Origin of the sequence: uncultured Treponema sp., from assembly GCF_934725225.1 — a bacterium.
Lineage (GTDB): Bacteria > Spirochaetota > Spirochaetia > Treponematales > Treponemataceae > Treponema_D.
In genome coordinates this window covers 110754-572126 of record NZ_CAKVAM010000001.1, presented here as the reverse complement: position 1 = coordinate 572126, position 461373 = coordinate 110754, and the positions used below count along the sequence as shown (strand labels likewise).

The following is a 461373-nucleotide window of genomic DNA, read 5'->3' as shown; positions in this document are numbered from 1 at the left end:
TTCAGTTCTTGTTTCCCCGAACGGAGAATTTGAATATGAAGCCAGCCACGGAACTGTTCAAAAGCACTACTACAAATATTTGAAAGGCGAAAAAACTTCCACAAATCCAGTCGCATTGATTTTTGCCTGGACAGGAGCACTTGCAAAACGCGCCGAGCTAGACGGAACTCCAGAACTTGCAGAGTTCGCCCGCAGGCTTGAAAAGGCAACTCTTGACGTTATTGAAGAAGGAACAATGACAGGAGACCTTGCACGCCTTGCAAATCCGCCAGCAAAGAAAATTGTAAACAGCTGGGAATACATTGACGAAATTGCAGCAAGAATGGAAAAGTAAAATTTAGCTTTATCATTTCTTAAAGCTTTAAAAGTCCGCCAAAAGGAATATTGAAATTTCTGCAAAGAGTTTCGTATTCTTTTTGGTCATTTTTATTTTTAAGGCTTGTTACAAAAAAACTCATGTCGGGCGGAAGAAATTTCGGCTCATGTTGATTTTCTAAAGAAGTGCTTTTTATAACTTCAAGCGCATGGTTTGAAACTCCGTCCCGGCTGTCCACTACAAAAACTTTTTTTCCGGCAACACTGGAAAAATATTCTTTTATATCTTCCGCCATGTGAGTAAAATGCGTGCATCCAAGAATTATAGTGTCGCATCCGCATGAACAAAAAAAATCCACAGCAGGCTTTACAGCAGCAAGCCGTTTTTCTTTTGAAGCATAAAACAAATCGTGCTCTATAAAACTTATCAAGTCAGGGTCGCCCCGATTGAAAACTTCGCATCCAGAAGCAAAATCAGAAATCAGTTTTTTGCAGTAAGGATGATTTACAGTTGCGTTGGTTGCAAGCAGTCCGATTTTTTTGTTTTCCGTAACTTTTGCGGCAAGCTTTATCGCAGGAACAGTTCCAACAATCGGAACGTCACGAAATTTTTTTCTAAGCTGATTCAGTGCCGTTACGCTGATTGTGTTGCAGGCAATAACAACAAGACACGGATTCCACAAGTCAAGAATTTTTTCTATTGATTCAGAAGCGCAAGAAGTCACTTCCTCTGCTGATTTTTCTCCGTAAGGAAAATGAACAGTGTCGCCAAGATAAACACATCTTGAACTGGGAGATTTTTCTTTCAGCAAAAGCATATAAGGAATGCCGCCTGTTCCGCTGTCTAAAAACGCAAAGTCAATTTTTTCACTCATAAAAACCACAGAATATTTTTATTTTAAAGATGAAATTTTATATGTAAGCGCGCCCCAAATTCTAGCAAAGAAATTTATCTTTTCACTTTTTCTGTCCGCAACAAGAGGAACTGAATTTAAAATTCTTCCGTCAAGCGAATATGACAAAGTTCCAAACTGAGTTCCTTCCTCGAATTCTCCAAAGATGCTTTTTGGAATATTTGCCGTAACATGAATTTTTTGAGCCGCTTCTTTTGGCGAAACTCCAGAAATAAATGGAACAGAAAAATTTTCACTTTTTGCAGGAACAAGGCAAACGCTTTTCAAAGAAGAGCCTGCAACTCCCACAGAAAAAACATGAGGCTTCTTTGCAATGTACGGAGAAAATTTTGAAAACGCATATTCCATTAAATTAGTTCCGTCTTTCACTCTGTAAATATTTCCCTGCGCACTTCCAATTCCCGGACCTTTCATCGTAACAGAAATATAACGGACGCCGTTTCGTTCCGCTGTAAGAGCAATGTTAAATCCGCTTTCATAAATAAAACCAGTTTTCAATCCGTCGCAGCCTTCAAGATTTCCGAGCAACTTGTTTGTGTTGTACTGAATCACTGCCTGACTGTCGCCGTTTTTCTGTGCGGATTCTCTTGGAAGATTTTTTGCAAGCGGATAACGCAAAACTTTTTGGGAATGAAATTCAGTGATTGCAAACGGAAATCTTTCTATATATTTTCTGCAGAAAGCGGCGAACTCTTTTGCGGTCGTAATATTTTTTTCGCTGTAGCCGCTTGATTCCACAAATTTAGTTTTCAGCAAGCCCATTTTTTTTACAGTCTGATTCATCCGCTCAACAAACAAATCCATGTTTCCGCAGACATATTTTGCAACAGCAATCGAAGCATCGTTTCCGCTGGCAATCGCAAGTCCCATCAAAAGTTCTCTGAGCGTTACTTTTTGCCCTTCATCCAAAAACATTATCGAAGCGTCGCTTGGAAGATTTCTTGCCCAGCTTTCAGGCGGAAGAGGAACAACATCATCAAGGGAAATTTCGCCATTTTCAACAGCTTCAAAAACAACATACATTTCCACAAGTTTTGTCATTGAAGCAGGCGGAATTTGAACATCAGCATTTTTTTCAAAAAGAATATTTCCCGTTGCAAAGTCAACGACAACTGCGCTTTCTGCGTTCACAAATAAATCAACAGGAACATACTGAAACGGAAGTTCTGAAACAATTTTTTTGCGCTCAGGATATTTTCTGTTCAACGACTGCTCAAGAAAATTTTGCTGCTCCAAAGAAAGAGGTTCTGGATTTTTTGGATTTAAAAGTTTGTAAACAGAAACTGCCTGCGCCAAAACAAAAATAAAAACAACAGCTAAAACAGAAAAAATTACTATGCGCTTTTTTTTCTTTTTATCGTTATCGATTTTTTTATTTTCACCTATGCTGTTAAAAAAATCTGATGTATAAGTTTCCATTGCTAAACTCTGCTGCTCCTATTTCTTAAAACCATATCCGCCAAAGTAATTGCGGTCATGGCTTCCACAACAGGAACAATTCTTGGGCAAAGACAAACATCGTGTCTTCCTTCAATTAGAATATCACACTCATTTCCATTTACATCAACAGTTTCCTGCGAAAGATAAATACTTGGAACTGGCTTTACGGCAGCTCTAAAAACTATATCATCGCCTCGGGAAATTCCTCCAAGAATTCCGCCGGCATTGTTTGTTTTAAATGAAAAGCAGTTTCCCATAAAATCGTTGTTCTCAAGTCCATTTGAATCCGCACAAGCAAATCCACTTCCAAATTCAATTCCTTTTATTGCACCAATCGACATAACTGCATGGGACAAAACCGCATCCAGCTTGTCAAAAACTGGCTCGCCAATTCCAGCAGCCACGCCTTTTACAACGCACTCAATAATTCCGCCGCAAGAATTTTTTTCCTGCTTAAACTCTTCAACTTTTTTTTGCATTAAAACGGCAGCATCTTTGTCCGCGGCGCGCATTGCATTATTTTCAATTTCAGAAAAATCAACTTTGCCGCTTTTTATTCCCGCAACTTCTTTTGTGTATGCAAAAATCTGAATTCCCAAACTCTTCAAAAACATTTTCGCAAATGCTCCAGCCGCAACTCTCGCGCAAGTTTCCCTTCCGCTAGATCTTCCGCCGCCTCTGTAATCCCTTATGCCGTATTTTTTGTAATATGTAAAATCTGCGTGCCCCGGCCGGAATTTATCTTTTATATTTTCATAATCCGACGAATGCTGATTTGAATTTCTAATTAAAATAGCTATCGGAGTTCCTGTTGTTTTTCCTTCAAACACGCCGCTTAAAATTTCTGCAAGGTCGCCTTCTTTTCTTGCAGTAACCGCCGCGCTTTTTGCACCCGGTTTTCTTCGTTCCATTTCATGCTGAAGAAATTCTTCATCCACCAAAATTCCAGCAGGACATCCGTCTATAATACAGCCAAGTCCTGCGCCGTGGCTTTCTCCAAATGTTGCAACTTTAAAAATTTCTCCAAATATATTTCCCGACATAATTTTTCCTTAAAAACTAAATAACAAAATTCTCAAGAGATTTTAACGCAATTTATTCATCAACTCAACACGGCTATGCATGTCAAGTTTTTTGAAAATTTTTTTGTTGTGGCTTGCAACAGTTCCGGGACTTATAAAAAGTTCCTCCGCAATATCCTTGTCACTTTTTCCAGAAATTATAAGCTCCGCAATCTGTTTTTCTCTTGAAGACAATTTTTTCATAAAGTCCTCTGATTTTTCTTCGCCAGTTTTTATCAACGTAATTTCTTTTTTCTTTTCCGAATTTTTTGGCTCTTTTTTCTTTGACGGAGAAAATCTAGTTTTGTTTATTATCACGCTGGAATCTTTTGAATTTTCAACACGCTTAAAATCAAACACAACTGAAAATTTAAACTTGCTGTCATTTTTTGAAACAGACAAATCTCCGCGGTAAAATTTTGCAATGCGCATAAGAAATTCAAAATTGCGTTTTTCATTTTCAGTTTTCATGCGCGAAAGAGCTTCTTCAACTGTCTGTGAATCCATCGTATTCGAAACTGAAAAAACAAAATTCTCGTCATCACCTTTCAACGAAACTGAAACTTCTGTGTTCGGAACAGAAACTTCAATTACAGAATTCAAAAACGATATAAAGAAAAGCTCCACAATTCTCATGTCCGCAAGAATCACAGTTTCCGGCTGAATGTCCATCGAATAGGAAATCGCGTTTGGCTTTGACGAACAAAAAATTTTGGAAGCCCGAATGCAGCTCTTGAAAAAATCCGCAAGAAGAATCGGCTGATTTTCAATTTCAGTTTCATCATTGCACATTCTAAGAATCGCAAGCGTGTCGCTGATTTTTGCTGAATTGATTTTAATTCTTTCTATATAAGAAGTATTTTTCGGAGTGAAAACCTGACCAGAAAGAATGTCAGCCATGCTCAAAGTCTGCGCCGAATCAACTAAAATATTTTTCAAAAGACGCCCAATCAAATTTTTTCGAACAAGAAGCTCCGAATTTTGCGCCTTGATTTTTTCAAGTTCAACTTTTGAATTGTGAGATTCCTGCCGGATTTTATAAGTTATAAAAAAAAGCGAAGGCATCGTAATCAGCAAGTAAAACAAAAATGAAATTAAAAATTCATCGGAACAAATAAAATCAAAAAAAACATTGTTGTCTTTAAATCTTAAAATCCTCACAACTTGAGTCAGAATCGAAAACAAAATCTGCGGAATCCAAAGCAAAAGAATTATCCGTGCGCTTTTTTGCATCGCCTTGAAACACATAAATATTGAAGCAATAAAAAAAACTTTTGTTGTTACAGAAAGCGCGGCGTAAGAATAAAGCATTGTCTGGTCAGCCCTCACCGTTAAAAGAACACAAAACGTGACGACGATAAGCTGAATTTCAACTGGAGAAAGTTTTTTATAAATGAATTTTGAATTTCCTTTTAAAACCGTATCTGCGGAAAGAATTAAAAACATCAAAATGAAACTTTCAAAATAATACGCAAGCCTTGTTGAAAATGAAAACGGATTTAAAAAATTCCATAAAAATACAGGACCAATTCCTTTTAACTGAAGCTGAAGCAAAATGTAAAACAACGCCGCCATTGACATGAAAAACGGCATCGGCTGGCGCACAGTAATCGCATATATAAAAAGCAAGGCAAAAATGCAAAAACTTATTCCAAGAATAATGTAAAGTTTTGCAAAATAAATTCTCCGTGAATTAAAAAAATCAAGTTCGTTAACAAGCTTGATATAAATAAAATTTCCATTGTGATTTTTTATTTTTATTCTAAAGCAAGTGTCATCGTCATATCCTGAATTTCTAAAAACAGGAAACGCCTGCAAACTGTCCGGCACTTCTATTTCGTCTGTTGAAATTTTATGTCCAACTTTTCCAATGTAAAAAAACTTTCCTCCACGCTTTTCATAAAATTCCGCGGAATCTATATATTCATTTCCAAGGCTTATAACGCAATGCTGAATCTCTGAAATTTCAGGCTTTATTTCAATCCACAAGTTTCCATCATAAAATCCCGGATTTACAGGATTCTTTGCGACCTTAAACAAACTGTCATCAAGCTCATCAACTTTTTTTTGCGCAGTTTTATCAATGAACAGTTTTACATGGATTGGAATTTCTTTTTCCGCTGATTTTTTTATTTTTGCAAACAAAGGCAATAAATTGCATACGAAAAATACAGATAAAAAAAGCAAATATTTTTTATTTTTCATAACTGAATTATAACCCAAGTTATTCTAAAATCAAATAAAATTTACCATATTTTAGGTATAAAACTACCATTTGCATGGTATTTGAAGCACTTCTTTTCATCTCTATGATTCAAATCAATAAAGTTGAAGAGATTAAATATATAGTTTTTCACATATAAATTGAAAAACAAAGGCCGTTCTGATTGAAGTGCAATTCACACTTCGTTTTTCAGGGCGGTCTTTTCTGTTTTAAAAACCAATGGCGAAATTTTCATTGCGTTGCTTTTTTTCTATAAAAATGTAATAATTATGCAAAAATATTTGGAGGTCCCTATGATTAAATTTCGTGGTGCTTTTACAGCAATGATTACACCAATGAACAATGATGGTTCAATAGATTACGAGGGCTTCAGAAAAAATGTAAAATTTCAGCTGGAGCAAGGCATAGACGGTCTGGTTCCGCTTGGAACGACGGCAGAAACTCCGACTCTTGATGAAAAACCCGGCAGCGAAGAGGACAAGATTATCGAAATTGTATTCGAGGAAGTCCGCAAATTTGAAAAAAACTCTGGTAAAAAAATTCCTGTAATTCTTGGAGCTGGCTCAAACAACACAAAGGATGCTGTTTTCTATTGCGAACGTGCAAAAAAAGCCGGAGCAGACGCAGCTCTTGTCGTAACTCCGTATTACAATAAGCCGTCAAAAGAAGGAATCTTCCGGCACTTTGAAGCAGTTTCAAAAGTTGGAATTCCGATTGTCGTTTACAATATTCAGGGACGAACAGGGCTTAATATTCCTACAGACTTGCTGGAGCGCATTGCGGAACTTCCGAACATTGCGGGCGTAAAGGAAGCAAGCGGAAATATTTCGCAGATGATGGATGTGATTGCAAAAATCAAGTCAAAAAAAACTGACTTCGCAGTTCTTTCCGGGGACGACGGACTTACGCTTCCGCTCATGGCAGCTGGCGGAGACGGAGTTATTTCAGTTGTTTCAAATCTTGCTCCTGCACTTGTAACAGAAATGGTTACTGAAGGACTTAAAGGAAACTTTGACAAGGCAAGAAAAATTCACTACAGAATGCTTCCGTTCTTTAAGGCAGCGTTTGTTGACGGAAATCCAACTTCAATAAAATATGCAATGAATTTCAAAGGACTTCCGGCAGGCTCTGTAAGGCTTCCGTTAGTTGAAATAACTGACGAAGCAAAAAAAGTTGTGGAAGCCGCAATAAAAGAATGCAACTTATAATAGAAAAAAGGAGTGCTTTTTATGGAAAAGATTAAAGTAGGTGTTTTGGGCGCAACTGGAATGGTTGGCCAGCGTTATATAAAGCTTTTGGAAAATCATCCCTGGTTTGAAGTGACTTACGTTGCGGCAAGCCCTCGTTCAGCTGGAAAAGCGTACAAGGATGCGGTGAAGAACCGTTGGCTTATCGGCGCTGAAATTCCTGCTGGTGTTGCAGACTTGATTGTTGAGGATGCAAACGATGAGAAAAAGGCTCTTGGAAAATGCCAGTTTGTTTTTTCTGCGCTTGAAATGGGCAAAGAAGAAATAAAGGCTTTGGAAGCTGCTTACGCTGCGGAAGGAATTCCTGTTGTTTCTAATGCTTCTGCAAACCGCTGGACAGAAGATGTTCCAATGCTTGTGCCGGAAATCAACTATTCTCATCTTGATGTTATTGCTGAGCAGAAAAAGCACCACGGCTGGGACAAAGGATTTATTGCAGTAAAGCCGAACTGTTCGCTCCAGACTTACATGATGCCGATTCATGCGTTGATTCAGGCTGGCTATCCAATCAAAAGAATGATTGTTACAACTTTGCAGGCAACAAGCGGAGCTGGTTATCCGGGAGTTCCTTCTTTTGACATGATTGACAATATCGTTCCGTTCATCGGCGGCGAGGAAGAAAAGACTGAAAAAGAATGTCTTAAGATTCTTGGAAAAGTTCAGGACGGAAAAATCGTGAATGCTGAATATCCGGTTGTTTCTTCAACTTGTACGCGCGTTCCGGTAATCGACGGGCACACAGCTTGCGTTTCGCTTGAGTTTGCTGACAAAAAGCCAAGTCTTGAAGAAATTGAAAAAATCTGGACTTCCTATAAATCAGTTCCGCAGGAATTGAATCTTCCAAGCGCGCCGGAGCATCCGATTGTTGTTCGCCACGAAGAAAACCGCCCGCAGCCACGTCGCGACCGCGAGACAGAAAAAGGAATGGCTTGCGTAATCGGACGCCTTCGCCCATGCAATGTGTTCGACATCAAGTTTGTTTCGCTTAGCCACAACACAAAGCGCGGCGCAGCCCTTGGCGGAATCCTGAACGCAGAACTTTTAAAGGCAAAAGGATTTTTCGACAATCTGTAGAAAGAATGTTGAATTTTGTCATTGCCGTACTTGATACGGCAATCTGACAGAAAAACCTTCAATAAAAAAACTGGAGCTGTCTGAATGCAGGCGGCTCTTTTTTTTCAGACTGAAATATTTTTACGGAAAAACTAATGGACAAAGAAAAACTTCACGATTCAATTTGCAGCAACGCAGTTTTTTCATTTGCACATTCCGGCGGAAAAGGCGGACAAAATGTAAACAAAGTAAACACAAAAGTCCACATTGCAATTCCGCTTGCAAAACTTTCAGGACTTTCCGAAAAAGAACTAGAGCTTTTAACAAGCAAACTGAAATCTTCAATCAACAAAGACTTTGAAATTTTCATTGACTGCGAAGATTCAAGATTTCAAGAGCAAAACAGAAAAATTGCGCTGGAACGCCTCGAATCTAAAATCGTTTCAGCTGTAAAAATCAACAAAAAGAGAATAAAGACAAAGCCAACCGCAGCTTCAAAAGAAAAACGCCTTAAAACGAAAAAGCTCAAGTCGCTTTTGAAACAGCAGCGCGCATTTAAATTCTAGCCGCCATGAATGCTGAGTTTTAATTCAACGTGGCAAAGCAAAACGCAAATTTAAAACTCAATCAATTTAGTTGAAACGCTCGTATTGCTTTCGTCCACTGTAACAAGGCGGAACGCGCCGTTCTTGAAAAGCGCGGAAGTGTTCACTTGCGAGAAGCTTCCGAATCCGTGCTCAAAAACCCTGTGAACGTGGCCGCCGAAAAGAGATTTCACATTGTTTTTTGCAAAAAGCGAAAGAAGATAATTGCGCTCAGCTGTGTCTTCAAGAGCCATCAAAGGAACATTGTCGCTGTAAAAAGGATAATGCGAGAAAACCATCTTCGGGTTCGCATCTAATTTCAGCAGTTTTTCAAAAGAATCAAGCTGGTCAGTTCCAAACGCGCCGTTTCCTGTATCCACAAAATAAAAACTGAACGGCGAAGAACCGAAGCCACTAGAAAGCGAAAAATAATAAGTTGACTTGTACGGATAAATCGTCTTTTTCCAGTCTGTCCAGCCGTTGTTGTAAAGGTCGTGGTTTCCAAGAATCGTGTAAACCTTAAAATCTTCCGCCGAGCTTACAACATTTTTTTCAAGCGCAAGATTTCTGATTTTTTCAAGATAGGAATTGTATTCATTGAATTCGGATAAATGCCCGCCGTCGGCTGTGTCGCCCAAGTTCACTATAAATCTCGGAATTTTTGTCTTGTCGCCGCTTTCAAAAAGCGAGGAAATCTCGTCTAAGAAATCATTCATTTTTGAAGAGTGAACGTCACTCGCGCCAATGTGAACGTCCGTAACAACGATAAAGCTATATTTTCCGTTCAAGCCTAAATCCGAAGAAAGAACTGTTTCGCCACTCAAGTTTGAAAATCCGCTGAAACGCTCGTCAACGTCTTCCTCGCCGAACAAAAGCTGATAAAATCCGTAGTTTGCGCATGAAGAAAAAGCAAGCGAAATCAAAAATGAAGTCAAAATGAAAAATCTTCTAAATTTTCTCAAAATGAAAACCTCGCTTTTAAATTCCATTCGTAGCGGTCGATGTAAGGCGCAACAACAAACTGGTCGCGCAGTCGCAAGCCGAAATCAGAAGAGATTCTAAGCCCATTCTTGAAATTCCAAGCGAATCCAAGAGAATAAAGCGGCGTGAACGCAAGCGGATAGCGGTAAAGCTCGTGCGAAACGACAGAGCCGAAAATTTCTGCGCCGGAATCAAAATAATAATTCAAGGCGACAGAGCCGCTCAAAGAAAAATCCCAGAGAAAATCGCGGTCAACAGCGTCGATTCTTGCAAACTTCAAGCCAGAACCTAAATTCGCAAGAAAGAGAAGCCGATTCTTCAACGCAAGTCGAAAAACTCCCTCAAGATAAATGTCGTGCTCAGAATACAAATCGTAGTAACGCTGAAAATGATAGACAAGCTCCGCGCCGAAGCCGAGTTTTTGAGATTCAGTCTCCTGACCCAGCCGCGGAATAAAATAATTTCCGAGCGTTGTAAAGTCAAAAATTTTGTCGGAAAACTGAACTGAAGCAAGAGCCTTGAAATTCGGTGCGAAATTGTTTTTCTCTTCGATTCCGTAAGTGAAGTTAAAGGGATTGAATTCGCGCTCCACATTTTTTGCCGCAACATAGCCAGTGCCGGCCTCGACAAACTGCGAAACGCACGGAAAAGCGAAGCAAAAAGCGCAGGAGAAAATCAAACCGAAAAGCAAAAAAATTCTCTTCATTTTAATTCTAATTATAAAATTTTGACTGAATTTATCAAGAGAAAAACAAAGACAACTTATCCATAAAAACAAGATACATTTAAAAGAAAAATATCTAAAAACACTTTTTAAATGGCAAAGCGCATTTAAGTTCTAGTCAGAGAGTAAAAAGAACTTGTTTATGAGCAAATTCATCTGTTTTTAAAGGAAAAACACTTGTTTATGACACAAATTCATCTATTTTTAGGCTAAAAACACTTGTCTTAAAACAAAATTCATCTGTTTTTTGACAAAAACACTTGTTTTAGCACAAAATTCATCTGTTTTTTGACAAAAACTAGTTGTTTTTGAACTAAAATCATCTAGTTTTTTAATAAAAACACTTTGTTTTGATAAAAAATCAAGTGTTTTATAACTAGAAATAGTTGTTTCTAGCCATAAAACACTTTGCAGAACTAGCAAATCTTCATGAACTTTGAAGTTCCGTTTATAGAAATTGTTTCGTCAGGGAAAACCGCAACAATATCTTCCTGCGACATAGGAATTTTTGTTCCGCCAGAACCGCAAAGCTCAACATTCTGTCCTTCAAGCAAGTAAAGCAAAGTCAGTTTTGTGGCAGAGAAAGTTTTTTCCGCAAACAATTCAAGTGAAAAATATTCGCATTCAAACTTTCCGTGGAAAGGTCCTGCATTCAACAGATTGTTGTTCTTAAGAGATTCAAGGCTTTTTTGAACATGAAGCTCGCGCGGACGTCCCCAGTCATACATTCTGTAAGTTATGTTGCTTGACTGCTGAACTTCCAGAACGCGGATTCCTTTTCCAATGGCGTGGACAGTTCCAGACGGAATAAAAACAAAGTCGCCTTTCTTTACGCTGATAAAATTCAGTTCATTTTGAAAAGTTCCCTGCTGTATAGAAGAAGCAATCTGCTCCTTGGAAAAATTTTCTTTTATTCCGTAGGCAAGTTTTGCATCAGGCTCTGCGTCAAGAACGTACCAGCATTCAGTTTTTCCGCGAACGCCCTCGCCTTCAAGTTTTTTTGCAGTTTCGTCATCAGGATGAACCTGAACAGAAAGTGTTTCATTCGCCTGAATCACTTTCACGATAAGCGGATAGTCCTTTCCAATGGCATTTAAGAATTCTTTCTGGTAGCCATCGGGATGTGTGGAAGCTATCCATCTTTCGTATCCCCAGATTTTGTCGCAGTGAATAGGATTAAGCTTTAGCATTTTTGCAACTCACTTTACGATGTCATATTTTTTGATGTAAGAAATAACATCATCAACAGTGGTAAAGCACAAAGCTGTATTTGTATCCGCCGCGCCGTAGTAAATTGCAATTCTGTTTGTGTCAGCGTCAACAAGAGCTGCACAAGGGAACACAACATTTGCAACAAAGCCGCGTTCTTCGTATTCAACTTCAGGCGTAAGAAGAAAGTTTCCGCAGCGATGAATCACTTTTGAAGGATCTTCTAAGTCTAAAAGTGCCGCGCCCATTGAATAAACAAAGCCGGAGCAAGTTCCTGTAACGCCGTGGTAGAACAAAAGCCAGCCTTCTTCAGTTTCAATTGGAGCACAGCCCGCGCCGATTTTTACAGACTGCCACCATTCGCTTGATTTTCCCATAATCCATTTGTGGTTGCCCCAGTGCAAAAGGTCATCGCTTTCAGAAAGGAAAATGTCGCCAAACGGAGTGTGTCCGCTGTCTGACGGGCGTGTCATAATATAATATTTTCCGTTGAATTTTCTTGGGAACAAAACGCCGTTTCTGTTGAACGGAAGAAAGCCGTTGCCTTTAGAAGTGAAAGTCTTGAAGTCTTTTGTTTTCGCGATTCCGATTGAAGCTCCGTGGAAATCCGTGCACCAAATTATGTGATAGACATCATCGATTTTTACAAGGCGCGGATCATAAGCGTAGTTCGGGCTTACATCGTTTCCGTTTTCATCAGTGATTTTAATCTTGTCATCGCTGAATTTCCAATTGAGGGCGTCATCGCTGAATCCGTAGTAAAGGTAAGGAATTCCGTTGCAAGTTTCAGCACGGAATACGCCGACAAAACCGCCGTCTTTCCACAATGCGACTGCGCTGTTGAATATGCGGGTTACATTCGGAATTGGATTTCTTCCGATAACAGGATTTTTTGAGTATCGCCAAACAGGTTTGGTAAAGCCAGCTGGTTTGTCTTCCCACGGCATATTTGGAATTGATTCGCCTTTAATCTTAATCATTTTTTTTATTCTCCGAAATTTATTTTTTGTTTATGAACTCAAGGTTTTTTGCAATGAAATCGCATCTCTGTTTTACGCAGTCAGCAGAACGTCCCGGGTCAGACGGCGTGTTGAATACATAGTCGGTAAGTTTTTCAAGTGTTGTTGTCGCAACATGAAGCCGTGTGTCGCTTGAGGCATAATAAATGTAGACATTGCCAGACGGCGTAACCGCAGCTCCGTTTGTAAACACAACATTGGAAACGTCTCCCACGCGCTCTTCTCCAAGCGGTCCAAGGAAAAGTCCTGAAGGTTCGGCGATTACTTTTGCAGGATCTTTTAAATCAGTTGCAAAGCAGTAAAGCACGTAGCGAAGACCGGCAGCTGTGTTGCGGACTCCATGCGCAATATGAATCCAGCCACGTTCTGTTTTTATTGGAACTGCTCCAGCTCCGTTTTTAACTTCTGTGATTGTATGGTACTTTCTTCTGCTTGAAATTTTTTCTTCGTCAATCACGGCATTTGTTATGTCATCGCAAAGACCAAAGCCTACTCCACCGCCGCTTCCTGTATCAATAAAGTCATCCATCGGGCGCGTGTAAAATGCATATTTTCCGTTTACAAATTCAGGAAGAAGGACAACGTTTCTTTGCTGAGGAGAACGCAATGTCTTTAAGTTTGGAAGACGCTCCCACTTCTTTAAATCTTTTGTGCGAACAATTCCTGCACAAGCAACAGCCGCACTCAAGTCCTTTGATTTTGTGTCTTTGCTTTCCGAGCAGAAAATTCCGTAAATCCATCCGTCTTCATGCTGAGTAAGACGCATATCATAAACATTTGTTTCTTCTGAGCAAGTGTCTGGAAGCTGAACAGGATAATCCCAGAATCTGAATCCGTCCACGCCGGAAGTGCTTTCTGCAACGGCAAAAAATGATTTTCTGTCTGCGCCTTCAACACGGGCAACAAGATAGAATTTTCCGTCAATATACAATGCGCCGGAATTCATTACTGCATTCACGCCGAGCCGTTCCATAAAAAACGGATTTGTCGCAGGATTCATGTCGTACTTCCAAAAAAGCGGAACATGATTTCTTGTAAGAACTGGATTCTTGTAACGGTCAAAGATTCCGTTGTAAAAATCGCTCTTTTCATTTTTCATTGCGATGAGCGACTCATATTTTTCTATCTGAATTTTTACTTTTTCTTCAAAGTTCATTTTATCCTCTTGATTCTTGAAATTGCTTCAAAGCACATTCGTCCGTTGTGGTAAGGACATTTCCATGGCTCAACTATAGGCTGGCGGCTTGAAGGCTTGCGCTCAGCATCAACGCACCAGAACCATTCCGAGCCATCGCGCTTGTCAACTATATAATTCTTGATATAACTCCAAACTGACTGGGCGGCATCAAGGAATTTTTTGTCATTCGTTTTTTGATATGCATTCAAAAAGCCAACAACAGACTCAGCCTGAACCCACCAAATGCGAATCTCGCTATTTTTTCCGCGCTCGCATTCATTCATTACAGAATTGTCTTTGTAGGCAGTTTTTAAAATTCTGTACGGAATGATTTCTGTGATTGGCGCAATTTTCTGGCGAAGCTCGTCATCGGCAAGAACTTCAAGAGTTCTGTCAACAAGCCAAGAAGTTTCTATGTCGTGTCCATAAGAATACAAGTCAATCAGCGAATTGAAATTTTTATCAAAGAAAACTTCCTGCCGTTTTTCCTTTGGATTCCAAATTTTGTCAGCAAACTGATTCAAGATAAAAACAAGATCTTTCTTTACATCAGCACTGCGGCTCACACGGTAAAGCTCTGTGTAGCCTTCAAGAACGTGAAGCAAAGTGTTCATCGTCCGTTCAGCTGTTACGCCATTTTCGCTAAGCTTGTCATTTTCGTTAGGCTTGAAGTCAGCAGTGAAAGATTCAAGGTAGCCATCTGCATCGCGGCATTTAGTTTCGATTGTCTTGTAAAGTTCGAATGCTTTGTCCAGCGCATTTCTGTCGTGCGAAATATCGTAGTAGCTAGACAAGGCATAAATTGCAAACGCCTGATTGTAAGTATGCTTTGTTGAGTCAAGAACACTTCCGTCAGCATTTGCAGACCAGAACACTCCGCCGTTTTCCTTGTCGAAGAATTTATCGCAAAGGAATTTGTAAGCGTGCTTGGCATAATCCACAAGTTCTTTGTCTTCCAGCAGTTTATATGCGTTAGAAAAGAACCAAAGAATGCGGCTGTTAAGAATACAGCTTTTTTCAGCATCCTTATGCAGATTCAAGTCGAAATCAAGAAGTCCGTAGAATCCGCCGCGCTCATCATCCTTCATTTTTTTCCAGAAAGGAATGATATGATAAATAAGCTCACTCTCAACTTCAGCAAACATTTCTTCAAGCATTGCATTACTCCTATTTTTCAGTCTTTTTTATAAAGAATAACATCGTCGATATAAATCGGTCCGTTGTACTTCACATAACCCATAGTAGGACAAATTGTTACAAATGTATATGTTGGATTCTGCTGAAACTCAAGCGAGACAGAAACTTTGTAATAAGATTTTCCGTCATCAAGAGTTACAACCGGCAAGTCTTTTAAGAAAGCGTTGCTTTCCTTTAAGCCTGTTTTTACCCAGCCCGGATCAAAGGCAACGTAAGGCTGAACTCCAGGAAGTTTTTCACCTTCGCTTTTCTTTGTGGCGTGAGGAATTGCCTTGTCTTTTTCGTAGTAAAAAGTGAAATCGAGTTTTGAAGCGCTGGCAACTTCTTTCATTGCTCCAAATTTAACCTTTAGTTCTTCCCAAGCGTTTTCTCCTGAATAAGAGCCGCAAACTTCAACCATTCCGCCATTTAGCTTTGTATGCTTTATGCTTTTTATTTCAGCCATGTAACCGCCCAAAGAGGAAGCGTCCGCAATGTCGTTTTTAAAATCGTAATGCTTTATGACGCTGTAAGTTATTTTGTTTGAAATTGTGATTGAATTTGATTCGGTTTCAAGTTTTGTTCCGTCGCTCAAAGTGAATACAACTTTTATAGAAAGAACACTTCCGTCTGGGAAAGTTTTTGCATTTGCAATCGTGTCAAAATTGATTCTATAAATGTCCGAGGCAACATTGTAATTCAACGTGCGTGGAGAAGCTGCAGGATTTCCGTTTATATAAAGTTCCGCGCGTTTTGCCTTTACAGAAGAATTTTTTCCCGGCATGAATTTTGCGCTCACTTCAAACAGACCTTTTGCATCTTGATCATGCGCAGGATTCAAAAGATAAACGCGGGGATTTAAAAGATATTCAGGAACTTCTTTTCCAGAAAACAAAGCCGCATAATCGCTCAAAAGATTTGAAACGTTGGACTTGTCATTTCTTATTCTGAATCCGTCGTAGTCATCATATATTCCATCTCCGCCTTCTGAAAGTTCATAAATATTTGAGGACGTAAGAATCCAGAACATTGAGCCTGCAAGACCTTCGTTGTATGCGGTTGAATTCCAAATGTCGTAAGCTGCAAGACGATTTAAATTTCCGCCGGAAGAAGTTCCGTATTCTTCAAGCACAATCGGCTTTTTTGCAGAGCGGCCGGAAGCTGCGTGCTTTTTTATAAATTCATCGCCCCAGTTTATTTGAGCATTGTCAAGGATTCCCCAAGTTTCCGGGTAAAGATGAAAAGTTCCGTAGTCAATATTTTTTATGCGGATAAGAGAATCAAAGTCTGTTCCTTCGTAACCATTGTAGCAAGTTTCACCTTCACCAGCATAAGGAGTAAACCTCGGCTGCCTCATAAAGCCTTCGTCTCCAATTGCGCACAACTGGTTCGGAGCAATTTTTTTTACAAACGCGCTCATTTCCGAAACCCAGTTTTTTATAGTTCTTCCGCTTGTGTCTTTTTGGTTGCGAGGCTCGTTCATAAGCTCCCAAGTCATTATCGTAGGATCTTCGTTATACGGAATTCCTGTGTAAGAATTTTTTCTTGTAACAAGATGCTCAACAAATTCCTTGTATGCTTTGCGGCAGTTTTCACTTGTGTAGAATTCTTCCGCGCTTTTTAGTCCGAACCATTTTTGCCAAGTAGTTGCATTCATAAGTCCGCCAAAAGCGTCCCAATAATTGTTCATGGTAATCACAAGTTTAATGTTTCTTTTGGAAGCTTCCGCAATTGTAAAATCAAGCCTCTCAAAAATATCACGCGGATAGCCAAACTGCTCAGGCTTCTTTGTGTTTTCATTTATAAATTTTTTAGGAACTCCAAAAGCTCCAGGCTCGTCCATTCCGTGCGAATTGTGATCAGCATTAGGTCCAAACTGAAATCCCCAGCAGCGCAAAACTGTTACGCCCATTTCCTGCGCATCGTCAAGAACATCAGTAATCATTTTGTCCGGAGAATAATGCATATAATAATTGTTTGTGCCTACAAAACGGAATTCTTTTCCGTCGAGCATAAACTTGTTTTTTTGAACTGTTACAAATCCCTTCGCGCCAAAAGCAGAACATGAAGCAAGCAGACCAAAGCATGCAAAAACAGAAACCGCAGTCAATTTCTTTATAAGTTTCACAAATTCCTCCGCTACTCTTTTACAGAACCAGTAACCATTCCGCCGTAAATGTAACGCTGCAAAGAAATAAAAGCTACGAGAGTCGGAATAACGGCAATAACAACACCAGCGCAAATTACAGGCCAGTTAGTTCCAAACGGACCTTTGAATTTATAGAGCGATGTTGAAATAACCTGCAAAGATTTTTTTGGCATATACAAAAGCGGATTGTAAAAATCATTGTAAAGGTTTACGCATTTCAAAATCAAAATTGTAACTGTCGCAGGCTGAAGCAAAGGGAAAATTATTTTTGCAAAAACCTGAAAATATCCGGCTCCGTCAATAATCGCAGATTCGTCAAGCGACTTTGAAATATTGTTCAAGAACTGAAGATAAATCATAATCGCAATAATATCAGTTCCCATAGAAAGAATGATTACAGACAAATGCGTATTGTACATTCCAAGTTTCTGAATTATCTGGAAAGTTGCAACCTGAGTCGTTATCGTCGGAATAAGAGAAATCCAAAGAAACATCTGGCGCACAATCTTCTTAAGCTTAAAGTCAAAGCGGCTCAAAACAAACGCTGTCATAGAACCAGTTATTACAGTTCCCACGCCGGAAAACAGAATAAGAATAAATGTGTTCCAAAAGCCAAGAAGCATGTTTCCTTTTATAAACGCAGTCTTGTAGTTTTCAAGGAAAAATCCTTCTGTAACTTTTACTCTGATTACAGTGCAGTTTTCTCCAGAAACATACGCGCCCTTCACCATTAAAGATGCGGCTGTTTTTTTATCAACGGAAACAGAGCTTTCTTCGGAATTAAGCGGAAGCACAACTCTTGCAACTTCGTTTCCCAAAGAATCAGAAACAACAATAAAACTTTCTTTTGAGCTGTCTTCGATTTTGTCATAAAGGAACGAAAATCCTTTTAAATTGTGTTCCATTAATATAGAAGACTTCAGCGCAATTTTATTTCCGTTTTCAAAAGCTTCCGCGCCTTTCCAAATTTCATTGTTCGCCTGGAACTTTGGAAGATCAAACGGACGGCTTCTGTTGAATTCCTCGCCTGTTTTAAATGAGCCAAGGAAAACAACAAGAATCGGAAGAATAACAGTCAGTGCGGAAAAGCACAGCAAAATATATTTGAGCCATTTTGAAATCTGGCGTTCGTGAATTTTTGAATTCATAATCAACCTTCCTAAAAAATTATGTCAGTTTTTTTCATCTGTATTGAAAACCGCATTTTGAATAAACGAAATCAAAAGAACCATAACGGTAAGCACAATCGCCATGGCAGAAGCAAGTCCAATCTTGTTGAATTTAAATGCTGTGTCCATTGTCTTGATTACAAAAGTTGAAGAGCCGTTTCCGCCGCCAGTCATAATGTAAGGAATTTCAAATACACTTACCGCGCCTTTTACAGCAAGAATCGCGTTAATCTGAAGAACCGGTGCAATTCCCGGAAGAATTATAAAGCGGAACTTTTGCCATGCGTTTGCTCCGTCCAAAGCCGCCGCTTCAAAAGTAACTTTTGGCAAAGATTCTATAGCCGCCACGAACATTACAATATTAAATCCCATGTATCGCCAGATAGACGTGAACGACAATGAGTAGTTTACAAGCTTAGGATTTGTAAGCCAAAGCGGTGTGTTTTTTACTCCAAGGAAATTCAAAAATGAATTGAGAGTTCCTGTATCCTTGAAAAAATATGTAAAAATAAAACCGATTGCTACGCTGTTTATAAGATTCGGGAAAAACAAAACTCCCTTAAAAAAGTTAACGCCTTTTACTTTTGTGCATAAAATAACTGCAAACAAAAGCGCAAGGGCAAGCTGAATAAAAGAGCCCACAAGATAGTAAATGCTGACTGCAAAAACCTTGAAATATTCCGGGCGTGAAAAAACTTCTATGTAGTTTTTAATTCCAATGAATTTTTTCTGTCCAAGTCCGTCCCACTTTAGAAAACTGTAGCCAAACATATTTATGATTGGAAGAAATCCAAAGACGATTACAAGCACAAGCGGAACTAGCAAAAATGTGAAAATCACGACTTTCTGCTGTTTTTTAATTGAAAGTTGTATTTGGTTTTTCATTGTGGCTCCCATTTGCACCGGAATTTCCACAAAGAAATCCCAATGCCTTTATGCACGAAAGTTTTTACATTTCATCCTTAAGCATAATTTTTATGCGCCTAAAGATGAAAATATTTTTTTAGATTGAATGCCATTGCCAGACATGAACTTTTTTTTCTGTTATTGCCCAGCATAAAATTTCTTGCCATTATTCGGCGTGAAATTTCCTGTCATTGCCCGGCTTGACCGGGCAATCCTTAAATGGCATTCTTAAAACTTTTTTAATTCAGATATTCTGCTCTGGTTTTTGCCCAGCGTTTGTTCCAGTCTGCCATGATGCCTTCAAAAGTTTCTTTTGTGCTTCCAATAGCAGCGTCGATAATTCTTTTCTTTTCAGGATCGTTCCAAAAGCCGATTTCAGATTCCTTGTCAATCTTGTCGTAAACGCCTTCGTACTGCGGTTCCGCCGGAGCAGATTCAATGTACTGAACGCCCATTTCACCGAACGAATCCAAAACTGCAGGATAAGGCTCGCCCTTCTTTACAGGAATAGATTCCGTGTACTGAACCCAGTCTGTGTCGTCCGACATAAACTTTATCCAAGCATAAGCAGTCGCCTTGTTCTTGCTGTACTTGTTGATGCAAAGCGGCATATCAAGCTGAGCTTCCGCATATTTTTTTCCGTCGATTTCAAATGGGAACGGCATATATCCGATTGTTTCCGGGCGCGCTGCAAGATCTTTTACCTGCTGAATTGCCCAAGAGCCAAGAACCATGCATCCGATTTTTCCGTCGGCAAGATCCTGCTTTGACTGTTCCCATTCAGAAGCAAGCAAATCTTTTTCGCACAAGCCGCGCTTTACAACTTCGTACATCATCTTGTAAAGCTCATAATGTCCGTCGCCAGGAACAAAAGGAGAATCCTCGTGGATAATCTTTCTCTTGTATTCCGGATCTCCAGACGCGCTCAAAAGTCCGCCTTCCCACTGATTCAAAGTCCAGCCAGAAGGATAGTTCATAAATACTGGAACTGCATTTGTCTTGTCTTTGATTTTCTGCATTGCCTCGTAGAATTCCTCTGTGTTTCTTGGAACGCCGACACCAGCCTTTTCAAAAACAGCCTTGTTGTAAACAATTCCCGCGCTTACTGTTGCAACCATCGGATATGTGTACACAACATCCTTGTAGGAAATTGCAATTGAAGTTCTTGTAAAGTTCATCACTTTGTCAAAATCTTCAAGTGAACCGAGCGGCTCAAAATATTTTTCAAAGTCAATTGACTGAATATTCGGGCGGCAAAGAACATCGCCGTATTCCTGAGTTCCCATGCGGGTTCTTACAGTTCCTTCGTAATCTGTAATCGCCTCAAACTCTACAGAAGTTCCCGGATATTTTTGTTCAAACGCTTCCTTGTATTCCTGAAGTTTGGTGTCTACAATGTCTGTTCTGTTTGTAAGAACGATAATGTTTCCACCGATTTTTCCGTGAATGGAATTTTCACCGCCATTGTTTTTTGAGCAGCCCGAAGCCATAAGCGCCAAAGCCGCCGCCGTACACAAAACTACACTTCTTTTCATTTTTCCTCCAAAATGCCAGCTTCCAATATCCAGAAGCAGCCGCAGTTTTTAAACGGATTTCACATAAAAGAACTAAAATCAAGCTAATCCATTTGTTTGTTAATTCTTGAAAATAGAGAAAACGGTTTCTTTATTTATTTTATTATAGCACCGAAAACCCAGTTGTCAATCTTTTTTTTTATCATTTTTTAATATATTTTTAGCCGGATTTTTCTTGAAAAAATGCAGCTTCTTGCAGTTTTTTAAAAATTTTTGACGAAAAAATTCATATTTTTACAGCAAATAATAGAAAAAAGTGCAAAATTCAACAAAAAAATATTTTTACTTTGCAGAAAAAAACTTGACAGCCAAAGAATTCCATGCTTATCATAAACATACAAAAGAGAAAACGGTTTCTTAAAACAACGAAAATTTTATGAGGTTTTTATGAAGATTAAAAAAATGCCTGCGGCTTTATCAGCTTTAATTCTTTCACTGGGGGGGGGCGGCTTTTGCAGATGACGCTCCTGTTAAGCAGAACGCCTGGTTCGACCTTAAGATGCACAACACAGTTGGCTACAACCTTGAAGAAAAAATCTACGGAATGGAATCAACAGTTGACCAGGCGCAAATCTGGTGGGACTTGTTTCCTGGAGCAAACCGCGGCTACAGTTCAGAACACGACGGATTTTCTGTTTACTTTAGAGTTGAAGACTTGAGATACGTTTTTAAATTCTATGACGAAAAGAAAACTTACCTTGACAGCTACAACGGAGGAGACGATGCACAATCAGGAACTGTAGATTCAAAGAAACAGTCAACAGGATGGGAAGAACGCCCAGGAACTAGCAACGACAAAGCTTCAAACTACTTTGACTATTCAAGCATTGTTGCCGGCGTAAAATACAAAAACTGGTTCATGGACTTCTACAACTTCAACTACGAAGACGGAGCCCAAGTTGGATTCAACCACGCAAGCTTAAAGTCAATCTTTGACGACTTCCGCAGCGACAAGGCATTCGACACAGACAAGGACAACGCACTTGGCTTTTTGTACTACAACGGAATTCAGGACACAAGAAATTTCCTTGACAAAGACACTGGAAGCCTTGGACTTACAGGCGTTATTTCTACAGGAATTGAATTCGACAATCTTAAAGTTCAGCTTTCTACAGGAGCAGCTGGTTCTTGGATAAGCTCTAAAGACAATATTGATGGCGATGGCGGATATGGAGATCCTTATGGTTCTAGCGCAAACATCAAGAGAGGAAAAACTTATCAAAAGCTAAATGAAGGAAACGCAGGAGCAGTTCAGCTTGACGTTATGTTTAAGCCAACAGAGCAGCTTGAACTTAACTTCAGCGGACTTACAACTTTCAACTACAAGAAAGCCTACGAGTCCAGACGCAAAGGTCAAGACAGAAAAAATGAAAACATCAACTTTACAGAGCTTAGCACAGCAAAAGACATCCGTGCATTCGGCGCAGACATCACTTACAACATTGAAACTTCTAAAGGCGTAATCGCTCCTTATGCTGGAATTGACTACAACTACAGCGACGGAAGAACAAGAACTTACTACGATGACGGAGTAAGCAAGACAGAAGATCAGAACAGCCAGTTTGAAGTTGGCGGAGGCTTGGCATGGTATCCACGCGGAGCAGACGCAAAAGCCGGACACGACTCTCTTGACTTCTGGGGCAGACAGTTCCCAATCGGAGCTTCTGTTGGTGTAAACACAGACAACAACGGAATTGCAAGCCTTGTAGTTTCAGCATTTGAAACTCCTGATGAAAACGCACTTATTCCAAATCTCGGCGGATTCGTTGAGTTTGAATGGGTAAACTTTGCGGAGCAGGACGGCGGAGACTCAAGATTCTTTGCAGCAGCCCAGCTTGAATACATGATTAAAACTGTAACAAAGAGCGGACTTTCTGTTGGAATCAAGCCTTATGCTCTTGGACGCTGCATTCAGAGATGCGGTGCAAATCTCCAGAGAACTGGACAGTACACAGTTGACTCAAGGCTCGGTCTTGTCATCTATCCTTCTGAAAAGTTCAATGTTGACTTCCGCTATGAACGTCAGGATCAGCTTTACACAAACAGCACTGACAACGAAACAGACAAAGGCTGCATCACAGGAACATTCAGCTTTAGACTTTAGAATTTAAGTTTTATTTTAGCCTCCTATTTTAATAAAACTTAACATACACTTGCTTCCTTGGAGTTTCCAGGGAAGCATTTTTTTATTGAATTTGTCATTATTCAGCTTGACTGGATAATCTTGCCATGAATGAAAATTTTAGAAATTTAAATTATACGGAACATCTGAACAAGTTCCTTTTTATCTTTTGAATACACAATATTATTAAGAAGCCTGAATCCGCATTGCTCATAAAAAACAATCAATTTTTGTTTTGGCTCGCATTCTAAAAATATAACTTTTCCGCTGGTTAATGATACAGCCCTTTCAATTCTCTCTAAAGCAATTCTCATTAAATCAAAACCTTTTATTGATTTAAAGCTATCTGAAAAGTTTCTGCCAAACTGCGCTATCAAAATCGCCGGCAGTCTGAAAGTATCTGTATCTGCATCACGGCTCACAAACCTTTTAATAACTTTTGATTGCGACGCTGACAAGTTTTCAGGCTTTAAAGTAAGCATTTTTGTAGCAAGCGTAAAATAACCCAACAAATCTATTTTATCTGTGATTTCTGAAACAAGATAAGTTGCCGATGTATACAATTTTGAAGACTGAACAGCTTTATTCTTCAAAAAGCTTTCAACATCTTTATTTCTGCAAGAAAAAATATCTGAAAGCCTATTAAATTGAATTTCTCCATTTTCATTTTTAAGCATATCAGCTAGAAGTGTTATTTCCATCTTGCCTCTGGAGTATTTTTATCATTTTTTCAATGTCTTCATCTGTAGACATTTTTACACCTGATTTTTCAGTTTTAGGCGGATTGCGCAGCGACTCTTCAAACATATTCATAAAAGCGTTTGTTTCTTCCCGTGTACGCAATGAAAACGTCTTATACAAACTTGATGTAGCCATACAATGCCTCCTTTTTTTTTACAATCTTCTATATTTTATAATTACAACATAACAATTTTTCAAAACTTTCACAATGTCATTAATAAAACTAAGTGTCAAATTTTAGCACCATTATCCAACCTGACTGGATAATCTTGTAACAAATTTTTTCCTTGCCCAAAAGCGAAGTTTACTTTATATTTATAGAAACAAAAGGAAAACAGTTTCCCTAAATTTTCCTTAACTAAAAAACAACTATTACAAAAAAATGAACATGAAGTATACGATAAAAGAAATCGCCGAGCTTACAGGCGTTGCAAAAAGCACAGTGTCAAAAGCCCTCAATGGACAAAAAGGCGTAAGCGAAGAAAAACGAATTGAAATAATGAAGCTTGCCTCGGAGTATAACTATATTCCAAACGCGGCGGCAAGGGCGCTTTCCCACAACAAGTCGGAGACAATCGGAATTCTGATTTCCGCGGATTACGAATACACGCTTTCAACTTCCTACTGGATAGAAATAATTTCCGCAGTTTCGTGCGAGGCTGAAAAAAACGGCTACAATCTTCTTGTAATCACACAGGACAAGGACGATCCTCTAAAGTCGCTTGAAAACGCAATATTCAAAAAATCCATAGACGGACTTGTAGTTCCGGCTGAATATGTCCATGCGGATTTAATCAAGCTTTTGAACACTTCTGGAATTCCGTTTGTCATTCAGGGACGGACTCCACTTTGCAACCACTATTGCGTTGACGTTCGGAACAAGGAAGGCGCGTATCTTTTAACTTCAAGGCTGATTGAAAACGGAGGAAAAAACATAGCCTGCATTTCTGGACCAAAAGAATTTCTTTACAACAAGGAACGTGTCGAAGGATTCAAGAGCGCGCTCAAGGAACAGGGAATAAAAAATCCGCCAGTCGTTCACAGTCCGTACACAGAAGAAGAAACCGTAAAAAATATCAGCGCATTTCTAAAGCAGAAGCCGCAGATTGATTCAGTTTTTATAACTGCCGGCGGAGATTTTCTCTTCTTCATATTCGACACAATGCGCAAATTCGGCTTTGACTTGGATAAAATCGGATTCGCAGTTTTCGATGACTACAAGCCGATTCACTACATCATAAAGCCTGTAGTTTCCGCAAGACAGCCGATAAAACAAATGGGCGCGCAAAACGCAAGAATTCTCCTTCAGCTTATAAACAATGAAGAGCCGCCAAATTCCTCACTTTTCGACATTTCGATTGTGTAAAGGGAAACGGGGATTATGTTTGTTTAGGATTGAAATTGCTTCATTTTCCATGCGCATATAAGATGTTCTCCTAAAGCAAATAGCTTATTTACCTTGAGAAAATAGTCTATTTACCACAGGTAAATATATTGTTTACCTAGGGTAAATAAGTTGCTCCACAATGCCATGAGCAGTTTTTTTAGAAGAAAAAGAATTTTTTACAGAAAAGCTACCCCCCCCTCTCTTTCCCCAATAAAAATCCCCTTTGATTGAATTTTCATTCTATATAACAATCTATCTCTTTCATACAAACAAATCATTCATTGTATAAAGAATTAATTTGCTTTTGAAATCTTCATCCATCTTTTTATAACCTGATTTTAAAAAGAATCCATACTTGCTGCATACTAATCCTGTATTATTTACCTGCTGAATTTCATTCAAAATAAGGCTCTTGTCTAATTTGCCTTCTCTAAACTTGGCTTCGTAAAAAATATAAGAGTTATCATTTTCTGTAACTACATCAAATTCTCCATTTTTGTGATTTTCAGAATCATCATAGTAGTACTTGCCAATTTTTTCAAAAGAATCAACTAATTCTCCTGAACGGTTTTTTCTGATTAAAAATTGCTTGCAAATCTGTTCAAAAGCTTTAGGCACATAATGTTCTTCAAAATCCTTTGATATAAATTTATCAAAAAACGAATCTGGCTCCATCACTGCAATGCGAGAAAGATTTCTAAAAATATATTTGAAATAAAATAAAGTTAACTGGTCTGATACATAATAGCCGGCTTTTTTCTTGTTGTTTTCATCATTGATTGGCGATTCTTTTACTACAACATCCATCTTTATTAATTTATCAAGCACATCTGCTAAAGTTGGAGAACTTGTTACTTTTGACTGGGAAAGAATATCACTAAATCTTACATAGCCTTTTGCCAAAGCCTCAAACACTTCATAAGCATTTGCCATCTTAGATATTTCTGATTTCAAATACATCTGAACTTCATTTGCAAAACGTCCATCAGGGCTAGCTATTAAATCAATTATATTTTGCTTAACTGATTTTGAGGAATCAATGAACCTGTTGTAATAAGGAATTCCGCCAAAGACAGAATATAGACGGATTTTGTCTTCATCCTTAAAATTTTTATAAAATAATGCTGAGTCATAATAATCCATTGCCTTAAGATTCATAACCAAATCAAAACGTCCGTAAAGAGGATTTTCTTCAGAAAGCAAGGATTTCATAGTTTCAACATAAGAGCCGCAAATGATAATCTTTAATTTTGATTTCGACCTGTTATTATCAATGAGAGACTGAATTATACTATCAAGACCTTTTACAACTTTTCTAATATACGGATACTCATCAATTACAACAGTTAGATTTTTTTCAGTTGCCCGTTTATAAAGAAAAGCCAATGCTGATTCAAATGAATCAAAAGCCAATGGAGGCAACCCAAATGTCTCCGCAATGATTTCGGAGATTGATTCAATATTATTTAATTCTGAAGTTTCCTTGCATTCATAATAAATTGAAGGTGTTTCTGTTTTTTTTAAGCAATGTTTGATTAATTCAGTTTTACCAACACGACGGCGACCGTAAACCAATGCGGCATTATTTATATTTGAACTTAGAAACTTTTCAATTAATTTAGACTGTTCTTTTCTACCTAAAAAAACTTCTTCATTTGTCATCTTGCACCTTAATATTTTTACTCGATTTGTTTCGACTCGATTACAACCGAGTAAAATAATATATCTTAAAGAATCTTAGGTCAACAACAAAAATATATTGCATTTTTAATAAGCCAAGCCAATGTAATTTATATTTTTTGAACAGTCATTTTTCCCCAACAAAAATTCAGGGTTCAGCATGAAAAGAAATTTACATAGGAATTCAAATGTGATAAAATTTCTTCATTGTGGACAGCAGCCCCCTCCGGATTTTCCAGACCAACGCCAAAGGGCATACAGAACAGAAAAGCGGATCTATGGTGCCTAGATGTGGTTTTCAAAAAAGAAGATGAATGTCCGATTCTTCAGTTGGCTCCAAAACAACAGCTTCAGTCTTAAAAAATGCTCCTGCATGTATGATGACGATTATAGATTGAAGATTTTATTTTCTCATGCGTAAGCCCTGATATATAACATTATGCTAGCAACCTAAAATATGCATTGATTTTATTTTTCATTAGATGTGTGTGTTTCGAGCCATTCTTTACATCTTTCTTCAAGAAGCTTGAAATCACAACAAAATGGGATTAATTTTCCTGTTTTTAACTGCTTTTCATAAAGTTTCGTTGCTTTCTGAATAATTTGATTCATTATTTTTAAGCAGAAATTGTATTCCAAATTCATCAAGACTTTGTATTTTGTTATTTCATTTGTATCATTCTTATTTGGGTTTAAATCTACAACTGTATATAAATTTGATTTTATGGGAATCATTTTCTTTAAATCTATTACAGACAAGATATGTTTTACAGTTCCATCTTGATTATCTATAAAAATATCTTTAGCTTTTACAGAGTTTTTAGAACAAATTTCAAAAATTACAAATCGGTCGGATTCAACATCTTTCCAATTCTTATGTTTTGTTTTTGCAGATGATAACGGAATTACATATTCTTGGTTTTCAGTTGTAACAAGAATTCCCAAATATGGCTTTGTGTCATAATTTACAGATTTATAATAGACTTCAGAACATGAGTCATGTAAATACTGCAGATAATCTTGATTAATATTAACAAACTTTAAATTATCTTGTAGTGAAAACATTTATTCTCTCAAAAAAAATGACCGTCCAAAACTGAACGGTCTTGCTTTAATCTTCATCTCTTTATGACTTTCATCAAAGGTTAATGGAGACCTTCTTTAATCTTCATCTCTTTACGGATTAGAACCGTTGGTTAATGGAGACCATCTAATTAGAATGTAATTATTAATAATGAAAATGTCAAGTTTTCAGCTCAGAAGCTTGTATTTTACAGAGAAAAACAAGCAATTTACTCTTTACGCTCTATCTATTGAAAGAGACAGTCTTCGCACCATTTCTTTTACAAAATCAATATCTTTTTCCGGCAAATGATTTATATCACGAATTAAATTGATAATTTCCGGTTTTATTGTTTCTGGGACTTCTGAATTTTTTCCTGTTACAAGATATTCAACAGTTACACCAAGCTCTTTTGCAATTTTCACAGCTGTTTCTGCAGTGGGCTCTGTATGTCTTTCTGCCAAGTAATGATCTATTGCTCTTTTTGAAATTCCAGTTTTATCTGCAAGCTCTTTTACTCGTATATCTTGGTATTTTAACTCGTCTTTAAGATTTTCTCTAAATCCCATGGATATAAAATACCTTGAATAGCAATTTTTTATTGCAAAGTACCTAATTTAGGTATATTATACAATAATACCTAAATCGGGAATTTAATCCGTTTTTTACCTATTTTGGGTAGAGCTAAATTTTTAACAAAAGACAGTTTTATGAGTTTTTTGATTTTTTTGGGAATTTCAATTTATTTATTCTCTTTTTTCTTGCCTTCAATAATACTTTGGTATAAACGCAACCGTTGCCCAAAATGTGGCAACTGGCATTGTTTAAAATATGTGACAGAAATTGTTACAGACAAAGTCGTTGGTCATGATCGAAACAGATATGGAAGCGGCGGTGGCTATGGAAAAGGATTTTTTGGAGGAATGTTTAATTCCCATACAAGCGATCAACCATTTATACGCTATTGGGTAGAAGAACGCTATGTCTGTCAAAAATGCGGAAGACATGTCTCTGTGCATACAAAAAAGGATAAGAGATAAATAATGGAAAAAATCTACTCCACAAAAGAAAAATCAAGTTCATCTAAAATCCAGGCAAAAGTTATTCTTGCGAAGTGTCCTTATGCTTACTCAAAAACTGAGAATCTTTTTGGAATGAGAATTCAAAAATTCGGTTCGGATTGGAAACGTACATGGGCTTTTAAAATTGATGCAGAGCTGGCTCATAATGAAGGGTATGACAAGGAATGCACGAATGGAACTTTTGATCCCACTTCGGAATATCCAGGCTGTCCTTATTGCCATTCATTCAATCTGGCTCAATGTACTTGTGGAAAATCATTTTGCTTTAAGACAGAAGGTGAGAGTTGTTCAAAAACAATGAAATTGACTTGTCCGTGGTGTAAGCAGACAGGTGAATATTACTCAACAGAAAAATTAAATTTACAGGGAGGAGGTTATTAAATTATGGAATTCAACAAGGGGCAAACAATAAGCCTTGAAGGTGGAAAATCCGCAAAAATCATTTCAAAGCTTGGGGAAGGCGGACAAGGTATTGTTTATTCTGTCAAAATTGATGGCAAAGATTATGCTTTAAAATGGTATACCTGCAAACTGTCAAACAAAAAAGAATTCAAGAAAAATTTACAAACAAACATTGCAAATGGTGCTCCAGACAGTAAATTTCTATGGCCACTTTATCTTACAGAGGAAATAAACAACAGTTTTGGCTATGTGATGGAACTTCGACCGAAAAACTTCTCTGACTTTTCAGACATTTTAAACAATAAAGTTCGTTTTTCATCGACAGATACACTTGTTACTTCCGCACTTAATATTGTAAATGCTTTTCGAACCCTGCATAGAAAAGGTTTGAGTTATCAGGATTTAAATGATGGCAATTTCTTTATTGATGTGGGCAATGGGGATATTCTTATCTGTGATAATGACAATGTAACTCCTGATGGAATGAAAAACGCTGGCAACATCGGAGGAAAACCTGGTTACATGGCACCAGAAATTGCCTGTGGAAAATCACACCCAAATTCTCTTACTGATTGTCACTCACTTGCGGTAATTTTGTTCAAGTTATTTTGCCGGCACGACCCGCTTATGGGCAAAGCCTATGTAGACAGTGTCTGCATAACGGAAAAACGTGAATGGGAATTATATGGAGCAAAGCCGGTATTCATTTTTAATCCTCATGATAGCTCAAATCGTCCAGTGGCAGGAATACATCCAAACCCAATAAAATTATGGCCACGCTATCCAAAGTTTATACAGAATGCTTTTATAAAATCGTTCTGTGAAGGTTTGAAAGATCCTAATCAGCGTTTGCCAGAAAATGAATGGCAAAAGTTATTAATTCGCTTCAGAGGAACTCTATTAAAATGCCCACATTGTTCTGCTGAACTTTGTATTGCGCTTGTTCCTTCTGGAGATACGCTTAGATTCGATTGCGGCAGTTCTTACAGTTACCCTTTTGCGTTAGAAGATGGTAAACACAAGACACCGTTATTTCCAGGGGCAAAATTATATTCTTGTCTTACTTCAAAAAATATAGATGATTATCTGACTGTTACAGGTGAAGTTATTATGAACAAGAATAATTCTTCATTGTGGGGAATAAAAAACCTTTCTGATAAAATCTGGACTTTTACGACAAAAACTGGCGAACTAAAAAAGATAGAAAAAGGTTCAGTAATTCCAATTGCAAATGGCTTGGAAATCAACTTTGACGTAATAACTGGAAAAATTGCAAAATAATAGTTTAACTTGGAGAAAAATTAAATGGATATGTTTGGTGATATTGGCGGAATTGTAAAAAGACAAATGGTTTTGTTTTTTGTTATTGACACTTCTGGCAGCATGCAAGGATCAAAAATCGGAGCTGTAAATACTGCAATCCGAGAGGTTCTGCCTGAATTAAAAGACGCAGGCGGTTCTGATGTTGATTTAAAGGTTGCTTGTCTTACATTTTCAAGCGGGTGCCAGTGGATGTATCCAACTCCGATTTCTTCTGAAAGTTTTCAGTGGAATCAGGTTGAAGCAGACGGTGTTACAGATTTAGGAGAAGCCTGCCGTGAACTTTCAAAAAAACTTTCTAAAAATGAATTTTTAAAAGCGCCTTCTGGTTCTGTTGCGCCTGCAATTTTTTTGATGAGCGACGGAGAACCTACTGATGATTTTGAATCTGGTTTGGCGCTGCTAAAGCAGAATAATTGGTTTAAATATGCAATCAAGGTTGCTGTTGCAATCGGCGACGATGCAAACAAAGATGTTCTTGCTAAATTTACAGGAAATATAGAAGCTGTCATTACAGTTCATACTCCAGAAGCACTAAAAAAATGGATTCGCAAAGTTTCTATTACATCTTCTCAAATTGGAAGCAAAAGTCAGCCGGTAAATGATGGTCAAATTCAGTCAAAGCAGGATGCTATGATTGATGAGATTAAAGACATTCAGCAGTCAGACCCAGATTTAGATTCGACTTCAACAAGTGGAGATGACTGGTAAATTATGCTCATTGCTTTGGATGCTCGATGTCAGGGAAGTGAGCATATAAAAACTGGAAGACCTTGCCAAGATTTTACAAAAGCTGCAGCAAATTATTGGAAAACGAACGCTTATGCCATTGTTGCTGACGGACATGGCGGAGAAAAATACTTTCGCAGTGCAGAAGGTTCTCGACTTGCTGTGTCATCTGCTGCAGAAGCAATGAATAAAGTTCTAAAAGAATTGCTTTTTTATATAAAGAAAAAGGAAGTAAGTGTAATTGACAAAAGTTTAAAAAATCTTTGCTCACGCATTCTGCTTTTATGGCGGGAAAAAGTAAAAGCTCATTTTACTGAAAACCCGCTTTCAGAAGAAGAGCTAAAACTTTGTGAAGAATTGAAAATAAACATTCCTGTAGGAGAAGACGATATTTTTATGCTTTACGGCTCAACTCTGCTTTCTTCTGTTTATTTTGAAAACTATGAATTCTGGTTCAGTCTTCAAATTGGCGATGGAAAAACATACATCTTAAAAGAAGATGGTGCTGTAGTTACTCCAAAAGAACTTGAAAATGAAAAAGCCGCTTTTGGAGTAACACCTTCTCTTTGTGGAAAAAATGCAATAGAAGAATTCCTCTATACTTTCGGATTTGAAAAAATCGCTGGAATCTGCGTAATGAGCGATGGTCTTACAGACTCTTTTGACCTGGAGAAACTTCCAGACTTCTTGATTAGCATAAAAAACAACGCAATTCAAGATAATGAAAAAACAAAAACTGAACTGAATAAATATCTACCAAAACTTTCAGAACAAGGAAGCGGTGATGATATTTCAATTGCAGGAATTTTTGTAAAGGAAAGGAAGGGATATGTATAATCTTAATATTGATGAAATTTGGCGATTACTAAAAAAATATGAAGGGTATGAATTTCATACAGTTGCAGAGCAACTTCCTTTTACATATAAATTCATTTCAGAAAATACTATAAAAACAAACAGAACAAAGTATAATCTCTCTAAATCAAATTTTAAGAAAGCAATTGATTTATTGCCTGTAAAATATGTCTCAGAAATTACACATAAAATACGAGGTGCTTCATATATTTTTGCAATTTTAACAGACTCACGATTTCAAGAAGTTGATATTAATTTATAAAAAGGGAAACCCAAAAATGGCAAATCTATTCGATATATTTTTAATTATATATTACATCTTTTTTGCAGGTATTCTTTTTCTAGCAAGTATTGTTTATTCCATGTTAAAAAATTTGTCAGAAAAAATCTCAGAAAAAGACTTTAATAAGGCAGAATTAAATTTTGAAATTTACAAAACTCCAGAATCGTTCATTATGCATTCTTATCCCAACTTTCCTCTTTCTGCTTTAGTGAAAATTCTTCCTGGAACTTTTGTTGGTTTAGGAATTCTTGGTACGTTTATAGGATTTTCTAATGGAATTTCAGAAATGAGCCTTACAGGAAATGTTGATGAGCTTTTTGGAAAACTGGATATTTTCTTTGCAGGTCTTAACACCGCATTTATTACTTCAATTATCGGTGTTGTTTTATCTGTCGTTTTTGGAATAATTTATCAGTTTCCTCTTAATAAAATTAAATTCCATTGCGCAAAAATTTATAGTCAGCTTATAAAGGAATTAGATTCCGAAGAAAAATCAAAAGTAGAATTTGATTCATATATTCTTTCTATTCAGGAAATTACAAAGACATTGCTTACGGCAAAAGAATCTATTGAAAATCTTCCTCAGAAATTTCTTGAAGTTGAAAAAAGCCTTGAAGAATCAATTCTTCCTATAAGAGAAACTTTCGGCACAATGCAATCGACTTTGGAAAATTATTCTAAACAGGCTGAAATCTTGCAAAATGCTTATGAACAAATACAGCAAACTTTGACAAAATTTATAGAAAATTCCGAGCAAACAACTTTAAAAGTGAATACAACTCTTGAGCAGACAATCACTGCTACAAAAACAATCCAGGAAAACAATGCAAAGTTGAATGAACAGATTTCAGAATCTCATAAAATTGCGATGAAAGATTATCAGGAAATTGACGAAAATATAGGTTCTATTTTAAGTGAAGTAAATAAAAATCTTTCAGAATATTCAAAAACTATAGAAACTACACTTGTTCAAACCCTTGAAGAATATAATAAAACTGCGCAGAAAGTTACAGAATCATTCTTTGGAGATAAAAAATGAACGAAGAAAATGAAGATTCTGGCACAGCAGGAGATTTCAACCTTTCTATAAGCGACATGATGAGCGCATTGTGTGCAATTTTTGTTCTTTTGTGCATTGGAATTATTTTACAATTGAAACAAATTTCTGAACATTATGTAAGAACAAAATATACGCTTTATGACGATTTAAACAAAGAATTTTATGCTGACTTGAAAAATTGGAATGCTGAAATTGATTCGGAAAATCTTTCGATTCGTTTTAAAGACCCTGATGTTCTTTTTGTAATGAATCAAGCTGTCTTGTGCAATTCTTACAAGCAAATTCTTGATGACTTTTTTCCTAGGCTTTTAAAAGTTGTAAGTAATTACGAAAATTTGATTGAAGAAATACGAATCGAAGGACATTCTTCAGAAGCGACAGAACGAATAAAAACTGGCAGACTTACTGAGCGGCAAGACTACGAAGAGGGCATGGAATTGTCCCAGGCACGAACTCGCTCTGTTCTTTCCTATTGCTTAAATGATACAAAATATTCAAAAGAAAACGAATGGATTCGTTCAAAAATAATTGCAATTGGATATTCAAAATCTCATCCTGTCAAAGTAAATGGTAAAATAGATTGGAATGCTTCAAGGCGTGTTGAATTCCGAATAAAATTAAATTCTGACAGCGAAATTCAAAAATATCTGGCAAAAGAATAATGAAAAGTTTAGAAGCGTTAAGTCAATTGAAACTAAAAAGCTCTTCTCTGCGTTCATTGGAAATTCCAGTTTCATCAGAATCTGCGCCAATTAAGAAAGAACTTCAGTTTCTTACAGAAATGACTTTTATCTACATTCTAAAACTTCTTGGCGTGGAAGATGACAAGAAACTTTCAGATATTATATTGCGGCTAAAAAAAGGAACTCCATTTTATGATTTTGTTTTTTTAGTCCATAATCTAGCAAAAAGCGAGACTGATTTTGAATTTCTTACTTCACCTGAAAATTTACAGGCATATCGCCTCATTGCGCAGATTGCAGATTATTATGACATAAATCTTCTTCCTTATGTAAATGTGCTTGCAAAAATTGCTGAAAACAAACAATACGGACTTTATCGTGCGAATGATGAAATTTATTTTTTTCTTGAAGAATATGACAAAGCAAACGCTACGATTGATGTGAAAGAATTTCTTCACCAGTTCAGGAAAATTTTAAAGCATGAAACTCAGAATATTTTTGAACAATTAATTATGGATGATATTTTCAAGATAATAAAAGAAACTCTTCATAAACATGATAAAGAAATCTCAAATGAACAGACTTTAACATTCTATGTATACGGCTTGAATTATTATAAAAAATCAATTTCAAATGAGCAAGAAAATATTCTTTTGGAACATATAAAATTTTGTGTTTCGTATCTTAGCAATAACAAAAAAATAGAGTTTCATCAAAATAAAAAAAATCTGCTTGTTTCGGGACTGGATTCTTTTTTTGAGCATAATGATAACGTTCTAAATTCATTAGACAGATTTATCGGTTTGTTAAAAGATTATTGTCCTCTAGAATCTATAGACTTCTGTTTTTATTTACGCGAAAATATATATAAAAGCAATCCTTATGTTTTTGATGAAGAAAAGAATGATTTTAATCGGAGCATTTCAAAAATCATTAGAAAAAAAGTTGCAACCGAAACTACAAAATTATATAAGGACATTTATGAGCTACTGCCGCAGATATTTGTATGTGAGCGTTCTCCGAATATTTTAAGGCATAACGGAAATATTCCAGTTTACGTATTTTATGACAAAAAAGGCAAAGTCCTATTTTATGCATTTGAAAAGGGAAATAAAAATTCAAAACCTCCAGAAGCACATATTCTAGTAAAAGTTGAAATCTTGAGTAAAGATAAAAATGGTTATGTTTTAGAATGGAGATGGAAAAATATCAACAAAAACTAGCAATTTCCCCTTGATTGAATTTTCATTCTATTAATGGTAGTATAACGAAATATTTTTTAAGCAGGGGATGTTTATGCTTACATTAAAGTTTGGCGGAACAAGCATGGGTTCTGCCCGCCGTATTCTTGACAGCGTGGAAATTATGGTCGGACGTGCAAAGTCTGACAGAATCAGTGTTGTTGTAAGTGCCGTTGCAGGAGTTTCAAACAAGCTTCAGGCTGCAATTGACGGCTGCGCTTCCGGCGGAAATGCTGAATCTTTTGTAAGCGAGCTTCGTAGAATTCACGCGGACATTTGCGCGGAAATAAAATCAGCATTGCCAGAATTCAGCACGGAATCTGTAAACGCAAAAATCGAGCCATTGTTTTCCGAGCTTGAAAAACTTCTTGCAGGCCTTACAGTTTTTGGAGAATGCCCGGACACCGTTCACTGCCGAATTATGGGCATGGGCGAATTAATCTGCGCTCCGATTGTTGAAGCGGTTCTTCTTGCAAAAAAACAGAGCGTTCTGCTTTTGGATTCACGCAAGTTCATTTATACAACTGGCGACCAGAAAGAAGGCGAGCCGGACTACGCTCACTGCGCGGACGCTTTTGCAGACTACAGAGACGGCTCAGCACCTTTGGCGCAAATTCTTTTGTTCCCGGGATTTATCTGCTCTTGGATTTCTGGAACTGGCGCAAAGCCTGTAATGGGACTTTTGGGACGCAACGGCTCTGACTTCAGCGCGGCGATTGTAGGTTCTTGCCTCGGCTCTTCTAAAGTTGAATTCTGGACTGATGTTGACGGAATCTACACAGCAGACCCAAGAGTTGTAAAGGACGCTGTTCTTGTAGACGACATGACTTATGAAGAAGCAATGGAGCTTTCATTCTTCGGAAGCAAAGTTCTTCATCCAAAAACACTTGCGCCTCTTGCGGCAAAAGGAATTGAAGCCTGGAGCTTGAACTCTCACAATCCTTCTGCGCGCGGAACTAGAATCGGAAAAGGCCCGTTTGAAAATTCTGCAAAGAAAGGCCCTGTCTGCGGAATTTCTTGTCTTAAAGACTGCGCAATGATTTCTGTAAGCGGCTCCGGGATGAAAGGACGCAAGGGAATGGCAGCCCGCATTTTCTCTGCGGTAAGCAATGCAGGTATTTCAATTCTTTTGATTACTCAGTCATCTTCTGAATATACAATTTCATTCTGCGTGCGCAAGGCTTTTGCAAATGAAGTCCAGGACGTTCTTAAATCAGAATTTTCACTTGAGATTTCAACAAAGCTTATAAATCCTATAAAAGTTCAATCTGACTGCGCCATCGTTTCAATAATCGGCGACGGCATGAAAGAAAAAAGAGGCGTTGCAGGAACTTTCTTTGATTCACTTGCAAGCCGCGACATAAACATTCTTGCGATTGCGCAAGGCTCAAGCGAGCGTTCAATTTCAGCAGTAATAAAGGCGGAAGACGGAGACATGGCGGTACGCGTTGTTCACCAGTTCTTCTTTAACACAGTTCAGTCAATTCAGGTTTTTGCATTCGGAGCTGGAACAATCGGCGGAACAATGCTTGACCAGATTGGCGAGCAACAGAAAATGCTTTTGGAGCAGGGAATTGACATCCGCGTTATGGCAATTGCAAATATCGACGGAATGATTTTTGATGCAGAAGGAATTTCTCTTGGCGACTGGAGAGAGCAAGTTAAGAAAAACGGAACTAAGACAAACCTTGATGAAATAATCAACTTTGTAAAAGAAACAAAGCCTATCAATCCGATTTTTGTTGACTGCACTGCAAGCTACGATTTGCCGGAACGCTATCTTGATATTTTCAAAGCCGGAATGAGCATTGCAACTCCAAATAAACGCGCAAATTCAATGAGCATGGATTTCTACAAAAAACTCCGCGACACCGCAAACGAAATGCACGTAAGATTTTTGTACGAAACAAACGTCGGCGCAGGTCTTCCAATCATTGACACTTTGCAGAATCTGTTCAAGTCGGGCGACAAGCTCACAGGATTCAACGGAATCATGTCCGGCAGCTTGAGCTACATCTTTGGAAAACTTGACGAAGGCAAAAAATTCAGCGAAGCAGTTCTTGAAGCAAAACAGCTGCGCTACACAGAGCCAGATCCACGCGACGACTTAAAGGGAACGGACGTTGCAAGAAAAGCTTTAATCATCGCCCGTGAAAGCGGAATGAACATTGAGCTTGAAGATATTGAAATGCGTTCGATTTTCCCACAGGGATTTTCTCTCGAAGGTTCTGTTGAAGAATTCCTTGCAAAACTTCCTGAGCTGGATTCTTACTTTGAAGAAAAAATGGCTTCGCTTAGAAAAGACAAAAAAGTTCTTAGAATGGGTGCAAGCATAAAAGATGGAAAAGTTTCTGTTGGAATGCTTGAAGTCGGGCCTGAAGATCCGCTTTTTGGAGTACGCGGCGGAGAAAACGCATTTGTATTCCACACAGCGCGCTACACACCGATTCCGCTTACAGTCCGTGGCTACGGCGCAGGAGCTGGAGTTACAGCGGCTGGTGTCTTCGGCGACATTCTTAGAACCGTAAGCTGGAACAGCCACAGCTAATTTTTTCAACTAAAACAAACCACGCCATTGCTGGAACAAAACCGGCAGTGGCTTTTTTTTGCGCAAAAATCAGGAATTGAAAAATTCAACTGTTTGTGCTAGATTTTCTTGAAATGGTTATTGTATTAAAGAAAGATTCAACTGAAGAACAGAAAAAATATATCTGCCAGTTTTTAAAAGAAAAAAATTTCAAGCTTAATGAAATCGTCGGGGAAGAAGACACAATTATTGCCGCCGTAGGAAAAGTTTCTATGGATGTAAGGGAAGTTGAACTTCTGCCGGGCGTAAACAATGTTATTCCAATCAGCAAGCCGTTCAAACTTGCAAGCCGGGAATTTAAAAAAGAAAACACAATAATTGAAGTTCCAAATAATCGCGGACAAATAATAAGAATAGGCGGACAGCACGTTGTTTCCATTGCAGGACCTTGCGCCGTTGAAAGCCGCGATCAGATGATGGAAATTGCAGCCGCCGTAGCTTCCAGTGGAGCAGTCATGCTTAGAGGCGGAGCATACAAGCCGCGTTCATCTCCATACAGTTTTCAGGGCTTGGGAGAAGAAGGATTAAAATACTTAAAGGAAGCTGGAGAAAAATACGGACTTCCAATTGTTACAGAAATAGTTTCTGAATCTCTTATTCCGCTGATGAAAGACTATGTTGATGTCTACCAAATTGGCGCGAGGAATATGCAGAACTTTGATCTTTTAAAAAAAGTTGGAGCAATCGGAAAGCCTGTAATTTTAAAGCGAAGCTACACCGCAACATTGGAAGAGCTTTTGATGTCCGCGGAATATTTGCTTTCAAGCGGAACAGACAGCGTAATTTTGTGCGAGCGCGGAATAAGAACGTTTGAGCACGCAACACGCAACACGCTGGATATTTCCGCAGTGCCGGTTTTGCGTTCTCTCACTCACCTTCCGATTATTGTAGATCCAAGCCATGCCGTTGGAATCCGCGACAAAGTTCCTTCCATGGGACTTGCTTCCATTGCAGCCGGAGCAGACGGAATAATTGTAGAAGTTCACAATCATCCTGAAAAAGCGATGAGCGACGGAGCACAGTCTATGCTTCCTGCCCAGTTCGACAAAATGATGCATGACATTGAAGCTCTTGCGCCTGTAATCGGAAAATCAGTTGCCCATATCAGAGAAGAAAATTCTTCTGTTGTGCATTCAGGACAAAAAAATTCAAACGGAAAAATTATCTGCGTTTACAGTGGAAAAAGAGGCGCGTATGCAGAACAGGCAATTTCACGCTATTTCGATTCGCATGATGTGGAAGCCGTTTCAGTTGATTCATTCGAAGAAATTTTCCAAAGCGTTGTAGATGGAAAAGCCGACTACGGAATGGTTCCAATTGAAAACAGTCTTGCAGGAAGCGTGTTCCAAAACTACGACAACTTCAGCAGATTTGAAGACGTAAGCATTGCAGGAGCTGTAACTTTAAATATCCGCCACGCTTTGCTTGGAATAAAAGGCGCGGCAATTTCTGATATTAAAAATGTCTACTCGCATCCGCAGGCATTAAGTCAGTGCAAGAAATTTTTAGACAACCACAAAGACTGGAATTTTATAGACGCAGTTTCTACAGCAACAGCGGCTCAGTTTGTGGCAGAAAAAAAATCAAAAGAAAACGCCGCGATTGCAAGTTCGGTCAACGCTTCACTTTACAAACTCGAAATCCTTGCAGAAGACATTGAAAATGATCCGGGAAACTTTACGCGCTTTGTTGTAATTCAGGCAAACCACACTGCAAAGCCAAAAGGCGCAAAAGAAGCGAATGTTCCTGCAAACATGGCAAGTTTTATTTTCAAGACAAAAAATGAGCCGGGAGCTTTGTACAATGTTCTTGGAGTTTTCAACAACTGCGGACTAAACATGACACGGCTTGAGTCCCGCCCGATTGCAGGACAGCCTTGGAGATACTGGTTCTATGCGGACGCTGAAATTAAAAACCAAAATGCAACGGAATATGTAAAATCATTAATGGAAAAACTTTCGGATAAAGTTGAAGAAATTCGGCTTCTTGGAATTTATTCTGAATTAGGAAAATAACATTTTCTCATTGATTTTTTATAGGAGTTTGAAATGAAAAAATATGTGCTTTCTGTTCTTGTTGAAAACCATGCAGGTGTATTAAGCCGTGTGTCTGGACTTTTTAGCCGCCGCGGATATAACATCGATTCGCTTACAGTCTGCGAAACAGCAGATCCTGAAAAATCCCGCATGACAATTGTTGTTCGCGGAGATGAATATATTCTTGAGCAGATTGAAAAACAGCTTTCAAAACTTGTTGAAGTTATTTCTATTGAACACTGCGACTCTTCTTCGACTTGCCAGCGCGAAACAGCCCTTATAAAAGTAAAGGCCGCCGGAGAAAACAGAGGCGTAATCATCGAAACTTGCAGCATTTACCGCGCCCACATCGTTGACGTTTCAGAAAACGCATTGATTGTAGAAGCAACCGGAAGCGAAGAAAAAATAAGCTCATTAAAGCGGCTTCTTGAGCCTTACGGAATTCTTGAATTTTTAAAGTCCGGTCTGATTGCAATGGACCGCGGCGAAAAAGTAATGCGATAGTTTTTAAGAAAGCGGCTGGCATTTGCACCATTTTTCATCAAACAACTGCCAGCTGTTGTCTTGAACCAAAACATTTCCGGTTTTAAAAACTCTGATTCTATATGGAAAGCAGTTTTTTATTTCGTCTGGACAAAGATGAAATTCAAGGCTACTTTTTATTTTCCCAAGAATTTTTCCAAAGACAATTTCAAGATTTATTAAACTTTCTTTTTCATCTTTTAAAGAAATTATTTTTACTGGAAAAATAAATTTTTCATCTTTAAAAACTGGCTCAAGAAATTCGCAGGAAATTATTTTTTCAGGCAAAGGAAAATCAAAGAATGCCCAAAGCGGAAAAACAGGAACTGCAAAAAATTCCGCAGAGCAGTTTGAATTAAAAACAGAAATTATTTTTTTTTGAATTTTTGCAAGAAACAAAAGCGCATCTTTTCCCGGAACAAAAGCGAACATTTTATCAGTGTAGCGTAAACTAAAAAAAAAGTTTAGTATGTTTCCATGCAGAAATTCTTTTTTAAATCCTTAATATTGTTTTTGACTATTGCATTTTCATCTTGCGCATTTAAAGCCAAAAATTCTTCTGTCGGAATGAGCGGAGAAAATTTAATTGCATTAAACAAAGCTGCGGCAGAAGCAAAAATTTCAAATCCGCAGAAAAAACAATATATGTTTTTTAAATTCACAGAAAACCAAAAGGCGCATTTCAGCAACGTCCGCTACAAAAAATCAGGCGCAGGACTTTCTGTAAGAATTTCTTTTACAAAAAATTCAATTCCAAAATCCGGGGAAAGTGTTTTTGCCCTAGGCTTTTTATTTGACGATGATTTTTCAAACGGAACTTTAAAGACATCGATTTATTCAAGAAAACTTGTAACCGGAAATTTTTCAGAATTTGAATCGGAAGATTTTAAAGTTGTATTTTCAATTGCGCAAAACGACATTGTGCCAGCCGGATTTTTCGTATACGGAAATGTAAAATTCAAAATAACAGAAGCGCAGATAACAGAAGCGGCTCTTGGCTGGGAAAATGAAACTGTTCCGCTTTTTGCATTCGGACCGAGCGGAGGAAAAATAAAATGGAATTTTGATTCTGCGGATTTCAGCGATGCAAAAAATCTTTTTCCAGACCAGAACATTCCAACGCGCATAATGCCAAAAATTGAAATTGGAATTTCAGCTTCGGACGACATCGGCACTTTTAAAAATCAGAAAAGAATAACTTTTTCCGCCGGAAGTGAAAAACTTTCAATCCGACTTTCAAAAAATGAAAACTCAAAAACATTGCAAACTTCAGCATTGAAAAATCCTTTTGAAAAAATTGAACTGCAAGAAAACAAAGAGCTTGTAAAAAAAATCATAATGAAATCTTCGGATTCGATTCTTGCACAGGACACAGTCGGAAAAGTTTTATATCCATTGAAAACTGACTTGGGACTTGTAAACAACTGGCCGCAAAAAAACTGGAGACGAAACGACTACGAAATTTTTGAATGGGAACTTTTTCCCGGAGTTTTATTTTTTGATTTTGCAGATTACAAAATTCAAAATCAGTTTTTCACACGAATCGCATATTTTGTTGAAAAAGCCGGATACAAAGGAACTTTAGTTTCTGACGATTTTGTGGAAAACAAGCACGGCTACAATGCGCACGACTACAAAGCCTATGACTTGGCGAATTTCTTTTCTTTGGTTGAACAGGAAAATTTTCAGATAAACAGCTATGAAGAAATTTTAAAAGAAATTCTGATTGCAAATAAAATCATACAAAAAAGCAACGACGGATTTAAAGCCGGAAAAGGCGCAGTCGTTTCATTCAGCAGAGAATCTCCGGAATATCTTAGGCATACTTTTATGGCGCACGAAAGCTGGCACGGAATTTATTTTACTGATGAAGATTTTAGAAACATTGTTGCAACTTGCTACAATATGTTTGACGAAGGCTCTTTGAATTTTCTAAAGAAATTTTGGGAGACACAGCCGGGACTTGGTTACGACACAAACGATGAATATTTAATGCAAAATGAATTCATGGCTTACATAATGCAGCAGTCATTTTCAAATGTAAGAAATTATTTTCTTCAAGTTGCAGGACGCGGTTCAGTCAATAGAATTCAGCCTGAAAGCGCGGAATATATCAGAAACACAAATGCACAGGCTTTTGTTGATGCGGCGGAAATTCTAAACAGCTATGCTTTTGACAACTGGGGACTTGCCTGCGGAAGAGTCGCGCTTGTTCAAAGGCTGGAATAGTTTTTAAATTAAATCAATGTTAAATTGCTTTTCACTTTCAATAGTGCTTGGAGAGCCGTGTCCGGGAAAAACAACAGTTCTGTTAGGAAGTGAAAAAATTTTATCCTTGATTTTCTTGCAAAGCAGTTTATGTGAATACTGGCTCAAAGTGCTTCCTGTTACGCCAGAAATCAAAGTGTCGCCTGTAAAAATCACATCTTCAATTTTATAAACCATGCTGTCTGGAGAATGTCCCGGCACAGAAAAAAATTCAACATTGAAACCTGCAATCTTTACAATTCCATCTCCATTCAAAATCGAGCAGTCCATTCCGTAAATTCCAGCATCAGCCGCATACACTACAGGAGTATAAATTTTTTTAAGCGTCCTAAGACCTTGTATGTGGTGAGTGTGCTTGTGCGTAATCAAAACCGCAGACAATTTGTATCCGCCTTCTTCAATTAAATTTATTGTTTCCATGTCGATTTTTCCAGGGTCAACAATAATCGCTTCTTTTACATCGGGACTGTCATTTAAAATCGTGTAGCTGTTTGTAAATCCGTCTATGCACAAATGGAAATAAATTTTCATAGCTCATCTTCTCCTTCCGATTCTGAAAAATCTTCAATCAAGCCGCTTTTGTTTCTATCGATTAAAGCTTCCCGCGTATTTGAAAGTTTAAATGAAACGTGCTCTCTTGCGGAATTGTAAAATATCGCTTTTTTGAGATTGCAATTTTTCATTGATGTGTTCATAAGAATTGCGCGTATAAAACGGCTGTTGTAAAAATCCGAATCATCAAAGCTGCATTGGTAAGCTGTTATTCCGTTGTAATTGTTGTGCACCAAATCGCTTCCTGTAAAAACCACATGAATAAATTTCGAGCCGGAAAAAGAAGAAAACTGAATGTCGCTGTTCAGCATATCGCAATCTGAAAATGTTGAAAAATCAAGCGTGCATATTTTAAATTTCAAACCTGTTGAATGTATGTTTGAAAAAGTTGAATGCTGAAAATTGCAGCCGTAAAATTTTTTTCCTGAAAGGTCAACGCCATTCACGGATATTCCGTAAGCACAAAGCCCGACAATTTTTTCATGCGAATTTATATAATTCAAAAGCGATGTAAGATGACCGATTTTATCTTCCGTATGCTCAAAGCAAAAACCCGGCTCATGCGGAATAATTTCATTGTCGCGGATTACAGAAAGCGCAGGATTCTGACATTCCTTGCACTGGCATTTGTTAGTCACAAACATACTTAACTTTACGTTATTGAAAACATTTAGTCAAATAGGCATTTTCAAAGCGCAAGAAATGCAGATAAAAATTTAATGCAAATCTTTCAAAGAAACAATTTCGTATCCGTTTTCTAAAATTGAAGAAATCAGCAAATCCAGTTTTTCATAAAGATAATCGCGGCGAGTTCCGTCCATAGTTCCAATTGAAACTGGAATCACAATTCCGTCATAAAGATTTTCAGCAAATGAATCAACAAGCGAACTTGCATCCAAATATTCCTTGCCGTTTTCTTTGCTTTCTTCAAATGTAATTCTGTCGTTGAATTTGTTAAAGGCTTCAACATAATTATAACCTGCTTCCGTGCCGGCATTTTTCATAAGCTGATTTGAATGATAAAACGGAGCGTGCCAATAAAGCGAAAGTTCTTTTCCTGTCGCAGTAAAAAATTCATCTTCATTTCTTGCAAGGCCACGCTGAATAAAATCCTTGTCAACTATAAAATTATTTTCAAGCAAATCGGCGCAGCTAAAAAACATTGAAGCGCATTCGTTTCCAGAAAATGCAATCTGTTTTGCTTTGTGAGGATAACGCCGGATAAATTCTCCGTTCAAGAAAAATGTTCCTTTTACTCTAAAATCATCAAGCGTATAAAGAACTTCCGCAAGCCCTTCTGAATTTTTCAATGCGTCAAAAACAAGAGAAGCTTTTTTTAGAGGCTCTGAATATTTTTCAGTTTCTTTGTAAACAGAATATGTTTTTGTTTTTCCAGAAAGAGATCTTACATAAATTGAATTTGAAAATTTTGAATTCACTGAAGAACCAAGAAAGACTCTGTACCTTCCGTTTTTTTCTAGCCATGAAAAATTTTCTGTGGAAGACGGCAAAGTTGTTCTCCAAGTATTTTTGTCCGCTTCATAAACAAATACTTCTTTTGAAATTTCAGACTTGCACAAAATTTTTCCGTTGCTCCAGCATGGCTGGCAAGCAGAAGACAAGAAAAGAAGTTTTTCGTCTCCACGGAAATTTACAAGTTTTACAGTTTCTTCTCCGCCAATATAAATTGAAAAATTTCCATTCCAAGCAGCTGAAACAATTTTTTCCGCTGGCTTTGACAAAATATTTTTTTGCGCGGAAATATCATACACAAAAAACTTTCCGGCATCTGTATAAGCAATTTTTTTTCTATCCGGTGAAACAACTGGAGAAATGGAATTTTCAGCTTTAAACAAAAGCTCCATTTTTTCTTTTACAGAATAAGCATAGCTGACTCTCTTTGGATTTTCAAAAGAAAAAGAATCGCACCACAAAACTGGAGAAGAAGTTCCGCTCCAGAAAATTTTAAAATCATAACTGCTTCCGTCTATTTCTGAAAAAGGAAAAACACCTTCCGGCTTTAAATAACTAAGTTCCTCATTTTCCGTGGCAGAATAAATGTAAAGAGTATTTTTGCTTGAAACTACCGCAAACTTTGTTCCGTCTTCATTTGTCCAGAATTTATCTTTCAGCGGATTAAACGCATTTGGAATTCGCCCGATAATTTTTCCGCTTCCAATAAGAGCCGCGTAAAGACCTCTTGTGTAAAGTTCATTTTCTTCAATTAAAAAAACAAGGTCATTTGAAATGTAAATTATATTTCCATTTTGCGTCCACTGAACATTGTCGATTGTGCCGTTTCCAATTTTTCTATAGCTTTCAGGCAAATTTATTTTTTTGAAAAGTTCGCTTGGAGTTATAAAATATACACAGCCGTCTTTTTCATAAAGAAGAAACTTGCTGTCTGGCGACCATTTTGCATTTATGTTTTTATAGCTGAACGGAGTTTTTTCAAGGAGAACTTTTTCTTCCTGAGTTTTGCAGTCAACAACAAAAAGTTTTCCAGTTGTATTTTTTGTTTTCTTTACATAGCAAAAATAATTTCCATCTGGACTTGCAGAAATTAAATTCGCACGGCTGTAGTTTTCTGGAATTCCAAAAGCAAGAGAAGTCCATTTTAAATTTTTATCTTCAACAGAATATTTTGCAGTTCCGTATCTGTTTCTAATCTGAAGAATTTTATTTTCGTTGAGCAGCTCCATTTTTTCCGGGAAGCAAGTCAAAATCACAGGTTCTTTTTTTAATTTCTGTTCATCAAGCTGAGTGAAAAAAAGCGACTTGTAAGAAAGTGTCCCCGGAATATTTTGTTCAGCGGAAAATATAAGAAAATCGTCTTTGTTTAAATCCAGACTGCCAAATTCAATCTGAGAAAAAACTGGAAAAATGAATGCAAAGAAAACTATAAAAGTAAAACTACGAAACTTGAAATTTCTGTTCATATAAATTTCCTCTAAAATTTATTTTAAAACTGTAAGCGGATCTACAAGCTTTGAATTTTTATAAACTGTAAAATGAAGATGCGGACCAGTAGAATATCCAGTGTTTCCAACAAGTCCAATCTTTGCGCCCTGACCAACCACGTCGCCTTTTTTCGCAATGATTTTGCTCATGTGCGCATACAAAGTCTGGTAACCGTCATAATGATTTATAATCACATAATTTCCAAAGACAGAAGAAAATCCTGTATATGCAATTTTTCCGCTCATGGAAGCATAAATTGGAGTTCCTGTAGGACAAGCCATGTCGATTCCAGTGTGATGCGAAGCAACGCCAGTAAACGGATCAGCGCGCGAACCAAATCTTGAAGTGAGCCTGTATTTTATTTTCAGCGGATTTGCAAAAAGCTCGCCCATTGCCTTCCGCAAAGAATTGCTGTCGAGCCTTGCGCCCGGAATAAAAATTTTCTGTCCTTCCTGCAATTTTTCAGATGACAAATCATTTATGTCAAGCAAATCAGAAACACCAACAGAATATTTTTTTGAAATAGAATCAAGCGTTTCATTTTTTAAAACCGAATGAACAAGACCGTCCACAGAAGGAACTGAAAGTTTTTGCCCTGCATAAATTGAGCGGACGTTTCCAATATTGTTTACAGCAATCAATGTTGAAATATTTGAAAGTCCAAACTTTGAACTAATTCCGCTTATCGTGTCGCCCGGCTTTACTGTGTAATTCTGAAAAACAACAGGCTGCTTTAAAAGGACAGAATTTGCTTCAACTTTAGTTCCGTCTTCTGAAAAAATATTTCCCTCGCTGTCAAAATATGAAGTTCGGTCAAAAGCAAATTCGCTCATCGCATTGTCAAGAACCTGAAACTCATCCATTGAAACAGGATTTAAATTTATATTTTTTGCAAAGCTTTCAGAAAAGGAAATAAACTTGGAAACAAAAAAAGGTGAAGCCATGCACAAAAGCACAACTGGAACAAGCCAAGCAAATCGTGAAGCAATTTTTATCCGCTTTCCTGCAACTCCAATTTGCCCGCGAAGATTCTGAATAAATGAAAAAATATTAAAATCAGCTCTAACTGAATTTGCGCTAAAAACATTTCGTGTTCTATAAACAGTTTTTGCAGAAGCACGAGAGCCGCGCAAAACATTGTGTCGAATCAAGTGTGTAGTATTTTTTCTAAAACCAGAAGATTCCAAGCAATTTATTATTTCCATATTTTCAATATCGACAAAAAAAGTTTTTGATATTAGCAATTATTGACGATGAATATAGTAATGAAAAATAAATCGTCAGAATCAAATTTTTGGAAATATATATTCGCAGGAATTTTTATAGGCTCTGTAATAAAAATTTTTGCATTTGACATTCTTTCAGTGCAAGGAATTTCAATGGAACCTGCAATTCACGACAACGAAAAAATTTTAGTCTGCAAACTTTCATACGGAATCGTAAATCCATTCGACAATTCAACTTTACTCAGATGGAACAATGCAAAAACTGGCGACATTGTAATTTATTTTTATAAAAACAATCTCGTTGTAAAAAGGTGTGTTGCCACAGAAGGCGAATCCCTAGAATATTCATCAGATTCAGGATATACTTTGCACGTAGGAGAAAAAAATTACTCGCTTACAGAACTTCAGTATAATCTGATAAAAAACAGCCCTTGTGTTCCACGAGGAATGATTCTTGCAATAGGAGATAATTTTGAAAACTCAATTGACTCAAGAACTTACGGCTTTGTGGCTCAGAAAAATATTTTGGGCAAGGTGATTTTTAAATGAGTGTTTTTTTTAATAAATTCCGGATTGGATTTATTTTTTTTATATGCGCAGTCGGGCTGGTTTATGTTTATGTGAAATTTGTAAAGCTGGCTTTTTATCCGCAGAAAAAAACAATTACAGCTCCAGTAACAATTGAGCGCGGTTCAATTACAGACAGAAACGGAAAGCCGCTTGCAGTCCAGACAAATTTTTATCATTTCGTTGTAACTCCAAAACTCATAAAAGCTCCAGATGAATTTGCCGAAAAAGTTTGCGAACCATTAAACATGGGAATACAGGAAATAACGCAAAAAATTCAAAATGCTAAAAATGCAAATTTCATTTACATCAAGAAAAAAATTTCCCAAGAACAATACGACGAGCTTATAAAAATAATTGATGAAAATAATTACTATAATTTCACCCGCTTTGATAAAATTCCCGGTCGTCTTTATCCTGAAAATTCTTTAGCAAGCCAGCTAATTGGCTACATGGGCGATGACGGAACAGGACTGAGCGGAATTGAATATTCCAAGCAAAACATTCTTTCCCCAGAGCCGAATCCTGACGCAACTGGAACAATCCACGGAAGCAATGTTTACTTAACAATTGACTCTGGACTTCAGTATAAGCTTGAAAAAATTGCAAAGCAATCAATGGAAGAAACTCAGGCTGAAAGTTTGATGCTGATTGCCGCTGATGCAAAAAACGGAGAAATACTTTCATACATAAGTTTGCCATCTGCAAATTTAAATGAATACACTTCCGCTTCAACGCAGGAAATGACAGACAGGGCATCTGTTACAGCTTACGAGCCGGGAAGCGTATTTAAAATTTTTTCAGTTGCATCATTTCTTGATTCAAAATCAATTACTGCCGATGACAGTTTTTTGTGCGACGGAATTTATCAAAGGCGGACTTCCGCAGGAGAAACAATCAAGATAACTTGTCTCGACCATCATGGCTGGCTTAACGCAAGAAGCGCACTGAAATATTCATGCAACGATGCGCTGGCACAGATGAGCGAAAAAATAACAACGGAAGAATTTTTGTCTTACATCAGGCGGTTTGGATTTGGAGAAAGAACTGGCGTTGAACTTCCGTCCGAAACAAGAGGTTCTGTAAAAAATCAAAATGACAGATACTGGTCTGCACGAAGCAAACCCACGATGTCAATTGGCCAGGAAATAAGTGTGAGCGCGCTGCAAATGGTTCAAGCTGCAACTGTTCTTGCAAACAAAGGCGTTCAAATAAAACTGACGTTTATAAAAAAAATAGCGGACATCGACGGAAAAACTGAATATGAACATGAACCGACTTACGGAAACCGTGTTTTAAAAAGTTCGACTGCGGACTATCTTTTAAGCTGCATGGAAACAACCGCAAAAAGCGGAACAGGAACAAGAGCTTCGTTAAGAGACATTTCAATCGGTGTAAAAACCGGAACTGCACAAATGGCAGATACCGTAAACGGCGGATATAGCAACACAGATTTTCTTTCAAACTGCATGGCGATTTTTCCAATTGAAAATCCGCAGATTGTTTTGTACATCGTTATTGAAAAAGCAAAAGGCGAAACTTACGCCGGAAGAATTGTAGCACCGGTAATTGCAAAAGCCGCCGATGAAATAATCGATCACCTTGGAATCAACCGTGAAGGAGCCGCAAGCCTTGAGCATTCAGGCAGAATCACAATAAAAGAAAATTTGCCTCTTTCAATTGGAAAAGTTGTGCCGGATTTTACAGGACGACCAAAAAGAGATTTGCTTCCGCTTTTAGCAAGAGATGACTTGAACTTTGTAATAAAAGGCGAAGGCTGGGTTGCCGCTCAAACTCCAGAGCCCGGAACACCAATTACGGAGAATATGACTATTGAACTCGATTTGGAATAAAAATTATTCTTTGTTTAAAGAGCGTTTTCCAGAACTCTCAAATTCACTGGAAGTTAAGTTTTCAAATGAAATTGAATTTGAAACTGCAAAAAACGGAAGCCTTACTGCGAAAAGAAAAAATCTTTTGCTTCATTCAAAGTACAATCCTGAAAAAGAAGCTGACAGCCTTGTAAACAGTTTTGACTCAGAAAAAAAAGACACTGCAATTTTTCTTGGATTCGGCTTAGGCTACGGACCTGTAGAATTTGCAAAAAAATTTCCAGAGCCAACTTTGATTATAATTGAAGAAGATACTACAGCTTTTTTTTCAGCATTAAACGCAATAGATTGGTCGCCAGTTTTTGAGCACAAAAAGTTGATATTTATAATTGGAGCTTCCATCGAGCAAACCGCCGCATTAATTTCAAACTGCTCATATTCTAAAACTCATATTTTTAAAACCAAATCTCACACTGCGCACAACCAAGAATATTTTGATTCAGTTGAAAATATAATTTTTCAGCACAAACAAAAGGAAGAAGTCAACACAAACACTCTCGAAAAATTTTCAAGGCTTTGGCTGAGCAACAGTTGCAAAAATTTAGATTACATTGAAAAGCTTGACGGAGTAAATAAATTCTTAAATAAAGCAAGTGGAATTCCTTTTGTAATTATAGCAGCAGGTCCGACTTTAGAAAAAATTCTTCCGCACTTGAAGGAAATAAAAGACAGAGCAATAATTGTCTGCGTAGACACTGCTCTTCATTCGTGCCTGGAATTTAACATTGAGCCGGATTTTATAATCCTCGCCGATCCTCAATATTACTGTTCACTCCATCTTGAATTTTTAAAATCGCCTGAATCCATTCTTGTTACAGAAATCGCAGTTTATCCTTCTGTGTTTAGATTTCAGTGCAAAGAAATTGTTCTTTTTTCTTCAATGTTTCCAATTGGAAAATTTTTTGAAAATAATACTAATAAAAAAGGTTTGCTTGCAGCCGGCGGAAGCGTAACAACAACAGCCTGGGACTTTGCAAGAATGTGCGGAACTTCTGAAATTTATTTAGCCGGAATGGATTTAGGATTTCCAAATAAAGAAACTCACATCAGAGGCTCAAAGTTTGAAGAAAAAATTCATTGTGAAAGTTTCCGTATAAAAACTTCCGAAACAAAAAATATTGAGACTTTGTTTTCTGCCGCTCCATTTTATGCAAAAGACTACAACGGAAATGAAATTCTAACAGATAAAAAAATGCAGCTTTTTTCATGGTGGTTTGAAAAGAATTGCACAAATGCAGCCACTCAAGGAATAAAAACTTTTTCACTTACGCCAGAAAGCCTTGCAATAAATGGAATAGAAAAATTCAGTTTGGAAGAATTTCTTTTAAAACCTGTTATAAAAGATAAACGAAAAATATTTTTTGAAAAGGCTCAAGAAAATAAGAAAAAATTATCAAAGCCAAAAGAAATTTCTTTTGAACAGCAAAAAAATCAGTTCGGTGAAAACTTAAAACTTCTTGAGTCCCTTGCAAAAAGAGGAATCAATCTTTGCAGCAAAGCACTCCGCTCGCCTCTTTCAATTCCAGAAGTTTTTAGCAAGCTCAATGAAATAGATCAAAAAATTTCATCGTCTTCCGCAAAGGATGCCGCAGCCCTTGTATTTCCAACACAAAGACAGCTTGATTCTCTTTCAGAAAAAATTCCCAACAATTCTGAAGCAGAAAAAAAACTTTACAGCATACGCTATTCAAATTTGATTTACACGGAACTTTTAAAATCAATAAATCTATATAAAAAATTTTTTCCAAATTCCAATTAAAGTTTTCCAAAGCCTCACCGATAATATAAACGTGCAGTGATAGAAATTTACTACGGGCGGTTCTTTGAGAAATCTTAGAGGACATCCAGACGTCTGTAAAGAATTTCCATACATCTCAACAAAGATGTTAAATATCTCCGTGAGAAAAGATCAGAGGAAGTTGCCTTTGGTCTTTTCATTTTTTAAATAACATTGCATGGCCAGTTTGTAATTAACTTTTCTAAAATTCTGCCGATAATAAAATGAATAGGAAAGATTTATGGTCAAATACAAAGTTGCAGAAATAAAACCAGACACACATTTCAACTCAGATGTAATGCTTGACTCTCTTTTTTTGCTGACAACTCCACCTTGCGCAGTAACGCCAGAAGTGCTTTCATGTTTAAAGAAGTGGGGATTTCTTGAAGTCTACAGCGAAGATGAAAAAATTCTTTCCAAAATTGAAGAAGATAAAAATCCAGAAAAAACAGAACACAAAAAAGTTTCACTTGGAGAAACTGAATCAGTAGATCTTTCAGAATTCACAGATGAAGAAGAATCTGTTCCAGAAGAACAGATTCCTGAAAAATTTAAAACAAGCGAAGAAGTTGATCTTTCAGAATTTACTTCAGAAACTCCAGAGCCAGAAAAAAAAGTCCAGCCGCAAGTTCAGCCACAGCAGATTTTTCAGCAGCCAACACCAACGCCAGCTTTTCAAAATCCAGCTATGCAAATGCAGCCTGCTTACCAGAATTTTTCAGCAAATGCAAATCAGCAAGCAGCACAGCAACAGCCTTTTAATTTTTCTTCAGAGCCAGCTTCTATTTCAAAAGAAGAAGACAACAGAAAACTTTTGGAGTCGCAAAACGCTTATGACAAATTTATGGAATTTATAAATTATGTCTACACAAAATATGCGACTCAAAAAATAATTTCTCCGCCTGAGCTAAATGGAAAAGTGCTTGAGCTTTGCAATTTTGTAAGAGAAAATAAAAAATTCCTTCTTAGAATTTCACCAAGTTTTGAAGCGAGAAATAAAAATTTTTTAATAAGCCACAGCCTTAGAACCGCGATTTTTGCAATCATAATCGGACTGCAAATAAAAATGCCTTATGAAAAACTTATTGAACTTGGAGTTGCAAGCATTCTGCACGAAATAGGACAGATAAGACTTCCGCCGCAGCTTTACATGAACAACAATCCGCTTAGCCATTCAGAAAAAGCGCAGATGCAGACTCATACTGTAATCGGGTATAACATTATGAGAACAGCAGGACTTCCGCTTACAATTCAGCTTGGAGTTTTGGATCACCATGAGCGTGAAAATGGAACTGGCTATCCGCGACATCTTTTAAAAAACAACATTTCACTCTACGGAAAAATAATCGGCGTGGCTTGTTCATTTGAAGCAATCACAGCTCCAAGAAATTTCAGAGAGGCAAGAACAACTTACGAAGGCATGATTGAAATGCTAAAGAACAGCAATCATCTTTATGATGAAACTGTAATCAAAGCGCTTTTATACAGCATTTCGCTTTTTCCAATCGGCGCATTTGTTTTTCTTTCAAACGGAAGAGTCGGACAAGTTGTTGACGTTTCTCCTACAAGCCCTAAAAATCCTATTGTTCAAATTGTTGGAAGCGTGAATCCAGACGGAACTCCAAAAAGAATTCAGACAGATGACAATGCAATAAAAATTGTGCGCACAATGAATAAAGAAGAATCCGCTGATCTGCGGAAAGCACTTGGCAACACTTTGTAAAATTTAATTTCAATCAGTTGAAAAAGTTCTGAACTTTTTGCACTTCTTCTTTAAATGACTGGTCAACAACTGGCGGATGGTCATTAAAAAATAAAATCTGCTGAAGCTCTTCCTGAGTATGAGTTCCCCAGACAGGAACAACATTTTCAAACTGATGCAAAAAACCAAAAGCCAAAGGAATGTCGTTTACAACTCCACCGTTCAATGGCTGGGAAGCAATGCAGCCAACTTCCTTTTCCTGGCACAATTTTACAAGAGCCTTCACTGAATCTGGCGAAATCATGCTGAACGGAAACTGAACAACTTCGTAAAGTCCGCTTTCAATAGCCTCTTTTGCAATATCGTAGTTTTCTGTTGCAATTCCAATATGCTTAACAATTCCCTTTTCTTTTAAAGACAAAAACTCATTGTAAATTCCGTCCATGCCGTTTTTCTTTGGAACAATAAGCGGATTTTCAAGCTGAAACAAATCAAGAGTGTCGCTTTCCAAAGACATAAGGCTTTCATCTAAATCACGGCGGATTTCATGCAAGTCCTGGCCAGAAGTTTTTGTCGCAAGAATCACGTTATGCCTGATTCCATGCAAGGCAGCTCCAAGACGCTTTTCACAGACTGGCTTGGAATGCGAAGTGTCAAAAAAATTCATTCCGCCAGCATAAGCCTGATGAACAATAGCGCAAGCCTTTTCATCCGCATCTTCACCGAAACTTTCGATTTCCTTGCAGTCAAGACTTTCCGCGCCAAAACCAGTGCGACTAACTAGAAGATTTGTTTTTCCGAGAGCAACGTATTCCATAACTTGCAACCAGCCTTAAATAAGTCTAATGACGAATTTTGCCAATACAACTACTAACTGTCATTCATGTGCCACGACAATTGTCTAGCAAATTTTTAAATTGCCGGATCAAGTCCGGCAATGACAAATGACAGTTAAACAGTTAGCGTTTTACAGGAACATAAGATTTTATTTCCTTCTGAATGAAAGGAATCAAATCATCAAGGGAAACTCTCTTTTGCTCCATTGAATCACGGAAGCGAACTGTAACAGTATTGAAATCCGCGCTGGAAGAATCAAGCGTGTCATGATCTACTGTAACACAGAATGGAGTTCCAATTTCATCCTGACGTCTGTAGCGTTTTCCGATTGTTCCGCTCTGGTCATAATCAGTAACAAAATCTTCTTTTAAGATATGCTGAATTTCTTTTGCTTTTTCTGCAAGTCCGTCCTTTTTCATCAAAGGAAGAACCGCAACAGTAACAGGCGCAAGACGAGGATCAAGGTGAAGAACAGTTCTAAAGTCTTCAGGTTCGCCTTCTTTTGCAACATTCTGCTCTTCATAAGCCTCGCAAAGGAACATAAGGAAGTTTCTGTTAAGTCCGGCGGAAGTTTCAACAACATAAGGAATATAACGTTTGTTTCCGTCGTCCTGATCGATGTAGTGCATATCTTTCTTTGAGTACTGCTCGTGCTGCGAAAGGTCAAAGTCTGTGCGGCTATGAATTCCTTCAATTTCCTCAAAACCAATCGGGAACTTGTACTGAATATCGTAAGCGTCCTTTGCGTAGTGGGCAAGCTTGTCGTGGTGATGCCAGTTAAGATGGTCTTCTGCAATTCCGTATTTCAAATAGAAATTCCAGCGGTCTTTTCTCCAGCGCGCAAAAGTTTCATCTTCTGTTCCTGGCTTGCAGAAATATTCCATTTCCATCTGCTCGAATTCACAAGTGCGGAAAATAAAATTCTTGAAGATAATTTCATTGCGAAACGACTTTCCAACCTGAGCAACTCCAAACGGAATTTTCATTCTGTTTGACTGAACGATATTTTTGAAGTCTGTAAAAATTCCCTGGCAAGTTTCCGGGCGAAGATAAACTAAAGAAGCTTCTGTAGCAACAGGTCCCTGATGAGTTTTGAACATCAAGTTAAATTCACGCACATCAGTCCAAGAATGCTTTCCGCAAGTCGGGCAGTTAATCTTTTCATCAATAAAAGCCTTCATTTCTTCATGGCTCATTGTATCAACCGGCTTTGAAGGGGTTTCGCCAGTTTTGTCAAAATAATCTTCAATAAGCTGATCAGCGCGGAATCTTGCCTTGCATTCTGTGCAGTCAATCATCGGATCAGAAAAATGTCCTACATGGCCTGAAGCCTCCCAAGTTGTGTGATGCTGAAAAATCGCAGAATCAAGACCAACAACATCATCATGGAGCTGAGTCATATAATGCCACCATTCGTTCTGAATGTTGCGCTTGAATTCAACGCCAAGAGGACCGTAGTCCCATGCGCCAGCCATTCCGCCGTAAATTTCAGAAGCCTGATAAACAAATCCTCTTCTCTTGCAAAGACTGATGATTTTGTCCAAAGTGCAAGCATGCACATCTTTTTCTTTTGCCATAAAAACCTCATCTTCGACACTGGTGTGTGCCGCATAAAATTCAATTTGCAGAGTTTAACACATAAATTGATTTTTGCCTATATTCGGAAGGATTTTCAGCAGGGCAAACGCATTATAAATGTATTCAGCATAAAACTGGCTCCCAGACACGGTTTTCTGGTTCAAAATCGCGCAATAATGCGCTACACGCTGATTGTTGCAAAGTAACTATAGAATTGCCCGCTCACGCGGTCGCAGCAATCAGAGTGTTTTTGCCCCAGAAACCGTTCCTTCGCGCAAACTTTACTTAAATTATTTATAATGCGTTTGCCCTGGGATTTTCAGCGGAACAAGGAAATTCGCTGTTATAGTTGCCGTGCTAATTTGGAAAATCTAACAATTTTCTTGTATTTTAGCATCTAAAAACTGAAGGAATACTTCCTAACTCCTGAAGTGAGTATTCCTAAGACCTGAAGTGAATATCCCTAAGACCTGAAGTAAGTATTCCTAAGGCCCTTAGAGAGTATTCCTTAGGGTCTTAGGAAGTATTACTCAGCCTCTTAGGAAGTATCGCTACGGGTCTTAGGAAGTATTCCTTCAGCTTTTATGACAGAAAGTACTGAAATGTCAAAACAACGATAAAAAGCGTACCCAGTCCGTTGAGCAAATATAGTAACTATGTTTAAAAATAAGGGGCTGTCCTAGAAGTTATTAACAGACTTCAAAAAGGGCGGCCTTTTTTATGTTATTAGGGCTGCCTCATACTTTTGGGACAGCCCCATGACACGAAGGACAGCACAATAATGACGCAGCCTTTTGTCATTCCCGCACTTGATGCTGCGACGTTTGCAAAGCAAACTCGGTCAGGAATCCATTTTACTCGCCGTTTATAATGCCGTCGGTGCAGATTATCTTTGCGCCGGTGAGCTTGTCGTTGTAATCATCAATTTTGATTTGTGCCCACTGCGCCTGCGTGCCGCCGTAGTTCACGGTTTTTAGCCTGTCACAATTTTTGAATGCGGATGCACCGATGGAAGCTAGACTTGCAGGAAGCGTTATTGTTTTAAGATTTGAACAATACTCAAAACCGCCGTCTTCAATAGTTTTCACATTGTCAGGAATTACAATTTCTTCAAACTTATTGTATCCAAAAGCACCTGTTCCGATTGTTTCCAAAGAATCCGGCAGAATCAGTCCTCTTAGCCTACAGGTAGAAAAAGCTTCCTCTGGAATTTCTGTAACTTCGGTTGCGGAGGAAAGATCAAGACTGAAGAATGCGTAATAATTACTTTCGGAATTATCCCCTCACGCACTTATAACGTGAGGACATTCTGACCGTCGCCAGTCAAACTTTCTGCTTCTTCGGATGCTCCAATTTGCAACGCAAGCGTTGCTAAATTTTCAACACCCTCCACAGACCTGAATTCCGACACTCCTTGCCGTACTTGTTTTATCGCATTTTCTTTTAGATTTATGGCTGCATTGACATCTCGGTCGTGTTTTGTTCCACATTCTGGGCAAATCCAACTTCTGACAGATAAGTTTTTTGTAATCGGATTTTTGAACCCGCAACAGTGGCAAATCTGCGAACTTGCGAAAAATCTGTCTGCTTTTACAACCTGACATTTGTTCTCGTTTAGAGAACTTTTCCACAGCAATTTGTTCGTGAAATTTCCCCAACTTGCATCACCATAGTTTTTCGCATTGCGTGAGAATTTCATCATGCCACGCAAATTCAAATCTTCGATTCCAATGACTTGATAAGTTGATACAAGACGCTTGGTTTCCTTCTCAATCCAATCGTTTCGGCATTCCGAAATGTAATGCTCCATATGGGCAACTTTTACACGAGCCTTTTCACGATTGTTTGAACCGATTTGCTTACGCATCATTCGCCTTTGCAGTTTTGTGAGTTTTTTCAAGTTTTTTTGTTTTTGGGCTTTGTAGCCAAAATCTTTTCCAGATGAACCATCTGAATCTATGTAAAAATCTGCCGGGCTAAAATCCAGCCCGATGGCTTGGTTTTCGCCACCTTCGTAGGATTTCGCTTTATGGCAGTATTCCCTTTCAAAGAGCAACACTGCGTAATACTCGCCAGTGGGATTTTTTCTGATTGTAATTGATTTCAAATCTGCTCCGTCTCGCAAAAAGAAATCAAGTTTTCCCTTTTTATTTCCACTGTGTCTGAATTTCACTTCGCCGAGTTTCGGTACTTTGATTTTCCTTTCGTTCCAATTCAAACCGACATTCATACATTCGCGGTAGCTGAAATCATGCGATTTCTTGGACTTGAATTTCGGTTTTCCAACGGCAGAGCCACTTCGTGTGCCTTTTACTGACGCAAAGAAATTCTTGTAAGCAGACTCGGCGAACATAGTAGCAGAACACAACGCCTGTGCGGATACTTCTGCCAGATACGGAAATTTCTGTTTCATTTCTTTTTCGGTTGAGAAATGAGCCGTTTTCCATAAAGCTTTGTGTTCTTTTGGTTTTGCAGGTTTTATGATTTGTTCGTAGAACTGGTTTCGTTCAAAAAGACGGTTGTTATAGATTTGACGGACACAACCAAAAGTTTTTTCGATTAAAACTTTCTGTTCGTTAGATGGGTAAATTCGTAATTTTAATGCTCTGTGTTGAGTTTCACCACAGATTACTAACTTATTAGACATAATCAAAACATTCCTTTGGTTGTGTTTAGAAGGCGGTGGGAATTGGCGTTCTTGCCGCTTTCGTTTTTCTTATCTAATTAGTTAGTAGAGGAGAATTTGAAAACCTTGCTGATTTTTTTGCTAATTATGTGTTAATATTTAAAAACAAAGGGATAAAGTTATGAACAAAATAGGCGAAGATTTTGATTTTCAAGAAATTTATGATAAAGCCGTACATTTTCAGGAAATGGCTCAACCTTGGAATGTAATTATTATGCAATTAGACAATCTGAGGCCAATAAGGCATGCACATTTAATAAAACTTTATTATTATAAAGGACAAACTCATTATAATGAAAACTTTGAAGGCTGGGTGGCATCTTCAAGAAAGGGATTTGATGATGTTCCAAAAGTAAAAGGAACAAACAAATACCCTGAGTTTAAGAAACTTTATAATCATGTATGGGAATCTGTAGAAGACTCGTTTGATGATTTTCATAAACGTACAGTTTCTGATTTAAATAAAGCATACACAGATTTTGTTCCAATTAATGAAATTGATTTTGTTGGTGTCAAAAGTTTTATCTCAAACTTTAACAAGTGGGCATGTGAATGCATCTCAAAAGAAGGCGGTATTTCTTTTGAAGACACAAAAGGTAAAATAAAAGAGCTTTTAGGTATTTAAATTATGCCACCAGAACACTTTGCAACAACAGTTTGTCAAAAGCGTTATCGCCTCGGTTGTTCTGTCTGAAACAACATTCGTTCACGTAGTTTTGTAAATACTTAGTTGATACATGATGATAACTGCCGATTATAGCACGTTTCAAAATTGCCCAGAAGCTTTCGATTCCGTTTGTATGCAAGCCTTTTCCGGCGGAAAACTCGCCCAAACTATGGCATACCGAAATGTGCGTGAATTTTTCTGGATTCGTGACTTTGTGATTCATAATGTTGTAGCCCCTGAAATCGTCGGTCATAACAACGCTATCAGATTTTGTAACAGTAGAAATTACGTTCAAAAGTTGTTTGCCAGTAAGTTTTTGTCCGTTCTGGTCTGGTAACGCAACACGGGTATAAACTCTCCCTGTTTCACGTTCTTTAACCCCAATTACAGGCGTTTTCTTTGTTCCTCGTCCTGTTGTCGATGTATCTTTCGGCATTGGTGTTGTGAATTGCAGATTTTTATTTTCTTTGCGTGGCTTACCACCAACATAAGTTTCATCCACTTCAACAATCAACTCAAAAGGCTTCGTTAAAATTTCGTTCCCCATAGCAGTGCGGAGTTGCTTTAACATACGCCATGCAGTTTTATAGGTCGTGCCGATTTCACGCTGTAATTGAAGTGCCGAAATTCCTTTCTTTGCGTTCAAAAACAAATGAACGGCATAGAACCATTTCGTGAGGTCGGTGGAGGTTTTCTCGAAAATCGTGCCTGAAAAAATTGAGAATGTGTTGTGGCAACGGTTGCAGTTACAGAGCTTCAGTTGGTCGATTCGGGTGCCGACTTTCTGGGTAGAGCCACAGTGCGGACAAACCAGACCGTTTCTGTAGCGAATCTTGTGAAAATGTACTATGATAGATTGTTCTGTAGGGAACTTTTCTTGTAATTCCTTGAATGTCATCGCACATAATAACATAATGCGATTTTCTGAAACGTCAAAAGATTTTTAAGTGTTTGAGGGGATAATTCCGATTACTTTTATTTGCTACTGTTTCTATCGCTGTTCCTATTTCTGTTAGTTTGTCCGCAGTCAATGTTTTGTCTGTAATTTTTATCATATAGACATTCGGATTTTCCCTAGTTCCGCCTTCCAGTCCGCCAATTACAGTCGTGGCATTGTCGGCAGTTACTAATTTTCCCCACACGGCATAGAGCGTAACATCCGCCGTGCCGATTGTGTACCCGGAATTGTCATCGTAGGCTATGTTTCCGCCGGAAGTTTTCGCCCAGCCGGAGAACGTCCAGCCTTCTCTGGTGAACGTGTTCGCCGCAAGGGTGATTTCAGTTCCCTCTTCTGCGGTCCGGCCTTTCAATCACAATCTCGCCTTTCTCTTCAAGCCGCAAAACAACATTCACGATAAGTTGCTGACATTCAAGCACGTCTTTCAGGCGGAGAGAGCCAAGAAATTCCATATCCTCTTTGAGCATTGAGGCTGCCTTTTCGCTCATGTTGCGGTAAAATTTTTCGCAAGTCGGCTCAGCGGCTGTTTTGAGGGCCTTTGCAAGAATATTTTCATCAATTTCGCGCAAAACGCATTGGAGCGCGCGGTCAGAAAGAAGCGGAATATCATCAAAAAAGAAAAGCTTTTCCTTGAATTTTGCCGCAAGTGTGTCATTCTGCTTTGAAAGCCCATCCATAAATTCCTTTTGGACAGAGATTTTTGAAAGCTGCAGGATTTTGCAGGCTTTGTCCGCACCCGCAATATGATTTTTTTCTTCCTCGGTCTGATTTTTAAGACTTTCTTTAAAAGATTCCTCGTATGCCTTTATAACAGAGGCAGAAATTTTGAGTCCTTTGGCAATCTGCTCCTGAATCTTTATCTGTCGTTCAAGCTCAAACTTCGCAAAAATAGAACTTGCCATGCTTTCGGAGATGCATGAAAAAACAAGCGCAACAAAATAATCATCTTCTTTTTGAAGCGTATTGAATACAGTTTCGGGATTTTCCGCACGGATAAAATCAAAGAACGCTGAATTCTGAATTTCCTTTTCTTCATTGTTTTCCATAGAATCCATAGAATCAACCTTCATCATTTTTCCGACCTGTTAGCCGCATCATCTTTCGTCTTTTCGCTGCTCTGCTCCTTTTCAATCGGTTTTCCGGCCATAATCGCCTCAATTTCGCTTCTCCAGATTACTTCACCATCAGCACAAAATGTTACGATTTCATCATCTTTTTCCTGTGGATTTTCCATAACTACAGCCTCCTTGCCTTTACTTCACCTTTACAGGTGCAAAATCTATTACCAGTGACATTGTGGAATTTCCGTAATAATCCTTTGCAAATTCTTCAATGCTATCACACATATCATCTTCACCGTACCAGCAGGTCAGTTCGCCGTACTGTGGAGGTCCGCTGCCCGGCCGCTGTGCATTCCGCGACTTTGTTTTCCACATACCTTTTTTAAGATTTTCTGCGATTTTTGCTCCAGTTGCACGGCTGTCATGAAAAAGGCAGATTTTGAAGCCAGGATAAGGCGGATTGTTTCCGTGACTTTTTGAATATTTTTCGTAATCAGAAAATTCCGAAAGCCTGATTGAAAAAGCAGTTATATTATCATCCCACCAGAAATGGCAGTTATCCGTGTAACAAATGTAATTTTCAAAAGTCAGGTTACGATTTACAGCTCCTATATAACAGAAGATAAAATAAATATCATAACCGATTTTCTTGTCAAATTCATAAAAGCAGCTTATATCCGTAACAGTGGTTTTATAACCGTTTTTCCAGATTGAACCAATATAAAATGAATCCCCTTTTTCATAGTAGATAAGCCAGCCACCATCCCGCTCGGAATTAAAATCTTTATCCACACCATTTAACTCTGCAAGAACAGGAGTTTCCGGCGAATCCGATTCTATTGCATAGGCAAAACCAAGCTTGCTGCCGTCCTTATCGTTTGTAAATTCATTTACATACAGCTTGACCTTCCCATTCTCTTTGTAAACTTTTTTGTTGTAGCCTTCAACCTCGTTTTTTACGGGGCGTTCTAAAATAAGTTGTTTTGCAAAAATGGGAGTTCTAAGAATTATAGGGAAAACAAATAAAAAAAATTTTAATTTCATGAATGATTATATTTTTCTTTTGCATTAGTATGACAGCCCTCACATTTACGAAATGCAGAAGCTATCATGCAATCAGTTTAGTCAGCTTAGATTGAACCTTTTCTGACTTTCCAAACAATAGCCGCAGGTATGCCAACATACATAGTCGATAAAAGGAAACCAGATCCAAGTGCAGATGCAAATTCAAGTGATCCTGTCCCAGCATATGCAATGGTAATCAAAATAGAAGAAACTAACCAGATTCCCCCTGCAATAAACCAGAATCTCTTAATTTTCTTAAATCCTTTGACTTTAGCTTTCTCAAACAAAGGATTTATTTTATTGTACAAGTCAATATTTGAAGCCATAAGAATCGTCAAATCTTTTTCCAATAAAGAATTATATGCTTTATAAAGTTTTGCTCCTCCCTTTTCATCATAGCAGTTTAAGAAATCCCCGCACAATTGGAGCAACTGATGCTCATGCTCTGCTGGGTCTGATGAAAATTCAAAACGAAGAAGATTGTTATATTTTTCTTTACGGGTGCCTTTTTCCAAAATCTTCTGGCTCGCATTGGCACGTATTTTTTCTGTCTTCGCTTCCATTTTTGCGGCGTCAAGTTCTGCCTTTGCGTTCTCACGTATTTCTTTACTGTAACTATTCATTTCTATTCCTCCAAAATCTATATTTACACATTTACTAATACTTTTGCCGAAATAATCGTAACGGCAACAAATACTATCAGCAAAATAACAAGATACCGAATCACTATATGAAACCAATCAGATGGTGCCAGAAAGAATCTGAAGTAACCGAACTCCCATTTTGCAAAGAAACGGACTAGGCTCTCGCATACACACCAAGCAATTATTACTCCGACAAAATATTCCATGACAGCATCTCCTTATTTCTTGATAATCTGCTTTGACTGCGGTTTGTAATTAAAATCCAGATAAGTCATGCATACCGAGCCATCTCCTTTTCCCCTCATACACCATGTATCAGAAATGATATAGTGATCAGCTTTATCAGCTTTGCTCAAAGGTACTCGAATTTCAAAACCATCTTCAGGATACCACCAAGACCAGTTACTTATACGATTTCCGTTCTTATCAGCAACAGCAACGCGTACAGTTGGCTTCCAACCTATCCAATATTTACCACTCCAAGAATATTCAGTAATTCTTGAATAATTTACAGTATCTGGAGACATATGATATTCTAATGACTCTATTCGTTCGCCTTTCATTTCAGATGCTACCAGCTTTAAGGATTTCATAAAACCAGCATTCGAAGTATCAGGATTCTTGACATCTACTTCTGGCATGCTTTTATCTCTTGCATCCTTAACGCTATACTTAGGTCCAAAATAATCCAAATCGCTTCCTTTTACTTCTCTTGGTGGTTGTTTCCAAGAAGGACTATTGAGTGATACGTTTTTGCCATATTTCTTCACTTGACTTGCAAGAGCATAATCAGATTTCATCAACTTTCTGAATGCACTCTCAATATCAGATTCAGCAGGGAAATTCTTTTTAAAACTGAATTTTGGCTTGAACCTTACCGATTCAAAAGCCTGGTCATAATCGTTAGCTTTTTCCATTTTAACTTTTTCTGTATAAGTAAGTGTATATCGAATCGCGCCACTTAAAAAATCCTGATAAACAACTTCCATTTCTTTCCAGCTCTTGATGACATTCGCATCAGCTGAACAACCATAATTATTTCCCCAAGAACCGCTCGCAAGTTTTTTCGCACAGCGTTCAATTCCAGAAATAATATCTTTGTTCAATGGATCAGATGCACTCGCATTGCAGTATTCAATAATTGCATTAACATACGCAGAACTTGCTTCATGTTTTTTTGCAGTAGTAATATCAGCAAAAGCAAAACTTCCGCAAATAAAAAATGCGGAGATAAGTGACAACATCTTTTTCATTTTTTTTACCCCTTACAAAATTTTTTTTTTACTATTACATTCCAAGAATTTGTTTACTCGTCCTTAAATTGTTCCTTATATTCCTTAAGAGTCCAGAATGTGTTTTCTGCTATTTCCTCAATAACAGAATCTAGAGTTTCCAGAACCTGCTCCTTTGTATAAATCTTAGGATTTTCCTCCGAATACTCCCAGCCTTCAACTTCCCAGAACTGGTAACGATTCTCACCATATTCATCTGGGCGCAAGCATCCCAAATATGCTGACAGTAAATTAGCTACATCAGACACACCTTTAAGGAGTCCGGTTTGAGGATCATACTCACCAGAATTACATATCTTAGCTGTTTTATCTTTATTGTTATAACTAATCCATTCCACATAATTCGGTGTTTTAAACCAAAGTACCGTCTGTTCTTCTGGGAAATTCGCATTGGGTCTTGTTATTAATATCGTCCCCGCTTCAAAACTGGCTCCCCGATTCTTCTGAACCTTCTCGACCACAGCTACAGCTGTACCACAATTTGCACAAAACTTTGCGCCTTCTGCAAGTTCTGTTCCACAATTTGAACAAAATGCCATGTTTGTACCTCCTTTAACTATTCTGTTTTGGAAAGTCTGAATGTTTTAGACTTTCTCATTGGTAACCAAATTATAGAAATCTTGAAAGTTATCTTTTGAAAACAATTTTGCTTTCGAACTCTCAGATTCTGACTCAAGATAGTAGTATTAAAATGCGCTATTTAGTCAACGCAAAATTTTTACAGGTTTAAGGTGTAAAAAATTATGCAGCCCGTTTCCTTTCCAGTTCATTGTACTGGAAGCATTTATACATTTCATCAGGCACGTTGTAATCCAGAGACTGATGAAACCTCGCTGTGTTGTAGAAGTTGAAGTAGACATTTATGCCGGCCTTCAACTCTTTCATTGTCTCATAGCGTTTAAGGTAGATGTCCTCGTACTTGAGACTTCTCCAAAGACGCTCAATTCTGATGTTGTCCAAAGCCCGGTCTTTTCCGTCCATGCTGATCTGGATGTCGTAATCGACAAGAACTTTGATAAAAACATCAGATGTAAACTGGCTTCCCTGGTCTGTGTTAAAGATGGCAGGACAGCCGTATTCTTCGATTGTTTCCCTCAGAAGATTTGCATACTGCAGCGCATCCATCGTGTTGAATACGCGCCAGCTTAAGACCTTCCTTGAGAACCAATCTATGATTGCCATCAGGTAAACATTCCCTGTCGACAGCTTTATGTAAGTGATATCCGTAGACCATACCTGATTCGGATATCTGATTACCTTGTTTCTAAGAAGATACGGATACTTCTTGTGATATTTACAGGCCTTTGAAAGATTTTTGCCCGGAAATACCGCCGTAATCCCGAATCTTCGCATTACACGGCGTACAGTTGTTTCTGTAGTGTCTCCGCCGTTTTTGTTTATTTCTCTCCAGATTCTGCGGTAACCGTAATACGGATGCTCAATCTGGACTTCCTTGATTTTCACAAGCAGATTGAAATCTTTTTCATCATGCCCTGAGCCCGGTTCGTAATAATACCGGCTCCGTGAAATCCCAAGCAGCTTGCACTGCCTTGAAATGCTTAAAAACTTGTAAGCAGGTTCTACAAGATTGGATCGTAGCCGTATATCTGCTTGTACTTTTTTTTAGAAAATCAATTTCGACTTTCTGTTCACCGATTGTTTTCAGAAAACTGTCTTTTTCCTCTTCCTGCTTTCTCGTTTCTTCTGACTTCTTATTCGGCCGTTCAAAAATGTCAGCCATTCCGGCAATTGCCTGTGCTTTCCATTGGGAAATCTGATTCGGATGAACGCCGTACTTTACTGCAATTTCCTGAATCGTAGATTCTTCTCGTAATGCTTCAAGTGTAACTTTTGCCTTGAAATCCTTGCTGAATGACTGTCGTTTCTTTGCCATGTGCTAACCGCCTTGCTTAATTTATCGGCTGTTTGCACCTTAAATCTGCTCCTTTTTCTGTGTCGTTTTACGCACTCATTTTACTAATGAGTAGGAAAACAGGAGCAGACAAAATGACCGATTTGTCAAAGGGTGAAATAAAAATATACGAGCATAACGGCTCTAATCAAGTGGAAGTCATTATGCAGGACAATTCTATTTGGCTTAGTGCAGAAAAGATTGGAGAACTTTTTGACAACAAAGACCGGTCTACAATTCAACGCCATATAAAGCATATCTATGAGGAAGATGAACTCTCAAAAGATTCAACTTGTGCATTTTTTGCACAAGTCCAAATGGAAGGAACAAGGACTGTTACAAGAAATATTCCATATTATAATATTGATGTTATTCTTGCAGTTGGTTACAGAGTATCATCTAAGATTGCGACGGGCTTCAGAAAATGGGCGACAGATATTCTTCATCAATATGTCGTAAATGGGTATGTTGTAAATGAGCATTTGTTAAAAAAAGAACACGAAAAACTGATAACTCTCCAGACTTTAACAAATTCCCTTGCACAAAGCATAAAGTCTAAAAAGCTAGAAAATCTTGATGATATAAAGAAAGCAGTGAACTTTTTACAGGATTTTTCAAACGGACTTGTTCTTTTGGATGATTTTGACCATGGAAACCTTGATAAGAAAGGAAAAACAGAATCTCCTGCACAAAGAATTTCTGAAAATGAATTTTTGGAAGTAATAAATACAATGAAACCAGCTTTTGAAAGCGATGTTTTTGCAGTTCCCAAAGATGACGGTTTCGCAGGAGCCGTAAACAACATTTACCAGACTTTTGGCGGCAAGGAATTGTATCCCACTTTGGAAGAAAAAGCTGCCATGCTTTTATATTCAATTACAAAAGACCACTGTTTTCATGACGGAAACAAACGCATAGCCGCCAGTTGTTTTTTGTATTTTATGCAGAAAAATAATATGCTTTACATAAACGGCAAGAAACGCATAGATGACGACACTCTTTTTTCAATTACCCTTTTTATTGCCGAAAGTAAAACAGAAGACATGGAAATGTTCCGCCAGATAATCATCAGTATTTTGAACAGGAGCAAATAACATGGCACAGATAAAAAAGACACAAGCTTAAGAAAAGCGATTCTGCAGGCGGCGGTTACGGGGCGGCTGATTTCTACGGTGGTTGAGCCTGCCGAAACCACCATTGAAACCGGCAGGCAGCTTTTGGACAGAATTATCGAGGAACGCAACAAAAAGGTGCTTGAAGAAACAAAAAAGAATCACACGGATTTGCAGATTTCTACGAAATCTGCCGGAAAAATAAGGGGCAATATAGTTACTTTATTTTTCAACTCCATCTGACCAGTTGCTAACAACTGTCAAACTGCCGCTAATATCCAGATTCTGAAACTTTATTTCGCTTTCGCTGAATTCCTTTTTGCAGCTTATGGCAAAGTTGCGCAGGTTTACGGTCATAAGCCTGTTGTGCGTGAACATTTTTCCGTTCTTTTTGCCGCTGTAATCAGGCAGAACAAAGTTTGCGCCGCAGTCTGCAATTACAAGCTCCTTTGGGCGGACTGCAACAATGCGCATTGGTCCGTAAAAGTGCGAGTTGCGCTCCTCATACTCTGGAATATATGCCGTGATTGAAGTCCATGTTGTACTATACCCAGAACTTGAGCCAGTTGCGCTTATTGTTCTCACTGAAGAATCATCTGTCCAGCCGAGCGTTTTTATTAATGACAAGTCCGAAGACAAAAGCACAAGAGCACCGCGGCTGTATACTGTGCCACCATCTGTAACTGTATAATTGTATATAACAGTTTTAGTAGTATTATCATTAGTAGAACTAGTGCTTGTATCACGAACTATTATAGCTACCCTTCCGTCCTCAAGAACCGCCATGTCTGTAATTTCACCAGAAGAAACACCAAAGTCATCTAGCGATTTCGTTGTTTTTTCAGTTGCAGACTTAGTTGTGTAGTCTAATGTTGCATATCCAATTGAATCATCACCAAATGAATAATAAAGATTTTCGCCTCTTATTGCACAATCTCCAAAACTACTTTGAGCAATTCCTATATTATATTCTTCTTCAGAAGTGCCTTCTGCATTTTTTTTGTATAAATATAAATTACCGTTTGCATTACGAATAACCCAATAAATATCTGTTGTGCTGTCATAGCAACCGTCAAAAAATCCTGTATTTTTAGCAATAGTAAATTTTATTTCTTCGTTATTAGTTGTAAAGTTGTAGTTATATATTTTGTATTTACTAGTGGATTGTTCAAGTTTCGTATAATAAACACTTCCATCATTGCTTTCTGCAAAACAGGAATACTGAGGAGAATTAGAATCAGTAGACCAGGTTTTCGTCTCGATACAACTTGAATAATCGTAGGCGTACATATTTCCGGAATAATCACGAAAAAGCATATACTTTGAATAGAAAATGCCCTCAAGAATCATTTTGATGTTGCAGTCTGTAGTTTCGCCGGCTTTTACTTTGATTTCTTCGCTTCCGCTTCCTTCAAGAAGATTTTCTACTGTGTTCCAGGCTTCCGCCTCTGCTATATAAGTTCCCGGCTCAAGCTCGCCAAATTCTATTACCCCCCCAGAGTTCCTTCTTCGGTTTTGTCAAAATCATCATTGTAAAGGCGCACAGTGAATTTGTCGGCATTGTCTTTGTTATAGGCGGCGCGAGAGTTTCCCGGCAAGGCAACACGAACAGAGCCGTTTTCGCCAGAGCCAGAGCTCATGTTCATGCACGAAATAAATGCAAATAAAAATGCTGGTAAAATAGAAAAAAGTAGTTTTTTCATAAAGATTCCTCCTTGTTAGAGATTCCCGTGTCGCTGCATGGGAATGACAGTTGTGTTTTAGAATGGGAATGACAGTTTTCTTGTCATTATCCGGCTTGATCCTATGTCATTATCCGGCTTGACCGGATAATCCGCATTAACAGTTTCCTTGTCATCTTCGGGCTTGACCCGGAGACCTTCCGCATAAAGAATGACAGTATATTATAATTATGATTCAAAAAAGTTGGTTTGTCAGCATTTGAGGGCATTTTTTTTAACTTTTTTATTGCGTAATCTTTTTACAAACAAAACGGCTTCCTTGCAAAATTCAATGGCATTGAAAATTATCATTGCTTTCTATAAAATAGCCTATTATGAATTTTAATAAGAAAAAAAAGAATCTGCTTGTTCCTATAGCCGTTATATTTTGCGCCTTGTACATTATTCTTTCAGTGCAACCAATGGGCCAAGAAATTCATTTTACACCGGAATGGACAGAAGACATTTCACATATTCAAGAAAATTCAAATGATGCAAAAAAGATTCCGTTTAAGCTTTCCCAGAACATAGGATATTTTACAGCCGATGGAAAAATTGTTTCAGCAATAACATTTCCTTTTAAATCAACAATTTCAGAAAAATGGTATGCGGCATTCGGAGCAAGCGGCACAAAGACCGACTTTTTTTTCGCAGACGGAACTTTAGCTGGAACAATTGACGAAGCCGGATTTCCATTTTTTGACCAGGACAGAATTTTTGTAATGCATCCGGGTGGAACTTCTTTTGTAAAATGCAATTCAGAAGGAAAACGCGAATGGAACTACGAGCATTATTCGCCAATCACTGCATTTTCATCAAGCAAAAATGGAACTGCCGCAGGATACGCAGACGGAACTGTAATTTCTTTTTTGCCGGACGGAAAAATTGACCAGAAATTTGCGCCGGGCGGAAGCAATTGCGATGTCATTCTTGGAGTTGCAATTTCTGAAGATGGAAACAGAATCGCCTGTGTTTCAGGACAAGATCAGCAAAGATTTATTGTTGCAGAAAAAAACGGCGGACATTCAAAAGTAATTTACCACGAGTATCTTGAAAATTCCATTTCCCGCCAGACGCTTGTAAAATTCAACAACAATTCTGATTACGTTTATTTCAACGGAAAAGATTTTCTTGGAATCGTAAACTCAAAAAAATCCACAAGCAAAAAAATTCCAATCAAAGGAAAAATTTCCCAAATAGAATTTTCTGACAACAACGAGCTTGTTTTTGTTTTGAGCAAAGACGGAAAAAAATACACGGTAACAATTTTGGAATCTTTTATTTATCCAATGGCATCTTTCAGCTTTGAAGGCGAATGCTCGTTTATTCAGACTTATGAAAATTCACTTTTCATTGGACGGAACACAAAGATTTCAAAAATTTCGATTTCAAAAAAATAGCTAGATGGTTTCTTGCGGAGAAAAAAATGAAAAAAACAATTTTAACTTTAACCTGCGCATTTTTTAGTTTCTGCGGATTTTCATTCGACTGGCCGCAAAAAGAAACTCAGGCAGATTCGTTCTATTCATATTTCGGACAGCTTCGCGGAGGCACAATAAATTCCTCGCTGATTTTTAAAGACCCTTCAGAAGTCAAGGCGGCAGACAAAGGAAGAATAACCGCCGTAATTTCAGACCACAGCGACGACTTTGGCTGGTTTGAATCCGCTTTGGGAAATTCCGTGATTATTTCGCATGAAGATGGACTTTCAACAGTTTACGCAAATCTTGACGACAGTTCAATTTCGAAAGAAATAGAAGAAAAGCAGTTCGTTGAGTCTGGCGAATATCTTGGAACAAGCGGAAACACAGGCTGGCAGGAAGGACAAAGCTGCCTTGAATTTAAAGTCTTTGATTCAAAAAATAATTCCGCTGTAAATCCAAGAATTCTTATGCCGCGCGCAGGAAGAGAACTTCCGCTCACAATGGGAACAATAACTTTAAAAGACAAAAACAGAATTTCGCACAATCTTTTGAACGAACGAAGATTGCCGGCAGGAAAATATTACGTTTACAGAACACGTCAAAATGTTGCAGTTCCATACAAAATAATCACTGCTGTAAACGGAGCGACTGTAGAAAATATTTCTTATGATGTTTTAAAAGAAAGCAACGGAAAACTTTGCGTAAAAGGAAATGAATCTTACAATGTTAAAGAAATTTATCCAGACGACACAAAGCAATTGGCAGGAATTGTTCAACTGAACAAAGGCTCTTCAACACTGACAATCACAATTGTCAACATCCTGAATTCAGCGTCAACAATTTCCTACAAACTGGACATTTACTAGTTTGAATATTGCCATTGCCAGCCCCAGTCCAGCAATCTAAAAATTTACTAGATTCCCTAACCGAGTTTGCTAAGCAAACATCGCAGATCAAGCCGAAGAATGACATTATGGCATTTGTCATTATCGGGCTTGACCCGATAATCTCACACAGGGATTCCCGCATCAAGTGCGGGAATGGCAATTAACAATTAGGCTTTGATTGCTTTTGAAATAATTCCGCCGCCAAGTGTTATTCCGTCTTTATAAAAAACAACGGACTGACCTGGCGCAACTGCCCGCTGCGGTTCTTCAAACACAACCTTGTAAGCTTTGCCGCAGAACTCTTCATTTTCCAATGGCTGATACGGCGCAACATGAGCTTTTACAGGCTTTGAAGCAAGACGAATTTTTACCATCGCATCAAATTCACAGCAAGGATCGTATTCAGCAGGCCAAACCAAATCGTCTGCAATAAGACCTGAACAAAACAAGTCGCTGTCTTTTCCAAGAACAACCAGATTTTTTTCCTTGTCAATTTCAGCAACATAAAGAGGATACGGCGCGCTTACTCCAAGTCCCCTTCTCTGTCCGATTGTATAATGCTCAATTCCCTTGTGGCGGCCAAGAACTTTTCCGTCCAAGTCAATAAAATCTCCCGGCACAGAAGGCTTGTCCTTGAACATATATTCGAGCATCGGAGCCGGAATAAAATCCTGACTTTCTTCTTTTTCCGCAGCCTTTAATCCGCGTTCACGAGCCATTTTAAAAACTTCTTTTTTGCTGAAACTTGCAAGCGGAAAACGGACTTTCTCTAAAATTGCGCTCGGAATTCTGTACAAAAAATAAGCCTGATCTTTTGTAATATCAAGCGCAGTGTGAATCTGAACTGGGCGACATTTTCCCCTTTCATCTTTTGAAGCGTTTTCTCCATAAACTGAAAAAAGCGGCTCTGTTCCGCGCACGGCTTTTGCATAATGTCCTGTGCAAAAATAATCGTATTCAATTCCCAAGTCTTTTAAGCCGGAAAGCATCGCGCCAAATTTTATAAAGCGGTTGCATCTTATGCACGGATTCGGCGTGCGGCCGTTTCTATATTCACGCTTAAAATATTCTATTACTTCCTGCTGATATTTTTCTTTAACGTCAACAACGATGTATGGAATATTTTGTTCTGCGCAAAATTTTTTATTTTCTTCTATGTCTTCAACTTCCTTGGGACTGTAGCAGCTGTCTGGAATTTTATAATCGTCAGGAAGATTCAAATCAGCCTCTTGCCACAAAGACATTGTAACACAAGTTACATCGCAGCCTTTTTCTTTTAAAAGCATTGCTGTCATTGTAGAATCAACTCCGCCGGAAAGTCCCACAACAACTCTGTCGCCTTTCTTCGGAAGCTCAAGCTCTTCATAAGTAATTGAATTATAATTCATAAAGCAAGTATAAATAGAATCAATAAAAAATTCAATTTTACAAAAATAAAAATTATTTAAACTATCCTGAAATTCCAGTTTTATAAATTAATGTCATTATCGGACTTGATCCGATAATCTCAACAGATTCCCGTGTCGTTGCACGGGAATGACAGTCAAAACTCAATATCCAGTTTAAATGGAAAGACAGTTTCCAAAAAATCCAGACGCAGAAACTTTTTCATTTGCGCCGATTAAATGGCTTACATCTCCCATCTGCTGAATTCTAAAAACAACTTCTCCGGGAACTCTTTCTTCCGCACCAACAATTGTAACTGAGCTTGGAGCAACAAAAAATCCCTGCCAAAGCTGAACAGGGCTAATTCCTGTAAGATGGCTTAGCATTACAAACATCACGCCAAGATGACAAACAAAAACAAGATTTTTTTCATCTAAATCTTTTTGCTCAGGCTCAAGGTGCGTGTCAACCAAAGACTCTTCTTTTGAAATATGCGGCAAACAATTATACAAAGGAATTTTTGAATCAATGCGGTTGTAGTCATAAGATGACAAAATCTCATCAAGTCCGCGGCAAACTTCCTTATAGTGAAATTCTATGTTTCCGCTTTTCATTGATTTTGTCTGGAAAAATTTTTGGACATCCTTATATTTCTTTTCGCCAAAATAATCGCGCGGAAGCCAGTCCCATGCAATTCTGTTTTTTCCGGTTTTAAAATCTTTTATGTCGTAGCTGAATTCTCTAAGCCAAGGCATTGTTGAAACTTTCATCGGCTGCTTTGAAAAATCTGCATGAATATTTTCCAAGCAAGCCTTTGCCGTAGCCTGCGCGCGTCCCATCGGCGAAACAAAAAATTCTGTTGCATTCAGTTTTGAAATGCGCTTGCCCAAAAGTTCTATTTCACGTTTTCCTTTTTCTGTAACAGAATCAATTGAATAATCAGGATCTCCATGACGAATAAAAATCAAATGCATTTTATTGTTCCTTTTGAAATGTTTTTTATTTGCTCAAGAAAAGTATTTTTTTCAGATAGAAAAATTTCACCCTGAATGGAAATGTCGGTTCCAAAGTTTTCAGTCAGATTTGAAATATTAAAGTCCTCAAACAAATGTTTTACAGTTTGATACAAATCATAGCCGCATGAAAATGAAAATGAAGATTTTTCAACATAAGGCTCGGCTTTGCAAACAGAAAGAACTTGTTTTGCGCTTTCACTATACGCATGAACAAGTCCGCCCGTTCCTAAAAGTGTTCCTCCGAAATACCTAGTTACCGTAAGCAAGATATTTGTAATTCCGCTTCCTTTTAAAACATCAAGAACAGGACGCCCGGCAGTTCCGCTTGGCTCGCCGTCATCGCTCATTCCAAAAGTTTCAGATTTTAAGCCAACGGAAAAAGCGTGAACCACATGGGTTGCGTCAAAATATTTTTGCTTAACCTCGTGAAGTTTTTCTCTTGCCTGCGCCTGAGTTTCAACTGGAAAAACTTCTGAAATAAAGCGGGAATTTTTTATGACAAGCTCGGCTTTTGATTCTTCAATAAGAACCTTCATTTTTATCTCCGCCAATCATTCCGTTAACGCTCAAAAATGAAAAATAATAAATTGGAATACAATAATAAATTTTTGCAAGAATTGTGTAATATTGAAGGAACGCATAAAATCCGAGCAAAAGAGAAATAAAATTATTTTTTCCAGAAAGAATCGCATTAAGAAAAACTGCAACAAACAAAACTGCAAAATTTTTCAGACATACAAAAATCACAAAGCCCAGATAATGAAAATATCTTCCACGGATAATAAAAAGGCTTTTTTTAATCGCGTCCTTCAAATTGAATTTTTTATTTTCAAGAAACGCATTCCAAACAAAAATAAACGGAAGAAAACAAAATACAAAAACCAAAAAGAAAATCGCCGTGTAAAAAAGAGCAAGTGTAAAAGCCTTTGCAATTTTTTCAGAATCAAGCTGATTCAAGTTTTCATTTGAAAATGCTTGAGCAAAAAAACTTGAGCATGAAATAATTTTTTCTTTAAAAATAAAAATCAATGCGGCAGAAACAAACGCTACAAAAATTACAACAATCGTAAAAAAAACTGAAGAATAAAATATGCGTTTTGACTTTTCAAAAAATCCGCAGAAGATTCCTCCAGGAGAATTTTTTTTGCCAAGAACAACATTTGTAAAGTCAGCGACAATTCCGTAAGCAAGCGTAAAAACAACGATAAGAATCAGCGAAGTAAAAACAAATGAAATTGCATATCCGGCAACAGAGCCATTAAAAAGCATCGCAGGAGAAAATCCGCTTGTAAGCAAAAAAGACAGCATTACATTAAAAAGCAAAAGCAGCAAAACCGAACGCGCAATATTTTTTGCCAGCCGCTCTCTTAAAACCTGATACATTCTTTTATACTCAGGATTTTTTAATTTTTCTTTATCCAATTTTTTATTCCTGTTTTACAATTTATAAATCAAGTTTCGTCTGCAAACCTGAATCTTCAACTTTTATAGAATCAACTTCCTTGGATTCAAGCCGGATTCCGTTAGTCTTCAAACCTTTTTCTTCAAAATCCTGCGCTTTAAATTCTTGGACTGTAATTTTTACACGAGGCTTTTTAGTGTAATTCAAAGTAAATTTAAATTTAGCTCTTGTATCAATGTGAAGAACTTCCATTCCGTCTGGCACAAAATTATAGTCGCGGTTCATAATCCAACCAGAAATTCGGCAACGTTTTATAAAGCAGTATTTTGTTTTTGGATCACGGTAAATTATTGTAAAAAGAATTTTGCTGATAATATCTTTGTCTGCATAATTGCAAAACCAAATTCCAGAGTCAACAAAAAGCTTATCCGGCACATCGCAAACACTCCAAAGTCCGCTCTTGCGCACAATGAGAATTCTGTCAAAAGGAGTAACTTTTAAAATTTCCCGTCCGCCGTTAACAGAAGTTCCAAGATAGCCTTTTTCATCATACCGCAACGGAGTATCACGCTGAACAATCTGCTTTACATCAACTGCGGAAAATGAAGTTATTTTTGTCTGGCGTTCAAGAAGCGCAGGACTTATCGCTGTGTGGTCTTGCTTTGGATCTAGCGCGGAAAATTTTTTAAGTTCATCAAGAATTCCACCAAGATATTCAACAGCACAATCAGTCAAATGCTTTAGCCGCCGCGCAATTTCTTTTAAACGTTCATTGATAGCCTTTACCTGATCACGGTTTTTATTTATATCAAAAAGCGAAATTCGTCTGATTGGAATTTTTAAAAGTTTTTCAACATCTTCATCCGTAACTTCTCTTATAAGCTCATCTTTAAAAGGAACAAATCCGTCTTTAACAGCTTTGTTGACAGCTTCGGCAGTTTTCATTTGTTCAATGGATTTGTAAATCCGCTCTTCAATAAAAATACGCTCAAGCGTGCGCTGATGAAGTTCTTCCGTTAAAGAGCCGCGTTCAAATTCAAGTTCGTCTTTTATAATGTCAGTAAGTTTTTTTGCGTAATATTTTATAATTTCCGTAGCCGTCATTGCCACCGGCATATTTTCTTTTATAACAAGCATCTGGCAGGCAATCGATTTTTCACAAGAAGTGTACGCATACAAAGCTTTTTCCACATCCTTGGAATAAACGCCGCGCGGAAGTTTTATTTCAATATTGCAGTGGTCAGTTGTAAAATCTTCAACTGAACTGATTTTTATTTTTCCAGCTTTATAAGCCGCATCAATTGAATCAAGCAAATCTTTGGAAGTTGTTTCAAGCGGAAGCTCCGTTATAACAATCTTCTTTTCGTCGCTCAAATCGAATTTTGCGCGTGTAATTATTTTTCCGTTTCCATCATTGTAATTGCTTACATCCATCAAGCCGCCGGTCGGAGAATCAGGATAAATTTCAAACGGTTCGCCACGCAAAGCTTTTATTTCCGCATCAAGAACTTCCTTTATATTGTACGGAAGAATTTTTGTGGACATTCCGACTGCAATTCCTTCCGCGCCGCCAAGAAGAACAACTGGAATTTTTGCACGGAAAGCAACAGGCTCTTTGCCTCGTCCGTCGTAGCTCGGAACATATTCTGTAATATTCGGATTGTACAAAAATTTTTTCGCCAGAGGATGAACGCAGCATTCAATGTAACGGGAAGCGGAAGCTGTGTCGCCAGTATAAAGGTTTCCGAAGTTTCCCTGACGCTGAATAAAAATTTCTTTGTTTGCAAGAACAACTAGCGCGGCTCCAATTGAAGCGTCTCCGTGCGGATGAAATTTCATGCAGTCGCCGACAACGCTCGCAACCTTGTGCATTCTGCCATCGTCAATGTTAAAAAGCGTGTGCATTATTCTGCGCTGAACAGGTTTTAGTCCGTCTTCCAAATCAGGAATCGCACGGTCGCGGATAACGTAGCTTGCGTATTCTATAAAATTCTTGTCGAATAAATTTTTTACAAATGCCATTTAAAAATCCTTATGCATCGATGTCAGCATTGCTAAGCAAATGTTTTTCAATAAAAACCCTTCGCTCAGGCGTGTTTTTTCCCATGTAGAATGAAAGAAGTTTTGGCACCATTTTAAGCTGGCTTATTTCAACAGGCGTAAGATGAATTGTTTCCGGCGAAATAAAATCTTTAAATTCCGACGGGCTGATTTCTCCAAGTCCTTTGAATCGCGTTGTTTCCGCAGAAGTGCCAAGTTTTTTCTGAGCCTTGTCGCGCTCCTCTTCGCTGTAGCAATAAATATTTTCCTTTTTATTTCTTACACGGAAAAGCGGAGTTTCCAAAATAAAAATTCTGCCGGAAGTTACAAGCTCCTCAAAATATCCAAGGAAAAAAGTCATCACAAGATTTCTAATATGAAAGCCATCGTTATCGGCATCGGTTGCAATTACGATTTTTGAATATTTTAAATTCTCAACATCCTGTTCAATTCCAAGCGCCATCATCAGCTGGTAAAGCTCGTCGTTTTTGTAAATTTCACTTTGTTTTTTTCCGTACATATTTTCAGGCTTTCCGCGCAAACTAAAAATCGCCTGATAATCAGCGTTGCGTGAATGCGTCATCGTGCCGGAGGCAGAATCTCCCTCAGTTATAAAAATCATGCTGTTTTCGCCTTTTGCGCCATCCTGAATGTGAAAACGGCAATCTTTCAATTTTGGAATTCTTATGCTGATTTTTCTTGCGGCTTCTTTGGCTTCTTTTTTTACCGCGCTAAGTTCTGTGCGGAGCTTTTCATTTGCCTGAATTTTTTCCTGAATTTTTTTTGCAGCTTCAGGATTGTGGTGCAGCCAGTCATCAAGTCCGCTTTGTGTTTCCGAAACAATCCACTGTCGAATATCCGTATTGCCAAGTTTGTTTTTTGTCTGGCTTTCAAAAACAGGATCTTTAACTTTTACAAGAACTGCGGCCGCCATTCCTTCGCGGATGTCTTCGCTTTTATATGAAGTTCCGTAAAAATCATTTATTCCTTTTACAAATCCTTCTTTAAAAGCTGCAAGATGAGTTCCACCGTCTGCCGTGTACTGGCCGTTTACAAATGAAAAATAATTTTCACCGTAGCTATTTGTGTGCGTAAAAGCAAACTTCAACCGCTCTCCCTGATAGCTTCCTATTGCATAAAGCGAAGTTCCTTCAATTTCTTTGTTAAGCAAATCAAAAAGTCCGTTATCGCTTTTGTATTCCTGACCATTGAGCTTTAAAGTAAGTCCTGCATTTAAATAAGCATAATTCCAAATTCGTTTTTCAACAAATTCCATGTTGAAATTGTATTTTCCAAAAATCGCTTCGTCAGGAACAAATTCAAAATATGTTCCGTCCGGCTGCTTTTGCTTTAAATTTCCAGAACGCTGGCTTACAAGTTTTCCTTGCTCAAAAATAGCTTCTGCGCATTGGCCTGCACGAACAGAAACTACGCGAAAATAAGAAGAAAGAGCATTTACGGCTTTTGTTCCAACTCCGTTCATTCCAACTGAAAACTGAAAAACATCATCATTGTATTTTGCGCCGGTATTAATTTCTGAAACGCATTCAACAACTTTTCCAAGCGGAATTCCACGTCCATAGTCACGGACTTTTACACGGTTTTCTTTTACTTCGATTTCAATCTTTTTACCAAAGCCCATGATAAATTCATCAATGGCATTGTCAACAACTTCCTTCAGCAAAATATAAATTCCGTCGTTCTGATTTGAACCGTCGCCAAGCCGTCCGATGTACATTCCGGAGCGCAAGCGAATATGCTCAAGCGCATCAAGGTGAATAATTTTATCATCGCCGTAGTCTTTGCTTTTTAAAGCAACTGGCTTTGTGGAAGCTTTTACAACGGAAACGTCAGAAGTTTTTGAAACAACATTTGTCTCTTTTTTTATTTCTGATTTTTTTAGCGCAGGAATTTTCTTTGCGGGAGCTTTTTCTTTTGCAACGGATTTTTTTACTGCTGTTGTTTTTTTTGCAGTCTTTGATTCAGTTTTTGCCGCTGTCTTTGTAACTTTTTGCTTTGGCTCAGGCTTAGTTGCCTTTGAAATTTTTGCAGATGATTTTTTTACTGCCGAAGTTTTTTTTTCAGTTTTTCCACCCATAACACTCTATTTTAATGTATAAAATAAAATTCTTCAATGTAAGAAAAATCCGGCTGGATTTCTATTTTCTAAAGCTTGCCATAAGCTGCTCAAAGTGCTCTCTAAATTTTTCAATTTGCATAAGTTTTGGAGGCGGACCATAAACAGCGCAAACAGAAGCAAAAAGAATTTCAAGGCTTCTAAGAATTTCCTCTTCTGAAGTTTTCTTATAGCCGGAACTAATAAGAACTGCCATTCCAATCAAAGAACAAGACGCCATATTATTGATTGCAATCGCCGTTTCTTTTTTGTATCCGTATTTATTTTCAAGAATGTCAAGACCTTTCGGCATCCAAAGGTCGTCAACTTGCTTTCCAATTTTTCCGTCCACAGTATAAATCTGCCTAAAGACAAAAGGATCAGTTTGGACAAATTTCAAAAACGCAAGACCGTATGAGCGATAAACAAATTCATTGGAATCGCCCCCCCCAGTTACAGAACTAAAAAGCGAATCAAGCTGCTCAACAACTTTTTTTATAATGTCGTCTTTAAGCTCGTCCATGTTTTTGTATTCAAAATAAATCGGCTGTGTAGAACATCCAAGCCTAAGCGCAATGCGGCGAGACGTAACAGCTTCAAATCCTTCCGCCCGGAAAATTTCCAAGGCAGCATCAACTATCATGTTTTTGGTAATTTTTTTTGTTGCCGACATAATTTTTCTCTTTTGTAAAAAGTTAAACTTCAACTTGAATTCTTGTTCCAGACGAAGAAGATTTCTGCGCATAGATTGAATTCAAAGAACGGTACGGATTTCTAAAATCTGAAATTTGCTTTTTGAGCTGAATCATTCTGACTTTTAAAAGCGAACGGTTTTTTTCATTCTGAGCAAGAACCTGACTTTGAAGCTTGGACAAATCATCTTGAATCTGAGAAACCGGCAAAGCTTCCTTTGGATTATAAAAAGCCGCTCCAGATTTATTGTAAAGTTCCTGCATCGGAACAATCACTTTTTGCAGCGAGCCGATTCCCTGAACAATCTGCGCCTCAAGTTCACTGTGCGCAATCAAGGAATCAGAATCTTCTTCGGTAATTTTATTTTCCTGAGCTTCCAGAACTTTTAAATATTCCTGAAACTTTTTTCTCTGCTGCTCAAGAAGCATTCTGAATTTTTTTAGAATCGCAACACGCTCGTCAAGTTCTTCTTTACTAATTTTTTGTTCCATAAAATTTCTCCGCATCAAAAATGATTCAGCAAATTCAAAGCAAACTTGCAGCTAAAATTATCCTGTTATGTTCAGCGACGGCGCAACTCCCGGAATTTTTGTCTGGGCATTTGCAGTGCTGTTTGAAGCCGAAATCCAAGAATCCTGAAGCTGGGAAAGCATATCACGCACAAACGAAAGTTTTTTCTTGTCATGGCTTATTGTGGAATCCAAAATTTGCTTGTTAAAGAAAACATAAAGCGACATAAGATTTTTTGCAATTTCGCCGCCCTGCTCCATGTTAAGGCTCACTTCAAGTTCTGTGATTATGTCCATAACTTTTTGCAGATAATTTCCAAAATTTTCAATGCTGCTTGGAGCAATTTTTCCGTCTTCAGAAATCAGGGCAATCGCTTTTTCCAAATTTGAAACAGCACCGTCATAAAGCATTACAACAAGTTTTCCTTGGCTGGCAGTTTTTACTCCGATTTCCCGGTAAGCGCTGAATCCGCCATAAGGATTGCTTCCATACGCCATTTTTTCCTCCCATAGCTTTGCTTCTGCTTTGCAAAAACAAGACTGCTACTTTCGATTATCGGAATTTTAGAAAACGACTTTAGCAAAACGGCGCACATTTTATAGAAGACAAAATATTGAACATAGACTTGAATTTCACTAAAATATCCGATTATGAAAACTTCACAAATTCCATTCAGGACGCTTCGCGATTCTCCGTCAGAAGCAATTATTTCTAGCCATCAGCTTATGATGCGCGCCGACTTAATCAGAAAACTCGGAAACGGACTTTACACATATATGCCGCTCGGTTTAAGAGCATACAGAAAACTTGAAAAAATCATCAAGGAAGAAATTGAAGCTTCGGGCGCAATGGAATTTAAGCCGACTGTAATTGTTCCCGGAGACATTTGGAAAGAAAGCGGAAGATGGGAAACAATGGGACCGCAAATGCTCAAGGCGCAGAACCGCCAGCAGCAGGACATGGTTGTAAGCCCAACAGCCGAAGAAGCATACACGGCAATTATGCGCCAGGGACTTACAAGCTACAAGCAACTTCCTATAAACTGCTATCAGATAAACACAAAATACAGAGATGAAATCCGACCTAGATACGGAGTTATGCGCGGCCGTGAATTCAACATGATGGACGGCTACACTCTCAATGCCGATGACGAATCTCTTGACCAGTCATATCAGGCTTACGCAAAAGCTTATCTTAGAATTTTCAAAAGGCTTGGGCTGAATGTAATAACAGTAAAAGCTGACACCGGCGCAATGGGCGGAAGCGGCTCTGAAGAATTCATGGTTGAAAGTGAAATCGGAGACGACACGCTTATTTTGTGCAAATGCGGATACGCGGCGAATATTGAAAAAGCTTCATGCGCAAAAGATGTTCCAGTTGACATAGACGGAAATCCTGTAAAGGCAACAGAAAAAAGCTACGAGCCAATCAGCACACCAAACGTTGGAACAATCGACGACTTGGAAAAATATTTAAAATGCTCAAAGCATCAGCTTTTAAAAACTTTGATTTACAAAGCCACAAATGTCTGCCTTGACCTTAGCGAACTTGACTGCTGCAAGAACTTAAAGACAATTACAGAAGGAAACATAAAATTTTATCCAGAAGTATTTGTTGCAGTCTGCATAAGGGGCGACCTTGATATAAACGAAGCAAAGCTCGCAGGATTCCTAAAAGCATCGGAAGTGGAGCTTGCAACTGCGGAAGAAGACACAAAAATCACAGGCGCGCCAGTCGGATTCGCAGGTCCAATAAACCTTTCAAACGTGCCTGTAATCGCAGACAATTCCGTGCTTGATATGCATGATTTCCTTGTGGGAGCAAACAAAGCCGACACTCACTTTGTCCACGTTGAATACGGCAGAGATTTTTCAGCCTGGAAAACAGCCGACCTTAGAACTGCAAAAGCCGGAGACATCTGCCCTGTCTGTGGAAAGCCATTCTACACAACAAAAGGAAACGAGCTTGGACACATTTTCAAACTTGGAAAAAAATACACAGAGTCAATGAACGTAACTTACCTTGACAAAAACGGAAAGTCCGCTATTCCGACTATGGGCTGCTACGGAATCGGAGTTGACCGTGTTCTTGCTTCAATTATCGAAGCATTCCATGACGACCGCGGAATTATCTGGCCGATGTCAACCGCGCCTTATCAAGTTGCAATTGTTCCAATAAAATACAGCGGAGCAATGAAAGAAGCCGCAGACAAAATTTATGACGAGCTTTTAAAAGCCGGTGTTGAAGTTTTGCTTGACGACCGCGATGAACGTCCAGGCGTAAAATTCAACGACATGGATTTAATCGGATTCCCGGTAAGAATTACAGTTGGAGATAAAAATCTTCCGAACGTAGAAATCAAAATGAGATCAAGCGAGCAGGCAGAACTTGTTCCGCTTGAAAACGCCGCCGCAAAAGCAAGCGAAATTGTAAAGGCTGAATTCGAAAAGCTGAACTCATAAAAATTTAAGTGTAAAGGAAAAAACATTGAAAAAAATAATTCTGACTTTGGCATTTATTTTTATTGCGTCCTTCTCTGCATTTTCTCTTCCGGGAACAAAACAGTACATTCCTGACATTTCCGGAGAATATGTTTACTACAAGGACAGAAGCTTTAAAAATGAATCCATCGTTGGATTTCTTTTTTACAATGAAAGCACTTACGCCGCACGTTTTTATTCTCCTGCCGATGAAAAAAATAGCACGCCGGAAAAGGACATAACAATTTATGTTTCTGTAAATCCTGAATCAAAAATCGGAATGGAATTTACCGGAGAAAAAATTCAAGGCGCAGTTTCCGAACAAGACACAGAAATCATAAACTACCTGCACGACTTGTTTTACGAATTCACTTCGCGCAGGCAAAAAGAAAATCTTGACTCATGCAAAAAAATCAACAGCCAGCAGGATTTTCATCAGTTTGGCGGAAACGTAAACATTCTGTTCAATCCTTATGTTCCGATTTTCAACATTGAAGAAATAAAGGCATCCGACGGACAAAGCATTTTTTCAATGGAAACTGCCGGGCATCTTGTTTCTTCAACCGACGAAAGTTTTTCACTTTTTAAAGGAATTGAAGGGCTTCCGAAAGACAAGAAACGAATTTTCAAAAAAACAAAATCGCAAGAAAGCGCGGCAGAATTCGGCAGTCAAAAAATCACGCTGGACACAATGTGGAAGCAGTCAATGGAAAACTTGTGGCTTCTTGAAGACTTTGCGATTCTTTCAATGACAACAATGGCAGTTCCAGAAGAGCAAAAAAATCATGCCGTGAACAGCCTTTTGCGCCGCCTTTGCCAAAGCACAGACTTGTCATATTCAATTGCGCCCCAAAGGAAAATTACAATAAATGAAAATAAAATTTCTGTGATGAATGTTTTCTATCAGCCTGAATCAGAAAACGTAACCCGCGACTTTAAAATTATCACGCAGAATAAAAATGGTAGCACAATTTCACTTCTTACACTTACAATATTCGACAGCGTTTATCAGAAAAACAGAAGCTACTTTACAAAAATTCTTGAAAGCTACAAAGTTTCCGAGTAGAACTAAAAACTGTTGCGGTTCAGCGGAGTACCAATCCAAACGCCTTCGCTGCCAAGATATTCTTTCTTTTCGCCGTCCACCAAAAACTGCACATTTTCAACAGTAGGAAACGCGGTCGCAGTAAAGACAATCTGCTGAAGCTGTCCGCGCAAACCTTCAATTCCGTACTGATTGAATTCAAAGTCGCCGCTAAAGTTCAAAGTAGCAGTTCCGTTTTTTACAGAAGCACCGATAAGCCTTGTGTTTTCAGAAACGAGCGAACGGCAGCCGGAATTTTCTTCTGAAGCGACAGGACCTTTTATCAAAGCGTTTATCGCGTCCATAAGCGGACTGTCGGACTTTTTCATTTCGCGGGTAATTTCTTTTCTTGAAACAGAACCGTCGCTGTTTATTGTCATAAAGTAAAGCTTGAGCTTCATGCTGGAAGTTTTTGGCTCGGTTTTTACAGAAACTTCTTTTCTTACTGTTGTTTCTTTTTCTTCGGATTTCTGCGCGGAATCTTTTTTTTCTGTCTTGGAATTTACTTTTTCTTCAACAGCGGCTTCCTGCTGTTTTTTTGCAATATCATTCTGAGCCTTTATGTTTTCGTATATATTTTCCTGAACTGCCGACTGCGCGCTTTCTTCTTCAACATGAGAGCCAACGCCGTTCAAGTCAATTTCAATAGTTTCAATTGGAGCAACTTCATTCTTGTCAGCGACAGAAGAACTTTTCACTTCCGCCTTTTCTACAAATTCAGGAGTCTTTAATCCAGTCTTGCTGAAAAAACCTGTCGCCTTTAAGTTGCTTGCAATTTTGTCTTGATTTATAAGGAAAATTATAAGAATGAGCAGAGCAGCCAAAAGCCAAAGCGCAAGCCCGATTCCCGTTCTCTTTTTCTTTGCATTTTTTTCCGACATAGAAATGAGTATAAACCAGACAAGTTAAATTTTCAATAATGGCAGGTTCTTTAAAACAGATATATAAACATAGAACTGCTTTAAATATTATGCACAAATTTTAAGCAGATAAATCTAAAAAGCCAAGTTTTCCACATTCTATTGAAAGTTATTTAATTTTCATTATAATAGAAAGCAATAGCAATGGGGCTGTGTACTTGGTGCGCAGTCCCATTTTTTTTCAGCAAATATAGGCGGAATAAAATGGAAGACACAAAATCAGAAAAGCTAAGCACGGTTTTTGACGAACTTATTCAGGACTACGAATCTTTGCACAGCTCGCTCAATGAAATATACAACGAATCGCAAAACATCAGAATTCTTTCGTTCAACTCTTCAATTGAAGCGGCAAGAGCTGGAACAGTCGGAAAAGGATTCCGCGTAATTGCAAACGAAATTAAAAACATATCCGAGAAAAATGACACGCAAAATCAGACGTGCCAGAAAGTCGTTGACCAGATTGAAATAAAAATGCACAAGCTGATTGGAATTAGAACTGCGGAAATGGCGTTCGACACAATCGACAAAGTTGACCGAAACCTTTTTGAGCGTTACTGCGATGTTCAGGCTTGGGCAACATTCGGAAAAATAATCGACTGTCTTGCAAATCCCACTGAAGAAAAAAGAATTTCCGCGGAACACACAATAGAAAATCTTGTAAGAATTTATGAAGTTTACCACGACATTCTTCTTACGGACACAAGAGGAACTGTTGTATGCGTGGGCGTAAATAAAAATTTGCGCGGACGTTCAATGCAGAATACAAAATGGTTCAAGGAAACTTCCGAGTCGCAAGGCACAACTTATTCAGATATGTATTACTCTGAATCTGTAAAAGACTGGACAGTTTCGTACAGCTGCCCTGTGCGCGCCCAAGACGGAACGATTGTCGGAATAATTTCAACAAGGTTCAACTGGAAATTCATACTGAACATAATTTCAAGCGCGAAAGTTTCCCATTCAGGCGAAATATTCATCATAAACAAAGACGGACTTGTAATAGCTTCAAAAAACAAAGACGAAATTTTAAAGCGGCGGCTCACAGACTGGGAAGCGTTCGAGCAAATTTCGCAAGGACAAAAAATGGGATTCTACACAAACAAAACCAGCCGAGCACTTGAAGTCTTTGGATATTCAAAAACTCCCGGATACAACTCTTACAAAGGCAAAGAATGGTCAGTCGTAATAAAAGAAAACTATTGAAATTAAAGAGCTATTTTCCAATTTACAGAAACTGGCGTTACAGAAAAACGCACGCTTCCTTTTTTGAATGCAGTTTCTTTTTTTTCTGAATGTGAAGCAATCAGCTCATGCACAAACGGAACTCCAATTCCGCAGACAGTGCCTAAAGCCGCGCCAAAAATCGTGTCAGTAAGAAAATGATTTCCGCTTGAAATTCGCAAAGCAGCCGTTCCAAGCGCAACTGTATAAGATGCCGCAATTACAGGAATTTTCCATTTTGATTCAGGAAAATAACGGCAGAATGTATACGAAAGAAATCCTGCGCCCAAAAAAGAATCTGTTGTGTGTCCGCTTGGACTTGAAAACTCAAAGTCATGGTTGTCAAGTTTGTCTTTCGGGTAGCCGTCGTAATACATATAAGGACGTGCTCTTTGTATTCCCATCTTCAAAAAATTTTTCGCGCCGTAATCAAAAAGATAAGCTTCAACATACATCGTAGTCAGCGTAAGAAAATCTTCCGCGGAAAAAACATCGTTGAAAAATCCAGCTCCGTAAACTGCAAACGGAAGAGCAAGGTTCACGGCGCAAGTTGCAGTTCCAAAATTGTCGAGAGTGCGGCTGTATTTTTGTGAAAGTTTTCTGTCTAAAAAATTTACTGAATCCAAATCGTAGCTTCGTTCTGTGTATTCAGGAAAGTCCAGCGTTTTTTCAGCGACAACCGCAGAAGTTGTTAAAGCAATTCCAGCTCCAAGAATAATTCCGTCTGCAACTGGATTCAGTTTAAACGGAGATTTTTCTGTTTGCGCAAAAACTTCCGCAGAAATCAAAAGAAGAGAAATTGCAAAGAAAAGTTTTTTCATTTTATTTTTTAAGCTCGTACATTATTACAGAAGCCGCCTGCGCAACATTCAAGCTGTCAACTTTAGGTCCGGCTTCTCCCATTCCGGCAAAAGGAATTATTACAAGCGAATCGCAATTCTGAGCAACTTCTTCGCTGATTCCTTTTTCCTCGTTCCCAAGCACAACCAATGCCGGTTTTCCAAGGCAAAGCGATTTCATTTCCGAAACTTTTTTCTGCGCCTTTAGTGAAGTTCCGAATCGAGCCATTTTTCCTTTCATGTCTTTGAGCAAAAACGGAATTGACCTTACAGAATAAATGTTTACAAATTCCATTCCGCCTTCTGCAACACGGTAGCTGCTGGTTGTAATTGAAGACTGAGATTCGTCCAACGGAATTACAATATTTCTTATGCCGAAAAACGCCGCGCTTCTTACAATTGCGCCAAGGTTGTTTGCATTTCCAACACGGTCAAGAATCACCGCATCTTCTTTTTGTTCAATCCAGCGCGCTGTAATGTCTGTGTTCAGCGGAAGAATTACAGGAGTGTCAATCATCGCAACAACGCCCTGATGGTGAACGCTTCCGCAGAGTTTTTCAAGTTCAACAGGATCTGCGACTTTATTGTAAGGACGTTTTGAAGCGGCCATTTTTTTGCAAAGTCCGCCAAACAAAGGAGCTTTTTCTTCCATAAAATATAAGCGGCGAATTTTCTGGCTGTTGATTTTTTCCAATGTTTTTACAGCTGCAAAACCGCAAACTGCAAGTTCGTTTCTTTGAGTGTTTTTCATAGCAAAAATATATCCGTAAGAAAATAAAAATTCAATTCAGTTTTTAGACTGAAAAATCATTCTTCAAATTTTGAAATCTTTGACTTCCTTGAGCCGACTGCATAAACGCATCCAAGAACAGCGCACGAAAGAATAACTGCGCAAAGCACTTCAAAAAATCCGTTTGTAATCATCGTTGTTGCAATAATCGCCACAAACGCCTTGAGCCCGGAAATATTTTCTGTGCTGATTCCAATTTTTTCAATTGCGCCAAGAACCATCGGAAGAAAAATGTTTCCGTAGAAAATAAAAATCGCGCCCATAACAAGAACTGTATGAATAAAAGTTCCAAGGGCAGCAGCAATAGCACCGCTTATAATTTTTGGCATACGCGGAATAAAATTGAGCAAAGTAAAAATCGCCCAGACAGCAACAGGAAAAAGCAACCGTGGCAAAACAGAAACAAGCGGATTCATAAAAAATGGACTTGCCGCAGCTCCAAGCATAAGATTTTTTACAAGGCTAGAAACACCAAAAATAAATCCAGTTGCAAGCCCCGGAACAAGTCCAGCCAAAAGAGTTGCAAGAATTACAGGAATGTGCATCAAAGTTATTTGAATCGCGCTTCCAAGCTGAATGTAGCCAAGCGGCGTAAAACTTAAAATAATGCTGAGCGCAGAAAAAACACCAGCCATAGCAATTTTGTAGTTCATGGAATTATTTTCGTTTTTCATTTATTACCTCAATTTTTTAAAACATTATCAAAAGAAATTTTTTTGCAAAGCGCAGAAGCAAAAGGACGACCAACAAGAACTTCAGAAGCTCCATAGCTTTGAGCCTTGAACACATCATTCCAAGAACGGATTCCGCCGTCAACCCAAAGTTCCGCGCAATTTGATTTTAGCATTTTAAAGTTTTCAGAAAGGAATTCTGCGGAACTGCCTTCACGAGTTTCAATGCGCCCGCCGTGATTTGAAACAAAAGCAACATCCGGCTTCACTTCTTTAACAAGCTGCAAATCCTCATCCGTAAAAATTCCTTTTATTACAAACGGAATTCCTTTTTTAGAAAAATATTTTTTCAACTCAATCAGCAAAGACGAATCTTTTTTTTCAAGCTGGGCTTTGCTCCGCATCGTTACAATGTTGTATGCGTCAATGTCGATTCCGCAATATTCAGAAATATTTTGCGCCCATTCAAAACGCTCAAGAATTTTTTTGTTGCTGTAAGGCTTTATAAAAACTGACGCTTTTTTCTCGGCTGACTGAACGGCTTCAATTCCCCACTTTAACTTTGTGTCTGGAACGCCGTCGCCAATGCTAAGCTTTATTCCAAACTTTGAACATTCGTTTATCAAGTCAAAGTAAAATTGCTTTTCGTCAGGGTAGCCGACATTTTCAACAGCGCCAGTCATCGGGGCAAGCCGGATTTCTTTTTTACCAAAGTCAAACGGACCGAAATTTAATTTTTTCCAAGCGGCGCAGTTCAAGATGAAATTTTTATTCGCATTCACGCCGCCCATTCCGGGAAGCTCGCCAGCGCAGCCAAAGCCAAGACATTCAGCGCAAAACCAGCATTTAAAATTAGTCTCCAAGGCAAATACCCAAGTCTCTGGCAGTTTTTATCATAGGATGATCGAGCGGAATGTTCTTTACTTTTCCAGCAACGAAGTCAAGCGGAACTGGCTTTATTTTTCCGTTCTGAACCGCAACAAGATTTCCGAATTTTTCCTGAGCAAGAAAATCTGCGGCGGCGGCTCCAATCTGTGTGGAAAGGAGACGGTCATAAGGAGAAGGCGTTCCTCCGCGCTGCAAGTAGCCAACAACAGTCGCACGGCATTCAAATCCAGTTGCTTCTTCAAGCTCCTTTGCAACTCTTGCGCCTATGGAACATTGCATTGCCGCCCTTGCCTTTTTAAAAGCTTTTTTGTCAAGCAAGGATTCTTCTTTTGACTTTGCGCCTTCCGCAACAACAACAATTGAAAAATTCTTCCCAGAGGATTTGCGTTCCTTTATTTTTTTTGCAACGCTGCTTATATCGTAAGGAATTTCCGGAATCAAAATAGCATCTCCGCCGCCAGCAATTCCTGAATAAAGTCCAAGCCAGCCGGCTTTGTGCCCCATGATTTCAACAATCATAACTCTGCCGTGGCTGCAGGCTGTAGTGTGGATTCTGTCAATCGCATCAGTCGCAACATCCAAGGCTGTATAAAATCCGAACGTTACATCAGAGCCTTCAATGTCGTTGTCAATTGTTTTTGGAAGTCCGATTACATTCAGTCCAGACTGAAACAAAAGGCTTGCAGTTGTGTTTGTTCCGTTTCCACCGATACAAACAAGGGCATCAAGATTCCATTTTTTGTAGTTTTCTTTTATGGCTTCAACAGGCAAAAGACCGGTCGCTTCGTTTACAACTGGATTTTTAAAAGGCTTCTCTCTTGAAGTTCCAAGAATTGTTCCACCTTGAGCTATAAGACCAGAAAGCTCATTTTCAGAAAGAACCTTCATGTCTCCGTTTATAAGCCCGCGGTAGCCGTTGAAAATTCCCACAGCTTCCATGTTATACTGATTTTTTGCGGCACGGCACAAAGCCCTTATCGCAGCATTAAGTCCAGGCGCATCTCCGCCGCTTGTAAGAATTCCGAATCTTTTTACCTTGCATTCCATAAACTGAATTATATATCAATTATTGCGTTTAGAAAAGACAAAGCCGCATCGCAAAAAGTTAAAAACAAGTTAAAAGAAAATCCGCTACAAGCTGATGTTTCCAACTATAGTTTCATCGCTGCTTGAAGAATATTCCGGCTCATTTTCAATTGTTTTTTCCTGCTGCTTTTTTTGAGTTTGAGAAGAACGTTTTTTTGGGCAGACAAAAAATCCAAAAAGGCTTCCGCAGATTCCAGACGCAAGCTGAATAAAAACAGGAACATTATTTTGCATAAACGGCATAAATCCTGAAATCTTTTTTCCGCTGGTAAGAGCAAACGCAAAATAAAGGACGAAAATAAAAATCCAGGAAACTGGAAGCTGCTTTTTTATAAACACGGAAAGCACCGAAAGAATTATCATCATAAAAACAATTCCGCCGCATCCAGAAATTCCAAATGTTGAAACGCAAGCCGTCAAAACTCCGCCCACAAGGGAAGTTATAAAAATCATAAGAGCAAGCATAACCGAGCCGTAACGTTCTTCCAAAACAGGACCGAGCAAAAGAATGAATCCAGTATTTAAAAAGAAAGAAGTTGAATTTCCGCCGCCGAACGGATAAATGACAAGTTTTGCATAATTCAACGCTGATTTAAAGTCAAACGCGGGAACAGATTTTGCTCCGGGACATTCAAAAATTTTTTCAGAAACATTGAGCTTTAAAATCAAGTCAGCAACAAAAATCATCGCTGAAACAATAGAAAAAACAAGCACAACCGGAGAATCAAAAATAATTTTCAAAGAATTTTTCTTAGCCATATTTTAAATATTTCGGCAGATTTCCGCAGAAATTTCAGATTAAAAAAATTGCGGTTTGTTATGTGAAAAAAAAACTAAACTATATTTTTCATTCGATATGTGCTATATTTGTTTTAATGAAAGAAAAAAATATAACAAAAGAAATTCAGCAAGAGCTAGAAGAAATAACAAAATCAATTTTAAGCGTGGTTTCTGTAAAAGAAATATTTCTTTTTGGTTCTTATGCGAATGGAACTCCTTCAGAAAACAGCGACTTTGACATTTACGTTGTAATTCCAGATAACTCAATGCGTCCTTTAGATGCAATGACAAAAATAAACATGGCAATAAGCAAAAATCAAAAACGGCCAGTAGATATTTTAGTAGGCAGCCAAAGTGATTTTAAAAAGCGAAGTTCATTGCCATACATTGAAAAAGAAGTTTTCAACAAGGGAATCAAAATATATGCCTAATGAAATATATGGAACTGTCAAAGAATGGATTGAATATGCAGACAAAGACATATCATCTGCAAAATATCTTTGCTCAATGCATCCAAAGCCCTTAGAAATCATTTGCTACCACTGCCAGCAATGTGCCGAAAAAGCATTAAAAGCATTTTTAATTAAAAACAACCATGAAGTAAAAAGAACCCATGACTTAATGCTTTTACAAAATGATTGCAAAAACATTTCTCATCAATTTGATACTTTAACGCTTGAATGCGCCGTATTAAAAAACTATTCTGTTACATCTCGCTATCCATATCCTTTAGAAATATCAGAAATTGATACTGAAAATGCCATAAAATATGCAGAAACAATTCTTGAGTTTGTAAAAAAATCTATATGAACTTGCGCTTGAAAATATTCGACATTGTGTTTATTCTGATTTTTTTAACTGTGATTTTTTTTTCGTTTTTCAATTTGTTCAGAAAAAAAAGTGAAAAGGCGGCGGAACTTTTTGTGCAGACTCCAAAAGAAAAATTTGTTTACAGCCTTTCAAAAGACGGAATTTACAAATTCAAAGGACTTCTTGGAGAAAGTTCAATTCAGGTTGAAAATGGAAAAGCGAAATTTTTAGATTCACCTTGCGAAAACAAAAACTGCATTCAAAGCGGAGAAATAAGCGCAAACGGACAATGGGCCGCCTGCCTGCCAAACGGAATATTCATTAATATAGAAGGAAAAAGCAAAGAAAGCAATTTCGATGCAATTTCAAACTAAAATCCGCCAGCAATATTGCCAATATTTTTTTGCCAATCTCTTGATAATTTATTTAATTTTTTATATATTCTAAGGAACGAAACGAAGGCGTTTTGTAGAATGCAGGCTAACTGTCTGTTTTTTGCAAAGCGCCTTTTTTTTATGCAAGGGGTTACTATGACTGAAAAAAACAAAACTTTGTATGATCCGTCATTTGAGCATGACGCTTGCGGAATCGGGGCGGTTGTAAACATTGACGGCACGGCGACTCACAAAATCGTGGATAATGCGCTGTGCATAGTTGAAAAGCTGGAGCACCGCGCTGGAAAAGATGCCACCGGCGAGACCGGCGATGGAGTCGGAATTCTTGTCCAGATTTCGCATCAGTTTTTTAAGCAGGCTGCAAAGGAAATCGGAATAGAACTTAAAGAAGCGCGCGACTACGGAGTTGGAATGTTCTTCTTTCCGCAGGACAAATATATCCGCTCGCAGGCGATGAAAATGCTTGAAGTCCTTGCAAAAAAGGAAAATCTCAAATTCCTTGGCTGGAGAAAAGTTCCTGTAAATCCTGATGTTCTTGGTCAGCGCGCAAAAGACTGTATGCCTTGCATAATGCAGTGCTTTATCGAGCGTCCGGAAAATATCAGCCGCGGACTTGACTTTGACCGCAAGCTTTACATTCTGCGCCGCCAGTTTGAGCATTCGCATTTGAACACATACATTGCTTCGCTTTCAAGCCGCACAATCGTCTACAAGGGAATGTTCCTTGTTCAGCAGCTGAGAACTTTCTACAAAGACCTTCAGTCCGAAGACTACACTTCATCCCTTGCGCTTGTTCATTCAAGATTCAGCACGAACACACAGCCGAGCTGGCAGAGGGCGCATCCGAACAGATTCATTGCGCATAACGGAGAAATCAATACAATCCGCGGAAACGTTGACAGAATGCTTGCAAGAGAGGAAACTCTTGACTCGCCTGTTTTCAAGGACGAGGAGCTCCGTGAAATTCTTCCGGCTGTGGACGCGACAGGCTCTGACTCGGCGATGCTCGACAACACTCTGGAATTCCTTGTGATGAACGGAATGCCGCTTCCGCTTGCAGTTATGGTCTGCATTCCTGAGCCTTGGAAAAACGACGAGACGATGAGCCAGCAGAAGCGCGACTTCTACCATTACTGGGCAACGATGATGGAGCCTTGGGACGGACCCGCCGCGATTCTTTTCAGCGACGGAGATTTTGTCGGGGCGACTCTTGACAGAAACGGACTTCGCCCGAGCCGCTACTATATTACAAAAGACAATATGCTCATTCTTTCTTCGGAAGTTGGAGTTCTTGACATTCCGGAAGAAAACATTGTAAAGAAATCACGTCTTCAGCCTGGAAAAATTCTTCTTGTTGACACAGTCCAGAAGCGTCTTATTTCAGACGAGGAAGCGAAAAAGCAGTACATAAATCTATATCCTTACGGCGAATGGCTCAACCTTAATCTTCTGAAGCTGAAGGATCTTGTGATTCCGAACAAGAAAATTCCGGTCTACACGCAGGAAGAGCGCGACATAATGTACCGTGCGTTCGGCTGGAACTACGAAGATGTAAACGAGATGATTCTTCCGATGGCGCAGAACGGAGTTGAACCGACTGGAGCCATGGGAATAGACACGCCGCTTGCAGTCATGAGCGACAAGCATCCGCCGCTTTTCAACTACTTCAAGCAGCTGTTCGCCCAGGTTACGAATCCGCCGATTGACTCTCTGCGTGAAAAAATTGTTACAGACACAACAGTTTACGTTGGAACAGACGGAAATCTTCTTGAGCCGAAAAGCGCAAACTGCACAGTTCTTGAAATAAACAATCCGATTTTGACCGGCGTCGATATGCTCAAGCTCAAAAACTTGAACCGTCCCGGACTGAAAACTGCGGTTGTTTCCCTTTTGTATTATAAAAACACTTCGCTTAAAGAGGCTCTGGACAATATTTTTGTCGCAATCGAGCGTGAATATCACAACGGAAGCAACATAATCATTTTGAGCGACCGCGGAGTTGACGAAAACCACGTCGCCGTTCCAAGCCTTCTTGCAGTCAGCGGAGTTGAGCAGTATCTGATCCGCACAAAAAAGCGCACGGCAATCTCTATCATCCTTGAGTCGGCGGAAGTCAGAAATGTCCATCAGGCTGCGATGTGCTTGGGCTACGGAGCGCGCGCGGTAAATCCTTATCTTGCGCATGAATGCATTGCCGAGCTTATTGACCAGAAGCTTTTGGACAAGGATTACCACACCGCAATCGAAGACTACAACAAGGGAATCATAAACGGAATTGTAAAAATCGCCGCGAAGATGGGAATTTCAACAATTCAGTCTTATCAGTCCGCGCAGATTTTCGAGGCAATCGGAATCAGCAAGGACGTAATCGACGAGTATTTTACAAACACAGTCAGCCGCGTCGGTGGAATCGGTCTTAAAGAAATTGACGAGGATGTGAACTTCCATCACAACAAGGCATTTGATCCGCTCGGACTTGCAGTGAACACTCACCTTGATTCGGTTGGAAACCACAAGCTGCGCCGCGGACCGACTTGCGAAGACCACCTTTATTCACCGGAAACGATTATCGCGCTGCAGGAAGCCACCCGCACGGGAAGCTACGAAAGATTCAAGGAATACACGGCCTTGGTTGACGACAATGCGCATCCTCACACTTTGCGCGCAATGCTCAAATTCAGCTTTCCTGAAGGAAAAGAAATCAGCATAGACGAAGTTGAGCCGGTTTCCGAAATTGTAAAACGGTTCAAGACAGGAGCTATGAGCTACGGTTCAATTTCTGAGGAAGCGCACCGCTGCATGGCTTTGGCGATGAACCACCTGCACGGAAAATCAAATTCTGGCGAGGGCGGAGAAAAGCCTGAGCGTCTTGGAACTGAGGCGAATTCTGCAATAAAGCAGGTTGCGTCCGGACGTTTCGGCGTTACGGAAGAATATTTGCTTAGCGCGAAGGAAATTCAGATTAAAATGGCGCAGGGAGCAAAGCCTGGAGAAGGCGGACATCTTCCGGGAAAGAAAGTTTATCCTTGGATTGCGCAGACCCGTTACGCAACTCCGGGCGTTTCTTTGATTTCGCCGCCGCCGCACCACGATATTTATTCAATTGAAGATTTGGCGCAGCTGATTTACGACTTGAAAAACGCGAACCGTGCCGCCCGCATTTCCGTTAAGCTTGTCTCAGAGGCTGGTGTCGGAACGATTGCGGCTGGTGTTGCAAAGGCCGGTGCGCAGGTGATTTTGATTTCAGGACACGACGGCGGAACTGGAGCTGCTCCAATTTCTTCAATTCATCATGCAGGGCTTCCGTGGGAATTAGGGCTCGCGGAAACTCACCAGACGTTGATTCAGAACGGACTTCGTTCGCGCGTTGTGATTGAGACGGACGGAAAACTTATGAGCGGCCGCGATGTTGCGATTGCCTGTCTTTTGGGCGCGGAGGAATTCGGTTTTGCAACAGCTCCTCTTATCACAATGGGCTGCGCAATGATGCGCGTTTGCAACCTTGACACTTGTCCGTTCGGCGTTGCAACCCAGAACAGCGAGCTTAGAAAACGATTTACAGGAAAACCTGAATATGTTGAAAATTTCATGAAGTTCATTGCCGAGGAGTTGCGCGAAATCATGGCAAAGTTCGGCTTCCACAGCATTGACGAAATGTGCGGACATACGGAGCTTCTTGCCCTCAAAGAAAAAAGCGCGTTCCCTAGGGCAAACCTTGTGGACATGAGCAGAATCATCGGCTGGAAAACTCCGGAAGATGCAAAGACACATTTTGAGCCTGCGGACATTTTTGACTTCCATCTTGAAAAAACTGTAGACGAGGCAAAACTTCTAAAGGCATTTGAAAAGTCAAAGAAAGCAAAGAAGGGCGTTTTTGAACTTTCAGTTTCTTCAACGGACAGAACGGTGGGAACAATTCTCGGCTCAGAGATTCAGAAAACTTTCGGCTCATCGCTTGAAGAAGACAGCTACGTTGTGAACTGCACAGGCGGCGGCGGACAGTCATTCGGCGCATTCATTCCGAAAGGCCTTACGCTGAACCTTACAGGAGACGCAAACGACTACCTCGGAAAAGGCTTGAGCGGCGGAAAAATCGTAGTCCACCCTTCAGCAAAGGCAACTTACAAAGCCGAAGAAAACATCATCATCGGAAACGTGGCCTTGTACGGAGCTACAAGCGGAAGCGCGTTCATAAACGGAATTGCAGGCGAACGTTTCTGCGTAAGAAATTCCGGGGCGGTTGCGGTTGTAGAAGGCTGCGGCGACCACGGACTTGAATACATGACAGGCGGAACTGCTGTAATTTTGGGCGGAACAGGAAAAAATCTCTGCGCGGGAATGAGTGGCGGAACCGCTTATGTTCTGGACGAGAACCACGATTTGTATCTGAGACTGAACAAGCAGCTTGTTTCCATGACAGAAGTTTCAGACAGCCACGACATTGAAATCATAAAGGACTTGATTCAGCGTCATGAAAAAGAAACCGGCTCGGAGCTTGCAAAGAAAATTCTTAAGGACTTTGATAATTACATCAGGCACTTCAAGAAAATCGTTCCTAATGATTATCAGAAGATGATGACGGAAATCGCAAAGGGCGAAGAGCGCGGTTTGAATCACGATGAAGCAGTCCTTGAAGCTTTTAAAAAGCTCACTGCATAAGAAAAAGTCAGGGGTACACTATGGGTAAAAACGACGGATTTATGATATACAAGCGCGTTGAGGATTCCTGGATTGAACCTTCTTCACGCATAAAGAATTTCAAGGAATTCCACAATCATCTTAACGACAAGGAACGGCGGGAACAGGCGGCAAGATGCATGAACTGCGGAGTTCCAATGTGCCAAAGCGCAATCAAACTTGCAGGAATGGTGACGGGATGTCCGCTCCACAATTTTATTCCTGAATGGAACGATGCGCTTTACAAAGGACAGTACGACATGGCGGCTTGGAGGCTTCTAAAAACTTCAAGCTTCCCGGAATTCACAGGAAGAGTCTGCCCCGCATTGTGCGAAAAAGCCTGCAACTGCGGAAACGGCGGCGACATAAAAGAAGCTGTAACAATTCACGACAACGAGCTTTACATAATCGAGAAGGCGTTCGAGTCAGGCTACATGAAGCCTCAGATTCCAAAAGTTAGAAGCGACAAAAAAATCGCGGTAATCGGCTCAGGACCTGCAGGACTTGCCGTTGCCGACTTGCTGAACCGCCGCGGACACAATGTAACCGTCTACGAGCGCGATGACAGAATCGGCGGACTTCTGATGTACGGCATTCCGAACATGAAGCTAGACAAAAAAATCGTGGAGCGCAGGGTCAATCTTATGAAAGCGGAAGGAGTTACATTCATAACGAACGCCGATGTCGGGCGCAACGTGGATGCCAAGCAGCTTCTTTCTGAATACGATGCGGTCGCCTTGTGCTGCGGAGCAAAAAAAGCGCGTCCCCTGTCCGCACAGGGAAGCGATGCACATGGAATAATGTTCGCTGTGGACTGGCTCAAGAGCGTTACAAAAAGCCTCTTGGACTCAGACTTTTCAGATAAAAACTTCTTTGACCCAAAAGGAAAGCACGTGGTAATTCTTGGTGGCGGAGACACAGGAAACGACTGCACAGGCTCAAGCATAAGGCTCGGCGCGGCAAGCGTAACTCAGCTTGAAATGATGCCCTGTCCTCCGGCAGAACGTCAGCCAAACAATCCGTGGCCTCAGTGGCCCAAAGTCTTAAAGACAGACTACGGGGCACAGGAATCAATTGAAAAATTCGGGCATGATCCGCGCGTTTACAAAACAACAATCAAGGAAGTTTATCAGAAAGACGGAAAAGTCTGCGGAATAAAAACAGTTCAGGTTGAATTCAAAAACGTAGACGGAAAACGTACTCTCTGCGAAATCGAAGGAAGCGAAAAAGAACTTCCAGCCGACTTGATTTTGATTGCCGCGGGATTTCTTGGCTGCGAAGATTACACCGCAAACGCATTCGGCGCACCGCTTTCCGCAAGAAACACAGTCGCAACTTCCGGCGCAAGCTCATACTTCACGGGAATAGACAAAGTCTTTACAGCAGGCGATATGCACAGAGGCCAGTCGCTTGTTGTCTGGGCAATTGCAGAAGGAAGGGAATGCGCAAGAGAAATCGATGAATACCTGATGGGATATTCAAATCTCTAGCTCAAAAAAATACAGCCGGACTAGCCTAAGCATTTAACTTGCGCCAGCTCCGGCTTTTTTCCCGAAAGTGAAAATTAGAATTGAGTTTCGGGAAAATCCCGATTGTGGTTTTTTGCAAATTTGCGATTCGGGACGCTCCCGATTGCCGCTTTCGTTAAAAAACGTGTTTCGGGATAATCCCGAATATCAGTTTCAGCTAAAAACGGCTTTCGGGACGTTGCCGACTCTCATTTTTCGTTAAAAACAGCGTTCGGGAAAATCCCGAAGTTCCTTAAAATCAAAATTCATTTTCGGGAAACTTCAGAGACTCGCTTTAATTATCTCCACTTGAACGTCGCAAGGCCGATTATGTAGATTGCGATTATGCAAAGCGGAACAAAGTATGCGAAGATTGGCTTCATCCAGTTTTTCACTTTTAGGCCTTCGCCCTCGTTCGCTTCCTGAACGAGCTTTTCCCAGCCTAAGCCGAATCTGCTGCTGCAGCTGAAAACCGCGAAAATAAGTGCGCCTAGCGGAAGAAGGTTGTTGCTCACGATAAAGTCCCAGAAGTCAAGCCAAGCCGAGCCTTCGCCGAACGGGTGAAAATGGAGCACGCTGTAGCCGAGCGCGGTTGTGAGCGCGATTAAGAAAATGCCTGTTCCGCAGATTACGCAGCCTTTCTTTCGCGACCAGCCTGTCATCTCGCGTACGCACGCAAGAATATTCTCACAGACGGCAAGCTCTGTTGAGAACGCCGCAAAGACCATAAACAAAAAGAAAAGGCTTCCCCAGAGTCTTCCTGTTCCCATGTTGTTGAAGACGGTTGTCATCGTGTTGAAAAGGAGTGACGGGCCTGCGTCAACCGCGATTCCGAACGATGCGCACGCCGGAAAGATTATCAGTCCTGCCGTAACCGCAACGAAAGTGTCAAGAATAATGACTTTTACTGATTCTCCCATAAGGCTTCTGTCTTTTCCGATGTAGCTTCCAAAAATCGACATCGCGCCGATTCCAAGCGAAAGAGTGAAGAACGCCTGGTTCATCGCACCAACCACAACCGGAACTGTGAGCTTCTTGAAGTCAGGAACGAGATAGAATGAAAGACCTTTTGCGCCGCCTGGAAGAGAAATGCTCCGCACAGCAAGCACTGTCATCAAGACCAAAAGAAGAACCATCATGTATTTTGTGATCCGTTCAAGTCCGCTCTGGAGATTCCGCGTGAGAATCAAAAAGCAAACCGCAACCGCGATAAAAAGATAGCCAACGTTTAACTTTGGATTTGAAATCATTTTGCCAAAGCTAAGCTCGCCTGACTTTCCTGCCACAAACGAGACAAAATAGTAAATCAGCCAGCCTGTAACGACCGTGTAGAACGCCATCAAAAAAATATTTCCAAGCAGGCAGACATAGCCGTGAATGTGCCATTTTGAGCCTGGCTTTTCAACCTTCTGGTACATTCTGACCGGGCTTGCCTGGGACGCTCTTCCAAGCGCGAATTCCATTGTCAAAGCCGGAAGCCCTAGCACAACAAGAAAAGCAAGGTAAACAAGAACGAACGCGCCGCCTCCGTTCTGACCGACCATCCACGGAAATTTCCAGACGTTTCCGCACCCAATAGCGCAGCCTGCGCTCAGCAGAATAAATCCAAGTCTGCTGCTCAATCTTTCTCTAGCCATTTTTACATTATAACAGAAAACTGAATCGATGTGCACAAAAATTTTTCGCAGTTAAATGCAAGTTATTTAAGGAACAAAAATTATTTTTCTTGTATCGTCCTGAACAAATTCCAAAGAGCCTTTTAAATCCTCGGAAGCAAAAACTGAACCATACTTGCAAATAAAAAAAAATGAAATGTCCGTGCCGAATTCTTTTTTGAATTTTTCAAGAAGCTTAAAAGATTTTTCCACGCCAAGAACAAAAGTCGCAGTCGAAAGCGCATCCGCCGCAATGCTCGATGGAGAAATTACAGTCGCAGAAACAATTCCAGAATCCGCAGGAAATCCAGTCGCAGGATCAAAAATGTGATGGTATCTTTTTCCGCTGACTTCAAAATAACGCTCGTAGCTTCCGCTTGTAACAACTGAATTTTCATTTATGCAAAGACGCAGAAGAGGAGCGGCTGAAGGAGAATCAGGATTTTTTATTCCAACAGTCCATTTGCTGCCATCGGATTTTTTTCCATAAACGTAAATGTTTCCACCTAAATCCACAACAGCTTTTTTAACGCCGTGCATTTTTAAAATCTTGCAGACTTCATCCGCGGCAAAACCTTTTACAATTCCGCCAAGATTTATTTTCATTCCGACTTTCCGCAAAAAAACTGAATCTCTGGAAAGTCCCACACAGCCAAAATCAACAAGTTCAAGAGCGTTATTTATTTCAGCTTGCGAAGGAATTTTTTGATGGTCTGTATTTATGCCCCACAAGTCAACGAGCGGACCTGCAGCCGGAGTAAACGCGCCGTCAGAAATCCAGGCAGTTTTCAAAGCAAAGTCCAGAACATTCAAAACTTCTTCGTTTGTCATTACTGCGGAAATTCCTGCCATTGAATTTATCCGCGAAATTTCTGAATCTGGCAAAGTCGCGCTGAATTCATTTTCAATCTGCGCAAGACGTTCAAAAATTTCATCGTAAAGTTTTTTTGTTCCATCTTCAAAAGCATTGACCGTGCAAAGCGTGTCCATTGCAGTTTGCGTTCTTGGCTCAATTTTTCCAGAGCATGAAGCAAATAAAAAAACAAAAGTAAGACAGAGATACAAAATAAATTTCATAAGTCGTCTTCAACAAGTAAAGAATTTTTTTGATACTTCGGAAAAAATTTTTTAATTCCTCCAGTTTCAAAACTTACAGTAACAACGTACTCGCCTTCATCGCTGTAGCTGGTTCTTATAATTTGTCCGTGTCCGTAATCATCATGGAAAACGCAAGCCCCCATGCAGTATTTCTTTTCAAGCGGACTTTTTTCTGTGCGGCTGGCGGAAAATGAATCTGGCTTTTGTCCAAGTATGCGGATTTCATTTCCAAGCTCGGCAAGAAACGGACTTGGAATCATAAAGTTTGTTCTTCCAAAAAGCCGGCGGACTCCGCATGAAGTAAAATAAAGCTCATCTTTTGCCCGCGTAATTCCAACGTAAAAAAGACGGCGTTCCTCTTCAAGTTCTGATTCTGTTTTTCCTTCGCGCGGAAAAATTCCAGATTCCATTCCAGTTATTATCACGCGCTTAAACTCAAGTCCCTTTGTGTTGTGAAGCGTAATCAAAGTAACTTTGTCTTTTTGATTTTCTTCTTCGGATTCAGTTTTTAAAGTGCGGTCAAGATTTATGTGATCCAGAAAATCCAAAAGTCCCTGTTTTGTGCAAGGATACAAAACCGCGCTGTTTACAAGCTCCTGAAGATTTTCAATTTTCTGCGTGCCGATTTCTTCATCTTGGTCTTTGTGAAATTCTTCAAGCCCGCTTTCTTTTACAACTTTTTCAACAAACTCTGAAAGTTTTTTTTCATCCGCGGAAATAATATTATTTTCGTTTATCGCCTGACCTGCAAGCAACGCTGCTTCTGAAGTTACAGGAACATCCGGCAATTCAGCGGAAAATTTTTCAACAAGCGATTTAAAAAAATCAAATCCTTCTTTTGCTTTTTTTGAAAGCTTTAAAGATTCCGCGCCATTCAAAATTGAATTTCCGTCGGAAGCTTCGATTATTTTATCCTGCGTCGTATTTCCGATTCCGCGTACAGGTTTGTTTACAATCCGCCTAAAAGAAATTTCGTCCCGCTGATTCACAATAAACGAAAGCCATGAAATAATGTCTTTTATTTCTTCACGCTCATAAAATTTCAAAGAGCCAACAACTTCATAAGGAATTTTTTTATGCAGGAATTCCGTTTCAAAACCCAGCGACTGCGCATTTGTTCTGTAAAGAATCGCCCAATCGCTGTAAGGAATTCCGTGCTCGTAAGCCTGCTCAATAAGGCTGTAGCAAAATTCAGTTTCGTCATCTTGCGACGGAAGAAAAACCAAAGCCGGCTTTTTTCCTTTTCCGCGCGCAGACACAAGTTCTTTTCCAAGGCGGCCGGAATTGTTTTTTACAACATTTCCAGCGCAATTTAAAATTTCAGAAGTCGAGCGGTAATTTGTTTCAAGGCGGATAATTTTTGTTCCCGGAAATTCATCTTTAAAATTCAATATGTTTTGAATTTCAGCACCGCGGAATTTATAAATGCTCTGATCGTCATCGCCAACAACACAAACATAAGTTCCAGAATTTTCATTGACGCCGGAAAGTTCCTGCAAAAGCTTAAACTGCGCAACGTTCGAATCCTGATATTCATCAACCAAAATAACTTTGTAGCGCGCATGAAAACTTTTTCTAATCAAATCATTTTCTTTTAAAATCAAATACGGAAGCAAAATCAAATCGCCGAAATCTAAGCATTTATTTTTTTTAAGTCGGTTCTGATATTTTTCATAAACTTCAGAAAAAATCGGCTCGTCGCAAATCCGGCTCAATTCCAAGTCTCCGGGAAGAAGGCAATAGTCTTTTGCCAGCGCAATTTTTTTTGCATAATGCGATGCATCTTTTTTTGTAAGCGAAGGAACTGCTTTTGAAATCAGTTTTTCCATGTTATCTTCGTCATAAATTATAAAAGCATTGTTAACTTCTAATCCAAAGTCCTTTGCATAAAGACGAAGAAACCAAGTTCCAAACGAATGAAATGTTCTTATCTGGGATTTTTGCGCGCGCGGCTCAAGATTTATGGCACGCTCTTTCATTTCTTCTGCGGCTTTTTTTGTAAATGTAACAGCAAGAATCGAAGCCGGATTTATTCCAAGCTCCGAAATCATATACGCAATTTTTGTTGTGATTACCCGGGTTTTTCCAGAGCCTGCTCCAGCCAAAATTAAAAGCGGACTTCCTTCATGCTCAACTGCTTCCCGCTGCTCTTTATTTAAAACTGAAAGATAATCTTCCGCGTTCATTCAAGAAATTCTCCGTCAACATCAACGTCGGATGCGGCAAGAGCCTTTGCTTTTACAACAGCTCCCGGAATTATTTTTTTCACGGCGTTTTCATTGTCGAGGTCATAGCGCACAACAAAAGCTCCGTCAACTTCCGGCGCATCAAACCAAGCACGCCCGATTGCAAGACCTTCATCAGTGCCGTCTTTGTTTTCAATTATTTCTTCAATGAGAACATCGTAAATTTTTCCGCAGCGCATTTTTAAATTTTCGGAAGTTATTTCATGCTGAATTTCTTCCAGCCGTAAAGCTCTTGATTTTGCTTTTTTTGCAGAAACCTGAGACTTCATTTTATCGGCGGCTGTATCTTCTTCCCTGCTGTAAGGAAAACATCCAGACCAGTCGCTTTTTATTGACTTTAAGAATTCTTCTGTACGCAAAGCATTTTCGTCTGTCTCACCGGGAAAACCTGTAAGAAAAGTTGTGCGTATGCAGCTTTCAGGAAAATAAGAGCGGATTGTTTTTATGAGCGAAGTATAATTTTCAAAGCTGCCCTTGCGGTTCATGGCGCGGATTATTTTGTCATCGCCAGATTGAAACGGAATATCAAAATAAGGAAGAAATCTTGAATCGTTTTTCATAACTTCAAGAATGTCTTTGTTAAAATGATCAGGATGAATATACAAAAGCCGAATCCAAAATTTTCCTTCAAGCGCGGAAACTTTTTTTATCAAACTGCACAAAGGAGACTCGCCGTTTTTCTCATAAAAATTTTCTTCCGCGCAAACAGGATTTTTTAAATTTTTATAAATTATTTCATGCCAGTTTTTTCCAGAAGAAAATTCTTTGTCTTCTTCGCCGCAACCATAAGCCGCCAAATCCTGACCAATCAAATTGATTTCAAAAATTCCGCGGGACAAAAGAGATTTTATTTCCGCGACAATTTCATCTGAATTTCTTGAACGAAGTTTTCCGCGTATAACAGGAATTGCGCAGAACGAGCATCTGTTGTCGCAGCCTTCTGTGATTTTTACAAACGCGCTTCCTTTAAAAGACAAAAGTGAATTCCGTTCGCCGCAGCAAACTCCTTTTTGTTCAGCTTTTAAAACCGGACGTTTTTCTTCAAACAAATCTTTTACAGCGGAATCAATCAGCTCTAAATTTCCGTTTCCAACAATTCCGTCCGCTTCAGGCAAATCTTTTTTAAAGACATCCGCATAACGCTCGGCAAGACAGCCTGCCAAAAGAATTTTTGCATTCGGAAAAGCAGAACGCGCTTCCATAAGGGAATCCAGACTTTCCCTTTTTGCGCTTTCAATAAATCCGCAGGAATTTACAATAATAAGGTCAGCTTTTTCAGGCTCAAAAACTTGCTCAAATCCAAGGCTCGAAAGCCGGTTCATTATAAGCTCGCCGTCAACCTGATTTTTTGCGCAGCCATGCTGGTCAAGAAAAAATTTTTTACTAGTCAAGTTCAAGCACCACTAAACGATATTTTCCGTCACTGTCGCGAACCCATTTTATGTCTTCCGCCTGAACTTCACCTGCGCGTCCAACTTCAAGATCATAAGAAGAAAGTCCTGCGATAACATGAATTTTCAAAGCGTTGATGTTGCTCATCCAAAGACGAGTTCCGTTGTTTGAAGTAATTGTAACAAGCTCGCCGCTTTTGTAATAGCCTTCAACATAATCCTGACGGTCGCTTTTATATCTGAAAAGACAAGAACCGCGGAATGTAACATTTATTGTAAACGGATAAGCGCGCGTGTCTTCGTGGATTACCGTTCTGTTAGCATTGTTTTTTACAGCCGAAGCCGCAGGAATTTCTGAAAGTTCTGTTCCGGACTTTCCATCTGAAAGTGCAACAAAAGAATTTTCAATAGATTTTTCAAGAATTCTCACTTCCGCGCCGTTCGCTTCATTGTCATTTGAAACATCGCTCAAATAAATAATCAAATCCGCAAATCCGTCTCCGTCAATATCTATATCACGTTCCTCGCTAAGCTCTACAATTTGATTTCCAGAAGGCGTAAGAATTGAAAGATTTCCTAAAGTTCCACCAACTGTCAAAACAATATTTCCCTTGCCTTGCTTTGCAGGAACAAGAATTTGGTCGCCTTTGTAAAGACGTTTTGTTTCGGGCTTGCCGGTAAATTGATACTGATGGATTTTTTCTTTTTCAACTTGCTCTCTTGCCTTGAGTTCTTTTTTCTGCGGAATTTTCAACACGCTGAAATAAATATAAATTCCAACCGCCGCCAAAACCAAAATGACCGACGCGACAATCACTGGAACAAGAAAAACAGGCTTCTGTTTTTTTAGAAGCTCAACTGGAACTGGAGATTCCTGAATTTTTTTTGCATGATAAAGCCGCAAAATTTCATCTTTGTCCAGCCCAAGAAATTCACAATAATTTGAAAGAAATCCTATAAAATAAGATTCCCCCGGAAAATCTTCAACACGCTCATTTTCAAGTGAATCTATATAATTTTTTGTAATCGCAGTTGCACGCTCAATCGCTTCCATGGAAACTTTTTTTTCTTCACGGGCATTGCGTAAAATTTCTCCGTAGCTTTCCATTTATTACTCCGAAAGAAGAAAGTTGTTGTAGTTGTTTGCAGATGACGGCGGATCATAAATAAAACGCTGATCGCTTATATTCACATTCAAGTTGTAATTATGAAAATCAAAAATGTAATCCACATCCTGAGCTGAAACCGCAGCAACACGGCGGATTAATTTTGTCGAAGGCTCTACTGAAAGTTTTATTGTGCGGAATGCTTCTGCCGCGGATCTTCTTGAAAGCAAAAGATTCACAACCATTTCGTCGCCGTTTTCATCCAAAGGAACTGCGCTTTGTCCAGATTCGTAGGCAACTGTGTAATAACGGCGCAAAAGAGAAAGTCCCTGAGATGTAGCCGCGTTTGGTCCGGAAGCAGTAACGTTCTGCTCAAGAATTGCAGAAGTCGGGCTTGGCAAATAAATTGTAAGGTCGTCGCCATTAAACAAAACAACTTGTTCCGCCGGATCTGAAAAATCTATTCGAAGCATTTCCGGACGCTTAAAACTGATTTTTCCTTTCATTTCACTTTTGCCGATTGTTATATCGATGTCGGCTTCATAGTCTTTTATTTCAGCATAACGGTCGCTGACAGATTTAAAGAAATCGCTCGCCGTTGTAATTTCCTGTGAAAAAACCGCCGTGCAGAAAGCGCACACAAAAACTGCGGCACACAAAAACTTTTTCATTTAAAGTACTCCAAACTGATATATTGTAGAAAAATAATCTTTTATCGTCAACAGGCATATTTAGCAACGAAAAATGACAAAAGTGATTTTTATTCAGAAAAAAGTTTTAAAAATTTATTTGATGATTTCTTTTATTTCTTCAAGAACTGAAAGCGCGTTTATTCCAGTCTGAAGAGTTGAGCGCAAGTTTGCTTTTCCGTCCAAAAAGTCAACCGCGTTTTGAATCATATTTGAAAAGTAAAAAGTTTTTTTTGGCAGGCTTTCGGAACGGTCATTTAAAAGTGAATAGAATCCGCTGTAAAGAGAAGATTTTTCCCGGTGATACAATTTTAAGTATCCGTTTCCAATGCAGATTCTGCCTTCAGTTCCCGTAATGGAAATTTCAAATCCAAAGAAACGTGAGCGGCCGCTGATTCCAATTGTAACATCGGGGCATTTTGGAGTTGAATAATGCGCGCTAAACTGCCGGACATTTTTTTCTTCATCACGGAAAACACCGGTTACAATAGGAAATCTAAGAAGCGAATTTACAGTTTTGATTTTTTTTCCAGAATTGTTTAATCCTGAAGCACGGCTAAGAAGTCCGCCTTTTTTTTCAGAAGGATTTTCCAAAGATATTTTTTTCAGCGTTGAAGGCAAATCGTCCTCAAGGAAAAACAGAACTGCGTCAACCAAATGCGTTCCGTCGTGGATAAGGCTGTAGGCCCCGGTTTTTTCTTCCGCCGGATTATAAACGCAAAGGCTTGAGCAAAGTTCCGCACGAATGCTTTGAATTTCTCCGATTTTTTTCATGTAGCTTTTTGCCAACTTGAAATCTTCCGCAAAACGCCGCTCGTGGTTTACAAGAACCGGCACTTGGAATTTTTCCGCTTCTTGCTGAATTTTTTCCGCTTCCGAAAGATTAAGCGCAACCGGCTTTTCCAAAATCACAAGTTTCGGTTTTGCATGAATCGCTTCAACAGCTTCTTTTAAATGGGCATTTTCATTCACGGCGACTGTAACAATGTCCGGGCGGCATCTTGCATAAAGATTCGCACTGTCAGAATATCCAACGGCTTTTTTATTCGCGTCCTGCCATTTTGAAAGCGCAATAGAATCAGTGTCGCAACCGGCAATCAGATTTATCCGAGGATTATTCAAAAGTGCCATTGTGTGGCTGGCGGGCTGCTCGCGTTTTTTGTCAAGTCCAAGACTGTAACCGATTCTGCCCAAACCAACCAAAGCCGCCGTGTATTTTTGCATAAGCTAAAATCAGTCCATCAGCTTTTCGTATTTCTTTGCAAGCCTGCGGGATTTTTTTGCAGCAAGTCCGCAATAATTCGCCGGATGCTCAAAGAAATTCTCTGGATTTTCCACGCCGAGTTTTTCAAGCTGGGCAGTTATTTTTTCAAACGCTTCTTTGTGAGTTTTTAGAACTTCAAAGAATGTTTTTCCGGATTTTTCAGCTTCCAAAGTAATTTTGCGGATAACTTCGTGGCCGTCATTGATTCCGGCTTCGCCAAGCAAAATGTAAGCAGGCTCAGCAAGAACTCCGCCTTTTACTTTTCCGCCGGCATTTTCAAGATTGCGCGCCATTGTTTCTTTGTCAGCCTGAAGCCCCGAAACAACGCTGTTCATTCTTGCGACTGCCATTGTAAATCCTGCAACGTAATCTGCCATAAATCTCTGGCTTGCGGAATTTGTAAGGTCGCGCTGATGCTCTGAAATCTGATCCATGTAAAATGTAATCACGCGCGGACACATCGCCTTCCAAAGCGACTTTACATGCTCGCTGTTCCAAGGATTTCTTTTCTGCGGCATTGTGCTTGAGCCGACTTGTGTAGAAGCAAAGTATTCAAAAACCTCTCCGATTTCTGAACGCTGAAGATTGCGAAGGTCGTCTGCAAGATTCGCAATAATTCCGAACGCAACATTCATTTCCAAAAGAAGGCGCAAAAGATATTCCGGCTCAACAAGCTGATTTGAATATTCGCTTGCAGAAAGTCCAAGAAATTCAACATAGACACGCTCAAGTTCTTCCGGGTCTTTTACAATCATCGAAGGTCCGTTGTAAGATCCGACTGGTCCTGCAAGTTTTCCAACAAGCTGATTTGAAAGTTCCTCTATGCGCAAAATCGATTTTCCCAAGCGGCTTACAAATTCTGCAATGCTCCAGCCAAAAGTAATAGGAACGGCGTGCTGTCCGTGAGTGCGTCCAACCTGCGGAACTTCTGCGTCGCGGTCTGCAATAGCGCAAAGATGTTTTTCAAGTTTTTTAAGTTCAGGAAGAACAACATTTTTTGTAACATCTCTCATTCTACATGAAAGAGCTGTGTCAAGAATATCAACGCTGGTCGCTCCAAGGTGAACCAAAGGCCCGATTTCCGCGGAAACTTTTGTTTTCATAACGTTTACAAGCGCGCGGATATTGTGCTTTGTTTTTTCCTCTTCCGCATAAACTTCGGCAGGATCAATTTCTGAAGCCACTTTATCAAGATTCTGCGCAATTTCATCTGTGAGTTTTCCGCGCAATTTCAAATGGCTTTTTACAAGGGCTGCCTCGCATTTTGCGCATGAACGGATTGAAGCTTCTTCTGAAATATACTTAGAAAGACCGTTAAAAACTTCGGCCTCTGACAATGAATATCTGTGGTCGATACAAGAAATGTTTTCAAAAATGTTACGTGTTTCCATGAAAAAATATTGTAGTTCATCTTGCAATAATTTTCAATTGCGGAATCCACGCTGATTTTTTCGGATTAATTTTCCGTGAACTTAAACAATTTTCTTTTTTCTTCTCCAGCAAGATTTGAATATGCGCATCGATTTTTAAAATCCACAAGGACAACCTGAGTTTCCGCATAGCTCCAAAACTGACCTTTCTTTGCCCTGCTGAAATTGAACGCCCGGATTTTTTTTACAAGTTCAAATGAAACGTCCTGCATCACAAACACGCGCAAAACAACAGAACGCCTGTTCCTTGAAAAACCATCCGCGCCAGAAAGAGTTATTTCAGGCAATCTTTGAAGCTCAGACAAAACAAAATTTTCATCATTGCAAAACGAAACTAAGCACGCTTCTTTTTGCTCAAAGCCGTCATCGTTTTTTGAAAACGTTCCTGCAATATCGTATTCTTCGCCAAGGTAAAACGAATCGATTTTATAAGTCTGCGAAAGTGAAGAAATCAAAAGCTCTTTGTAATTTTGAAAATTCATTTTACGCTGGCTGCAATTCTGAATCCAAAAAAATTGTAGGCTTCATTCGGGTCGTAAGAATAGCGGTCTCCTGCCGAAACAAAAAGCGTGTATTCATTCCAGCTTCCGCCGCGCATAACACGTTCCGCGCCATATTTTGGTCCTGAATATCTTTTGGATAAATCGCCGGCTTCATAAGGAACTTCCCAGTCCCAGCAAAATTCAATTACGTTTCCGCTCATATCAAAAATTCCGGCTCCGTTTGGATTTCCACTTGAAGGACTTGGAGGCGCGCTTGTAGAAAATGGAGTTCCGGCTGTTCCAACTCTTTTTGTTCCATTTGAATTTTCAAAATACCAGGCGACTTCTTCAACTGGAACAGAAGAATCATCTTTTCCGTTTGAGTCAACTTGCCCGCTAGCCAAAGCTCCAGACTGAAGCCCTGACGGAGTTTTTCTTGCCGCATATTCCCATTCGGTTTCGGTCGGAAGCCTGTAGCCGTTGTTTTTCCAGTTGCATTCCGCCAAGTCGCACGAAGCTGTGTCTGTGGCATCTTTTAAAATCTGACCGTCGTAAAAATAGCAGGGAATTTTTCCGTCCATTTCGCTGAAAGCATTGCACCAGACAACGGCATCGTACCAGTTTATATTTGTAACAGGCTCATAGCAGTTCATTTGAGTCGGAGCTTTTCCTCTTGAACCAGAAGAACCTTCCTGTCCCGGATTCGCAAAAATATATCCGTTTTCTTCCGCCCACAACCGAACTTTATACCAAAGATTATAAGTCGTTTCGTAGCGGTTAATCTTGAACGGAAAAATTCTTCTTTTTGCAGTTACCGACTGGGAATTTTCTCCAATCACATATTCAATTTTTTTTCTTGAAGAAGCGAATTGAACAAAATCAATATCATTGAAAGAATCCTCAGAAGATTCCTGCGCAAAAATCTGTGCCGCCGCAAAAAAAATCAATGCAAAAATTTTTGTGAATTTCATTTTCTTTTCTCCGCTATTTTTTCCTGCTTTTTTATGTAGCGTCTTTGCTTTCGTTCAGCGCGCCGAGCTTTAAATGAAACTCTTTTTCTTGCTTCAACAGACGGAGTAAGACGGCGTTTCATAAACATAAAATATCCGAACACAGAAGTAAAAACGCAAAGCCCCGCAATCGCAACAGCACCAACCCATTTTGAATTCGCCCAAGGAAGCGGAACGTTTATTCCAAAATAGCTTGTCACTAAAGTCGGAAGCATAAGCACAAGATTCCAGGCGGTCATTGTTTTCATAACGATATTCAGGTTGTTGGACAAAACTGAAGCAAAGGCATCGTTCATTCCAGCCATAATATTTGTGTAAGTTCCTGCCATGTCCAAAGCCTGTTTGTTATCAATTTCAACGTCGTCAATCCAGTCCTGATCTTCTTCATCCAGCTTGATAATTTTTGTCTTGCGGAGTTTTTCCAAAAGCATTTGGTTGCTTTTTAAAGATGTTGTAAAAAACACGAGCGATTTCTGAATATTTAAAAGCTGAATCAATTCATGGTTCTGAACAGAGCGCAGCATTTCATTTTGAATTGTTGTGGCACGGCGATTAAGTTCCTTCAAGTAGCGCAAAAATGTAAGGTCGGCGCGGGACATAAATCGAATCGTAAAAGCCGGAAAATCGTTGAGCGAAAGTTCCTTGATTCTGTTCGCGGCAAAATCCTTTAGAACCTCGCAGTCAGTCCAGCATATTGTTATAAAAAATTTATCGAATGTAATGATTCCCAATGGAGCCGTAAAATAGCTTACATCGTCTCCCGGAGAAAAAACAGGAAGCTTTATGATTGTAAAAGTATATCCAGTGTCGTCGTTGCGCTCGATTCGGGAAAGTTCGTCCGGGTCAAGAATATCAAGCATATTTTCAGAGTCGATTCCGTAAGTTTCTTCAAGCTCGCGGATGTCGTCTCTTGTAACAGATCTTGCGTCAACCCAAGTGTTCATTTCCGGGACAAGCTCTTCTTTTTCCTTGCTTACAAGTTTTCCGTTTTCCTGCTGCCAATATGTAATCATAGCAAATCCCCGCTAAAAGGCAGCTTCCAAAACTATGCAAGCAAAACAGAAACTGCCGTAATTTTTTCTAATCTACGTTGATAACAACTGCCGCTATCCATAACCGACTCTATTTTAGTTTGAAGGCAAATTTTTTACAATCTTTATGATGTAAAGCTCAACGTATCTTTTTAAAGCCGGATGATTTTTTATTTTCATCATGCTCGGAGTGTCAACCAAAGATTCCGCAAGACGCCGGATTCGCTCCGCATTGAAAGTGTCAGCCTTTAAAGTGCGCAGAACTTTTCTGAAATAATCGCGGATTAAAGAATTTACATCCTCGCCAAGATTTTCGTAATTCTGCTTTCCGATTCTGTCGTTCCATTCGTGCATATAGCCTTTCAGCTCGCGGTCCAAAGTGCTGCTTTCCGGAACAAATTCCTTTTCAATTTCAACAGCAAGTTTTCTTAATTCCCTGCGCCTTGTGTTTTTTGGATCTATGCTATCATCTTCATCGCGACGTTTTAAAATTTCGCTTTCTTTTTCTTTTAGTTCATTTTGAATTTTTAAAGCTGCGGAAGCTTCTTTTCTTACTTTTGGCTTAGGCTTTTTAAACAAAAGTTTCATTATAAAAGAAACAATCGGCATTGCGTACCAGAACGGCAATTTTAACTTTGCATCTGCAAGAAGTTCCTGCCTGCTAAGCATAAGAAGCTCGCTGTAGGAAATAAGGGAATCGTTTCTGAACAAAGTTATATGCCCAGGAGTCTGGTCTTCAAAAGCGACAACCGGCAAAAATGAAGCATCCAAAAGAGCCGAAAGAACTGGTTCAATAGAAGAAACTTCGCGTTCAAGACATCTTTCAAAAGCCGCGTTTTCTTTCATTTCCGGCAAAACTTCATATTCCCTAAGATTGTTGTACCAGCTTTTTATAAGAGCCTCGCGCACCAAAATGCGCACATCGTTTGCAAGCCTGATTATAAGCGGAATGACGCGTTCCTTGAAAATGTAATATCCGTTTCCGTCGTTAACTTTAAAAATCAAAAGCTCCGGCATCTGGTTTCCAATGGATTCCTGAGTTTTCGCCTTTAAATGATTCATCAGCTGCTCTTCTTTGTACTGACCCAAAAGCGGAATTCCAGTTTTATCCTTCATTTTTCTGATGTCATTCAGATTGTAATAATATGGAGGATTTTTCATAAGAATATCCAGCTGTTCAAACGCCGCCTGCGCCTGCAATTTTTCCGCAGCCTTGGATTTATAATAAGAAGTCGCAATTTCAATTATGGCAACCGACTGCAAAATCGTAATGTCTTCCGGCGCAAAATCCTTGAGCTTTGTGTAATCCTGCTTTATAAAATAACAAAGCTGGCTCCAGTAATAAAAGTTGTCGCCTGTGTTCTTTAAAATATCAAGAACCGTTGACGGATTTGCGCAGAACTGATTGAAAAATGTTTTTATAGAAAGTTCTTTTCCGGGATTTGAAATTGAAAGCTTTTTCAAAAAATAATCATGCGACTCTTCCTTGTGCATGAGCTCCTGAAGTTTTTTCAGCGCAAGGTTTATAAGATTTGCAATCGGGAAAGAAGACGGATAAATCAGCGAAGGAACTGTCTTTGAAAAAACAATGCAGTAAAGAGTTCTGTCGTTAAGCTCTTCTTTGTCCAAACGTCCGTAAATAATTTCGTCAGCCTGCTTTTTTGTAACAACATCAATCGGAACAATTTTCGGCATATCGTTTATGCTTGGAAACGGAATCGAAATATTCGCTTCAATCTGATTAAACAAGTCGTTGTATTTTTCAATAAAATATGGAACAACAAAAATATAATCTTTATTTCTTATAGAACTGATTACAACCTGACGGTCAGCCACAAGATTATTTATTTCAGCCTCAAGCGCAACTTTATAATCGCTGGTGCAGTAACTTTCAAGCGCGGAATTTTCTTCAATATGATGCTGGGCATATCTGTGAACGTAGTCTGCGAACTGTCCGTATTCAAGCATGTCTGTTTTTTGCTTGGAACAATTGAATTTTAAAAGTGTCAAAATATTCGAGGTCGTAGCCATGCCGCATATTATATATAGAAAAACAACAAGAGTAAACAAATAACGCAAATGTATCAGGTGTTTTTATTTAGAGGAAATTTCTGAAATTCTGAATTTTATTTTTGAAGACAAGCATTTTTTGTAAAAAATCGGAAATAAATTTAACTGAAATCACGAAAGCAAAAAGCTTCGGAAAATTATTTTATTTTTATGGAGGATTTTATGAATGCCTTGAATCAAATTATTCTGGAAGGAAATGTTGTCCGCCAGCCAGAAAGAAAAAGCTGCAAAAACGGAGCTTCATTCTGCCGGATTCCAATCGCCGTGAACAGAAAGTACAAAGCCAGCGACGGAAACTACGTTGATGAAGTTTCGTACTTTGACGTTGCGACATTCGGACAAACTGCTGAACTTTGCGAAAAATGGTGTCCAAAAGGAAGAGGAATCCGCGTGGTCGGAAGACTCAAGCAGACAACAATGCAAACTGAAGACGGCAAAAAGCGCAGCATCATAGAAATTATCGCCGAGCACGTTGACTTTAAGCCGATTCCAAAAAAAGCTGAAGAAGGAAAAGCTCTTCCCGCGCCTAAAAAATCATCTGGCAAAAAATCAAAAGAAGAATCTCCTGAAGCCGCGCCTGATGAATTTTGCGAGCCTCCAGAAGAAGATTTGGAATTTTAGCATTTAAGCCGAATGCTAGATTTTGCATTTTAATGTCATTATCGGGCTTGACCCCGATAATCTCTTTTACAACAAATTCAAAATTGAGATTCCCCGATACAAGTCGGGGAATGACATTTTTTTAACTATTTCCGCTTTTTATTGTCTTTTGCAGCTTGGGCATTTCTAGCTTGCACCGCCTGATAAGCTTCCATTTTTTCTGGATTGTAAAATCCGTTTTTCCAGTTAAAGCGGGAAGCGCCTTCTATAAATTCATGTTTCTGGATAATCGAAACAAGATTTCTTATATCGCTCTTTAAAATCTTTGTCTTTGAAAAATCAATAAGCTGATGTGTCCAGCCTTTGCTTTTCAAAGTTTCCATTTTGTCCAAAAGACTAAACGGATATTCTGGCATTACAAACGAACCGTCCGGCGTTGAATTCACCTTAAATCCCATACCTTCCTTGTCGCTGAAATAAGTAAAGTCATAATCGCCCGGAAGCTTGAATCTCATTCGGAACAAAACTGGATAAGAGAAAACGCTAAGAAGAACTCGCGAACGTTCCGTAGAATTTTCAAAAACGGCTTCAAGATTTTTTTCAGAATTTTCCGCAGGAGATTGCAAAGCCATAATATTGCTGTTTTCAAGGAAGCTCACAGCCCAGCGGTTAAACGTGTAAAGATAAGGACCGGCAATCAAATTCACCTTGTATTTTTTCAGGATATTTATATGCGCAATGTTGTTTACAATAAAAGTTGAATATCCTTTTTCCACAAGAACTGAAACAACACTTTCAAATTCCTCGGATTTTCCTTCAGCGAAAAACGGATCAAGCGAAATCACAAGCATTTTTTTGCTGTACGGAAGCAACGGTTTTGCAGGAGAATCCTTGTTCAAAATATCATAAGTTGTTTCAGAATTAAGCTCAATTATAAGCCGCACTGGATGAAGCGAAGACACGATATGCGCATCCGCAACAGTTGAAACTTGAATGTAAAGTCCTTCCGGAAACCAGCTAAGCTCATTTTTTGCAAGCGGAGTAAGATCCAAAATCGGCAAACGTTCAGGGCCGGGCTGTTTTCTAAATTTTGAAAGGTCAGACGGAAGAACTCTTTTGTAACGCTTGGACATAGATTTTGTCTGCAAAAGATAAACGCTGTCTCCCTTGGAAAATCCCGAAGGAATATCAATCCACCTTGAGCCTTTTTCATCTTCAGAAAGAACGCGGATTTTGTGGCTTTCGCGGCCTGTGTCATCTTTTTTATGAAGCCGGATGCTGTCTCCCGGATCAGGATTGTAGTCGCCGCCAGAAATTGTCGCCATTTGAATAGAAAATTCCTGTTTCTTTTCCAAAGAAGATGCGTATTGTTCTTTTTCAGAAGCAGAAGCCGGTCTTGTCTGGTTTATTTTTCCAAGAAAAATTCCAGTTCCGCCAGCCTGCTTTGGATTCAAAATTTTTGCGCCGGCAGAATCAACTCCTTCTTCTACAGATTTAAAGCCGTACCAATAATCAGTTTTTGAACGCGCAAAGTCTGTGCTTAAAATTCGTTTTCCTTCCGCAATTGAGCCTTTTTTATCTTCGCGCCAATGATCCATTACATAACGGTAGGCGGCGGTTACAGCTCCAACATATTCTGCGCTTTTCATTCTGCCTTCAATTTTAAAGCTGTCAACTCCGGCTTCCATCAATTCTGGAACATGGGAAATAAGCTCCAAGTCGCAAGGTGAAAAATAATATCCGTTTGCAACAGTTCCGGGAATTTCAGCTGAATAAATTCTGCGGCAAGCTTGAGTGCAGACTCCGCGGTTAGCTGATTTTCCGCCAAGATAGCTTGAAAAAAGGCAAAGCCCTGATTCACTTACACAAAGCGCGCCATGAACAAACATTTCAAGTTCGGCATTTGTCTTTGCTTTTATCGCGCGGATTTCCTCAAGTCCAAGTTCACGCGCAACAACAACACGCTTTACGCCCTGCTTGCACAAAAGATTTGCAGCCGCCGCGCTTTCCACATTCATCTGGGTTGACGCATGAAGCTCCAAGTCCGGGAAAAATTCCTGGCACATTCTGATTACGCCAAAATCCTGAACAATTATTCCGTCCGGCCCGATTTTATTTAAATATGAAAGAAATCTATAAAGACGTTCTGTTTCGTTTTCTTCACAAACAGTATTTACAGTTACATAAATTTTTTTGCCAAGCCGATGCACGCTTTGAACAGCAGCCTCAAACTGATTCCAGGCAAAATTTGAAGACCTAAGTCTTGCATTAAAACTCTTCAAACCCATGTAAACTGCATCCGCGCCTTCGCCTATAGCAGCATCAAGCGCCTCAATATTTCCCGCAGGAGCTAATAATTCTGTCATTTTTTCAGTATACAAGTTTTCTTTAAGTTTGTCATTGCAAGTCAACCGCCTTGAATAAGCTCGTTTATTTAGGTATATTTTCCGCATGGGGAATCGAAATTTTTTTAAGGACTTGCTTAATTCATTCTTTGGAGGAAACAGTCCAGAGGCCGCAAAAAAACGTGCCTTAAAAAACATTGCAAAAAGCCTTTCTAAGACCAAATATCATTTTTACAAGACTTCTTCTAATGAAATAGATCCAAGCTTTGCAAAATTCTTTTACGAAATATATAAAGCAATTTCACCAGCGCAGGCAATGCTTCAGTCTATAAATCCAAAAGCATTTAAACGGATTGTAATTGACAATTCTCTTTCGGACAAACAGCTTGAATCGCTAGGGAACATTTCGGAGCTTGCAATTATAGACGCCGCAAAGAAAAAACCGCTAAAAGAAGTTTTTGAGCAGACAAAACTTTACGTGGACGCATTTTCCGCAGAATTCGACAGCAACAAAATTTCTGCAATCGACGGCGTTTACACAAAACTCATGGGCTTTGTAAATTTCGTGCAGTTCGATTATTTCTTTATGCTCAAAAAATTCGACAGTTCACTTAAAGAGCACAATTTTTCAAATCCGCCAAGATTCATGCCGATAAGCGGAACTTATGTTCTTGAAGACTTGAAAAATTTCATGGATGTCGCCTGGTCGATTCCGTTTGATTCTTCTTGGGACGATGTTTTCAAACTGATAAAAAAAATAAAAGGCGCAGATCCAGTTTCTCCGGGCGTTTGGAAAAAAATCCTTGCAAGAATCCGCTATTTAAAAGAAAACAAAATTATCGAAATGCTCGTTCAGCTTATTTCCGAAGATCCGTCTTACAACGAAGTTTACGCAGCAAAAGATTTGTACATCGTTGACGATTTTATCTCGGAAGTAAAAAAGCAGGCGGAAAACAATTTGACTGCTCTGAAAGAAAAGCAGACAGAAGGAAAAATTGAAGTTTTGCTGAACCAAATTTTTGGAACAACTCAGATAGAAAAACTCAAATTTTATACAGAAGCAGGAAGCGCGCCTTTTGAACGCAAGGAAATCGGAAAATTTGAATATTGCGAGCCACTTGCGTACTTGAAGAAATTTATTCTCGACTATGTAAAAAAAGATGTAAAGGAACTTTCCGACATTCTTCTTGTCCGCGGTGAGTGGGCAAGCCAGCAGCTGGCAACTCCAATGAGCGAGGCTTTCCATCAGCTTGTTGAAAACGCAGACAAAATTATAGCTTTGGACAACAGCCTTGACGACAGCGTTGACCTCGGCTTAAAAATGAAAACTCACCTTCCGCGCACCGAACGCGACAAAGAATCAAGAAACATAATTCATTCAACATTGAATTTTGTAAACACATCCGCCGCAAGAATTATTCTTGGTTCTGTAAATCTTTTCATCACTTATGGAAGAAACCTTAAAATGGTTCTTGAAGACTGCATAAAGCCGCATCCAACCTTAATAAGAAACTGGAAAGACATAGACCATTTTGCAGAAGGAAAACTCAAGCAAATGTGCATCGGCGTATACAAGGAAATTTTTTCATTTGTTTCCCTTATGCAGAATTTCCACATTGAAGTAAACGAAGACGCTTAAAAACCACGGAGCATCTATGACTTACACAACAAATCTTACAGTCCGCTCTTACGAATGCGACAGTTACAGCCATGTAAACAATGCAGTTTATTTAAATTATCTTGAAACAGCACGCATGGATTATCTGCACCAGATTGGATTCAACTACAAGGGAATTGTAGAAGCCGGCTACTATCTTTACGTAACGCACATTGATATTTTCTACAAGAATTCAGCGTTTCTTGATGACAACCTGATAATTGAAACAACTCCTGTAAAACTCGGAGCTGTAAGCGGAACTTTTCATCAGACTATAAAAAAAGAAGACGGACACATTTGCGCAGAAGCTGATGTAACTTGGGCTTCTGTAAAAAACAACGCGCCTGCCCGACTTCCAAAAGAATTTATTGTAGACGGACTTCGCCCGTAAATTTATTTTAAAACAGAATCAACTAAAGCCTTTAAACCCGGATCTTGCTTTACCGATGAAGTTTCAAGATTTTCTTTTATTGTAAAGATTCCGTTCTGCTCAACAATTGCCTTAGTCATATTTTTTGTCCTTAATGATGATTTTGTAATTTTTGAAAGAAGTCCCGAAGCGCAAGGCTTGTTTTGCTTTGACATTTCAAGAGCTTTTTTCATAAGTCCATGCTCCGAGGAAGAAGAGGAAGAATTACAGATTTTTTGTTCTTTTTCAAATTCCGACATTTTCTTTTAGAGTCCTGAACTTATAAATTTTCGACATAAGGATAAAAAAGTTTAGCACATTTATTTTCCGAAAATTCCAAAGAAAAATCAAGCGAAAAGTTAGCATAATGCAAAAATTAAGGCGTACTTTCATTTGTTTATTTTAAAATGTATAATGAATTTTATGATTGAAATTCAGCAAGAGCAAGAACGCAAAGTAAGATGCCTTTTAGTCGGCGCGCCAGATAAAAAAAACGGAAATCCAGAGCCAAAGGAACTTCAAAATTTAGTGCAGACGCTGGACATGGAAACTGCCGGCACAATCGTGCTTACGCGCATAGAACCGACTCCAGCTTACGGAATGGGAACAGGAAAAGCGCAGGAAATTGTGGACAAGGCAAAGGAAGTTTTTGCGGACTGCATAATTTTTGACTGGGAAATAGATCCGTCCAAGCAACGCAACTGGGAAAAACTTGCCAATATGCCGGTTTTTGACAGAAATGAAGTAATAATAAGAATTTTTGATTCACGCGCACAAACAAAAGAAGCAAGCCTTCAAGTTGAACTTGCAAAGCTCCAGTATTCACTTCCAAGGTTAAGCCACACTTACGGAGACATGGCGCGGCAAAGAGGCGGCTCATTCGGAAATAAAGGAAGCGGCGAAACTCAGCTGGAACTTGACCGCCGTCAAATAGAAGACAAAATTGTTCAGATAAAAAAAGAACTTGCGCAAGTCGCAATAAACAGAAACATTCAGCGCAAGCAAAGGGAACGAACCGCAACTGCAACTTGCTCTTTGGTCGGCTACACAAATGCCGGAAAATCAAGTTTGCTAAATGCGCTCACCGGGGCGGATGTTCTTGTAGAAAACAAGCTTTTTGCAACGCTAGATCCAACCACAAGAAAATTCGCGCTTTCGGAAGCCTCGTCTGTTTTAATGACGGACACAGTCGGATTTATTTCAAATCTTCCGCATACTTTAATCGACGCATTCAAATCCACGCTGGAAGAAACTTCGCTTTCTGATTTTCTTTTGATTGTGGTTGACGCTTCTGACCCTGACTGCGAAAAACAATATCAGCAAGTTCAGAAAGTTCTAAAAGAAATTCACGCTGAAAAAATTCCGCAAGCAATTATCCTGAACAAGTTTGATCTTGTAAAAGAAAATTTTATCACGGTTTCCCAGCTGAACAAAGCATTTCCAAACGCAATTCATGCAAGCGCAAAAACAGAACTAGGATTTGAAGAAATAATTTCGGTGCTTACAGAAAATCTTCTTGGCGCAGAACGGAAATTCAAAATTCCAATGGAAAGAGCCGACTTGGTTGAGCTTGCAAGAAAAAACGGAACAATTGAAAAAGAAGAATGGCTTGAAAATTCCATCGAGTTGACTGCAAGAATTCCCGGAACATTCGATGAAAACAAAAACGCAACAACCAGAACACTTTCTTTACTAAAGGAATTTATTGTATGAATCTGAATAAACTGAACAAATTTCTTTTTGCGTTGGCGGCCGCAATTGTTCTTACAATAATAATTGTTACAATCGCTTTTTATATATTCACAAAAGAAAATCCTGCAAGCGCATACAGAAAATCAGATCCAAGTCCGAAGAAAATCACAAACATGAACGCAGGAAAAGAAAAAAGTATGGACGCATTCACGGACATCGGGCAGCTTCGGATTTTCACAAAGCAAATTTCAGAAAAAGACGAGCAAGCCGTAATCGTGATTTCCCCGTGGTTTTCATATCCTGCGGAAGACAAGGCTTTGTTTGAAGAACTTTCATTAAAAGAACGGCAGATAAAATCGATTTTTACAAATTATTTTTCTGCGCTCACTTTCAGCCAAATCCGGGCAAAAGGAGAAAATTTAATAAAAGAAGAACTGCTTCAAAAAATAAACGAAAATCTTGTAATGGGACAAATCCGCGCGGTTTATTTCAACGATTATATCTTTATAGAGTAAAAAACATTCTCTTTACAGCAAACATTTCTTGCAAACAAATTTCAGCTTTGCTTGTCCATTTCCATGTTGCAAAGCTCATCGCAAATTTCGTTGTACTTTACGCCCGCATGACCTTTGACCCATTTCCATTCGATGTCAAGAAGATTGTAAACTGAATCAAGCTGAACCCACAAATCTTTGTTTAGAACAGGTTTCTTTGCGGAAGTTTTCCAGCCGTTTTTTTTCCAGTTTTGAATCCAAGAAGTTATTCCGTTTTTTACATACTGGCTGTCTGAATAAACTGAAATATGCTGATTTTTCCAAAGCGCATTTTCAGCAATTGAATTCAGCGCGCTTATTGCCGCCATAAGTTCCATGCGATTGTTTGTTGTAAGTTTTTCTCCGCCGGAAAATTTGTATTCTTTTTCGCCGTCAATTATAACGCAGCCCCAGCCTCCGCAGCCAGGATTTCCGCGGCAGCCGCCATCAGTGTAAACAACAATTCCTGAATTATTTTCCATTAAAATCTCCCTTTCAGTTTTTTATTCCGCAAGAATCCATTTTAAATTTCCTGCCGCTGATTTTATTCCGTTGACAAGTCCGATAAAAAATAAAATGCCGAGCAAAAAACTCCATCTGCCGACTGTGGTAAATCCCAAGAAGCAGAACAAAATCTGAATTATGCTTAAGAAAAGTCCTATTAAAGAAAAGCCTTTTTTGCTCTCTGAATTTTTTGAAGAATAAGTGTAAGTGTACTGATAATTTCTGTTGTTGAAAAAATCCGCAAAAGGGTCGCCTTGATAAAATCCGCCATTCTGCTGAAAATTTTCAGAAAAGCCGTTCATGTTGTACTGGTCGTACTGGCGGCGTTTTATTTCATCGCCTAAAACTGAATAAGCTTCGTTTATTTTTTTGAAATTTTCTTCCGCGGATTTATCGCCCGGATTTCTGTCTGGATGAAATTTAAATGCTAAATTTCTATAGGCTTTTTTGATTTCTTCCGCAGAGGCATTTTTTTCAACATTCAAAATTTTATACAAATCTTCCATATCAGCAAACAACTCTTAAAACTAAACTTACTAAAATCCATTGAATAAATCAATTGAAAAAATCTAATTTTTTATTATTACCCAAGTCGCTCCAGAACCGCCGTGATTTCTGTCTGGATGGCCGGAAGTTCCAAGCCGCTTGTCTTGCTCAATAAAAAGCCGCACAACTTGCCCAAGGACCGGATCTGTTCCGTGGCTGTGATTTCCTTTTCCGTGGATAATAAGAATTTTCTTGAGCTTCCGAATGTAGCAGCTGTCAACAAAAATTTTAAGTTTGTCCCAAGCTTCTTCTCTTGTAAGCTGATGCAAATCTATTGTGGCTTCTGGAGCAAGCGTCTTTAAATAATTTATATCATTCAGTTTTTCCTGACGCGCATTTTCTTCAAACGCCTTGTCTTTGTCCACCGTGCCATATCGTCTAAGCCAAAGCTCCATCGGATTTATGCGCTTCTTGTTGTCCTGCTCCATAATCTGCTCGTAAGAATAACCTTGACGCGCGGCTTCTTTTTCTTCTTTTGTGGGAGCATTTGCTTTTTTACGGCAAACCTGCGGTCCTTTGTTTTTTTGAACAGGCTTTTTCTGAATAGAATCCCATTGCGATAAAATATCACCAAAATCCATTTTTAAATTCCTTGCTATTTTATTAGATAAACATTTTCCGCCGAAACCCAGCCGTAAGTATCATTGTGCCTTATGTACATCCAGCCGCCCGCAGTTCTTATTATAGAAACAACGCTTCCGGCCTGAATGGTTACACCTGTTGGAGCTGTTTTTTCTGGAATCGGACTCATTGTTCCGCCTGCATAAATTCCGCGGGAAGTAAACAAGTGGTAGCCGTAAATCGACAAGAAAACTGCAAATGTAACAAACATAGAAACAAAAATCGCGCAAGTTTTTTTCCGCTTGAAAATAAAAAGCAAAACTGAAAGAGCCAGCAAAATAAAAACAGCGCAAAACATTATGGCAAAGAAAACAACGCTCGGCTCAACTCCAGACGGAGAAAGTCCGACAGAAAGTTCAATCTGCCTTCTTTCTTTAAATGCCGAATTAAAAAACGGAATTGAATGGCGTTCTTTTTTATGAAGCTCAATCAAATTCAAAATGTCGTAATTTTTCGCTTCCGGCTTGGAATCATTTTTGTCATAACTTAAAGGCTCGATAAATGCGTAAGCAAAAGGACTTTCCTGCTTTGGCTCTCTGACCGCTGATTTTTTTTCATGAATTTTAAAAGCAATCGGCGGACATTTTATATCGCTGATTGTTCCGTTGTACGAAACCGCCGTAACAAAAATTTCGGGAAGAGTCCAGTTTCCAGATTTTAAAGGCTGCCAGTCAAACACGGCGACAGGCTTGAATTCCGTAGAAAAAGAATCTTCACCAGAAAAATTAAATTCGCGAAGTTTTTTAAATACAGAATCTTCCGGAATATTCCAAGAAACATTTTTTACAGAATTCGCATACTTCACATTTACGGTAAAAATAATGTGCTGACCTTCATAAGCTTCGGCAATTTTTCCTTTTGAAGGAACATTCAGATTGTTAAACGAAACTGAAACCTGCGGATTTATAAATTTTGGATTTTCAAAAACTTCAACAGGATTAAACGGAATTTGATAGAAGCTGCCGTTTATAACAAGATCGATTGGACTGATTTTGTAAAATCCAGTTTTTAAAAATTTCATCCAAATTGTAATTCTTGTTCCTGCTGAATATTTTTCGTCCTGCCCGTTTCCGCTTTTTATCATAACGGTTTCTTTTTTTGACGAAACAAAACTTACATTATGCGGAAGAGAATTTACGGCAAGCTGAATGCTGTCTGGAGTAACGCCTTCAATTTCAACATAAAATGAATTGTCGGTTTCTGTAAATAAAGTTTCCTGATTTTGCCTGAACCGCAAGCTCCATAAATAATTCCATGAAACTGGCTTTGCAAAAACAGAAAATGCCTGAGCAACAAGCAAAATGAAAATTAATAATCGCGGGAAGTCCGTTCTGAATCTTTTTGCATATTTTTCCATTGCTGTCTTTCATCCTCCCGAATTATAGAATAAAGCGCATTTTGAATATTCTGTTCTTCTTTATTTTCTGACAAAGGCACAAGTTCCTGCGCGGATTCTCTTGAGCGTTCTGAATTTTCCCTCAGCGAAAGCTCAAGATTGATTTTTGCATTTATGCTAGTGCTGTCTATCAAAATTGCTTTTTTGAAAAAATCAGTTGCCGCTTTGTAATCTCCGTTGCGGTGCGCAATTATTCCAGAATTATAAAGAATTGCAAATTTAATTTTATCCGAAGCGTTTTCATAAACTTGAGAAAATCTTTTTAACGCGGCATCAGTTTCGCCTTGCATAAGATAAGTTGAGCCGAGTCCAAAAACCGCATACTGTTCAACAAGAAAATCTCCACGCGCTTGTGCATTCGAAGCCGTTTCCAAAAAATCTCCGACTGCATTTTGATAATCCTGCTTAGACCAGTCAAGTTTTCCTTCAAGAATTTTTACGCCGTCATTAAAACGCGGCGAACATCCAGTAAACAAAAAAACAAGAGAAACTGCGGAAACAGATGAAATCAATTTTTTCTTTCCGCCTGCAATGTCAAGCTCGCCAAAAATAATCGAAGCAAGAAAAAATAAAATTGCAAGCGAAATAAAAAGTCCGTAACGCTGAGTGCTCTGAACTTCATAAGAAACCGACGGCAACGAACCGTTAAGGTCAAGCATTTTTAAAATTGCGGCAGCAGAACCCATTTCCGAAGCATCGATGTAAACAACAGAAGGCGCAGAACTATTTCTTTTGGATGAAATAAATTTTTCTTTTAAAGACAAAATCATTTTTTCAACGCTGCCAGATCTTAAAGCCGTTTTTATTTTTGTAATTCCGTCGCCCGCAAAAATTTCACTTTCACGCTCAGAGCCAAATCCGATAATCACAACTGGAATTCCGGCTTTTAAACATTCAGAAAGAGAAGTCTGAAGGCTGTTGTCTGTTTCCTCACAATCGGTAAAAAGCCAGATAAACGAAGCGGCGGAAGATTGTTCAGGAAACGAAGAAAGCGCGGCTTTTATTCCATTGCCAAGACTTGTTCCCTCGGAAGTCATAAGCAAAGGCGAAAGATTTTCTATTAAACTTCTTACGCTCTGAAAATCTTCTGTAAGCGGAACAGCTGTAATTCCATCGCCCTTCGCAAGAACAGCGGAAACTGCGCATCCGTTCATTCTGTCCAAAAGCTCGCTTGCATAACTTGAAACTGCCTGAAGCCTTGAAATTCCGCCGGGTGCATCTTTTGCTTCCATGCTATAAGAAATGTCAAACACAAGTGAAACAGCTTTTCCGTTTTTCTGAACAGGCACAGAATCCGTTCCAAATGAAATTCCTGCAAGCGCAAGGACAACACAAATTCCGCTTAAAAATCTAAAAAAAGTTCTGCTCCAAAAACAAGCTGAAATTCTAAAAGAACCGTTTTTAAATTCAAAAACTTTTCCGCAGATATTTTTTCTTAGACGAAGATAACGCGCCACAACAAACACAAGCGCAAAAACCAGAGGAATAAAAAGATAAAACGAAAATGGATTTTCAACAGAAAAATTCATAAAGTCTCCTGCAGAAGAAACCTGCGCACAATCCAAGCAAGGCAAGCAAGAACAACAGCGGCAATCAAAAACTGCCGGTAATAAAATATATCCTGATTTTTTATGTAATAACTTTGCGCGACATTTTCATTTTTTGAAATTGAAGAAATAGCTTGCGACAATGCGGAAAGAGATTCAATCTCAAAAAATTTTCCGTTTCCCTCTGACGCAATCCGCGCAATTGAAGACGTGTCAAATTTCGATTCAAGATAACCTGAATAAATTTTATTTGACTTTGGATCTACGTAATCAATCGGGACAACGCCTCTCGTTCCCACGCCAAGAATGTAAAGTGAAATATCTTTGTTCACGGCAAGTCGAGCCGCAGTGTGAGGATGAACCGCGCCTGAATTGTTTTCTCCGTCAGTAATAAGAACAATACTTTTCTTAGGCGACTTCGATTTTTCAAGATGATAAATTGCGCAGCTAACTCCAGTTCCAATCGCAGTTCCGTCTCCAAGTTCTCCGACACTTACAGTTTTCAATCGGTTCAAAAAAAATTTTCTGTCCATTGTAGGAGGAACTAAAACAGCAGCATTTTCAGCCATTACAACAAGACCAAGTTCCGCGCCGCCATTCATTTCCGCCATGGAAACTATGGAATTTTTTGCAGCTTCAAGACGGCTTTGCGAACTAATATCTTTTGCAGCCATTGAAGGACTTACATCCAAAACAAAAACAACCGACGCGCCTTTTGAAGAATAAACTTTTTGCTGAAGATGAAAAACAGGATCCGCATAGGCAAAGACAAGGCAAATGTAAAACAATACGCAAACAACTCTTCCAAAAACAGAAAGAAATTTTCTTGCATTCCCCTTCCACTTAAAATTGCTTCCGTTCCAATCGCTTAAATTCAAAGGCAAAGAAAGCCGTGAAAAAATTTTTATATAACGCAAAATATAAAGCACCGGAATCAAAAGCAAAAGAAAAAATGCCGGAGGATTTTCAAATTCAAACACTTTTTTTCTCCTATAAAAAGCCAATTAAAAAGTTTAAAACTTTGACGCTATTTCAGGCAAAGTTTTTATTACACTCTCCTTTTTCAAGCAAATCAATTATTTTGCAAGTTTCCGCAACCATTGATTTTTTTTCGTTTTTAACAAACAAAGCCTGATGTGTTTCCGCTGGTAAAAGCTTAGAATCAATTGAACCGCTTGCAAACCGAATGTAGTCCGTGCGCACAAAAAAACACGAAAGAGATTCAATCGCCTCACAAACTTTTTCTCCTGCAAGACCGTTCAGTATGTCAAATATTTTTGCACCGACATTTTTTCCAGGCACAGAACAAAATGAAACCGCAAATCTAAATTCCAAATATTCGCGCATTGCAAGCTGCCATTTTTCACAAAAATCTTTATCGTCAATTTTCTTTTTTAAAAGCGCGGAAAGTTTTTTCTTTGTTCGCTTTGCATTTCTGTAAAGTTCAAACTGCTCTCTTAAAAATTTCAGTTTTTTCAAAATATGCGGAAGCCTTATCAGGACAATGCAAGACAGTGAAAAAAATCCGGCAAGTAAGAAGCCTGCAATCCACAAAAAATAATTTGTGTTAGGAAGCAAAAGCGGGGCTTGCGGAGATTTTAAATTTTTTACTTCAAGTTTTTCTACAAGCGAAAGAATTGTAACCGGCGCAAGTTGAATTCTAAAGTCAACATTTTCTTTGCTGCTGTTTTGTCCGCGGCAAAATTTTTCCAAGCTGAATTCTTTAAATTTTATTGTTCCTGTTTTCCACGGAATTATCGTTATGCAAAGATTGTAGTTCACGCCGTTTCTTACAAGAACTGATTTTGTAACAAGGCAGTCGTCCGGATTTTCCAAAAGTTCCTTTGAAGAAAGATTCAGCGAAAGAACTTCATCCTTTATCATTGATGAATCCGCAAAAGAAAAAAAATCTATGGGCGTTCTGAATGAATACTGAATCTGTCCACTGTCGCCAATGAAAACATCGCGCGGAATCATAACTTGCGTTCCAAAAGCAGTTGCGTTTTCACTTGGATTCTGCGCAGCTAAAAACTGAATAAAAAAGCACAAGCCAAAAATAAAGCAAAGATTTTTCTTCATTCCATTTTCCTAAAACGAATGTCTGTGCCTGCTGCTGAAAAATTTTATAAGCTCTGCGGCAGGGTCTTGAACAGTGCTTATAAACAAAGGAATTCCTCCGTGGCGCACGCATTCTTTAAACCAGTTTTCATTGCGCTGCTCATTTTCTTCTCTCCATCCGCGGATAAATTTCTGGCTTGAAGTCGGAAGAACAGCTTCGTATCCTGTTTCCGGATCTGCAAAAAGAACAGAACCAACGGAAGGAATATTGTCATCAGAAGAATCAACAATCTTTATTGCAATGACATCATTTTTCTGGCAAAGACGCGCAAAAGAAGCCTGCCATTCCGCAGCCCTAAAATCAGAAATGACAAAAACAAGACTTCTTTTCTTTAAAAGTTTTTCTGCACCTCTAAGCGCGCTGTCAAGAACAGAACCAGCCTTTTGTTTTTTTCTGTCAAGTTCAAAATGGGACAGAAGCATAAGCGAATGTTTTTTTCCAGATTCCGGGGAACAAAAAAATTCAAGCTCGCCGTCAAAAACAACCGCGCCAACAGGACTGGAATTATAAAATGAAGCAAGCGTCAAAAGAGAAGCGCATTCCATTGCTTTTTCAAGTTTTGTCTGCTGGCTTGTTCCCACGCACATGGAAAGAGAAGCGTCGGCAACTATAAAGACATCAAGTTCGCGCTCTTCTTCAAAAACTTTTTCAAAAGGCTTTCCCATTCTTGCCGTAACATTCCAGTCGATTGCGCGCACATCATCTCCGCGAAGATATTCACGGACTCCGCTGAATTCAATTCCGCGTCCACGGTAAAGCGAACGGAACGAACCGCTTTTCATTTTTTCAGCGAGAGAAAGAGAAGACAGATGCAAAAGGGAAGCACGGCGGCTTATGTCGTTTTTCATGGAACAGGCATCAAGTCTATGATTTTTGAAATCAAGCTGTCCGCAGAAATATTGTCCGCAGCGGCTTCATAGTTTAAAACGAGCCTGTGCCTTAAAACCGGCTTTGCAACAGCCTGAACATCTTCCGCAAGAACAAAGCTTCTGTTTTCAAAAAGCGCGTGGACTTTTGCGCATCTTAAAAGAGCAATTCCTGCGCGTGGAGAAACTCCAAACGAAATGTAACGCTGAATGTCATTGCGGCGGTTCATTTTTAATGCGACATCGGCTCTTGTAAAATTTACAATTGAAACTATGTAGGCAAGCATTTTGTCAGCAACAGTAACTGCATCCACAGCGTCCCGGCATTTTTGAAGAGCGGCGGCGGAAAAAACTTTGTTCACAGGAATTTCATTTGCCCTGCCTTCAGATTTTATAATTGAAATTTCTTCTTCCGGCGTAGGATATGAAATAAGAAGCTTAAGCAAGAAACGGTCAAGCTCAGCTTCCGGCAAACTGTAAGTTCCTTCCTGCTCAATCGGATTCTGCGTGGCAAGAACAAAAAACGGCTCGTTCAGCTTGTAAGTTGTTTCGCCGATTGTAACCTGATGCTCCGCCATAGCTTCAAGCAGCGCAGACTGAACTTTTGCTGGCGCGCGGTTTATTTCGTCCGCAAGAACAAGATTTGAAAACACAGGTCCTTTTCGCACAGAAAATTTTCCAGTACCCTGCTCATAAATCAGCGTTCCGCTAACATCAGCAGGAAGAAGATCCGGCGTAAACTGAATTCTTTTATATTCAAGTCCTGAAACATCAGCAAAAGTTTTTACCGCCAATGTTTTTGCAAGCCCCGGAACTCCTTCAAGAAGAACATGGCCGCCTGCAATCAGCGCCGTGATAATTCCATCCACGACATCTCTCTGACCAACAACGCGCTTTGCAACTTCCGCGCGGCATTTATTTATATAATCAAAACATTCATCAAGTTCAGCTTTTGTAACAACTTTCATTTGAACCCCAAATTTCCTTTTTCAACAATTATATCTATAAAACTATTCCATGTAAACTTCACCATAAGTGTGGAAGCCGGAATCAATTATAACGTCGTCGATATTGTTTTTTGTAACCAAAACAGGATTTAAAAAAATCGCAGGAATTTCCGCAAAATTATTGTCGATTGATTTTAAATTAGAAAGCGACTGGATTTTTTCTCCGCGGGCAACTCTCACTGAAATTTCAGCGGCAGTTCTGGCAAGATCCGCAATCGGCTTGTAAACTGTAAAATCCTGAAGTCCGCGCACAATGTTTTGGCAAGCTGCAATGTCAGCGTCCTGTCCGCAAATCGGAATGTGCTTGTCTGGATAATAAGTCTGCAAAACAGAAATCACGCTGTCAGCAACCGCATCGTTTCCGCAGATAATCGCGCCCGGAATTTTTCCGCTTGTAATAACATCAAGCATTTTCTGCCGGGACAAATCATAGTTCCAGTCCTGCGTATAAAAAATTTCATTTATAATCGGCAAGGAAGTTTTTATAGTTCCGCCAAGCCCACGCAAAAGCATTTTCATGTTGTAATCTTCTTGTGGTCCAAGTATGCAAAGCCAATTACGCAAAGGCGCAATACTCTGAAGTTCTTTTCCCATAATCACGCCCACTTGCCCAGAATCAATCGTAATATACAAATCAACTTTTGTGTTCAAAATCAGACGGTCGTAAGCAATGACAGGAATATTTTTTGCACGGATTCTTTCAATTTCATCTTTAAGAGAATCCGCAACTTTTGCAAGAACAACAACCACGTCAACATTTTTATCCAAAAGATACATGAGCTGCTTTTTCTGAACTTCAACATTGTTGCCCGCATTCTGAACAATAACGTCCGCGTCAAAATCTCTTGCGCGCGCCATAAAAACATCCAAGTCGCGTTGCCACCGCTCAATTGCAAGAGTGTCTATAGAAAATCCGATTGTTGTTTTTTTCTCATCCACAAATGAATTCTGCTTCTGCACGGAAAAAGTTCTTTTGCTCTTTGCGCATCCGGCAAAAACAAATGCAAGCAAAACTGCAAAAATTAAAAAAAGTTTTTTCATAATGACTCCGAGTTTCTATTTGTGTTTCTAAAATCAGTGGGCGAAATTCCAAACTTGTTTTTAAAAATCCTGCTGAAATAATTTTGGTCGTTGTAACCGATTTCCGCAGAAATTTCTTTTATGGAAAGCTCAGTTTCACAAAGCATGAGCCGTCCTTTTTCCAGCCGTTTGTCCGTCACATAATTTATAAAAGTTTCGCCAGTTTCTTCTTTAAAAAGTTTGCTCAAATAAAAAGAACTTACGCCCGCAAAAGAAGCCGCGTCATCAAGTGAAAAATTTTCTGCGATGTGTTCCTGAATATATCCAAAAACTTTTTTTACAAGCGGATTTTCTTTTTCATCTTTTGAGCTGCAAATAAATGCCGCGCACTCCGAAAGTCTGTTCTTAAAAAAAATCAAAAGCTCCGCCTTGGAATCAATCTTGCTCAAGTCGGAAAAAATATTTTCAAACGCAGCATTTTTCCAAGAAGAGCTTACGGACTTTGCAAAATTTTTTGCTTCAATCAAAATTTCAAAAACATTTCCTTTTATTTTGTCCAGCGAAAAACTCTGCTCGTAAAGCTCGCCAATATAAACTTCCGCCAAAAACTGAACTCCGGCTGCGTCGCCTAATTTTAAGCGGTTCAAAATACGCTCGTGCAATTCCTGAATTTTTTCATTTCCGCTAGAAAAATTCAAAAGCTCATCTGCAAACAAAAGTTCTCCGTCCGGCGAAGTTCTGTTCAAGGCTTGAATCGCATCTTTGCAACACTCAGAAACTTCTTCTATTTTATCGCAAGTGTTGCTTATTCCAGCCCGAAGCTTCTGCCCGATTTCCAAAGTCAAAAGCGTAAATATTTCCTTGACCGCAGAATGAAAATCATCTTGAAATTCTTCCGCAGAATTTTCCATAGAAACAAAAACAGCAATTCTGTTTGTCATAAATGGGCCGGCCAAGCACTTGAACTTTTGCGAAACAATTTTTCTGATTTTAGAACAAGCCTCGTATATGTTTTTTTCAGAACCAGGAATTTCTATGCAGGCAAAAAAGAACTCGTCAACTTTCATGTTGAAATAATCAAGATAACTTTTAAAGTCTTCATTCTTTGCCTTGCTGAAAATACACGAGTAAATAAAATCACTTTCAATCATCGGATAGACAATGTCCAGTTTTTTCTGAAGCTCCAGATTTCCAGAAGTTGTTCCGTTGCGCTCGTCAACAAGATTCATGGCATTGCGCACAGTCTGAATCACAATGTTGCGGTTCACGGGCTTTGTAATATATTTGTACGCGCCAATATTCATGGCTTCCTGCGCATACTGAAATTTATCAAACGCACTCAAGACAATAATCACTGCGGAAGGCTTAAGGCTTTTTATGCAGTTGATTGCATCAAGTCCGCTCATTCCCGGCATATTTATATCCATAAAAATTATGTCGATTTTTTCCCGGCTCACAATAGAAACCGCATCGCTTCCGGACAAAGCGGAAAATAAATTCACCTGCCCTTCAAAATTTTTTCTGATTATAAACTGAAGCGAGTCAATCATAATCTGCTCGTCATCGCAAGTTAAAATATTATACATTTGGAATCCTGATTAAAAACTTCATTTCTGAATCGTCTCCAGAAAAAATATCAAAAACATCATCACGGTGAAAATAAATTCTAAGCCGCGAAAAAACATTTATAAGCCCAATACCCGTATGCTCTCCGTTTTTATTTTCCGCAGAATTTTCCTTTGAAGCAATAGATTTTATTCCGCCGCTTTTTGCAGCCTTTAAAATTTCTTCACGAACGCCAGAATCAAATTTGCTTCCGTTGTCGCCCACAAGAATTTCAACAAAGCCGTCTGTTTCCTTTACAGAAAGAAAAACTTTGCCCATGGAATTTTGCAAGCCATGCTGAATACAGTTTTCAACCAGCGGCTGCAAAGTCATTGCAGGAAGCCTCTGGGAAAATTTATGCTCGGGAATATTTTTTACAAACTCAAGCCTTTTTCCAAAACGAACTTTCATAATGTAAACAAAATTGTCCACAAGTCCAAGCTCATCGTCAATTGAAGCGTCCTCTTTTTGCGCAATATTATATCTAAAAAAATCCGAAGTCTGTTCAATAAAAAAACAAGTCTTGTCCGCGCCTTCCATCATTGCAAGCTGCGCCCCGGTATTCAATGTGTTAAACAAAAAATGCGGATTTATCTGGCTCTGAAACGCCTTGAGTTGGGCATCCGCATAAAGAGCCTGCATTTCCATCTGACGTTCTCTAAGCTCGTTTTCTGTTCTGGCTTTTTCCCAAATTTTGTCTATGTATTCTCTTATGCTGATTATCATTCTGTCAAAAGCGCGGCAGATGTTTCCAATTTCATCATGCGACTTTTTGTTAAAAAGCGGAACATCAAAATCCTGCTGAGCCACACGGAGCGCAACCGAAGAAATTTCCGCAAGAGGACGAGTGATTTTTCCGATAAGAAGATTCAGCAAGGCAAGAATGAAAACAAAGAAAAGCGCAAAGAAAACCGCATAAACTTTAAAAAGCAAATTTATATTGTTTCTGTCCGCAGCGTAAAACTCGGCGTTGTTCTGCATGTAAAGAATATTCAGCTTTTGAATTTCCTCCAAAAGAAACCTGTAGCATTCAAGGCTCTGCAAATAAAAATTTCCGCTTGTGCTGTTTGCTCTTCGTTCCGCAACCGCCTTTGAACTATAATATAGAAAAGACTGCGCAAGCTGATTCACAACATATTCTTTCTGGCGCACTTCATTTGTAGACGGAGAATCCTGCATCGCATCGCAAAGGTCTTCAACTCTGGCGGAACTTGCATAGTAAGCGTCAATGCTTTCAAACGTTCTGTATTCAATGTAAAGCTCAAGCGAATTTTCAAGCCGCGCCAAATCATTTGCAAAAACATTCAATTCTGAATTTGACTTGTAAGCTTCGCCCACGGATTTTAAAACGTAATGCTCCATAAGCATTGTAAGCGCAAGGCTCGCGCTCATTATAAGAAAGGCGGCAATTATGCTTGCCATAATTTTCCATCGAAGGCTTTTGTTTTCTGCAAGCTTCATTTTTTTTCTGTTCTCCTTACCTGAAGGTCAGCTGTAATGTAGCTGTTCGCATAGCCTTTGTTTCTGTATTCAAAAAGTTCCGCCATCGCAGTCTTGCCGATTTTATTAAAATTGAACGAAACAAGTTTAGAAAGAATTCCTTTTTCAAGATACATGGATGCAGTTTCATTTTCTCCATAACCCAAAATTTTTATACGCCCGGAAGCAGAAGAAGCCGCAACAAGCTGAAGAACCATAATCGTATCTTCCTCTGTAAGGCAGACAACAGCGCAGCAGTCAGTTTTTTCCTGCAAAAGAATTTCTTCCACATTTTTTCTGTTTTCCTTAAGCGACTTGTCGAACACTTCAAAATTTGAAATTCCCCTAGCTTTGTAAAAATCCATAAGGCTGTTTAAAAGATTGCTGTGGTTCGGACTGCCTGAAATTCCGCTTATAACGATATACGCTTTTCCGCTCGGCTCAAAAAGTTCTTCTGATTCAATGCCGATTCTGCGCCCAAGATTTGAATAGTTGCTTCCGATAAAAGAAATCTGCGGATTTTCTGCAAGATAATGCCCGATTGTTATAACTGGAATTTCCGTGCCATCAATGCGGCTTACTGATTCAAACGGAAGTGATGAAGAACTTACATAAGCGATGATTCCGTCCGCATTTACAAACGAGCCGTAATCAATTAAAGACTGAAGCGAAATATTTTCCGCAAGTGAATCCGGGGATTTTAATTCCACCAGCGCGCTATAGTCTTGGCACAAACTTTTTGCACCTTCAAAAATCTGATTAAGAAAAACAGAACTGTCCGCCTGCCCAACAACAAGAATATGATAATTCCTATCATCGCCCTCAAGTTCCGCACCATGAATAGAAATGCCAGAAACAATGCGCACAAGAAACAAAATTCCCGCCGCAAAAAGAACAGCAAGCGGAACCGCCGCCTTCAGCACATAACCATTTTTACCTTTCACTGGATTTTTCCCCGCAAACTCAATAAAATAATAACATAGATTGAACAAATATTCGATACAGAAAAACAAGGAGGATTTTTATGAATACAAAAAAACTTGTGCTTGCATTATTTCCGCTGATGCTTGCATTTGCTTCCTGCATGAACATGAGCGGCTCAAACGGAAAAGAAGGCGCAATCCGTATTACACTTCCTGAAAGCAGTTCACGCGGTTCTATTACACTTTCAAAAGACAATCCTCTGTACGAAGTAAGCCTTATGCAGGGCGACAAAACGCTTGACACTAAATCATCTGAATCCACCGGGGGGGCGATTTTGTATTTGATGAGCTGGAACCCGGAACATACAAAATAGTTGTTACAGCAAGACAGCAGGACGGAACATTTCTTTCCCGCAACAGCAAAGAAGTAGAAGTTACAGCCGGAGAAACCACAGACTGTCCAATCACTCTTATCCTTGCAGGCGATAAAGGAAAAGTTTTCAGCTCGAATTATTATATACTGCAAGACACAAGCCATGTGGATTTTTTGCAAGAAAATGAAATATCATCTTCAACAACATTATCTAACTCTGGAAATAAAACTACAGGAGGTGAAGATATAGATGGAAACAAGTATTATGCAGAATTTTCTAGCTACACTTCATCTTCAAATGTATTCATATATAAAAATAGCACAAGTTCATCATCTGTAGATATAGAAACAAGTAAAGAAAAATCGAGCACAATAACAGATTTTCTTTATTATGATACTGTAAATTCTTCTCTTTGGGTTGGATTATATTCTTCAAGCGGATTTTATTTTGCAAACAATATAGATAAACTCTTTTATGAAGATGGCTCGCAACCAGGAAGTGTAACACTTAATACTCCTTGCACTCTTTCAGGGATTTCAATTTATCCGAATGCAACTTACACAGCCTTTGCTGCAAGCGGAACAGAGCTTTACATTGCATATACAAATGACGGAACTTCATATCTTCAGCGCGCCGCAATAACAGGAAACAACGATGGATTTACAATAACCGCAAAAGGAGAAGCGCAGTCCACACAAGACCTGGGCGTAGACGGACAAATAACAGATATAGTTATTCATTATGATGGCTATGTTTACGTGCTGGTTTCACAGACTGGCTCTTTGAACTTTTCTGATATGTATATGGTAAACAACTTAAATAGTAGTTCTACAGAAACAACCGTTTATAGCCGAGGTGCTATAGTGCGCCTTGAGCAAACCTCAAGTGGATTTAAAGTCTCTGCAAAAACTGGCTGGACGGAATCTACAAGAACTATTGCCTCTTCAAATAAAGATAAAAATACTTTTACAGATGATGAATACAACAATCGCAAGACTTATACATTCTATGATGTAAATGCATAGATTCCTGAATACACAGAAAGAAACTCGCATTTCTATGGTCCACGCCGATTTGTAGCTATAAAACCAAAAGAACTGGCAATAGCAGACTGTGGTGCAAATATAGTCATGCCAGATTATGGAAGCCAAAAAAGAGGAAAGTTGTTTAAACATAACAGAATTGTAAAAGTAGATTTATATAAATTCGCATTGGAATCAAGCTCTGTAACAGATTTGAGTAACATTAATTTTTCAAATTTAACGTTGAGTGGCTTAATTGAAAGCGTAACAGGCTTTGCTGATCTTTCTGACAATGATGAAAAATAATTGCAAGGTCAAATATAGAGTTTTATAAGATTTGTCATTGCCGTACTTGATACGGCAATCTTTCCAACGGATTATCGGGTCAAGCCCGATAATGACATTAAAATTTAACCCCTGCAACCACACGGCAGCCCTGCTGTCGTATGGTTGCAACACCCTCTGCCTAATGCTAGGCAGACCCCTTGACGTGTGCTTGTCAGTACCCCTTGCAAAAAATAATTACTCGCTAAGCCAGTTTGCAATATCAACAATACGGATTCCTTCGTAGGAATATTCCTCATGCCTTGTTCTTGCAATAATCAGCTTAGGATAAGCATCTTTTATGCTCAAAAGCGGAGCTGTTTCTCTTTTAAAAGTCTCTTCGCCTGAAATATCATCACTTACTTGGATATAAATTTTTTCATTACGCTTGACTGCGACAAAATCAATTTCTTTCTTATACAGCACGCCTGTATAAACTTCATAGCCGCGCCGAAGCAGTTCAATTGCAACAATATTTTCATAAACCCTGCCGTAATCAAAATTTTTTGTTCCCAATTTTGCATATCTAAATGAATGGTCTGCAAGGTAATATTTATCCTGACTAGACAAATATTTTTTTCCGCGAATATCGTAACGGCGAATTTTATAAAAAGCAAAGGCATTGCATAAATAGCTCAAATATGCGCTGATTGTCTTGTTGTTTGTTTTTTCCTGATTTGAAGCAAGCGCATTTGCAAGGCTTCGTGCGGAAACCTCACATGAAATATTATCAAGCAAAAAATCATTCAGCTTTTCAAGCAAGGCAACATTCTTGATTTTATACTTTTGCTTTATATCGCGCACAATCAAAGTGTCAAAAACTTCGCTAATATAATCATATTTCGATTTTTCAGAAGGATAAACAAAAGAGCCGGCCATGCCCCCTTCCCTAACAAAACTGTCAAAAGCCTGATTTTTTTCAAGCCCATCAAAATATTTGCAATATTCCTTAAAAGAAAAAGGAAAAACACGGACTTCGTAAGTTCTGCCTGTAAAAAGCGTCGCCAAATCACTGGAAAGCAAAAACGCATTTGAGCCAGTTACATAAATATGAAATTTTTCCGAAACATGAAGCGAATTGATTGTTTTTTCAAAGCCTTCGCAAAGCTGAACTTCATCAATAAAAAGAAAATTTTCACAGTTTGAATCAAATTTTCCCTGCACATAAGAATTCAGCGCATGATATTCCGCAAGATTTTCAAAACTTATGTCATTAAAATTTATATGGATAATATTCGCATTTTTCACAGAAACCTTTACATATTCAATAAAAGATTCCATCAGCTTAGATTTGCCAGAACGCCTTATGCCGGTTATTACTTTTATGTCAGGAGTCTGAACAGTTCCTTTTAACAAATCCAAATATTCTTTTCTTTCCACCAGTTTCATGCTTGAATTATACTCTTTCTATTTCTCAAAATCAATAATTTTTCAATTTTGAGAAATAAAACGCCATTTCTATTTCCCATTTTTAATATTTTTTCATTTTTGGGAAATGGAAAAGCAAATCAACTAAAAATTTAAAGAATTTTCTGGCAAAAGTGGAAATCAGTGGGAATTTGATATAGAATGATAATAGGTTATTTTAACAGTTTTCTTTATAGGGGGAATTATGAAAAAATTTGCGTTTTCAATTTTACCAGCGTTATTGCTTGCCCTTGTTTCCTGCATGAATATGTCGCAGGGAAGCGAAGGCGGTTCTGTCCGGGTTGTTCTGCCAAGCTCTTCACGCGTGCTTTATTCATCGGGACATGACGATGTTGATTCATTCACGGTAAGGCTTTTGCTAGGCGAAAAAATCATAAATGAAGAATCCATAAGCACAGAGGCTGACGAGACGGGGGGGGTAATCGTATTTGACGAACTCGAGCCTGCTACATACACAGTAGAAGTAGAAGGCTGGATGTCCACCAAAGACGTTCTTTTATATTTTGGAACAGAAGAAGCAAAAGTAACAGCAGGACAAGATTCTGATTGCCAAGTAAATTTAAAGAAAAAAGACTGCCAAATTTACAATATTTCAGCTGATGCAGAAGAACTAAAAACAGCCTGCGAATCAGACGGAAACGCATATATTTTTATGGGTGCAGATTCTTCTGTAAGCACAAATCAAGCCACATCAGCAAATAACCATCAACTTACAAACATAACTTCCGGCACAAAAATCATAAGAGGCAACGGCGCAAAAGTTCAGCAAAGCACAGACGACAACAAAATTCTTACAACAGAGGGCGGTCAGATAAAGCTTTTCAATGTAACAGGAAGCTCCACAATTCTTGAAATAAACAACCTTACATTTACAGCTTCAAGCACAGTCGAAACTTCTTCACTTGACGGCGCTTTAATTTATGTAGATGACGGAGCTACAGTAATTTTAAAGCAATGTCGTATGAGCGAAATATCCATGTCAAACTCTGGAACAAGCCTTATATATGTAAAAAGCGGCGGAAAACTTCTTGTTGAAAACTGCACTTTTTATAATAACAAAAGCACAGGTAGCGGTAACGTAGGCTATTCAGAATGTATACGCATAGATAACGGAGCACAGGTAGAAGTTGTTTCATGCAACTTTGAAAGCAACGGTGATGAAGATTTAATGGCAAACGCCGCAGCAATAGAAAATTCAGGTTCATGCCACATAACCAACACAACATTTAAAGGCAACACAGCAAACAGAGGCAGCGCAATAATGAACAATGACACTGGAATTCTTGAAATTGAAAGCTCAACATTTGACAGCAATACGTGCACTTCTAACGGCGGATATTATGCAAGAAGAGGCGGAGCAATATTTAGCCAAGGCGGAAGTATAAAAATCACAGACAGCACATTCACAGGCAATAAGGCTGGTGGTAATAATCCAGGAAGTGAAGGCACAACAAAAGGTGAATTCCAAAAACTTGGCGGAGGCGCAATCAGCATAAAAACAGGTTCACTCATTTTGCAGAACACAAGATTTGATAATAACAGCGTAACTTCAACAAGCAGCAACGACGCTTACGGCTATGGCGGAGCTGTTTTAATAGAACAGTCAGATGCAAGCCTGTTCTTAAAAGATGCAAGCGGGTCTGCTATGGACATAGAAAATTACATAAGCAATTACATGAACGGCAATACTACAAAAAAAACTGATGCCGGTGCAAACATCTACTGCAACGGCGGCACAATAAACGGCACTGTTTATACAAAAGCATGGGAATAAAACCATTACATTGCCATACACGAGAATGATAGTCTTACAACCTAATAACAGATGAAAAAACAGTGGGTTCTTAGGGCGACAGCCCTAAGCGATGCTGGGAAAGAAGGGAGGTTTGGAGGGAAAGAAGACCCCGCTTTCGAAGTAGAGGGTTTTCTTCCCTCCAAAAAGAAACCGGCCATCCGCTGCGGGGTTACAAATACAGCAGACAACCGGCATATAACCTGCGGATTTCTCCGCGGATTTTCAATTTAAAACTAAGACAGACCTGGAGATTCTTCTTTCTCCAAGCCTGCCTTTTTTTTCTAAATGCTACTCTTCGTCCTGAAGGGCATCGTATCCAGATTCACCAGTGCGAACCTTGATTACATTTTCAACAGGGTAAACGAAAATCTTTCCGTCTCCGATGTGTCCTGTATACAAGGCTTTCTTTGCGCTTTCCACAACAGTCGATACAGGAACTTTTGAAACTACAATCTCTACCTTGATTTTTGGCAGCAGGTTGATTTCAACTGGAACACCGCGGTAGTACTCGCTTGCGCCTTTCTGCATTCCGCATCCCATAACATTTATAACTGTCATTCCAGTTACACCAATGGAGTTCATGGCAACTTTAAGTGCGTTGAACTTGTTCTGGCGTGTTATAATTACAACCTTGTGAACCGCAGCATCCTTAGAAGAAGGAGTTGTGGCAGGAGCAACAACTGGAACAGCTTCATGCATTGGAATTGCAACGCCAGCTTCAGCAGCTTCGGCAATTTCTTCTGTGCTGTAAGGTGTCATAAATCCTGCATAACCTGAATCAAGACCATGCTCAAGCTTGTCAAGACCGATGATTTCCTCTTCCGCAGATACACGCAATCCAAAAATCTTCTTGATTACAAAGAACAAAATCGTAATTGTTACAACAGTCCATGCGATTGTGCAGACCATTCCAAGAACCTGAAGCCCAAGACATTCAAGTCCGCCGCCGTAGAAAAGTCCTGAAATCTGCTCGCCTGCTTTGTTTGCAAGTGAATATCCAGGAACTGAAGGGCTTGCAAAAAGACCAACCGCAATTGTTCCCCAAATACCGTTTAAGCAGTGAACAGCAACAGCACCAACAGGGTCATCTACACGGAGCTTGTTGTCCAAGAACCAAACACCAAATACAACCAAAAGACCTGCAACAATACCGATGATTGAAGCGCCCAAAGCATCCGCAACATCACAAGGAGCTGTGATTGCAACAAGACCAGCCAAAGAAGCGTTCAAGCACATTGAAACATCAGGCTTGCCGAATTTTATCCAAGTAAAAATCATACAAGTAACGGTTGCAAGAGCCGGAGCAATTGTTGTAGCAACAAAGATGCTTCCAAGCTGCGGAACAGAAGTTGCAGCCGCACCGTTGAATCCGTACCAACCCAACCACAAGATAAACACGCCAAGCGCGCCAATCGGAATATTGTGTCCTGGGAAAGCATTTACCTTTATAGAACCATCAGCGTTCTTTGTAAACTTTCCAATACGAGGACCTACCATTGCAGCTCCAATCAAAGCGCAGATACCGCCGACCATGTGGATACAGTTTGAACCTGCAAAGTCGTGGAATCCAAGCTGAGCAAGCCAACCGCCGCCCCAAGTCCAGTGAGCTTCAATCGGATAAATTACTGCTGAAATTACAGCTGAATAAACGCAGTATGAAAGAAACTTTGTGCGTTCTGCCATTGCGCCAGAAACAATTGTCGCTGTTGTAGCGCAGAATACAAGGTTGAACACAAAGCCAGACCAGTCAAAGTTTGCATAGTCTGTAAATATCTGCCAGTTAGGTTTTCCCATAAAACCAAAAAGCATATTTTCACCAAGGAAAAGACCAAAACCAATAAGGATGAAAACAACTGTACCAATACAGAAGTCCATCAGGTTTTTCATAATAATGTTGCCGGTATTTTTAGCACGAGTAAAACCGGTTTCAACCATTGCGAATCCTGCCTGCATCCAGAATACCAAGGCAGCACCAAGCAAGAACCACACGCCCCATAAATCCTTGGAGACGCTTTGAACAGCTTGCATTACATCTTCCATAAAAACCCCTTGTCTAAAAAGACGGTAATGAAAATAAAAAAGCGACAGTGATACCGACAAGAGAATTCCACATCGGAATCTCTTAACCGACACCATTGTCGCTTTTCACAAGTTATTCAGTTTAAAACAAAAAAAGCCACAAACTGCCCAAGGCAATCTGTGACTCCGTTGTCAACTGATGTTCTAGTTTTATCATTCTGAAAAAAAAATGTCAATATATTTTTTTAGAAAATTTATTTTTGCACTTCTATTGCTCGCTCAATTGTTTTTACGTAGTCTTCGCCCCAATATTCGCAAAGAAGACTGTATGCCTGCTCTTTTAGTTCCGGCGCAACACGCTGTTCAAGCTGCTTTAAATTGTTCGCCACAAAATTATTGCAAGCAGCCTTCATGCTTTCAATTAAAGAAGTGCTAAGACAATTCCCTTCTGGCGACTGTATAAACTGCACAATTGGAACAAAAGCCGATGCCGCAGAACACACACGCTGCCACCGTCCAATGTCCGTAATTGTTTGCGCGCTTGAAATTCCTGAATCTACAGAATATCTATAAAAACGTTCCTGAACTCCAAAATATTTTTTTGCAAAAATCGAAACAAAAAAGTAAAGACAAAGATCTTCCGCCATGGTGCATTCTGTAAACGGAATAAAAGAAAACGCTTTTTCCATCAAAGACCTTTTTATAAGCTTGCCCCACAAAAATCCGCAGTGCTTGCAATTTACAAAACAGTCTTCCGCAATCTGATTTCCAAAAAGCTCGCCCAAAGTTATCTTGCCTATTTTTTCCTGAAGATGCTTTTGCTGCGCTGAATTTTTTTCTGGATTTTCTGTAACTGCAATAGCCGTGGAATTTACTATGTCAGCGTTGGTTCGTTGCGCTTTGTTGTACAAAAATGAAATTGCGTTGCTTCCTTCCAAATAGTCGTCGCTGTCAATATAAAAAATAAAATCTCCGCTGGAAAATGAAAGCAAGTCGCGCCGGGTTTCAAGAATTCCAAGGTTGTTCAAATGCTCCTTGAACACAACTGGAATTTTTGTTTCCTTGGAAAACTTCTTTACGATTTTTTTTGCATCCTCGCCTTTTTCATTGACTCCGCAGGAAGCATCGCTTACAACAACAATTTCCTTTTCCGCAAAATCCTGCATAGCCACAGAGTCAAGGCATTTTCTTAAAACATTTTCCGTTCCATAAACCGGAATGCAAACCGAAACCAGCGGCTTTTTGAATTTCATGCGTAAAATTATAACACAAAAACATGGAAATTTAAAACAAGAATCCCCGGCACAGAAAAACCATACCGGGGAAAAGTGTATTTTTAAGGAGTCAAAATGCTATTCAATAAATTACACTCTAAAAAGCAAATCCTCGTAACTTGGGAACGGCTTGTATTCTTCTCCAAGCAAAGGCTCGATTTCATCAGCGACATCGCGGGCTTCTGTCATTGCAGGAATAACTGTATCAACATAAGCGCGGGCAATCTTCATGCAGTCGCCGGCATTCTGTGCAGCTTCGTGAAGCTTGTCAAGTTTTGCGGCTTTTTCTGCCAAGCTGTTTACAAGAGTGTCCAGCTTAGAAAGAAGTTCTGCCTGCGCGCTTGCCTTTGCGCCCGGAACAACAGCCTTGAGGTCAATTGCAGTCTTGCTTACTGAATCCATGTACTTGAATGCGGCAGGAAGAATATCCTTGCTAATCATTTCAAGCATTGTCTGGACTTCAATATTCAGAATCTGCGCATATTTTTCAAGCTTGATTTCATAGTGGCTGTTCATTTCAACATCTGTATAAACACCCATTTCTGTAAAGAGCTTGACGTTCTTGGAATCAAGGTAGTGAGCCATTGCATCAGGAAGAGTGCGAAGATTCAAAAGTCCGCGCTTTTCAGCTTCATCAACCCAGCTTGAATCGTAGCCGTTTCCGTTGAAGATAACTCTCCAGTGCTTTGTAACTTCGCGCTTGATAAGTTCAGCAAGAGCAGCGTCAAAGTCACTTGCCTTTTCAAGCTCATCTGCAAATTCCTTGAGAGTATATGCAACGATTGAATCCAATGTTGTGTTCGGACCGGAAATTGAAAGTGAAGAGCCGCATGAACGGAATTCAAATTTGTTTCCAGTGAAAGCAAATGGAGAAGTTCTGTTGCGGTCAGTTGAATCTTTTGGAATTGGCGGAAGAACGTCAACTCCAATTGTCATCTTCTGTGCTCCATGCTCACCAAGAGGCTTTCCGTCTTTTATAGATTCAAGAACAGCATAAAGCTCATCGCCAAGATACATTGAAATAATTGCTGGCGGCGCTTCATTTGCTCCAAGACGGTGATCGTTTCCGGCAGAAGCAACAGAAATTCTAAGCAAGTCCTGATTTTCATCTACAGCTTTAATTACGGCTGTAAGGAACAAAAGGAACTGCGCGTTTTTCTCTGGAGTTTTTCCTGGCTCAAGAAGGTTTTCACCAAGGTTTGTAGACATAGACCAGTTGTTGTGCTTTCCGCTTCCGTTAAGACCTGCAAAAGGTTTTTCGTGAAGAAGGCAAACAAGACCGTGGCGGCGCGCAACTTTCTTCATAACTTCCATTGTAAGCTGGTTCTGGTCGGCAGCAAGGTTTGTTGTTGTGAAGATTGGAGCCATTTCATGCTGAGCCGGAGCAACTTCGTTATGTTCTGTCTTTGAAAGAATTCCATACTTCCAGAGAGTATCGTTCAAATCTTCCATGTATTCAACAATGCGAGGATTAAGGGCGGCAAAATACTGGTCGTCCATTTCCTGGCCTTTTGAAGGTTTTGCGCCAAACAAAGTGCGTCCTGTCATGCGTAGGTCTTTGCGCTGGCTATAAAGTTTTTGGTCAACAATAAAATATTCCTGCTCTGGTCCTACTGTTGTGGCAACATGAGTAGCGTCTTCATTTCCGAAGAGCTTAAGAATTCTAAGAGCCTGTTTGTTAAGCGCTTCCATTGAACGCAAGAGCGGAGTCTTTTTGTCCAACGCTTCGCCTGTGTAAGAACAGAAAGCTGTAGGAATACAAAGAGTGTGCTCCTTTACAAACGGATATGCAGTTGGATCCCATACAGTGTAACCGCGGGCTTCAAAAGTTGCACGGCGGCCTCCGCTTGGGAAAGAAGAAGCATCCGGCTCACCCTTTACAAGCTCCTTTCCGCTGAAAGACATGATAACAGTTCCGTCATCCTGGGGAGTGATAAAGCTGTCATGCTTTTCCGCAGTAATTCCTGTGAGCGGCTGAAACCAGTGTGTAAAATGCGTTGCGCCCTTTTCAATTGCCCATTCTTTCATTGCGTGAGCAACCTGGTTCGCTACATCGATTTTAAGCGGCTCGCCATCATCCAAAGTTTTTTTCAAAGCCTTGAATGTTTCCTTTGGCAGACGTTCTTTCATTACTTTCTGATTGAACACCATGCTTCCAAACAATTCTGGTACATTTGTAGACATTTGCTAACCCCCATATAGATCTAAAACAAAGAAGGCGATGTGATTGAACGCCAAGAAAACTTAGCACTCAGCCACATCGCCTTTGATGTTTACATGGACTACTCTAATTAATTCACAAAAAAATGTCAATGAGTTTTTGAAAAGAAATTTCAAGGAATTTAAATGCAGAGTTTGCAACTTATCTATTTTTTATCGCCACACGGATTCAGAAAACCTAACGGTTTTCATTTTTTAAATTTTGTTATTCGTTCCCATTTTAATGAAACATCTCCAAAGTTTACTAAAAGTCCTACATCAAGATTCGCAGCATTCAAATAATTCAGAACCTGTGCGTTATGGGGTTTTGAAAGTGAATTTACAGATTTTAATTCTACAATAATGCTTCCATAACACAAAAAATCAGCAAAATATTCTTTATTCAACTTTTTGCCTTTATAAAAAACAGATAGCAATTTCTCTCTTTCATAGGGAATGTTTTGGATTTTAAATTCTTCTTCCAAAGCTTCTTGATATACTGGCTCAAGAAAACCATTTCCCAGTTCATTATGAACTTTCATGCAAGCATTTATTATTTTCCCCGTTTTTTCTCCATCAACAAGCATAATTTTTCCTTTGATTTTATTTTGCTAAAATTGGGATTCGTTAGAATCCCCAAATCCGTGTGGCAATCGTGGCAATATTCTTCTATGTATTTATTAGCTTAATTATTATAAAATATACCAGTTCCCAAAAATAATTGACAGCAAAACCGCAATCCATTAATCTAAAAAAATCGTCGCACAAAAATTGGAGGAAGAAATGTCCTACACAAAAGAAGAAGTTATTGAATTTGTTCAGATGGAAGATGTCAAATTTATCCGCCTTGCATTCTGTGATATTTTCGGAAATCAAAAAAACGCCGCAATTATTCCAGACGAGCTTGAACGCGCATTCAAAGAAGGAATCGCATTTGACGGCTCTTCAATTGCCGGATTCACAGATGAAGCGCATTCTGATCTTTTTCTTTTCCCAATTCCTTCAACACTCACTGTTCTTCCGTGGCGGTCAATTTCCGGAAAAGTTGTGCGTATGTTCTGCGAGATAAAAAAAAGCGACGGAACTCCATTTGAAAAAGACTGCCGCAACATTTTAAAAAAGGCAGTTAAAGAAGCGGAAGAAAAAAATCTCAAAGTGAACTTCGGCTCTGAATGCGAATTCTATCTTTTCCAGACTGACGAAAAAGGCAAGCCTACAAAAATTCCTTTTGACAATGCCGGCTACATGGACGTTGCTCCAGAAGACAAGGGCGAAAATATCCGCCGCGAAATCTGTCTGACTTTAGAGCAGATGGATCTTCACCCGGAAAATTCCCATCACGAAGAAGGACCAGGGCAAAACGAAATTGACTTCCGCTATGGACAAGCTCTTACCGCCGCAGACAACACAATGAATTTTATAACAGTCGTAAAAGCTGTGGCTGTGCGCAACGGACTTTATGCGGATTTTTCACCAAAACCTCTTCCAGAAGAAAGCGGCAACGGATTTCACATAAATATTTCTGTGCAGGAAAATTCCGGTAAGGAAGTTCAGAATGCATTTATGGCGGGAATCATGGCGCACATAAAGGAAATTACAGCATTCTTAAATCCAACGGAAAATTCTTATGAGAGGCTCGGCTCAAGAAAAGCTCCAAAATATGTAAGCTGGGCGCACGAAAACAGAACTCAGCTTATAAGAGTTCCGTCCGCAATAAATTCCCACAAACGTTTTGAAGTACGCTCTCCAGATCCAATGGCGAATCCATACATCGCATATTCGCTTTTAATTTACGCCGGACTTGACGGAATTGAAAAAGACATGAAACTTTGCGAGCCAATTGAAATGAACCTTTCAACTGCAAGCCCCGAAATAACTTCAAAGCTTGAGCGTCTGCCTGAAAGCCTAAGAGAAGCCGTAGAACTTGCCAAAAACAGCGAGTTTGTAAAAAAGCATCTTAGCGCGGATTTCACTTCATTCTTCAAAGTTTAAAAGGACGCAAAATGATTCCTTTAAAAGGCAGAAGAAAAGTTTTGATTGTCTCTGAAACACAAAGTTTCCACGACAACATTACTTGCATACTACCCAAAAGTGATTTTTTCCCGGTTTTTCATGCGTCCTCCGGTGGCGAGGCGCGCCGGCTTTTGCTTGAACTTCCTGTTGACATTCTGATTGTGGACTCGCCGCTTCCAGACGAGCACGGAATTATGTTCACTGAAAGTTTCGCTGACTTGAACATGGGAATTCTGCTTCTAGTAAAAAGCGAACTTTATGAGGAAACTTCGTACAAAGTTGAAGAGCAGGGAATTGTAACTTTGCCCAAGCCTAATTCACCTGAAATGTTTTTTACAGCAATAAAAATGCTTTCCGCAATGTCGTTCAGGCTGCAAAAAATGGAAGCAAAAAACAAGACGCTTCAGGAAAAAATGCAGGACATAAGAACTGTAAACAAAGCAAAATGGCTTTTAATCGAAAATCTGAACATGACAGAAAGCGATGCCCACAAGCACATAGAAAAACTTTCAATGGACAACCGCCAAAGCAAGCGTGAAGTCGCCGAAGAAATAATAGAACGCTACGATTCGTAAAACATTCTGAAAAAAAAACAGCCGGGTCAAGCCCGGCAATAACAGAAAAACAATCTTATATTTACTACTCACCAAGGGCGGCGGCTACAAGTCCAAGGAACAACGGATGTGCCTTGTTCGGGCGGCTCTTGAATTCAGGATGGAACTGAACGCCAACATAAAAATTGTTCTTGTCATATTCAACAGTTTCTATGATATTTCCATCTGGAGAAGTTCCGCTCAATGTAAGTCCGGCATCTTCAAGCGCGCTTCTAAAGTCATTGTTGAACTCATAGCGGTGGCGGTGGCGCTCAGAAATTTCTTCTGTCTTGTAGCACTTGTACATTTGAGTGCCTTTTTTAATTTTGCAAGGATAAGCTCCCAAACGCAAAGTTCCGCCTTTGTTCACGGATTCACTTTGGTCCGGCAAAAAGTCAATTACCTTGTGCGCGCTGTTTTCATCAAATTCACCTGAATTAGCATCCTTGAATCCGCAGACAGAACGGGCAAACGCAATAACCGCAATCTGCATTCCAAGGCAAATTCCAAGGTATGGCAAATTATGCTCACGGCAATAATCAGCGGAAGCAATCATTCCTTCAATTCCGCGTGAACCGAATCCGCCCGGAACAATCACGCCGTTGCATCCACCAAGAATATCGTCCACGTTTTCTTTTGAAATAGACTCGCTGTCAATCCATTTTATGTTCACATAAGAGCCAAGCTCATAACCTGCGTGCTGCAAAGCTTCCGCAACAGAAAGATAAGCATCATGAAGCTGAACATATTTTCCGACAAGACCGATTGTAACTTTCTTTGTGCGGTTCTGAATTTTTTCAAGCATATTGTTCCATTCAGTTAAATCGCAAGGAGGAACGGAAAGATTCAGCTCGCGGCAAACGATGTCTGAAAAGTGAAGCTTCTCAAGCATAATCGGAGCTTGATACAAAACAGGCAGAGTAAGATTTTCTATAACGCAATCAGGCTTTACATTGCAGAACATGGCGACTTTGCGGAAAATGCTTTCTTCAAGTTTTTCATCGCAGCGCAAAACAAGAATGTCCGGCTTAATTCCAAGTCCCTGAAGTTCCTTTACGGAATGCTGAGTAGGCTTTGTCTTGTGTTCATCAGAACCATGAAGAAACGGAAGAAGCGTAACGTGTATGTAAAGCGAATTTTCACTGCCAACTTCAAGACCAACTTGGCGGATTGCTTCAAGGAACGGCTGGCTTTCTATGTCGCCTGTAGTTCCGCCGACTTCTGTAATAACGATGTCCGCGCCGGAAGTTTTTCCAACATTGTAAATAAATGATTTTATTTCGTTTGTAATGTGCGGAATAACCTGAACAGTTTCTCCAAGATATTCTCCGCGACGTTCCTTGTTGAGAACGTTCCAGTAAACTTTTCCAGAAGTGAGATTTGAAAATTTGTTCAAGTCTTCATCGATGAAACGCTCGTAATGTCCAAGGTCAAGGTCAGTTTCCGCGCCGTCATCTGTTACATAAACTTCGCCGTGCTGGTAAGGGCTCATTGTTCCCGGATCAACGTTGATGTACGGATCCAGTTTTTGGGAAGCAACTTTGAGTCCGCGCGACTTGAGCAGACGTCCTAAAGATGCAGCTGTAATTCCTTTTCCAAGTCCAGAAACAACACCACCTGTAACAAAAATATACTTTGTTGATTTCATAGCACGCCTTCCTAATTCAAAAAAAAAATCCGCAGACTACAAAAGCAATCTGCGGCATATAGTCGCTTTAAATTACAATGTAAAGTAGTATGCCAAAATTACGCCTCACCGTCAAGATTGAAAGCTCTTCATTTAAACCGGCTCTTCTGCTTTGATTGCGAAAATCTTTATTCCTTCGCCGGGAAACTTTTTCTTTATCGCCTTCATTACAGCTTGCACTTTTGGAAAATCCTCATCTTCAATGTAGCTTACAAGCACAAAATTTTTTTCAGGCCAAGTTGTGTTTCCTAGCTTGCGGTCATTTCCGCCGCGTCCATAAACAAGCGGAAACTTCGTGTACAAAATATCTGGAACATATTCTTCCAAAGCCTGAGTAATGTCATCTTCAACAGATTTATTTGAAATTATTTCAACACGCTGCATTTATTTTTCCTCCGGCAAAGCAAGCTGAACAACTGGCTGCTGATTTTTCTTTTTCTTCATTACAAAAGTATAAAGCACAGGAATAAAGAAAAGCGTTATAAATGTGGAGCTTGTAAGTCCGCCAACAACTGCCACGCTTATAGGCTGAACCATTCCCGCGCTTCCGCTTGAAGCAAAGCACATCGGAATCATTCCAAGAATTGTTGTAAGCGTTGTCATCAAAACAGGTCTAAGCCTTGAGCATCCAGCTTTGTAGCAGGCTTCCTTTAACGGCATTCCGCGTTCCACAAGAAGATTCGTGTAGTCCACCAAAATAATTCCGTTGTTTACAACAATTCCAACAAGCATTACAAGTCCTACCGCGGAAAGCAAGCTGAACGACTGCCCTGTGATTTTGTAAATAAGAACAACGCCGATTGCAAGGAACGGAATCGTCATAAGATTTATAAACGGAGCTTTAAAACTTTCGTAAGTCGCAGCCATTACACCGAATACAAGAAGAATCGCCATGACCATAATTTTTGCAAAAATCGCAGTCTGCTCTTTAACATCTTTCCAAGAACCTTCGTAGCTCACAGAAACATTGTCCGGAACAATAAACGAATTCTTTATTCCTTCCTTGATTTTTTCCTCAACAACATTCGCGTTTTCATCCGAAACAATATCCGCAGTAACGTGGACAATTCGGCGGCGATTTTCACGGCTGATTGTAACAGGACCGTAGCCTTTTACTGCTCTTGCAAAATTGGCAACGCATACACGTCCGTTTGTTCCGTTCACGTAAATCTGCTCGAGGTCAATAACTTTCTGCCTGTCTTCTGGCCGAAGCATTACATAAACCGTATAATCGTCTCCGTTTTCGCGGTAAGTTGTTGTGGAAACTCCTTCTATGCTAGCCTGAATTTCGTTCGCAACAGTGGCAACATTCACGCCAAAACTATACGCACGCTGCCTGTCAATTTCAACCTGAACCTGCGGAAGACCTTCGTCCGTATCAACCGAAGATTCTCCTATGTCTGGAATGGCTGCCATGACTTCTTGAATTTTTTTTGCAACATTAAGCGCGCTGTCCAAACTAGAGCTTCTAAGAACAACGTCTATGTCATCTCCTGTCATCTGCTGGCGTCGGCTCTGCCCAAAACTAAAGTCAACTCCTGCAAATTCAGTAAAATGCTTTCTGAGCTTTTGCTTTATTGTTTCGTCATTGTCAATCTGCTCATCCGAATTCGGCAGGGAAATTTGAATCGTTCCATTGTACGAGCCTGAACTTCTCCAGCTTGAGCCGATGCTTGTAATTATATTTTTGTAGCCTTTGATTTCACTCTTTACAATTTCCTCAAATTTTAAAACAACATCCGTGGTTTCTTCAAGCGAAGTTCCAACAGGAAGTCCAAGTTTTACAGAAACGCTGTCGTCGTGTCCGCCAGTCATAAGCTGAATTCTCAAAGTCGGAATCAGCATAAAAGAAAAAACAAGAGCTGTAACGCAGACAACTACAGTAACGCCGCGATTGTCCAAGGCTTTTTTTAGAAGCTTTTCATATCCAAGGGAAACAATGTCCTGCGACTTTGTGAATATTCCGTACAAAACTTTAAAGAAGCGGGACTTAACAGGCTTTTCATTTCTGTTTGTAATCGGAAGAAAATGTCCTGCCAAAACCGGAACAAGAAAAATCGCAACAAACAAACTGCTTACAAGAGCAATTACAATTGTAAAAATAATTCCCTTGAACATCTGTCCCATGAATCCCAAATCCTTCATAAAGAAAAGAAACGGAACAAATACGCAGATTGTTGTAAGGTTTCCTGACACAACAGAAAGAATCATTTCCGAGCTTCCAAGAACAGCGGCAACATTCGGTTTTGCGCCTCTCATTCTGTAAGAATAAATATTATCAATCATAACAACAGAAGCATCAACAACCATTCCAACACCAAGAATCAATCCGGTAAGCGTCATCATGTTCAATGTGATTCCGGCAAAGTTCATGCACAGAACTGTTATTATAATTGAAAGCGGAACGGAAACCGCAATGATAATCGTAGTTTTTACAGCGCACAAGAAAACGAAAAGAATTACAACCGCAAGCAAAAGTCCTTGCCACGCTGAATCAAAAAGCGTATTCAATGTGTCGCGGATGCTTTCAGTGTCGTCGCGGATTATTTCAAGCGAAATATCAGCAGGAAGTGTTTTTTCAAGTTCATTGATTTTTTCATAGACTGCATTGGCAACCGCAACGCTGTTTTCTCCAGACTGCTTTGTAATTGAAACATAAACTCCGGGAAGTCCGTTTATGTAAACAACATTGCTTGCATCCTTGTAGCCCATGAACGCGCGGCCAATATCGCTAAGCTTTACATCGTAGCCGTTCTTTGTTGTAATAACAGTGTTGTTTATCTGGTCAATGCTTGTGTATTCACCTGTTGTGCGCACAGAATAATCCATTGTGCCTTCTGTAATTGTTCCGCCGCCAATTTCAAGATTCTGTTTTGAAAGCGAAGACGAAACTTCAGAAAGCGTAAGATTGTAAGCCTGAAGCCTGTTTTGTTCCAGTTCCACGCGGACAATCTGAGTTCTTCCTCCCATTGATTCCGCCTGTCCAACGCCCTGCGCCTGCTCAAGAATATCAACAACCTGATCTTCCGCAATTTTTTTAAGCTCATCGACTGAACGGTTTCCGCGAACGGCAATTCTCATAATCGGCTGGCTATCAGAATCCATTTTAAAAATCGTAGGCGTTACATCGTCCGGCAATCTTCTTGTAATGCGGTCGAGCTTGTCGCGCACATCGTTAGTCGCAATGTCAAGATTCGTTCCGTAATTGAATTCAAGAAAAACACTGCTTCTTCCTTCCGAAGATGTCGAAGTTATTTCCTTTAGATTGCTAAGGCTCACAAGCGCATCTTCAATCAAAGTCGTAACTGATTTTTCAACAGATTCAGGACCGGCATTTTCGTAAGTCGCAGAAACCATCAAATAGGGCATATCAATATCCGGCATAAGAGAAACCGAAGTATTGCCCAGACTGAAAATTCCCATGAGCCCAAGCAACGTGAAAACCATCAGTGTAAGAACTGGATGTTCAAGAGTTTTTTCGCTGACCATTTTTTACTCCGCATTTAAACCGCTTGATATATTGCGGACTTTGCTTCCGTCAGAAACAGAAGTCATTCCTTCAACTACAACTTTTTCGCCTTCGTAAATTCCAGAAGCAACTTGAATCATGTTGTCCACGGAATTTCCAAGTTCCACTTCGCGCAGTTTTACCGTGCTGTCATCTTCATCAAAAATAAACACGCAGTTTTTTCCGTTCTTTTCAACAACTGAATTTACAGGAACTACAACTTTCCCTGAATAATCAGCTGTAAAAAGCGTGAGCTTTGCAAACATTCCGGCGTTTATTCTTGAATCAGTTTTATTAAACGACAGGAGAATTTCTTTTGTGCGGCTCTGGGAATCAAGCACTGGCGAAACTTTTTTTACCGTTGCCGAAAATGTTTCATTAGGATAAGCTTCAAGAGTTATCGACGCTTTTAGTCCGCGCTTCAAAAATGAAACATAACGCTCTGGAACTTTTGCCCGAATCTGCAAATTGGAAACATCGCCGATTGTCGTAATCGCCGTGGAAGACGCAACCGTAGTTCCAATTTCTTTTGGTGTAGAAGTTATCATTCCGCTGATTGGAGCATAAACGGAACTGTTCACGTAATATGCGCCCGGCTCGCTTGGATCAACTTCCGCAAGAACGTCGCCTTTTTTTACAGTGTCGCCAAGAGCAACATAAACTTTTGCAATTTTTCCGCCGATGTCAGGATAGCAGTCAACGGAACTTTCACATTCAATTTCTCCGTTCGTGTCAACATAAGCGTGCAAAGTTTTCCGCTCGGCAGCCATAGTTCTTACGCTCGCCGCTTCCTGTTCCTGACCGCCATTTGGAGGAAGCGCATTTTTCTTCGGCGAATATTTTATTGCAAAAAAAGTTCCACCCAAAATGCACACGCATACAAAAGAAACAACAATAAATGATACTTTTACTTTCATATTAATTCTCCAAAGTTCCAAACGGAATTCCAGCCGCATTCTCCAAATCAAGAACGGCGCATATCAAATTGTAAGCCTCAGAAATTAAATTCACTTTTGCAGAAAGAAGATTGTCCGAAGCAGTTTGAAGCGAAAGCAAATCTTTTGTTCCGTGGCTGTAAGATTCCAAAGTCATTTCGTAAGTTGTCTGGGCAAGTTCAATGCTGTTTTTTCTAAGAGAAATATTTTCCAAGCACTGATTTATTTTGTTCATCAAAGTTGAAATATTTACTTCAAGTGAAACTTTCGCATCTTCAAGCTCCAGCTCAAGACTTTTTACTGAATCTTTTTTTGACTGAACATTAAGCGAACTGTTCGACCAAGGAAGAAATCCGTCCAGCGGAATCGAAGCCTGCAAACTCAAAGTTCCGTTGTCGTCCCAATTTGAGCCGCCATCAATAGAAGAATAATTGTAAGAATAAGAAGCTGAAAGGCTTGGACCGTAAGCTGTGAACCGAGAAGCAAGCAATGAATTTTTTGCGCTGTCAATCTGTTTTTGCAAAGATTCAATACTGAATGAATTAAGCTCCATTCCTTCAATTGAAATATTTTTTAGATTAAGAATATTTTCAAATGAGCCAGAAAGTGAAATTTTTGCATTCTGCGGAAGTCCCACAAGCTGCTTAAACGAAGCGATTGAATTTTCCATTTCCGCGTTAAGAGATTTCAGTTCAAGCTGGTCATTTTGATACGAAACCTGCGCGCTCAAAACATCAAGCCTTGACAAAGTTCCGCGCTTATATTTTGCCAAGTTTGACTCGTACTGATTTTTTGAAGTTTCAAGGCTTTTTTCTTTCAGTGAAATTTCTTCAATTTTATAAAGAAGAGAATAATAATTTTTTCTTACATTAAGCTCCACGGAACGCAAATCATTCTGATACGAAAGCTGCTGCTGGCTGTAGCTTAACTCGGCGTTTTTTGCAGAAGTATAAACCGAAGGCGACAAAGTTGCGCTCAAAGAAATTCCTGCGGAAAGGCTTGCCTTGTCATCAGAAGAGCCGGGAATGTTTTTTGAATAGCGGCCAGTTCCAGAAATCGACGGACTTACAGAATTCCATGAATAATCGGACTCACGTTTTTTCGCATCAAGGCTGATTTCACTTTGCTTTACGGAAACATTATTTTTCAGCGCGCTTTTTACTGCGTCTTCAAGAGAAAGCTCAATAATATTTTCATCCGCAAATGCAAACGCGGCAATGGAAAAAAATAAAATAAAGATTTTCTTTTTCAAGCATCTCATGCTTTTATAATACCGAATTTTTCGCATAAGTTACAAAGTAAATTCCTGTTATGCACGGTAATTTCTTGTTATTTTACAAAAATGCAATTCAAATAAGTTTTAGGAATGCTCACGGATTTGAAAAATACAAAAAGCACTTCTCTACATATATACAGTAGAAATAAAATGTGCTATAATTGAATTGTTGGAAATTGCCCGAGCAGGCGGTTGTCTCCCAAAACTCAATCGGCTTATGCTGAAATTTGATTATGGGAGGCTAGCATGACTTTAGACCTTGTTTTAGCAGTTGTTGCAATTATTAATTGCATAGCTACTGTTGCAGGCACAGTTATTGCAGCTCTCACTTACCTAAAAAATAAGTAGAGTAAAAAATAGCCGCCAAGTTTGACCTACTGCGGCGACTATTCGACCTAAGTGGAGATAACCCAAAGTTCGGGCATTTCCTTTCATTTAATATAACATATTGCCGTCATGCCGTCAAATTCTCAACATTGAAACTATGCTTCTTTAAATCTATAATCAAAACATGAATACATTTTATGGAATTTTGATTCCGTTTCTTGGAACTACATTGGGTTCAGCCTGCGTTTATTTTCTTGGGAAAAATTTAAATAAAAATGTCCAGAAATTTCTTTTGGGATTTGCTTCTGGAGTAATGGTTGCGGCTTCTGTGTGGTCGCTTATAATTCCTTCAATAGACAGTTCATCTTCAATGGGAAGGCTTGCATTTATTCCGGCGGCGATTGGAACTGCGGCTGGAATTGTTTTTCTTTTCCTGCTCGATATTCTGATTCCGCATCTTCACGTTGACTCGGAAAAACCAGAAGGTTTAAAAGCCAAGCTCAAGCAAAGCACAATGATGTTTCTTGCAGTTACGCTTCACAATATTCCGGAAGGAATGGCAGTCGGCGTTGTTTTTGCGGCATTTTCCGCGCAGAGCCTGGGATTTGCGGCAGCGGCGGCGCTTTCGGCGGGAATTGCAATTCAGAATTTTCCAGAGGGCGCAATAATTTCCATGTCGCTTGCAGGAAACGGCGAATCAAAAAACAAGTCGTTTGCGTTCGGAGTTCTTTCTGGAATCGTAGAGCCAGTTGCGGCAATTATTACAATTCTTCTGAAAAATTTAATAGTGCCGGTTTTGCCTTACCTTTTGTCATTTGCGGCCGGAGCAATGCTTTACGTTGTTGTGGAAGAACTGATTCCTGAAGCTTCTGAAAAACCGCATTCAAATTTGGGCACAATCGGATTTTCGCTTGGCTTTATTCTGATGATGATTCTGGATGTCGCGCTGGGATGAAATTTTCTTCTGAATTATTTCATTCCCGCTGGAACTTGCAAAGGACACTTGCCTTTTATTTCATAGCGGCAGTTGCAGCAGTCGTCTCCGCCTCCAAGCGTCTTGGTTCTTGAAAAACCGTTTCCCATATAGTGGGCGACAATGTAGTCAACGGCGCAAATTCCGGGCAGCATTCCTTCCGCGCCATATTTTTTCGAAAGTGTAATAAATCCGCATCTCTTTATGTCAATCTCAAAAGAATTTTTGTTCAGATTTCTGTATTCAATGAGCCAGTCATTTTCATGAAGATTTCCATTCTTTTGACGTTCGATGTGGGACGCGGCTTTTTTTCGGAAACTTTCAAGATAAATTCTTCCGGCTGAACGAAGAAAAATTTTTGGCACAGTCAAAATCATGCATTCATTCATTTTCCACATCAGGCTGTCGGCTTCTTTTGCGGAAAGTCCAAGATTCCGCATGGATTTGTACCAGGCGATATATGCCGGCGCATACGCATAGTTAAAAGAAAAAATGCTTTTCCCAATATCAGGCAGTTCCAAAAGAACCTTTTTAAAGACAATGCGAGATTCGGCTTTGAACTTTTTCCAAAATTCCGCGCCATAGTTTTTTATAATAAATCTGCGGCTACGGAACATTGTAATATTGTAGATAAACCTATAAATATTCACGTTTTATTTTAGCACAATTTCTACAATTCCAAGCAAAATAATTTTACAGATTCAGCACAAGTTTCACTTCAACTCCAACCAAATTGTTTTAAAATAAAAAAAGGCTTCAGAAACAATCTGAAACCTTCTATAGCTGGGGTTGGACTTGAACCAACGGCCTCCGGGTTATGAGCCCGACGAGCTGCCAACTGCTCTACCCAGCGTCGTAATATGTTTTTATATAATATGAAAAATCCCAGCGAGTGTCAATAGCAAAATCCGCTTTTATTTAAAAATCGCGGAATTCAGCGCAAGATGAATTATTACAAAGCTGAACGGCATAGAAACAATCGTGAGCAAAGTAGAAATAAAACAGGCGCGGGAAGCAAGAAGCTCATGCCGATGAAACTGAACGCACATCATGCTAAGCGTAACAGAAATCGGAGCGGAAAAACCAATCACAAGAGCGGCAAGAGAATATTCATTAAAGCGGACAATTCCTGCCAAATGCAAAGCACAGCAAAAAATCAGAACAAAAACCGGAGCAAAAAAGTTTCTCATAACGGCAATAAGCCACGCATTTTTATCTTTCACCGCGGAAGAAAAATCAGCCTCGCCAATGGACATTCCAATTAAAAACATCGAAAGCGGATTCAGCAAATGGCAAAAAGAAGAAACCGTTGTGTAAAGAACCGGCAAAGTTTTATCCACACGCAAAAAAGAATACATTCCCTGCCCAGTTTGAACTTGCGCCGTAAAATCCTGCAAAAGCCAAACCGCAATTCCAAGGAACATTCCAATCATAATCGGCGTAACAAAAATTTTCTTTGCGGAAACTGAAAACGTCTTAATGTGAAACCGCTCGCCGGAAATTATGTAAAATCCTACAATGTAAACCATTATCCGGAACACAACAGAAATCGAGCTTATGTAAAGCATAATTTCCTTGTCGCGTCCCGTATAAACCGACTGCAAAATCGGAAGTGAAAAAAGCGTTGTCTGACCAACAGCCACAAAAAGAGCTGCCAGAATCCGCTCGTCCTTTGCGCGCTTTATAAAGGCAAGTTTTCCAAGAAAAACCAACAAAGCGTAAATTATTCCGGCAAGCAAAATTTCAACAAGGCTTGTAGTAAAATTTTCCCTGTTGAAATCCTGCATAAAGGCATTAAACGCAATGCAAGGAACCGCAATTTTCCAAACAATCGCCGTAACTGTCTTTTTTCCGCCGTCATCAACAATGCCACGCCGCCTAAAAAAGTAGCCAAGGCAAATTGTTATCACAGTCTGAAAAAACGCGCCCAGAAAATGCACATCGCAAAGCACGAGCTTTAAAACTTGAAGCATTTTTTACTTCTTGAGCAATGCCGCAAAAGGATTGTAGTACATTCCGTCGTCGCTGCCAAAATTCTGCTTTTCGCGGTGAGGCTTTCTGTTTTTGTCAAACGAAGGCTTTTCCCCGGAAGCTGAATGCTTTTTTACAACCACAACTTTTTTCTTTGCGCCTGAAGAAGCTCCTCCAGCAGGACGGCTTGCGGCATCAGATTTTAATGAAAGGCTGATTCTTTTTCGGTCTGTATCCAAATCGATTATCGTGAATTCCTTTACATCGCCAACCTTGATTACGTCCATCGGATCAGAAACAAAACTGTCGCTAAGCTCGGAAATGTGAATAAGTCCAGTTTCGTGCAAACCGATGTCTACGAACGCGCCAAAGTCAACAACATTTTTAATCTTGCCGGTAACTTTCATTCCAACCTTGAGATCTTCAAAATTCAAAACGCCTTTCTGCATGATTGGAGCAGGATAGCCATCGCGCGGATCACGGTTAGGCTTTGCAAGTTCTTCAACAATGTCGTTGATTGTAGTTTCACCAACATTGTATTTTTCTTCCAGCTGCTTTTTCAGCTCTGCGGAAATTTTTTCTTTTTTCTGAACAAGCGGAAGAACTTCCTTTGCAACTTCGTAGTTTTCCGGGTGAACCCAAGTGTTGTCAAGCGGATTTGAGCTTTCTGGAATTTTCAAGAATCCCGCGCACTGCTCAAACGCCTTTGGACCAAGCCCCGAAACTTTTTTCAAATCCTCGCGGCTTGTGATTTTTCCGTTTGTATCGCGGTAGGCAACAATTTTTTTTGCAAGAGAACTGTTGATTCCAGAAACATATTTTAAAAGGCTCGCGCTCGCAGTGTTCAAGTTTACGCCAACCTGATTTACAACAGAGCCAACAACTTCATCCAAAGTATCAGAAAGTTTTTTCTGGTTTACGTCATGCTGATAAAGTCCAACGCCGATTGCCTTCGGATCGATTTTTACAAGCTCGGCAAGAGGATCCTGCAGTCTTCTTCCCATTGAAATTGCGCCACGGATTGTAAGATCAAGCTCAGGAAATTCTTCGCGGGCAATGTCGCTTGCAGAATAAACAGAAGCTCCGCTTTCATCAACAACCGTATACATAACATCAGAATAATTTTCGCTGATTACTTTGCTTACAATCGCCTGAACTTCCTGGCTTCCAGTTCCGTTTCCGACTGCGACAACCTGAATATCATATTTGTCAATCGCATCATTGATTGCCTTGTATGAGCCTTCTGGATCTGCAACCTGCTTAATCAAAAAGTAGCCAAGATATTTTCCAGTTTCATCAAGGGCGGCGCATTTTGTTCCAGTGCGGATTCCAGGGTCAACTCCAAGAACGCGGCTTCCTTTTATCGGCTGAGTCATCAAAAGGTTCTTTAAGTTTTCGCTGAAAATTCCAATTCCGTGCTCGTCAGCTTCATCAGTTTCATCGCTGCGGATTTCGCGCACAACGGCAGGACTTAAAAGGCGAACAACTCCGTCTTCAATTGCTTCTGAAAAAGCCTTGTTGTTAATTGTGTATTTTTTCTGAATCGCTTTTACAGCCTCATCAACGTCAACGGAAATTGTAACTTCAAGCGCGCCTTCACGTTCCGCACGGTTGATTGCAAGAATTCTATGCGGCTTAACCTGATTCAAAGGCTCGCTGTAGTCCCAGTACATTTTATATGTGGAAGTTTTTTCAACAGTTTCAGCGTCCTGTCCGTCTGGAACAATTCCTTTTGTAACAATTGACCCGGTTTCCATATAAAGCGAATGAACAGCTTCGCGGTTTTTGGAATCCTGAGCAACACGCTCTGCAACAATGTCCTTTGCGCCGACAATTGCATCTTCCGCAGTTTCAACATTTAAAGCTGAATCCTCGTTGTCTGTCTTTATGAATTCCTTTGCCTTTTCAAGAAGAGCAGCGTCATCAAGCTCATACATTGCATCCGCCAAAGGCTCAAGTCCTTTTTCCTGCGCAACCATTCCGCGGGTCTTTTTCTTCTTTTTAAATGGCGCCCACAAGTCTTCAAGCTCGGAAAGAGTTTTTGCTTCCATTGCGGCATTGTACAAAGATTCAGTAAGCTTGTTCTGATTAAATATGCCTTTTACAATTTCAAGGCGGCGTTCTTCCAGATTTTTATAGGAAGTAAACAAGTGGTCGCATTCACGCACCTGAAGCTCATCAAGCGAGCCGTGCTTTTCTTTGCGGTAACGTGCAATAAAAGGAATAGTGCATCCTTCCTGAACAAGGCTGATGACCGCGCTTACCTGAGGAACTTTTATGTTCAGCTCCTCAGCGATTTTTTTCATAATTTCAACTTCATTGACTGTCAACGAGTCGATTTTCTCTTGAGTAAATTCCATAGGACGCTATTTTACGAAAAAAACAACCTTGCGTAAAGTAGAAGTTTTGGAGGGAGGAAAAACTGAGTTCATGTCATTTTCGGGCTTGACCCGAAAATCTGTTTCAGATTCCCGCATCAAGTGCGGGAATGACATTTATTTTTCAGTTCGACTGGGGAATTATTATAGATTGCCATGTCATGCACGGCAATGACAGCGTTCAGGCGATATAGTTACTTTATTTTTCAACTCCGTCTGACCAGCCGTTTGTTCCAGAACTAGTAACCGTTAAATTGCCGCTGACTGCTAGATTTTGAAATTTTATCTCATCTTCGGTGAACTCTTTTTTGCAACTTATGGCAAAATTGCGCAAGTCTACGGTCATAAGTCTGTTGTGAGTGAACATTTTTCCGTTTTTCTTTTCATTATAATCTGGAAGAACAAAGTTTGCGCCGCAGTCTGCAATCACAAGCTCCTTTGGGCGGATTGCGACAATTTTAACCGGTCCGTAAAAGTGCGAGTTGCGATCTTCATATTCTGGAATGTACGCTGTAATTTTATCCCATTGTACATTGTAGTCAGAACTTGAGCCAGTTGCGCTGATTGTTCTTTCTCCTGACCAACCAAGAACTTTTTCAACTTTAGACAAGTCCGAAGATAAAATGAGCAGCGCGCCACGGCTATTAACCGTGCCACCATCTGTAACAGTATAATTGTATATAACAGTTTTAGTAGTATTATCATTAGTAGAACTAGTGTTTGTATCACGAACTATTATAGCTACCCTTCCGTCCTCAAGAACTGCTATATCATTGATTTCACCTGAACCGTCAAAGCCAGATAAAGTTTTAAAGTCGGATAACGTTTTTTTCGCTTTTACCTCAGCAGGATTTCCGCTCGTATAGTCGAATGTTGCATAGCCAATTGAATCACCATAATCACTATAAAATGAATAATAAAGATTTTCGCCTCTTATTGCACAATCTCCAAAACTATTCTGGGTAATTCCTATATTATATTCTTCCTCAGAAGCGCCTTCTACATTTTTTTTGTATAAATATAGATTACCGTTTGCATTACGAATAAGCCAATAAATATCTGTTGTGCTGTCATAGTAACCATCAAAAAATCCTGTATTTGTCTTAGTAATGATAAAGTCTGTTTTATCATTACTAGTTGCAAAGCTGTAATTATGTACATTGTATTTATTATTAGTTAATATAGTACAATAAATGCTCCCATCATTGCTTTCTGCAAAATGGGAATATTGAGGAGAATTAGAATTAGTAGACCAGATTTTCTTCTCAGTGCAAGTTGAATAGTCGTAGGCATACGTAATCCACCCACGATAATCAGGAATGAGCATATATTTTGAATAGAAAATGCCCTCAAGAATCATTTTTATAGTGCAGTCTGTGGTTTCGCCGGCTTTTACGGTAATCTTTGTGCTTCCGCTTCCTTCAAGGATGTTTTCGTCTGTGTTCCAGGCTTCAGCCTCTGCTGTGTATGTTCCCGGCTCCAGGTCAGGAAACTCTATTACCCCCCCCCACAGTTCCTTCCTCGGTTTTGTCAAAATCATCATTGTAAAGGCGCACAGAGAATTTGTCGGCATTGTCTTTATTGTAGGCGGCGCGCGCGCTTCCGGGCAGGGCAACACGAACAGAGCCGTTTTCGCCAGAGCCAGAGCTCATGTTCATGCACGAAATAAACGCGAATAAAAATGCTGGTAAAATAGAAAAAATTAGCTTTTTCATAAAGTTCCTCCTTGGTTAGGGATTCCCGTGTCGCTGCACAGGAATGACATTGCATTTTAGCATAGCAATGACAGTTGTTTTTCCTTGTCATCTTCGGGCTTGACCCGGAGATCTTTCGCATTAAGTATGGGAATGACAGTTTATTATAATTATGATTCAAAATATTCTATTTGTCAGCATTTGAGGGCATTTTTTTGATTTTTTTTCTACTAAATGATATTCTTTTGCCATGAGTTTTAAATCTGTTGTTTCGGCGGTTTTATTTTCAGTTTTTACATTCAGTTTTTCATTTGCAAAGAATCCGAAGATTGCGCTTGTTCTAAGCGGAGGCGGCGCAAAAGGGCTTGCAGAAATTCCGCTCATCGAAGCTTTGGAAAATGAAGGAATCCGCCCAGATATGATTTTAGGAACAAGCATGGGCGCGCTGATTGGCTCACTTTACGCGGCAGGCTACACTCCAAAGCAAATCCGGCAAACTCTTTTGTCCATGGATTTTATGACGATTCTGAATGAACGCCCTTCAACTCCAGAAAAAATTCCGCCCGAAGCTTTTTCAAAAAAAACAGACGGAATAACTCTTTCGTTTTCAATTGCAGACGGAAAATTCGGCTCAGCTCCTGGAATCATAGGCGACCAGCAGATTATTTGCGAGCTTAGCAATCACCTTAGCAAAATTCTTCCAGTTACAGATTTTGACAAACTTCCGATTCCGTTCAGGGCAATTGGCACAGACGCAATTTCCGGCAAGGAACTGATATTTAAAAGCGGCTCTCTTGTAAACGCGGTAAGGGCGAGCATTTCAATTCCGGCAGTTTTTACGCCAGCTCAAGTGGAAAAAGGCTTGTACTCAATGGACGGCGGACTTAGAAACAATCTTCCGCTTAAACTTGCGCGTGAAATGGGCGCGGACATCGTAATTTCAATGGATGTTGCAAGCATTGTTGACACTCCTCCAGAAACTCTTTCTGACTTTTATTCTGTGGCGGTGCAGATTTTCAATTTGATTATTTCTTCTAACGCAGTTGAACAGTACAGCTATGCGGACATTGTTTTGCGTCCAAATCTTTCAGAATTCAGCACATTTGATTTTATGAAGCCGCACCAGATTGTAAGGGCGGGAGAAATTTGCGTTCAGCAGAACAAAGATAAAATTTCAAAGATTGCAAGGCAGATTGAATCAGCCGGAAGAACACTTGAAAAACTGGACTTCAACCGTGAAAGCGAATACAGCAAAATGCCGGATTTTTCCATAGATAAAATTGCCATAAAAGACATTTCGTTTTCCAAGCCAGTTCCAATTCCCGCGGAAAAAGAATTTGAAAAATTCCTTGGGCAGAAACTTGATGACAAAACCAAAAAGCAGCTTACAAAAAAACTAGGCAGGCTAAAGGAACATTATCATCTTTCGTCTCTCACTTATTCTTTAAAGCAAAACGAAGACAATTCCACAACTCTTGAAATTCTTGCGAACCACTACGACCAGAACATGAATCAGATTTTTTTCACAGGAACTTCTTCTGTTTCAGTCGCAAGCTATGAGCCGCAAAAATATCTTTCCGTAGATCCAAATTTTACGGCAGGAGTTTTTTTGCGCACTCCAATTGAATCCCTTTTCAGGCTTTCATTCGGAAATACAATAACTTTTGAAACTGAATTTTTTCCGAAGCTGGCGGATTTTAAAGACAGCATATTGAGCCTTGATTTTAAAAATTCACTCAAATACGGAAGCTGTTCTCCAGCGACAAACATTTACTTTAACGACAGAACAATTGCGGAAGACAGAGGCGTTGAAATTTTCGGCGGAATCAGGTTCAGGCACACAGATTATTTTACAGCAAAAGCCGGCATTGCGCATTCCGCGGAAAAAATAATCGCAACAGAAAAATGGCACAACACAAGTTTTCTTCACAGCGAAATTATTTTTACATCGCTGCACAATGACTTCGCTTCTCTTTACGGCGGAAAAGTGGAATCCATTTTTAACTTCGGCGGAAAAACTGATGACATGCAAAATGACTTGATTTACGACTTTAGATTTTCTGCGGAAAAAAGATTTGAGCTTGCGGACGAAAAAAATTCAATCGGAATTTCTTCTGTTTTCTGCAGCAACAGATTTCCTTACGAACTGAATTCCGGCTACTGCAATTTTGGCGGCGCAGACGGAATGAGCGGTTATCCTACAGGAGCGTTGCGGCGCGACTTTGCAATTGCAGGAATTTCTTTCAGGCAAAAAATAACAAACATCGCAGGACTTCCATTGCTCGCCGTGGCAGAAGCAAAAGCTGCAGTAAGTTCAGGCTACGATCCGTTCATTGATCAAGATTCGCCTTCTGGAAAACTTTTTGCGGACAGAAAATTTGAAGCTGGCGGAGGACTTTATCTTGTGCTTCATACTCTCCTTGGAAATTTAGTTTTCGGCGGAAGCATGAACTCCAGCAAGGAATGGTGCATTACTTTGGGACTAAGATAATTCCTAAAAAATTGCGTTTTCTATTTTCATTGCAATTTGAGATATTTCTGAATCAGTTTCTTCAACAATTATATCCGCGTATTTTTCATAAAGAGGGGCGCGCTCATTAAAAATGTCCAAAAGAGTTTCGCCGGGTTTATGGACAACTCCCCTTTTATCCAAATCGCCAAGACGCTTTTCAAGTGAAGCAAGGCTTACTTTTAAATAGACAACTGTTCCAATTTTTTTAAAATGCTCCATTGCGTCTTTTCCAAAAACAACACTTCCGCCCGTGGCAACAACGCATTTTTTTACATTCAAGCTGGAATTGATTTTATTTTCAATCTTCTTAAAATATTCTGCACCCTGCTCTAAAATTATGTCCTTGAGTTTTTTCTTCATTTTCTGCTGAATCACAATATCGCTATCAACAAATTTATAATTCAAGAGTTTTGCAAGCACAACGCCAACTGTGCTTTTTCCAGCTCCGGGCATTCCAATCAGAATCACATTGTTTTTCATAAAACTGATTATCATAAAAAAAATACCGCCGGTCAACCTCAGCCAGCTAATGCCAAACCGCAAAATTTTTTGTATATTAAGTAAAAGTTTAATATTACATAGGAGGAATTATGAGAAAGAATTTTGGTGCGAAAGAATGGCTTTATCCGATGCCTGTGCTTATCGTGGCATCTTACGACAAGGACGGAACTCCGGACGCAATGAATGCGGCTTGGGGCGCAATCAGCGATGAAAAGGAAATAGGACTTTGCCTGAGCGCGTCGCATAAAACTGTAAAAAATATCCTTGAGCGCAAGGCGTTTACGGTCAGCGTGGGAACCGCGGAATTCGCAAAGGAATGCGATTACGTCGGACTGGTTTCGGCAAACAATACGCCGGATAAATTCACAAAGGCGGGACTCCATGCGGAAAAGTCGGAATTTGTTGACGCGCCGCTAGTCAGGGAGCTTCCGTTTGCGCTTGAGTGCAATCTCATAAGCTACGATGAAAAAACAAGCCACCTGTTCGGCCAAATCGTGAACGTGAGCATTGACGATTCAGTTCTTGATTCAAACGGAAAAGTAGATGTCAAAAAACTGAATCCGATTTCCTACGACCCGGTGAACCAGCATTATCTTAAGCTGGGCGACTTTGCAGGAAAAGCGTTCAGCATCGGTCTTGAACTGAAGTAAAAGGCATCATCAGATTTGCTTTTCTGTAATTACTGAAAGCAATCTTTTGTCATAGGACTGCCTAATAAGTTCTAAATGTCATTGCCGGACTTGTTCCGGCAATCTTTTTGCAAACATAGATTTCTTTGTCGCAGCACAGGAATGACACTGCAAACAAAATATGCAAATATCAGTTGATTAAATATTTTTCTAATCAAGTAGGCTGCTTTGTTGTTGAGCCAAGTTTCATGTAATATGAATCAACAATTCTTCTCAAATCGTGGATATTTGAAACAATCATGTAGTCTTCAAAAATCTGAATTTTTCCGCGATCCATAAGACGCACAAGACAATCCTTTGCCTGATCAAGCGGAATAGAAGCCCAGCTTGCAATGTCATTTGCGGTAATAAAAAATTTGCGCTTAAAGTTTCCGTCATCATCTTTTCTTCTGGAAGAGCCGCCGGCAAGCTCATCATACATTAAAAAAACATCGCAAATTCTTGTGTAAATATCTTTTATAAGAACAATTTTAAACTGGCGGTTCTGGTCGTAAATTCTTTTGCAGAAAAGCTTAAGAAGATTCATTACAATCTGCGGATTTCCAAGCACAAGCGCCTTAAAGTTTTCCTTGTTGAATTCCAAGCAGGCAACATCAGTTCTTGCAACGCAAGACGCGCTTCTTTGCGAATTGTCAAGAATCGCCATTTCACCAAAAAAAGCTCCGCTGCCAAGAATGTCAAGACTTTTATTCTGATCTTTTATGCACTTTTCAATTTGAACTTCGCCGTATTTTATAAGATAGAAAGTTTCGCCCGGCTCAAATTCACTTATAATAACATCGCCGCGCTTGTATTTTTTTGTAAAGCGGTCAAAAGCAGGAAGTGAAAACTGGTTTACAGAAAGGCTTCCAGATTTTGCAGAAATATCATCGGAAGAAACATTGCGGGCATTTTCTCTGCCTTTTCTTGTATTTGCGTTGTTAAAAAGCTTTGCAATTTCAACTTTATTCATAGGATTAGGATTCAGCTTTAAAATTCTAGTAAGAACATCGCAGCAGCTTTTGAACTGGCCGTCATTGTAAAAAGCATTGGCAACCATAAACATTCCGTGTTCCGGCGAAATCGAAATGCTGTTTCCGCCCAAATACTGCTCTGTTTTTTTATGAATATCTCTAAGCGACTTGCTGAAAACTCTAAGCATTTTTTCTGTGATAAAAGCCTTTGAGCCGAACATTTTTTCAAATTCATAAACTGAAAGCTGAACAACAGTCGAATCAACCAGCACGGAAGCAGTTACAAGGCTCGGCATTTTGGCAAGCGCGCTTTTTACGCCAAAAAATTCTCCAATATGAAGCTGTTCTGAAATTTGCTCTCCAGTTTCCAAATCCATGCTGCGCAAAGCAACTGCGCCTGACTGGAGAATATAAATATTTTCGTCTTTGTCGCCTTCAAAAAAAATAATAGAGCCTTTGCTGAATTGCACAACCTTTGACATAACCTTCCTCGCAAAAACCAAAACTCTAAAAAGAGCATTGATTTGAAAAAACACCTATACTTGTTTAGTATACCACAATTTTTTTATTTATGCTACCTTGTTAAAGAGAATTCCGCATGATAGACTTGCATACACATTCAACAGCTTCCGACGGAACTTGCACACCGAGCCAGCTAATTTCCTACGCCGCAGAAAAAAAAATTTCAGCAATTGCGCTTACAGACCATGACAATATAGACGGAATTCTGGAGGCTCAAAAAAAGGCAAATGAGCTTGGAATCGAATTTATTCCGGGAATAGAAATCTCTATAGAATGGCCGAGCGGAGAATTTCATCTTCTTGGACTGGGACTTAAAAAACCTGGAAAAAAACTTCTTGAGACAATTGAATTTTTAAGAGCTGAGCGGGATTCAAGAAACAAAAAAATAATCCAAAAACTTCAAGAACAAAATATCGATATTTCTTATGAAGAGCTTGTGGAAAAATCCGGCACAAAAACAATCGGAAGACCTCACTTTGCAAAACTTCTAATGGAAAAAGGAATAATAAAAAAAGCTCAGCAGGCGTTCGATTTGTTTCTTGCAAAAGGCCGACCTTGCTACGTAAACAAAACCGGAGAAAACTTAAAAAAAGCCGTGGAAGCAATAAAAGAATCCGGCGGAATTCCAGTTCAGGCGCATCCAATGTCAATGTACGTTTCCTGGGGAAAAATGGAAGAAACAATGCTTGAAATAAAAAATTCAGGCGTTGAAGGACTTGAAGCGCATCATCCGGGAATCAGGCTTTCTGAAGCACGGCGGCTTGAAGAACTTGCAGAAAAACTTGGAATGCTCACAACGGCAGGAAGCGATTTCCACGGAGAAAAAGTCCGCGCAGATAGAAAAATCGGATATTCGTCAGGCGGATATAAAATTGAAGACAGATTCTGGACAGAACAGCTAAAGCCCGCATTGGAAAAAGCTCACGGCGGAACAGACCACATATTTTCAGCTGAATAACGCGAAATTGTAACCCAAGACAAAATGAATTATTTTAAATATATAGCTTTGGAGGAAAAATGAAACATCTTTTAAGAAAATCAGCGGCGGCTTTGGTTGCGGCGTTTTTATTTATTTCATGCGGAAAAAATCAGGCTGTAAAAAATGAAATGTTCGCGCCAATGGCAAAATCAATGAAAATGTCGGCAAGGACAGATTCCGCAATGAACGTGATGCAGGACATGGCGTTTGAAGAATCAGCTGAGCTTTCTTCTGAATCAGAGCAGCAAAGGCAAGACAGAAAACTTGTCTACACGGGAAATCTTACAATTGAAGTTTCAAATCTTGCAGAATCAAAATCATCTATTGAATCTTGGGTAAAAAAATTCGGCGGATATATTTCAGATTCGTTTGAAAACACAAGTTCCATAAGAGCAACGGCAAAAATTCCAAGCGGCTCTTTTGCGCAGGCAATGCAGGAATGCGGAAAAATCGGAAAACTTAAATCAAAAAATATAAATTCCAGCGATGTTACAGAACAGTTCTACGATTTGGACACACGGCTTTCAACACGCAAAGTTTTGCTTGAACGGCTCAAAAAATATCTTTCGGAAGCAAAAGACATGCAGGATATGCTCAAGATTGAAACAAAAATCAACGATGTAACTTCCGAGCTTGAACGGATGCAAGGACAAATGAACCGCTTAAAGTCGCAAATTGATTATTCCACAATTTATGTTACGGCGGAACTTCCGGTAAATCAAAATGAAAGCGGATTTGTAATGCCAGACACAAATTCACAGCTACGCCAATTTTTTGCAAACATATTGAATTTCTTTGTGAAATTTATTTTCACAGCATTGTACATCGTGATTTTTGGAGTTCCTTCGATTCTGTTCCTGATGCTTCTCTATTGGCTTGGATTCGGAAAAGTCGGACTTCTAAGAAAACTTTTTGCAAGAATAAGAAAATAAAAATACCCGGCGTTTTTGCCGGGCTTTTTGATTTTTGAGTTGAATTATCTTACCGCTAAAATCGCGCCAAGAATAATAAGATGCTGGGCAAAAGTATAAAGCCATTCAAGGAAATTTTTTGCACCGCCGTTAAGAATTCCGTTTGCTCCAAGAATATCAGAAAGCACAATCGCAACAATCCAAACAATAATTGCAATCAGCGCAAGAACAGTTCCAAAGCTTCCAAAACGGTCGCCAATCACAATCTTTAAAATCATAAAGACGCCAACAAGAAGCTCAATCACTCCGAATACAATTACAAGAATATTTCCTGCATTGCCAGAAACAAGTCCCTTGATTGCTCTTGCGGCAAAATCTCCGCCGCCCTGCAAAGCCCAGATTCCTCCAACAGCAAGCATCGCGCCAACCGCAATCTGCAAAATCAAAAGCGCCGCAGTCCATCCGCTTTTTTCAGTTCTCATATTTTTCCTCCTAGAAATATGTTCAGCAAAAAAAATGCCTATATCAAATATAATTCAGTTTTGAGCAAAAATCCACTTATTTCTAAAACACTTAGTCTGCTTTATAAACAAACGGATTTTTCTTTAAAATTTCAAAAACGCCTTTGTCTGCGCCAAACGGAACAATGCTCGGCTGCTCATAAACAGGGCTTATGACAATTCCAAGGTCAAGACAATGCAAAATAAATTTTCCATAAAGTTCTTTTGGAATTTTTGGAAAAAGATAAGGTCCTTTTCTCTGCCAGTATTTTGTCAAAGCCAAATCGTAAATAAACCAGTCCTTTTCCTGCCGAGCCTGCAATGCCGAAATCAAATTATAAATTGAGCGAGTAACGGCGGCTTCAATAGGAGAAGAAAGTTTTACAGTTTCCTTTAAAACATCTTGAGAAAATTTTTCAGCCAAATCAATTTTTGCAGCAAGAATATAAATTCCGCTTGTCCAAGGAAGAGGCGGCTCAAAAACAATGCAGTCTGCGTTGTTGTTTTCAAAAACAGTTTCGCTCCAAGGCTTCCAGACAAAAGTATTTTTCGGACTAATTTTTACAGCGGCGGAAAGACAGTCAGATTTTTTTGCAAAAATAAAAACTTTGCGTTTGCATCCAAAGAAAAGCGCATTTACAGATTTTTCAAGCCGGCCTGAAAAACAAGTTTTAAAGCTTCCGGTTGCTCCACGGTCTATAGCATTTTTCAGCATTGTAAATGCAGAAGAGCCGCCCCAGCCCAAAATTGCCCTGCCATTTTCCTGATACAAATCTGTAAGACGCTTACCTTTTTCCGTATATAAAAACGGTCCGCGAGCACGCTTTACATTTCCGTACCGTAAAAAAATTTCTTCCGCTAAAAAATCAATTTCGTTCATTTGAATCTGATTATACTGAAAAAAAAATCTGTTGTCATTTGCCGACACAAAAACGGCTGAAAATATTTTCAAGAACGTCATCTGGAGAAACTTCGCCGGCAACTTCGCCAAGGCTTTCCAAAGAATCTTCCAAATCCTGAACAACCGCATCAAGTCCGTAGCTGGAATCTTGGGAAATTTCCAAAGCGTGCGTTATCCGCTCCAAAGCTTCCTGAACTGATTTTTTTTGCCGCGCTGAACCAAGTCCGCTTTGCTCGCGTTCAGTTTTTTCGCCGTCAAACAAAATGTCTTTTATTTTTAAAACAAGCTGCTCTATTCCGATATTATTTTTTGCAGAAATTTTTACAGAATCTTTCCAGACTTTTTTTATTCCGTCCAAATTCAAATCAAAAGAATCGCATTTGTTCAAAACCAAAACAACCGGAATATTTTTCTGGCTTTCAATAAAATCCAAATCGTCTTTTAAAATTCCTTTTGAGCTGTCCACAAGATAAAGAATGACATCCGCATCCTGACTTAAATCTTTTGCAAGCTCAACGCCGCGCTCTTCAATTAAATCCGAAGTTTCTCTAAGTCCGGCGGTATCAAAAAGCCTGACAGGAATTCCTGCAAAATCTGTCCAGCACTCAAGCCAGTCCCGGGTCGTTCCTTCAATGCTGCTGACAATTGCGCGTTCTTCTTTTAAAAGTGAATTGAAAAGACTTGATTTTCCGGCATTGGTTTTTCCGCACAAAACAATTCTTGCTCCGTCTTGATAAAGTTTTTCAGCCTTCCAAGAAGAAGCCAAGTCTGAAAGTTTTTTCTGCGCGTTCTTTAACAATGAAGTGTCAAAAGATTCTGAAATATTTTCTTCGTCTTCTGGATATTCAATTTCAACTTCAATGTTTCCAATTGTGTCCAAAATCAATTTTTTAATAGAGGAAATTTGCTCAAAAAGATTTCCGCTTAAACGTCCGGCGGCGCGGCTTCTTGAAGCATTTGTGCGGCTGTCTATTATTTCTTTTACGGCTTCAGCTTTTGTAAGATCAACTTTTCCGTTTATATAAGCCCGGAATGTAAATTCTCCGCGCTCAGCTTTTCTAAAACCATTTTCAAGCAGCAAAGAAAAAATTGAAGTTACAACATTAACTCCGCCATGGCAAAATATTTCAACCATGTCTTCGCCTGTAAAAGATTTTGGAGCTTTGTAAACGCCAAGCATGACTTCATCTATTTTTTTATTTCCGTTCTGAATTCTTGAATCTTCAATCCAGCCGTAAACAAGAGAATTTCCGGCAGCCTGCAAGAGAACTTTTTTACGTGAAAAAATTTTGCTTACAAGCTCAATGCAGTTTTTTCCGCTCGTTCTGACAATTCCAATTGCAGAAGGAACAAGAGCCGTTGCAATTGCCGCTATCGGTTCTTCTGGCGTATATTTGCTCATTTGCTTCCACCGAATATTGGCTTTACATGAAGAAAATTTCTTGTTGTAACGCTTGCATTTTCGTATTCAAGTTCATTGTCCAGCACAGAATTCCAAATTGAAATCATGTTCTTTGCATTTTCTTTTTTCTGTTCCAAATCCTGCAAGTCGGAATCTAAAGAATTTTTTATTCCCAGACTGAATGCCGGAATCCGTTTTTGCAAATCGCATTCTTTTTCATGCCACGGAGAAATTTCATTGTCCTGAGGATCCGGGCTGATGTCTTCGTAATATCCGCCGGAATTGTTCCAGTGCATATATCCTCTGTCAAGTCCGTCGCGCACACCGAAAATTTCACGCAGGACATAATTCTTGTCATAATATTTTCTGTCATGCCTTACGCCCATGTAAAATGCCTGAATCCAAGGACGCACAATAATTCTGTTTCTTCCGATTATTGTGTTTCTAAATGAGCCGTAAAAATAAATTCTATACGCGCGTTCTTCATAAGGCGGATACTCAAGAAAATCCTGTTCAAAATGCGACGGATAAAACATCGGGCAGATTACGTCAACATATTCGCTCATAAGCTCAACGTCCTGACCTGTTCTTGTTCCGCTTCTGTACCAGCCGTTCGCGCCGTAAATGTCAATTCCAATCGGAGCTTTTATATTTTTTCGGGCATAAGACAAAAATGAAACCAGCGCGCTTTCTTTTACCATTCCTTTGTCGCGCCATCTATAAACTGCGGAATTTAAATTTGTTCCGTCGGTCGGAAATCTTATGTAGTCAAACTGAATTTCATCAAAGCCGCGGGAAACAAGTTCCTTTGCAATTTCAACATTGTATTCCCAAACTTCCTCGCTGTAAGGATCAACCCAGTTTTCATCATAGTAAACAGTTTTTGTTCCAGCCGGATTTCCATTTTCGTCAGTAACGTCTTCTTTTCCGCGGATTCCCATCCATGGAGAATTTGTGCGGGAATTCCAAACTGCGTATTTTCCTTTGTCATACGAAGCTAAATTTCTGTCTTTAAAAACAACAATGCGCGCAATAAGATAAACGCCGTCTTTTTTAAATTCGCTTACGACTTGCTCCAAGTCGATTTTGTACTGAGTAACTTTTCCTTTTTGTTTTAAAAGCTGGCTGTTCGGCTCAAACCGCAAAAGTCCGTAGTCATCTTTCATGTCGATTACAACAGAATTGAGCTTGTTGTCAGAAACAATTTTTTTGTACTTTTCAATTCCAGCGGAATTTCTAAGCTGATAGACAGACGCATAAATCGACTTTTTTTTGTTTGCAAGATAAGCCCAAGGAGAAAGAATTGTTTCAGGATTTAAAAGCCAAAGCTCATTCAAAGTAACATTCGCTCCAAGCTGCGAAATATTTTTAGGAACAAACGCTGAATTTATAGTGTCGCCGGCAGCGGTTAAATTTTCCCGCCAAGAATTAAAACTTGAAATTTCTGAAACTTCCCTTGTTTCAAGAGAAAGTGAAAGAATTTTTCCAACTGTTGAAAAAATCAAGTTAGAGCCGTTTTGACAAAGTCCGTCAATCGCATCGCACGGATTTTCACCTTGGTAAATTTTTTCAGCTTTTTTTGTGCGCCAGTCAAATCTGTAAATGTTCGGAATGAACGACTGGGAAAGATAAATTTCCGCATAAATATTTCCAGCTGAATCGCGGCACAAAACCGGCAGAATATCAGAAATTTCATCGACCTGCGTAAGGCTTTGCATTGCGGAAAAACCTGCGCTCACATCAATCCACTTTGGATTTTTTTCATCAGCGCGGCAATAACTAAAACCGTAAATCGGATGCGACATAAAAACGACAACTTCGCTGCTTTCAATTTCTCCGTTTTTTCCATAAACCGGCATGTGCGAAACTGCGACCGCTTTCATTCCAGAAGTATAATTGCTTGCCGAACCAAGCGACTTCCAAGACAAGCCGCCATCACGAGTTATAAAAACTTCATCTTTTGTGGCTGTAACTAAAATGTCTGGATTCAGCGGATCTGCGCAAATGTCTTTTAAAAGAGGCATTTTCTGAACTATTTCTTTATTTCCGTTTTCATAATTTTTTACGATTAATGAAGGAAGTCCTATATTGCGCTGCGTAAATTCTTTTAAATCCAAAGAAGAATAAATTCCGTTTTCTGTGACGAAAAACCATTTTGCCTGAGTTCTTAAAATGCGTTCAACTTTTCCTTCCGTCCACAAAGGATCTGCAATTCCGCTCGGAAGAATTTTAAAAAGTCCTGTGTCTGTTCCGATTAAAAACGGCTCTGGATTTTCGGAAACTCTTCTTTCAAGATAAACTTCCGGAAGCTTATACAAAGGCTTTGACTGGGCAAAAGAAATTCCTGAAAAAAAAGAAAAAACTGAAGCTGAAATGCACAATTTTAAAAAGAGTATACGCATGGTCTTTTTATCGGCATTTCAGCATCAAATTTTAGAAGAATTAAATTTTACTGAAGAAGCAAATCTCCGTCTTTTATCCAGCCGATTTTTCTTAGAATAGAACAAAACAAAACAGAAAAAACAGCTGGAAGAACAAAGCAAATAAGAACAAGTCCAAGCCAGTCAAAAATTCCCGGCGAAACTGCAACAGCTCCGTGCGCAACAGCAGCTTGCGAAGGCTCAAACCAGCCTGTTATTATTCCAATCTGCCCTACAAGTCCGCAAGTTCCCATTCCGCTTGAAACCGCAGCTCCATTCATTTGCATTTTAAAAAGACAAGTCGCAATCGGGCCGGTTATAACAGAAGCAAGCGTAGGCGGAATCCATATCCGCGGATTTTTTACAATATTCGGCATCTGAAGCATTGAAGTTCCAAGTCCCTGAGACAAAATTCCGCTCCAGCCGTTTTCTTTAAAGCTCATAACTGCAAAGCCAACCATTTGAGCGCAGCAACCAGCAACAGCAGCTCCGCCAGCAAGTCCAGTAAGTCCAAGAGCCGCGCAAACCGCCGCAGAACTTACAGGAAGAGTCAAAAGAATTCCAACAATTACAGAAATAAGAATTCCCATCAAAAAAGGCTTTAAAGTTGTCGCCCACATAATTAAATTTCCAAACGCATAGGCGGCTTTTCCAATATGGCTTGCAAAAAGCAAAGTGAAAAAAACTCCTGCCACAATCGTAACCAAAGGAGTTACGATAATGTCAACTTTTGTTTTTTTGCTTACAAGCGTTCCGCACTCGCACGAAAGAACTGCAATTACAAGAACTGCAAGCGGTCCTCCAGCTCCGCCAGAAACATTTGCAGCCGCGCCAACAGCAACAAGAGTAAACAAAACAAGAGAAGAAGCTCCCATTGCATATCCAATTCCAACAGCCATCGCCGCGCCAACAACATGGGCTTCACAAGCAAAGTTTCCTGCTGAAACAAAAAATTCAAAAACTGGATTTGTTCCAAGTCTAAGCAGTTGCTGTCCCAAAGTCTTGACAATTGTTCCAATCAAAAGAGACGCAAAAAGTCCTTGCGCCATTCCGCCCATCGCATCGATTAAGTAGCGTTTCACATACTTGTTCATAAAGAGTCCTTTAAAATTTTTTTAGATTGCTTACTTGGAAATGCAGTGATAGGAGCGTTCGTAGGCTCGTTAGGTTGTAGGATTCAACCGACAGTCATCACAACGTAATCATCGTTACAATTTTATTTTATCAGAGGAAAAAGAAAAAAACAATCCACTGACGTTTTTGCATTTTTGTGCTATTCTTTTTGAATGTTTCATTTTATTGTAAATCCAGTTTCGCGCTCAGGCAAAGGTCTTCGTTTGTGGAAAAGAAAAATTGAGCCGGTTTTGATTTCAAGAAAAATTTTATACGATGTTGAATTTTCAAAAGAGCACGGAGACGTTACAAAAATCTGCTCCAAAATCAGCGGAAAATCTTCAGCAGAAAAAAACTGCACAATTGTAATTCTTGGCGGTGACGGAACTTTAAATGACGCAGTTCAGGGAATACAAAATTTTGAAACTGTAATGCTCGCATACATTCCGACTGGCTCAAGCAACGATTTTGCGCGCGACATGAAAATTTCAAAGTCAGTAAAAAAATGCCTTGAAAAAATTCTTTCAGCAACAAAGCCAGCTGAATTGGATTTGGGTGAAGTGATTGCAGAAAAAACAAAAAGAAAATTTGTTGTAAGCGCAGGCTTGGGATTTGACGCGGCGGTCTGCCAAAAATCCTCACATTCATTTATAAAAAGAAATTTAAATAAATTCGGACTTGGAAAACTGACGTATCTTGCAATCGCATTGAATCAGATTATTCATGCTCCAAAGGCGAATTGCACAGTTGAATTTGACAATGGCAAAAAACTTGTTCTTCCGAAATTTCTTTTTGCGGCTTCAATGGTTCATCGCTATGAAGGCGGCGGATTTAAATTTTGTCCAAAGGCAAATCCCGCAGACGGAAAAATGAATTTGTGCATTGTGAACAACAAAACAGTTCCTGGAATTCTTTTTGCATTGCCAACTGCTTTTTTTGGACTGCACGGAATTTTTCCCGGAATAAATTTAATAGAATTTTCAAGCGCAACATTCAAAACAACAATTCCGCTTTGGCTGCACACAGACGGCGAAGTTTACCAAAAAACTTCTGAAATAACAGTCCGCACTTTTGAAAAAAAACTAAAAATAATCGGCATTTAAAATGAATTATCAAATCGAACTTGAAAAAATTCTTTCATCTCTAAAGCAAAACACTCCAATGGAAAACAGGCCAAAACTTTTGCTTCATGCTTGCTGCGCGCCTTGCTCATCTTATGTTTTGGAATTTCTTGCTTCATTTTTTGATATAACAATCTTGTATTACAATCCAAATATTTTTCCAGAAGAAGAATACAAAAGACGGCTTGAAGAACTAAAAAAATTTCTTCCTGAATTTTTTCCAGCAAAAGAAAATTCTGTAAAGCTCGTGGAAGATTGTTATATTCCGCAGGAATTCTATGACGCAATAAAAATCAAGGAAAATCCAGAGCTTGCCACAGAGCCAGAAAAAGGAGAACGCTGCAGAAGATGCTACAAGTTCAGGCTGAAGCGCGCTTTTGAATTTGCGAAAAAAAACAACTTTGATTATTTTTGCACAACGCTTTCAATAAGTCCATTTAAAGATTCAGAAAAAATAAATCAAATTGGAAAAGAACTTTCTGAATGCGCAAACGGAAAACCAAAGTGGCTTTTTTCTGACTTTAAAAAGAAAGGCGGTTTTCTTAGAAGCCTTGAGCTTAGCAAAGAATTTTCACTTTACCGGCAGCAATATTGCGGCTGCATTTTTTCCGCAGAAAATTCTAACAAGACTCGCGCACAACAAGAGAAGACGGAAGCATAATTTTAATCGCATTTTCATCTTTTCCTGCCGTTCCAGAAACAATCATTTTTACAGCCTGCTCGCCCATTGCTTTTTTCTGCACATTCATCGTGGTCAAAGGCGGACACGTGTATTCTGAAATTTCAATATTATCTATGCTGATTATCGCAACATCGCCTGGAACAGAAATATTTTTTTTGCTCAAGCCGCGAAGAACTCCAATTGCAACTTCATCAGAACCGCAGACAATTGCGCGTGGAATTTTTTTATCAGCCGGAAAAGAATCTACCGCTTTGAATCCGCCGCTCATGTCAAAAGTTTCAGCAATAAAAAAACTGTCCCGTTTTGCATCAAGATTTTTTTCAGCCAAAGCAAGCTGAACTCCATGCACGCGGTCATCGTCTTCGCCAATATATCCAATCTCTGAAAAACCTTTTTGAATCAAATATTCTGTTGCCCGCTGCGCAGTTGCCTGCCTGTCAAACATAACACTGCTCAAGCCTTCGTACTGAAATTCAACGCAGACAATTTTAGAAAGACGCTCTTTTATTTTGTCGATGATTTTTTTATCTTCGTCAGTTTTCAGGCACTGATCTGTCGCAACAAGAATCAGTCCGCCGATTTCCTCTTCGTGAATCAAACTGTTAAACAAAACCGGATTTTTCAGCTCATGGAAAAATCTTATAAAGCTCACCTGAAAATTCTGCTCATGGGCTTCAAGGTGAATTCCAGAAAGAATTTCCGCATAATACGGACGCAAAAAAGTTTCGGAAGCGCAAAGGACAACGCCAAGCTTATTCGCCGCAAAACCAACATCGCCTTGCTGCAAAGCCTGCGCCGCCTTGTTCGGTCTGTAGCCAAGACGCTCGATTGCATCCAAAATTCTTTTGCGTGTTTCTGGAGCAACTGAACGGTCAGAGTTTCCGCTTATAACATAGCTTACCATGCTCCGTGTTACGCCGGCTTCTTTTGCGACATCGTTTTGAGTAACCGCAGATTTCATATTTTCACCTTAAGGTTCGATTTTATACTGTCATTCTCATGCTATGACATGGGAATCTGTTATAAATTTTCAATAGATTACCGGGTCAAGCCCGATAATGACAGCTAGATATAAATTATAAACAACTTGAATGAATATTGGAAGCCTAAGTTTTTTGAATAGTTGAACAGCAATGGCAAAATCGTTAGCATAAGGCAACATAAGAGGTTTTCTATGAAGAAATATTTTTTTTTAGCAATTCTGGCGGGCGCATCAGTTTTTGTTTCCGCGCAGAATTTTAAACTTTCAGGTCATGTCCGCTCTGGAATTTCAACTGCATTTGACGGCGCAAAAGGCGAAGACAATGCCGACATCAATTCATTTTCCGCGACAACTTGGACAAAGGGCGATTATTTTGGCGACGATGAATTTTCCCGCATAAGGCTCGACGGCGAATTCATCGGAACAGAAAAAAAATTCGGTGCAAGCGCAAGATACCAGTACGCAGGTTCATTTGACAAAATCGCTTTCAATGAAAAAATGATAACTTACGCAAACGCCTGGGGAAAATTTCTTGACCAAAAACTTTTTGTTTCTGGCGGAAGAATAAAAGATATGTTTTTTACTTCAACCGGATTTGAGCAATTTACATTTATCACAAAAAAAACTGGCGGCTATGCGGTTTATTCAATTTTGCCAGAGCTGAAAATCGGCGGCGCAATCGTTCAGGATTATTTGTATTCATATCAAAAAGGCGAAAAATTTTATCCACGAAAAGACGGTTATGACAGCGGAACAAAAGAATTCGGAAAAAACGCATTCGTGGGCGGAATAAATTTTACAAAGGATTTCTTTAGCTTCAGGGGAGCAGTTGCCGCAGCCGGAGCAGGATACGCAAATGTAAATTTAAAGTTTGCAAACGGAATTAAATTCAGCGCGGAAGGAATTTACCAGAAGCAAAAAACACGAAACGAATTCAGAATGGGAAAAGCGGAAATTCAGAAAATGAAACCAGCCCAGTTTGTTTTTGTTGAAAACATTGAGTACACAGGAATTGACAAATTGCTCCTGGGAATCGCAAGCTATCAGCATTTTAGAGATGAAACTTACACAGATAAAGACGGCGACACTTTGAATTTCTTTTCTATAATTCCGGCTGTAAAATACAACTTGCTAGACAACCTTTCATTAAGCGTCGAAAGCACAATCAGAATTTTCGACAGCCGCTACAAAGGAGACACAGACACTTATGCAAACATAATTCCTCGTGTTGACTTTGAAATTGCAAAAGGATTTACCGCGACTGTATACGGCGACATTTCCACAGACACCGACAGAAGAAAAAATTCCGTTGGTGCCGGCGTCTGCGTTGTATTCTAAAAAAATATCAGGCTGAATTTTAAATTTCGGTAAAAACAAATGTCATTCCCGCACTTAATGCGGGAATCTAATGCAAATAGATTGCTGACTGAGTTTGCCATGTAAACATCACCGGGTCTATGCCCGGCAATAATATTTTACACAGTTAATGACAATAAAGTTAGTATTCGATTTTTGTCATGTCTGTAACTTCTTTGTTGTAGTCAACGCCGTCAACATCGAAGCCATTTATAATCAAGAAGTCATGGCGGATTCCGTCCAAGTCAACAAGCTCGTTTACATTTTCTTCTGTAACAGCCGGCATAACTTTGTTTACTTCGTCCTGAACTTTTGGATCCATTTCCCAGTCATCCATGCGGATTCTATTTTCTGAATCTACAGGAACTTTTCCGTCGGCAGTATAAAGACGCTCAGCAAACAAACGCTCCATCTGCTCAATGCATCCTTCGTGAGTTCCCTGCTTCTTCATAATCTTGAAAAGAACTCCAAGATACTGTGTGATAATCGGAATAACTGAAGATGAACGAGTAATAAGTCCCTTGTTGACGCTTACATAAGCAGCTCCGCCTTTTGCTTTAAGAGCGGCATCAATATTGTGCGCGCGCTTTTCCAAATCTTTTTTTGCCTCGCCGATTGTTCCGTCGCGGTAAATTGGATGAGAAAGAGAAGGTCCGATGTAAGAATAAGCCAAAGTGCGGCATCCGTCTGCAAGAACATCCGCTTCTGAAAGCTGCTTAATCCATCTTTCCCAGTCTTCGCCGCCCATTACTTTTACAGTGTTCGGAATTTCATCTCCTTCCGCTGGCTGTGTTGAAGCCTGAGTAATTTTTCCAGTCATCATATCAAGAGATGCTCCGGAATAAACCTGATTGATAGGCTTGATTACTGAACGGTACATAACTTTTGTATCTGGGTCTGTGCGTACAGGGCTTGCCAATGAATAAATAACAAGGTCAGCTTTTGCGCCCCAGTCTTTAAGCTGCTTTATAACTTCCGCGCGGCATTCATCGCTGTAAGCATCCGCATTGAAAGTCTTTGCTTTTAATCCGGCTTTTTCTGCGGCCTTGTCAAACGCCATGTTGTTGTACCAGCCAGGAGTTCCGCCTTTTACCTGTGTAGGCTGTTTTTCAAATGAAACTCCGATTGTGTCAGCTCCGTATTCAAAAGCGGCTGCAATTCTGCTTGCAAGTCCGTAGCCTGTAGAGCATCCAAGAACAAGAACAGTTTTTGGAGCTTTTCCGCCTTCCGCCAAAGTCTTTGTTCCGCGCTTGGCTTTCTGAGCTATAACATAATTAATCTGATTTTCAGTTTCTTTTGCGCAGCCAATTGGATGGGCATTGATACACATATTGCTGCGAATCATCGGTTTAATAATCATTTTAAAGTCTCCTGTAAAAAATATAGTTATAATTTTAAAGTCTATCTACTTTGACATTTTACGTCAATATGTCAAACCTTTTTATCTTCTTGAAAAAATTCCGGCATTATGGCACTATTCTTTTGAAAAGGCTTTAAGCTAAAATCGAATTTTTTCCGAGGTATTAAATATGGAAAAGCACAGCAAAATTTACAAACTTTCATTTTATTTTATTTTTTCCCTTATGATTTTGCAGGGAATTTTTGCAGCCCCGAAAGTTTCAGAAAGAAGGCAGAAACTCATAACGTATTCACTTTCATTTGTTGGAACAAAATATGTTTACGGCGGAACAGAGCCTGAAACAGGATTCGACTGCAGCGGATTCATAGACTATGCAGTTAAAAACGGAGCAGGCATTCAGCTTCCGAGAACCGCAAACGAAATTTACAACAGCAGCCGCGTGCTAAAAATCGATTCAAAGGAAAAAGAGCCGGGCGACTTGATGTTCTTTAAAAACGACCCGAACTCTGACCGCGTAACACACATCGGACTTTACTGCGGAGTTTACCGCGGACCAATCACTGAATTCAACGGAAAGCGCGTTTTCGTTTCGGCAGTAAGCGACGGACCAAAAACAGGAGTTCAGCTTACATTAATCAGCGAGCGTTTCTGGAAAAACCATTTCTTTGGATATGGAAGAATTCTTCCGCGCACAAAAGTACAAGCTCAAAATGCAAAAGCTCAGAACGCAAAAACGCAAAATGCAAGAGTACAAAAAAAGTAACATTTTCCGAAAAAATCTGTTTTCAATAATATGAAAAGAGCAAAATATATATGCGCAACCTTTTATCTTTTTGCACTGCTTGCATTTACAGGCTGCGCATCTTTAGTTCAAGTCAAAGCGGAAAAAAACGGATTGCAGACTCTTTCAGCTGAAATTGATTTAGGTGAAGCAATTTCGACCGCAATAAAAGAAGCTTCAAGCGGACTAAGCGAAATTAATTCCAGCGGCGGACTTGATTCAAATAAAGAGATTGTAATTTTCGACACAAAAAAAATAAAATCCGCGCTAGAAAATTCAGAATTCAAAAACGCGAAAGTTTCATCTCCAGAATTTTCCAAGCTGAATATTTCTGGAACTGGAAATTTTTCTAGCTTTGCTTCTCAAAACGAAAAATCCTTAAAAATAAAATTCAGCCCGGAAAATATAAAAAATTTGGCTTCAACGCTTCCTGCTGAAACACAAAGTTTTTTTGACCTTCTTATGGCTCCGGTTTTTACAGGCGAAGTAATGACTGCCAGCGAATATGCGGATTTAGTCGCGGTTGTCTATGGCGAAAATCTTGCGCAGGAACTAAAAAAATCCGCAGTGGAACTTTCGCTTGTTTCGCCTGCCGGAAAAACAAAACGGTTTTCTATTCCACTCACGGATTTTCTGACTTTATCTGAAGAAAAAATTTTCTCTATAGATTTTTAAATTCCGTTGTAATGCGTTCTGATTTTGTCCAAAACATAATCTTCAAATTCCTTGAGAGAAAATGTTTTCTGCGGAATCTTGGATGAAAATCTAAAGCGGCAAGTGACGGAATTTTCTCCCTGCTCTTTTTCTCCAACAACAAGAATATACGGAGTTCTGTGTTCCGTTGAAATGTTCTTGATTTTGTTTTTCATGTTGCTGTCGTCTGTGTAAGCATTTGCACGCACGCCAAGCGATTTTAGTTCATCAGCAACTTTTTCAGCATAAGAATTGAATTCTGGAGCAACTGGAACAACCGCCGCCTGTTCAAACGAAAGCCAAGCCGGGAAAACGCCAGCATAATTTTCAATCAGAATTCCAAGGAAACGTTCAAGCGAACCAAGAACTGCGCGGTGAAGCATTACAGGATGATGCTTTTGATTGTCCGCGCCGATATATTCAGCGTTAAGACGTTCCGCGCTTGGAAGCTGATAGTCAAGCTGAATTGTTCCGCACTGCCACTGACGGCCAAGAGCATCTATAAGCGTAAACTCAAGCTTAGGTCCGTAGAACGCGCCTTCGCCAGGCTGAATTTCATATTCCATTCCCGCTGAATTGCAAGCCGCCGCCAAAGCTTTTTCCGCGTGCTGCCAAGTTTCCAAATCGCCAACATGATCTTCAGGCATTGTGGAAAGTTTTACAAGAAGATTTTTGTCAAATCCAAAGTCCTTGTAAACATCAAGAAGCAAACGGCAGAATTTTGAAACTTCACTTTCAATCTGATCTTCTGTGCAGATAATATGCGCATCATCCTGGACAAATCCGCGAACACGCATAATTCCATGCAAAGTTCCGCTTGGCTCATTACGAACGCAATGTCCGAATTCCGCAAGACGCATCGGCAAATCTTTATAAGAGCGTACTCTTGAATTGAAAATTTCAAGCGCACCAGGACAGTTCATGGGCTTGATTGCAAACATTCGCTTTTCGCTTTCAGTAACGAACATATTTTTCTGGTAATGTCCCCAGTGGCCGGAACGCTCCCACAAAGTGCGAGGCATTATAGCCGGCGTATTTACTTCCATATAACCGTCTTTCCGGATTTTTTCGCGCATATAGTCCTGCAAAGTTACGTACATTGTCCAGCCATTCGGATGCCAGAAAATCTGACCTGGATCTTCCGGATCAAGGTGGAACAAATCAAGCTGCACGCCAAGCTTGCGGTGATCGCGTTTGTCTGCCTCTTCAAGCATCGTAAGATAATCTTTCAAATCATTCGGCTTGTAAAAGCAAACTGCATAAATGCGTGTAAGCATCGGACGTTTTACGTCTCCTCTCCAATAAGCGCCTGCAATGCTCATAAGTTTAAATGACTGCTGATTTATTTCCTTTGTGTTCGCAACATGAGGACCGCGGCACAAATCAAGATAGCCGTCCTGCTCATAAGTTGTTATAACTTCGCCTTCTGGAAGTTCCTTTATAAGCTCTTCTTTGTAAGGCTGATCTTTAAAAAGCTCAAGAGCTTCTGCCTTTGAAACTTCTTTGCGGATAAAATCATGGTTGCCAGAAATAATTTTGCGCATTTCTCTTTCTATTGAAGCAAAATCTTCCGCGCAAACTTTGTGTCCTTCCGGAAAATCAAAATCGTAATAAAATCCGTTTTCTATCGCAGGACCGATTGCAATTTTTGTTCCCGGAAAAAGATTCAAAACTGCTTCTGCCATTACGTGCGCACAACTGTGGCGTATTGTCTGTAATTTTTCATCAACTGCCATTTTCAATTCCTCGAAATTCTATACTGCTAATAGCATAGATTATTCTTTTTTTATTTATATTTCAACAAGACGTCAAGCGATGTCTATTTTTTCTATATGCGCGCCAAGTGATTTTAAGCGTTCCACAAGATTTTCGTAGCCGCGTTCAATCTGATACACATTGCTAATCCGGCTTTCTCCACGAGCACAAAGAGCCGCGATAACCATTGCCATTCCAGCACGGACATCAGGAGAAACAAGATGCTCGCCATGAAGAGAACTCGGACCCGCGACAACTGCACGGTGAGGATCGCAAAGTGTAATGCGCGCGCCCATGCTTATAAGCTTGTCCACAAAGAACATTCGGCTTTCAAACATTTTTTCAAAAATCAAAACAGTTCCTTCAACTTGGGTTGCAACAACAGTCATAATCGAAGTCAAATCCGGCGGAAATCCCGGCCAAGGACTGTCATCAATTTTTGGAATCATTCCGCCCAAATCTGTGTTCACTTTCATTTCCTGATCTGCGGAAACTGTAAGAATGTTATCTTCAACATCCCAGCGAATTCCAAGCTTGTTAAAAGAAATCCGAAGCGGACGCAAATCATTTACACGGACGCCTTCAATTTTTATAGAGCCATGAGTAGCGGCGGCAAGTCCAATGAACGAACCAATTTCCATAAAATCCGGGCCAATTGAAAAATCGCAGCCCTTGAGTTTTTTCACGCCTTCAATCTTTAAAATATTTGAACCGACTCCTGAAATTTTTGCGCCCATCGCATTCAGCATATTGCACAAATCCTGAACGTGAGGCTCGCTGGCAGCATTTGTAATTTCTGTTGAGCCTTCCGCAAGAACAGCCGCCATAACTGCATTTTCTGTGGCAGTAACGGAAGTTTCGTCAAGGAAAATATCAGAGCCAACAAGCTTATTCGCGCTGAATTCAAATTTCCTGTCTATTGAAACACGCGCGCCAAGTTCTTCAAGCGCAAGAAAGTGAGTGTCAAGACGACGGCGGCCAATAACGTCTCCACCGGGCGGCGGCATTATAGCTTTTCCAGTGCGGGCAAGCAAAGGTCCTGCAAAGAGAATTGAAGCGCGGATTTTTTTGCTAAGCTCAGGAGGAATATCATTGCGCGATATTTCAGAAGCATTTATTTCCCAAGTATTTTCAGAAAGCTTTTCAACTTTTGCGCCAAACGACTGCAAAATCAAAAGCATAACGCCTGTATCTTCAATTTCTGGAATATTTCGTAAAATAACTTTTTCGGAAGTAAGCAAGGAAGCCGCGATGCAAGGAAGAGCTGCATTTTTGTTTCCGCTTGCTTTTATAGTTCCCTTTATCGGAAAACCGCCTTCTATTTTATATTCGTACATAGCGCAATTATAAACAGATTTTGAATGAATTTCAATTTGGGCAAAAATTTTATCTATGGAAAATCATTCGCCACAGCAAAGATGAACTAGAACTTCAACCGCTTTTATCATCTGGTCAAGGCTAGCCCATTCATTGCGCGAATGAAAATTATGTCCGCCTGTAAAAATGTTCGGGCAAGGAATTCCCATTTCTGTAAGCCGTGAACCGTCAGTGCCGCCGCGAATCGGAGTAAAAACCGGCTCAATTCCACTTGCCTTATACGCTGAAACAAGCCGCTCTGCGACTTTCGGATTTTTGTCCAGATTTTCTTTCATGTTCAAATATTGCTGCGTGTGCAAAACTTCAGCCTTTCCACCAAAAAGTTCAGAAACAGTTTTTGCAAGAAGCTCAACCGTGGATTTTCTTTTTTCCATCCCGTCCGCAGAAAAATCACGAAGCAAAAGAGAAACTTTCGATTCTTCTATAGAACCTTCAATTGAAATCGGCGCAAAAAATCCCTGCCTGCCGTCTGTTGTTTCCGGGCGTTCTCCAGCAGGAAGATTCGCAACAAATGATGAAGCCATGCTGATTGCGTTTACCATTGTGCCGCGCGCAGTTCCAGTGTGGGTCGCGTTTCCCTTGAACACAACATCGCTTCTGAAAGCATTAAAGCATTCCGTTTCAAGCTCGCCGATATGTCCGCCGTCCACAGTGTAAGCGCATTTTGACTTTAAAAGCTCAAGCGGAACTTTATCCATGCCGTGTCCAGTTTCTTCATCCGGGGAAAAAATAACTTCAATCGCAGGATGCTTTAGTTCCGGGTGGCTCAAAAAATATTCAAGGCATGAAACAATTTCCGCAACGCCGGCTTTATCATCCGCGCCAAGCAAAGTTGTTCCATCGCTCGTTATAATCGTTTCGCCGTTTTTTGCCGCAAGAGAAAGAGCTGAATCTTTTTTTGGGTCAAGTTCCGTGCCGCAAAGAATAATTTTTCCGCCTGAATAATTTTCGTGGATTTTTGGATTTACATTTTTCCCGGAAACTTCTTCGGAAGTGTCTATGTGCGCAAGAAGGCAAATCGAAGATTCCGCAGAGCCGTTCGCAGGAAGAATTCCGTAAGTATAGCAGTGCTCCGTTGTCTGAACATTTTCAAGCCCAAGCGATTTTAATTCAGCGCGCAAAACAGAAGCCATTTCGTTCTGGCCGGAAGTGCTGGGCATAATTCCAGAGTCGGCTTTTTGTGAATCGCTTTCACTCCAAATTTTTACATATTTCAAAAACCGCTCAAGCAAAGAGCTTTTTATTTTTAATTTATCTTCCATAATAATTTTAAGTATACAGGTTAGTTTTGAAAATTTCAATTTTTGCAAACGGCATCAACTGTCTTTTATTTTTTGCGGGCGAGCAAAGTTTTTTCAAGAAGCAAAAGAAGCTCCGGGTCATATTTAAATGAAACTTTTTTCAGCTCCTCCAACGCTTTTTTTCTGGACAAAGATTTTTTATATCCGTCCTGCCGCACAAGAGAAACGTAATCTTCCGTCAAATGAATAAGACGCGCCACAAAAGGAATTTCGTCTCCATTCAAGCCGTCAGGAAATCCAGTTCCATTTTGATTTTCATGGTGAAAAAACGCCGCTTCCCAAAATATGTTTTTGTATTCATAGGGAACAAAGTCAAGCTGAAAAAGTCCTCTTGCAACGTGAGTTCTCAAAAAAATTTCTTCCTTTCTGCTTAAAACTTCCGAATGAAAAAGCGACTGCTTGAATTCCAAATAACCCGCATCGTAAACCATTGCCGCCGCATAAAAAAGAATCCGCTCCAAAGGTTCCTTGTCTTTTAAAAGACTGAATACAATCATGCTGACTTTTTTAGAATTTGATTTTCTGTTTGTATAAGAATCAATTACAGAGCCAAGAACAACGCATTGACGCACAAGATTAAAAAGCTTCTTTCTAAGTTCAGGCTCGATTTTTTCCAAGTCTTTTGAAACTGGAAGATCCTTTAAATATCTTTTTGCTGAAATTTTTCTTTTAAAATGAAGGGCAAGACCAAAAACAATAAAAGCAAACAACGCGCAAATAGAAATTAAAAAAGCTGCCTTTGCCAAAAACAAAACAAGAGCGGCAGGAATTCCCGGAATCAGCTCCTGAATAAAAGGAATAATTTCTATCAGAACATCGTCATTTTCGTTCATTCAAAAGATTCTATCATGCGCAAAACGAATTTTCAACAAAACAAAAATGCCGCCCGCCTAGCAAAAATTTCACTGGGGCAAGCAGCATTAAAAATTTCCTAATTGCAATCTGCTAAATTAGAAAGAATAGCTCCAAGAAAGCGGAATTGAAATAAATGAGTCTCCGTCGCAAGTTTCATAGTTCAAGCCAGCAGAGAATGTGTGGCTTCCGAAAGTATATGCAACATTAGGATTTACACCGATTACCGGTTCTGCTCCGTTTGAAGAATTGTCAAACAAGAATTTTCCTGTAACATCCGCGCTCAAAGATTCAGAAAGCTCGTAGCCTACACAAGCCGCAAAGTACATATCATAGTCTGAATTTTTGTCATCTGTATTGAAAAGTGTTTCAGCAGAAAAACTCAATGCGTCAAGAGAATATTCAACGGAAACATTAAAAAGGCTTTTTCCGAATACACCGAAATCTTCAGAAATGCTCAAGTCATCAATTCCAGAAGTATAAGCTTTTCCAACAACTTCATCATCTTCTACAATATCTTCCTGTGCTTTGCTATAAGCATAACCTGCGCGGATTACAAAATCCTGTTCAGCAAGAGGCTTTACCATTGCGTAAACACCAAAGCCGCGGTTGTCGCTGTCTGCAACATTTGAAACTGCCGCTCCAATTGTAAACATTTCTTCAAAGGCATATTCTGCGCCGAATCCAATGTTGAGATTTACTGTGTCATCATTTTCATCTTTTCTAGTGAAATAATTTACATCGTCCTCGCCGCCAAATGGAACTGTAACAGCAAGCTTAAGACCTTCGATTGGTGTTACAGCAACTGTGAATCCTTCTGAGCCAAGATTTCCCAAAGCAACATTGTCATCATAAATCGGGAGATAAGAACCTTCAAGCCAAATATCTTCATGGAATCCAAGCGCAAGCATTTCAATTGGGCGATATTCAACGAACCAGCTTACATCGTCCCAAGCAAAGCCAAAGTTCTTGTCGTTCCAGTCGTCAAGGATAAAAGTAACATCAAGTTCTGCATCTACTTTTTCTGAAGTGAAAGTCGCAACAACATTTTCTTCAAGTCCGGCAAAGTCTTTTGTTGTTTCATCTTCACCGTCATTGTAAACTTTTCCTTTTCTGATTGCTGTAACGTCAGAAGAAAGTTCGTTTGTGAATTCCACAGTCTGTGCAAATGCGGAAACAGAAAGCAAAGCGGCTGCGGCAAAAGCAACAGCACCCTTAAAATTGATTTTCATAGATACTCCTCGAACAAAAGTTAATTAAAGCTAAATATTATTAGCCAAATCTAACTTTTGTTTACAAAGACTAACTTAAACAAAATCAGTTATTTTGTCAATCTGAATTTTCAATAAAATTACTTTTTCCAGCCGTCGTATTTTTCGCATTCAAGGATTTTTTTCGCATTTGCCACACGTTCCGCGGAAGGACTTTCTGTGTCCTTTAAAACATAGTCAATGCCAAGGTCTTTGTATTTCATTGCGCCAAGTCCGTGGTAAGGAAGAATTTCCACACGCTGAACATTTGAAAGTGTGCGGATAAAATCTCTTGTACGCAAAAGATATTCATCGTTGTCTGTAATGCCCGGAACAAGAACGTGGCGAATCCAGATTGGCTTTTTAATTTCGTCCAAATAGCAGAACATCTCGACTATATTTTTTCCAGTGCGGCCGGTAAGCTTTATGTGTTCTTCCTCGTCGATGTGCTTGATGTCCATCAGAAGAATATCTGTAACTTCCATAAGCTTTTTGAATTTTTCAAACCATTCGCCTTCTTTTGTAAACGGACCGCCAGCAGTGTCGATGCAGGTGTTGACTCCTTTTTCCTTTGCCTTCGTGAAAAGCTCAAGCAAAAAATCAAGCTGCATCAAAGGCTCGCCGCCTGAAACAGTGATTCCGCCTTTTGCGCCCCAATAAGATTTGCAGCTCAAAGCTTCATTCAAAAGCTCGTCCGCAGTGTAAAGCTTGCCCTTTGCCATGTCCCAAGTGTCCGGGTTGTGGCAATATTTGCATCTTAAAGGACAGCCTGAAAAAAAGATTATAAAGCGAACGCCCGGTCCGTCCACAGAACCAAAAGATTCCAGCTGATGAATATATCCCTGCATAAAAATTCCTTGCTGATAAAAAGTGTGTATCTACAAAATAATCTAACATTTCTTTTAGCAAAAAAAAAGCCCCGCAGGAATTCCTGTGGAGCTGAAAAATTTAATTAAAAAATGAAAGACTACTTACTGCTTAGAATATGTTTCGTAATCCCATTCAAGGTAAGTTTTACTACTCTCAGTTTTTATAACAGCGGTTCCTGTCTCGCCATCATCATAAGTAATTACAATTTCACCATCTTTTGTTGTGTCACCAGAATACTTTGCTGTTTCAGAGAAATCTCCTTCTTCATCAGAACCTTCGAGTTTTACAGTACCATTATCATAGAAAGTCAGTACTGCTTTGTAGCCATCCTCTGATATAGCCCAAGTTGTTACAACGCTTGGATCGTCGTCATCATCGTCATCTTTGCAGCCTACAAATGCAAGCGCAAGAACCATAGCTGCCAATACAGCTGAAATTTTAGCAAACTTTCTCATAAGTTCACTCCTTAAAAAATAGATTACGCTGAAAAAATTCAGCAGTCTCTATTGTACCCCCCCCCGGGATTTGTCAAGTACTTTTATAAATTTTTGTTAAATTTTTTTTACTTAACTCATTTTTTTTCCACCTCTCCGATTTATAGACTGAAAAAAAATGATGTAGTATGATGAAAACTCAAAATTGAATACTACAAACTAAATAAGGAAACAAAATATGAAATTCATTTCGTGGAACGTGAACGGACTTCGAGCCGTTATGGGAAAAAACTTTATGGAAGCGTTCAGTTCGCTTGACGCGGATTTTTTCTGCCTGCAAGAGACAAAGCTCCAGGCCGGGCAGATTCAGATGGAGCTTCCAGGCTATCATCAGTTCTGGAACTACGCCGAAAAAAAAGGATATTCAGGAACCGCGATTTTTGCAAAGCACGAGCCGATTTGTGCAAGCTACGGAATCGGAATTGCCGAACACGACACGGAGGGGCGCGTAATCACTCTTGAATACGAGAAATTTTTCCTTGTGACGGTCTACACGCCGAATTCTCAGGACGAGCTTCGCCGCCTTGAATACAGAATGAAATGGGAGGACGACTTCCGCGCATATCTAAAAACGCTAGCGCAAAAAAAAGGCGTGATTGTATGCGGAGACATGAACGTTGCCCACGAGGAAATCGACATCAAAAATCCAAAGACAAACCGGCACAACGCGGGATTCACGGACGAAGAGCGCGGAAAAATGACAGAGCTGCTTTCATCAGGATTCACCGACAGCTTCCGCCACTTCTACCCCGACACCGCCGAAGTCTACAGCTGGTGGTCGTACAGATTCCACGCCCGTGAGCGCAACACAGGCTGGCGGATCGACTATTTTCTCGTTTCCGACAGCATAAAAGACAAGATGACCGGCGCGAAAATCCACACGGAAATAATGGGAAGCGACCACTGCCCGGTCGAGCTGGACATGGAATTTTAGAAAATAAAACTTAGGATATTCCTAATTCAAGAAAAACAAAAAAGCCGCCTTTGGAAAACCAAAAGCGGCCGTTTTTATGCAGTCTTAAAAGTCAGCATTAGAGGCTTGCGTGGCAAGTGCGGGCAATAACATCATCCTGCTGTTCTTTTGTAAGATTGATAAAGCGAACTGCATATCCAGAAACGCGAACTGTGAAGTTTGCATATTCCGGCTTGTCAGGATGAGCCTGGCAGTCCTTGAGTTTTTCAACTCCGAATACGTTAACGTTCAAGTGGTGCGCTCCCTGATCAAAGTATCCGTCCAAAACGTTTACAAGGTTAGAAATGCGCTCGTTCTCGTCGTGTCCAAGAGCGTTCGGGTTGATTGTCTGTGTATTTGAAATTCCGTCCAAAGCATATTTGTAAGGAACTTTTGCAACAGAGTTCAAAGACTTGATAAGACCCTTTGTTTCTGCTCCGTAAGAAGGGTTAGCTCCAGGAGAGAATGGCTCGCCTGCTTTGCGTCCGTCCGGAAGTGCGCCAGTTGCCTTTCCGTATACAACGTTTGAAGTAATTGTAAGGATAGAAGTTGTAGGCTCTGCATCGCGGTATGTGTGGTTCTTTTCAATCTTTGACATGAAAGTTTTAAGAAGCCATGTTGCAATTTCGTCCGCGCGGTCATCATCCTGTCCGTAGCGTGGGAAGTCGCCTTCAATCTCAAAGTCCTTCGCAAGTCCGCTTTCATCACGGATTACTTTTACCTTTGCATACTTAATTGCAGAAAGTGAGTCAACTACGTGGCTGAATCCTGCGATTCCAGTTGCAAATGTTCTCTTAAGATATGTGTCTTCAAGAGAAAGTTCTGCAGCCTCATAGTAGTACTTGTCGTGCATATAATGGATTGCGTTCAATGTGTTTACATAAAGACTTGCAAGCCATTCAAGCATAGCATCGTACTTGCGCATAACTTCATCATAATCAAGATAATCAGAAGTGATTGGGGCAAATTCTGGACCAACCTGAACTCCCGGTGTAAGACCTGCAGGCTCGTCTTTTCCGCCGTTGATTGCGTAAAGAAGGGCTTTTGCAAGGTTTGCGCGCGCACCAAAGAACTGCATTTCTTTTCCTGTCTGAGTTGCAGAAACACAGCAGCAGATTGAGTAGTCATCTCCCCAGATTGGGCGCATTACATCGTCGTTTTCATACTGAATTGAAGATGTGTCGATAGAAATCTTTGCGGCATATCTGCGGAAGTTTTCTGGAAGTCTCTTTGAATAGAGAACTGTCATGTTTGGCTCTGGGCTTGGTCCCATGTTTTCCAAAGTGTGGAGGAAGCGGTAGTCGTTCTTTGTAACCATGTCGCGTCCGTCCTGACCAAGACCTGCAACTTCCAATGTAGCCCAAATCGGGTCGCCAGAGAAAAGCTGGTTATAAGATTCAATACGTGCAAAGCGAACCATGCGGAACTTCATAACGATGTGATCAACAAGTTCCTGAGCTTTTTCTTCTGTAAGGATTCCTTTCTTCAAATCGCGCTCAATGTAGCAGTCAAGGAATGTTGAAATGCGTCCTACAGACATTGCGGCGCCGTTCTGTGTCTTGATTGCGGCAAGGTAGCCAAAGTAAAGCCACTGGAAAGCTTCTTTTGCGTTCTTTGCAGGATTTGAAATATCATATCCGTAAATCGCGGCCATTGCCTTGATTCCCTTGAGAGCCTTAATCTGCTCAGAAATTTCTTCACGGAGGCGGATAACATCATCTGTCATTGTGCCGTTTCCGCAGTTAGCCTTGTCCTGCTCCTTGCACTGAATAAGATAGTCAATACCATAAAGAGCAACACGGCGGTAGTCTCCTACAATGCGTCCGCGTCCGTAAGTATCAGGCAAACCAGTAAGAATGTGAGCCTTGCGCGCTTTTCTGATTTCCGGAGTATAAACTTCAAATACAGCGTCTGAGTGAGTCTTGTGATATTCTGTGAAAACTCTGTGGAGCTCAGGATTTGGCTTGTAGCCGTACATTTCAAGGCACTGCTCAGCCATTCTGATTCCGCCATAAGGCATAAATGCTCTCTTAAGAGGCTTGTCTGTCTGAAGACCTACAACCTGCTCAAGTTCTTTTCCTTCCGGGCAGATATATCCAGCCTGATGTGATGTAAGGCTAGTAACAACGTCTGTATCCAAATCAAGAACGCCTGATCTTTCCTTTCCGTCAAGACCAACGCATTTCTTATTATGCTCAGCTTTCTGCAACTTCTGGAGCTCATCGAACAACTTGCTTGTGGCAGCTGTAGGACCAGCCAAGAATGACTCATCGCCGCTATACTGAGTATAGTTAGCCTGAATAAAATCGCGAACATTGACTTCGCTTGTCCACAAACCTTTTGGGTTAAAACCTTCCCATTCAGCTCTCATGTTCATTTCAAAACCTCTTTGCATTGAAAAATTCAACTATAATAACTGGAAGCATTATAGACCATTGCTTTTTTTTTTGCAATTGCTAAAAACGGCAGTTCCAGTTTCCGGCAGATTAATTTGTAATTATTACAAATATGATTATAATACAATTACAGAAAATATCAAGTGATTTTCAAAGATTTTCCCAAAAACAAGTAATAATTCTAAAAAGTCTAAATTTCAAGTTTTATTAAAAATTGAATAAGCTATCAGAAAAAGCGCGTCAATTCGCCAGGCTGAGCGTTATCGGTATCGGACTGCGCAATTTTCTTTAAAATTGCTTGCCATCGCTCAGAATGGCTCGGTTGCCGCTTTCTTTTTCTTCCCGCTCATTCAATTTGCGAATTCAGCAGCAAAACTCGACATTTGGACTAAAAATTAAGTTTCTTCTATATAAATGACAAATAAACAAAAAAATAAAAGTTTTAGCAAAAATATTGTCGATTTTCATAATTTTTAGTATCTTTATTTGCAATAAAATAAAATTTTTAAGCTGCCTTTAGATTTTTCAAGACAGCCAATAAAAATAGGAGTTAGAATCATGGCTAAACAGTTAGTTTACAGCGAAGATGCACGCAAAAAAATGCTGAGCGGAGTTGAACAGATTGCCCGCGCAGTAAAAGTAACATTAGGACCTTGCGGACGCTTGGTTATGCTTGACAAAAAATACGGCGCACCAACAATCACAAAAGACGGCGTTTCAGTTGCAAAAGAAATCGAGCTTAAAGATCCTTTTGAAAACATGGGAGCACAGCTTGTACGCGAAGTTTCATCAAAGACAAACGATGTAGCAGGAGACGGAACAACAACAGCAACAGTTCTTGCCTACGCAATTGTACGCGAAGGACTCAAGGCAGTTTCAGCAGGAATGACACCAATTGAAATCAAACGCGGAATCGACAAAGCGACAGCAATCGCAGTTGAAGAAGTAAAAAAGAACAGCCGCGCAGTAAAAGGCAACGAAGATATTACTCACGTAGCCACAATTTCTGCAAACAACGACCCGGAAATCGGTAAAATCCTTGCAGATGCAATCGAAAAAGTCGGAAAAGACGGCGTTATCACAGTTGAAGAATCCAAGAACATGGACACAACTGTAAAAACTGTAGAAGGAATGCAGTTCGACCGCGGATATATCTCTTCTTACTTTGTAAATGACCGCGAACGCATGGAAGTAAACTACAACGATGCTTACGTTCTCATTTATGATGAAAAAATCAGCACAATGAAAGACCTTCTTCCTGTTCTTGAAAAAGTTGCCCAGACAGGAAAGCCTTTAATCATCATTTCTGAAGACCTTGACGGTGAAGCTCTTGCAACTTTGGTTGTAAACTCAATCCGCGGAACTCTCAAATGCTGCGCTGTAAAAGCACCAGGATTCGGCGACAGAAGAAAGGAAATGCTTCAGGACATCGCAATTCTCACAGGCGGAAAAGTAATCACAAAAGACTTGGGACTTAAGCTTGAATCAACAGAACTTGCCGACCTCGGACAGGTAAAATCCGTAAAAATCGACAAGGACAATACAACTTTGGTTGACGGCGCTGGAGACAAAAAGGCAATCGCTGACCGTGTTGCAGAAATCAAGAATCAGATTGAAAAATCAACTTCTGACTACGACAAGGAAAAGCTCAAGGAACGCCTTGCAAAACTTTCTGGCGGTGTAGCTGTAATCAACATCGGCGCAATCACAGAAACAGAAATGAAGGAAAAGAAATTCCGTGTTGAAGATACTCTCGCAGCAACAAGAGCGGCTTTGGAAGAAGGAATTGTTTCAGGCGGCGGACTTGCGCTCATCGAAGCAAGCAAAGTTCTTGATGCGGAAAAAGAAAATCTTACTGGAGATGAAAAAGTTGGTTTCCAGATTATAAAGAGAGCCTTGGAAGAGCCAATTCGCCAGATTGCAGAAAACGCAGGTGTAGACGGAGCTGTAATCGCTGACAAGGCAAAGACAGAAAAGAAAGGCGTTGGCTACAATGCCGCTACAGGCGAATGGGTAGACATGATGGAAGCTGGAATCATTGACCCGGCAAAGGTTACAAGATGCGCTCTCCAGAATGCTGCTTCTGTAGCAGGAATGCTGCTCACAACAGAATGTGCTATCACAGACATTCCTGAACCTCCAGCACCAGCTGCTCCACAGGCGGGCATGGATGGAATGGGCGGAATGTACTAATAGCAATTCCAAACTTTAAAGTTAAAAATGCGGCTGCGACCAACAAACGGTTGCGGCCGTTTTTTGTTTTAAATAAAACAGATTTCGTGATAGAATGTATTATTGTAAATTATTCTTATTTTTGGAGAACGGAATATGCAGACAGCCACAAAGACACCTTGGGATTTTTTAAGCAAATACAAAGACAGCGATTTTTCAGGAGAATGGCCAACAGTTCCCGAAATGTTTTTTATAACAGCAAAGCGGTTTCCAAAAAGACCTTGCTTTACAGACTTTGAAGGCGAAGGCGGCTCAAAAAACACACTTTCATATTCACAGGTAGAACAAAAAGTAAAAGTGCTTGCCTCTTGGTTTATAGAAAACGGAATCCAAAAAGACGACAGAATCGCAGTAAGCGGAAAAAACTCTCCTCAATGGGGACTTGCATTCCTCGCATCGCTTGCCGCCGGAGCTACAATCTGCCCTATAGATTACGCGCTCCATGAAGAGGAAATCAAAAATCTCTTGAACACAGCCAAGCCAAAATTCTTTTTTGTTGATGAAGAAAAGTTTCCGACCTTCGACGCTCAAAATGCTGAATACAAAGTTTATTCGCTCAGCCCGAAGTTTTCAGAAAAATACGTTTACAATTTAAAGCCTGATTCAACTGAACATGATTTCCGCAGTGCAAAAGAAGACGACCTTGCGGCAATTCTTTTTACAAGCGGAACAACAGGAAACCCAAAAGGCGTAATGCTCACCCACAAAAATCTTGTAAGCGACGCATATATCGCGCAGACACGAATGGACATTTTTTCAACTGATGTTTTTTACGCGCTTCTTCCGATTCATCACGCTTACACAATGCAGGCGGTTTTTATAGAAAGCCTTTCCGTGGGAGCTGAAATCGTGTTCGGAAAAAGCATGGCAGTTTCCCGGCTGATGAAAGAGCTTCGCGAAGGACAAATCACAATGCTGCTCGGCGTTCCGCTTTTGTTCAACAAACTTCTTGCAGGAATTATGAAAGGAATCAAGGCGAAAGGTCCGGTTGTAAACGGCGCAATCCATGCCATGATGTGGATTTCCTACATAATAAAAAAAGTTTTCAAAGTAAATCCCGGAAAAACACTTTTTAAAAGCGTGCTGAAACAGGCAAACATTCAGTCGCTAAGAATTGCAATTTGCGGCGGCGGACCACTTGCTTCAAGTGTATTCAAAATTTACAACGAAATGGGAATCGACTTTGTGCAGGGCTACGGACTTACAGAAACAAGCCCGATTATCGCATTGAACCCGATAAGCCGCTTTAAAATTGAAAGTGTCGGACAATATTTCTTTCCGTATATGGAAATGAAAATTCTTGACCCTTCTGCGGACGGAATCGGAGAAGTAGCGGTAAAAGGCCCGATGGTTTTTAAAGGCTACTACAACATGGAAGAAGAAACCGCAAAAGTTTTTACTCCAGACGGATTTTTTAAAACCGGCGACCTTGGAAAACTGGACAGCGAAGGCTACCTTATTCTTGCAGGACGCGTAAAAAACATGATTGTTACAGAAGGCGGCAAAAACGTTTACCCGGAAGAAATTGAAAACGCATTCCAGCTTTTTACAGATATAGCGCAAATCACAGTGCGCGGCTACATTGCAGACAAAGCAACAAAAAGCGAGCAAATCGAAGCGCTTGTATATGCCAGCGACGACCTTTTTTCAAGACTGAACATAAACAGAGAAAATTCTCCGCTAGACGAATCAGTAAAATCAGAAATTGAAAAAATAATCTCAAAAGTAAACAAGGAGCTTCAGCCTTATGCCCGCATCTCAAAAATCACAATGCTAGAACAGCCGCTCGAAATGACCACAACCCAAAAAGTAAAACGAGGAAAAATATCATGAGAAGAAACTTTAATAAACGTGTTCAATTCATTTATAAGCGACCAAATCTCAAACTTCAACACAGACCTTTACTACCAAAACCCAAGCTACCTTGAAGAATCCTACAAAGCAGGAAGACTTTTGGAATAGAATATTATTTCCATTCAAGTTTTTGAAAAAAAAGCCGTGCCGGATTTTGCATTTAAATGCATTTTCCAGCACGGCTCTTGTTTTTAGATTTTTATAAAAAATCAAATGAGATTATTTTTCTCCCTGATAGTTTGGATCTTCATAAAAGGAATGAATCCAGCTTGAAAGATCTCTTTCCCAGTCCATCATTGCCATGTAGCCGTCATAATCATCATATATTTTTTCTGTGGCTTTAGCTTTAATAGGTGTGTTAAAAAGATCATACGCTCTTTTAAAATCTTCTTTTTTCAGAGCTTTTTCTGCGTTATCATTCTTCCTTGCCATTTCCTGAAGATAAGGTTCATTTGGAATCTTGGCTGGTCTTTTTGATTTATAGTTCTTTATATTACGTGGACCTGTATCTACATTCATATTAAAACCAGGCAACTTAGGCGTATTTTCTTTTTCAGTTGATTCAGTTGTCTGCTGTGAATTGTTCTTTCCGCCTACTCTGCCTTCGATTCCTTTTACAATGCCTTTCCATTTCTGTGCAAAACAAGTAGAAGCCGCAACCACAAGCAAAACCAATACGACCTTTGATTTTCTTGATAATTTCATATTTACTCCTTCTAATAAAGTGTTAATATTATACCACCACTATGGCGGATTGTCAAAATAACAGTAACTAGTTTATTTTAGAACATAAATTGCTTTGCCAGTAACATTTTGCGCAGAATCAGCAACAAAGACATTACCAACAAATGAGCCTCCTGAATTTGACTTAGAAATACTTTCCAAAATAATTCCATTAGCACCAATTTTTCCAGCCTGCTTTTTCAGTTCCGCAATTGCATAGTTCAAACTTCCTTGGTCGGTAAAACCTGAATCACTGGAAGCAGACACAATTCCAATAACTTCATAATCTTCTGGAGGTTCTGTATATATAGAAATCCTGTCAGGATTTACAGAAGGTCTCTTTTTCCCAGTAACAAAAGCAGTTCCACTTGCACAAGAAAACAACATAAAGCAAGCAAACAGCAAAGTAAAAATTGAAATCAGTTTTTTCATAGTTAGAATCTCCTTGAATATAATATCATAAATATCAGCAAAACTCATCAAAAACAGAGCCGCCTGTCCACTCGTTTTCTCGTCCTTGAAGAACAAGAAAATATTTATCTGCACTTTCTTTTCTAAAGCAAGTCATATAAACTCGGTGGACAAAAAGATTGTTCTCAAAGGTAATAGTGCAGAGACTCCACGGTTTTATCGCATTTATTTCGCGACTTTCTGCTTTTACAATTATCATATCTTCATGCAATGCAGCTTCCAATACAGAAGAAGAATACTGTTTAGTTTTGCTGAATATTTTTTCTTGTTTTAGATTTTCAAAATAATCCTGCAACGGAGTTTCTGTTATTTTAGATGGACAGCAAGGAAATTCTGCCGGAATATGCCATCTTGTTTTGTCTTGCGCCGCATTTGGCGAAAGCGACATTATAATATCAGGTTTTGTTCCGTCAGACTTTTCAAATCCTTCTGGATATTCATATTTGAAAATATTTTTTCTTGTTCGAAATACCCATTCTCCAAGACTGCCGCCAGCAGAAATATTTTTAGGCGAATTCTGGTTTGCCCATTTTGTAAGATTTTCAAGGCAAGAATCAGATTCTTTTTGATTTACAGTTCTCATCCAAGAAATATTTGGCGGTAAATCAAAGTTGTGAAGAACAGTTATGTCTTTTAGAACATCTTCTATTTTCATTCCTGTCAGACCTTCAATTTCTTTGCAGGTAATAGGATTCAAGATTATATTTTCCAGCCGTGTTACCCAGCGAAGATTTGAAGAGCGATTGTCCTGTCTATTTGTGTTTATGTGGTCAACAACATGATTTTTTGAAGGCGGTTCACCAAGAAATGCTGTTGCTACAATTCTATGAATTACTTGCTGTGCAATGCACGGATAGCCTTTTTCATTTATTGAAGTTCCAAAAGTCCATTCATCATCAAGTTTTCTTTTGCGTTTTTCTGGTTTTGAATGACGCATAACAGCTCCGTTGTCGCGGACTGAATAAATTTCATCTTTATATGTGCAGATTCTTTCTTCTGTAAAGTCGTTTATGTTTGTCATCATATTTTCCCCTCGTCGCTATCTGTTCTTTTGTGCTATTTCTGACCATTCGCCATAATTCTTTCCGTCAAAAGCACGAACCCAATAATACGGCGCATCGTTACTTCCAGTTCTATCTATATGCTTAATAGGGGAAAAAGGACCTTCTGCCATGGGCTTTGCAGTGGAAACATCATTTTCGTTGCTGTAGTAAATCATATACTTCACAGCGTATTCTACAGGATTAAATGAAAAATCATAGGCAGTTCCTACAATATTTGGAATCATCCAAGCATAAAAATTCTGAGGAGCAGGAAGAAGTTTTGATTTATTTTTTTCAACTGAAATTACATTATTTTTTGAAGGTAGTTTATAACGTGAGTTGTTGAGAATCTTTTTTGCAGTTTCAACTTCAGGAGCATTTTCATTACAAGCAGATTTTAAATCAGTCCAATTCGAAAAGCCTGCAATTTTTGCAATTGTATGCTGGGAATTAGTCAATGTAAACAAAAAATCTTCTTTCTGAAATGGCAAGCCAAAATCAGAAAAGATTGTATTCACATCAAAGAATTTAGGTTTAAAAATGTAAAGATTTTTATTTTCATCAAACGAACGGCTTTGATAATCTTTAAAAAGATTTTTTGCCTGCAATTTAAAATATTCAATAGAGTCCATAATATCATCCTTTTGGGCATCAGATTTGTATTGTCTTTTTTGACCCGTTAACACCTAGCGACAGAAATCTGACACCAAGAAAAATATTATAGTATTGACATGATTAAAGAATCTTTGCACGGGTAGCTGGCTTTATCAACGAAGCATTTAAAATATAATTTACATTCTTTCAAAAGTCAACAAAAAACAACGTGCAGAACTCTATTTCTTAAAAATTAATGTTTTTTGTTTTACTGCAAACTTCTTTTCTTATCTACAGCCAAAATAACAGAACGCGGCTACCCACATGCTTATTTTTTCCAACTGTTCTGAATCTGTAATTTCTTCGAATATTGTTTTGCCGTCTGGAGAGCGGAATTCAACAGCAACATTTTTTGCAAAACAAAAATCCTCAATGCCCCAGTTTTCATCCCATAATCTATATGAATAAGCATTATCTTCGCTGCTATAAGAAATATTTTTTTCAACAATTGTCTCTTCGCCGGTTTCTTTTGTAATGCTCAGCCTGAAAAATCCTGCGTTTTCGTCGTGTTCCTTGCGGTTTTTAATCAACAAATAATAGTATCCCTCGTTTCCTTTTAGAAAAAAAGTTCCTGAACCAGACAAGTCAAAATCCGCAAGCTCCGGAAAATGAGAAAAATCATCCGCAGAAAAAGAAAGCATGGTATCATCCTGAAAGTAAAAATTTATTTTATCCAAGCGATATTCATTATCTCCTAAAAATGAATCGGTCAGATTGACATTGCAACTATCTCCAGGAAGCAAATCGAGTGCAACAAGCAAGCTTTCATTATCAGTATTTTTCGTATTTTCAAAAAAGATTTCCGCCTGCGTGATTTTTTTAGCAGAAATATTGGTTAGCCTCAAATATGGAGAAGAATACTTGCTTTTTTTGAAACAAGAATCCGCTAAAACCAGCACAGGAACAGTAACCCCGGAATATTCCTGATAGGCATAATTCATGGCTTTGCCCATAAAATCAGGATTGTACGCCATAAAATGATAGTCAGTGGAAAAATAATATTTTTTAGCAGCTACTGAAGATTCTGAATTATCAGATGAAATTTTAGCTTTGTTGCGGGCTATATTACAGGAAGTTAATAACAAAAGCGAAATCAATAGCAAAAGAAATTTTTTCATATAGCCTAGGATAATGTACGGAGTTTTTAAAATCAACGGAAAGCAACTTCAACAACGTGCGGAAAGTTATTTCTTAAAAATGTCGCTATGAGTTCCTGTGTCAAGCAAAGTTAAAACAAGAACATCATTATCCTTGTAATAAAGAAGCAGCCAGTCAGGTTGAATATGGCATTCCCAAATCCCTTTAAAATTTCCTGACAATTCGTGATTGCAGTGCTTTTTATCTAGTGGCTGAGATGTTCTAAGTTTTTCAACAATATCTTCAAGCAAAGATATATCAAGACCTCTTTTTCTAGCCCGTTTAAAACTAGCTTTAAATTGTGAAGTTTTCTTTAATTCAAAAATCATTCACAATCCTCAAAAAGGGCTTTTGCAGAGGAATATGATTTTACATTTGGGTCGCGGCTAATTTTTTTAGCCTCATCAATTGCAGCCAAAACTTCTGCGGAAAACTGTTTTTTCGGCGGAACGATCTCAAATGGAATTTTCTGCTGATTTATAGCCTGCTTCAAAAATAAACGGATTGCAGTTGTAATATCAAGTCCCAATGAACTAAAAAGATTTTCAGCCGCAAGTTTTGTTTCTGAATCAACCCTAGTTTGAAGAACTGTCATCGCCATATAACAACCTCCAAAATACTTTTGTACTACAAATGTAATACAAAAAATATAAAATTGCAATTAATATGTTTTCAAATATTTCACCTCAAAAAATGTTGGCTATAATTTTCAATGTTGACCATAACACAAAGCAATGTTATTATTTTACTTGATACTATTCAGCTTGCAAACTATGGAGGAAACTATGTGCAGAACTTCGATTTATGAGGCGCGGAACAATCTTTCAAATTTCGTAAAGATTGCGGAAGGCGGAGAGCCTGTGGAACTTACAAGATACGACAAGCCAGTTGCAGTAATTATCAGCTATGAGGAATATGAAAAAGAATCCCCAAAAAACAAAAAAAGCTGGCTTGCAGAATGGCGCAAGGAATACAAGGATGTTCTAAGTGATGAAGGAATTCCTCTCGGACCAAAAGTTTATGCTGACCCTAACAGAGTGATTTTCGAGGAATAGAATCTAAGGAGTAAATAAATGAAAAAAATATATCTTCTTGATACAAACATCGTGTCCGAATTCTCAAAGGAACGCCCGAGCCAAAACGTGATTGCTTTATATGAGGCAAGGAAAAATTTCTGTGCAATTTCCGTCGTTACCTGGCAGGAACTTATTTATGGACTTGAAAGAATGCCGGAAGGAAAACGCAAAGAATCAATTGTAAGCTTTACTGAAAATCTGAAAAACAATATCGCGATAATTCCTTACGATGATTTTGCAGCCGGAATCTGCGGTCAGCTTTTAGGAAAATGCTCAAAAGAAGGAAAATCTCTCCCATACAGCGACACACAGATTGCCGCAACCGCAATTGCAAACGGAATGGTTCTTGTAACGCACAATGCAACAGACTTTGCAGAAGCCGCAGAACGCTCTTTTTTGCGCACAGAAGACTGGTTTTCTGCTGAATAATTTTTATTGAAGAGAACTGAAAAAACATGGCGAGAATTTTTTAAAACACGCCGTACTTTTTAAATTTCACGCCGAGAATTTACAGAAAACACGGCGTGTTTTTTATTTTATCTTAGTTTGCACGAGGGAAGCCGCTGCGGGCAAGACGGATACCGTTGTTAGAATAAGTATCAGTAACACTGTTAGGATAAAAGCTATAAACATGTGCCAAGGTACTACTATCACTGAAAGAGCCACTTATACGTATACATTCTCCGCTTGCATTTTCAGCAATAGGATCTGTTACAGTCCCTTGAGAAATACTATCTGATCTATCAGAACAAAACTCCCAACAGTTTCCACTCATATCATAAAGTTCAAGTCCGTTAGGCTTTAACTTTCCAACTTCATGAGTAATATCGTTAGAATTATCGACATACCAAGCAACATAAGATAAAGCATTAAGATTACTAGTACCAGCGTAAGTATAATCCCAATCATCGGCATATTGGTCTCCGCCGCGGGCTGCAAACTCCCACTCGGCAGCTGTAGGCAGACGGAAGCCGTTTTTTGATAAATCACAAGAAACACTTTGCCAAGTATTTTTTGCACTGGGATAATTTGGCTTTATATCACTATAAGCAATATTTTCACAGTCAACTTTTTGACCATTTTCATCATATGCTGTATAACATTCCTCAAGCCCCATTAATATAGAAAGCCTGTTGCAAAACACAATTGCATGATACCAGCTTATCGACTCAACTGGGCGAAGTTTTTGAGTTTCTCCTTCTGCTGGAGGATAAGATTCTCCTTGGAACTTGCTTGGATTTTCTCCCATTACGGCTTCAAAAAGCTCCTGCGTTACTTCGTATTTTCCTATGCTGTACGGACTTAAAGTTACTGTGCGGCCATCAATAAAAACGCCTTCACTTCCGCTTCCTTTAATTGTTGTGGCAGTGTCAATTACTGTTACAAGGGCTGTCTTTTCAAGCTTGGTCTTGTTTATAACTATGCTTCCGTCTTCAGCAATAGAAAAGATGTTAGACAAAAGTATTAAGGTCAAAGAGCATTCTGTAGTTTTATCTGCTTCAACTTTTATATCTTTGCTTCCAGACGCAATAAGCTCATCATTGTTCGCAGAATCCCGCGCTTCAGCCTCAACAGTATATGCGCCGGCTTCAAGCTCCGTGAACTCTATTACCCCCCCCAACGCCGCATCTTTTTCTATAGTCTCACTTTCGCCAATTACACGCACAACAAACTTGTCGGCATTTTCCTTGTTGTAAAGGTAGTAGCGTCCGCTGCCAGGCAGAGCTACACGGATTGAGCCGCCTTTTTCTGAGCCGCCGTTCATGTTCATGCAGGACGCAGCCACAAATAAAAACGCAAATAAAGCTGGAACAATAAATTTCTTCATAAAAGACCTCTAGTTTTTTGGATTGTCGGATCAAGTCCGACAATGACATGGGACTGCCGGGACAAGCCAGTTTTTCATTTTCATGCCATTATCAAGCTTAGATTTTTCTGTCATTCCCACACTTGATTCCTTCTTGTCATTATCGGGCTTGACCCGATAATCTAATTTTTCTTCTTAACAGTAATCTATTTTACATTATACTGAATAAATTCCAAAAAACAACTTTTTGGAAAAAATTTATTGAGAATTTTCCTTGAGTAAATACGTTATTTTCCTAAAGCAAATAGCTTATTTACCTTAGGAAAATAGTCTATTTACCACAGGTAAATATATTGTTTACCTAGGGTAAATATATTAGTTAACTATAAAAAATGCTTTTTTTAGAAGAAATATAATAAATCAAATGTCAAGTTTTAATCTGACGGACAAAACAAAAAAACTGCGCGGCTTTGGAATCGAACCAAAGACCCCAAGCGTGTCATGCTTGTACTCTAACCAACTGAGCTAGTCGCGCAAAATATGAGTGTATAATAACAAAACTTTTCCCCAGCGTCTACCCTTCGCATTACAATTGAAAATTCACTTTTTAACTGCTAGAATCTTGGGCATGAATCTTTTATCTGTGAATAACCTTGCAAAAATCGGGCGTGAAAAACCTTTGTTTACAGGAGTAACGTTCGGCTTAAACGAAGGAGACAAGGCGGCTCTTATAGGACGCAACGGAACTGGAAAATCAACTTTGCTGAACACGATTGCTGGCCTGCTTTCCCCGGACGAAGGAACTGTTGTTTTGAACAAGGAAGCCGGTGTTTCTTTTCTTGCCCAGAATCCTTTGTACAGCAAGGACGACACAATCAAAAGCCACATATTCAAATTTCAAAGTCCCAAGCTCAAGACAATCCGCGAATACGAAGAAGCGTGCGACGAGCTTCAAAAGACAAACTCGCAGCAAGCCCAGCAAAAGTTCAACACGCTGAATGAAAAAATGCAAAAGGACAATCTTTGGAACTACGAGTCCCAGATAAAGTCGATTCTTACCACGCTTGGAATAAACGACCTTGAACGCAAAATGGGAGAGCTTTCAGGCGGAATGATAAAGAAAGTCGCGCTTGCACAAGTTCTTGTTGAAGACACAAAGCTGCTTCTTTTGGACGAGCCTACAAACCATCTGGACATTTCCACGATATTGTGGCTTCAAAATTATCTTGCCGAAACAAAAAGGTCAGTTCTTATGGTAACCCACGACCGCTACTTTTTGGACGCAGTCTGCAACAACATTTATGAGCTTGCGCGAAACAAGATAAAGCTTTACACAGGCAACTATTCTACTTATCTTGAAAAAAAGCAGACAGAAGCGCAGATTGAAGCGAACACAGAACGCCGCATTGAATCCGTTTTGAGGTTTGAGCGCGACTGGCTTATGAGAGGACCTTGCGCTCGCGGAACAAAGGCAAAGGCAAGAATCCAGCGGGATCAGGCTTTGATAAACCGCGAAAAGTTTTCCGCAGACAAGGGCTTTACTTTTGAAGTTGAAGGAAGAAGGCTCGGCGGAAAGATTCTGGAGCTTCATAAAATCACAAAGAATTTTCAAAAAGGATTCGCTTCTTCTGGCAAAAACAAAGCTGAAAACGCCTTTCCGGTTCTTAAGGATTTCAGCTACAATTTTAACAAAGGCGAAAAAATCGGCGTGTTCGGCGGCAACGGCTCTGGAAAAACTACGCTTTTGAATATAATCACGCAGAAAATCCAGCCAGATTCCGGCGAAGTTGTAAAAGGCGAAAACACTTCGATTGCTTACTACGAGCAGAATCCGCATTTTGAAAACACGGAGCTTACAGTCCTTGAGTATATAAAGGAAGCGGCGGACGTTATGAAAATGAATGACGGCACAGTTTTAAGCGCGCCTCTTTTTCTTGAGCAGTTCGGCTTTGAAGGGAAAATTCAGCATTCGCCAGTGGGAACTTTGAGCGGCGGAGAGCGCAAGCGGCTTTATCTTGTGCGGCTTTTAATCAGCAATCCGAACTTTCTGATTTTGGACGAGCCTACAAACGACTTTGATATTTTTACAATGAATATCCTTGAGCAGTTTTTGCTTTCGTTCAAGGGCTGCCTTTTAGTTGTAAGCCACGACCGCTACTTTATGGACAAAATCTGCGACACGATGTTTATAATGGAAAACGACGGAAGTGTTTCAGGCTTTGTGGGAAAATGCTCTGAATATCTTGAGCTTCAACAGGAGCAAAACGCACAGCAAAAATCGGAATCCAAGCAGGAAGAAAAACAGGAAAAAGCTCCAGTCCATCAGAAAAAAAACAAAATGTCGTTCAAGGAAAAAAAAGAATTCGAGCAGCTTGAGCAGCGCATATTTGAGCTTGAAGACAAAAAGCCGGAGCTTGAAAAACTTATGGCCTGCCCCGACTATGAAAAATCTTCAAAGGCTGGAAAAGAATACGCAGACCTAGAAAAAGAACTTGAAGCAGCATACTCAAGATGGGAAGAACTTTCCGCGCTTGAAATGTAAACTGCGGCTAAAAAAATTACGGAGGCGTTTTTTATGGAAGAAAAAATCGAACAGTTGAAACAGCTTGTAGAAAAATCCCGGAAAATTGTGTTTTTTGGAGGAGCTGGAGTCAGCACAGAAAGCGGCATTCCAGACTTTAGAAGCGTTGACGGGCTTTACAATCAAAAGTGGGCTTATCCGCCGGAAACAATACTGAGCGCGACTTTCTTTCATTCAAATCCAAAGGAATTCTACAGGTTCTACCGGGAAAAGCTTCTTGTTACAGGAATAAAACCGAACATTACGCACTTTAAGCTTGCGGAACTTGAAAAGCAGGGAAAGCTTCTGGCAGTTGTAACCCAGAATATCGACGGACTTCATCAGGCGGCAGGAAGCAAAAATGTCTTTGAGCTGCACGGAAGTGTTCTTAGAAACTACTGCACAAAATGCGGCGCGTTTTACGATGAAAAATATATCGCTTCGCATTCAGACCAAGACGGACTTCCCCTGTGCGAAAAATGCGGTTCGCTTATAAAGCCAGACGTTGTTCTTTACGAAGAATCTTTAAAGGATGAAATTGTAAGCGGCGCAATCAAGGCGATAGGAAGCGCAGACCTTTTAATTATTGGGGGAACTTCGCTCACTGTTTATCCGGCGGCTGGAATGATTCATTATTTCCGCGGAGAAAACATCGTGCTTATAAACCGCGACCCGACTCCAAGCGACGGAATTGCGAACCTCGTTCTACACGAAAGCCTTGGAAATGTTTTTTCAAAATTGTAACTGAATATCAAATTTTATATTTTACTGTCATTATCGGGCTTGACCCTGCGATGTTTCTGAAAGAAACTCGGTTGATAATCTAAATGTTGCTAGATTCCCCGGTCAAATCGGGGAATGACAAATGTCTTAGCACAGGAATGACAGTTAAATTTACTTTAACGCCATTCTTTGCGCCAAAACAGTTTTTAGGGAAGCAAGCGTTTCTTTTACGGCGGACTCGTTGCTTCCTGAAAGCACAGAATCGCAGGCTGAACTTACGGCTGTAATGTTTCCAAGAATGTCCTGCTCAAGTTTTGCAGAAAAAATTTCATTGGAGCTGGCAAGTTTTTTTGCTTCCTCGGCAAGCTCCGCTATCTGCTTTTTTTCTTCATCAAACTGGCTATTTAAATTTTGCGATTTCTGAACAAGAAGATTCATTGATAAGTTTATTCTGTCCAGCAAACCGGAGTTTTCTTTTTTGTTTCCAGACTTCTGAAAAAGCCTCTTCATAAAATCTGTAATTTTCATAGTTAAACATTATCTCTGATTTGCAAAAATATGGCAATACAGACCTTGCACGCAAAAAGCCTTGACCTTGCAATTCCATGAACTATAAACTAAGAAAAAGGCTGATGAAAAAATGAATGCAATTTACGCCGCAGGACTTAACGGAGAATTCGCGCTAGAAGACGGAACACTTCCATGGAAAAAAGTTCCCGAGCTTCAAAAAGAATGCAGGGAAGACATGGATTTCTTCAAACAGATGACTTTAGGAAAAGCCGTCATAATGGGATTCAATACATTTAAGACTCTGCCCTTTCCGCTTAAAAACAGGCTGAACATTGTAATAAAAAGAAACGCCGCCCCGCAAAAAATAGAACACACAGACAAAGAATTTATGTTTTTTTCTTCTATTAAAGAAGCTTTAAATGCGCTTGATTTTCTTTGCCCGGACGATATTTTTTTAATCGGCGGAAAAAAACTTTTTGCAGAAGCGTTCAGCAAAAACCTTGTGGACGGCATTGTTTACGAAACAGTTTTTTGCAAGAACTTTCCAGATGCAAAAATTTTTATAAACCGCCCTCAAAAGTTCAGTCTGATAAATTCAAGGAAAAGCGGAATTCTTGTTTTTAATCAGTACAGAAATCTGGAAGCTCCAAAGGCTCAATTCCAAATCGGCTTGCAAAATCCCTAGCTTTCCAAGCGTTCATTATAACATCCTGAGGATTGTGCGCATCTGAATTGCAGATTACACGGACATTCGTAAGGGAAGCCATTTCCCAGAACTCAACAAAAGGATAAGGGTAGCGCATTCCACGCTTTGTTTGATTCGGAGTTCTCGTTATTCCAAGTCCGTTTATTTCAATAGGCAAATCCAAATCAGAAGCCGCGTCCAAAATTGCCTGACTGCAAGCCTTTGACTGGTCGTCCCATTCCTTGTAGCCTGCCATAAACAAATCCGGGTGGGCAAGAAAAGCAAAGTGGCCGCTCCGCATTCCTTCTATAGTCTGGTCAATATATTTATTCAAAAGTAAAGGACTTTCAACATCGGGAATATAAATATGGCTTGAATCGTCTGTAACCCAGTGCGAGCCAAGAACAAGGTAATCCGCACCAAAGTTCGCCTTAAGCTCATCGTACCAGCCGGAATATGATTCTTCCCATTCACATTCATATCCTTGGTAAATAGGAAACGCCGCCGCTTCCTTTGCCTCTTCAATCCATTCGCTGTATTCAGAAGCTTCTTTTGTTGTCATTCGTATTTCCGGCCAGTAGTCAAAAAAATCTTCCGGATAAGGGCAATGGTCAGAAAATCCCAAAGCAGTGCAGCCTTCAAGCATAGCCTGATTAACATAATCAACCGGCTGTCCTTTCGCATGATGGCAAAGCTCTGTATGCGTATGAAAGTTAGAAATTGATTTCATATATGTTTGATTTTAGTAAAAAAGAAGAATTATGTTAAGGGCATAAAAAATCCCCTCCAGTTTCCTAGAGGGGAAGTTAGCATTTAGCCGCTAAACATCAATGAAAATTATTTCTTTGTTGTTTTTTTAGCAGGAGCTTTTTTTGCTGGTGCTTTTGCAGCCGGCTTCTTTGCCACTGTTTTTTTAGCAGGAGCTTTCTTTGCTGGTGCTTTTGCAGCCGGCTTCTTTGCTGTTGAAGTCTTTTTTTCTGCTACAGCTTTCTTTGCAGTTGCTGGCTTTTTTGCTGGTGCCTTTGCAGCTTTTGCAGCGGCAGCAGCTTTAATAACAGCCTGTGCTCCAGCAAGACGTGCAGCTGGTACACGGAATGGTGAGCAAGAAACGTAGTTAAGACCAAGTTTGTAGCAAAGAGCGATTGAATCTGGGTCTCCACCATGTTCTCCACAGATTCCAAGGTGAAGGTCGGATTTTACTGAGCGTCCCTTAGCTTCTGCAATTTCCATAAGAGCGCCTGGTCCGTCTGGATCAAGAGTCTTGAATGGATCTTTTTCGAGAATCTTCTGGTCAAGGTAAGAATCAATGAACTTGCCATAGTCATCGCGGCTAAAGCCGAATGTTGTCTGTGTAAGGTCGTTTGTACCGAATGAGAAGAAGTCAGCGTACTGTGCAATCTGGTCTGCTGTGCAAGCTGCGCGTGGGAATTCAATCATAGAACCAATCTGGAACTTGAGGTTTGTTCCCTTTGCTTCGTTTACTTTTGCAATTACAGCTTCTGCCTGTGCGCGAATCTGCTTGAGTTCGTTTACAGAAGTTACGTTAGGAATCATAATGCGAACATCATGTGCAATTCCATCCTTTTCTGCGTGTGCAGTTGCCAAAGCGATTGCTTCAACCTGCATTTCGTAGATTTCAGGATATGTGATTGCAAGACGGCATCCGCGGTGTCCAAGCATAGGGTTGTGTTCGTTGAGGTCAGCGAACTTTGCCTTGATTGTTGCAACAGAAACTCCGAGCTTAGAAGCAAGCGCCTGAGCTTCAACATCTGTAGCAGCCTGAATGAACTCGTTAAGAGGCGGGTCAAGAAGACGGATTGTTACAGCGCGTCCGCCCATTGTCTTGATGATTCCGTAGAAATCTTTTTCCTGAAGCGGAAGAATCTTTGCAAGGTTTTCTTTGCGAGCTTCTGTGTTTTCAGAAATAATCATTTTCTGGAATGAAGAAAGTTTTGGCTCTTCAAAGAACATATGCTCTGTGCGGCAAAGACCAATACCGTTTGCACCAAACTTGAATGCCTGTGGAGCTTCGTTCTGCTCTGCGTTTGCAAGAACATCGAATCCTTTTACAGTCTTTCCAGAAGCTGTTTTGCGTACAGACTTTGCGCGGATTTCATCAGCCCAGCCAAGGAATGTTTCAAGGTCGCCAGAAACTTTTGCTTCTTCTACAGGAATAAGACCTGCGTAAACTTTACCAGTTGAACCGTCAATAGAAATATTGTCGCCCTTCTTGAAAGTCTTGTCGCCAATCTTTACTGTTTCTTTGTCTACGAATACAACTGCCGCGCAACCGCAAACACAAGGAGTTCCCATGCCACGTGCAACAACAGCAGCGTGTGAAGTGCGTCCGCCTGTAGATGTCAAGATTCCTTCTGCAACGTACATACCTGCAATGTCATCAGGAGATGTCTCTTTGCGAACGAGCATTACTTTCTTTCCAGCCTTGTTCCATTCAACAGCTTCGTCTGCTGTGAATACAATCTGTCCGGCTCCAGCTCCAGGAGATGCATTAAGGGCTTCTGCGATTGGTGCAGCAGCTTTAAGTGCTTTTGGTTCGAACTGCGGATGAAGAAGCTGGTCAAGCTGATCTGGCTTTACGCGGAGAAGAGCCTGCTCTTTTGTGATGAGTTTTTCTGCAACCATGTCAACTGCCATCTTAACAGCTGCAGGTCCTGTGCGTTTTCCGTTGCGGCACTGGAGCATATAGAGAGTTCCTTCCTGAACTGTGAACTCCATATCCTGCATATCGTGATAGTGCTTTTCAAGGCGAGCGCGGATTTTGCAAAGCTGATCGTAAATCTTTGGATTTGTTTCAGCAAGCTGAGAAAGGTGCTGAGGTGTGCGGATTCCAGCAACAACGTCTTCACCCTGAGCGTTCATAAGGTATTCACCCATGAATTCGTTAACACCAGTAGAAGGATCACGGCTGAAGCAAACACCAGTTCCTGATGTGTCGCCCATGTTTCCGAATACCATTGCCATAACAGTTACGGCTGTGCCTTTGATAACTCTTTCATCAATGTTGTTGAGCTTGCGGTATGTGATAGCACGAGGATTCATCCAAGAACCAAATACAGCTCCGATTGCTCCCCACATCTGTTTGTGTGGATCCTGCGGGAAGTCTTCGCCCTTTTCTTTCTTGTACATTGCCTTGTACTTAGAAACAATTTCCTGAAGTTCTTCTGTAGTAAGATCTGTATCCTGTGTAATTCCACGGTGAGACTTAACTTCGTCGATGATTTCTTCGAACTTGTCGTGATCTACACCCATTGCAACGTTGCCGTACATCTGAATAAAGCGGCGGTATGCATCCCATGCGAAGCGCGGGTTCTGTGTTTTGTTTGCAAGACCAAGAACTGAATTGTCATTAAGACCGAGGTTGAGGATTGTGTCCATCATACCAGGCATAGATTCTGCAGCGCCTGAGCGAACTGAAACAAGAAGAGGATCTTTTGCATCGCCGAGCTTTTTGCCCATTGACTTTTCAAGCTTTGCAAGATACTTAGCAACTTCTGCATCAAGTCCTGCCGGATACTTTTTGCCTAATTTGTAGTATTCCTGACAAACATCAATTGAAATTGTGAATCCAGATGGAACAGGAAGGCTCAAAGGTTTCTTTGCCATCTGAGCAAGGTTTGCACCTTTTCCACCGAGGATTGGACGCATTGATTCATCGCCTTCTGCGTCGCCATCACCAAAGTAATAAACATATTTGGTCTTAGCCATTATGTCCTCCATATATATATGTGAAGAAAATTATAATGGTAATTTCTTGTATCGTCAACAAATGTTTTTAATATCAGCAAGAATTGCAAATTAAAATTTGAATTTTTTCAAAAGAAATACAAGAAATGCAATTTATTAAATATGTTCAATTTCGAATTTTAAAATTTACTGTCATTATCGGGCTTGACCCGATAATCTATCAAATTTTTACAGTAGATTGCCGTGTCAAGCACGGCAATGACAAATTTGTTAGCACCGGAATAGCAGTTTGGTAAAATATTTTATCAAAACTCGATATTCAACCAAACACAAAAAAAATCCGCCAGTTTTTTCCAATCCGCGCGGAAATTTCACATCCCTAATTTGAGCCAAAATTTCCCAGATTTCACCAAAATGATTTTATTTTCTGCGTCAAAAAAATTCAAATAAAAGGGAAAATTCAGCGGTCATAGCACAAATTTTCAATCAAATATAAAACAAAACGCAGATAATCAGCCAAAAACAAACAAAAAAGGCATTTCTACAGAAAATTACTGACTTTCCTTACTTGGCACGCATTCTGCTACATATCTAGTGTACGGCTGAAAGGCAGTACGAAAAAAATTAAAATAATGCTGTAAAACCAGCGAGGAGATTTATATGAACGAACTTTCACTTTTAGATTCACTTTTTGGAAATGACGGATTTGCATTGCCAAGCTACCGCGAAGCAGCTTTTGCCCCGAAAGTAGACGTTGTGCAGAAAAAAGACAGCTATGTGCTTTCTATGGATTTGCCTGGAAAAACTGAAAAAGATGTAGACATAACGCTTAAAAACGATGTTCTTACAATTTCTTCTGTTGAAAACGCAAAGTCTGATTCAGGCGAAAAGAAAGAAAAAGTTGACGATGTTTACTACATTCTGCGCGAACGCACAACAAGGCACAGCCAGTTCAAGCGTTCATTTACTTTGCCAAAAGACATTGATGCCAACAAAGTGAACGCAACATTCAAAAACGGCATTCTTTCTATTGAAATCGGACGCAAGGAAGATTCCACAGAAAAGAAAATTGCCATCAAAAGCGAGTAAAAAAAATTAAAAAATTTTTTTAAAAACTGTTGACAAAGAAAATGGAATGATGTATATTTTAATCAGCTTATAAAGCTGATAAAACTCTCTCCTTTAGTTCACGAAAGTGAACGGCAGAACCCCGGGCAACCGGGGTTCTGTTCATTTAAACACACATGTTTTATGTGGTTATATGTCATTGCCGGGCTTGATGCCAGCGGATTATCAACCGAGTTTCTTTCAGAAACATCGCAGGGTCAAGCCCGATAATGACACTAAAATTTAAAACTCGAAACTGAACCTAGCAGTAAAATAAAAAATTCGGCATTCAGTCTAAATATATTTTCAGTAAAAAACTTACATCGACATTCCTATAGAAAAGCCTGTTCTGAATTCTTTTTCTGTAATATTGTAAATTACTTCGACTGAACAAGCCGGAAACGCAACTTTTGAAAGGTACATTTTCATTCCGCCGCCAGTTCCCTGATTAAAAACCCAAGTTTTGTCAAAGTCTTTTGCGCGCGCCGTCTGGTAAACCGCATAAACAGAAAAAAGGCCTATTTTTGTCTTGAGCGCGGCATATTCAAGCCCAAGAGAAAGTCCCGCCATTGAATCAGAAGAAAATTCGCTAGGAAAAAGGCTCACAGAAGCTGAACGTCCGCCAGTGTAAAAAGCAATCGGAGCATCAAATTCGTAAAAACAAGATGCGGACTGTACAATCCTAAGCTTGTCAAGAATCGGCTGCTGAATTTTTATTTTAAGCTCAAATCCGTTAAAAACATCCCTGCAAGGCGTAACGTCAACAAAAGCTTTTGCGGCTGCGGATTTTTCAGACATAAAAATGCCGTTCCAGTCAGCAGATTTAAAATCTATTGCGGCAGAAGATTCCCATACTTTTTCAGATTCAATCTCGCCTTTAATTTCGTCCGAGTCGTCAATTTTTACAATTCCAAACCCTGTGCTTAGTTCCGCAGAAAAACAGTCAAAGAATTTTTTGGAAATGCCGAGGCTTCCGCGGAAAGAAAGAGAGCCAAAATCGTAAACTGAATCATCTTTTGTTGTAACAAGCTCCGTGTCTGATTTTGAAATTCCTGTGTAAATTGAAAATCCCAAAGCCGAGCCTTTTGGCGGACGTGAAAAAAATGCCATTCCAGAAATGTTGTCGCGCGAAAAAATTCCGCCTAGAATAAAAAAATCCTTCAAGCCCATCGCATTTGAATCAATAAGAAACGCGCCCGCAGAAAAAATTCCGTCGTTAACGGCAACAATCGGAAGCGGCAAAATGGACATTTTTTCTTCAAGTGAAATTTTCACGCAAGTTTCATTTTCGGTTATAGGCTCGCATTCAATTGAAATGTTTGTAAAAAGATTGTCCGCCTGAAGCGAATTTTCTATGCTGTGCAAAGTTTCCGCAGAAGCTTCTTTTCCAATGAATTTTTTTAAGTCGCGCTGGGCTGCAAATTCTTTTGTGCGCTTTAAGCCTTGAATTTCAAACTTCGTGATTTTATGTTCGGCGTTAAGAAAACCTGCGAAAATAGCAAAAAGCGCAACGGCAAAAAATGATTTTTTCATTTAAAACATCTCCATTTATTGTAAATTGCTGAAGTTTTATTTTTACAACAAATGGGAAGATTTAGCAATATAATGCAAGAAAAAGAATTAAATGCAGTTAAAATCTGCCAAGCATGGACAAAACAAGCGAGCCGCTCAATGAAGCCGCTTCGTTTTCGTTAAAGCTGTAAGTTGATTCTCCGTCATCGTCCGCCATGTCGCTCATGCAACGGATAATCACAAACGGAATTTCATTTATCCAGCAAGCATGGGCAACGGCAGCTCCTTCCATTTCAACACAAGCCGGAGAACAAGTTTCCTGAATTGCGGATTTTTTTTCTTTGTCGCTTATAAACTGATCGCCTGTGGCAATCCGCCCGAACACAAGCTTATGTTCCGCAGGAAATTCTTTAAATGCAGAACGAGCCGCTTCAAGCATTTTGCTGTCCGCCGGAAAATCACTGCACTTCATCTGCGGAATTTCAGTTTTTTTGTAGCCGAATCCAGTTGCATCCATATCGTGATAAACCGCATCCGTGGAAGCAACAAAGTCTAAAACTTTAAGCCCAGAAGCCATTGCGCCGGCAATTCCAGTGTTGATTATATGCGTGCATCCAAATTGAAGAATCAGCCGTTGGGCGCACAAAGCCGCGTTCACTTTTCCAACCCCAGACTGAACCAGAACTACAGAAATTCCGTTTATTTTTCCTTCAGTGAATGTCATTCTGACAGCCTTGGTTACCGCCGGATTTTCTTCCAGTTTTGACTTTAAAAGCTCCAGTTCAACGCTCATTGCGCCGATTATTCCGACCTTTTTTGACATAAAATGTTACTCCTTGCGAAATACCGCATTATTTATAAAAAACTTCTAAAAAATTCTTCAAAACCATTGACTGCATTACAGTTTTCATGTAAATTATAACCAGCAGTAAATAAACGACAAAATGAAGTCAACACGCTTCATAAACGGACTGTCTTTCTCCTCCTTAGGGCAGCCCGTTATTTTTTTGTCAAAAACAGAATAATGGAAAGCAAAAGGAATTTCAATTTTCAATCTAAGAATTGACATAAATTTAAAAAATCAATATATTGTTTTTAGACAATGGCGTCTGTTTTTTGGGTATTTCTATGCCCTCAGAACAGGCGTCTTTTTTTTTGCCAATTAATTGAAAAAGGGGTTATTTATGTGTGGATTTGTTGGCGCATTTGATTTAAACAGCGGCTCGCAGCCGATTGATGAAGGCTTAAAAGAACAGCTTCGTTCCCAAGTTCTGGATATGTCTAAAAAAATTCGTCATAGGGGACCGGACTGGAGCGGAGTTTACACTGGAAACAATGCGATTTTAAGCCACGAGCGTCTTTCTATTGTAGATCCGCTTTCTGGAAAACAGCCGCTTGTTAGCGATGACGGAAAAATCATTCTTGCGGCAAACGGTGAAATCTACAATCATCAGGAAATCCGCAGGCAGTTTGCAGGAAAATACAGCTTTAAAACACAAAGCGACTGCGAAGTTATAATTCCGCTTTACAAAAAATACAGAGCAGAAGAAAACGGCTTTTGCAAAATGATAGAAGAACTTTCTGGAATTTTTGCATTCGCGCTTTATGATTCAGAAAAAGACGTTTATTTAATTGCCCGCGACGAAATCGGCGTTATTCCGCTTTATCAGGCCTGGGACAAGCAGGGGCGTTACTATGTTGCTTCAGAACTAAAGGCTCTTGAAGGACAGAACATGGTTTCTATAGAAGAATTTCCAAACGGACATTATTTCTATTCAAAAGACGAAAAGCCGACACTTTGGTACAAACGCGACTGGGAAAAATTCAGCGCAGTAGAAAATGCAAAACGCGCGACAGATGACAAAGGAGAAATCATAAACGAAGACGTGATTCAGAATGTTCGCGACGGACTTGAAAAAGCCGTAAAACAGCAGCTTATGAGCGATGTTCCTTATGGAGTTTTGCTTTCAGGCGGACTTGACTCAACTGTAATTGCTGCAATCACACAAAAATTCGCAAAAAAAAGAATTGAAACCGGCTCTTTAAAAGATGCCTGGTGGCCGCAGCTTCACAGTTTTGCAGTAGGACTTGAAGGCAGTCCGGATTTAATCGCAGCAAAAAAAGCCGCTGATTTTATAGGAACTGTTCACCACGAAGTTCACTTTACAATTCAGGAAGCTCTGGATGCCCTTGAAGATGTAATTTACCACATTGAAACTTACGACATTACAACAGTGCGCGCTTCAACACCAATGTATCTGCTTGCCCGCGTCATAAAATCAATGGGAATAAAAATGGTTCTTTCCGGCGAAGGAAGCGATGAGCTTTTTGGCGGATATTTGTATTTCCACAAAGCGCCGAATGCCCGCGAGTTCCACGAAGAGCTTGTGCGCAAAATGAGCAAACTGCACCTTTACGACTGCCTGCGCGCAAACAAATCTCTTGCAGCTTGGGGAGTTGAAGGCCGCGTTCCTTTCCTTGACAAAGATTTTATCGACATTGCAATGAGCCTGAATCCGCTTGACAAAATGAACATAAAACTTCCGAACGGAAAACAGCGCATTGAAAAATGGATTGTACGCAAGGCATTTGAAGACATTCTTCCGCCGGATATTTGCTGGAGACAAAAAGAGCAGTTCAGCGACGGTGTAGGCTACAGCTGGATTGACACACTGAAGGAAATGACAGCGCAAAAAGTTTCGGACGCAGAATTCGCCCAGAGAGCAAAAAGATTCCCGGTAAATACTCCTGTTACAAAGGAAGAATATTACTACAGGGAAATTTTCTCAAATCTCTTCCCAAGCGAAAGCGCAGCACTTGCAGTTCCGCATGAAGCCGGAGTCGCCTGTTCAACAGCAAAAGCTCTCGAATGGGACGAAGCCTGGAGCAAAATGGACGAGCCGAGCGGAAGAGCCATTAGCGGCGTTCACAACGATGCTTACAAAAACTAAATAAAAACGTGCTGTACGGAATTTTCATTTTCCGTACAGCGCAAAATTGCAAAAGCTTAATTTGGGCAAAGTCTATGGAATCAGTTTTTGAAAACCTTAAAGACACTTGCGAAGGCAAAATTGCCGCTGAAATAGAAAAACTTTACGCCGAACTTGAAAAACAGCAGTCAGATTGGTACAAAAAAACAAAATTCACCTGCCCTTCTGGATGCGGAATGTGCTGCCACAACTTTGAGCCGGACTTAACAGAAGCCGAAGCCGATTTTATGGCACTTTGGCTTATACAAAATCAAAGGCAAGTTGCGGAAAAACTTCTTGAAAGCGCAGAAAATCCCGGCAAAACCTGCATTTTTTTCAATGCGGAAAACGACTTTCATTGTTCCATTTATGGAGGACGACCTTTTATTTGCAGGCTTTTTGGAGCAAGCAGTTTTTACAGTAAAAACCGTTCAGTTGTCTGGCGGCCATGCAAATTCTACCCGGAAGAAAAACTTTCAGCCTTTGGACTTTCCCACAGGCAATATTCAAAAGATGAAGCGAAAAAAATCTTGGGCGAACTTCCTCCTGCAATGAGCGACATAATGGCGCAGGCAATGGCAGTCAGCCCCGAAAACGAAAGCACCGAGCCTCTGCGGAAAATCCTTCCAAGAAAAATTCAGCACATATTTTTTCTTCTTAAATGCTGCGGAAATGTTTAGCAAACGTTTTAATCTTTGCTTCTTGTAAAAAATCGTCCGAAAATTTCTTTTGTTTTTAAGACATTTATAAAAGCGGCAGGATCGCATTTTTTCAGCTCACGGCCCAAAAGTCCAAGCTCGTCTGCGGAAACAACCGTATAAAGCATTGTCTTTTCTGAATTTTTGTAGCAGCCGGTTCCAATAAATTTTGTAGCGTCATGGTTTGTTGAAGTTTTTACAACATGATACATTTCGTCAGGCTTTTCCGTAATAATCAAAAGCGTGATTTTTTGGTAGCGCCGGTAAAGCTCATTTAAAATTTGAGTCGAGCTAAACTGAAAAATAATCGAGTAAAGAGCTTTGTCCCAGCCAAAAAGAATTCCTGCCACAACGAGAACACAAATATTCATTCCGAAAATCATGTTCCACATATCCATGCCTTTTTTTTCAGAAAAATAAATTGCGATAAAGTCCGTTCCGCCACTTGTGGCATCAGCGTAAAGGCAGCAAGTTATAGCAAGTCCGTTTAAAATTCCGCCGAAAATCGAGCACAAAAGCAAATCATCTGTAATGCGAATCGAAGGAATAAAATCCGTAAGAAATGAAGAAAACGCAATCATCAGCAAAGAAAAAATCGTGAATTTCTTTCCGATATATTTAAAGCTTATAAAAACCGGCACGGCATTCAGCGCAAAATACAAAACTGTATACGGAATTTGAACATTGAAAAACTTTAAAAATGCGCGCTGAATCAAAAGCGAAATTCCTGCAAATCCGCCTGGAAAAAGTTCCGCCGCATAAGCAAAAGAATTCAGATTCATGGAAAAAATAACTGCGCCGGCAATAACGAGAATCACGCGTTTAAAAGTTGAAGGTGTCGGAATAATCGTAGTTACATTGTTCATGCTAAAATTGTATCAATAAAATATAGTTTAGTTAAGCAAAAAAAAATTGACATTCACCCCTTAGCTGAATAATATAAAAAGGGGTTACGAAATTCTCGGTAGGTGTTTTTATGGAAAAGAAGAAGTCGATTTATTCTGTGCTTGTTGTTATTTCTGTTGTGCTTTCAGTTGTTGTTTCGCTCTGCGTTTCGCTGGTTCTGCGCAAGATGATTTCGGGCGAAATTACAGGAATGAAAAAAATGGAGCTCAGGGCAAGCTCGGACAGGATGCACGTTCTGTTCGACTCCCGAAAGGAAAATCTTGAGAAAAAGCTTTCAGTGATTCAGGACAAGATTGACTGGAGCGGCATTTCATCTAAGGACGAAATTTTTAAGAGGCTTTCGGAAGCTCAGGAAGAGGCGGAACTTTACAGCGTGATTCTTGCCAAAAATTCAGGCGAGACAATTTTTTCATCCGGAAAGAACAGTTCAGTTTCGCTTGCCTCCGAAAAAAAGGCGCTAAAGGCAGCCGCGGGCGGAAAACTGAATTCGTGCGTCTCTCTCAAAAATGACGAGGTTCTTGCGACCGCAGCAGCAAAATTTCCGGCGATAAGCGGAAGCGTTCTTTTGATTCAGCAGGAAATTTCAGACCACGACTGGATTTCGGAATACGGCTCCACGCTCGGATGCAGCATGAACATTTTTATAGAAGACACTTGCGTTGAAAGCTCGGACATTGACGAGAACGGCAAGCCAAAGACCGGCGGAAAAATGGGAAGTCCTTTCATCATCGGCGAAGTCTACGAAAACCGCCATGTCCTTGAGCTGATTGACCGCTACAAGGGAAACGTCTCGGCTACGGTTTTCAGCCCGATTGACAGCGATGACGGAAACGCGATGCTTTACCTCGGAATAAATCTGAAGGAACTTGCAAAAAGCTCATCGCGGCTTATAAAACTCGCGCTTCCTGTTGTAATCGTTGCGATTCTTGCAAGCCTTGGAATAATCCTGTTTATAATCCTGCAGATTGTGACAAAACCATTGAGGAGAACATCCGCGGCATTCAAAAAACTGAACGGAGAATCCGGCACTTCCGACCTGACGATAAAAATAGACACAAACAAGGAAAACGAAATCGGCGAGATGATAGATTCCGTAAACCATTTTATCGGAACTTTGAGAAGCCTTCTTGCGGACGTGAATTCGGCGGAATCCCAGCTTGAGTCAATCGGAACAAGCTTGGCTTCGACTTCGCAGGAATCGGCAAGCGCGGTCTCGCAGATTATGTCGAACATCCTCAGCGTAAAAAATCAGATTGAAAAGCAGAACAAGACGCTTGATGAAGTTCAGGGAATTCTTGACAGCTCAAGCCGCGGAATTGAGTCGCTTGAAAAGAACATCGAAGATCAGTCCGCAAAAATCACTGAATCGTCATCTTTCATCGAAAAAATGGTGGCGGACATCGCGGAAATGTCGGAATCCGTCGCGAATCTTGCGGGCGAATACAAGGAGCTTATCCGAATCACTGATTCCGGAAAGGCGCGCCAGAATGAGATGGCGGATGAAATCAAGAACATGGCGGAACAGTCAAAGAATCTTGCCGACGCGAACTCCGTTATTTCGCAGATTGCCTCTCAGACAAACCTTCTTGCCATGAACGCCGCAATTGAAGCAGCTCACGCGGGAGAAGCCGGAAAGGGATTCAGCGTTGTTGCGGATGAAATCAGAAAACTTGCAGAGAATTCCGCCGCGCAGTCAAATTCAATCAAGAAGGAGCTTGAGACAATCGGTCAGGTGATTGCGAAGGTTGTTGAGACATCCGAGATTTCCGTAAAGGAATTTGAAAAGATAACTGAAAAAGTCAGCTCCACAGAATCACTTGTTCAGAATGTAGATACAACGATGTCGCGCCAGCATGAGTCCTCAAAGCAGGTTCTGGCGAATCTGCAGGACGTGGATGATACAACTTCGACAGTTCTCAAGACCGCAAAGGAAATGTCCGCCGCAGTTGAGAATGTCGCGACCGCCGCCGGAAACCTCGATATGCTCGCCCAGCAGGTTGCAGGAAGCATGGACGAAATGTCCGAAGGCGTAAAGGAAATAAACACTTCCGCTCAGAACATTTCCGAAATGGCGCAGACAACCCACGACAGCATAAAGGTCATGGACAGCGTTCTGTCTAAATTCAAAATCTAGCGGCGGAAAACAATTTGCTATTGACCCCAATGTAAAATTTCAGATATAATATTTGACATTCGGGCCATTAGCTCAGTCGGTTAGAGCAGGGGACTCATAATCCCTTGGTCCTAGGTTCAAGTCCTAGATGGCCCACTGAAATATAGCAAGGACACTTTGCAATGAAGTGTCCTTTTTAATTTTAAAGTGAACAATAAAAATTTTTAGGACTTGAAGCGAAATGAACGCCGACCTGCGGGAGGAAGAAAGGGCAGGATGCCCTTGGCAGTGAATGAAGCCGGTCTGAAATGAGCCAGCACGGACGCTGGCGAATGCAAGACAAGTCCTAGATGGCCCAGAAAAAAATGCAAAGGACACTTTTTCAATGAAGTGTCCTTTTTTCATTTTAAAGTAATTACCAAAAATTCTAAGACTTGAAGCGTAATGAACGCCGACGCGCAATTGTCATGCAGAATTTCAGTTTTTAAAGAATGAACTTTACTCCTGCGTGAACTTCTATTCCAATTTCAGTGGATTCAGAAAAAAGATCAAATACTGTGTCATGGTAGCCAGATTCGTGCAAAGTTCCAAAGCAAGAACCAATATTCATTTCGCAGCCTAAAGAAAGCGCCGTTGTGAATTTTTGTGTTTTAAAAACTTTGTAGTTTGCAGAAAATCCTAATTCAAGGCCAGCCGCAAAAGATTTCACATCATAAGAATTTTTATTGCTTTCAAATGAAATATAGCCGCCGTAAAATCCGCCTTTTAAATCAAAAAATAACTTTTCAGATTTGTTGTAACGGCCGCAAAATCCCAAAGCCAAGGAAAAATCTTTTCCGTCAACTTTATCATCAAGAACATATTTTGTTGAGTCATCTTCCTTTATTTTAAACTTCGATTTTCCGTAAGACAGCATTTCAAAATCAAAATAAATTCCGCCTTGATATTTTGAAATTCCAGTTTGATTTTCCTGCTGATTTTCTTCGGAATCGTCATCCAATGTGTAAAAAAGCATTTTTCCAATATCCGAATCAAAGAAATAAATAATTCCAGCCTGAAATCCAAATTCCAAAAGCTTTGCAACAGAGCCTGTATAATCATTCAAATCTTCGCCGCGCACAGAAGAAAAATCAAGATTTGAATAATTAATCGGCTTTTCAACAATATCAAAACTAAACTGAAGGTTCGCAAAACAATTGCTTGCCGCAACAAAAGCCACAGCCAGAAACACAAAAAGTTTTTTCATAAATAAAACTCCGTAAAATGTTTCCTAAAAAATTTAATTCTATATTGACAAACAAAAAGATATAAAATATAACATACGTTATTTTAAAGTAGAGTTTATATGCAAAATATCAGCTTGTCAATGTATTCAGTAAGCAGAAAAATTGCCATCCGCAAAAACTCACCTTTCAATTTATGCAGTTTACCGCATAAAAAATGCAACACAAGCAAAACAATATTTTCTTTTTTCCGCAGGATTTGTATATTTAGCTTAAAATTTTTGTTCAGCATTAATATTTTATTCTAAAACGAAAATATATTAATATTAATTATTAACAATATATTGACAAACGATATAAATTTTATATAATTCGACAAAGACAGACAAAAGTTAAATATTTTTAGGAGATGAAAAATGAATCATGTATTTAAGCTTCTTATCGCATTGGGACTTTTCGCTTCAAGTTTTTTTGTTCATGCGCAGGCGGCACAAGACGCAATTCAGTCTGACGACAATTTTTACGACATCATCATGGAAGGCGAAGGACTTACTCTTGAACAAACCGCAGATCCGGCAAAAGAAGCAGTCAGCGGAGTTTCTGTCGTAATGGACAAGGAGCAGATTAAAACAACTGCGCAAATCGGACTTGTTGAGGACGTTATGAGTTCCGTTCAGACAATGCCGGGCGTAACTTTCAACGGAAACTGGAACAGCGAGCCTTCAATCCGCGGAGGCTATCCAAGGGAAATGCAAACTGTTCTTGACGGAGTTTACATTCTTTATCCGTGGCACTGGGGCGGCGCGTATTCAATCTTTAATCCGCACATGACAGACAGCGTAAAAATGAGCAACGGAGTTTTTTCTGCGCGCTACGGACAGGCGCTTTCTGGACTAATGGAAGTTACAACCGTTCAGCCAAGCGAAGAAATTCACTTTGACTTCAACATAACTTCGATTGCGACAGATTTGTTTGTTCAGCTTCCAGTAACAAAAAATTTCGGAATTTTTGCAGGCGGAAAAGTTACTTACATCGAAGGCTACATCGGCGCATACAAATTGTTCGGCGGCTCAAATGAAATTACCGACGCGCTCAAAACCGTTCCTTACATCCGCGACTTTTACACAAAAGTTTACTGGAATCCGGCGGAAAAACTAAGCTTGACTTTCAACGCGTTCTACGGAAGCGACGGAGTTGGACTTGAAACAGACGACACTGACGACGGTGAGCACACAACATCTGATTTCGATTTCAGCATGCAAAGCGCATTCGCAGCATTGAACGCAAAGTGGATTCCGACTGACAACACGCAAATCAAGGCACTTGCAAGCTACAACTGGACTTTTGAAAATTTGACATACAACGGAACGGTTGACGGCGAATTCAAATACAACGAAGACTTTCTTGAGCAGTACGGTTCTCTTTTAAGCGACGAGGCAAGGGCGAGCAAAAAATATTACCTGAACACACAGAACGAAAAGCAAAAAGAACGAATGATTGTCCATCAGCTTCAGGGAAAAATCGAAGGCGAAATGGAACTTAATGCAAGCAACAGAATTGCAGTCGGCGCAGAAGAAATGTGGAGCAGAAGCAACACCACACAAAAAACGCATGGCTGGAACGAGCAGCTCAAGGGAGATTTTCCGTATCCTGATTTTTACGAATTTGACTATTCCATAAGAGACAAAGGAAACAATGTTTTTAAATCGGCAACTTTCGCGCTTTGGAATTTCGGAACAGACGCAAGCCTTTTTAGCGGAGAAGCAGGATTTAGAATTGACGAGTTCCACATAAAAAATTACAGCAACGATTTCAGCCTGAACGCAAAGCCGGTTTTCAATCCAAGGGCAGTTCTGCATTACACGCCGTGGCGTTACCTAGAGCATTTTGACAAGGTTTCTTTTAGCGCAGGCTGCGGACTTTTTTCTTCTGTTCCAATGGAGCTGATGGTTGCAAGCAAAGACATGGGAATTAAAGAATCGGAAGTGTCTCAAAACCGGGCGATTTTTGCAGTTCTAGGAACAGATTTAAAATTCAACGAGGACTGGAATTTTAAACTTGAAGGCTACTACAAGCATTATTTAAAGCGAATGTTTGCTGTTGCCGACGATTCAAATCCAATGGACACAAAGCTTGACGCAAGGTTCGACGGAAAAGGATTCACAACTGGATTCGACCTTATGCTGGAAAAGAAAAACGGAGAAAAGTGGGACGGCTACCTTTCGTACTCATTTGTAATGGCAAGATTCAAAAATCCGTACACAAAAATGTATGACGACCAGACAACAAACTATGGCGATCCGCTTGACGAGTGGTACTATCCTGACTTCCACAGATTCCACACGCTGAATGCTGTTGCAAACTTCAAGTTCAAGGAGCACTGGACATTCACTGTAAAAGGAACATTCGCCACAGGAACTCCGAAAAAAGACAACGGCGACATTTACTGCTATCCGGCAAAACTTGAAGACGGAACTGTAATTCAGCGTTACACAAGAAACAGTTTTTACAGCGACAGTTTGCGCACACAGATTTCATGCCCGGTTGACCTTAGGCTCGGCTACAAAAAGAAAGTCGGAAAATCATCACGGACAACGCTCGAATACTACATCGGCGCGGAAGATGTTTTCCTGAATCTTTACAGTCCAAAAGGCGAAAAAGGATTCAACAGCCGCACAGGAAAAGAAGACGACAGCGCATCAAGCGCAAACTTCAACATTGGAATTCCGATGATTTCACTCGGACTTAAAATAAGCTATTAGTTTGAATGGCAAGATTTGTAATTCAACGACTGCTGCACAAGATTCTCGTATCAAGCACGAGAATGACAGATAAAAAACTGATTTTTTAGGAGAAAATTATGACATTCAATTTGGTTGAACTTTTTAAGCTTGGCGGACCTTTTATGTGGGTTCTTCTTATTTTCAGCATTGCGACATTTACGCTGGTTTTGGAACGCTGCATTTATCTTTTCTGGCACGACTGCAATGTTTCGTCTTTAAGCAGCCGGGTAAAAGAACTTTTAAGGCAAAACAAAAAAGATGAAGCGGAACAGCTTCTCTCTTCATTCAGCCGGAAAAAAACAGCCGCAACAGTTCTTCTGGCACTTTTACAGAATTCAAAATTCGGAGAGTCAAGAATGGAAAAAGCGGCGGAAAGCGAAGCGCAGGAAAGAATCCGCAGAATGGAAAACGGCTTCAATTACCTTACAGCTCTTTCTTCACTTGCGCCTCTCACAGGATTTTTTGGAACAGTTTCTGGAATGATTGGCGCGTTCAAGTCGATTGCGGATGCCACAGATGTAAATGCACAGCTTGTCGCAGGCGGAATTTACGAAGCTTTAATTACAACAATTTTCGGACTTATAATCGCGATTGTCGCCCTTGTTGCCTACAATCTTTTTGTTCAGAAAGTCGATGTCTTTGCCGCTGAAACTTCAAAAGCCGTGAACGACATAATCCCGGAACTTCTTGGTAGCAAAAATGATTAAAAGCAAAAGACGTCCGTTTGAAGACACAAGCTCAGGCTCGCTTCAGGATTTGAGTTTTCTTTTGATTGTGTTTTTTATCGTGATTGCAGGATTCAACGTAAACAAGGGATTTGTGCTGAATCTTCCGTCAAAGGAAAAGCCGAAAGTTGTCCAGCAGAACGATCTTATGAAAGCCAAACTGAATGCAGACGGAACTTTAATTCTCGACGGAAAAAATTCAAGCCTTGAAGAACTTTGCAACGCGCTTCAGGAAAAACAAAAAGAATGGCCGAACATGACATTTCTTCTTTCAATAAATCCTGAAACTCCATATCAAAATGTAGTCGATGTGATTTACGAAATAAGAAACTTTAATATAGAAAACTTCTGCTTCAAAATGGAAGACAGTGTATGAACATAAAACGCAAAAAACGAAAAGCAAGCATAACAACATCCTCAATGTCGGACATAGGATTTCTCCTGCTGATTTTTATAATGCTGATTTCGCTTATGAACCAGCGTTATGAAGAACACATTGAATATTCCGAAGCAAAGCAGCTGCAAAAGACAAGTCTTGAACACAACTTTGAAATCTGGATTCAAAAAGACGGAACTGTAAGCGCAAACAAGCAAAATGCAACGCCGGAACTTCTGGAAGCCCTTGTTGTCTCCGCAATTGCCGAGCATCCCGACGTGCGCATTCACATAATTGCCGACAAAAACACGCCGTATAAATATGTGAATTCGGTTGTATCGGTTTTGCAGTCGCTTCAGCACAGAGTTGTAAGCTTTGTTGTAAAGGAGTTGTAATATAAAAATGAAAAACGCAAAATTCTGCGGATTCTGCCAAAAATTCTACAAGCCGCTCATACTTATTGTAACGATTCTTCTTCACATCGGGGCGTTTTGTCTTTTTAAAGGAAAGGCTGAAAAAGAACTCAAAGATGAAGATTTTATAGAAACAAAAGTTTTCAAGCTTGTCGATATTCAGGAATATCTTCCGCCGCCGCCAAAGCCAAAGTCCGCTCCAAAAAGAGAAGTTGAAGTGGCAAAACAAAAAGCGCCAAAGGCAAGCGAAAAAATCGAGGAGAAAAAAGACGAAGAAATTTCAGAAAAGCAAAAAGAAGAAACTGAGCCTAAGCCGTTCGCGGAATATGTTCCTCAGCACAAGATTTCAAAAGCGCCAGCGTTTCCTTCAAAAAAAGTTTTAAGCCGGCTTTCTTATCCGCAGATGGCAAAAAAACAGGGAATTGAAGGCGTTGTTGTGCTTGAACTTTTTATCGATTCAAAAGGAAAAGTTGTAAAAATCAACGTGCTGAAAGATCCCGGCTACGGATTTGCAGAAGCGGCAGTTGCGGCGTTCAACGGAATAGACTGCGTCCCGGCATTAATCAACGGAAAACCTTGCGCAGTAAGATACAGATACCCGGTCAGATTCAAATTGACATAATGTTGTAAATATTGATTTTTTAATGTATTCTATAACGTATGGCTTACGAAGTTACGGCGACAAGGCGTCGTCCACAAAATTTTGACAATCTTGTTGGTCAGGAATTCGTTGCAGAAACTCTCAAGAATTCAATCCAGTCAAAAAAAATAGCTCACGCATATTTGTTTTCAGGTCCAAGAGGATGCGGAAAAACATCAACCGCAAGAATTCTTGCAAAAGCCCTGAACTGCCAGAAAGGACCTACAGCTTTTCCGTGCGGAGAATGCGCGGCGTGCAAAGAAATAACAGCTGGTTCTTCGCTCGACGTAATTGAAATAGACGGAGCTTCAAATACAAGCGTTAACGATGTTCGCCAGATAAAAGATGAAGTTTTGTTTCCGCCGAATTCATGCAGATACAAAATTTACATAATCGATGAAGTACACATGCTTTCAACTTCAGCATTCAACGCGCTTTTAAAGACGATTGAAGAGCCGCCGCCATACTGCATTTTTATTTTTGCAACTACGGAAATTCAGAAAGTTCCAGCCACAATAAAATCAAGATGCCAGCAGTTCAACTTTAGGCTTATTCCGATTGAAAAAGTAAAACAGCAGCTTGCAGAAGCCGCCAGCGAACTTGGAATAAAGGCAGAAGACGAAGCGCTTTACTGGATTGCAAGAGAATCAACCGGCTCCATGAGAGATTCGTACACGCTCTTTGATCAGGTTGCAGCTTTTTCCGGCGGAGAAATCACTTACGAAAAAATCCGCGACAAGCTTGGACTTGTTGGAGTTGACCGCCTGAATGAAATATTCGGTTTCTGCGTAAAAAAAGATTCAGAAAATGCGCTTTTAAAGCTTGATGAATATTTGCAGAACGGAGTAAGCATTGAACAGCTTATTTCAAACTGCGCGGATTATTTGCGCTCAATTCTTCTTATAAAAAGCGGCGTAAAAAAAGAATCATTGCTTGGACAAAGCGCAGACCGTTTTTCAAAGGAAGTACTGGATTCCTGGAATTCAGTTCAGACAGAAAGAGCTCTTGGAATTTTCATGCAGCTTTACAGAGACGTGCGATATTCTTTAAGTCCACGGTACGAATTTGAGCTTGCGGTTTCAAGGCTTTGCTGGCTCAAGGATTATGTTTCCGCGGCGGAAGTAAAAAAAGCAATTGACGCTGTAAAACCGATTTTGGCAAACTCAAGCGCGCAAAGAAAAATTCCCGCTGAAAAAAAAAATGAACCGGCAAATATAAACGCGCCAAGAAATTCGTTTTTATCTGTTCCCGCTCCAATTCCCACATTCAGCGCGCTGGAAGAAGACGAAGATTCTTTTTATGATGGCGGAGCTGAACCGCCTGAAAAATTTTCAGCAGAGGCAGAAACCAAGCCTTTAGAGCAAAATCAAGATATTCCGCAGCAAAAAGAAACCGCGGCAAAAAATGTGGACACTTCGGACATAGAAAAAGTAAAAGATGCGATGATTTCTGATTTTTCTGTGGACGATGCTTTGCTTGCCAGCACTTTAATGCAGACAAAAAATTGGAAGCTTGAAGAAAACAAGGCGAGCGCAATAAGTGAAAATCAGTTTGAGCAGATGCAGATTCAGCAGCAGGCTTTTAAAATTTCAGAATATCTTTCAAAAGTTTACGGACGGACAATAAGCTTTGAAATTCAGTTTGTTCCAAAAAAAGTTGAAGAAAAAAAGCAGGAAATTCCAACAGAAGTAAAAATTCTCCGGGATGTCTTTAAAGGAACTATAACCGTAGGAGCGTAAAATGAAAAAAACATTTGCTTTGTTTTTATGCGCCGGCTTGTTTTTTAGCTGCGGACAAAAATCTCCTGAAATGACACTTGAAGAAATTGCGGAATACAAAAAAAATTCAGGCTCGCTTCTTCTTGAAAAAACGCTTTACAAACCATGGAAAGGCGGCGGATTTATAGACGGAACAGAAGGAGGCGAATGGCTTTCTTCAATAAATGCAGACCCAAAAACTTTCAATCAGTATATTGCTGAACGCGATGCAGAAAGCGCAGGAATTATAAATCAGACTTTGGATTCGCTTGTAGATTATGACAACGCTGAAAAAAAATGGTTTCCAAAAGCTGCATTCTTTAAAGTAGAAACAAACAAAGAAAAAAACACGCTCACCGTTCATTACACTTTGCGTGAAAATCTTTACTGGACTTGGTACGGCTCAGACAAAAAAGTTCCTGTAACTTCTGACGATGTTGTTTTCTGGTACAACGAAATTGCAGGAGATCCGGCGTTCCAAAGCTCAGGCTACAACGGACAGTTTGTTTCCATGCCAGACGGAAGTTCTGCGCGCATTGAATGTGTAAAAATAAACGACAAGCAGTTTGACTTTGTTTTTCCGCGGATTATAGCAGATCCGCTTCTTGCCACAAACATGAATTTTTGTCCGGCTTTCATTTATAAAAAGGCAAAGGAAGAAAAAGGCGCAGAAGGTGTAAAAGATTTGTTCAAGGCTTCGTGCAATGTCCGGGAAATTCCTTCAATGGGAAGATGGTACATAGCTGTATATATTCCGGGTCAGAGAATCGTGTACAAAAAAAATCCGTACTACTGGGAAAAAGACTCGCAAGGAAAAACCACAACTTACATAGATACAAAAACAGTTCAAATTGTAGGAAATCCGCGGACTGAATATCTTTTGTTCAAGCAGGGAAAATTGGAATCCTATTCGCCAGTTCCAGAAGAAGTTGACGCTGTGATAAACGGACAAAAAGATTCTTACAAAGTTTTCCGCTCGGAAGGCTCAATCGGAACTGCAATGTGGACGTTCAATCAGAATCCAAAAAACAGAGGAAAAAATTTCTACAGCTGGTTTACAAAAAAAGAATTCCGCCAAGCAATGAGCTGCCTTTTAAACCGCGAAAGAATAATTGCGCAGACTTACCGCGGACTTGCCGAACCAAAATACAATTTTTTTCCAAGCGTGAATCCGTACTACAACGAAGCAATCACGCTGAAATACAGATTCGACAAGGAAATGGCTTTGCGGCTTCTGTCAAAAATCGGAATAAACCAAGATTCAAACGGAACAATGCGCGATGCCTTTGGAAACGAAATTTCATTTGACCTTACAATCGCTTCATCAAGCACAACCGCAAACGACATGGCACAAATTGTGGCGGACGAATGTTCAAGCGTGGGAATAACCGTGAATGTTCGTCAAGTTGATTTTCAAAAACTGATTGAGCTTTTGACTTCAACTTATGACTGGCAGTCGGTGTTTATCGGTCTTGGCGCGAATATTTTTCCAACGCAAGGAAGCAACGTCTGGCCTTCAACTGGAAATCTTCATCTTTGGTATCCAGAGCAAAAAACTCCGGCAACTGAATGGGAAGCTAGAATTGACCATCTTTACAACGAAGGCTCTTTTACAAATGATTTCAATCAGGCAAAAAAAATTTGGGACGAATATCAGTCTATTATTCTTGAGCAATGCCCGATAATTTATCTTGTAAGCATGAAAACTTTTTTTGCGCTCCAAGGCAAATGGGATATTTCAAACTTTTTTTATGACAACATGAACGGAGCAATGACGAAACGGATTTTCTTGTCGAAGATTCAGTAAGGAAAAAATATGGCAGCATTTTTAAAAAAACTTTGGGAAACAATTTCTTTTCCTTGGAATTACTTTAAAAAGCAAAGTCCTCTCGCATCTTTTATAACCGGAAGAATCGCAACAATGGCGGCGCTTCTTTTTCTTTTGGGACTTGCAATGTTCGCGCTCATGGAACTTGCTCCCGGAGACATAGTTGACCAGATGATGACGCAGCAAATCGCATCTTCCATGAATTCAACTTCGGTTTCGTCGTCGCAAATTTCAAAGGACAACAGTTTTACAACCGACCAAGGACAGCAGCTTAGAAAAGAACTTGGACTGGACAAGCCGTTTTACGCACAATACCTGGACTGGCTGAAAAGAGTTTTTGTAAACCATGATTTTGGAATCAGCCTAATTTCCAGAACGCCGGTAAGCTTTTTGATTTTATCGCGGCTTAAAAATTCAATAGTTCTGAATTTGATTTCGCTTGTTTTTATCACGTCATTTTCTTTTTTGCTCGGAGTTTATTTTTCTAGCAAAGCCGGAACAAGAACCGATGTGGCGGCAACTTTTTTCGCGCTGTTTTTTCATGCGTTCCCGGGAATTTTGCTTTTAATTCTTTTGCAACTTTTTGCATCGATAACAGGACTTTTTCCAGTAACTGGCTATCCGAATTTTCTATTCTCTGAAAATCCGCTGAAATTTTCGTTCAGCTATGTTCATCATATTTTTCTTCCGCTGCTTGCTTCTTTTCTTGGCGGAGTCGGAGGAACTATGCGAATGATTCGTTCAACAATGCTAGACCAGATGGGACTTCCTTATATCATGGCTCTTCGTTCACGAGGAATTTGCGAGCGCAGAATTTACTTGAACCACGCTTTTAAAAATACGCTTAATCCGTATATAACAGGAAGCGCAAATCTTCTTGCAAGCCTTTTCAGCGGAAGTTTGATTTTGGAAATAATTTTTTCGTATCCGGGAATTGGACGGCTTATGTACGAGGCTGTAACTCAGCAGGATGTAAATCTTGTTCTGGCAAACAGTATGTTTGTTTCCGCGCTAGTTCTTGCAGGAATGATTATCTCAGACATCACACTTGCAATTGTAGATCCTAGAATCAGATATAAATAATTTTTTTGGAGTGCTTTATGAAAAAACTTTTGCTTACCATTGCCGCAAGCGCATTGCTTGCTTTTGTTCAGATTTCCTGCTCAACAAACAATATTCCCACGGAAATTCCAAAGCCGTCGGTTTCGTTCAATTCGATTTCATTTGTTTCGCTCGATTTGGAAGGAATAACTTTAAAATGCGACTATGCAATCAAAAACCCATACCCGGTTTCACTTTCACTTGCAAAACTTGCGGCGGACATAACTTGCAACGGCGAAGCTTTTACAACTTTGACCGCGGACGAAGGAATTTCACTTTCAGCAAAATCCACAAAAGAAAATTCGTTCAACTTTAAAATTCCTTATGATTCAATTTTGAACTTTGCAAAAACTTTCAAATCTGAAAAAACGCTTCCATTCAAAATAGCGGGAAACGCGACAATCGACAATATTCCGCTGATTTCTTCAATAACATTGCCGTTTTCAAAAGACTTTGACGTTCCTGTATTCAAGCCAAGCTTTTCATTTTCAAGTCCAAAAGTTGTTCTGCCGACTGTAAAAGAAATTATTTCATCTTTCACAAAAAGCGGAATTTCAGCGGTAAAAGCAGCAAGCGCGGCAACCTCACTGGCTTCTGGAAAACCGATTGCAGAAAATTTGCTCGACAACGTGAACATGGATGTAAAAATAAATTTCAACTTGAATGTAAAAAATGAAGGCGGCGCAGACTGGAAATACATTTTGAATTCATGCAAAATCAGTTCAGGCGGAAAAGAACTTACAGCTCTTGACGTTGCTCAAAACGAAATAAATTCTGCAGACGGAACAATTCCGCTCACAGCCACAGTCAACACAATCACAGCCGGAAAATTCATTACGCAGATTATAAACAAGTCCGGCACAAATCCGACATTCGCGCTTGAAAGCGGCATTTCATTTCCGCAGTTAAAATCAGTAACTTTGCCTTTGTCTTGCTCAAAAGAAATTCCGCTAAGCAAATTTGCCATTGGAAAATAAAACAAAATGAAGCAGCTTTTTAAATATATTACAGGACGACCAGTTGCGCTTGCCTCTTTAATCGTGATTGCCGCGATTTACATTGTCATGATTTTTGCTGAATTTTTTGCGCCGTATTCAGCGACCGCATCTTTTTCGGAAGATACTTTTCATCCTGCAAATATTGAGCTGACTTCCAAAGGTTTAAAAGTCCGTGAATTCAGAGTTCTGGAAAGCACAACTTGGCATTACGCAAAAGTAAAGGATTTGCGGCACAACCTGAAATTTTTTGTGCATGGACATAAATACAAGGTCCTTGGAATTATTCCGTGCGACCTTCATCTTTTTGGAACAGAGCCTGATTCGAACGGAAACCAATACCCGGTATTCTTAATCGGAGCGGACAATTTAGGACGCGACCTTTTTTCAAGAATCGTATACGGAAGCAGAATTTCACTTACGATTGGATTTATTGCCAGCGCAGTCTCATTAGTTCTTGCAATAGTTTTTGGCGGACTCGCAGGATTTTACGGAGGCTCAACAGACTGGTTTATAATGCGGTTCAGCGAATTTTTTATGCTCATTCCAAGCCTTTACCTGATTCTTTTTTTGCGTTCGCTTTTAAACACAAACATGGACTCTGGAACTTCCTACATGGTTATCACGGTAATTCTTTCTCTTGTAGGCTGGCCGGGAAGCGCGCGGACTTTGCGTGGAATGATTCACTCAATCAAACGTGAAGAATTTGTTCAGAACGCAGTCCTTGAAGGAACTCCATCGCTTGTAATAATTTTCAAATATATAATTCCGCAGATTGCAAGCCTTCTTATTGTAAGCACAACGCTTTCGATTCCAGGATTTATTATGAGCGAAACAACACTTTCGTATCTTGGACTTGGAATAAATGATCCTGCCGTAAGCTGGGGCTCGCTTATAAACCGCGATATTTCAACTTTAAACAATCTCAAAAATTTTCCGTGGCTCTTAACTCCTGTGTGGCTCTTGCTTGCTGTAACGCTTGCATTCAACTTTTTGGGCGACAGCTTGCGAGATTTTTACGATCCGTTCCATTCAGTCTTTCCAACTTGGAAAAAAAGACAGCTGGCAAAAAAAATCAAGACACATCCTGCTCAATGCGAATTTTCAATGGCGGAACTTCAGCGTTCATTTTTAACTGTGCAAAATCTTTTTGTAACTTTTGACCTTACAACAGGAAACAAAAACATTCAGATTCAGGCTGTACGCGGCGTAACTTTTTCAATGAAGCGCGGAGAAATTCTTGGGATTGTCGGAGAAAGCGGCTCAGGAAAATCAGTTTCCACAACAGCGATTTCAGGACTTTTACCGGGAAACGCATTTGTTGAAGGAAGAATTTTCTTTAAAGGCATCGAACTTACTTCACTTTCGCAAGATCAGTTCAGGGAATTGCGCGGAAGAAAAATCGGCTGCATCTTTCAAGAACCCGGACGCTCGTTTGATCCGCTCCAAAGCATAGGAAATGTTTTTGCAGAAACTTTCAGGAATTCAGAACCTGAGCTTTCAAAAGAAGAATGCAAAAAACGCGCTGTGGAGCTTTTAAATGAAGTCGGACTTCCAGACGCAGAAAAACGCCTAAAAAATTTTCCGCACCAGTTTTCAGGAGGACAGCTTCAAAGAATCAGCATTGCGCTTTCATTGGCACAAGGCTGCGACCTTCTCATTGCGGACGAGCCTACAACTGCGCTCGACGTTACAATTCAGGCGCAAATCGTGGAACTTTTGGCAGACTTAAGAAACAAGCGCAGACTTTCAATAATTTTTATAAGCCACAACATCGACCTTGTAGCTTCACTTTGCGACAACATAATCGTAATGTACGGCGGACTAATCATGGAAAAAGGAACTTCCGCCCAAATAATAAAAAATCCGCGGCATCCTTATACAAAGGCACTTTTAGCTTCCACGCCGAAATTCGGAAGCCACTACACGGAACAGGAACTTTCTTCCATTCCGGGAAGAGTTACAGATCCAGCTTCTCCTGAGCCCGGATGTCCGTTTGCTCCAAGATGCGGCTTTAAAAAGGACGAATGTGAAAAAGAAAACTTCAAATGCTATAAAATGCTATAAAATGATATAAAAAGGATTAGTTTTATATGAAAAAAGATATAATATTATACGCTGAAAACTTGCAGAAACATTTTGGACTTGACGCAGGATTCTTTGCAAAGAAAAACAAGCAAGTCTACGCCGTAAATGGAGTTTCATTTGAAATTGAGCGCGGAAAAACTTACGGACTTGTAGGCGAAAGCGGCTGCGGAAAAACAACAACAGCCCGACTTTTAGTAAAAATGTACGATGCCGATTCTGGAAAAATTTATTTCAATCCACAGGAAAAGCCAGAGCCTATTGAAGTCGGAAACCTGGACAAAAAAGAGCTTTCCGCATACCGGGAAAAAGTAAAATACATTTTTCAAGACCCTTCCCGCTCGCTGAATCCGCGCATGACAATCGCAAGCATTTTATCGTCGCCTTTAAAATATTCATCGCATTGGCAGGGAAAAGAACAGGCACGCGAAAAAGCCGCCGCCTTGCTTGAAGAAATCGGACTGGACAAAGCAGATTTGGACAGACGGCCGCAGGAATTTTCAGGCGGACAAAGACAGCGAATTTCAATTGCGCGCGGACTGATTCTTGAGCCGGAACTTCTGATTTGCGACGAAGTTGTAAGCGCGCTGGATGTTTCTGTTCAAGCGCAAATTCTGAATCTTTTGCAGGATTTAAGAAAAAAACGCGGACTTTCATTTTTGTTTATTGCCCACGATTTAAAGGTTTCCTGCTATTTTTGCGACACAATCGGCGTAATGTACCGCGGAATGATTGTGGAAGAAGCCGAAGCAAAAGACCTTTACAAGGAAGCCTTGCATCCGTACACGCAGACACTTTTTGCCGGAGCAGGCGGAAAATTTCAAGTTGAAAAAACAGGCGAAATGAAAACATTGCTGGAAAGTCTTTCCGGCTGCCCGTTTGCCCACAGGTGCCCAAAAGCACAGGAAAAATGCCGCTCAGAAATTCCGCCTTTAAATCAAATTTCAGAAAACCATAAAGTGCGCTGTTTTTTTATAGAATAGACAAAAAAAATCCTCAAAATGCTACAAAAGTATGACAATTCAACTGATTATGCGGAATTTTTAGAATTATTTTCATTTTTGTACCCTTATTTTTAAAGATTTCCCCTTAATTCCGCAGTTAAAAAAATCAAAAAAAATCTGCCCCCAAGAATCACGCATAAACCGCCTGTTTATAGAATTCTTAAATTTGTACAAAAAGCCAGTTTTATTGACTGAAAACACTACTGCTAGTATACTAAAGGCACTTGTTACACCATATATAGACAAATGGTGCTTTTAAAAAAGAGGGAAAAGCATGAAAATCATCAAAAGAAGTGGTGCGGAAGCTGTTTACGACCGCAATAAAATTTCAACGGCAATAAGAAAGGCAAACGAGCAGGTAAGAGAATCACAGCGCCTTAAAGAAAGCCAGATTGAATCCATTGTTGATGATATTGAAATCGAATGCCATAATTCTGGACACGCTCTTAATGTTGAAGACATTCAGGACCTTGTTGAAAACGGAATCATGCAAAACGGCGCTTACGAAGTTGCCAAGCTTTATATAACTTACCGCTACCGCCATCAGCTTTTGCGCAAGGAAAATACAACCGACCAGCAAATAATGAGCCTTCTTGAAGAGAACAACGAAGAGGTCAAGCAGGAAAATTCGAATAAAAATCCGACTGTGGTTTCTGTTCAGCGCGACTATATGGCTGGAGAAGTCAGCAAAGACATTACACGCCGTTTTCTTTTGGATCCGGATATTTGCAAAGCCCATGACGAGGGAATCATACATTTTCATGATGCGGATTATTTTGCACAGCACATGCACAACTGCGACCTTGTAAATCTTGAAGATATGCTGCAAAACGGAACTGTAATCAGCGGAACAAAAATCGACCGACCGCATTCTTTTTCAACAGCCTGCAATATCGCCACGCAAATTATCGCTCAAGTAGCAAGTTGTCAGTACGGCGGACAAAGCATTACGCTCACTCACCTTGCTCCGTTTGTAGACGTAAGCCGCAAAAAAATCATGGCAGAAACAACAGAGCTTATCAAAGCAACAGGGCTTCAGGTTTCTTCCGAGCAGTTCGATTATATGGTAGAACAGCGCGTAAAAGACGAAATCAAGCGCGGAGTCCAGACAATTCAGTATCAAGTTATAACTCTTATGACAACAAATGGTCAGGCTCCTTTTGTAACGGTTTTCATGTACTTGAATGAAGCGAAAAACGAGCAGGAAAAAGCCGATCTTGCGCTTATTATAGAAGAAGTTCTCAAGCAGCGTTATCAGGGAGTAAAAAACGAAAAAGGCGCTTGGATTACTCCTGCGTTCCCAAAACTTATTTATGTTCTTGAAAATGACAACGTGGAACAAGGCTCGCCATATTATTACCTTTCAGAGCTTGCCGCAAAATGCACTGCGCGCAGAATGGTTCCAGACTACATCAGCGAAAAGAAAATGCTGGAACTAAAAATTGACGCAAAGGGAAACGGAAACTGCTATCCTTGCATGGGCTGCCGTTCATTTTTAACGCCGTATTTGGACTTGACAGGAAAACCAAAATACTACGGAAGATTCAATCAGGGAGTTGTAACGCTGAATCTTGTTGATGTGGCCTGCTCTTCTGGCGGCGACATGATGAAATTCCATCAGATTCTTCAGGAACGCCTTGAACTTTGCCACAGAGCGCTTAGAATCCGCCACGAACGTCTCCTTGGAACAAAATCGGATGCCGCACCAATTCTATGGCAAAACGGAGCTTTGGCAAGATTAAAGAAAGGTGAAGTTATCGACAAACTTTTGTACAACGGATATTCAACAATTTCCCTTGGATACGCCGGACTTTGCGAATGCGTGCGCTACATGACCGGAAAATCCCACACAGATCCAGATGCCAAGCCTTTTGCGCTCAATGTAATGAAAGCCTTGAACGAAGCCTGCAAAAAATGGAAAGAAGCCGAGCATATCGACTATTCAGTTTACGGAACTCCGCTTGAAAGCACAACTTACAAATTTGCAAAGTGCCTCAAAAAAAGATTCGGAATAATTGAAGGCGTTACGGACAAAAACTACATCACAAACAGCTATCACGTAAATGTAACAGAAAAAATCGACGCATTCACAAAGCTTTCATTTGAATCTGAATTCCAAAGACTTTCGCCGGGCGGAGCTGTAAGCTATGTTGAAGTTCCGAACATGGAAAACAACATTCCGGCTGTAATGGCTCTCTTAAAGCATATTTACAACAACATAATGTACGCCGAGCTGAACACAAAAAGCGACTTCTGCCAAAAATGCGGCTACACAGGCGAAATTCAGATTGCAACAGACAACGACGGAAAACTAATCTGGGAATGCCCGAACTGCAAAAACCGTGACCAAGCCACAATGAACGTTGCAAGAAGAACCTGCGGCTACATCGGAACACAATACTGGAATCAGGGACGCACACAGGAAATAAAAGAGCGTGTGCTGCATTTGTAAATGTACTACGGAGAAATTAAAAAATTCGACATCTCAAACGGAGAGGGCGTAAGAGTTTCCCTCTTTGTTTCTGGATGCAGAGTTCATTGTCCGGGCTGCTTTAACAAATGCACTTGGGATTTTCAGTACGGAAAACTTTTTACAGAAGAAACAGAAAACGAAATAACTGAAGCTCTTTCAAAAGAATTTATTTCGGGACTTACAGTTCTTGGCGGAGAGCCTTTTGAGCCGGAAAATCAGGAAATTCTTGCGCCGTTTTTGTCAAAAGTAAAAAAAATGTTTCCCAAGAAAACAATCTGGTGCTACACAGGCTACGTTTACGACAAAGACATTCTTCCTTCCGACGGAAAAAAACACTGCGCCTTTACAGAGCAATTTTTAAGTTGCATCGATGTTCTTGTGGACGGACCTTTTATAGAAGAACTCAAGGACATTTCATTGCAATTCCGCGGCTCAAGAAATCAGCGGATTCTTCATTTAAAATAAATTCAGCTACAAGCTCATAACTGCCTGAATCCATTCGCTTCTGCTTTTTACGCCGAATTTTTCATATATGTGCTGAATGTGAGTTGCAACCGTGCTAGTGGCAATAAAAAGTTCCTTTGCAATTTGCTTGTTAGTCTGATTCTTTAAAAGAAGCTCGGCAATTTCAATTTCCCTTGATGACAGGCCGAATTTTTTATAAGCGCAAATTCTGTTTTCTTTTGAATCACTGGCAGATGCAAACGGCAAGTTTGAATTCAATTTGCTTCCAGAAGAAATTTCCGCCGACTTGTTTATAAAATCCGTTATCGTCCTTGCAAAATCTTTTTTAACATTTATTTTTAAAGACAAAACCGAATAGACTTTTAAAAGCAGTTCCATTTGCGAAAAAGGCTTAAAAATATAATCCACCGCGCCTTCCTTAATTGAAACACGACGAAGCTTGGAATCCTGCACGCCCGTTAAAAACAAAAACGGAATTGTTTTTAGCACTTCATCCTTGCGGCAAATTTCAAAAAAAGCCTTTCCGTCCATAACCGGCATAACCATATCCGAAATTATCAAATCGGGAATTTCCTGCTTTATTTTTTCAAGAGCATCCTTTCCATTGCAGGCGGAAAAAACCGTGCAGTAAGGCTTGAAGATAAGCTGAATATTTTCCAAAAGCGAAAGATTGTCTTCAACGCAAAGAATTTTTACGCCTTTCATTATTTGAAAAAAGTCATAATTCTGAAGCGCGGAAATTTTCAGTTCCTGCTCATTTTCATAAAAAAGCTGCTCCGTTTTTTGAACACAATTTTCATCAGCGCCGGAAACAATTTCAAGCGGCAAGCGTGCTTCAAAAACAACCTTGTGCAAATTTTTTCCGTCCTTAAAAACTGGAACACAAACCGCATTGCAATTTCCGTTGTACAATTTGCAAATTCGCCGCACAAGATTAAGCCCGATTCCCATTCCCGCAATATTTTCTGGAATATTTTTTCCGCGAAAACCAAACGTAAAAAGCTGCTCAATGTTTTGCTCCAAAATATTTTCAGAAAAATTTGAAACTTTATAAACCAGCGTTTTGTTCAAACTGTTCCATTCAATGTCCACATCAATTTCAGTTTTTTCCACGGAATATTTTATCGCATTGTCAATCAAATTTATAAAAACAGTTTCCAAAAACAAAGGAAAAACCAAAACGCAAAGTTCTTCGCCGCATGAATAAGTCCAAGAAATTTCAATTCCTTTCAGCCGCGCATAAGAAATAAAATTGTCCAGACACTGACGGAACAAATTCATAACGAAAACTGCGGATTTCATTTTTGAAGCTTCCTGAATATTTTGTTCCTGCCGCTCAAGAGAATTTACCATGAGCGCAATATTTTTTATTCTTTGTATATTTCCATTCGCGCTTTTTACGCAGGCAGAAAAATTCTTTAAAGCCCCCCCCCCACGGAAATCATTTTGCCTGCAAAATTCATTTACAATATTTTCCATTTCTTCAACTGAATTCTGAATAATTGTAACCGGAGCAAGAAGCTCATGCGCTGAAGATTTTAAGAAATACGAAGATTCCCTAAGCAGATTGAATTCTTTTTGCCTTTGCCTGACTTTTATAAAAATGCTCGCACCGTAAATAAGAATGTGCGAAACAAAGCAAATATCGTAGCCAAAGTAATAATCGTTGTCAAAAACAGAAAGCAAACTCACATTGAATTTAAGTCGCAAAAGATGCAATGACTGTCTGAAAATTATATAAACAAAAAGCGGAACCCAAGAAAAAATCAAAAGCGACGGAATATTTTTTCTCTTAAAAACTGAATGCACAAGAAGCATGCTGCAAAATGCGCAGCCCAAAATTAAAAAGCAAATTGTCGCAATATATGGAATTTTTACATCATCGCAAAATCCGTATAGAAAAACAGAAACTAAGCAGACAAATAAAATCAAGCCGAGAATTCTTTTACACAACCAATTTTTTTCAAGTGAAAGATTTTCCAAAAACAAAATCTGCGAAAAGCAAAGTCCAATGGCGCACACAATGTAGCCGAATCTTACAAAAAACAATTTCTGGCAAAAAGCATTCCAAATGTATGTGCAGCCAAATCCTTTCATCGCAACTTGATAAAGAAAAAACGCAAAAGTCATAATGCCCAGATACAAAAAAAGTTTTTCCTTTAGACTTGCAAACAAAACAAAAAGAGCTGCCGCCGTAACAAGCATAACGACAAAAAATATTATGTGAATAAATGAAAAAAATTCTGTCTGCTCAAAAAATTGCTCCAGCGAAAAAAATCGGAACGTGCATGAAGTTGAATCTGAATTTTTAATTTTTAAAATATAGCATTCGTCAAAAAAATGGCCTTCAGGAATTTCAAGAAAAACTCTCCAAGATTTTATTGATTTTTGCGAATTGAAAATTTTTCTTCCCGCAACGCCGCTTTTTTTCCAGCTGTCATTTTCAAAAACATAAAGCTCTGCGGAATCCACAATTTCAGGACCAAGGTCAAGAATTTGCGCAGGAAATTTTTGGGGACTTTTGCGTTGAACGGCGCACCAAAGATTGCCTTTTATAAATCCCGGCGAAAAACGAAATCCGCTTTTCTTACAATCGGAAGGAATTGAAAAGTCAGAAGAAAGTTCATTGTCCGCATTCTGCCAATAATAAACCTGCACAGAATTTTCTTGCGCAAAGAAAAATCCACTGCAAATAAAAAACAAGACTGATAAAACCCAACAATTCTTTTTCATCAAGAAAGCAAACATAGCAAAACCCGCAAGAATTTTTTAGCAATCTTTTTTATTTTAGTGGATATGAAAAAATTTTGAAATAATGATTTTTTTAATGAAGCCCACTACGAAAAGGGTGAAAATTGGTCTTTTAAAACATTAAACAGAATATTTCCTGAATAAGGTAAAAGCTACAAAAATTATTAATCCCTAGACTTAAATTTTTTAAGACTAGGGATTTGGAAAATTGTTTTTAATACAAACTTTTATTCCTCGCTAGTATTTTCTGTTTGAGTTTTAGGTGCAGCTTCACTGTTGGCTTTCCAACTATCTTGATAACCTTGTATGCAGTCGTACCTATTTTTGTTACTTTCTTTTTTAGTTGTTGCTCTGCTAGAATTGTCATTACACCAAGCAGGATTATAAGCATTATCATTTGAATAATCACTTGTTGCTTGTATATAACCATTGTAATAGTCATTACTTCTATCATCATTTCTTTTCTTTTGAGTTTCCGCAAATCCCATTCCAATAACTGCTGCTAATACAAACAGTCCCATAACAATCTTCTTTTTCATAGAAGACCTCCTTTTTTTATCTAATAATCTTTAAACCTAATTTAACCAGTTTCCATCACCGCCACAATTAGAACATTCTCCAGTTCCATGGCATGACCAGCATTTTGCAAAATTAAGGTATCCACTTCCATCGCAATAAGAACAAGTTCCACTGCCCTTGCACTGATTACATCTTCCTTTACTAAAGGCATCTAAATCATTCATACTTTGCTGAAGTGCTTGGCTAAAACCATTTAAAGCATCATCAACAGAATCTGCTATGCAGTAAAATGAACAAAATAAAACTGCAATTCCAATTAAAATTCCTTTTTTCATAAAAAAGCTCCTTCAAATTTATTTTCCACATAATAATCCTAGCCAAATAAAAACTTTTATCGTTTAAATTTGGATTTGCGCATAGACTTTGTTCTAGGTGTCGAGGAAATTAAAAAAGATATGTAAATTAAAAATTGTTAAAAGATTATAATATATGCCAAGGTAGATGCGGATTCAAAAATCAGTCCTCGTAGTGACCACGGCAGGCTTTTACAGTAATTCTGTCATCTGAAAATTCGTAAACAAGCCGGTTTTCTTTATCAATCCGTCTGCTGTATTCGCCTTCCTTATGCTTTAGTTTTTCTGGTTTGCCTTCGCCACGCAATGCACCATCGCGAGAAATACTTTTCAGCAACTTGTTGATTTTCTGAACTGTCTTTTTATCTTGAGTCTGCCAATAAACATAATGCTCGAATCCAGTTTCTGTAAAAGTTATCTCGCTCATTCTGCCGCCATTGCCTCAAGTTCTTCCATCGTCTTTACGATAACTTTTCCCTGACGAAGCTGCTCATCGCTTTTATCGAGCATGGCAAGGTAAGCCGCGTTGTTTTTCGCCTTTTCAAGCTCCTTGAATTCTTTTTCAGAAACGATGACGACATTTTTGTTTTCCTTACGCGGAACGATGACCGGCTCGCCGTTGAACGCCATGTCAAAATATTTTTTTATGTTTGCGCGAATATCCATCTGCTTTGCGATTGTCATAGTTGCCTCCAAAAAGCTGAAATATAAATTGCGTACCAAAAACCGTACTGTTTTAAATTTAATGCTAAACCTTCCGCTTGTCAAGTTTTTACGTTTCTGAATCACTTCTTTAACCCATTGCAACAACAAAAGTAAAAATTTATAATGTTCCTATGTCAGAAAATCTTATAGAAAAATTTGTGGATAATGATTCGCTCAAGGCGTTGAAAAATCTTATTGAATCCAGTTCGGATGATGCAGCTCTTTCTTCTTCGGTACAGCTTGCAGATATTTTTGGCGCAGGGCAGACATTCAAAAAAATCACTGATAAAAATTCAGATGCGGAATCAAAACTTGTTTCCAGCTTTAACAATAATCTTGTGCTTTTAATTCAGAAAACTTGGGTTGAAAAATCCGACGAAGAGCTTAAGGCGCAGATTCTTTATCAACTTGAAGAATTCCGCGTTCAGTTAAATTCAAAAGATTATGTTCAGGCTTATCCGCAGTTTTTTTCTATTTTAGACAATGTTGTTTACCTTATGTTCGGAAATCAGGCAAAGGCAAAAGATTTTCCAGAATACGCGCTTAGAATCGACCCGGAATTTGGAATTTTCTGGTGGTATGTAAAAAGCCTTCCGCGGGATGCGCAATGGTCAACTGAACGCACAAGAATTGCCATTTTGCTTGGAATTTATTTTTTGGCAAACTATTAGAGGAATTTCATGGAGCTTGATTCAATTTGCGCTGAATTAAAAAAAGGAGCGGCACAACTTGCGCTTCATACAGAGCTTCAGAAAAACAATGCGCTAAAATGTGTTTCCGAGGCAATCTTAAAGAACAAGCAGGAAATTCTAAGCGCAAACCAAATTGACGTGGAAAACGCGCGCGCAAACGGAACTTCGGAATCCCTTGTTGAACGTCTGGCTCTAAACGAAAAAAAATTCAATGATATTCTGGACGGAATCAAAACTGTAATTCAGCAAAAAGATCCTGTTGGCAAAATTGTTGACGGCTGGAAAGCTCCGAACGGAATGGAAATCCGCCAAGTAAGAGTTCCGCTTGGAGTCGCTGCAATTATTTACGAAAGCCGTCCGAACGTTACAGCAGATGCGTTTGCGCTTGCCTACAAAAGCGGAAATTCTATTCTTTTACGAGGTTCTTCTTCTGCGCTTAATTCAAACAAAGCCATTGTAAAGGCAATCAAAGAAGGCTTAAAAAATGCCGGAAAAAACGGCGTTGAGTCTGCTTTATATTTGTGTGAATCCGCCAATCATTCCGAAGTAAACGAAATTCTCAATGCAGTCGGCAAAATCGATGTAGTTCTTCCACGCGGCTCTGCAAAACTCATAAATCTTGTTGTTGAAAATGCGAAAGTTCCGGTAATTCAAACTGGAGCCGGAGTCTGCCACCTTTATGTTGATAAAAGCGCAAATCTTGAAAACGCGGCTAAAATTGCGCAGAATTCCAAAATGCAGCGTCCGGGAGCTTGCAACGCAATTGAAACAATCCTTGTAAATAGAAAAGTTCTAAAAGAATTTCTTCCGCTTCTTGCAAAGGAATTTGATGAAAAAGTTCAAATCCGAGCAGACAAGGAATGCTATTCTGTCTTGCAAAATGCCGGCTACAAAAATTTAAAGGAAGCAACTGATTCCGACTTTGGATTTGAATTTCTTGACTTTATTGTTGCCATCCGCCAAGTTGAATCCACAGAGCAGGCGATTGAATTTATAAACGCGCACAACACCAAGCACAGCGAATGTATTGCCACAAACGACAGAAATCACGCGCTTATGTTCCAGCAGCAAATTGACGCGGCCTGCATCTACGTAAATGCAAGCACAAGATTTACAGACGGCGGAGTTTTCGGTTTTGGAGCGGAACTCGGAATCAGCACGCAAAAGCTTCATGCTAGAGGACCTATGGGAGCTGAAGCCTTGACCACAACAAAATTCCTAATCGATGGAAACGGTCAGATTAGGTAAAAATAAATGCAAATTCTCGGCGAGAATTTATTAAAAACACGCCGTACTTTTTAAATTTCACGCCGAGAATTTTAGAAAACTCGGCGTGTTTTTTTAGGTTACTGCGTTTGTTTTAAATGACATTTTTTCTTTTATACAAAAAAAAGACCGCCCTTTCGGACGGTCTTTTGCTTTTTTTATACTTAATACAACAATCCAGCTTGTTTTAAACTATTCAATATCTGCGTTGACTGTTTTTTCCATTACAATCGGCTTGCCTGCAGCAACAAGATTTTTTCCGGCGGCTTGCGCCATTTTGTTTACAATCTTGTATTCAACTTTGCAGAACTTATCTATGTCGATTTTTGCAGGCTTTTCAGAAGGCTCAAAACCTTCAAGAACAACCTGAGTTCCCGGAGCAGCCCAAGGAGCTGTCAGAAGCTCAACTTTTTCAACGCCGTCTTCCACATAGTCAGAGGCAAGCAGCATTCCGCGGCTTTCAACGCCCTTCATTTTTCTTGGAGCAAGGTTGGCGGCAATAATAACGTGTTTTCCCAAAAGCTCCTCTTCCTTTAAATAAGGACGCAAGCCAGACTGAATAATACGCTCTGTTCCACTTCCGTCATCAAGATGCTCAATGTAAAGCTTATCGCCCTGCGGATTTGTCTCAACGCTCAGAATTTTTGCAACTTTAAGCTCAATGTGCTTGTTAAAATATTCAACCGGATCAATTTTCGGCGCGGAAGATTCAGGCTTAGGCTCTTCTTTTGGCTGAACATTCTGGCTATGTTCCTTAGGCTCTGTCGCCATCAGATATTCAAGGTCAATTTCTCCGGCAACACAAGGAACTCCAACCTGCCAGTTTTCAAGAATCTGCGGATGAATTTCTCCAAAAATTCCAGCCTGTTTTCCGTTCACCATAATTCCAGCCTGACGCCCCGGAATAAAGCGCGGATCATTTGTTTCCTGAACTTCATATTTGTGGTCAAGATAATAAAGAATTGTACTTACTTCGCTTGCAGCCTCGTTGAAGTTCGCATTGTTGGAAGCAGTAAGAAATCCAAGGCTTTGAATTGTCTTTGTGCCGGTATTTTCAGTTTCATCGATGAATGCGATTTTTCCGACTTCAAAAATTTTGTGAGGATAAACTGCGTTTCCACTTTGGGCTTCGGCTTCAAAAAGAGAAGCGATAATTGACGGACGGATAAACTGATAATTTTCGCTCATCGGATTTGCAATTTCAATTACATTTTTTCCATCGATTCCCATGTTGTCGATGTAGGTTTTCTTTGAGCCAAGATAATTGAAAATCATTTCCTGATAGCCGATTCCAGCCATTATGTTTTTTACTTTGCGGCTGTAAACGGTAATTGGCAAAAGGCGTCCGATTGTAAAGTCGATTGGTTTCTCAGGCTTAAAGAAATCAAGTCCTTTTCCAATCATAACGTCTTCAATAACATCAACTTCGTGCAAAAAGTCGTTGCGGTAAGGAGCCGGATGCACAACAAAAACAGTTTCGCCATTTTCATTCAAAACATCAACTTTGCTTCCCATGCGCACAAGAGCATCTTTTACTTCGTCTTCGGAAAGAGAGCTGCCAAGCTTTTTGTTTATTGCGGAAAGACGTGCTTTTGCTGTCTGCTGGAAATAATAAGGAATAACAACATCGTTTCCAAATCCAGTGTCATATTCGTGGTGAACTTTTACAGGAAGAATTTCGTATCCTGCGTCTGCAAAATCACAGGCAACAATATTCGCGGCAAGCATCAAGTCTTTCATGTCAACGCCGGTAAGCTCAACCATCAAATCCTTGTCGCCAACTTCAATCTGTCCCAAAGTCGCGCTGTTGATTATAGGGCTCATGCTCATAATTTCGCCGGAATCGTCCTGCAAAACCGGATATTTTTCAAAGTCCTTTAGAATCCAGCCGTATTCTTTTCCTTTTGGATGATTCTGAAGAATTTCACGGCAAGTCTGTTTTTCTTCACCTTGAAGCGGAACAAAGCTCACATTGTCTGGATCGGCGGCAACAAAATGAACCGGCCACTTTAAATTTGCGGCGCGGTAAACTCCCATTGAAATTGTTTTTCTTTTGCGTCCAAAGTTCCAGGCAAGTTTTTCCTGAGTCTGCATAATGTCAATAAGCATCGCGTTGTCTATAGGTTTTCCGCTTATAACAAAAGAAACCATAAACGGTCTGATGTGCCTTAAAGCCGGATCTACAACAGCAAGACGGTTTCCTGTGTCTTTCAGCTTGCCTTCTTCCGACATGAATTTGCTGTAGTCTGAATGGCCTTTTCCTTCATGCTCGCGAAGACATCTTGCAACTCCGCCAGCAGACCACAAGTCAGGACGGTTTGTGTCGTTCAGCTCAATTTTTATAACACGCTCATTTTCTGGAGCAGATTCATCAGGCTTTTCATCAAGCTCGGCTTTTGCAAATGTAAGCTTCTTTTCAAAAGTATCCCAGTCGTATTTAGTTCCAAGCAAATTAAAAAACAGTTTTTCGTTGACTTCAATCTTAGGCATGGTTTCCTCTATTAAATAGTGTGCATAGATTATATTACAACAATGGCAAAACTGCAATTAGGGAAATGAATCCGCGCCACATGAATCGCCTAGAAATCTTCCTAAAATTTTTCAACAGCACAATTCCTTTGCTTTTGCCGTGATTTTTTCTTGGATTACCAGCATTGAGGCTTTTGGATTTTCTGCGTTGTAGTTTTCGCGGATAATATTCACAAAAACTGAGCCTGCGACAATTGCGTAAACGTGCGGCGCAATCAGTTTTGCCTGCTCTTCGCTTGTAATTCCGAATCCTCCAAGAATTTTTGCTCCGCCTGCGGAAGTTTTGTCAATAAAATCAAGCATTTCTTTTGTTACAACGGTTTTACTTCCTGTGATTCCAGCCCGAAGCGCAGCGTAAATGTATTCAAACTTCTGGTCGGTCATCTGCTTTAGGCGTTCGTCGGTCATAGAAGGCGCGGCTACAGGAATATTGTGGATTCCGTATTTTCTGCAGGCCGCGGTAAGTCCTTCGTCGCAGTCAAACGGAAGGTCTGGAACAATAAGCCCGGTAACGCCGGATTCAACAGCCATTTTTACAAAATTTTCAACGCCCGGACGATAAACAAGGGAGGCGTAAGTCATTATAAAAATCTGAATTTCTGGATGACGGCGGTGCATTTCTGCCATGTAAGCCATTCCTTGTTTTACTGTATATTTTCTTGAAAGCACTGTTGAGCATGCGGTCTGGATTGCAACTCCATCCGCGCTTGGGTCGCTGAATGCAAGCTGAACTTCAAGAATTTTTGCTCCACCGGCAATTAATGCTTCTCCAACTGCAAGGCAAGTTTCGTCATCTGGATAACCTGCAACCTGATGCGACATTAAAATATTGCTCATATATAAACTCCTGGAATTTTAGTTGTTTTTTGCCATTGACGCTGCAAAATGAATGTCTTTTCCGGCGTTAAGGCGTTCTAGTTCTGCCTGAAGGAAAACTTTCCATTCTTCTGGGCGGAAAACCGGACAAGTTATAAAAATATCTTTGTCTCCACGGCCAGACATATTTACCACAATATTTTGCTCTTTTTGCATTTTTGGAGCGAGCTTTAAAGCAAGCGCACCAGCGTGGGCACTTTCCATGGCAAAAAGAACTCCTTCTGTCTTTGCAAAAACTGAAACAGCGTTCAAGGCTTCATCATCTTTTATGGCTTCAAATTTTATTCGTCCTGTTTCGCCAAGATATGCAAGCTGCGGACCGATTCCTACGTAATCCAAACCTGCAGAAATTGAGCGCGTCTGTCCGGCTTGCCCGTCTTCATCTTGTAGGAAACGCGTTTTGAATCCTTGCATGATTCCGTCAACAGCATCGTTTCCAACCATTCGGCTTGCGTTGTTTCCTTTTCCTGGCCCGATTCCGCCAGCTTCAGCGCCAAAAAGCAAAGGTTCAGTTTCATTTATAAACGGTTCAAAGAATCCGATTGAATTTGAACCACCGCCAACGCAGGCAACCATTGCATCAATTTTTTTGCCACGTTCTGCCATTTGCTGTTTTGTTTCTCGTCCGATTACCGCCTGAAATTCCCGAACCATATCTGGGAATGGAGAAGGACCAAGCGCAGAACCTATAAGATAATGCGTATCGTTGAAATTTGCTGCCCAGTCGCGCATTGCTTCGTTGATTGCATCTTTTAGAATCCGCGAACCAGTTGTAACAGGAACAACTTCAGCTCCGTACATTTCCATTGTAGAAACATTTGGCTGCTGCCTGCGCACGTCAACTTCGCCCATGTAGACACGGCATTTTAGTCCAAGTTTTGCGCAAGCTGCGGCTGTTGCCACACCGTGCTGACCAGCTCCTGTTTCTGCGATAATGCGCGTTTTTCCCATTCGTTTTGCAACCAAAGCCTGACCGATTGCGTTGTTTATTTTGTGCGCTCCGGTATTTGCAAGCCCTTCAAGTTTCACATAAATCTGCGCGCCGCCAATCTGTTCAGAAAGTCGTTTTGCGTAATAAAGCGGAGTGGGACGACCGATAAAATCTGTGCGGATTTCTTCTAGTTCCTTTAGGAAATCCGAATCTTTCATGCATTTATGGAATGCTTCTTCCAATTCTTCAATCGGACGGCGAAGAACTTCCGCAACGTAGCGTCCGCCGAATTTTCCGAAAAAACCTTTATCTGATTCTGTCATTTTGTTGAATTTTCTCCCTAAAAATTATTGTTGTGCAGCAGATTCAACTGCTGAAAAAAATTGCTCAAGTTTGGAAAAATCTTTTTTGCCCGGTTTTGATTCAACGCCGCTATTAACGTCAACAAGTTCCGGCTGAAAGTTTTTTATCATACCGCGAATATTTTCTGGATTCAATCCGCCGCTAAGCCACAATGGACCTGCTTTTTTTGATTTTGCGACGATTTCGGAAGGAATTGTTTTTCCTGTTCCGCCGTAGCGCAAATCACCGCTTGCATTCGAACTTTCCAGATTTTTTGCGTCAACCAGAACTCGTGGAAAACCAGAGGAATAAAGTTCCTTCAACGCAACCAAGTCGTTTTCTGCTGCCAGCGGAACTGCCGCATAGCCAAATTCTCCCCGGACAAGATTTCCGCAGCCGTGGAACTGGATTCCATCCAGAATTTGCTGATAGCACATCTGAAAAACCGAATTTCCTTCTTCAGAAAACGAATCGACAATCACGCCGACGAGCAACGGCATTTTTTTGATTTTTTTTGATTCAAAAAGCTGCTTCAGCTCCGCGCGGATTTCGCTTATTTTTGCCGAATCTTCTGGCTTGTTTGTCCGCAGCGATTTTTCTGCAAAAATGAATCCAAGAATATCTGCGCCAAGTTCCGCACATTTTACCGCATCTTCTTTTGTTGTTAGCCCGCAGACTTTTATCAGCGGTTTTGCGGATTTTTCTTCAAGAAGAGCGGAAATCTTCTTCCAGAACGAATATTCATATTCAAGTTTTTTTGAATTTGCCGCCTTGTAAAAAGATTTTACAAGATTTTTTGCGTTTTTTGGATTTCTTGCGGCAGCTTCGCCGATTAGAACTGCGTGAAAACCCAAATTTCCAACAAAATTTGCCGCCTGCGGACTTGTAACTCCAGATTCGGAAATTATTCTTGGAAACGGAAAATCAGCTTTTCGTTCTTTGTAGATTTTTCTGATTTTTTCTTTTAGTTTCAGCGGAATCAGCAAATCAATTGTAAAATTGGCCAAATCCCTCGAATTTATTCCAAGAATTATTTTTTCACTGCAAGCCATTGAATCCGCAAGTTCAAGAACCGCAAACGCTTTTTCAATGTCGCTTTCCTCGCGGATTTCAAGAAGAACTGAAATTCCGAATTCAAATGCTTTTTTTGTCATTTCAAGAAGTTTTTCCTGCTCAAGGATTCTTCCGATTAAGAGGACTGCGTCCGCGCCACAAAAATATGAGATTTCAATTTCTTCCGGCTCAAGCAAAAAATCTTTCCGCAAAACGGCGGCTTTTTTGCCAGCTTTTTTCGTGGTATTCTGCAAATCTTCCAGCGAACCGTGAAAATAATTTTCTTCGGTAAGACAACTGATTGCCTTTGTTCCGGCTTTTACGTAGTTTTTTGCGGTTTCTGCGGCGTCAAGTTCCGGGGCAATCCAACCTTTTGAAGGCGAGGCTCGCTTTATTTCAAGAATTGTTCCTGGCTTCTGCAAGAATGGCACAACTGGACGAATTCTTTTTTGAGGAATCTTGTGTCCAAATGAAAATCCTTTGTTTTTTATGTCAGCGCGGCGTTTTTCGCAAATTTCTGTAAGAATATCCATTTTAACTGTTGCTTTCCTTTTTGATTTCTTCAAGTTTTTTTGAGACAGCACCAGAGTCAATTGCTCTGATGATTTTTACGCAGCCTTCCTTGATTGATTTTGCTTTTCCGCCGATGTAAAGCGCAGCCCCACCGTTCAATGCGATTGCCGCCTTTAAAGTTCTTCGGCCTTTTCCTTCAAGAAGCTCTTTTGCAAGCTGAGCGTTTTCTGCGCCAGTTCCTCCTGAAAGTTCCTCATCCTTGCAGCCGGAAAGCCCGAAATCCGCAGGTTGGATTGTGTATTCTTTTTCTTTGTTGTCCTCATCGATTTCAAATACTTTTGTTCCTACGACCGGTGAAATTTCATCAAAGCCATCTTCTGAGACAACAACCATAACTCTTTTTGCTCCAAGAAGTTTTGCGGCTCGCGCAACCGGCGAAAGAAGTTCCGGAGAATAAACGCCAAGCATCTGGTATTTTGCTCCGGCAGGATTTGAAAGCGGTCCAATCAGATTCATTATTGTCTTTACACCCAAAGCTTTGCGGACTGGAGCGGCAAAACGCATCGCGGAATGGTAGACAGGCGCGAACAAAAAACCGAAATTTGTTTTTCTGATGATTTCTGCGGTTTTTGCTGGAGCGTTGTCAATTTTGATTCCAAGTGCCTCAAAAAAATCAGCGGCTCCCGATTTTGAGGAAACTGCGCGGTTTCCGTGTTTTGCAACAGGAAGTCCGCAGGCGGCGGCGCACAATGCGCTCATTGAACTTATATTGAAAGAACCTTTGCTGTCTCCACCAGTTCCAACTATGTCTGTAAGTTCGGTTGTTTCAAGCGGAAGCGGCGTTCGTTTTGCAACAAGAACACCTGCGCAGCCGGCAATTTCTTCTGGTGTCGCTTTTTTTGCGGCAAGAGCAACAAGAATTGCGGCGGTCATCCGTTCGTCCATGCAGCCGTCTGTTAAATCTTCCATGAACATTTCTGCAGTTCTGCGGCTCATGTCTTTTCCTTCAATTAAAGAGGAAAGAACTTGGCTTGCCGGGAACGGTTCTGCGCGGTAATTCAGGAATGCTGTAAAAAATTCTTTTGTTTTTGGAGAGGCGATTGATTCCGGGTGGAACTGCACGCCTTCAATCGGCATGGTTTTGTGTCGGATTCCCATGATGTCGCCATCGTCTGCGCGTGCAGAAATCTCAAAATCTGCCGGAAGAGTTTTTTCATCAATTACAAGCGAATGGTAGCGCGTGAAAGTTTCGCGCTTTCCCATTAGCCGGAACATTCCTTTTCCGTCAAGGTTGATTTGCTCGGCGATTCCGTGCTTTATGAATTTTGCGTTTACAATTTTTGCTCCAAACGCATAACCAATCGCCTGATGACCAAGACAAATTCCCAGAATCGGGATTTTTCCTGCGAAATATTTTATTGCTTCAACAGAAATTCCGGCATCTTCCGGGCGGCCAGGTCCTGGAGAAACAATCAGTTTTGCCGGATTCATTTTTATTGCGTCCCGAAGAGAAATTTCTTTACTGCGAACAACTTTTATCTCTTCTTTTGTAAGTTTTGCAAGCGACTGGTAAACGTTGTATGTGAAACTGTCGTAATTATCCAATAATAAAATCATAATTTTCCTCCGCGCTTTCTGTTATTTTTTTGTGTTTTCGATTACAGCGCGCATTGCTCCAAGTTTTTCGCAGGTTTCTGTGAATTCTCGTTCAGCGTTGCTTGCGTAAACGATTCCACCGCCTGCCTGCAATGTCCACACATCCTGTTGTTTTAGCGCACAGCGAATCGCAATACAAAAATCCAGGTTGTTCTTGTTTCCAATATAGCCAACTGCTCCGGCATAAAAATTGCGCTTGTATTTTTCCAAAGAAGAAAGAATTTCAATTGCACTGATTTTAGGTGCTCCAGAAACCGTGCCTGCCGGGAATGCCGCTCGCAAAACTTTTATTGCGGAAGTTCCATCGTCAATTTTTCCGATTACTTCTGAAACAAGATGAATTACGTGGCTGTAAAGTTCCGTGAACATATACCGAGTTACTTCAACGCTGCCAGTTTTGCAGACTCGGCCAAGGTCGTTCCGCGCAAGGTCAACAAGCATAAGGTGTTCTGCGCGCTCTTTTGGGTCGTTCAAAAGCTCTTCCATAAGCTGCTTGTCTTCCAGAGGATTTTTTCCGCGGTGGCGAGTCCCTGCAATCGGGTGAATCATTGCCTCACCGTTTCGCACGCGCACAAGGCTTTCCGGGGAAGCGCCTGTCAGCTGGAAATCCGCAAAATCAAGGTAGAACATATAAGGTGAAGGATTTACAGAACGCAGGCTGCGGTAAATTTCCAGGGCGGGAACTTCGCTTTTTATCTGGAGCCTTCGGCTTGGAACTGCCTGTACGATATTTCCTGCGTAGATTTCTTTTTTCAGCGCCTCGACTTTTTCGCAGTATTCTTTTTTGCTCTGCACTTCATCTGTAAGAACTGTTGTCTCGTAGTCTGTTTCCGGCTCGGCAAGATAAGAAAAATCCAAGTCAGAAAGACGTTTTTTGATATTTTCGATTGCGGATTTCAAATCAATCTGATGTTCCTTGTAATTCTGCGCGCAAATATAGATTTTTTCATAGAAATGGTCAAAAATTATAAAAGTGTGTCCGACAACAAACGCGCTTTCTGGAATTTTCAGCTGGTCTTCCTGCTTTTGAAGATGAATCGTGTCGCATTTTGCGCAAAATTCGTAGCTAAGGTAGCCCATTCCGGCAGCCGGAAGAGGCAAGTCAAAACCTTCTTCCGCCGGATTTTCCGCCGCGATTTCTGCAAGAACGTCAAGAATGTCGCCTTTCATTGCGTAAATCGGGCGGCGTTCACCGTTGATTACGATTGCAATTCCGTTTTCATCCTGGATAACCCGGAACGCCTCGTCAAGCATAATCATTGAATAGCGGTCTTTGCCCGAAGAAAAATTTGCTGATTCAAGAACAGCCTTCGCGTTGAATTTTTTTGCCAAAGAAAAAGGAGTAAATCTGTCTCCTGGAAGAACTTCATATAACATATCAATCTCCAAAAAATTAGGAAAATTTATACTCAAACCTTTTGTTACTACAGATAGAAGCAGTATAAATTCAAATTATGATTCTGTCAATAGTAACACGATTTAAAGTTGATTATTTTTCAGCCTGACAAAAGAAGCCAGCGCATCGCAAAACCTTTATTTATTCCGCTTTTTTATGCTATAATTTGCGCATGGAAAAAACGATTCTCATTGCTGGAAAAAATATGCCGGACGCAGGAAGTTTTACGGACGGAGTTGCTTTTTCTGGCAGAAATATAATAATAACCGGACCGCAGACAGATGAAGTTCAGCCTGTAAAAAAACTTACAATCGCAGAACGCAAGGCAAATCAGGCGGCTTACGAAGAAGAAAAAAATCTTGAGGCAAAATCCGGAATCTGCACAATTGAATGGAACAAATCGTCTCCGCTTTCGGCACGCTCGCTTGTGCTTCAAACGCTCACAATATTCAACAGAATGGACGAAGCAGTTCTTTACTTTGACGAGGAATGGTTTGCTTCCAAGGCTGAAAAAATGGACAGCGAGGAAATTGCGCGTGGCTGCGACGAAATGATTGCAGGCTACCAATATCTTGCGCTGGAAATACTTTCGACTTTTCAAAAAAGAGAAGCTTCTGAAGGCCCCGGAACACTTGTCTTCCTTTTAAAGGAAACTCCTTCAAGAATAGACGTGCTTCATTCTCCGGCTCTAAAAGACGGACTCAGCGCGATTGCTTCACCTTTGGTTTCGGCAGGAAAAGCCGCATTCGCTTCGTTTGCAGAAAACCTTGCGGCGGTTTGCAACGATTCAATTTTTGTGAACATTGTCTTAATTCGCGGAGACAATTCAATGGAAGGATTCCGGCGTGATGACGAAACTGGCAGATGGCTCTGCACATATTTAAACTCAATGGACGCTTCAAAATCAGGCAAAAAAGCTCAGTGGGTAAAGCCTGGTTCAAAGCCTTCAAGCGGATTCAAACTCTTTAAAAGGTAAGCATATTAATAGATGGAACTTGATTTTTTAACAGAAAGCATAATAAAAGTTGTTGCGGGAGCTGTTTGCGGCGGACTCCTTGGACTTGAGCGCAAAAGCCACAATCAGGTAATCGGAATGAGAACTTTGATTTTAATCTGTGTTTCTTCAACGCTGCTTTCGATTCTTTCTGTTTACATGGCAAAGGCGGAAGGCTTTATTGCAGCTGCAAAAGGAGATCCCACAAGAATTGCGGCTGGAGTTGTAAGCGGAATCGGATTTCTTGGCGGTGGAGCAATAATGAAGCAAGGGCTGAACATAAAAGGCCTTACTTCCGCGGCGATAATCTGGACTGCATCAGCGTTCGGGCTTGCAATTGGAGCCGGGCTTTACATTCAAGTGGGAATCGCGCTTGCAATGGTTCTGTTTCTTCTTATGCGCCTTGAAAAACTTGAAACAAAATGGTTTCCGGCTGAAAAAACAAAAAGCCTTCATTTGTGCTTTGAAAACGATTCTTTGGACATGGAAAAACTGCGCAAAACAATCACAACGCACGGACTGATTGTGGCAGACATGAACATGAGCCGCATTATAAAGACAAAGCAGATAATTTTGCACTACCTTGTAAAGTCGCCGACAGAATACGATTTTTCCGCGCTGATAAAATCTCTTGAAGAGCTAGGAAATTTAAGTGAATTTTCAATAACAGACTGAAGGAATGCTTCGTTAAGTTGAAATTGCATAAGATTAACTATAAAATAAAATCAGATAGGTCAATCCTAAAACTGAAGTTTTAATCTTGACTTTTTATGGGAGACAAAATGCTTAACATAAACAACAACACATCAAACATAAAGCGCGAAATCCTTGTTAGAATCGCAAAGCTTCAGCTTCAGGGAAAACTGGAAGAAGGCGTGCATTTTATTCCGCGTGAAATGGCTCCCAGAGACAAGCCGCCGCTAAGATGTTGCATTTTCCATGACCGGGAAATTCTTCGCATGAGAGTTCTTGCCCGCATGGGAATTTCAGTTGAAAACATTGACGAGGAAGCAACTTTAGGCTCTTTTGCAAAACAAGCGTTGGAGCGGGAAAAACCAACATGGCCAATGCTTACAGTTCTTGACGAAGCCTGCAACGGCTGTGTAAAAGCTCACTACATGGTTACAAATGCCTGCCAAGGATGTTACGCGCGTCCCTGCATGGTAAACTGCCCGCGCAAGGCAATCACCGTAGACAGAAGGGCAACTATAGATGAAAAACTTTGCATCAACTGCGGAAAATGCATGGAAAACTGCCCTTACCATTCGATTATAAAGATTCCAGTTCCGTGTGAAGAAGCCTGCCCGGTTGGAGCAATTTCAAAGGACGAAAAAGGACACGAAAAAATCGACTACCACAAGTGTATTTTCTGCGGAAACTGTATGCGTGAATGTCCGTTCGGCGCGATGATGGACAAAAGCCAGCTTGTGGACGTAATAAAGCACATAATGAACTGCAAAAAAGTTGTTGCCCTTTACGCGCCTTCAATTGCGTCCCAGTTCAAGGTTACGCCAGGCCAGCTTGAATCTTCTTTGATTGCGGCGGGATTCAACCGTGTATGGGAAGTTGCAATCGGAGCTGACATTTGCGCCGACAACGAAGCCCGTGAATTTGAAGAGCGCATGGCACGCGGAGACAAAATGATGACAACTTCATGCTGTTCCGCTTACGTCCGCGCAGTTCACAAGCACGTTCCGGCTTTAATTCCATGCGTTTCTGAAACAAGAAGTCCAATGCACTATACTGCGGAAATCGCAAAAAAAGCCGACCCAGACTGCATAACGGTTTTTATCGGACCTTGCCTTGCCAAAAAACGCGAGGGATTCGATGACGACCTTGTTGACTATGTAATCACTGTTGAAGAAATTGCGGCTTTATTCGAAGCGCGGGAAATAAATGTTGCTGAAATGGACAAGCGGCATGAAACAATAATTCCTACAGCCAGCGGAAGAAACTTTGCGCGTTCAGGCGGTGTAATGGAAGCTGTTGCGCTCCGTTTAAAAGACAAATCCATTCTGCGCCCCGCAAAAATCAACGGACTTAGCAAAGCCGGAATGAAAGTCTTAAACGCTTACGGTCTTATAAATTCAGGCAAAATTCCAGCAAAGCCAGACACACCTAACCTCATAGAAGTAATGGCGTGCGAAGGCGGCTGCATAGCAGGACCTTCTGTAATCACAAATGTAAAGCAAGCGGAACTTCAGCTAGAAAAATACGTGCAGGACGGCTCCGCAAACACAATAGATGAGCAGAAAAAATAACCCATAAATTCCACCGAACCAGTTGACAGTACCCCCCCCCGTGGTATTATGCCTCGAAACTATTTTATCGGAGGCATTATCCATGAAAAAGGCTGTAAAATTATTTTTTGCTTTGGCGGCAATCTCTTTGGCTCTCTGCTCCTGTTCGGATTCTGGAAGCAGCGGAAGTGACGGAAACGGTGAAACAGAAAGCCGTGTTCTTGACTTGAGAATTCAAAACGGCGGAGTTGCCCGCTGGATTGAAAAAGAAACATCTGGAACTTACGAAGCAGAAACAGACCTTGTAAAAGTAACCGCAGAATCTGACGGAATGCACTTTACAATTAAAAATCCGGCAACTTTAGCAGGCAGCGATGAAAAATATCAAAGTGGCTGCAACTGGATTGGCGTTTACCGCTTGGAAAATATCGGCGGCAAGGAAATTCAAACCACTTTGGCACGTTTAGATAAATCACCATTTGATTCTGCATATGAGGACGAAAACGGTCAATGGTGGCCTAAAACTCCTGATGAATCCATATCTTTTGTCTATCCATTATGCGAAGCCGGTGAACAGTATAAATTCAAAGTTCAGATTGAGCCTTTAAAAGGAGCAGGCGAAAGTCTTGTACGTGAAAATGGCTATTTCCACTATCTTACTTTAACTGCAAAAGGCGGAATCGGCGACATTGACTATTCAAACTTAAAAAACGGCGAATGGGCATTTGCATCTTACAGCGACAACAAAGCAACTGTCTGGACTGAAAATGTAATTCCTCCGCAAGACAGCGTTGTAAAAAATGTAGGAACTTATATCGATATTTTCTATGGCAACAAAGAATGGAAAAGCGGAGAAACTGACTGGTACTGCCTCTATGAAAATCCTAGTGCAGTTGAAAAAAATGTTTCTTTTGAATTGAAAAACGATTCTGGTCTTCAATCAATACAAAACTATTCTAACACATTCTTTGCGCAGTACAATTTTACATTCGAAATTCCTGACTGCCCGCAAGTATCACAATGGCGCACAGTAACACTTGAAAGCGACCTTGTTTCTATAAAGTAAAATTAATATAACAAACAAACTTTGGGCTTCCGCATTCCGGGAGCCTTTTTTCATTATGACACTTTTGCATTTTATGTCTAACACTTCACTAAAAATCAGATTTGTGCTAAAATTGTAAAAATATTCAATAAATTCAGTTTGTGTAAGGATTACAAGATGAACAAGATTCTAGAAAAACGGCAGCTTTCAGAAACCGTTTACTACATGAAGTTTGAAGCCGCGGACATTGCAAAAAACCGCAAGGCAGGACAGTTCCTGATTGTTCAGTACGATGATGAAATGGGAGAAAGAATTCCGCTTACAATCGCAGATGCAAACGCAGAAGAAGGCTGGGTTGCAATTGTTTTTCAGGCTGTTGGAGCAGGCACAATGAAAATAGCGCGCCTTAATCCGGGCGACTATCTTGCGGCAGTTCTTGGTCCTTTGGGAACTCCGTCTAAAATAGAAAAATACGACGCTCCTGTTCTCTGTGTTGGCGGCGGAATCGGAACAGCTCCTCTTTATCCAATTGTTCAGGCTTTAAAGGCAGCCGGAAACAAAGTGATTGTTGTAATCTGCGCACGCACAAAAGATCTTCTGATTTTTGTTGATGAAATGAAAGCAATCGCAGATGAAGTTATAATTATGACTGACGACGGAAGCGCAGGACGCAAAGGAGTTTCCACAGTTCCAGTTGAAGAGCTTTGCCAGTCGCAGACTCCTCCAGCAGAAGTAATTGCAATCGGTCCTCCAATAATGATGAAATTCGTATGCGCCACAACTGCAAAATACAACGTAAAAACTACAGTTTCGCTCAACACAATTATGATTGACGGAACAGGAATGTGCGGCGGCTGCCGTGTAAGCGTAGGCGGAAAAATCAAATTCGTTTGCGTTGACGGTCCTGACTTTGACGGACATCAGGTAGACTGGGCAAATATGATGACGCGCATGAAAAGCTTTAAAGATGAAGAAGAAAAGCACAAGTGCAGACTCGGAATGTAAACTGGACGGAGAAAAATATGAGCGAACACAAAACAGTAGAGCAGCTAAACGAAATTGCTGCAAATGAATACAACAAAATAAAAGGAAAAACTCTTACAAACAAAGACCGCATGGCGATTCCGCAGATGGAAATGCCTTCTGGAGAGCCTTTGGTGCGCGCAAGGCAGATGACAGAAGTTGCGCTTGGCTACACAGCGGAACAGGCAATTGTTGAAGCAAACCGCTGTCTTCAGTGCAAGAACCAGCCTTGTGTTTCAGGCTGCCCTGTAAATGTTCAGATTCCAAAATTTATTGAGCAGGTTGCAAAGGGCGAATTCAAAGCGGCAGTTGACATTATAAAGGAAACAAATCTTCTTCCTGCAATCTGCGGACGCGTATGCCCACAGGAAAAGCAGTGCCAAGGACAATGCACAGTCGGAAAAGTTTACAAGAATGCGGAAAAATCAGTCAGCATAGGTCGCCTTGAACGCTTTGTAGCCGACTGGGAACGCACAAACAATCTCGTAACTTCCCCGGCAATTGCTCCTTCAACAGGAAAAAAAGTCGCAGTTGTAGGCTCAGGACCTGCAGGACTGACTGTTGCAGCAGACTGCCGCCGCGCAGGACACGATGTTACAGTTTTTGAAGCATTCCACAAAGCCGGCGGTGTTATGGTCTATGGAATTCCAGAATTCCGCTTGCCAAAGTCAATTGTTCAGAATGAAGTTGAAAATCTAAAGAGAATGGGCGTAAAATTTGAAATGAGCACTCTTGTTGGACGCACAATGACAGTTCAGCAAATTCTCACGGAAAAAGGATTCGATGCCGCATTTATAGGAACTGGAGCCGGTCTTCCAAAATTCTTCGGAATTCCTGGCGAAAACTACATCGGTGTGTTCAGCGCAAATGAATATCTTACACGCGCAAACCTGATGAAGGCTTACGACACAGAGCACGCCGACACTCCTTATTACCATGCAAAAACTGTTGTTGTCTGCGGAGGCGGAAACGTTGCAATGGACGCGGCAAGAATGGCATTGAGGCTTGGAGCTGAAAAAGTCTACGTTGTTTACCGCCGCTCCCGTGTGGAAATGCCAGCGCGCCGTGAAGAAGTTGACCATGCGGAAGAAGAAGGCGTAATCTTCAAATTCCTTGAAAATCCAGTTGAAATTCTTGGAAGCAGCGAAACAGGAAAAGTAACAGGAATAAAAGCTTTGTCCTATGAGCTTGGAGAGCCGGATGAAAAAGGCCGCCGCCGTCCAGTTGAAATAAAAGGAAGCGAGCATGAAATTCCTTGCGACGCTGTAATTGTTGCGCTCGGAAATAATTCAAATCCGCTTATTCCTGCGACAACTCCAGAAATCAATGTGGACGACCGCGGACACATCACGGTTGACGAAAATCAGGAAACAAGCATGACAAAAGTTTGGGCAGGAGGCGACATCGTTCTAGGAGCCGCCACTGTTATTCTTGCAATGGGCGAAGGAAGAAAAGCCGCCGCAAGCATAAACGAATATCTTGCAAAGTAAAAATTAATGAGCTGTCCTAAAAAAGGGCAGCTTTTATTTTTTCCAGCTTGAAATAAAAAGTCCGCAGATTGTCATTGCCGCGCCGCAAATTCCCATCAGGCTAAGTTTTTCCCCAAGAAATATAAATGCAAAAATAACTGTAACAACAGGAATCATATAAAGCCCGGCGGAAACTTTCACCGTTCCAAGAATTTTGCAAGATTTATTCCACAAAGCAAAACAGCCGGCAGAAGCCATGATTCCAAGAAAAAGCAAATTTCCCCAGTTGGCAAGGCTTGAAAATCTTTTTATGTTAAAAGCCAAATCAGTATTGATAAAAACGGAAGAAGTTTTTTCAGCTCCAGTTCCAGCCAACGCAAGAGGAATCATAAAAATCAGCGCAAAGAAAAAAATCCTGCGCGTGCTGCAAACAATGTCGTATTTCATGGAATTTATTTTTGAAACAAAAAGCGAATAAAATCCCCAGCAGATTCCGGCAAGAAGAGCAAGCAAATCGCCTTTCGGACTAAAATGAAATTCCGCATTTCCGTTAAAACTTACAAGGGCAACTCCCGAAATTGCAAGAATAAATCCCGCGACAAAGTTTTTTGTGATGCATTTTTCCTTCAAGAAAATCCGCGCAACAATCGCCGTGAACATAGGACAAATTGAAACGATTATGCTTACATTCGAAGCCGTCGTAAAAGAAATCGCAATATTTTCAAAAAACTGATAAAGCGTAACGCCGGTAAGTCCCGCCAGCGCAAATGAAATATTTTCCTTTTTGCTTTTTAAAACAAGCCTTTTAGGACGCATAGCCCAAAGACCAAGATACGCCGCAAAAAAACGCACAAGCAAAATTTCAAATGCAGAAAAATCATTTAAAAGCGATTTTGTACAAACAAAAGTTATTCCCCATATAAAAACCGAAACGCAAGCCAAAAAAATTCCAAATGCCGAAGCCGCACTTATTTTTTTCATGCGCTGATTATAGCGAATTTTCAGGCTGAATAAAATAACTTTTACGTGGGAAAAATTGCAATTTTTGAGCATTCAATATATAATTATTAGATAGAAAATAATCAAAAGCGGGACGTTTTATGCTGGAACTGAATGTAAACACAAAATCACCTGCGGCAATAACTGCTGCCTTAAAAAAAATAAAAGAAATGATTTCCACAGGAACTGTCGCAAAAGACACAGCAATTCATCTGATTCTTGAGCCAGGTTCTTACAGAGAAACAGTGCGGTACAATCTTTCAAATCCGCTGGCAATAGAAAGTGTCCCCGGAACAAAAGCTGAAGATTGCGTAATTCTTGCCGACAACTGCGAGGCTTACAACAAAGGCCAGCAAAATCGGGCTGTGTTTTCTTTCGGACCAAACGCAACAAATGTTTCGCTCAAAAATTTTACAATTTCAAACACGCACGTAAAAACTTCCGAGGAACTTTATTCTGCGGCGGATTCTGCGGAAGCCCTTGCTTGGAACAACACAACCGGAACATTGTTTTGCGAAGGAATCAAACTTGAAGGACACCAGAACACGCTTTTTGTAAAAGGATTCAGCTGGTTTTTGAATTCAAATATTTCAGGCGACGTTGATTTTATTTACGGAGAGCCGGACACTTGCCTTTTTGAAAACTGCGCAATTGAAGTGGTTGCAGATAACAGAGGCGACTTTGACGGATTCGCAATCAACAGCCACGCAATTGCTGAAAAAAACGGATTCGTATTTACAAACTGCCGCTTCCTCGGAGAAAAAAGAAAAAAGAATTTTGTGTACGCCTGCAGAACAGACGGAGCCGGAAATTCAGAAAGCAAAAAAGACTGGGACAGCATTGCTTTTGTAAACTGCATTTTTTCTGACATCTTTGCGCCGGAACTTTTGTGGGACGACGACATGAACCTTGAAGTTTATCCGCGCGGAAATGCAAAATGCGGAATCAGAGAATACAACTCAAAGATTGCTTTAAAAGGCGAAAAAGTTGCAGAAGCCGACACAAGCAAAAGAAACATCAAATCTTACACGCTTACAGAAGATGATTATTTCAACGGATACGCAAGCCGCTATCTGATTCTGCACGACACTCCGTTTGCCGAGCTTTTGTCCAAGGAATAATTTAATAGTATGAAAATAGTTACTTTTGGTGAACTTCTTCTTCGCTTGCAGCCGGAAGGTTACTACAGGTTTGTTCAAGTAGACAAAATGACTTCAACGTTCGGCGGAGCTGAAGCAAATGTCGCGGTTTCGCTTGCAAACTTTGGCGAAGATTCTTTTTTCGTTACAAAACTTCCTTCACACGAAATAGGGCAAAGCGCAGTCAACAGCCTTAGAAGATTCGGCGTAAAAACAGATTTTATTGTGCGCGGCGGAAATAGAGTCGGAATATATTTCAACGAACGGGGAGCAAGCCAACGTCCATCAAAATGTATCTACGACAGAGCAGGCTCAGCAATCGCATTAAGCCAAAAATCAGACTTTGATTGGAACAGAATTTTTGAAGGAGCAGACTGGTTTCATTTTACAGGCGTAACACCGGCTCTTGGCGGAGAACTCCCTGAAATCTGCATCGAAGCCTGCAAAACTGCAAACGCAAAGAAAATTCCTGTAAGCTGCGATTTAAATTACAGAAGCAAGCTCTGGTCAAAGCAACAGGCAAAAGAAACAATGGAAAAAATCGCTCCGTACATCGACATCTGCATTTCAAATGAAGAAGACGCAATGGATGTTTTTGGAATAAGCGCGGACAACACAGACATTGAAAACGGAAAGCTCAGCAAAGAAGGTTACAAAAATGTAGCCCGCAAACTTTCAGAAAAATACGGATTCAAAAAAGTCGCAATAACTTTACGCTCTTCTATAAACGCAAACAGAAATAAATGGGCGGCACTTTTTTACGATGGAACTGATTATTTTTTCAGCCGTGAATATGACATGGCAATTGTGGACAGACTTGGCGGCGGGGACAGTTTTTGCGCTGGACTGATTTATTCTATTTTAAGAAATGAAAGCAGCCAGCGTACTGTTGAATTTGCAAGCGCAGCTTCGTGCTTAAAACATTCAATCGAAGGAGACTTCAACATGGTCTCCGTGGAAGAGGTTGAACGACTTGCTCACGGAGATTCAAGCGGAAGAATCCAGCGTTAAGCCATCTGCATTGCCTGTGCAAAGCTTACAGGGAAAACTCTCATGTAAGGCTTAAGCACATTAAAAACTTTTTCAAACCCCAGGTTTTCAAAAGCTTCCTTTGTTACATTTATAAATGTGCAGCCAGTTTCTTTTGCAAGAGCTTCAAGACGGCTGTTTGCATCCGCTGCATTTTTTCCAGACGCAACTACAGATACGATATAAGTTTTTGAGTTTTTGCAGTTACGGTGCAAGTTCAGCAAAAGCCATTCGTATTTGTTTATAAATTCATCTACATTGAAATTTTCAGAAAAACATTCTTCTTCTCCAAAGTTAACAAAAACTTTCGCAGGATTCAGTTCATAAACTCCGCTTTCAAGAAGTTTGAATGAATCAACAAGCTTAAGTCCCTGCACGCTTCTGTCGTAAATTTTTCCGCCCATTTCCTCATTGTTTGCAAGTTCATTTATATTCATTCTTGAAAAATAACTTGAGCCGAAAAATACAACTCCGCCGCTTTTTCCCATTTCATTCAATGTCTTAAAGTCATCAATTCTTTCTACTACGTTAATCATGCCGCTACCTTCCTATATAAAGCAAGTTTTTTGTCATACTTCTTGTTTATAAAGTAAACTGGAATATTTATGCTTACAATTGCAAGATTCAAAACATAAACTGCCAAAACATAATTGAAGCTTCCAAGAATTATTTTTGCTGAAATTCCTGCAATGTAACCTACGATAATCAAAAGTATAAAGCGCAAGCTCATGTTCTTTGCTGTCTTTGACTTTATATTTTTCACAACTGAAATCGGCCATGAAAGCCCAAAACAAACAAGCATCGCTGTTTCCAAAATCTCTGGCATATCAAACCTCCAAACTGAGAAAAAGATAGCAAATTTTTTTTATAATTACTAATATATTGTTTTTATCAAATTAATAAGTTATACTTATGAATACAAAATGGAACTGAATCAAATAAAATACTTCCTTGAAGTTGCAAAAAATGAACACGTTACAAAAAGCGCGGAAAATCTTCATGTTGCCCAGCCTGCGCTCACTCAGTCAATTCACAAGCTGGAAGAAGAACTGGAAATTCCTTTGTTCAAGCACGACGGACGGAACATAAAGCTTACAACTTACGGGCAATGGCTTTACAAAAAGCTCACACCAATAATAAAAGAAATTGATGAACTTCCTGAGCAGTTAAAGACAATGGCAAACCTTGAAGATTCGACAATCCATTTAAATATTTTGGCGGCGTCCACACTTATAACGAATGCGATTATCGAATACAAAAAAACAAATAAAAAAGTTCATATTCAGCTGAATCAAAATGACCAGACAGACCTTTACGACATTTGCGTTACAACAAAACTTTTTTATCAGCAGAATGAAAATGAAAAAGACAGCGTCTTTGTTTGCTCTGAAAAAATTTTTCTTGCAGTTCCAAACATTCCGCGTTTTTCCAATTTAAAATCGATTTCACTTGAAGAAGTAAAAAACGAAAATTTTATCGCGCTGTCAGGTTCAAAGCATTTGAGAACAATTTGCGACAAATATTGCCACGAAGCAGGAATCCATCCGAACATTATTTTTGAAAGCGACAATATTTCAGCTGTAAAAAACACAATCGGAGCAAACTTAGGAATCGGATTCTGGCCGCAATATTCCTGGGGAAAACTTGACACAAAAAAAGTTCTGCTACTTGAAATAAGCGATCCAGTGTGCAGCCGCGACATTTTGATTTCCTACAAAAAAAACAAATTGGACTGCTCGCAAGTTGAAAAATTTTACAAGTTCCTAACAGACTATGTATCTTCAAAAGAAAAAGCAAGCCTTGGACAAATCTCTTGACCGCTGCAATAATTTTTTGTTAACCTATGAATATAAATGGGTAACAAAAATCTTTCAACAAAATATGTAATCTTAAAAATTCTTCGGGAAGCAAACGCTCCTGTTTCCGGGGAAGAAGCCGCAAAGCTCGCAGGTATTTCAAGAGTTTCAGTTTGGAAAGCGATTCAGTCATTGCAACTTTCCGGCTACGGAATTTCTTCAACACGCGCAGGATATTTTCTTGAAAAGGATTTAAAGGACAGTTTGTTTCCATGGGAATTCGGCGCAGAAGAAGAACTTTTCTTTCACTTTCCGGAAACTGAATCCACAATGACAGAAGCAAGAAAAATCGCGCAGGAAAATTCTTTGAGCAAGAAAATGGAAATCATAACCGCGGACAAGCAGACAAAAGGGCAGGGACACTCAAGCCACAAGTGGACAACAACAAGAGGAAGCCTCGCCTGCACGCTAATCACAAGAAGCGGAATCGCCGTGTCCTATTCGCACCGCACAACAATGGCGGCACAAATTGCAATCGTAAAAACTTTAATTGAAATGACGGGGAAAAAATTCTATGCAAGGTGGCCGAACGACATCTGGAGCGAAAACGGAAAAGTCGGCGGCATTCTTGACGAGCTTTCTGCAACCGGCGGAAAATGCAACTGGCTCAACATAGGAATCGGAATAAATTTAACTTCATGCCCAAAAATTCCAAACACAGATTGCGCAATAAAATCAGATGCAAAATTTTCACGCAAGGAATTTCTTTCTGCATTTTTAAAAGAGTTTAAATCCGCAGAAGAAAAAATGCAGCAGGAAGATTCATCCCTTGTTTGCGAATTGAACAGCCTCTGCTTTGACAACGAAAAAAAAATCCGCCTTGAATCCGACAAAAATATTTACACATTCAAAGGAATAAACGCATTTGGCTTTGCATTGCTGGAATCAAAAAATCAAAACCGCATTTTAATTCCCGGCCAAGACAGTTTTGTAAAAAACAGATAATTTTTCTGAACAATGAACACAAAAATAAATTTGAAAGCCCTTGACCACGGGGGGGGGTAACAATGTTATAATAAATTGTTATTTTTTATAAAAAGGAAAAATTATGAGAAAATTAAAAAGTTGTCTTGGGCTGGCAATTTTGTCAATTTGCATTATTTCTTGCGCATCTACAAAAGTTTCAACAGAAAAAGTTTTTTCAGATGAAAAAGAACTTATTGCGTCAGGCAATGCGTTGGATTACAAAATTGAAAAGCAGCTTAAAAACGAAAATCTTTCTGAAAATAGCAGTCAGGTTTCTGTTGAATATTCTGAAACTCCAGTTCCGGCAAATGTCTACAAACTGTCTTTGAAAAATGGTAGTTATAATTTTACTTTGAAATCAATTCCAACAGGACTTATGAGCGCAAACGAAGAAAAAAAAAGCGCAATGATTCCAGAAGTTCTTCTATATGATGAAAACTTCAATCTTGTTGAAAATGAAAATTTAAAAGGAAATGCAGTTCCGCCATCTACTTTCGAGCCGTTCTTGCTCATGGTTACAACGCAGTGGAACATTGCAGAAACAGGAACTTATTATCTTGTTGTAAAAGCAGATATGTCGTCTGAGCAGGGACTTACTTTGGAAGTATTCTACAATAACCGCGTTGCAACACATACAGCACTTCACAACTTCCGCCGCGTTCCTTATGGAAAATACAAACTGCTGATATAAAAAATGTAAGGATTATTTTTGCATTTTATAAAATAAAACAACAAATGAACTGCTGCAAGATTTTTTGCGGCAGTTTTTTTTGTTTAAAGACAAACTCCATCAATCTCCTTGACTACAAGCACACTTTTCGTTAACCTAATAAAAAACTTGGGTAACGAAAAAGGTAAATTATGAAATCACAAAAATCAGGGACAAACATTATTCTTACGGCTTTATTTGCGGCTTTAATTTCAGCCTCATGCTTTATACAAATTCCGCTGCCGGTTGGCATTCCAATTATCATTCAAGACATGATGTGTATGCTTTCCGGGATGCTGCTCGGACCAGTTTACGGAGCTTTGTCTGTTATAATTTTTTTAGTTCTCGGAAGTTTGGGGCTGCCTGTTTTTTCCGGCAAGGGCGGAATCCAGCATTTGATTTCAGGACCAACCGGCGGATTTCTTTTTTCCTACGCAATCGGAGCTTTTGCAGGCGGACTGATTCTTGCAATTTTCCTTTCAAATAAAAAAGAGCATTCAAAACTAAAATCGCTGATTGTTATATCGCTTGCGGCAATTGCTGCGACAGTGATTATTTTTGCAGGCGGAATCCTTGGCTTCATGCGCGTAACACAAAGCGGACTTGAAAAAACTTTGGCGACAGTTTTGCTTCCGTTCATTCCGGGCAACATCATAAAAATAATTTTGATGGTTCCGCTCACTTACAAATTCCGTCCGGTAATTTTCCGCTACACACATTCATAAAAAATGAAAGCACTCGAAGTAAAAAACGTTTCAAAAATATTTCCGGACAAAACAAAAGCGCTTGAAGGCATTTCATTTTCAATTGAACAAGGAGAATTCTGTGTAATCGCAGGCTCAAACGGTTCCGGGAAAAGCGTCTTAATGTCGCTGATTGCAGGACTTGACGAGCCGACCAGCGGAACAATTGACTTATTCGGAAATTCCGCAGGGCTTGTTTTTCAAGATGCCGACTCGCAGATTTTAGGCGAAACTCCAGAAGAAGATGTTTCGTTCGGCGCAAAAAATTACGGGCTGAAAAAAAACGAACTCAAGCAATGCGTTGAATCTTCGCTTGAGCAGGTCGGGCTTTTTCACAAAAAAAATGCATACGCAAGAAATTTGTCCGGCGGAGAAAAACGGCGGCTTGCAGTTGCAGGAATTCTTGCAATCAACAGAAACGTTATAATTTTTGATGAGCCATTTGCAAACTTGGACTGGCCGGGCGTAAAACAAGTCTGCATGATTCTAAAAAAATTAAAAGAAGAAAAGAAAACAATTATTGTGCTGACTCACGAGCTTGAAAAAATCCTTGCACTTGCAGACCGCTTCATTGTTTTGGATAAAGGAAAAATCAGATTTGACGGTTCACCGCAGGAAGGCTTGTCGCAAAATCTTGAACAATGGAGCATAAGAAATCCAATCGCGCAGTATTCAAACCTAAAGGATTTATTATGGCTTTGAGTTTGTTCGCTTACCGAAAAGGAAATTCCGTTCTGCACAAAATTCCTTCAATTGCAAAACTTTCATTTCTTTTTGTGCTGTGCATTTTTACTTACAGCGGCGGAATGTCTGTTTCTTGGGAAGAACTTTTCTCCTGGAAGATTGTTATAAAAATTTCAGGTTGCTTTTTTGCAAGCCTGACACTTTTTTTTCTTTCCGGCGCAAAATGGAATTCTATAAGACAGCTGAAATTTGTTTTTGTAATCGGCGGATTTGTAACTTTGGTAAAGCTGATTCACATTCCGTTCTGGTTGGACAAAGATTCTCTTGCCTACGGAATTTTATACACAGTCAGATTTTTTATAACATCGCTTGCGGCTCAAGTTATTTTTGAAACAACTTCACCGTTGCAAATACAAAGCGCGCTGGAACTTATTCAAAACGGAATTTCAAAACTGATTCCGCCGGTAAAAAAATGGAATCTTGCGCTCACAATTTCACTTGCAATAAATTTCATTCCAGAAATTTTTGAAACTTGGAACAAAGTAGAACTTGCAGTAAAAGCGCGGACGCAGAAAAATTCAAAATTAAAACTAGAAATTTTAATACAAAAGTTTTCAACATTTTTTTCCTGCCTTCTTCACAATGCGGAAACAAAAAGAATGGCGGTTTTAAACAGGAGCAAAATTTCAGATGAATAATTTTTTACAAGAATTGGAAAATGCAGTTATAAACGAAAATCACAAAGTTACAAAAGAAGAAGCGGTTCAGCTTTACGAAACTGAACAAGCATCCGAACTTTTTGAAGCGGCAGACAGAATCAGAAAAAGTTGCTGCACAAACTCAAGCAGTGTTTGTTCAATTATAAATGCAAAAATGGGAAAATGCGGCGAAAACTGCAAATACTGCGCCCAGTCCGCTCACTGGAAAACTTCTTGCCAAGCAACTCCAGTCATTCAGCCGGAGGAATCAATAAAGTTCTGCGAGCGTGCATTGGAAAATCACGTTTCAAGAATTTCACTTGTAACTTCCGGGCGCGGACTTTCAGGAAAAGATTTTGAAACTGCAATAGAAAATTTCCGGGCGATAAAAGAAAAACTCAAAGACAAAATCAAGCTTTGCGCTTCGCTTGGAATTCTTTCTTTTGAACAAATGGAGGAACTTAAGCTTGCCGGAGTTGAACGCTACCACCACAACATTGAAACCGGAAAAAAATATTTTGCAAACATCTGCACAACGCATTCTTACAACGACAGAATTCAGACAATTTTAAACGCAAAAAAAGCAGGACTTGAAATTTGCAGCGGCGGAATAATTGGACTTGGCGAATCAAGGGAAGACAGAATCGACCTTGCGCTTGAGCTTCGCAAACTTGAAGTTCAGTCTGTACCGATAAATATTTTGACACCGATAAAAGGAACTCCGCTTGAAAACGCTGAAAAAATTTCGCAGGAAGAAGCGTTACGGACAATTTCTGTTTTCAGATTTATAATGCCAAGCCAGACAATTCGATGCGCCGCCGGAAGAAAAAGCTTGGGCAACAACGGAAAAGCCGCATTTTTAGCAGGAGCAAACGCGCTCATTTCCGGGGACTTTCTGACAACGCCCGGCTCAACCAACGATGAAGATATTTCAATGCTGAAAAAACTCGGCTACAAAATCGAAAGCTGAAAAGTTGTCATTGCCGGTTTTGCTCTAATTGTCATTGCCCCGCTACGACACGGCAATCTGTGTGTGGCAAAAAAATTCCCGTATCAAGTACGGGAATGACATTTTTAACTATTGAATATCAATTGGTTTCAGCGAAAGAAAGTTCGCACAAAAAATCATTCAACAGAAAGAGTTCCCTTATGGAGAGCATCGCAATAAACGCATCGGTACTCTTTCTTTTCTCTGTTGACGAGTTTAAATTCCTGCGGAACATAATGCTCTGTAATTGTAATGCAGCGCGGATTTTTACATTCGATTACATTTTCAATTTTTTCAGGAAGCTCCATTTTTATTTTCCGCGTTATCTTTGAATCCTGAATTACATTTACAGTTATGTTGGAATCTATAAAGCCAAGAACGCTGTAATCGATATTTATAATGTTGTCGATTTTTATTATGTCTTTCTTGCCTGTTTTTTTAGATGAAGCGTTCATAATCAGAGCAGTTGAAAAACTTACTTTGTCCAATCCAAGCCATTTGAAAACTTTCCAGCCAGTTCCAGCCTGAATATGATCGATTACAAGTCCGTTTTTAATTTCAGCGATATTAATCATCAGAGTGCTCCTGTAAGTTTTGCGATAAGCGCCATGCGTGCAAACATTCCGTATTTTACTTGCTTAAAATATGCGGCACGCGGATCGTCATCTACTTCTGGAGCAATTTCATTTACACGAGGAAGCGGATGAAGAACAATCATGTCCTGCTTTGCAAGCTTCATTTTTTCTTTGTTCAGAATATAGCTGTCTTTAAGGCGGATATAATCCTGCTCATTGAAAAATCTTTCTTTTTGAACACGAGTCATGTAAAGAATATCAAGCTCGCCGATTACATCTTCCAGACGTTCAGCAGTTTCGAATTCTATTCCGGCAGGCTTAAGCAAATCTTCTGTTATGTAAGAAGGAACTTTCAATTCTTCCGGGCTGATAAAAACAAACTTGTTATTTTTGTAGCGGCTCATTGCCTGTGTAAGAGAATGAACTGTCCTTCCGAATTTTAAATCGCCGCAAAAGCCAATTGTGTGTCCTTCAAATCCGCCTTGAAGCGCACGGATTGTAACAAGGTCTGTAAGAGTCTGCGTTGGATGTGAATGTCCGCCGTCGCCCGCATTTATTATAGGAACAGGGCTGTATCTTGAGGCAAGCAATGCCGCGCCTTCTTTTGGAGAACGCATCGCAATAACATCAACATAGGAACTTACAACTCTTATTGTGTCCGCCAAAGTTTCGCCTTTTGTAGAAGAAGTGTAGCTCGCATCAGCAAAGCCTTCGACAGTTCCGCCTAAATGAAGCATCGCAGCTTCAAATGAAAGCCTAGTTCTTGTGCTCGGCTCAAAAAAAAGTGTCGCAAGAATTTTCCCGCGACACACATCCTGAAAAGAAGCCGGATCTACAATCATCTGTTCTGCCAAAGAACATATTTCATCAATTTCACTGACGGTCAAATCCGCCGGTTCAATAAGATGTCTTCCTTTTAACATTCAAGCCCCCTGAAATTTTCGCTATCATATCACAAGGGGAAACTTTATGCAAATAGATTATACAGTCGTTGGCAAAACGTTTCTTATATCAAGCGAACCGTCTGAAAGCTGCGAGCTGTATTTTTTTCCGCCGTAGCAAATAGTCAGTTCCTTCATAAAGACAGTTCCTTGCTCAGTATAAAGTCGGGCATCTTCAAATTTTCCGTCGCGCCATTTTATGTCCGCAAGAATATTTCCTTTTAAACAAACTTTTGTAAGCGAACCGCTCTGCCATTCAGCCGGCAAATTTGAAAGCAAAGAAATTTCTACGCGGCCGTTTTTAATTTTGCTTGAAATAATTGAATCCGCAGAATCCAAAAGGAAACTGTCAAAAGTACTTGCTGTATTTTCCGCAGAACTTTCTTCTTCCGCGCATTTTATTTTCTGCATAATCGAACTATACTTTATAAAAAGCTTTTCTGAATTTTTAAATCCAAGATATTTCATTGCCGCTAATGTGTTTTCAAAAAGTTCCTTTACAATTTTGTTTTCAGAAACATTTTCCAAAGCAATATATGCAATAGAGCCGCTTCTTGTTTCGTATCCATTTGTAAAAGCAGGACTAAGTGAAAGGAATTTTTTATCTTCAACAGGAACAAGATATTCCGCAAAAAAATCACAGGCTTTCTTAAAAAGATAAAAATGCCGCTTTAAAAATTTTCGGTCAAGCGAATATTCGTAGTAATTCAATGCGGCTTTTGCAATTGCGCAGGCACCAAGAGGCGAATACGAAGTTCTAAAATCAATGCCGCATGGAACAGAGTCGCCCCAAATGTCAGTTGAATTGTGCACAACAAAGCCCGGGCAGCCGTACATTTTTTTTGCAGTTGTCTTTCCGCGCTTGTAAATTCTTTTTGCAAGTTTGAACAAAGGCAAATTTATTTTTTCAAGTCCAAGAATTCCCGAGCTGTATCTGTAAAAACTTTTGTCCTGCAAACTGAAATTTCCTGCGGATTTTTTGTCTGTCCAAATTCCGTTTGCCACAGAAGGAAGCGTTGCCTGTTCCTTGCAGCTTGAAATTAGCTTGTACTTTGAATAAATCCACTCAAGGAATTTTGCGGCTTTCTTGTCTTGGCAAATCTCATCAACTGATTTTCCGTCAGTTTCAAGACCTTCCAAAGAAAGAAGCGAACGCTGATTCCAAGCGGAAAATTCCAAAGCATGGTCAGTCTTTAAATTTTCGTAGGAAGTGCCGGAAGCAAAGCAGATTTTTTTCAGTGCAATGTCCGCGCATTTTGACGCAAAAATCATCGGATTTCTAAAATTGTTTCCGCCTTTTCTTCTAAAACGTCTTTTTCTGTACGCGCTTTCAACGTCAATGTAAAGCGTAACATCGTCAGCTTTTTCTACAATCAGATTATCTCCGTGAGTAAAAACCGTTCCGCCGGAAGCAACAGCCGTAACCATCACCGCAAAAGGAATGCCGGAATCGCACAAAGCTACAACAGTATCTTCTGTAAGATTGTATTTCTTCGGAAAAGTTTCGCCTTCAATCTTGAGCCTAAGAAAAATGCTTTTTGGCATTGAAGCTGAAATGTGATAAACCAAAACATCGGACGAAGCGGAAGCAAAACATTCGCGCGTAAAAGTTACATAGCTTCCGTTTGTTCCGTTTGAAAGATCCACTGTGCTTGGTACGGCAGACTCAAGAGAAAAACTTGAAGAGCAAATTCCGCTTTTAAAATCAAGCTCGCGTCTGTAAGAATCGTAGGAAGTAAAAGTTCCCTTGTCGCTGGAATTCGGTCCTAAAAGCCCCTGATGTTCCGCGTCATAAAAATCAATTGAAACAATTCCTGCGCTTTTATAAGAAGCCTGCGAAACTGGAGAGCCGGAAAAACATTCAAAGACTTGTTCCTGAGCTTCAAGCTCGCGCCCTTGATTAAGCAAAGCTCTTATTCCGTTTACAGAATCCTTTGCATTTTTATTATTTCTATCTGAATAGCGGCAAGACCATACAGATTCTTCATTTAAATATATTTTTTCGTGTCCTGTTCCGCCAAAAACAGTCGCTCCGATTCTTCCGTTTCCAACAGAAATTGCTTCGCCAAAATTTTCAGCAGGATTTTTATACCAAATAGATTTCATGCAAAAGATTCTAGCACAGTCATAGATAAATTTCTACATTGCATTTTCTTCAAAATTGCAATAACCTAGACACATGAATTTTATTGACTTTGAAAACGTTTCTTTTTCATATCCGCCAGTTGAAGGCGACCTTGACGAAAACGGAAAACAAATTGTTCCTTCACCAGTTTTTGAAAATTTTTCAGGAGGATTTCCTGGAGCATTTACAAGCATAATCGGACCGAACGGCTGCGGAAAATCAACTCTTATGCTTCTTGCAAGCGGAAGGCTCATTCCTTCGCAGGGAAAAGTAAAGCTTTTAGGGCAGGACATTGCAAGCCTTGATGAAGAAAAGCGCAACCTTCTGGCTTCTGTAATTTATCAGAACATGGAATTTGAAAGCAACGAGAAAGTTGAAAATCTGCTTTCTTTTGTTTATAAAAACGGGGAACTCAAGGCAAATGCAAAAGGAATTAAAACAGAAGATTTGTTCAGCGAAGTTGTGGACAAGTTTGAACTTTCTTCCGTTATGAATCATGGGCTTACAGAAATCAGCAAAGGAGAAAACCAGCGTGTCCTTTTGGCATTCAGCCTGCTTTATGGAAGCACAGGAATTTTCATGGATGAGCCTCTTTTTGCAATGGAAGACCGCCAGAAGAATTCCGCCCTTGAATACCTGCGTGAATATTCTGAAGCAACAAAAACTCCAATGTTTATTTCCATGCACGAGCTTGACCTTTCGCGCAAATACGCAGAAAAAGTCCTTTTGATTTATCCGAACAAAGATATGTCTTACGGAACTCCAGAAGAAGTTATGACAAACGACGATCTTGAAAAAGCCTACGGAATTCCTGCGGCAATGCTCAAGCACAACGAAGACATGACAAGAGAATTCCTTTCGCAGCAATCCGAAGCCATGTCTCCAAAGACAAAATAAAAGACTTAAATTTGCAGTTCTCCATTTTTGAGGACTGCAAATTCTGTTTCGTCCTCATACTTGATTATAATAGTAGGTTCTTTTACAACTCCGTCAAAGTGAATCAAAGAAGGAGCATCTCCATCATAATTTTCCCCGATTGCAAAGTGGCAGGTTCTAAAAGCCTTTTCGTCTTCAAGCATATTTCCGGTAATTCCAGCAGCAGGATTCAAGCCAATTCCAAGCTCCCCGATGTTTCTTGCGTTTTTCGCATAAATTTCGCCTTGACCTTTCGGAAGCTTTCCTAAATTTTCCATGGAAACTGCGTCTTTTTCTGCCTGCTGAATATCCTTTAAAAGCCGTTTCGCCTCTTCTCCGCCAGCAACTTCTGAAACAAAGCCCTTTTCAACTTTGACGCAAATCGGAGTCTTTAAAATTGAATCTCCGTCGCTGAATGTCATGCTTCCGTCAAAGATAATAGTTCCCTCGCAAGTTCCGACAACAGGACTTATAAAAGTTTCGCCAGCAGGAATGTTTCCGCCGCTTCCAGGCTTGCTGAAATCTCCGTCATCAACCATGCCTTTTCGTCCTTTTAGTCCAACAACAATGTCCGTTCCGCCAGGAGATGTAACATGAACAGAAACTGCATTTTCGTATTTTTCGCAAAGTTTTTTGCAGCGTTCGCCAAGCAGCTTGTAGTCAATGTTCACAGTTCTGTTGAACATATCTTCTGTAAGCCCCGGAGTCCATACCGCGCGGATTGATTTTTTTTCAGAAAGCAGCCAGTCAAAAGTGTTGTCGTAAAGTTTTCCGTCCGCGGCTTTATAAGGAGAAGCAATCGCCTTTTCATCTTTTCCAAGCTTTATTTCCGAAATTGAAAAAATTACATCCGGCTCAGACTTTATTGCGCCCACAACAGTTTCTTCTGCAAAATCCGCGGAAGTTTTTTTAGTCTGATAAATAAGCGTCGGTTTTGCGCCAGAAGCAAGGGCAGCGGTAAACAGATTCTGCGCAATAACGCTTGTTTCAGGATTCGCAATTACTAAAACTTTTTCGCCTTTTTTTACTTTGCAGACATCTTCTATAACAGTCTGCGCCGGAGTCTTTTCTTTTTTTCCAAACAAATTCATTTTTCCTCCCGTAAAACTCTAAACGTTCAAAATTATAACGCAAAGCCAAACCAAATGCTATTGCGCGTAAGTTTTTCAAAGTTGAATTTTTTTTTCTATATTAATATAATGATTCGGTATTATTTTTATTTAGAGGCATTTTATGGCTATGGTAATTCTTACATTGAACTGCGGATCTTCTTCCGCAAAGTACCAAGTTTATGACTGGGACAACAAGGAAGTTCTGGCAAACGGTGTAGTTGAGCGCATTGGAATCGAAGGCTCATGTATCACACACAAGGCAAAAGGAAACAAGACAGAAATCAAAAGCGCCTGCCCTACGCACAAGGAAGCAATCGAGCTTATTTTGAATACAATCACAGACAAGGAAATCGGCGTTATCCCTGATATGTCTGTAATAAAAGCTGTAGGACACAGAGTGCTTCACGGCGGAGACAAATTCACAAAGTCTGTTCTTATAACTCCAGAAGTTCTTGAAACATTCCGTTCAGTTGTTGACCTTGGACCTTTGCACATGCCGGCAAACATAATGGGAATTGAAGCCGCGCAAAAAGTAATGCCGAATGTTCCGCATTGCGCTGTAATGGACACAGCATGGCATCAGACAATGCCAGAAGAAACTTTCATGTATGCAGTTCCACGCGAATGGTACACAAAGTATGCCGCGCGCCGCTACGGTTTCCACGGAACATCTTTCCTTTACACTGCAAAAAGAGCCTCAGTTCTTCTCGGAAAAGAGCCAAAGGACACAAACCTTATAATCTGCCACATTGGAAACGGTTCTTCTATGTGCGCCGTAAAAAACGGACAGTGCTACGACACTTCAATGGGAATCACACCGCTTGAAGGTCTTGTAATGGGAACAAGAAGCGGAGACGTTGACCCGGCTCTTCCATTCTACATCATGCGCAAAACAGGAATGTCCGCAGACGAAATGGACAAAGCCCTGAACAAAAAATCAGGCTGTCTTGGAATCACAGAAAAATATTCAGACCGCCGCGACATTGAAATCGCCGCAGCAAACGGAGACAAACTCTGCCAGCTTTGCATCGAAATGGAAGCTTTGCGCATAAAAAAATACGTAGGCGCATACATGGCTGAGCTTGGACACGTTGACGCAATAGTATTTACCGCCGGAGTTGGAGAGCGCGGACCTATCACACGCGGAAAATCCTTGAGCGGACTTGAAAACTACGGAATCAAAATCGACGCACAGAAAAATGAATGGTCATTCACAGGAAACGCCGAAACTTGCATTTCCGCAGATGACAGCAAGACAAAGATTTTTGTAATTCCAACAGACGAAGAGCTTGTTATGACAGAAGACGCATTCGCCCTTATGCAAGGAACTTATGACGTTCACACAAACTTCACTTACAGCTTCCAGTCGCCGGACTATGTAAACAAAGCGCGTGAGGAAGGACTTAAAGGCGATCTTGTAAAACGCCCGAACATTGCAAAAGTAATCGCGCGTCCTCCAAAGAAATAAGGCTGAAAAAAAAGCTGCAAGCATAAAAAAGTGCGTCCCAAAAGTTAAAGATAATTTTTGGCGGCGCGCTTTTTTTTTACAGAAATTTCATATTTTTTTAGGAAACAAGTCAAAAGTCAGTGAGGTTTTGGTCAAAACTCAGTAACTTTTGGGTGAAAAGTCAGTAACTTTTAAACGAAAACTCACTGACTTTTGAGTGAAACCTCAGAGAGTTTTGACCGAATTTTTGTGAAAAAAACAAAGACACAGAAACGCAAAAAAATTTTATTCCACAACAACCTTCGCGTATTCTTCATCAAGAACATACAAAATCAGCGTTGTGTTTTTCTTTACATCATAAGGAACTGTAAAATGTTTTCCCGGATGACAGAATTCAGCAAGAGTAACAAGCTTTCCGTTCTGATCCTGGGAATCAAGTTTTACAGGAACAGGATATGGATACTCTGGAAGCTCCGCGGAAAAAATGCCCTGCGCGTTTTTTGCTTTTTCAGATGCTGGCAAAACTTTCAACGTGGCTTTTACCCTTGAAAAAAGTTCAACCTGACTTGAAGGCTTTTCTTCATCAGAAATAATTCCGTCCGCAGGGCTTTTTGAATCTTCTTCAACTTCAAAGTCAAAAACAACTTTATATTCGCCAAGTTTTGAAAGAAGCTGCTTTATAGAAAGTCCTTCAATGTTGGGAACTTCTGTTTTTGGAATTTCTGTTCCGCTGCTTACAACAAACTGAAGCTTGATTTTTTCTGAAACTGGAGTTCCGGCTTCTGGATATTGCGCAAGAATTGTTCCGGCTGGAAGCTCGCTTTTTTGGTAAACTGGAGGCGGAAGCTGCACAAGAGAATCGTCTCCGCTGAACAAAAGCTCCAAAGTATTCAAAACTTCGTCAACATTTTTTCCAGAATAATCTTCTATATAATCAATTGGAATTCCGCGGCTCACAGTCAAATTCACTCTGCGGTAGGCTTTTACAATCGCCCCGGAAACTGGATTCTGCTCCAGAATAGTTCCTTTGTCGCCCGGAAGCTCTGAATATTTAAGAAGAATTTTTGGGTAAAGCTCTTTCGCCTGAAGTTCCAAAAGCGCGTCTGTAAGGCTTTTTCCTGTAACATCCGGCACAAGAACTTTTTCCGCGCCCTGAACCGCCATAAAAAAAACAGCAAGGCAGGAAGCCGCCATTATAACAAAAGCAAGAAGAATTGTTATTACAACAGTTTTTCCGCCGTCCCTTAAATCGTCAAGCCGGCCGTTAAATTGAACTCTTGCCTTTTGAAGAATGTCCTTGAATTTATTTTTCTTCATCATTTACTCCAAAACAGTGCCTATAAAATTTCTGGCTCCGTTCATAAAAGATTTATAGTCCATGGCTTTTTTTGCCTGCCACTGAAGCTCTGTAGCAATCAAAACTCCGCTTCCTGTCTGAATAAGAATTCCGCGCTGCTTGTTGTACTCAAGAACTGTTCCCGGAACTGCCGAAGTGTTCTTTACAACTGAAGGATCTTGAGCCGCAACTTTGCTTGCCGCCCGCGCCTTTAAAATTCTAAGCTGAAGATTTCCAGAAGTTGTAAAGCAGCCCGGCCAAGGCGTATAGGCTCTTATCTGCGCATCGATTTTTTCCGCGCTGTTGTTCCAGTTTATTTTTCCGTCTTCCTTTTTTATTATTGAGCAATAAGAAGCTTTTCCTTCCTGCGGAAACGAATCCGGGAGCTTTCCAGTTTTTGCAATTTTGCGCAAAATTTGAGTTATATTCATTCCGCCGTAAAGCGCGCTGTTCTTTAAAACCTGCTCGGCTGTTTCTGTTCCGGTCAAGCGTTCTTTCTGCTGATACAGAATGTCGCCTTCATCCATGCCCAAAGCCATCTTCTGAATTGAAAAGCCTGTTTCGTCATCGCAGTTTAGAATCGCGGCATTTACAGGAGTTGCACCCCGATATTTTGGTAGCAATGACGGATGAAGATTTATTCCGCCGAATTTAAACAAAGAAAAAAACTTAGGACCAAGAATATGTCCATAGGCAAAGCAGACAAAAATATCAGGCTCAAGGCTTGCGATTTGCTCGCGTTCAAGCTGCTTTATATGTTCTGGAGAAAAAACCGCGACATTGTCATTTCTTGCCCGGTTCCAGATAAGCGCGTACTGCTCAACTTCTGTCGGAATAAGCTCCTTGTGCCTGCCTTGCGCAGACGGAGGATTTGTAAGAACTCCGACAATTTTATATTCTTCTTCCGGCACTGAATTTGACATTGCGCTGTCTTTTAAAATAAGCTCCAGTGCTTTTGCCGCACAAGCCGGACTTCCGCCAAACAAAACTTTCAGCATTTATTTTCCTTTCTTTGCATTTTTAGCCGCAAGTTTTGCTTCAAGGCTGCGTTTTTTTGCTTCTTTTTCCGCAAGCTTTTTCTGAGCGCGCTCCGCCTTTTTCTTAAAAAGCTCTACGGTTTTGTTTTTAAATTCCTCGTCGCCTCTGTCAATGTAAAGAATTCCGTCCAGATGGTCATTTTCATGCTGAATAATTCTCGCAAGAAGTCCGTCAGCATCATCTAGAACAAAGCGTTTTCCATTTTCATCAATTGCGCTGACAGAAATCTTTACAGGGCGGACAATCTTTTCAGACACGCCAGGAAGAGAAAGACAGCCTTCTTCATATTCAGAATTTTCCGCGGAAGTTTTTATGATTTCAGGATTGATAAAAACACGGCGCACATTGTCATCTGAAATAACTACAAAAAATCTTTTTGAAATTCCAACTTGAGGAGCGGCAAGACCAACGCCATCCGCGCTAATCATTGTTTCAAACATTTCATTTAAAGTGGCTCGAAGCTCGTCGTTTATTTCATTGAGTTCAACAGGAACACATTTTTGTCTTAAGACATCTTCGCCAAGTTTACATATTCGCATTTTTTCCAGCCTTAAAATTTTATTCAAGTCTTAATCTTGCCGCCTTTGCATGAGCCGCAAGTCCTTCCGCATCTCCCAAGTATCCGGCAGATTCCGCGGATTTTTTTGCGCCGGATTTTGTATTGTCTGTGCGCAAAGTTGTAACAGTTTTTATAAATGAACGGACGCTTAATCCGCCTGTAAATCTTGCGCTTCCAGAAGTCGGCAATGTGTGGTTCAAGCCCGCGGCGTAATCCCCGAAAACTTCCGCAGCACCGTGTCCAATAAAAAGCGAGCCGTAATTATGAACCAGCGACTGAATCTTTTCACGCTCAAGGCTAGAATCAAGCGCAAGTTCCAAATGCTCCGGGGCTTTTTTGTTTGCAAGTTCCGCAGCCTGCTCAAGATTTTCAGTAACGATTATTCGCCCAAAAGTATTTATGCTTTGTTCCGCAGTCGCTTTTGTAGGCAAAGATTCAAGCTGCTTTTCAATTTCCTTGGAAACTTTTTCAGCAAGCTCCAGACTGTCTGTTGCCATTACAGGCTGAGCCACAACATCATGTTCCGCCTGCGCCAAAAGATCCGCCGCAACCCAAACAGGATTCGCAGTTTTGTCGGCAATTATAAAAACTTCTGTAGGGCCTGCAATCATGTCGATTCCAACAGTTCCGTAAACAAGCCTTTTTGCTTCCGCAACATATTTATTTCCCGGACCGACAATAACATCTACGGCAGGAATTGATTCCGTGCCAAAAGCCATCGCCGCAATCGCCTGAGAACCGCCGCAAGCAAACACTTTTTTTATTCCGCAAATATAAGCCGCCGCCATTATGTTTTCATCAGCATAAGATTCGCCGCTTCCATCCGGATTTTTCCGCGGAGGAGTGCAAAGAATAATTTCGTTTACACCAGCAGCAATTGCAGGAGAACTTGTCATTACAACAGTTGAAACAAGCGGAAATCTTCCTGCAGGAACATAAAGTCCGGCTTTTTCAACAGGAATATTTTTCTGGCCTGTAAAAATTCCCGGCTCAAGCTCAATTTCAAAGTCGTCAAAAGATTCTCTTTGTTTCTTTGCAAAACGCACAGCCAAATCCCTAGAATAGCAAAGAGAATCATAAAGCTTAGGATTTTCGGACTGCATTTTTTCCGCGGCGGCTTTTAAAGTTTCCTCTGGAATTTTTAAATTATGCGGAGAAGCCAAATCGAATTTTTTGCTGTATTCGCGCAAGGCTTCGTCTTTTCTTAGCTTTACATTTCTTAAAATATCGCGGACTGACTCTATGGATTCTCCAAAATTGCGAGTGCAAAAAAACTCTTCTTCAACTTCGTCAGCTTTCTGAATTCTTATCATTAAAATAGCCTCCTCTCCATTTTTAGCTGCTTTCATACTGATTCAAAATCAAGCCTAAAAATAGAATTCAATTATATCAAAAAGACGTGAACTTTACAATTAAGGCAAAATCCGCGGCGCAATTTGACAGCTAGCGAAATTCGATATAGTATTTGAGTATCTCTAAAAATATGTTTTCTGGAGCGCATAACATGGATAACAACGACTTGGTGCCAGGCTTTAATGACGAAAAAGACGGAAGCCTTGAAATTTTCCTTAGCAAAATTGAAGGAACCTCAAATTCTATCCTTGTAACGCTTAGCGGATACATCGATACATACAATTCAGATTATTTTCAAAAGCAAACGGCAAAAATTATTTCAGCCGGATTTAAGAACATTGTTTTTAACTGCCAGAATCTGACTTACGTTTCTTCGACTGGAATCGGCTCGCTCACTTCAATTGAAAAAAATGCAAAATCAAACGGCGGCGAAATTGTTTTTACAGGAGTTCAGCCAAAAGTCTTTGAAGTTTTCCAGCTCTTGGGATTCAGCCAGGTTTTCAATATGAAAGAATCCGTAGAAGAAGCAGAAGATTATTTGAAAAAAGAAAAGGACGGCAATGATTCCACATTCCCGAAAATCTTTGAATGCCCAGTTTGCTCCAAAAAACTAAAAGCCGTAAAAAGCGGACGTTTCAGATGCTCCGACTGCAAAGCGATTATCGTAATAGACCAGAACGGAAATGTTTTTTTAGGCTAGCCACTTGATTTTATGAATTTAGACAATATCGTTATAGTTTTATCGCGCCCGGAAGAACCTAGGAACATTGGAGCTGCTTGCAGGGCAATGGCAAACAACGGAATCCATAAACTGCGGATTGTAGGAAAAAAAGAAGAAATCGACTTGGAAAAAGTCCACGTTCTTGCAATTCATGCGTCATATATTTTTGACAATGCCGAATATTTTTCTTCAATAACCGAAGCCTGCTCCGACTGTGTCTGCTCATGCGGAACAACCCGCCGGAGAGGAAAAAAGCGCAAAGGCAAGCTTCTTTTGCCGGAAGAATTTGCAAAAGTAGCCAATAGAATTTCAGGAACAGAAAATAAAGGCGGAAAAGTCGCAGTTGTGTTTGGCAACGAAAGAACCGGACTTGACGACACCGAAATCCTTGAATGCGAAATGGGCGTTACAATTCCTTCAAGCGAAGAATTCGGCTCGCTGAATTTAAGCCATGCCGTGCAGATTATGTGCTACATTTTGTTCCGCTACAATGAAAAAAACAAAATCGGCTACACGCCAATAGATTCAAAAAGACTGAAAAAAACTGTAACAACAATCGCAGACAATCTTCAGAAAATCGGATTTTTTTCTGTTACAGGCCGCAAAGACATGGAAATTTTCTGGCGCGATATTTTGTCCCGCTCAGCATTAAGCGAAGGCGAAGCGCAATATATAGAAAAAATATTCGACAAAGCGGCAGGACTTTCTAAAAAAAGATAATATCATCAGCAAAGAGAATTTCTTTTTTTGCGCTGACACAAGAACGCTCAATGCAGTTTTTCAGCTGCCTGATATTTCCCGGCCAAGAAAAATCCAGAAGCTTTTTAATTGCGCAGGCAGAAAGTTTCTTTCCAAACACAGAAGCGCAGTCCTCCGCAATTTTTACAAGCTCGTCTTTGCGTTCTCTTAGCGGCGGAACATTTATAACCAGAACGCTGATTCTGTAAAAAAGCTGCTTTTTAAAAAGATTTTTTTCCACAAGCTCTGAAATTTTTGAATCAGTTGCAAAAATAAGACGCGCATCAAGACTAATTTTTTTGCTGCTTCCTACTTTGCTGAATTCCCTTGAATCCAAAACTCCAAGAAATTTTCCTTGGCTTTCAAGGCTAAGTTCGCAAATTTCGTCAATGAAAAGAGTTCCGTTAGAAGCCTCTTCAAAAATTCCAGAATTTTCTTCCGCTCCAGTAAAAGAGCCTTTTATAGAACCAAAAAGCGAACTTTCAATTAAATTCGGGTTTATTTCAGCAAGATTAAAAGAAGTGAATTTATTGTTTTTTCTTATTGAATTTTCATGGATAAAACGGGCAGTGTGATTTTTTCCAGAACCGCTTTCGCCGAGCAGCAAAACTGTGGAATCGCTCTTGCAGGCAATTTCAATCTGCGCTTTAAATCCAAGGCACAAATTATTTTCCGCGCAAATACATTCGGGAGGTTTTTCGGCGCAAAACAAATCTTTGCCGGACGAAGAAACTTTGCCTTTCAGTTTTACAAGCGCAGAAACATATTTCAGGCAGTCGGATTCTTTAAAGCAAACAAAAACAGGACGCTCAAGCGTGTTCTTAAAAAATTTAGAAATGTAGGAAGATTCATTGGAAGAAAAGCAAGAGCCGTCTATTAAAACTGCCAGAACTAAAAAAAATTCCGGGCGGATAAAAGAAATTTCTCCTGTTTGCACGCAAAAGAAATCAAAGTCCCGGTCAAAAACAACTTTACAAAAAGAAATAAATTCTTTTCTACTTGAAACTATTAAAATTCTCTCCCTTGGCAAAAGCCTCTAATCCTTTTTAAAAAGTTTTGTCCAGACAAGAAGAATTATATACCACAAGAATGGAAAAATCAAAAAAATTCTAAGCGGATTTCTGATAATTTCGCCCCAAATTTCGTGTCCTTTTTCAAAAGTTTTTGGATTTACGCGCTTGATTCTTTTGCTCAAAATTCCAACTGCGTCCCGGTAATATAAAAAAATTCCAGAGGAAAATCTTTCTTTATTTGAATAGCTCCAAAAATCTTTCTTTTTAATTCCTTCGCTCACAAGAACCAAAGACGGAGACGCTTTTGAAATCGCCTGAATAATATTTTCCTCGTCCTGCTTCTGATAATAGCCAACGCACCTTCCCACAATCTGAAGTCCGCGGAAAGTAGAACGCATATTTTTTTCCGCAGCGGCAAGAGCTTTTTTCCTTCCGCCGAAAATATAAAACGACTTGTAGCGGCTTTCAAGAATAGAAAGAATGCTTATAAACGCGTCAAATGGATTATGCCTGAAAGGAACTGTCTTGTTAAGAAACTTTGCCCCGGACAAAATGCTCTTTGAAATAGGAAGAATCAAGTCGGCATTTCTTATGCTTTCCGCATACTCATTTTTACGCCGGATTTTCATAAAGTCCCAGATTGTTATAAATGAAATTTGAGAAGGACCTTTTTTTTCCAAAAGCTGCAAAATCTTTTCTTCCAAATCCTGCTTAGAACAAACGTCCACAGGAACTCCGAGTAGTTCTATACGTTGAACCGCCATTTTATTCTCCACTTAAAACAGTCTGCAAAGCCGCAATTCCGTACAAAGAAGCAGTTTCGCATCTCAATATATTTGTATCAAAATGCACGGGAATAAATCCGCTTTCTTTCATAATGCTGATTTCCTGCACAGAAATTCCGCCTTCCGCGCCAACCGCAACTGCAATTTTCGCATTTTCTTTTTTTATAACATCGGCATTTTTTAGCGCATTATAAATGCTCTTTGTTCCGTCGCTGCGCTCATAAAGAACAACCGCCGTTTTATGTTCCGCCTGCAAATTTCTCCAAAATGTGCAAGCCGCCTCCACCGAAACCGAAGAAAAAACTTTTGTTTCAACAGGAGAACCGCTCTGCTGTCTTGCTTCCGTTATAATTCTTTGCCAGCGTTCATCTTTTGATTCGGACTTTTTCCGCGCGGACTCAATGTTTCCTTTTTGGCAGAATTCACCTTCCAATGGAATTATTCCGCAGATTCCGCATTCCGTAGCCTGCCTTATAATCAAATCCATTTTCGGAGGCTTTGCTTCAAACTGAAAAAGATAAATTTCCGCCTTGGGCTTTTCCAAAACAGGAACTGCTTGCGAGATGGAATCGTTGCAATTTAAATTTCCTGCCGCCTGAAGAATTATTTTTTTTTCACAAGAATCTATTTTTGCAACAGTCATCTGCTGAAGCGAACTGTCCAAAAGCCTTGCATAAATCATGTCGCCGCATTTAACTCTTAAAACAGAACTAAGATAATGATATTTTTTTCCTTCGATGCAAATGCAGCCATCAGAGCCAAGCGGACTTTCTACAATAAATTGCCTCATTGTTCCTGCTGTTCTTTTAAAGTTTTTGTTGAAGCCATAAGTTCCGCAAAGTTTCCGCCCTTTATAACTTCGATTGCCGCCTTAAGCTGGCTGTCATAGTCAAGATCGTAAAGGCGCGGAGAACGTGTCCTGTCAAGCTCGTTGCGTATCATTTTTCTAAGAATGCGCTCTTCAAGCTTGTATTTTTTCTGCAAGGTTTTTGCATAGGAAGCAATTTCCGCTTCTGTCATATCCTGATGAGAATCAACGTAATCTGCAATTGCGCCCGATTCCTCAAGAGCATGCCAATCCTCTTCCTCTTCTTTTGTAAATTCCGGGTAAAGAACTTCCAAATCCGGCTTGATTCCAATCTTGTCAATATTTGTGTCGCTCGGAGAATAATATTTTGCCACGGTGATTTTAAATCCGTCGTTGTTTACAAGTCCGCGCGGAACTTGAACGCTTCCTTTGCCAAATGATTTTTCGCCTACAAGATACGCAGTCTTTGTGTCTTTTAAAGCTCCGCTTAATATTTCGCTTGCGCTTGCAGTCGCCCTGTTTATAAGAACAACAATCGGAATGCCGCGCACAACAGTTTTTCTTTTTACAGCATGATAAACCGCATTTTCGTAAGCAAGACGGCTTTTTGTGGAAACAATTATGCCTTCATCAATAAATTTATCCGCAATATCCACCGCGCTGTCCAAAAGTCCGCCGCCATTGTTCCGCAAGTCTATAACAAGTCCGTTAAACGAAGCTTCCTTGAATGAATCCAAAGCTTCCTGAACTTTTGCGGCAGTGTTCACAGAAAATTCTGTAAGACGCAAATAGCCGATTTTTTCGCCTTCAATCATTCCGTATTTTACAGACGGATTTTGGATAACAGCACGCACAAGAGTCCGCTCAAATTCAAGAGTATTTCTTCTGCGGATTTTTACAGTAACACTTTCACCGACAGTTCCGCGCAGCATACTCAAAACTTCATCCATTGTAATCGTAGAAGTGTCCACGCCGTCAACTTCAATAATCAAGTCTCCTGACTGAATTCCAGCTTTTGCGCCCGGAGTATTTTCTATAGGCTCGGCAACTTCAACATAAGCCGGCTTTTCTTCCGTGGAAACAAGAGGCTTTGTTATGGAAAGTCCAACGCCGCCAAAGTTTCCAACAGTCGTGTCGGTAAGGCTTCTCCATTCAGACTGCGCCATATAAACTGAATAAGGGTCGTCAAGCGCGCCCAGCATTCCCTTTAACGCGCCTTCATACAAAATCTGCGGGTCAACTTCCTCCACATAATTCTGCTGAATAAAATAATAAAGCTGATCTATAACCTTAAGAAACTGACGCTGCTTTGCTGAATCTATGTCTGAGCTTGAAGAATTAGACTGGGAAAAACACTGTGAAGCAAAAATAGAAAACAATATAAACGCTGAAAAAATCCGCGTAGCCTTTAATAATTTCTTTGCGATTTTCATTGCTCCATTTTAAGCCCTTTTAAGGCACTGTTCAAGGGCATATTTATATTGAATAAAAAACTGCTTTTTTAAACTAATAATAGACTTTAACTAAAAGCTGATATATAATAAGAACAATATTTTTATTGCTTTAAAGATGTTTTCACTGTCGTTGCGGGTGGGCTTCGGCAGTTTTTTTTGTTTTAAATTGAAATAAATAAAGAAAACAAAAAAGCCGGTTAGAATCTCTAGCCGACTTTTTTAATAAAGTATTTTTATGTCATTGCCAGCGGATTATCGGGTTAAGCCCGATAATGACAACTCTTGCTAAATAATCTCGCTTACAGAACTAGTCAACGTTATTTTGCGTTGCGAACAACGCGGAAGGTACAGCGGCCTATGGAGAGTTTACCGTTGTCGTAGCCAAGGTCGGCAACACTCGCATACCGGGCTTCGCCAAAAAGGTATATCGAATTTTCGTCATAGAGATTACAAAAATTTCTGTCATGGAACGAAACACCGCCGTGTAGCCAGCAATAACGATTCCGATCCTTGACTGAGATTGCCGTGTCGCTTGATACCCATTTGCTGTCCCAGCACCATTCCCAAAGGATTCCGCACATGTCGTAAAGTCCGTAACCGTTTGCCTTTTTGGTCTTTACATTTCTTGTTTTGAGAGAATTTGTACACCATGCAACTTCGTTTATGTCATTGCTTCCGGCATAGGTGTAGCTTTCACCGCCACGCGCTGCCCATTCCCATTCAGCCTCTGTCGGCAGGCGGTATCCGTTTGCTGAAAAGTCACACGTTACAATCTCTATTCTTCTCTTTTTCGCATATACATTCCCTGGAGCTAGCTCTCCGTCAAATAAATAGCAAGGAGTTAAGTTTTCTTTTAGAGAGCGTAAGTTGCAGTACGTAAGCGCCTCATACAAGCTGACATTGTTTACAGGGTTGTTTTTTCCATTCATCTCGTGAGTCTTGGCAGTACTTGGGTCCCGGCCTAACATGACAGCCTTGTACTCTCCGCGTGTTACAGGATGGTCACACATGTAGAACGAGGCGATTTCAAACTTACGTCCTTCTTCGAATGTAACTGAACGCGGAGTCCATTTTTCTGTTCCGTCAATTGAAACGGCAGGAATTTTTACAAATCCTTTTGGAATTTTCTCGCTGTAGCCAGAAACTGCAAGCCACATTGCCGCAAGCACGGCAAAAACCTTTGATTTTTTCATTTTTTTACTCCTATAAAAAATCTATTTAGAGATTGCCGTATCAAGCACGGCAATCTGTTGTAAAATTTCAATAGATTATCGGGCCAAGCCCGATAATGACAGAATCGTTATGTCATTCCCATCTTAAATACGGCAATGGCATTTAGAACTTATTAGAAAAACTCTATCTTCTCCTATTTTCCACGGCGCAAGACAATTTCGTTTACGCGCTTTATTTCGCCTTCCGCTTTTGTTGCAAAGTCTGCGTACACTGCGCTGTTTGCCATTTGCATTGCTGTAATATACGGAATGAGCTTGTCGTTTATTAAAGAAAGAAGAGGCTTTTTTAGCGACGAGGCGCTTTCTGTTTTTACTGCAGAAGCCGCGTTGTATTCATCGCTTGCCTTTGCAAATGAATCCTGCGCAGAGCGGATTTGCTCCAAGATTTCCTTTATTCCGTCGAGCGCGCCAACCGTTTCTTCTTCCTTGGAAAAATCTTCCAGCAGGCTTTCAATGAGCGAAGATTCGCTTACATAGTTTGCCGTTGTGATTGATTTTCCGTACTTGTCAAAAACAGCCTTGAGTTTTTGCGCCGCCTCTTTTTTTGCCGCAACTGGAAAAACCTCATATCCGTCCAAAAGCGTCGAAAGATTTTTTACAGCCTCATCTCGCACACCGTCAGCCTCTTCAAGACTGCTTAAAACCTTGTCCTGCTTGATTGCAGTTGTAATCGCAACAGAAAGCTTTTCAACCTCAGCCATCACGCCTTTCAAAAACGCATCTGAAGAAACGCCCTCATCCGCCTTGTAAAGCCGCACAAGCGCATCGCTAAGCCCGTCAACTTCTGTTACGCGAACCTTAGAAATTACCTTATTCATTCAACCTCCAACTCCGACTCTAAAGCCGGCAATTTTTATTTATTACTGTCATTTTGAGTCTGCTCCGAAAATCCAGCTATATATTCCTGTCATTTTCGGGCTTGACCCGGAAATCTGCTGAAAATTTCCAATCACAAACCACCCGTCAAACGGGTGGTTTGCACTTAGCCTATAAGGCTAGGGTCTCAAGCTGAGACTTAAGTCCCAAGCTTTCACATACGTTCAAGCCTATTGCAGCTTGTCACTCACAGGCTCTTAAAGAGCCTTTGGTACTACTTACTACCCTTAAAAGGGTCTTCGTATTCTTTTTCACTAACTTTGTCCATCGCAATATCATGAGATTCTTGTTCGCGGATATACTTTGCAATTGTAGCTTCATTCAAGCCAACTGTGCTTACGTAATATCCTTCTGCCCAGAAATGGCGGTTCCCGAACTTATATTTCAGGTTTGCGTGCCTGTCGAATATCATCAGGCTGCTCTTGCCTTTCAGGTATCCCATGAATTGCGACACGCTGTACTTGGGTGGTATGCTCACTAGCATATGGATATGGTCGCTCATCAGATGCCCTTCTATGATTTCCACGCCTTTGTAGTTGCACAGCTGCCGCAGTATTTTCCCTATGCTTTCCTTGTACTGTCCGTATATTGCTTTTCTTCTGTATTTTGGTGTAAATACTATGTGGTATTTGCAAAGCCATTTTGTATGGCTCAGCGAGTCTCTTATATTTGCCATTCTGCTTTCCTCCTTGGTGTTTTGCAATAGACTTGAACAATCTTATTGTACACCTTCGGGGAAAGCTTTTTTGCTGTAAGCTTCTGCCGCGCACCCGCATAGCGGGTGGTTGTCTGTGAAAATATTCCGCTTCGCTTCATATTTTCACCGGCTCACGAGCCGTAATCGGGATTGCCGCGTCGCAGCACGGGAATGACATTTCATGTTTACTGCGGAATTATTCCGAAGGCACTAGACAAAGCCTCCTCGCGGAATTTTTCCGAAACCTTCCTAGACAAAAAAGCTGCATTCGGAAAAATTCCGTTTAAACGCAAAAAGACCGCCATGCCCTGAAAAAATTTCTTTTCCCAAGACACAACGGCCTTTTGCTTTTTATATAATCGTCTAAAGACAGTATTGCTATTCTGAGTTCTGAGTTCTGAGTTCTGAGTTCTGAGTTCTGAGTTCTGAGTTCTGACAAGATTATGGGCATAAACTCTCCTGTGTCAAGTATTTAACTTAGGGCAAACACATTATAAAACTAAAGTTTGCGCGAAGGAACGGTTTCTGGGGCAAAAACACTCTGATTGTTGCGACCGCGTGAGCGGGCAATTCTATAGTTACTTTGCAACAATCAGCGTGTAGCGCATTATTGCGCGATTTTGAACCACGAAACCGTGTCTGGGAGCCAGTTTTATGCTGAATACATTTATAATGCGTTTGCCCTGGTATTTAGCTACGCTAATTTATTATAGATTCATTTTATAAATAAATCCAGTTAAATCTCGCTTACAGGGATTTCGTAGACGCTTCCGCAGTTACGGCAGACAATTTCAAGCGGATCAGGGCCGTTTTGCTTTATGTCGGCAAGCTCATTCTTTGGAAGTGTCTTTAAGTAGCCGATATATTTTTCCTTGCTGCACGGACAGTCAAAAATGATGTCGCGCTGAACTGCAATCGCAGGCTCAAACTCGCGGAAAAGTCCATGCACAATGTCTTCTGCCTTGCCTTTTTCAGAAAACCACTTGCCAAGCGAAGGACAGGCAGAAAAAGCGTTTTCAATTTTTTCTATCAGCTCTTCGTCAACTTTCTGGTCTGCGCCGCTTGCTGTGTTAGAACCGGCATCTTTTGTTCCGCCAGTTTCAGGCATAACTTGAACAAACATTCCGCCTGCGCCCATTACACGTCCGTTTTTGTCCATAAAGATGCTTGTGTTGAACGCCGTACGAATCTGGTCAGACTGCTGAAAAAACCAAGCCAAATCCTTAGTGATGTTTTTATAAAGAATTTCCACAGAGCTTGTTTGCGCAGCTTTGTCGCCCGGATGAACTTTTGACATTGTCATTGTTCCTTCCCCAAGAAAAGGACTTAAATCCCAGCTTTCCAAAGGCTTTTCCACAGGAATATGGTTTTCGTACAAAAATCCGCGGACATAGCCAGAAGAATCAGCTTCAACAGAAAATCCTTTTGCAGGACCGTTTGTGTCGTAATGCCAAGTAAGATGCTCCTTTCCTTTCATCGTGGGAATCATAAGAGCGGCACAGATTGAAGCCTGTCCCAAAACCATTGTCTCAAGAATTCCAAGGTTGTGCTGAGCGCGAAGCTGATTTACAAAACGCGTTCCATGAAAAAGCGCGCCTCTTGCCCGTCCGTCCGCCATGACAAAAATAGAAAGTCCGTCCTTTTCAAGTGAATCAATGTGGCTGTTCAGCTCGTTATCGTTTATCTGTGCTTTTATCATAAAATATATAATAGTAAGAAACAGAATTTATGTAAACTAAAATCAGCGGCAATTATTTTATGAATTGAACTGACGGCTCATTTGCATTAAAATACAAAATCTATGGACAACGAATCAATTAAAAATATGCTTTTGGACATTCAGCCTTCAAATCTTGAATTCACAGTAACAATGACAGGCAAGGAAAGCAGCCGGGTAAACGGACTTTACAAGCCGGAAACAAGAGAAATCCTTCTTCACAACAAAAATTTCAAGACAGAAAACGAGCTTGTCTACACAGCAATCCACGAATACACACATCATCTTATAAATGAAGAGCAGATAGAACTTTCAGGCGGAAAAAATCCTCCTATAAAATCAAAAAGCCACACAAACTATTTCTGGGCAAAATTCCACGCGCTTTTGGACATTGCGGAAGAAAAAAATTACTATAAATTGGACGTTTCACTTTCCCCGGAACTTGAGCAGCTTACAAAAGAAATCCGCGAAAAATATATTGAGCCAAACGGACACATAATGCATGAGCTTGGAAGAAGCCTTGTAAAAGCCCATGCGCTTTGCGAGCAGGCAAACATCCGCTACGAAGACTACTTGGACAGAATTCTTCAGATTCCGCGGACAACGGCAAAGAGCGCTTCAAAAGTCGGCTTGCTCCCAGATGAAGATTCTGCGCTCGGATTCGACAACATGAAAATTGTAGCAGCTTGCAAAAAACCTGACGAAAAAGCAAAGGCTGTGGAAGCAATCAAAAGCGGAAAAAGCCCGGACAGCGTAATTGCCATGATGAAGAAAAAGGCAAAAGAAATCGATCCAAAAGAAAAGCTTGAAAAAGAGCGCGACAGGCTCACAAAAACAATAAATGAGCTTACACATCGCCTGGAATTTGTGGAGGAAAGCCTTGCGAATCTATAAAAAAGTTTTTTTTCTTTCTTTAACCGCCGCCACACTTTTTAATGCAAGCGCGCAAAGCACATCGTTCAGCTCCATTACATCTCCTTCCATGCCAACAGTTTCTTCCCCGGAAATTGGCAACGGCTTTTATTCTCCCGGCTCAGTTTTAAAGCCTGAATACAGCAAAAACACAAGCCAAAGCGATTCAAGCCAGACAGAAAAGTCAAAATCAGAAAATAAAAATTCAGAATCTTCAAATGCAAAAAACGAGATGCAAAAAAAGATTTTATCCGCGCTGACTGCAAAAGATATTTCACTTTTAAATGAACAGGGATTTTCAAGCGACATAAATTCCATGATATTTTCACTTTCATCATCAGACAACTCGCAGGAAACAAAAATTCTTTTAAATAAAATTCTTGCTGAAATAGAAAAAATCAAAGACGATTCAGATAAGGAAAACGAAAAGAAAAAATCTCCCGAAGTTTCAGCAGCTTCTACAAAAGAAGAAAAACTGCCGGAAAAAGCCAAGGCACGGCTTCTTAGATTCAGCGTAAACGGCTACGACATTTTAAGAACTTGCCGCAAAATTTATATTTCAGAAGTGCAGCTGGACGGAACTTTTTTAGTTACAGGCGACAGAGTTTATTCAAGCGACGGAAAAAACAGAGCTGAAACTTTCCACATTTTATTTAAAAGTTCTCCAAGCGAAAACGGAAACTCAAACTACAAAGCCACGGCAAATGTAACGCAAGACTACCTGAATGAAAATTCATTTTTATATCAGCTTTCCAAATTTGAAAGTCTTCCTGCAATGCGGGTTGGAAACTTTGTTTCGATGCGCACAGAAGAGCCAAATTGGAAGCTGGAACTTTTAATTGACCTTGGAGAAAAATAAGCGTGAACGAAAAACTTAACGAAGGCTTAAAAAAACTTGGACTGGAATTTTCACAAAATCAAATCGACCAAATTGAAACTTACATTTCATGCGTTCTTGAATTCAACAAGACTTACAATCTTATGAAAGCGGATTCCGCAGACGAGCTTAAGGTAAATCACATTCTTGACAGTCTTGCGGCGGCTCCAAGCATTGCTTCTTTCATTCAAAAAATTCAAGAGAAAAAAAATATCGCTTCACTGCAAATTGCAGATATTGGTTCTGGCGGCGGATGTCCTGGAATTCCTTTGGCAGTGGCATTTCCTGAGCAAAACTTTACGCTTGTTGAACGCATGGAAAAACGATGCGGATTTTTGGAAAGCGCAATTTGCAAAATGAATCTTTCAAATGTAAAAGTAAACTGCATTCAGGCAGACTTAATAAAGCCGGAATCTTTTGACATTGAAGTGTTCCGTGCGTTTCATCCGTTTGATTCAAAAAATACAAAACTGCTTTTAAGAATGCTCAAAAAAGGCGGAATTCTTGTGGCATACAAAGCAAGAGCAGAAAAAATTTCTGCAGAAATGGAGTCTGTAAAATTCCTTGTTCCGTCGTATAAAAAAATAAAACTGGAAGTTCCTTTTTTGGAAGACCATGAAAGAAATCTTGTTGTGGTGGAAAAATGATTTTTAATTCATCTGTTTTTTTTATTTTATTTTTAGCAGGAACTGTTTTTGATTTTGCATTAAATCAGTTTCTTGAAACTTCGGATTTCTTTTACAGAAAAAAGCACGGAAAGCAAATTCCAGAGCGGCTAAAAGATTTTGTAAATGCCCAGGAACTCGAGAAAACCTGCGCTTATGAAGACGCAAAATATTTTGTTTGGATTCCTTCAAACATTTTGAATTTTATTTTAAAGCTTGCTCTTGTTCTGTCAGGATTCTATGTTTTTCTTTATGAAAATTTCTACAATTTTACAGCAAACGTTTTTGCAACAGTGATTCTTTTTTCTATTGTTTCTGGAATTCCATCTTTTATTGTAAACCTGCCATTTTCACTTTACAGAGAATTCCGCATAGAAAAAAAATTCGGATTCAGCAACATGAATTTAAAAATGTGGATTCTGGACTTTGTGAAGTCTACAGTTTTATCCGCAGTAATAACAATTCCTATTCTGTGCGCCGCTGTTGCCCTTATAGTTTGCTTTAACAAAATATGGTGGCTTTTGTTTGCCATAGTTTACCTTGCTTTTTCACTTGGAATAAGCTACATATATCCAGTTCTGATTGCGCCGATTTTCAACAAATTTTTACCTCTTGAGGAAGGCGAAATAAAAGAGCGGATTGAAAAACTTTTTGCAAAAACTGGATTCAAGACTTCTGGAATTTTTACAATGGACGCTTCAAGGCGAAGCAACCACAGCAACGCGTATTTTACAGGCTTTGGAAAAAACAAGAGAATTGTCTTGTACGACACGCTCATAAAACAGCTTGAGCCTTCAGAAATTGAAGCGGTTCTTGGACATGAGCTTGGGCACTGCAAAAAACATCATATTGCAAAAAGAATGATTGTAATGATTCCACTTGTATTTGTTTCATTGCTGGCGGCAAGTTTAATCGCAAAACTTCCTTCCCTTTATTCAGCATTCGGATACGAGCCGCTGGAAAATGCTACGCCTTACATTCAGCCTTTGGGACTTTTGTTTATAGGATTAGTCTTTGAAGGCTACGGAAATATTGTTTCACTTGTTTCTAATTTCTTCAGCAGAAAAGATGAGTTTCAGGCAGACGCTTATTCAAAAGAAATGTGCGGAACTTCCCAGCCGTTAATCAGCGCGCTCATAAAGCTGAACAAAGAAAATCTTTCTGAACTTGAGCCGCCAAAAATCTATTCAATGTTCAACTACAGCCATCCGCCTTTAATGGAAAGAATAAAAGCTTTGGAAAACTAAGCCTTGCGCGAAAGAAACAAAACTGAAGCTGCAAAAAACACAAGCACATAAAAAGCTGCAGCCGCAAAAACAGCGTTTGTTCCTAAAAGTCCGACCAAAACATAGCTAAGCATATTGAAAAAGTAAAGCGCAATGTTAAAGGCAACAATCATCATAAAGCCCAAAACAGGAATAAGAAGAGTCCACTTGAATTTAAAAATTTCATCTGGATTCTCAATTCTGTAGTTCCAGCCAATGCACGCGCAAAAAACAAACATTATCAGCATTATAAAAGGAAAAGTTCCACGCTGAACAAGATTCTGCGCAAAAACTTCCTGCGAAAAACCATATCCAGAAGCTCTAGGCAAAAGTTTAAACAAAACAGGAAGCGGCATTTCGTTTGCCCCGGAAGCCGCCGCGTTTATAAGATTGAAATCAGAAAACTGCATCGGCAAAATCATTGATGAAGCCTTTTTTATGTTCAAAGGAATTCTTTCTGCGGAACGCTCTTTTTTCCGTGAGTTTTCAATTCCAAGATTCTGCGCATCAAACTCTGAAAGTCCCGTCGGCTCATAAGAATAAACCGGGCGCGAAACCAAGCCTTCTGTATTTCGGTCTACAGACTGAAGAATAACAAACGGAACATATTCCCACTTTTTTTCAATTCCCAAAAGCACAAGATTTTCCTCGCCGAATTCAGAAACAGGCTGGGCAACGGCTTTTGCAAACGGAACAAAAAATGAATAGACAAATTTTCCGTTTTCATCGTAATGCACAACGTTGAAATTTTCCATGTAGCGGACAAGGCTGCCTTCTTTTTTTATGTCCATCGCATTCGAAATGTAAAAAACATTTTTTGAGCCGTCAGGATAATCAAGTGAAAAATAAATTTTATGGCTGTCGGAAAGTTCTTCTATATATTTTGTTTCGTCAAAAAAGAAATACTGATTTTCCAAATCTTCTTCTGAAAGCGCAAGAAATTTCTTTACGTCAGGATCGTTGGCAGCCTGAACATAATTGTTTTTTAAGCCAAGAAAAGTGTAATACGCCTTTAAAAAATCTCCGCGAGAAAAAGCAACGTAACCATCTTTTTTTATCTTGTAATAATTCCGTTCCGCAGAATTATCAAATTCAACTGGAAGGCTCAGCATTTTCCAGGCATAGTTTGATTTTTCAACTGCCGCATCAAGATTTGTGTTTTTTCCGTCGCAAGCTTCAACTGCAAGATTCGCCCAATAATGAGCGTCGAACCACTGCTTTTTTTGCGCAGCGGAATCAGACTTTTCCAAAAGCTCCAAAATTGTGTGGCCTTTGTCTTTTACATGAAGCGGCTTCTGAACTTTTTCTGCGGCAGGCGAATTTTTCTTTCCGTGCATTTCATTGTCAATAAGAAGATCAGCGGAATCTTCGGCAAGCTTTAAAACTCTTTTTGCATCCGCATCTTTTGACGAAAGTTCCACTGCTTTTTTTGCATATTGAAGCGCAAGAATCGGCTGGTTCTGCTCCAAAAAATGTCCGGCAATAGAAATCGCATCAGCAAAATCCGACGGAGCTTCTTTTATAAAATCGATTTTACGTTTTGCAGACGGCTTGAAAATTTCTTCATTAAGCGAAAGAAAAAGAATAAACGCAAGCGACGAAAACAAAACAAGCTTGAATCTTGAAAACATCGCAGGAGAAAATCTTGAGCGGCAGTTTCCAGTCTTTTTCTGCCAAAGAACTGCGCAAGAAACCGTAAATCCGCTTAAAAGAATTCCCGGAAGACAAACTAAAAAAATATAAAGTCCGTAATAAAAAACAAAAGATTTTTCTGTTCCGATTATCAAAGATTCAGGACGCGGAATAAAAAAAACAGAAATCAAAAGGCAAAGACCGAAAATAATTGCCGTGTATATTCCGGTAATAAAAATAACTTTTTTCATAAGTCATCTCCGTAGTAAGCTGGCTCTGGCGAATTTTCATTTACAAGTCTTGAAATCAGCCACAAAACAAATGCCGCAGCAAAAATAAAAATATTTATAACGCAAACTAAAAATGATTTTACTGGAACTGATTTTATCAATACCGGAATTTTCTGAAACAAAGAATCGTTTGCGCCCAAAATAAAAAAGTTCAAAAAGAAAACAAAAATGTAGTCCATTAAAATAAAGAGCACATTTACAAGTCGCCAAGCAGAAATATTTTTTATCCAGGCAACAGAAGCAAAAGCCAAAATAATTGAAGAAAAAATTATCCAGGAAACAAAATTTTCAGAGCATCTTGAATATGAAGCTTCCGTAAATTTTTGAAAATACTTTAAAATCTGTTTTAAAAGAACCGGCACTTCAACTGTATTTTTTATAAGCGGATCTGAAAATTCATCTTGAAAAATTTCAGGCTTTTCCGAGCTGAATGTAAAAACATTGCCGTTTGACTTTGACTTGTCAATACAAATTCCAGAAGCATTGTTTTCTGAGTCAACTTCTGAATAATACAAAACATAGCGGTTGTCTTGCGAAGTTCTAAAATATCCAGGCGAAAGAGAAACTGCGGTTTGCTTTTCTTTATTTTTATAAACTGAAATTTCAAGCTTTTCTTTTAACGCCGGAAGAAAAAAAATCCAAAGGCACAAATGCAAAACCATGCAGACAAGAACTGAATACCAAGGAATTTCTTTATGCCGAATTAAATAGAAAGAAATAAAAACAGGACACAACGAAAGCACAGCCGGCAAAACTTCAAAAATTCCCTGTAAAAAAAATCCTGAACTAAATGCGGAAAATTTCTGCCCGGCAACAAGAACCGTGCAAAGCGAATAAGTCATATAAAGAAATGCGCCAGTACAAAGCCCAAGCATAACAATAGCAATGTAGGCGGCAAAAATTTTTATGGAACAAATAAATTTCATATATATTTAGAGAATAACACGGATAACTGATAAAATCAAACCAGAAGAGCCGTTATGCTAAATTTTAACGCGTCCCTGAAAACTTCTTGCCAATGTGAGCCTGTCCGCATATTCCAAGTCGCCGCCAGCCGGAAGCCCTGAAGCAAGCCGCGTAACAACAACTTGAGTGTCCTGCAAAACACGCTGAATAAAAAGAGCAGTCGTGTCGCCTTCCACAGTCGGATTTGTTGCAATAATAACTTCTTTTATAACGCCAAGTTTTACACGTTCGAGCAGCTGGGAAATTCTAAGCTTGTCTGGTGTAATTCCTTCAAGCGGCGAAATGACTCCGCCCAAAACATGAAATAATCCGTGGAATTCATGCGAACTTTCGATTGTTGCAACATCTTGAGGCTGCTCAACAACGCAAAGAATTGTTTTATCCCTTGCAATGTCAGAGCAAATAGGGCAGGGGTCTTCTTCTGTCCAGGCGCCGCAAATGGAGCAAGGTTTTATTCTTTCCTGCAACGACAAAATTTGATTTGAAAAACGGATATTAAAAGAATTGTCAGTTTTTAAAAGATGGCTTGCAATTCTAGCCGCGGATTTTTTTCCGATTCCAGGAAGCCTTGAAAAACTTTCTGTCAACTCGTCAAGAGCGTTCATTTTTTACGCGCCCATTCCCGGAATATTCATTCCTGCCACCATAGGTCCAAGCTGATTTTTTATTTCATCCTGAATTTTTTCAAGGGCGGCATGATGAGCGGCTTTTATCAAATCCTGAAGCATAGGAACATCTCTGTTGTCAACGCAGATTGGGTCAAGTTTTATATCCACAAGCTCAAATTTTCCGTTTACAGTAACTTGCACCATGTTTCCGCCAGAAGAACCTTCAGCCTCAAGTTCTGAAAGTTTTTCCTGCGCCGCCTTAAGCTGGCTCTGCATTCCCGCAAGATTTTTTACCATATCAAAAGGATTCATTGTTTTCTCCAGAAAAGTCTTTGTATTATGCTTAAAAACAGCGGTCAACGGGAATCGAACCCGCCTATCAGGCTTGGGAAGCCTGTGTAATACCGATATACGATAACCGCAAGCCATAAAAGAATAATGTTATTCCGCTATTTTTTCAACACCCGGAAAATGCTAAAGTTTTTTCACGGAATTTCTTTCTATAAATTCAGCTGGCACACGGACACATTCGCACACTGGAATTCCAACAAGGCGGTTCATAAGAATTTCTGCGGAAAGCTCGCCGATTGTTTTTATATCTTGCCTGAATGTTGTCAAAGGCGGAGAATAAAATTCGGAAATCATTTCATCATCAAAACCAATAAAAGAAATGTCTTCTGGTATTCTTTTTCCAATTGATTTTACATATTCCATTGCACCAACCGCCATATTGTCATTTGCAACAAAAACTGCGCTAATATCGTCATGCCGCTCAAGAAGCTCTTTCATAGCATCATGACTTTCTGCCCGCGACCATTTATGACAAAATTTCACATAAGATTCATCATATTTCAGACCAAAATCTCTAAAGGCATTTTTTAATCCTTCCAAGCGATCAATTGCAGCCATATTATATTGCGAATAAGTTCCGCCGATATAAGCAATTTTTTTGTGTCCATTTTCAATAAAATATGAAGCGGCTTTATATCCGGAATCTACATTTGCAGTTACAACAGTTGGAACTCCTGGAATTATAAAGTTTGTCGAAACACAAGGAATGCCGGATTCTGCAAGCTCCATAATTTCACTATCCGCGCTGACTGGATTTATAATTCCGACCGCATCTACATTTCTGTGATAGCAATGCTCAACATAAGATTTTTTTTCTCCAATTGGAGCATGGGAAATAAAAAGCAAATCATATCCGGCAAACTCAAAACCTTCCCTGAATTTATTAAGAATTTTTCCAAACAAAGGGTGGTCAAAACCTCTTTGCATATCGGCATCTTCATAAATTATTCCTATTAGAAAGGATTTTTTTGTAGTAAGAGTGCGGGCTGTTATATTTGGACGATAGCCTAGTTCTTTGGCCGCATCAAGAATTTTTTTTCTAGTTGAATCGCTTAAGCCACCAGTTTTATTAAGAGCCTTGGAAACTGTAGGAGCGGAATAACCTGTTTTTGAAGCAATATCGTAAATTGTAACCATAAAATTTTCCGCCTCCGCCTGAACTACGATTTATAATCTTAATCTAGGATGAACAGAAATTTCAAGATTTTTACAAATAAATTTTTGTTTACCCTAATTCAAACAAAGACGGAAAATACGTTTAATCAAGTTTCTTGTAGGAAAAATATTCAAAGTCCGCAAATTTCTTATAGGAAATCAAGTCAGCGCAATACATTCCAACAAATGCTCCTGTAAATCCTTGCGTTCCATATTCATCAGAAAGTTTGCTTGCATCTATAAGCGGACGAATCTGCCTAAAATTTTTTCCATCCTGCGACCAATAGAAAAATCCAGTTTTCTTGTGAACTTCAAGCCTTATCCAGACAGGTTTTTCTTCATCAAGCTGGCATTCCATTTCACGGAAAAATCCTTCCGGCATAATGGACATAACCTGAATAACTTTTCCTTTTTGCTCATCTTGGGTTACAACGCAAAGATACTGGGACTTTTCATCATAACGGTAAACCATTCCTGCAAAATGCTGAAAATTTTCCGGACTGAATTCCATTTTAGTTTCTGCGACAAAATCAAAATCAGTCTGCCGGCGCGCTAAAAGACTTTGCTCAAAGCAAGAATTTGGAGACTGTCCTCCGTGAATTCTTAAAAATCCCGGACGTTCTGAAATTGAAAATCTTTTGTCATCAAAAGGAATTCTCAAAGTTTTAAATTCCGCTAGAAAATCCTTGTTTTTAAATTCATATTTTTCAGCAACATGGGCAACACCGCAGCCAGAAGCAATAATTCCGCGTCCTTTTACTTCTATATAATCAGGCGGACAATTCTTTAAAGTTCCATCAGGCTGCTTTACCCAAGGCCAGCCATCTTTCCATTCAAGTTCTGCAATTCCAGTTTCTCGTCCAAGAACACAACGCTCAGTTCCTTCAAGAGGACGTCCGCAAAGATAAACAAGATAATCTTTTTTTCCGTCTGGAGACTTGCACCAAGAGCCATGCCCGGCTCTTTTTATTTTGCAGTCGTAGCCATAAGAAGTAATCAACGGATTTGCAGGATGAACTTCATAAGGTCCGAATAAATTTTTTGACCTTGCGCAAGTAATTGCGTGTTCATAGCTAGTTCCGCCTTCCGCGCAAACAAGATAATACCATCCGTCGCACTTATAAAGATGCGGACCTTCCACAAGTCCAATATCTGTTCCCAGAAAAATTTTATGAACTTTTCCAACAAGTTTTTTTGCCTTGCAGTCATATTCCTGAACAAGAATTCCAGAAAACTGGCGCGGACCTTGCTGCCTGTAATCCCATTCCATGTTTACAAACCATTTTCTTCCATCGTCATCATGGAACAACGAAGCATCAAATCCAGAGGCATTCATAAAAATCGGATCAGACCAAGGACCTTCAATCGATTCAGCGGTAGTCAAAAAATTCGGACAATCTTTCCAAGGACCGTCATTCCAGCTTCTTACATTTGTAAAAACAAGATAAAAAATTCCATCAGAATACGAAAGGCACGGAGCCCAAATTCCACACGAAGCTTTGTTTCCCGCCATATCCAAAAGACGTTTTTCAGAAAGCGGAGAAGGCACAGGAGTCCACGTCTTCATATCTTTAGAACGATGCAGCTCAACTCCCGGAAACCATTCAAATGTAGAATTCGCAATAAAACATTCACCGTCCGCATTTACAATTGAAGGGTCAGCATGAAACCCGGAAAGAATAGGATTATAGATTTTCATAATGAATTTACCTCTGTCTTTATTTTACTCTTTTACGCTTCCCATTGTAATTCCAGAAATAATATACCTTGACATAAACGCATAGAATATAAGAATCGGAATCAGCGAAACTGCGACTCCAAGATAAATTGAACCATATTCTGTACGGTAAATATCGCCGCGCAAAGACTGAACGAGCATCGGCAAAGTATATTTATCCTGATCAGAAAGAAGGACAAACGGTGTCATAAAATTGTTCCAAGAAGCAACAAAAGAGAAAATGCTCTGCGCCGCAATTGCCGGAGTCAAAATCGGGAGCATTATCGTGTTGAAAATTCTAAATTCACCAGCTCCATCTATTCTTCCGGCATCAATAAGCTCAAATGAAAGAATCGATTCCATATACTGACGCAAAAACAGAACAGTTCCAGCAGAAGCAATTGAAGGAACAATCAGCGGAATAAAGCTGTTTGTAAGATGAATTTTCGCCATAAACTGATAGAATCCAATAAATGAAAGAGTTCCAGGAATCATAATTACAACAAGAATAAATCCCCAAAGCAAATTTCTTCCCTTAAATTTATAAACTTGAATTCCATAAGCTGTCAATGTAGAAAAATAAACTCCAAGCACAGTTGAAAAAATCGCAATAACCGCGCTGTTTCCAAATCCGCGCCAGATTTTAAAAGAACGGCTTGTAAGGTTTTTCCAGTTTTGCAAAGTATTAGTTCCTGGCAAAAGAGAAATTCCAGAGTTAATCTGCGCATTCGTTCTTGTTGCGTTTACAAGCATAAGGTAAATCGGAATAACTGCAAGCAACGCAAAGAAAATCATCAGCACATATAAAATAGTTCTTTTTAATGAAAGTTCGGATCTATATTTCATAGCAAGCTCCTTGTGTTAGTCTTCCTTGCGGGATTTTGCAGGACGCTCCTTTACAAGAGCATTTATTCCAAGAGACAAAATAATTGTGATAATAAATATAGCAATCGCAATTGCAGCGGCATAAGAATAATCTGTTCCGCCTTGAAATCCCATATTGTAAAGATAAACTGACATTGTTCTAATCTTAAAGTCAGGCTCGCCGTGCATTCCTGTAAGCAAGAAAGGAATTTCAAAAAGCTGCATTCCGCCAATCATCGAAGTAACAAGAATATAAAGCATCATCGGGCGCAAAAGCGGTAAAGTTATATAGAAAGTCTGCTGGCGGTTATTCGCTCCGTCAACAATTGCAGCCTCATACAAAGAAGGTGAAATGCTTGTTATTCCAGCCATGAGCATAATTAAAGTATGGCCGCACCACATCCACCACTGAATAAAAGAAACAATCAAGCGCGAAGCATTTGGCATTCTAAAAAAATTGAATCCTTGCTTTACAACTTCGCCGTCAACAACTCCAGAAGACCAAATTCCCAAAGTTCCTGTTAAAAACTGATTTACAGGTCCGACTGGATAAGCAAAAAGGCTTCTAAAAAGAATCGCAATAGATGCGGTTGTCAAAAGATTCGGCATATAGAAAACTGCGCGGAACAAGCCTTTTCCCTTTAAATTCAGCCTTACATCAGTAAACCAAATTGCAAAAAGCAAAGCGATTCCAAGCTGAGGAACAAAGTTGCATCCCCACATTATAAAAGTGTTTTTTACTGAGCCCCAGAAATATCTATCATTAACAAGCTTTTGAAAATTCTTTAATCCAACAAAGCTAAAATCAGAGCGAAGACCTTTTAAATCGCTGAATCCTAAAATCAATGTATACAAAATCGGCCACAACTGAAAAGCCGCGTAAATCAATATAAAAGGCAAAACAAAAAAGTATCCGTTTCTATTTGTCTTGGTTTCTATTCCGGATTTTTTTTTCATCTTGAAACCTCCAAAAATTTCTCCGGCAGAAACCGGGCAAAGAAAGCCCAATGCAGCAAAAACTGCATCAGGCACAAATTATGTTTTTACAAAGAAAGTGAAAGTGTTGAAGAAACCTGAGCCTTGAAGTCATCAAGAGCCTGCTGCTTTGTTTTTTCTCCGTTTACATAAGCCGCAGTTTCCTCAGAGAAGATTGACTCAATAGCCTGATCTGTTCCCTGTGAAAGTTTTCCGTTTACAGATTCAGCCATCTTTGCAAAAGCAGAGTAATGGTTCTGTCCTGCAAGATAAGGGTCTGCATAGCTGTCTTTGATTTTTTCAACAACATTTTTGTTTGAAACAACATCGCCTGTATCTTTTGCCCAAGCCTCAAGGAACGCATCGTCAGTAGCAATGTATTTTATAAGTTCTTTTGCAGCGTTAGGATTTTTTGTTCCTTTCCATGCGCCAACCCAAGTTCCGCCCCAGCGGTAGCCTACAGGACCTGCACACATTGCCCAGTCACCAGCAGATTCAGGAGCGTTTGTCTTAAGAACATAGTGAAGTCCCCAAGTTGGAAGGAAATAGCTGAATATTTCTTTATTTTTTCCTGCTTCATCTTTAAATGTTCCTTTCATTCCTGCGAACCAGCCTTCTGACCACTGACCAACACGGCCTTCATATCCTTTGTCATGCAAAGTCTTGCACATATCCATGTAATCATACATTTTCTGGTCAATAACAAGCTTGTCATCTACGACCCAAGGAGATGCGCGGCCTGCGCTATAAGGCTTGAACATATCGCCAGTTGAAGAAACAATATAGCAGTCTCCATTTGATTTCTGCTTTAAAAGTTCTGCTGTTTCAAGGAATTTATTCCAGTTAGCAAGATGTTTCTGAACTTCAGCAGGATCATCTGTTCCAAGGTATTTTTTTGCAAGCGAGCGGCGATAGAAAACTGCGCCCGGAGTAACTTGCCAAGACATTCCGTAAACCTTTCCGTTGTAAGTTCCAACTTCTACAGGATAAGGAAAAACCTTGTCTTTTACTTCGTTGTAAATGTCTGTAATGTCAAGCAAAAGTCCTGATTCAATGTATTTGCGCACAAAAGCATCTTCCAAAGCAAAAACATCAGGGCAGCCGGAACCAGATGCCAAAACAGGGTCTAGTTTGTTCGGAAACTGATCTGTAGGCGTAAGTGAATATGAAATTTCATATTTTCCTGCAAAACGAGAATCTTTCTGGAAATAATTTTTTATCATTCCGTCCAGCTCGTCCGTAAAAGACCAGACCACAAGCTTGTTGTTTGCATCTGACTTTCCCTGAGGCGCTTTATCTTTAGAGCACCCCCCCCCGATAAAAGCAAAAGCTCCAATCATTGCCGCAGAAATAACTGCAAAAGTTCTCTTCATAAGTTCCTCCATTTTAACTTTATGAAAAATATCAGCCGGAAAAATCCAGCTTGCCTAAATAGAAATACCGGCCGCCAAGAAGGACGTGTGAACTTAATCACATGGCAACCGGTTTCCTAAAGATTAGGCTAACATTGTTTCTTTTATTTGTCAAACAAAAAATTCATTTTTTTTATAAATTCTTACAATTTTTCTAAAATCCATAATTCCGCAGAAAATTCTATTCTACTAAATGTAAAAATTCATTATGATTTGAAAAAGTAAATTTTACGGAGAAAAGAATGCAATACGGATATTTTGATGATGAAGCCAAAGAATACGTTGTTACACGCCCGGACACACCGACTTCCTGGAGCAACTACCTTGGCTCAACCGAATATGGAGCTGTCATAACAAACAACGCGGGCGGTTACGGATTTTACAAGTCTGGAGCGCAGGGAAGATTTATGCGCCTTAGATTCAATTCAATTCCAATGGATCAGCCTGGCCGCTATTTTTACTTGCGCGACATGGAATCTGGGGACTACTGGTCAGCTTCCTGGCAGCCTGTAGGAAAACCGCTGGACAAATTTAAAAGTGAATGCCGCCACGGAACAGCATACACAAAAATCACTTCTGAATACGAAGGAATCAAGTCTGAAACAAAATATTATGTTCCGCTCGGACAGACATTTGAATACTGGCGTTTAAAAGTTACAAACACTGGCAGCAAAAAACGCAAGCTCCGCGCATTCAGCTACTGCGAATTTTCAAACCAATGGAACACAACTCAAGACCAAGTAAATTTGCAGTATTCAATTTTCATCGTAAAAGGCGAAAAATCCGCGCCAAATATGCTGCGTTATTCAATACACGAAAACCTTTACATTCAGCATCAGAAAAATCCAAAAGTCAATGACTACATGAGCGAATGGATGGCTCTTGCCGGCGCGCCGATGACAGGATTTGACACAAGCCGCGAAGCATTTATCGGAACTTACGGAAGCTACAAAGAGCCTGCCGCAGTTTTAAAAGGCGAATGTTCAAATTCAGAAGCGTTCGGAGACAATTCTTGCGGAACAGTTCAAGCTGACCTTGAATTGAATCCGGGAGAAACAAAAGAAATCATGGTTCTTCTTGGAATCGGAGACGCAAATGTTGAAGGCAAAAAAACTGTAGAAGAATTCGGAACAATTGAACGCGCAGACGAGGAATTTGAAAAGCTTGTAAAAAACTGGCATTCAAAGCTAGACAGTTTTTCAGCAATTACGCCGGATGAAGACATAAACCACACAGTGAACATGTGGGGACTTTACAACTGCCTTATAACTTTCGCTTGGTCAAGAGCAGCATCTTTGGTTTACAACGGAGAACGCGACGGGCTTGGCTACAGAGATTCAGTTCAGGATATTCTTGGAGTAAGTGCGGCAATTCCGCAGGAAGCAGAAGAACGTCTCGTTCGGCTTTTAAGCGGACAGTTTTCAAACGGAGGCGCATTGCCTGTAATAAGCAAGGACTTTGAAGCTGGGAAACAAAAAATGATTCCAGCAGAAGAATTCCGCTCAGACGACTGCCAGTGGTTCTTTAATGCAGTGCCATGTTTTGTCGCAGAAACCGGAAATTTTGATTTCTTTAACCGCGTAGTTCCTTATGCAGACAAAGGCGAAGCCACAGTTTACGGACATTTAAAGCAGGCTCTTTTGTTCAACCTTGAGCGCATGGGAAAAGATGGACTTCCTTGCGGACTTCTTGCCGACTGGAACGACTGCCTAAAACTCGGCTACCACGGAGAAAGTCTTTTTGTTGCATTCCAGCTTAGGCTCGGACTTACAACTTACGCCGACATTTCAAAGCGCCTCGGAAAAAACGACGAAGCTGAATGGGCATTGAGCGAGCGCAAAAAACTAGACGAGAACATCCAGAAAAAATGCTGGGACGGAAAATGGTTTATATGGGCAATCGCAGAAGACGGAACAGTTTACGGAACTCAGTCAATCGAAGAAGGACAGATTTACTTCAACACGCAAGTATGGTCAGTTCTTTCAGGAGCCGCAACTCCAGAGCAAGTAAAAACTTGCCTTGAATCTGTAAAAGAAAAACTTGCAACTCCTTATGGACTTATGCTTTGCGCGCCGCCATTTATCTATGCAAGCCGCGACATAATGAGCTCGGTTGTATATCTTCCGGGAATTAAGGAAAACGCTGGAATTTTCAACCACACTCAAGGCTGGGGAGTTATCGCTGAAATCATGAACGGAAACGGCGACAGAGCCTACGAATATTGCAAAGCCGCGCTTCCGGCTGCATACAACACAAAGGCAGAAATCCGCCAGAGCGAACCTTATGTTATCGGACAGACAACTTATTCCACATATTCAAAACGTCCGGGCAACACAAGAGTTTCCTGGCTTTCTGGAGCCGCAACTTGGAATTATTATTCAATCACGCAGTATATGCTTGGAATCCGTCCGCAGTACAACGGACTTTTAATTGATCCGTGCATTAAGCATGACTGGGACGGATTTAAAGTTGAACGCCGCTGGAGAAAAATGAATCTTCACATTGAAGTAAAAAATCCTTCGCACGTTTCAAAAGGAATTGAATATATCGAAGTAGACGGAAAACGCATTGACTCTTCAACAATTCCAGCTGAACTTTTAAAAGACGGAAGCAAAATCGTTGCTGTAATGGGCAAAAATGCGCTTCCTGTAGAAAACGAGCGTATGTAAAAATATTTTAACTAACGGTAGTTCTAATAAAACTATCGTTAGTTAAACAATATAAATTTCAAGGAAATTTCTTATGGAACAATACAAAAAAGACTTTATAGATTTTATGGTTGAATGCAACGTGCTAAAATTCGGTTCATTTACACTCAAAAGCGGAAGAAAATCTCCATTTTTTATGAACGCAGGAGCATACACAACAGGTAGCCAGCTTGCGCGCCTCGGAGAATTCTACGCAAAAGCAATCCACGATAATTTTAGAGACGACTTTGATGTTTTGTTCGGACCTGCATACAAAGGTATTCCTTTAGCCGTAACAACAGCAATCGCATACCACAACCTTTATGGAAAAGAAATCAAATACTGCTCGGACAGAAAAGAAGAAAAAGACCACGGCGCAGACAAAGGCTCACTTTTAGGGTACAAAATTCAAGACGGAGACCGGGTTGTAATAATAGAAGACGTAACAACTTCCGGAAAATCAATTGAAGAAACTTATCCGAAAATCAAGGCGCAAGAAACTGTTCCCGGCGAAATAAAAATCGTAGGCGAAATCGTAAGCCTTAACCGCATGGAAAAAGCTCCCGACAGCACAAAAGCCGCCCTCGATGTCATAACAGAAAAATACGGATTTCCTGCGCGCGCAATAGTTTCAATGTCAGATGTTGTTGAATGCTTATACACAAATGGCGACAAAAAAATCATCACTGACGAAATAAAAAAAGAAATCGACGCATATTACAATGAATGGGGCGCAAAATAATTGAATTTTCAAGTTAAAAAATTAAAATTCTTTGCATTTTCCGTTATAATTTTAATCTGTACCCTTTTATCATTGGGTGCAGAAGAAAAATTTTCACCGCAAAAAATAGTATGCCTTTCGCCTTCGGGTGCAGAAATATTATGCGCGCTGAACAGTTTTGATAAAATAAAAGCAAGAACAGACTACTGCGACTACCCAGAAGAATTAAAAAATCTGCCTTCAGTTGGCGGATTCGACGGAAAAACCTTAAGCATAGAAACAATACTTGCATATTCCCCGGATTTTGTTTACGGCTCGCAAGGAATGCATGATTTTTTAAAAAAGCCACTCGAAAAACTTGGCATAAAAGTTTTTTTAAGCAACGCCGCAAACGGAATTTCCCAGACAAAGCAAGAAATCCTTTATATTGCGAATCTTCTTGAAAAGCAGGCTGAAGGAAAAAAAATCATTGAAAACATAGAACAGCAGATAAATTCTGTACCCAAATCTGCACCCATAAAAACAGTTTATTATGAAGTCTGGAACGAACCTTTTATAACAGCAGGAAAATCTTCCTTTATAAATGAACTTTTGGAAGCAGCAGGCTACAAAAATGTATTTGATTCAATAAAAGAAAGCTATCCAATGGTAAGCGAAGAATCGATTATCGCAAGCCAGCCGCAAATAATAATCTTACCAGATGCAAACGGCATAAAACCACAAGATGTAAAAATACACCGTGGCTGGAACAAAATACCGGCTGTAAAGAACAACGCAATTTTTACTATAGATGCAGATTTAATTTCAAGGCCAGGTCCTAGAATAGGAGAAGCTGTGCTTACATTAAGCAAACTGACAAATTAAAACTTTCAATGAAAAAAGCCGCACTGTTTACAATATTAGCAGCAAGCATATTTTTCTCTTTGATTTTTGGAGCTGAACAAATAAAGGTTACAGAATTATTCTGCAATGGTGACAGTTTTTCCAAAATAGTTTTTTTTAACATAAGGCTTCCGCGTACAATTCTTTGCCTTATAGCAGGAATAACGTTAGCTGGAAGCGGCTCTGTGTTTCAGCTGTTTTTTAGAAATCCGCTTGCAGAACCTGGAATAATGGGAGTTTCTTCTGGCGCAACATTAGGCGCAGTCTTAGCTTCTTGCGCAGGAATTTTCAACACAACTTTTTTTTCATCCTTGCAGCTTGGCTCTTTTTTAGGCGCGCTCATTTCCGGAGCACTTGTAATTGCCATAGCCGGAAAAAAATCACCTTCGGCACTTTTGCTTTGCGGAACTGCGCTTGGCACATTGTATTCCGCGTTCAGCTCAATTTTGCTTTCTATGAATGACCGGCAGCTTCATTCTATTTATATGTGGATGCTAGGCAGTTTTAGCGGAAGAGGCTGGGAAGAACTTTTATTTATTCTGCCACCGTTTTTGGGTGCAGTTGTGATTTTTTTTCTTTGCATATTCAAACTGGATATTCTTTCCTGCGGGGAAATAAATGCCATTTCACTGGGACTTTCTGTAAAAAAACTTCAGCTTATAATTTTAATTTCTGGATCCCTTGCAGTTTCCGCGGCAGTATGCGCTGGCGGAACAATAGGATTTGTAGGCTTGATTGCGCCGCATATCACACGGAAAATTTTTGGAGCAAAGGCAAAAACTGTAGTTCCGCTTTCAATGGTTACAGGAGCTTCAATTTTGCTTCTTTCTGACACCATTTGCAGAACTGTAATTTCCCCGGCAGAACTTCCAGTGGGTACAGTTACAGCAATACTCGGCGCGCCATTCTTTATTTCACTTCTGTTTTCCAAAAAAAGAGGTACAGAATGGACGAACTAAAAGTTTGCAACCTCAACGCAGGCTGGAATAAAAAGCAAATTCTTTTTAACATAAATCTTTCTATAAAAAAAGGAGAATTTATCTGCCTTTCAGGACCAAACGGAAGCGGAAAATCAACCTTACTTTCAATAATGGCAGGAGTACAGACAGAGCCAGTTTTTGGAAATATAAAAGAATCTGTACCCATTTCTTGTCTTAACATAAAGCAAAGAGCCAAAACTGTATCCTATATGCAGCAAAAAGAGTTTCCGGCGTGGGATTACAGCGTAAAAGACATCGTGCTTACAGGAAGATTTCCGCATACAAATTTCACTGGATTCTATTCAAAAGCTGATTTTTATGCGGCAGACAAAGCAATAGAACAGCTAAATATAGAAAATTTGGCAAACAAAAGCATTCTGGAACTTTCAGGCGGAGAATTTCAAAAAGCAAGAATTGCAAGAGCAGTTGCGCAGGAAACAGAATTCATGCTTTTAGACGAGCCAGTAGCCGGACTTGACTTTACTTACCAAGAGGAGCTTTTGTCGCTCTTAAAATCAATTGCAAAAGAAAAAAACGCTGGAATTCTTATTTCAATTCACGACATAAACACAGCCGCCAGATTCGCACAAAAAATTGCGCTGCTCCCAAAATTCAAGCCTTGCATCTGTGGAACTCCAGAGCAAATAATGACCAAAAAAAATCTTTGTGCAGCATACAATGCAAACATAGAAATCTGTACCCATCCAGTTTACAAAACACCTTTGGCTGTCTTCTAAAAAACGCTCTTGGTAAAAAACAGAAAATCCGATAAAATAACTTTATGAAAACAACTCCAAGCTACACGGTAATTTACAGCGACGACGAAATTGTTGTGCTGAATAAAAAAAGCGGACTTTTAGTTGCCGCAGATAGATATGATGCTGAAGCTCCGCGCCTGGATCTTCTTGCTGAAAAAGAATTCGGAAGCCTTTTTGCAGTGCATAGAATCGACAAGGACACAAGCGGAATTGTAATTTACGCAAAAACTCCAGAAGCCCATAGAAACATTTCAATGCAGTTTACAGAAAGAACTGTAAAAAAAATATATCATTGCCTTGTAAACGGACATCCGGCTTGGGACAATTTTACAGTAGACCTTCCGCTTCTTCCAGATGGAGATGACAGGCACAGAACTGTAATCAACAAAAAATTTGGAAAGCCGTCCGTAACTTATCTTGAAGTTGTAGGAAACTGCGGCCCTTACACTTGGATAAAAGCATTTCCAAAAACTGGAAGAACACATCAAATTCGCGCGCATCTTCAGTCCACTGGATTTCCAATTGTATGCGACCCGCTTTATTCAGGGAATCAAAAACCTGTCCGGCTTAGCGACATCAAGCGAAAATGGAACGGAGATGTTTACGAAGAACGTCCGCTTTTAAACAGGCTTGCGCTTCATGCTTATTCAATTGAAATTGCGCATCCAAAAACAGGCGAACAAGTTGTTTTTACAGCTCCTTATCCAAAAGACTTAGACGCAGTAAGAAATCAGCTTGCAAAAATTTTTAAAGTAGATCCTCTGGCATAAAAAATCTTAAAAAAATTCATGCGCTTCCTAAAAAACTGTGATAAAATATAAAAGAAAAAATTGGAGGACAAACATGAAAAAGTACATAACAATAAGCCGTGAATATGGCAGCGGCGGACATACAATCGGAAGCATCGTAGCAAAGGAACTTGGAATTCCATTTTACGACAACGAAATAATCGACCTTGCTGCAAAAGATTCCGGGCTTCATCCTGATTTTATAAAGAAAAACGAGCAGAACATTTCTTCTGGCTGGCTTTACACACTTTTGCTTGGAGCAAGCTACGCCACACCGGGAACAGGCACAATGCATCTTGGAATGAACTCTGCGACATCAGCCGCTCCACTTGCAGACCAAGTTTTCAATGCGCAAAGAAATGCAATTATTCAGCTTGCAAAAAAAGGACCTTGCGTTATTGTTGGACGCTGCTCGGATTATGTTTTGCGCCACTGCGAGGAAATCGACAGAAAAGATATTCTGAACATTTTTATCTATGCGCCTCTTGCTGACAAAGTTCAGTACGCAATAAAAACAAAAGGGCTTGATCCTGCGACAGCGGAACGCGATGTAAAGCTCATAGACAAAAGAAGAGCAAACCATTACAACACATTCACAGAACGCACTTGGGGAAACAGAGCGCACTATGATATGCTTATAAACAGTTCTCTCCTTGGAATGGAAAAAACTGCAAAGATGATTGCAGAAATTGCAAAAGAATCATAACTTGATTCTTACAGTCTGAATACGACGGGCGCTTTGATCTTCAACGATAAAAAGTGTCCCGTCTTTTTTGTATACAGAGCCTACAGCCGGAAGCTCGTCAAACCGCTCAAGAAGCCATCCGCCTAAAGTATCAAAATTTTCACTTGAAAGATTCATGTAAAGAACATTGTTCAAGTCGTCAAGCTTCATGTCTCCGGGAACAAGAAATTCATTCACACCAACAAGCGTTATGCGCTTTTCTGGAGGAACATCCGCCATTCCATGCTCATCTGTGATCCTTCCAAAAACTTCATGCAGAATATTGTCCAAAGTTACAATTCCAGTCATTTCACCGTATTCATTCACAGCAACTGCGAAATTGTTTTTTTCCGCTTTGAATTTTTTTAAAAGCTCGATTGCGCTCAAAGTTTCCGGCACAAAAAGAACAGGCTGCATGCACTGGCGCACAAAATCATTGCAGGAACAAATTTTTTTATCAGCAAAAAGAACGTCTTTAAAATACAGCACGCCCACAATTTCTTCAGTGTCATTTTCATAAACTAAAATTCTTGAGTAGCCGGTTTCCTCAAAAACTTTTATTACATTTTCAAAAGAATCTGACGCGTAAATATGGCGCACAAGTGAACGATGCCGCATTATATTGTGAACGCGCAAATCGGAAAATTCAAAAATCCGCTCAAGCATTTTGCGCTCGTCCTGTTCCAGCGTGCCTTCATTTTCCCCGATTGCAATAAGCGCTTTAAGTTCCTCTTCTGTAATCAGCGGACGTTTTGCCTTTATAAGTTTTTTTTCAAGAAAATCAAGAAGCTTTGTAAACTGAAAGAAAAGCCATATTACAGGAAAAAATATTTTCTGAATAATCAGAATCGGAACAGCTGAATTCTGCGCCACAATTTTCTGATTAAAGCTCGCAAATGTCTTTGGAATTATTTCCGCAAAAACAATAACCAAAACTGTAATTGCGGCAGTGGCAAACGAAACATATTCCGCCCCGAAAACTTTTATTGCAAAAGCCGTAGCAATTGAAGAGTTCAATGTATTTACAAAATTTGTTCCTATTAAAACAGTTGAAATAAGCTGGTCAAGCTCCGATTTTATTTTGTAAACTCTTATTGAATTCTTTGCATTTTCCTTGAGCATTTGCCTTACAGAAATTCTTGAAATGCTGGTAAAGGCAGTTTCTGTCGCTGAAAAAAATGCGCCCAAAAACAAAAGAAATGCAATTGCAAAAAGATTCAAAAGAATATAAAACGCGCTCATTTTTGCTCTCCGTCTTTTTGCATTCTGATTTTCTTTACGCGGTTATCTTCCATTTTTATTACTGTGAATTTATATCCTTCCGCAATGATAAAATTTCCTTCCTGCGGAATTGAGCCAAGTTTTTCACAAATAAAGCCGCCTATAGTTTCGCAGTTTTCAGAAGAAAGGTTTATTCCAAGTTTTTCATTCAAGTCAATAAGTCGCGCAAAACCATCAAGGTCGCATTCGTGCGTATTTTCAATTATAAGATTTGCCTTATGCGCGCGGATATTTTTTCCATCTGTAACCGGCCCGAAAATTTCGCGGACAATGTCTTCCCTTGTTAAAATTCCGTAAGTTCCAGAATATTCATCAATTACAACCGCCATGCTCTGCCGGTTCTCCCAAAGCATTTGCTGAACGCCGGACATTTTTTTTGTTTCAAGAATAAAAAGGGGAGGGCGCATTGTTTTCTGCACGCTGAACTCTGAAGCCCGGTTTTTGAACGACAGCATATCTTTTATATAGATAATTCCCACAATGTCATCAATGTCTTTTTTGTAAACAGGAAACCGGGAAAAACCAGAACGCTGCGCTTTTTCAATAATGTCGGAATAAGAATCATTTACGCTTACGGCTTTGATTTGCTTGCGCGGAATCATAATGTCTTTTGCCTCAAGGTCAGTGAATTTGAAAACCTGCGACATCATGTTTTTTTCATTTACTTTTAAAATTCCCTGCTCGCATCCAACATCCAAAAAAGTTTTTATTTCTTCTTCAGTGTAAGAAACTTTTTTTGACTTTACATTGATTTTTAAAGCTTTAAGCACAAGCCTTGAAAAAGAAGTGAAAACAATTACAAGCGGAAAAAGAAGAGTTTCAATAATCTGAACAAAAAAACTAAAGAAAAAAGCAACTGCTTCCGGATGATGAGTCGCAATAATTTTCGGTGTAATTTCTCCAAAAACCAAAAGCAAAATTGTTACCGCAAAAGTCGCAAGCCCGATTCCTGCCGAACCAAAAAGTCCGACCGCTATAAAAGTAAAAACCGCAGAAAGGGCAATGTTGACAATGTTGTTTCCAACAAGAAGAGTGTTTATGAGCCTGTCTTTGTTTTTAAGAAGATTCCAAACACGGATTGCGCGCTTGTCTTGCTTTCCACGCAAAAGCCGTACACGGAGCTTGTTAACTGAAAAAAATGCGCTTTCCGCGGCGGAAAAAATTGTTGAAAGAACAATAAGAACCACCGCAGTTGCCAATAGCGCCGGCAAGGGAACAGACAGAGAATCCACTACTTTTGGCTCTCCTGGTCTTCTTTTATTGCTGAAAATTTGCGCACAGTTTCCAGAGCCTTTAAAATTTCCTCCGAATACCCACCTTCAGTTTTTATGCTGTAGGCTTTTTCCAAGCATTGCTGAACGCGCTCAAAATCAATATCCGGCAAATTTACAAGAACATAAGCCGCCATGTACATAGCTTCCTGACGCTGCAAATCTGAAAGTGAAGTTTTTTCTGCAATCTGCTCGAAAGGCTCGGCGGGATCTTTTCCTTCTGCAAATGCTTCAAGCGATTTATTGTAAGCGTTGCGGACTTCATAATCTCCCAAAAGTCCTGTTGAGTCCTGAGAGTCAAGCAAAATAAATTCCTGAATCAAATCCTTTAAAAGGAAACAATGCTCTTGCCTTGTATTTTCAACCAGCTCATTTATAGCCTGAGCTTTTTCTACACCAGAAGATTTTTCAACTTTTTCAATCAAGGCTTTTGTCTTTAAAGCTTCCTGCCCGGCATCTTTCATTTTTGCAGAATATTCTTCAAAAGTGGTTTCAGGCTTTTCTTCAAAATCAACATAGGCCAAAACAAATCCGTCTTTTGAAACAAGATATGCACACGGCCATTTGCGGACATTGTAATAGCGCGCAAGCAGTTCCTTTTTTTCGTAGGATTTTTTAATTTCCACAGCTGATTTCAATTCTTCTTCGGAAGCATTCTCTGGAACATTTGTCTTTGCATATTCAGTTTGAGAAAAATCCAAATTCGCAAAAACATATTTTTTTCCAAATTCATTTGAAAAGTCTTTTGTTAAAACAATTTTTTCCTTAAAAGGCTTGCTTGTTTCCGCCCAGTCATCTCCGCTGAACAAAAGATAAATGTCCTTATTTTGCTTTTTGGCAGCTTCCTTTGCAGAATCAAAATCCGAATACCACTTTGGCGCGCCGCATGAAGCAAGAAGAAATGCCGCTGCAAAAACCGCAATAAAAATTCCCTGTCTTTTCATTTTTCTCTCCATTAAATTAGTTGAAATATCTTATTCCAGCCGCAAAAATATTCTGGCAAGAACTTTCGTTTGAATCCATTCCCGCAATGTTTTTTATAAGGTCAATGCTTGAGCCGCCTTTGTCTGTGCCCATTGTGCGCTCGTTGTGTCCCATTTTTCCAAGAACACGGCCGTCCGGGCTTGTAAGACCTTCGATTGCAAAAAGGCTTCCGTTAGGATTGTCCGGCTCAGTTATTGAAGGAATTCCATTTTCGTCAACATACTGAGTAAAGACTTGTCCGTTTGCAAAAAGTTTTTCCGCAAGCTCCTCGCTGATTACAATGCGTCCTTCTCCATGGCTTACAGGAATAAGGTGAATCTTTGAATTCAAAACACTAGAATCCTGCGCCCAGGGACTTTTCGCGCTGACCATTCTTGTTCGCACAACTCTGCTTATGTGCCGTCCTATTTTATTGTAAGTAAGTGTCGGCATATCAGCGGAAGGCTCTTTTATTTCGCCATAAGGAACAAGCCCTGTTTTTATAAGCGCCTGGAAACCGTTGCAAATTCCAAGCACAAGTCCATCGCGGTTTTTAAGCAGCTCCATTATGCTGTCTGCAATTCTGTGCTCGCGGATTACATTGGCAATATATTTTCCTGAACCGTCCGGCTCGTCTCCTGCGCTGAATCCGCCTGCAAAAGCAAGAATCTGCGCCTTGTCAATTTCTGCCTTGAACAAGTCTAAGGATTCCGCCAAATCTTTTGGAGTTCTATTGCGGAACACAACAATTTTTGTTTCGCCGCCATTCAAGTTAAACGCGCGCGCCATGTCGTATTCACAGTTTGTTCCGGGGAAAACTGGAATTACAACTTTTGGTTTTGTTTTTCCGGCTGAATATTCAAAGGCAGAAGATTTTTTTCTAGCTTCTTCAAGCGACTCGTGCTCTTTCAATGCAAAAGGAGGCAATGGAGGCTGAAGTTCCGCGCCTGAAACTGGAGGGAAAACTTTTTCAAGCTTTGATTCCCAGGCAGATTCAATTTCATCAAGAGAAATTTTTACATCTTCAATTTCAATTGTAGGCTCGCAGATTGTTTCACCAATTTTGTAAACAGTTCCTTCAGCAAAATCTTTTTCTGAATCAAGGTCAGAATCAGACTCAACTAAAATTGAACCGTAAAGCGGAGTAAACAAATCGCTAACGTCGGCTTCTTTTATTCCAGAGGCAGCTGTGCAGCTTAAAGGAATTGTGTCCAAGGAAACTCCGATTTTATTTCCAAGTGACATTTTGCTTAACGTTTCTGCAATTCCGCCTGCACAAACCGGATACATTGCGCTTATTTTTTTCTGACTGTTAAGCTTGTAAAGAGCAGCAGTGTTTTTCTTGAACACTTCAAAATCTGGAACAAGCTCTGCAGAATATGGAACGCTTACAAGGAAAACTTTGCTTCCTGCTTTTTTAAAAGAACCGCTCACAACGTTTTTCACATCGTCAACATTTACGGCAAAAGAAACCAATGTGTGCGGAACATTAAGATTTTCAAAAGTTCCAGACATTGAGTCTTTTCCGCCGATTGAGCCAGTTCCCATTGCAAGCTGAGCGTCAATAGAACCAAGCAAGGCGGCTGCAGGATAGCCCCAAGTTTTTTCTGTTACAGCGCGTCCAAAAAATTCCTGGAATGTAAGACGGCAAGTGTCGGTTTTTCCGCCCATACAGGCAATTTTTGCCAAGCTAGAAAGAACTGCAACCTGCGCGCCGTGCCATGCTGACCACTGGGAAACACGAGGATCAAAACCGTAGCTCATAAGGCTGACTGTAGAAGTTTCGCGCGGGGAAACAACTGGAATTTTTGCAGCCATTCCTGCTTCCGGTGTTCCCTGATATTTTCCACCGTAAGGCATAAGAACTGAACTTGCTCCAATAGAACCGTCAAACCGCTCGCCAAGTCCGCGCTGACTGCAACAAGCCAAGTCGTTCATATTGCAAAGCCACGCTTCTTTTATGTCCGGATTTTCTGAATCTTCAAGAAGAATTTTTTCAACTGATTCAAGAGGATGAACCAAAGGGGAATTTTTCTGTTCTGCAGGACTCTCTATTGAAGCAACCGCATGATGTTCAGCTCCGGCTGTATCAAGGAAAGAACGGTCAATATCTACAATTGTCTTTCCGCGCCACTTCATTACAAGTTTATTTGTGTCTGTAACAACCGCAACTACAACTGCGTTCAAATTTTCTTTATTGCATTCCAAGATGAATTTCTGCGCGTCTTCCTTACGGACAACAACAGCCATTCTTTCCTGGCTTTCTGAAATTGCAAGCTCTGTTCCGTCAAGACCTTCATACTTTTTTGGAACAGCATCAAGGTTTATATCAAGTCCAGGAGCAAGCTCGCCAACCGCAACAGAAACTCCGCCCGCTCCAAAGTCGTTTGAACGGCGAATCATGCGGCACACATCTTTGTTTCTAAAAAGACGCTGAATTTTACGCTCTTCAACTGCGTTTCCTTTTTGAACTTCGGCTGCAGCAGTTGCAACAGACTTCACATCGTGAACTTTTGAAGAGCCAGTAGCGCCTCCAATTCCGTCGCGTCCAGTTCCGCCACCAAGAAGAATCACAACATCTCCAGTTTCTGGCTCTTCACGCATAACCTGATTACAAGGAGCAGCAGCAATAACCGCGCCAAGCTCCATGCGCTTAGCAACATAGCCCGGATGATAAACTTCAGAAACTTGTCCTGTTGTAAGTCCAATCTGGTTTCCGTAAGAAGAAAATCCCTGAGCAGCTTCACGTGTAAGCTTCATTTGCGGAAGTTTTCCAGGAAGCGTCTGGCTTAAAGGAACTGTAGGATCTGCGGCTCCAGTAACACGCATTGCCTGATAAACCCAGGAACGTCCAGAAAGAGGATCACGGATTGCCCCTCCAATGCAAGTTGCGGCTCCACCAAAAGGTTCAATCTCTGTAGGATGATTGTGAGTTTCATTTTTAAACTGCAAAAGCCAACGTTCATCAGGCTCGCCGCTTGTATAATGAACATCTATAAAAACAGAGCAGGCATTTATTTCAGCGCTAACTTCAAGGTCATCAAGTTTTCCGTGCTTGCGAAGATATTTTGCTCCAATGCAGGCCATGTCCATCAATGTAACAGGCTTGTCTTTGCGGTCGGCATACAAATCAGTCCGAACAGCTTTATAATTTTCAAGCGATTTTTTCAAGGCGGAAGCATAAGGTCCGTCTTCAATCTTTACATCGTCCAAAACTGTAAGGAATGTTGTGTGGCGGCAATGGTCTGACCAGTAAGTGTCCAAAACGCGGATTTCTGTAAAGGTCGGATCACGGTTTATTGACTTAAAGTAGTCCTGCATGAATTTTACATCAGCCAAATCCATGGCAAGACCAAGTTCTTTTCTGTATGAATCAAGCTCGCTTTCTGACTTTGAAATGAATCCAGACACAACTGCAATATCAGCTGGCACAATGGAAGACATTTTAAGAGTTGCAGGCTTTGAGCTGTCTGCAAGCCGGCTGTCAACTGGATTTATAAGGTACTTTTGGATTTTTAAAACGTCATCCGCGCAAACGCTTCCTTCAAGGAAAACAATCTTTGCGCATCTTACAGCAGGCGGCTCTGTTCCGACTTTTGTGGCAGACTTCATTCCTTCACGCAAAAGTGTAAGACACTGCTCCGCGCTGTCTGCCCGCTGGTCGTACTGCCCCGGAAGATATTCCCATATAATCTGAGTAACATCAGCAGGAACTTCAAGTGAATCGTAAACAACAAAATCGCTTTGAGGCTCGGAAAAAATTCTTACAGCGGAAGCCTTTGCAACTTCGTCTGCGACATTTTCTATGTCATACCGGTTGAAATAACGGACGCCGGTAACTCCACCAATTCCTAAAAAACCTGTAATCTCGGAAAAAATCCGCGCCGCTTCATTCTGAAAACCGGCCTTTCTTTCAACATAGATACGAAACATTCGCATATTTTATAGCAAAACCGCCGTTTGTTCAACGCAACTGAATTTTGAAGCGCAATACAATAAAGAATTTCCATTAAATTCTGTTGAAAATAAAATGCGCTTTGAATAAATTTATTGTATGAAGAAAAAATTAAAGCTTTTTAAGCGTTTTATTTACAGCCGTGTGGTTTTCTGTTTTTTGCTGCTTGCGATGCAGATTTGCACATATCTGTTTTTCATAATAAAATTTTCTCCATACTTTTTTTATTTTGCTGGAGTCAACTTGCTTTTAAGCTTTACTTTTATGGCTTATCTTTCAAACTGCGAAGGAAAAAACGAATTCAAAATCGCATGGCTTCTTCCAACGATGATTTTTCCGCTGTTCGGAATTTCACTTTATGTCTACACAAAAATGGCGACACGGAACGCTAGGCTCAAAAGCAAAATTGAACAAAGCGAACTTCAAACTTGGAAATTTGTTCCAAAGCCTGCAGAAACAAAGTCAGCATTTCCTGAAATTTCAGACCTTGCATTTTATCTTTACGAGAGCGGAAATTTTCCGGCATACACAGATTCTGATGTTGAATATTTTTCATGCGGGGAAGATTTTTTTCCGGATTTTATGCAGGAACTTAAAAACGCAAAAGAATTTATTTTTCTGGAATTTTTTATAATAACGCCCGATGATTCATGGCGGAAAATTCTTGAAGTTCTAAAGCAAAAAGTCAGCGAAGGAATTGAAGTCAGAGTTCTTTACGACGGAATCGGCTCTGTGCTTGCGTCCACAAAAGTTTACCATGAATATTTAGCAAGCCTTGGAATAAAGTCAAAAATTTATATGCCGCTGACTCCAGTTTTTAACTTACAGCAGAACAACCGCGACCACAGAAAAATTGCAGTAATCGACGGAAAAATTTCTTACACAGGCGGATTGAATCTTGCAAATGAATATTTCAACTTTGGGCAAAACAAGTTTTCATACTGGAAAGATTCCGCAGTAAAAATCCGTGGAAACGCGACAAAAACTTACACCGCGCTTTTTCTGCAAATGTGGAATCTTGCAAAGTTTCCAGAAAAGAAAGCGAATAAAAGCTACGAAAAATTTTTTCCAGCAGTAAAAGAAAATTTCAGCGAAGGACTTTTAATTCCTTATGCCGATAATGCTTACAACGAAAAAGACATCGCGGAAAATATCTGCCTCTACATTTTGTCAAAGGCGACAAAAAATGTCTGCATAACAACTCCGTACATTATAATCGACAACCAGCTTAAAAGCGCGCTGATTTTTGCGGCAAGCAGAGGAATAAATGTTTCGCTTATTGTTCCTTCCAAGCCTGACCATTTTTTGACATTCTGCATCGGAAAAACTTTTTTAAAGACGCTTGTTGAAAACGGAGTTCATGTTTATCTTTATTTGCCGGGATTTATACATTCAAAGCTTTTTACAAGCGACGGAAAAATAGCAACCGTAGGCTCGATAAATCTTGACTACAGAAGCCTTTTCCATCACTTTGAAGACGGACTTCTTATTTACAAGAAATCCGTTATAGAAAAAATTCAGCGTGACATTGAACTTACAAAACTTTCGTGCAAAGAAATGACTTTGGACGACTACAAAAAACTTCCGCTGATTGTAAAAATGCTTGGAAGAATTTTCAGAATATTCGCGCCGCTAGTTTAAAATTTTCAGCTTTGAATCCACCATTCGTAAAGCCTTGTATCGCTGTTAAGCTCTGGATGAAAACTAAGCGCAGTTTGATTTTTAAATTTTGCGGCAACAATTTTTCCATCGACTTTTGAAAGAACTTCAACATCTTCCCTTGCACTTTCAATATAAGGCGCGCGGATAAAAGTCATCGGAATTTTTCCAAGATTCTCAAAATTTTCTTCTGTAAAAAAACTTCCAAGCTGCCGGCCATAAGCATTTCTTTTTACGCAAACCGGCATTGTTCCAAAATGCACGCGCGAATCATTTTCAATTTTTTCAGCAAGAAGAATAAGACCTGCGCAAGTCGCAAGAACTTTTATTCCAGATCCAATGCGTTGCTTTAACGGCTCGAACATTTCAAGCTCATGCAAAAGTTTTCCCTGCACTGTGCTTTCTCCGCCCGGAAGAACAAGAGCGTCAAAATCTTTTTCCAAGTCTGATTTTTTTCTAAGCTCAAAGCAAGGCACGCCCAAAGATTCAAGAATTTTCTCATGCTCTAAAAACGCGCCTTGAAGTGCAAGCACCGCCGCTCTCATTTTCCGCGCTCTGCCATAAGAATGGCGATTTCACTTTCATTGATTCCAACCATAGCTTCGCCCAAATCTTCTGAAAGCTGGGCAATAAGTTTTGCGTCGTTGAAATTTGTAACAGCTTTTACAATTGAAGCCGCTCTTTTCTTTGGATTTCCTGACTTGAAAATTCCAGAGCCTACAAAAACTCCTTCCGCGCCAAGCTGCATCATAAGAGCCGCATCAGCAGGAGTCGCAACGCCACCCGCCGCAAAATTCACAACAGGAAGCTTTTTGTTTTCATGCACAAATTTTACAAGCTCATAAGAAACCTGAAGAGTTTTTGCTTCTTCATAAAGCTCGTCTTCACGCATAGAAACGATTCTTGAAATTTCAGAATTCATTTTTCTCATGTGGCGGACAGCCTGAATTATGTCTCCAGTTCCCGGCTCGCCTTTTGTTCTAATCATTGACGCGCCTTCGCTGATTCTTCTTAACGCTTCTCCCAAATCTTTTGCGCCGCATACAAACGGAACTTTAAAATTTTTCTTGTTGATATGATAAACATCATCGGCAGGAGAAAGAACTTCACTTTCATCAATATAGTCAATTTCAATTGCTTCCAAAATCTGCGCTTCCACAAAATGCCCGATGCGACACTTTGCCATTACAGGAATTGAAACCGCTTCCTGAATTCCTTTTATCATTTTTGGATCGCTCATTCTGGAAACGCCGCCCGCAGCTCTTATGTCCGCCGGAATCCGCTCAAGAGCCATTACCGCGCAAGCTCCAGCCTCTTCCGCAATCTTTGCCTGCTCTGGAGTTGTAACGTCCATAATCACGCCGCCTTTAAGCATCTGGGCAAGATTTTTATTCAATTCATACTGTTTTCCTGATTCCATATTTTTCCTCGCATAATTTATTTGTAAAGAAACTAGCAAAAATCTGGTATGATATAAATATTCAGTTTTATTAAATTTTAATAATACCAGTTGAAATTCATTTTCCGCAAAAAAATCCCCGGAAATCTATAAAAGAAAACCGGGGGAAACCTTAGTTAAAGAAAATTATTTCAATGCATTGAAGCCATTTTCCAAGTCGGCAATTATATCGTCGATGTGCTCAGTTCCAATAGAAAGACGGATTGTATTCTGGGCAATTCCTTGGTCTGCAAGCTCCGCATCAGAAAGCTGGCTGTGAGTTGTTGAAGCCGGATGAATAACAAGCGATTTTACATCCGCAACATTTGCAAGCAAGCTGAAAATTTTCAGGCTGTCAATAAATTTCCATGCTTCTTCTTTTCCGCCTTTAATATTGAAAGTAAAAATACTTGCGCCGCCGTTCGGAAAATATTTTTCGTAAAGCGCATGGTCAGGATGTTCCGGCAACGAAGGATGATTTACTTTTTCAACAAGCGGATTATTTTTCAAATACTCAACAACTTTCTTTGTGTTTTCAACATGGCGTTCAATTCTAAGCGACAAAGTTTCCACACCCTGAAGAAGAAGGAAAGCGTTAAATGGAGAAATCGCAGCTCCTGTATCACGAAGCAAAATCGCGCGGATATAAGTTGCAAACGCGGCTTTACCAGCAGCCTTGGCAAACGAAACTCCATGGTAGCTTGGATTCGGTTCTGAAATCCACGGATAGCGGCCGGATTTTTCCCAGTCAAAATTTCCTGAATCAACAATAATTCCGCCAAGAGTTGTTCCGTGTCCGCCGATAAATTTTGTTGCGGAATGCACAACAATATCCGCGCCATGTTCAATCGGGCGAATCAAATACGGAGTTCCAAACGTGTTGTCAATTACCAGCAGAAGTCCGTGCTTGTGCGCAATTTCTGCAATAGCGTCAATGTCAGGAATGTCAGAATTCGGATTTCCCAAAGTTTCAATGTAAACAGCTTTTGTATTAGGCTGAATCGCATTTTCAAGCTCGGAAAGATTGTGCGCGTCAACAAAAGTTGTCGTTATTCCGTAAAGCGGCAAAGTGTGGGCAAGCAAATTGTAGCTTCCGCCGTAAATTGTTTTTTGCGCAACGATATGCTCGCCTTGTTTTGCCAAAGCCTGAATCGCATAAGTTATGGAAGTCGCGCCGGAAGAAACTGCAAGAGCCGCAACTCCGCCTTCAAGAGCCGCAATTCTTTTTTCAAAAACATCCTGTGTTGAATTCGTCAGGCGTCCGTAAATGTTTCCAGCATCCTTTAAACCAAAACGATCCGCCGCATGCTGTGAATTATGAAATACATAGCTCGTTGTCTGATAAATTGGAACAGCCCTTGAATCTGTAGCCGGGTCAGCGTTTTCCTGTCCTACGTGAAGTTGAAGCGTTTCGAATTTGTAACTCATATTTTCCTCCAAGCAAAGTTTTATTTTCTGAGGAAAGAATAGCAAATTTCAAAAGGCATGAATAATATTAAATTTTTATGCGGAGATATAGATTTCGCTTATAACAACTTATGCTTTCAAATAAGACTTCAGCTGCTCAATATATTCTTCGCCTGTCTTTGAAAGAATTATATTTTTCTTTAGAATATATCCGATTTCCATTACGCTGTTCGGGTTTTCCTTGTCAGACTTAAAAGGAACCGCAACAAAATCAGAGCCGTTCAGTTCTTCGCAAATTATTCCCGAACAAAGAGTGTATCCGTTCAAGCCGACCATAAGATTTAAATTTGTGGCGCGGTCGCTTGTCTTGATTGTTTTTGGATATTCGTTTTCCGTGAGAATTTCCTCTGCAAAATAAAACGAGCTGTTTCCGCCCTGGTCAAAAGAAAGACACGGATAATCTTTTAGCTCTTCAAGAGAAATTGAAGTTTTTTTTGCCAGCGGATGATTTTTCCAAAGATAAACATAAGCCTTGCAGTCAATAAGTTTTTCAAAGACAAGATCGTTTGCATTTAAAATTTTCTTGATTGCCTTTCTGTTGAAATCGCTCATATAAAGAATTCCGATTTCGCTTTTCTGAGTCGCAACATTTTCGATTACATCAAGCGTCTTTGTTTCAAAAATTGAAAATTCATATTCTGAAGTTCCGAATTTTTTTACAAGCTCAACAAAAGATTTTGTGGCAAAAGAATAATGCTGGCACGACACGCTGAATTTTTTCTTGCGCTGAAATCCTTCCCCGAATTTTTCCAAAAGATTTTCGTACTGCGCATAAATCTGCCGGGCATACTGAATAAATTCCTTTCCGTCTTGCGTCAAAGAAATTCCCTTGCTTGAACGGTTGAAAATTGAAATGCTGAATTCCTTTTCAACTTCCTTTATCGCTGACGTAAGCGAAGGCTGTGAAACATAGAGATTTTCCGCCGCCTTGTTCAAAGAGCCAGATTCCGAAACACCTATAATGTAATGAAGCTGCTGCAATGTCATAAAAATATCCTAAATATAAATTCTAAAATCGATATAAAAACTAATAGTTGTTCGTTTTACAAACTAACGATAGTTCTAACTTAAAATTTTAAACATTTTTCAAACTTCCGTTAGTTAATTTCTGTAAAAAACAGTTGCATCCTTCCCAAATATCATTAAAAGTTTCATCAAAATTTCCTGTATACCAAGGATCGGCAATGTTTCCGGGCCGCGAAGTAAAATCAAGCAAAAGAAAAACATTTTTATTAAAACTGCTTCCCAAAATCCGCTGAATATTTTTTAAGTTAAAACTGTCCATTCCAATTATAAAGTCGTATTTTTCAGCATCAGATTTTTCCATTTGAACGGCTTTATGCGGAAAAACAGGAATTCCCTGCTGCGCAAGTTTTTTCAAAGTTCCAGGATGCGGCGAATTTCCAATTTCTTCCGTGCTTGTAGCTTTTGATTCAATTAAAAAATCATTTTCAAGCCGGGCATTTTTTACAAGAAATTTCATTACAAATTCAGCCATTGGAGAACGGCAGATATTTCCGTGGCAAACAAAAAGAATTTTTATCATACTTCTATTCCAGAATCGTAATTTCTACACGGCGGTTTTTTGCTTTTCCTTCAGGCGTTGAATTGTCCGCAATCGGTTTTGTTCCGCCAGAGCCTTTGCAGATAAATTTTTCACGCGGAATTCCTCTTTGAATCAAAGCGTTTGCAACAGAATTTGCGCGCTCAACAGAAAGCTTCATTTCGCCCTTTTCATAGCCAACGCTCGCCGTATGTCCTTCAACAAGAAACATCTGATCGGGAACTTCTTTTAGAACCTGCGCAATTTGATCCAGCCGCTCATTTTCTCCAGGCAAAAGTTCCGCGCTGTCCGGCTTAAAATTCAAATTTTGCATCGTAAGGCGGATTCCAGCCGCAGTGTTTTCAACAATAACTTTTTTTTCAGACTTTGAATTTGAAGAAGGAGAATTTTTTCCTGCTGAAATTTTCGACTGAATTTCATCCGCGGAATTCTTTTTTTTCTGAGGCTGATTTTTTGTTTTTCCAGAGCCAATGCCATTCGTTTTTGTCCCAGAAGTTTGATTTTCATTTTTTGCAATTTTCTTTTCAGCGGAAGAATTATTTTTTCCTGAATTCGAGCCAGATTCAAAATCATTATTTTTCATTGAGCCACTAGATTTTTTTTCGCTGTCAATCCAGCTGCTTTCGTTCACGGGCTTTTCAAGAATTTCTTTAAGTTCTTTTTCCGAAACAGAAGCTACACGCTGCAACGCCGGAATAAGCTTGCTTTTGTCGTAAGCCGGCGGATATTCCGTGAACATTGAAATCGAGCCTTTAAACGAATAGCTGTTGCCGTCATTGTAAATAAAAGTTTCATCAACCATGTCGCGGACAACAAGAGCATTTCCGCTTTTTTTGCTTACGTACATTGTCGCTTTGTGGCTTCCTTGCGCTGACTTCAAATCCTTGTCGCCTGCAAAATCCCAGTAAGAAATTCCGTAGCGAGTTGCCCATTGCGCGCTAAAAACGTAAACTTCCTCTCCGTGAAAAAGTTCATCTTTAAGATAAGTGTATTCAACTAAAATCGGAAGCTTTGTAAAAATTCCTTTGTTAAGCGGATCAACAACGCGCTCAGCTTTTGCCTGCCATTTGTCTCCAATGCTTATGCGCTGATTTGTAAAAGCCGGAAAACTTCTAAAAGACGGATAGCCGTTGTCAACAATCATTGTAAGCTCTCCGTCTGAAGAAATTTTAAAGCTTGAAGGAACTGCTCCGTTTATGCCAAGATTCACTTCTCTTGAATTCCGCTTTGTGGCTTCGTCTATAAAAAAACTTCCGTCATAATATCTGTCTGAAAATTTTCCGCCGGAAGGAACAGAAGTTGGAGCAATAAACGAGCGGACTTCCCGGCTAACAAGTCCAGTATATTTTCCATTATCGTAGCGTCTTACATCGGTACGCTCAATATAAACATAGCTTCCACTTCCGTTATATTTTAAAAGCACATTCTGGCAAAAAGCATTTTGAAAAAACAAAAAAAATACTGCTGACAAAAAAATTTTCTTCATATTTAAATTATCGGCAGTAATGACACAATCTTTCATTTTTTATAGAATAGAATTTATGTCAGAAAAAAATGCAGCTTTAATAAGAACACATCTTCCTGGATTTTACAAAACACTTTTTTCACTTGCACTTCCAATTACTCTTCAAAACTTAATGCAAGTTTTTGTAAACATGCTAGACACAATCATGGTGGGCCAGCTTGGAGCCGCGGAAATCGCATCAGTAGGACTTGGAAATCAAATTTATTTTATACTGAACATGATTCTTTTTGGAACATCTTCTGGCGGCGCGATTTTTATTTCTCAATTCTGGGGAAAAAATGATATAAAGGGAATTCAAAAAACGCTAGGAATAATGCTCGGATTTTCAATTTTTGTTTCCATTGCTTTTACAATAGCGGCTTTGTTCATCCCAGAATTTTTAATCAGCCTTTATTCAAAAGATCCAGTTGTAATTCAGTATGGCGCAAAATATTTAAAATATGTTGCAATAAGCTATATTTTTCTTGCAATAACTTTTCCATTTGAATTCGCATTCAAAAGCACAAACCATGCATACCTTCCGATGATATGCACAACAATTTCAATTATCTTGAACGCGGTTTTCAACTATATTTTTATATTCGGACTAAAAACTGAATTTTTTATAATTGCGCCAATGGGAGTTGCCGGAGCCGCAATCGGAACTGTAATTTCAAGAGCAGCTGGAACTTCTGTTCTTTTGATATATTCATCTGTGAAAAAATTTGAAATCCTAGGATCTTTAAAAAACTATTTTTCTTTCAGTAAGAAATTCGTTTTAAAATATATTTCAGTCGCATTGCCAGTACTGCTAAACGAAACCGCTTGGGGGATGGGAATAACATTTCAGAACTCCATTTTCGCGCATACAGGAACAGACGCAATTGCAGCATTCAATATAACAGGAACAATTTCTCAGCTTACTTGGGTTTTCTTTATAGGAACAGGAAACGCAGCCGGAATAATCCTTGGCAAAAAAATCGGAGCCGGAAATTTTGAAGAAGCTAAACTTTACACTTACAGATTCGCCTGGTTTCTTCCATCTTGCGCAGCTTTAATCGGACTTTTCCTTTATCCGCTTTCATCAATGCTTCCGTATATTTTTAATGTGGATTCTTCAATTCTCTTGCAAGCAAAAAAAATGCTTATAGAACTGATTTGTTTTTATCCGTTCAACGCATTCTGTATGTTCTTTATTGTAGGATTTTGCCGCGCCGGAGGAGACACAAAATATGCCGCGTTCCATGACATTTTCTGGATGTGGTGCGTTGCAATTCCTGCAGGATACATAGCAGCTTTTGTTTTTAATCTGCCGCCAAACTTTATTTACTTGTGCTTGCTTTCAGAAGGATTTCTCAAAACGTTTGCGGGACTTTTGCGTCTTAAATCTGGAAAATGGCTCAGAGACATTACAAACTAAAAATGCCAAAAATTATCCAAGCCGCAGAAAACGAAGAATTTTTTCTCAAAGCAGAAAACTTTCTTTTGCCGCATGAAAAGATTTGCAGCCAGCTTATGCAAATGGCAATGCAAAAAAGCAAAGAGCTTTATATAATTTTTGAAACTGAAATCTTAGGCGTTTTTTATTTTTCAGAAGGCGGAATTCTTACAAGCTTTATTCCAAGGCTCACAAAAGAAACCGAAAAAGAACTTTGCAATTTTTTTTGTGAAAAGGAAATTTCCTGCATAATGGGAGAAAAAAAAGAAGCGGAAAAAATCAGAAAGCTAATTTTCAAACTGAAAAAAATTCAACCGGACGACATAAGAGAAATGCTTTTTATGGAATACACGCAAAGCAAAAATATTTCTGCGCAAAATTTGGAAATTGCAGAATGTTCCTTGCAAGACGCTGACAAACTTTTTCCGCTGCACATTTCATATACTCAAGAAGAAGTTCTGCCTGAATGGAAAAAAATAAATCTTGCGCTTGAAAGACTTAAACTTGAAAAAATTCTTCGCACACAAAAAGTTCTTGCAGTCAAAAAAGAAAATTCATTTTGCGCAAAAGCCCAGACAAACGCAATTTCAAAAAATTTTATTCAGATTGGCGGAGTTTTCACACAAAAAGAATTCCGCTCAAAGGGCTTTGCTTCAACTCTTGTAAAAAAACTTGCTGAAGAATTTCAAAAGGAAAATAAAAAATCAGTCTTGTTTGTAAACAAAAAAAATAAATCGGCAATCTGCGCATACAAGAAAGCCGGCTTTTCAGCATTCGCAAAATACGAAATGCTTTACTACAAATAAATTTATTTTTTCATTATAGCGTCAATGCTCGAAATGCAAATTCCGCGCAGACCATTTTTTTCAAGGGAATCAACGCCGCGGATTGTAGTTCCGCCCGGAGAACAAACCGCATCTTTTAAAGCTCCCGGATGAGTTCCTGTTTCAAGCTGAAGCTTTGCGCTGCCAAGCATTGTCTGTGAAACAATTTTATAAGCCGTCTGCCTTGAAATTCCATATTTAACAGCGGCATCCGCATAGGCCTCAATTATCAAATCCATAAATGCAGGACCGCAGCCGCTTATTGCGCCGCCAATTCCCATAAGATTTGAAGGGAGTTCTTCTATAATTCCAAGCGAAGAAAACAAATCTTTTATTTTTTCAAGCTCGCCTGCATTTAAAGAATTTTCCTTTTCAAAAAGCATCACGCCTTCTCCAACCATCGCAGGAGTATTCGGCATTATGCACTGAATGCGCACATCATTTCCAAGAATCTCATGGAACTTTTCGTAGCTCCAGCCCGCCGCAACAGAAACCAAAACTTTTCCAAAAAGCCTTTCCTTTATTCCATCAAGAACACCTTCTATCTGGTAAGGCTTGCACGCCATTATAAAAACATCGCATAAATCCGCCAAAGACAAAATGCTTTCGCACGGAACAAAGCCAAGCTCACTGGCATTTTTTTTAAGTTTTTCCTGATTCGGAGCAAAGGCAAAAATATTTTCTTTCTGGATTTTTTTTGAAGCTATAAAGCCGGACGCAATCGCCTTCGCCATGTTTCCCATTCCAATGAATCCGATTTTCATTTGCTTCCTCCCATTATCGCATTGAACAAAGCATTTTCGTCAGCTGTAAAAACAGTTGCCTTCAATTCTCCGCTGCAAAGTTTTTCCAAAGCCTTTTCTTTTTTTCCGTTCGCAAGTATGAGCGGAATTCCAGAAGCCGTTGTCTTTTTTGCCGCCTCAATCTTTGTAGAAATGCCGCCAGTTCCAAAAGAGCTTTTTCCGTTGATTGTAATCTGATTTTTTAGCTCATTGATATTTTCAACAGTTTCAACAAGAACGGCGTTTTCATTTGTCTTAGGATTGTCCGTGTAGATTCCGTCGATGTCGCTAAAAAGAATTAGCAAGTCCGCGCTCCAAAGAACAGCAGTAAGCGCGCTAAGATTGTCGTTGTCTCCAATGCAAAACTCGTCGGTCGCAACAGAGTCATTTTCATTTATAACAGGAACAACGCCCTCGTCAACAAGCGTGAACAAAGTGTTCCTTATATTCAAAGTGCGGTGGGAATCCATGAAGTCCTCTTTTGTAAGAAGAAGCTGAGCCGCATGAAGATTCTGCTTGCCGAACGATTCGCGCCACTTATCCATAAGCTCAACCTGACCGATTGCGCACAAAGCCTGCCTGTAGTGAATATCTCCCTTATGCGCCCAGCCGCTTATCGTGGAAAGTCCTGCAACCTGCGCTCCTGAAGAAACAACAATAATCTGCTTGCCCTTTGAAATCAAAGCAGCGCATTCCGACGCGAAAGTTTCCATAAAGTCCACGTTGATTGTTCCGTCGTTCTTTGCAAGCGTGTTGCTTCCGATTTTTATTACGATTTTTCTAGCTTTGTCAATAACTTCCTGCGGTGTCATAAAATTTCCCTTAAAATTGATTAATAGCCATTTAATTGTCATTGCCGTGCTTGACACCGCGATGTTTGCATAGCAAACTCGGTTAGCAATCTACTGTAATTTTTCAACAGATTATCAACCGAGTTTCTTTCAGAAACGTCGCAGGGTCAAGCACGATAATGACATTAAAATTCAATATTCAATCTTACAGAATTTATATCACATCGGAGAATTTTATAAAAGAAGGGAAAAATTCTTTAAGGAAAATTTTATTTTTATCTGGAATCCTTTAAAAACTTCAGGAATATTGTATTTTCCACTTGGAATTCGTCAAAAAACTCAAGAATATGGAATTTTCCTGAGGAATATGCATAAAAACTCTGGAATATCTTCTATTCCTCAATATTTATACAAATTCTTCAGGAATATACAATATTCTTGGAAAATATTATTTATTCCTGCATATTTATGCAAAAATTTTCAGGGAATAAGTCCGGCAAAGACCGGGGCAAGAATTACCGTGAGGATTCCCGCGATTCCAATCGAAAGGCCGCTCATGGCTCCTTCAATTTCGCCAATTTCAATCGCCTTGGAAGTTCCAAGCGCATGGGAAGCAGTTCCTATTGCAACTCCTTTGGCTACAGGCTCCGTTATCTTAAAAATCTTGCAGACTTGAACAGCAAAAAGGTTTCCGAGGTTTCCGGTAAGAACAACCATCACGACAATTACAGGAATTGTTCCGTTCAGCTCTTCTGTTATTCCAAGCGCAATCGCAGTTGTAATCGACTTGCCCAGAAGCGAAACATATTCCGTGTGCTCCATTTTAAACAAAAGGCAGAAAAGAAAAATCAGAACCAGATTGACCACAACGCCGCAGAAAATTCCGCACAAAACAGCAAGCCAGTTTTCCTTGAGCTTTTCAATCTGCTCGTACAAAGGAACCGCAAGGCAGACTGTCGCAGGAGTAAGAAGGCAGGCAATAAAATCCGCGCCACAAGCATAAGATTCATAAGGAATTTTTGCAATTATAAGAAAGGCAATGCACAAAACAATCGAAACAATCAAAGGACTGAACAAAAAGAATTTTGTTTTCCTGCTGATTACAATTCCAAGCGCGTAGGAAATCAAAGTTAAAAACATTCCGAAATACACTGAGTTTATAAAAAAATCTTTCATCGCTAGTTTTCCTTGGAAGCCTTTTTATTTTTTGCGCGGATTATAAGCTGAACAACATGCCCTGTGATAACCATGACGCAAAAAGTTGTAACAACGGCAATCACCACAAAGCACACTCCGTATTTTTTCATAATCGGAAACGCCGTCATAAATCCAACGCTGGACGGAACGAACATCACGGGCATCATCACAAGAAGAAAATTTGCGGCATCCTTTACCTGATGAATCTTTATGATTTTTAGCTCCAGGCACAAGAACAAAATAACAAGTCCGTAAATGCTGGCAGGAACGGGAAGGGGAATGAGAGCGTTAAGAATTTCTCCGATAAAAGAAATTGAAATTATAAGTGCAAACTGAAGCGCGTATTTCATTTTTCCTCCAATAATAAATATTTCAAGCAAATTTAAAGTTCTGAAATTTTTTCAATTAAAATCTGCGGAGTAAGAGCAAAGTTGTTCTTTATTTTTTTTGAAGCAAAACTGTGCGCCAAAGAAGCTGTTACCGCCGCATTCGCACAATCATATCCCTGCGCAAGAAGAGAAGCAACAAGACCTGCAAGAACATCTCCACTTCCGCCTTTTGCAAGTGAATTTCTTCCATAAGGATTAAAATAAATTTTTACTCTCCCTTCATTTTTTGACCACATTCCAATTAAAACAACCGCGCCTTTTAAAACAAGAACTGAATCTTTGAATTTTCCGCAGAAAAGTTTTACAAGCTCAATTCTTTTTTCAACAACTTCCTGAACTGAAAATTTTCCAAAACCGCAGTTTTCAAGCAGAACAGAAAATTCTTTTGGATGCGGAGTCAAAACAAAATTTCCTCGCTCTGTTAAAAGGCTTAAAATTTCCTTGTAGTAAAAAATATCAGCGTCAAGAACGCACGGAATATTTTTGTTTTCTTTTAAAAAGTCAAAATATTTTTGGAAGCCAGGATTTTTTCTTCCGAATCCGCAGCCAAGCGCAAGAGCCGTTGTATTTTCAGGAAGTTCCAAAGAAGCCATAATGTTCATAAAGCTTGAATCTTCAATCCCCACAATAGTGGCCAAGCCAGCTCCAAAAGCAAAAGCGGCATTCGCAGCAATTTTTGCAGCACCAGTTTTTTCGCCAGCAGCAACAGCAACGTGCCCGAAAGTTCCTTTGTGGACATTTTGAATTTTTCTAAACGGAAGTTTCATTTCTTCTTTTTCAAGCAGAAAAGCATCAGGAACTTCCAGAAATTCAAAATTGTTTCTGCTTATTCCAAGATTGCAGACTTTTATTTTTCCGCAGAAATCTTTTGCCTTGTCGCTGAACAGGCTAAGTTTTAAAGCTCCCATTGTGGCAGTTTCGTCAGCACGAAAAACAGTTTTTCCATTTCCGGCTGAATCAAGTCCACTTGGAACATCGCACGAAATTTTAAAGGCTTCTATTTTATTCGCGCTCTGAATAACTGCTTCTGATTCCGCGTCCAAAGGCAAATGAAATCCGCTTCCATAAATGCAGTCAACAACAACGCTAATATCAAAGCTTTTTTCTTCCACAAAAGAATCCAAATCATAAGGCGAAATAAAAGAAACGCCAAGAAGCTCCGCGCGTTTTTTTTGAACTTTAGCAATTTCCGAAGAAGGCTCGCCAATGCAGCAAACCGCCACACAAAAATCATGGCAAGAAAGTCTGCGTGCAAGAGCATAACCGTCGGCTCCGTTGTTTCCGCGTCCTGCAAGAATCAAAACACAAGGCCGGTTTATGTAACGTTCACTTTCATGGAAAACATGGGGCATAACGCAAGCTTCAAGTCCCTGCACCGCATTTTCCATCATAAGCTCTTCAGTCAAAGAAAATTTTTCGCGTGATTTTTTATCAAGAATTCTAGTGTCAAAAAAAATATTCTGCATATCAAAATTATATCATTCAAAAAAAATAAAAGAAATATTTTTACAAACTAAAAAGCAACGCAAGAATTTCTTTTTCAAGCGCAGCCGGATTTTTTTTGTCTTCCGCGGAAACTAAAAAAGTTTTTAAAGGAAGCATTGGACATGAAGAATAAAAAATTATTTTATCTGAAAACAAAACTGCTTCTTTTATTTCGTTTGCAGCAAAAATTACAGTCCGCGGATTTTCCTTTTGTCGCTCCAAAATAAATTCAATGCATTTCTTTTTTACTGAAAAATCCAAAAACTGAAACGATTCATCAAGCAAAAGAATTCCGCTTGGAAAAGCAACTGCGCGAGCAAGAGAAACACGCTGCCTTTCTCCGCCTGAAATTTTTTCCACGGAAGATTTTTCTTTTTCATTTAAACCAAAGCTATTTAAAATATTCTGCGTAATTTCTGATGATTTTTTTCTTCCAAAAATATTTAAAAGCGGAAGCTGCACATTTTGAAAAACGCTAAGGCTCAAAAACAAATTCGGAGTTTGCATTGAATACGAAACAGAAGAAAAATTTTCAGCAACAAAATTCAGCAATGTTGTTTTTCCGCTTCCGCTTGGCGCGACAATCGAAGTTATTTTTTTCTGGTCAAAATTTTCTGAGTAATTTTCAAAAATAAATTTTCCGTCATGCTCAACGCAAAAATTTTTTAACTCCACGGAAAATTTTTTTTCTAAAGAATAATGCGGAAGTTTAAAAAAATCAGACTGAAAATAAAAGTTTATAAAATTCTTGTAAAATTTTTTTAAAGCAAAAAAGAAAATCAAAAGAATTTTTTCACTTAAAAATCCGAGCAAAACAATAAAAATTGTAACAGCGAAAAGTTTTGAAATTTCAAGAACAACTTGAAAATTCTGAAGCTGGCTTCCAAGCGCAAATTTTGGAACAGAAAGAACTTCCGCGGCGGCAACAGCTTTCCAAATCATTCCGCAGGAATTTTTCATTGCGTCCTTTAAAAATTCTTTAGCGTAAGGAATTTTCAAAAATAAAAATTTCTGCATTTCTGTGATTTTAAAAATTTTGCAGACGCTTTCCATTTTTCTATCTTCAAATGAAAATCCAGAAAAAGCCGACGTAAACACAACTGGAAAAGACAAAAGCACCGCCGCAAAAACCGGCACAGAATCAGAGCCAAGCCAAAAAAGAACAATCAAAATTACAGAAACCAGCGGAACCGAGCGAATGAACGCAAGAGGAAGCTCAAAAAAAATTTTCAAGACAGAAAATTTCGTGCATAAAAAGCCAAATAAAATTCCCAAAAATGACGAAATAAAAAACGCGCAGAAAACTCTAAAAAAAGTAAAAGCCAAAGATTTAAGAAAAGTTTTTTCCGCAGCAAGAGAAAAAAAATCCGCGGCGACAGATTCAGGAGAGGGAAGAACCAAAGGAGAATCTATCGCCAGTGAAAAAAATTTCCAAAGCAAGAAAAAAAATGCAACAGAAAAAACAAAAATCTTTTTTTTATTCAAAATAAAATCCGCCGTCTGGAAGTTTTCCGCCAACAGAAGCCGGTTCAAATTCCATAAATACAGAAAGCAGTTTTTCAATTCCGTTTCTTGCCTGATTTCCTGTTTCAAAAACAAAGGCGCATTTTGGAATTGCTTTTTCTACAATTTGCGCATTTAATCCAAGCTGAAATTTTTCTACAAGCAAACCTGCTTCCTTTGGATTTTTTAAAGTCCACTCTGAAGCTTTTTTATATTCTTCAAGAAACTTTTTTACTTTTTCAGGATTTGATTTTGCAAAATTCGCATTCACGGCAATTACCGTCATTGGAAAATTTTCAATTCCAGAAAGCACAAAAAATTCCTTCTGGAAATCAACCGCCCTGAAAATATTTTTATCTTTTTCACAGGCAACAGTCGCAAACGGCTCGGGAACAACCGCATACTGAATTTTTCCCAAAATCAAAGAAGGCGCAAGCTCAGCGTTTGGAACTGAATAAGAAAGCTGAACGCTGTTTTTTGTTCCGTCAAATTTTATTTTGTTCTGCTTTAAAATATAGCGGAACATAAAATCCGGAGTTGCTCCCTGACCCGCAACAAAAATTTCTTTTCCTTTTAAATCTTTGAGTTTTTTTATAGAAGAATCTTTTGTTACAAGACTTACCATTCCGTTTCCGCAGACAGCAGCCATCACAACTGCGCCTTTATTTATGTTGTAGACTTTTGCAGCTACATTCGGCGGAAGAAATCCAATTTCAACTTCGCCCTTTATAAGTTTCGGCAAAAGAAAATTCGCGCCGGAAAAAACTTCATATTCAGCATTTTCAGAAAAATTTTCCATTAAATATGCTGAAGGAATTCCGCTCGGTCCTTTTAAAACTCCAACTTTCTGCGGAAAACAAAATGCCAGACAAACAAACAAACTAAAAAATAAACAAGCAATTTTTTTCATACAAGGCATTTTAATATTTTTTTAATTTTTATAGAAGATAAAACAAAAATTTCCACTTGAAACAAAAGATAAACTTAGATAGAATACAAAACAAGCAGTTTTTCTGCATTCGGGGTATTAGCTCATCTGGTAGAGCGATTGGTTCGCAATCAATAGGTGGTCGGTTCGAGTCCGATATACTCCATCTCTGAACAGCAACCCTTTCAGGATTTATAAAACTTTCAATCTAGGAGAGGAAATGCTTAAAAAAATCATAAAATTCTTTAAAGCACTCAATTCAAATTCAAAGCCATCGGAACTTGCAAACGCGCTCTGCCTTGGAATCATGCTTGGATTCATTCCCAAAAACAATGCGCTGTGGTTTTTAATTTTTATCTTTTTCTGCTTTGTGCGAATAAACAAAGGACTTTATTTTGTCGCAATGATTGTGGCTTCCCAGTTTGCCTGGCTCTTGGATTCAAAATTTGATTCAATCGGATTTTACATCTTGAACTACGCGCCGTTGACAAAAACTTTTTCCACGCTGATTGATATTCCGTTTGTCGGATTTACAAAATTCAACAACACAATTGTAATGGGTTCTTTTGCATTTTCTCTTCTTATTTATATTCCATGTTTTATATTCGGAATCGCATTTGTAAAACTTTGGCGCAAATATGTTTCTTCACTTTTTGCACGCACGCCACTTGCAAAAGCCATCGCAAAGCTTCCGTTTGCTGAAAAAATCACAAGCCTTATTACACAGGACGACACTTTATGAAAAAAAACAAAGTCAAAAAAGAAAAACTTGTTTCAGCAAGAAAACTTCCTGGAATATTTAAGAAAACCTATTCGCCAAAAAAACTTGAAAATAAAATTTACAAGAAAATTTTTATTCCTTCCGACCTTGAGCTTATAAAATCGATTTTTGAACCGAATCCAAAAAAAGAAGGAAAACTTTTTGTTCCGCGCGACAAGCAAATTTCAAAACGCCAGCTAAAAAAATTCAAGGCAATCGCAAAAGAAATCAAAAGGCAAAAAGCTTCATTTAAACTTGTTCCTTTCGCCGCAACAATTGCAATAATCGCAGCCGCAGTTCTTCTTTTTATTTCGTTTAAAAATGTAATCGCAAAAAAAGCTATAACCGGCGCAATGCAATCTGCCTTTGGCGCGAAAACTGAACTTTCTTCTGTAAACGTCGAGCTTCTTGGAGCAAGCGTAACTATAAAAAATCTTGAGCAGGCAAACAAAAATTCGCCGATGAAAAATTTGTTTCAGGCTGACAAAATCGAAATCAAATTTAATTTGACACAAGCCTTGCGCGGAAAATTCGATGCTGAAAACATTGAGCTTTCAGGATTCGCAATAAACACAGAAAGAAAAACTTCCGGTGAGCTTCCTAAAAAAGAAAAAAAACAGAAAGAGAAAAAACAAAAGTCCGAAAATTCATTTGACTTTACAGAAAAAAAGAACGAAGCTCTTAATGCCGCAAAGAATTCAATACAAGAAGTTTTTGCAGAATACAATCCGCAGAACATAATAAACGACCTCGAAGGAAATTTAAAATCTCCAGAAGCCGCAAAGCAAGTTCAGGCAGAAGCTGAAGCTCTTGTTTCAAAATGGAAAAACAAGCCGGAAGAACTTGAGTCTCAAGTAAAAGACCTTGACCAAAGCGTGCGTTCAGTTCTCAACACTGACTGGGGAAAAATAGATGACGTTGCAAAACTAAAACAAGCAATCGAAAATGTAACCGGCGCAATGGAAAAAAGCAAATCGCTTACAAAAAACATTCAGTCAACCGCGAACGATGTAAAATCTGATTCTAAAAAAATAAACGCGCTTTCTTCGCAAGTAAAAGACGCAATCGCCTCGGACAACGCGCTCGTAAACAAGCAGCTTTCAAAAATCACTTCGTTTAAAATTTCAGACGGAAAAAAGATTTTGGGCAACACATTAGACAGCGTTTTCTATTCAATGGCAGGCGATTATTATCCATATATAAAGCAAGCCGCAGATTACGCTCTTCAAGCAAAAGCCTCCTCTTCAAAATCAGAAAAACCTAAAAAAGAAAAGAAAGAAAAAAAACAGGCATTTACAAGAGCAAAAGGAACTGACATTTACTGGAAGCAGGACAGAATTCCAAAATTCTTAATTGAAAAAATAAGTTTCAGCGGACTAAATCTTGACGCAAAAGGAACAGACCTTACAAACGACATGGACAAACGCGGCGCACCTGCTTTGTTCAACGGAAGCTATTCCACAAAAAAACAGACTCACAAGGCAAATGTAATTGTAGACACAAGAGCGGAAACAAAAAATCCTTTGGTCAACGCAGATTATTCTGGCGACAACTTCCCAATCAAATTTTCAACGCCATATCTTGGGCTGAATTCAAGCACTGATGTAACTGCAAACGGAACAATCGGCGATGACGGAAGCATAACGGTCAAGGCAAAATTCAACTTGGAAAATATTTCATTTTCTTCTGAAAGTTTCGAGCCGAAATTCGCATACAATCTTTACAAAACCGCGCTTTCAAACATAAAAGATCTTGACATGGAAGCAACCGCAATTTTCAACGGCGAAAAGAAATTCAGCATTTCAGTTAATTCCGACCTTGATAAAAAATTCATAAAAGCATTGAAGAAAACCGCAGACGCAGAAATTTCAAATCTTGTTTCAGAAGCAAAAAAAGAAATTGCGGCAAAACTGAATGAAAAAACAGGCGGCGTAACAGAAAAAATTTCAGAATTCGTGAACATCGAAAACGGAATAAACCGCCAAAGCGTAAACATGGACAAACTGAATTCGCTTCTTGAAAAAAAGAAAGCCGAACTTCAAAAGCAGCTTGAAGACAAAACAAAATCCGCAGCAGAAAAAGCTTTAAAAGACGCAGGTATTTCAATTCCAGAAAATGAAAAGCTTAACAATGCGCTTGAAAAAGGAGCAAATTCTCTAAAAGGATTTTTAAATAAAAACTAATAAAACAAAAAAACAGAATCTATTGACTTTCTAGGCCGAAAAACTATATAAATATGGGGGGGGGTAAAAACACAAGAGTTTTTCAAAATTAGGAGGAAAACAACATGAGTTCTGAAGATTCTGTTCAAAAAACTGTTATTCCAGAGGACAACAGCCCGGCAACGCTGCTATGTCTTCTTTGCGTTTCTGTCGTGCCTTTTATAATCGGTCCTGTTTATATGATTATGACAGGAATTCTTACGCCCCATGAAGTTTCCATTGCTTTAACTTATCCATTGTGCATTTTCAGCCATCTTTTGGCTTTTATACTTCCGATTGCTTACACAAATATTCTTGAAAAAAAATTAAGATCTTATGACGGAACAGAGCAGTCAAAAAAATCCTGCAACAATTATATTTCACTTTCAAGAAAAATAATCGTTGGCTACAATATTTTTCTTTCTATATTTGTTCCTTCTACAATCGCAAAGTCTATCAGTGCGCGCGGACTTAGTTTTTCAGCATTTGAAAATCAGGAATCTTATCTTTCTCTCACGCTGATTTATCTGGGCTTAATCTGCCTTTATAGCATTGCCTTCTATACAATGTACAATTCTTTCCTTGAAAGAAAAATGCATTATCTTCCTTTTGATAAGACAAATATGACATCTTCAAATAAAGAGCGTCTTATTTTAATGACAACTTTGAATTTAATAGGCTCCTTCCTTCTTTTAAATGGCTCAATGTCAGTTCCTAAGCTTATGGAGCAAGACAAATTCATGGAATTCCTTGCAATTCTTATTCCTATTGAAGTTCTTTCAATTATAGCAATTGCAATTACGACAGTAACAAATACAAAGGACATTGCAAAGAACCTTGACGCTGTAAACGAAGTCATTTATTCTCTTGCTCACAAAAACTATCAGATGCAGCCGATTCCAGTTGTTACAAGAAACGAATTCGGACTTCTTACAAACAACTTGAACAGAGCATTTAAAGCCGTAAAGGAAATTTTCTCTGAAATAAACACAAATGTTGCTTCAACGCTAACAGTTTCAAAGGAGCTTGCAGGAAACATTGACAATTCCGTAACTGAACTTTTGGACGCAAAAGATATTGCAAATTCTGTAAAAACAGAAATGACAAATCAAGTTGCCGGAGTAGAGGAAGCAAACGCAACTGCAAATGAAATTATTCAGCACATCCGTCATTTGAATAACGAAATTGAAAACCAGACTTCAGCAATCACGCAGTCTTCCGCCGCAATTGAAGAGATGGTCGCAAACGTTGACGGCGTAACAAATATTCTTAAAAAGAACAATCAGACAACACAGGATCTTGAAGCCGCAGCAGACAGCGGAATGAAAAAAGTTCAGGAAGCTTCTGACTTGTCAAAAGAGGTTCTTTCAAAGTCAACGCTTCTTCTTGACGCCAGCAAAATCATTCAGGATATTGCAAGCCAGACAAGCCTTCTTTCAATGAACGCCACAATCGAAGCCGCCCACGCAGGAGACGCAGGAAAAGGATTTGCCGTTGTTGCCGAAGAAATCAGAAAACTTGCGGAACAGACAGACACTCAGTCTAAGTCTATCGAAAAAGACCTCAAGGCGCTTTCCGAATCAATTGCCGCGGTTGCAGACAACACAGAAAATGTTCTAAAACAGTTCAATGTAATCTATCAGCTTTCACAAAAAGTAAAGCACGAGGAAACTGTTATTTCCAACGCAATGACAGAGCAAACAGAAGGAAACAAGCAGATTCTTGAGGGAATCGGGCTTATCACTGATTCAACAAACTCTGTAAAAGACGGAGCAAGCGAAATGCTTCACGGCGGCGAGCAGATTGTAATTGAAATGGAAAACTTGAATAAGGCAACTCTTGAGACAAACGAAAAAATGGACAACATCAACCAAAGCCTTAACAACATAAACAATACAATTTCAACTGCAAAAGACCACGTTTCAAAGAACACAGAAGGCGTTGAAAAACTTAGCGGCGAAATGAGCAGCTTTAAGTTCTAATATAAATTCTATAAGCACAAAAAAAATCCCATGGGATAATTCTCATGGGATTTTCATTTTTTATGCTTTATATTTTGTCATTATTGGGCTTGACCCGACAATCGAATGAAAACTATATTTCAACTTCGCCTTGATAGCACATTTTTGTGTTTCCTGTGAGCAAGACAGTTTCGCCAGTATATTTTACAATCAGATTTCCGCCGCGGACTTTTACAGTTATATCCTGATTTATTGGAGAAAATCCGTTTATAACAGAAGCAACTGCCGCCGCGCAAGCTCCAGTTCCGCAAGCCAAAGTTTCGCCGTTTCCGCGCTCCCAAGTACGCATCTTAAGTTCGTTCGGACCAACAACACGCACAAATTCTGTGTTTGTTTTTTCCGGGAAAACTGAATGGCTTTCAAACAAAGGTCCGATTTTTGCGACAGGCTCTTTATCCACAAACTTGCTGAAAACAACACAATGAGGATTTCCGACATTTACGCAGGTAACTCTGTATTCATTTTCCGCAACAATCAAAGGCGCATTGACAACAGCTTTCTTTGGAAGAACAGCATTGCTATTTTCATTAAAGCCGCAATTTGCAACATCAACAGCAACCAAAGAAGTCGGAATTTCTTCACTTGCAAAAAGAGGTTTTCCCATGTCAACTGTAACAGAAGTAACTTTTCCGTTCTGCTTATACAAAACCAAAGTTTTTACTCCGCTGCCAGTTTCAATTGTGATTTTTTCAGTTGCGTCGGTTTTCTTTCCGTGCTTTTCCTGAATTCCTTTTATGTTGTTGTCGTAAAGATATTTTCCAACACAGCGGATTGCATTTCCCGCCATCTTTCCTTCAGTTCCGTCAAGATTGAAAAAGCGCATCTTTGCATCGGCAATTTTGCTTTCCTCAATAAGAACAAGAGAGTCTGCGCCAATTCCGCCGTTTCTTCTGTCGCAAAGACGAACCGCAAGTCCAGCAGGATTTTTTACAACCTGATTCATTGCATTTATAACAATGAAGTCGTTTCCAGTTGAATCCATCTTGTAGAAAGTAATTTTTTGCTTTTCTTCTCTAAGCTGATTTATATCCACAAGCTCAACGTTTTCAGCCGTATACTTTGACTTTAGACAGTTCGCAATGGCATTTGCCGTATCAATTGCAGTAAGACACGGAATATCGCGCTCAACAGCATGGCGTCTCATGCGGACAGAATCTGCGCGCGGATCTCTTCCTTTTGCAGAAGTTGAAATCACGTAGTCAACTTTTCCAGAATCAAGCAAAGACAAAAGATTGTCGTTTGGATTTTCATGGATTTTATTTACAACTTCAACTTCCATTCCAAAGTCGCTGATTGTCTTTGCATTTCCTTCTGTAGCGTAAAGCTTAAATCCCATGTCATAGAATTTCTTCGCCAAGTCCGGAAGCTCATAGCGGTCAGTTTTTCTTACGCTGAATAAAACTCCGCCGCTTCTTTTCATATTGTAGCCTGCGCCAATCAAGCCTTTGAAAATAGCCTCTTCCATTGTAGAAGCAATTCCCAAAACTTCACCAGTGGATTTCATTTCTGGACCAAGATGAGTATCAACGTCCATCAGTTTTTCAAAGCTGAAAACAGGAACTTTGACTGCAAAATACGGAGGCAAACGGTAAAGTCCAGTTCCAAATCCCATGTCCTTTACTTTTTCACCAAGCATTGCACGAACAGCCAAATCAACCATAGGAACATTTGTAACTTTTGAAATGTAAGGAACAGTGCGGCTTGAACGCGGATTCACTTCAATAATATACAAATCGTTGTTGTAAATAAGATACTGAATATTTACAAGACCTTTTGTTCCAAGCGCCAAAGCAAGTTCTCTGGACTGATTTATAATTTTTTCACGCAGAATGTCATTTAAATTCCAGCTTGGATAAACCGCAATTGAATCTCCTGAATGAATTCCTGTGCGCTCAATATGCTCCATTATTCCCGGAATAAGAATATCTTTTCCGTCGCAAATCGCATCAACTTCAAGCTCTGTGCCCATCATGTACTGGTCAATTAAAACCGGATTTTCAATTCCCTGAGCAAGAATAATTTTCATGTATTCCTTTACATCGTCGTCGTTAAAGGCAATAATCATGTTTTGACCGCCAAGAACGTAAGACGGACGCAAAAGAACAGGGTAGCCAAGTTTTTGAGTTGCTTCCAGAGCTTCTTCTTCTGTAAAAATTGTAAGTCCTTTTGGACGGTTTATATTCAGTTTTGCGCAAAGCTCTTCAAAACGCTCTCGGTCTTCAGCAAGGTCGATTGAATCCGCGCTTGTTCCCAAAATACGAATTCCCTGGGAATCAAGAAACTTTGTAAGCTTAATTGCAGTTTGCCCGCCAAAAGCAACAACAACTCCAACCGGCTTTTCTGTGTTAATAACTCCCATAACATCTTCTGGAGTAAGCGGCTCAAAGTAAAGACGATCGCTTGTATCAAAGTCAGTAGAAACAGTTTCCGGGTTATTGTTAATTGTTACAACATCGTATCCAAGCCGTTTTAAAGCCCACACGCACTGAACAGAAGCGTAATCAAATTCAATTCCCTGACCAATGCGAATCGGACCTGAACCAAGAACAATAATTGTTCCCTTTGAAGATTTCTTTCCTTTTTCTTTGCGCTCATCAAGGAAAATACGGGCTTCATTCTGAAAATCATAAGTTCCATAGAAATACGGAGTTTCCGCATTGAATTCTCCTGCGCAAGTGTCAACCATTTTGTAGACAGCAGGAATGTGGGCAACTTTTCCCTGCTTTACAAGCTTTGCAGCTTCTTTTGCTTCCGAAAGAATTCCAGAAGCTCCTGTTATTTTTTGACCTGTAAGTTCCTGAATAACTTTGTCTGGATAACCGGCATTTTTTGCAACTTTATAAAGCTCCGGTGTAAATTCTTTTTCTCCGGCTTTGACTTTTGCAAAATCTTTTTCCATAAAAGCCAGATTTTCAAGTTTAGCAAGAAACCACAAGTCAATTTTTGTAATTTTATTAATCTGAATTATTGAAAGAATATTTCTCTTGATTGCCTGAAAAATCGCAAAAATGCGCTGATCTGTGCATTCGCCGACACGTTTTTCAATTTCCGCATCGCTCATTTCAACAAAAGACGGAAGGTTCAGGCTTTGCGCGCCAACTTCTGCTCCGCGGACAGCTTTCATAATCGCCTGCTCAAAAGTCTGGCCAATTGCCATAACTTCGCCAGTAGCTTTCATTTGTGTTCCCAAATCACGTTTTGCATAAACAAATTTATCAAATGGGAACTTCGGCATTTTTACAACAACGTAGTCCAAAACCGGCTCAAAGCAAGCCGCAGTTTTCTTTGTTACAGCATTCGGAATTTCATCAAGCGTATAGCCAATCGCAATCAATGTGGCAACTTTTGCAATAGGGTAGCCAGTAGCTTTTGAAGCAAGGGCAGAAGAACGGCTTACACGAGGATTTACTTCAATTACCGCATATTCAAATGAATTTGGATTCAACGCAAACTGGCAGTTGCAGCCGCCTTCCATTCCAAGGCTAGAAATAATATTCAAGGCCGCAGAACGAAGCATCTGGTATTCCTTATCGCTCAAAGTTACAGTAGGAGCAATTACAATGGAATCTCCTGTATGAACACCAACTGGATCAAAGTTTTCCATAGAACAGACAGTAAGAACATTTCCCGCGCTGTCTCTCATAACTTCAAATTCTATTTCTTTCCAGCCGGAAATACATTTTTCAACAAGAATCTGATGAATAGGGGAGCGGTGAAGTCCATTATGGGCAATTTCGTCCATTTCCTCGTCATTATGAACAATTCCGCCGCCAGTTCCTCCCAAAGTAAACGCCGGACGGATAATTGCCGGGTAGCCGATTTCATTCTTTACAAAATCAAGCGCATCTTCATAAGTTGTAACAACTTTAGACGGAATACAAGGCTCGCCAATCGCAAGCATTGTATCCTTGAACATCTGGCGATCTTCTGCCTTGTCAATAGTTTCCGGCTTTGCGCCCAAAAGCTTTACGCCGTGCTTTTCAAGGAATCCAGATTTTGCAAGCTCCATGCTCAAAGTAAGCCCAGTCTGACCTCCCAAAGTTGAAAGAAGGGAATCCGGCTTTTCTTTTTCTATAATACGCTGAATTGTTTCAGGAATCAAAGGCTCAATGTAAATCTGATCAGCCATGGTATGGTCTGTCATCAAGGTCGCAGGATTCGAATTCACAAGAACAACTTCAAGTCCCTGTTCCTTTAAAGCCTTGCAAGCCTGGCTTCCCGCATAGTCAAATTCCGCAGCCTGACCTATAATAATAGGACCAGATCCAATAACCATAACTTTGTGAATGTCTTTGTTAAGCGGCATAATTTTTGCTCCCGTGCCAAATATCAGTTAAAAAGAATATATTCCAGAACCCGCGAACCGCTTATTTTGCAGCTTTTTTATGCGCAGAAGTATTCTTTATAGTTTTTGCAAAGTACTTGATTGAATCAATTCTTTCAAATTTCGCCTCAAAATTCTTAAAGTAATCATGATTGTTTATAAGGCGCACAAAATCATCGAACAAAAATCCTGTATCAAGAGGACCTGAGCAAGCTTCCGGGTGGAACTGCACACTGAACGCTGGAATCTTTGTATAAGTGATTCCTTCGCAAGTTCCGTCATTTGTATTTACAAAACTCAAGACAGCATTTTTAGGCAAAGTGTCGTTTTTTACCGCATATCCGTGGTTTTGGCTTGAAATATAAACACGTCCTGTGGCAAGATATTTTACAGGCTGATTTGCGCCGCGATGCCCATATTTAAGTTTGGAAGTATCTGCACCCATTGCCAGCGCCAAAAGCTGATGTCCAAGGCAAATTCCAAAAATCGGAACTCCAGACTTTGCAATTTTTTTGATTTCTTCAATAATTTTTACATTTTCTTTTGGATCGCCAGGCCCGTTTGAAAGCATGATTCCATCTGGATTAAGCGCAAGAATTTCCTTTGCAGTAGCAGAACCCGCAACAGTAACAACTTCAAATCCTCTTTTTAAAAGCTCTCTGCGGATATTCGCCTTTGCGCCAAAGTCCCAAAGAACAACTTTTTTTCCTTTTCCGTCTCTCATGGCAATTGCAGGATCATTTTCCTTTGTGCCGTCAGAACGAACAGGAACAAATCTGTATTCCGCTGATTCTTTGAAAACGACATCAGCTGGCTCTTCTATTTTTGAAGCATTGCAAGTTACGCTTTCAACTGCATTTTTTATTTTATATGATTTGATTTTCTTTAGAAGCTTTGCTTTTTCTGTCTCGGACTTCAATGCTTTTCTGATGCTTTGGGCTTCTTCTCCATCGCCTGAAACAATAATTCCGTTCATAACGCCAGTTTCACGCAGGATTTTTGTCAAAGCCCTAGTGTCAATTCCGCATAATCCGATTATTTTCCGCGCCGCAAGAAAAGTGTCCAAGTCGTATTCGCATCTAAAGTTGGAAGGAATCTCGCAGACAGACCGTACTATGTAGCCTTTTACGTGAACATCCGCGCTTTCAAAATCCTTTGAAATAACGCCGTAGTTTCCTATTAAAGGAAATGTCTGGGTTACAATCTGACCGTAATAGCTGGGATCTGTTAAAGTTTCCAGATAGCCATTCATGCCAGTAGTAAATACTGTTTCGCCAACAACACAGCCAGTTGCGCCAAAACTTTCACCTTCAAAAACCTGTCCATTTGCAAGGAGCAAAAATGCTTTAGTAGAGTCTGTCATACTAAAATCTTAGTATACAATTTTTTTCTACTTATGTACAGATGAAGAAATTCTATTCTTTTTGAGAGTAAAGCCAAATATACTCATCAGAATTTGTTGTTTCAAAGAATAAAATCATAGATTCAGACTCTTTTATAAGTTGAATTTGAGAATCTGTTAGAAAATCAAGTTCGCTAGACAAATCATCCTCATCGATACTTTCTTTTACATAAGTTCCATCTTCTGTATAAAGCAAACAAGTTGATCTAAAACTATAAACCTCTTCACTTGTATAATAAGAAGTTGTATATTTGCCTATTCCAAGTTTTTCATAAACAGTTTTAGAAATTGTACCAGCTTCAAGCAAATAGCTTTGTTCATCATCATCGCTGTCGTTTTTGCAGCCTAAAATAGAAAACACAAGAAGTAAAGAAACCAGTACAACCGAAATTTTAGCAACATTTTTCATAAATTCTCCTAAAGAATGAAAATTATTACTTTCATTTTACCCCCCCCGGAGATTTGTCAAGTCAAAAAGCAAAATTCCTGCTATTTTTTTACATCAAAAAATATGTTGATTCAAAAAATGAAAAAATCTAAACTGTCATTATGTCAATTTCAGCTGAACTAAAAGAAAAAATTGTCTTTCTTGCGCAAAAGTACGAAACAAAAGATTTTCTGGAAAAAGATCCTTCAAAATTTATGCACAGATATAAATCCGTTAGAGATCAGGAAACTGTAGCCTTTATTGCGGCAAACATGGCATTCGGCCAAAGGGTGCAGGTTTTGTCGCACATAGAACAAATACTGGCGCAAACAGACTGTCCCTCACAATGGGTACAAAAAAAAGGGTACAGAAATTTCTTTACACAAGGAAACAAGTCATTTTACAGAATGTATACACACAACGACTTTATAGTTTTCTTTGACACTCTAAAATTAATGCTGGACAATTCTGACACCATAGGAAATTACATCTGTAACCATTACAATGGAGGATTTTTGCACGAAACAATCTGTTCCCTTTTTCCAGAAAACTGCGCCTTAATTCCTCATTCAAAAACAACTGCCGCAAAAAAAGTAAATATGCTTTTACGATGGATGGTTCGAAACAATTCACCAGTTGATCTAGGGCTTTGGAGCTCCTGGTATAAAAAAGAAAATCTTTTAGTTCCGCTGGACACACACGTAATGCAGGAAGCCACAAAAATGGGAATTCTGTCACCATCTTCTTCAGGAAAACCAAAATCTGCAACCATAAAAACCGCAATTGAGCTTACAAACGCAATGAAAGAAGTTTTTCCATCTGACCCTGTAAAATCAGATTTCGCGCTATTTGGACTTGGCGTAGACATTTGACTTTAACACAAACCTCGGATAAAATATTTATATGATAGAACTTACAAGCAAACAACGCAAAATACTTGAAAAAGCCGCCCACAATCTTGACCCGATTGTTATAATAGGCCAGAACGGAGTTACAGATTCACTTGTGCAAATGGTTTCAAATTCTCTTAAAGCGCACGAACTTATAAAAGTAAAATTCAATGAGTACAAAGAAGACCGCACTGAATACGCAAATGACATAGCTTTGAGGACAGATTCAACTCTTGTCAGAATAATCGGAAACGTAGCAATTTTCTACAAAGAAAATGAAGAGCCTTCAAAAAGAAAAATAAAGCTTAGCAAGGCGGCAAAATAATGGAAAAAATCCTCATAGAAAAACTTATAAAAAAAGCAATCGAAATGCTAAATTTCAGCTATGTTCCATACTCGAATTTTCATGTTGGAGCGGCGCTTTTAACTTCCGAGGGCGAAATATACACAGGATGCAACATTGAAAACGCTGCTTACGGACCAAGCAACTGCGCAGAAAGAACGGCAATTTTTAAAGCTGTAAGCGAAGGCAAAAAAGACTTTGAAGCAATTGCAATTGTCGGCGGAAAAAACGGAAAAATAGAAGACTTTTGCCCGCCATGCGGAGTTTGCCGCCAAGTTCTCGCTGAATTCTGCAAAAAAGACTTTGAAATAATTTTGGCAAAATCTACAGATGAATACAAAATAATGACTTTGGAACAGCTTTTGCCGGAAAGTTTCAGCTTATAATTTGCTTTTTTGAAAATCATGTTTTATAATATCTAATGCCTTTTTATGGGTACAGATAAAATTTGGAGTGGCTTTGTGAACAATTTTGAAATAAAACTGGATAAGACAAGCAAAGTAAAGCTTTATCATCAGCTTTATTTATTTTTCGTAAATGCAATCGAAAACAAAGATCTTCCAGAAGAAACAAAGCTTCCTTCAATTAGAACACTTTCAGAAGACTACAACATAAGCCGGAACACAGTAACAAAAGCCTATAGCGAACTTGAATCAAACGGCTACATTTATTCTCTTTCAAAAAGCGGATTCTTTGTAAAAAATCCAAGCAGCACAGAACCAAATCTTCATTCCAAGGAAAAAACTGAAGATGAAGGAATTCCTACAGTTGAATCAATCATAAAAGAGCGCGCAAAAGAAAAATCTGAAGAAAAAAGCGATTTTGTAACAGAAAACATTGATGCAGACAGTTCTGTTTTAAAGAATTCGGGAACTTTTATTCTGCCCGATCCTTTTTCAAATGAACAGGAAGAACAGAATTCAGTTTTAAAACTTCCTTCAGAAAATAACGAAAAAACAATTCTGACAAACACAGGCGACCTTGTAAAATCTTCACCAGAAAAAAGAAAAATACTTTCTCCAATAGAAGATTATGTTGAATCTGCAAAAACTGCGATAAAAGAAAACAAAAATCTATTGGAAGGAAACAAAATTCCAGATTTAACTGGTGAAGAGCAACTCAGAATAGCAATAGCCGCATTTTTATATAAATTTCACCATTTGGAAGTAAATCCGTCGCAAGTAGTTGTTTCCTGCAACAAAGCCGATATTTTATTTAAACTTCTTCTTTTGGACGAATTTAAAAACCCAAAAAGCAGTTTGCACGGACTTTTGCAGCTTGCAGAAAAATCAATCCGCCCAAAGGAAATAAAACCGTGCATTGCAGTTCCACAGGGATTTCATTCTTCGCTTACAGATGTGTTTTCCGCGGCAAATATAAAAACTACTGAAATTCCGTTTGACTCAAAAGAATCAATTGCAGCTTTGCTAGAAAAAAACGGAGCAACATCAGTTTTTATTTACTCAAAAAACGCAGATTCAAAGAAAAAAAAGCAGGAAATTCTTGAATGGGCGGCAAAAGAAGATTTCAGATATATAATTGAATACGACACATCTACAGAAATATCTGGCTCAGATTTTGTTTATAGCCAAGATTTTAACGGAAAATGTATTTATATTGAGAATTTTTCAAATCTGATTTCAAAATCAATAAACACAACTGCCGCGATTCTTCCAAAGAAAATTTTAGAAAGCTACAAAAATCAGTACCAAAAATTCGGATGCCCGCTTTCTGTTTTAAGTCAAATGGCAATCGCTGATTTTTTGATAAAAGACAAACTCATAAACTATTTGTCCAGCATAGAGCAAATTTAAGAACCAAATATTTCGTTTTTATGAATTCTGCCGATTTCCTCAAGGCACTTTTTTAAAGGAAAATTGTTATTTTTTCTGAATTCATTTAAGTCCACAATAAATCGGTTCATTGAAAAATGCTGATACACAAAAACTTTGTTCCAAGAACTGTACCCTTCATATTGCTTTTTCAATTCATCTCTGTACCCATTGAAAATTCCATTTTTTTTAAGTTCGGAATATCCAACAAGCCACAATTCAGGAAATTCATCTTCAGCATTGGAAAAAAGTCCATTGTGAAGTTCAAAGGCAAGCTGAGCCATTTTTTTCTGGCTTTCATTTATAAGATTTACAATTTCTTTGCTTCCATTTTTTAAAATATATTTTAGCTGAACGGTTTTTGCAGTATGAACAGGCGTTTTATTCAAAATCAAAACATTTTTTCTAAAATCTGTACCCAATTCTGAATTGCGCCTAAAAAATCCTTCTGCAATTCTTCCGCTTTGCCCGACCAAATATTTTTGATTAGAAGCCAGTTGCTCTTCTTTTCCTGGGTTGTCTCCAATAACAATGAAATTTATTTTGTCTGTTTTTTGAACTTTATCATAAGCCTTGTTGTAGACGATTGAAGTTTCCAAGCTGTAATCTGGAGTGTCTTTTGCAGATTCCTTTTGCAATGGGTACAGTTCACTTGAAAACTGGCTCCATTGATTGCAAAGATTTTTAAATTCATCTCTAAATTTCAAAAAAACATTCCATTGAGAATCATTCATTTTTACCGCTCCACACTTTTTCGCATGAGTATTCCATCAGATTTTATTCCGCCAGAAGAAAAAAAATTCTGTATCCGTCCATATTCTATAAAACCGCATTTTTTATATATGTGCAAAGCCGGAATCCAAATTTCATTTACCAAAAGCACAATTTCTTTTATCTGCGGAAATGATTTTATAATTTTTTCTACGCTTTCACTAAAAAATCTGTACCCCAAACCGTTTCCTTTGTACTCATTTAAAATTGCTATAGAACTTACATATAAAACTGTACCCTCTTTTTTATGATTTTTCAATGCTGAATGATTTAAAGAAAAGCAACTGTCACCTTTTTGAGGTACAGAATTCCACAATTCAGAAGAAAAATATCCAATTGCTTTGTTTTTATCTTCTAAAATAAAAAATCCATCAGAAAATGATTCTATGCGCTCAAGGAAAACATCTTTATTTTCCTGAATTTTTTCTGCAAATGCTTCTTTTTCAATGTTCATAATAGCATTTATATCAGATTTCGCGGCTTTTCTTAAAATTTCCATTAGAACCTCTTTTACTCAACATAAATTTACTGAATTTTCCACCAATTGTGGAAAACTTGTGCAAATTCATGTGCATTTAAAGGGAATTTTCCACAGATTTATGTGCAAAACTCTTAAATTTTTGTGGAAAACTTGGTATAAAAAAGTGAATAAATGACTTTTCCACAATAAATAAAAAAAGCACGCTGCTGTTAACAACGTGCCTGTTGATTTTCAAAAAATTTATTTAATCTTTACAAGCTCAATATCAAATGCAATATAAGCGCCGCCAGGAATTACGCCAGGATAACCTCTGTCTCCATAAGCCAAGTCAGAAGGAATTACAACCGTTCTTTTTTCGCCGAGCTTCATATCCTGAACCATAATATCAAATCCCGGAATCATTTGACCTGCTCCAGTTTGGAATTCAAGCGGACCTCTGCCTTTTGACTGATCAAAAACGCTTCCATCCACTAAATATCCTTTGTATTCTGTTGCAACTGATTTTCTTGAACCACATTTATCTCCAGTGCCTTCTTTTGTTACTTTATAGTAGATTCCATTTTTGTCTTTTTCAAAGCCCGGAAAATTTTTTTCAACTTCTGCAATTTTTGAAGCATTTGCTTTTTCTTTTGCTTCCAATGCTTTTTTTTGAGCTTCTGCAGCAAGTTTATCAAAATCAGATTGCGTTGCAGTGAATTTTTCAGCTTCCGCGCCTTGACGAATAATTTTTACGCTTTTAATTTCATCATCCTTCGCAATTGCATTTACTGTAGCCTGACTTGCCTCGTCAACAACGTGTCCAAAAATTGTATGATGACCATTCAGCCAAGGAGTTTCTACATGAGTTATAAAAAACTGGCTTCCATTTGTTCCCGGTCCTGCATTTGCCATTGCAAGAACTCCCGAACCTGTGAATTCAAGACCATCTACAATTTCATCTGCAAAATTATATCCAGGTCCGCCAGTTCCGTTTCCGTTTGGATCTCCGCCCTGAATCATAAAATCTTTTATTACACGATGAAATTTCAATCCGTCATAAAAAGGCTTTCCTTTTGCAGCATCCAAAGTTCCTTCCGCAAGTCCAACAAAATTTGTTACCGTCAAAGGAGCCTGTTTATAAAAAAGCTCAAGAATAATATCGCCTTTGCTTGTATTTATTACAGCAAAAAGTCCGTTTTTTCCTTCCAAAGATTTCATCTGTTTACATCCTCCATAAAAAATAAGCGCGCAGGCAAAAAGCAACGCTCCTATAAATTTTTTCATTTTTCCTCCAAACATCATTCAGAAATTTGTTTAGAAAACCATGTGTAAATTGCATCGAGCCTGTTCAAAAGCGACTTTTGCATTCTTTTTTCAAGAACTCCCAAAGAGAAAAAATTCGCCTTTACATTCATATAAACAACAACGTAATCATCGCAAACTGTCATAACAAGATTTATATGAACATTTTCAGGCTTTACAGCTTTTATAAACTTGTAATATACAGGAGTTGTGTTTACAAGTTTCATTGAAATTTCGTTTTCAGTCTGAAAATACGAAACTTCGTAGTTTGTCTTTCCAAGCGAATTGTCATTTAGAAGACAATACTGAACAAGTCCATTTGCGCTTCCTTCTGTTTTATCGTCAACTTTAGTTCTGTCTTGCGGACCTGCAATGCAATATGCGTCGTGATAAAGTGTAGTCCACTTTTTTTCGCCGTTGGAATAATATTGCATCCCTTCCATTTTGCTGACAGAACGCAAAATTACAGAAGCTTCGCTTAAATCAATATTTTCTTTTGGAATAAGATAAATATTTTCTCCAATGAGTGAAGGCAATTCTCCTTCATTTGACGCAAGTTCTTCTGCAATTTTATTTGAAAGTTCAGTTTCAGGAAGAAGTGAAAATTTGGCTTCTTTTGGTTTAAATTCATTAGCCTGAATTTTTCCGTTTTGCTTTAAAAGCTCAAAATTTTCTTTTCCAAGAATTTCTTCCGCAGAATAAGCCGACAAAAACGCAGTAAAAAAATTCAAAATCAAAAAAAATCCTGAAATTCTACAAATAAACTTTTTCATCAACTTTTTCTCCAGAGTTTAATTTTTTAATCAGCGCACACCTTTATAAATTACGCGCACTTGCTTATATAAACCTTCTCCTTCTGATTTGGTTTCAACATCCGCAATATCATTTAAAGTTGTATGAATAAGGCGGCGTTCAAAAGGATTCATAGGCTCAAGCAAAATTGAAGTTTTCTTCTGGCGGACTTTGTCAGCTGTAACATAAGCAAGGCGCACAAGACTTTCTTCACGGCGGATTCTATAGTTTTCCGTGTCAAGAATAATGCGCAAATCTTCTCTTCCAAGATGTCCTACGTAAACATTTACGATAAGCTGCATTGCATCAAGATTTTTGCCTTTTCTTCCAATGAGAATTGAAGACGATTCGCTTGAAAGTTTTATTCCAATCTTTTTTTCTTCACGGAACATAATTTCAACAGCAGCTTCATATCCCATTTTTGAAATAAGAGTTTTTACAAAATCAATAATTTTTTCTTCAACTTCATCCTGAGGAAGAGGATTTGAAACTAACGAAGGGTCATTAGCTCTTGTTGTTGCATTAGGAACTTTTCCGTCAAATTCAGGAGAAACTTGATTTTTTGAATCAACTGTGTGAACTCTGATTTTTACATATCCGTTTTTAAACAAAGTTTTTTTCTGGGATTCAAGAATTTCAACATCAAACTGGTCTTTTTCAAGTCCAAGTTCAGCAGCTGCTTTTTCAATAGCTTCTTTTTCTGTTTTTCCTTCATATTCGTAAGTCATATATTACCTCTCAAAATTAAATTCTATCTTGTTTTCTTTTTTCCGCCTTTGAATTTCAAGACGTTTTTATTTACAGTTTTTTCGTTTTCAAGCTCTGAGCGTTTTTTGTTCATTACGCTGTTTATAACAAGCTGCTGTCCAATCTGAATAATATTGCTTACTGCCCAGTAAAGCAAAAGTCCGCTCGGAACATTATAGAACAGGAAGAAGAACATCAACGGCATTCCGTACATCATGAACTTCATTTGCGACTGGCTTGCTCCAGTTCCAGGATTTCCATACTGAGTTATTTTTCCATTCAAAAGTTGAGACGCAGTATAAATAAACGGAAGAAGACGCAAATTATTCATTGTAAATGCTGAAATAAACGGAATGTTGCGCTTCCAAGTCCAAATGCTGTCTCCAGCCGAAAGATCTTCAATCCAGCCTTTTACAAAACTTGCTCCGCGGAATTCAAAGTAATTGTTAAACACATTGTAAAGAGCAAACAAAATGAACATCTGAACAACCATCGGAAGACATCCAGACATCGGATTGTATCCAGCTTCTTTATAAAGTTTCTGCATTTCCATGCTAAGCTTCTGCTGGTCGTTCTTATATTTTTCCTGAAGAACTTTCATTTTAGGCTGAATTTTCTGCATTTTAAGCGAACCCATGGCGGCATTTTTATTCAGCGGGAACAAAACAATCTTCAAAAGAATTGTAAGAATTATTATGGAAATTCCCCAGTTGTGAGCAACCAAATTTATTTTTTCAAGGCACCATTTTAAAATTATCTCAATCCAAGAAAGGAATCCGCTTGTCTGCAAAGCTTCGTTGAATTTAGCATTTGAAAGATTCCAAGCGTTTTTTGTCTGGTCGTTATATTTTATAAGCTCCCGTTCCTGACGAGGTCCAACATAAATGTAATAAGTATCATTTGAAGTCTCGTCCAAAACAGGCTTTCTTGGAATAAAAATCTGGCATCCATCTTCATTTTCAGATTTAGCTGAAACTTTTATTTTTCCAAGCATATCGGAAGGGGAAGAAGGCTTCACAAGCATTGTAAAATATTTTCCGCCGACTCCAGCCCAATCCACAGAATTCAAATCATAAAATTTGTCTGAAATATTCTTGCGGAATTTTTTTCCGCCGTTCAATGCAAGAACTTGTCTTACTTCATAGCGGTTTTTCTTATCATATCTTGGCCCAATCTGAGGAGCTGTTCTTAAAGTATAAGCCGCGCCTCCAAGTCCAAATTCTCCGCCTTCCTTTGAAATTATAGAAACATCAAGTTTAAAAGCATAATCATCAGGACTGAAAGTATATCTTTTTCCAAGCGTGAATTTTTTTGGATTTCCTTCAGAATCTTTAATTTCATAATCACGGTAGAAAAGAATTGTATAATCGTCTTTTTTCGTTACATTGAATATATCATTTAAAGCCGGATTTTCAGTTCCGCCAAAAGAAAGGCTGAACGCTCTGTTTGAACTGGTTATATTATTTACCATTTCAACGCCAGAACCAGTTTCTTTGTCCTTATGCTCAAGAAGCTGATAACTTATAATGTCTCCGCCGCGGTTTGTAAATGTAACTTTTGCTTTGTTAGTTGAAATCACAAATTCCTGAACATCTTCTGAATTCTGAACTGTCGCCTCAGAAAATGACGCAGAAATCATTTCTTTTTCAGCTTTTATTTGAGCTTCCTGCTCTTCTTTTTTCGCTTCAAATTCGGCAGCTTGCTCACGCGCTCTTTCCTGCTGACGTGGCATAACATACTTTGTCTGAATAAACAAAGAAACAACAAGTACAATTGTTGAAAGTGCTATTGCTAGAATAGTATTTTTTTCCATAAATTTTTCCTTTTACGCCTTTTAAGGAACAGGATCATAGCCTCCCTTGCAAAAAGGATTGCATCTGAGAATTCTTTTTATGGCGAAATAAAGCCCTTTTACAGGACCATGTTTTTGAATTGACTCCAATGCGTAAGCAGAACAACTTGGAGTATAACGGCAGCACGGAGAAAATAGAGGAGAAATACAAACTTGATAAAATCTTATAAAAAGAACCAAAAACCTCACGAAGAAATTTCTTATTCCTTTAATAAGCCAGCTTTTTTGCATAATGTCTTAAATTGTCCGCACCGCGAAAGGAACGAGTCATTTCCGGGATAAACTAAAAAAAGAATATCAAAACCGGTGTTCAGGCGCGCTTTAAAAAAACGATATGTTTCACGGCTATAGCGTTTAGATCTGTTTCTTTCAACAGCATTTCCATAGCCACGGGGAAGAGGAAAAGCAATTCTGTTAAAATCCAAGTTGTTTTTGGAAAAAAAAATTTTTGCTCCAGCAACACTGAATCTCTTCCCTGTTTTAAAAAGTTTCTGGATGTCGGCAAAGCGCTTTATATGTTCTTCTCTTCTAAAACGCCCTGTTTTCAGCAAGTCCGTATCCATCCTTTAATTCAGAAAAATCAGTAAGGCTTCTTTTCGTCAGAAACTGTAAGCTTGTAACGACCCTTAGCTCTTCTTCTAGCAAGAACCATGCGTCCGCCGCGAGTTGCCATACGTGCACGGAAACCGAATTTTCTATTGCGCTTTACTTTGCTAGGCTGATATGTACGTAACATAATAAGACTCCTATATAAATAAAATTTTTTTCAGATTAGTAGAGCAGATATTATCATTATTTTTCAAGATTGGTCAACATGCTTTTCCTTAAATCATCAAAAAGAACTTTTAATTCTGGCGGAAGTTCTTTTTTTTCTGATTTTTTTAGATTTTTATTAATATTAATTCCTGATTTTTTGTTAATTTCTTCTTCAATTTCAAGTTTTTTTTCAACTTTTTTATAAATTGAATCTTTGTTTTCTATTTCCGACGAAATTTCACCTTTATTTCCTTTTAGGCGGAATGCAAGAGTTTTAAATTCAACTTCAGGAAATTTCATTCTAAAGCCGTTTAATATATATTTTTTATGAAACTGTATAAGCGAAATCCAGCCCGGATGATCGGCTTCAATGAGCAAAATTCCATTTTTCAAATCAATTACGCGGCTATGTCCAGCCATATTAAGACCTTCATTCGGATTAGAGGAATTTGTCTTTATGCGCGAAAGAATTTTTTTCCATTCGTCATAAATATTTACAGAATTCTGTGCGTTTTCAACTTTTATAGAATTAAAGGCACTTGAAATTATCTGGCTAAAAGAAACTATTTCTTCGCTCATTCCGAATCTTCCCATTTTCCGTCTTGAATTTTGTAAACTCTTGTGCTTTCCCGTTTGTAATTTTTGTAAGGTTCTCCCGGAAGAAAAGTACAGAAAAGCTGGTCATATTCAGGCAAAAGAGAAGTTACTTTTTGTCTTTTTTCAGGATCAAGCTCAAGAAGAACATCGTCCATAAGCAAAACAGGCTTTCTTGAAGTAATCTGCTTATAAAAAACAGCCTGCCCAGTTCTTAAAATCAAAGCTATAAGCCTTTTTTGTCCAGTAGACGCTGTTGGAACAAACGGAATTCCTTCTTTTTCAAACACAATTTTATCCCGATGTGGTCCGCTCATTGAAGAGCCGATTATTTTTTCCTGCTCCCTTGTTTTATTTAAATAATCAACAACATAATCAACTGACGGAATATTTCTGTCAAAAAAAGGAGAATTCAAATTGTCTGATTTATTTTTCCAAGACGGAATATATTTTATGGAAACTCCAGAAATTCCAGTTACCTGCTCGTAAAGTTTTCCAAAAATCTGGTTAAATCCAAAAACAGCGTCTTTTCTTTTTTTCTGAATTTCAAGTCCATTTTGAGCAAGCTGAAAATCATAAGTTTCAAGCAAATCGTAATGCTTTTCTTTTAAACTTAAATTTCTGTTTTTTAGAATTCTCTTGTATTTTCTCATAATGTCAATGTAAAGAACATCATACATGCTCAACGACTGATCTATGAAAAATCTTCTTCTTTCCGGAGAACCTACAGCAAAATCCAAATCTTCATGGCTATAAAGAACGCACGGCATTGTATTTATAAGTTCTTTTCGGTCGTGAAGAATTTTTCCGTCTTTTTCTATTTTTTTAAGCCTTTCTTTTAAAATAATTGAAGTTGTATGAGAAGTTCCGTTTTCTTCTCTGAACAAACAGCGAAGGCTCATTTCATTTTCATTTTTTTTTATAACTTCTGAATCAATATGAGTTCTAAATGATGAGCCGTAAGCAGAATAATAAAGTGATTCTAAAAGATTGCTCTTTCCCTGTCCATTTTTTCCGACAAAATAAATTTCTTTTGATGACAAATCTATATTTTCATTGCAGAGATTTCTAAAATTATATGGAGACAGAGAAAGAAAAGGCATTTTTTATGCTTTAGTTTCTATTCCTTTTGCATTGGCATTATTATGTGGAAATAATCTTCAGCTGGCTCAGGGCGCATTGTAACGGCTTTCATTTCTTCCGTGAATTCAAATGCGATTTTTTCAGAATTTATGCCTTTTAAAGGTTCTTCAATATAACGGAAATTCAATGCGATTGTATAAGAATCTCCCTGATATTGGCACGGAATTTCTTCGTCTGCGCTTCCCATGTCCGACTGCGAAGATGTTATTTTTAAAACTCCATCAGAAATATTAAAGAATATGCGTCCAGCTTTTTTATCAACCATAAGTGCAACACGTTTAAGAGCATCCACCAAATCAGCTCTGTAAACCTGAAAACTATAAGCCTGATGCTCAGGAATAACACGCTCATAATTAGGAAACTGTCCTTCCAAAAGCGCCGCGCCAAATCTGTAGTTTCCGAATTTAAAGAAAATCATTTTATCAACAACAGCCACAAAAATATTTCCTTCTTCAGGAGCGTGCTTCAATATGATATTCAAAATTTTTGGATGAACTATAGCTGAAGGAAATTCGCTTATTCCGGCAAGAATTGATTTTGAAACAAAGCTCAAGCGACGGCCATCTGTGGCAACCATATTCAAGTTGTCTCCTTTTTTCTCAAAGAAAACACCGTTCATAAAATAGCGGGTTTCGTCTTCGCTTACTGCAAAAGAAGTCTGAGCTATCATTTCTTTTATATCTTTTGATGAAACTTCAAAATAAGGAACATTTTCAGCTGAATAAAATTCAGGGAATTTTTCCTGAGACATGCTTTTCATCTGAAATTTGATTTTTTTATCTACAGGCTTGATTATTACATTTATAGACTGCTCTTCGCCTTCTTTCTTTTCCTGATTAAATTCAATTTCTCCAGAAGGAAGAGAATTTAAAATTCCCATGAATTTATCACAGTAAACTGTTGTTGTTCCTTCTTCAGTTATTTGAACAGGAACTTGAGTTTCAAAGTTAACTTTTATGTCAGTTGCTTTTATAGTCAGCTTATTTTCCTGAGCAATGATAAGAATATTTGAAAGAATTGAGCCCATGTTTTTTGTTGAAATAATTTCCTGGGCAATTGAAATTTCTTTAATCATTGTGTCTTTGTCAAATGTAAATCTCATATATTTCTCCTGGTTTTACTATACAATTTTGCATAATTATTCGCTTTTAGAAAGCAAATGAATTTTTATACACAAGCTATATTAAATTTATAAATTTATAAATTTTAGTAATAGTAGTAATAGTGCCTGTGGATTTATGGAAAAGTGATTTTTCTTTTTGCATTAAAAGAAATTAAGTTGTGCAAAAATCAACGAAATGAATTCACTTTTTTTCCACAAATTCACTTTTTTTATAAAATCCTTATTTTTTCCACAAGATTATAACATATTTGAATATAGTTTTCCACTGAAATTAAAGCCTCTTGTAATCTTTTATTTCTTTTATAAGAAGCTCAATTGTTGAGTTTAAACTTTCATCTGTTTTAAGCTGAAGTTCAATTGTGTTGTAGCTGTGCATTATTGTTGAATGGTCTTTCCCGCCGAATTCAGCAGCGATTTCATTGAATGAAGATTCAGTTAAAATCCGTGAAATGTAAATTGCGATGTGGCGCGAATATGCTATTTTTTTGTTGCGTTTTACACCTTTTATGTCGCTTAAAGAAATGTTGTAATGATTGGCGACAACTTTTTGAATTGTGTCTATTGAAATTGAGCCGTCGGAAACTTTGCTTATGTTGTCGCTTAAAAGTTTTTTTGCAATATCGATTGTAAGATTTTTCTGCAAAAGCTCAGCGTAGCCAATCATTTTATCAAGGCAAGCTCCAAGTTCGCGCACGTTCGACTGAATATTTTTTGCGATGAAGTCAATTACATCTTCTGGAACTGATTTTTTCTTTATTTCAAGTTTTTTTAAGAGAATTGCTTTTCTTATTTCGTAGCTTGGCGGCTGCAAATCTATTGTTGTTCCCATTGAAAACCTTGATTTTAATCTGTCTTCAATTCCGTTCAGTTCCGAAATCGGACGGTCGCAAGTAAAAACAATTTGAGCGTGAGTTCTGTAAAGCTCTTCAAATGTGTAAAAAAGCTCTTCCTGCGTCTGAATTTTGTCTTCGAGAAAATGAATGTCGTCTAAGAGAAGAACATCAAGTTTTCTGTATTTGTTTTTAAATTTTTCGGAAGTTCCGTCTCTTAAAGAAAAAGTAAATTCGTTTAAGAAATTTTCCGCGCTTATGTAGCAGATTTTTATGTTTTCTTTTCCTTCAGGCGGATTATTGTAAATGTAATTTCCGATTGATTGCATTAAGTGAGTTTTTCCAAGTCCGACTCCTCCGTAAATTAAAAGAGGATTGAACCTTCTGCCTGGCTCTTTTGCGGCTGCAAGGGATGCACTGTAAGCAAATTCGCTGTTTTCGCCTTTTACGAATTTTTCAAATGTGTAATCTTCGCTTAACTGAGGATGAATTTTAAAAGTGGGTACAGAATTTATGGGTGCAGATTTTTTTTCTGAATTGATTTCAGCTTCATTTGAAATATTTGAATTTTCAGAATCAATGGTTGCAGTTTTGGGTACAGAATTTGATTCAGGTTCTTTTTGAGAATTTCGTTTTTTCAATATATAAGTTAAATTTATGTTTTGTCCTGAAAGTTCAGCTATTTTTGATTCTACTGCGTTTACATAACCTTTATTTACCATGCTAATCCACATGAAATCAGAGGGTACAGATACGGTTATAGTTTCAATTGTATCTTCTACATATTCCATGTTGAACCAAAGCTTGAATTCTGACTCCAGTCCTTTTAGTTTGTATTCATCGTGGATTTGTTTTAAGGCTTCATCCCAAAAAGCTCGGTAATTCTGTTCACTCATAGCTTACAATTATACTCTGTCTTTACTTTTTTCTTCAATATGAGTATACTTATTTTTCAATTTATTTCTATTTTATATACATTTCATTTTGCGGAAATTTCGGAGTTTTTCATGTCTGAAGAAAACAATCAATACGGAGCAGGAAGCATTCAGGTTTTAAAAGGGCTTGAAGCTGTAAGAAAAAGACCTGGAATGTACATAGGTTCTACAGGACCAAATGGACTTCATCATCTTGTTTATGAAGTTGTTGACAACAGTATTGATGAAGCCATGGCTGGCTATTGTACGCAAATTACTGTGGCTCTTGAAAAAGACGATATTTGCCGTGTAGAAGACAATGGACGTGGAATTCCGGTTGATATTCATCCTACAGAACATATTTCAGCGCTTGAACTTGTTCTTACTCGTCTTCATGCCGGCGGAAAATTTGACAAGTCAAACTATAAAGTTTCTGGAGGACTTCATGGAGTTGGAGTTTCCTGCGTAAATGCGCTTTCTGTTTGGATGGAAGCTTTTGTAAATAAAGACGGGAAACGTTATCATCAAAAGTACGCGGAAGGAATTCCTAAATCTAAAGTTGAATGCATTGGAGAAACTGGACTTCATGGAACTACAATCCGCTGGAAAGCAGATGCTTCGATTTTTACAGAAACAACAACTTATAATTTTGATGTTCTTTCTACAAGGCTTAGAGAACTTGCATTTTTAAATCCTGGAATAACAATCATTTTTCGTGATGAGCGTCTTGAAAATCCAAAGGAAGTTGTCTTTAAATTTGAAGGCGGAATCAAGCATTATGTAAGCTATTTGAATGAAGGAAAAAAAATAATTCCAGAAGAGCCAATTTATATTAACGGCGAAGAAAATGATGTGATTATAGAACTTGCAATGCAATATAATGACAGCTATTCTGAAAATATTTTTTCTTACGTTAATGATATTAATACTAGAGAAGGCGGAACTCATCTTGATGGCTTTAAAATTGCGCTTACTATGGTTCTAAATAAATTTCTTGAAAAAAATGAAAAGCTTCTTAAAAAGCTCGACAAAGATGAAAAACTTACAGGAGACGATGTTAGGGTAGGGCTTACTGCTGTTTTGTCATTGAAAATTCCAGAGCCGCAGTTTGAAGGCCAGACAAAAACCAAACTGGGAAATTCAGAAGTCCGCGGATATGTTGATTCGCTTGTAAAAGAAAAACTTACACTTTTCTGTGAGCAGAATCCGCAGATTACAACAATGATTCTTGAAAAAGCAGTTGGAGAAGCCGCTGCCCGAATTGCCGCAAGAAAGGCTAAAGACAGCGCGCGCCGTAAAAACAACATAGACAGTTTCGGACTTCCGGGAAAATTGAGCGATTGTTCTTCAAAAAATGCCGCTGAATGCGAAGTTTACATTGTCGAAGGAGATTCTGCGGGTGGTTCTGCAAAAAAAGGACGCGATGCTAAAACCCAGGCAATTCTTCCTTTGTGGGGAAAAATGCTCAATGTTGAAAAAGTTCGCGCAGACAAAGTTGTAAATAACGAAAAACTTCAGCCTGTAATTGCTTCTCTTGGAGCTGGATTCGGAAAAGATTTCAATATTGAAAAACTCCGTTATCACAAAATTATAATAATGGCTGATGCCGATGTTGATGGAAGCCACATTAGGACTTTGCTTTTGACATTTTTCTTCAGATATATGCCCGAGCTTATTGAAAAAGGCTACGTTTATCTTGCAATGCCGCCTTTGTTTAAAATTGAAATCGGAAAGCAAAAAATTTATGTTTATTCCGATGAAGAGCGCGATGCTGAGCTGGAAAAACTTGGAGACAAAAGAGAAAAAGCTGATGTTCAGCGTTATAAAGGTCTTGGTGAAATGGACGGAAACCAGCTTTGGGATACAACTATGAATCCAGAAACACGCAGAATGAAAGTAGTTACGATTCCAGACGCAGTTGCCGCGGACAGAATTTTCAGTATTTGCATGGGCGAAGAAGTAGAACCGCGCAGAAAATTTATCGAAGAAAATGCTGTTTATGCAAATCTGGATGTTTAGGATAAAAAATGGAAAACACAGAAAATACAACAAATCTTATAAAAATTCCGATTGAAGATGAAGTAAAGCAGGCTTTTATTGACTATTCAATGTCTGTTATTGTAAGCCGCGCTCTTCCTGATTCCCGCGATGGTTTAAAGCCTGTTCACCGCAGAATTATTTATTCCATGGAAGAAAACCATCTTTCTGCAGGCGGAAAAACAAAAAAATGCGCCACGATTGTCGGTGATGTTCTTGGAAAATATCATCCTCATGGAGATGCTTCTGTTTATGATGCTCTTGTTCGACTTGGACAGGATTTCAGCCAGCGTTATATTGTAGTTCATCCGGGCGGAAATTTCGGAACAATAGCCGGAGATCCTCCAGCCGCTTACCGTTATACCGAAGCAAAAATGACAAAAATTGCCGAGGAAATGGTTGAAGATATAAACAAAGACACTGTAGACATGATTCCTAACTATGATGACACAAAGGAAGAACCTACAGTTTTGCCTTCAAAGTTTCCGTTTCTTTTGTGCAATGGCTCTGTTGGAATCGCTGTCGGAATGGCTACAAATATGCCGCCTCACAATCTGCGTGAAGTTGCAAGCGCCATAAGCGCATATATTGATAATCAGGATATAACAGTCGATGAGCTTTTAAATCATATAAAAGGTCCAGATTTTCCTACAGGCGGAATTATTTTTGGAAAACAGGGAATTGCAGATGCTTACAGAACTGGACGTGGAAAAATTCTTGTCCGCGGAAGGTTCAATATTGAAGTAAGCAAAACTGGACTTGAATCGATTGTATTTACAGAAGTTCCTTACGGAGTGAATACAAGAACTCTTTGTGAAAAAATCGGAGAGCTTGCGCGTGATAAAGTTATCGATGGAATCAGTGCAATAAATGACGAATCTTCCGACAGAAGCGGAATGAGAATTGTAATTCATTTAAAGCGTGGCGCAATAACAAAAGTTGTAATAAATCAGCTTTTTGCAAAAACAGCGTTGCAGTCAAGTTTTGGAGTTATAAATCTTGCGCTTGTAAAAGGCCGTCCGCAGATTTTAAATTTAAAGCAAATTATAAAATGCTTTGTTGATCATCGTGATGAAGTTATAACTCGACGCGTAACTTTTGACTTGAACAAGGCTCGTGCGCGTGAACATATTCTGGAAGCGTTGATTACAGCTGTTGATGCGATTGATGAAGTTATAAAAATGATTCGCTCTAGCCGTGATGAAACTGAAGCCAAAGCCAAGCTTATGCAGCGTTTTGGATTTGATGAGATTCAGGCTGAAGCTATTGTTGAAATGCGTCTTGGTCGTCTTACAAATTTGCGCATCGACGAGCTTCGTAAGGAAATGGAAGAAGTAAAGGCTTTTATTGCCCATTGCGAAGATTTGCTTGCTCACCACGAAAAAATTCTTGCGATTATAAAAGACGAAACAAATGAGCTTTCTGAAAAATACGGAGACGATAGAAAAACTGATATTGTCGCCGGTGAAGTTGAAAGCATAAATGTTGAAGACATGATAAAAGAAGAAGATATGGTCATTCTTGTTTCTAAGCTTGGCTATATCAAGAGAGTTTCTGTAAGCCAGTATAAGAGCCAGGGAAGAGGCGGCAAAGGTACTATTTCAGCAAAACTTGTTGAAGAAGACTATATAAATCAAATGTTTGTCGCTTCAACGCATGATTATTTGATGTTTATTACAACTGAAGGAAAAGCTTACTGGATAAAAGTCCATGAAATTCCTGAAGCGTCAAAGACGAGTCGCGGTTCACATATAAAAAGCCTTCTTTCTGTCAGCGCGAATGAAGATATTACAGCGATTGTCAGCTTAAAGGAATTTTCAGAAAATAATTATTTGTTTATGGCTACTGCAAATGGCGTTGTCAAGAAAACTCCTACAAGCGACTTTAGAAATGCAAAATCGCGTGGAATGCAGGCTGTTCGTCTTGATGAAGGAGATACTCTTGTAAGCGCAATTCTTTCAACAGGAAAAGATGAGCTGCTTCTTGTAAGCCGCCGTGGACAAGCATTAAGAATCAATGAAGAAGATGTTCGTCCAATGGGAAGATCTAGCCGCGGTGTTGCTGGATTAAAACTTTCCGAAGGCGATGAGCTTTGTTCCGCTATAAGGATTCATACAGAACCTGATTCAAAAATTCTTGTAGTTACAGAAAAAGGCATAGGAAAAAGAGTTGATTCCGCAGAATTCAATGCCCACGGAAGAGGAACTGGCGGTCAAAAGATATTTGGCAATGTTGAAGACAAAGGCGAAATCATAGGCGCTTTGTGTGTCCGTGATTCAGATAGCATTATGTGCATTACAAGCCAAGGAACTTCTGTCCGTGTTGAAGCAAAAGATATAACAGTGCAGGGCAGGGGAGCGAGTGGAATAAAAGTTGTTTCAATCACTGATCCTGATTACGTTGTTGGAGTTGATAGAATTGCCAACGATGAAGATGAAAAAAAATAACTTGTAAAAATTGAAAAATTGCCGTGGATTTTCTTTTGAATTTCCGCGGCTTTTTTTTATGGAATTTTACTAAATTTTTGTCAAATTTGTTTTTATTATAAATTTATTTAAATTTTGTATTATCTTAATTTAAATATAGATGTTTTTAAATGTTTCATGTGAAACAATGTTTTTCAACAACTTTTCCACAAGTATAAAATTTTCTTTAAGAATTTAAAATCCATTATAGTTTCTTATAAAACAAAGAATTACAGAATTTTGCGATTAAATTTCATTTCAAAATTCAAAAATTTCCATAGTTTTTCCACATTTGCGTTTCACGTGAAACACATTCATTGTTTTTTTTCTTTAGTTTTGATAAAAAGTATTTTGATTTTATTATTGAATCTGACACCGCAATGTTTCTGAAAAAAATTAGTTATAATCTATTATAAACTTTCAGCAAGTTTTTGATTAGGCTTATTTTTCAAACATCGCAGTATTAAGCACGGTAATGACAAAATTGTTAAATAGCTGTTTTTATAAAAACTCAAAATTGAACTTATTATTTTTATACAATTGAATTTTGATATTTTTAAATCAAAACTGGTTAGTAATCAGCTTGCTTTGAACAACGTAGGATTAAAGATAAAAAAATATTCTTTTATATTTGTGCGAGATAGTTCATATTATGAATTAGACAATAATCTTTTTTGTTTTTAATTAAATTGTTTTTTCAGTTATTGTTTATAAAAAAAACACCCATGTTTCACGTGAAACACAGGTGTTCAATATTTCGTTTTAAGCTTTTATTTTTCTTGTATCAAGTTTTTGTTGTTAAAAAAGTCGTAATACTTTTGATCCTCTATTTGGATTCCATTTTTCTTTTCTTTCTTTTGGTAAAGTTGATATGTCGGAAAGTTTAAATCCTAATTTTTCAAACCAATCTGCTGTTTGTGTTGTTAACAGGAATATTCCTTTTGAATTATTGTGTTTTGCTTGTTTCACGAGAAACTCTATCATTCTTGGTCCGATTCCTATGTGAGAACAGTTTTTGTCAACTGCGACACCTGCGATTTCTGTTTGTCCGTCAGAATAAGGAATGAGTGAAGCACAGGCTCTGATTGCGCCATCAAGTTCGTATACGATAAAATTGTTGAATTGGGCTGAAAGACTTTCCTTTGTTCTGGGAAGAAGAATTCCTGATTCAATAAATGGCTGCATTACATTTAAAACTGCTGGAATGTCTTCTCTTGTCATTTCTCTGATTTTTCCGTAGTTGCTGCTGTAAACCATTGTTCCAGAGCCTAAGTCGCTGAATATTTCACATGGAACAACTCCGTCTATAGAGCCATTCAATATGTGAACTCTGTCAACTCCTTGAGTGCAAGCTTTTTCTGCTTTTTTTAGAAGAGTGAAAATTTTTTCTTTCAGATACATTTTATTTGTTTCACGTGAAACATTTTTGTCTGAAATTACCAAACGTTTGGTAGAATTTGCGTTATTTTCATCTGAATTTACCGAGAGTTCGTTTGTTTTTAAAAATAATTCAACTTCTTCCAAATTTAAAGCCGGAACATTTCCTTCTGGAGAAAGACCGATTTCTTTTGGAATTAAGAAATTTTCTGAATTGATTTCTGCATTTGGAACAAGAAAAAAAAGTTTGTCTGCGTTCAGGTTAATTGCGATTTGCTGGGAAAGTTCAATTGAAGAAATGTTGTAAGGCTTTCCGGCTATGCTCCATCCTATGCAAGGAAAAATCGGAATAAATCCATTGTCTAAAACTGTTTTTATTGAATCAGTTTGCAGCTTTTCTATTTCGCCGCTTGTTCCGTAATCAAATCCGTCGATAACGCCTTTTCCTCTGGCTCTGACCCAGTTTCCAATGACTGCGGTTTTTCTTTCGCCTGCAAAAGCTGTCATTATTTGATTTGAAACATCAAACGCCGCCATTTTTATAAGAGGCATTGCTTCTGGACCTGTTATGCGGCAGTTGCAGTGCATTTTCCATTTTATATTTGCGCTTGAGAGAATTTCGTTTATTTTTTTGCTTGCTCCGGGAACTAGAATTACTTTTAGTCCGGCTTCGTGAATAAAACAAATGTCTCTTATGTGGTTCAGAAAATGCGGACTGTCAATTAAAGTGTCATCTATGTAAATTACAACGAGCGCATTTTTAAATCTTTTTATGTAGCGGATTACGTCCCGGATTCTTTCGGCTTTTTCGTGAATTAGATTTTCTTCCATAATATGTTAGTATTACGAAGCTGAAAAAAACTGTCAATCATCAAAACTGTATAACAAATTGTTATAAATGAAATCTTTTTGTTTTTTCATATAGACAGAGTTTTTTATATATGTTATTATTACAAAATATAAGGGCTCTTAGCTCAGCTGGTACGAGCGTCTGGTTTACACCCAGAATGTCGGGGGTTCGATCCCCTCAGAGCCCATAAAGACTTCATGTTTCTGCATGAGGTCTTTTTTTATTTTTCAAACTTATTTTCAGGAAAAAAATGAAAAGTCAGCTTACAACTTTGTGCTATATTGAAAAAAATGATTGCTATTTGATGCTTCATAGAGTTACAAAGAAAAATGATATAAACCACGACAAATGGATTGGTGTTGGCGGACATTTTGAAGCCGGAGAAAGTCCTGAAGATTGCCTGCTTCGGGAAGTAAAAGAAGAAACCGGGCTTGTTTTAAATTCGTTTTCTTTTAGAGGAATTGTTACATTTTTGTCTGATGATGATCCTGCTGAATATATGTGCCTTTACACAAGCGATGATTTTTCCGGGAATCTTATTGAATGCGACGAAGGGAAACTTGAATGGATAAAAAAATCAGATTTTAAGAATCTTGAGCATTGGGAAGGCGATTTAATTTTTCTGGATTTGCTGGAAAAAGGTGAACCGTTTTTTTCTCTTAAGTTGATATATAGAACTGGAATTTTAAAAGAAGCTTTTTTGAATGGAAAGAAGATAAAGTAAAAAATGTCCAAAAAGTAGAGATTGCCGTATCAAGTACGACAATGACATTTTTAACTTATTGGACATTCTATTTTTTTATAGTTTATTTTTTCAAGAGTGCTGCGAAAGGATTGTAAGTTTCTCCGTCATCATCATCTTTGTGCGATGAAAGATATTCCGCCGCATTGTCCTGTTCTTCATTTGAAACAACTGGGGCAAGCGAAATTCTTTTTTCTTCAGAATCAACTTTTTCAACAATAACTGGAAATTTTTCACCTGGCTTGTAGATTTTTTTCAGATTTGTATTGCGCTCAACATTCAGCTTGGATATGTGAACGAGTCCGTCTATTCCTGATGCGATGTTTACAAAAATTCCAAAATCAGCTACGCGGGAAATTGTTCCTTCAATTTTTGTTCCAGCCGGAAATTCGGTTTTTACATTGTCCCAAGGATCTGCTTCAAGTTCTTTTGTTGAAAGAGAAACTTTTTCATGCTGCCAGTCTGCTTTTATAATTTTTGCTGTTACTTCTTGTCCTATTTTTAAAACATCTGAAACATTGCTGATTCTTGCATGGGAAATTTCAGAAATTGGAAGAAGCGCTTGGAATCCGTTTAAGTCGATAAATGCGCCGTAGGATTCGATAGATTTTACTTTTCCAGTAACGGTCATTCCTTCTGTGTATTTTTTTGAAAGCTGATCGAGTTCCGCATTTGCCTGCTCTTCAAGAATTGCGCGGTTTGAAAGAACTATGTTTTTGCCGTCATTTTTATATTCTTGGATTTTGAAAGTAAGATGCTCGCCTACATATTCAGCTGGCTCCTTTTTCTGTCTGTACCCCATTTGTGAATAGGGACAGAATGCACGGCTTGTGCCAATCATTACTTCAAATCCGCCTTTAATTTCTTTTGTAACGTGGCCTTCTACTGGAATTCCATTTTTGAATGCGTTTTCAAGAACTGATTTTCCTGCGTTTTGACCGGCAAGCTTTGTTGTAAAGTGAAGCTCCTCGTTTTTTCCGCCTAGAAAGTAAACTTTTATTTTGTCGCCTTCTTTTATGGAACAATTTCCGTTTTCATCGCAAAATTCAGCCTTGTTAACGAAACCTTCGCTTTTCAGCCCAAGATCAATAAAAACTGTGTCATTTGAAATTGCGGCAACAGTTGTTTCAATCATCTGTCCCTGTTCATATAAGTTTTTCATTTGTTTTCCTTGTAAAATTGATTTCTAAATTATAAAATGAATTTGAAAAAATTTCAATTTGCAAATTTTGTAGGTGAAAAATGAGGCGAAAAGAAAGAGAAATTACTGACTTTGAAGAAATGATAAAAATTCTTGATGAGTCGAATTTTTTGACTCTTGCGATGATAAATGGAAATGAGCCGTATTCTGTGCCCGTAAATTTCGGGTACAAACTGGATGATGACAGAAAGCGGATTCAGATTTTTATTCACGGAGCTACGGAAGGAACAAAGCTTAGCTGCATAAAAAATTGCCCCCGTGTATCTTTTTCTGCTGTAAGCTATTCTGAAATAGGTACAGACAAAGCGCCTTGTGGCTGGACAGATTTTTACAGAAGTGTCTGCGGAAAAGGAAATGCAGTTATTTTAGAGGATGCAGATGAAAAGAAAGAAGGATTAATCTGTATCCTAAAAAAGTATGGGTACAAAGGTCCAACTGTTTTTCCTGCTATTATGATGAAAAGAACAAGCATGATAAGAATTGATGTGGAAGAATTGACTGGAAAATTCCATGAAAAATAAATAGAATTTAATAGTTTTTTATGTTATATTTTGAGCATTGAAGATAAAATTGTTTTCTAAGGAGCGACTTATAAAAAATACGACAAAAATGGAGCTTGTATTGCGCCGGCAGTAAAGGCGTAATTTGAGTTTCAAGAGCTTTTACTGCTTGTTCAATTAGAAAAATCTTTTTGAAAAGCGTCATCAAAATGAATTACGTAAAAGCGAAAAATGTTCTTCCGTCCGAACTTCTTGAAAAAATTCAGGAGTATGCGGCAGGAACTTACTTGTATATTCCGCAGAAATGCGAAAGCCGGAAAAACTGGGGAGAATCAAAGGATTCCAAAGCTTGGTACAGAAACCGGAATCAGCGGATATACGAAAGTTACAAAAAAGGATTTTCGGTCAGCGAGATTTCGCAAAAATTCTTTCTGAGCGAAAAGTCAATCTACAGAATCATCTTGCAGGCAAAAAAGCAGATGAATTAAACTTTTCCGGTTAAATATTGCTAAAGCTGTTGTGTAAAAACTGGCTCTATAAATGGGGTCAGTTTTTTTGTTTTAAATTATTTTGCGTTTCTTAAATCGTCAACAATAAGCTGAATATGCGAAATCTGATTTTCCGTCAAATTTTCAACGTCCAACGTACGCTTGTTGTCAAGTCCTAAAAGATAATCAGTTGAAACTTCAAAAAAATTCGCAATTTTCACAAGCATCTCAATAGAAGGAAGAATGTTGTCGTTTTCCCAATTTGAAACGCTTTGCTTTGTAACTCCGAGCTTGCCCGCCAGCTGAATCTGGCTGATTCCACGGCTGCCGCGAAGCTCACGGATTCGTTCATTCAGCATAAGAAACCTGTCTATTTATTTTTGACCATTGTATAATTTTTGATTGACTTTTAAGAAATACTTCTGTATTGTAATATTTGACTTAATGTAAAAGAGGTTTTTATGAAAAAATTTATTTTTTTGGCTTCTGTGATAGCGTTTTCTATGACAGCTTTTTCTTGCGTTTCTATGTCTTCAATGCCTAAAGAGGAAATTCAAATTTCTTATGACAAAAGTGTTTTGCAGAATGTTTCAAGGGTTACAGATGACGGTTTGTCTAAAATTGAACTGGCTGTTTCTCCAGATGGAAATCAGTTGCTTTATGTTGAGATAGATAAAAGCGTCAGTAGCTATATAACAAATATGAAGAATTCTAATTCTGGCTATTATTATGATTCCCAGATGTATTTGCTTCGTGATATTAGCCGTCCTTCAAAGACTCCGCTTGGCCTTACATTTTCATATTGGCCTGCTTGGAACAAAAATGGAAAAGAATTTGTATTTGCCGCGCTTGAAAACAATCAGTTTAAGCTAGTTCGGGCAAACGTAGAGGGCGGAAGAAAAACTTACATTACAAGAACACCGATTGGAACTGAGGATGGAAGACCTGATATAAAAAATAATATCATTTTGTGCCAGACAAAAATAAACGGAAAATGGCAGATTGCAACCTTGAATTACGACGGAACTGAAATAACTTTAATCTGCGAAGGTCATAGTCCTAAGTGGAATCCTGCAGAAAACAAATTTGTCTTTATCCGTGACGGTGGAATTTTTGAAATGAATCTTGACTTGAATCAGGCTACAGAAATTTACAAGGACGCTGATTTTCCTTGCTATCAGCCTTCATATTCAAAGGATGGAAAATGCATTTTGTTTGAGCAGCTGACTCCTATAAATGCAAAGGGAACTATGACATCAAGCCTTTCAAAAAGGATAATTTCAATTGCAAACAATCGGACAAATTTTCATCTGTATCTTATATCAGCTGATGGAATGAACAAAACTCAGCTTACAAGCGGCTCAGTTGACGCTTATTCTCCTGTATGGGGCGCGGACAATACAATTTTCTTTATCTCGGCAGCCAACAACAAAACCGACATCTGGAAAGCAAAAGTTCAGTATTGATTTAGCGCGTATTGACTGACGAAAGCTCTGCGTTTTGCAGGGCTTTTTTTGTTTGTAGATTTTCTCATTCTTTTTTCTGAAATGTCTTTGAGGTAGGAAACCGGCGCGGTTCGGCGTATTATTAAACCATACGAAAATGTCATTTTCTTGGCTGACAAAGGGAGTTTTTTTGCAGCGGATTGCCGGGTCTGTGCCCGGCAATGACAGTCCATCTCAAATGTCATTCATGTGATTCGACACAGGAATCTATGCAAGAGAAATCATTCGGTCAAACTGAATAATGACAAAAGAATAGGAGGAAAGAAAAAATGGACAGCAAAATCGACATGGAAAAAATCACTTTCAGGAACGAGACACCTGAAGACTACGAGGCGGTTGAAAATCTTACGCGCGAGGCGTTCTGGAATGTATACAAGCCCGGCTGCGACGAGCATTTTGTGCTGCACAGCTTCCGAACAAGAAGCGACTTTGTGCCAGAACTCGACATTGTAATGGAAGAAAACGGCGTTTTGATTGGACACGTGATGTTCGCAAGGGCAGAAATCAAGCTGAACAACGGCAAAACTCTTCCGATTATGACGTTCGGGCCGATCAGCATTGTGCCAAACTTCAAGCGCAAAGGCTACGGAACAGTTCTTCTTAGGCACGCAATGCAAAAGGCAAAGGAGCTGGGCTCGGGCGCACTTGCAATCACCGGCAACATCGGCTTTTACGGAAAAAGCGGCTTTGTCGTGGCAAAGACAAAAGGCGTTTTCTACCATGCCGACCTGGACGCGGACTATTTTCTGATAAAAGAGCTAGTACCGAGCTTTTTAGACCAAGTGAAGGAAGCAGGCTGCGGAACATTCAAGGAGCCGGACGGATATTTTATCGACTCAAAGGAAGCAGAGGAATTTGACAGGCAGTTTCCGCCGAAAGAAAAACTGAAGCTTCCGGGGCAGATTTTCGGGTAGTTTTTGGATGTTCGCATATAAAATTTCCAAAAATATATTTCTCCATAATATTGTTAGCTTTTGCTAACTTTTGTATAATCAAATGCATAGAATCTGTTTGGAGAAATTATTATGGCTGAAAAAATCAAGGTGAAATTGAACGGCACTGCGGAAACTATGCTGCAGAGTTTTTATGCGCGTGCAAAATATTCCAAGAACAAGGGGCATAAGTTTTACGATGCGAAGGCTGTTGAGCTTGTTGAGCGGATTGACTACGATTTTTCGCTTGCGGAAGGCGACTCTACGATGAGCGACGGTGTTATTGCGCGCACTCTTGTATTTGACGAGCTTGTGAAGGATTTTGTTTCTAGGAATCCTGACTGCACGGTTGTGAACATTGCCTGCGGGCTGGATACGCGGTTTTACAGGATGGATAATGGCAGACTGAAATGGTTCAATCTGGATTTGCCTGAGATAATTGAGATTAGAAACGAGATTTTTGATGAGTCGGGAAGGGTTTTGAACATCGGCTGTTCGGTTCTTGATTTCAGCTGGGTTAAAAATATAAATGCGGATGGAAAAGTTCTTTTTGTGGTTGAAGGTTTGAGCATGTATCTTACGAAAGATGAAAATGCGAAGATGCTTGAAATTATCCGGGAAAATTTTAAAAGCGCGACGGTTATGCTTGAATGTCTTGCGAAAAGATGGGTGAACCGTGAGAAGATTGAAAAATCAATTGAGAATACCGGTGCGAAATTTATTTTTGGCGCGGACAGTTTTGAAGATATTGCGGACATTGCCGGCGGCTTTAAAAAAATAAATGATGACAATATCACAAGGGGAATGATTGCGCTTCATCCGGTTTTAAAGCTGTTTGAGAAACTTCCGGTTGTTGACAAGATGACTGAAAAAATTTTGGTTTTTGAAACTGAATGAGTTTTTAGTGCAATTATCTAGCGTAACTGAGAAACCTCCACGCATGGGATTAGCCCGATAATGACAGAAAACGTCAACTTCGACAATGATATAAAAATTAAATCTTGTTCAAACCCAATTACTAGGTTTGTTTTTCTTGACATTTTCTGTATAATTTCCTAATATCTGTTATTGTCCGATTTCGGACGAGATGCGATTTATTGAGAATGCGCAAGGGATACGGAGGGCGCGGAGCGGACGGCACCGCAGGTGGCGGCTGGAGGCGAAGGCCGGAACCCGGAGCAGCCCGGTACGGCGAGCTTTGCGAGCCGTATGCGCCCAGATTTTTATTTTGTTTTGGTTTTTTGAGGTTTTTATGGATATTAAGCTTTCGGATCATTTTACGTTCGGCAGGCTGATTCGGTTTACGCTGCCGTCGATTGGGATGATGGTTTTTACGTCGATTTACAGCGTAGTTGACGGGATTTTTGTTTCTAATTTCGTGGGAAAGACTGCGTTTGCCGGGGTGAATCTGATTTTTCCGGTGATTATGATGCTTTCAGCGGTCGGTTTTATGATTGGAACTGGCGGAACGGCTCTTGTGGCGAAATTTTTGGGCGAGGGCGACAAGAAGCGTGCGAACGAGACTTTTTCGCTGCTGGTTTATTTTCTGATTGGGCTTGGAATTGTGATTTCCGCTCTGGCGATGTTTTTTATGCGGAAGATTGCATCGGCTCTTGGCGCGGAAGGGCAGCTTCTTGAGGACGCGATATTATATGGAAGAATTTTGTGCGTTACGCTCACGCTTTTTATGCTTCAGACTTCGTTCCAGACCTTTTTGATTGCGGCTGAACGTCCGACGATGGGTTTTGCTCTTACGGTGAGTGCCGGCGTTATGAATATGGCTTTGGACGCGCTGTTTGTGGCTGTTTTTAAGTGGGGACTTGCTGGTGCGGCGGCTGCGACTTGCGTGAGTCAGGTTGTGGGAGGGCTTGTTCCGCTGATTTATTTTTTCAGTCCGAACAAGTCGGTTCTGCGACTTGGAAAGGCAAAGTGGAACGGCGTGATTTTGTTCAAGACTTTTACGAACGGCTCTTCGGAACTGCTTTCGAATATTGCGATGTCGGTCGTGGGAATTTTGTATAATCTTCAGCTTATAAAATTTGCCGGCGAGAACGGAATTGCCGCTTACGGCTGCCTTATGTACGTGGGTTTTATTTTTGCGGCGGTTTTTCTTGGCTGGGGAATCGGAACTTCGCCGATTGTAAGCTATCATTACGGTGCAGAAAACCGGGCGGAGCTGCACAATCTTTACAAGAAGAATCTTCTGGCGATGGGCGTTTTTGGACTTGCGATGTTTGTTTCGGCGGAAGCGTTGTCCGTTCCTTTTTCAAAGCTTTTTACAGGGTACGATGCGGAGCTTTTTGCGCTTACAAGACGCGCGTTCCATCTGTATTCGTTTTCGTTTTTACTGATGGGATTCAATATGTTCGGCTCGTCGTTTTTTACCGCTCTGAACAACGGCTTTGTTTCCGCCCTGATTTCTTTTATGCGAACGCTGGTTTTTCAGGTTGCGAGCGTTCTTCTTCTTCCGCTTTTGTGGGGAATCGACGGAATCTGGCTTAGCGGAATTGCCTACGAGATTCTTTCCGTTGTGGTTGTTGCCGTGTGTTTGGTGAAGTTCAGGAAAAGGTACGGATATTAGAGGTGTGAATTTTACTGTCATTGCCTGATGCAAATTCCATGTCTCTCTGGCAAGTGCGCCGCAACAAAACCTCTTTCTAAAATCCCATGAGTTTTTGCCAGCCGGGCATAAAAAAATCTTCCACAACAGAAAGGCAGTGCTCGGTTTCAGCCTGCGTGTAGTTGTGGATGACCGGCTCGAGCATTGCTGTGTACGCCGCGCTCAAAATCGTGTGCATTTCCTTTTCGCTCACCTCCACCACCTTGTTTCCGCGCGACTTTAGAAAATCCAGAACTTTCAACATTTCCTTCTGGTCCTCGTTCACCATGTTATGCAGAAAATTTTCGTAGCGAGTGCCTTCCGACTTTGTAAGAATCAGAACGAAATCCTTGCGGTGCGGATAGATAACTTCGCGAATCATGTCGATGTCGTTGTTTTTCATAAGCTCGGTGGCGGAAACTTTTTCTTCAATCTGCGCATATTTTGTTGCGATGTGATTTTTTCGCCACTGCCTGAACTCGCAAATAGAAGGCTCGACAAGCTGCGAGAACAAATCTTCCTTGTCTGTGCAATGCCGGTAAAGCGCCGCCGAAGTGACGCCCGCCCGCTTCGCAATCTCACGGATTGAAGCTTTCTCAAAGCCGTTTTTCATAAATTCAGCGCGCGCGGCTTTTAAAATATTTTCGTGTGTTTCAGATTTGTCTTTTGCCATGTTTTTTTCAGTTCAGTTATCAATGATAACGAACAATATCATACTAAAAAATTAGCGTCAACTGATTAAAAAATACATCTTTGCTTTTAATGCTTTAACAATATTTGAAATCTTGCGTTTTCTTGTCGTTGTAAGGCCAGGAGAATGCTTTGTTTCGGCTGCGCAGATTTTTGCGGTGATTTTTATTCCGTCTGATTTTAGGATTTCGCCGATTGAATTAAAAACGCCCGATGACTGCCTGCAAATAATATTGAACGGAAACGGAGTTGTGCAGGCTGTTACGATTGCGGCTTTTTTTCCTTTGAGAAGAGGAAGCGGAATTCCATGCTTTGATTCGCCCATCAAGCGGAAAACGTTGCGGTCAAAAAGAGACTTTAAACTTCCGGTTATATTTCCCCACCAGCACGGAGAAGCCACAACAAGAAAATCTGCGCCTGCAATTTTTTCCCTTGTAATATCTGCGTCGTCTCCGGCAAAAACGCATTTTCCAGCGGTGCGGCATTTCATGCATCCTGTACAGGCGGAGAATTTTAGTGAGGCTATGCGGATATTTTCGATTTCTGCACAAGAATTTTTCCGGCGGATTTCGTCCTCAAGATATTCTAGCATTTGCGAAATTGTTCCCATGGGTTTTGGAGAGGCGTTTAAAATCAGGATTTTCATTTTTCATCCTCTAAAAATTCAATGCTCACAATAATTTTTTCCACAAGATTTTTTGCAGTTGTCAAAGTTTCTGTCTTGTCTTCGACCGAGCCGCTTTTTCCGTCAAGTGAGCCTGTTCCTACAAGTTCCAGTTTTGCCTCAGGATTTTCAAAGCTGACTTCTGCACGGTAAACTGCGGAAGGCTGGCCGTTCACGCCGGAATATTCTGCGGCATTCTTTTCAGCGTCTTTTGGATAGAATTCGTTGTAGTCAAAACTTTTGTTCACTTCCGCATAGGCAAAATATTTTTTTCCTTCTTCAAGCTGAATTTTCCGTGCGATTTCAAAACCGCCTTTTGGAGTCGCTGAAGTTACCGCGTCCATCTCATTTTCAGATTCAGAAGCATAAAAATTTTTGCAGGAATGATACCAGACAGGAAGAGCCTCCGGGCGGCCGTCTTTCGGCGCGAAAATCCACTTTTTCTTTGAAGCCTTTTTTGTGGCGAAAATTGTCTGGCTGAAGTTTCCGTCCGAATCCTGAATCCACAATGCAAACTGCGGCGGAAATTTTTCTTTCCACTCACTGCCCGGAGCTACAACCGCCCGAACCAAAAATGTCCGAACATTTTCAGAAGCTTTTCCAGAAATTTCGTCTGTCCAAACCTGCTGAAAAACCAGAAGCGCAAAAAATGCCGCAAAAATTTTCCTGAAGATTGATTTTGAATTCATATTTTTCTCCCATTAGTTACTTTACAAAAATATTTTCCGCCCACATATTTATAAAACGTTCGGTGAACGGCTCGGAATTTTCCCAGTATTCGACTTCCGACTTGCGCGAAATCACAGCCTGAAGGCAGCCCCAAAGCCCAAAAACAAGAACTCCAACATCCAAACGCGGATTTTCCGAATGTGCAGAACCTTCCGCAACGCAAAGTTCTAGAAGTTTTTCTCCAGTGCGGTTGCAGACATAAAATTTTTCAGTTTCTTCTGGCGGAAGGTTCGACGCGGATTTTATTTTTTCCATAACAAGAGAGGCGACGCGCGGATTTTTCAAGCTCCAGTCGCGGAACGCCCTGATTGCGGCAAGAACTTTTTCCTTTGGGAAAGCGGCTTTTTCCGCAGCGGATTCAATCACCGAATTTATCTCGTTCAGACAATCCAGCGAAATCTCCTGGAAAAGGCAGTCCTTGTCCTTGTAATAATGATAAATCGCCGTTGCCGAAACACCGCAGTTCTTGGCAATTTCCCTCATTCCGATTTCAGAAGGCTCCTTTTCCATTAAAAGCTCAAGAGTGCGCTTTTTAATAGAAGAAACTAGCTCAGGATTTGCATTTCTCATAATCCATCCACCTTGTATAATATAACACTGTTAAGTTATCAATGTTATACAAAGTTGTCAAGTGTCTTTTTTCCTCCGGACGGATTCCTATTTTTCCGCCATTGAGGTGAACGCTTCGCTGCGCCGGATTTTGCGGTACTGGGACGGAGTAAATCCTGTTTCCTTTTTGAATATTTCTATGAAGTGGCTTGCCGAGCTGAATGAGAAGAGCGCGCTTATCTGGGCGGATGAATTTTCGCTGTAGAGAAGCATTTTTTCCGCCGCCTCGATTTTTTTCTTCATTATATACTGACCGACTGTGATTCCGGTCTCCTTTTTGAAAAGCGTGCAGAGATGTGTCTTGTTTACGCCGAGTGTCTCCGACATCCTTGAAAGCTGGATTTTTTCGTTCAGGTGGTCGTAGATGTAGTCGATTGCGGCTGTCGTTCTGTGCGAAAGTCCGTGAACTTCCTTGAGTTCCTTCATGCGGCTGGTGAAATCGAAAACTGCCTCGCGGTGAAGCAGGCTTATTGTGTCCTCGTTTTCCGCAGTGTCTATCTGGCGGATGTAGATGTCGCTCAGGGTGTATGCCGGTTCAGGCGGAAGACCTCCCTCAATGCAGAACCGGGTTATCATTGCGACCGTTATCACAAGATGATATTTCAGGTTCCGCAGCGGATTTTCCGAGAGTTTTCCGAGCTTTTCGTTGCGCAGGGGAAGCATGAGCTGTTTAACAAGGTCAAAGTCGCCTTTCTTCACGGCGTCATAGAACGCAAGCTCCTTGTCGTATTCCAGGTGATAGATTGAATACTCGCGTCTTCTGAAAAGCTCTTCGGAAAGCGTCGGCTCGGACTTTATGCGCGCAAGCTCATCGTTCATGTTCCTTTTCATTTTTATGTTTTCCTTCCGTCATCCGCAGAAAATCAGAATATACTGATATATATGCAAATATTATGATATATTCCGCGGAAATTCAATGATATTATTCCGTTGTCAGGCTGGCTCGCGCGGAATGCATTGCTTTCGGCGTGATTTTGGTTCTGCAAATTCAGAATTCGGCTTAGAAAACGGAGGAACTATGAATCTTTCAAAGGGAATAAATTTCGGAGGATGGCTTTCGCAGTGCTGCCACACAAAGGAGCATTACGACAGTTTTATAAATGAGGACGATGTGCGCCGTGCCGCAGGCTGGGGATTTGACCACATAAGGCTTCCGTTCGACAGCGAGGTTATCCAGAATCCGGACGGAACTTTTATTGAGGAAGGATTTTTGAGGCTGGAGAAATTTGTCGGATGGGCGGAAAGTTTCGGGCTTGATGTGATTCTTGACCTTCACAAGGCCTGCGGCTACGACTTCAACGACGCTGGAACGGAAAAGGGAAACTCTCTTTTTTCAAGTCCGCATCTTCAGGAGCTTTTCGTGTCGCTTTGGAATGAAGTCTCGTCAAGATTCGGCGGAAAAATGAACGTCGCGTTTGAGCTTCTGAACGAAGTCGTGGAGCAGGAGGCGGCTGAGCCTTGGAACGCCCTAATTGACCGCACGCTCAGGACAATCAGAAAGAATGCGCCTGAAACTTTCGTGATTTACGGCGGAATCCAGTGGAACAGCGCGCGCACTCTCCGTCTTCTAAAAAAGCCTGAATTCCGCAACGTGATTTTCACCTTCCATTTTTACGAGCCGCTGATTTTCACGCATCAGAAAGCGCCCTGGGTTCCGGGAATGAGCCCCGACCGCGAGATAAAATATCCTGCCACGCTGTCATATTTCCGCTCGGAATCCGTTCCGCTCGGATACAAGGGAAAGGATGTCGCCGACACTGACGGAAATCTTCCGGGAATCGAGCTTATGCGGCAGATGATTGCAGAGGCCTGCGCGGCGGCTGAAAACGCCGGAGTTCCAGTCTACTGCGGAGAATACGGAGTGATTGACCGCGCGCCTGTCAACGGAACTGAAGCCTGGTTCGCCGACGTGCATAAGGTCTTCAGGGAATTCGGTGTGGGACACGCGGTGTGGACCTACAAGGAAATGGACTTTGGACTTACGGAAAGCCACTATGACGGAATCCGCGATGAGCTTATAAAAATGATGACGGAATAGCAGTCTATATATAACGGAGGAAACATGAAAAAGACGATTGCATTTGCCGCGGGAATTATTTTTGCCGCAGCTCCATTCTTTGCGCAGACCAGCTACAGCGATGCGGATCTTGTCTGGCAGGATGATTTTGACGGAAATTCACTCAATCTGAATGACTGGAACTACGAATACCACGAGCCGGGCTGGGTGAACAACGAGCTTCAGGAATACGTGGACTCAAAGGAGAACATCTACGTAAAAGACGGAAATCTCGTGATTCAGGCCGTTCAGAAAAAAGCGCGGGGCGGAAAAACTGCGTACACTTCCGGCAGAATAAACACAAGAGGCAAGCACGACTTCAAGTACGGACGCATTGAGGCGCGCATAAAATTTCCTTCCGGCAAAGGCTTTCTCCCGGCATTCTGGATGATGCCCACGGAAGAGAATCTCTACGGACAGTGGCCAAAATGCGGTGAAATCGACATTGCGGAAGTTCTCGGCGACAGGACAGAGGAAATATACGGAACGCTCCATTACGGCGAGCCTCACAAGGAGTCCCAGGGAAAGGCTTCTGCGCAGGGAAAAAGCTTCTCCGATGACTGGCACATTGTGGCCTGCGAGTGGGAACCCGGCGAAATCCGCTTCTACGCCGACGGAAAGATGTACCACAAGGAGAACAGCTGGTACACAAAGCGCAAGGGATTCGGCGAGGTGACTTATCCGGCTCCGTTCGACCAGCCTTTCTACATAATCCTGAACCTTGCGGTGAGCGGAAACTGGCCGGGAAATCCTGACCGCACGACCAAATTTGGAAAGAACGCGCGGCTTCTCATTGACTACGTGAAAGTCTACCAGAAAAAAAGCTACGACGAGAACGTGAAGAAGCCCGAATCAGGAATGGCGCAATTCCGCGAGGCGGATTCTGACGGAAACTATATCCGAAAGGACGAAGGCTCATGGAACTTCCTTCTTGCCCAGGGCGGAAAAGGCAGCTTTGCTTACGACAGCGGAAACATCAGCATAACTTCCGAGACGGCTGGAAGCGTTGACTATTCTGTTCAGCTTGTGCAGGCAGGTCTTCCAATGCTCAAGGGCGCGGAATACAGGCTTTCGTTCGACGCTTCGGCGGAAAAGGAGCGCACGATTATAACCGCGGTTACAGCTCCGGAAGCAGGATGGATACGCTATCTCAAGGACACGAAAATAAATCTTGGGCCGCAGAAAAAGCACTTTGAGTTCACATTCAAGATGAACGACGCGGACGATCCTATGGGACGGCTTGAGTTCAACCTAGGAAACCAGAATTCCACCGCGGCGGTAAGAATTTCCGGTGTGCGGCTTGAGATGGTCAGCGCGCCCCAAAATTCAGCGGAAAAAAAATCAGTTCTTCCCGACGGAAATCTTGTGCACAACGGAGAATTCCAGGAGGGAGAAAACCGTCTTGCGGAATGGAATGTCTCCGGCAAAAACGGCGCGAAATTCCACGTTACGAACACGGACAACATCCGCAAATTCCGCGCAGAGAATCCAAAGGACGCTGAAATCCGGCTTGTTCAGGAAGGAATTCCGCTTGTTCCGGGAACAGAATATCTTCTGAGCTTTGACGCCTCATCAGCTTCTTTCGGAAAAATAAAGGCTGAAATTTCAGGAAAGACTTTTGAGGCTTCCCTTTCTTCCGCTGAGAAGAATTTCAAATTCGTGTTCAAGGCGGAAAAGGAAAAATCATCCGCGCTCTCATTCAGTTTTGACACAGACGGAACGTTTTTCCTTGACAACGTGCGCATTCAGGAAAACGCAATGCTCGTGAACGGAAATTTTTCCTCCGGGCTTACAGGCTACGAGGTCTACCTGAACGAGTCGGCCTCCGCGGATTATGCAGTTGATTCCCTTTCCGAGGACAACGCGTTCTGCATGAACATTTCCGACACAGGAAATCTTGACTGGATGATTCAGCTAAAACAGAACGGAATTTCTCTTGAAAAAGGCAAAAAGTACAGAATAACGTTTGATGCGAAGTCCACGGCTGACCGTACGATAATGTTCGCCCTCCAGCGCGACGGTTCTTCGGACAACAACTGGATTCCGTATTCCGGAACACAGAAAATCGACGTCTCAAAGGAATTCAAAAGATACTCATGCGAATTCACGATGGGCGAGCCGACCGACAACTCTGTAATCCTGAGCATTTCGATGGGAGCCGTGAACGGCAAAAAAATCACCAGAAAGCACACGGTTACGGTAGACAACATCGTGCTTGAGGAAAACGGAAACTAGAATCTGCGTGATATTCATTGAGGCTGCCGGAATGACCTTGCAATTATAGGAGCCTGTTCCGGCGGTCTTAGCGTTCGCGGTAATATTTGCTGATTCCGCCGTACCCTGCAATCATCTCATCTTCGCATTCTTGCAGCTGATCAGAATGTGGCACGGCGCAAAAATCACCGCGCAGACAATCAGCGGAATGTTCAGCGAAAAAAATCCGCTTTCCAGAAAAAGCAGCGACGGCACAACTGAAAGCACGATTGACTTCCGCAAGGAATTTTCCTTCCAGAAAACCGCCCAGCCGCAAAGGTAAGCCGCCGTAAGAGCGGAACTTGCGGCAAAATACGCGGTTTTTGCTCCGTCAAACCAGAATCCGCGGCACAAAACCGGAACGCAGAAAATCATGAACGCAAAGCAGCCGAACCTTCCGGCCTGCTCCAAAAACTCAACCGCTTTGTTCTTGTAGAGATTTTCAAAACCGTCCCTGTGCGTCGCGGCAAAAATAAAGTTCGGAACCATGATTGCGGCGATTACCGCCAGCCCGGAAAAGTTTATAAAGCTCATAGATTTCTCCTGATGATTTTACTGACAATCAGGGCTGATGTCGAGATTTTTATTTTCTACAAAAAAACGCTGCTTGCGGAATGAGGACTAAGAAAACAAAAACGTTGTTCAGCGCGTAAAAGCTGCAAATACAGCAAAACAGAAATATGAGAAAACAGCCGGCCTAAAAGCCGTTTCCTCGTTAAATTCAAAGGACAAAAAAGCGTTGGAAGCAAAAAATGAATTTCGTATTCACTACGAATGGCAAACTTTGTATTCCTCCCCAAAAATTCCACCTGAAAAACGCAAAAGTATAATATGCAAAATGAAATTTCGGTGGTAAATTTTCTAGCAATGGTGGGCGGATGGGGTTCCGTCTGTAAAATCTAGCGGAGGTTTTTATGAAAAAGAAAATGAATGTCGGTTTTGTGGTATGTGTGGAGCTTTTTGTTATGGTTTGCGCACTTGTTTTGTCGCTTCTTATGATAAAGGGAAACTTGTCGCTTGTCCTGATGTTTCTGGACTTGCCGTCGCTTGTGCTGCTTCTGCTTTTTTCTGTTCCGCCTATGGTGTGCAGCGGAATGTGGGGCGACTTTATGCGTGCTTTTTCGGCTGGAAAAAAGGATTTTGGCGTGGCTCAACTCAAGCGGAGCGAAAAGGCTGTTTCCATGATGCAGCGTTTTGTTCTTATCGGCGGATTTTTCAGCGTGTTTGTCGCGCTTATTGTGTGCCTTTCGGACGTTTCAAATTTTTACGTGCTGGGAAAAAATCTTGCTGTGGTCTGCATTTCGGCTTTTTACACGGCGGCTTTTGAGTTTCTTCTTATTCCCTTGGATGCGAATGTACGGACTGCGCTTATTGACGCGATGAATCTTGACGAGGAATAGGGGCGGGCGATGAGGAAAGGGTTGTTTTTTCTGTGCCTGGTCTTGTATGCGTTTTCGGTTACGCTTACGGTTTTTGTTCAGCACATCGGCATTCAGGACAGGCTTTTGAAAATTGTCTGTACGCTTGGAATTTTGCTTTCGTTTTTTGCTGTTCTTGCGATGCTTTTTTTAGCTTTCAGTCTGAAAGGCGGCGTAGAATCTTTGGAACAGAAAGAGAATCCGGCGGAAAAAATTCCGTCCAAGGAAAAATACCTTGAGTTCGCGGCTAGAAGCGGACTTTCCCGGCGTGAAACTGAAATCGGCTGGCTTGTTCTGAACGGACTTTCAAACATTCAGCTTGCCGAAACTCTCTACATTTCCCTTGCCACCGTAAAAAAGCACCTGACCCACATATACGAAAAGACCGAAACAAGCGGCAGAAAGGAATTCGCAGAAAAAGTGATGGCGTTTGGGTTTTAAGAGCGGCTATTGTTTATTTTCCTGTTATATGGCAGTTTTAAAGCCTGAATGTTTTACAAACCTTCTGAAAAAGAAATGCTAAAAGATAGAAATGAGATTTTTCTAAAAGACATTGTTCCGATTTTGAAAGAGAAAGGCTTTGAAAAATCTCCGTTCAAATCGTCTTGCTTCGGCTATTGCAATAGTTACCTGTACATTTACGAAATGTGCCGCATAAATAGCAGTCTTTTGGAATTTGTGGAAACTTATATTTGCCGAAAAGACAAATATATTCAGATTCATATAAATTCATTCAAATTAACTCCTGAGATTCGCTCTGTCTCCTCGTTAAAAGGAATTGACGGATTAAAGTACAAAATTCCTCCCGACAGCGCGAAAAAAATGCGGATTGATGTTGATTTTATAGATTGTCCTCCTATATTTTCAATGGATTTTTGGCTTAAGACTTTGAAAATAGGACTTTACTTTACAAAGAATGGATATGCCAGGCAGATTAAGCGATTGAAACATTTGGCGCAGGAAAAGACCCGCAATATCGATTGTTTCTTCAAAAAATGGTACATTCTGCATAGTCCCAATATAACTGAATGGGACGGAAAATTAGTGGAAAAAAATATACAAGGAGCGAATAAATGTCTGAAAATCTGCTTTCAAAAATTATTGCCGACCAAACCGAAATTCTTTTGAAGAATATAAATTCTGTTGTTCAGTCAGCAAATCTTGAGGCTGAATTTGACGGTTTGAATGCGTCGCGCTTTATTTTTCATACACTGCACTCGCTCGATAAGTGGTTTGTGAATCCTGCGGAATACAAATATGATGAAAAGTCTTCTGGCGGTGTCGCTGAAAATCTTAGTGTCATTTCAAGTTCTCGTCAAGGGTTTGATGCGGCGCCGGGCGTTGTTATTCCGCGTGAAAATTTGGAAAAATATGCCGTGTCGGTTGCTCAAAAAATCAGAAATTATCTTGCAAATCTTTCGGATAAAATGCTTTCAGAAAAACTAGATGGCTGCGAATTTACACGCCTTGAGCTGATTCTTGGGCAGTTCCGCCATGTGATGTGCCATGCGGGGATTTCTTCTGCAATAAACTTTCAAAACGGAAATGGCTGGCTCAAATATTTTGGGCTGGACTGAAATAAAACTCTAAAATTCCCTGTAGTTTTCTGTCAAATCCTCTTCAAGCCACAGGGAAATTTCTTCTGTCACTTTTGAAAGTTTTTGCGCTTTTTGTTTTCCTGTTATTGAACATTCCCAGACAACGGCGACTCTGTAGCAGCTGTCAAGATAGGCTGAAATCACTTTTTTGTCGCGCACCATGTTCCGTTCGATTTTATTTTTCCAGAATTCAACATTTGTTTTTGGCAGCCTGAAAAGCCGGCAGTTTTTGTGTCCGTGCCAAAAGCATCCGTGGATAAAAATAACTGCGTTGTAATGCGGAAGAAAAATGTCCGGCGTCCCCAAATACCGCTTGTCGTTTTTCCTGAACCTGAATCCGGCCTTGTGGAGTGCGCTTCTTAAAAAGACTTCGGGCTTGGTGTCTTTGCTGTGGATTTTCGCCATGTTCAGGCTTCTTTGTTCTGCGCTCAATGTGTCCATTTCTGTATATTAATTTTGCCTCTCTAAAAATTCAACCGGCATATTTTCTTGTACAATTGAACATAAAATGTTAAAATGTCATTTATGAATACTTTTGTTGCTCTTTGCGCAGTTGGCGCGGAAAAAATCCTTGGAAATGAAATAAAACATTTGGGCTATACTCTTGCAGGAAACGCTCCGGGCCGGGTTTCGTTTTTAGGCGACAATGATGCTTTGTACCGCTCAAATTTTTGTCTTAGGACGAGCGACAGAGTTTATCTTCAGATGTCTCGTTACAAAGCTGACAACTTCGATTCTCTTTTTGAAGGCTGCTATAGAATTGACTGGCAGGATTTTTTTAGAAAGGATGTGCGTGTTGTTGTGGATAAAGTCCGTGTTTATAAAAGCCGGATTAACAGCGAGCATACGATTCAGGGAATGATTCAAAAAGCGATTTACACAAAACTCGGAGATGTCTGGCGCATGAATTCTTTGCCGGAATCTGGAAATCAGGCTGATGTGCGTGTTTATATGGAGCGGGATGAAGCTGTGATTTTGCTTGATACAAGCGGACAGGCTTTGCATAAGCGCGGCTACAGAACTGAAGGTGGAACTGCTCCATTGCGTGAAACAACGGCAGCGGTTCTCTTGCAGGAAATGATGTGGCGCAGAAAAACTCCTTTGCACGATCCTTTTTGCGGAAGCGGAACAATTGCAATTGAAGCGGCTCTTTACGCCCACAATATTGCTCCGGGTCTTGGAAGAAATTTCGCGTATGAAAATCTTTCCATATATGATGCTTCCCGCGCTCTTGAAATAAAAAAAGAAGAAGCTGCAAAAATCCGCACAGATGTTGAATGCCACATTGCCGGAAGCGACATAGATCCGTTTGCAATTGACCGTGCAAAACTGAATGCGGAACACGCTTGCACAATGGCTGGAAGAGCTTTGCAGCTGATTGGAAGCGATATGCGCATTGAGCGTCCTGAATTTTTTGTAAGCGACTTTGAAAATTTGCATTCAGAATTTGAAAGCGGACTTATACTTTGCAATCCTCCTTACGGTGAACGTTTGGGCGATGAGTCTCAGGCTGAAAATCTTTATAGAAAAATGGGCAGCTTGATTTCAAATTTTGAAAACTGGCAGATTGGCGTTATTACAAGTCAAAAGTCTTTTGAAGATTGTTTTGGAAAAAAAGCTTCCGCGGTAAAGCCTTTAAAAGCTGGAAATCTGGACACTTCTTTTTATATTTACAGGTAAAATATGGCGATTGTTGTTGAGCACGAAAAGCGCAAAAGGGAAATCCTTGAAAAGTCGTTTCAGCTTTTTATAGAAGACGGATACGAAGATGTTACTTACCAGAAAATCGCGGACAAATGCGGAATTACTCGTACAACTCTTTATATCTATTTTAAAAACAAGCGCGAAATTTTTTTGTGGAGCATAAAGCAGCTTACAAACGATGTTGAGCAGGAACTTATTGGAATTATAAAGAATAGCCAGATTGATTCCATAGAATGCCTTAAGCGGATTTTTTTGTGCATAATCGATATTGCGGAAAGCAACCGGGCGTTTTTCCGTGTTTTAAAAATGTATCTTATGCAGCTCGAAAAAAGCGGCGTGGATATAAATGACCGGGTAACAAGGCGCGTTATCAGGATTCAGCATTTGATGAATATGGTTTTAATCCGCGGACAAAAAAAAAGTGAAATAAAAAATCTTCCCATAAAGGAAATAAACAGCTTGCTTTACTGTCTTTTGGAAACTTCAATTTTTCGGCTTGGAATTCTTAATCAGGAAAATCTTGATGAAATGCGCGGAACGGTTCAGTTTGTAATAGAGCAATTCAGGGCGGAGAAAAAATAAAATGAATTTTACAAGTTTGATTCCACCGTTTTTAATTTGCACGATTCCTGTTTTGGCGGCGTTGGCTTGCCTTGTTGTCCTTGTAAAAGAATTCAGGCTTAGCTTTGGATTTATTGCAGTTTTCGGCGGACTTTTTGCTGTTGTTCCGATTTACGCGATTCAGTTTTTTTTGGAAGCTTCCGGGCTGATTAACGCGCATTCTCTTTTTTCTGTTTTGATTAAAAGCATTCTTGTGAACGGCGTTGTTGAGGAAACAATAAAAATGGCGGTGTTTTTTCTTTTTCCGTCAAAGAAAATGTCGATGAAAGTTTTTTTCGCCTGCGCTGTGTTGAGCGGACTTTCTCTTGGATGCTTTGAAACTTTAATTTATATTGCTTCTGGAATTCAGAATCTTGAGCTTAGGCTTTTGACTGCGGTTGTTATTCATTCTTGCTGCGCGGGACTTTCGGGGCTTTTTGTTTTCAACTTGAAGAACGGAAGTTTAAAAATCTATCCGTTTGTTCTGGCTGTTTTGCTGCACGGAATTTACAATTATTTTGCGGGATTCAAAATGGATACAATGTTCTTTTGGTTTTCGCTTGTTGTAGTTTTGGTTGCTGTTGTGGAATGCCGGATCCGTTACAGGGCAATGAATCCGGAAGGACTGATTCTTTTTCAGTAGGATTAAGAGCAGTCTTTGCAAATTCCCCAGATGTTGGTTTGAATTTTTTCCGCTTTGAATCCGTCTTGCAAAAATTGCGGCGGAAGTTCAACAGGCTTAAAAATATCGTAAATTTTTTCGCATTTTACACATTTAAAGTGCAGATGATTTGAAGTGTCCGCGTCGTATCTAAGTTCTCCGTCTTCAATTGTGATTGTCTGCACAAGTCCGCATTCAGAAAACTGCTTGAGCGTGTTGTAAACTGTTGTGCGCGACAAAGTTGGCATTTGCGGAGAAAGTGCCGTATAAATTGTGTCAACGGTCGGATGCACTAGATTTTCCGCAAGAAATTTGTAAATTGCCATTCTTTGAACTGAAGGACGGATATTTTTTTCTTCTAGTTTTGCTGCGATTTGTTCGTGATTCATTTTTTTCTCTTGAAACTTTTTGGAATTTAAAAAACACCATGCAATGAAAATGTTTTCAAAGCACAGTGTTTTTTTTATTTTATTTGCTGAAATAACGCTGCATTATTCCCTTGAATCCTGCTCCGTGGCGCGCTTCATCTTTTGCCATTTCATGCACTGTGTCGTGAATTGCATCGTAGCCAAGTTCCTTTGCGCGTTTTGCAAGTTGAAGTTTTCCTTCGCAAGCTCCTGCTTCCGCGTCTGCTCTCATCTGAACATTTTTCTTTGTTGAGTCAGTAAGAACTTCTCCAAGAAGCTCGGCGAATTTTGCGGCGTGCTCGGCTTCTTCAAATGCATAGCGTTTGTATGCTTCTGCAATTTCCGGGTAGCCTTCGCGGTCTGCCTGGCGGGACATTGCAAGATACATTCCGACTTCTGAGCATTCACCGGCGAAATTTTCACGGAGTCCTTTTACAACTTCTTCGTCCAAGCCTTTTGCAGAACCAACCTGATGCTCGCAGGCAAATCCTTTTGTTTCAACCATTTCATTGAAAGCGTTTTTTGCATGGCAAACTGGACATTCTTCCGGCGCATTGTCTCCTGTGTGAACATATCCGCATACTTTGCAAACCCATTTTTTCATAATAACCTCCTAAGTTCCTTACACTTGATTATTTATAAATTTGTATTTATTACAATAATGATATTATTATAATAAATTTATTTTGTCAACAAAAATTTGACAAATTTAAATTCCGGGCTTAAAATAAAAATGTCGGAAAACTCTTGTTGTTTTTCATAGATAGACTCTCCTCAAAAAGCCGGTTTGTCGTTGGCAGACCGGTTTTTTATTTTGTGTGCTTCGCCGTAAAATATTGTAAGCCTTGCCGATTCATTATATAATGCACTGATATGCCTGAAAGCGAAAATCCTTTGATTGTTCAGTCTGACAGAACTCTTCTGCTTGATGTCCATGCGCCACTTGCCGAAGAATGCAGAGCTGCCTTGATTCCTTTTGCGGAACTTGTGCGCTCTCCTGAACATTTGCATACATATCAAATTTCATCTCTTTCTTTGTGGAATGCTGAAAGCTCAGGATTTACAGGCGAACAGGCAGTTGAAGTTTTAAAAAAATTTTCACGTTATGAAATTCCGCAGAGCGTTGTTGTCTGGATTGAAGAAACTTCCGGGCGTTTTGGAAAGCTTAGGCTGGTTCAAGGTCCTTCCGTGGAAAATTCAGACGGAATAAAAGAAGAATATCTTTATCTTGTTTCAAATTCTCCGTATGTTTTTAAACAGATTGAAGCGAATGCTTTTGCCAGAAAATTTCTTGTTCCGTGCGAATGCGCAGAAGAATTTTCGGTAGGACTTTCAGAAAAAGAAAAAACTTTTTGCTTTAAACTTTTGCTTACTGACCGCGGAATTGTTAAGCAGAATCTTTTAAAAATTGGCTGGCCTGTAAAAGATGATGTTCCGCTTCAGGACGGATTTCCTCTTGAAATAAATCTGCGGAAAACAACTTTGAGCGGGCGGCCTTTTGAAGTGCGTGAATATCAGAAAGCTGCGGCGAATGCGCTTGTCGGAAACAAAGGTCCGGGAACTGGATTCGGCACGATTGTGCTTCCTTGCGGCGCTGGAAAAACGATTGTCGGCATGGAAATAATGAGCCTTTTAAAGACAAATACGCTCATTGTAACTACAAATATTACAGCGGTTCATCAGTGGATAGACGAGCTTATTGATAAAACTGATTTGGATGCAAGCCAGATTGCGGAATACACTGGAGAAAATAAAACTATAAAACCTGTAACGGTTGCCACTTATCAGATTCTTACTTGGCGTCCTGACAAAAATGGTCCGTATCCGCATTTTTCACTTTTCAGGCAGAACAACTGGGGTCTTGTTATTTACGATGAAGTTCACATGATTCCGGCTCCTGTTTTTAGAGTTGCTGCTGAGCTTCAGGCTGTGCGACGCGTTGGGCTGACTGCGACTCTTGTGCGTGAAGACGGCTGTGAAGGCCACGTTTTTTCTTTGGTTGGTCCTAAAAGATATGATGTTCCGTGGAAAGAACTTGAAAAGGCAAAGTGGATTGCAAAGGCTGAATGTATTGAAGTTCGGCTTGGGCTTCCTGAAAATAAGGAAATTGAATATGCGGTTGCGGCAAACAGAGAAAAGCACAGAATTGCAAGTGAAAATCCTTTGAAAAATAAAATTGTTCAGGAGCTTGTTGAAAAATTCAAGGACGACAAAATTCTTATAATCGGGCAATTTTTAACTCATCTTGAAATTATTGCCAAGCTTCTCAACGTTCCGATTATTACTGGCAAAACAAAAAATTCCGAACGTGATATAATTTATGACGATTTTCGAAGCGGAAAAATCCGTGTGCTTGTTGTAAGCAAAGTTGCGAATTTTGCAATCGATTTGCCGGATGCAAGCATGGCAATTCAGGTGAGCGGAACTTTTGGTTCAAGGCAGGAAGAAGCACAGCGGCTTGGAAGAATTCTTCGTCCAAAAGAAAGAACTTCAAGATTTTTTACTTTGATTACGCGCGGAACAGTTGAAGAAGATTTTGGAAGCAACCGCCAGAAATTTTTAGCCGAGCAAGGATATTCTTATAGAATTGTCCGCTATGAAAATGAAAAAAGTTTTGACGAGTTTGAAGTTCCGATTCAAATTGAAGGATGTGGCCAATGAATTTAGATGCAAAAGTTCAAAAGATAATTCAATGGCGTGAAAGTTTTTGCACTTTGCCGGACAAATTTTTTTTCGAGTTGGTTCGCATTTATCTTGGCGAAGTAAAAACTCCTTACAACAAGCAAAAGCTGGCGGAAGAAATCGGAGCTTTTCTGCGCAAAAAAGAAACCCGGGAATCAATTATAAAATTTCTTGACGGAACTGATATAAAAATTCTTACGGCGATAAAATTTTTGAACGAGCCGGACATTGAAAAGCTTGAAAAATTTTTTTCGTCTTCAATTCAGCAAGGAGAATTTTATAGCGCAGTTGCAAGCCTTGAAGAACGCCTTTTGATTTTTTCTGTCCGCGTAAAAAATGAAAAGAATTTAATAAAAATAAATCCGTATCTTGAAGATGATTTGAGCGGCTTGTTGAATTTGCAAAATTTGATAAGTCCAGAAAACGCAAAAAAATTTCCTGAACGACGTTTGAGAATTTCTTCTGAACTTCTTGCGGTTTTTCTCTGCTATGTTTCAGGCCATTCTGATATTTGCAAAAATAACGGAGAGCTGAAAAAGAAAGCGGCTTCTGACTTGGCTGAAATTTTTCAAGAGAATTTCAACAAGGAATTTTTTGAAACACTTTTTAAGGCTCTAAAAAATCTTCATCTTGTGCAGGAAGATTCTGAAGGCAAAGGATTTTTTGTTGACTGGCAGAAGCTTGAGCTTTTTTCAAATTTGACTTTTGGAAATCAATCTGCATATATTTGCGCCGCTTGCGCAGGTTCGTTTTCCAGAAGCATGATTCTGTCTAGCGCAGAAATTTTTTTCAAGACGCTTTCATTTTTAAAGCAGGAAGTTTACACAAGACAGAAAATTCTTCAGATTGCTTTTTTGCTGAAAGATAAAAATTCCCGTTACTCCGAAAATTCTTTCAGCCGGTTTTCAAGAATTGTTGCGTTTGGCTCTTCCGCGGAAAATTCTTCTGTCGATTCAAATTTTTTAGATGCGATGCTGGATTGCGCGATTGAGCTTGGAATTGTCGATTCACTTTCTGAAGGCGAAAATGAATTTATTTGTGTGAATCAAATTTTTGAAGAAAAAAAATCGCAAGGTTCTTTGAGCATTGATGCAGGTTTTTCTGTAACAATTTTACCGGGATTTTTGCTTTCGGAGCTTGTTCCGCTTATAAAATTTCTTTGTCCAAAAAAATGCGACACAGCTGCCGTTTTTGAAATCACGCGCCAGTCAGTTTTGAAGGCTTTTGATTTTGAAATGACGAAAGAGCAGATTTCCGCAATTTTAAAAAAATATTCGCATTACGAAATTCCGCAGAATCTTTTGGTTTCGCTTGATGAATGGGCAGATTCTTATAATTCGGCCGCGCTTTATAAAGGCTATGTTTTAAAAATCCGTCCTGAAAATTCTATTGTAATTGAAAAAAAACTTTCATCTTATATTATTGAAATTTTGTCGCCGGGAATTTTCTTGATGAATTTTTCATCCGATGAGCAGGCAAAAAATTGCGTTGAGCGTCTTGGACTTGATTTTGTTGGAAATGTAAAATCCGCGAAAAAAACTGCGCCTGCTTTGGGATTTCCAGAAATTGATTTTGATTCTAAAATTTTATCTTGCTCTTCGGAATCTTTGTCCACGGAAAATTCTATGGCTTCCGGCTCAAAAAAAGAAGTTTCAAAAATTCTTGAGGATTTAAAAAATCAGCTGGAAAATATTTCGGCTTCCGCAGAGCAAAAAGAAGGACTTGAGGAGCGGATAAAACGGCGCGTGGTTTTGTCTTCGGCGCAGCTTCGGCCTGAAAGTGTTAAGTTTGAGCTTACCGAGGCAAGCGGAATGAATTTCACCGGAAAACTCAGAGTTTTGGAAAGTGCGGTTCAAAATGAAGATTTGGTTGAACTTGAAATGTCTACGACAAAAGAAATTTTAATTGGCGTTCCAAGAGCCGTTGTAAAAAATCAAATTCTTTTTTTAGTTTGCAAAAATTCTGAAACAAATTCAGTTGAAGAATACGAAGTTTCAATTGCTTTGATTTCAAAAGTAAAAAAAATCAGAAGCTCAGCTTCATTTTTAAATTTAATTGCAAAGGAGTCTTGAAATGGAATCGCCAAAAGTTTGTCTTACGCTGACAGAAAAAACTCTTGCGGAAGATTTGGAGCTTCTTAATAAATATAGAAGTTATGTTGACATGGTGGAACTGCGCGTTGATTTTTTGAATCAGGATGAGCGGCTTTATGCAAGGCGGTTTCCTTCGATGTCTGGCTTGCCGTGCATTTTGACAATCAGGCGAGAAATAGACGGCGGAAAATTTGTTGAAGGCGAATCTGCCCGCACAATTCTTTTTGCCCGCGCGCTTTCTTTTGCCGATGAAGATAAAACTAAAAATTTTGCCTATGTGGATTTTGAGGAAGATTTTCATATTTCAAGTCTTGAAGATGCGACTCTTGCTTTTGAGACAAAAGTAATCCGAAGTTTCCATGACATGAAAAATCCTGTAAGAAATATTTTGGAGCGGCTTAAAGAACTGAATCCTTCCGGGCTTGAAATTCCAAAAATTGCGTTTATGCCTCACAGCCTTGACGATGTTACAAATCTTTTTGAGCAGGCTTCTAAAATTTCTGGAAACAATCATATTTTGCTTGCGATGGGCACAATGGGAATTCCAACGAGAGTTCTTGGCGCAAAACTGAAAAATTTTTTGACATACACTTCCGCGCCGGAATCAATTCAAAACACTTCAAATATTGCCCATTTGGATGCTGTAAAACTCGGCGGACTTTACAGAACAAAATCTATAAATGAATCGACTAAAATTTTTGGAATTACCGGCTGGCCGCTTTCCGGCACTTCGAGTCCTGAACTTCACAACACAGGATATTGCCGCCATGGAATGAATGCTGTTTACATTCCTTTTCCAGCTGAAAAATTTGAGCAGGCGATTGATTTTTCTGAGCAAGTTGGAGTGCAGGGACTTTCTGTTACTGTTCCGCATAAAGAAGCTGCTCTTGCAAGGGCTGATTTTGTGGACAATGCCGCGCTTGAAATTGGCTCAAGCAATACGTTGATAAAAAAAGACGGAAAGTGGCTTGCGTACAACACAGATGCGGAAGGCTTCTTAAAAGCTTTGCTTGAATTTTTGAATTTAAAAAATTTAAAGCACAAAAAAATTTCTATAATTGGAGCGGGCGGAGCTGCAAAAGCGGTTGCGTATGCAGTTTATAATTCCGGCGGAAAAGCCTGTATTTTTAACCGCACTTTGTCAAAGGCAAAAGAGCTTGCTGAAAAATACGACTTTAAATATGCTCCGTTGAATTTTGAATCAGTTTCTACGATTAGAAAATATTCAGACGTGATTATTCAGACCACATCAAAAGGAATGCATTGCGAAGAACCTTCTAATCCTGAAAATGATCCGCTTTATTTTTATGACTTCAATGGAAAGGAAGCTTTGTTTGACATAATTTATATGCCGAAAGCCACTCCGATAATGGTGCGTGCAAGAGAGGCTGGCTGCAAAATCTGCAATGGATTCAGCATGCTTCTTTATCAGGGATATAGGCAATTTGAATTGTATACAGGAGTTGAATACTGATGTGTATTTCTAAAGACGAACAAAAAATTTTAGCTGCAACAACCGCAGTTGATTCTTTAATCAAAGAAGGGAAAATTTTCAGCGGAATGAAAATCGGACTTGGAACCGGCTCTACTGCAATGCCGGCTGTAAAAAGACTCGCACAGAGAATTGAAGACGGAACTTTAAAAGACATAAAGGCCGTTGCAACAAGTTTTCAGACTACATTGGCTTGTGAAGAACTTGGAATTCCAGTTTACACATTGAACGACAAAGTAATTAACGGAACTCTTGACCTTGCAATTGACGGCGCGGACGAAATTGATCCTGACAACAATCTTATAAAAGGCGGCGGCGCGGCATTGCTCCGTGAAAAAATCATTGCTTATAATTCAGCAAAGTTCGCAATTGTTGCAGATTCCTCAAAAGATGTAAAAAGCCTTGGAACTGGTTTTGCTCTTCCTGTTGAAATTATAGCTGAAGCTCGTGTTCCCGTAATCAAAGCTTTGGAAAAACTTGGCGCGGAATGTGTGCTGCGTGAAGGCGTAAAAAAAGCCGGACCTGTAATCACAGACAACGGAAATCTTATCTTGGACTGCAAATGGAAGTCTCCAGTCAATCCGCAGGAAATGGAAGAAAAAATCGACGGAATAATCGGCGTTGTTGAATGCGGATTTTTTACAAAGATAAAGCCAGAAGTTTTTATTGCAAAACCCGACGGAACTGTTGAGCGCCGCTAGTTTTTATGTTTGTTCTGCAACTTGAATTTAGGGGCGACTTCAATTTATAATTGTACATTATGGAAAAATTAAAAATTTTATTGGCAAAAGGAAGAATTTACGAATCTGTATACGAGCTTTTGAGCGATGTTGGAATTTCTTTAAAGCTTCCAGACAGAACATATTTTCCTATAACAAATCAGAAAGACCTTGCGTTTCAAGTTGTAAAACCTCAGATTGCGAGCGTTCTTCTTGCGGCAAACAAGGCGGATATTGCTTTTTCCGGGAAAGACTGGGTTTTTGAAAATGGCGTTGAAGATTCGCTTGTTGAAATAATGGATTTGGGATTTGATCCAGTCCGTGTTGTCGCTGCGATTCCGGAAGATTTTGACTATGAAGAGCTTGCAAAGAAAAATGTTACAATTGCAACTGAATATCAGAATTTAAGCAAAAAATGGGTTGAAGCAAAAAAAATCAACGGAACAATTTTCCGCACTTGGGGAACGAGTGAAGGTTTTGTTCAGAATACAGAAGATTCAATTGCGCAAATTCTTATTGACAACACAAGCACAGGCTCTTCTTTAAAGGCGAACCGTCTAAAAATCGTGGACACTCTCATGGAAAGTTCTACAAGAATGTACGCGTCAAAAGAAGCGATGGCTGATCAAGAAAAAAAACAGAAGATTCTTGAGCTTAAAATGCTTTTTTCTGCTGTTCTTGATGCGCGCGACCGTGTAATGCTTGAGATGAATGTTTCCAAGGAAAAATTTGACACGCTCGTAAAGGCAATTCCGTCTATGAGAAGCCCGACTGTAAGTCCGCTTTTTGGAGATTCAGGATACGCTGTAAAAACTGCGGTTAAAAAAAGTGAAGTTCCGGTTCTTCTTCCAAAGCTCAAAGAATTTGGAGCCACAGACATTTTGGAATATGAACTTAGAAAAGTCATGTCATAAGGAATTTTTCAAATGGAAAGAACTGCAAGCATAAAACGCATAACTGGCGAAACACAAATAGAACTTTCTTTAAATCTTGACGGAACTGGAAAATGCTCTGTAAAAAATCCAATAGGTTTTTTTGGTCACATGCTGAATTCTTTTTGCAAGCATGGACTTTTTGATTTGAGCGGAGAATTAAAAGGCGATTTGGAAGTTGACCAGCATCATCTTATAGAAGACACAGGAATTGTTCTTGGACAATGCTTTGCTTCTGCTTTGGGAAACTGCGCAGGAATTTATAGAAGCGGATTTTCAATTTATCCTATGGATGAAAGTCTTTTGCAGGCTGCTGTCGATTTTGGCGGACGTCCGTTTTGCGTTGTAAACGCGGCTCTTTCTAATATTCCGCTTGTTTCAATTGGACAGGACGAAAAATCTTCTTCGTTTCAAACTGATTGCTTTGAGGATTTTTGGCAGGGATTTGTAAACGGTGCAAAGTGCAATTTGCATCTTGATACAATCCGCGGAAGAAGCGATCATCATAAAATCGAAGGACTTTTTAAAGCAGCAGCCCGGGCAATTCGTCAGGCAGTGGAAATTGATTCAAGACGCAACGGAGAAATTCCAAGCACAAAAGGACTAATTTAGAATTTTAATTTTATAGAAGGTTAAAAATGGACAGCACAGAAGAAATTTTAAATTTGCTGCGTGACAATGCGCGTATTTCTGTAGAAGATATTTCCGCGATGACAAAAAAATCAGTTGAAGAAGTCAAGTCAATTATCCAGCAACTTGAAAATGACGGCGTTATTATGAAATATGCCGCAATTATAAATCCTGAAAAAGATTCCAAGGCAAAAGAAAAAGTCTGCGCGGAAATTGAAATTCAAGTTACACCAGAACGCGAGCATGGATTTGATGGAATTGCTGACAGGATTTACAGGTTTCCGCAGGTAAAATCTCTTTATCTTATGAGCGGCGGCTACGATTTAAAAGTAATAATTGAAGGCGAAACTTTGCAGGAAGTGGCGCTTTTTGTTGCAAGAAAACTTTCTACGCTTCAAGGTGTGCGCTCAACAAAAACCCATTTTATTTTAAAGACTTACAAAGAAAATGATATTGTTTATATAGAAGAAAATTCCGACAGCCGGGAAGGAGCAATGGCTTAAATGAATACAAGAGAAGATAAATTCAGTTCGTCAATGGTGCAGACTCCACCAAGCGGAATCCGAAAATTTTTTGAAATGCTGATTGGGCATGACGATGTAATTTCGCTTTCTGTTGGAGAACCTGATTTTCCAACTCCTTGGTGCATTCGTGAGGAAGCTTTTTATCATCTTGAAAAAGGACATACAAGCTATACTTCAAACTGGGGCTTGCTTGAGCTGCGTGAAGAAATTTCAAAATATATGCAAAAATACAATATGCATTATAATCCGCAGAAAGAAATTCTTATAACGGTTGGAGCAAGTGAAGGCGTTGATGCTTCTTTGCGTGCAATTCTTAATCCCGGAGATGAAATTATTGTATGCCAGCCTTGCTATGTAAATTATGTTCCTTTGGCGCGTCTTTGCGAAGTCAATGTTGTTCCTGTTGATACAAGCGTAAATGGATTTTATCCGACTGCACAGCAAATTGAAAATGCACTTACTCCAAAAACAAAAGCTGTTATGATTTGTTCTCCAAACAATCCGACTGGAACAATGATTCCAAAAGAGGAACTTGAAAAAATTGCGGAAATTGTAAAAAAACATCAGCTTTGGGTTATAAGCGATGAAATTTACTGCGAGCTTGCTTATGATGAAGCGGAACATGTTTCAATTGGCTCTTTCCCCGGAATGAAAGATTACACGATTATTCTTAACGGATTTTCAAAATCTTTTGCAATGACAGGCTGGCGAATTGGATATATTGCGGCTCCTGCTGAACTTCTTGCTCAGATTGTAAAGCTTCATGGATACAATACAATTTGCGCGCCAATTTTCAGTCAGTATGCGGCTACGGAAGGTTTGCGCAACGGCTGGTCTGAAGTTGAAAAAATGCGTGTAAGCTATCAGCAGCGAAGAAATTTGATGTACAAGGCATTTTGTGATATGGGACTTCCTGTTCCAGAGCCTTCCGGAGCTTTTTATATGTTCCCGGACATTTCTTCAACAGGGCTTTCAAGCGAAGACTTTGCCACAAAGCTTTTTCAAAAGCATAATGTTGCTGTTGTTCCAGGAAGCGTTTTTGGAGCCGGCGGAGAAGGACACATAAGATGCTGTTATGCAACTGCTATTGATAAAATAAAAGTTGCCTTGGATAGAATTGCAGATTTTGTTCAGGAATGCCGAAAAAATTAAATTTTTGGTAAGGTTAAAAAAATCCGATAAATAATAAACGGGGGGGGGCATAAGAACTTTTGAAATTCCCTCAAATAATTTTGCTTTGTTAAGGAAGGTTTTAGAATATGTCATATCTTATTGCTGGCGTTATAATGATTGCTCTTGTTGCAGTTCTTACTTTGTTCATGGGAAAAAATGGCGGCAGCACCAAAGAGAAAAAAACTAGCAATAGGAATAAAGCTCAGATTATAAAAGAGGCGAATAAAAAACTTGCGAAAAATCCGCATGACCCGGCAGGACTTATTCCGCTTGGCGATGTTTATTTTTCGAGCCAAATTTGGGACAAGGCATATTTGATTTATAACGACATTTCAAAACTTGATTCAAAATCTGGAGTTGTTAATCTAGGCGAGTGTTTTTTGCGGCTTGGAATTAGCGCGCTTCAGCTTGGAAAAAATCCAGAAGCGGTTCAAGCTTTGGTGAGTGCATACAAAATAAATTCGGTTAGCTTTGAAAATAATTTTTATCTTGGCAAGGCGATGTTCAACCAAAAGCTTTATGAAAAATCTGTGCCTTTGTTTAAAAAAGCGATTCTTGCCAAACCTGAATCTTCTGGCGTTTATTTTTTGCTTGCACAAAGCCTTTATTTTGCCAAAAAGTACCGCGAAAGTCTTTCATTTTTTAAAAAAGCCCTTGATGAAGATCCTTCAAACAAAGAAGCGCTTTTCAATATGTCGGATGCAATGTTTCAGGAAGGACGTGGCGACCGTGCTATAAAAATTTTCATGCATCTTAGAGCTGATCCAGTTTATGGCGCAAGGTCTTGTCTTAGGGCTGGAGTTTTTCATACAAAAATAAATGATTTGAATTCCGCAATTCAGGATTATGAAATCGGACTTAAGCACGAAAACGAGCCTTCTGACATAAGGGTTGAAATTGAATACAATCTTGCACGTTGCTATTTTGAAAAGAAGCAGATTGCAAAAGGCCTTGCGCTTTTAAAGGCAATCCGAAATTCTGTTCAAAATTATAAAGATGTAAATTCGCTTATAAACCGTTATCAGGAGCTAAGCCAGAACAGCAATTTGCAAATTTATATTTCCGCAAACAGCAACGATTTTGTAACGCTTTGCCGGAAATTTATTTTGACTAAGTATAAAAATTCAAATGTAAAAATCCAAAACATAGAAAACGATTCTCTTTACACTGATATTCTGACTGAAATTTTCGCGGCAACTTGGCAAGATGTTGTCTTGTTTAGATTTTTTAGGACAACAGGTTCTGTCGGCGAAATTTACATCAGAGAATTCCACGAGCACATGAGCGATGTAAATGCTGAGCGCGGATTTTGTGTTTCTGCAGGAATTTTTTCAGAAGAAAGCAAAAAGTATATTGAAGGCCGCCCAATCGATTTAATAGAAAAAACAGAACTTACAAAAATATTAAAGCAGATTTCAATTTAAAATAAAAAAGGACTTACAATCAAATGCAAGTCCTTTTTATCTTTAAAGTTCAATTTTAGAATGCGGCTACAACTTCGCCATCTTTGAATTTTTCAGAAATGTAATTCTTGATTTTGTCGCTCTGCAATGCCTTTACAAGCGCTTTTACGCGAGGGTCGTTCTGGTTTCCGTCCTTTACAACAATAATGTTAACATAAGGCGAATCTTTTCCTTCTACAAAAAGTCCGTCTTTTGTTGCAGAAAGTCCTGCTGGAATTGCGTAGTTTCCGTTGATAACAGCTGCATCAACATCGTTCAAAGTGCGTGGAATTGAAGCTGCGTCAAGCTCTTTGAATTTAAGCTTAAGCGGATTTTTTGCAATGTCGAGCGTTGTCGCTGTGATTCCTGCATCTTTTTTAAGTTCAATAAGTCCTGCCGCCTGAAGAAGCAAAAGCGCGCGTCCTCCGTTTGTAGGATCGTTTGGAATTGCAATTGTCGCCTTTTTCTTCAAGTCAGAAAGCTTTGAAACTTTTTTTGAATAAAGGGCGATTGGCTCAATGTGGATTCCGCCTGCATTTACAAGATGATAGCCTTTTTCCTTGTTTGTGGATTCCATGTAAGGAATGTGCTGGTCAAAGTTTGCGTCAAGCTCGCCGCTTTCAAGGGCATCGTTAAGAATAACATAATCTGTCATTTCAATAACCTGAATGTCAACGCCTTGAGCTTTTAAATCGTCCTTTACAAGATTGAGCATTTCTGCATGAGGAACAGGAGTTGCTCCAACTTTTAGTTTTGCCTGTGCGGACAAAAGAGCGGCTGCAAAAATTGCCGCAGTCAATGTTAATATTTTTTTCATTTTTTTCCTCCAAAAATATTTAAGATAAGCTAAAAATATCTTTTCTTGCCTGAACTGTCAATTATTATATTTTTATACTTGGCTATAGATTTTGTTTATAACATTTATTGCTTTGCAATACTAAGATAGTCATGTTATAATAAGATGAAAATTTTTTTATAAAATGCATTTAAATAAAGTTGGAGAACAACATGGCTTTTGATGATGATATTGATCCAAGTATTGCCGCCTTGCTTGCTGATACTCAAGATGAAATTCCGGAAGTGGAATTCAATGCGTCTAAAAAAGATGACTTTTCTTCTTTTGGCGGGTCGCAGAATAAAGACTTTGAAAATTTTGTAGCTGAAAAAGCATCAGGCAAGCCCAAAATGAACGGTTGTGTTCCTGAAGTTGATTTGAATATAAAATCATTTGCTCCAATTGAAAAATATTTTGAAGATACTCCAAGCAAATGCTACGACGACCCTTCGTATTATAAAAAATGCCTCACAGGAGAAGGCACAAGTTCGCAGAGGCTTCATTCTCTTTTGGTAAAATATCTTAATTGCCAGGACAAAAAAGACCGCACAGTTTATCGCCAGCAGATAATCACGGCTTATTGGGAATTTTTAAGAAATCTTGCTCCAAAAATGGCAAGTTCTTCCATTGAAGATTGCAAAAGAATGGCTATGCGGTTCGGCATTTTGCTTCCGTCCTTGGCAACTCCAGAGCAAAAAAATATGTTTGCCCGCGCGATAGACAAGAACAATACTTATGAGCCGATTCTTTATATGGATGAATGGATTCGTTCTGTTGCGCTTGGACACATGAAGCCTAGTACGACTGATGAAATTCCTGTAAGAGGAGCTGCAAAAGGACCTGCCGCGGAACAGCAGCATATCATGGCTTTAAAAAGCAAGAACAGCGGAAAAATCCAGACTTCGGAAAGCCTTTTGAATGCAAAGGAAGCTGAACGGGCAAATTTGGAAAATTCAGTTGAAGGCAAAATTCGTGATATTTTTCAGCATGATTCATTGCCCGGACTTGAGCCGCATAAAAATCCTTACACAGATTTGCAGAGAAAACTTTTTTCAGACATTATAAACGATTTCCGCCAGCTTCAAAAAATAGACAAGGAGCTTTCAAAGCATCTTGAGGATTTTAAGGAAGCAAAACAGACTGAGCAGAGCCTCAATGACAAGTCAACTGATTTTGTGGAAGAAGTCAATGTTGGAAAAGAAGAAATTCTTGGTGAAATGAGCACAATCCGCCAGATGGCAAAGATGACTTGCGGACGCCAAGGAAATCAGTATCCGATTTTTACGAGGGAATTTTTCCACTGCACAGAAAAAGGAACCGGATTCCGCGAAAATGTAATCCGCGAGCTTTCTTGGATAGAATCAATTGACCCGCAGTGTTTTTGCCGCATACATAAAAATGTTCCGCATAGAATTGTTCCTTATGTTTTGCTTGTTCCGACTTATGGCGACGTTGGATTTTGCTGGGAGCCGTTTGACCGTTACAACAGACTTTCTAGCCGCGGCCGTATTGCGATTCCGATGTATCCGCGTGATTTAAAAATTGCGTGCCTTACTGCGGTTGCTGATTTAAGATGGCAAGTTGCAAAAGAAAAAGCTTCATTCGACTGGATGAGCGACGGACTTACTGGACATTATTATCAGTATCTTGAAGAGCACAAAATGAAGGGCGACATAAAGCAGTTCTTTATAGAGGACTATATTCTTTGGATGACAAAAGAATCTATGGGAACACAGAAACTTGAAAAAGAAGTCCGCGGAATTTTCTGGCGTTATATTCCTTTCCCGCAGGAAACAAAAGAAGATTTAAAGAAACGCAGCCTTGTTTATCAGGAACTTTATCAGCGCGATATAAACAGAAGCATGAGCGATGGATATTGATACGATATTATTCTCATGCTGAACAATTGTCATTCCCCGGCTTGACTTGGAAACCTATTTTAAATTTTCAGCAGATTATCGGGTCAAGCCCGATAATGACAAATTTCTTTCAGAATGAAAATTTAATCCTGAACAGAAAGAATTTGCCAGAACTCTTTGTCTTCCTGACCAATTCTCCAGAAGCCGGCGTTTGGAATGTTTTTTTCGGAAAGCATAAGGCATCTTGCTGCTAAAGATTCCTTGTCATCGAACCAGCCTTTTACTGTGATTTCTGTTTTGAATTCAAAATGCGGAATTCCTTCGGTTCTTTGAACTTCTTCCAATGCAGAATTTTCGCCAAGGATTCTGTTGATTCCGCTGTTATACCAGGCTTTGGAAAAATTTGGTTCTGCCCAGCTTCTTCCGTAAAAAGGTAAGCCCATTATTATTTTTTCAGAAGGAATTGAATTTAAAGCGTAATCCGCAATTTTTTTACACCAGTCCATTCCGGAAACAGGTCCTGGCGTACTTTTTGCCCAGTGCTGGTCGTAAGCCATTATAAAAATTCTGTCTGCGCAAGATGCAAGTTCTGTGTAATCATAGACATCATCTTGAATTGACTTTGTTCTTGCAGGAACACATACGGAAAGCATTTTGTCTTTGCCGATTGCTTTTTTCAGTTTTTTAAGAAAAGCCTTAAAATTTTCAGCATCGCGTTTTGGAACAAGCTCGAAGTCAATTTGAAGGCCATCGAAATTTTTTGTTGCTTCTGCCAGAGTTTTAATTATTTTTTTCGAAACTTTGTATTTCGGGTCGATTACAAAGTGGCTTAGTGAACGGCTTTCACAAATTGCAACAAGATGGACTCTTCCATTGAATTCAGGCGGAATTGTTTTCCTGTTTGGGATTGAAGGAATTTCTCCGTACTCATTTATTTCTGCGCTAAAGTAGCAAAGGTCAGTTATCGGCAAGTCCGCGGAAAATTCATTTTCATATCCTGTAAGAACGTAGCTCCAAGTTTCATTGAATTTGATTTTATTTTGAGAAAATGCACAAATTGCAAAAATTGTCAATGCGATAAATGTTATAATCTTTTTCATTTTATTTAGCCTTTTTATGGCATATGAATAATTTCGCGTGGTTTGGAGCCGTTTGCAGGTCCTACAATTCCGCGCTCTTCCATTTCTTCTACAAGCCGGGCTGCTCGGTTATACCCAATGCTCAGTCTGCGCTGAATATAGCTTGCGCTTGCTTTTCCAGCTTGAACTACAATGTCCAGAGCTTTTTCATAAAGAGGATCTTCTGCGCCTTCTCCAAAAAGAGAAAGCTGGTCTGCGTTTTCGTCATCTTCATCATCAACGAAAATTTCATCGTCAATGTATTCCGGCTCGCCCCAGGCTTTTACGGCTTCAACAACATTTTCAACTTCCTGATCGCTTACAAATGCTCCTTGGATTCTTACTGGGAAAGGATCTGTTGCGCTGGCATAAAGCATATCGCCTTTTCCAAGAAGTTTTTCTGCTCCAACTTGGTCGATAATTATTCGGCTGTCCATTTTTGCGGCAACCATGAATGCAATTCGGCTTGGAATATTTGCCTTTATGAGACCTGTAATTACATCTACGGAAGGACGCTGTGTTGCAAGAACAAGGTGAATTCCAACCGCACGGCTCATTGCTGCAAGACGAGCTACAACGCCTTCAAGTGCTTTTCCAGTTGTTGCCATCAAGTCCGCAAATTCATCGATTATTACGATTAAGTACGGAAGTTTTTCCGTTGCTATGTGCTGCTCAACAATTTTCCGGTTGTAGTTTGCTATGTCGCGGCATCCCATGCTGTCCAAAACTGCGTAGCGGCGTTCCATTTCGCAAAGGCAATATTGAAGAGCCTGCATCGCTTTTTTTGGTTCTGTTATAACTGGAGTCAAAAGGTGCGGAATTCCATTGTAAAGTTTCAGCTCGACTATTTTCGGGTCAATAAGAATCATCTTTACTTCATGCGGATTCCGTTTGTACAAAATGCTTAGAATCATGCTGTTTACGCAGACCGATTTTCCGGCTCCAGTTGAACCGGCAATCAAAAGATGCGGAGTTTTTACAAGATCCATTATTTGAGTTTCGCCTTGAATATCTTTTCCAAGCACAACAGGAACTGCCATTTTTTTCCATTCATTTCTTTGCTGCTCAATGCATTCCCTGAACGAAACAATCGCGCGGTTTCTGTTTGGAACTTCAATTCCGACGGCGCGTTTTCCTGGAATTGGAGCGACAATGCGGACTGAACTTGCCGCAAGACGCAATGCAATGTTGTCTGAAAGAGCAACGATTCTGCTTAATTTTACTCCCGGAGCTGGAAGAAGTTCGAACATTGTTACAACAGGACCTTTTCTTATTCCCGTAACTTCCGCATCGATTTTAAATTCACTTAAAGTGTCTTTTAGGCTTTTTGCAGCTTGCTCGGTTTCTTCATCGATAATCCAGTATTTGTTTTCGTCATAAGCTGTAAGCAGGTCCGTGGAAATTTTATACGGGCCGTTGTTTTTCTTTTTCGGCGGAAGCGGAATTGGCTTTGTGTTTCCGTCTTCTGTTGTTGTAAATGCGATTGGCGCGGAATTTTTTTCTTGAGCCGTAATATTTTCTTTTTCAACCTGAATTCGAGCGTCTTCTTCCATTTTTGAAAAAACACTTTCAAGATTTGAAGGCGAAGATTTTTTTTCATATAAAGAATTTTCTTCATTTGTTTCAGCATTGGAATTTTCAGCTGGAACATTTTCTTGGCAATCTGCATTTTCAAAAGAAATTTCTTGCGTTTCTTCTGGCTCTTCAAAATTTTCTTCAGTGCTGAAATCTTCTATTTCAAAATCGTTTTCAGTTTCTTGATTTTCATTTTCGTCTGAATCTTCTTCGGTTTCATCTTTTATTTCAAAGTCGTCTTCCGAAAGTTCCGTTTCATCAGCCTGATTTTCGGTTTCAAAATTTTCTGAGTCTTCAATCTCGTTTTCATCTTGAATGTCAAAATATTCGTCGGCTTGCTCTTCTGAAAAATCTTCCGGCTCTTCAAAATCAATGTTGTAATCAATTTGCTCGGAATTTTCTTCAAGTTCTTCCTGCTCGGCTTTTGAAATTTCTTCTGTCAAATCCATTGAGCTTTTTTCAAACAAATCGATTATGTCTTCTTCATTTTCTTCAGCGGAATCTTCATTTTCAGGAATTTGAATTTCTTCCTGAACAGTTTCATTGTGTTTTTCTTCCGGCGCGGAAACTTTGCCTTTTACATTTCCTTCTGAATCGATTGACCAGACGCCACGGACTTTTTTTGGCGGAATTTCAAAATCAAGTTCTTCCTCGGGAATTTTTTCCTCTTCCTCTTCCGGCGTTTCTTCTTTTTTGACTTTAACGGAAATTTTTGGCTTTGGAAAATTCAGCTTGCTCTTGATAATTGTTTTTATTTTTTTGGGATTAATCTTGATTTTTTTTATGTCGATGGAAATTTTTCGTTCCACAGCTTTTTCAATGTAAGTTGCGGCGGTTACGGCAAGCAGATATTCAAGCGCAACAAGAAGAAGCGCAATTGCAACCAATGTAAAAATTTTAACAAAGGCAATCGGGCTTGTGTCTTGAGCTGCAATCGTCTGGGAAGTCCGCTCGGCGATTACAAGTGTAAAAAATGGAACAATGCTTATTAAAAGAATAAAAGCTCTTTGAACTGACCATTTTGCGCTTAAACAAAACGAGCCTGCCACAAAGAAAAACGCAGGAATTAAAATGGAGCAGATTCCATAAACAGAAACGAGCATTTCTCCCATTTTAAAAAGAATATTTTTTCCTGAGGAAAGTCCGAAGTCCAGCGCGCCAAGAAAAAGACCTATAGAAAATAAAGCCGCCACGCAATACAAGGCAATTCCTGTAAGAGTTGCGGCAATTCTTTCTTTTTTTGTCATTGTATTTTTACCTTCTAATTTTTCTTTGATAAGTTCGAGAGCCAGTTTTTAGCAGAAGCAGAATTTAAAACAAGTCCTCGCTTAATTATCGGTTTTTTTTCCGCGAAGTTAAGCCGAAGAAAAATCCCAAAGCTGCTTTTAAACATTGCAAAAAAATATTAGTAATTGTATACTATAAATACGGTGTCGGAATTATATATTGTAGCTACGCCCATTGGAAATTTGGGCGATATGACTTTTAGGGCTGTTGAAATTTTGAAAAGTGTTGACGTTGTTGCGGCGGAAGATACTCGCCATACGCTTCAATTGTTGAATCATTTTGAAATCCGAAAGCCTTTGGTCAGCTGCAGGGCGCAGAATGAGCAGTTTGCATCTGAAAAAATTATAAAGCTGCTTGATGAAGGTCAGAAAGTTGCCTATGCAAGCGATGCTGGAACTCCCGGAATAAGTGATCCAGGGGCGGTTCTTGCAGGTCTTGCGCGCAAAGCAGGTCATTCTGTTATTCCGATTCCAGGGGCAAGCGCTTTTGCGGCATTGGCAAGTGTTGCAGGCGCAGGTGGAAAAACTTTGATTTTTGAAGGTTTCCTTTCTCCAAAGCCGGGCAGAAGAAAAAGCCGGGTAAAGGAGCTTTTGGAAACTGGAGATGCCGTTATTTTGTACGAAAGTCCGTTTAGAATTGTAAAACTTCTGTCGGATATTGCCGATATTGAAAGCAGTCGCCGTGTTGTTGTGGGCAGGGAGCTTACAAAACTTCATGAAGAAATAACAGAAGGCACGGCGCAGGAAGTTTTTGAAGATTACAGTTCCCGTCAGAAGATTCTTGGGGAATTTGCCGTTTTTATTTCAGGAAATAAAAATGTCAAGATTTCAGAGGAATCTTCCGATAAAATAAGAGAGGCAAGATATGATGATAAACAAGATTTCAGAGGTTAATGCTCTAAACACATTGCAGAACACAAAGCGTTCAAATAATGTTGCAGGTTCTCAGTATGCGTCTGATGAAATCAGTGTTTCCGATGAAGCCAAAGCTATGGCAGAAGCTATGTTTATGAATAAAGTGGCAGAGGAAACTCCAGATGTTCGTTCTGAGCTGGTGGAGCAGATAAAGCTCAAGATTCAAGATCCAAATTACCTCAATGAAGCTACGATTGCAGCTACTGCGGATCAAATTCTTAGCGCTTACGGTTTGTAATTTCCGTATTTTTTTGCAGGGGATAAATTAGGGCGGAATAGTTCCGCTCTTTTTTTTTGCAGGAGTTTTTTTCTGATATGGCAGATTTTATATTCAAAATTTCACCTAATATTGTTCTTGGTTCTTATACTGCGACTCGGCTTGGTCAGTATGCGTTGGAGTATGGCTCTAATTTTTTAGTTTTAATGGATCCTGTTCTAAAGGAGTCTGGAACAGCTTCAAAAGTTACGGCATCTCTTAAAGAAAGAAATGTTGATTATTTTGTTTTTGACGAAATTCCGCTTGGAGCTGACTCAGAAACTGCAAAAGTTGTTTTAAAGCTTGCTCAGGATGCAAAAGTTCATGGAGTTATTGCTGTTGGCGGCGGAAAAACACTTTCGCTTGCCCGCATTGTCTGTGCTCTTTATTACGAAGATTCCAAGAGCATCTACGATTACATTGATGAAAATTTAGTTCCGCCTAAAAAAATTCTTCCGCTTATCTGTCTGCCTTCAACGAACAGAGATAATTTTATTTTTACAGACAGAGCTTTTATAACTGATGCGCGTTCAACAAAAGTAAAGCTTATAAAAACGCAAAACGGACTTTGCAAGCTTGTTATTTGGGATCCGAATCTTCAGATGGCTTTGACAGAAAAGCAAATTTCTTGTATGGCAATTGAAGCCTTGGCTTTTGCGGTTGAAGGATATTTAAGCCAGAAATCTACTTTTTTCAGCGATATGATTATCGAAAAATCCGTTCAGCTTTTGAGCTATGCCGAAGATGGTGCGCCGAATCTTTCTGTTACAACTCCGCAGGAAGTTCTTTTGGCTCAGGGCGGATGCATGGCTTCTTTGGGAGCTGCCTCAAGTTCTTTTGGTGCTGCAAATCTTCTTTCGCTTGCAATAAATTCTCGGTATAAAATTTCCCGCTCGCTGATTTCTGCAATTTTGCTTCCGTATATTATTGAAGATGCGGCTTCTTTCAAGGCTGAAAAACTTGCGGTTCTTTCGCGACTTTTGAATGCTTCCCGCCCGGAAGATTCAGTTTCTTCGGCTGTTGCTTCTCTTGCGGACTATGTAAGGCAAAAAATCGCAAAGATAAATATTCCGGCACGTTTAAAAGACCTTTCGCTTTCTATAGAACAGCTTTCTGTTGCGGCGGAAGATGCAGGCGAGCTTGAGCTTATGAACAGTCTTCAGCGCAGCATGACAACTGACGATTTGTTTGAAATCATAAAGAAGGCTTACTGATGATAAATCCTGGAAAACTTTTTCAGCTTGAACCGGGACAAAAAAGACGCAAGCTGGCTCTTACTTTTGGCGAGCTTGAACGCGATATTGCCGGCATTGCAGAACATGGAACTGAATATAATTTTCCGGGAATGGCACGCGCAGAATATACAAAAACTGTTGCGCGGATTGTGCTGGATGACCCAAAACTTCCAGAAAGTGCCGCCGAAGAACTGAAAAAACTTATTGAAGCGGAAAATTTTGATGAGCGAAGGGTTTGTAATTTTGCCCGGAATTCTTTGCTTGCTATCATAGGAACTTTTCCGGCTGAATGGGATTTAGTTATTGCGCCGCATTCTAATGAAAATCTTTATGTCCAAAGCAGAAAATTTTTCAAAGGCGTGAGTGTTTATGCGGAAGACATCCGCTCTCCGTTTAATATCGGTTCTATTTTTAGAACTGCGGAAGCGATGGGCTGCGAAAGTGTTTTTATTTCCCCGAACTGCACAGATCCAAATCAGCCTCGCGCGTTAAGAAGCGGAATGGGCTGCATAGAAACTTTGGGCTACAAAAGATGTTCCTTGGAAGAACTTCCGCAGGACAAGCCTGTTTTTGTTTTGGAAACAGGCGGAACTCCAATAACTGAATTTTCTTTTCCAAAAGAAGGAATCGTAATAATCGGCTCGGAAGAACTTGGAGTAAGCCCAGAAGCGTTAAAAAGAGCCAATTACGGAAGAGTTACAATTCCGATGACAGGATTAAAAGCGTCTTTAAATGTTGGCGTTGCTTTTGGAATTCTTATGCAGGCTTGGGTTCAAGCTCTTTCAGACTGAAATTCATTGAAAACAATTCAGATTTACATTAAAATTCACTCATAGGAAAACAAAAATGAAAGTTGCAATTGTACATGACTGGCTTGTAAATTATGGCGGCGCGGAAACTTGGGTTGAATATATGCTTCGTCTTTATCCAGATGCTGACATTTACACTCTTGTGTACAACAAAAAAAAGATGGGCAGCCATTTTGCCAAGAATAAAATCTATACTTCATATATACAGAAACTTCCTTTTGCTTCGCGGATTTATACAAAGCTTTTAAAGTTCATGCCGAATGCGTTTGAATCCTTTGATTTTTCAGGATATGACTTGGTGCTTTGCTCTTCATCTTGCTGTGCAAAAGGTGTAATTACTCCGCCTTCTGTTCCACATATTGCATATATTCATTCTCCAATGCGTTATGCCTGGGATTTGTTTTTTGACTACAGAAAGAGAAGCGGAAAACTGACTCGCTTTTTTATGAACCGCTGGATTCCTGCTTTGCGGCAGTGGGATTTTATTTCAAGCCAGAGAATTGACGCTGTTGTTGCGAATTCAAATTACATTGCCCGGCGTATAAAAAAATTCTGGAACTTGGATGCTAAAGTTGTTTATTGCCCTATAAACACTGAACGGTTTTTTCCTGCTGATGTTGAGCCTGAAGATTTTTATGTCGCTTTTTCCCGCCTTGTGCCTTACAAGCGCATTGATTTGGCTGTGAGCGCGTGTAAAAAACTTGGACGCAAACTTGTCGTTATCGGTGCTGGCTCTGAAATGGAAAATCTAAAGAAACTTGCAGGAAACGAAAAGAATATTCTTTTTGCAGGAAGAGCAGAAGATTCAGAAGTGCGCTCATATCTTCAGCGTTGCCGTGCTCTTATTTTTTGCGCGGAAGAAGATTTGGGGCTTACACCTTTGGAAGCTCAGGCTTGCGGCCGGCCTGTAATTGCATTTGGAAAAGGCGGGGCTTTGGAAACTGTCATTGACGGAAAAACAGGCATCTTCTTTGACAAGCAGGAAACAGACAGCGTTGCGTCTTCAATTCTTGAATTTGAACAGCTTGATTCAAAAGGCACATTCAAAAAAGAAAAAATTATCAGCCATGCGCGCCAGTTCAGCATAGAAAAATCGCTTGAGCAGTTCCAAAAAATCATCAAGGAAACACAGGAAAAGTTAAAATGACAAACCAGACTTTGGCAGACTTGCTTGTTCTTGCGCTGCTTTTTATTGGAAACGCCAGATTTGTTTTTGTAAATCATTCCAGAAAAGATTCTCTATCGATTGCGCCTTTTGCGGGGCTTTTTATTGCAGTTATAAACATTTTTGTTTTTACGCTTTCTGTTGAAAATTTTCTGATTTTTGCGCTTGCATTTTTGTCTGCCGTTTGGAATGTCCGCTCCGTTTTAAGGATGTTCTCTGATGTTATTTTGGATCAGTATGAATTAAAGCTTATTTTGATTTGCTCGCTAAATGCTCTTTTTGCCGCGCTGATGATTTTTGCAGTCATTTATTTCCGCCCGATAAATCCTAAAAAAAATCGCCTGCCTGTAAAGCAAAATACGGTTTTGTATTCAGGAAGTTTTCAAAAAGGATTTTCAGAATTAAAAAAGCCTTTTACAATTCCTTCTGCAAGACTTTATAATTTTGAGCCGGAAACAGAAAGTCCTGCAGGAAGAAAAATTGTTTTGTTTGCGCCGCCAGAAACAGCAGATTCTGAAATTTACACATCATTTTTTTACAAACTTGCATATAATGGATTTTCTGTTTATTCCTTGGATTTTTATGATGAAATTAATCTGGCCTCAAAAAAGGGTATAGATTTAAAGTGGATAAGGCGATTTTTGGCAATAACACAAAAGATTTTTAATCCTGAAAAATATGAGCAGACTCAAAAAAATTCAGATTTTATAAACGAAAAGTTTTGGATTTTGCTTTCGTTGTGCAATCCTACAGAAAAAGATACAATTTTCTTGGTTACAGATGAAGATTTGTCTGGCTCAATGCAGTCTGTAAGCCAAAAAAGTTTTGTAAAAATATTCGGTAGCTTTGATTTGGCTTACATAGATGATTATACAACAAAAGGCTTTGGTCCTGTTGAAAATACAGAGCCAGTTTTGGGTACAGTTCTTGGGGTATACCCAGACAGAAGCGGATATATGTCAAATCATTTGGGTACAGTTCTGACAGATTTTATCAATACTCAGATGATAAGCGGATACTAAGTTTTTCTTCATTGCTTTCCAGGTCTTTCCAGCAAAATCTGTCCCCATCAAAAACTATATAATTGTGCCAGGAATTTTCTTTTGGTAGCGAAACTGACCCTGTATTTAGGTACAGATAGTTTTCGTGCTTAACAATTTTTGGCACATGGAAATGTCCGCAGAGCAAAATGCTTCCGTTTGGCATTTTTAAAGGATTTACCTCGTTAAAAATGTGTCCGTGGGTTGCAAAAATAAGTTTGCTTCCAACATCGAGAATTGCATATTCCGCCATAATCGGAAAATTCAAGACCATTTGGTCTACTTCGGAATCGCAGTTTCCTCTTATGCAAGTGATTTTTTCTGAAACTTCATTTAAAAGCGCAGTTACAATTTTTGGATTGTATTCTTTCGGCAAGTCATTTCTTGGACCATGATACAAAATGTCGCCTAAAAGCAAAAGCCTGTCTGCCTTTTCTTCAGTGAATTTTTCAAGAAGTTTTTTGCAATAAAAAGATGAGCCATGTATATCAGAAGCAATCAGCCATTTCATGCCAAAATAATAGAGAAAATGCGAATCTGCTTCAAGTGCATTTTGAATTGTTGTAAAGCCCGGCGTTTTTGTACTATAATTATTCTATGAATCAGAACACAAAAAACAAACTTTTGCCGCTTACACTTTCTTTTGCGGTGATTCTTCTTGATCAGATTACAAAGTGCCTTGTTGTGAAATTTATTCCGCGACTTACAGTTTTTGCCGATGATGCTGTAATTGAAATTTTTGGAAAATATCTGCGCTTAATTCATGTCCGCAACAATGCGATTGCGTTCAGTATGGGTTCGGGGCTTTCCGACGGGCTTAGAGGAATTCTCTTTGCGTTGCTTCCGCTTCTTGTGATTATTGCGGTTTATGTGATTTATTTTAGAAACAATGAATTTACAAAGCTTCAGCGGTGGGCTATCTGCGGAATTCTTGGCGGCGGAATTGGAAATTTGATTGACCGCTTTTTCCGTTCAGAAGGAGTTGTTGATTTTGTTGACTGCTATTTTTTTGGACTTTTCGGAATGGAACGCTGGCCGACATTCAATGTTGCAGATGTCGCGGTTGTTGTCTGTGGAATTATTTTTGTAATAACGTTTGTGTTTCAGGTAAAATCTGACCACGAAAACAATAAAAAGGAATAAATTATGAACAAAAAAGTTTTTTATCTTCTATATATATTGATTTCAAGCATTGTGAACATTCTTTTTACTGCGCTGATAATTGGCTCGCTTTTTGGAATTTGCTTTGTCTTTTTGAAATTTGTTTTTCATGCGGCTAGTTTTGAAGCGTATGGAAATGCACTGTTTGGAAGCTTTACAATCGGACTTGTATTAAGCTTTTTTCTTTACTCAAAAATCACAACAAAAATTGTAAAAAAATATTCGCTTGATGAAAAATTCGGCGGTTCACCTAGAAAGTCAAAAGACTCTTCTGAAAATGCAGCTGCCGCAAGAAAAACAGTTCTTCCTGATTCCGTAAAAGAAGAGGAAGAAGATGAAAAGTGGCGTGAATAGAATGTTTGCCCAAAAGGAATACTTCCTAACTCCCTAAGTGAATATCCCTAAGACCTGAAGTAATACTTCCTAAGACCCATAGGAATACTCACTTAGGCTCTTAGGAATACTCTCTCAGCCTCTTAGGAAGTATTCCTTTAGTTTTTATAAGCTTAATGATTAGAGCAGCAGTATTTTTTGCTATTGTTGTGCGATTCCGCGGAAGTCATCAATTTTCTTGTATCCGTGGGATTTCATAAAGTTTTTCAGTCCTTCGATGATTTCTAGCATTGTCTTTGGATTTGAAAAAGTTGTTGTTCCAACCTGAATTGCCGCCGCTCCTGCCATTATAAATTCTACTGCGTCCTGCCATTTTGAAATTCCGCCCAAGCCGATTACAGGAATTTGCTGTTCTTTCGGAAGCGAATTTACTGCTTTTACAACGTCATAGACCATGCGGAGCGCAATTGGTTTTACGGCAGGTCCGCAAAGTCCGGCTTTTATATTGTCGAATACAGGGCGTCCGCTTTCAATGTCGATTGCAACGGCTTGAATTGTGTTTATCAGGCTTAATGCGTTTGCTCCGGCTTTTATGCAGGCAAGGGCTACAGAAACCAAGTCCGGCGCGTTAGGGGACAGTTTTACAATCAAAGTTTTTGATGTTGCTTTTCTGACTGCGCTGACACAAGTGAACGCTGCCTCTGGATTTATTCCCCAAGCCATTCCGCCAGCCTTTACATTCGGACAGCTTATGTTCAGTTCAATTACCGGAACTGAAGTTTTGTCTAAAAGATCTGCGCCTTTTACGTAAGATTCAAGATCGTGGCCTGCGAGGTTTGCAATTGAAACTGTGTCCAGTTTTAGCATTTCTGGAAGCTCGTTTTGAATAAAGTGCGGAACTCCAGGATTTTCAAGACCTATTGAATTTATGTCGCCAGATGAAACTTCGATAACACGTTCACCAAAATTTCCTCCCTTCGGTTCTAAGGTGAGGCCTTTTGAACTTATTCCGCCTAGCTTGGAAACATCAAAAAATCCGCGGTAATTTTGTCCAAATCCGAATGTTCCGCTCGCCGCGATTACTGGATTCTTGAACTTTATTCCTGCAATTTCAACACTTAAATCTGGCTCTATGTTTTGCGGCAATGGATTTCTTTTTGTAAATGATGGCTTTTCAAATTCTAGAATTTCGGCATTAAAAACAGGACCGTCCTTGCATACTCTGTGGTTTCCTTCTTTTGTGCGTACTGTGCATCCAAGGCAAGCTCCGGCTCCGCAAAGCATCTTTTTTTCTATGCTTAAAAAACATTTTACGCCCGCTTCTTTTGCGATTTTTTGTATATAGGCCAGCATTGGAGTGGGACCGCAGGCATATATTGCGCTGTACCCTTCCTTTTTTATGGTGTCAGATGTAAGCGCGGCTGTTACCATTCCGTGTATTCCGACCGAACCATCGTCAGTTGTTATTACGAGTTTTTCTGGTTCTATATTTTCTAAGCCATAAGAGCCGCTTTTAAAGCTTGCATAGAAGTCGTAGCTTTTTGTTGGAAGCGATGAGGCAAAATTTGCAACTGGGGCAACTCCAATTCCGCCGCCGCATAAGCAAATCTTGCCGTCTGTTTTTTCAAAACTGTTACCTAAGGGACCAGACAGTTCTACTAAGTCGTTTTTTAAAAGGTGGCAAAGCTCAACTGTACCTTCTCCTTTTTGCAGGATTAAAAACTGTACCCTTAAAATGGTGTCAGATTTTCGCTCGGCATGATAAACACTTATTGGGCGACCAAACAGAACATTGCTTCTTGCGCTTTTTACAAGATAAAACTGGCCTGGCAAAGGTGAAATTTGGGTTTTCCGTTCAAGCTCAAGTTCTGTTTCCAAAAGAAATACATTGCCATGAATTTCCTTGCATTCTGTAACTTTTGCATTTCCTGAAAAAAGAATCCCATTTCCGTCTTTGTCAATTTCTGGTTTATCCATAAAAAGTTCCTTGTTTTATTAATGACCGTTAGTTTGTGTATTTAGCAACTCTCAACTAATGTTAGTTAATTCAGTTTTTGAAGCTATAGCAGCTTTTGCGGCGGTTTCTACTATGTCATCAAATGAAAGAAGTTTTCCGTCCTGCTGTTTTTTTATGCAGTCTGAATCTTTTTTCCAAGCGCATAGAATTCCGCGGGAAGAATTTACAGTTCCGCCTGCATTTTTTAACAATGCTGCGCAAATGCTTGCGGCTCCACCTTGTGCGCCATATCCTGGAATTAAAAAGAAAATGTCTTTATAAGTTTGCCTAAGATAGTTTGCGTCGCTTTCTTCTGTGCATCCTACAACTGCTCCAACAGGGCTGCAGGTTTGCTCTGGAAATGTTTGTTTCATTTGAGTGCTTAACCGTTCCAGTTCTTTTCCGACTTCGTCTAGCACGCGTCCGCCTGATTTCAGCTCTTTTTGCTCAATGTCTGTCATTCCCGGGTTGCTTGTTCTAAGCAGGACGAAAATTCCTTTTCCTTTGGAAGCGCAGAATTCTGTAAATGGCTTTAATGTGTCGAATCCCATATAAGGATTTATTGTAATTATGTCTGATTCAAAATCGCCTGAAAAATGGGCTTTTGCATAAGCGCTTGCTGTGGCTGCAATGTCGCCTCTTTTTATGTCAGAAATGCAGATTAGCCCGGAATCTTTTACGGCTTTTAAAGTCTCGGCATAAACTTTAAGCCCTTCAATTCCCATCGCCTCGTAGTAAGCAATTTGTACTTTAAAACAGCAGGCGCTTTTGTCTTCTGTAATTTTTTTTATTAAAAGTTTATTGTATTCAAGAACAGCTTGCGCCGGTGAAAACTTTTCAACTAAATTCTGCGGAATATAAGACGGATCTGTGTCTAGTCCAACGCAAAGCGGTCCGTTTTTTGCGGCTAGCTCTTGTAAAATCTGCATATTGTGTTTCATACGCTGATTATACCATGAGCTAGTTTTAAAAGTCTATTGCTGTGCAAAACTGAAAAATGATTATCAACCGAGTTTCTTTCAGAAACATCGCAGGGTCAAGCCCGATAATGACAGAAGAGACAGTTCCATGACAAAGACTGCAAGTATAGGCATTGCCTGATAATGACAGAGAAACTGAATACACATTATCCGGCTTGGCTGAATATTTTTTTAATAGTTAGTTTCTGAAGCTGTGGATTGGAGCCGGGATTCTTCCGCCACGGTTTATAAAGTCTGCGCAACCGAATTTGTTTACATCGATTACAGGGCAGCCTCCTAAAAGTCCTCCGAATTCAACCCATTCACCAGCTTTTTTCCCTGGGGCTGGAATAAGGCGCACAGCCGTTGTCTTGTTGTTTACCATTCCAATTGCCATTTCGTCTGCCATGATTCCGCTGATTGTTGTTGCAGGTGTGTCGCCCGGAATTGCAATCATGTCAAGACCGACAGAGCAAACGCAAGTCATTGCTTCGAGTTTTTCAAGAGTGATTGAATGTTGCTTTACGGCGTTAATCATGCCTTCGTCTTCGCTTACAGGAATGAATGCGCCGCTTAATCCGCCTACGTTTGTTGAAGCCATTACGCCGCCTTTTTTTACCATGTCGGTGAGCATTGCAAGAGCTGCTGTTGTTCCCGGCGCGCCTGCTCCTTCAAGTCCGATTTCTTCAAGAATGCGGGCAACGCTGTCTCCAACTTCTGGTGTAGGAGCAAGTGAAAGGTCAAGAATTCCGAAGTTTACGCCAAGACGTTTTGCGGCTTCTGTACCGACCATTTGTCCCATGCGTGTAATTTTGAACGCCATTTTTTTGATTCCGTCTGCAAGCTCGTTGATTGGGCGGCCTTTATATTCGCGGGCAGCGGCAAGAATAACTCCCGGTCCTGAAACTCCAACGTTGATTACAGCATCTCCTTCTCCCGGTCCGTGGAAAGCTCCCGCCATAAACGGATTGTCTTCCGGCGCATTTGTAAAGACTACAAGCTTTGCACATCCATTGACTTCGCAGTTGCGGGAAACTTCAGCGGTTTTCTTTATTGTTTCTCCCATGAGCTTTACGGCATCCATGTTGATTCCGTTTTTTGTTGTTCCCACGTTTACGCTTGAGCAGACAAAATTTGTTGTGGCAAGCGCTTCTGGAATTGAATCAATTAAAATTCTATCTGCCGGTGTGATTCCTTTTTGAACAAGCGCGCTGAATCCGCCAATGAAATTTACGCCGAGCTCTTTTGCGCATTTGTCCAGCGTGCGGCAGTATTCAACATAGGATTTTTCTCCGCTTGCTCCAGCGACCAGTGCGATTGGAGTTACAGAAATTCTTTTATTGATGATTGGAACTCCGTATTCTTTTTCTATGTCTTGACCTACGCGCACAAGGTTTCCGGCATAGCGCATTATTTTGTCATAGATTTTTTGATTTGCTTTTTTTGCATCTGAATCCGCGCAGTCTAAAAGTGATATTCCCATTGTTATGCATCGCACATCGAGTTTTTGACGCATGAACATATTTACTGTTTCTTCGATTTCTACAGGTGAAAAAATCATAAATCCCTCAAAGTTCTAAGTTGAAATTCATTTTACTTTATTGCGTGGATTGTTGCAATTGATAGAACGAAAGCGGATTTTATGTTTTTAATGAGAGATTCCCGCGTCGGAGCATGGAAATAACATAAGGGCAAAGACTGAAATGGCAGAAAATTTGTTTGAAAAAAATTTTCATAAAAATTCCTCAAAGTACTTGATAAATCCCGGGGGGGGGGTACAATGGAGACTGCTGAATTTTTTTCAGCGGAATCTATTATTTTAAGGAGTGAACTTATGAGAAAGTTTGCTAAAATTTCAGCTGTATTGGCAGCTATGGTCCTTGCTCTTGCATTTGTGGGCTGCAAGTCTGATGACGACGATGATGATGTGTCTGGTTCAACATTGGGAATTAGCGGAACAGAAAAAGCGTACTGGATTTCTGTAGAAGAAGAAAAAGATGGTTCTGTAAAATACGCTAAATCCTACATCGAATTTACTAGTGACACAACTGGAAAAACATACAAATATTATGACCAGGAAGATGTTGATTACGAAGAGGCTCCTTCTGTTGGATATTTCGTAGAAACTGAAGCTACTTTTACAACTAGCGGAAATACATTGACTGTAACTGGTTTTACTGCATATAAATATAAAGATGGTAAATGGGGTTCTGAAAAGCTTGAAGCTGAAGACTGGTCAGATACTTACACAATTTCTGGCTCAGAAATGACTGAAACATTTAAGGATGAAGAGGAAACCGAAACAACTAAGTATATAAAAGTTACTGAAAAGCCAACAGCACCATATAAAAAATAGTTTCTTAATATATTCAAGTTAAAAAGAATGCTCCAGATAAAATATCTGGAGCATTTTGCTTGTATGAAAGAAAACCTCCAGCTCGGCTGGAGGTTCAGAAAGCTTTAGCTATACACAGAAAAAAGAACCTTCTAATATTCATAGTGCGACTGCCAAGAAGCATTACGAAAAATCAGGAGGTTCAAATGGATGAACAAAGTTTAGCCCATACTAAATGGAATTGCAAATATCATGTAGTGTTTGCGCCAAAGTATAGGCGACAGATAATTTACGGAAAAATAAAAAGGGAAGTAGGAAAAATACTAAGAGATCTATGCGAACGGAAAGGTGTGGAAATCATTGAGGCGGAATGCTGTCCCGACCACATACACATGCCCGTAAGTATCCCGCCCAAATACAGCATATCAAGTATAATGGGGTATCTAAAAGGAAAAAGCAGCCTTATGATATTCGATAGGTTTGGAAATTTAAAATACAAATATGGAAACCGGCAGTTTTGGTGCCGGGGATATTTCGTTGACACGGTAGGAAGAAATAAAACAGCGATAGAAAAGTATATCAGAAATCAATTGATGGAAGACAAGGCGTTAGAACAGTTAGAAATGAAAGAACTGTTTGACCCGTTTACGGGTGAGCCGGTGGTTTTGATTTTTATAGAAGATTCCCGTATCAAGTACGGGAATGACACAAGGTCTAGGACATGGGAATGATGCAAGGTCTGGGGTATGGAAATGACAGTTAAGGTTGTGCTTATTTGTCATTATCCGGCTAGACCGGATAATCTTGCATTTTATTTTTTTATTTCTTCAAGCGCAGTGTCGGCGGCGATTTTTCCATAGATGCAAATGTCTGCCACTGCGTTTCCTCCAAGACGGTTTGCGCCGTGAATTCCGCCTGTAACTTCTCCAGCCGCATAAAGTCCGGGAACTGGATTTCCGTCTGTGTTTAGAACTTGCGCCTTTGTATTTATTGTTATTCCGCCCATTGTATGATGAACTGCAGGACCTACTTCAACAGCGTAGAACGGAGCTTTTGTAAGCGGCCGCGGCATTTCGGAAGCTTTTCTGCCAAGCGGGTCGTTTCCTGATTTTTGAATCTGCGCATAATCTGCCATTGTTTTTTCAAATTCGCCGCTAGGAATTTCAAGTTTTTCCGCAAGCTCTTTTGCAATTTCGCCTTGGGTAATAAGTCCGTTCTTTATATAAGTTTCAATTGCCTTGAGGGACTCGCGCACATCCTGATCAAATACAAGAAACGCTGTTTTTCCTTTTTGCGCAAGGATTGCTTTTGACATTACATCGCGGGTTGCCATTTCTGTGCAGAATCTTTTTCCGTCGCGGTTTACAAGAATTGCTCCATTTCCGCGGACAGCTTCTGTTATCATTGTGCCGTTTCCCGGAACAACTGTCGGGTGAGTTTGAATTTCTTCCATCTGAGTAAGACCGGCATTGAATTTTTTTATCCAGCTGAATGCGTCTCCAGTTGCGCCTTTATGGTTTGTAGTTCCAAATCCTTCAAGTTCAGGTTTGTAGGAAACGACCATCTGCGGATTTGCGCCGAATCCTCCTGTTGCAACTATCACGGCTTTTGCGCTGATTGTGTATTCATTGCTTCCTGCAAAAACTTTTACGCCGGCTGCTTTTCCGTCTTTTTCGATTATGTCAAGAACTTTGTTTGAATAGCGGATTTCTGCTCCAGCGTTCAATGCGGCTTTTTCAAGAGCAGGAATCAAATTTGAGCCAACAGCAGCTCCTCCTTGCGGCCGGTGAGTGCGTTTGTTTGTTGAACCCGCCATTTTTCCAACATCAGTCAAATCTGCGCCAATTGAAATAAGCCAGTCTACAGTTTCCGCGGATTTTTCAGTCATGTTGCGAACAAGTTCCGGGTCGTTCTTGTAGTGTCCGCCTTTCATTGTGTCTTCAAAAAACTGCTCGTTTGTGTCTTGAATTCCAAGTTTCTTTTGAATTGAAGTTTCGCTTGCATTGAGTCCGCCTGTCGCAGAAATTGTGTTTCCGCCTGCATTTCCCATTTTTTCAAGGACAATTACTTTTGCGCCTTTGCTTGCAGCTTCTGTTGCCGCAGAAAGTCCGGCTCCGCCAGCTCCGATTATAACAATGTCGCAGGAAGTGTCTTTGTATTTTGCTTGCTCTGATTTTTTTCCGCGCGCTGAATTTACTGCGTTTTCCAAAGCCGCTAAAGTTGCCTTGGAAGTTATTGTTGCGCCAGAAACTGTGTCGATTCCGGCAGTTTTTCCTGTGGAAGCGAATTTTTCAAGAATTGATTTTATTGCAGGTTTTGCAAAGTCGGTTTCTTCTTCCTTTAAAATTTCTGTTGAAGTGATTTTTCCGTCTTTTACAGAAAATTCGATTTCAATTGCGCCGTTTCTTCCGTCTGCTTTGCCAGAAAATGTTCCGTCCGGCAGAGCTTTTGGCTTTGAGCAGGCTGACATTACAGCTATTGAAATTCCTGACGCGACTATAAAAATTGCCGCTGCCAAAGAATTCCGTAGATTCTTGTGTTTCATATATTCCTCCGAAAAATTTATTGCCGGTTAAAATATACATTAAAAACACAAGTTAGTGTAGGCTAATATTAAAATTCTTCGTCTTCAAGCTGAACGCAATTTGGATTGTTGCGGCACCAGTTTTCTGAATATGAAGTTTTTTTGCAGAAGATTTTTACAGAAGTTCCGAACGCGCTGTTTTCAATAAAATCCACTGATTCAGGAATTATTACTTTTGTGTTGCTTCCGCAGTTTACAAAAGATTCTTCTCCGATGCTTATAACGCCTTCCCTGATTCTTACAGATTCCATGTCTGTTCCGAAAAATGCCCTTCTTCCGATTCCTTTTATTCCTTCAGGAGTCGCGACATTTTTTTTGCTTCCGCTGTAGAACAAAAGCATGCTATTGAATGTGTTGAACATCATTCCGTCTTCGTACTTGTAGTTTTTGTTGATTGGAAGATATTTTTCGCTGTTCGGAAATGCTGATTTTGCGCATGAAATCAAGTTGTCTGGAAGAACAAGATTTTTTATTCCGGTGCAGTTTGCAAATGCTTTTTCATTTATGGAAGTAATATTTTCATGCAGAACGATTGACTGAAGCCCGGTGCAGTCTTCAAAAGTTCCTTCTTCAATTGTAGTTATGTTTGAAGGAATATCCACGGATTCAAGGGATGCGCAGTTGTAAAATGCACGTTTTCCGATTGCCATTAAATTTGCCGGAAGCTCAACCGACTTTAAATTCACGCAGTCGGCAAAAGCGTTTTCCCCGATTACAAGGACGCTTTCTGGAATTTTTATAGATGAAACCATGCGGTGGTTGTGAAAAGTTGTTCCTGTTATTTCTGTTGTTCCCTCTGGAATTTCAACATCGATTAAAGGCAAATCCATTTTTAGCTCCGATAAAAATTAGTTGTATTAATATTATCATTCTTAGCTTTTGATGTCTAATGTTTTTTAAGTTTTGTGCGCAACGTTTGAACTTTATTCAGATTATTTATATAGTAGAGACATGAAAGAAACTTTGCATTTTGTAAAAGCCAGCACAAGATATAAGAGAGAACATAAAAGCGATTATGGAAAGGAACGCATAGAAATTCTTTATGAAGACAAGGATATTGTTGTTATAAACAAGGCTTCCGGGCTTCTTTCTGTTCCTTATCCGGGAAGCAAATCACGCACGGCGATTGAGCTTCTGGAAAAAATCATGCGTAAAAAAGGAACTTTTTCTGAAAGCCACAGGCCTTTTGTTGTTCACCGTTTGGACAGGGACACAAGCGGAGTTATGATGTTTGCCTTGAATGAAAGGGTACAGAAAAAGATAATGTCCAGCTGGAAAACTATGGTTACAGATAGACTTTACCGGGCTGTTGCGGAAAATCCTAGAAGAAATCATCCTGAATTGCCGGACTCTGGCCTTATAGATGAACCGCTTGCAAAAAATGCGTGCCATCAAGGCTATGTTCCAAAAAAACTTGATGACAAGGCTGAAACTTGCGAGGCACGCACAAATTTCCGTGTTGTGTTGCGGGGCAGAACTCATACGCTTTTTGAGCTTTCTTTGGATACAGGCAAGAAAAATCAGATAAGGGCGCATTTGGCCTCAAAGCATTATCCGCTTGCTGGAGATGAAAATTATAGGGCCAGAACTGACCCCTTTCATAGGCTTGCGCTTCATGCAAGGACTTTGGCATTTGTTCATCCTGTTACTGGAGAAAAAATGAGTTTTGAAATTCCAGAGCCAGAAGAATGGGAGCAGTATGTTAAAAAAGGCGATTTGCATCCTCAAATTCCAATTTGGGCTAACGAACGTAAGGAGCGGATTCAATACAATGCGCAGATTGAAAATATAACAACTCCCGACCATTCGTTACGTCGTCAGGCTAGAAAAATGGACTTTATTGCGCGCGGAAAATCAGGAATAAAATAAAACTAACGATAGTTTTTTTTATTATGCTGATTTATTAGAAAAAGCTATGGCTGGCTATAAAGAAAATCTTCTTGTAGCACAACTTGAATTTCACTATTATTTTATTATGCAGATTAAACTTAACAATTTGAAGAAAACATATTCAGGTCCAAACGGAAAAATTGCCGCTGTAAACGGAATTTCACTGGACATTCCCGAGAATACAATTTTTGGAATAATCGGAAAAAGCGGAGCTGGAAAAAGCAGCCTTGTGCGCTTAATAAGCCTTCTTGAAAAGCCTGACGAAGGTGAAATTTTTTATGACAATGACAGAGTTGACAATCTTGGCAAACGCGAGCTGATTTTGCGCCGCAGAAAAATTGGCATGATTTTTCAAAATTTTAATCTGTTCAGTTCAAGGACTGCTGAAAAAAATATTGCTTATCCACTTGAAATTTGCGGAACTCCAAAGGAAGTTATAAAGCCGCGTGTTCAGGAGATGCTTAAACTTGTTGGGCTTGAAGACAGAGGCTCTTCTCCGATAAGCACACTTTCCGGCGGACAAAAACAGAGGATTGCAATTGCCCGCGCGCTTGCAACTCAGCCCGATATTCTTTTTTGCGATGAAGCGACGAGTGCGCTTGATCCGCAGACAACAACTTCAATTTTGAATTTAATCCGCGACATTCAGAAAAAAATGAATTTGACAGTTGTAATGATTACTCACCAGATGGAAGTTGTGCGCGATGCCTGTGAGCAGGTTGCTGTCGTTGATTCCGGCAAAATTGTGGAGCAGGGAAGCGTAAAGGAAATTTTCAGCTGTCCTAAATCAGAAGTTACAAAAGAATTTATGAGAGGAATTTCTTCGAATTCAAAAGATGAAATTGTGCGCTGGTCTGATGAAGGCGGGCAGTTTGAGCTTCATTTTATTGGAGAAAAAACCGGAGAGCCTGTTTTGAGCCGCATGGCAAAGCTGTTCGATGTGGAATTCAATATCAGGGCAGGTGGAATTCAGCGTATAAAGAATGAAGACATTGGAGCTTTGTTTGTTGATTTTTCCGGCAAAAAAACTGAAATAAAAAAGGCTCTTGATTTTTTAAGGGAGCAGGGCATTCTTGTTGAAGACATTTCTGGAGGAAAAAAATGAGTCAGATTTTTGCTTTAGTTGGACAGTCGTCTTTGCAGACTTTGGAAATGGTTTTCTTTTCTACATTATTTTCTCTTGTGCTTGGTTTTCCTGTGGGCGTTTTGCTTTACATTACAAATCCGACTGGAATTTCTCCGCGTCCGATTTTGAATCAGATTTTAAGCCGAATTGTAAATGTTTTGCGTTCTTTTCCGTTTATTATTTTGATGATTGTGCTTTTTCCGCTTTCACGCCTTATGCTCGGAACAAGCATTGGAACAGAAGCCACGATTATTCCGCTTAGCATTGCCGCAGCTCCTTTTGTTGCCCGCGTAATTGAAACTGCTTTAAGCGAAGTTGATTTTGGAATGATTCAGGCTGCAAGAGCGATGGGCTCGACAAACTGGCAGATTATTTACAAAGTTGTTATTCCAGAAGCTTTTCCGTCTGTGATTTCAGGAATAACTCTTACAATTATAAATTTGATTGGATATTCTGCGATGGCTGGAACAATTGGCGGTGGCGGACTTGGAGATTTGGCGATTCGATATGGCTACCAAAGATTCCGCACCGATGTAATGATTGCGGCCGTTGTTGTTATTCTTGTGCTTGTTGAGCTGATTCAGTTTATTGGAACTGTTCTTGTAAACAAAATGCTTAGCAAACGCTAGACTGTCTTTCCGCCCCAGCGAACTGAATTCTGCTTTTCGTAGCTGATTGCTTTGTCAAAGTCAGCTTTTGGATCGCAGTTTTTTTCTATTTGAAGAGCGGCTGCATGAAGCCTGTTTATGCACTGGCTTTTGTCATTGTAGCCGAGCTTTGATTTTTCTATTGCGTCTCCAAGAACTCTTATGCTTTCATCGTAAATTCTAAGCGGAACAGGAAATGGATGTCCGTCTTTTCCGCCGTGGGCAAAACTGAATCTTGCCGGGTCTTTGAATCTGCTTGGAGTTCCGTTTATAACTTCGCTGATTAAAGTCAAGGACTGCAATGTTCTAGGACCAAGTCCCGGAGTTAAAAGAAGATTTTCAAAATTTTCTGCAGGGCTTTCATAGGCGGTTGCAAGAACTGCTCCAAGACGTTTTAAATCTACATCTTTTTCTGTTACATTGTGATGAGAAGGAAGCGTTATGTTTCTTTCATTTTGAATTTGGATTTCAGTTTCGTCTTCAAAAAGCTCCTGCTGAATTTTTTGCGGAAGTCCGAATTTTTGCACGGATTTTATTTCGGCGATTATTTTTTCAGGCTTTTCTTTTGAAAGTTCCAGAATTGAATTTCTTGTTTCTGCTGCGGAAGAATCCGTTAGATTTAAAATCAAGCCTTTATTTTCTCCTGTGATTCCTGAATGTGGCTCTTCAACAAATGAATTTAAATTTTGCGAGCACCAATGGTAGCGGCGCGCTGTTTTGGTTTGAGTGTTCATGCCTTGCTGAACGATTGCCCAGTCGCCTTGGTCGCTTAAAATAAAATTGTGCTGATAAAGTTGAAATCCGTCTTGAACTGCGGCTCCGTCTACTTTTGCTGAAAGCCTGCTTGCGTTTACAAGAGAAGTTCCGTCCAAGCCAGTCGCTTCGCTTAAATATAAAAGTTCTTGCGGTGTTCTGCGCGAATATTTTCCTCTTCCGCCGCAAACGCAAAGTCCGAATTCCCTTGCCCGCGGATTTATTCCACGCTTTAAGGCGTACATTACACTTGTGGTGATTCCGGAAGAATGCCAGTCCATTCCCAGAACTGCTCCGAACGACTGAAACCACAAAGGATCGCTTAGCCTGCGCAAAACTTCTTTTTTTCCGTATTGGATTAAAAGCGATTCTACAATTAAAGTTCCAAGGTCGCGCATTCTGTCTGCAAGCCACTTGGGAACTGTTCCAACATGAAGCGGCAAGTCTGCGTGTCCTGTGCGCCTTATCATTTTAATCTAAAACTCCCATTGAATCCAAAATAAGTGAAGCCGCGACTGTTGATGCTGTTTCAGTCCGTAGAATTCTTTTTCCCATGCTTAAAAGCTCAAAGCCGTTTTGCTTAAAAAGCTGACGTTCGGAATTTGTCCAGCCGCGTTCGCTTCCAATTGCGGCAATTGCTTTTTGAGGCTTTTCTTTTAACGCACACGAAAGACTTTGAGAAGGTTCAATGTTGTCAAGCGCAAAAAGTTTTCCTTCAAGTTCAATTTGTTCAAGGCAATTTTTTAGTGTTTGGTGAATAAAAAGTTTTGGAACTTGTGTAGAGCCTGCCTGAATGCTTCCGTCCAAAAGAAATTTTTCTGCTTCGCCTTTTGTTGCAAGGTCTGATTTTAAATACGATTTTTCTCCAAGCTCCGTTCCTGTAAGGTGAACTTCCTGCACGCCCAAAGATGCCATGTCGCGCAAAAGCCGTTTGAGCTGAATCGGGCGGGGAAATCCAATAATCATTTTCAGCGGGTAAAGTTTTTTTCCGTCGGATTCAGGCATGAAGTCGAAATAAATTTTTCCGCCTTTAAATGTTTTTTTTCCGTCGGAAGATTTTTTTTCTTCAACTGAAATTTTTTTTATAACTGCACTTCCGGCTTGTCCTCCGATAATTCCTGCTGAAAAATTTTCGCCTTCTTTTTTGTGCAGGATTTTCAGAATGTGCTGGGCGCGCTCGTCTTGAATGTCAAGCGGATTTAAAATTTCTTCCGGGGAAAAAAGACAGATGTTCATTTTAAATGAATTTTCTAAGCTCCTGATGCTGAATCATTTTTGTTTTTACGGCGATTATGTAGCTTCCGAACATTGCGGTAAGCGCGTCGATTCCGGCTGCATAGGCGCAAATAACTGGAACTGCATTTTTCAAAAGAAGATAGCCAGATTCAAATCCACGTCCGTACAAAATGCACATTGAAGTTATTGCGGCAAACGGTCCGCCTAAAGGAATTTCTGCCAAGGCGAATGAAAGCAAGAAAGAAACGCCTGCAATCCACAAAACGTCCAGCACAGGAATTCCAAGGCTTGAGTAAGAGCGCAAAATCAGAACAAAGCCCGCCGCCTGAACTAAAGCTGCTCCTCCGCGTCCAAAGATAGAAAAAAGTGGAAATGAAAATGCGTTGATTCTTCTTTTTATTCCAAGGCTTTCTTTTCCGTGCCGAAGATTCAATGCAAGCGCAAGGTTTGTGTCTCCGCTGAAAAATGCGACCAAAAAAGGACAAATTGAAGCGTACAAAACTCTGTACGGATGCATTTCGTGGCAGAGAAATCTTAATATTAGCGGATAGATAATAAAGGCCACGATGAATAAATCCGCGGTGAGCATTATTATAAGTCCGTTGTAAACTCCGCTGCTTATTGCTGAAATAAAATCCATTGTCCAGCGGCACATTACGGCAATCATTCCGACTGCGAAAATTTCAATGAAAAAGCTCAAGACAATGTAAAATACTTTGCTTAACGAATCAAAAAGACTGACGGCTACTTTTGAAGCGTTTTTATCACTGGCGGCTCCAGCTCCTGCAAGTCCTGCAAAAATAAAGCAAGGCAAAAGATATGCGCCATCCATCAAAGATTCAAATCCAGAAAAAGGAAAAAGTTTTGTTATCAAAGTCTGCCATGCAAATGAAGAAACTTCGGAAGCTTTTTCGGTTGTGATTGGAATGCGCGGAAGTTTTATTGCAAGCGCGGAAACAAGTCCTAAAAGCATAAGCGCAAATGATGAAGAAAATATTACGCCGAATGTCCAGGCTGAAGCTTTTGTTAAAAGTTTTTCATCCCGAAGCTTAAAAAATGAAATTGAAACAGAAAAAAACAAAACTGGAAGCAGCGCGTATCTTCCAAAGCGGACTGCAATTTCCACAATAAAATCAAGAACCGCCTGTCCTTGCGTTGTTGAAGGTGAAAAAACAAGGGCGGAAATTAAACCGATTGCAATGCCAATTAAATATTTAAGCCAAATTCTCATAGCAACGGATTATAGCAAGGCTAAGGGAAAAATACAATTAAGCAATTCCGCGGATTATTGAAGCAGCATCTGGTCGTTTTGAAGCGAATGTTTTTTTATTGCGCGGAACTTTTCGATTATTGAACCCATTGTAAGCTTTTGCTTTTCTTCTTTTCCTATGTCCATTATAATTTCGCCTGAATCCATCATCAAAAGCCTTGTGCCGTAGTCAAGCGCGTGCTGCATATTGTGAGTTACCATCATCACGGTAAGATTGTATTCCTTTGCAAATTTCCGTGTAAGCTCCATTACAATCGCAGCGTTTGAAGGATCAAGAGCCGCCGTGTGCTCGTCAAGCAAAAGAAGAGAAGGCTTTGACATTACAGCCATAAGAAGAGTTAGAGCCTGCCTTTGTCCGCCTGAAAAAAGCTCAACATTGTCGCCAAGCCGGTTTTCAAGTCCCATGTTCAGCTTGGAAAGTTCTTCCTTGAAAAAATTTCGTGTTTTATTGTTCAGGCTGATTTTGAGTCCTTTGAATCCTTTTTTTGACGCAATTACCATGTTGTCTTCAAGCGACATTTTTCCGGCTGTTCCCAAAAGCGGATTCTGGAAAATTCGTCCGATATATTTTGCGCGTTTGTATTCTTTGTCTTTAGTTATGTCCTTTATTCCGTTTTCTGTTTCAAGAAAAATTGAGCCTTCAGTCGGCGAATAAGTTCCGGAAATAACATTGTACAAAGTTGATTTTCCGGCTCCGTTGCTTCCGATTACAGTTATAAAGTCGCCTTGATTAATTGAAAGATTTATGTTTTTAAGCGCGGTGTTTTCGTCTGGAGTATTTTTGTTAAATGTAATTCCAATGTTTTTTAGCTCAATCATTTTGAAGCTCCGTTTTTGGACGATTTGAATTTTTCTTTTAAATTTGTGCGGGAAATTATTAGGCAGATTATGATTAAAATTCCTGTCGCAAGCTTTAAGTCGTTCGGTGTTATGTGGATTTTGTATCCGTAGCTGCGGGCAAGCATCATAAGCGCTCTGTAAATAAAAGAGCCTGCTATTACGCGGAATGTCTGCACTGAAATTTTATTTGAGCGGATTGCAAATTCTCCGAGCATTAAAGACGCGAGTCCTGAAACTACAATTCCAGTTCCCATTCCAACATCAGCGAATCCGTTGTACATTGCCGCAAAAGCTCCTGCCAATGCCGCAAGTCCGTTTCCAAAGCAAATTCCAATTCCTCTTAAAATGCTTGGATTTATTCCCTGCGAAACTATAAGCTGCGGATTTGCTCCGAGCGCGCCCATCGTAAGTCCAAGGTCAGTGTGATAAAAAAGATCGAGAAGAGTTTTCAGAACTAAAACAAAAATAATCAGAAAAACAACAATTCCCCACTGCGGATCAACTGAAGGAAAATATTCATACATTGAATCAGAAATTTTTGAAAACAATGTCGGAATCTTTAAAAAAGAAACATTCGCCTTGTTCGACATGATTCTAAGATTCACGGAATAAAGCATTGTCATTGTGAGAATTCCCGCGAGCAAATCTGGAATTTTCAGTTTTGTGTAAATCGCGCTTGTTATAAAACCTGCGACAAGTCCCGCGCAAAATGAAATAAAAATCGCCGCCGCCGGATTCATGCCTTTTAAAAGACAAGCCGCAAGAACGCAAGCTCCCAAAGGAAAAGAGCCGTCAACTGTCATGTCGCAGAAATTCAAGATTCTGAATGTTGAAAAAACACCCAGAACCATTATTCCGTAAATCAGTCCTTCAATTATTATTGATGAAATCATAAGCTGCTTTATTTTTCTGAAAGTTTTCCGTTTTGATATATGAAGTTTGCCGAGTCAATATATTTTTGGTCTATTGAAATTCCGCAGTTTTTCGCTGAATCCAAATCAATCAGGAAATCTGAATCTGAAGGATCTGTCATAAATTTTACAGGAAGACTTGCAGGTTTTGCTCCGTTAAGAATTTTCACAACCATTTCGCCTGTTGCGCGGCCTGCTTTGTAATAGTTGAATCCGCTTGCCATGAAAATTCCGCCTTCCTTTGCCGCTGTAACGTCTCCTGAAAAAATCGGCTTTTTTGCTTTTCCAAAAACATTTACAAGGCTTGCAATTGCGCTGAAAACTGTGTTGTCCGTGGAAAGGTAAATTCCGTCTACTCTGTTTACGATTGCTTCTGCGGCTTGCTTTACTTCGTCGGATTTTGTGATGCTTTGAGTTACAAGATTTATTCCTGCTTCCTTGCAGCCTTTTTCCACGAGTGAAAGCGCGCTTGCTGAATTGTCTTCGTTGCTTGTGTAAATATATCCGAGTGTTTTTATTCCGGCGACTTCCTTAAAAAGCTTTATGTGCTGCTCTGTCGGAATCGCATCGCTCATTCCAGTTACATTGCGCTGTCCGTGTTCTACTGTTGAAACAAGTCCTGCTCCAACAGGATCTGTAACTGTTCCAAAGACAACCGGCGTGGTTTTTATTGCTGTGGCAAGCGCGACCGCTACTGGAGTTGCTATTCCAACTGCGACATTTACTTTTTCAGCTTTAAACTGATTTGCAATTTGTGCTGCAGTTCCAACGTCTCCGTTTGCATTTTGCAAGTCGTAATCCGCATCAATTCCTGCGTCTTTTATTGCGTCAATTACTCCGCGCTCAATGTCGTCCAAGGCAACGTGCTGAACAATTTTTGCAATTCCTATTTTAACTTTTTTTGCTGGCTTGGCATAAACTGAAAGCGCAGAAAAAAGTGCTGCAACAAGAATAAGTTTTTTCATATTGTTTCTCCTATAAAAAGTCAATGAGGAAATTTCAATTTCCGATTTGGCTTTTTGAGCATATTCGCAGTGAAATGAGAATATGCGGTTGATAAGGAAGTTTGCAACGCAAACTTGTGAATAAAAACTTTGACGCTATTTCAGACGAAGTTTTTATTGCACTCTCCTAGTGAAAGAATGAATTTTTGTTTGCTTTGAAAAAGGTTTCAATATCTTTATGTTACTACTAAAAGAAACGTTTGTAAATAGATTTGTGCAAAAAAAACTGCCCGACAAAGTTTAAACTTTAGCCAGACAGTTTCTATTAAGATTGCCCGGTCATGCCGGACAATGACATGAAATTTCAAGTATAAAAATGACAGTCAGTCAGAATTTATTTTTTGCTTAATGCTTTGTAATTGTCGAATTCCGCGAGCATTTCGGCATCTTTATTTCTGTCAAGAAGGCTTACAACTCCAGAAACCAAAAGGCAGATTATAAAGCCAGGAAGAATTTCGTAAATGTTGAAAATTCCGCCGGACATATTGTGCCAAAGAACAACCGTGATTCCGCCTGCAACAAGTCCTGCGATTGCGCCTTTATTTGTCATTCCGCGCCAGAACAACGCAAGCAAAACAAGCGGTCCGAATGTCGCGCCGAATCCAGCCCAGGCATAGCTTACAAGTCCGAAAATTGAGCTTTCAGGATTCAGCGAAAGGAAAAATGCGACTGCCGCGATTGCAAAAACCGTTATGCGTCCTACATTTAAAACTGATTTTTCATCAGCATCTTTTTTTACAATTCCCTTGAAGAAATCCCGGCTAACTGCGCTTGCTGCTGAAAGAAGCTGGCTGTCTGCTGTGCTCATCGAAGCTGCAAGAATCGCGCAAAGGAAAATTCCTGCTATAAATGCCGGATACATTTTAAGCATTGTCTCGCTGAAAACAGTTTCTGCGGCTGCTCCAGAAAGAAGTTTTGGCAGAAGATATGCTGTTCCAAGAGTTCCGATTATAAAAGTTCCGATGTACGAAATAACCATCCAGACTGTTCCGATTCTGCGTGCTTTTGTAAGTTCTTCTTCTGAGCGGATTCCCATAAAGCGAACAATAATGTGAGGCATTCCAAAATATCCAAGTCCCCAGGCAAGAGCTGAAACAATTGAGCTTGCGCTGTAGTTTTTGTTTGCCGTGAATTTTGCAAGCATTTCCGCGCCGAATTCTCCGTTCATGGCTTTTTCGCTGAATTCCGCTGCCTTTGAAAACGCTTCCGCAGGTCCGCCGAGCGCAAAAATCGCAACCAGCGAAGAAACAACAAACGCCACAAAAATCAAAAGTCCCTGTATAAAATCTGTTGTGCAGACCGCAAAGTATCCGCCCATAATCGTATATGAAAGGATTACGACAAGTCCGATTACAAGTCCTGCATGATAAGGAAGATTGAATACAGAATTGAAAAGTTTTGCGCAGGCTACAAATCCTGAAGCTGTGTAAATAGTAAAGAAAAGAACAATGAAAATAACAGAAACAAGTGAAAGAAGGTGAGTCTTGTCTTTAAAACGGTTTGTAAAAAATTCTGGAATCGTTATGGAATCTCCAAAAGCTATTGTGCAGCGGCGAAGCGGTTTTGCAACAAAAAGCCAGTTCAAGTAAGTTCCTGCAATAAGTCCAATTGCAGTCCAGAATGTTTCCTTGATTCCTCCAAGATAGCAAAGTCCGGGAAGTCCCATTAAAAGCCATGCTGAAGAGTCAGAGGCTTCTGCGCTTAATGCCGTAACCCAAGGCCCGAGTTTTCTTCCGCCCAAAAAGAAGTCAGAAGAACTGTTGTTTTTCTTTGCGTTCCTAAGTCCAATGTAAACCATAAAGCCAAGGTACAATGCAAAGGCTATGATTTTTGCAATCATTTGTGATGTCATAAGTGCTCCAAATTTAAATATATGCAATTTTAGTGCATAAATATGATGTTTTCAACAGGAAGATTCGCCGGCATTGCAACGCTTTTGTTATAAGGTCGAATGTCGAGTTTTATAATTTAATGTCATTATCGGGCTTGACCCGATAATCTATTGAAAATTTCCAACAGATTCCTGACCGAGTTTACTGCGTAAACATCGCAGTGTCGTAGCACGGGAATGACACTTAAATTACTGTTCTTATCAAAACTCGACATTTGGGTTATTAAATGCTGAAACTTTGTTTTGGTTGTAATTGTTTTATTTTATGCGATAAAAAACACGCTAAATTCTAAAAACGTTTCCATGAAAATATAATAAAACGCCATAGAAAATAAAATGAAATTCATTCAAATAAAAGTTTTGAAAAAAAAATTGACAATATTTTTATAATGTGTATACTGAAATTATGGAAACGTTTCCACGTTCCATGCTATGTATTTCATTGTTTTGGATTTTTTTAGGAGGAAAAAATGAAAAAATTTATTAAAGTTGCAGCAGCTGTTGCTATGGCGGCATCTTCTGCTTTTATGCTTGCTTCATGCGGTGGAAAAAAACAGCTTACAGTTCGCTACTTGAACTTTAAGCCGGAAGTTGCAGGTGTTTACCAGGAACTTGCAGACGAGTATGAGAAAGAAACTGGTGTAAAAGTTGTTGTTGAGACAGCGGCCAACAATTCCTATGAACAAACTCTTATGTCAAAAATGTCAACAAAAGAAGCTCCAACTCTTTTCCAGATTAACGGACCACGCGGATACGCAAACTGGAAATCATATTGCGCAGATCTTTCAAATACAGAAATCTACAAGCATCTTTCAGACAAATCTTTGGCTGTAACTTCTGGAAAAGGTGTTTACGGTGTTCCTTATGTTGTAGAAGGCTACGGAATCATTTACAACAAGGCTATCACAGACAAATATTTTGCTCTTTCAAACAAGGCAGTTCCATATTCAAGCATGGAAGAAGTAAACAACTTTGCAAAGCTCAAGGCTGTTGCTGATGATATGCAGAAGAACGCAAAAGTTCTTGGAATTGACGGTGTTTTCGCTTCTACATCATTGAAAGCTGGCGAAGACTGGAGATGGCAGACTCACCTTGCAAACCTTCCAGTTTACTATGAATTCAAGAACAACAACATTGACCTTGCTTCTGACGCAACAAAGAAAATCAAGTTCCAGTACGGAAAAGAATTCCAGAACATTCTTGACCTTTACTTGAACGATTCAACTGTTGACCGCAAGGCTGTTGGAACAAAAACAGTTACAGATTCTATGTCTGAATTCGCTCTTGAAAAATGCGCAATGGTTCAGAACGGAAACTGGGCTTGGGGACAGGTTGCCGGCGTTTCAGGAAACAAAGTTCTTCCAGAAAATGTAAAATATCTTCCAATCTACACAGGAGTTGACGGCGAAGAATCACAGGGCTTGTGCATTGGAACAGAAAACTTCTATTGTATCAACGCAAAAGCTTCAGCAGAAGAGCAGAAAGCTACAGCAGATTTCGTTTACTGGCTTTATTCAAGTGACTTTGGAAAGAACTATGTAACAAACAAGCTCGGATTCATTGCTCCGTTTGACACATTCTCTGACAACGAGCGTCCAACAGACCCGCTTGCAGTTGAAATCAGCAAATGGATGAGCAAGCCTGGAATTACTTCTGTTGCCTGGAACTTCACATTGTTCCCTTCACAGACATTCAAGGACAACTTCGGAGCTTCTTTGCTTAGATATGCACAGGGCTCAAAGAGCTGGAACGATGTTGCAGCTGATGTTGTTTCTACATGGGAAAAAGAATCTAATATGTAGAATTTTCGCGGAGTCTGAAAAAGATTCCGCGTGTCTTTCACAGTCCTTCATTAGTTAAAAATATATTTGTTCCTGCGGTGGAGCTTATCATGCAATTGGTTTTGCCGCAGGAATGCCTTTCAATTCTTCAGAGGTGAAAAATGAAAAAACCATTGGCGGGGTATTTCCCTATATTTCTTTTGCCCACTTTGCTGGCATTTGCAATGTTTTTCGTGATTCCTTTTTTAATGGGAATCGGACTTTCTTTCACGGACTTTCCTACTGTTACAGATGCTACTTGGGTTGGCTTTGCGAACTATGTCAAGGCTTTTACCGCAGACAATGAATTTATTCACGCCTTGGGATTTACTTCATTATTCACTGTTGTTTCAATTGTAACTGTAAATGTTTTTGCATTCAGTCTTGCGGTTCTTCTTACAAGGGAACTTAAGGGAGTTGCGATTTTCCGCTCGATTTTCTTTATGCCGAACTTAATTGGCGGAATCGTTTTGGGATATATTTGGAATCTTCTTATAAATGGTGTTCTTTCGCATTTTGGAATGGACATAACTTTTAAGACGCAGTTTGGTTTTTGGGGACTTGTAATTCTTACAAACTGGCAGCTTATCGGATACATGATGGTAATTTATATTGCCGGACTTCAGAATATTCCGAATGATTTGATTGAGGCCGCGCAGATTGACGGAGCTTCTCCAATGACTGTTCTTTTTAAGATAAAAATTCCTATGGTAATGCCTTCAATTACAATTTGTACATTCCTTACGCTTACAAACACTTTCAAAATGTTTGACCAGAACTTGGCATTGACAGCTGGCGCTCCAGAAAAAACAACTGAAATGCTCGCTTTGAACATATATAATGCTTTCTACGGACGCAATATGCACTGGCACGGAGTAGGACAGGCTAAGGCTGTTGTTTTCTTTATCATCGTTGCGGCTATTGCATTTATTCAGCTTAAGCTTACAAACCAGAAGGAGGTTGAACAATGACACTTTCAAAGCAGAAAACCTGCAGCAACACAATAGCTTTTGTTTTTCTTTGCTTGCTTTCGGCTATATTTTTAATTCCGATTTTGCTTGTTTTGCTCAATTCCTTTAAGTCTCGCCTTTATATTTCAAGTTCGCCGTTTGCAATGCCGAACTCAGAGACTTTCGTTGGCTTTGAAAACTACCTGAACGGACTTTCGTCTTCGGGATTCTTTATTTCGTTTATCCGCTCCGTGTGGGTTTCAATTGCTTCGGTTCTTGTGATTATTGTCTGCACATCAATGGCTTCCTGGTTCATTGTCCGTGTAAAAAATAAATTCACAAAGGCAATTTATTTCCTGTTTGCATTCAGCATGATTGTTCCGTTCCAGATGGTTATGTACACAATGACTTTCATTGTAAACAGAATCAGCTTTGACAACGTTTTTGGAATTGTCTTTGTTTACCTTGGATTCGGAGCCGGACTTTCTGTATTTATGTTTACAGGATTTGTAAAGGCTGTTCCGCTTGAAATTGAGGAAGCTGCTGAAATTGACGGCTGTAATCCTCTTCAGACATTCTTCCTTGTTGTTTTCCCGATTCTAAAGCCTACTATTATTACGGTTTCAATTTTGAATTCGATGTGGGTTTGGAACGACTATTTGCTTCCTTATCTTATTTTAGGAACTGACCACAAAACTGTTCCTGTTGCCATTCAAATTGCAATGCAGGGAGCTTATGGCGCAACTGACTACGGTGGATTCATGGCGATGCTTGTTCTTGCGATTATTCCGATTGTAATTTTCTACATTGCTTCGCAGAAATACATTATAAAAGGCGTAATTTCCGGGGCGGTAAAAGGCTAAGGACACATTCAATCTTAAGGGCGGATTTTCCGCTCTTTTGCCGTATTGTTTATTTTAAGGTAAAACAGTTTATTTAAAAAATGCAGGAAGGTTTTATATGACAATCAAGGATATTGCTAGAGAATGTGGCTGCGCCGTTGGAACTGTTTCGCGCGTTTTAAATAATCAGGCTTATGTAAGCGATGAAATGCGCAAAAAAGTTCTGGAAGTTGTAAACAAACATGATTTTGTTCTTAACAAAAATGCAAAGGAGCTTAAATCCCGTGGAAGCAAGACAATTGTGATTATTGTAAAAGGAACAAACAATATGCTTTTTTACAATATTCTTGAGCTTATGCAAAAGCGGATTGAAAAACTTCCATATAATGCAAGCGTTGTTATTCTTGATGAATATGACAATAAGATTGTCGGTGAATACAGCAACGAAGCCCAGTGCGCCTTGAACATTTACTATGAAAAAAAACCGCTCGGCTTTGTCTTTTTAGGCGGAAACCCAGAACGGTTCAGCGAGGACTTTAAAAAAATAAAAGTTCCTTGCATTCTTATTACGACCAAGCCAAAAAGAGAAGGGTTTGAAAATCTTTCAAGTGTAAGCACAGATGAATTTCAGGCTTCGCTTTATGTTGCCCGCTATTTTGTAAAGCACGGACACACAAAAATCGGAGTGATTGGCGGCGACTTTGAAAGCTCTGAAACTTCTAAAAACCGCTACAATGGATTCCTTGAAGGTCTTGAGCTTGCCGGACTTGACTTTGACTTTGAAAAATCTTACGTTACAACCCGCTACAGTTTTGAAGGCGGAGCTTCCGCGGCGGAAGAGCTTATAAAAAAATTCCCTGACTTGACTGCAATTTTCTGTATGTCCGATGTTATGGCAATTGGAGCGTGCCGAAAACTTAAGCAGATGGGCTATTCAATTCCGGAAGATATTTCTATAATCGGATTCGACGGACTTTCCATTGCGGATTTTTATTGTCCTAGAATTACAACTGTAAAGCAGTCGAACGAGGATTTGGCTATACAAGGACTAAAAACTTTTATAGACTGCGTTGAAAAAAAAGCTCCGGCAGTTCATAAGATTATTCCGTTTGAATTTGTCGAAGGCGAAACTGTAAAATCAATTGTAAATAAATAACTTCAATATTTACGAGGAAATATATGTTGAACAAACGTGCTTGCGGTGTGCTGATGCACATTTCATCTTTGCCTGGAAAAACAGGAATTGGAACAATGGGCAAAAACGCCTATGAGTTTGTTGATTATCTTAAAAGCGCAGACCAAAAGTACTGGCAGATTCTTCCGGTTTGCCCTACAAGCTATGGAGATTCGCCTTACCAGAGCTTTTCTACTTTTGCCGGAAATCCTTACTTTATTGATTTTGATTTTTTGGCGGAACAGGGATTTTTGCAGAAATCCGACTACGAAAATGTAAACTGGGGCGGCAACGAGCATTATGTAGATTACGGAACATTGTACATTGAGCGGCATAAAGTTTTTTCAATAATCCAGAAAAATTTCAATAAAAATATTCCAGCTGATTTTGATTCTTTCTGCGCTGAAAATGCTTTTTGGCTTGAAGACTATTCGCTTTTTATGGCGATAAAAGATGCTCACGGCGGAATTGCATTTGACTTTTGGGAAGAAGACATCCGCTGCAGAAAGTCAGATGCTCTTGATGCTTGGAAAAAGAAATCTGCGGAGCGTATGCAGTACTACAAAATGCTCCAGTATTTCTTCTTTAAGCAGTGGTACGCCCTTAAAAAATATGCGAATGAAAAAGGAATAGAGATTATAGGCGATATTCCGATTTATGTTGCGGCGGACAGTTCCGATGTTTGGTCAAATCCAAGCCAGTTCATGCTTGACGAAAACTACAAGCCAATTGAAGTTGCCGGTTGTCCTCCAGATGGATTTTCTGCGGACGGTCAGCTTTGGGGAAATCCTGTATACAACTGGGAATACATGAAGCAGACTGATTACGCCTGGTGGAAAAAACGTCTTGAAAAAAGCATGGCGATTTACGATGTCATCAGGATTGACCATTTCCGCGGATTTGATTCTTTCTATTGCATTCCTTATGGCTCTACAAATGCGAAAGTTGGCGTTTGGCGTCAGGGACCGGGAATGGACTTGTTCAATTCGCTTAAAAAGCAGTTCGGCGAAATGCCTGTTATTGCGGAAGACCTTGGATTTCTTACAGACAGCGTAAAGCAGCTTTTAAAGGATTCAGGATTCCCTGGAATGAAAGTTCTTCAGTTTGCATTTGATTCCCGCGAAACAAGCGACTACATTCCTTACCGCTACACACAGAATTGCGTTGTTTACACAGGAACTCACGACAACGACACAATTCTTGGCTGGACAGAAACCGCCGCGAAAAAAGACGTGGAAAATGCAAAGGAATATCTTCGTGTAAAAGAAAACCGCGATGTTGTAAAGGAAATGATGATTGCCGCAATGTCGAGCGTTGCAAATACTTGCATTCTTACTATGCAGGATTTGATTGGACTTGGCAAAGAAGCCCGCATGAATATTCCGTCAACAGTTGGAAACAACTGGAAATGGCGCGCAACAAAAGAGCAGTTTTCAGAAGATGCCAAGAATTTCCTTGCGCACTTTACGCATCTCTACGGAAGAGCTTAGTTTCTTGAATTACAATTGAAATATTCTAAAATTGCAATTCCCTGTGCAGAACTTAAATTTTTGTTTTGCGCAGGGATTTTTTTTGTAATGCCAAGTTTTGATAATTTAATTTTCATTATCGAGTTTGAATTTTTATGTCGTTGCACAGGAATGACAGTAAAATATAAATTTTGTTAAATTTATATCTCAGACCTTTCTAATTTGCAAAAAGCGGATTATAATCTATTTTGAGTGTCAAATCAGCTTATATTTCATAGGAGCTTTTATGAAAAAACTGATTTTTTCTCTTTTGGCGGCATCGGCTTTGCTTGTTTCGTTTGCTTTTGGAAAACCTGCAAAAAATGAAGAGCCGGAAGAATCTGAGCCGACTTCAAATCTTATAAAAAACGGAGATTTCAGCAAAGGAAAAAAATTCTGGGATATGTTCCTTTCAAATGGAAGCGCGGATCAGCTTGTAACTGAAAACGGAGAAATGGAAATCCGCATAAAAAATCCCGGACCTTATGAATATGCAATTCAGCCTTATTTCGACGGATTTTCGTTGTACAAAGGCGGCGTTTACAGATATTCTTTTGACGTGCATTCTTCTATAGAAAGAACTTTTGAATGGCGGCTTCAGGTGAACGGAAGAGATTACCACGCTTATGTTGGCGGCTGGGATTCCGTGGGAAAAGAAACCAAGCATATTGAAGCCACATTTACAATGCGCGAACCTACAGATTTTTCTCCACGGCTTGTTTTGAATGTCGGAATGGGAAAAGGCTGCCCAGAAGATATGAAAGGACATTCAATTTTCTTTGACAACTTTGACCTTGAGCTTGTTGACGCTTCTGGAATTACTGAAATTGTTACTTCAACAACAACTTCAAATGTCAACTTGAATCAGCTTGGATATTTGCCATCCGCAAAAAAAACTGCCGTTGTCCGCTCAAAGAAAAGCGCGAAAATTTCTGGAACTTTTGACGTTATAGACACAAAAACTGAAAATGTTGTTTTTTCCGGCAAGCTGAAAAATGCGAAGTTCAACGAAGCTTCTGGCGAACAGACTGCAATTGCAGATTTTTCAAAACTTTCCGCGGAAGGAACTTACAAAATCAAGGCTGGAAAATATGGCGAGTCGTTTGAGTTTAAAATTGCAAACAATATTTACGACGGAATTTTAAAAAGCGCAGTAAGATTTTTCTATTTGCAAAGATGCGGAACAAAAGTTCAGGATGCGGATTTTGGACATCCGGAATGCCACACAACGCGTGCAGTTGTATACGGCAATGTTGAAACTTCCTACGATGTAACTGGCGGCTGGCACGATGCCGGCGACTACGGACGCTATGTTGTTCCTGCTGCAAAAGCTGCCTGCGACTTGATGCTTGCCTACGAGCATAACAAAGATGCATTTGCTTCTGAAAACATTCTTGATGAAATAAAGTACGAGCTTGACTGGATGCTTAAAATGCAAATTCCAGAAACCGGGGCTGTGTTCCATAAAGTTTCTTGCAGGGAATTTCCTGGAGAAGTTATGCCGCAGGATGAAAAAGACAGGCTGGTTTTGTGTCCTGTTTCAACTGCTGCTACTGCTGACTTTGCCGCTGCAATGGCGATGGCTTCAAGAGTTTTTAAGGACTACGAGGAAAGCGCAAAATATTCCGCCGCCGCAAAAAAAGCGTGGGAATATCTTGAAAAAACTCCTTTTGACGGAAAAGGCTTTACAAATCCAATTTTGTTTACAACTGGTGCTTACAATGATTCGCAGGATGCCGACGAAAGATTCTGGGCGCTTGCAGAGCTTTATAAAACTTTTGGGGACGAAAAATATCTTGAGCTTTTAAAAGCTTATGATCCATTTGAAATTGGACAGGATCTTGGCTGGCAGCAGGTTGGACTTTACGGACTTTATGAATATCTTTCAAGCGACGCTCCAAAAGATTCGTTTTATCAGAAAGCACAAAAAGCGTTTCTTTTAAAGGCAAATGAAAAACTCAAGAATGTTGCCGCGGATTCTTACGATGTTTCACTTTCGATGTATGAATATGTCTGGGGAAGCAACATGGGAGCTGCAAACAACGGAATGCTTTTCTTGCTGGCGGACAGAATTTCACCAAACAAAAAATACAAGGAAGCCGCAAAGTGCCAGATTGACTATCTGCTTGGAAAAAACACAACTTCATACTGTTTTGTGACTGGATTTGGAACACTTTCGCCGATTCTTCCGCACCACAGACCTTCGCAAGTTGCAAAAAAGCCTATGCCGGGGATGCTTGTGGGCGGACCAGATTCAAAGCTTGAAGATCCTTTTGCGCGTGCAAATCTTTCTGACGCTCCTTATGCCGCCTGCTACATAGACAGCGTGCAGAGCTATTCTTGCAACGAAGTTACAATTTATTGGAATTCGCCGCTTGTATATTTGATTTCAGGCTGCCTGGAGTAATTAAAAAAATATCTGCCGTGTTCAATGCGCGGCAGTTTTCCACGGAAAAGATGCTGCTATGAAAAAGTTCTTAAAAAAGATTTATATAGTTCTTCTCGCAGTTTCATTTGTGGCTGTAACAGTCGGATTTTTTATGTTCGCCACAACAAAAGAATGTATTAACGAAAACGATATTTCTCCAGATGTTCAGTTTTCAATAGGAAAGCGTCAGCTAAAAGGCGATGTCTGGACAACTTATGTTCCTTACATTGCTTCTGCTCATCCGGGAAAAGGAACTCTTACTGGCAGAATCTACACTGGAGTTGTAAAAAATCTTAACAAGCGCGCAATAAAAGATTGGAGCGTGGAAATAAACATTACGCAGCCTTGCTACTTGAACAATGCTTGGAACGGATTTGTTGAAATTTACAAAAGCCGTGCTGAAAAAAAACCATCCCAACCTTTAATCGACTTAAAGAAAGCAAAGGAATCAGACTTTTCAATTCGGACAATAAAAAATCTGAACAACATTCTTATTCCGCTTGATCCGGGAAGCAGAATTGTTTTTTATCCCAGCATAGAAAAATACATTCCGGGCAGAGTGCAGGACGTGAACAGCATTTCCATGGGCTTTGTTTTCTACACAGATGACGGCGACAACTTGATGAAATTCAAATCCTGGAAAGTAAATTACAAGTTTGAAAATGATTTGTTTTACCGTCCGTTTTTCTACGCATTTTTACTTTTCTACATAATGTGGCTTTGCCTTGTGATTTCAAGAATCAGACTTCATTCGATAAGGCTTGCAAAAGAAAAAGAGCGCGAACACGACAGGCTTACGCTTGAGCAGGTAATAAAGGCGTTTACAAAATTTATCGACGCCAAGGACATTTACACAGGCGGACATTCAGAACGCGTTGCAAAATATTCGTATATGCTTGCAAAGGAAATGGGAAAATCCAGCGATGAATGCCTTAACGCCTATTACTGCGGGCTTTTCCATGACTGCGGAAAAATCGCTATTCCTGATGAAATTATAAGAAAGCCAGAAAAACTTACTGATGACGAATACAAGCTTATGCAGAGTCACACAACAACAGGCTACAATCTTCTAAAGGAACTTACATTGATTCCAGACGCTTGCCTTGCCGCCCTTTATCACCATGAGCGGATTGACGGCACTGGCTACCCGAAAGGTCTTAAAGGAAATGAAATCCCGGAAATTGTGCGCATTATTTCTGTTGCTGATGTTTTTGACTGCATGAGCCAAGACCGCTGCTATAGAAAGGCTTTTCCGTTGGAAAAAATTATCGAGGATTTTAAAATGAACAGCGGCAAGCAGTTTGACCCTGAAGTTGTAAAAGCGTTCCTAAGACTTGCAGAAAAAGGCGCGTTCAAAGTCTAAATCCGTTCGGCGCGAAATTGCAAGGTTGTTGTAAAAAAAAGCGTGAAACATTAAAATATTTTCTTGGAAAATTTTCGCAAACAAATCAACGCGGATTCATGCCGCGGCAAAAAGGAATATCTTATGGAAAATTCTAAGAGAACTGTAACTTGCGGCGAGCTTACAAAGGCTGACGTAGGCAAGAAAGTTGTATTGAACGGATGGGTCAGCCGCACACGCGACTTGGGCGGACTTGTTTTTATCCGTCTTCGCGACCGCTATGGAATCACACAGGTAATGGTCGGCGACAATGCTTCGGACGAGGTTAAAAAAATCGCCGCTTCCTTAAAGTCTGAATATTGTATCGCTGTTGAAGGAATTGTTGCGGCCCGCGCGGAAAAAGACGTGAACAAGGAAATGGCGACTGGCGAGATTGAAGTTGAGGCGAGCGACATCGAAATTTTCACAACTTCGCAGGAATTGCCTTTTTCTATTGAGGAAGTTCGCCAGAAGGACGGAACAGTTGTTCTTCCAAACGAGGATTTGCGCCTTAAATACCGATACCTTGACCTCCGCCGCGAGCCGATGCAGCACAACATCATCCTGCGCTCGGCGGTAACTTTTGCAACTCGCGAATTTTTGACTTCAAAAGGATTTTTGGAGATTGAAACTCCTACATTTATAAAGTCAACTCCGGAAGGCGCGCGAGACTACCTTGTTCCAAGCCGTGTTCATCCGGGGAAATTCTATTCCTTGCCGCAGTCGCCTCAGCTTTACAAGCAGCTTCTGATGGTTTCGGGCTTTGACAAGTATTTTCAGATTGCGCGCTGCTACCGCGATGAGGACGCGCGCGGAGACCGCCAGCCGGAATTCACCCAGATTGATATGGAAATGTCATTCACAAACCGTGAGGAAGTTCTTGAGACAACCGAAGAGCTTATGCGCCATATCTTCAAGAAAACCTTGAACTACGAGCTTCCGGTTCATTTTGACAGAATCAGCTGGGACGACGCTTTTGACCTTTACGGAAGCGACAAGCCGGACTTGCGCTTTGACATGAAGATGCAGGACGCGGCGTTTATGGCGGATTTGAGCGACTTCAACGCATTCAAGGCAGGAGCCGCAAACGCAGACAAGAACATTGAGCGCCACAAGAGAAGCGGACTTAAAGCCCTTGTTGTAAAGAACGCCGCGGACAAATATTCAAGAAAGCACATTGAAGCTTTGGAAGCAGTCGCAAAAATCAACCACGCGAAAGGCCTTGCCTGGATGAAAGTTGACGCGGAAGGAAAATTTGAAGGCGGAATCTCTAAGTTCTTTGCCGGAAAAGAAGCGGAAATTTGCTCAAAGCTCGGAGCAGAAAAGAACGACCTTCTTCTGTTTGTAAGCGACGAAAAATGGCAGACAGCGTGCGTCGCGCTCGGAGCAGTGCGCAAGCAGCTTGGAAAGGACCTGAATCTTTACAACCCGAAAGACGAGTTCCACTTTGCCTGGATTATCGACTTCCCGTACTTTGCATGGAACGAGGAAGAAAACAAGTGGGAGACAGAGCACCACATGTTCACGCTTCCGCAGAAAAAATATTGGGACACTCTGGAAAGCGACCCTGGGGCAGTAAAAGGCGACCTTTACGACCTTGTTTTGAACGGCTACGAGCTTGCGTCAGGCTCAATGCGTATCAATGACCCGGCATTGCAGGAGCGCATTTTTGAAATCGTAGGATACAGCCGCGAGCGAGCAGAAAAAGCGTTCGGCTTTTTGGTACAGGCGTTCAAGTTCGGCGCGCCGCCGCACGGAGGAATCGCACCGGGACTCGACCGCCTTATTATGCTGATGTGTCACGAGGAAAGCATCCACGAAGTAATCGCCTTCCCGAAGAACAATTTGGCGGCTAGCCCGATGGATGAGTGTCCTTCAGCAGTAGAAGATAAGCAACTAGATGAGTTGCATTTGAAGTGCACAGAGGTGGAGAAATAATATGTGCGAGTTTTGCGCCGCAAAACTCGGTAAGCAAGACGCGAAGCGGATTGCGGCATTTGCATATCACGATTTCCGACCCGGAAAAATAACAGGTGCGAATTTCGGCTAGTCCGAAGAAAAGTAATCCGTTTATGCTTCACGTTTTTGTGCGGCATGAGCGGATTTTTTTTGTTTACTGAGTATGTTAAAAAAGTGTTTTATTCCTCAAACCAGTTTTCAATCATCAGGTTAGAAATCTCCTTAATGTCTTTGAAGTCGCTTGTATTTCTGGTGACTAAAATTAAGTTGTTGGAAATAGCGGTTGAGGCAATCATTAAATCCAGTTTTGCAGGAGTTTTTCCTTTTGTTTTCAGGCGGGAAACTAAATCTGAATAAATGCTTGCGGCGAAATCATCAAACGGGATGATGTCAAAGAATTTTTGAATTTGATTTATAGCATAATCAAAGAGATAGTCTTTTCTTTTTCCTTTTGGAAGTGATTTTATGCCAGATAATATTTCTGCCCAAACAACTGAGGAAATGCATGAATGTTCAATATTTGCTAAAATTTTATCTACAACATTTTTGTTTGGCTCAGGTTTTGAAGGCTCAGAAATGATGTTCGTATCCAATAAATATATAGATTTCATGTTGTCGCTTGATTATTCAAAATCTTCTTTGTGTCTTAGGAAAGGCTCTGTATCTTTTTCTCGTGCAAAGATTGAATCAATTTCTTCATTTGTAATTTGAGTTTCGGAAAGTTTTTCGGTATAGAATTTTTCTCTCCAGTTTTTTAATGAAGTTATAAACAGTTGTTTTTTGTCTAAGGCATTGGAAGTTTCTTGATTGTTGATAACGGCTACAGTTTTTCCGTGCCGGGTAACTTGGATGCTTTCGCCTTTTTCTTCAACAAGATGAAGGTAATAAGGCAATTTGTTTTTTGCAACACCAACTGATATTGAAATCATAAAACCTCCATAAAAAGTAAAGGTAGGGCAGTTTTTTTATAAATTATAATATTATTTAGCTAAAATGTCAAATTTGTGGCTAAAATTGTAGTTCATTTCCTCTAATTTTCACCTTTCAAATTTTGCATTTTACGTTCTTGTTTGTGCAAGTCGCTTAAAATCATCTTTTCTATTTTTTTGTCAACCTGTAAAGTTTTGTGAAAAGCTGGAGGTTGCAAATGATTTTAGAGGCTGTGCTTTTGGGGCTTTCAACAGGAACTTACTGCGCAATGTACTGCGGTCCTGTGCTGATTCCTTTTTTATTTGGAACAGAAAAAATTTCTTGCAGGCGGAATGCGGGATTGATTGGGTTGTTTTTGGCTTCAAGGCTTGCGATGTATTTTTTCCTTGGATTTATTTTTAGTATGCTGGGAATTCTTGCAAGTGAATTTTTTGATCCGTATTTTGCAAGGCGGCTTTCTGTGTTCGGTTATATTTTTTGTGGAGCGACTTTGCTTTTAAATTCATTCGGCGCAAAGTTTCCGTGGAAAAAAAATGGATGCAAATGCGTTTCTTTAAAAATAGCCGGAAACGATTTTTTGACTGCGGTTTTTGCGGGGCTTGCGGTGGGGCTTCATATTTGCGCTCCTTTGTGGACAGCCATTGTGCGCTCTGTTTTTTTTGCGAACAGAATGAAAGGAATTTTTTATCTTGTTTTCTTTTACTTTGGAACGCTTCCGTTTTTTCTTCCGCTTCTTGGAATTCCGCTTGTTCAAAAAATGTTTCCTGTGATGAAAAGAATTTCACGGATTGCTCAGCTTTTAGTCGGATTTTATTTCCTTATTTTTGAAGGCTTGATAAAACTATTTTTTTAGTTTTTTTACAGAGGGGAAAAATGATTGTTTCAATTATTCTTTGCGGCTTGATGTCGATTGTCATTTTGTTTTTTGTCATTGTCAACAACGGATTTTCTGCCGTGTCTATTTTTTATGGCTTGTTCCTGATGTTTCTTTACGGCGGAATGACATTTTCAGAAAATAAAAAGAAAGGCAACGGAATCATATACCGCAGAATTTTTTTGACAACTTATGCTGTGCTTTTTTGTATTGGATTTATAGCGAATCTTTTTGCGGAAAGGGGAAGCATGGCGATTACCAATGAGGCTCTTGCAACCTGCGAGCTTCCGTTTTGCCACATTGTAATTCCGCAGGGACTTTTATCTTATCTTGCAACGCAAACTGTAATTTTTCCTGCGAGAGTTTCAGGACATTTTGCTTCAATCGCGAGTATGCTTGCAATCTGGCTTGTGTTTACGCTTGTTCTTGGGCGCGGCTGGTGTGCCTGGGTTTGTTTTTACGGCGGCTGGGATGAAGGTTTTTCGCACGTTGCAAAAAAAAGGCGGATTAATCTTTTGGCGCATAACAAGGAAATCCGCGACTTTCAGTTTGGATTTTTGTTCTTTTTGGCACTTGCCTGTTTTGGAACTATGTCGGCACTTTATTGCGACTGGTTTTGTCCATATAAAATTGTGACGGAATTTTTTCCAATGACGACAATTTCGGGGCTTATCGCAGGAATTATTTTTATCGGACTTTTTTTGGGACTTGTAGTTGTGCTTCCGATTTTGACTAAGCGCAGAACTCAGTGCAGCATGCTTTGTCCGTTCGGCGCGTTTGCTTCTTTGACTGACAAATTAAGTCCGTTCAAAATGCGCATCGACACTGAAAAATGCAAAGGCTGCATGAAATGTGCGCAGGCTTGTCCGTTTGGGGCAATCGACATTGCAACAATTCAGCAGAAAAAAGGTTCGCCGGAAATTACTTGTGCAAAGTGCGGAGAATGCGTTGCGGTCTGTCCTGAAAAAGCGATTTCTTATCAGTTTAGATTTAACAAGGGATGCTGTGCGCCTGAGCCAAAAACAAAATTTGCAAAAGGAATTCAAAAATTCTTTGCGCCAGAAAATTTGTTCAGGTTTGCGGCTTTTACATTCGGAGCGATTATGTCTTCGGCTTTTGCAATTAATTCAATCGAAGTGATTTTGAATTTTTTTGCGCATTAAATATTAACTTGTCAAATTGGAGATTTATATGAAAAAATTTGTTTATTACTTTATGACTTTTTTGTGCGGCTTTACGTGTTTTGCCGGTATTTCGTTGTTTTTTATAAATGAAGATACTGTTCAAAATTTTATGGTGAAATCGCTTAAGCTGAAAAATTCTTCTTGGCTTAACGGCGGCGAAATTGTTGCAGATTTTTTTGACGAAGCTTGCGATGACAATGGAAGCGGAAATTTAAATTATCCGCATTATGAGCAGTTTGAAAAAGGTTCGCTGGACTTGATTCGCTACACTGTGCATAAGCCTGTTTACGAAGCGGTCTGGCAGCAGCACCCGGAATACTGGCAGCTTGATCTTGAGTTCAAATGCGGAATTCCAGATGTGCGCAACATTATGGTTTACATTGGCGCAGAAAATATGAGCGGCGGTTCAACAGAGCCTTTGTTTTCAGATGCGGAAAATGTAAAGTTTGATATTTTTCATCCGTGGAATTTTGCTGTCTGGGTAAACAAGGAAAATGGAACTGTCTATAATTCAAGGCGCGACTTTATCTGCGAAACTGAAAATTATTTTATAAACAACGGCAAGGAAATTTTTGTGAGAATTCCGCTTGCACAAAAAGAGCTTCAGAAATTTTACACTTCAAAAATTACTTGGCATTATGTTGTTGTCGGCGGATTTTCTGAATGGGACAAAGGCGGATTTTTGCCTTCAGATTCAGATGAAAAAATTTACGATTTGCTCGATGGAAATTCTAGGCAAGTTCCGCAGAGAGAGCAGTTTTCTTCGCGCACTCTTTTTCCTGTTGAAGTAAAAATGAAAGATGAAGTTTCTTTGCAGAATTCAGATTTTGAAAATGCAGTAAAAGAACGCTACAAGGAATTTCAGGAGCAGAAAATAATTCCGCTTAAAGAAATAAAAAACGAGCCTGCTTCATTTTCTGAAAAGCTTGAATATGCGGTTTGCATTTTTGAGCATGGAGAATATAAAAAAGCCGAAAAACTTTTTTCAGAACTTGCAGCTGAAAACGAAAATTCTGCGCTTGCAAATGCGTACTATGGTTCGTGCCTTGCAATCCGCGGCGGAAATTCAAATGTGTTTGCGGCAATGAAACTTGTAAAGCAGGCGTTTGTTTATTTGGATAAAGCCGTTTCTCTTTGCGCCGGAAGTGCTGACGAAATGGAAGTTCTTTTGAACCGTGCAAATATCGCTTCTTCTGTTCCAGAAAGTGTATTTAAAAAATCCGAAGTGGCTGGAGCTGACTTTGAGCGCATTGCAGAGCTTTATAAATCTTGCGCGGATTTTGACAAAGATTCAGATGAAAAGAAAACAACGCTTGCGTATTACTATGTTTGCGCCGCGGAAAATTTCAGGAAGGCAGGACGTGAAACAGACGCCAAGCGAAATGCCTGGTATGCAGAAAAAATTTTTCAAAAGCAGTAGAATACAGAAAATGAAAATTACGATTTTAGACAATGATTCAGGAAGCGAGGACGAAATAATTGTAAAGTGCTCAAATCTTAGTCCCGACATAATCCGGCTTTTGAATTCTTTTAAAGGCGGAAAAGACAAGCTTGCAGTTTTTAAAGATTCGCAGATTGTCGTCATTGAGCCAAAGGAAATTTTTTATTTTGAATCCGTGGACAACAATGTTTTTGCGTACACAAAAGAAAATGTCTACGAGTCTAAGAGCAAGCTTTATCAGCTGGAAGAAGAGCTTCTTTCTAAGGATTTTATTAGAGTGAACAAAGCTGTGGTTTTGAATATAAATAAAATTGCCAAGCTTGTTCCTGCGTTCGGCGGAAGATTTGAGGCTGTCTTAAAAAACGGCTACAAAGTTATAATTTCAAGAATGTATGTTCCATTGCTAAAAGAAAAGCTTGGAATGTAAACGGAGGCTAAAAATGAATTCTCTTGCAAGAATCGTAAGCATGTTTTGTGTTATTTCAACAGGAATTTTTCTTTGCTCTGGAATTTACTGTTATGTTTGCTGCGGCGCAGATGTTGTGCTTCATTTGTCCTACATCTTTGGAGTTTTTCTGATTGCCTTAATTTCTTCCATTTTATACATTCCGTTTTTGAAGGAAGATGAATTTTCAAGAGGAAAACTTATCGCTCTGCGGATTTTATATTTTTTGATTATAAATTTTTTAGTTCTGGTTGTTGGTTATAAACTTGACTGGTTTATATTTGGAAACATTAAAATGCTCGTGGGAATGGAAATAACTATTATTGTAGTTTTTTCAATTGTATTTCTTGTTGAATATTTAAAAGGTCTGCAGGAAGCAAAAAAAATGAACCTGCAGATTGCAAGCCGCCAAAAGGAATAGCTGACTTTAAATATTTTAGTTGCTGTTGTTTAAATTTTTCTTTATGCATTCATGTACGGCAGTTTCAATAGAATCCTTTAAAGATTCTTCAAGGTCGTAATAGAAAACTTTTTTATTTATAGCCGGAACAGGCTCTTCTTTTTCTGTTTCAAATAAAGCCGTGTATGGAATATTATAAATTATATCATTGTCGCACTGTTTGCTTTTTTTGCTGGTATGTTGTTTTGCCAGAAGGAAAAACTCGTTTACCTTATCCGCTCAAAAATGAACTACACAAAAGGAACGGCTCAAAAACTCTACAAGCAGTGGGACAAATCGAAAATATTTTTTTATTCTGATTCAGACGATTCCAAGTCGTTCACTGAATTTGAAGCAGAGAACAAAACCTTTGCTTTGTATTTCTGGGCGACTTGGTGTCCGTATTGTGTAAATGTATTTGAAACAGTTGCGGCTTCTTCAAAAAATATTTCTTTTGCTTCCCTTCCATTTGAAAAAAATGAAGAATCTTATCTTGCTTATAAGCGTGAACACGATGATTATTTGTGGCAAGATTTGATTCTTCATGAAAATGGAAATCAAAAATTTATTCCACGTGAAAAAGAATTTAACATTCCGTTGATTCCGTCAGTCTGGCTTGTAAAAAACGGAAAAGTGAAAAAAGTTTTTATCGGCGAAAAAGGAATTAAGAAATTCAGTTTGTATTTGGCAAATTCTCATTTTGAATATTAATTTAATACTCAAAATTTTTTCCGCAGTTGTATGTTCCCATTGCCGCAACATAAGAAATTTCGCTTGTTTCTATGACTTGTCCGTGAATATCTGTCAGGCGGAATTTCTTTTTTCCGGAAATTAAATTTTGTCCGTCAACTTTGTACCAGTTATTTTCCGAGGCAATCTGTGCCATTTGCTTGTACGCAGAACCGTTAATGCTGATTTCAACTTTTTGCAGCGGATAGCGCATATTGTAAAATCTTCCGGCAAGCCAATAGTCATTGATTCCGTCTTTTGCCTGAAAGAAAATATTTGACTTTGTTGGATATGGAATTGTTTTGAATGTAACGTCAATGACCCCTAGGCTTTCATCCGCAAGTTTTGTGAATGCGTTTTTTGCAAGGTCAAAAAAATATGAGCTCTGGCTTGTCCATTTGCTGTTCGATGAAGAAGGGCAAAGGTCAGTTATAAGCGCATGGATTGTTGTTCCGTTGTAAGTTATTTCAAGTGCAGTTCCCGGCGGAAGTTCTGCAAGTTTTGGTTCTGAAACTGCGCATTTGTAAAATCCGTTTTCAATCTGCGGAACATAATATGCTACAGAAGTTGCATCGTAGCCTTCATAAAATGTAACAGTTCCTGTTGTTGGTTTTTTATATTTTCCTGTGAATGAAGATTCTTTTGAACTGTTGTCGTCTTTTTCATCATCTGAAAAAATTCCGTCTAAACCCGAGCAGCCGCAAAGCCCCCCCCATAAGGCGGCAATGCAAACAACAACTTTAAATGAAGAAAATAATTTAAAATGTTTCATTCAATTATTATAAAATCACTGTTCAACTTTTTCAACAAAATTTATTGCAGAGCCTTTTGAATTCTTTTCATTGCCTCTTCAAGAGTTTTGCGCGGGCAGGCTGCATTTATCCGCTGAAATCCGTTTCCCGATGTTCCGAAAATTTTTCCGCTGTCAAGCCAAAGTTTCGCCTTGTTGATAATCACGTCTTCAAGTTCCTGCACGTTAAGTCCAGTTCCGCGGAAGTCAAGCCAGGCAAGATAAGTTCCTTCGTGGTGAATCATTTTTACGCCGGAAAGATTTTTCTGCGTGAAGTCTTCAATAAAATCAATGTTCGCCTTTATGTATTTTTTTACAGAAGTGAACCATTCAAGTCCGTGCTGATATGCTGCTTGGCAGGCTTTTATCCCGAATACGCTAAGCTGGCTTATTCCTGTGGCGTCAACTTGCTTTTTGAATTTTTTTCTAAGCTCAGGATTTGAAATAAAAATATTTGAAATAAGTGTTCCTGCAAGATTGAAAGTTTTGCTTGGTGAAGTGCAAGTTACGGTTATGTTTGCAAGCTCTTCGTTTAATGAAGCGAACACATTGTGCTGTCCTTCAAAAATAAAGTCATTGTGAATTTCATCGCTTACAACAATTACTTTGTGGCGCAGGCAAATTTCTCCAAGCTGCAAAAGCTCTTCCTTGCTCCAAACTCTTCCCACAGGATTATGTGGACTGCACAAAAAAAACAGCTTTACATTGTTCTGGATAATTTTATTTTCAAAGTCGGCAAAGTCAATGTGGTAGCGGTTGTCGTCGCCCAAAACAAGATCGCTGCTTACAACTTTTCTTTCGTTGTCGCGGATTACTTCCATAAACGGATAGTAAACTGGCAGTTGCAAAATAACGGAATCATTTTTTTGTGTAAAGGCTTTTACCGTCATTGCAAGCGCGAACACAACGCCCGGAGTTTTTATAAGCCACTTTTCCTGAACTTTCCAGTTGTGCTGATTTTTCATCCAGCTATAAACTGCGTTAAAGTATTCACCTTGAGTTTCTGTATATCCAAAAATTCCATGCTCGCAGACTTTTTTAAGTTCATCGGTTACATAGCTTGAAGTTTTAAAGTCCATGTCGGCGACCCAAAGCGGAAGCACATCTTCTGGAAGTCCGCGCCGAACTGCAAAATCGTATTTTAAGCAGTCTGTATTTTTTCTGTCTACGATTGTGTCAAAGTCAAGATTCCGTTCCATAAAATTCTATTCCTCTTTTTGCGCCTGTGAAAATACCCGCTCAAATTCTTTTATAAGATCATCGCAGTTTTCAATTCCAACAGAAAGCCTCAATGTTGCGTTTGTGATTCCGTTTTTTATTCTAAGTTCTTCAGGGACATCAGCGTGCGTCTGGGTTGTAGGGTAAGTTATTAAAGTTTCAACGCCACCAAGACTTTCAGCATAACGGATAAGCGAAACTTTTTCCAGAATTGAAAGCGCGAGTTTTTGCGACTTGACTTGGAACGTAATCATTGCGCCGAATCCTCTTGCCTGCTTTTTCATTATTTCGTGTCCCGGATGCTCTGAAAAGCCAGGATAAATTACGCGGTCAACAAGCGGATTTTCTTTTAGCCACTTTGCAATCTTAAATGCGTTTTCCTGCGCGCGTTCCATTCTTATTGCCAAAGTTTTTATTCCGCGCAAAATAAGCCAGCAGTCAAATGGCGCAAGTCCGGCTCCAGTTGTTTTTATAAGAAATCTCAGCTTTTCCTGAATTTCAGTTTTATTTGTAACAAGGAATCCTGCGAGCGTGTCGTTGTGTCCGCCAAGATATTTTGTTCCGCTGTGAACTACGATGTCTGCGCCAAGGTTAAGCGGATTTTGAAAATACGGCGAAAGAAATGTATTGTCTACAATTAAAAGAAGTCCGTGCTTTTTTGCAATTTTAGAAAGAAGCGAAATATCAGAAACGTTCATCATCGGATTTGTGGGAGTTTCCACGTAAAGCGCCTTTGTGTTTTTTGTGATTAAATTTTCAATTCCATTTTCGTCAGAAACTTTGCTGAATTCTGTGCGGATAAATTTTATTCCGTTTTTTGCTGAAACGTTGTCGAACAGCCTTATGCTTCCGCCGTAAAGATCGGAATCCACAATCAGACTGTCGCCCGGAGAAAAAAGTTCCAGTAAAAGACTTATTGCAGCCATTCCGCTTGAAAGCGCAAATGCATCGATTCCGTTTTCAAGTGAAGCAACAGTTTTTTCAAGCTGCTCACGGGTTGGATTTTGCAGCCTCGAATAATCAAAGCCTGTGCTTTTTCCTGCTCCTGGATGCGCGTAAGTTGCTGTCTGATAAATCGGGAAACTTACCGCGCCGTAGTGATTTTTACAGTTGTCCTCATCTTCCAAGTGAATGCATTTTGTTTCTATTGATAACGCCATTTTTTCCGCCTGATTTTTTTAGATTATATATTCGATTGGCTTTAACACGCGCTGCAGGAATTTCTTTGTGCGCTCTTCTTTTGGATGCTGAAAAATCTGCGCGCTTGTGCCTTTTTCTACAACAACTCCGCCGTCCATAAAAACTACTTGAGTCGCCACGTCTTCTGCAAAACTCATTTCGTGCGTAACAACAATCATTGTAGTTCCTTCCTTTGCAAGTTTTTTTATAACACCAAGAACTTCTCCAACAAGCTCCGGGTCAAGCGCGGATGTAGGCTCGTCAAAAAGCACAACATCAGGATTCGTTGCAATGGCGCGCGCAATTCCGACACGCTGCTGTTGTCCTCCAGAAAGCTGCGACGGATAAAAATCCTTTCGTTCCAAAAGTCCGACTTTTAAAAGAGCTTCTTCCGCAGTTTTTTTTGCATCTTCCTTTGGAATTTTTCTTGCGGTAACAAGACCTTCCATTACATTTTCAAGCACAGTTTTGTTGGTAAAAAGATTGTAGTTCTGAAAAACAAATCCAGTTTTCCGGCGCACTTGAAGAACAGTTTTTTTATGCGGATGAGAAAGGCTTGTATGTATTTCATCAAATTCCATTTCGCCTTCGTCCGCAGTTTCAAGAAAATCAAGGCAGCGCAGAAATGTTGTTTTTCCAGAGCCAGAAGGTCCGAGGATTACAACAACATCTCCTTTTTCAACTGTCAAGTCAACGCCTTTTAATATTTCATTTTCTCCAAATGATTTGTGCACATTTTTTACTTTCAGCATTTTTCACCTTCCAATTTTAACGCTCTTTTTCCTGTTCTATAAACTGAAACTTTCTTTTCCGCCAGCCTGAAAATTTGCTGAACTATAGAACACACAATTATGTAGATTACAAAAATATCAAGATAAGATTCGATATAATTGTAACCGTAAGAAGCTTCAATTCTTGCAACTGCTGTAATGTCTTTTACAGTCATCATAAATGCAAGCGAAGTATTTTTTATAAGATTCACGGTTGCGTTGCAGATGTTCGGGAGCGCGCTTTCAAGTGCCTGTGGAATTATAATTCTTCTGTAGGTCTGATAGCTTGTAAGTCCGCAAGTAATTCCGGCTTCAAACTGGCCTTTGCTGACTGTGAGCAAGGCTGAACGGAACACTTCCGAAAGAATCGCCGTGTTGTTCAATGAAAATACAATGTAAGCGTAGACAATCGGATTTATTTTGAACACATCAATTGAGCTTCCGGCATTTTTAAAAACTGAATTTAAAAGCGACGGAATTATTGAATACACAACAAGAATCTGAAGAACAATCGGAGTTCCACGTATAAACGAAACTAAAAACGCGCAAACTTGCGAAAGAACTTTTACCTTGTGTATTCTGCAAAGTGCAATCAAAAATCCAAGCGCAGTTCCGGCTGCAAAAGCCACGGCGGTTATTTTTAAAGTAACAGGAAGAGCCTTAAAAGAAAGCCAAAATGTTCTAAAGAAAAATTCCACGTCAAACATAAGTTCTCCCAGTTAAAAAGTTTTTCTTCCGCGTGAAAAATGTTTTTCCAGCCTGCCGAAAATCTGCTCAATAGAAATTGTGAGCGTCCAGTAAATAAGCGCAAGTGCCGTGTAAGTTTCC

At 39.6% G+C, this 461373-nt stretch carries 416 protein-coding genes, 6 tRNA genes and 1 pseudogene (2 of these 423 running past the window's edge); 182 read left to right on the top strand and 241 right to left on the bottom strand.

Going from position 1 to position 461373, the window contains the following annotated elements; all coding sequences use genetic code 11:
- On the top strand, positions 1–334 hold the final stretch of the coding sequence (locus Q0H92_RS02740) for an NADP-dependent isocitrate dehydrogenase (protein ID WP_296011601.1). Its footprint begins 869 nt before the window's first position; 334 of the gene's 1203 nt are visible here — the last part of the coding sequence; its start codon lies off the left edge, out of view; it ends in the stop codon at positions 332–334.
- Between the two features lie 19 nt (positions 335–353).
- Here the strand turns inward: Q0H92_RS02740 and murI are convergent, their stop codons facing one another.
- From murI to Q0H92_RS02720, 4 genes are read right to left on the bottom strand one after another with little or no spacing between them, the layout of a single operon-like run.
- Positions 354–1190 (bottom strand): glutamate racemase, encoded by an 837-nt coding sequence (gene murI, locus Q0H92_RS02735; RefSeq protein WP_296011599.1) that lies wholly within the window; start codon positions 1188–1190, stop codon positions 354–356.
- A gap of 18 nt (positions 1191–1208) precedes the next feature.
- On the bottom strand, positions 1209–2648 hold the full coding sequence (locus Q0H92_RS02730) for a D-alanyl-D-alanine carboxypeptidase family protein (protein ID WP_296011597.1): 1440 nt from the start codon (positions 2646–2648) through the stop codon (positions 1209–1211).
- Positions 2649–2650: 2 nt separating this feature from the next.
- Positions 2651–3712 (bottom strand): chorismate synthase, encoded by a 1062-nt coding sequence (aroC, locus tag Q0H92_RS02725; protein WP_296011595.1) that lies wholly within the window; start codon positions 3710–3712, stop codon positions 2651–2653.
- A 42-nt stretch (positions 3713–3754) separates the two neighbouring features.
- A complete protein-coding gene (locus Q0H92_RS02720; RefSeq protein WP_296011591.1) occupies positions 3755–5935 on the bottom strand; it encodes a LuxR C-terminal-related transcriptional regulator in 2181 nt (726 codons plus the stop codon).
- A 312-nt stretch (positions 5936–6247) separates the two neighbouring features.
- Between Q0H92_RS02720 and dapA the strand changes: the two genes are divergently transcribed.
- From dapA to arfB, 3 genes are all read left to right on the top strand, one after another.
- Complete coding sequence (dapA, locus tag Q0H92_RS02715) at positions 6248–7162, top strand: 4-hydroxy-tetrahydrodipicolinate synthase (protein WP_296011588.1); 915 nt, start codon at positions 6248–6250, stop codon at positions 7160–7162.
- 21 nt (positions 7163–7183) lie between these two features.
- Positions 7184–8275 (top strand): aspartate-semialdehyde dehydrogenase, encoded by a 1092-nt coding sequence (gene asd, locus Q0H92_RS02710; protein ID WP_296011584.1) that lies wholly within the window; start codon positions 7184–7186, stop codon positions 8273–8275.
- Between the two features lie 134 nt (positions 8276–8409).
- Positions 8410–8820 (top strand): alternative ribosome rescue aminoacyl-tRNA hydrolase ArfB, encoded by a 411-nt coding sequence (arfB, locus tag Q0H92_RS02705; protein WP_296011581.1) that lies wholly within the window; start codon positions 8410–8412, stop codon positions 8818–8820.
- 50 nt (positions 8821–8870) lie between these two features.
- Here arfB and Q0H92_RS02700 read toward each other — a convergent pair whose 3' ends face one another.
- The 10 genes from Q0H92_RS02700 to Q0H92_RS02655 form a co-directional block, all read right to left on the bottom strand.
- Entirely contained in the window at positions 8871–9800 is a 930-nt protein-coding gene (locus tag Q0H92_RS02700) for a metallophosphoesterase (RefSeq protein ID WP_296011579.1), read from the bottom strand.
- Positions 9797–10525 (bottom strand): hypothetical protein, encoded by a 729-nt coding sequence (locus Q0H92_RS02695; RefSeq protein ID WP_296011576.1) that lies wholly within the window; start codon positions 10523–10525, stop codon positions 9797–9799. Before Q0H92_RS02695 ends, Q0H92_RS02700 begins: the two co-directional genes overlap by 4 nt.
- 434 nt (positions 10526–10959) lie before the next feature.
- Positions 10960–11733, bottom strand: coding sequence for a type I phosphomannose isomerase catalytic subunit (locus Q0H92_RS02690; RefSeq protein WP_296011573.1), 774 nt, complete (start codon positions 11731–11733; stop codon positions 10960–10962).
- Between the two features lie 9 nt (positions 11734–11742).
- Positions 11743–12732 carry a glycoside hydrolase family 130 protein gene (locus Q0H92_RS02685; RefSeq protein WP_296011570.1) on the bottom strand — a complete coding sequence of 330 codons (990 nt, stop codon included), beginning with the start codon at positions 12730–12732 and terminating at the stop codon, positions 11743–11745.
- Positions 12733–12751: 19 nt separating this feature from the next.
- Positions 12752–13927 carry a glycosidase gene (locus Q0H92_RS02680; RefSeq protein ID WP_296011568.1) on the bottom strand — a complete coding sequence of 392 codons (1176 nt, stop codon included), beginning with the start codon at positions 13925–13927 and terminating at the stop codon, positions 12752–12754.
- Positions 13924–15105, bottom strand: a complete 1182-nt coding sequence (locus tag Q0H92_RS02675; protein WP_296011566.1) for an AGE family epimerase/isomerase — start codon at positions 15103–15105, stop codon at positions 13924–13926. The genes Q0H92_RS02680 and Q0H92_RS02675 overlap by 4 nt, the downstream gene beginning before the upstream one ends.
- Positions 15106–15122: 17 nt before the next feature.
- Positions 15123–17252 carry a cellulase family glycosylhydrolase gene (locus tag Q0H92_RS02670; RefSeq protein WP_296011563.1) on the bottom strand — a complete coding sequence of 710 codons (2130 nt, stop codon included), beginning with the start codon at positions 17250–17252 and terminating at the stop codon, positions 15123–15125.
- 11 nt (positions 17253–17263) lie between these two features.
- Positions 17264–18421, bottom strand: a complete 1158-nt coding sequence (locus Q0H92_RS02665; RefSeq protein WP_296011560.1) for a carbohydrate ABC transporter permease — start codon at positions 18419–18421, stop codon at positions 17264–17266.
- A gap of 24 nt (positions 18422–18445) precedes the next feature.
- Entirely contained in the window at positions 18446–19327 is an 882-nt protein-coding gene (locus Q0H92_RS02660) for a sugar ABC transporter permease (RefSeq protein WP_296011558.1), read from the bottom strand.
- Positions 19328–19587: 260 nt separating this feature from the next.
- Positions 19588–20883, bottom strand: coding sequence for an ABC transporter substrate-binding protein (locus tag Q0H92_RS02655; protein WP_296011556.1), 1296 nt, complete (start codon positions 20881–20883; stop codon positions 19588–19590).
- Positions 20884–21421: 538 nt separating this feature from the next.
- On the opposite strand from Q0H92_RS02655, the gene Q0H92_RS02650 reads away from it, so the two are divergent.
- Positions 21422–23026 carry a hypothetical protein gene (locus tag Q0H92_RS02650; protein ID WP_296011552.1) on the top strand — a complete coding sequence of 535 codons (1605 nt, stop codon included), beginning with the start codon at positions 21422–21424 and terminating at the stop codon, positions 23024–23026.
- A gap of 146 nt (positions 23027–23172) precedes the next feature.
- Here Q0H92_RS02650 and Q0H92_RS02645 read toward each other — a convergent pair whose 3' ends face one another.
- Both Q0H92_RS02645 and Q0H92_RS02640 read right to left on the bottom strand, forming a co-directional pair.
- Complete coding sequence (locus Q0H92_RS02645) at positions 23173–23745, bottom strand: hypothetical protein (protein ID WP_296011549.1); 573 nt, start codon at positions 23743–23745, stop codon at positions 23173–23175.
- The gene (locus Q0H92_RS02640) at positions 23723–23920 is read right to left on the bottom strand and encodes a hypothetical protein (RefSeq protein ID WP_296011546.1); all 198 of its coding nucleotides are present in this window, start codon (positions 23918–23920) and stop codon (positions 23723–23725) included. The genes Q0H92_RS02645 and Q0H92_RS02640 overlap by 23 nt, the downstream gene beginning before the upstream one ends.
- Positions 23921–24167: 247 nt before the next feature.
- On the opposite strand from Q0H92_RS02640, the gene Q0H92_RS02635 reads away from it, so the two are divergent.
- Positions 24168–25151, top strand: a complete 984-nt coding sequence (locus Q0H92_RS02635; protein WP_296011544.1) for a LacI family DNA-binding transcriptional regulator — start codon at positions 24168–24170, stop codon at positions 25149–25151.
- 282 nt (positions 25152–25433) lie between these two features.
- Here Q0H92_RS02635 and Q0H92_RS02630 read toward each other — a convergent pair whose 3' ends face one another.
- From Q0H92_RS02630 to Q0H92_RS02620, 3 genes are all read right to left on the bottom strand, one after another.
- Positions 25434–26834 (bottom strand): ATP-binding protein, encoded by a 1401-nt coding sequence (locus tag Q0H92_RS02630; RefSeq protein ID WP_296011542.1) that lies wholly within the window; start codon positions 26832–26834, stop codon positions 25434–25436.
- Positions 26835–27320: 486 nt separating this feature from the next.
- The gene (locus tag Q0H92_RS02625; RefSeq protein WP_296011540.1) at positions 27321–27917 is read right to left on the bottom strand and encodes a type III toxin-antitoxin system ToxN/AbiQ family toxin; all 597 of its coding nucleotides are present in this window, start codon (positions 27915–27917) and stop codon (positions 27321–27323) included.
- Positions 27918–28151: 234 nt separating this feature from the next.
- Positions 28152–28484: a helix-turn-helix transcriptional regulator gene (locus tag Q0H92_RS02620; RefSeq protein ID WP_296011538.1), complete on the bottom strand. Its 333-nt coding sequence runs from the start codon at positions 28482–28484 to the stop codon at positions 28152–28154.
- Positions 28485–28589: 105 nt separating this feature from the next.
- Between Q0H92_RS02620 and Q0H92_RS02615 the strand changes: the two genes are divergently transcribed.
- The 12 genes from Q0H92_RS02615 (at position 28590) to ilvN (ending at position 40697) form a co-directional block, all read left to right on the top strand.
- Entirely contained in the window at positions 28590–28955 is a 366-nt protein-coding gene (locus tag Q0H92_RS02615; RefSeq protein ID WP_296011535.1) for a hypothetical protein, read from the top strand.
- A 3-nt stretch (positions 28956–28958) separates the two neighbouring features.
- Positions 28959–29378 (top strand): hypothetical protein, encoded by a 420-nt coding sequence (locus Q0H92_RS02610; protein ID WP_296011533.1) that lies wholly within the window; start codon positions 28959–28961, stop codon positions 29376–29378.
- 3 nt (positions 29379–29381) lie between these two features.
- On the top strand, positions 29382–30680 hold the full coding sequence (locus tag Q0H92_RS02605) for a hypothetical protein (protein WP_296011530.1): 1299 nt from the start codon (positions 29382–29384) through the stop codon (positions 30678–30680).
- A 24-nt stretch (positions 30681–30704) separates the two neighbouring features.
- Positions 30705–31430 carry a VWA domain-containing protein gene (locus Q0H92_RS02600; RefSeq protein WP_296011528.1) on the top strand — a complete coding sequence of 242 codons (726 nt, stop codon included), beginning with the start codon at positions 30705–30707 and terminating at the stop codon, positions 31428–31430.
- 3 nt (positions 31431–31433) lie between these two features.
- The gene (locus Q0H92_RS02595) at positions 31434–32285 is read left to right on the top strand and encodes a protein phosphatase 2C domain-containing protein (RefSeq protein WP_296011524.1); all 852 of its coding nucleotides are present in this window, start codon (positions 31434–31436) and stop codon (positions 32283–32285) included.
- On the top strand, positions 32278–32565 hold the full coding sequence (locus tag Q0H92_RS02590; protein WP_296011521.1) for a hypothetical protein: 288 nt from the start codon (positions 32278–32280) through the stop codon (positions 32563–32565). Before Q0H92_RS02595 ends, Q0H92_RS02590 begins: the two co-directional genes overlap by 8 nt.
- Positions 32566–32665: 100 nt before the next feature.
- Entirely contained in the window at positions 32666–33625 is a 960-nt protein-coding gene (locus tag Q0H92_RS02585) for a hypothetical protein (RefSeq protein WP_296011518.1), read from the top strand.
- Positions 33622–34308, top strand: a complete 687-nt coding sequence (locus tag Q0H92_RS02580; RefSeq protein WP_296011515.1) for an OmpA family protein — start codon at positions 33622–33624, stop codon at positions 34306–34308. The genes Q0H92_RS02585 and Q0H92_RS02580 overlap by 4 nt, the downstream gene beginning before the upstream one ends.
- A 152-nt stretch (positions 34309–34460) precedes the next feature.
- Positions 34461–35552: a hypothetical protein gene (locus tag Q0H92_RS02575; RefSeq protein ID WP_296011512.1), complete on the top strand. Its 1092-nt coding sequence runs from the start codon at positions 34461–34463 to the stop codon at positions 35550–35552.
- A 73-nt stretch (positions 35553–35625) separates the two neighbouring features.
- Entirely contained in the window at positions 35626–38118 is a 2493-nt protein-coding gene (gene thrA, locus Q0H92_RS02570) for a bifunctional aspartate kinase/homoserine dehydrogenase I (protein ID WP_296011511.1), read from the top strand.
- 113 nt (positions 38119–38231) lie between these two features.
- Positions 38232–40172: a 3-deoxy-7-phosphoheptulonate synthase gene (aroF, locus tag Q0H92_RS02565; RefSeq protein WP_296011694.1), complete on the top strand. Its 1941-nt coding sequence runs from the start codon at positions 38232–38234 to the stop codon at positions 40170–40172.
- 33 nt (positions 40173–40205) lie between these two features.
- Positions 40206–40697, top strand: a complete 492-nt coding sequence (gene ilvN / locus Q0H92_RS02560) for an acetolactate synthase small subunit (protein WP_296011508.1) — start codon at positions 40206–40208, stop codon at positions 40695–40697.
- A 3-nt stretch (positions 40698–40700) separates the two neighbouring features.
- Here ilvN and Q0H92_RS02555 read toward each other — a convergent pair whose 3' ends face one another.
- A complete protein-coding gene (locus Q0H92_RS02555) occupies positions 40701–41147 on the bottom strand; it encodes a hypothetical protein (protein WP_296011507.1) in 447 nt (148 codons plus the stop codon).
- 45 nt (positions 41148–41192) lie between these two features.
- Between Q0H92_RS02555 and Q0H92_RS02550 the strand changes: the two genes are divergently transcribed.
- On the top strand, positions 41193–42944 hold the full coding sequence (locus Q0H92_RS02550) for a hypothetical protein (protein WP_296011504.1): 1752 nt from the start codon (positions 41193–41195) through the stop codon (positions 42942–42944).
- Between the two features lie 3 nt (positions 42945–42947).
- Here the strand turns inward: Q0H92_RS02550 and Q0H92_RS02545 are convergent, their stop codons facing one another.
- The 4 genes from Q0H92_RS02545 to Q0H92_RS02530 all read right to left on the bottom strand — a co-directional run bounded on the left by Q0H92_RS02545 (position 42948) and on the right by Q0H92_RS02530 (position 47701).
- On the bottom strand, positions 42948–43514 hold the full coding sequence (locus Q0H92_RS02545; protein ID WP_296011502.1) for an MBL fold metallo-hydrolase: 567 nt from the start codon (positions 43512–43514) through the stop codon (positions 42948–42950).
- The gene (locus tag Q0H92_RS02540) at positions 43511–44179 is read right to left on the bottom strand and encodes a pentapeptide repeat-containing protein (RefSeq protein ID WP_296011500.1); all 669 of its coding nucleotides are present in this window, start codon (positions 44177–44179) and stop codon (positions 43511–43513) included. Before Q0H92_RS02540 ends, Q0H92_RS02545 begins: the two co-directional genes overlap by 4 nt.
- A 72-nt stretch (positions 44180–44251) precedes the next feature.
- Positions 44252–46474, bottom strand: a complete 2223-nt coding sequence (locus tag Q0H92_RS02535; protein WP_296011498.1) for a polysaccharide deacetylase family protein — start codon at positions 46472–46474, stop codon at positions 44252–44254.
- 18 nt (positions 46475–46492) lie between these two features.
- Positions 46493–47701 (bottom strand): M23 family metallopeptidase, encoded by a 1209-nt coding sequence (locus Q0H92_RS02530; protein WP_296011495.1) that lies wholly within the window; start codon positions 47699–47701, stop codon positions 46493–46495.
- Between the two features lie 60 nt (positions 47702–47761).
- On the opposite strand from Q0H92_RS02530, the gene lepB reads away from it, so the two are divergent.
- The 4 genes from lepB to Q0H92_RS02510 all read left to right on the top strand — a co-directional run bounded on the left by lepB (position 47762) and on the right by Q0H92_RS02510 (position 53681).
- Complete coding sequence (lepB, locus tag Q0H92_RS02525) at positions 47762–48271, top strand: signal peptidase I (protein ID WP_296011492.1); 510 nt, start codon at positions 47762–47764, stop codon at positions 48269–48271.
- Complete coding sequence (locus tag Q0H92_RS02520) at positions 48268–50142, top strand: penicillin-binding protein (RefSeq protein ID WP_296011489.1); 1875 nt, start codon at positions 48268–48270, stop codon at positions 50140–50142. Before lepB ends, Q0H92_RS02520 begins: the two co-directional genes overlap by 4 nt.
- Positions 50123–51940: a 6-hydroxymethylpterin diphosphokinase MptE-like protein gene (locus Q0H92_RS02515; protein ID WP_296011486.1), complete on the top strand. Its 1818-nt coding sequence runs from the start codon at positions 50123–50125 to the stop codon at positions 51938–51940. Before Q0H92_RS02520 ends, Q0H92_RS02515 begins: the two co-directional genes overlap by 20 nt.
- A gap of 259 nt (positions 51941–52199) precedes the next feature.
- The gene (locus tag Q0H92_RS02510; protein WP_296011483.1) at positions 52200–53681 is read left to right on the top strand and encodes an HD-GYP domain-containing protein; all 1482 of its coding nucleotides are present in this window, start codon (positions 52200–52202) and stop codon (positions 53679–53681) included.
- 13 nt (positions 53682–53694) lie between these two features.
- On the opposite strand, the gene Q0H92_RS02505 is transcribed toward Q0H92_RS02510, so the two are convergent.
- From Q0H92_RS02505 to Q0H92_RS02490, 4 genes and pseudogenes are all read right to left on the bottom strand, one after another.
- On the bottom strand, positions 53695–54477 hold the full coding sequence (locus Q0H92_RS02505) for an aldo/keto reductase (RefSeq protein WP_296011480.1): 783 nt from the start codon (positions 54475–54477) through the stop codon (positions 53695–53697).
- Positions 54478–54619: 142 nt separating this feature from the next.
- Complete coding sequence (locus Q0H92_RS02500; RefSeq protein ID WP_013700630.1) at positions 54620–56074, bottom strand: glycine--tRNA ligase; 1455 nt, start codon at positions 56072–56074, stop codon at positions 54620–54622.
- Positions 56075–56929: 855 nt separating this feature from the next.
- Positions 56930–57295: pseudogene (locus Q0H92_RS02495) on the bottom strand (leucine-rich repeat domain-containing protein); the annotation flags it as partial.
- 71 nt (positions 57296–57366) lie between these two features.
- The gene (locus Q0H92_RS02490) at positions 57367–58722 is read right to left on the bottom strand and encodes an RNA-guided endonuclease TnpB family protein (protein ID WP_296011476.1); all 1356 of its coding nucleotides are present in this window, start codon (positions 58720–58722) and stop codon (positions 57367–57369) included.
- Positions 58723–58882: 160 nt separating this feature from the next.
- Between Q0H92_RS02490 and Q0H92_RS02485 the strand changes: the two genes are divergently transcribed.
- Positions 58883–59386: a hypothetical protein gene (locus Q0H92_RS02485; RefSeq protein WP_296011473.1), complete on the top strand. Its 504-nt coding sequence runs from the start codon at positions 58883–58885 to the stop codon at positions 59384–59386.
- A gap of 1 nt (position 59387) precedes the next feature.
- Here the strand turns inward: Q0H92_RS02485 and Q0H92_RS02480 are convergent, their stop codons facing one another.
- The 10 genes from Q0H92_RS02480 to Q0H92_RS02435 form a co-directional block, all read right to left on the bottom strand.
- Positions 59388–60341 carry an IS1595 family transposase gene (locus tag Q0H92_RS02480; protein WP_296011470.1) on the bottom strand — a complete coding sequence of 318 codons (954 nt, stop codon included), beginning with the start codon at positions 60339–60341 and terminating at the stop codon, positions 59388–59390.
- A 19-nt stretch (positions 60342–60360) separates the two neighbouring features.
- Positions 60361–60738: an InlB B-repeat-containing protein gene (locus Q0H92_RS02475; RefSeq protein WP_296011467.1), complete on the bottom strand. Its 378-nt coding sequence runs from the start codon at positions 60736–60738 to the stop codon at positions 60361–60363.
- Positions 60707–61459 carry a FliG C-terminal domain-containing protein gene (locus Q0H92_RS02470; protein ID WP_296011462.1) on the bottom strand — a complete coding sequence of 251 codons (753 nt, stop codon included), beginning with the start codon at positions 61457–61459 and terminating at the stop codon, positions 60707–60709. The genes Q0H92_RS02475 and Q0H92_RS02470 overlap by 32 nt, the downstream gene beginning before the upstream one ends.
- Positions 61456–61620, bottom strand: a complete 165-nt coding sequence (locus Q0H92_RS02465; protein WP_276752553.1) for a hypothetical protein — start codon at positions 61618–61620, stop codon at positions 61456–61458. The genes Q0H92_RS02470 and Q0H92_RS02465 overlap by 4 nt, the downstream gene beginning before the upstream one ends.
- 19 nt (positions 61621–61639) lie before the next feature.
- Complete coding sequence (locus Q0H92_RS02460) at positions 61640–62491, bottom strand: hypothetical protein (protein ID WP_296011451.1); 852 nt, start codon at positions 62489–62491, stop codon at positions 61640–61642.
- An 86-nt stretch (positions 62492–62577) separates the two neighbouring features.
- Entirely contained in the window at positions 62578–63135 is a 558-nt protein-coding gene (locus tag Q0H92_RS02455; RefSeq protein WP_296011448.1) for a hypothetical protein, read from the bottom strand.
- A gap of 239 nt (positions 63136–63374) precedes the next feature.
- The gene (locus Q0H92_RS02450) at positions 63375–64409 is read right to left on the bottom strand and encodes a hypothetical protein (protein ID WP_296011445.1); all 1035 of its coding nucleotides are present in this window, start codon (positions 64407–64409) and stop codon (positions 63375–63377) included.
- 53 nt (positions 64410–64462) lie between these two features.
- Complete coding sequence (locus Q0H92_RS02445; protein ID WP_296011442.1) at positions 64463–64987, bottom strand: zinc ribbon domain-containing protein; 525 nt, start codon at positions 64985–64987, stop codon at positions 64463–64465.
- A 202-nt stretch (positions 64988–65189) separates the two neighbouring features.
- Positions 65190–65978: an IS3 family transposase gene (locus tag Q0H92_RS02440; protein WP_296011692.1), complete on the bottom strand. Its 789-nt coding sequence runs from the start codon at positions 65976–65978 to the stop codon at positions 65190–65192.
- Complete coding sequence (locus Q0H92_RS02435) at positions 65935–66342, bottom strand: transposase (protein ID WP_296011439.1); 408 nt, start codon at positions 66340–66342, stop codon at positions 65935–65937. Before Q0H92_RS02435 ends, Q0H92_RS02440 begins: the two co-directional genes overlap by 44 nt.
- 113 nt (positions 66343–66455) lie before the next feature.
- Between Q0H92_RS02435 and rhuM the strand changes: the two genes are divergently transcribed.
- Positions 66456–67454 (top strand): RhuM family protein, encoded by a 999-nt coding sequence (gene rhuM / locus Q0H92_RS02430; RefSeq protein WP_296011436.1) that lies wholly within the window; start codon positions 66456–66458, stop codon positions 67452–67454.
- Positions 67455–67694: 240 nt separating this feature from the next.
- Here rhuM and Q0H92_RS02425 read toward each other — a convergent pair whose 3' ends face one another.
- Positions 67695–68789, bottom strand: a complete 1095-nt coding sequence (locus Q0H92_RS02425; protein ID WP_296011434.1) for a hypothetical protein — start codon at positions 68787–68789, stop codon at positions 67695–67697.
- Positions 68790–68805: 16 nt separating this feature from the next.
- On the opposite strand from Q0H92_RS02425, the gene Q0H92_RS02420 reads away from it, so the two are divergent.
- Positions 68806–68931, top strand: a complete 126-nt coding sequence (locus tag Q0H92_RS02420; RefSeq protein ID WP_296011431.1) for a hypothetical protein — start codon at positions 68806–68808, stop codon at positions 68929–68931.
- 28 nt (positions 68932–68959) lie between these two features.
- On the opposite strand, the gene Q0H92_RS02415 is transcribed toward Q0H92_RS02420, so the two are convergent.
- Positions 68960–69175, bottom strand: coding sequence for a hypothetical protein (locus Q0H92_RS02415; protein ID WP_296011428.1), 216 nt, complete (start codon positions 69173–69175; stop codon positions 68960–68962).
- A gap of 353 nt (positions 69176–69528) precedes the next feature.
- On the opposite strand from Q0H92_RS02415, the gene Q0H92_RS02410 reads away from it, so the two are divergent.
- On the top strand, positions 69529–70593 hold the full coding sequence (locus Q0H92_RS02410; protein ID WP_296011425.1) for a WD40 repeat domain-containing protein: 1065 nt from the start codon (positions 69529–69531) through the stop codon (positions 70591–70593).
- 26 nt (positions 70594–70619) lie between these two features.
- Complete coding sequence (locus Q0H92_RS02405; protein ID WP_296011423.1) at positions 70620–71483, top strand: M23 family metallopeptidase; 864 nt, start codon at positions 70620–70622, stop codon at positions 71481–71483.
- A 188-nt stretch (positions 71484–71671) separates the two neighbouring features.
- Here Q0H92_RS02405 and mnmA read toward each other — a convergent pair whose 3' ends face one another.
- The 9 genes from mnmA to fliS form a co-directional block, all read right to left on the bottom strand.
- Positions 71672–72892 carry a tRNA 2-thiouridine(34) synthase MnmA gene (gene mnmA, locus Q0H92_RS02400; protein WP_296011420.1) on the bottom strand — a complete coding sequence of 407 codons (1221 nt, stop codon included), beginning with the start codon at positions 72890–72892 and terminating at the stop codon, positions 71672–71674.
- Between the two features lie 174 nt (positions 72893–73066).
- Positions 73067–73864, bottom strand: a complete 798-nt coding sequence (locus Q0H92_RS02395; protein WP_296011417.1) for a histidine phosphatase family protein — start codon at positions 73862–73864, stop codon at positions 73067–73069.
- Complete coding sequence (locus Q0H92_RS02390; protein ID WP_296011414.1) at positions 73855–74442, bottom strand: YigZ family protein; 588 nt, start codon at positions 74440–74442, stop codon at positions 73855–73857. The genes Q0H92_RS02395 and Q0H92_RS02390 overlap by 10 nt, the downstream gene beginning before the upstream one ends.
- Positions 74426–75328, bottom strand: coding sequence for a hypothetical protein (locus Q0H92_RS02385; RefSeq protein ID WP_296011411.1), 903 nt, complete (start codon positions 75326–75328; stop codon positions 74426–74428). The genes Q0H92_RS02390 and Q0H92_RS02385 overlap by 17 nt, the downstream gene beginning before the upstream one ends.
- A gap of 22 nt (positions 75329–75350) precedes the next feature.
- The gene (locus Q0H92_RS02380; protein WP_296011409.1) at positions 75351–77330 is read right to left on the bottom strand and encodes a DNA topoisomerase IV subunit A; all 1980 of its coding nucleotides are present in this window, start codon (positions 77328–77330) and stop codon (positions 75351–75353) included.
- 10 nt (positions 77331–77340) lie between these two features.
- Positions 77341–79446 carry a toprim domain-containing protein gene (locus Q0H92_RS02375; protein ID WP_296011406.1) on the bottom strand — a complete coding sequence of 702 codons (2106 nt, stop codon included), beginning with the start codon at positions 79444–79446 and terminating at the stop codon, positions 77341–77343.
- Between the two features lie 61 nt (positions 79447–79507).
- Entirely contained in the window at positions 79508–80137 is a 630-nt protein-coding gene (locus Q0H92_RS02370) for a TetR/AcrR family transcriptional regulator (RefSeq protein WP_296011403.1), read from the bottom strand.
- Positions 80138–80159: 22 nt separating this feature from the next.
- The gene (locus Q0H92_RS02365; RefSeq protein ID WP_296011400.1) at positions 80160–80648 is read right to left on the bottom strand and encodes a flagellar biosynthesis protein FlgN; all 489 of its coding nucleotides are present in this window, start codon (positions 80646–80648) and stop codon (positions 80160–80162) included.
- 57 nt (positions 80649–80705) lie between these two features.
- Positions 80706–81164, bottom strand: a complete 459-nt coding sequence (gene fliS / locus Q0H92_RS02360) for a flagellar export chaperone FliS (RefSeq protein ID WP_296011397.1) — start codon at positions 81162–81164, stop codon at positions 80706–80708.
- Between the two features lie 153 nt (positions 81165–81317).
- Here fliS and Q0H92_RS02355 point away from each other — a divergent pair, with 153 nt between their 5' ends.
- Both Q0H92_RS02355 and Q0H92_RS02350 read left to right on the top strand, forming a co-directional pair.
- The gene (locus tag Q0H92_RS02355; RefSeq protein ID WP_296011393.1) at positions 81318–83129 is read left to right on the top strand and encodes a proline--tRNA ligase; all 1812 of its coding nucleotides are present in this window, start codon (positions 81318–81320) and stop codon (positions 83127–83129) included.
- A 25-nt stretch (positions 83130–83154) separates the two neighbouring features.
- A complete protein-coding gene (locus Q0H92_RS02350; RefSeq protein ID WP_296011390.1) occupies positions 83155–84213 on the top strand; it encodes a hypothetical protein in 1059 nt (352 codons plus the stop codon).
- Positions 84214–84215: 2 nt separating this feature from the next.
- Here Q0H92_RS02350 and Q0H92_RS02345 read toward each other — a convergent pair whose 3' ends face one another.
- Positions 84216–85112: a GerMN domain-containing protein gene (locus Q0H92_RS02345; protein WP_296011387.1), complete on the bottom strand. Its 897-nt coding sequence runs from the start codon at positions 85110–85112 to the stop codon at positions 84216–84218.
- 243 nt (positions 85113–85355) lie between these two features.
- Between Q0H92_RS02345 and Q0H92_RS02340 the strand changes: the two genes are divergently transcribed.
- Positions 85356–86354, top strand: a complete 999-nt coding sequence (locus Q0H92_RS02340) for a cache domain-containing protein (RefSeq protein WP_296011384.1) — start codon at positions 85356–85358, stop codon at positions 86352–86354.
- A gap of 2 nt (positions 86355–86356) precedes the next feature.
- On the opposite strand, the gene Q0H92_RS02335 is transcribed toward Q0H92_RS02340, so the two are convergent.
- The 6 genes from Q0H92_RS02335 to Q0H92_RS02310 form a co-directional block, all read right to left on the bottom strand.
- Entirely contained in the window at positions 86357–87193 is an 837-nt protein-coding gene (locus Q0H92_RS02335) for a phosphatase PAP2 family protein (protein WP_296011380.1), read from the bottom strand.
- A gap of 1 nt (position 87194) precedes the next feature.
- On the bottom strand, positions 87195–87962 hold the full coding sequence (locus Q0H92_RS02330; protein WP_296011377.1) for an RNA methyltransferase: 768 nt from the start codon (positions 87960–87962) through the stop codon (positions 87195–87197).
- 56 nt (positions 87963–88018) lie between these two features.
- On the bottom strand, positions 88019–88675 hold the full coding sequence (locus tag Q0H92_RS02325; protein WP_296011375.1) for an ECF transporter S component: 657 nt from the start codon (positions 88673–88675) through the stop codon (positions 88019–88021).
- Positions 88676–88683: 8 nt separating this feature from the next.
- The gene (locus tag Q0H92_RS02320; RefSeq protein WP_296011372.1) at positions 88684–89535 is read right to left on the bottom strand and encodes an alpha-hydroxy-acid oxidizing protein; all 852 of its coding nucleotides are present in this window, start codon (positions 89533–89535) and stop codon (positions 88684–88686) included.
- Positions 89525–90607, bottom strand: a complete 1083-nt coding sequence (locus tag Q0H92_RS02315) for an ATP-dependent 6-phosphofructokinase (protein ID WP_296011370.1) — start codon at positions 90605–90607, stop codon at positions 89525–89527. Before Q0H92_RS02315 ends, Q0H92_RS02320 begins: the two co-directional genes overlap by 11 nt.
- A gap of 84 nt (positions 90608–90691) precedes the next feature.
- Positions 90692–91405 carry a rhomboid family intramembrane serine protease gene (locus Q0H92_RS02310; RefSeq protein ID WP_296011367.1) on the bottom strand — a complete coding sequence of 238 codons (714 nt, stop codon included), beginning with the start codon at positions 91403–91405 and terminating at the stop codon, positions 90692–90694.
- Positions 91406–91521: 116 nt separating this feature from the next.
- Between Q0H92_RS02310 and Q0H92_RS02305 the strand changes: the two genes are divergently transcribed.
- The 5 genes from Q0H92_RS02305 to Q0H92_RS02285 all read left to right on the top strand — a co-directional run bounded on the left by Q0H92_RS02305 (position 91522) and on the right by Q0H92_RS02285 (position 98798).
- Positions 91522–91857, top strand: coding sequence for a nucleotidyltransferase domain-containing protein (locus Q0H92_RS02305; RefSeq protein ID WP_276779454.1), 336 nt, complete (start codon positions 91522–91524; stop codon positions 91855–91857).
- A complete protein-coding gene (locus tag Q0H92_RS02300) occupies positions 91850–92236 on the top strand; it encodes a HEPN domain-containing protein (RefSeq protein ID WP_296011357.1) in 387 nt (128 codons plus the stop codon). Before Q0H92_RS02305 ends, Q0H92_RS02300 begins: the two co-directional genes overlap by 8 nt.
- Positions 92233–92610 carry a NusG domain II-containing protein gene (locus Q0H92_RS02295; RefSeq protein WP_296011354.1) on the top strand — a complete coding sequence of 126 codons (378 nt, stop codon included), beginning with the start codon at positions 92233–92235 and terminating at the stop codon, positions 92608–92610. Before Q0H92_RS02300 ends, Q0H92_RS02295 begins: the two co-directional genes overlap by 4 nt.
- Before the next feature lie 156 nt (positions 92611–92766).
- Positions 92767–97290 (top strand): glutamate synthase large subunit, encoded by a 4524-nt coding sequence (gene gltB / locus Q0H92_RS02290; RefSeq protein ID WP_296011351.1) that lies wholly within the window; start codon positions 92767–92769, stop codon positions 97288–97290.
- Between the two features lie 20 nt (positions 97291–97310).
- The gene (locus Q0H92_RS02285; protein ID WP_296011348.1) at positions 97311–98798 is read left to right on the top strand and encodes a glutamate synthase subunit beta; all 1488 of its coding nucleotides are present in this window, start codon (positions 97311–97313) and stop codon (positions 98796–98798) included.
- A gap of 317 nt (positions 98799–99115) precedes the next feature.
- Here the strand turns inward: Q0H92_RS02285 and Q0H92_RS02280 are convergent, their stop codons facing one another.
- The 12 genes from Q0H92_RS02280 to Q0H92_RS02225 form a co-directional block, all read right to left on the bottom strand.
- The gene (locus Q0H92_RS02280) at positions 99116–100453 is read right to left on the bottom strand and encodes a sodium-dependent transporter (protein WP_296011345.1); all 1338 of its coding nucleotides are present in this window, start codon (positions 100451–100453) and stop codon (positions 99116–99118) included.
- Between the two features lie 66 nt (positions 100454–100519).
- Positions 100520–101548, bottom strand: coding sequence for an FAD:protein FMN transferase (locus tag Q0H92_RS02275; RefSeq protein ID WP_296011342.1), 1029 nt, complete (start codon positions 101546–101548; stop codon positions 100520–100522).
- Positions 101545–103755: an ATP-dependent helicase gene (locus Q0H92_RS02270; protein ID WP_296011339.1), complete on the bottom strand. Its 2211-nt coding sequence runs from the start codon at positions 103753–103755 to the stop codon at positions 101545–101547. The genes Q0H92_RS02275 and Q0H92_RS02270 overlap by 4 nt, the downstream gene beginning before the upstream one ends.
- Positions 103752–105206: a 30S ribosomal protein S12 methylthiotransferase RimO gene (gene rimO / locus Q0H92_RS02265; protein ID WP_296011336.1), complete on the bottom strand. Its 1455-nt coding sequence runs from the start codon at positions 105204–105206 to the stop codon at positions 103752–103754. The genes Q0H92_RS02270 and rimO overlap by 4 nt, the downstream gene beginning before the upstream one ends.
- Positions 105199–106314, bottom strand: a complete 1116-nt coding sequence (locus tag Q0H92_RS02260) for a helix-turn-helix domain-containing protein (protein WP_296011333.1) — start codon at positions 106312–106314, stop codon at positions 105199–105201. Before Q0H92_RS02260 ends, rimO begins: the two co-directional genes overlap by 8 nt.
- A 3-nt stretch (positions 106315–106317) precedes the next feature.
- A complete protein-coding gene (locus tag Q0H92_RS02255; protein ID WP_296011330.1) occupies positions 106318–106983 on the bottom strand; it encodes an outer membrane lipoprotein carrier protein LolA in 666 nt (221 codons plus the stop codon).
- A gap of 114 nt (positions 106984–107097) precedes the next feature.
- Positions 107098–108225: a Gfo/Idh/MocA family oxidoreductase gene (locus Q0H92_RS02250; protein WP_296011327.1), complete on the bottom strand. Its 1128-nt coding sequence runs from the start codon at positions 108223–108225 to the stop codon at positions 107098–107100.
- 9 nt (positions 108226–108234) lie between these two features.
- On the bottom strand, positions 108235–109656 hold the full coding sequence (locus Q0H92_RS02245) for a lyase family protein (RefSeq protein ID WP_296011325.1): 1422 nt from the start codon (positions 109654–109656) through the stop codon (positions 108235–108237).
- 65 nt (positions 109657–109721) lie between these two features.
- Positions 109722–110177: a hypothetical protein gene (locus tag Q0H92_RS02240; RefSeq protein ID WP_296011323.1), complete on the bottom strand. Its 456-nt coding sequence runs from the start codon at positions 110175–110177 to the stop codon at positions 109722–109724.
- Positions 110174–111148 carry a formylglycine-generating enzyme family protein gene (locus Q0H92_RS02235; protein WP_296011320.1) on the bottom strand — a complete coding sequence of 325 codons (975 nt, stop codon included), beginning with the start codon at positions 111146–111148 and terminating at the stop codon, positions 110174–110176. The genes Q0H92_RS02240 and Q0H92_RS02235 overlap by 4 nt, the downstream gene beginning before the upstream one ends.
- Positions 111145–112200, bottom strand: a complete 1056-nt coding sequence (locus tag Q0H92_RS02230; RefSeq protein ID WP_296011318.1) for a magnesium transporter CorA family protein — start codon at positions 112198–112200, stop codon at positions 111145–111147. Before Q0H92_RS02230 ends, Q0H92_RS02235 begins: the two co-directional genes overlap by 4 nt.
- Positions 112201–112314: 114 nt before the next feature.
- A complete protein-coding gene (locus tag Q0H92_RS02225) occupies positions 112315–114249 on the bottom strand; it encodes a hypothetical protein (protein ID WP_296011315.1) in 1935 nt (644 codons plus the stop codon).
- A gap of 201 nt (positions 114250–114450) precedes the next feature.
- Here Q0H92_RS02225 and Q0H92_RS02220 point away from each other — a divergent pair, with 201 nt between their 5' ends.
- A complete protein-coding gene (locus Q0H92_RS02220) occupies positions 114451–114909 on the top strand; it encodes a single-stranded DNA-binding protein (RefSeq protein ID WP_296011310.1) in 459 nt (152 codons plus the stop codon).
- 125 nt (positions 114910–115034) lie between these two features.
- On the opposite strand, the gene Q0H92_RS02215 is transcribed toward Q0H92_RS02220, so the two are convergent.
- Positions 115035–117254: a peptidase U32 family protein gene (locus Q0H92_RS02215; RefSeq protein WP_296011306.1), complete on the bottom strand. Its 2220-nt coding sequence runs from the start codon at positions 117252–117254 to the stop codon at positions 115035–115037.
- Between the two features lie 85 nt (positions 117255–117339).
- Here Q0H92_RS02215 and Q0H92_RS02210 point away from each other — a divergent pair, with 85 nt between their 5' ends.
- Positions 117340–118872 (top strand): DUF5312 family protein, encoded by a 1533-nt coding sequence (locus tag Q0H92_RS02210; RefSeq protein WP_296011303.1) that lies wholly within the window; start codon positions 117340–117342, stop codon positions 118870–118872.
- A gap of 16 nt (positions 118873–118888) precedes the next feature.
- Positions 118889–119281: an acyl-CoA thioesterase gene (locus Q0H92_RS02205; RefSeq protein ID WP_277300042.1), complete on the top strand. Its 393-nt coding sequence runs from the start codon at positions 118889–118891 to the stop codon at positions 119279–119281.
- 2 nt (positions 119282–119283) lie between these two features.
- Here Q0H92_RS02205 and Q0H92_RS02200 read toward each other — a convergent pair whose 3' ends face one another.
- Positions 119284–119493, bottom strand: coding sequence for a hypothetical protein (locus Q0H92_RS02200; protein WP_296011300.1), 210 nt, complete (start codon positions 119491–119493; stop codon positions 119284–119286).
- A 229-nt stretch (positions 119494–119722) separates the two neighbouring features.
- Between Q0H92_RS02200 and hflX the strand changes: the two genes are divergently transcribed.
- Positions 119723–121012 carry a GTPase HflX gene (gene hflX, locus Q0H92_RS02195; RefSeq protein ID WP_296011296.1) on the top strand — a complete coding sequence of 430 codons (1290 nt, stop codon included), beginning with the start codon at positions 119723–119725 and terminating at the stop codon, positions 121010–121012.
- Positions 121009–121506 (top strand): flagellar basal body-associated FliL family protein, encoded by a 498-nt coding sequence (locus Q0H92_RS02190; RefSeq protein WP_296011293.1) that lies wholly within the window; start codon positions 121009–121011, stop codon positions 121504–121506. Before hflX ends, Q0H92_RS02190 begins: the two co-directional genes overlap by 4 nt.
- Positions 121507–121547: 41 nt before the next feature.
- Here the strand turns inward: Q0H92_RS02190 and rnhA are convergent, their stop codons facing one another.
- The 13 genes from rnhA to Q0H92_RS02125 form a co-directional block, all read right to left on the bottom strand.
- A complete protein-coding gene (gene rnhA, locus Q0H92_RS02185; protein ID WP_296011291.1) occupies positions 121548–122006 on the bottom strand; it encodes a ribonuclease HI in 459 nt (152 codons plus the stop codon).
- Positions 122007–122027: 21 nt separating this feature from the next.
- Positions 122028–122534, bottom strand: coding sequence for a DnaJ domain-containing protein (locus Q0H92_RS02180; protein ID WP_296011288.1), 507 nt, complete (start codon positions 122532–122534; stop codon positions 122028–122030).
- 63 nt (positions 122535–122597) lie between these two features.
- On the bottom strand, positions 122598–123155 hold the full coding sequence (locus Q0H92_RS02175) for a Smr/MutS family protein (protein ID WP_296011285.1): 558 nt from the start codon (positions 123153–123155) through the stop codon (positions 122598–122600).
- Between the two features lie 14 nt (positions 123156–123169).
- Complete coding sequence (locus tag Q0H92_RS02170) at positions 123170–124552, bottom strand: hypothetical protein (RefSeq protein WP_296011282.1); 1383 nt, start codon at positions 124550–124552, stop codon at positions 123170–123172.
- On the bottom strand, positions 124504–126120 hold the full coding sequence (locus Q0H92_RS02165; RefSeq protein WP_296011280.1) for a VWA domain-containing protein: 1617 nt from the start codon (positions 126118–126120) through the stop codon (positions 124504–124506). Before Q0H92_RS02165 ends, Q0H92_RS02170 begins: the two co-directional genes overlap by 49 nt.
- A complete protein-coding gene (locus tag Q0H92_RS02160; protein ID WP_296011277.1) occupies positions 126117–127118 on the bottom strand; it encodes a VWA domain-containing protein in 1002 nt (333 codons plus the stop codon). The genes Q0H92_RS02165 and Q0H92_RS02160 overlap by 4 nt, the downstream gene beginning before the upstream one ends.
- Before the next feature lie 52 nt (positions 127119–127170).
- Positions 127171–128217 (bottom strand): hypothetical protein, encoded by a 1047-nt coding sequence (locus Q0H92_RS02155; RefSeq protein ID WP_296011275.1) that lies wholly within the window; start codon positions 128215–128217, stop codon positions 127171–127173.
- A 9-nt stretch (positions 128218–128226) separates the two neighbouring features.
- The gene (locus Q0H92_RS02150) at positions 128227–129105 is read right to left on the bottom strand and encodes a DUF58 domain-containing protein (protein WP_296011272.1); all 879 of its coding nucleotides are present in this window, start codon (positions 129103–129105) and stop codon (positions 128227–128229) included.
- Positions 129102–130091, bottom strand: coding sequence for a MoxR family ATPase (locus Q0H92_RS02145; protein ID WP_296011268.1), 990 nt, complete (start codon positions 130089–130091; stop codon positions 129102–129104). Before Q0H92_RS02145 ends, Q0H92_RS02150 begins: the two co-directional genes overlap by 4 nt.
- 42 nt (positions 130092–130133) lie before the next feature.
- Entirely contained in the window at positions 130134–131171 is a 1038-nt protein-coding gene (locus Q0H92_RS02140; protein ID WP_296011265.1) for a substrate-binding domain-containing protein, read from the bottom strand.
- Entirely contained in the window at positions 131168–132736 is a 1569-nt protein-coding gene (locus tag Q0H92_RS02135) for a response regulator (RefSeq protein WP_296011263.1), read from the bottom strand. Before Q0H92_RS02135 ends, Q0H92_RS02140 begins: the two co-directional genes overlap by 4 nt.
- Entirely contained in the window at positions 132729–134216 is a 1488-nt protein-coding gene (locus Q0H92_RS02130) for a histidine kinase (protein WP_296011260.1), read from the bottom strand. Before Q0H92_RS02130 ends, Q0H92_RS02135 begins: the two co-directional genes overlap by 8 nt.
- Positions 134213–135178 carry a substrate-binding domain-containing protein gene (locus Q0H92_RS02125; RefSeq protein ID WP_296011258.1) on the bottom strand — a complete coding sequence of 322 codons (966 nt, stop codon included), beginning with the start codon at positions 135176–135178 and terminating at the stop codon, positions 134213–134215. Before Q0H92_RS02125 ends, Q0H92_RS02130 begins: the two co-directional genes overlap by 4 nt.
- Before the next feature lie 80 nt (positions 135179–135258).
- Here Q0H92_RS02125 and Q0H92_RS02120 point away from each other — a divergent pair, with 80 nt between their 5' ends.
- The 3 genes from Q0H92_RS02120 (at position 135259) to Q0H92_RS02110 (ending at position 136859) form a co-directional block, all read left to right on the top strand.
- Entirely contained in the window at positions 135259–135531 is a 273-nt protein-coding gene (locus Q0H92_RS02120; RefSeq protein ID WP_296011255.1) for a hypothetical protein, read from the top strand.
- Positions 135532–135704: 173 nt separating this feature from the next.
- Positions 135705–136556, top strand: coding sequence for a hypothetical protein (locus Q0H92_RS02115; protein WP_296011251.1), 852 nt, complete (start codon positions 135705–135707; stop codon positions 136554–136556).
- A 105-nt stretch (positions 136557–136661) separates the two neighbouring features.
- On the top strand, positions 136662–136859 hold the full coding sequence (locus Q0H92_RS02110) for a hypothetical protein (RefSeq protein ID WP_296011248.1): 198 nt from the start codon (positions 136662–136664) through the stop codon (positions 136857–136859).
- A 216-nt stretch (positions 136860–137075) separates the two neighbouring features.
- Here Q0H92_RS02110 and Q0H92_RS02105 read toward each other — a convergent pair whose 3' ends face one another.
- On the bottom strand, positions 137076–138266 hold the full coding sequence (locus Q0H92_RS02105) for an ATP-binding protein (RefSeq protein ID WP_296011245.1): 1191 nt from the start codon (positions 138264–138266) through the stop codon (positions 137076–137078).
- A 223-nt stretch (positions 138267–138489) separates the two neighbouring features.
- On the opposite strand from Q0H92_RS02105, the gene Q0H92_RS02100 reads away from it, so the two are divergent.
- Both Q0H92_RS02100 and Q0H92_RS02095 read left to right on the top strand, forming a co-directional pair.
- On the top strand, positions 138490–140079 hold the full coding sequence (locus Q0H92_RS02100; protein WP_296011242.1) for a right-handed parallel beta-helix repeat-containing protein: 1590 nt from the start codon (positions 138490–138492) through the stop codon (positions 140077–140079).
- Positions 140080–140130: 51 nt separating this feature from the next.
- Positions 140131–140331: a hypothetical protein gene (locus tag Q0H92_RS02095; protein WP_296011239.1), complete on the top strand. Its 201-nt coding sequence runs from the start codon at positions 140131–140133 to the stop codon at positions 140329–140331.
- 57 nt (positions 140332–140388) lie between these two features.
- Here the strand turns inward: Q0H92_RS02095 and Q0H92_RS02090 are convergent, their stop codons facing one another.
- From Q0H92_RS02090 to Q0H92_RS02075, 4 genes are all read right to left on the bottom strand, one after another.
- The gene (locus tag Q0H92_RS02090) at positions 140389–142140 is read right to left on the bottom strand and encodes an ammonium transporter (RefSeq protein WP_296011236.1); all 1752 of its coding nucleotides are present in this window, start codon (positions 142138–142140) and stop codon (positions 140389–140391) included.
- A gap of 233 nt (positions 142141–142373) precedes the next feature.
- Entirely contained in the window at positions 142374–143372 is a 999-nt protein-coding gene (locus tag Q0H92_RS02085) for a glycosyltransferase family 2 protein (protein WP_296011233.1), read from the bottom strand.
- Between the two features lie 111 nt (positions 143373–143483).
- Positions 143484–145577: a glutamine synthetase III gene (locus Q0H92_RS02080; protein WP_296011230.1), complete on the bottom strand. Its 2094-nt coding sequence runs from the start codon at positions 145575–145577 to the stop codon at positions 143484–143486.
- Positions 145578–145801: 224 nt separating this feature from the next.
- Complete coding sequence (locus Q0H92_RS02075; protein ID WP_296011227.1) at positions 145802–146179, bottom strand: GxxExxY protein; 378 nt, start codon at positions 146177–146179, stop codon at positions 145802–145804.
- A gap of 196 nt (positions 146180–146375) precedes the next feature.
- On the opposite strand from Q0H92_RS02075, the gene Q0H92_RS02070 reads away from it, so the two are divergent.
- Positions 146376–147584 (top strand): glutamine synthetase family protein, encoded by a 1209-nt coding sequence (locus Q0H92_RS02070; protein WP_296011223.1) that lies wholly within the window; start codon positions 146376–146378, stop codon positions 147582–147584.
- A gap of 11 nt (positions 147585–147595) precedes the next feature.
- Complete coding sequence (locus Q0H92_RS02065; RefSeq protein ID WP_296011221.1) at positions 147596–148180, top strand: ANTAR domain-containing protein; 585 nt, start codon at positions 147596–147598, stop codon at positions 148178–148180.
- 64 nt (positions 148181–148244) lie between these two features.
- Here Q0H92_RS02065 and Q0H92_RS02060 read toward each other — a convergent pair whose 3' ends face one another.
- From Q0H92_RS02060 to Q0H92_RS02040, 5 genes are all read right to left on the bottom strand, one after another.
- Entirely contained in the window at positions 148245–149846 is a 1602-nt protein-coding gene (locus Q0H92_RS02060; RefSeq protein WP_296011218.1) for a CTP synthase, read from the bottom strand.
- Positions 149847–149978: 132 nt separating this feature from the next.
- Positions 149979–150269, bottom strand: a complete 291-nt coding sequence (locus Q0H92_RS02055) for a PG0541 family transporter-associated protein (protein WP_296011216.1) — start codon at positions 150267–150269, stop codon at positions 149979–149981.
- Positions 150270–153374 carry an efflux RND transporter permease subunit gene (locus tag Q0H92_RS02050; protein WP_296011213.1) on the bottom strand — a complete coding sequence of 1035 codons (3105 nt, stop codon included), beginning with the start codon at positions 153372–153374 and terminating at the stop codon, positions 150270–150272. It abuts the gene before it with no gap.
- Positions 153375–153377: 3 nt separating this feature from the next.
- On the bottom strand, positions 153378–154310 hold the full coding sequence (locus Q0H92_RS02045; RefSeq protein ID WP_296011209.1) for an efflux RND transporter periplasmic adaptor subunit: 933 nt from the start codon (positions 154308–154310) through the stop codon (positions 153378–153380).
- A gap of 1 nt (position 154311) precedes the next feature.
- Positions 154312–155589 (bottom strand): TolC family protein, encoded by a 1278-nt coding sequence (locus Q0H92_RS02040; RefSeq protein ID WP_296011205.1) that lies wholly within the window; start codon positions 155587–155589, stop codon positions 154312–154314.
- A 526-nt stretch (positions 155590–156115) separates the two neighbouring features.
- Between Q0H92_RS02040 and Q0H92_RS02035 the strand changes: the two genes are divergently transcribed.
- Positions 156116–156886: a ZIP family metal transporter gene (locus tag Q0H92_RS02035; protein ID WP_296011202.1), complete on the top strand. Its 771-nt coding sequence runs from the start codon at positions 156116–156118 to the stop codon at positions 156884–156886.
- Positions 156887–156900: 14 nt separating this feature from the next.
- Here Q0H92_RS02035 and Q0H92_RS02030 read toward each other — a convergent pair whose 3' ends face one another.
- From Q0H92_RS02030 to Q0H92_RS02005, 6 genes are all read right to left on the bottom strand, one after another.
- The gene (locus Q0H92_RS02030; protein WP_296011198.1) at positions 156901–157521 is read right to left on the bottom strand and encodes an L-2-amino-thiazoline-4-carboxylic acid hydrolase; all 621 of its coding nucleotides are present in this window, start codon (positions 157519–157521) and stop codon (positions 156901–156903) included.
- Positions 157522–157684: 163 nt separating this feature from the next.
- Positions 157685–157757, bottom strand: a tRNA-Met gene (locus tag Q0H92_RS02025).
- Positions 157758–157818: 61 nt separating this feature from the next.
- Positions 157819–158877: an AEC family transporter gene (locus Q0H92_RS02020; protein WP_296011195.1), complete on the bottom strand. Its 1059-nt coding sequence runs from the start codon at positions 158875–158877 to the stop codon at positions 157819–157821.
- Positions 158878–158880: 3 nt separating this feature from the next.
- A complete protein-coding gene (locus Q0H92_RS02015; RefSeq protein WP_296011192.1) occupies positions 158881–161235 on the bottom strand; it encodes a Tex family protein in 2355 nt (784 codons plus the stop codon).
- A gap of 217 nt (positions 161236–161452) precedes the next feature.
- Positions 161453–162787: a hypothetical protein gene (locus Q0H92_RS02010; protein ID WP_296011189.1), complete on the bottom strand. Its 1335-nt coding sequence runs from the start codon at positions 162785–162787 to the stop codon at positions 161453–161455.
- Positions 162738–162968, bottom strand: a complete 231-nt coding sequence (locus Q0H92_RS02005; RefSeq protein ID WP_296011187.1) for a hypothetical protein — start codon at positions 162966–162968, stop codon at positions 162738–162740. Before Q0H92_RS02005 ends, Q0H92_RS02010 begins: the two co-directional genes overlap by 50 nt.
- A 229-nt stretch (positions 162969–163197) precedes the next feature.
- Here Q0H92_RS02005 and Q0H92_RS02000 point away from each other — a divergent pair, with 229 nt between their 5' ends.
- On the top strand, positions 163198–165438 hold the full coding sequence (locus tag Q0H92_RS02000) for a patatin-like phospholipase family protein (RefSeq protein ID WP_296011184.1): 2241 nt from the start codon (positions 163198–163200) through the stop codon (positions 165436–165438).
- 3 nt (positions 165439–165441) lie between these two features.
- Here Q0H92_RS02000 and Q0H92_RS01995 read toward each other — a convergent pair whose 3' ends face one another.
- Positions 165442–165939, bottom strand: coding sequence for a shikimate kinase (locus Q0H92_RS01995; protein ID WP_296011178.1), 498 nt, complete (start codon positions 165937–165939; stop codon positions 165442–165444).
- A 110-nt stretch (positions 165940–166049) separates the two neighbouring features.
- Here Q0H92_RS01995 and Q0H92_RS01990 point away from each other — a divergent pair, with 110 nt between their 5' ends.
- Positions 166050–166610: a flavin reductase family protein gene (locus Q0H92_RS01990; protein ID WP_296011176.1), complete on the top strand. Its 561-nt coding sequence runs from the start codon at positions 166050–166052 to the stop codon at positions 166608–166610.
- Positions 166611–166803: 193 nt separating this feature from the next.
- Here Q0H92_RS01990 and Q0H92_RS01985 read toward each other — a convergent pair whose 3' ends face one another.
- Positions 166804–168084, bottom strand: coding sequence for a cyclic nucleotide-binding domain-containing protein (locus Q0H92_RS01985; RefSeq protein ID WP_296011173.1), 1281 nt, complete (start codon positions 168082–168084; stop codon positions 166804–166806).
- A 116-nt stretch (positions 168085–168200) separates the two neighbouring features.
- Here Q0H92_RS01985 and Q0H92_RS01980 point away from each other — a divergent pair, with 116 nt between their 5' ends.
- Both Q0H92_RS01980 and Q0H92_RS01975 read left to right on the top strand, forming a co-directional pair.
- Positions 168201–169082 carry a PHP domain-containing protein gene (locus Q0H92_RS01980; protein WP_296011172.1) on the top strand — a complete coding sequence of 294 codons (882 nt, stop codon included), beginning with the start codon at positions 168201–168203 and terminating at the stop codon, positions 169080–169082.
- Positions 169083–169141: 59 nt separating this feature from the next.
- Positions 169142–170035, top strand: coding sequence for a DUF4349 domain-containing protein (locus Q0H92_RS01975; protein WP_296011169.1), 894 nt, complete (start codon positions 169142–169144; stop codon positions 170033–170035).
- Between the two features lie 44 nt (positions 170036–170079).
- Here Q0H92_RS01975 and Q0H92_RS01970 read toward each other — a convergent pair whose 3' ends face one another.
- From Q0H92_RS01970 to Q0H92_RS01950, 5 genes are all read right to left on the bottom strand, one after another.
- Positions 170080–170496, bottom strand: coding sequence for a hypothetical protein (locus Q0H92_RS01970; protein WP_296011166.1), 417 nt, complete (start codon positions 170494–170496; stop codon positions 170080–170082).
- A 91-nt stretch (positions 170497–170587) separates the two neighbouring features.
- Positions 170588–171394: a hypothetical protein gene (locus Q0H92_RS01965; protein WP_296011162.1), complete on the bottom strand. Its 807-nt coding sequence runs from the start codon at positions 171392–171394 to the stop codon at positions 170588–170590.
- Between the two features lie 34 nt (positions 171395–171428).
- Positions 171429–172817, bottom strand: coding sequence for a tRNA uridine-5-carboxymethylaminomethyl(34) synthesis GTPase MnmE (mnmE, locus tag Q0H92_RS01960; protein ID WP_296011160.1), 1389 nt, complete (start codon positions 172815–172817; stop codon positions 171429–171431).
- Positions 172814–175219, bottom strand: a complete 2406-nt coding sequence (locus Q0H92_RS01955) for a putative glycoside hydrolase (RefSeq protein WP_296011157.1) — start codon at positions 175217–175219, stop codon at positions 172814–172816. The genes mnmE and Q0H92_RS01955 overlap by 4 nt, the downstream gene beginning before the upstream one ends.
- Before the next feature lie 47 nt (positions 175220–175266).
- Complete coding sequence (locus Q0H92_RS01950; protein WP_296011154.1) at positions 175267–176331, bottom strand: PTS sugar transporter subunit IIC; 1065 nt, start codon at positions 176329–176331, stop codon at positions 175267–175269.
- Between the two features lie 192 nt (positions 176332–176523).
- On the opposite strand from Q0H92_RS01950, the gene Q0H92_RS01945 reads away from it, so the two are divergent.
- Together Q0H92_RS01945 and Q0H92_RS01940 are read left to right on the top strand one after the other, a co-directional pair.
- A complete protein-coding gene (locus Q0H92_RS01945; protein ID WP_296011151.1) occupies positions 176524–177453 on the top strand; it encodes a YegS/Rv2252/BmrU family lipid kinase in 930 nt (309 codons plus the stop codon).
- A 1-nt stretch (position 177454) separates the two neighbouring features.
- Positions 177455–178132 (top strand): epoxyqueuosine reductase QueH, encoded by a 678-nt coding sequence (locus tag Q0H92_RS01940; RefSeq protein ID WP_296011149.1) that lies wholly within the window; start codon positions 177455–177457, stop codon positions 178130–178132.
- Here Q0H92_RS01940 and Q0H92_RS01935 read toward each other — a convergent pair.
- The gene (locus Q0H92_RS01935) at positions 178092–179114 is read right to left on the bottom strand and encodes a LacI family DNA-binding transcriptional regulator (RefSeq protein ID WP_296011144.1); all 1023 of its coding nucleotides are present in this window, start codon (positions 179112–179114) and stop codon (positions 178092–178094) included. The genes Q0H92_RS01940 and Q0H92_RS01935 overlap by 41 nt on opposite strands.
- 213 nt (positions 179115–179327) lie before the next feature.
- Here Q0H92_RS01935 and Q0H92_RS01930 point away from each other — a divergent pair, with 213 nt between their 5' ends.
- The gene (locus tag Q0H92_RS01930) at positions 179328–180473 is read left to right on the top strand and encodes a hypothetical protein (protein ID WP_296011141.1); all 1146 of its coding nucleotides are present in this window, start codon (positions 179328–179330) and stop codon (positions 180471–180473) included.
- 160 nt (positions 180474–180633) lie between these two features.
- Here Q0H92_RS01930 and fabV read toward each other — a convergent pair whose 3' ends face one another.
- Positions 180634–181851, bottom strand: a complete 1218-nt coding sequence (fabV, locus tag Q0H92_RS01925; protein WP_296011139.1) for an enoyl-ACP reductase FabV — start codon at positions 181849–181851, stop codon at positions 180634–180636.
- Positions 181852–182020: 169 nt separating this feature from the next.
- Between fabV and Q0H92_RS01920 the strand changes: the two genes are divergently transcribed.
- Positions 182021–182614 (top strand): C40 family peptidase, encoded by a 594-nt coding sequence (locus tag Q0H92_RS01920; protein WP_296011136.1) that lies wholly within the window; start codon positions 182021–182023, stop codon positions 182612–182614.
- Positions 182615–182644: 30 nt separating this feature from the next.
- The gene (locus tag Q0H92_RS01915) at positions 182645–183307 is read left to right on the top strand and encodes a hypothetical protein (protein WP_296011132.1); all 663 of its coding nucleotides are present in this window, start codon (positions 182645–182647) and stop codon (positions 183305–183307) included.
- Here Q0H92_RS01915 and thrS read toward each other — a convergent pair.
- The 7 genes from thrS to Q0H92_RS01880 all read right to left on the bottom strand — a co-directional run bounded on the left by thrS (position 183304) and on the right by Q0H92_RS01880 (position 191185).
- On the bottom strand, positions 183304–185061 hold the full coding sequence (gene thrS, locus Q0H92_RS01910; RefSeq protein ID WP_296011127.1) for a threonine--tRNA ligase: 1758 nt from the start codon (positions 185059–185061) through the stop codon (positions 183304–183306). The two genes, Q0H92_RS01915 and thrS, sit on opposite strands and share 4 nt — an antisense overlap.
- Positions 185062–185133: 72 nt before the next feature.
- The gene (murA, locus tag Q0H92_RS01905; protein ID WP_296011124.1) at positions 185134–186417 is read right to left on the bottom strand and encodes a UDP-N-acetylglucosamine 1-carboxyvinyltransferase; all 1284 of its coding nucleotides are present in this window, start codon (positions 186415–186417) and stop codon (positions 185134–185136) included.
- Positions 186418–186480: 63 nt separating this feature from the next.
- Positions 186481–187719 (bottom strand): peptidase T, encoded by a 1239-nt coding sequence (pepT, locus tag Q0H92_RS01900; RefSeq protein ID WP_296011120.1) that lies wholly within the window; start codon positions 187717–187719, stop codon positions 186481–186483.
- 65 nt (positions 187720–187784) lie between these two features.
- Positions 187785–188591, bottom strand: a complete 807-nt coding sequence (locus Q0H92_RS01895; protein ID WP_296011117.1) for an HD domain-containing phosphohydrolase — start codon at positions 188589–188591, stop codon at positions 187785–187787.
- Positions 188592–188708: 117 nt separating this feature from the next.
- Positions 188709–189842, bottom strand: coding sequence for a hypothetical protein (locus Q0H92_RS01890; RefSeq protein WP_296011113.1), 1134 nt, complete (start codon positions 189840–189842; stop codon positions 188709–188711).
- Positions 189843–189961: 119 nt separating this feature from the next.
- A complete protein-coding gene (pflA, locus tag Q0H92_RS01885; RefSeq protein WP_296011110.1) occupies positions 189962–190708 on the bottom strand; it encodes a pyruvate formate-lyase-activating protein in 747 nt (248 codons plus the stop codon).
- Between the two features lie 123 nt (positions 190709–190831).
- Complete coding sequence (locus tag Q0H92_RS01880) at positions 190832–191185, bottom strand: hypothetical protein (protein WP_296011107.1); 354 nt, start codon at positions 191183–191185, stop codon at positions 190832–190834.
- A 217-nt stretch (positions 191186–191402) separates the two neighbouring features.
- Here Q0H92_RS01880 and Q0H92_RS01875 point away from each other — a divergent pair, with 217 nt between their 5' ends.
- On the top strand, positions 191403–192158 hold the full coding sequence (locus Q0H92_RS01875; protein ID WP_296011104.1) for an exodeoxyribonuclease III: 756 nt from the start codon (positions 191403–191405) through the stop codon (positions 192156–192158).
- 97 nt (positions 192159–192255) lie between these two features.
- Here the strand turns inward: Q0H92_RS01875 and pflB are convergent, their stop codons facing one another.
- A complete protein-coding gene (pflB, locus tag Q0H92_RS01870) occupies positions 192256–194553 on the bottom strand; it encodes a formate C-acetyltransferase (RefSeq protein WP_296011102.1) in 2298 nt (765 codons plus the stop codon).
- A 577-nt stretch (positions 194554–195130) separates the two neighbouring features.
- On the opposite strand from pflB, the gene groL reads away from it, so the two are divergent.
- Both groL and Q0H92_RS01860 read left to right on the top strand, forming a co-directional pair.
- Positions 195131–196765, top strand: coding sequence for a chaperonin GroEL (gene groL / locus Q0H92_RS01865; protein WP_295800593.1), 1635 nt, complete (start codon positions 195131–195133; stop codon positions 196763–196765).
- 135 nt (positions 196766–196900) lie between these two features.
- Positions 196901–198637: an AMP-binding protein gene (locus tag Q0H92_RS01860; protein WP_296011100.1), complete on the top strand. Its 1737-nt coding sequence runs from the start codon at positions 196901–196903 to the stop codon at positions 198635–198637.
- A gap of 240 nt (positions 198638–198877) precedes the next feature.
- Here the strand turns inward: Q0H92_RS01860 and Q0H92_RS01855 are convergent, their stop codons facing one another.
- The 7 genes from Q0H92_RS01855 to Q0H92_RS01825 form a co-directional block, all read right to left on the bottom strand.
- The gene (locus Q0H92_RS01855) at positions 198878–199363 is read right to left on the bottom strand and encodes a hypothetical protein (RefSeq protein ID WP_296011097.1); all 486 of its coding nucleotides are present in this window, start codon (positions 199361–199363) and stop codon (positions 198878–198880) included.
- Between the two features lie 72 nt (positions 199364–199435).
- Positions 199436–199813: a hypothetical protein gene (locus Q0H92_RS01850; protein ID WP_296011095.1), complete on the bottom strand. Its 378-nt coding sequence runs from the start codon at positions 199811–199813 to the stop codon at positions 199436–199438.
- A 34-nt stretch (positions 199814–199847) separates the two neighbouring features.
- A complete protein-coding gene (locus Q0H92_RS01845; protein ID WP_296011093.1) occupies positions 199848–200876 on the bottom strand; it encodes an HNH endonuclease signature motif containing protein in 1029 nt (342 codons plus the stop codon).
- A gap of 15 nt (positions 200877–200891) precedes the next feature.
- Positions 200892–201527, bottom strand: coding sequence for a hypothetical protein (locus Q0H92_RS01840; RefSeq protein ID WP_296011088.1), 636 nt, complete (start codon positions 201525–201527; stop codon positions 200892–200894).
- Positions 201528–201776: 249 nt separating this feature from the next.
- The gene (locus Q0H92_RS01835) at positions 201777–202523 is read right to left on the bottom strand and encodes a hypothetical protein (RefSeq protein ID WP_296011085.1); all 747 of its coding nucleotides are present in this window, start codon (positions 202521–202523) and stop codon (positions 201777–201779) included.
- Between the two features lie 210 nt (positions 202524–202733).
- Positions 202734–203015, bottom strand: a complete 282-nt coding sequence (locus tag Q0H92_RS01830) for a type II toxin-antitoxin system YafQ family toxin (RefSeq protein WP_295800125.1) — start codon at positions 203013–203015, stop codon at positions 202734–202736.
- Positions 203012–203287, bottom strand: a complete 276-nt coding sequence (locus Q0H92_RS01825; protein WP_295800128.1) for a type II toxin-antitoxin system RelB/DinJ family antitoxin — start codon at positions 203285–203287, stop codon at positions 203012–203014. The genes Q0H92_RS01830 and Q0H92_RS01825 overlap by 4 nt, the downstream gene beginning before the upstream one ends.
- Positions 203288–203471: 184 nt before the next feature.
- Here Q0H92_RS01825 and Q0H92_RS01820 point away from each other — a divergent pair, with 184 nt between their 5' ends.
- Positions 203472–203741 carry a type II toxin-antitoxin system Phd/YefM family antitoxin gene (locus Q0H92_RS01820; RefSeq protein ID WP_296011082.1) on the top strand — a complete coding sequence of 90 codons (270 nt, stop codon included), beginning with the start codon at positions 203472–203474 and terminating at the stop codon, positions 203739–203741.
- A gap of 18 nt (positions 203742–203759) precedes the next feature.
- Entirely contained in the window at positions 203760–204191 is a 432-nt protein-coding gene (locus Q0H92_RS01815; RefSeq protein WP_296011079.1) for a type II toxin-antitoxin system VapC family toxin, read from the top strand.
- Positions 204192–204303: 112 nt separating this feature from the next.
- Here Q0H92_RS01815 and Q0H92_RS01810 read toward each other — a convergent pair whose 3' ends face one another.
- Positions 204304–205590 carry an SUMF1/EgtB/PvdO family nonheme iron enzyme gene (locus Q0H92_RS01810; protein ID WP_296011076.1) on the bottom strand — a complete coding sequence of 429 codons (1287 nt, stop codon included), beginning with the start codon at positions 205588–205590 and terminating at the stop codon, positions 204304–204306.
- 440 nt (positions 205591–206030) lie between these two features.
- Positions 206031–206104, bottom strand: a tRNA-Val gene (locus tag Q0H92_RS01805).
- Between the two features lie 93 nt (positions 206105–206197).
- Between Q0H92_RS01805 and abc-f the strand changes: the two genes are divergently transcribed.
- Together abc-f and Q0H92_RS01795 are read left to right on the top strand one after the other, a co-directional pair.
- Positions 206198–208111 (top strand): ribosomal protection-like ABC-F family protein, encoded by a 1914-nt coding sequence (abc-f, locus tag Q0H92_RS01800; RefSeq protein ID WP_296011073.1) that lies wholly within the window; start codon positions 206198–206200, stop codon positions 208109–208111.
- 33 nt (positions 208112–208144) lie between these two features.
- Positions 208145–208873, top strand: a complete 729-nt coding sequence (locus Q0H92_RS01795) for an NAD-dependent protein deacylase (RefSeq protein ID WP_296011032.1) — start codon at positions 208145–208147, stop codon at positions 208871–208873.
- A 150-nt stretch (positions 208874–209023) separates the two neighbouring features.
- On the opposite strand, the gene Q0H92_RS01790 is transcribed toward Q0H92_RS01795, so the two are convergent.
- Positions 209024–209380 (bottom strand): hypothetical protein, encoded by a 357-nt coding sequence (locus tag Q0H92_RS01790; RefSeq protein WP_296011029.1) that lies wholly within the window; start codon positions 209378–209380, stop codon positions 209024–209026.
- A gap of 112 nt (positions 209381–209492) precedes the next feature.
- Here Q0H92_RS01790 and Q0H92_RS01785 point away from each other — a divergent pair, with 112 nt between their 5' ends.
- A complete protein-coding gene (locus Q0H92_RS01785) occupies positions 209493–210047 on the top strand; it encodes a dihydrofolate reductase (protein ID WP_296011027.1) in 555 nt (184 codons plus the stop codon).
- Here the strand turns inward: Q0H92_RS01785 and Q0H92_RS01780 are convergent.
- Positions 209983–210777, bottom strand: coding sequence for a histidinol-phosphatase (locus Q0H92_RS01780; protein ID WP_296011024.1), 795 nt, complete (start codon positions 210775–210777; stop codon positions 209983–209985). The two genes, Q0H92_RS01785 and Q0H92_RS01780, sit on opposite strands and share 65 nt — an antisense overlap.
- Positions 210778–210884: 107 nt before the next feature.
- Positions 210885–213773 (bottom strand): pyruvate, phosphate dikinase, encoded by a 2889-nt coding sequence (gene ppdK, locus Q0H92_RS01775; protein WP_296011022.1) that lies wholly within the window; start codon positions 213771–213773, stop codon positions 210885–210887.
- 639 nt (positions 213774–214412) lie between these two features.
- Between ppdK and Q0H92_RS01770 the strand changes: the two genes are divergently transcribed.
- On the top strand, positions 214413–214841 hold the full coding sequence (locus Q0H92_RS01770; protein WP_296011018.1) for an Hsp20/alpha crystallin family protein: 429 nt from the start codon (positions 214413–214415) through the stop codon (positions 214839–214841).
- A gap of 336 nt (positions 214842–215177) precedes the next feature.
- Here Q0H92_RS01770 and Q0H92_RS01765 read toward each other — a convergent pair whose 3' ends face one another.
- Together Q0H92_RS01765 and Q0H92_RS01760 are read right to left on the bottom strand one after the other, a co-directional pair.
- Positions 215178–216392 (bottom strand): hypothetical protein, encoded by a 1215-nt coding sequence (locus Q0H92_RS01765; protein ID WP_296011015.1) that lies wholly within the window; start codon positions 216390–216392, stop codon positions 215178–215180.
- Between the two features lie 97 nt (positions 216393–216489).
- Positions 216490–217194 carry a 5'-methylthioadenosine/adenosylhomocysteine nucleosidase gene (locus Q0H92_RS01760; protein ID WP_296011012.1) on the bottom strand — a complete coding sequence of 235 codons (705 nt, stop codon included), beginning with the start codon at positions 217192–217194 and terminating at the stop codon, positions 216490–216492.
- 361 nt (positions 217195–217555) lie between these two features.
- Here Q0H92_RS01760 and asnB point away from each other — a divergent pair, with 361 nt between their 5' ends.
- Entirely contained in the window at positions 217556–219322 is a 1767-nt protein-coding gene (asnB, locus tag Q0H92_RS01755) for an asparagine synthase B (RefSeq protein WP_296011009.1), read from the top strand.
- Positions 219323–219396: 74 nt separating this feature from the next.
- Positions 219397–220020: a YkgJ family cysteine cluster protein gene (locus tag Q0H92_RS01750; RefSeq protein WP_296011008.1), complete on the top strand. Its 624-nt coding sequence runs from the start codon at positions 219397–219399 to the stop codon at positions 220018–220020.
- 8 nt (positions 220021–220028) lie between these two features.
- Here the strand turns inward: Q0H92_RS01750 and Q0H92_RS01745 are convergent, their stop codons facing one another.
- Positions 220029–220904: a YitT family protein gene (locus Q0H92_RS01745; RefSeq protein ID WP_296011005.1), complete on the bottom strand. Its 876-nt coding sequence runs from the start codon at positions 220902–220904 to the stop codon at positions 220029–220031.
- Between the two features lie 110 nt (positions 220905–221014).
- Here Q0H92_RS01745 and Q0H92_RS01740 point away from each other — a divergent pair, with 110 nt between their 5' ends.
- Together Q0H92_RS01740 and Q0H92_RS01735 are read left to right on the top strand one after the other, a co-directional pair.
- On the top strand, positions 221015–223078 hold the full coding sequence (locus Q0H92_RS01740; protein WP_296011002.1) for a methyl-accepting chemotaxis protein: 2064 nt from the start codon (positions 221015–221017) through the stop codon (positions 223076–223078).
- Between the two features lie 61 nt (positions 223079–223139).
- Positions 223140–223213 (top strand) — tRNA-Ile (locus Q0H92_RS01735).
- A gap of 328 nt (positions 223214–223541) precedes the next feature.
- Here the strand turns inward: Q0H92_RS01735 and Q0H92_RS01730 are convergent.
- On the bottom strand, positions 223542–224303 hold the full coding sequence (locus Q0H92_RS01730; RefSeq protein ID WP_296010999.1) for a hypothetical protein: 762 nt from the start codon (positions 224301–224303) through the stop codon (positions 223542–223544).
- A gap of 393 nt (positions 224304–224696) precedes the next feature.
- On the opposite strand from Q0H92_RS01730, the gene Q0H92_RS01725 reads away from it, so the two are divergent.
- The 13 genes from Q0H92_RS01725 (at position 224697) to nrdG (ending at position 240925) form a co-directional block, all read left to right on the top strand.
- Positions 224697–227042, top strand: a complete 2346-nt coding sequence (locus Q0H92_RS01725) for a TonB-dependent receptor plug domain-containing protein (protein WP_296010997.1) — start codon at positions 224697–224699, stop codon at positions 227040–227042.
- 98 nt (positions 227043–227140) lie between these two features.
- A complete protein-coding gene (locus Q0H92_RS01720) occupies positions 227141–227770 on the top strand; it encodes a MotA/TolQ/ExbB proton channel family protein (RefSeq protein WP_296010996.1) in 630 nt (209 codons plus the stop codon).
- Complete coding sequence (locus Q0H92_RS01715; protein WP_296010994.1) at positions 227763–228164, top strand: biopolymer transporter ExbD; 402 nt, start codon at positions 227763–227765, stop codon at positions 228162–228164. The genes Q0H92_RS01720 and Q0H92_RS01715 overlap by 8 nt, the downstream gene beginning before the upstream one ends.
- Positions 228161–228559, top strand: a complete 399-nt coding sequence (locus Q0H92_RS01710) for a biopolymer transporter ExbD (protein ID WP_296010991.1) — start codon at positions 228161–228163, stop codon at positions 228557–228559. The genes Q0H92_RS01715 and Q0H92_RS01710 overlap by 4 nt, the downstream gene beginning before the upstream one ends.
- A 7-nt stretch (positions 228560–228566) precedes the next feature.
- Positions 228567–229199 (top strand): energy transducer TonB, encoded by a 633-nt coding sequence (locus Q0H92_RS01705; protein WP_296010988.1) that lies wholly within the window; start codon positions 228567–228569, stop codon positions 229197–229199.
- A 38-nt stretch (positions 229200–229237) separates the two neighbouring features.
- On the top strand, positions 229238–230956 hold the full coding sequence (gene dnaX / locus Q0H92_RS01700; protein WP_296010985.1) for a DNA polymerase III subunit gamma/tau: 1719 nt from the start codon (positions 229238–229240) through the stop codon (positions 230954–230956).
- A gap of 1 nt (position 230957) precedes the next feature.
- Entirely contained in the window at positions 230958–232781 is a 1824-nt protein-coding gene (locus Q0H92_RS01695) for an ABC transporter substrate-binding protein (RefSeq protein ID WP_296010982.1), read from the top strand.
- 9 nt (positions 232782–232790) lie between these two features.
- The gene (locus Q0H92_RS01690) at positions 232791–233885 is read left to right on the top strand and encodes an ABC transporter permease (protein WP_296010980.1); all 1095 of its coding nucleotides are present in this window, start codon (positions 232791–232793) and stop codon (positions 233883–233885) included.
- A gap of 17 nt (positions 233886–233902) precedes the next feature.
- Positions 233903–234880, top strand: coding sequence for an LEA type 2 family protein (locus tag Q0H92_RS01685; protein WP_296010976.1), 978 nt, complete (start codon positions 233903–233905; stop codon positions 234878–234880).
- Between the two features lie 6 nt (positions 234881–234886).
- A complete protein-coding gene (locus Q0H92_RS01680) occupies positions 234887–236965 on the top strand; it encodes an oligopeptide/dipeptide ABC transporter ATP-binding protein (RefSeq protein ID WP_296010975.1) in 2079 nt (692 codons plus the stop codon).
- 26 nt (positions 236966–236991) lie between these two features.
- On the top strand, positions 236992–237966 hold the full coding sequence (locus Q0H92_RS01675) for an ABC transporter ATP-binding protein (RefSeq protein WP_296010971.1): 975 nt from the start codon (positions 236992–236994) through the stop codon (positions 237964–237966).
- Between the two features lie 295 nt (positions 237967–238261).
- The gene (gene nrdD / locus Q0H92_RS01670; protein ID WP_296010969.1) at positions 238262–240439 is read left to right on the top strand and encodes an anaerobic ribonucleoside-triphosphate reductase; all 2178 of its coding nucleotides are present in this window, start codon (positions 238262–238264) and stop codon (positions 240437–240439) included.
- On the top strand, positions 240440–240925 hold the full coding sequence (nrdG, locus tag Q0H92_RS01665; protein ID WP_296010965.1) for an anaerobic ribonucleoside-triphosphate reductase activating protein: 486 nt from the start codon (positions 240440–240442) through the stop codon (positions 240923–240925).
- A 6-nt stretch (positions 240926–240931) separates the two neighbouring features.
- Here nrdG and Q0H92_RS01660 read toward each other — a convergent pair whose 3' ends face one another.
- The 5 genes from Q0H92_RS01660 to Q0H92_RS01640 form a co-directional block, all read right to left on the bottom strand.
- Positions 240932–243583, bottom strand: a complete 2652-nt coding sequence (locus tag Q0H92_RS01660) for a response regulator (protein WP_296010963.1) — start codon at positions 243581–243583, stop codon at positions 240932–240934.
- 320 nt (positions 243584–243903) lie between these two features.
- On the bottom strand, positions 243904–244215 hold the full coding sequence (locus Q0H92_RS01655) for a hypothetical protein (protein WP_296010960.1): 312 nt from the start codon (positions 244213–244215) through the stop codon (positions 243904–243906).
- 36 nt (positions 244216–244251) lie between these two features.
- Entirely contained in the window at positions 244252–244530 is a 279-nt protein-coding gene (locus tag Q0H92_RS01650; protein WP_295800061.1) for a hypothetical protein, read from the bottom strand.
- Between the two features lie 181 nt (positions 244531–244711).
- A complete protein-coding gene (locus Q0H92_RS01645; RefSeq protein ID WP_296010957.1) occupies positions 244712–244975 on the bottom strand; it encodes a Txe/YoeB family addiction module toxin in 264 nt (87 codons plus the stop codon).
- On the bottom strand, positions 244972–245232 hold the full coding sequence (locus tag Q0H92_RS01640; RefSeq protein ID WP_296010953.1) for a type II toxin-antitoxin system Phd/YefM family antitoxin: 261 nt from the start codon (positions 245230–245232) through the stop codon (positions 244972–244974). The genes Q0H92_RS01645 and Q0H92_RS01640 overlap by 4 nt, the downstream gene beginning before the upstream one ends.
- A gap of 152 nt (positions 245233–245384) precedes the next feature.
- Here Q0H92_RS01640 and Q0H92_RS01635 point away from each other — a divergent pair, with 152 nt between their 5' ends.
- Together Q0H92_RS01635 and Q0H92_RS01630 are read left to right on the top strand one after the other, a co-directional pair.
- On the top strand, positions 245385–245924 hold the full coding sequence (locus Q0H92_RS01635; protein WP_296010950.1) for a hypothetical protein: 540 nt from the start codon (positions 245385–245387) through the stop codon (positions 245922–245924).
- Positions 245925–245933: 9 nt separating this feature from the next.
- Positions 245934–247193, top strand: coding sequence for a glutamate-5-semialdehyde dehydrogenase (locus Q0H92_RS01630; RefSeq protein ID WP_296010947.1), 1260 nt, complete (start codon positions 245934–245936; stop codon positions 247191–247193).
- Between the two features lie 210 nt (positions 247194–247403).
- On the opposite strand, the gene pheT is transcribed toward Q0H92_RS01630, so the two are convergent.
- From pheT to Q0H92_RS01600, 6 genes are all read right to left on the bottom strand, one after another.
- Positions 247404–249701, bottom strand: coding sequence for a phenylalanine--tRNA ligase subunit beta (pheT, locus tag Q0H92_RS01625; RefSeq protein WP_296010944.1), 2298 nt, complete (start codon positions 249699–249701; stop codon positions 247404–247406).
- Positions 249702–249812: 111 nt separating this feature from the next.
- Positions 249813–250577 carry a tryptophan synthase subunit alpha gene (trpA, locus tag Q0H92_RS01620; protein WP_296010942.1) on the bottom strand — a complete coding sequence of 255 codons (765 nt, stop codon included), beginning with the start codon at positions 250575–250577 and terminating at the stop codon, positions 249813–249815.
- Between the two features lie 18 nt (positions 250578–250595).
- Entirely contained in the window at positions 250596–251870 is a 1275-nt protein-coding gene (gene trpB / locus Q0H92_RS01615) for a tryptophan synthase subunit beta (protein WP_296010939.1), read from the bottom strand.
- A 24-nt stretch (positions 251871–251894) separates the two neighbouring features.
- Positions 251895–253475: a bifunctional indole-3-glycerol phosphate synthase/phosphoribosylanthranilate isomerase gene (locus tag Q0H92_RS01610; protein ID WP_296010936.1), complete on the bottom strand. Its 1581-nt coding sequence runs from the start codon at positions 253473–253475 to the stop codon at positions 251895–251897.
- Position 253476: 1 nt separating this feature from the next.
- Entirely contained in the window at positions 253477–255072 is a 1596-nt protein-coding gene (locus Q0H92_RS01605) for a bifunctional anthranilate synthase component II/anthranilate phosphoribosyltransferase (RefSeq protein WP_296010932.1), read from the bottom strand.
- Positions 255073–255093: 21 nt separating this feature from the next.
- On the bottom strand, positions 255094–256488 hold the full coding sequence (locus Q0H92_RS01600) for a chorismate-binding protein (protein ID WP_296010929.1): 1395 nt from the start codon (positions 256486–256488) through the stop codon (positions 255094–255096).
- A 191-nt stretch (positions 256489–256679) separates the two neighbouring features.
- Between Q0H92_RS01600 and Q0H92_RS01595 the strand changes: the two genes are divergently transcribed.
- The 6 genes from Q0H92_RS01595 (at position 256680) to gltA (ending at position 263299) form a co-directional block, all read left to right on the top strand.
- Entirely contained in the window at positions 256680–257483 is an 804-nt protein-coding gene (locus tag Q0H92_RS01595; protein WP_296010926.1) for a hypothetical protein, read from the top strand.
- A 12-nt stretch (positions 257484–257495) separates the two neighbouring features.
- Complete coding sequence (locus tag Q0H92_RS01590) at positions 257496–258176, top strand: MgtC/SapB family protein (protein WP_296010923.1); 681 nt, start codon at positions 257496–257498, stop codon at positions 258174–258176.
- Between the two features lie 107 nt (positions 258177–258283).
- Positions 258284–259762, top strand: coding sequence for a monomeric [FeFe] hydrogenase (locus tag Q0H92_RS01585; protein WP_296010920.1), 1479 nt, complete (start codon positions 258284–258286; stop codon positions 259760–259762).
- Between the two features lie 82 nt (positions 259763–259844).
- Positions 259845–260807, top strand: a complete 963-nt coding sequence (locus tag Q0H92_RS01580; protein WP_296010917.1) for a hypothetical protein — start codon at positions 259845–259847, stop codon at positions 260805–260807.
- A gap of 156 nt (positions 260808–260963) precedes the next feature.
- On the top strand, positions 260964–261791 hold the full coding sequence (locus Q0H92_RS01575; RefSeq protein WP_296010915.1) for a sulfide/dihydroorotate dehydrogenase-like FAD/NAD-binding protein: 828 nt from the start codon (positions 260964–260966) through the stop codon (positions 261789–261791).
- A 17-nt stretch (positions 261792–261808) separates the two neighbouring features.
- Positions 261809–263299, top strand: coding sequence for an NADPH-dependent glutamate synthase (gene gltA / locus Q0H92_RS01570; protein WP_296010913.1), 1491 nt, complete (start codon positions 261809–261811; stop codon positions 263297–263299).
- Positions 263300–263332: 33 nt separating this feature from the next.
- Here the strand turns inward: gltA and Q0H92_RS01565 are convergent, their stop codons facing one another.
- Entirely contained in the window at positions 263333–264259 is a 927-nt protein-coding gene (locus Q0H92_RS01565; RefSeq protein ID WP_296010910.1) for a DMT family transporter, read from the bottom strand.
- A 119-nt stretch (positions 264260–264378) separates the two neighbouring features.
- Here Q0H92_RS01565 and Q0H92_RS01560 point away from each other — a divergent pair, with 119 nt between their 5' ends.
- Positions 264379–265398: a pectinesterase family protein gene (locus Q0H92_RS01560; RefSeq protein ID WP_296010908.1), complete on the top strand. Its 1020-nt coding sequence runs from the start codon at positions 264379–264381 to the stop codon at positions 265396–265398.
- 9 nt (positions 265399–265407) lie between these two features.
- Positions 265408–266427 carry a sugar kinase gene (locus Q0H92_RS01555; protein ID WP_296010905.1) on the top strand — a complete coding sequence of 340 codons (1020 nt, stop codon included), beginning with the start codon at positions 265408–265410 and terminating at the stop codon, positions 266425–266427.
- On the opposite strand, the gene Q0H92_RS01550 is transcribed toward Q0H92_RS01555, so the two are convergent.
- Both Q0H92_RS01550 and Q0H92_RS01545 read right to left on the bottom strand, forming a co-directional pair.
- Positions 266424–266981, bottom strand: coding sequence for a hypothetical protein (locus Q0H92_RS01550; protein WP_296010903.1), 558 nt, complete (start codon positions 266979–266981; stop codon positions 266424–266426). The two genes, Q0H92_RS01555 and Q0H92_RS01550, sit on opposite strands and share 4 nt — an antisense overlap.
- On the bottom strand, positions 266978–267271 hold the full coding sequence (locus Q0H92_RS01545) for a hypothetical protein (RefSeq protein ID WP_294016327.1): 294 nt from the start codon (positions 267269–267271) through the stop codon (positions 266978–266980). The genes Q0H92_RS01550 and Q0H92_RS01545 overlap by 4 nt, the downstream gene beginning before the upstream one ends.
- A gap of 97 nt (positions 267272–267368) precedes the next feature.
- On the opposite strand from Q0H92_RS01545, the gene Q0H92_RS01540 reads away from it, so the two are divergent.
- The 7 genes from Q0H92_RS01540 (at position 267369) to bioB (ending at position 273071) form a co-directional block, all read left to right on the top strand.
- On the top strand, positions 267369–268262 hold the full coding sequence (locus Q0H92_RS01540) for a LysR family transcriptional regulator (protein ID WP_296010900.1): 894 nt from the start codon (positions 267369–267371) through the stop codon (positions 268260–268262).
- A 36-nt stretch (positions 268263–268298) separates the two neighbouring features.
- Positions 268299–269246 carry a biotin--[acetyl-CoA-carboxylase] ligase gene (locus Q0H92_RS01535; protein WP_296010898.1) on the top strand — a complete coding sequence of 316 codons (948 nt, stop codon included), beginning with the start codon at positions 268299–268301 and terminating at the stop codon, positions 269244–269246.
- Between the two features lie 103 nt (positions 269247–269349).
- Positions 269350–269958, top strand: a complete 609-nt coding sequence (locus Q0H92_RS01530; RefSeq protein WP_296010895.1) for a hypothetical protein — start codon at positions 269350–269352, stop codon at positions 269956–269958.
- Between the two features lie 170 nt (positions 269959–270128).
- On the top strand, positions 270129–270701 hold the full coding sequence (locus tag Q0H92_RS01525; protein WP_296010893.1) for a biotin transporter BioY: 573 nt from the start codon (positions 270129–270131) through the stop codon (positions 270699–270701).
- Positions 270702–270704: 3 nt separating this feature from the next.
- Positions 270705–271421 carry an ABC transporter ATP-binding protein gene (locus Q0H92_RS01520; RefSeq protein ID WP_296010889.1) on the top strand — a complete coding sequence of 239 codons (717 nt, stop codon included), beginning with the start codon at positions 270705–270707 and terminating at the stop codon, positions 271419–271421.
- Entirely contained in the window at positions 271412–272101 is a 690-nt protein-coding gene (locus tag Q0H92_RS01515; protein ID WP_296010887.1) for an energy-coupling factor transporter transmembrane protein EcfT, read from the top strand. Before Q0H92_RS01520 ends, Q0H92_RS01515 begins: the two co-directional genes overlap by 10 nt.
- Positions 272094–273071, top strand: coding sequence for a biotin synthase BioB (bioB, locus tag Q0H92_RS01510; RefSeq protein ID WP_296010884.1), 978 nt, complete (start codon positions 272094–272096; stop codon positions 273069–273071). Before Q0H92_RS01515 ends, bioB begins: the two co-directional genes overlap by 8 nt.
- Positions 273072–273226: 155 nt before the next feature.
- Here the strand turns inward: bioB and Q0H92_RS01505 are convergent, their stop codons facing one another.
- Genes Q0H92_RS01505 through Q0H92_RS01495 form a run of 3 tightly spaced genes read right to left on the bottom strand, consistent with a single transcriptional unit; the run spans position 273227 to position 276711 of the window.
- Positions 273227–273664: an aspartate carbamoyltransferase regulatory subunit gene (locus Q0H92_RS01505; protein ID WP_296010882.1), complete on the bottom strand. Its 438-nt coding sequence runs from the start codon at positions 273662–273664 to the stop codon at positions 273227–273229.
- Entirely contained in the window at positions 273664–274587 is a 924-nt protein-coding gene (gene pyrB / locus Q0H92_RS01500) for an aspartate carbamoyltransferase (RefSeq protein ID WP_296010880.1), read from the bottom strand. The genes Q0H92_RS01505 and pyrB overlap by 1 nt, the downstream gene beginning before the upstream one ends.
- A 57-nt stretch (positions 274588–274644) precedes the next feature.
- Positions 274645–276711 (bottom strand): glycoside hydrolase family 95 protein, encoded by a 2067-nt coding sequence (locus tag Q0H92_RS01495; protein ID WP_296010878.1) that lies wholly within the window; start codon positions 276709–276711, stop codon positions 274645–274647.
- 73 nt (positions 276712–276784) lie between these two features.
- On the opposite strand from Q0H92_RS01495, the gene Q0H92_RS01490 reads away from it, so the two are divergent.
- Positions 276785–277627: an ABC transporter ATP-binding protein gene (locus Q0H92_RS01490; RefSeq protein WP_295797356.1), complete on the top strand. Its 843-nt coding sequence runs from the start codon at positions 276785–276787 to the stop codon at positions 277625–277627.
- Positions 277628–277632: 5 nt separating this feature from the next.
- Here Q0H92_RS01490 and Q0H92_RS01485 read toward each other — a convergent pair whose 3' ends face one another.
- On the bottom strand, positions 277633–278736 hold the full coding sequence (locus Q0H92_RS01485; RefSeq protein WP_296010875.1) for a peptidase M17: 1104 nt from the start codon (positions 278734–278736) through the stop codon (positions 277633–277635).
- A gap of 148 nt (positions 278737–278884) precedes the next feature.
- Between Q0H92_RS01485 and Q0H92_RS01480 the strand changes: the two genes are divergently transcribed.
- Entirely contained in the window at positions 278885–280225 is a 1341-nt protein-coding gene (locus Q0H92_RS01480; RefSeq protein WP_296011689.1) for an acetate kinase, read from the top strand.
- Between the two features lie 264 nt (positions 280226–280489).
- Here the strand turns inward: Q0H92_RS01480 and Q0H92_RS01475 are convergent, their stop codons facing one another.
- From Q0H92_RS01475 to hisD, 4 genes are read right to left on the bottom strand one after another with little or no spacing between them, the layout of a single operon-like run.
- Positions 280490–281521, bottom strand: a complete 1032-nt coding sequence (locus Q0H92_RS01475; protein ID WP_296010873.1) for a PASTA domain-containing protein — start codon at positions 281519–281521, stop codon at positions 280490–280492.
- A gap of 3 nt (positions 281522–281524) precedes the next feature.
- Complete coding sequence (gene fmt / locus Q0H92_RS01470) at positions 281525–282538, bottom strand: methionyl-tRNA formyltransferase (RefSeq protein ID WP_296010870.1); 1014 nt, start codon at positions 282536–282538, stop codon at positions 281525–281527.
- Entirely contained in the window at positions 282539–283117 is a 579-nt protein-coding gene (def, locus tag Q0H92_RS01465; RefSeq protein ID WP_296010867.1) for a peptide deformylase, read from the bottom strand.
- 19 nt (positions 283118–283136) lie between these two features.
- Positions 283137–284450: a histidinol dehydrogenase gene (gene hisD / locus Q0H92_RS01460; RefSeq protein ID WP_296010865.1), complete on the bottom strand. Its 1314-nt coding sequence runs from the start codon at positions 284448–284450 to the stop codon at positions 283137–283139.
- A gap of 191 nt (positions 284451–284641) precedes the next feature.
- Here hisD and Q0H92_RS01455 point away from each other — a divergent pair, with 191 nt between their 5' ends.
- Complete coding sequence (locus Q0H92_RS01455; protein WP_296010862.1) at positions 284642–285190, top strand: STAS domain-containing protein; 549 nt, start codon at positions 284642–284644, stop codon at positions 285188–285190.
- A gap of 12 nt (positions 285191–285202) precedes the next feature.
- The gene (locus tag Q0H92_RS01450) at positions 285203–285931 is read left to right on the top strand and encodes an RNA methyltransferase (protein ID WP_296010860.1); all 729 of its coding nucleotides are present in this window, start codon (positions 285203–285205) and stop codon (positions 285929–285931) included.
- On the opposite strand, the gene Q0H92_RS01445 is transcribed toward Q0H92_RS01450, so the two are convergent.
- The 8 genes from Q0H92_RS01445 to Q0H92_RS01410 form a co-directional block, all read right to left on the bottom strand.
- Positions 285918–286886 carry a sigma 54-interacting transcriptional regulator gene (locus tag Q0H92_RS01445; RefSeq protein WP_296010857.1) on the bottom strand — a complete coding sequence of 323 codons (969 nt, stop codon included), beginning with the start codon at positions 286884–286886 and terminating at the stop codon, positions 285918–285920. The two genes, Q0H92_RS01450 and Q0H92_RS01445, sit on opposite strands and share 14 nt — an antisense overlap.
- A 99-nt stretch (positions 286887–286985) precedes the next feature.
- Complete coding sequence (locus Q0H92_RS01440) at positions 286986–287726, bottom strand: WecB/TagA/CpsF family glycosyltransferase (RefSeq protein WP_296010854.1); 741 nt, start codon at positions 287724–287726, stop codon at positions 286986–286988.
- Position 287727: 1 nt separating this feature from the next.
- Positions 287728–288537, bottom strand: coding sequence for an RsmE family RNA methyltransferase (locus Q0H92_RS01435; protein ID WP_296010852.1), 810 nt, complete (start codon positions 288535–288537; stop codon positions 287728–287730).
- On the bottom strand, positions 288534–289988 hold the full coding sequence (locus Q0H92_RS01430; protein ID WP_296010850.1) for a S41 family peptidase: 1455 nt from the start codon (positions 289986–289988) through the stop codon (positions 288534–288536). Before Q0H92_RS01430 ends, Q0H92_RS01435 begins: the two co-directional genes overlap by 4 nt.
- 338 nt (positions 289989–290326) lie before the next feature.
- Positions 290327–291202: an SUMF1/EgtB/PvdO family nonheme iron enzyme gene (locus tag Q0H92_RS01425; protein ID WP_295799521.1), complete on the bottom strand. Its 876-nt coding sequence runs from the start codon at positions 291200–291202 to the stop codon at positions 290327–290329.
- A 173-nt stretch (positions 291203–291375) separates the two neighbouring features.
- Positions 291376–292059 carry a DUF6261 family protein gene (locus Q0H92_RS01420; RefSeq protein ID WP_296010846.1) on the bottom strand — a complete coding sequence of 228 codons (684 nt, stop codon included), beginning with the start codon at positions 292057–292059 and terminating at the stop codon, positions 291376–291378.
- 272 nt (positions 292060–292331) lie between these two features.
- Positions 292332–292793: an IS200/IS605 family transposase gene (gene tnpA / locus Q0H92_RS01415; protein WP_296010843.1), complete on the bottom strand. Its 462-nt coding sequence runs from the start codon at positions 292791–292793 to the stop codon at positions 292332–292334.
- A 757-nt stretch (positions 292794–293550) separates the two neighbouring features.
- Positions 293551–294513, bottom strand: coding sequence for an Hsp33 family molecular chaperone HslO (locus Q0H92_RS01410; protein WP_296010840.1), 963 nt, complete (start codon positions 294511–294513; stop codon positions 293551–293553).
- Positions 294514–294615: 102 nt separating this feature from the next.
- Between Q0H92_RS01410 and Q0H92_RS01405 the strand changes: the two genes are divergently transcribed.
- Genes Q0H92_RS01405 through Q0H92_RS01390 form a run of 4 tightly spaced genes read left to right on the top strand, consistent with a single transcriptional unit; the run spans position 294616 to position 298232 of the window.
- Positions 294616–295425, top strand: coding sequence for a hypothetical protein (locus Q0H92_RS01405; RefSeq protein WP_295799510.1), 810 nt, complete (start codon positions 294616–294618; stop codon positions 295423–295425).
- Positions 295412–296302 (top strand): hypothetical protein, encoded by an 891-nt coding sequence (locus Q0H92_RS01400; RefSeq protein WP_296010837.1) that lies wholly within the window; start codon positions 295412–295414, stop codon positions 296300–296302. The genes Q0H92_RS01405 and Q0H92_RS01400 overlap by 14 nt, the downstream gene beginning before the upstream one ends.
- Positions 296303–296304: 2 nt before the next feature.
- Positions 296305–296967 carry a 16S rRNA (guanine(527)-N(7))-methyltransferase RsmG gene (rsmG, locus tag Q0H92_RS01395; RefSeq protein WP_296010834.1) on the top strand — a complete coding sequence of 221 codons (663 nt, stop codon included), beginning with the start codon at positions 296305–296307 and terminating at the stop codon, positions 296965–296967.
- Positions 296964–298232 (top strand): M48 family metallopeptidase, encoded by a 1269-nt coding sequence (locus Q0H92_RS01390; RefSeq protein WP_296010831.1) that lies wholly within the window; start codon positions 296964–296966, stop codon positions 298230–298232. The genes rsmG and Q0H92_RS01390 overlap by 4 nt, the downstream gene beginning before the upstream one ends.
- On the opposite strand, the gene Q0H92_RS01385 is transcribed toward Q0H92_RS01390, so the two are convergent.
- The 10 genes from Q0H92_RS01385 to Q0H92_RS01340 all read right to left on the bottom strand — a co-directional run bounded on the left by Q0H92_RS01385 (position 298229) and on the right by Q0H92_RS01340 (position 308181).
- Positions 298229–300133: a hypothetical protein gene (locus tag Q0H92_RS01385; protein ID WP_296010829.1), complete on the bottom strand. Its 1905-nt coding sequence runs from the start codon at positions 300131–300133 to the stop codon at positions 298229–298231. The genes Q0H92_RS01390 and Q0H92_RS01385 overlap by 4 nt on opposite strands.
- Positions 300130–301098, bottom strand: a complete 969-nt coding sequence (locus Q0H92_RS01380; protein ID WP_296010826.1) for a hypothetical protein — start codon at positions 301096–301098, stop codon at positions 300130–300132. The genes Q0H92_RS01385 and Q0H92_RS01380 overlap by 4 nt, the downstream gene beginning before the upstream one ends.
- A 57-nt stretch (positions 301099–301155) precedes the next feature.
- Complete coding sequence (gene recR / locus Q0H92_RS01375; RefSeq protein WP_296010823.1) at positions 301156–301743, bottom strand: recombination mediator RecR; 588 nt, start codon at positions 301741–301743, stop codon at positions 301156–301158.
- 3 nt (positions 301744–301746) lie between these two features.
- A complete protein-coding gene (locus Q0H92_RS01370; RefSeq protein ID WP_296010820.1) occupies positions 301747–302058 on the bottom strand; it encodes a YbaB/EbfC family nucleoid-associated protein in 312 nt (103 codons plus the stop codon).
- 39 nt (positions 302059–302097) lie between these two features.
- Positions 302098–302168 (bottom strand) — tRNA-Gly (locus Q0H92_RS01365).
- 52 nt (positions 302169–302220) lie between these two features.
- Positions 302221–303234: a LacI family DNA-binding transcriptional regulator gene (locus Q0H92_RS01360; protein ID WP_296010817.1), complete on the bottom strand. Its 1014-nt coding sequence runs from the start codon at positions 303232–303234 to the stop codon at positions 302221–302223.
- 121 nt (positions 303235–303355) lie between these two features.
- Complete coding sequence (locus Q0H92_RS01355; RefSeq protein WP_296010814.1) at positions 303356–304951, bottom strand: glycoside hydrolase family 43 protein; 1596 nt, start codon at positions 304949–304951, stop codon at positions 303356–303358.
- Between the two features lie 24 nt (positions 304952–304975).
- Positions 304976–305815 carry a carbohydrate ABC transporter permease gene (locus tag Q0H92_RS01350; protein ID WP_296010811.1) on the bottom strand — a complete coding sequence of 280 codons (840 nt, stop codon included), beginning with the start codon at positions 305813–305815 and terminating at the stop codon, positions 304976–304978.
- Between the two features lie 15 nt (positions 305816–305830).
- Positions 305831–306790, bottom strand: a complete 960-nt coding sequence (locus Q0H92_RS01345; RefSeq protein ID WP_296010808.1) for a sugar ABC transporter permease — start codon at positions 306788–306790, stop codon at positions 305831–305833.
- Between the two features lie 86 nt (positions 306791–306876).
- Positions 306877–308181 carry an ABC transporter substrate-binding protein gene (locus Q0H92_RS01340; protein WP_296010803.1) on the bottom strand — a complete coding sequence of 435 codons (1305 nt, stop codon included), beginning with the start codon at positions 308179–308181 and terminating at the stop codon, positions 306877–306879.
- A 281-nt stretch (positions 308182–308462) separates the two neighbouring features.
- Here Q0H92_RS01340 and Q0H92_RS01335 point away from each other — a divergent pair, with 281 nt between their 5' ends.
- From Q0H92_RS01335 to Q0H92_RS01305, 7 genes are all read left to right on the top strand, one after another.
- Complete coding sequence (locus tag Q0H92_RS01335) at positions 308463–310889, top strand: N,N'-diacetylchitobiose phosphorylase (protein ID WP_296010800.1); 2427 nt, start codon at positions 308463–308465, stop codon at positions 310887–310889.
- A 73-nt stretch (positions 310890–310962) separates the two neighbouring features.
- Complete coding sequence (gene pyrE / locus Q0H92_RS01330) at positions 310963–311649, top strand: orotate phosphoribosyltransferase (RefSeq protein WP_296010796.1); 687 nt, start codon at positions 310963–310965, stop codon at positions 311647–311649.
- Between the two features lie 72 nt (positions 311650–311721).
- The gene (locus Q0H92_RS01325; protein WP_296010793.1) at positions 311722–312492 is read left to right on the top strand and encodes a helical backbone metal receptor; all 771 of its coding nucleotides are present in this window, start codon (positions 311722–311724) and stop codon (positions 312490–312492) included.
- A gap of 8 nt (positions 312493–312500) precedes the next feature.
- Entirely contained in the window at positions 312501–313469 is a 969-nt protein-coding gene (locus tag Q0H92_RS01320) for an iron ABC transporter permease (protein ID WP_296010790.1), read from the top strand.
- Positions 313457–314227: an ABC transporter ATP-binding protein gene (locus Q0H92_RS01315; RefSeq protein WP_296010787.1), complete on the top strand. Its 771-nt coding sequence runs from the start codon at positions 313457–313459 to the stop codon at positions 314225–314227. Before Q0H92_RS01320 ends, Q0H92_RS01315 begins: the two co-directional genes overlap by 13 nt.
- A gap of 44 nt (positions 314228–314271) precedes the next feature.
- Complete coding sequence (locus tag Q0H92_RS01310; protein ID WP_296010783.1) at positions 314272–315018, top strand: RluA family pseudouridine synthase; 747 nt, start codon at positions 314272–314274, stop codon at positions 315016–315018.
- Positions 315019–315091: 73 nt separating this feature from the next.
- Positions 315092–315742, top strand: a complete 651-nt coding sequence (locus Q0H92_RS01305) for a cytidylate kinase-like family protein (protein ID WP_296010780.1) — start codon at positions 315092–315094, stop codon at positions 315740–315742.
- Here the strand turns inward: Q0H92_RS01305 and Q0H92_RS01300 are convergent.
- Genes Q0H92_RS01300 through Q0H92_RS01285 form a run of 4 tightly spaced genes read right to left on the bottom strand, consistent with a single transcriptional unit; the run spans position 315737 to position 323208 of the window.
- Entirely contained in the window at positions 315737–317002 is a 1266-nt protein-coding gene (locus tag Q0H92_RS01300; RefSeq protein WP_296010778.1) for a hemolysin family protein, read from the bottom strand. The genes Q0H92_RS01305 and Q0H92_RS01300 overlap by 6 nt on opposite strands.
- Positions 316999–318273 carry a hemolysin family protein gene (locus tag Q0H92_RS01295; protein WP_296010775.1) on the bottom strand — a complete coding sequence of 425 codons (1275 nt, stop codon included), beginning with the start codon at positions 318271–318273 and terminating at the stop codon, positions 316999–317001. The genes Q0H92_RS01300 and Q0H92_RS01295 overlap by 4 nt, the downstream gene beginning before the upstream one ends.
- Positions 318273–319256 carry a thioredoxin family protein gene (locus Q0H92_RS01290; protein WP_296010773.1) on the bottom strand — a complete coding sequence of 328 codons (984 nt, stop codon included), beginning with the start codon at positions 319254–319256 and terminating at the stop codon, positions 318273–318275. Before Q0H92_RS01290 ends, Q0H92_RS01295 begins: the two co-directional genes overlap by 1 nt.
- Positions 319257–319272: 16 nt before the next feature.
- Entirely contained in the window at positions 319273–323208 is a 3936-nt protein-coding gene (locus Q0H92_RS01285) for a phosphoribosylformylglycinamidine synthase (RefSeq protein ID WP_296010771.1), read from the bottom strand.
- A 121-nt stretch (positions 323209–323329) separates the two neighbouring features.
- Here Q0H92_RS01285 and Q0H92_RS01280 point away from each other — a divergent pair, with 121 nt between their 5' ends.
- Positions 323330–324871: a phospholipase D-like domain-containing protein gene (locus Q0H92_RS01280; RefSeq protein ID WP_296010769.1), complete on the top strand. Its 1542-nt coding sequence runs from the start codon at positions 323330–323332 to the stop codon at positions 324869–324871.
- A gap of 5 nt (positions 324872–324876) precedes the next feature.
- Here Q0H92_RS01280 and pdxT read toward each other — a convergent pair whose 3' ends face one another.
- The 6 genes from pdxT to Q0H92_RS01250 all read right to left on the bottom strand — a co-directional run bounded on the left by pdxT (position 324877) and on the right by Q0H92_RS01250 (position 330844).
- Entirely contained in the window at positions 324877–325434 is a 558-nt protein-coding gene (pdxT, locus tag Q0H92_RS01275; RefSeq protein WP_296010767.1) for a pyridoxal 5'-phosphate synthase glutaminase subunit PdxT, read from the bottom strand.
- Positions 325431–326309, bottom strand: coding sequence for a pyridoxal 5'-phosphate synthase lyase subunit PdxS (gene pdxS, locus Q0H92_RS01270; protein ID WP_296010765.1), 879 nt, complete (start codon positions 326307–326309; stop codon positions 325431–325433). The genes pdxT and pdxS overlap by 4 nt, the downstream gene beginning before the upstream one ends.
- Before the next feature lie 165 nt (positions 326310–326474).
- Positions 326475–327755, bottom strand: a complete 1281-nt coding sequence (locus Q0H92_RS01265; RefSeq protein ID WP_296010761.1) for an O-acetylhomoserine aminocarboxypropyltransferase/cysteine synthase — start codon at positions 327753–327755, stop codon at positions 326475–326477.
- A gap of 108 nt (positions 327756–327863) precedes the next feature.
- Positions 327864–328781: a LysR family transcriptional regulator gene (locus Q0H92_RS01260; RefSeq protein ID WP_296010759.1), complete on the bottom strand. Its 918-nt coding sequence runs from the start codon at positions 328779–328781 to the stop codon at positions 327864–327866.
- Positions 328782–328869: 88 nt separating this feature from the next.
- A complete protein-coding gene (locus Q0H92_RS01255) occupies positions 328870–329340 on the bottom strand; it encodes a low molecular weight protein-tyrosine-phosphatase (RefSeq protein ID WP_296010755.1) in 471 nt (156 codons plus the stop codon).
- A gap of 4 nt (positions 329341–329344) precedes the next feature.
- Positions 329345–330844: an OmpA family protein gene (locus Q0H92_RS01250; RefSeq protein ID WP_296010753.1), complete on the bottom strand. Its 1500-nt coding sequence runs from the start codon at positions 330842–330844 to the stop codon at positions 329345–329347.
- Between the two features lie 55 nt (positions 330845–330899).
- Between Q0H92_RS01250 and Q0H92_RS01245 the strand changes: the two genes are divergently transcribed.
- Positions 330900–332282 carry an MATE family efflux transporter gene (locus Q0H92_RS01245; RefSeq protein ID WP_296010750.1) on the top strand — a complete coding sequence of 461 codons (1383 nt, stop codon included), beginning with the start codon at positions 330900–330902 and terminating at the stop codon, positions 332280–332282.
- A 2-nt stretch (positions 332283–332284) separates the two neighbouring features.
- Positions 332285–333106, top strand: a complete 822-nt coding sequence (locus tag Q0H92_RS01240; RefSeq protein WP_296010747.1) for a GNAT family N-acetyltransferase — start codon at positions 332285–332287, stop codon at positions 333104–333106.
- Between the two features lie 2 nt (positions 333107–333108).
- On the opposite strand, the gene proC is transcribed toward Q0H92_RS01240, so the two are convergent.
- The 7 genes from proC to Q0H92_RS01205 all read right to left on the bottom strand — a co-directional run bounded on the left by proC (position 333109) and on the right by Q0H92_RS01205 (position 340181).
- A complete protein-coding gene (proC, locus tag Q0H92_RS01235) occupies positions 333109–333888 on the bottom strand; it encodes a pyrroline-5-carboxylate reductase (RefSeq protein ID WP_296010745.1) in 780 nt (259 codons plus the stop codon).
- A complete protein-coding gene (gene proB, locus Q0H92_RS01230) occupies positions 333885–334718 on the bottom strand; it encodes a glutamate 5-kinase (protein WP_296010743.1) in 834 nt (277 codons plus the stop codon). The genes proC and proB overlap by 4 nt, the downstream gene beginning before the upstream one ends.
- Before the next feature lie 459 nt (positions 334719–335177).
- Positions 335178–335873, bottom strand: a complete 696-nt coding sequence (locus Q0H92_RS01225; protein WP_296010740.1) for an LrgB family protein — start codon at positions 335871–335873, stop codon at positions 335178–335180.
- 2 nt (positions 335874–335875) lie between these two features.
- On the bottom strand, positions 335876–336244 hold the full coding sequence (locus Q0H92_RS01220) for a CidA/LrgA family protein (RefSeq protein ID WP_295795534.1): 369 nt from the start codon (positions 336242–336244) through the stop codon (positions 335876–335878).
- Positions 336245–336276: 32 nt separating this feature from the next.
- Positions 336277–337749, bottom strand: a complete 1473-nt coding sequence (locus Q0H92_RS01215) for an NAD(P)H-hydrate epimerase (RefSeq protein WP_296010739.1) — start codon at positions 337747–337749, stop codon at positions 336277–336279.
- Positions 337750–337789: 40 nt separating this feature from the next.
- Positions 337790–339253, bottom strand: coding sequence for an ATP-binding cassette domain-containing protein (locus Q0H92_RS01210; RefSeq protein WP_296010737.1), 1464 nt, complete (start codon positions 339251–339253; stop codon positions 337790–337792).
- Positions 339246–340181, bottom strand: coding sequence for an ABC transporter substrate-binding protein (locus Q0H92_RS01205; protein ID WP_296010735.1), 936 nt, complete (start codon positions 340179–340181; stop codon positions 339246–339248). The genes Q0H92_RS01210 and Q0H92_RS01205 overlap by 8 nt, the downstream gene beginning before the upstream one ends.
- A 111-nt stretch (positions 340182–340292) precedes the next feature.
- Here Q0H92_RS01205 and Q0H92_RS01200 point away from each other — a divergent pair.
- The 4 genes from Q0H92_RS01200 (at position 340293) to Q0H92_RS01185 (ending at position 345142) form a co-directional block, all read left to right on the top strand.
- A tRNA-Ala gene (locus Q0H92_RS01200) sits at positions 340293–340365 on the top strand.
- Positions 340366–340419: 54 nt separating this feature from the next.
- Positions 340420–340941: a TIGR03546 family protein gene (locus Q0H92_RS01195; protein ID WP_296010733.1), complete on the top strand. Its 522-nt coding sequence runs from the start codon at positions 340420–340422 to the stop codon at positions 340939–340941.
- Positions 340938–343142, top strand: a complete 2205-nt coding sequence (locus Q0H92_RS01190) for a TIGR03545 family protein (protein WP_296010730.1) — start codon at positions 340938–340940, stop codon at positions 343140–343142. Before Q0H92_RS01195 ends, Q0H92_RS01190 begins: the two co-directional genes overlap by 4 nt.
- A 104-nt stretch (positions 343143–343246) precedes the next feature.
- Positions 343247–345142 carry a methyl-accepting chemotaxis protein gene (locus Q0H92_RS01185; protein ID WP_296010729.1) on the top strand — a complete coding sequence of 632 codons (1896 nt, stop codon included), beginning with the start codon at positions 343247–343249 and terminating at the stop codon, positions 345140–345142.
- Positions 345143–345254: 112 nt separating this feature from the next.
- On the opposite strand, the gene carB is transcribed toward Q0H92_RS01185, so the two are convergent.
- The 3 genes from carB to Q0H92_RS01170 all read right to left on the bottom strand — a co-directional run bounded on the left by carB (position 345255) and on the right by Q0H92_RS01170 (position 351316).
- A complete protein-coding gene (carB, locus tag Q0H92_RS01180) occupies positions 345255–349487 on the bottom strand; it encodes a carbamoyl-phosphate synthase large subunit (protein ID WP_296010727.1) in 4233 nt (1410 codons plus the stop codon).
- 61 nt (positions 349488–349548) lie between these two features.
- Positions 349549–350868: a carbamoyl phosphate synthase small subunit gene (locus Q0H92_RS01175; protein WP_296010725.1), complete on the bottom strand. Its 1320-nt coding sequence runs from the start codon at positions 350866–350868 to the stop codon at positions 349549–349551.
- A 52-nt stretch (positions 350869–350920) separates the two neighbouring features.
- The gene (locus Q0H92_RS01170) at positions 350921–351316 is read right to left on the bottom strand and encodes a hypothetical protein (protein ID WP_296010722.1); all 396 of its coding nucleotides are present in this window, start codon (positions 351314–351316) and stop codon (positions 350921–350923) included.
- A 140-nt stretch (positions 351317–351456) separates the two neighbouring features.
- Between Q0H92_RS01170 and Q0H92_RS01165 the strand changes: the two genes are divergently transcribed.
- From Q0H92_RS01165 to Q0H92_RS01150, 4 genes are all read left to right on the top strand, one after another.
- Positions 351457–352206 carry a TIGR02757 family protein gene (locus Q0H92_RS01165; protein WP_296010719.1) on the top strand — a complete coding sequence of 250 codons (750 nt, stop codon included), beginning with the start codon at positions 351457–351459 and terminating at the stop codon, positions 352204–352206.
- A gap of 31 nt (positions 352207–352237) precedes the next feature.
- Entirely contained in the window at positions 352238–352549 is a 312-nt protein-coding gene (yhbY, locus tag Q0H92_RS01160) for a ribosome assembly RNA-binding protein YhbY (protein ID WP_296010717.1), read from the top strand.
- An 8-nt stretch (positions 352550–352557) separates the two neighbouring features.
- A complete protein-coding gene (gene cdd, locus Q0H92_RS01155) occupies positions 352558–352953 on the top strand; it encodes a cytidine deaminase (protein WP_365920288.1) in 396 nt (131 codons plus the stop codon).
- Positions 352954–353028: 75 nt separating this feature from the next.
- Positions 353029–354381: a GntR family transcriptional regulator gene (locus Q0H92_RS01150; RefSeq protein WP_296010714.1), complete on the top strand. Its 1353-nt coding sequence runs from the start codon at positions 353029–353031 to the stop codon at positions 354379–354381.
- Here the strand turns inward: Q0H92_RS01150 and Q0H92_RS01145 are convergent.
- The 13 genes from Q0H92_RS01145 to dnaA form a co-directional block, all read right to left on the bottom strand.
- Positions 354378–355133: a hypothetical protein gene (locus tag Q0H92_RS01145; protein WP_296010711.1), complete on the bottom strand. Its 756-nt coding sequence runs from the start codon at positions 355131–355133 to the stop codon at positions 354378–354380. The genes Q0H92_RS01150 and Q0H92_RS01145 overlap by 4 nt on opposite strands.
- Before the next feature lie 2 nt (positions 355134–355135).
- A complete protein-coding gene (locus Q0H92_RS01140; RefSeq protein WP_296010705.1) occupies positions 355136–355669 on the bottom strand; it encodes a GNAT family N-acetyltransferase in 534 nt (177 codons plus the stop codon).
- A 222-nt stretch (positions 355670–355891) separates the two neighbouring features.
- Positions 355892–356914 (bottom strand): peptidylprolyl isomerase, encoded by a 1023-nt coding sequence (locus Q0H92_RS01135; protein WP_296010702.1) that lies wholly within the window; start codon positions 356912–356914, stop codon positions 355892–355894.
- 14 nt (positions 356915–356928) lie between these two features.
- Positions 356929–357705, bottom strand: a complete 777-nt coding sequence (locus Q0H92_RS01130) for a DUF6675 family protein (protein ID WP_296010699.1) — start codon at positions 357703–357705, stop codon at positions 356929–356931.
- A 30-nt stretch (positions 357706–357735) separates the two neighbouring features.
- Entirely contained in the window at positions 357736–358452 is a 717-nt protein-coding gene (gene jag, locus Q0H92_RS01125; RefSeq protein ID WP_296010696.1) for an RNA-binding cell elongation regulator Jag/EloR, read from the bottom strand.
- A 23-nt stretch (positions 358453–358475) separates the two neighbouring features.
- Positions 358476–360284 (bottom strand): membrane protein insertase YidC, encoded by a 1809-nt coding sequence (gene yidC / locus Q0H92_RS01120; RefSeq protein ID WP_296010693.1) that lies wholly within the window; start codon positions 360282–360284, stop codon positions 358476–358478.
- Between the two features lie 21 nt (positions 360285–360305).
- Positions 360306–360554 (bottom strand): membrane protein insertion efficiency factor YidD, encoded by a 249-nt coding sequence (gene yidD / locus Q0H92_RS01115; RefSeq protein WP_296010690.1) that lies wholly within the window; start codon positions 360552–360554, stop codon positions 360306–360308.
- Complete coding sequence (gene rnpA, locus Q0H92_RS01110) at positions 360524–360886, bottom strand: ribonuclease P protein component (RefSeq protein WP_296010687.1); 363 nt, start codon at positions 360884–360886, stop codon at positions 360524–360526. Before rnpA ends, yidD begins: the two co-directional genes overlap by 31 nt.
- A 17-nt stretch (positions 360887–360903) precedes the next feature.
- Positions 360904–361059 (bottom strand): 50S ribosomal protein L34, encoded by a 156-nt coding sequence (gene rpmH / locus Q0H92_RS01105; RefSeq protein ID WP_013700286.1) that lies wholly within the window; start codon positions 361057–361059, stop codon positions 360904–360906.
- A gap of 56 nt (positions 361060–361115) precedes the next feature.
- The gene (locus Q0H92_RS01100; RefSeq protein WP_296010684.1) at positions 361116–361658 is read right to left on the bottom strand and encodes a DciA family protein; all 543 of its coding nucleotides are present in this window, start codon (positions 361656–361658) and stop codon (positions 361116–361118) included.
- Positions 361655–362776 (bottom strand): DNA replication and repair protein RecF, encoded by a 1122-nt coding sequence (recF, locus tag Q0H92_RS01095; protein ID WP_296010681.1) that lies wholly within the window; start codon positions 362774–362776, stop codon positions 361655–361657. The genes Q0H92_RS01100 and recF overlap by 4 nt, the downstream gene beginning before the upstream one ends.
- A gap of 17 nt (positions 362777–362793) precedes the next feature.
- Positions 362794–363918 carry a DNA polymerase III subunit beta gene (gene dnaN, locus Q0H92_RS01090; protein ID WP_296010678.1) on the bottom strand — a complete coding sequence of 375 codons (1125 nt, stop codon included), beginning with the start codon at positions 363916–363918 and terminating at the stop codon, positions 362794–362796.
- Between the two features lie 292 nt (positions 363919–364210).
- Positions 364211–365665, bottom strand: a complete 1455-nt coding sequence (gene dnaA, locus Q0H92_RS01085; RefSeq protein WP_296010675.1) for a chromosomal replication initiator protein DnaA — start codon at positions 365663–365665, stop codon at positions 364211–364213.
- A gap of 111 nt (positions 365666–365776) precedes the next feature.
- Between dnaA and gyrB the strand changes: the two genes are divergently transcribed.
- Positions 365777–367702 (top strand): DNA topoisomerase (ATP-hydrolyzing) subunit B, encoded by a 1926-nt coding sequence (gene gyrB, locus Q0H92_RS01080; RefSeq protein ID WP_296010672.1) that lies wholly within the window; start codon positions 365777–365779, stop codon positions 367700–367702.
- 8 nt (positions 367703–367710) lie between these two features.
- A complete protein-coding gene (gyrA, locus tag Q0H92_RS01075; protein WP_296010669.1) occupies positions 367711–370167 on the top strand; it encodes a DNA topoisomerase (ATP-hydrolyzing) subunit A in 2457 nt (818 codons plus the stop codon).
- 816 nt (positions 370168–370983) lie between these two features.
- On the opposite strand, the gene argA is transcribed toward gyrA, so the two are convergent.
- Positions 370984–372393, bottom strand: coding sequence for an amino-acid N-acetyltransferase (argA, locus tag Q0H92_RS01070; RefSeq protein ID WP_296010666.1), 1410 nt, complete (start codon positions 372391–372393; stop codon positions 370984–370986).
- Positions 372394–372525: 132 nt separating this feature from the next.
- Here argA and Q0H92_RS01065 point away from each other — a divergent pair.
- Positions 372526–372599, top strand: a tRNA-Val gene (locus Q0H92_RS01065).
- Between the two features lie 63 nt (positions 372600–372662).
- Positions 372663–373136, top strand: coding sequence for an 8-oxo-dGTP diphosphatase (locus Q0H92_RS01060; RefSeq protein WP_296010663.1), 474 nt, complete (start codon positions 372663–372665; stop codon positions 373134–373136).
- Between the two features lie 82 nt (positions 373137–373218).
- On the opposite strand, the gene Q0H92_RS01055 is transcribed toward Q0H92_RS01060, so the two are convergent.
- Positions 373219–374316, bottom strand: a complete 1098-nt coding sequence (locus tag Q0H92_RS01055; protein WP_296010660.1) for a S1 RNA-binding domain-containing protein — start codon at positions 374314–374316, stop codon at positions 373219–373221.
- 80 nt (positions 374317–374396) lie between these two features.
- Between Q0H92_RS01055 and Q0H92_RS01050 the strand changes: the two genes are divergently transcribed.
- Together Q0H92_RS01050 and Q0H92_RS01045 are read left to right on the top strand one after the other, a co-directional pair.
- On the top strand, positions 374397–374876 hold the full coding sequence (locus Q0H92_RS01050) for a pyridoxamine 5'-phosphate oxidase family protein (RefSeq protein WP_296010657.1): 480 nt from the start codon (positions 374397–374399) through the stop codon (positions 374874–374876).
- 188 nt (positions 374877–375064) lie between these two features.
- Complete coding sequence (locus Q0H92_RS01045) at positions 375065–375343, top strand: CD3324 family protein (protein WP_296010653.1); 279 nt, start codon at positions 375065–375067, stop codon at positions 375341–375343.
- A gap of 77 nt (positions 375344–375420) precedes the next feature.
- Here Q0H92_RS01045 and Q0H92_RS01040 read toward each other — a convergent pair whose 3' ends face one another.
- On the bottom strand, positions 375421–375702 hold the full coding sequence (locus tag Q0H92_RS01040; protein WP_296010650.1) for a helix-turn-helix transcriptional regulator: 282 nt from the start codon (positions 375700–375702) through the stop codon (positions 375421–375423).
- A 102-nt stretch (positions 375703–375804) separates the two neighbouring features.
- Between Q0H92_RS01040 and Q0H92_RS01035 the strand changes: the two genes are divergently transcribed.
- The 4 genes from Q0H92_RS01035 (at position 375805) to Q0H92_RS01020 (ending at position 380361) form a co-directional block, all read left to right on the top strand.
- On the top strand, positions 375805–376809 hold the full coding sequence (locus Q0H92_RS01035) for a hypothetical protein (RefSeq protein ID WP_296010647.1): 1005 nt from the start codon (positions 375805–375807) through the stop codon (positions 376807–376809).
- Between the two features lie 308 nt (positions 376810–377117).
- Positions 377118–377762: an N-acetyltransferase gene (locus Q0H92_RS01030; protein ID WP_296010645.1), complete on the top strand. Its 645-nt coding sequence runs from the start codon at positions 377118–377120 to the stop codon at positions 377760–377762.
- Between the two features lie 111 nt (positions 377763–377873).
- Positions 377874–378677 carry a class I SAM-dependent methyltransferase gene (locus Q0H92_RS01025; RefSeq protein WP_296010643.1) on the top strand — a complete coding sequence of 268 codons (804 nt, stop codon included), beginning with the start codon at positions 377874–377876 and terminating at the stop codon, positions 378675–378677.
- A gap of 355 nt (positions 378678–379032) precedes the next feature.
- The gene (locus Q0H92_RS01020; RefSeq protein WP_296010640.1) at positions 379033–380361 is read left to right on the top strand and encodes an MATE family efflux transporter; all 1329 of its coding nucleotides are present in this window, start codon (positions 379033–379035) and stop codon (positions 380359–380361) included.
- Between the two features lie 76 nt (positions 380362–380437).
- Here the strand turns inward: Q0H92_RS01020 and Q0H92_RS01015 are convergent, their stop codons facing one another.
- The 5 genes from Q0H92_RS01015 to Q0H92_RS00995 all read right to left on the bottom strand — a co-directional run bounded on the left by Q0H92_RS01015 (position 380438) and on the right by Q0H92_RS00995 (position 383902).
- A complete protein-coding gene (locus Q0H92_RS01015) occupies positions 380438–381052 on the bottom strand; it encodes a TetR/AcrR family transcriptional regulator (protein WP_296010636.1) in 615 nt (204 codons plus the stop codon).
- A gap of 57 nt (positions 381053–381109) precedes the next feature.
- Positions 381110–381715, bottom strand: a complete 606-nt coding sequence (locus Q0H92_RS01010) for a flavodoxin family protein (protein WP_296010634.1) — start codon at positions 381713–381715, stop codon at positions 381110–381112.
- A complete protein-coding gene (locus Q0H92_RS01005) occupies positions 381712–382422 on the bottom strand; it encodes a DUF2271 domain-containing protein (protein ID WP_296010631.1) in 711 nt (236 codons plus the stop codon). The genes Q0H92_RS01010 and Q0H92_RS01005 overlap by 4 nt, the downstream gene beginning before the upstream one ends.
- A 16-nt stretch (positions 382423–382438) precedes the next feature.
- Entirely contained in the window at positions 382439–383032 is a 594-nt protein-coding gene (locus Q0H92_RS01000) for a TetR/AcrR family transcriptional regulator (RefSeq protein ID WP_296010630.1), read from the bottom strand.
- An 87-nt stretch (positions 383033–383119) separates the two neighbouring features.
- Entirely contained in the window at positions 383120–383902 is a 783-nt protein-coding gene (locus tag Q0H92_RS00995; protein ID WP_296010627.1) for a helix-turn-helix domain-containing protein, read from the bottom strand.
- Between the two features lie 187 nt (positions 383903–384089).
- Here Q0H92_RS00995 and Q0H92_RS00990 point away from each other — a divergent pair, with 187 nt between their 5' ends.
- Both Q0H92_RS00990 and Q0H92_RS00985 read left to right on the top strand, forming a co-directional pair.
- The gene (locus Q0H92_RS00990; protein ID WP_296010625.1) at positions 384090–385109 is read left to right on the top strand and encodes a glycoside hydrolase family 5 protein; all 1020 of its coding nucleotides are present in this window, start codon (positions 384090–384092) and stop codon (positions 385107–385109) included.
- Positions 385110–385133: 24 nt separating this feature from the next.
- Complete coding sequence (locus Q0H92_RS00985; protein WP_296010622.1) at positions 385134–387362, top strand: carbohydrate binding domain-containing protein; 2229 nt, start codon at positions 385134–385136, stop codon at positions 387360–387362.
- A gap of 111 nt (positions 387363–387473) precedes the next feature.
- On the opposite strand, the gene Q0H92_RS00980 is transcribed toward Q0H92_RS00985, so the two are convergent.
- Positions 387474–387914 carry a hypothetical protein gene (locus Q0H92_RS00980; protein WP_296010619.1) on the bottom strand — a complete coding sequence of 147 codons (441 nt, stop codon included), beginning with the start codon at positions 387912–387914 and terminating at the stop codon, positions 387474–387476.
- A gap of 380 nt (positions 387915–388294) precedes the next feature.
- On the opposite strand from Q0H92_RS00980, the gene Q0H92_RS00975 reads away from it, so the two are divergent.
- The 3 genes from Q0H92_RS00975 (at position 388295) to Q0H92_RS00965 (ending at position 390375) form a co-directional block, all read left to right on the top strand.
- A complete protein-coding gene (locus Q0H92_RS00975; RefSeq protein ID WP_296010617.1) occupies positions 388295–388780 on the top strand; it encodes a hypothetical protein in 486 nt (161 codons plus the stop codon).
- A gap of 9 nt (positions 388781–388789) precedes the next feature.
- Positions 388790–389239 (top strand): helix-turn-helix transcriptional regulator, encoded by a 450-nt coding sequence (locus Q0H92_RS00970; protein ID WP_296010614.1) that lies wholly within the window; start codon positions 388790–388792, stop codon positions 389237–389239.
- 632 nt (positions 389240–389871) lie between these two features.
- Positions 389872–390375 (top strand): hypothetical protein, encoded by a 504-nt coding sequence (locus tag Q0H92_RS00965; protein ID WP_296010613.1) that lies wholly within the window; start codon positions 389872–389874, stop codon positions 390373–390375.
- Positions 390376–390384: 9 nt separating this feature from the next.
- Here Q0H92_RS00965 and Q0H92_RS00960 read toward each other — a convergent pair whose 3' ends face one another.
- On the bottom strand, positions 390385–390837 hold the full coding sequence (locus tag Q0H92_RS00960; protein ID WP_296010611.1) for a very short patch repair endonuclease: 453 nt from the start codon (positions 390835–390837) through the stop codon (positions 390385–390387).
- Positions 390838–390921: 84 nt separating this feature from the next.
- On the opposite strand from Q0H92_RS00960, the gene Q0H92_RS00955 reads away from it, so the two are divergent.
- The 3 genes from Q0H92_RS00955 to Q0H92_RS00945 are packed head-to-tail and all read left to right on the top strand — an operon-like array spanning position 390922 to position 393343.
- Positions 390922–392076 (top strand): class I SAM-dependent RNA methyltransferase, encoded by a 1155-nt coding sequence (locus Q0H92_RS00955; protein ID WP_296010610.1) that lies wholly within the window; start codon positions 390922–390924, stop codon positions 392074–392076.
- Between the two features lie 3 nt (positions 392077–392079).
- Positions 392080–392682: a TetR/AcrR family transcriptional regulator gene (locus Q0H92_RS00950; protein WP_296010606.1), complete on the top strand. Its 603-nt coding sequence runs from the start codon at positions 392080–392082 to the stop codon at positions 392680–392682.
- 1 nt (position 392683) lies between these two features.
- Positions 392684–393343, top strand: a complete 660-nt coding sequence (locus Q0H92_RS00945) for a PrsW family glutamic-type intramembrane protease (RefSeq protein ID WP_296010604.1) — start codon at positions 392684–392686, stop codon at positions 393341–393343.
- A 2-nt stretch (positions 393344–393345) separates the two neighbouring features.
- On the opposite strand, the gene Q0H92_RS00940 is transcribed toward Q0H92_RS00945, so the two are convergent.
- Positions 393346–393750: a Fur family transcriptional regulator gene (locus Q0H92_RS00940; protein ID WP_296010602.1), complete on the bottom strand. Its 405-nt coding sequence runs from the start codon at positions 393748–393750 to the stop codon at positions 393346–393348.
- A 79-nt stretch (positions 393751–393829) separates the two neighbouring features.
- The gene (locus Q0H92_RS00935; RefSeq protein ID WP_013702649.1) at positions 393830–394372 is read right to left on the bottom strand and encodes a ferritin family protein; all 543 of its coding nucleotides are present in this window, start codon (positions 394370–394372) and stop codon (positions 393830–393832) included.
- Positions 394373–394641: 269 nt separating this feature from the next.
- Between Q0H92_RS00935 and Q0H92_RS00930 the strand changes: the two genes are divergently transcribed.
- The 9 genes from Q0H92_RS00930 (at position 394642) to Q0H92_RS00890 (ending at position 405437) form a co-directional block, all read left to right on the top strand.
- Entirely contained in the window at positions 394642–396429 is a 1788-nt protein-coding gene (locus Q0H92_RS00930; RefSeq protein ID WP_296010599.1) for a DNA repair helicase XPB, read from the top strand.
- On the top strand, positions 396426–398522 hold the full coding sequence (locus tag Q0H92_RS00925; RefSeq protein WP_296010596.1) for a helicase-associated domain-containing protein: 2097 nt from the start codon (positions 396426–396428) through the stop codon (positions 398520–398522). Before Q0H92_RS00930 ends, Q0H92_RS00925 begins: the two co-directional genes overlap by 4 nt.
- 1 nt (position 398523) lies before the next feature.
- On the top strand, positions 398524–400017 hold the full coding sequence (locus Q0H92_RS00920; protein ID WP_296010593.1) for a type I 3-dehydroquinate dehydratase: 1494 nt from the start codon (positions 398524–398526) through the stop codon (positions 400015–400017).
- Positions 400017–400736: a ribose-5-phosphate isomerase RpiA gene (gene rpiA, locus Q0H92_RS00915; protein WP_296010591.1), complete on the top strand. Its 720-nt coding sequence runs from the start codon at positions 400017–400019 to the stop codon at positions 400734–400736. The genes Q0H92_RS00920 and rpiA overlap by 1 nt, the downstream gene beginning before the upstream one ends.
- 59 nt (positions 400737–400795) lie before the next feature.
- Positions 400796–401668: an ATP phosphoribosyltransferase gene (gene hisG, locus Q0H92_RS00910; RefSeq protein WP_296010588.1), complete on the top strand. Its 873-nt coding sequence runs from the start codon at positions 400796–400798 to the stop codon at positions 401666–401668.
- Positions 401669–401680: 12 nt separating this feature from the next.
- Complete coding sequence (locus Q0H92_RS00905) at positions 401681–402298, top strand: imidazoleglycerol-phosphate dehydratase (protein WP_296010585.1); 618 nt, start codon at positions 401681–401683, stop codon at positions 402296–402298.
- 26 nt (positions 402299–402324) lie between these two features.
- Positions 402325–402819, top strand: a complete 495-nt coding sequence (locus tag Q0H92_RS00900; protein WP_013702642.1) for an Lrp/AsnC family transcriptional regulator — start codon at positions 402325–402327, stop codon at positions 402817–402819.
- On the top strand, positions 402820–403992 hold the full coding sequence (locus Q0H92_RS00895; protein WP_296010581.1) for an aminotransferase class I/II-fold pyridoxal phosphate-dependent enzyme: 1173 nt from the start codon (positions 402820–402822) through the stop codon (positions 403990–403992).
- Positions 403993–404099: 107 nt separating this feature from the next.
- Complete coding sequence (locus tag Q0H92_RS00890; RefSeq protein WP_296010578.1) at positions 404100–405437, top strand: tetratricopeptide repeat protein; 1338 nt, start codon at positions 404100–404102, stop codon at positions 405435–405437.
- A 55-nt stretch (positions 405438–405492) separates the two neighbouring features.
- On the opposite strand, the gene Q0H92_RS00885 is transcribed toward Q0H92_RS00890, so the two are convergent.
- Positions 405493–406272: a MetQ/NlpA family ABC transporter substrate-binding protein gene (locus Q0H92_RS00885; RefSeq protein WP_296010575.1), complete on the bottom strand. Its 780-nt coding sequence runs from the start codon at positions 406270–406272 to the stop codon at positions 405493–405495.
- Between the two features lie 191 nt (positions 406273–406463).
- Between Q0H92_RS00885 and Q0H92_RS00880 the strand changes: the two genes are divergently transcribed.
- Positions 406464–408170: a hypothetical protein gene (locus Q0H92_RS00880; protein WP_296010570.1), complete on the top strand. Its 1707-nt coding sequence runs from the start codon at positions 406464–406466 to the stop codon at positions 408168–408170.
- Between the two features lie 122 nt (positions 408171–408292).
- Here Q0H92_RS00880 and Q0H92_RS00875 read toward each other — a convergent pair whose 3' ends face one another.
- Both Q0H92_RS00875 and Q0H92_RS00870 read right to left on the bottom strand, forming a co-directional pair.
- The gene (locus tag Q0H92_RS00875) at positions 408293–409249 is read right to left on the bottom strand and encodes a glycosyl hydrolase family 18 protein (protein ID WP_296010567.1); all 957 of its coding nucleotides are present in this window, start codon (positions 409247–409249) and stop codon (positions 408293–408295) included.
- Between the two features lie 14 nt (positions 409250–409263).
- The gene (locus Q0H92_RS00870; RefSeq protein ID WP_296010565.1) at positions 409264–412089 is read right to left on the bottom strand and encodes a DNA translocase FtsK; all 2826 of its coding nucleotides are present in this window, start codon (positions 412087–412089) and stop codon (positions 409264–409266) included.
- Between the two features lie 183 nt (positions 412090–412272).
- Here Q0H92_RS00870 and rsmI point away from each other — a divergent pair, with 183 nt between their 5' ends.
- From rsmI to Q0H92_RS00840, 6 genes are all read left to right on the top strand, one after another.
- The gene (rsmI, locus tag Q0H92_RS00865) at positions 412273–413022 is read left to right on the top strand and encodes a 16S rRNA (cytidine(1402)-2'-O)-methyltransferase (protein ID WP_296010562.1); all 750 of its coding nucleotides are present in this window, start codon (positions 412273–412275) and stop codon (positions 413020–413022) included.
- Complete coding sequence (locus tag Q0H92_RS00860) at positions 412994–413281, top strand: flagellar biosynthesis anti-sigma factor FlgM (protein ID WP_294015379.1); 288 nt, start codon at positions 412994–412996, stop codon at positions 413279–413281. Before rsmI ends, Q0H92_RS00860 begins: the two co-directional genes overlap by 29 nt.
- A gap of 77 nt (positions 413282–413358) precedes the next feature.
- On the top strand, positions 413359–414513 hold the full coding sequence (locus tag Q0H92_RS00855) for an iron-containing alcohol dehydrogenase (protein ID WP_296010558.1): 1155 nt from the start codon (positions 413359–413361) through the stop codon (positions 414511–414513).
- Positions 414513–415325, top strand: a complete 813-nt coding sequence (locus tag Q0H92_RS00850; RefSeq protein ID WP_296010556.1) for a TrmH family RNA methyltransferase — start codon at positions 414513–414515, stop codon at positions 415323–415325. The genes Q0H92_RS00855 and Q0H92_RS00850 overlap by 1 nt, the downstream gene beginning before the upstream one ends.
- Positions 415326–415380: 55 nt before the next feature.
- The gene (locus Q0H92_RS00845; RefSeq protein WP_296010553.1) at positions 415381–416490 is read left to right on the top strand and encodes a glycosyltransferase; all 1110 of its coding nucleotides are present in this window, start codon (positions 415381–415383) and stop codon (positions 416488–416490) included.
- A complete protein-coding gene (locus Q0H92_RS00840; RefSeq protein ID WP_296010550.1) occupies positions 416487–417530 on the top strand; it encodes a hypothetical protein in 1044 nt (347 codons plus the stop codon). The genes Q0H92_RS00845 and Q0H92_RS00840 overlap by 4 nt, the downstream gene beginning before the upstream one ends.
- On the opposite strand, the gene yfcE is transcribed toward Q0H92_RS00840, so the two are convergent.
- On the bottom strand, positions 417502–418059 hold the full coding sequence (gene yfcE / locus Q0H92_RS00835; RefSeq protein WP_296010547.1) for a phosphodiesterase: 558 nt from the start codon (positions 418057–418059) through the stop codon (positions 417502–417504). The genes Q0H92_RS00840 and yfcE overlap by 29 nt on opposite strands.
- A gap of 86 nt (positions 418060–418145) precedes the next feature.
- Here yfcE and lspA point away from each other — a divergent pair, with 86 nt between their 5' ends.
- Positions 418146–418691, top strand: a complete 546-nt coding sequence (gene lspA, locus Q0H92_RS00830) for a signal peptidase II (RefSeq protein ID WP_296010545.1) — start codon at positions 418146–418148, stop codon at positions 418689–418691.
- Positions 418692–418694: 3 nt separating this feature from the next.
- Positions 418695–419063, top strand: a complete 369-nt coding sequence (locus tag Q0H92_RS00825; protein WP_296010542.1) for a hypothetical protein — start codon at positions 418695–418697, stop codon at positions 419061–419063.
- A gap of 180 nt (positions 419064–419243) precedes the next feature.
- Here Q0H92_RS00825 and Q0H92_RS00820 read toward each other — a convergent pair whose 3' ends face one another.
- The 3 genes from Q0H92_RS00820 to Q0H92_RS00810 form a co-directional block, all read right to left on the bottom strand.
- Positions 419244–421019, bottom strand: a complete 1776-nt coding sequence (locus Q0H92_RS00820) for a dihydroorotate dehydrogenase (protein WP_296010539.1) — start codon at positions 421017–421019, stop codon at positions 419244–419246.
- Positions 421020–421070: 51 nt separating this feature from the next.
- Positions 421071–421979: an orotidine-5'-phosphate decarboxylase gene (gene pyrF, locus Q0H92_RS00815; protein WP_296010536.1), complete on the bottom strand. Its 909-nt coding sequence runs from the start codon at positions 421977–421979 to the stop codon at positions 421071–421073.
- Positions 421980–422196: 217 nt separating this feature from the next.
- Entirely contained in the window at positions 422197–423558 is a 1362-nt protein-coding gene (locus tag Q0H92_RS00810) for a PFL family protein (protein WP_296010533.1), read from the bottom strand.
- A gap of 219 nt (positions 423559–423777) precedes the next feature.
- On the opposite strand from Q0H92_RS00810, the gene Q0H92_RS00805 reads away from it, so the two are divergent.
- Positions 423778–424353: a hypothetical protein gene (locus tag Q0H92_RS00805; protein WP_296010530.1), complete on the top strand. Its 576-nt coding sequence runs from the start codon at positions 423778–423780 to the stop codon at positions 424351–424353.
- Between the two features lie 185 nt (positions 424354–424538).
- Positions 424539–425063 (top strand): IS200/IS605 family transposase, encoded by a 525-nt coding sequence (gene tnpA / locus Q0H92_RS00800; RefSeq protein ID WP_296010528.1) that lies wholly within the window; start codon positions 424539–424541, stop codon positions 425061–425063.
- Between the two features lie 80 nt (positions 425064–425143).
- Here tnpA (Q0H92_RS00800) and Q0H92_RS00795 read toward each other — a convergent pair whose 3' ends face one another.
- Both Q0H92_RS00795 and Q0H92_RS00790 read right to left on the bottom strand, forming a co-directional pair.
- Positions 425144–426877 carry a flavocytochrome c gene (locus tag Q0H92_RS00795; RefSeq protein ID WP_296010525.1) on the bottom strand — a complete coding sequence of 578 codons (1734 nt, stop codon included), beginning with the start codon at positions 426875–426877 and terminating at the stop codon, positions 425144–425146.
- Between the two features lie 68 nt (positions 426878–426945).
- Positions 426946–427746 (bottom strand): leucine-rich repeat domain-containing protein, encoded by an 801-nt coding sequence (locus Q0H92_RS00790; RefSeq protein WP_296010522.1) that lies wholly within the window; start codon positions 427744–427746, stop codon positions 426946–426948.
- A gap of 121 nt (positions 427747–427867) precedes the next feature.
- On the opposite strand from Q0H92_RS00790, the gene Q0H92_RS00785 reads away from it, so the two are divergent.
- The 3 genes from Q0H92_RS00785 to Q0H92_RS00775 all read left to right on the top strand — a co-directional run bounded on the left by Q0H92_RS00785 (position 427868) and on the right by Q0H92_RS00775 (position 430561).
- Positions 427868–428785 (top strand): RluA family pseudouridine synthase, encoded by a 918-nt coding sequence (locus Q0H92_RS00785; protein WP_296010519.1) that lies wholly within the window; start codon positions 427868–427870, stop codon positions 428783–428785.
- A 106-nt stretch (positions 428786–428891) separates the two neighbouring features.
- Positions 428892–429911 carry a methionine ABC transporter ATP-binding protein gene (locus Q0H92_RS00780; RefSeq protein WP_296010516.1) on the top strand — a complete coding sequence of 340 codons (1020 nt, stop codon included), beginning with the start codon at positions 428892–428894 and terminating at the stop codon, positions 429909–429911.
- The gene (locus tag Q0H92_RS00775) at positions 429908–430561 is read left to right on the top strand and encodes a methionine ABC transporter permease (protein ID WP_296010514.1); all 654 of its coding nucleotides are present in this window, start codon (positions 429908–429910) and stop codon (positions 430559–430561) included. The genes Q0H92_RS00780 and Q0H92_RS00775 overlap by 4 nt, the downstream gene beginning before the upstream one ends.
- Here Q0H92_RS00775 and Q0H92_RS00770 read toward each other — a convergent pair.
- From Q0H92_RS00770 to putP, 7 genes are all read right to left on the bottom strand, one after another.
- Entirely contained in the window at positions 430558–431802 is a 1245-nt protein-coding gene (locus Q0H92_RS00770; RefSeq protein ID WP_296010509.1) for a DUF763 domain-containing protein, read from the bottom strand. The genes Q0H92_RS00775 and Q0H92_RS00770 overlap by 4 nt on opposite strands.
- 1 nt (position 431803) lies before the next feature.
- On the bottom strand, positions 431804–432568 hold the full coding sequence (locus Q0H92_RS00765) for an RsmE family RNA methyltransferase (protein ID WP_296010507.1): 765 nt from the start codon (positions 432566–432568) through the stop codon (positions 431804–431806).
- A gap of 1 nt (position 432569) precedes the next feature.
- Entirely contained in the window at positions 432570–433799 is a 1230-nt protein-coding gene (locus Q0H92_RS00760; protein WP_296010504.1) for a cation:dicarboxylase symporter family transporter, read from the bottom strand.
- Between the two features lie 54 nt (positions 433800–433853).
- A complete protein-coding gene (locus Q0H92_RS00755; protein WP_295796748.1) occupies positions 433854–434657 on the bottom strand; it encodes an ATP-binding cassette domain-containing protein in 804 nt (267 codons plus the stop codon).
- Positions 434654–435571, bottom strand: coding sequence for an ABC transporter permease (locus Q0H92_RS00750; protein WP_296010503.1), 918 nt, complete (start codon positions 435569–435571; stop codon positions 434654–434656). Before Q0H92_RS00750 ends, Q0H92_RS00755 begins: the two co-directional genes overlap by 4 nt.
- 8 nt (positions 435572–435579) lie before the next feature.
- The gene (locus Q0H92_RS00745) at positions 435580–436554 is read right to left on the bottom strand and encodes an ABC transporter substrate-binding protein (protein ID WP_296010500.1); all 975 of its coding nucleotides are present in this window, start codon (positions 436552–436554) and stop codon (positions 435580–435582) included.
- 373 nt (positions 436555–436927) lie between these two features.
- Positions 436928–438445: a sodium/proline symporter PutP gene (gene putP / locus Q0H92_RS00740; protein WP_296010498.1), complete on the bottom strand. Its 1518-nt coding sequence runs from the start codon at positions 438443–438445 to the stop codon at positions 436928–436930.
- A gap of 509 nt (positions 438446–438954) precedes the next feature.
- On the opposite strand from putP, the gene Q0H92_RS00735 reads away from it, so the two are divergent.
- From Q0H92_RS00735 to aspS, 8 genes are all read left to right on the top strand, one after another.
- A complete protein-coding gene (locus tag Q0H92_RS00735) occupies positions 438955–440286 on the top strand; it encodes an ABC transporter substrate-binding protein (RefSeq protein ID WP_295796741.1) in 1332 nt (443 codons plus the stop codon).
- Between the two features lie 140 nt (positions 440287–440426).
- Positions 440427–441275: a sugar ABC transporter permease gene (locus Q0H92_RS00730; RefSeq protein ID WP_296010495.1), complete on the top strand. Its 849-nt coding sequence runs from the start codon at positions 440427–440429 to the stop codon at positions 441273–441275.
- Positions 441272–442117, top strand: a complete 846-nt coding sequence (locus tag Q0H92_RS00725; RefSeq protein ID WP_294016247.1) for a carbohydrate ABC transporter permease — start codon at positions 441272–441274, stop codon at positions 442115–442117. The genes Q0H92_RS00730 and Q0H92_RS00725 overlap by 4 nt, the downstream gene beginning before the upstream one ends.
- A gap of 97 nt (positions 442118–442214) precedes the next feature.
- On the top strand, positions 442215–443252 hold the full coding sequence (locus Q0H92_RS00720) for a LacI family DNA-binding transcriptional regulator (protein WP_296010491.1): 1038 nt from the start codon (positions 442215–442217) through the stop codon (positions 443250–443252).
- Positions 443253–443275: 23 nt separating this feature from the next.
- Positions 443276–444760: a 4-alpha-glucanotransferase gene (gene malQ, locus Q0H92_RS00715; protein ID WP_295796733.1), complete on the top strand. Its 1485-nt coding sequence runs from the start codon at positions 443276–443278 to the stop codon at positions 444758–444760.
- 265 nt (positions 444761–445025) lie between these two features.
- Complete coding sequence (locus tag Q0H92_RS00710; protein ID WP_296010490.1) at positions 445026–447185, top strand: glycoside hydrolase family 9 protein; 2160 nt, start codon at positions 445026–445028, stop codon at positions 447183–447185.
- A 58-nt stretch (positions 447186–447243) separates the two neighbouring features.
- The gene (locus tag Q0H92_RS00705; RefSeq protein ID WP_296010488.1) at positions 447244–448569 is read left to right on the top strand and encodes an HD-GYP domain-containing protein; all 1326 of its coding nucleotides are present in this window, start codon (positions 447244–447246) and stop codon (positions 448567–448569) included.
- A gap of 123 nt (positions 448570–448692) precedes the next feature.
- On the top strand, positions 448693–450525 hold the full coding sequence (aspS, locus tag Q0H92_RS00700) for an aspartate--tRNA ligase (protein WP_296010485.1): 1833 nt from the start codon (positions 448693–448695) through the stop codon (positions 450523–450525).
- A gap of 200 nt (positions 450526–450725) precedes the next feature.
- Here the strand turns inward: aspS and Q0H92_RS00695 are convergent, their stop codons facing one another.
- Positions 450726–451157, bottom strand: coding sequence for a type II toxin-antitoxin system VapC family toxin (locus Q0H92_RS00695; protein WP_296010484.1), 432 nt, complete (start codon positions 451155–451157; stop codon positions 450726–450728).
- Between the two features lie 12 nt (positions 451158–451169).
- Positions 451170–451475: a type II toxin-antitoxin system Phd/YefM family antitoxin gene (locus Q0H92_RS00690; RefSeq protein ID WP_296010480.1), complete on the bottom strand. Its 306-nt coding sequence runs from the start codon at positions 451473–451475 to the stop codon at positions 451170–451172.
- A 218-nt stretch (positions 451476–451693) separates the two neighbouring features.
- On the opposite strand from Q0H92_RS00690, the gene Q0H92_RS00685 reads away from it, so the two are divergent.
- The 6 genes from Q0H92_RS00685 to Q0H92_RS00660 all read left to right on the top strand — a co-directional run bounded on the left by Q0H92_RS00685 (position 451694) and on the right by Q0H92_RS00660 (position 456570).
- Positions 451694–452329 carry a sulfite exporter TauE/SafE family protein gene (locus Q0H92_RS00685; protein WP_296010478.1) on the top strand — a complete coding sequence of 212 codons (636 nt, stop codon included), beginning with the start codon at positions 451694–451696 and terminating at the stop codon, positions 452327–452329.
- A gap of 20 nt (positions 452330–452349) precedes the next feature.
- Entirely contained in the window at positions 452350–453513 is a 1164-nt protein-coding gene (locus Q0H92_RS00680; protein ID WP_296010475.1) for a 4Fe-4S binding protein, read from the top strand.
- 28 nt (positions 453514–453541) lie between these two features.
- Positions 453542–454954: a glucodextranase DOMON-like domain-containing protein gene (locus Q0H92_RS00675; RefSeq protein ID WP_296010471.1), complete on the top strand. Its 1413-nt coding sequence runs from the start codon at positions 453542–453544 to the stop codon at positions 454952–454954.
- 10 nt (positions 454955–454964) lie between these two features.
- A complete protein-coding gene (locus tag Q0H92_RS00670) occupies positions 454965–455402 on the top strand; it encodes a LytTR family DNA-binding domain-containing protein (RefSeq protein WP_296010468.1) in 438 nt (145 codons plus the stop codon).
- Between the two features lie 13 nt (positions 455403–455415).
- Positions 455416–455841, top strand: a complete 426-nt coding sequence (locus tag Q0H92_RS00665; protein ID WP_296010466.1) for a DUF3021 family protein — start codon at positions 455416–455418, stop codon at positions 455839–455841.
- A 216-nt stretch (positions 455842–456057) separates the two neighbouring features.
- Positions 456058–456570, top strand: a complete 513-nt coding sequence (locus Q0H92_RS00660) for a hypothetical protein (RefSeq protein WP_296010463.1) — start codon at positions 456058–456060, stop codon at positions 456568–456570.
- Position 456571: 1 nt separating this feature from the next.
- Here the strand turns inward: Q0H92_RS00660 and Q0H92_RS00655 are convergent, their stop codons facing one another.
- The 6 genes in view from Q0H92_RS00655 to Q0H92_RS00630 are tightly spaced (at most 41 nt apart) and all read right to left on the bottom strand, a layout consistent with a single transcriptional unit that may run on beyond the window.
- On the bottom strand, positions 456572–457360 hold the full coding sequence (locus tag Q0H92_RS00655) for an RlpA-like double-psi beta-barrel domain-containing protein (RefSeq protein ID WP_296010461.1): 789 nt from the start codon (positions 457358–457360) through the stop codon (positions 456572–456574).
- Positions 457361–457401: 41 nt separating this feature from the next.
- Complete coding sequence (locus tag Q0H92_RS00650) at positions 457402–458577, bottom strand: MalY/PatB family protein (protein ID WP_296010458.1); 1176 nt, start codon at positions 458575–458577, stop codon at positions 457402–457404.
- A gap of 6 nt (positions 458578–458583) precedes the next feature.
- A complete protein-coding gene (locus tag Q0H92_RS00645; RefSeq protein WP_296010456.1) occupies positions 458584–459756 on the bottom strand; it encodes a PLP-dependent aspartate aminotransferase family protein in 1173 nt (390 codons plus the stop codon).
- Between the two features lie 18 nt (positions 459757–459774).
- The gene (locus Q0H92_RS00640; RefSeq protein ID WP_296010453.1) at positions 459775–460527 is read right to left on the bottom strand and encodes an amino acid ABC transporter ATP-binding protein; all 753 of its coding nucleotides are present in this window, start codon (positions 460525–460527) and stop codon (positions 459775–459777) included.
- Positions 460521–461252, bottom strand: a complete 732-nt coding sequence (locus tag Q0H92_RS00635) for an amino acid ABC transporter permease (protein WP_296010450.1) — start codon at positions 461250–461252, stop codon at positions 460521–460523. The genes Q0H92_RS00640 and Q0H92_RS00635 overlap by 7 nt, the downstream gene beginning before the upstream one ends.
- 12 nt (positions 461253–461264) lie before the next feature.
- Positions 461265–461373 carry the 3' end of an amino acid ABC transporter permease gene (locus Q0H92_RS00630; RefSeq protein ID WP_296010447.1) on the bottom strand. 593 nt of this gene lie beyond the right edge of the window, so only the last 109 of its 702 coding nucleotides appear in the window; the start codon falls outside the window, past its right edge — the gene reads right to left on this strand; it ends in the stop codon at positions 461265–461267.

What these genes read in the sequence shown, in the direction of transcription:
- Q0H92_RS02730 (WP_296011597.1), bottom strand. Translation starts at nt 2,648, where the DNA reads ATGGAAACTTATACATCAGATTTTTTTAACAGCATAGGTGAAAATAAA.
- Q0H92_RS01035 (WP_296010647.1), top strand. Translation starts at nt 375,805, where the DNA reads ATGAAAAAATTTATTTTTTTGGCTTCTGTGATAGCGTTTTCTATGACA.
- Q0H92_RS01590 (WP_296010923.1), top strand. Translation starts at nt 257,496, where the DNA reads ATGGAACTTGATTTTTTAACAGAAAGCATAATAAAAGTTGTTGCGGGA.
- Q0H92_RS02310 (WP_296011367.1), bottom strand. Translation starts at nt 91,405, where the DNA reads ATGGCTAAGAAAAATTCTTTGAAAATTATTTTTGATTCTCCGGTTGTG.
- Q0H92_RS02425 (WP_296011434.1), bottom strand. Translation starts at nt 68,789, where the DNA reads ATGCTTTTTCGTGATTATTCCGGAAATATGTACGCCTACGATTATTCA.
- yidC (WP_296010693.1), bottom strand. Translation starts at nt 360,284, where the DNA reads ATGGAAAAAAATACTATTCTAGCAATAGCACTTTCAACAATTGTACTT.
- Q0H92_RS01205 (WP_296010735.1), bottom strand. Translation starts at nt 340,181, where the DNA reads ATGAAAAAAATTGCTTGTTTATTTTTTAGTTTGTTTGTTTGTCTGGCA.
- Q0H92_RS00930 (WP_296010599.1), top strand. Translation starts at nt 394,642, where the DNA reads ATGCCTGAAAGCGAAAATCCTTTGATTGTTCAGTCTGACAGAACTCTT.
- Q0H92_RS02080 (WP_296011230.1), bottom strand. Translation starts at nt 145,577, where the DNA reads ATGTCTACAAATGTACCAGAATTGTTTGGAAGCATGGTGTTCAATCAG.
- Q0H92_RS00935 (WP_013702649.1), bottom strand. Translation starts at nt 394,372, where the DNA reads ATGAAAAAATGGGTTTGCAAAGTATGCGGATATGTTCACACAGGAGAC.
- Q0H92_RS01050 (WP_296010657.1), top strand. Translation starts at nt 374,397, where the DNA reads ATGAGGCGAAAAGAAAGAGAAATTACTGACTTTGAAGAAATGATAAAA.
- rpmH (WP_013700286.1), bottom strand. Translation starts at nt 361,059, where the DNA reads ATGTTACGTACATATCAGCCTAGCAAAGTAAAGCGCAATAGAAAATTC.
- Q0H92_RS01640 (WP_296010953.1), bottom strand. Translation starts at nt 245,232, where the DNA reads ATGACAATCGCAAAGCAGATGGATATTCGCGCAAACATAAAAAAATAT.
- Q0H92_RS02610 (WP_296011533.1), top strand. Translation starts at nt 28,959, where the DNA reads ATGGAAAAAATCTACTCCACAAAAGAAAAATCAAGTTCATCTAAAATC.
- Q0H92_RS01000 (WP_296010630.1), bottom strand. Translation starts at nt 383,032, where the DNA reads ATGAGAAATGCAAATCCTGAGCTAGTTTCTTCTATTAAAAAGCGCACT.
- Q0H92_RS00790 (WP_296010522.1), bottom strand. Translation starts at nt 427,746, where the DNA reads ATGGATTTGCCTTTAATCGATGTTGAAATTCCAGAGGGAACAACAGAA.
- Q0H92_RS01440 (WP_296010854.1), bottom strand. Translation starts at nt 287,726, where the DNA reads ATGGCGGTTCAACGTATAGAACTACTCGGAGTTCCTGTGGACGTTTGT.
- Q0H92_RS00890 (WP_296010578.1), top strand. Translation starts at nt 404,100, where the DNA reads ATGTCATATCTTATTGCTGGCGTTATAATGATTGCTCTTGTTGCAGTT.
- Q0H92_RS00765 (WP_296010507.1), bottom strand. Translation starts at nt 432,568, where the DNA reads ATGAACATCTGTCTTTTTTCCCCGGAAGAAATTTTAAATCCGCTTGAC.
- Q0H92_RS01920 (WP_296011136.1), top strand. Translation starts at nt 182,021, where the DNA reads ATGGAAAAGCACAGCAAAATTTACAAACTTTCATTTTATTTTATTTTT.
- Q0H92_RS01020 (WP_296010640.1), top strand. Translation starts at nt 379,033, where the DNA reads ATGGATATTAAGCTTTCGGATCATTTTACGTTCGGCAGGCTGATTCGG.
- hflX (WP_296011296.1), top strand. Translation starts at nt 119,723, where the DNA reads ATGATTGAAATTCAGCAAGAGCAAGAACGCAAAGTAAGATGCCTTTTA.
- Q0H92_RS00875 (WP_296010567.1), bottom strand. Translation starts at nt 409,249, where the DNA reads ATGAAAAAGATTATAACATTTATCGCATTGACAATTTTTGCAATTTGT.
- Q0H92_RS02030 (WP_296011198.1), bottom strand. Translation starts at nt 157,521, where the DNA reads ATGTTCCGTAGCCGCAGATTTATTATAAAAAACTATGGCGCGGAATTT.
- Q0H92_RS01485 (WP_296010875.1), bottom strand. Translation starts at nt 278,736, where the DNA reads ATGAATTTGTTTGGAAAAAAAGAAAAGACTCCGGCGCAGACTGTTATA.
- Q0H92_RS00900 (WP_013702642.1), top strand. Translation starts at nt 402,325, where the DNA reads ATGGACAGCACAGAAGAAATTTTAAATTTGCTGCGTGACAATGCGCGT.
- Q0H92_RS01045 (WP_296010653.1), top strand. Translation starts at nt 375,065, where the DNA reads ATGAATTACGTAAAAGCGAAAAATGTTCTTCCGTCCGAACTTCTTGAA.
- Q0H92_RS02720 (WP_296011591.1), bottom strand. Translation starts at nt 5,935, where the DNA reads ATGAAAAATAAAAAATATTTGCTTTTTTTATCTGTATTTTTCGTATGC.
- Q0H92_RS00725 (WP_294016247.1), top strand. Translation starts at nt 441,272, where the DNA reads ATGACACTTTCAAAGCAGAAAACCTGCAGCAACACAATAGCTTTTGTT.
- Q0H92_RS01135 (WP_296010702.1), bottom strand. Translation starts at nt 356,914, where the DNA reads ATGAAAAAATTTATAGGAGCGTTGCTTTTTGCCTGCGCGCTTATTTTT.
- pyrB (WP_296010880.1), bottom strand. Translation starts at nt 274,587, where the DNA reads ATGTTAAAAGGAAGACATCTTATTGAACCGGCGGATTTGACCGTCAGT.
- gltA (WP_296010913.1), top strand. Translation starts at nt 261,809, where the DNA reads ATGAGCGAACACAAAACAGTAGAGCAGCTAAACGAAATTGCTGCAAAT.
- Q0H92_RS02335 (WP_296011380.1), bottom strand. Translation starts at nt 87,193, where the DNA reads ATGAAAAAACTTTTCTTTGCAATTTCTCTTCTTTTGATTTCTGCGGAA.
- Q0H92_RS00860 (WP_294015379.1), top strand. Translation starts at nt 412,994, where the DNA reads ATGATGATAAACAAGATTTCAGAGGTTAATGCTCTAAACACATTGCAG.
- Q0H92_RS01010 (WP_296010634.1), bottom strand. Translation starts at nt 381,715, where the DNA reads ATGAAAATCCTGATTTTAAACGCCTCTCCAAAACCCATGGGAACAATT.
- Q0H92_RS01790 (WP_296011029.1), bottom strand. Translation starts at nt 209,380, where the DNA reads ATGAAAATTACAGATTTTATGAAGAGGCTTTTTCAGAAGTCTGGAAAC.
- Q0H92_RS02455 (WP_296011448.1), bottom strand. Translation starts at nt 63,135, where the DNA reads ATGAATAGTTACAGTAAAGAAATACGTGAGAACGCAAAGGCAGAACTT.
- Q0H92_RS01515 (WP_296010887.1), top strand. Translation starts at nt 271,412, where the DNA reads ATGGCTTTGAGTTTGTTCGCTTACCGAAAAGGAAATTCCGTTCTGCAC.
- Q0H92_RS02420 (WP_296011431.1), top strand. Translation starts at nt 68,806, where the DNA reads ATGCCCTCAAGAATCATTTTGATGTTGCAGTCTGTAGTTTCGCCGGCT.
- dnaN (WP_296010678.1), bottom strand. Translation starts at nt 363,918, where the DNA reads ATGAGATTTACATTTGACAAAGACACAATGATTAAAGAAATTTCAATT.
- Q0H92_RS01955 (WP_296011157.1), bottom strand. Translation starts at nt 175,219, where the DNA reads ATGCGTATACTCTTTTTAAAATTGTGCATTTCAGCTTCAGTTTTTTCT.
- Q0H92_RS02435 (WP_296011439.1), bottom strand. Translation starts at nt 66,342, where the DNA reads ATGGCAAAGAAACGACAGTCATTCAGCAAGGATTTCAAGGCAAAAGTT.
- Q0H92_RS02285 (WP_296011348.1), top strand. Translation starts at nt 97,311, where the DNA reads ATGGGTAAAAACGACGGATTTATGATATACAAGCGCGTTGAGGATTCC.
- Q0H92_RS01880 (WP_296011107.1), bottom strand. Translation starts at nt 191,185, where the DNA reads ATGAGAAAGTTTGCTAAAATTTCAGCTGTATTGGCAGCTATGGTTCTT.
- Q0H92_RS01785 (WP_296011027.1), top strand. Translation starts at nt 209,493, where the DNA reads ATGAATGCAATTTACGCCGCAGGACTTAACGGAGAATTCGCGCTAGAA.
- Q0H92_RS00885 (WP_296010575.1), bottom strand. Translation starts at nt 406,272, where the DNA reads ATGAAAAAAATATTAACATTGACTGCGGCAATTTTTGCAGCCGCTCTT.
- Q0H92_RS02340 (WP_296011384.1), top strand. Translation starts at nt 85,356, where the DNA reads ATGGAAGACACAAAATCAGAAAAGCTAAGCACGGTTTTTGACGAACTT.
- Q0H92_RS01990 (WP_296011176.1), top strand. Translation starts at nt 166,050, where the DNA reads ATGAGAAAGAATTTTGGTGCGAAAGAATGGCTTTATCCGATGCCTGTG.
- Q0H92_RS00855 (WP_296010558.1), top strand. Translation starts at nt 413,359, where the DNA reads ATGGCAGATTTTATATTCAAAATTTCACCTAATATTGTTCTTGGTTCT.
- def (WP_296010867.1), bottom strand. Translation starts at nt 283,117, where the DNA reads ATGCGAATATGTAAACTTGGCGAAGATGTCTTAAGACAAAAATGTGTT.
- Q0H92_RS02370 (WP_296011403.1), bottom strand. Translation starts at nt 80,137, where the DNA reads ATGTCGGCAACAAAAAAAATTACCAAAAACATGATAGTTGATGCTGCC.
- Q0H92_RS01475 (WP_296010873.1), bottom strand. Translation starts at nt 281,521, where the DNA reads ATGAAGAAAAATAAATTCAAGGACATTCTTCAAAAGGCAAGAGTTCAA.
- asnB (WP_296011009.1), top strand. Translation starts at nt 217,556, where the DNA reads ATGTGTGGATTTGTTGGCGCATTTGATTTAAACAGCGGCTCGCAGCCG.
- carB (WP_296010727.1), bottom strand. Translation starts at nt 349,487, where the DNA reads ATGCCGCTTAACAAAGACATTCACAAAGTTATGGTTATTGGATCTGGT.
- Q0H92_RS00940 (WP_296010602.1), bottom strand. Translation starts at nt 393,750, where the DNA reads ATGAATCACGAACAAATCGCAGCAAAACTAGAAGAAAAAAATATCCGT.
- Q0H92_RS02180 (WP_296011288.1), bottom strand. Translation starts at nt 122,534, where the DNA reads ATGGAAGATTTGTATAAAATTTTGAATGTTGAAAAAAATGCCTCTGCG.
- Q0H92_RS01835 (WP_296011085.1), bottom strand. Translation starts at nt 202,523, where the DNA reads ATGGCGTACAATCCTGATTTTATGGGCAAAGCCATGAATTATGCCTAT.
- Q0H92_RS01300 (WP_296010778.1), bottom strand. Translation starts at nt 317,002, where the DNA reads ATGAGCGCGTTTTATATTCTTTTGAATCTTTTTGCAATTGCATTTCTT.
- Q0H92_RS02190 (WP_296011293.1), top strand. Translation starts at nt 121,009, where the DNA reads ATGAATCTGAATAAACTGAACAAATTTCTTTTTGCGTTGGCGGCCGCA.
- Q0H92_RS01130 (WP_296010699.1), bottom strand. Translation starts at nt 357,705, where the DNA reads ATGAAAAAGTTTATTTGTAGAATTTCAGGATTTTTTTTGATTTTGAAT.
- pdxS (WP_296010765.1), bottom strand. Translation starts at nt 326,309, where the DNA reads ATGGAATCAGGAAAACAGTATGAATTGAATAAAAATCTTGCCCAGATG.
- Q0H92_RS00925 (WP_296010596.1), top strand. Translation starts at nt 396,426, where the DNA reads ATGAATTTAGATGCAAAAGTTCAAAAGATAATTCAATGGCGTGAAAGT.
- pdxT (WP_296010767.1), bottom strand. Translation starts at nt 325,434, where the DNA reads ATGAGAGCGGCGGTGCTTGCACTTCAAGGCGCGTTTTTAGAGCATGAG.
- Q0H92_RS02405 (WP_296011423.1), top strand. Translation starts at nt 70,620, where the DNA reads ATGAAAAAAACAATTTTAACTTTAACCTGCGCATTTTTTAGTTTCTGC.
- arfB (WP_296011581.1), top strand. Translation starts at nt 8,410, where the DNA reads ATGGACAAAGAAAAACTTCACGATTCAATTTGCAGCAACGCAGTTTTT.
- Q0H92_RS02135 (WP_296011263.1), bottom strand. Translation starts at nt 132,736, where the DNA reads ATGTATAATATTTTAACTTGCGATGACGAGCAGATTATGATTGACTCG.
- Q0H92_RS00895 (WP_296010581.1), top strand. Translation starts at nt 402,820, where the DNA reads ATGAATACAAGAGAAGATAAATTCAGTTCGTCAATGGTGCAGACTCCA.
- Q0H92_RS02345 (WP_296011387.1), bottom strand. Translation starts at nt 85,112, where the DNA reads ATGTCGGAAAAAAATGCAAAGAAAAAGAGAACGGGAATCGGGCTTGCG.
- Q0H92_RS02105 (WP_296011245.1), bottom strand. Translation starts at nt 138,266, where the DNA reads ATGAAACTGGTGGAAAGAAAAGAATATTTGGATTTGTTAAAAGGAACT.
- Q0H92_RS00705 (WP_296010488.1), top strand. Translation starts at nt 447,244, where the DNA reads ATGAAAAAGTTCTTAAAAAAGATTTATATAGTTCTTCTCGCAGTTTCA.
- Q0H92_RS01715 (WP_296010994.1), top strand. Translation starts at nt 227,763, where the DNA reads ATGATTAAAAGCAAAAGACGTCCGTTTGAAGACACAAGCTCAGGCTCG.
- yidD (WP_296010690.1), bottom strand. Translation starts at nt 360,554, where the DNA reads ATGCAAAAAAGCTGGCTTATTAAAGGAATAAGAAATTTCTTCGTGAGG.
- Q0H92_RS01360 (WP_296010817.1), bottom strand. Translation starts at nt 303,234, where the DNA reads ATGGTTACAATTTACGATATTGCTTCAAAAACAGGTTATTCCGCTCCT.
- Q0H92_RS01915 (WP_296011132.1), top strand. Translation starts at nt 182,645, where the DNA reads ATGAAAAGAGCAAAATATATATGCGCAACCTTTTATCTTTTTGCACTG.
- Q0H92_RS01695 (WP_296010982.1), top strand. Translation starts at nt 230,958, where the DNA reads ATGAAAAAAACATTTGCTTTGTTTTTATGCGCCGGCTTGTTTTTTAGC.
- Q0H92_RS02465 (WP_276752553.1), bottom strand. Translation starts at nt 61,620, where the DNA reads ATGGAAAATCCACAGGAAAAAGATGATGAAATCGTAACATTTTGTGCT.
- hisG (WP_296010588.1), top strand. Translation starts at nt 400,796, where the DNA reads ATGGAAAAATTAAAAATTTTATTGGCAAAAGGAAGAATTTACGAATCT.
- Q0H92_RS01175 (WP_296010725.1), bottom strand. Translation starts at nt 350,868, where the DNA reads ATGACAGACTCTACTAAAGCATTTTTGCTCCTTGCAAATGGACAGGTT.
- Q0H92_RS02090 (WP_296011236.1), bottom strand. Translation starts at nt 142,140, where the DNA reads ATGGAAGATGTAATGCAAGCTGTTCAAAGCGTCTCCAAGGATTTATGG.
- Q0H92_RS02145 (WP_296011268.1), bottom strand. Translation starts at nt 130,091, where the DNA reads ATGAAAGTTGTTACAAAAGCTGAACTTGATGAATGTTTTGATTATATA.
- Q0H92_RS01380 (WP_296010826.1), bottom strand. Translation starts at nt 301,098, where the DNA reads ATGAAATTTATTTGTTCCATAAAAATTTTTGCCGCCTACATTGCTATT.
- Q0H92_RS02155 (WP_296011275.1), bottom strand. Translation starts at nt 128,217, where the DNA reads ATGAAGAAAAATCTTTGCTTTATTTTTGGCTTGTGCTTTTTTATTCAG.
- Q0H92_RS01490 (WP_295797356.1), top strand. Translation starts at nt 276,785, where the DNA reads ATGAATTTTATTGACTTTGAAAACGTTTCTTTTTCATATCCGCCAGTT.
- jag (WP_296010696.1), bottom strand. Translation starts at nt 358,452, where the DNA reads ATGACTTACGAATATGAAGGAAAAACAGAAAAAGAAGCTATTGAAAAA.
- pyrF (WP_296010536.1), bottom strand. Translation starts at nt 421,979, where the DNA reads ATGAAACACAATATGCAGATTTTACAAGAGCTAGCCGCAAAAAACGGA.
- Q0H92_RS02675 (WP_296011566.1), bottom strand. Translation starts at nt 15,105, where the DNA reads ATGCTTGAAGAAATGTTTGCTGAAGTTGAGAGTGAGCTTATTTATCAT.
- Q0H92_RS02300 (WP_296011357.1), top strand. Translation starts at nt 91,850, where the DNA reads ATGCCTAATGAAATATATGGAACTGTCAAAGAATGGATTGAATATGCA.
- Q0H92_RS01410 (WP_296010840.1), bottom strand. Translation starts at nt 294,513, where the DNA reads ATGATAAAAGCACAGATAAACGATAACGAGCTGAACAGCCACATTGAT.
- asd (WP_296011584.1), top strand. Translation starts at nt 7,184, where the DNA reads ATGGAAAAGATTAAAGTAGGTGTTTTGGGCGCAACTGGAATGGTTGGC.
- Q0H92_RS01895 (WP_296011117.1), bottom strand. Translation starts at nt 188,591, where the DNA reads ATGAACGAAAATGACGATGTTCTGATAGAAATTATTCCTTTTATTCAG.
- Q0H92_RS00750 (WP_296010503.1), bottom strand. Translation starts at nt 435,571, where the DNA reads ATGATTTCATCAATAATAATTGAAGGACTGATTTACGGAATAATGGTT.
- Q0H92_RS00995 (WP_296010627.1), bottom strand. Translation starts at nt 383,902, where the DNA reads ATGAAAAGGAACATGAACGATGAGCTTGCGCGCATAAAGTCCGAGCCG.
- Q0H92_RS01935 (WP_296011144.1), bottom strand. Translation starts at nt 179,114, where the DNA reads ATGAAATCTGCGGTTACTCAAAACGATGTCGCAAAAGAAGCCGGCGTA.
- proC (WP_296010745.1), bottom strand. Translation starts at nt 333,888, where the DNA reads ATGAAAATCGGATTCATTGGAATGGGAAACATGGCGAAGGCGATTGCG.
- Q0H92_RS02685 (WP_296011570.1), bottom strand. Translation starts at nt 12,732, where the DNA reads ATGATTAAGATTAAAGGCGAATCAATTCCAAATATGCCGTGGGAAGAC.
- Q0H92_RS02045 (WP_296011209.1), bottom strand. Translation starts at nt 154,310, where the DNA reads ATGAAAGTAAAAGTATCATTTATTGTTGTTTCTTTTGTATGCGTGTGC.
- Q0H92_RS02235 (WP_296011320.1), bottom strand. Translation starts at nt 111,148, where the DNA reads ATGAAATTCACAAAAATTTTTGCATTGATTTTTTTTGCGGCGGCACAG.
- Q0H92_RS02255 (WP_296011330.1), bottom strand. Translation starts at nt 106,983, where the DNA reads ATGAAAAAGTTTTTGTGTGCCGCAGTTTTTGTGTGCGCTTTCTGCACG.
- Q0H92_RS01985 (WP_296011173.1), bottom strand. Translation starts at nt 168,084, where the DNA reads ATGTCAAAGGTTGTGCAATTCAGCAAAGGCTCTATTATTTTTTTTGAA.
- Q0H92_RS01015 (WP_296010636.1), bottom strand. Translation starts at nt 381,052, where the DNA reads ATGGCAAAAGACAAATCTGAAACACACGAAAATATTTTAAAAGCCGCG.
- Q0H92_RS02550 (WP_296011504.1), top strand. Translation starts at nt 41,193, where the DNA reads ATGCAGAAATTCTTTTTTAAATCCTTAATATTGTTTTTGACTATTGCA.
- Q0H92_RS00810 (WP_296010533.1), bottom strand. Translation starts at nt 423,558, where the DNA reads ATGATTTTTTCACCTGTAGAAATCGAAGAAACAGTAAATATGTTCATG.
- Q0H92_RS02690 (WP_296011573.1), bottom strand. Translation starts at nt 11,733, where the DNA reads ATGCTAAAGCTTAATCCTATTCACTGCGACAAAATCTGGGGATACGAA.
- Q0H92_RS00970 (WP_296010614.1), top strand. Translation starts at nt 388,790, where the DNA reads ATGAGGAAAGGGTTGTTTTTTCTGTGCCTGGTCTTGTATGCGTTTTCG.
- trpB (WP_296010939.1), bottom strand. Translation starts at nt 251,870, where the DNA reads ATGACAGAATCAGATAAAGGTTTTTTCGGAAAATTCGGCGGACGCTAC.
- Q0H92_RS02555 (WP_296011507.1), bottom strand. Translation starts at nt 41,147, where the DNA reads ATGTTCGCTTTTGTTCCGGGAAAAGATGCGCTTTTGTTTCTTGCAAAA.
- Q0H92_RS01290 (WP_296010773.1), bottom strand. Translation starts at nt 319,256, where the DNA reads ATGAAAAGACAGGGAATTTTTATTGCGGTTTTTGCAGCGGCATTTCTT.
- Q0H92_RS01725 (WP_296010997.1), top strand. Translation starts at nt 224,697, where the DNA reads ATGAATCATGTATTTAAGCTTCTTATCGCATTGGGACTTTTCGCTTCA.
- Q0H92_RS01655 (WP_296010960.1), bottom strand. Translation starts at nt 244,215, where the DNA reads ATGAAAAAGAAGATTGTTATGGGACTGTTTGTATTAGCAGCAGTTATT.
- Q0H92_RS01165 (WP_296010719.1), top strand. Translation starts at nt 351,457, where the DNA reads ATGTCAATTTCAGCTGAACTAAAAGAAAAAATTGTCTTTCTTGCGCAA.
- Q0H92_RS00870 (WP_296010565.1), bottom strand. Translation starts at nt 412,089, where the DNA reads ATGACAAAAAAAGAAAGAATTGCCGCAACTCTTACAGGAATTGCCTTG.
- Q0H92_RS01060 (WP_296010663.1), top strand. Translation starts at nt 372,663, where the DNA reads ATGAAAAGTCAGCTTACAACTTTGTGCTATATTGAAAAAAATGATTGC.
- Q0H92_RS01750 (WP_296011008.1), top strand. Translation starts at nt 219,397, where the DNA reads ATGGAATCAGTTTTTGAAAACCTTAAAGACACTTGCGAAGGCAAAATT.
- aspS (WP_296010485.1), top strand. Translation starts at nt 448,693, where the DNA reads ATGGAAAATTCTAAGAGAACTGTAACTTGCGGCGAGCTTACAAAGGCT.
- Q0H92_RS02490 (WP_296011476.1), bottom strand. Translation starts at nt 58,722, where the DNA reads ATGTCTAATAAGTTAGTAATCTGTGGTGAAACTCAACACAGAGCATTA.
- Q0H92_RS02410 (WP_296011425.1), top strand. Translation starts at nt 69,529, where the DNA reads ATGAATTTTAATAAGAAAAAAAAGAATCTGCTTGTTCCTATAGCCGTT.
- Q0H92_RS00990 (WP_296010625.1), top strand. Translation starts at nt 384,090, where the DNA reads ATGAATCTTTCAAAGGGAATAAATTTCGGAGGATGGCTTTCGCAGTGC.
- Q0H92_RS00670 (WP_296010468.1), top strand. Translation starts at nt 454,965, where the DNA reads ATGAAAATTACGATTTTAGACAATGATTCAGGAAGCGAGGACGAAATA.
- Q0H92_RS01100 (WP_296010684.1), bottom strand. Translation starts at nt 361,658, where the DNA reads ATGAGCGAAGAAATAGTTTCTTTTAGCCAGATAATTTCAAGTGCCTTT.
- gyrA (WP_296010669.1), top strand. Translation starts at nt 367,711, where the DNA reads ATGGAAAACACAGAAAATACAACAAATCTTATAAAAATTCCGATTGAA.
- Q0H92_RS02230 (WP_296011318.1), bottom strand. Translation starts at nt 112,200, where the DNA reads ATGATTACATATTGGCAGCAGGAAAACGGAAAACTTGTAAGCAAGGAA.
- Q0H92_RS01560 (WP_296010908.1), top strand. Translation starts at nt 264,379, where the DNA reads ATGCTGGAACTGAATGTAAACACAAAATCACCTGCGGCAATAACTGCT.
- Q0H92_RS02215 (WP_296011306.1), bottom strand. Translation starts at nt 117,254, where the DNA reads ATGACAGAATTATTAGCTCCTGCGGGAAATATTGAGGCGCTTGATGCT.
- Q0H92_RS02275 (WP_296011342.1), bottom strand. Translation starts at nt 101,548, where the DNA reads ATGAAATTTATTTTGTATCTCTGTCTTACTTTTGTTTTTTTATTTGCT.
- Q0H92_RS00945 (WP_296010604.1), top strand. Translation starts at nt 392,684, where the DNA reads ATGAATTTTACAAGTTTGATTCCACCGTTTTTAATTTGCACGATTCCT.
- Q0H92_RS02445 (WP_296011442.1), bottom strand. Translation starts at nt 64,987, where the DNA reads ATGGCATTTTGTTCAAATTGTGGAACAGAACTTGCAGAAGGCGCAAAG.
- Q0H92_RS00690 (WP_296010480.1), bottom strand. Translation starts at nt 451,475, where the DNA reads ATGATTTCAATATCAGTTGGTGTTGCAAAAAACAAATTGCCTTATTAC.
- Q0H92_RS00755 (WP_295796748.1), bottom strand. Translation starts at nt 434,657, where the DNA reads ATGATTGAGCTAAAAAACATTGGAATTACATTTAACAAAAATACTCCA.
- Q0H92_RS01185 (WP_296010729.1), top strand. Translation starts at nt 343,247, where the DNA reads ATGAGTTCTGAAGATTCTGTTCAAAAAACTGTTATTCCAGAGGACAAC.
- Q0H92_RS01845 (WP_296011093.1), bottom strand. Translation starts at nt 200,876, where the DNA reads ATGATGACAAACATAAACGACTTTACAGAAGAAAGAATCTGCACATAT.
- Q0H92_RS01220 (WP_295795534.1), bottom strand. Translation starts at nt 336,244, where the DNA reads ATGAAATACGCGCTTCAGTTTGCACTTATAATTTCAATTTCTTTTATC.
- Q0H92_RS01170 (WP_296010722.1), bottom strand. Translation starts at nt 351,316, where the DNA reads ATGAAAAATGTTGCTAAAATTTCGGTTGTACTGGTTTCTTTACTTCTT.
- Q0H92_RS01530 (WP_296010895.1), top strand. Translation starts at nt 269,350, where the DNA reads ATGAGAAAATTAAAAAGTTGTCTTGGGCTGGCAATTTTGTCAATTTGC.
- Q0H92_RS00685 (WP_296010478.1), top strand. Translation starts at nt 451,694, where the DNA reads ATGATTTTAGAGGCTGTGCTTTTGGGGCTTTCAACAGGAACTTACTGC.
- Q0H92_RS00805 (WP_296010530.1), top strand. Translation starts at nt 423,778, where the DNA reads ATGGAGACTGCTGAATTTTTTTCAGCGGAATCTATTATTTTAAGGAGT.
- Q0H92_RS02150 (WP_296011272.1), bottom strand. Translation starts at nt 129,105, where the DNA reads ATGAAAAACGACATAAGCCGCCGTGCTTCCCTTTTGCATCTGTCTTCT.
- Q0H92_RS02065 (WP_296011221.1), top strand. Translation starts at nt 147,596, where the DNA reads ATGATTCCTTTAAAAGGCAGAAGAAAAGTTTTGATTGTCTCTGAAACA.
- Q0H92_RS01950 (WP_296011154.1), bottom strand. Translation starts at nt 176,331, where the DNA reads ATGAACAAGTATGTGAAACGCTACTTAATCGATGCGATGGGCGGAATG.
- Q0H92_RS02305 (WP_276779454.1), top strand. Translation starts at nt 91,522, where the DNA reads ATGAAAGAAAAAAATATAACAAAAGAAATTCAGCAAGAGCTAGAAGAA.
- Q0H92_RS01340 (WP_296010803.1), bottom strand. Translation starts at nt 308,181, where the DNA reads ATGAAGAGAACTTTTGCAGTTATTTCTGCGGCAATGATTGGAGCTTTT.
- Q0H92_RS02535 (WP_296011498.1), bottom strand. Translation starts at nt 46,474, where the DNA reads ATGAACAGAAATTTCAAGTTTCGTAGTTTTACTTTTATAGTTTTCTTT.
- pflB (WP_296011102.1), bottom strand. Translation starts at nt 194,553, where the DNA reads ATGAACATGAGAGCTGAATGGGAAGGTTTTAACCCAAAAGGTTTGTGG.
- Q0H92_RS02165 (WP_296011280.1), bottom strand. Translation starts at nt 126,120, where the DNA reads ATGAATTTTTCTGTTGAAAATCCATTTTCGTTTTATCTTTTTATTCCT.
- abc-f (WP_296011073.1), top strand. Translation starts at nt 206,198, where the DNA reads ATGAATCTTTTATCTGTGAATAACCTTGCAAAAATCGGGCGTGAAAAA.
- Q0H92_RS02470 (WP_296011462.1), bottom strand. Translation starts at nt 61,459, where the DNA reads ATGATGAAGGTTGATTCTATGGATTCTATGGAAAACAATGAAGAAAAG.
- Q0H92_RS01250 (WP_296010753.1), bottom strand. Translation starts at nt 330,844, where the DNA reads ATGAAGAAAATTTTTTTGTCAGCAGTATTTTTTTTGTTTTTTCAAAAT.
- Q0H92_RS01810 (WP_296011076.1), bottom strand. Translation starts at nt 205,590, where the DNA reads ATGAAGAAATTTATTGTTCCAGCTTTATTTGCGTTTTTATTTGTGGCT.
- Q0H92_RS02325 (WP_296011375.1), bottom strand. Translation starts at nt 88,675, where the DNA reads ATGAAAAACGAAAATAATTCCATGAACTACAAAATTGCTATGGCTGGT.
- Q0H92_RS02295 (WP_296011354.1), top strand. Translation starts at nt 92,233, where the DNA reads ATGAACTTGCGCTTGAAAATATTCGACATTGTGTTTATTCTGATTTTT.
- Q0H92_RS02620 (WP_296011538.1), bottom strand. Translation starts at nt 28,484, where the DNA reads ATGGGATTTAGAGAAAATCTTAAAGACGAGTTAAAATACCAAGATATA.
- Q0H92_RS01260 (WP_296010759.1), bottom strand. Translation starts at nt 328,781, where the DNA reads ATGACATTGCAGCAGCTTCATTACATTATAGGTGTTTCGGAATCTGGC.
- Q0H92_RS02220 (WP_296011310.1), top strand. Translation starts at nt 114,451, where the DNA reads ATGAATGCCTTGAATCAAATTATTCTGGAAGGAAATGTTGTCCGCCAG.
- Q0H92_RS01425 (WP_295799521.1), bottom strand. Translation starts at nt 291,202, where the DNA reads ATGAAAAAATCAAAGGTTTTTGCCGTGCTTGCGGCAATGTGGCTTGCA.
- Q0H92_RS02645 (WP_296011549.1), bottom strand. Translation starts at nt 23,745, where the DNA reads ATGGAAATAACACTTCTAGCTGATATGCTTAAAAATGAAAATGGAGAA.
- Q0H92_RS01190 (WP_296010730.1), top strand. Translation starts at nt 340,938, where the DNA reads ATGAAAAAAAACAAAGTCAAAAAAGAAAAACTTGTTTCAGCAAGAAAA.
- thrS (WP_296011127.1), bottom strand. Translation starts at nt 185,061, where the DNA reads ATGGCAGTTGATGAAAAATTACAGACAATACGCCACAGTTGTGCGCAC.
- yfcE (WP_296010547.1), bottom strand. Translation starts at nt 418,059, where the DNA reads ATGAAATGGCTGATTGCTTCTGATATACATGGCTCATCTTTTTATTGC.
- Q0H92_RS02630 (WP_296011542.1), bottom strand. Translation starts at nt 26,834, where the DNA reads ATGACAAATGAAGAAGTTTTTTTAGGTAGAAAAGAACAGTCTAAATTA.
- aroC (WP_296011595.1), bottom strand. Translation starts at nt 3,712, where the DNA reads ATGTCGGGAAATATATTTGGAGAAATTTTTAAAGTTGCAACATTTGGA.
- Q0H92_RS02585 (WP_296011518.1), top strand. Translation starts at nt 32,666, where the DNA reads ATGTTAAAAAATTTGTCAGAAAAAATCTCAGAAAAAGACTTTAATAAG.
- Q0H92_RS01780 (WP_296011024.1), bottom strand. Translation starts at nt 210,777, where the DNA reads ATGAAATCAATTTCTAACTTTCATACGCATACAGAGCTTTGCCATCAT.
- lepB (WP_296011492.1), top strand. Translation starts at nt 47,762, where the DNA reads ATGAAAAATAAATCGTCAGAATCAAATTTTTGGAAATATATATTCGCA.
- malQ (WP_295796733.1), top strand. Translation starts at nt 443,276, where the DNA reads ATGTTGAACAAACGTGCTTGCGGTGTGCTGATGCACATTTCATCTTTG.
- Q0H92_RS01450 (WP_296010860.1), top strand. Translation starts at nt 285,203, where the DNA reads ATGAATTTAGACAATATCGTTATAGTTTTATCGCGCCCGGAAGAACCT.
- Q0H92_RS01825 (WP_295800128.1), bottom strand. Translation starts at nt 203,287, where the DNA reads ATGGCGATGACAGTTCTTCAAACTAGGGTTGATTCAGAAACAAAACTT.
- Q0H92_RS00655 (WP_296010461.1), bottom strand. Translation starts at nt 457,360, where the DNA reads ATGAAACATTTTAAATTATTTTCTTCATTTAAAGTTGTTGTTTGCATT.
- Q0H92_RS00955 (WP_296010610.1), top strand. Translation starts at nt 390,922, where the DNA reads ATGAATACTTTTGTTGCTCTTTGCGCAGTTGGCGCGGAAAAAATCCTT.
- Q0H92_RS02545 (WP_296011502.1), bottom strand. Translation starts at nt 43,514, where the DNA reads ATGAAAATTTATTTCCATTTGTGCATAGACGGATTTACAAACAGCTAC.
- Q0H92_RS01265 (WP_296010761.1), bottom strand. Translation starts at nt 327,755, where the DNA reads ATGAGTTACAAATTCGAAACGCTTCAACTTCACGTAGGACAGGAAAAC.
- Q0H92_RS02085 (WP_296011233.1), bottom strand. Translation starts at nt 143,372, where the DNA reads ATGAAATTCAAAAAGCCGCTGGTTTCGGTTTGCATTCCGGTTTATGGA.
- Q0H92_RS02510 (WP_296011483.1), top strand. Translation starts at nt 52,200, where the DNA reads ATGGTCAAATACAAAGTTGCAGAAATAAAACCAGACACACATTTCAAC.
- Q0H92_RS00840 (WP_296010550.1), top strand. Translation starts at nt 416,487, where the DNA reads ATGACAAACCAGACTTTGGCAGACTTGCTTGTTCTTGCGCTGCTTTTT.
- Q0H92_RS02015 (WP_296011192.1), bottom strand. Translation starts at nt 161,235, where the DNA reads ATGGAATTTACTCAAGAGAAAATCGACTCGTTGACAGTCAATGAAGTT.
- Q0H92_RS02020 (WP_296011195.1), bottom strand. Translation starts at nt 158,877, where the DNA reads ATGCTTCAAGTTTTAAAGCTCGTGCTTTGCGATGTGCATTTTCTGGGC.
- Q0H92_RS02380 (WP_296011409.1), bottom strand. Translation starts at nt 77,330, where the DNA reads ATGGCATTTGTAAAAAATTTATTCGACAAGAATTTTATAGAATACGCA.
- Q0H92_RS02205 (WP_277300042.1), top strand. Translation starts at nt 118,889, where the DNA reads ATGACTTACACAACAAATCTTACAGTCCGCTCTTACGAATGCGACAGT.
- Q0H92_RS00785 (WP_296010519.1), top strand. Translation starts at nt 427,868, where the DNA reads ATGAAAGAAACTTTGCATTTTGTAAAAGCCAGCACAAGATATAAGAGA.
- Q0H92_RS02665 (WP_296011560.1), bottom strand. Translation starts at nt 18,421, where the DNA reads ATGAATTCAAAAATTCACGAACGCCAGATTTCAAAATGGCTCAAATAT.
- Q0H92_RS01315 (WP_296010787.1), top strand. Translation starts at nt 313,457, where the DNA reads ATGGACGAACTAAAAGTTTGCAACCTCAACGCAGGCTGGAATAAAAAG.
- Q0H92_RS02625 (WP_296011540.1), bottom strand. Translation starts at nt 27,917, where the DNA reads ATGTTTTCACTACAAGATAATTTAAAGTTTGTTAATATTAATCAAGAT.
- Q0H92_RS02175 (WP_296011285.1), bottom strand. Translation starts at nt 123,155, where the DNA reads ATGGATTTTGGTGATATTTTATCGCAATGGGATTCTATTCAGAAAAAG.
- Q0H92_RS02250 (WP_296011327.1), bottom strand. Translation starts at nt 108,225, where the DNA reads ATGCAAAAATACACGGCGGCTTTGGTTGGTTTGGGCAGAATCGGTTAC.
- Q0H92_RS02365 (WP_296011400.1), bottom strand. Translation starts at nt 80,648, where the DNA reads ATGGAACAAAAAATTAGTAAAGAAGAACTTGACGAGCGTGTTGCGATT.
- Q0H92_RS01940 (WP_296011149.1), top strand. Translation starts at nt 177,455, where the DNA reads ATGAATTATCAAATCGAACTTGAAAAAATTCTTTCATCTCTAAAGCAA.
- Q0H92_RS02375 (WP_296011406.1), bottom strand. Translation starts at nt 79,446, where the DNA reads ATGGGTGGAAAAACTGAAAAAAAAACTTCGGCAGTAAAAAAATCATCT.
- Q0H92_RS02460 (WP_296011451.1), bottom strand. Translation starts at nt 62,491, where the DNA reads ATGAAATTAAAATTTTTTTTATTTGTTTTCCCTATAATTCTTAGAACT.
- Q0H92_RS01995 (WP_296011178.1), bottom strand. Translation starts at nt 165,939, where the DNA reads ATGAAAAACAATGTGATTCTGATTGGAATGCCCGGAGCTGGAAAAAGC.
- Q0H92_RS00960 (WP_296010611.1), bottom strand. Translation starts at nt 390,837, where the DNA reads ATGGACACATTGAGCGCAGAACAAAGAAGCCTGAACATGGCGAAAATC.
- Q0H92_RS01635 (WP_296010950.1), top strand. Translation starts at nt 245,385, where the DNA reads ATGTCAGAAAATCTTATAGAAAAATTTGTGGATAATGATTCGCTCAAG.
- Q0H92_RS01280 (WP_296010769.1), top strand. Translation starts at nt 323,330, where the DNA reads ATGAAGAAAAAATTAAAGCTTTTTAAGCGTTTTATTTACAGCCGTGTG.
- Q0H92_RS02390 (WP_296011414.1), bottom strand. Translation starts at nt 74,442, where the DNA reads ATGAAGGTTCTTATTGAAGAATCAAAAGCCGAGCTTGTCATAAAAAAT.
- fabV (WP_296011139.1), bottom strand. Translation starts at nt 181,851, where the DNA reads ATGATTATTAAACCGATGATTCGCAGCAATATGTGTATCAATGCCCAT.
- groL (WP_295800593.1), top strand. Translation starts at nt 195,131, where the DNA reads ATGGCTAAACAGTTAGTTTACAGCGAAGATGCACGCAAAAAAATGCTG.
- Q0H92_RS01140 (WP_296010705.1), bottom strand. Translation starts at nt 355,669, where the DNA reads ATGGAAATTTTAAGAAAAGCCGCGAAATCTGATATAAATGCTATTATG.
- Q0H92_RS02245 (WP_296011325.1), bottom strand. Translation starts at nt 109,656, where the DNA reads ATGGAAACACGTAACATTTTTGAAAACATTTCTTGTATCGACCACAGA.
- gyrB (WP_296010672.1), top strand. Translation starts at nt 365,777, where the DNA reads ATGTCTGAAGAAAACAATCAATACGGAGCAGGAAGCATTCAGGTTTTA.
- rnhA (WP_296011291.1), bottom strand. Translation starts at nt 122,006, where the DNA reads ATGGAAAATAATTCAGGAATTGTTGTTTACACTGATGGCGGCTGCCGC.
- Q0H92_RS01890 (WP_296011113.1), bottom strand. Translation starts at nt 189,842, where the DNA reads ATGAAAATCAATTTTAAGGGTGCTGTTGCTTTTGCCGCAGCCGCTTTG.
- Q0H92_RS00720 (WP_296010491.1), top strand. Translation starts at nt 442,215, where the DNA reads ATGACAATCAAGGATATTGCTAGAGAATGTGGCTGCGCCGTTGGAACT.
- Q0H92_RS01690 (WP_296010980.1), top strand. Translation starts at nt 232,791, where the DNA reads ATGGCAGCATTTTTAAAAAAACTTTGGGAAACAATTTCTTTTCCTTGG.
- Q0H92_RS02040 (WP_296011205.1), bottom strand. Translation starts at nt 155,589, where the DNA reads ATGAGATGCTTGAAAAAGAAAATCTTTATTTTATTTTTTTCCATTGCC.
- yhbY (WP_296010717.1), top strand. Translation starts at nt 352,238, where the DNA reads ATGATAGAACTTACAAGCAAACAACGCAAAATACTTGAAAAAGCCGCC.
- Q0H92_RS01745 (WP_296011005.1), bottom strand. Translation starts at nt 220,904, where the DNA reads ATGAACAATGTAACTACGATTATTCCGACACCTTCAACTTTTAAACGC.
- Q0H92_RS02005 (WP_296011187.1), bottom strand. Translation starts at nt 162,968, where the DNA reads ATGAAAAAGCTAATTTTTTCTATTTTACCAGCATTTTTATTCGCGTTT.
- Q0H92_RS02270 (WP_296011339.1), bottom strand. Translation starts at nt 103,755, where the DNA reads ATGAACGCGGAAGATTATCTTTCAGTTTTAAATAAAGAGCAGCGGGAA.
- Q0H92_RS02480 (WP_296011470.1), bottom strand. Translation starts at nt 60,341, where the DNA reads ATGTTATTATGTGCGATGACATTCAAGGAATTACAAGAAAAGTTCCCT.
- Q0H92_RS01840 (WP_296011088.1), bottom strand. Translation starts at nt 201,527, where the DNA reads ATGGACTCTATTGAATATTTTAAATTGCAGGCAAAAAATCTTTTTAAA.
- Q0H92_RS02140 (WP_296011265.1), bottom strand. Translation starts at nt 131,171, where the DNA reads ATGAAAAAACTTTTTTTAATTTTTGCAGTTTTGCTTGCATTTGTTTTT.
- Q0H92_RS02130 (WP_296011260.1), bottom strand. Translation starts at nt 134,216, where the DNA reads ATGAAGCTTGCAGAAAACAAAAGCCTTCGATGGAAAATTATGGCAAGC.
- Q0H92_RS02485 (WP_296011473.1), top strand. Translation starts at nt 58,883, where the DNA reads ATGAACAAAATAGGCGAAGATTTTGATTTTCAAGAAATTTATGATAAA.
- Q0H92_RS01335 (WP_296010800.1), top strand. Translation starts at nt 308,463, where the DNA reads ATGCAATACGGATATTTTGATGATGAAGCCAAAGAATACGTTGTTACA.
- Q0H92_RS01555 (WP_296010905.1), top strand. Translation starts at nt 265,408, where the DNA reads ATGAAAATAGTTACTTTTGGTGAACTTCTTCTTCGCTTGCAGCCGGAA.
- Q0H92_RS02660 (WP_296011558.1), bottom strand. Translation starts at nt 19,327, where the DNA reads ATGAAAAACCAAATACAACTTTCAATTAAAAAACAGCAGAAAGTCGTG.
- Q0H92_RS02680 (WP_296011568.1), bottom strand. Translation starts at nt 13,927, where the DNA reads ATGAACTTTGAAGAAAAAGTAAAAATTCAGATAGAAAAATATGAGTCG.
- Q0H92_RS01240 (WP_296010747.1), top strand. Translation starts at nt 332,285, where the DNA reads ATGCCAAAAATTATCCAAGCCGCAGAAAACGAAGAATTTTTTCTCAAA.
- Q0H92_RS01055 (WP_296010660.1), bottom strand. Translation starts at nt 374,316, where the DNA reads ATGAAAAACTTATATGAACAGGGACAGATGATTGAAACAACTGTTGCC.
- Q0H92_RS01005 (WP_296010631.1), bottom strand. Translation starts at nt 382,422, where the DNA reads ATGAATTCAAAATCAATCTTCAGGAAAATTTTTGCGGCATTTTTTGCG.
- Q0H92_RS00780 (WP_296010516.1), top strand. Translation starts at nt 428,892, where the DNA reads ATGCAGATTAAACTTAACAATTTGAAGAAAACATATTCAGGTCCAAAC.
- rnpA (WP_296010687.1), bottom strand. Translation starts at nt 360,886, where the DNA reads ATGGATACGGACTTGCTGAAAACAGGGCGTTTTAGAAGAGAAGAACAT.
- Q0H92_RS01195 (WP_296010733.1), top strand. Translation starts at nt 340,420, where the DNA reads ATGCTTAAAAAAATCATAAAATTCTTTAAAGCACTCAATTCAAATTCA.
- bioB (WP_296010884.1), top strand. Translation starts at nt 272,094, where the DNA reads ATGAATAATTTTTTACAAGAATTGGAAAATGCAGTTATAAACGAAAAT.
- Q0H92_RS02070 (WP_296011223.1), top strand. Translation starts at nt 146,376, where the DNA reads ATGTCCTACACAAAAGAAGAAGTTATTGAATTTGTTCAGATGGAAGAT.
- Q0H92_RS00675 (WP_296010471.1), top strand. Translation starts at nt 453,542, where the DNA reads ATGAAAAAATTTGTTTATTACTTTATGACTTTTTTGTGCGGCTTTACG.
- Q0H92_RS01580 (WP_296010917.1), top strand. Translation starts at nt 259,845, where the DNA reads ATGAAAAAGGCTGTAAAATTATTTTTTGCTTTGGCGGCAATCTCTTTG.
- Q0H92_RS00645 (WP_296010456.1), bottom strand. Translation starts at nt 459,756, where the DNA reads ATGGCGTTATCAATAGAAACAAAATGCATTCACTTGGAAGATGAGGAC.
- Q0H92_RS01225 (WP_296010740.1), bottom strand. Translation starts at nt 335,873, where the DNA reads ATGAAAGATTTTTTTATAAACTCAGTGTATTTCGGAATGTTTTTAACT.
- Q0H92_RS02100 (WP_296011242.1), top strand. Translation starts at nt 138,490, where the DNA reads ATGAAAAAATTTGCGTTTTCAATTTTACCAGCGTTATTGCTTGCCCTT.
- Q0H92_RS01255 (WP_296010755.1), bottom strand. Translation starts at nt 329,340, where the DNA reads ATGATAAAAATTCTTTTTGTTTGCCACGGAAATATCTGCCGTTCTCCA.
- Q0H92_RS01945 (WP_296011151.1), top strand. Translation starts at nt 176,524, where the DNA reads ATGTTTCATTTTATTGTAAATCCAGTTTCGCGCTCAGGCAAAGGTCTT.
- Q0H92_RS00650 (WP_296010458.1), bottom strand. Translation starts at nt 458,577, where the DNA reads ATGGAACGGAATCTTGACTTTGACACAATCGTAGACAGAAAAAATACA.
- Q0H92_RS01550 (WP_296010903.1), bottom strand. Translation starts at nt 266,981, where the DNA reads ATGATTAACGTAGTAGAAAGAATTGATGACTTTAAGACATTGAATGAA.
- murI (WP_296011599.1), bottom strand. Translation starts at nt 1,190, where the DNA reads ATGAGTGAAAAAATTGACTTTGCGTTTTTAGACAGCGGAACAGGCGGC.
- Q0H92_RS02280 (WP_296011345.1), bottom strand. Translation starts at nt 100,453, where the DNA reads ATGGCTAGAGAAAGATTGAGCAGCAGACTTGGATTTATTCTGCTGAGC.
- Q0H92_RS01965 (WP_296011162.1), bottom strand. Translation starts at nt 171,394, where the DNA reads ATGAACGAAATTGATTTTTTAGCGGAAGAAATTTTTTTACGGTACGGA.
- Q0H92_RS01145 (WP_296010711.1), bottom strand. Translation starts at nt 355,133, where the DNA reads ATGAATGATTCTCAATGGAATGTTTTTTTGAAATTTAGAGATGAATTT.
- rpiA (WP_296010591.1), top strand. Translation starts at nt 400,017, where the DNA reads ATGTGTATTTCTAAAGACGAACAAAAAATTTTAGCTGCAACAACCGCA.
- Q0H92_RS01675 (WP_296010971.1), top strand. Translation starts at nt 236,992, where the DNA reads ATGAAAAAAGATATAATATTATACGCTGAAAACTTGCAGAAACATTTT.
- Q0H92_RS02110 (WP_296011248.1), top strand. Translation starts at nt 136,662, where the DNA reads ATGCCAGATTATGGAAGCCAAAAAAGAGGAAAGTTGTTTAAACATAAC.
- Q0H92_RS01770 (WP_296011018.1), top strand. Translation starts at nt 214,413, where the DNA reads ATGAACGAACTTTCACTTTTAGATTCACTTTTTGGAAATGACGGATTT.
- Q0H92_RS00680 (WP_296010475.1), top strand. Translation starts at nt 452,350, where the DNA reads ATGATTGTTTCAATTATTCTTTGCGGCTTGATGTCGATTGTCATTTTG.
- Q0H92_RS02580 (WP_296011515.1), top strand. Translation starts at nt 33,622, where the DNA reads ATGAACGAAGAAAATGAAGATTCTGGCACAGCAGGAGATTTCAACCTT.
- Q0H92_RS01705 (WP_296010988.1), top strand. Translation starts at nt 228,567, where the DNA reads ATGAAAAACGCAAAATTCTGCGGATTCTGCCAAAAATTCTACAAGCCG.
- tnpA (WP_296010528.1), top strand. Translation starts at nt 424,539, where the DNA reads ATGGATGAACAAAGTTTAGCCCATACTAAATGGAATTGCAAATATCAT.
- Q0H92_RS01650 (WP_295800061.1), bottom strand. Translation starts at nt 244,530, where the DNA reads ATGAAAAAAGGAATTTTAATTGGAATTGCAGTTTTATTTTGTTCATTT.
- Q0H92_RS01585 (WP_296010920.1), top strand. Translation starts at nt 258,284, where the DNA reads ATGCTTAACATAAACAACAACACATCAAACATAAAGCGCGAAATCCTT.
- ilvN (WP_296011508.1), top strand. Translation starts at nt 40,206, where the DNA reads ATGAAAAAATATGTGCTTTCTGTTCTTGTTGAAAACCATGCAGGTGTA.
- fliS (WP_296011397.1), bottom strand. Translation starts at nt 81,164, where the DNA reads ATGGCGTATGGAAGCAATCCTTATGGCGGATTCAGCGCTTACCGGGAA.
- Q0H92_RS01820 (WP_296011082.1), top strand. Translation starts at nt 203,472, where the DNA reads ATGTGCAGAACTTCGATTTATGAGGCGCGGAACAATCTTTCAAATTTC.
- Q0H92_RS02200 (WP_296011300.1), bottom strand. Translation starts at nt 119,493, where the DNA reads ATGAAAAAAGCTCTTGAAATGTCAAAGCAAAACAAGCCTTGCGCTTCG.
- Q0H92_RS01600 (WP_296010929.1), bottom strand. Translation starts at nt 256,488, where the DNA reads ATGTTATATGAAGTTCTTCCAGGAGACAGATTTACTCCTTTTTCTTTG.
- Q0H92_RS01970 (WP_296011166.1), bottom strand. Translation starts at nt 170,496, where the DNA reads ATGAGAACTGAAAAAAGCGGATGGACTGCGGCGCTTTTGATTTTGCAG.
- ppdK (WP_296011022.1), bottom strand. Translation starts at nt 213,773, where the DNA reads ATGGCTAAGACCAAATATGTTTATTACTTTGGTGATGGCGACGCAGAA.
- Q0H92_RS01610 (WP_296010936.1), bottom strand. Translation starts at nt 253,475, where the DNA reads ATGGATATTCTTACAGAAATTTGCGAAAAACGCCGCGCTGACATAAAA.
- Q0H92_RS02260 (WP_296011333.1), bottom strand. Translation starts at nt 106,314, where the DNA reads ATGGAAAGCTACGGAGAAATTTTACGCAATGCCCGTGAAGAAAAAAAA.
- Q0H92_RS00760 (WP_296010504.1), bottom strand. Translation starts at nt 433,799, where the DNA reads ATGAGAATTTGGCTTAAATATTTAATTGGCATTGCAATCGGTTTAATT.
- Q0H92_RS01430 (WP_296010850.1), bottom strand. Translation starts at nt 289,988, where the DNA reads ATGAAAATCGCAAAGAAATTATTAAAGGCTACGCGGATTTTTTCAGCG.
- Q0H92_RS00950 (WP_296010606.1), top strand. Translation starts at nt 392,080, where the DNA reads ATGGCGATTGTTGTTGAGCACGAAAAGCGCAAAAGGGAAATCCTTGAA.
- Q0H92_RS01710 (WP_296010991.1), top strand. Translation starts at nt 228,161, where the DNA reads ATGAACATAAAACGCAAAAAACGAAAAGCAAGCATAACAACATCCTCA.
- Q0H92_RS01605 (WP_296010932.1), bottom strand. Translation starts at nt 255,072, where the DNA reads ATGATTTTATTATTGGATAATTACGACAGTTTCACATACAACGTTTAC.
- Q0H92_RS01285 (WP_296010771.1), bottom strand. Translation starts at nt 323,208, where the DNA reads ATGTTTCGTATCTATGTTGAAAGAAAGGCCGGTTTTCAGAATGAAGCG.
- Q0H92_RS02095 (WP_296011239.1), top strand. Translation starts at nt 140,131, where the DNA reads ATGAAAAAACAGTGGGTTCTTAGGGCGACAGCCCTAAGCGATGCTGGG.
- Q0H92_RS02595 (WP_296011524.1), top strand. Translation starts at nt 31,434, where the DNA reads ATGCTCATTGCTTTGGATGCTCGATGTCAGGGAAGTGAGCATATAAAA.
- Q0H92_RS02415 (WP_296011428.1), bottom strand. Translation starts at nt 69,175, where the DNA reads ATGAAAAAACTACTTTTTTCTATTTTACCAGCATTTTTATTTGCATTT.
- tnpA (WP_296010843.1), bottom strand. Translation starts at nt 292,793, where the DNA reads ATGGCAAATATAAGAGACTCGCTGAGCCATACAAAATGGCTTTGCAAA.
- Q0H92_RS00795 (WP_296010525.1), bottom strand. Translation starts at nt 426,877, where the DNA reads ATGAAACACAAGAATCTACGGAATTCTTTGGCAGCGGCAATTTTTATA.
- Q0H92_RS00770 (WP_296010509.1), bottom strand. Translation starts at nt 431,802, where the DNA reads ATGATAAGGCGCACAGGACACGCAGACTTGCCGCTTCATGTTGGAACA.
- Q0H92_RS01830 (WP_295800125.1), bottom strand. Translation starts at nt 203,015, where the DNA reads ATGATTTTTGAATTAAAGAAAACTTCACAATTTAAAGCTAGTTTTAAA.
- Q0H92_RS00745 (WP_296010500.1), bottom strand. Translation starts at nt 436,554, where the DNA reads ATGAAAAAACTTATTCTTGTTGCAGCACTTTTTTCTGCGCTTTCAGTT.
- Q0H92_RS01760 (WP_296011012.1), bottom strand. Translation starts at nt 217,194, where the DNA reads ATGTCAAAAAAGGTCGGAATAATCGGCGCAATGAGCGTTGAACTGGAG.
- pheT (WP_296010944.1), bottom strand. Translation starts at nt 249,701, where the DNA reads ATGCCTAAGATTGAAGTCAACGAAAAACTGTTTTTTAATTTGCTTGGA.
- Q0H92_RS01930 (WP_296011141.1), top strand. Translation starts at nt 179,328, where the DNA reads ATGAAGAAATATTTTTTTTTAGCAATTCTGGCGGGCGCATCAGTTTTT.
- Q0H92_RS01480 (WP_296011689.1), top strand. Translation starts at nt 278,885, where the DNA reads ATGGTAATTCTTACATTGAACTGCGGATCTTCTTCCGCAAAGTACCAA.
- Q0H92_RS01025 (WP_296010643.1), top strand. Translation starts at nt 377,874, where the DNA reads ATGGCTGAAAAAATCAAGGTGAAATTGAACGGCACTGCGGAAACTATG.
- argA (WP_296010666.1), bottom strand. Translation starts at nt 372,393, where the DNA reads ATGGAAGAAAATCTAATTCACGAAAAAGCCGAAAGAATCCGGGACGTA.
- Q0H92_RS00845 (WP_296010553.1), top strand. Translation starts at nt 415,381, where the DNA reads ATGAAAGTTGCAATTGTACATGACTGGCTTGTAAATTATGGCGGCGCG.
- Q0H92_RS00920 (WP_296010593.1), top strand. Translation starts at nt 398,524, where the DNA reads ATGGAATCGCCAAAAGTTTGTCTTACGCTGACAGAAAAAACTCTTGCG.
- Q0H92_RS00850 (WP_296010556.1), top strand. Translation starts at nt 414,513, where the DNA reads ATGATAAATCCTGGAAAACTTTTTCAGCTTGAACCGGGACAAAAAAGA.
- Q0H92_RS02640 (WP_296011546.1), bottom strand. Translation starts at nt 23,920, where the DNA reads ATGGCTACATCAAGTTTGTATAAGACGTTTTCATTGCGTACACGGGAA.
- Q0H92_RS01680 (WP_296010975.1), top strand. Translation starts at nt 234,887, where the DNA reads ATGAAGCAGCTTTTTAAATATATTACAGGACGACCAGTTGCGCTTGCC.
- Q0H92_RS02060 (WP_296011218.1), bottom strand. Translation starts at nt 149,846, where the DNA reads ATGAAATCAACAAAGTATATTTTTGTTACAGGTGGTGTTGTTTCTGGA.
- Q0H92_RS00825 (WP_296010542.1), top strand. Translation starts at nt 418,695, where the DNA reads ATGAACAAAAAAGTTTTTTATCTTCTATATATATTGATTTCAAGCATT.
- Q0H92_RS02395 (WP_296011417.1), bottom strand. Translation starts at nt 73,864, where the DNA reads ATGCATTTGATTTTTATTCGTCATGGAGATCCTGATTATTCAATTGAT.
- Q0H92_RS00710 (WP_296010490.1), top strand. Translation starts at nt 445,026, where the DNA reads ATGAAAAAACTGATTTTTTCTCTTTTGGCGGCATCGGCTTTGCTTGTT.
- Q0H92_RS01795 (WP_296011032.1), top strand. Translation starts at nt 208,145, where the DNA reads ATGGAAGAAAAAATCGAACAGTTGAAACAGCTTGTAGAAAAATCCCGG.
- Q0H92_RS01245 (WP_296010750.1), top strand. Translation starts at nt 330,900, where the DNA reads ATGTCAGAAAAAAATGCAGCTTTAATAAGAACACATCTTCCTGGATTT.
- Q0H92_RS02695 (WP_296011576.1), bottom strand. Translation starts at nt 10,525, where the DNA reads ATGAAGAGAATTTTTTTGCTTTTCGGTTTGATTTTCTCCTGCGCTTTT.
- Q0H92_RS02075 (WP_296011227.1), bottom strand. Translation starts at nt 146,179, where the DNA reads ATGCTTGTTGATGGAGAAAAAACGGGGAAAATAATAAATGCTTGCATG.
- Q0H92_RS01575 (WP_296010915.1), top strand. Translation starts at nt 260,964, where the DNA reads ATGAACAAGATTCTAGAAAAACGGCAGCTTTCAGAAACCGTTTACTAC.
- gltB (WP_296011351.1), top strand. Translation starts at nt 92,767, where the DNA reads ATGACTGAAAAAAACAAAACTTTGTATGATCCGTCATTTGAGCATGAC.
- Q0H92_RS01980 (WP_296011172.1), top strand. Translation starts at nt 168,201, where the DNA reads ATGATAGACTTGCATACACATTCAACAGCTTCCGACGGAACTTGCACA.
- Q0H92_RS02505 (WP_296011480.1), bottom strand. Translation starts at nt 54,477, where the DNA reads ATGGAATACGTTGCTCTCGGAAAAACAAATCTTCTAGTTAGTCGCACT.
- Q0H92_RS01595 (WP_296010926.1), top strand. Translation starts at nt 256,680, where the DNA reads ATGGAAAAAACGATTCTCATTGCTGGAAAAAATATGCCGGACGCAGGA.
- Q0H92_RS02500 (WP_013700630.1), bottom strand. Translation starts at nt 56,074, where the DNA reads ATGGCAAAAGAAAAAGATGTGCATGCTTGCACTTTGGACAAAATCATC.
- Q0H92_RS01435 (WP_296010852.1), bottom strand. Translation starts at nt 288,537, where the DNA reads ATGAGGCAATTTATTGTAGAAAGTCCGCTTGGCTCTGATGGCTGCATT.
- hisD (WP_296010865.1), bottom strand. Translation starts at nt 284,450, where the DNA reads ATGATAAGAATTCAGAAAGCTGACGAAGTTGAAGAAGAGTTTTTTTGC.
- dnaA (WP_296010675.1), bottom strand. Translation starts at nt 365,665, where the DNA reads ATGAGTGAACAGAATTACCGAGCTTTTTGGGATGAAGCCTTAAAACAA.
- Q0H92_RS01405 (WP_295799510.1), top strand. Translation starts at nt 294,616, where the DNA reads ATGGACAACGAATCAATTAAAAATATGCTTTTGGACATTCAGCCTTCA.
- Q0H92_RS02540 (WP_296011500.1), bottom strand. Translation starts at nt 44,179, where the DNA reads ATGTTTGTGACTAACAAATGCCAGTGCAAGGAATGTCAGAATCCTGCG.
- nrdD (WP_296010969.1), top strand. Translation starts at nt 238,262, where the DNA reads ATGAAAATCATCAAAAGAAGTGGTGCGGAAGCTGTTTACGACCGCAAT.
- Q0H92_RS02450 (WP_296011445.1), bottom strand. Translation starts at nt 64,409, where the DNA reads ATGAAAAAGATGTTGTCACTTATCTCCGCATTTTTTATTTGCGGAAGT.
- Q0H92_RS02635 (WP_296011544.1), top strand. Translation starts at nt 24,168, where the DNA reads ATGAACATGAAGTATACGATAAAAGAAATCGCCGAGCTTACAGGCGTT.
- Q0H92_RS01385 (WP_296010829.1), bottom strand. Translation starts at nt 300,133, where the DNA reads ATGAAAAAAGTTATTTTTATTACCGGAATATACACGGCAATTATTTTC.
- dapA (WP_296011588.1), top strand. Translation starts at nt 6,248, where the DNA reads ATGATTAAATTTCGTGGTGCTTTTACAGCAATGATTACACCAATGAAC.
- aroF (WP_296011694.1), top strand. Translation starts at nt 38,232, where the DNA reads ATGGTTATTGTATTAAAGAAAGATTCAACTGAAGAACAGAAAAAATAT.
- Q0H92_RS01540 (WP_296010900.1), top strand. Translation starts at nt 267,369, where the DNA reads ATGGAACTGAATCAAATAAAATACTTCCTTGAAGTTGCAAAAAATGAA.
- pyrE (WP_296010796.1), top strand. Translation starts at nt 310,963, where the DNA reads ATGGAACAATACAAAAAAGACTTTATAGATTTTATGGTTGAATGCAAC.
- Q0H92_RS02605 (WP_296011530.1), top strand. Translation starts at nt 29,382, where the DNA reads ATGGAATTCAACAAGGGGCAAACAATAAGCCTTGAAGGTGGAAAATCC.
- Q0H92_RS01545 (WP_294016327.1), bottom strand. Translation starts at nt 267,271, where the DNA reads ATGCCAGAGATTTTGGAAACAGCGATGCTTGTTTGTTTTGGGCTTTCA.
- Q0H92_RS00640 (WP_296010453.1), bottom strand. Translation starts at nt 460,527, where the DNA reads ATGCTGAAAGTAAAAAATGTGCACAAATCATTTGGAGAAAATGAAATA.
- Q0H92_RS00635 (WP_296010450.1), bottom strand. Translation starts at nt 461,252, where the DNA reads ATGTTTGACGTGGAATTTTTCTTTAGAACATTTTGGCTTTCTTTTAAG.
- Q0H92_RS00985 (WP_296010622.1), top strand. Translation starts at nt 385,134, where the DNA reads ATGAAAAAGACGATTGCATTTGCCGCGGGAATTATTTTTGCCGCAGCT.
- Q0H92_RS01975 (WP_296011169.1), top strand. Translation starts at nt 169,142, where the DNA reads ATGAAACATCTTTTAAGAAAATCAGCGGCGGCTTTGGTTGCGGCGTTT.
- mnmA (WP_296011420.1), bottom strand. Translation starts at nt 72,892, where the DNA reads ATGAATTATAATTCAATTACTTATGAAGAGCTTGAGCTTCCGAAGAAA.
- Q0H92_RS01875 (WP_296011104.1), top strand. Translation starts at nt 191,403, where the DNA reads ATGAAATTCATTTCGTGGAACGTGAACGGACTTCGAGCCGTTATGGGA.
- Q0H92_RS01565 (WP_296010910.1), bottom strand. Translation starts at nt 264,259, where the DNA reads ATGAAAAAAATAAGTGCGGCTTCGGCATTTGGAATTTTTTTGGCTTGC.
- Q0H92_RS02225 (WP_296011315.1), bottom strand. Translation starts at nt 114,249, where the DNA reads ATGGCTACGACCTCGAATATTTTGACACTTTTAAAATTCAATTGTTCC.
- Q0H92_RS00880 (WP_296010570.1), top strand. Translation starts at nt 406,464, where the DNA reads ATGGCTTTTGATGATGATATTGATCCAAGTATTGCCGCCTTGCTTGCT.
- Q0H92_RS00695 (WP_296010484.1), bottom strand. Translation starts at nt 451,157, where the DNA reads ATGAAATCTATATATTTATTGGATACGAACATCATTTCTGAGCCTTCA.
- proB (WP_296010743.1), bottom strand. Translation starts at nt 334,718, where the DNA reads ATGACACCGCAGGAAGTTATTGACAAAGCTAGAAAAATCGTAATAAAA.
- Q0H92_RS01685 (WP_296010976.1), top strand. Translation starts at nt 233,903, where the DNA reads ATGAAAAAACTTTTGCTTACCATTGCCGCAAGCGCATTGCTTGCTTTT.
- Q0H92_RS00730 (WP_296010495.1), top strand. Translation starts at nt 440,427, where the DNA reads ATGAAAAAACCATTGGCGGGGTATTTCCCTATATTTCTTTTGCCCACT.
- fmt (WP_296010870.1), bottom strand. Translation starts at nt 282,538, where the DNA reads ATGCTGAAAGTTTTGTTTGGCGGAAGTCCGGCTTGTGCGGCAAAAGCA.
- Q0H92_RS01310 (WP_296010783.1), top strand. Translation starts at nt 314,272, where the DNA reads ATGAAAACAACTCCAAGCTACACGGTAATTTACAGCGACGACGAAATT.
- Q0H92_RS01815 (WP_296011079.1), top strand. Translation starts at nt 203,760, where the DNA reads ATGAAAAAAATATATCTTCTTGATACAAACATCGTGTCCGAATTCTCA.
- Q0H92_RS01030 (WP_296010645.1), top strand. Translation starts at nt 377,118, where the DNA reads ATGGACAGCAAAATCGACATGGAAAAAATCACTTTCAGGAACGAGACA.
- Q0H92_RS02315 (WP_296011370.1), bottom strand. Translation starts at nt 90,607, where the DNA reads ATGGAATGCAAGGTAAAAAGATTCGGAATTCTTACAAGCGGCGGAGAT.
- Q0H92_RS00975 (WP_296010617.1), top strand. Translation starts at nt 388,295, where the DNA reads ATGAAAAAGAAAATGAATGTCGGTTTTGTGGTATGTGTGGAGCTTTTT.
- Q0H92_RS01355 (WP_296010814.1), bottom strand. Translation starts at nt 304,951, where the DNA reads ATGAAAATCTATAATCCTATTCTTTCCGGGTTTCATGCTGACCCTTCA.
- Q0H92_RS01730 (WP_296010999.1), bottom strand. Translation starts at nt 224,303, where the DNA reads ATGAAAAAACTTTTTGTGTTTCTGGCTGTGGCTTTTGTTGCGGCAAGC.
- lspA (WP_296010545.1), top strand. Translation starts at nt 418,146, where the DNA reads ATGAATCAGAACACAAAAAACAAACTTTTGCCGCTTACACTTTCTTTT.
- Q0H92_RS01525 (WP_296010893.1), top strand. Translation starts at nt 270,129, where the DNA reads ATGAAATCACAAAAATCAGGGACAAACATTATTCTTACGGCTTTATTT.
- Q0H92_RS01860 (WP_296011100.1), top strand. Translation starts at nt 196,901, where the DNA reads ATGCAGACAGCCACAAAGACACCTTGGGATTTTTTAAGCAAATACAAA.
- Q0H92_RS02330 (WP_296011377.1), bottom strand. Translation starts at nt 87,962, where the DNA reads ATGAAAAACACTCAAAGAAACGAACTTGCAGTTTGCGGTTTTGCAGCT.
- putP (WP_296010498.1), bottom strand. Translation starts at nt 438,445, where the DNA reads ATGACATCACAAATGATTGCAAAAATCATAGCCTTTGCATTGTACCTT.
- Q0H92_RS01215 (WP_296010739.1), bottom strand. Translation starts at nt 337,749, where the DNA reads ATGCAGAATATTTTTTTTGACACTAGAATTCTTGATAAAAAATCACGC.
- Q0H92_RS02055 (WP_296011216.1), bottom strand. Translation starts at nt 150,269, where the DNA reads ATGCAGCGTGTTGAAATAATTTCAAATAAATCTGTTGAAGATGACATT.
- Q0H92_RS01350 (WP_296010811.1), bottom strand. Translation starts at nt 305,815, where the DNA reads ATGAAATATAGATCCGAACTTTCATTAAAAAGAACTATTTTATATGTG.
- Q0H92_RS00820 (WP_296010539.1), bottom strand. Translation starts at nt 421,019, where the DNA reads ATGGATAAACCAGAAATTGACAAAGACGGAAATGGGATTCTTTTTTCA.
- Q0H92_RS00905 (WP_296010585.1), top strand. Translation starts at nt 401,681, where the DNA reads ATGGAAAGAACTGCAAGCATAAAACGCATAACTGGCGAAACACAAATA.
- Q0H92_RS01420 (WP_296010846.1), bottom strand. Translation starts at nt 292,059, where the DNA reads ATGAATAAGGTAATTTCTAAGGTTCGCGTAACAGAAGTTGACGGGCTT.
- Q0H92_RS02530 (WP_296011495.1), bottom strand. Translation starts at nt 47,701, where the DNA reads ATGGAAATAATAAATTGCTTGGAATCTTCTGGTTTTAGAAAAAATACT.
- Q0H92_RS01520 (WP_296010889.1), top strand. Translation starts at nt 270,705, where the DNA reads ATGAAAGCACTCGAAGTAAAAAACGTTTCAAAAATATTTCCGGACAAA.
- Q0H92_RS00665 (WP_296010466.1), top strand. Translation starts at nt 455,416, where the DNA reads ATGAATTCTCTTGCAAGAATCGTAAGCATGTTTTGTGTTATTTCAACA.
- Q0H92_RS02600 (WP_296011528.1), top strand. Translation starts at nt 30,705, where the DNA reads ATGGATATGTTTGGTGATATTGGCGGAATTGTAAAAAGACAAATGGTT.
- Q0H92_RS02000 (WP_296011184.1), top strand. Translation starts at nt 163,198, where the DNA reads ATGAGTTTTAAATCTGTTGTTTCGGCGGTTTTATTTTCAGTTTTTACA.
- Q0H92_RS01720 (WP_296010996.1), top strand. Translation starts at nt 227,141, where the DNA reads ATGACATTCAATTTGGTTGAACTTTTTAAGCTTGGCGGACCTTTTATG.
- Q0H92_RS01855 (WP_296011097.1), bottom strand. Translation starts at nt 199,363, where the DNA reads ATGAAATTATCAAGAAAATCAAAGGTCGTATTGGTTTTGCTTGTGGTT.
- Q0H92_RS01455 (WP_296010862.1), top strand. Translation starts at nt 284,642, where the DNA reads ATGGATAACAACGACTTGGTGCCAGGCTTTAATGACGAAAAAGACGGA.
- Q0H92_RS02655 (WP_296011556.1), bottom strand. Translation starts at nt 20,883, where the DNA reads ATGAAAAGAAGTGTAGTTTTGTGTACGGCGGCGGCTTTGGCGCTTATG.
- Q0H92_RS01740 (WP_296011002.1), top strand. Translation starts at nt 221,015, where the DNA reads ATGGAAAAGAAGAAGTCGATTTATTCTGTGCTTGTTGTTATTTCTGTT.
- Q0H92_RS02050 (WP_296011213.1), bottom strand. Translation starts at nt 153,374, where the DNA reads ATGGTCAGCGAAAAAACTCTTGAACATCCAGTTCTTACACTGATGGTT.
- Q0H92_RS01345 (WP_296010808.1), bottom strand. Translation starts at nt 306,790, where the DNA reads ATGAAAAAAAAATCCGGAATAGAAACCAAGACAAATAGAAACGGATAC.
- Q0H92_RS02170 (WP_296011282.1), bottom strand. Translation starts at nt 124,552, where the DNA reads ATGGAAAAATATGCAAAAAGATTCAGAACGGACTTCCCGCGATTATTA.
- Q0H92_RS00965 (WP_296010613.1), top strand. Translation starts at nt 389,872, where the DNA reads ATGTCTGAAAATCTGCTTTCAAAAATTATTGCCGACCAAACCGAAATT.
- Q0H92_RS00660 (WP_296010463.1), top strand. Translation starts at nt 456,058, where the DNA reads ATGTTGTTTTGCCAGAAGGAAAAACTCGTTTACCTTATCCGCTCAAAA.
- Q0H92_RS01320 (WP_296010790.1), top strand. Translation starts at nt 312,501, where the DNA reads ATGAAAAAAGCCGCACTGTTTACAATATTAGCAGCAAGCATATTTTTC.
- Q0H92_RS01370 (WP_296010820.1), bottom strand. Translation starts at nt 302,058, where the DNA reads ATGAATCCTTTTGATATGGTAAAAAATCTTGCGGGAATGCAGAGCCAG.
- mnmE (WP_296011160.1), bottom strand. Translation starts at nt 172,817, where the DNA reads ATGAGCAAATATACGCCAGAAGAACCGATAGCGGCAATTGCAACGGCT.
- nrdG (WP_296010965.1), top strand. Translation starts at nt 240,440, where the DNA reads ATGTACTACGGAGAAATTAAAAAATTCGACATCTCAAACGGAGAGGGC.
- pflA (WP_296011110.1), bottom strand. Translation starts at nt 190,708, where the DNA reads ATGCAGGGATATATTCATCAGCTGGAATCTTTTGGTTCTGTGGACGGA.
- Q0H92_RS01505 (WP_296010882.1), bottom strand. Translation starts at nt 273,664, where the DNA reads ATGATTAATATCGCTGAAATTAAAAACGGACTTGTAATCGATCATATT.
- recR (WP_296010823.1), bottom strand. Translation starts at nt 301,743, where the DNA reads ATGAACGCTCTTGACGAGTTGACAGAAAGTTTTTCAAGGCTTCCTGGA.
- Q0H92_RS02240 (WP_296011323.1), bottom strand. Translation starts at nt 110,177, where the DNA reads ATGAATTTTCAAAATTACAAAGAGCTTTTGATTTCTTCACTTTCGCAG.
- Q0H92_RS01305 (WP_296010780.1), top strand. Translation starts at nt 315,092, where the DNA reads ATGAAAAAGTACATAACAATAAGCCGTGAATATGGCAGCGGCGGACAT.
- Q0H92_RS01040 (WP_296010650.1), bottom strand. Translation starts at nt 375,702, where the DNA reads ATGCTGAATGAACGAATCCGTGAGCTTCGCGGCAGCCGTGGAATCAGC.
- Q0H92_RS02035 (WP_296011202.1), top strand. Translation starts at nt 156,116, where the DNA reads ATGAATACATTTTATGGAATTTTGATTCCGTTTCTTGGAACTACATTG.
- pepT (WP_296011120.1), bottom strand. Translation starts at nt 187,719, where the DNA reads ATGGAAGATAAATTAAAAATAAAAAGCTCTTTGCTTGAGCGGTTTTTG.
- Q0H92_RS02650 (WP_296011552.1), top strand. Translation starts at nt 21,422, where the DNA reads ATGCACAACACAGTTGGCTACAACCTTGAAGAAAAAATCTACGGAATG.
- Q0H92_RS00980 (WP_296010619.1), bottom strand. Translation starts at nt 387,914, where the DNA reads ATGAGCTTTATAAACTTTTCCGGGCTGGCGGTAATCGCCGCAATCATG.
- Q0H92_RS01630 (WP_296010947.1), top strand. Translation starts at nt 245,934, where the DNA reads ATGGAGCTTGATTCAATTTGCGCTGAATTAAAAAAAGGAGCGGCACAA.
- Q0H92_RS01765 (WP_296011015.1), bottom strand. Translation starts at nt 216,392, where the DNA reads ATGAAAAAATCATTTTTTGCCGTTGCGCTTTTTGCTATTTTCGCAGGT.
- dnaX (WP_296010985.1), top strand. Translation starts at nt 229,238, where the DNA reads ATGGCTTACGAAGTTACGGCGACAAGGCGTCGTCCACAAAATTTTGAC.
- recF (WP_296010681.1), bottom strand. Translation starts at nt 362,776, where the DNA reads ATGCCTTTTCTTTCTCTGTCTCCATATAATTTTAGAAATCTCTGCAAT.
- Q0H92_RS02520 (WP_296011489.1), top strand. Translation starts at nt 48,268, where the DNA reads ATGAGTGTTTTTTTTAATAAATTCCGGATTGGATTTATTTTTTTTATA.
- trpA (WP_296010942.1), bottom strand. Translation starts at nt 250,577, where the DNA reads ATGAGCAATATTTTAATGTCGCATCAGGTTGCAGGTTATCCAGATGAC.
- Q0H92_RS01535 (WP_296010898.1), top strand. Translation starts at nt 268,299, where the DNA reads ATGGGTAACAAAAATCTTTCAACAAAATATGTAATCTTAAAAATTCTT.
- murA (WP_296011124.1), bottom strand. Translation starts at nt 186,417, where the DNA reads ATGTACGAATATAAAATAGAAGGCGGTTTTCCGATAAAGGGAACTATA.
- Q0H92_RS02590 (WP_296011521.1), top strand. Translation starts at nt 32,278, where the DNA reads ATGTATAATCTTAATATTGATGAAATTTGGCGATTACTAAAAAAATAT.
- Q0H92_RS01495 (WP_296010878.1), bottom strand. Translation starts at nt 276,711, where the DNA reads ATGAAATCTATTTGGTATAAAAATCCTGCTGAAAATTTTGGCGAAGCA.
- Q0H92_RS00775 (WP_296010514.1), top strand. Translation starts at nt 429,908, where the DNA reads ATGAGTCAGATTTTTGCTTTAGTTGGACAGTCGTCTTTGCAGACTTTG.
- rhuM (WP_296011436.1), top strand. Translation starts at nt 66,456, where the DNA reads ATGACCGATTTGTCAAAGGGTGAAATAAAAATATACGAGCATAACGGC.
- Q0H92_RS01850 (WP_296011095.1), bottom strand. Translation starts at nt 199,813, where the DNA reads ATGAAAAAACTGATTTCAATTTTTACTTTGCTGTTTGCTTGCTTTATG.
- Q0H92_RS02120 (WP_296011255.1), top strand. Translation starts at nt 135,259, where the DNA reads ATGAATACAAAAAAACTTGTGCTTGCATTATTTCCGCTGATGCTTGCA.
- Q0H92_RS01390 (WP_296010831.1), top strand. Translation starts at nt 296,964, where the DNA reads ATGATTTTTAATTCATCTGTTTTTTTTATTTTATTTTTAGCAGGAACT.
- Q0H92_RS01645 (WP_296010957.1), bottom strand. Translation starts at nt 244,975, where the DNA reads ATGAGCGAGATAACTTTTACAGAAACTGGATTCGAGCATTATGTTTAT.
- thrA (WP_296011511.1), top strand. Translation starts at nt 35,626, where the DNA reads ATGCTTACATTAAAGTTTGGCGGAACAAGCATGGGTTCTGCCCGCCGT.
- Q0H92_RS02210 (WP_296011303.1), top strand. Translation starts at nt 117,340, where the DNA reads ATGGGGAATCGAAATTTTTTTAAGGACTTGCTTAATTCATTCTTTGGA.
- Q0H92_RS02355 (WP_296011393.1), top strand. Translation starts at nt 81,318, where the DNA reads ATGAAAACTTCACAAATTCCATTCAGGACGCTTCGCGATTCTCCGTCA.
- Q0H92_RS00735 (WP_295796741.1), top strand. Translation starts at nt 438,955, where the DNA reads ATGAAAAAATTTATTAAAGTTGCAGCAGCTGTTGCTATGGCGGCATCT.